This is a genomic window from Terrabacter sp. Root181 (assembly GCF_001428505.1).
Taxonomy (GTDB): Bacteria; Actinomycetota; Actinomycetes; order Actinomycetales; family Dermatophilaceae; genus Terrabacter.
This window is the reverse complement of sequence record NZ_LMHU01000001.1, coordinates 1335171-1790543: the sequence shown is the minus strand read 5'-3', so window position 1 is coordinate 1790543 and position 455373 is coordinate 1335171. Positions and strand designations below refer to the sequence as shown.

414 protein-coding genes, 4 tRNA genes and 2 pseudogenes (2 of these 420 running past the window's edge) are annotated in these 455373 nt (G+C 71.9%); 145 read left to right on the top strand and 275 right to left on the bottom strand.

Annotated features, from left to right (window positions below):
- The 6 genes from ASD90_RS08340 to rplS form a co-directional block, all read right to left on the bottom strand.
- A protein-coding gene (locus ASD90_RS08340; protein ID WP_056753873.1) for a YraN family protein crosses the window boundary here: on the bottom strand, positions 1–223 show its 5' portion. 143 nt of this gene lie to the left of the window's left edge; 223 of the gene's 366 nt are visible here — the first part of the coding sequence; its start codon is at positions 221–223; its stop codon lies beyond the left edge, outside the window.
- A 102-nt stretch (positions 224–325) separates the two neighbouring features.
- The gene (locus tag ASD90_RS08335) at positions 326–646 is read right to left on the bottom strand and encodes a DUF2469 domain-containing protein (protein WP_028785386.1); all 321 of its coding nucleotides are present in this window, start codon (positions 644–646) and stop codon (positions 326–328) included.
- Complete coding sequence (locus ASD90_RS08330) at positions 643–1413, bottom strand: ribonuclease HII (RefSeq protein WP_056753871.1); 771 nt, start codon at positions 1411–1413, stop codon at positions 643–645. The genes ASD90_RS08335 and ASD90_RS08330 overlap by 4 nt, the downstream gene beginning before the upstream one ends.
- Before the next feature lie 17 nt (positions 1414–1430).
- Complete coding sequence (gene lepB, locus ASD90_RS08325) at positions 1431–2327, bottom strand: signal peptidase I (RefSeq protein ID WP_056753868.1); 897 nt, start codon at positions 2325–2327, stop codon at positions 1431–1433.
- Entirely contained in the window at positions 2327–3067 is a 741-nt protein-coding gene (gene lepB / locus ASD90_RS08320; RefSeq protein WP_056753866.1) for a signal peptidase I, read from the bottom strand. The genes lepB (ASD90_RS08325) and lepB (ASD90_RS08320) overlap by 1 nt, the downstream gene beginning before the upstream one ends.
- Positions 3068–3109: 42 nt before the next feature.
- On the bottom strand, positions 3110–3484 hold the full coding sequence (gene rplS / locus ASD90_RS08315; RefSeq protein WP_056753862.1) for a 50S ribosomal protein L19: 375 nt from the start codon (positions 3482–3484) through the stop codon (positions 3110–3112).
- Positions 3485–3759: 275 nt separating this feature from the next.
- Here rplS and ASD90_RS08310 point away from each other — a divergent pair, with 275 nt between their 5' ends.
- Positions 3760–4518 carry an ABC transporter permease gene (locus ASD90_RS08310; RefSeq protein ID WP_056753859.1) on the top strand — a complete coding sequence of 253 codons (759 nt, stop codon included), beginning with the start codon at positions 3760–3762 and terminating at the stop codon, positions 4516–4518.
- A gap of 16 nt (positions 4519–4534) precedes the next feature.
- Here the strand turns inward: ASD90_RS08310 and trmD are convergent, their stop codons facing one another.
- From trmD to ffh, 9 genes are all read right to left on the bottom strand, one after another.
- The gene (gene trmD / locus ASD90_RS08305; RefSeq protein ID WP_056754705.1) at positions 4535–5728 is read right to left on the bottom strand and encodes a tRNA (guanosine(37)-N1)-methyltransferase TrmD; all 1194 of its coding nucleotides are present in this window, start codon (positions 5726–5728) and stop codon (positions 4535–4537) included.
- Between the two features lie 59 nt (positions 5729–5787).
- Positions 5788–6315: a ribosome maturation factor RimM gene (rimM, locus tag ASD90_RS08300; protein WP_056753856.1), complete on the bottom strand. Its 528-nt coding sequence runs from the start codon at positions 6313–6315 to the stop codon at positions 5788–5790.
- Between the two features lie 130 nt (positions 6316–6445).
- Entirely contained in the window at positions 6446–6688 is a 243-nt protein-coding gene (locus ASD90_RS08295; protein ID WP_020142764.1) for an RNA-binding protein, read from the bottom strand.
- 2 nt (positions 6689–6690) lie between these two features.
- Positions 6691–7161 carry a 30S ribosomal protein S16 gene (gene rpsP / locus ASD90_RS08290; protein ID WP_056753854.1) on the bottom strand — a complete coding sequence of 157 codons (471 nt, stop codon included), beginning with the start codon at positions 7159–7161 and terminating at the stop codon, positions 6691–6693.
- Between the two features lie 215 nt (positions 7162–7376).
- Complete coding sequence (locus ASD90_RS08285; protein WP_056753852.1) at positions 7377–8309, bottom strand: GNAT family N-acetyltransferase; 933 nt, start codon at positions 8307–8309, stop codon at positions 7377–7379.
- 16 nt (positions 8310–8325) lie between these two features.
- Positions 8326–9414, bottom strand: a complete 1089-nt coding sequence (locus ASD90_RS08280) for an amidohydrolase family protein (RefSeq protein WP_056753850.1) — start codon at positions 9412–9414, stop codon at positions 8326–8328.
- Between the two features lie 10 nt (positions 9415–9424).
- Positions 9425–10288, bottom strand: a complete 864-nt coding sequence (locus tag ASD90_RS08275; RefSeq protein ID WP_056753847.1) for an alpha/beta fold hydrolase — start codon at positions 10286–10288, stop codon at positions 9425–9427.
- A 32-nt stretch (positions 10289–10320) separates the two neighbouring features.
- Positions 10321–11295, bottom strand: a complete 975-nt coding sequence (locus ASD90_RS08270) for a S1C family serine protease (protein ID WP_235506431.1) — start codon at positions 11293–11295, stop codon at positions 10321–10323.
- A 116-nt stretch (positions 11296–11411) separates the two neighbouring features.
- Positions 11412–13049, bottom strand: coding sequence for a signal recognition particle protein (gene ffh, locus ASD90_RS08265; protein WP_056753845.1), 1638 nt, complete (start codon positions 13047–13049; stop codon positions 11412–11414).
- Positions 13050–13138: 89 nt separating this feature from the next.
- Here ffh and ASD90_RS08260 point away from each other — a divergent pair, with 89 nt between their 5' ends.
- Entirely contained in the window at positions 13139–13570 is a 432-nt protein-coding gene (locus ASD90_RS08260; protein WP_082588542.1) for an NUDIX domain-containing protein, read from the top strand.
- A gap of 73 nt (positions 13571–13643) precedes the next feature.
- Here the strand turns inward: ASD90_RS08260 and ASD90_RS08255 are convergent, their stop codons facing one another.
- The 6 genes from ASD90_RS08255 to smc form a co-directional block, all read right to left on the bottom strand.
- Positions 13644–16007, bottom strand: coding sequence for a [protein-PII] uridylyltransferase (locus ASD90_RS08255; protein WP_056753842.1), 2364 nt, complete (start codon positions 16005–16007; stop codon positions 13644–13646).
- A gap of 72 nt (positions 16008–16079) precedes the next feature.
- Entirely contained in the window at positions 16080–16418 is a 339-nt protein-coding gene (locus ASD90_RS08250) for a P-II family nitrogen regulator (protein ID WP_020142775.1), read from the bottom strand.
- Positions 16415–17887, bottom strand: a complete 1473-nt coding sequence (locus tag ASD90_RS08245) for an ammonium transporter (RefSeq protein WP_056753839.1) — start codon at positions 17885–17887, stop codon at positions 16415–16417. Before ASD90_RS08245 ends, ASD90_RS08250 begins: the two co-directional genes overlap by 4 nt.
- Positions 17888–18085: 198 nt before the next feature.
- Positions 18086–19294, bottom strand: coding sequence for a signal recognition particle-docking protein FtsY (gene ftsY / locus ASD90_RS08240; RefSeq protein WP_056753837.1), 1209 nt, complete (start codon positions 19292–19294; stop codon positions 18086–18088).
- A 119-nt stretch (positions 19295–19413) separates the two neighbouring features.
- Complete coding sequence (locus tag ASD90_RS08235) at positions 19414–19596, bottom strand: hypothetical protein (RefSeq protein WP_056753834.1); 183 nt, start codon at positions 19594–19596, stop codon at positions 19414–19416.
- Between the two features lie 146 nt (positions 19597–19742).
- Positions 19743–23321 (bottom strand): chromosome segregation protein SMC, encoded by a 3579-nt coding sequence (gene smc / locus ASD90_RS08230; protein ID WP_056753831.1) that lies wholly within the window; start codon positions 23319–23321, stop codon positions 19743–19745.
- A gap of 120 nt (positions 23322–23441) precedes the next feature.
- Here smc and ASD90_RS08225 point away from each other — a divergent pair, with 120 nt between their 5' ends.
- Complete coding sequence (locus ASD90_RS08225; RefSeq protein WP_056753829.1) at positions 23442–24101, top strand: MSMEG_1061 family FMN-dependent PPOX-type flavoprotein; 660 nt, start codon at positions 23442–23444, stop codon at positions 24099–24101.
- Positions 24102–24164: 63 nt separating this feature from the next.
- Here ASD90_RS08225 and ASD90_RS08220 read toward each other — a convergent pair whose 3' ends face one another.
- Together ASD90_RS08220 and ASD90_RS08215 are read right to left on the bottom strand one after the other, a co-directional pair.
- Positions 24165–24467, bottom strand: a complete 303-nt coding sequence (locus tag ASD90_RS08220) for a chorismate mutase (protein WP_056753827.1) — start codon at positions 24465–24467, stop codon at positions 24165–24167.
- An 18-nt stretch (positions 24468–24485) separates the two neighbouring features.
- Positions 24486–24752: an acylphosphatase gene (locus ASD90_RS08215; protein WP_056754695.1), complete on the bottom strand. Its 267-nt coding sequence runs from the start codon at positions 24750–24752 to the stop codon at positions 24486–24488.
- 146 nt (positions 24753–24898) lie between these two features.
- Here ASD90_RS08215 and ASD90_RS08210 point away from each other — a divergent pair, with 146 nt between their 5' ends.
- Both ASD90_RS08210 and ASD90_RS08205 read left to right on the top strand, forming a co-directional pair.
- Positions 24899–26884, top strand: a complete 1986-nt coding sequence (locus ASD90_RS08210; protein ID WP_056753825.1) for an acyltransferase family protein — start codon at positions 24899–24901, stop codon at positions 26882–26884.
- Complete coding sequence (locus tag ASD90_RS08205) at positions 26881–27798, top strand: NAD(P)-dependent oxidoreductase (RefSeq protein WP_200958554.1); 918 nt, start codon at positions 26881–26883, stop codon at positions 27796–27798. Before ASD90_RS08210 ends, ASD90_RS08205 begins: the two co-directional genes overlap by 4 nt.
- 130 nt (positions 27799–27928) lie before the next feature.
- Here the strand turns inward: ASD90_RS08205 and ASD90_RS08200 are convergent, their stop codons facing one another.
- From ASD90_RS08200 to ASD90_RS08190, 3 genes are read right to left on the bottom strand one after another with little or no spacing between them, the layout of a single operon-like run.
- The gene (locus ASD90_RS08200) at positions 27929–28786 is read right to left on the bottom strand and encodes an MOSC domain-containing protein (RefSeq protein WP_235506429.1); all 858 of its coding nucleotides are present in this window, start codon (positions 28784–28786) and stop codon (positions 27929–27931) included.
- On the bottom strand, positions 28783–30708 hold the full coding sequence (locus ASD90_RS08195) for a M3 family metallopeptidase (protein WP_056753819.1): 1926 nt from the start codon (positions 30706–30708) through the stop codon (positions 28783–28785). Before ASD90_RS08195 ends, ASD90_RS08200 begins: the two co-directional genes overlap by 4 nt.
- Before the next feature lie 41 nt (positions 30709–30749).
- Positions 30750–32045: a hydroxyacid-oxoacid transhydrogenase gene (locus tag ASD90_RS08190; protein ID WP_056753816.1), complete on the bottom strand. Its 1296-nt coding sequence runs from the start codon at positions 32043–32045 to the stop codon at positions 30750–30752.
- A gap of 23 nt (positions 32046–32068) precedes the next feature.
- On the opposite strand from ASD90_RS08190, the gene ASD90_RS08185 reads away from it, so the two are divergent.
- The 3 genes from ASD90_RS08185 to ASD90_RS08175 are packed head-to-tail and all read left to right on the top strand — an operon-like array spanning position 32069 to position 35516.
- Positions 32069–33352, top strand: a complete 1284-nt coding sequence (locus ASD90_RS08185; protein ID WP_056753811.1) for an NAD(P)/FAD-dependent oxidoreductase — start codon at positions 32069–32071, stop codon at positions 33350–33352.
- Positions 33353–33412: 60 nt separating this feature from the next.
- Positions 33413–35170 carry a sodium:solute symporter family protein gene (locus tag ASD90_RS08180; RefSeq protein WP_056753809.1) on the top strand — a complete coding sequence of 586 codons (1758 nt, stop codon included), beginning with the start codon at positions 33413–33415 and terminating at the stop codon, positions 35168–35170.
- 13 nt (positions 35171–35183) lie between these two features.
- Positions 35184–35516 (top strand): hypothetical protein, encoded by a 333-nt coding sequence (locus tag ASD90_RS08175; RefSeq protein ID WP_056753807.1) that lies wholly within the window; start codon positions 35184–35186, stop codon positions 35514–35516.
- A 62-nt stretch (positions 35517–35578) separates the two neighbouring features.
- Here ASD90_RS08175 and mutM read toward each other — a convergent pair whose 3' ends face one another.
- The 8 genes from mutM to ASD90_RS08135 form a co-directional block, all read right to left on the bottom strand.
- Positions 35579–36439, bottom strand: coding sequence for a bifunctional DNA-formamidopyrimidine glycosylase/DNA-(apurinic or apyrimidinic site) lyase (gene mutM / locus ASD90_RS08170; protein ID WP_056753804.1), 861 nt, complete (start codon positions 36437–36439; stop codon positions 35579–35581).
- A gap of 7 nt (positions 36440–36446) precedes the next feature.
- The gene (rnc, locus tag ASD90_RS08165; RefSeq protein WP_056753800.1) at positions 36447–37190 is read right to left on the bottom strand and encodes a ribonuclease III; all 744 of its coding nucleotides are present in this window, start codon (positions 37188–37190) and stop codon (positions 36447–36449) included.
- 52 nt (positions 37191–37242) lie between these two features.
- A complete protein-coding gene (rpmF, locus tag ASD90_RS08160) occupies positions 37243–37437 on the bottom strand; it encodes a 50S ribosomal protein L32 (RefSeq protein WP_020142793.1) in 195 nt (64 codons plus the stop codon).
- Position 37438: 1 nt separating this feature from the next.
- Positions 37439–38014, bottom strand: coding sequence for a DUF177 domain-containing protein (locus ASD90_RS08155; protein WP_056753797.1), 576 nt, complete (start codon positions 38012–38014; stop codon positions 37439–37441).
- An 89-nt stretch (positions 38015–38103) separates the two neighbouring features.
- Complete coding sequence (gene coaD, locus ASD90_RS08150) at positions 38104–38592, bottom strand: pantetheine-phosphate adenylyltransferase (protein WP_056753793.1); 489 nt, start codon at positions 38590–38592, stop codon at positions 38104–38106.
- A gap of 41 nt (positions 38593–38633) precedes the next feature.
- Positions 38634–39215, bottom strand: coding sequence for a 16S rRNA (guanine(966)-N(2))-methyltransferase RsmD (gene rsmD, locus ASD90_RS08145; protein WP_056753790.1), 582 nt, complete (start codon positions 39213–39215; stop codon positions 38634–38636).
- A gap of 1 nt (position 39216) precedes the next feature.
- Positions 39217–41478: an ATP-dependent DNA helicase RecG gene (locus ASD90_RS08140; protein ID WP_056753787.1), complete on the bottom strand. Its 2262-nt coding sequence runs from the start codon at positions 41476–41478 to the stop codon at positions 39217–39219.
- A gap of 1 nt (position 41479) precedes the next feature.
- Complete coding sequence (locus ASD90_RS08135; protein ID WP_056753784.1) at positions 41480–43261, bottom strand: DAK2 domain-containing protein; 1782 nt, start codon at positions 43259–43261, stop codon at positions 41480–41482.
- 172 nt (positions 43262–43433) lie between these two features.
- Between ASD90_RS08135 and ASD90_RS08130 the strand changes: the two genes are divergently transcribed.
- Both ASD90_RS08130 and rpmB read left to right on the top strand, forming a co-directional pair.
- Complete coding sequence (locus ASD90_RS08130) at positions 43434–44219, top strand: fructosamine kinase family protein (RefSeq protein WP_056753781.1); 786 nt, start codon at positions 43434–43436, stop codon at positions 44217–44219.
- Between the two features lie 166 nt (positions 44220–44385).
- A complete protein-coding gene (gene rpmB, locus ASD90_RS08125) occupies positions 44386–44574 on the top strand; it encodes a 50S ribosomal protein L28 (protein WP_020142801.1) in 189 nt (62 codons plus the stop codon).
- Positions 44575–44782: 208 nt separating this feature from the next.
- Here the strand turns inward: rpmB and thiL are convergent, their stop codons facing one another.
- Positions 44783–45751 (bottom strand): thiamine-phosphate kinase, encoded by a 969-nt coding sequence (gene thiL / locus ASD90_RS08120; protein ID WP_082588541.1) that lies wholly within the window; start codon positions 45749–45751, stop codon positions 44783–44785.
- Between the two features lie 218 nt (positions 45752–45969).
- Between thiL and ASD90_RS08115 the strand changes: the two genes are divergently transcribed.
- Positions 45970–46203 (top strand): Lrp/AsnC family transcriptional regulator, encoded by a 234-nt coding sequence (locus tag ASD90_RS08115; RefSeq protein WP_020142803.1) that lies wholly within the window; start codon positions 45970–45972, stop codon positions 46201–46203.
- Positions 46204–46264: 61 nt separating this feature from the next.
- Positions 46265–46660, top strand: coding sequence for a DUF3515 family protein (locus ASD90_RS08110; protein ID WP_056753778.1), 396 nt, complete (start codon positions 46265–46267; stop codon positions 46658–46660).
- 80 nt (positions 46661–46740) lie between these two features.
- On the opposite strand, the gene ASD90_RS08105 is transcribed toward ASD90_RS08110, so the two are convergent.
- On the bottom strand, positions 46741–47877 hold the full coding sequence (locus tag ASD90_RS08105) for a D-alanine--D-alanine ligase family protein (RefSeq protein WP_056753774.1): 1137 nt from the start codon (positions 47875–47877) through the stop codon (positions 46741–46743).
- A 49-nt stretch (positions 47878–47926) separates the two neighbouring features.
- Here ASD90_RS08105 and ASD90_RS08100 point away from each other — a divergent pair, with 49 nt between their 5' ends.
- A complete protein-coding gene (locus ASD90_RS08100; RefSeq protein ID WP_056753772.1) occupies positions 47927–49012 on the top strand; it encodes a PLP-dependent aspartate aminotransferase family protein in 1086 nt (361 codons plus the stop codon).
- A 178-nt stretch (positions 49013–49190) separates the two neighbouring features.
- Here ASD90_RS08100 and ASD90_RS08095 read toward each other — a convergent pair whose 3' ends face one another.
- Both ASD90_RS08095 and ASD90_RS08090 read right to left on the bottom strand, forming a co-directional pair.
- Positions 49191–50192 (bottom strand): NAD(P)H-dependent glycerol-3-phosphate dehydrogenase, encoded by a 1002-nt coding sequence (locus ASD90_RS08095; RefSeq protein WP_235506427.1) that lies wholly within the window; start codon positions 50190–50192, stop codon positions 49191–49193.
- Positions 50189–50989, bottom strand: coding sequence for a 1-acyl-sn-glycerol-3-phosphate acyltransferase (locus tag ASD90_RS08090; RefSeq protein WP_056753769.1), 801 nt, complete (start codon positions 50987–50989; stop codon positions 50189–50191). The genes ASD90_RS08095 and ASD90_RS08090 overlap by 4 nt, the downstream gene beginning before the upstream one ends.
- A 114-nt stretch (positions 50990–51103) precedes the next feature.
- On the opposite strand from ASD90_RS08090, the gene cofC reads away from it, so the two are divergent.
- Positions 51104–51973: a 2-phospho-L-lactate guanylyltransferase gene (gene cofC / locus ASD90_RS08085; protein ID WP_056753766.1), complete on the top strand. Its 870-nt coding sequence runs from the start codon at positions 51104–51106 to the stop codon at positions 51971–51973.
- 79 nt (positions 51974–52052) lie between these two features.
- On the opposite strand, the gene ASD90_RS08080 is transcribed toward cofC, so the two are convergent.
- From ASD90_RS08080 to leuC, 3 genes are all read right to left on the bottom strand, one after another.
- The gene (locus ASD90_RS08080; RefSeq protein WP_056753763.1) at positions 52053–52823 is read right to left on the bottom strand and encodes an HU family DNA-binding protein; all 771 of its coding nucleotides are present in this window, start codon (positions 52821–52823) and stop codon (positions 52053–52055) included.
- 286 nt (positions 52824–53109) lie between these two features.
- On the bottom strand, positions 53110–53703 hold the full coding sequence (gene leuD / locus ASD90_RS08075) for a 3-isopropylmalate dehydratase small subunit (RefSeq protein WP_056753761.1): 594 nt from the start codon (positions 53701–53703) through the stop codon (positions 53110–53112).
- Between the two features lie 3 nt (positions 53704–53706).
- Entirely contained in the window at positions 53707–55152 is a 1446-nt protein-coding gene (leuC, locus tag ASD90_RS08070) for a 3-isopropylmalate dehydratase large subunit (protein WP_056753758.1), read from the bottom strand.
- A gap of 154 nt (positions 55153–55306) precedes the next feature.
- On the opposite strand from leuC, the gene ASD90_RS08065 reads away from it, so the two are divergent.
- The 3 genes from ASD90_RS08065 (at position 55307) to fgd (ending at position 58327) form a co-directional block, all read left to right on the top strand.
- Positions 55307–56059, top strand: a complete 753-nt coding sequence (locus tag ASD90_RS08065) for an IclR family transcriptional regulator (RefSeq protein WP_020142814.1) — start codon at positions 55307–55309, stop codon at positions 56057–56059.
- Between the two features lie 177 nt (positions 56060–56236).
- Entirely contained in the window at positions 56237–57238 is a 1002-nt protein-coding gene (locus ASD90_RS22875; protein WP_082588540.1) for a L,D-transpeptidase family protein, read from the top strand.
- A gap of 81 nt (positions 57239–57319) precedes the next feature.
- On the top strand, positions 57320–58327 hold the full coding sequence (fgd, locus tag ASD90_RS08055; protein ID WP_056753754.1) for a glucose-6-phosphate dehydrogenase (coenzyme-F420): 1008 nt from the start codon (positions 57320–57322) through the stop codon (positions 58325–58327).
- Here the strand turns inward: fgd and ASD90_RS08050 are convergent.
- Complete coding sequence (locus ASD90_RS08050) at positions 58320–58856, bottom strand: DUF4188 domain-containing protein (RefSeq protein ID WP_056753751.1); 537 nt, start codon at positions 58854–58856, stop codon at positions 58320–58322. The genes fgd and ASD90_RS08050 overlap by 8 nt on opposite strands.
- Positions 58857–58928: 72 nt before the next feature.
- Here ASD90_RS08050 and ASD90_RS08045 point away from each other — a divergent pair, with 72 nt between their 5' ends.
- Positions 58929–59579 carry a MerR family transcriptional regulator gene (locus ASD90_RS08045; protein ID WP_056753749.1) on the top strand — a complete coding sequence of 217 codons (651 nt, stop codon included), beginning with the start codon at positions 58929–58931 and terminating at the stop codon, positions 59577–59579.
- 50 nt (positions 59580–59629) lie between these two features.
- Entirely contained in the window at positions 59630–61795 is a 2166-nt protein-coding gene (locus tag ASD90_RS08040) for a bifunctional lysylphosphatidylglycerol flippase/synthetase MprF (protein WP_056753746.1), read from the top strand.
- 96 nt (positions 61796–61891) lie between these two features.
- Here the strand turns inward: ASD90_RS08040 and ASD90_RS24535 are convergent.
- From ASD90_RS24535 to ASD90_RS08005, 8 genes and pseudogenes are all read right to left on the bottom strand, one after another.
- Positions 61892–62293, bottom strand: a pseudogene (locus ASD90_RS24535) (alpha/beta-hydrolase N-terminal domain-containing protein); the annotation flags it as partial.
- A 130-nt stretch (positions 62294–62423) separates the two neighbouring features.
- Positions 62424–62496 (bottom strand) — tRNA-Glu (locus tag ASD90_RS08035).
- Positions 62497–62587: 91 nt separating this feature from the next.
- Positions 62588–62659, bottom strand: a tRNA-Gln gene (locus ASD90_RS08030).
- A 57-nt stretch (positions 62660–62716) separates the two neighbouring features.
- Positions 62717–63472 (bottom strand): HAD family hydrolase, encoded by a 756-nt coding sequence (locus tag ASD90_RS08025; RefSeq protein ID WP_056753744.1) that lies wholly within the window; start codon positions 63470–63472, stop codon positions 62717–62719.
- On the bottom strand, positions 63469–64125 hold the full coding sequence (locus ASD90_RS08020; protein ID WP_056753740.1) for a GNAT family N-acetyltransferase: 657 nt from the start codon (positions 64123–64125) through the stop codon (positions 63469–63471). Before ASD90_RS08020 ends, ASD90_RS08025 begins: the two co-directional genes overlap by 4 nt.
- Before the next feature lie 11 nt (positions 64126–64136).
- Positions 64137–65762, bottom strand: coding sequence for a glutamate--tRNA ligase (gltX, locus tag ASD90_RS08015; RefSeq protein ID WP_255358549.1), 1626 nt, complete (start codon positions 65760–65762; stop codon positions 64137–64139).
- 33 nt (positions 65763–65795) lie between these two features.
- The gene (locus tag ASD90_RS08010; protein ID WP_056753735.1) at positions 65796–66575 is read right to left on the bottom strand and encodes a fumarylacetoacetate hydrolase family protein; all 780 of its coding nucleotides are present in this window, start codon (positions 66573–66575) and stop codon (positions 65796–65798) included.
- 41 nt (positions 66576–66616) lie between these two features.
- Positions 66617–68077, bottom strand: coding sequence for a hypothetical protein (locus tag ASD90_RS08005; RefSeq protein ID WP_056753732.1), 1461 nt, complete (start codon positions 68075–68077; stop codon positions 66617–66619).
- Between the two features lie 70 nt (positions 68078–68147).
- Between ASD90_RS08005 and ASD90_RS08000 the strand changes: the two genes are divergently transcribed.
- Both ASD90_RS08000 and ASD90_RS24685 read left to right on the top strand, forming a co-directional pair.
- Positions 68148–69017 carry a hypothetical protein gene (locus ASD90_RS08000; protein WP_056753729.1) on the top strand — a complete coding sequence of 290 codons (870 nt, stop codon included), beginning with the start codon at positions 68148–68150 and terminating at the stop codon, positions 69015–69017.
- Between the two features lie 304 nt (positions 69018–69321).
- On the top strand, positions 69322–69720 hold the full coding sequence (locus ASD90_RS24685; RefSeq protein ID WP_369793580.1) for a nitroreductase family deazaflavin-dependent oxidoreductase: 399 nt from the start codon (positions 69322–69324) through the stop codon (positions 69718–69720).
- A gap of 123 nt (positions 69721–69843) precedes the next feature.
- Here ASD90_RS24685 and ASD90_RS07995 read toward each other — a convergent pair whose 3' ends face one another.
- Positions 69844–71460, bottom strand: coding sequence for a DUF6056 family protein (locus ASD90_RS07995; RefSeq protein WP_056753726.1), 1617 nt, complete (start codon positions 71458–71460; stop codon positions 69844–69846).
- A gap of 139 nt (positions 71461–71599) precedes the next feature.
- Positions 71600–71766 (bottom strand): annotated as a pseudogene (locus tag ASD90_RS23420) (transposase); the annotation flags it as partial.
- Positions 71767–71817: 51 nt separating this feature from the next.
- On the opposite strand from ASD90_RS23420, the gene ASD90_RS07990 reads away from it, so the two are divergent.
- Positions 71818–72045 (top strand): hypothetical protein, encoded by a 228-nt coding sequence (locus ASD90_RS07990; RefSeq protein ID WP_056753723.1) that lies wholly within the window; start codon positions 71818–71820, stop codon positions 72043–72045.
- Here the strand turns inward: ASD90_RS07990 and ASD90_RS07985 are convergent.
- The 3 genes from ASD90_RS07985 to ASD90_RS07975 all read right to left on the bottom strand — a co-directional run bounded on the left by ASD90_RS07985 (position 71973) and on the right by ASD90_RS07975 (position 74709).
- Positions 71973–73493 (bottom strand): HNH endonuclease signature motif containing protein, encoded by a 1521-nt coding sequence (locus tag ASD90_RS07985; RefSeq protein ID WP_056753719.1) that lies wholly within the window; start codon positions 73491–73493, stop codon positions 71973–71975. The two genes, ASD90_RS07990 and ASD90_RS07985, sit on opposite strands and share 73 nt — an antisense overlap.
- Before the next feature lie 81 nt (positions 73494–73574).
- On the bottom strand, positions 73575–73964 hold the full coding sequence (locus ASD90_RS07980) for a VOC family protein (RefSeq protein WP_056753715.1): 390 nt from the start codon (positions 73962–73964) through the stop codon (positions 73575–73577).
- 187 nt (positions 73965–74151) lie between these two features.
- Entirely contained in the window at positions 74152–74709 is a 558-nt protein-coding gene (locus ASD90_RS07975; protein ID WP_056753714.1) for a TetR/AcrR family transcriptional regulator, read from the bottom strand.
- 124 nt (positions 74710–74833) lie between these two features.
- On the opposite strand from ASD90_RS07975, the gene bioB reads away from it, so the two are divergent.
- From bioB to bioD, 4 genes are read left to right on the top strand one after another with little or no spacing between them, the layout of a single operon-like run.
- Entirely contained in the window at positions 74834–75910 is a 1077-nt protein-coding gene (gene bioB, locus ASD90_RS07970) for a biotin synthase BioB (RefSeq protein WP_056753711.1), read from the top strand.
- Positions 75903–77243 (top strand): adenosylmethionine--8-amino-7-oxononanoate transaminase, encoded by a 1341-nt coding sequence (bioA, locus tag ASD90_RS07965; RefSeq protein WP_056753709.1) that lies wholly within the window; start codon positions 75903–75905, stop codon positions 77241–77243. Before bioB ends, bioA begins: the two co-directional genes overlap by 8 nt.
- Complete coding sequence (locus ASD90_RS07960) at positions 77240–78538, top strand: 8-amino-7-oxononanoate synthase (RefSeq protein WP_056753705.1); 1299 nt, start codon at positions 77240–77242, stop codon at positions 78536–78538. Before bioA ends, ASD90_RS07960 begins: the two co-directional genes overlap by 4 nt.
- Entirely contained in the window at positions 78531–79253 is a 723-nt protein-coding gene (gene bioD, locus ASD90_RS07955; protein ID WP_056753702.1) for a dethiobiotin synthase, read from the top strand. The genes ASD90_RS07960 and bioD overlap by 8 nt, the downstream gene beginning before the upstream one ends.
- Here the strand turns inward: bioD and cimA are convergent.
- From cimA to ASD90_RS07890, 13 genes are all read right to left on the bottom strand, one after another.
- The gene (gene cimA, locus ASD90_RS07950; RefSeq protein WP_157623049.1) at positions 79232–80812 is read right to left on the bottom strand and encodes a citramalate synthase; all 1581 of its coding nucleotides are present in this window, start codon (positions 80810–80812) and stop codon (positions 79232–79234) included. The genes bioD and cimA overlap by 22 nt on opposite strands.
- A gap of 343 nt (positions 80813–81155) precedes the next feature.
- The gene (locus tag ASD90_RS07945; RefSeq protein WP_056753695.1) at positions 81156–81887 is read right to left on the bottom strand and encodes a gamma-glutamyl-gamma-aminobutyrate hydrolase family protein; all 732 of its coding nucleotides are present in this window, start codon (positions 81885–81887) and stop codon (positions 81156–81158) included.
- 47 nt (positions 81888–81934) lie between these two features.
- A complete protein-coding gene (locus ASD90_RS07940) occupies positions 81935–82702 on the bottom strand; it encodes a 3-oxoacyl-ACP reductase (RefSeq protein WP_056753693.1) in 768 nt (255 codons plus the stop codon).
- Between the two features lie 65 nt (positions 82703–82767).
- Positions 82768–84141 carry an aldehyde dehydrogenase gene (locus ASD90_RS07935; RefSeq protein WP_056753690.1) on the bottom strand — a complete coding sequence of 458 codons (1374 nt, stop codon included), beginning with the start codon at positions 84139–84141 and terminating at the stop codon, positions 82768–82770.
- On the bottom strand, positions 84138–85505 hold the full coding sequence (locus ASD90_RS07930; protein ID WP_056753687.1) for a glutamine synthetase family protein: 1368 nt from the start codon (positions 85503–85505) through the stop codon (positions 84138–84140). The genes ASD90_RS07935 and ASD90_RS07930 overlap by 4 nt, the downstream gene beginning before the upstream one ends.
- A 19-nt stretch (positions 85506–85524) precedes the next feature.
- Positions 85525–86253 carry a FadR/GntR family transcriptional regulator gene (locus tag ASD90_RS07925; protein ID WP_255358548.1) on the bottom strand — a complete coding sequence of 243 codons (729 nt, stop codon included), beginning with the start codon at positions 86251–86253 and terminating at the stop codon, positions 85525–85527.
- A 53-nt stretch (positions 86254–86306) separates the two neighbouring features.
- A complete protein-coding gene (locus tag ASD90_RS07920) occupies positions 86307–88778 on the bottom strand; it encodes an FAD-dependent oxidoreductase (RefSeq protein ID WP_056753685.1) in 2472 nt (823 codons plus the stop codon).
- Positions 88775–89629 (bottom strand): choline kinase family protein, encoded by an 855-nt coding sequence (locus tag ASD90_RS07915; RefSeq protein ID WP_235506425.1) that lies wholly within the window; start codon positions 89627–89629, stop codon positions 88775–88777. The genes ASD90_RS07920 and ASD90_RS07915 overlap by 4 nt, the downstream gene beginning before the upstream one ends.
- A 98-nt stretch (positions 89630–89727) precedes the next feature.
- Positions 89728–91320, bottom strand: a complete 1593-nt coding sequence (locus ASD90_RS07910) for an amino acid permease (protein WP_056754674.1) — start codon at positions 91318–91320, stop codon at positions 89728–89730.
- Between the two features lie 193 nt (positions 91321–91513).
- Complete coding sequence (locus ASD90_RS07905) at positions 91514–92332, bottom strand: Cof-type HAD-IIB family hydrolase (RefSeq protein ID WP_056753679.1); 819 nt, start codon at positions 92330–92332, stop codon at positions 91514–91516.
- A gap of 18 nt (positions 92333–92350) precedes the next feature.
- Complete coding sequence (locus ASD90_RS07900; RefSeq protein ID WP_056753676.1) at positions 92351–93448, bottom strand: branched-chain amino acid aminotransferase; 1098 nt, start codon at positions 93446–93448, stop codon at positions 92351–92353.
- Positions 93449–93578: 130 nt separating this feature from the next.
- Positions 93579–94643: a 3-isopropylmalate dehydrogenase gene (locus ASD90_RS07895; protein WP_056753673.1), complete on the bottom strand. Its 1065-nt coding sequence runs from the start codon at positions 94641–94643 to the stop codon at positions 93579–93581.
- A 142-nt stretch (positions 94644–94785) separates the two neighbouring features.
- Complete coding sequence (locus ASD90_RS07890) at positions 94786–94866, bottom strand: 3-isopropylmalate dehydrogenase (protein WP_081633825.1); 81 nt, start codon at positions 94864–94866, stop codon at positions 94786–94788.
- A 304-nt stretch (positions 94867–95170) separates the two neighbouring features.
- Here ASD90_RS07890 and ASD90_RS07885 point away from each other — a divergent pair, with 304 nt between their 5' ends.
- Positions 95171–96460, top strand: coding sequence for an AI-2E family transporter (locus ASD90_RS07885; RefSeq protein WP_056753670.1), 1290 nt, complete (start codon positions 95171–95173; stop codon positions 96458–96460).
- Positions 96461–96499: 39 nt separating this feature from the next.
- Here the strand turns inward: ASD90_RS07885 and serA are convergent, their stop codons facing one another.
- The gene (gene serA, locus ASD90_RS07880) at positions 96500–98083 is read right to left on the bottom strand and encodes a phosphoglycerate dehydrogenase (RefSeq protein WP_056753667.1); all 1584 of its coding nucleotides are present in this window, start codon (positions 98081–98083) and stop codon (positions 96500–96502) included.
- Positions 98084–98386: 303 nt separating this feature from the next.
- Here serA and ASD90_RS07875 point away from each other — a divergent pair, with 303 nt between their 5' ends.
- On the top strand, positions 98387–99151 hold the full coding sequence (locus tag ASD90_RS07875) for an SDR family oxidoreductase (protein ID WP_056753665.1): 765 nt from the start codon (positions 98387–98389) through the stop codon (positions 99149–99151).
- Positions 99152–99224: 73 nt separating this feature from the next.
- Here the strand turns inward: ASD90_RS07875 and ilvC are convergent, their stop codons facing one another.
- Genes ilvC through ASD90_RS07860 form a run of 3 tightly spaced genes read right to left on the bottom strand, consistent with a single transcriptional unit; the run spans position 99225 to position 102685 of the window.
- Positions 99225–100253 (bottom strand): ketol-acid reductoisomerase, encoded by a 1029-nt coding sequence (gene ilvC, locus ASD90_RS07870; protein ID WP_056753662.1) that lies wholly within the window; start codon positions 100251–100253, stop codon positions 99225–99227.
- 57 nt (positions 100254–100310) lie between these two features.
- The gene (gene ilvN / locus ASD90_RS07865) at positions 100311–100823 is read right to left on the bottom strand and encodes an acetolactate synthase small subunit (protein ID WP_056753659.1); all 513 of its coding nucleotides are present in this window, start codon (positions 100821–100823) and stop codon (positions 100311–100313) included.
- A gap of 2 nt (positions 100824–100825) precedes the next feature.
- Positions 100826–102685 (bottom strand): acetolactate synthase large subunit, encoded by a 1860-nt coding sequence (locus ASD90_RS07860; protein ID WP_056753653.1) that lies wholly within the window; start codon positions 102683–102685, stop codon positions 100826–100828.
- A gap of 324 nt (positions 102686–103009) precedes the next feature.
- Between ASD90_RS07860 and ASD90_RS07855 the strand changes: the two genes are divergently transcribed.
- From ASD90_RS07855 to ASD90_RS07845, 3 genes are read left to right on the top strand one after another with little or no spacing between them, the layout of a single operon-like run.
- On the top strand, positions 103010–103693 hold the full coding sequence (locus tag ASD90_RS07855) for a GNAT family N-acetyltransferase (RefSeq protein WP_056753650.1): 684 nt from the start codon (positions 103010–103012) through the stop codon (positions 103691–103693).
- Complete coding sequence (locus ASD90_RS07850) at positions 103690–104682, top strand: GNAT family N-acetyltransferase (protein ID WP_056753647.1); 993 nt, start codon at positions 103690–103692, stop codon at positions 104680–104682. The genes ASD90_RS07855 and ASD90_RS07850 overlap by 4 nt, the downstream gene beginning before the upstream one ends.
- A gap of 9 nt (positions 104683–104691) precedes the next feature.
- Positions 104692–105114 (top strand): SRPBCC family protein, encoded by a 423-nt coding sequence (locus tag ASD90_RS07845; protein WP_056753644.1) that lies wholly within the window; start codon positions 104692–104694, stop codon positions 105112–105114.
- 124 nt (positions 105115–105238) lie between these two features.
- Here the strand turns inward: ASD90_RS07845 and ASD90_RS07840 are convergent, their stop codons facing one another.
- Entirely contained in the window at positions 105239–106057 is an 819-nt protein-coding gene (locus tag ASD90_RS07840) for a phytanoyl-CoA dioxygenase family protein (RefSeq protein ID WP_056753643.1), read from the bottom strand.
- A 127-nt stretch (positions 106058–106184) separates the two neighbouring features.
- Here ASD90_RS07840 and ASD90_RS07835 point away from each other — a divergent pair, with 127 nt between their 5' ends.
- Positions 106185–107015 carry an AraC family transcriptional regulator gene (locus ASD90_RS07835; RefSeq protein WP_056753639.1) on the top strand — a complete coding sequence of 277 codons (831 nt, stop codon included), beginning with the start codon at positions 106185–106187 and terminating at the stop codon, positions 107013–107015.
- Between the two features lie 110 nt (positions 107016–107125).
- Here ASD90_RS07835 and ilvD read toward each other — a convergent pair whose 3' ends face one another.
- From ilvD to ASD90_RS07815, 4 genes are all read right to left on the bottom strand, one after another.
- Positions 107126–108826 carry a dihydroxy-acid dehydratase gene (ilvD, locus tag ASD90_RS07830; protein WP_056753635.1) on the bottom strand — a complete coding sequence of 567 codons (1701 nt, stop codon included), beginning with the start codon at positions 108824–108826 and terminating at the stop codon, positions 107126–107128.
- A 78-nt stretch (positions 108827–108904) separates the two neighbouring features.
- Positions 108905–109438, bottom strand: coding sequence for a histidine phosphatase family protein (locus ASD90_RS07825; protein ID WP_235506424.1), 534 nt, complete (start codon positions 109436–109438; stop codon positions 108905–108907).
- Between the two features lie 46 nt (positions 109439–109484).
- The gene (locus tag ASD90_RS07820; protein WP_056753630.1) at positions 109485–111548 is read right to left on the bottom strand and encodes a YhgE/Pip domain-containing protein; all 2064 of its coding nucleotides are present in this window, start codon (positions 111546–111548) and stop codon (positions 109485–109487) included.
- Entirely contained in the window at positions 111545–112168 is a 624-nt protein-coding gene (locus ASD90_RS07815) for a hypothetical protein (protein WP_056753627.1), read from the bottom strand. The genes ASD90_RS07820 and ASD90_RS07815 overlap by 4 nt, the downstream gene beginning before the upstream one ends.
- Positions 112169–112261: 93 nt before the next feature.
- On the opposite strand from ASD90_RS07815, the gene ASD90_RS07810 reads away from it, so the two are divergent.
- Positions 112262–112891 (top strand): TetR/AcrR family transcriptional regulator, encoded by a 630-nt coding sequence (locus ASD90_RS07810; protein WP_082588537.1) that lies wholly within the window; start codon positions 112262–112264, stop codon positions 112889–112891.
- 29 nt (positions 112892–112920) lie between these two features.
- Here the strand turns inward: ASD90_RS07810 and ASD90_RS07805 are convergent, their stop codons facing one another.
- Genes ASD90_RS07805 through ASD90_RS07795 form a run of 3 tightly spaced genes read right to left on the bottom strand, consistent with a single transcriptional unit; the run spans position 112921 to position 115288 of the window.
- Positions 112921–113217 (bottom strand): MoaD/ThiS family protein, encoded by a 297-nt coding sequence (locus ASD90_RS07805; RefSeq protein ID WP_056753624.1) that lies wholly within the window; start codon positions 113215–113217, stop codon positions 112921–112923.
- Positions 113218–113234: 17 nt separating this feature from the next.
- Positions 113235–114317: a sialidase family protein gene (locus tag ASD90_RS07800; RefSeq protein WP_056754667.1), complete on the bottom strand. Its 1083-nt coding sequence runs from the start codon at positions 114315–114317 to the stop codon at positions 113235–113237.
- Between the two features lie 14 nt (positions 114318–114331).
- Positions 114332–115288 carry a 2-hydroxyacid dehydrogenase gene (locus ASD90_RS07795; protein ID WP_056753621.1) on the bottom strand — a complete coding sequence of 319 codons (957 nt, stop codon included), beginning with the start codon at positions 115286–115288 and terminating at the stop codon, positions 114332–114334.
- Positions 115289–115362: 74 nt separating this feature from the next.
- On the opposite strand from ASD90_RS07795, the gene ASD90_RS07790 reads away from it, so the two are divergent.
- From ASD90_RS07790 to ASD90_RS07780, 3 genes are all read left to right on the top strand, one after another.
- Complete coding sequence (locus tag ASD90_RS07790) at positions 115363–116022, top strand: MOSC domain-containing protein (RefSeq protein ID WP_056753619.1); 660 nt, start codon at positions 115363–115365, stop codon at positions 116020–116022.
- Between the two features lie 40 nt (positions 116023–116062).
- Positions 116063–117241: a sorbosone dehydrogenase family protein gene (locus ASD90_RS07785; protein WP_056753616.1), complete on the top strand. Its 1179-nt coding sequence runs from the start codon at positions 116063–116065 to the stop codon at positions 117239–117241.
- A gap of 107 nt (positions 117242–117348) precedes the next feature.
- Positions 117349–118059, top strand: coding sequence for a DUF937 domain-containing protein (locus tag ASD90_RS07780; RefSeq protein WP_056753613.1), 711 nt, complete (start codon positions 117349–117351; stop codon positions 118057–118059).
- Between the two features lie 140 nt (positions 118060–118199).
- On the opposite strand, the gene gatB is transcribed toward ASD90_RS07780, so the two are convergent.
- The 3 genes from gatB to gatC all read right to left on the bottom strand — a co-directional run bounded on the left by gatB (position 118200) and on the right by gatC (position 121693).
- Positions 118200–119747, bottom strand: a complete 1548-nt coding sequence (gatB, locus tag ASD90_RS07775) for an Asp-tRNA(Asn)/Glu-tRNA(Gln) amidotransferase subunit GatB (protein WP_056753610.1) — start codon at positions 119745–119747, stop codon at positions 118200–118202.
- A gap of 1 nt (position 119748) precedes the next feature.
- A complete protein-coding gene (gatA, locus tag ASD90_RS07770) occupies positions 119749–121278 on the bottom strand; it encodes an Asp-tRNA(Asn)/Glu-tRNA(Gln) amidotransferase subunit GatA (protein WP_056754665.1) in 1530 nt (509 codons plus the stop codon).
- A 118-nt stretch (positions 121279–121396) separates the two neighbouring features.
- On the bottom strand, positions 121397–121693 hold the full coding sequence (gene gatC / locus ASD90_RS07765; RefSeq protein ID WP_056753607.1) for an Asp-tRNA(Asn)/Glu-tRNA(Gln) amidotransferase subunit GatC: 297 nt from the start codon (positions 121691–121693) through the stop codon (positions 121397–121399).
- 193 nt (positions 121694–121886) lie between these two features.
- On the opposite strand from gatC, the gene ASD90_RS23940 reads away from it, so the two are divergent.
- The 3 genes from ASD90_RS23940 to ASD90_RS07750 all read left to right on the top strand — a co-directional run bounded on the left by ASD90_RS23940 (position 121887) and on the right by ASD90_RS07750 (position 124551).
- Complete coding sequence (locus ASD90_RS23940; RefSeq protein ID WP_200958552.1) at positions 121887–122516, top strand: hypothetical protein; 630 nt, start codon at positions 121887–121889, stop codon at positions 122514–122516.
- Positions 122517–122594: 78 nt separating this feature from the next.
- The gene (locus ASD90_RS07755) at positions 122595–123839 is read left to right on the top strand and encodes a glycosyltransferase (RefSeq protein ID WP_056753606.1); all 1245 of its coding nucleotides are present in this window, start codon (positions 122595–122597) and stop codon (positions 123837–123839) included.
- A gap of 52 nt (positions 123840–123891) precedes the next feature.
- Positions 123892–124551 (top strand): TetR/AcrR family transcriptional regulator, encoded by a 660-nt coding sequence (locus ASD90_RS07750; protein ID WP_157610761.1) that lies wholly within the window; start codon positions 123892–123894, stop codon positions 124549–124551.
- Positions 124552–124631: 80 nt separating this feature from the next.
- Here the strand turns inward: ASD90_RS07750 and ASD90_RS07745 are convergent, their stop codons facing one another.
- The 6 genes from ASD90_RS07745 to ligA all read right to left on the bottom strand — a co-directional run bounded on the left by ASD90_RS07745 (position 124632) and on the right by ligA (position 132075).
- Entirely contained in the window at positions 124632–125651 is a 1020-nt protein-coding gene (locus ASD90_RS07745; RefSeq protein WP_157610759.1) for a branched-chain amino acid ABC transporter permease, read from the bottom strand.
- Positions 125648–126517 (bottom strand): branched-chain amino acid ABC transporter permease, encoded by an 870-nt coding sequence (locus tag ASD90_RS07740; RefSeq protein ID WP_056753604.1) that lies wholly within the window; start codon positions 126515–126517, stop codon positions 125648–125650. Before ASD90_RS07740 ends, ASD90_RS07745 begins: the two co-directional genes overlap by 4 nt.
- A 141-nt stretch (positions 126518–126658) precedes the next feature.
- Positions 126659–127903 (bottom strand): ABC transporter substrate-binding protein, encoded by a 1245-nt coding sequence (locus ASD90_RS07735; protein ID WP_056753601.1) that lies wholly within the window; start codon positions 127901–127903, stop codon positions 126659–126661.
- Between the two features lie 144 nt (positions 127904–128047).
- Positions 128048–128842 (bottom strand): ABC transporter ATP-binding protein, encoded by a 795-nt coding sequence (locus ASD90_RS07730; protein ID WP_200958551.1) that lies wholly within the window; start codon positions 128840–128842, stop codon positions 128048–128050.
- On the bottom strand, positions 128835–129599 hold the full coding sequence (locus ASD90_RS07725; protein WP_235506423.1) for an ABC transporter ATP-binding protein: 765 nt from the start codon (positions 129597–129599) through the stop codon (positions 128835–128837). Before ASD90_RS07725 ends, ASD90_RS07730 begins: the two co-directional genes overlap by 8 nt.
- 328 nt (positions 129600–129927) lie before the next feature.
- A complete protein-coding gene (gene ligA, locus ASD90_RS07720; protein ID WP_056753596.1) occupies positions 129928–132075 on the bottom strand; it encodes an NAD-dependent DNA ligase LigA in 2148 nt (715 codons plus the stop codon).
- 128 nt (positions 132076–132203) lie between these two features.
- Here ligA and ASD90_RS07715 point away from each other — a divergent pair, with 128 nt between their 5' ends.
- On the top strand, positions 132204–133715 hold the full coding sequence (locus ASD90_RS07715; RefSeq protein WP_056753593.1) for a long-chain fatty acid--CoA ligase: 1512 nt from the start codon (positions 132204–132206) through the stop codon (positions 133713–133715).
- 215 nt (positions 133716–133930) lie between these two features.
- Positions 133931–135163 carry an Ig-like domain-containing protein gene (locus ASD90_RS07710; protein ID WP_235506422.1) on the top strand — a complete coding sequence of 411 codons (1233 nt, stop codon included), beginning with the start codon at positions 133931–133933 and terminating at the stop codon, positions 135161–135163.
- Between the two features lie 83 nt (positions 135164–135246).
- Here the strand turns inward: ASD90_RS07710 and ASD90_RS07705 are convergent, their stop codons facing one another.
- Positions 135247–136227, bottom strand: a complete 981-nt coding sequence (locus ASD90_RS07705) for a methionine synthase (RefSeq protein ID WP_056753587.1) — start codon at positions 136225–136227, stop codon at positions 135247–135249.
- Between the two features lie 121 nt (positions 136228–136348).
- Between ASD90_RS07705 and ASD90_RS07700 the strand changes: the two genes are divergently transcribed.
- A complete protein-coding gene (locus ASD90_RS07700) occupies positions 136349–137236 on the top strand; it encodes a GNAT family N-acetyltransferase (RefSeq protein WP_235506421.1) in 888 nt (295 codons plus the stop codon).
- Here the strand turns inward: ASD90_RS07700 and ASD90_RS07695 are convergent.
- The 3 genes from ASD90_RS07695 to ASD90_RS07685 are packed head-to-tail and all read right to left on the bottom strand — an operon-like array spanning position 137211 to position 140446.
- Positions 137211–138134: a GNAT family N-acetyltransferase gene (locus ASD90_RS07695; protein ID WP_056753585.1), complete on the bottom strand. Its 924-nt coding sequence runs from the start codon at positions 138132–138134 to the stop codon at positions 137211–137213. The two genes, ASD90_RS07700 and ASD90_RS07695, sit on opposite strands and share 26 nt — an antisense overlap.
- An 18-nt stretch (positions 138135–138152) precedes the next feature.
- Entirely contained in the window at positions 138153–139259 is a 1107-nt protein-coding gene (gene mnmA / locus ASD90_RS07690) for a tRNA 2-thiouridine(34) synthase MnmA (protein ID WP_056753582.1), read from the bottom strand.
- On the bottom strand, positions 139256–140446 hold the full coding sequence (locus ASD90_RS07685; protein ID WP_082588535.1) for a cysteine desulfurase family protein: 1191 nt from the start codon (positions 140444–140446) through the stop codon (positions 139256–139258). The genes mnmA and ASD90_RS07685 overlap by 4 nt, the downstream gene beginning before the upstream one ends.
- A 188-nt stretch (positions 140447–140634) precedes the next feature.
- Here ASD90_RS07685 and ASD90_RS07680 point away from each other — a divergent pair, with 188 nt between their 5' ends.
- Positions 140635–142146, top strand: a complete 1512-nt coding sequence (locus ASD90_RS07680; protein WP_056753577.1) for a S8 family serine peptidase — start codon at positions 140635–140637, stop codon at positions 142144–142146.
- 68 nt (positions 142147–142214) lie between these two features.
- The gene (locus ASD90_RS07675; RefSeq protein ID WP_056753573.1) at positions 142215–142688 is read left to right on the top strand and encodes a hypothetical protein; all 474 of its coding nucleotides are present in this window, start codon (positions 142215–142217) and stop codon (positions 142686–142688) included.
- Between the two features lie 95 nt (positions 142689–142783).
- Here the strand turns inward: ASD90_RS07675 and ASD90_RS07670 are convergent, their stop codons facing one another.
- Positions 142784–143758, bottom strand: coding sequence for an electron transfer flavoprotein subunit alpha/FixB family protein (locus ASD90_RS07670; protein ID WP_056753570.1), 975 nt, complete (start codon positions 143756–143758; stop codon positions 142784–142786).
- A gap of 36 nt (positions 143759–143794) precedes the next feature.
- Positions 143795–144586, bottom strand: a complete 792-nt coding sequence (locus tag ASD90_RS07665; RefSeq protein ID WP_056753567.1) for an electron transfer flavoprotein subunit beta/FixA family protein — start codon at positions 144584–144586, stop codon at positions 143795–143797.
- Positions 144587–144834: 248 nt separating this feature from the next.
- Here ASD90_RS07665 and ASD90_RS07660 point away from each other — a divergent pair, with 248 nt between their 5' ends.
- The gene (locus ASD90_RS07660; RefSeq protein ID WP_056753565.1) at positions 144835–145629 is read left to right on the top strand and encodes an SDR family oxidoreductase; all 795 of its coding nucleotides are present in this window, start codon (positions 144835–144837) and stop codon (positions 145627–145629) included.
- Between the two features lie 37 nt (positions 145630–145666).
- On the opposite strand, the gene ASD90_RS07655 is transcribed toward ASD90_RS07660, so the two are convergent.
- From ASD90_RS07655 to ASD90_RS07645, 3 genes are all read right to left on the bottom strand, one after another.
- A complete protein-coding gene (locus ASD90_RS07655; protein WP_056753559.1) occupies positions 145667–146014 on the bottom strand; it encodes a hypothetical protein in 348 nt (115 codons plus the stop codon).
- 82 nt (positions 146015–146096) lie between these two features.
- Complete coding sequence (locus ASD90_RS07650) at positions 146097–146876, bottom strand: enoyl-CoA hydratase/isomerase family protein (RefSeq protein WP_056753556.1); 780 nt, start codon at positions 146874–146876, stop codon at positions 146097–146099.
- Positions 146876–147388, bottom strand: coding sequence for a hypothetical protein (locus ASD90_RS07645; RefSeq protein ID WP_056753554.1), 513 nt, complete (start codon positions 147386–147388; stop codon positions 146876–146878). The genes ASD90_RS07650 and ASD90_RS07645 overlap by 1 nt, the downstream gene beginning before the upstream one ends.
- Before the next feature lie 78 nt (positions 147389–147466).
- Here ASD90_RS07645 and glgX point away from each other — a divergent pair, with 78 nt between their 5' ends.
- A complete protein-coding gene (gene glgX, locus ASD90_RS07640; RefSeq protein WP_056753552.1) occupies positions 147467–149632 on the top strand; it encodes a glycogen debranching protein GlgX in 2166 nt (721 codons plus the stop codon).
- 127 nt (positions 149633–149759) lie between these two features.
- On the opposite strand, the gene glgP is transcribed toward glgX, so the two are convergent.
- Entirely contained in the window at positions 149760–152348 is a 2589-nt protein-coding gene (gene glgP / locus ASD90_RS07635) for an alpha-glucan family phosphorylase (protein ID WP_056753546.1), read from the bottom strand.
- A gap of 308 nt (positions 152349–152656) precedes the next feature.
- Between glgP and ASD90_RS07630 the strand changes: the two genes are divergently transcribed.
- From ASD90_RS07630 to ASD90_RS07605, 6 genes are read left to right on the top strand one after another with little or no spacing between them, the layout of a single operon-like run.
- A complete protein-coding gene (locus ASD90_RS07630) occupies positions 152657–154675 on the top strand; it encodes an alpha-1,4-glucan--maltose-1-phosphate maltosyltransferase (protein ID WP_056754645.1) in 2019 nt (672 codons plus the stop codon).
- A gap of 3 nt (positions 154676–154678) precedes the next feature.
- The gene (gene treS, locus ASD90_RS07625; protein WP_056753542.1) at positions 154679–156385 is read left to right on the top strand and encodes a maltose alpha-D-glucosyltransferase; all 1707 of its coding nucleotides are present in this window, start codon (positions 154679–154681) and stop codon (positions 156383–156385) included.
- Entirely contained in the window at positions 156385–157812 is a 1428-nt protein-coding gene (locus ASD90_RS07620) for a hypothetical protein (RefSeq protein ID WP_056753540.1), read from the top strand. Before treS ends, ASD90_RS07620 begins: the two co-directional genes overlap by 1 nt.
- Positions 157809–160091 (top strand): 1,4-alpha-glucan branching protein GlgB, encoded by a 2283-nt coding sequence (gene glgB, locus ASD90_RS07615; RefSeq protein ID WP_056753538.1) that lies wholly within the window; start codon positions 157809–157811, stop codon positions 160089–160091. The genes ASD90_RS07620 and glgB overlap by 4 nt, the downstream gene beginning before the upstream one ends.
- A complete protein-coding gene (pgm, locus tag ASD90_RS07610) occupies positions 160088–161734 on the top strand; it encodes a phosphoglucomutase (alpha-D-glucose-1,6-bisphosphate-dependent) (protein WP_056753536.1) in 1647 nt (548 codons plus the stop codon). The genes glgB and pgm overlap by 4 nt, the downstream gene beginning before the upstream one ends.
- On the top strand, positions 161731–162222 hold the full coding sequence (locus tag ASD90_RS07605; protein ID WP_056753534.1) for a hypothetical protein: 492 nt from the start codon (positions 161731–161733) through the stop codon (positions 162220–162222). Before pgm ends, ASD90_RS07605 begins: the two co-directional genes overlap by 4 nt.
- 32 nt (positions 162223–162254) lie before the next feature.
- Here the strand turns inward: ASD90_RS07605 and ASD90_RS07600 are convergent, their stop codons facing one another.
- The 8 genes from ASD90_RS07600 to ASD90_RS07565 form a co-directional block, all read right to left on the bottom strand.
- Complete coding sequence (locus tag ASD90_RS07600) at positions 162255–162692, bottom strand: hypothetical protein (RefSeq protein WP_157610757.1); 438 nt, start codon at positions 162690–162692, stop codon at positions 162255–162257.
- A 217-nt stretch (positions 162693–162909) separates the two neighbouring features.
- Entirely contained in the window at positions 162910–163857 is a 948-nt protein-coding gene (locus ASD90_RS07595; protein WP_056753530.1) for a tetratricopeptide repeat protein, read from the bottom strand.
- A 14-nt stretch (positions 163858–163871) separates the two neighbouring features.
- On the bottom strand, positions 163872–164807 hold the full coding sequence (locus ASD90_RS07590; RefSeq protein ID WP_056753527.1) for a hypothetical protein: 936 nt from the start codon (positions 164805–164807) through the stop codon (positions 163872–163874).
- 225 nt (positions 164808–165032) lie between these two features.
- Positions 165033–165590 carry a GNAT family N-acetyltransferase gene (locus ASD90_RS07585; protein WP_056753525.1) on the bottom strand — a complete coding sequence of 186 codons (558 nt, stop codon included), beginning with the start codon at positions 165588–165590 and terminating at the stop codon, positions 165033–165035.
- A complete protein-coding gene (locus ASD90_RS07580) occupies positions 165583–165897 on the bottom strand; it encodes a thiamine-binding protein (protein ID WP_056753523.1) in 315 nt (104 codons plus the stop codon). The genes ASD90_RS07585 and ASD90_RS07580 overlap by 8 nt, the downstream gene beginning before the upstream one ends.
- Before the next feature lie 50 nt (positions 165898–165947).
- The gene (locus tag ASD90_RS07575; protein ID WP_056753522.1) at positions 165948–166964 is read right to left on the bottom strand and encodes a GNAT family N-acetyltransferase; all 1017 of its coding nucleotides are present in this window, start codon (positions 166962–166964) and stop codon (positions 165948–165950) included.
- Between the two features lie 55 nt (positions 166965–167019).
- Positions 167020–167985 (bottom strand): methylmalonyl Co-A mutase-associated GTPase MeaB, encoded by a 966-nt coding sequence (gene meaB, locus ASD90_RS07570; protein ID WP_056754640.1) that lies wholly within the window; start codon positions 167983–167985, stop codon positions 167020–167022.
- A gap of 19 nt (positions 167986–168004) precedes the next feature.
- Positions 168005–169210 (bottom strand): acetyl-CoA C-acetyltransferase, encoded by a 1206-nt coding sequence (locus ASD90_RS07565; protein WP_056753520.1) that lies wholly within the window; start codon positions 169208–169210, stop codon positions 168005–168007.
- Between the two features lie 136 nt (positions 169211–169346).
- Between ASD90_RS07565 and mce the strand changes: the two genes are divergently transcribed.
- Positions 169347–169787, top strand: coding sequence for a methylmalonyl-CoA epimerase (gene mce / locus ASD90_RS07560; RefSeq protein WP_056753518.1), 441 nt, complete (start codon positions 169347–169349; stop codon positions 169785–169787).
- Positions 169788–169796: 9 nt separating this feature from the next.
- On the opposite strand, the gene ASD90_RS07555 is transcribed toward mce, so the two are convergent.
- Both ASD90_RS07555 and ASD90_RS07550 read right to left on the bottom strand, forming a co-directional pair.
- Positions 169797–170585 (bottom strand): polysaccharide deacetylase family protein, encoded by a 789-nt coding sequence (locus tag ASD90_RS07555; protein WP_057587781.1) that lies wholly within the window; start codon positions 170583–170585, stop codon positions 169797–169799.
- A gap of 61 nt (positions 170586–170646) precedes the next feature.
- Entirely contained in the window at positions 170647–171306 is a 660-nt protein-coding gene (locus ASD90_RS07550) for a DUF998 domain-containing protein (RefSeq protein ID WP_056753513.1), read from the bottom strand.
- A 302-nt stretch (positions 171307–171608) separates the two neighbouring features.
- Here ASD90_RS07550 and ccrA point away from each other — a divergent pair, with 302 nt between their 5' ends.
- Complete coding sequence (gene ccrA / locus ASD90_RS07545) at positions 171609–172949, top strand: crotonyl-CoA carboxylase/reductase (protein ID WP_056753508.1); 1341 nt, start codon at positions 171609–171611, stop codon at positions 172947–172949.
- Positions 172950–173061: 112 nt separating this feature from the next.
- On the top strand, positions 173062–174474 hold the full coding sequence (locus ASD90_RS07540) for an AI-2E family transporter (protein WP_235506420.1): 1413 nt from the start codon (positions 173062–173064) through the stop codon (positions 174472–174474).
- Here the strand turns inward: ASD90_RS07540 and ASD90_RS07535 are convergent.
- Positions 174471–175475 (bottom strand): NAD(P)-dependent oxidoreductase, encoded by a 1005-nt coding sequence (locus tag ASD90_RS07535; protein WP_082588579.1) that lies wholly within the window; start codon positions 175473–175475, stop codon positions 174471–174473. The genes ASD90_RS07540 and ASD90_RS07535 overlap by 4 nt on opposite strands.
- A 44-nt stretch (positions 175476–175519) precedes the next feature.
- Between ASD90_RS07535 and ASD90_RS07530 the strand changes: the two genes are divergently transcribed.
- Complete coding sequence (locus ASD90_RS07530; RefSeq protein ID WP_056753504.1) at positions 175520–176098, top strand: TetR/AcrR family transcriptional regulator; 579 nt, start codon at positions 175520–175522, stop codon at positions 176096–176098.
- Positions 176099–176181: 83 nt separating this feature from the next.
- On the opposite strand, the gene ASD90_RS07525 is transcribed toward ASD90_RS07530, so the two are convergent.
- Positions 176182–176490: a hypothetical protein gene (locus ASD90_RS07525; protein ID WP_056753499.1), complete on the bottom strand. Its 309-nt coding sequence runs from the start codon at positions 176488–176490 to the stop codon at positions 176182–176184.
- Positions 176491–176506: 16 nt separating this feature from the next.
- Positions 176507–178285 carry a 3-hydroxyacyl-CoA dehydrogenase family protein gene (locus ASD90_RS07520; protein ID WP_056754637.1) on the bottom strand — a complete coding sequence of 593 codons (1779 nt, stop codon included), beginning with the start codon at positions 178283–178285 and terminating at the stop codon, positions 176507–176509.
- Between the two features lie 84 nt (positions 178286–178369).
- On the opposite strand from ASD90_RS07520, the gene nucS reads away from it, so the two are divergent.
- Positions 178370–179065 carry an endonuclease NucS gene (gene nucS, locus ASD90_RS07515; protein ID WP_056753497.1) on the top strand — a complete coding sequence of 232 codons (696 nt, stop codon included), beginning with the start codon at positions 178370–178372 and terminating at the stop codon, positions 179063–179065.
- A 55-nt stretch (positions 179066–179120) separates the two neighbouring features.
- Here the strand turns inward: nucS and ASD90_RS07510 are convergent, their stop codons facing one another.
- The 5 genes from ASD90_RS07510 to murA form a co-directional block, all read right to left on the bottom strand.
- Complete coding sequence (locus tag ASD90_RS07510) at positions 179121–179804, bottom strand: DNA alkylation repair protein (protein WP_235506419.1); 684 nt, start codon at positions 179802–179804, stop codon at positions 179121–179123.
- A gap of 5 nt (positions 179805–179809) precedes the next feature.
- A complete protein-coding gene (locus ASD90_RS07505) occupies positions 179810–180157 on the bottom strand; it encodes a hypothetical protein (protein WP_056753493.1) in 348 nt (115 codons plus the stop codon).
- A gap of 20 nt (positions 180158–180177) precedes the next feature.
- Positions 180178–182196: a protein meaA gene (locus tag ASD90_RS07500; protein ID WP_056754634.1), complete on the bottom strand. Its 2019-nt coding sequence runs from the start codon at positions 182194–182196 to the stop codon at positions 180178–180180.
- Positions 182197–182299: 103 nt separating this feature from the next.
- Positions 182300–182659: an STAS domain-containing protein gene (locus tag ASD90_RS07495; protein WP_056753491.1), complete on the bottom strand. Its 360-nt coding sequence runs from the start codon at positions 182657–182659 to the stop codon at positions 182300–182302.
- A 195-nt stretch (positions 182660–182854) separates the two neighbouring features.
- Positions 182855–184141, bottom strand: a complete 1287-nt coding sequence (gene murA, locus ASD90_RS07490) for a UDP-N-acetylglucosamine 1-carboxyvinyltransferase (protein WP_056753489.1) — start codon at positions 184139–184141, stop codon at positions 182855–182857.
- Between the two features lie 66 nt (positions 184142–184207).
- Between murA and ASD90_RS07485 the strand changes: the two genes are divergently transcribed.
- Both ASD90_RS07485 and ASD90_RS07480 read left to right on the top strand, forming a co-directional pair.
- Entirely contained in the window at positions 184208–184852 is a 645-nt protein-coding gene (locus tag ASD90_RS07485; RefSeq protein WP_056753487.1) for a cob(I)yrinic acid a,c-diamide adenosyltransferase, read from the top strand.
- 204 nt (positions 184853–185056) lie between these two features.
- Positions 185057–185749, top strand: coding sequence for a hypothetical protein (locus ASD90_RS07480; protein ID WP_056753485.1), 693 nt, complete (start codon positions 185057–185059; stop codon positions 185747–185749).
- Positions 185750–185938: 189 nt separating this feature from the next.
- On the opposite strand, the gene ASD90_RS07475 is transcribed toward ASD90_RS07480, so the two are convergent.
- Together ASD90_RS07475 and ASD90_RS07470 are read right to left on the bottom strand one after the other, a co-directional pair.
- Positions 185939–186376, bottom strand: a complete 438-nt coding sequence (locus ASD90_RS07475) for a DUF2550 domain-containing protein (protein ID WP_056753484.1) — start codon at positions 186374–186376, stop codon at positions 185939–185941.
- 8 nt (positions 186377–186384) lie between these two features.
- A complete protein-coding gene (locus tag ASD90_RS07470; RefSeq protein WP_056753482.1) occupies positions 186385–186660 on the bottom strand; it encodes a F0F1 ATP synthase subunit epsilon in 276 nt (91 codons plus the stop codon).
- 118 nt (positions 186661–186778) lie between these two features.
- Here ASD90_RS07470 and ASD90_RS07465 point away from each other — a divergent pair, with 118 nt between their 5' ends.
- On the top strand, positions 186779–187216 hold the full coding sequence (locus ASD90_RS07465; RefSeq protein ID WP_200958550.1) for a hypothetical protein: 438 nt from the start codon (positions 186779–186781) through the stop codon (positions 187214–187216).
- Positions 187217–187306: 90 nt separating this feature from the next.
- Here the strand turns inward: ASD90_RS07465 and ASD90_RS07460 are convergent, their stop codons facing one another.
- The 16 genes from ASD90_RS07460 to ASD90_RS07385 form a co-directional block, all read right to left on the bottom strand.
- Positions 187307–188686, bottom strand: a complete 1380-nt coding sequence (locus ASD90_RS07460) for an NAD(P)/FAD-dependent oxidoreductase (RefSeq protein ID WP_056753480.1) — start codon at positions 188684–188686, stop codon at positions 187307–187309.
- 161 nt (positions 188687–188847) lie between these two features.
- Positions 188848–190662: a hypothetical protein gene (locus tag ASD90_RS07455; protein WP_157623043.1), complete on the bottom strand. Its 1815-nt coding sequence runs from the start codon at positions 190660–190662 to the stop codon at positions 188848–188850.
- A gap of 5 nt (positions 190663–190667) precedes the next feature.
- Positions 190668–192128 carry a F0F1 ATP synthase subunit beta gene (atpD, locus tag ASD90_RS07450; protein ID WP_056753470.1) on the bottom strand — a complete coding sequence of 487 codons (1461 nt, stop codon included), beginning with the start codon at positions 192126–192128 and terminating at the stop codon, positions 190668–190670.
- A gap of 27 nt (positions 192129–192155) precedes the next feature.
- Positions 192156–193094: a F0F1 ATP synthase subunit gamma gene (locus ASD90_RS07445; RefSeq protein ID WP_056753468.1), complete on the bottom strand. Its 939-nt coding sequence runs from the start codon at positions 193092–193094 to the stop codon at positions 192156–192158.
- Positions 193095–193198: 104 nt separating this feature from the next.
- Positions 193199–194830, bottom strand: a complete 1632-nt coding sequence (atpA, locus tag ASD90_RS07440) for a F0F1 ATP synthase subunit alpha (protein ID WP_056753466.1) — start codon at positions 194828–194830, stop codon at positions 193199–193201.
- A 69-nt stretch (positions 194831–194899) separates the two neighbouring features.
- A complete protein-coding gene (locus ASD90_RS07435; RefSeq protein WP_056753463.1) occupies positions 194900–195712 on the bottom strand; it encodes a F0F1 ATP synthase subunit delta in 813 nt (270 codons plus the stop codon).
- Entirely contained in the window at positions 195712–196314 is a 603-nt protein-coding gene (locus ASD90_RS07430) for a F0F1 ATP synthase subunit B (protein WP_056753462.1), read from the bottom strand. Before ASD90_RS07430 ends, ASD90_RS07435 begins: the two co-directional genes overlap by 1 nt.
- Positions 196315–196370: 56 nt before the next feature.
- Positions 196371–196580, bottom strand: coding sequence for an ATP synthase F0 subunit C (gene atpE, locus ASD90_RS07425; RefSeq protein WP_020142944.1), 210 nt, complete (start codon positions 196578–196580; stop codon positions 196371–196373).
- A 126-nt stretch (positions 196581–196706) separates the two neighbouring features.
- Entirely contained in the window at positions 196707–197489 is a 783-nt protein-coding gene (gene atpB, locus ASD90_RS07420) for a F0F1 ATP synthase subunit A (RefSeq protein WP_056753459.1), read from the bottom strand.
- Between the two features lie 148 nt (positions 197490–197637).
- Positions 197638–197904, bottom strand: coding sequence for an AtpZ/AtpI family protein (locus tag ASD90_RS07415; protein ID WP_200958549.1), 267 nt, complete (start codon positions 197902–197904; stop codon positions 197638–197640).
- A 14-nt stretch (positions 197905–197918) separates the two neighbouring features.
- Entirely contained in the window at positions 197919–198428 is a 510-nt protein-coding gene (locus tag ASD90_RS07410) for a hypothetical protein (RefSeq protein WP_056753457.1), read from the bottom strand.
- Positions 198429–198572: 144 nt separating this feature from the next.
- On the bottom strand, positions 198573–199670 hold the full coding sequence (locus ASD90_RS07405; RefSeq protein ID WP_056753455.1) for a glycosyltransferase family 4 protein: 1098 nt from the start codon (positions 199668–199670) through the stop codon (positions 198573–198575).
- 45 nt (positions 199671–199715) lie between these two features.
- Positions 199716–200993 carry a serine hydroxymethyltransferase gene (glyA, locus tag ASD90_RS07400; RefSeq protein WP_056753452.1) on the bottom strand — a complete coding sequence of 426 codons (1278 nt, stop codon included), beginning with the start codon at positions 200991–200993 and terminating at the stop codon, positions 199716–199718.
- A gap of 48 nt (positions 200994–201041) precedes the next feature.
- Positions 201042–201959: an L-threonylcarbamoyladenylate synthase gene (locus tag ASD90_RS07395; RefSeq protein WP_056753450.1), complete on the bottom strand. Its 918-nt coding sequence runs from the start codon at positions 201957–201959 to the stop codon at positions 201042–201044.
- A gap of 65 nt (positions 201960–202024) precedes the next feature.
- Positions 202025–202876, bottom strand: a complete 852-nt coding sequence (locus ASD90_RS07390; RefSeq protein ID WP_082588578.1) for an SDR family oxidoreductase — start codon at positions 202874–202876, stop codon at positions 202025–202027.
- A gap of 13 nt (positions 202877–202889) precedes the next feature.
- Entirely contained in the window at positions 202890–203567 is a 678-nt protein-coding gene (locus tag ASD90_RS07385; protein ID WP_056753441.1) for an NADPH-dependent F420 reductase, read from the bottom strand.
- 132 nt (positions 203568–203699) lie between these two features.
- On the opposite strand from ASD90_RS07385, the gene ASD90_RS07380 reads away from it, so the two are divergent.
- Positions 203700–204290, top strand: a complete 591-nt coding sequence (locus ASD90_RS07380; protein ID WP_056753438.1) for a TetR/AcrR family transcriptional regulator — start codon at positions 203700–203702, stop codon at positions 204288–204290.
- A 1-nt stretch (position 204291) separates the two neighbouring features.
- Positions 204292–204474 carry a hypothetical protein gene (locus ASD90_RS07375; RefSeq protein ID WP_056753436.1) on the top strand — a complete coding sequence of 61 codons (183 nt, stop codon included), beginning with the start codon at positions 204292–204294 and terminating at the stop codon, positions 204472–204474.
- A 31-nt stretch (positions 204475–204505) separates the two neighbouring features.
- Here ASD90_RS07375 and ASD90_RS07370 read toward each other — a convergent pair whose 3' ends face one another.
- From ASD90_RS07370 to rpmE, 3 genes are all read right to left on the bottom strand, one after another.
- A complete protein-coding gene (locus ASD90_RS07370) occupies positions 204506–205375 on the bottom strand; it encodes a HemK/PrmC family methyltransferase (RefSeq protein WP_056753433.1) in 870 nt (289 codons plus the stop codon).
- Complete coding sequence (gene prfA, locus ASD90_RS07365; protein ID WP_056753430.1) at positions 205372–206460, bottom strand: peptide chain release factor 1; 1089 nt, start codon at positions 206458–206460, stop codon at positions 205372–205374. The genes ASD90_RS07370 and prfA overlap by 4 nt, the downstream gene beginning before the upstream one ends.
- Positions 206461–206548: 88 nt before the next feature.
- Complete coding sequence (gene rpmE, locus ASD90_RS07360) at positions 206549–206764, bottom strand: 50S ribosomal protein L31 (RefSeq protein WP_026863931.1); 216 nt, start codon at positions 206762–206764, stop codon at positions 206549–206551.
- A gap of 241 nt (positions 206765–207005) precedes the next feature.
- Between rpmE and ASD90_RS07355 the strand changes: the two genes are divergently transcribed.
- Entirely contained in the window at positions 207006–207989 is a 984-nt protein-coding gene (locus tag ASD90_RS07355) for a hypothetical protein (RefSeq protein ID WP_157623041.1), read from the top strand.
- Positions 207990–208049: 60 nt separating this feature from the next.
- Here the strand turns inward: ASD90_RS07355 and ASD90_RS07350 are convergent, their stop codons facing one another.
- The 11 genes from ASD90_RS07350 to ASD90_RS07300 all read right to left on the bottom strand — a co-directional run bounded on the left by ASD90_RS07350 (position 208050) and on the right by ASD90_RS07300 (position 221550).
- On the bottom strand, positions 208050–210215 hold the full coding sequence (locus tag ASD90_RS07350) for a cell wall metabolism sensor histidine kinase WalK (RefSeq protein ID WP_056753423.1): 2166 nt from the start codon (positions 210213–210215) through the stop codon (positions 208050–208052).
- On the bottom strand, positions 210212–211660 hold the full coding sequence (locus tag ASD90_RS07345; protein ID WP_056753420.1) for a glycosyltransferase family 2 protein: 1449 nt from the start codon (positions 211658–211660) through the stop codon (positions 210212–210214). Before ASD90_RS07345 ends, ASD90_RS07350 begins: the two co-directional genes overlap by 4 nt.
- Entirely contained in the window at positions 211657–212715 is a 1059-nt protein-coding gene (locus ASD90_RS07340; RefSeq protein WP_056753417.1) for a HEAT repeat domain-containing protein, read from the bottom strand. Before ASD90_RS07340 ends, ASD90_RS07345 begins: the two co-directional genes overlap by 4 nt.
- A gap of 13 nt (positions 212716–212728) precedes the next feature.
- Positions 212729–213130, bottom strand: coding sequence for a response regulator transcription factor (locus ASD90_RS07335; RefSeq protein ID WP_056753414.1), 402 nt, complete (start codon positions 213128–213130; stop codon positions 212729–212731).
- Between the two features lie 116 nt (positions 213131–213246).
- Positions 213247–215373, bottom strand: coding sequence for a transcription termination factor Rho (gene rho, locus ASD90_RS07330; RefSeq protein WP_056753411.1), 2127 nt, complete (start codon positions 215371–215373; stop codon positions 213247–213249).
- 271 nt (positions 215374–215644) lie between these two features.
- Positions 215645–216622 carry a homoserine kinase gene (locus ASD90_RS07325; protein ID WP_056753408.1) on the bottom strand — a complete coding sequence of 326 codons (978 nt, stop codon included), beginning with the start codon at positions 216620–216622 and terminating at the stop codon, positions 215645–215647.
- Positions 216623–216626: 4 nt separating this feature from the next.
- Positions 216627–217721 (bottom strand): threonine synthase, encoded by a 1095-nt coding sequence (thrC, locus tag ASD90_RS07320; RefSeq protein ID WP_056753405.1) that lies wholly within the window; start codon positions 217719–217721, stop codon positions 216627–216629.
- Positions 217721–219037, bottom strand: coding sequence for a homoserine dehydrogenase (locus ASD90_RS07315; protein ID WP_200958548.1), 1317 nt, complete (start codon positions 219035–219037; stop codon positions 217721–217723). The genes thrC and ASD90_RS07315 overlap by 1 nt, the downstream gene beginning before the upstream one ends.
- Before the next feature lie 85 nt (positions 219038–219122).
- On the bottom strand, positions 219123–220541 hold the full coding sequence (lysA, locus tag ASD90_RS07310; protein WP_056753402.1) for a diaminopimelate decarboxylase: 1419 nt from the start codon (positions 220539–220541) through the stop codon (positions 219123–219125).
- Positions 220542–220543: 2 nt separating this feature from the next.
- Positions 220544–221338, bottom strand: coding sequence for a DALR anticodon-binding domain-containing protein (locus tag ASD90_RS07305; RefSeq protein WP_056753399.1), 795 nt, complete (start codon positions 221336–221338; stop codon positions 220544–220546).
- Between the two features lie 140 nt (positions 221339–221478).
- Positions 221479–221550, bottom strand: a tRNA-Arg gene (locus ASD90_RS07300).
- A gap of 108 nt (positions 221551–221658) precedes the next feature.
- Between ASD90_RS07300 and ASD90_RS07295 the strand changes: the two genes are divergently transcribed.
- From ASD90_RS07295 to ASD90_RS07285, 3 genes are all read left to right on the top strand, one after another.
- Positions 221659–222486 carry a class I SAM-dependent methyltransferase gene (locus ASD90_RS07295; RefSeq protein WP_200958547.1) on the top strand — a complete coding sequence of 276 codons (828 nt, stop codon included), beginning with the start codon at positions 221659–221661 and terminating at the stop codon, positions 222484–222486.
- A 37-nt stretch (positions 222487–222523) separates the two neighbouring features.
- The gene (locus tag ASD90_RS07290) at positions 222524–223249 is read left to right on the top strand and encodes a hypothetical protein (RefSeq protein ID WP_157623039.1); all 726 of its coding nucleotides are present in this window, start codon (positions 222524–222526) and stop codon (positions 223247–223249) included.
- An 85-nt stretch (positions 223250–223334) separates the two neighbouring features.
- Positions 223335–223952, top strand: a complete 618-nt coding sequence (locus ASD90_RS07285; RefSeq protein WP_056753393.1) for a hypothetical protein — start codon at positions 223335–223337, stop codon at positions 223950–223952.
- Between the two features lie 29 nt (positions 223953–223981).
- Here ASD90_RS07285 and ASD90_RS07280 read toward each other — a convergent pair whose 3' ends face one another.
- Together ASD90_RS07280 and ASD90_RS07275 are read right to left on the bottom strand one after the other, a co-directional pair.
- On the bottom strand, positions 223982–225019 hold the full coding sequence (locus ASD90_RS07280) for a hemolysin family protein (RefSeq protein ID WP_056753390.1): 1038 nt from the start codon (positions 225017–225019) through the stop codon (positions 223982–223984).
- Positions 225016–226407, bottom strand: a complete 1392-nt coding sequence (locus ASD90_RS07275; protein ID WP_056753386.1) for a hemolysin family protein — start codon at positions 226405–226407, stop codon at positions 225016–225018. Before ASD90_RS07275 ends, ASD90_RS07280 begins: the two co-directional genes overlap by 4 nt.
- Positions 226408–226653: 246 nt before the next feature.
- Between ASD90_RS07275 and ASD90_RS07270 the strand changes: the two genes are divergently transcribed.
- The 5 genes from ASD90_RS07270 to ASD90_RS07255 all read left to right on the top strand — a co-directional run bounded on the left by ASD90_RS07270 (position 226654) and on the right by ASD90_RS07255 (position 233837).
- Positions 226654–227715, top strand: coding sequence for an ABC transporter ATP-binding protein (locus ASD90_RS07270; protein WP_235506418.1), 1062 nt, complete (start codon positions 226654–226656; stop codon positions 227713–227715).
- The gene (locus ASD90_RS07265; RefSeq protein ID WP_056753380.1) at positions 227712–228515 is read left to right on the top strand and encodes an ABC transporter permease subunit; all 804 of its coding nucleotides are present in this window, start codon (positions 227712–227714) and stop codon (positions 228513–228515) included. The genes ASD90_RS07270 and ASD90_RS07265 overlap by 4 nt, the downstream gene beginning before the upstream one ends.
- 213 nt (positions 228516–228728) lie before the next feature.
- The gene (locus ASD90_RS07260; protein WP_056753376.1) at positions 228729–232634 is read left to right on the top strand and encodes a multifunctional oxoglutarate decarboxylase/oxoglutarate dehydrogenase thiamine pyrophosphate-binding subunit/dihydrolipoyllysine-residue succinyltransferase subunit; all 3906 of its coding nucleotides are present in this window, start codon (positions 228729–228731) and stop codon (positions 232632–232634) included.
- A gap of 182 nt (positions 232635–232816) precedes the next feature.
- The gene (locus ASD90_RS23935) at positions 232817–232993 is read left to right on the top strand and encodes a DUF6104 family protein (RefSeq protein ID WP_020142973.1); all 177 of its coding nucleotides are present in this window, start codon (positions 232817–232819) and stop codon (positions 232991–232993) included.
- Between the two features lie 4 nt (positions 232994–232997).
- A complete protein-coding gene (locus ASD90_RS07255; RefSeq protein WP_056753373.1) occupies positions 232998–233837 on the top strand; it encodes a GDSL-type esterase/lipase family protein in 840 nt (279 codons plus the stop codon).
- On the opposite strand, the gene ASD90_RS07250 is transcribed toward ASD90_RS07255, so the two are convergent.
- Positions 233830–234258 carry a hypothetical protein gene (locus tag ASD90_RS07250; RefSeq protein ID WP_235506417.1) on the bottom strand — a complete coding sequence of 143 codons (429 nt, stop codon included), beginning with the start codon at positions 234256–234258 and terminating at the stop codon, positions 233830–233832. The genes ASD90_RS07255 and ASD90_RS07250 overlap by 8 nt on opposite strands.
- A gap of 346 nt (positions 234259–234604) precedes the next feature.
- Here ASD90_RS07250 and ASD90_RS07245 point away from each other — a divergent pair, with 346 nt between their 5' ends.
- A complete protein-coding gene (locus ASD90_RS07245) occupies positions 234605–234853 on the top strand; it encodes a WhiB family transcriptional regulator (protein WP_020142976.1) in 249 nt (82 codons plus the stop codon).
- Positions 234854–234966: 113 nt separating this feature from the next.
- On the opposite strand, the gene ASD90_RS07240 is transcribed toward ASD90_RS07245, so the two are convergent.
- Together ASD90_RS07240 and ASD90_RS07235 are read right to left on the bottom strand one after the other, a co-directional pair.
- Positions 234967–236454, bottom strand: a complete 1488-nt coding sequence (locus ASD90_RS07240) for a sensor histidine kinase (RefSeq protein ID WP_056753370.1) — start codon at positions 236452–236454, stop codon at positions 234967–234969.
- A 265-nt stretch (positions 236455–236719) separates the two neighbouring features.
- The gene (locus ASD90_RS07235) at positions 236720–241852 is read right to left on the bottom strand and encodes an NAD-glutamate dehydrogenase (protein ID WP_056753368.1); all 5133 of its coding nucleotides are present in this window, start codon (positions 241850–241852) and stop codon (positions 236720–236722) included.
- A 235-nt stretch (positions 241853–242087) separates the two neighbouring features.
- On the opposite strand from ASD90_RS07235, the gene ASD90_RS07230 reads away from it, so the two are divergent.
- The 3 genes from ASD90_RS07230 (at position 242088) to ASD90_RS07220 (ending at position 243464) form a co-directional block, all read left to right on the top strand.
- Positions 242088–242399 carry a hypothetical protein gene (locus tag ASD90_RS07230; protein WP_056753367.1) on the top strand — a complete coding sequence of 104 codons (312 nt, stop codon included), beginning with the start codon at positions 242088–242090 and terminating at the stop codon, positions 242397–242399.
- The gene (locus tag ASD90_RS07225) at positions 242396–242887 is read left to right on the top strand and encodes a hypothetical protein (protein ID WP_056753364.1); all 492 of its coding nucleotides are present in this window, start codon (positions 242396–242398) and stop codon (positions 242885–242887) included. The genes ASD90_RS07230 and ASD90_RS07225 overlap by 4 nt, the downstream gene beginning before the upstream one ends.
- Before the next feature lie 79 nt (positions 242888–242966).
- Positions 242967–243464, top strand: coding sequence for a DUF2505 domain-containing protein (locus ASD90_RS07220; protein WP_056753362.1), 498 nt, complete (start codon positions 242967–242969; stop codon positions 243462–243464).
- A 90-nt stretch (positions 243465–243554) separates the two neighbouring features.
- Here ASD90_RS07220 and pruA read toward each other — a convergent pair whose 3' ends face one another.
- From pruA to ASD90_RS07180, 8 genes are all read right to left on the bottom strand, one after another.
- Positions 243555–245183: an L-glutamate gamma-semialdehyde dehydrogenase gene (gene pruA, locus ASD90_RS07215; protein WP_056753359.1), complete on the bottom strand. Its 1629-nt coding sequence runs from the start codon at positions 245181–245183 to the stop codon at positions 243555–243557.
- 106 nt (positions 245184–245289) lie between these two features.
- On the bottom strand, positions 245290–245688 hold the full coding sequence (locus ASD90_RS07210; protein WP_056753356.1) for a DUF4870 domain-containing protein: 399 nt from the start codon (positions 245686–245688) through the stop codon (positions 245290–245292).
- A gap of 150 nt (positions 245689–245838) precedes the next feature.
- Positions 245839–246552 (bottom strand): SGNH/GDSL hydrolase family protein, encoded by a 714-nt coding sequence (locus ASD90_RS07205; protein ID WP_056753353.1) that lies wholly within the window; start codon positions 246550–246552, stop codon positions 245839–245841.
- A 60-nt stretch (positions 246553–246612) separates the two neighbouring features.
- A complete protein-coding gene (locus ASD90_RS07200) occupies positions 246613–247554 on the bottom strand; it encodes an alpha/beta hydrolase (protein ID WP_056753350.1) in 942 nt (313 codons plus the stop codon).
- A gap of 120 nt (positions 247555–247674) precedes the next feature.
- Positions 247675–248277, bottom strand: coding sequence for a TetR/AcrR family transcriptional regulator (locus ASD90_RS07195; RefSeq protein ID WP_056753347.1), 603 nt, complete (start codon positions 248275–248277; stop codon positions 247675–247677).
- Between the two features lie 62 nt (positions 248278–248339).
- Entirely contained in the window at positions 248340–249647 is a 1308-nt protein-coding gene (locus ASD90_RS23765; RefSeq protein ID WP_162260182.1) for a phosphotransferase, read from the bottom strand.
- Positions 249648–249656: 9 nt separating this feature from the next.
- The gene (locus ASD90_RS07185) at positions 249657–250097 is read right to left on the bottom strand and encodes a hypothetical protein (protein WP_056753345.1); all 441 of its coding nucleotides are present in this window, start codon (positions 250095–250097) and stop codon (positions 249657–249659) included.
- A complete protein-coding gene (locus tag ASD90_RS07180) occupies positions 250097–251518 on the bottom strand; it encodes a wax ester/triacylglycerol synthase family O-acyltransferase (protein ID WP_056753343.1) in 1422 nt (473 codons plus the stop codon). The genes ASD90_RS07185 and ASD90_RS07180 overlap by 1 nt, the downstream gene beginning before the upstream one ends.
- Positions 251519–251558: 40 nt before the next feature.
- Here ASD90_RS07180 and ASD90_RS07175 point away from each other — a divergent pair, with 40 nt between their 5' ends.
- Together ASD90_RS07175 and ASD90_RS07170 are read left to right on the top strand one after the other, a co-directional pair.
- On the top strand, positions 251559–251945 hold the full coding sequence (locus ASD90_RS07175; protein ID WP_056753341.1) for a hypothetical protein: 387 nt from the start codon (positions 251559–251561) through the stop codon (positions 251943–251945).
- 2 nt (positions 251946–251947) lie between these two features.
- Positions 251948–253306, top strand: a complete 1359-nt coding sequence (locus tag ASD90_RS07170) for a hypothetical protein (RefSeq protein ID WP_235506416.1) — start codon at positions 251948–251950, stop codon at positions 253304–253306.
- 14 nt (positions 253307–253320) lie between these two features.
- Here the strand turns inward: ASD90_RS07170 and ASD90_RS07165 are convergent, their stop codons facing one another.
- Entirely contained in the window at positions 253321–254790 is a 1470-nt protein-coding gene (locus ASD90_RS07165; protein WP_056753336.1) for a ParA family protein, read from the bottom strand.
- On the bottom strand, positions 254787–255449 hold the full coding sequence (locus tag ASD90_RS07160; RefSeq protein ID WP_056753333.1) for a hypothetical protein: 663 nt from the start codon (positions 255447–255449) through the stop codon (positions 254787–254789). Before ASD90_RS07160 ends, ASD90_RS07165 begins: the two co-directional genes overlap by 4 nt.
- A gap of 286 nt (positions 255450–255735) precedes the next feature.
- Between ASD90_RS07160 and ASD90_RS07155 the strand changes: the two genes are divergently transcribed.
- Positions 255736–255963, top strand: a complete 228-nt coding sequence (locus ASD90_RS07155) for a helix-turn-helix domain-containing protein (RefSeq protein ID WP_020142994.1) — start codon at positions 255736–255738, stop codon at positions 255961–255963.
- A 27-nt stretch (positions 255964–255990) separates the two neighbouring features.
- On the opposite strand, the gene ASD90_RS07150 is transcribed toward ASD90_RS07155, so the two are convergent.
- Positions 255991–256536 carry a hypothetical protein gene (locus ASD90_RS07150; protein WP_056754617.1) on the bottom strand — a complete coding sequence of 182 codons (546 nt, stop codon included), beginning with the start codon at positions 256534–256536 and terminating at the stop codon, positions 255991–255993.
- Positions 256537–256634: 98 nt separating this feature from the next.
- Here ASD90_RS07150 and ASD90_RS07145 point away from each other — a divergent pair, with 98 nt between their 5' ends.
- Positions 256635–257846, top strand: coding sequence for a hypothetical protein (locus tag ASD90_RS07145; RefSeq protein ID WP_056753330.1), 1212 nt, complete (start codon positions 256635–256637; stop codon positions 257844–257846).
- Entirely contained in the window at positions 257846–258385 is a 540-nt protein-coding gene (locus ASD90_RS07140; protein ID WP_056753327.1) for an Rv3235 family protein, read from the top strand. The genes ASD90_RS07145 and ASD90_RS07140 overlap by 1 nt, the downstream gene beginning before the upstream one ends.
- A 100-nt stretch (positions 258386–258485) precedes the next feature.
- Here ASD90_RS07140 and secA read toward each other — a convergent pair whose 3' ends face one another.
- The 9 genes from secA to ASD90_RS07095 form a co-directional block, all read right to left on the bottom strand.
- Entirely contained in the window at positions 258486–261329 is a 2844-nt protein-coding gene (secA, locus tag ASD90_RS07135; protein ID WP_056753324.1) for a preprotein translocase subunit SecA, read from the bottom strand.
- 203 nt (positions 261330–261532) lie between these two features.
- Positions 261533–262819 (bottom strand): winged helix-turn-helix domain-containing protein, encoded by a 1287-nt coding sequence (locus ASD90_RS07130; RefSeq protein WP_235506415.1) that lies wholly within the window; start codon positions 262817–262819, stop codon positions 261533–261535.
- Positions 262820–262884: 65 nt separating this feature from the next.
- Positions 262885–263568, bottom strand: coding sequence for a response regulator transcription factor (locus tag ASD90_RS07125; RefSeq protein WP_157610749.1), 684 nt, complete (start codon positions 263566–263568; stop codon positions 262885–262887).
- Between the two features lie 136 nt (positions 263569–263704).
- Positions 263705–264358, bottom strand: a complete 654-nt coding sequence (gene hpf / locus ASD90_RS07120) for a ribosome hibernation-promoting factor, HPF/YfiA family (protein ID WP_056753321.1) — start codon at positions 264356–264358, stop codon at positions 263705–263707.
- A 270-nt stretch (positions 264359–264628) separates the two neighbouring features.
- Entirely contained in the window at positions 264629–265510 is an 882-nt protein-coding gene (locus tag ASD90_RS07115; protein ID WP_157623037.1) for a ComF family protein, read from the bottom strand.
- Positions 265511–265614: 104 nt separating this feature from the next.
- Positions 265615–267408, bottom strand: coding sequence for a GerMN domain-containing protein (locus ASD90_RS07110; protein ID WP_056753317.1), 1794 nt, complete (start codon positions 267406–267408; stop codon positions 265615–265617).
- A complete protein-coding gene (gene mtrB, locus ASD90_RS24220) occupies positions 267405–269159 on the bottom strand; it encodes an MtrAB system histidine kinase MtrB (protein WP_304437878.1) in 1755 nt (584 codons plus the stop codon). Before mtrB ends, ASD90_RS07110 begins: the two co-directional genes overlap by 4 nt.
- Position 269160: 1 nt before the next feature.
- Positions 269161–269838 (bottom strand): MtrAB system response regulator MtrA, encoded by a 678-nt coding sequence (mtrA, locus tag ASD90_RS07100; protein WP_056753314.1) that lies wholly within the window; start codon positions 269836–269838, stop codon positions 269161–269163.
- A gap of 231 nt (positions 269839–270069) precedes the next feature.
- Complete coding sequence (locus ASD90_RS07095; protein WP_235506414.1) at positions 270070–270627, bottom strand: hypothetical protein; 558 nt, start codon at positions 270625–270627, stop codon at positions 270070–270072.
- 170 nt (positions 270628–270797) lie between these two features.
- Between ASD90_RS07095 and ASD90_RS07090 the strand changes: the two genes are divergently transcribed.
- On the top strand, positions 270798–272375 hold the full coding sequence (locus tag ASD90_RS07090) for a hypothetical protein (protein ID WP_056753311.1): 1578 nt from the start codon (positions 270798–270800) through the stop codon (positions 272373–272375).
- A gap of 110 nt (positions 272376–272485) precedes the next feature.
- On the opposite strand, the gene ahcY is transcribed toward ASD90_RS07090, so the two are convergent.
- From ahcY to ASD90_RS07050, 8 genes are all read right to left on the bottom strand, one after another.
- Positions 272486–273922, bottom strand: coding sequence for an adenosylhomocysteinase (gene ahcY / locus ASD90_RS07085; RefSeq protein ID WP_056753303.1), 1437 nt, complete (start codon positions 273920–273922; stop codon positions 272486–272488).
- A gap of 255 nt (positions 273923–274177) precedes the next feature.
- Positions 274178–275038 carry a hypothetical protein gene (locus tag ASD90_RS07080; protein ID WP_056753300.1) on the bottom strand — a complete coding sequence of 287 codons (861 nt, stop codon included), beginning with the start codon at positions 275036–275038 and terminating at the stop codon, positions 274178–274180.
- A 195-nt stretch (positions 275039–275233) separates the two neighbouring features.
- On the bottom strand, positions 275234–276175 hold the full coding sequence (locus ASD90_RS07075; RefSeq protein WP_056753297.1) for a DUF808 domain-containing protein: 942 nt from the start codon (positions 276173–276175) through the stop codon (positions 275234–275236).
- A gap of 42 nt (positions 276176–276217) precedes the next feature.
- Entirely contained in the window at positions 276218–277609 is a 1392-nt protein-coding gene (locus ASD90_RS07070; RefSeq protein WP_056753294.1) for a mycothione reductase, read from the bottom strand.
- 95 nt (positions 277610–277704) lie between these two features.
- On the bottom strand, positions 277705–278853 hold the full coding sequence (locus ASD90_RS07065) for an SIS domain-containing protein (protein WP_082588524.1): 1149 nt from the start codon (positions 278851–278853) through the stop codon (positions 277705–277707).
- Between the two features lie 5 nt (positions 278854–278858).
- On the bottom strand, positions 278859–279065 hold the full coding sequence (locus ASD90_RS07060) for a Trm112 family protein (protein WP_056753292.1): 207 nt from the start codon (positions 279063–279065) through the stop codon (positions 278859–278861).
- Positions 279062–280570, bottom strand: a complete 1509-nt coding sequence (locus tag ASD90_RS07055; protein ID WP_056753289.1) for a phosphomannomutase/phosphoglucomutase — start codon at positions 280568–280570, stop codon at positions 279062–279064. The genes ASD90_RS07060 and ASD90_RS07055 overlap by 4 nt, the downstream gene beginning before the upstream one ends.
- An 8-nt stretch (positions 280571–280578) precedes the next feature.
- Positions 280579–280971, bottom strand: a complete 393-nt coding sequence (locus tag ASD90_RS07050; RefSeq protein WP_056753286.1) for a DUF3499 domain-containing protein — start codon at positions 280969–280971, stop codon at positions 280579–280581.
- Positions 280972–281198: 227 nt separating this feature from the next.
- On the opposite strand from ASD90_RS07050, the gene ASD90_RS07045 reads away from it, so the two are divergent.
- Positions 281199–281534: a metallopeptidase family protein gene (locus ASD90_RS07045; protein ID WP_056753284.1), complete on the top strand. Its 336-nt coding sequence runs from the start codon at positions 281199–281201 to the stop codon at positions 281532–281534.
- 84 nt (positions 281535–281618) lie between these two features.
- On the opposite strand, the gene ASD90_RS07040 is transcribed toward ASD90_RS07045, so the two are convergent.
- The 3 genes from ASD90_RS07040 to ASD90_RS07030 are packed head-to-tail and all read right to left on the bottom strand — an operon-like array spanning position 281619 to position 286664.
- Entirely contained in the window at positions 281619–283085 is a 1467-nt protein-coding gene (locus ASD90_RS07040; RefSeq protein ID WP_056753282.1) for a DUF5719 family protein, read from the bottom strand.
- Positions 283082–286360, bottom strand: a complete 3279-nt coding sequence (locus ASD90_RS07035; protein ID WP_235506413.1) for a glycosyltransferase family 2 protein — start codon at positions 286358–286360, stop codon at positions 283082–283084. The genes ASD90_RS07040 and ASD90_RS07035 overlap by 4 nt, the downstream gene beginning before the upstream one ends.
- A 37-nt stretch (positions 286361–286397) precedes the next feature.
- Positions 286398–286664, bottom strand: coding sequence for a WhiB family transcriptional regulator (locus tag ASD90_RS07030; RefSeq protein WP_020143018.1), 267 nt, complete (start codon positions 286662–286664; stop codon positions 286398–286400).
- Between the two features lie 244 nt (positions 286665–286908).
- Between ASD90_RS07030 and cofD the strand changes: the two genes are divergently transcribed.
- A complete protein-coding gene (gene cofD, locus ASD90_RS07025; RefSeq protein ID WP_056753280.1) occupies positions 286909–287913 on the top strand; it encodes a 2-phospho-L-lactate transferase in 1005 nt (334 codons plus the stop codon).
- Entirely contained in the window at positions 287910–288968 is a 1059-nt protein-coding gene (locus ASD90_RS07020; RefSeq protein WP_056753279.1) for a coenzyme F420-0:L-glutamate ligase, read from the top strand. The genes cofD and ASD90_RS07020 overlap by 4 nt, the downstream gene beginning before the upstream one ends.
- A 31-nt stretch (positions 288969–288999) precedes the next feature.
- On the opposite strand, the gene ASD90_RS07015 is transcribed toward ASD90_RS07020, so the two are convergent.
- Positions 289000–289971 (bottom strand): zinc-binding dehydrogenase, encoded by a 972-nt coding sequence (locus ASD90_RS07015; RefSeq protein WP_056753278.1) that lies wholly within the window; start codon positions 289969–289971, stop codon positions 289000–289002.
- Positions 289972–290023: 52 nt separating this feature from the next.
- Here ASD90_RS07015 and ASD90_RS07010 point away from each other — a divergent pair, with 52 nt between their 5' ends.
- Genes ASD90_RS07010 through ASD90_RS07000 form a run of 3 tightly spaced genes read left to right on the top strand, consistent with a single transcriptional unit; the run spans position 290024 to position 292132 of the window.
- The gene (locus ASD90_RS07010; protein ID WP_056753276.1) at positions 290024–290782 is read left to right on the top strand and encodes a biotin transporter BioY; all 759 of its coding nucleotides are present in this window, start codon (positions 290024–290026) and stop codon (positions 290780–290782) included.
- Between the two features lie 7 nt (positions 290783–290789).
- Positions 290790–291500 (top strand): energy-coupling factor ABC transporter ATP-binding protein, encoded by a 711-nt coding sequence (locus ASD90_RS07005; RefSeq protein WP_056753272.1) that lies wholly within the window; start codon positions 290790–290792, stop codon positions 291498–291500.
- Positions 291497–292132 (top strand): energy-coupling factor transporter transmembrane protein EcfT, encoded by a 636-nt coding sequence (locus tag ASD90_RS07000; RefSeq protein ID WP_082588523.1) that lies wholly within the window; start codon positions 291497–291499, stop codon positions 292130–292132. The genes ASD90_RS07005 and ASD90_RS07000 overlap by 4 nt, the downstream gene beginning before the upstream one ends.
- Before the next feature lie 26 nt (positions 292133–292158).
- On the opposite strand, the gene ASD90_RS06995 is transcribed toward ASD90_RS07000, so the two are convergent.
- The 3 genes from ASD90_RS06995 to ASD90_RS06985 form a co-directional block, all read right to left on the bottom strand.
- The gene (locus ASD90_RS06995; RefSeq protein ID WP_056753269.1) at positions 292159–293331 is read right to left on the bottom strand and encodes an NADP-dependent malic enzyme; all 1173 of its coding nucleotides are present in this window, start codon (positions 293329–293331) and stop codon (positions 292159–292161) included.
- A 172-nt stretch (positions 293332–293503) separates the two neighbouring features.
- The gene (locus ASD90_RS06990) at positions 293504–294799 is read right to left on the bottom strand and encodes an HD-GYP domain-containing protein (protein WP_235506411.1); all 1296 of its coding nucleotides are present in this window, start codon (positions 294797–294799) and stop codon (positions 293504–293506) included.
- Entirely contained in the window at positions 294796–296088 is a 1293-nt protein-coding gene (locus ASD90_RS06985; RefSeq protein ID WP_235506410.1) for an HD-GYP domain-containing protein, read from the bottom strand. Before ASD90_RS06985 ends, ASD90_RS06990 begins: the two co-directional genes overlap by 4 nt.
- A 464-nt stretch (positions 296089–296552) precedes the next feature.
- Here ASD90_RS06985 and ASD90_RS24680 point away from each other — a divergent pair, with 464 nt between their 5' ends.
- Positions 296553–296627, top strand: a complete 75-nt coding sequence (locus tag ASD90_RS24680; RefSeq protein ID WP_369791897.1) for a 50S ribosomal protein bL37 — start codon at positions 296553–296555, stop codon at positions 296625–296627.
- Between the two features lie 92 nt (positions 296628–296719).
- On the opposite strand, the gene rsrA is transcribed toward ASD90_RS24680, so the two are convergent.
- From rsrA to ASD90_RS06965, 4 genes are all read right to left on the bottom strand, one after another.
- A complete protein-coding gene (rsrA, locus tag ASD90_RS06980) occupies positions 296720–297019 on the bottom strand; it encodes a mycothiol system anti-sigma-R factor (protein ID WP_056753262.1) in 300 nt (99 codons plus the stop codon).
- Entirely contained in the window at positions 297016–297810 is a 795-nt protein-coding gene (locus ASD90_RS06975; protein ID WP_235506409.1) for a sigma-70 family RNA polymerase sigma factor, read from the bottom strand. The genes rsrA and ASD90_RS06975 overlap by 4 nt, the downstream gene beginning before the upstream one ends.
- Before the next feature lie 113 nt (positions 297811–297923).
- Positions 297924–298565 (bottom strand): alpha/beta family hydrolase, encoded by a 642-nt coding sequence (locus ASD90_RS06970; RefSeq protein ID WP_056753257.1) that lies wholly within the window; start codon positions 298563–298565, stop codon positions 297924–297926.
- Positions 298562–299413 (bottom strand): SOS response-associated peptidase, encoded by an 852-nt coding sequence (locus tag ASD90_RS06965; protein ID WP_056753254.1) that lies wholly within the window; start codon positions 299411–299413, stop codon positions 298562–298564. The genes ASD90_RS06970 and ASD90_RS06965 overlap by 4 nt, the downstream gene beginning before the upstream one ends.
- A gap of 194 nt (positions 299414–299607) precedes the next feature.
- Between ASD90_RS06965 and ASD90_RS06960 the strand changes: the two genes are divergently transcribed.
- From ASD90_RS06960 to ASD90_RS06940, 5 genes are all read left to right on the top strand, one after another.
- Complete coding sequence (locus ASD90_RS06960; protein WP_056753251.1) at positions 299608–300138, top strand: DoxX family protein; 531 nt, start codon at positions 299608–299610, stop codon at positions 300136–300138.
- A 1-nt stretch (position 300139) separates the two neighbouring features.
- A complete protein-coding gene (aroA, locus tag ASD90_RS06955) occupies positions 300140–301534 on the top strand; it encodes a 3-phosphoshikimate 1-carboxyvinyltransferase (RefSeq protein WP_082588522.1) in 1395 nt (464 codons plus the stop codon).
- Positions 301531–302574, top strand: coding sequence for a ribosome small subunit-dependent GTPase A (gene rsgA / locus ASD90_RS06950; protein WP_056753250.1), 1044 nt, complete (start codon positions 301531–301533; stop codon positions 302572–302574). Before aroA ends, rsgA begins: the two co-directional genes overlap by 4 nt.
- A 65-nt stretch (positions 302575–302639) precedes the next feature.
- Positions 302640–303431, top strand: a complete 792-nt coding sequence (gene hisN, locus ASD90_RS06945; protein WP_056753247.1) for a histidinol-phosphatase — start codon at positions 302640–302642, stop codon at positions 303429–303431.
- Positions 303432–303474: 43 nt separating this feature from the next.
- Entirely contained in the window at positions 303475–304056 is a 582-nt protein-coding gene (locus ASD90_RS06940; RefSeq protein WP_056753245.1) for a GNAT family N-acetyltransferase, read from the top strand.
- Positions 304057–304185: 129 nt separating this feature from the next.
- Here the strand turns inward: ASD90_RS06940 and ASD90_RS06935 are convergent, their stop codons facing one another.
- Both ASD90_RS06935 and ASD90_RS06930 read right to left on the bottom strand, forming a co-directional pair.
- The gene (locus tag ASD90_RS06935) at positions 304186–305574 is read right to left on the bottom strand and encodes a pitrilysin family protein (RefSeq protein WP_056753242.1); all 1389 of its coding nucleotides are present in this window, start codon (positions 305572–305574) and stop codon (positions 304186–304188) included.
- Complete coding sequence (locus tag ASD90_RS06930; RefSeq protein ID WP_056753239.1) at positions 305571–306932, bottom strand: pitrilysin family protein; 1362 nt, start codon at positions 306930–306932, stop codon at positions 305571–305573. The genes ASD90_RS06935 and ASD90_RS06930 overlap by 4 nt, the downstream gene beginning before the upstream one ends.
- Positions 306933–307064: 132 nt before the next feature.
- On the opposite strand from ASD90_RS06930, the gene ASD90_RS23930 reads away from it, so the two are divergent.
- Positions 307065–307532: a hypothetical protein gene (locus ASD90_RS23930; protein WP_056753235.1), complete on the top strand. Its 468-nt coding sequence runs from the start codon at positions 307065–307067 to the stop codon at positions 307530–307532.
- 136 nt (positions 307533–307668) lie between these two features.
- Positions 307669–309369, top strand: coding sequence for an aminotransferase class V-fold PLP-dependent enzyme (locus tag ASD90_RS06920; RefSeq protein ID WP_056753232.1), 1701 nt, complete (start codon positions 307669–307671; stop codon positions 309367–309369).
- A 33-nt stretch (positions 309370–309402) separates the two neighbouring features.
- Here ASD90_RS06920 and ASD90_RS06915 read toward each other — a convergent pair whose 3' ends face one another.
- Positions 309403–310302, bottom strand: a complete 900-nt coding sequence (locus tag ASD90_RS06915) for an NADP-dependent oxidoreductase (protein WP_056753229.1) — start codon at positions 310300–310302, stop codon at positions 309403–309405.
- A gap of 93 nt (positions 310303–310395) precedes the next feature.
- Positions 310396–310785, bottom strand: coding sequence for a hypothetical protein (locus tag ASD90_RS23400; RefSeq protein WP_157623033.1), 390 nt, complete (start codon positions 310783–310785; stop codon positions 310396–310398).
- A gap of 9 nt (positions 310786–310794) precedes the next feature.
- On the opposite strand from ASD90_RS23400, the gene ASD90_RS06910 reads away from it, so the two are divergent.
- On the top strand, positions 310795–311355 hold the full coding sequence (locus tag ASD90_RS06910) for a DUF1990 family protein (RefSeq protein WP_056753225.1): 561 nt from the start codon (positions 310795–310797) through the stop codon (positions 311353–311355).
- 27 nt (positions 311356–311382) lie between these two features.
- On the opposite strand, the gene ASD90_RS06905 is transcribed toward ASD90_RS06910, so the two are convergent.
- The 3 genes from ASD90_RS06905 to ASD90_RS06895 form a co-directional block, all read right to left on the bottom strand.
- On the bottom strand, positions 311383–311889 hold the full coding sequence (locus ASD90_RS06905) for a hypothetical protein (RefSeq protein WP_056753224.1): 507 nt from the start codon (positions 311887–311889) through the stop codon (positions 311383–311385).
- Positions 311890–312035: 146 nt separating this feature from the next.
- Positions 312036–312109, bottom strand: a tRNA-Met gene (locus ASD90_RS06900).
- Between the two features lie 144 nt (positions 312110–312253).
- Positions 312254–315265: a UPF0182 family protein gene (locus ASD90_RS06895; RefSeq protein ID WP_056753221.1), complete on the bottom strand. Its 3012-nt coding sequence runs from the start codon at positions 315263–315265 to the stop codon at positions 312254–312256.
- Between the two features lie 259 nt (positions 315266–315524).
- On the opposite strand from ASD90_RS06895, the gene ASD90_RS06890 reads away from it, so the two are divergent.
- Positions 315525–316055, top strand: coding sequence for a PPA1309 family protein (locus tag ASD90_RS06890; protein ID WP_082588521.1), 531 nt, complete (start codon positions 315525–315527; stop codon positions 316053–316055).
- Between the two features lie 48 nt (positions 316056–316103).
- On the opposite strand, the gene ASD90_RS06885 is transcribed toward ASD90_RS06890, so the two are convergent.
- On the bottom strand, positions 316104–317222 hold the full coding sequence (locus ASD90_RS06885) for a PDZ domain-containing protein (protein WP_235506408.1): 1119 nt from the start codon (positions 317220–317222) through the stop codon (positions 316104–316106).
- 14 nt (positions 317223–317236) lie between these two features.
- Positions 317237–317686 carry a molybdenum cofactor biosynthesis protein MoaE gene (locus ASD90_RS06880; RefSeq protein ID WP_056753216.1) on the bottom strand — a complete coding sequence of 150 codons (450 nt, stop codon included), beginning with the start codon at positions 317684–317686 and terminating at the stop codon, positions 317237–317239.
- A gap of 143 nt (positions 317687–317829) precedes the next feature.
- Here ASD90_RS06880 and ASD90_RS06875 point away from each other — a divergent pair, with 143 nt between their 5' ends.
- Together ASD90_RS06875 and ASD90_RS06870 are read left to right on the top strand one after the other, a co-directional pair.
- On the top strand, positions 317830–319707 hold the full coding sequence (locus tag ASD90_RS06875; RefSeq protein ID WP_082588520.1) for a zinc-dependent metalloprotease: 1878 nt from the start codon (positions 317830–317832) through the stop codon (positions 319705–319707).
- Positions 319704–320327, top strand: a complete 624-nt coding sequence (locus ASD90_RS06870; protein WP_082588519.1) for an NUDIX hydrolase — start codon at positions 319704–319706, stop codon at positions 320325–320327. The genes ASD90_RS06875 and ASD90_RS06870 overlap by 4 nt, the downstream gene beginning before the upstream one ends.
- Positions 320328–320401: 74 nt before the next feature.
- Here ASD90_RS06870 and ASD90_RS06865 read toward each other — a convergent pair whose 3' ends face one another.
- Positions 320402–320953, bottom strand: coding sequence for a M48 family metallopeptidase (locus tag ASD90_RS06865; RefSeq protein ID WP_056754580.1), 552 nt, complete (start codon positions 320951–320953; stop codon positions 320402–320404).
- A 189-nt stretch (positions 320954–321142) separates the two neighbouring features.
- Between ASD90_RS06865 and ASD90_RS23925 the strand changes: the two genes are divergently transcribed.
- The 3 genes from ASD90_RS23925 (at position 321143) to ASD90_RS06855 (ending at position 324176) form a co-directional block, all read left to right on the top strand.
- On the top strand, positions 321143–321304 hold the full coding sequence (locus ASD90_RS23925; protein WP_020143053.1) for a DUF5679 domain-containing protein: 162 nt from the start codon (positions 321143–321145) through the stop codon (positions 321302–321304).
- Positions 321305–321543: 239 nt separating this feature from the next.
- On the top strand, positions 321544–322542 hold the full coding sequence (locus ASD90_RS06860) for a hypothetical protein (RefSeq protein WP_056753213.1): 999 nt from the start codon (positions 321544–321546) through the stop codon (positions 322540–322542).
- Positions 322543–322844: 302 nt separating this feature from the next.
- Positions 322845–324176 (top strand): AarF/ABC1/UbiB kinase family protein, encoded by a 1332-nt coding sequence (locus ASD90_RS06855; RefSeq protein WP_056753211.1) that lies wholly within the window; start codon positions 322845–322847, stop codon positions 324174–324176.
- Positions 324177–324183: 7 nt separating this feature from the next.
- On the opposite strand, the gene ASD90_RS06850 is transcribed toward ASD90_RS06855, so the two are convergent.
- From ASD90_RS06850 to ppk2, 6 genes are all read right to left on the bottom strand, one after another.
- On the bottom strand, positions 324184–324402 hold the full coding sequence (locus tag ASD90_RS06850; RefSeq protein ID WP_056753207.1) for a hypothetical protein: 219 nt from the start codon (positions 324400–324402) through the stop codon (positions 324184–324186).
- 213 nt (positions 324403–324615) lie between these two features.
- Positions 324616–324750, bottom strand: coding sequence for a hypothetical protein (locus ASD90_RS24530; protein WP_255358547.1), 135 nt, complete (start codon positions 324748–324750; stop codon positions 324616–324618).
- A gap of 74 nt (positions 324751–324824) precedes the next feature.
- Positions 324825–325112, bottom strand: coding sequence for a WhiB family transcriptional regulator (locus tag ASD90_RS06845; protein ID WP_020143058.1), 288 nt, complete (start codon positions 325110–325112; stop codon positions 324825–324827).
- Between the two features lie 287 nt (positions 325113–325399).
- Entirely contained in the window at positions 325400–325687 is a 288-nt protein-coding gene (locus ASD90_RS06840; protein WP_162260181.1) for a hypothetical protein, read from the bottom strand.
- 116 nt (positions 325688–325803) lie between these two features.
- Entirely contained in the window at positions 325804–327918 is a 2115-nt protein-coding gene (locus ASD90_RS06835) for an ATP-dependent DNA helicase UvrD2 (protein WP_304437880.1), read from the bottom strand.
- A gap of 23 nt (positions 327919–327941) precedes the next feature.
- Entirely contained in the window at positions 327942–328781 is an 840-nt protein-coding gene (gene ppk2, locus ASD90_RS06830) for a polyphosphate kinase 2 (RefSeq protein ID WP_056753200.1), read from the bottom strand.
- A gap of 84 nt (positions 328782–328865) precedes the next feature.
- Between ppk2 and ASD90_RS06825 the strand changes: the two genes are divergently transcribed.
- Positions 328866–329135 (top strand): mycoredoxin, encoded by a 270-nt coding sequence (locus ASD90_RS06825; RefSeq protein ID WP_056753197.1) that lies wholly within the window; start codon positions 328866–328868, stop codon positions 329133–329135.
- 45 nt (positions 329136–329180) lie between these two features.
- Here ASD90_RS06825 and nudC read toward each other — a convergent pair whose 3' ends face one another.
- Positions 329181–330149 (bottom strand): NAD(+) diphosphatase, encoded by a 969-nt coding sequence (gene nudC, locus ASD90_RS06820; protein ID WP_369793573.1) that lies wholly within the window; start codon positions 330147–330149, stop codon positions 329181–329183.
- A gap of 119 nt (positions 330150–330268) precedes the next feature.
- On the opposite strand from nudC, the gene ASD90_RS06815 reads away from it, so the two are divergent.
- A complete protein-coding gene (locus tag ASD90_RS06815) occupies positions 330269–331690 on the top strand; it encodes a phosphotransferase (protein ID WP_056753192.1) in 1422 nt (473 codons plus the stop codon).
- A gap of 42 nt (positions 331691–331732) precedes the next feature.
- Here the strand turns inward: ASD90_RS06815 and ASD90_RS06810 are convergent, their stop codons facing one another.
- The 7 genes from ASD90_RS06810 to moeB all read right to left on the bottom strand — a co-directional run bounded on the left by ASD90_RS06810 (position 331733) and on the right by moeB (position 344135).
- Positions 331733–335206, bottom strand: a complete 3474-nt coding sequence (locus tag ASD90_RS06810) for an ATP-dependent DNA helicase (RefSeq protein ID WP_056753189.1) — start codon at positions 335204–335206, stop codon at positions 331733–331735.
- On the bottom strand, positions 335203–338439 hold the full coding sequence (locus tag ASD90_RS06805; protein WP_056753186.1) for an ATP-dependent DNA helicase: 3237 nt from the start codon (positions 338437–338439) through the stop codon (positions 335203–335205). The genes ASD90_RS06810 and ASD90_RS06805 overlap by 4 nt, the downstream gene beginning before the upstream one ends.
- Positions 338440–338568: 129 nt before the next feature.
- Entirely contained in the window at positions 338569–340752 is a 2184-nt protein-coding gene (katG, locus tag ASD90_RS06800) for a catalase/peroxidase HPI (protein ID WP_157623104.1), read from the bottom strand.
- Positions 340753–340822: 70 nt separating this feature from the next.
- Entirely contained in the window at positions 340823–341251 is a 429-nt protein-coding gene (locus ASD90_RS06795; protein ID WP_056753179.1) for a Fur family transcriptional regulator, read from the bottom strand.
- A 58-nt stretch (positions 341252–341309) separates the two neighbouring features.
- Positions 341310–342068 carry a DUF4386 domain-containing protein gene (locus tag ASD90_RS06790; RefSeq protein ID WP_056753178.1) on the bottom strand — a complete coding sequence of 253 codons (759 nt, stop codon included), beginning with the start codon at positions 342066–342068 and terminating at the stop codon, positions 341310–341312.
- Positions 342069–342204: 136 nt separating this feature from the next.
- Complete coding sequence (locus tag ASD90_RS22860) at positions 342205–342945, bottom strand: MGMT family protein (RefSeq protein ID WP_082588517.1); 741 nt, start codon at positions 342943–342945, stop codon at positions 342205–342207.
- Positions 342946–342956: 11 nt separating this feature from the next.
- Positions 342957–344135 (bottom strand): molybdopterin-synthase adenylyltransferase MoeB, encoded by a 1179-nt coding sequence (moeB, locus tag ASD90_RS06780; RefSeq protein WP_056753175.1) that lies wholly within the window; start codon positions 344133–344135, stop codon positions 342957–342959.
- Between the two features lie 102 nt (positions 344136–344237).
- Between moeB and ASD90_RS06775 the strand changes: the two genes are divergently transcribed.
- From ASD90_RS06775 to ASD90_RS06760, 4 genes are all read left to right on the top strand, one after another.
- Complete coding sequence (locus ASD90_RS06775; RefSeq protein ID WP_056753172.1) at positions 344238–344930, top strand: TetR/AcrR family transcriptional regulator; 693 nt, start codon at positions 344238–344240, stop codon at positions 344928–344930.
- A 56-nt stretch (positions 344931–344986) separates the two neighbouring features.
- Positions 344987–345208 (top strand): DUF3107 domain-containing protein, encoded by a 222-nt coding sequence (locus tag ASD90_RS06770; RefSeq protein ID WP_056753170.1) that lies wholly within the window; start codon positions 344987–344989, stop codon positions 345206–345208.
- Between the two features lie 264 nt (positions 345209–345472).
- Positions 345473–345745 (top strand): GlsB/YeaQ/YmgE family stress response membrane protein, encoded by a 273-nt coding sequence (locus tag ASD90_RS06765; RefSeq protein ID WP_056753166.1) that lies wholly within the window; start codon positions 345473–345475, stop codon positions 345743–345745.
- A gap of 189 nt (positions 345746–345934) precedes the next feature.
- Complete coding sequence (locus ASD90_RS06760) at positions 345935–346198, top strand: hypothetical protein (protein WP_056753163.1); 264 nt, start codon at positions 345935–345937, stop codon at positions 346196–346198.
- A 155-nt stretch (positions 346199–346353) separates the two neighbouring features.
- Here the strand turns inward: ASD90_RS06760 and ASD90_RS06755 are convergent, their stop codons facing one another.
- Entirely contained in the window at positions 346354–347070 is a 717-nt protein-coding gene (locus ASD90_RS06755) for a ferritin-like fold-containing protein (protein ID WP_056753161.1), read from the bottom strand.
- Between the two features lie 239 nt (positions 347071–347309).
- Here ASD90_RS06755 and ASD90_RS06750 point away from each other — a divergent pair, with 239 nt between their 5' ends.
- The gene (locus ASD90_RS06750; RefSeq protein WP_056753157.1) at positions 347310–349175 is read left to right on the top strand and encodes a DEAD/DEAH box helicase; all 1866 of its coding nucleotides are present in this window, start codon (positions 347310–347312) and stop codon (positions 349173–349175) included.
- Between the two features lie 209 nt (positions 349176–349384).
- Positions 349385–350077, top strand: coding sequence for a pyridoxamine 5'-phosphate oxidase family protein (locus ASD90_RS06745; RefSeq protein ID WP_369793572.1), 693 nt, complete (start codon positions 349385–349387; stop codon positions 350075–350077).
- Here the strand turns inward: ASD90_RS06745 and ASD90_RS06740 are convergent.
- From ASD90_RS06740 to ASD90_RS06695, 10 genes are all read right to left on the bottom strand, one after another.
- On the bottom strand, positions 350067–351113 hold the full coding sequence (locus tag ASD90_RS06740; protein WP_056753152.1) for an NAD(P)-dependent alcohol dehydrogenase: 1047 nt from the start codon (positions 351111–351113) through the stop codon (positions 350067–350069). The two genes, ASD90_RS06745 and ASD90_RS06740, sit on opposite strands and share 11 nt — an antisense overlap.
- A 103-nt stretch (positions 351114–351216) precedes the next feature.
- Positions 351217–352011 (bottom strand): ParA family protein, encoded by a 795-nt coding sequence (locus ASD90_RS06735; protein ID WP_056753149.1) that lies wholly within the window; start codon positions 352009–352011, stop codon positions 351217–351219.
- A 13-nt stretch (positions 352012–352024) separates the two neighbouring features.
- Positions 352025–352906 (bottom strand): FkbM family methyltransferase, encoded by an 882-nt coding sequence (locus tag ASD90_RS06730; protein WP_157623031.1) that lies wholly within the window; start codon positions 352904–352906, stop codon positions 352025–352027.
- Positions 352907–352986: 80 nt separating this feature from the next.
- Positions 352987–353652: a maleylpyruvate isomerase N-terminal domain-containing protein gene (locus tag ASD90_RS06725; protein ID WP_056753143.1), complete on the bottom strand. Its 666-nt coding sequence runs from the start codon at positions 353650–353652 to the stop codon at positions 352987–352989.
- The gene (locus ASD90_RS06720) at positions 353645–354529 is read right to left on the bottom strand and encodes a PD-(D/E)XK nuclease family protein (RefSeq protein ID WP_235506406.1); all 885 of its coding nucleotides are present in this window, start codon (positions 354527–354529) and stop codon (positions 353645–353647) included. Before ASD90_RS06720 ends, ASD90_RS06725 begins: the two co-directional genes overlap by 8 nt.
- A gap of 54 nt (positions 354530–354583) precedes the next feature.
- Positions 354584–355522, bottom strand: coding sequence for a nitronate monooxygenase family protein (locus tag ASD90_RS06715; RefSeq protein ID WP_082588515.1), 939 nt, complete (start codon positions 355520–355522; stop codon positions 354584–354586).
- Positions 355519–357294, bottom strand: a complete 1776-nt coding sequence (locus ASD90_RS06710) for a class I adenylate-forming enzyme family protein (RefSeq protein WP_056753141.1) — start codon at positions 357292–357294, stop codon at positions 355519–355521. The genes ASD90_RS06715 and ASD90_RS06710 overlap by 4 nt, the downstream gene beginning before the upstream one ends.
- A 126-nt stretch (positions 357295–357420) precedes the next feature.
- Positions 357421–358425: a helix-turn-helix domain-containing protein gene (locus ASD90_RS06705; RefSeq protein WP_056753138.1), complete on the bottom strand. Its 1005-nt coding sequence runs from the start codon at positions 358423–358425 to the stop codon at positions 357421–357423.
- Positions 358409–359926, bottom strand: coding sequence for a carotenoid oxygenase family protein (locus ASD90_RS06700; RefSeq protein WP_056753133.1), 1518 nt, complete (start codon positions 359924–359926; stop codon positions 358409–358411). The genes ASD90_RS06705 and ASD90_RS06700 overlap by 17 nt, the downstream gene beginning before the upstream one ends.
- A 32-nt stretch (positions 359927–359958) precedes the next feature.
- The gene (locus ASD90_RS06695) at positions 359959–361209 is read right to left on the bottom strand and encodes an acetyl-CoA acetyltransferase (RefSeq protein ID WP_056753130.1); all 1251 of its coding nucleotides are present in this window, start codon (positions 361207–361209) and stop codon (positions 359959–359961) included.
- 159 nt (positions 361210–361368) lie between these two features.
- Between ASD90_RS06695 and ASD90_RS06690 the strand changes: the two genes are divergently transcribed.
- Positions 361369–362598: an acetyl-CoA C-acyltransferase gene (locus ASD90_RS06690; protein WP_056753127.1), complete on the top strand. Its 1230-nt coding sequence runs from the start codon at positions 361369–361371 to the stop codon at positions 362596–362598.
- Between the two features lie 15 nt (positions 362599–362613).
- On the opposite strand, the gene ASD90_RS06685 is transcribed toward ASD90_RS06690, so the two are convergent.
- The 5 genes from ASD90_RS06685 to ASD90_RS06665 form a co-directional block, all read right to left on the bottom strand.
- The gene (locus ASD90_RS06685; RefSeq protein ID WP_056753125.1) at positions 362614–363228 is read right to left on the bottom strand and encodes a MarC family protein; all 615 of its coding nucleotides are present in this window, start codon (positions 363226–363228) and stop codon (positions 362614–362616) included.
- Positions 363225–364115: a PHP domain-containing protein gene (locus ASD90_RS06680; RefSeq protein WP_056753123.1), complete on the bottom strand. Its 891-nt coding sequence runs from the start codon at positions 364113–364115 to the stop codon at positions 363225–363227. The genes ASD90_RS06685 and ASD90_RS06680 overlap by 4 nt, the downstream gene beginning before the upstream one ends.
- 134 nt (positions 364116–364249) lie before the next feature.
- The gene (locus ASD90_RS23395; protein WP_157623029.1) at positions 364250–364786 is read right to left on the bottom strand and encodes a hypothetical protein; all 537 of its coding nucleotides are present in this window, start codon (positions 364784–364786) and stop codon (positions 364250–364252) included.
- A gap of 592 nt (positions 364787–365378) precedes the next feature.
- Positions 365379–365996 carry a MaoC family dehydratase gene (locus ASD90_RS06670; RefSeq protein WP_369793579.1) on the bottom strand — a complete coding sequence of 206 codons (618 nt, stop codon included), beginning with the start codon at positions 365994–365996 and terminating at the stop codon, positions 365379–365381.
- A gap of 49 nt (positions 365997–366045) precedes the next feature.
- On the bottom strand, positions 366046–367530 hold the full coding sequence (locus ASD90_RS06665) for a threonine/serine exporter ThrE family protein (RefSeq protein ID WP_056753115.1): 1485 nt from the start codon (positions 367528–367530) through the stop codon (positions 366046–366048).
- Between the two features lie 203 nt (positions 367531–367733).
- Here ASD90_RS06665 and ASD90_RS06660 point away from each other — a divergent pair, with 203 nt between their 5' ends.
- The gene (locus ASD90_RS06660) at positions 367734–369275 is read left to right on the top strand and encodes an aminopeptidase P family protein (protein ID WP_056753112.1); all 1542 of its coding nucleotides are present in this window, start codon (positions 367734–367736) and stop codon (positions 369273–369275) included.
- 103 nt (positions 369276–369378) lie between these two features.
- Here the strand turns inward: ASD90_RS06660 and ASD90_RS06655 are convergent, their stop codons facing one another.
- The 5 genes from ASD90_RS06655 to ASD90_RS06635 form a co-directional block, all read right to left on the bottom strand.
- Positions 369379–370569, bottom strand: coding sequence for a hypothetical protein (locus tag ASD90_RS06655; protein WP_056753108.1), 1191 nt, complete (start codon positions 370567–370569; stop codon positions 369379–369381).
- 69 nt (positions 370570–370638) lie between these two features.
- Positions 370639–371250, bottom strand: coding sequence for a general stress protein (locus ASD90_RS06650; protein WP_056753106.1), 612 nt, complete (start codon positions 371248–371250; stop codon positions 370639–370641).
- Between the two features lie 40 nt (positions 371251–371290).
- Complete coding sequence (locus ASD90_RS06645) at positions 371291–372490, bottom strand: acyl-CoA dehydrogenase family protein (protein ID WP_056753103.1); 1200 nt, start codon at positions 372488–372490, stop codon at positions 371291–371293.
- 140 nt (positions 372491–372630) lie between these two features.
- Positions 372631–373506, bottom strand: a complete 876-nt coding sequence (locus tag ASD90_RS06640; RefSeq protein WP_056753101.1) for a caspase family protein — start codon at positions 373504–373506, stop codon at positions 372631–372633.
- A 61-nt stretch (positions 373507–373567) separates the two neighbouring features.
- A complete protein-coding gene (locus tag ASD90_RS06635; RefSeq protein WP_056753098.1) occupies positions 373568–377011 on the bottom strand; it encodes a CHAT domain-containing protein in 3444 nt (1147 codons plus the stop codon).
- Between the two features lie 249 nt (positions 377012–377260).
- Between ASD90_RS06635 and ASD90_RS06630 the strand changes: the two genes are divergently transcribed.
- The gene (locus ASD90_RS06630) at positions 377261–378169 is read left to right on the top strand and encodes a serine protein kinase RIO (protein WP_056753096.1); all 909 of its coding nucleotides are present in this window, start codon (positions 377261–377263) and stop codon (positions 378167–378169) included.
- 80 nt (positions 378170–378249) lie between these two features.
- On the opposite strand, the gene ASD90_RS06625 is transcribed toward ASD90_RS06630, so the two are convergent.
- The 3 genes from ASD90_RS06625 to ASD90_RS06615 all read right to left on the bottom strand — a co-directional run bounded on the left by ASD90_RS06625 (position 378250) and on the right by ASD90_RS06615 (position 381336).
- Positions 378250–378897, bottom strand: coding sequence for a nitroreductase family protein (locus tag ASD90_RS06625; protein WP_056753093.1), 648 nt, complete (start codon positions 378895–378897; stop codon positions 378250–378252).
- A 79-nt stretch (positions 378898–378976) separates the two neighbouring features.
- Complete coding sequence (gene proS, locus ASD90_RS06620) at positions 378977–380386, bottom strand: proline--tRNA ligase (RefSeq protein ID WP_056753091.1); 1410 nt, start codon at positions 380384–380386, stop codon at positions 378977–378979.
- Between the two features lie 47 nt (positions 380387–380433).
- Complete coding sequence (locus ASD90_RS06615) at positions 380434–381336, bottom strand: extensin family protein (protein WP_056753089.1); 903 nt, start codon at positions 381334–381336, stop codon at positions 380434–380436.
- Positions 381337–381488: 152 nt separating this feature from the next.
- On the opposite strand from ASD90_RS06615, the gene ASD90_RS06610 reads away from it, so the two are divergent.
- Together ASD90_RS06610 and ASD90_RS06605 are read left to right on the top strand one after the other, a co-directional pair.
- Positions 381489–383924, top strand: coding sequence for an FdhF/YdeP family oxidoreductase (locus ASD90_RS06610; RefSeq protein ID WP_157623027.1), 2436 nt, complete (start codon positions 381489–381491; stop codon positions 383922–383924).
- 92 nt (positions 383925–384016) lie between these two features.
- Complete coding sequence (locus tag ASD90_RS06605) at positions 384017–384808, top strand: esterase family protein (protein ID WP_056753086.1); 792 nt, start codon at positions 384017–384019, stop codon at positions 384806–384808.
- 27 nt (positions 384809–384835) lie between these two features.
- Here ASD90_RS06605 and ASD90_RS06600 read toward each other — a convergent pair whose 3' ends face one another.
- From ASD90_RS06600 to ASD90_RS06590, 3 genes are all read right to left on the bottom strand, one after another.
- Positions 384836–385714: a GNAT family N-acetyltransferase gene (locus ASD90_RS06600; RefSeq protein ID WP_056753083.1), complete on the bottom strand. Its 879-nt coding sequence runs from the start codon at positions 385712–385714 to the stop codon at positions 384836–384838.
- Between the two features lie 97 nt (positions 385715–385811).
- On the bottom strand, positions 385812–386693 hold the full coding sequence (locus ASD90_RS06595) for a CoA ester lyase (protein WP_255358546.1): 882 nt from the start codon (positions 386691–386693) through the stop codon (positions 385812–385814).
- Between the two features lie 4 nt (positions 386694–386697).
- On the bottom strand, positions 386698–387771 hold the full coding sequence (locus tag ASD90_RS06590) for a CoA ester lyase (protein ID WP_056753077.1): 1074 nt from the start codon (positions 387769–387771) through the stop codon (positions 386698–386700).
- 89 nt (positions 387772–387860) lie between these two features.
- Between ASD90_RS06590 and ASD90_RS06585 the strand changes: the two genes are divergently transcribed.
- The 4 genes from ASD90_RS06585 to ASD90_RS06570 all read left to right on the top strand — a co-directional run bounded on the left by ASD90_RS06585 (position 387861) and on the right by ASD90_RS06570 (position 391611).
- Positions 387861–388529 carry a hypothetical protein gene (locus ASD90_RS06585; protein ID WP_200958546.1) on the top strand — a complete coding sequence of 223 codons (669 nt, stop codon included), beginning with the start codon at positions 387861–387863 and terminating at the stop codon, positions 388527–388529.
- A gap of 17 nt (positions 388530–388546) precedes the next feature.
- Positions 388547–389854, top strand: a complete 1308-nt coding sequence (locus tag ASD90_RS06580; RefSeq protein WP_056753074.1) for a magnesium transporter MgtE N-terminal domain-containing protein — start codon at positions 388547–388549, stop codon at positions 389852–389854.
- Positions 389851–390405 carry a DUF1003 domain-containing protein gene (locus ASD90_RS06575; RefSeq protein WP_056753072.1) on the top strand — a complete coding sequence of 185 codons (555 nt, stop codon included), beginning with the start codon at positions 389851–389853 and terminating at the stop codon, positions 390403–390405. Before ASD90_RS06580 ends, ASD90_RS06575 begins: the two co-directional genes overlap by 4 nt.
- 63 nt (positions 390406–390468) lie before the next feature.
- Positions 390469–391611, top strand: a complete 1143-nt coding sequence (locus tag ASD90_RS06570; protein WP_056753069.1) for an Mrp/NBP35 family ATP-binding protein — start codon at positions 390469–390471, stop codon at positions 391609–391611.
- A gap of 166 nt (positions 391612–391777) precedes the next feature.
- Here the strand turns inward: ASD90_RS06570 and ASD90_RS06565 are convergent, their stop codons facing one another.
- From ASD90_RS06565 to ASD90_RS06540, 6 genes are all read right to left on the bottom strand, one after another.
- Entirely contained in the window at positions 391778–392068 is a 291-nt protein-coding gene (locus ASD90_RS06565; protein WP_056753067.1) for an ABC transporter transmembrane domain-containing protein, read from the bottom strand.
- A gap of 147 nt (positions 392069–392215) precedes the next feature.
- The gene (locus ASD90_RS06560; protein WP_056753064.1) at positions 392216–392572 is read right to left on the bottom strand and encodes a twin-arginine translocase TatA/TatE family subunit; all 357 of its coding nucleotides are present in this window, start codon (positions 392570–392572) and stop codon (positions 392216–392218) included.
- A gap of 55 nt (positions 392573–392627) precedes the next feature.
- The gene (locus ASD90_RS06555) at positions 392628–394292 is read right to left on the bottom strand and encodes a S1C family serine protease (RefSeq protein ID WP_056753061.1); all 1665 of its coding nucleotides are present in this window, start codon (positions 394290–394292) and stop codon (positions 392628–392630) included.
- Positions 394289–395008: an anti-sigma factor gene (locus tag ASD90_RS06550; RefSeq protein WP_056753058.1), complete on the bottom strand. Its 720-nt coding sequence runs from the start codon at positions 395006–395008 to the stop codon at positions 394289–394291. Before ASD90_RS06550 ends, ASD90_RS06555 begins: the two co-directional genes overlap by 4 nt.
- Before the next feature lie 19 nt (positions 395009–395027).
- Positions 395028–395675, bottom strand: a complete 648-nt coding sequence (sigE, locus tag ASD90_RS06545) for an RNA polymerase sigma factor SigE (protein ID WP_157610743.1) — start codon at positions 395673–395675, stop codon at positions 395028–395030.
- 167 nt (positions 395676–395842) lie between these two features.
- The gene (locus ASD90_RS06540; protein WP_056753052.1) at positions 395843–396301 is read right to left on the bottom strand and encodes a hypothetical protein; all 459 of its coding nucleotides are present in this window, start codon (positions 396299–396301) and stop codon (positions 395843–395845) included.
- A gap of 72 nt (positions 396302–396373) precedes the next feature.
- Here ASD90_RS06540 and ASD90_RS06535 point away from each other — a divergent pair, with 72 nt between their 5' ends.
- Positions 396374–396997: an O-methyltransferase gene (locus ASD90_RS06535; protein ID WP_056754564.1), complete on the top strand. Its 624-nt coding sequence runs from the start codon at positions 396374–396376 to the stop codon at positions 396995–396997.
- A 118-nt stretch (positions 396998–397115) separates the two neighbouring features.
- Here the strand turns inward: ASD90_RS06535 and ASD90_RS22855 are convergent, their stop codons facing one another.
- Positions 397116–397289 (bottom strand): DUF3117 domain-containing protein, encoded by a 174-nt coding sequence (locus tag ASD90_RS22855; RefSeq protein WP_013493416.1) that lies wholly within the window; start codon positions 397287–397289, stop codon positions 397116–397118.
- A 152-nt stretch (positions 397290–397441) separates the two neighbouring features.
- On the opposite strand from ASD90_RS22855, the gene ASD90_RS06530 reads away from it, so the two are divergent.
- On the top strand, positions 397442–398254 hold the full coding sequence (locus ASD90_RS06530; RefSeq protein ID WP_056753050.1) for an enoyl-CoA hydratase/isomerase family protein: 813 nt from the start codon (positions 397442–397444) through the stop codon (positions 398252–398254).
- Positions 398255–398383: 129 nt separating this feature from the next.
- Here ASD90_RS06530 and ASD90_RS06525 read toward each other — a convergent pair whose 3' ends face one another.
- From ASD90_RS06525 to dapE, 5 genes are all read right to left on the bottom strand, one after another.
- The gene (locus ASD90_RS06525; protein ID WP_157623025.1) at positions 398384–399358 is read right to left on the bottom strand and encodes a hypothetical protein; all 975 of its coding nucleotides are present in this window, start codon (positions 399356–399358) and stop codon (positions 398384–398386) included.
- A gap of 194 nt (positions 399359–399552) precedes the next feature.
- Positions 399553–400767, bottom strand: coding sequence for a hypothetical protein (locus tag ASD90_RS06520; RefSeq protein ID WP_056753045.1), 1215 nt, complete (start codon positions 400765–400767; stop codon positions 399553–399555).
- The gene (locus tag ASD90_RS06515; protein WP_056753042.1) at positions 400764–401195 is read right to left on the bottom strand and encodes a hypothetical protein; all 432 of its coding nucleotides are present in this window, start codon (positions 401193–401195) and stop codon (positions 400764–400766) included. Before ASD90_RS06515 ends, ASD90_RS06520 begins: the two co-directional genes overlap by 4 nt.
- Positions 401192–401965, bottom strand: coding sequence for a TIGR00730 family Rossman fold protein (locus ASD90_RS06510; protein WP_056753039.1), 774 nt, complete (start codon positions 401963–401965; stop codon positions 401192–401194). The genes ASD90_RS06515 and ASD90_RS06510 overlap by 4 nt, the downstream gene beginning before the upstream one ends.
- A 22-nt stretch (positions 401966–401987) precedes the next feature.
- Positions 401988–403103, bottom strand: a complete 1116-nt coding sequence (gene dapE / locus ASD90_RS06505; protein ID WP_056753036.1) for a succinyl-diaminopimelate desuccinylase — start codon at positions 403101–403103, stop codon at positions 401988–401990.
- A gap of 118 nt (positions 403104–403221) precedes the next feature.
- Here dapE and dapD point away from each other — a divergent pair, with 118 nt between their 5' ends.
- Together dapD and ASD90_RS06495 are read left to right on the top strand one after the other, a co-directional pair.
- Positions 403222–404154: a 2,3,4,5-tetrahydropyridine-2,6-dicarboxylate N-succinyltransferase gene (gene dapD / locus ASD90_RS06500; protein WP_056753032.1), complete on the top strand. Its 933-nt coding sequence runs from the start codon at positions 403222–403224 to the stop codon at positions 404152–404154.
- Positions 404155–404206: 52 nt separating this feature from the next.
- Positions 404207–405079, top strand: coding sequence for a hypothetical protein (locus ASD90_RS06495; protein WP_235506405.1), 873 nt, complete (start codon positions 404207–404209; stop codon positions 405077–405079).
- Here ASD90_RS06495 and ASD90_RS06490 read toward each other — a convergent pair.
- The 4 genes from ASD90_RS06490 to fdxA form a co-directional block, all read right to left on the bottom strand.
- Entirely contained in the window at positions 405066–405428 is a 363-nt protein-coding gene (locus ASD90_RS06490) for a hypothetical protein (protein ID WP_056753029.1), read from the bottom strand. The genes ASD90_RS06495 and ASD90_RS06490 overlap by 14 nt on opposite strands.
- Positions 405429–405507: 79 nt before the next feature.
- A complete protein-coding gene (locus ASD90_RS06485; RefSeq protein ID WP_082588512.1) occupies positions 405508–406788 on the bottom strand; it encodes a citrate synthase in 1281 nt (426 codons plus the stop codon).
- A 148-nt stretch (positions 406789–406936) separates the two neighbouring features.
- Positions 406937–408064: a succinyldiaminopimelate transaminase gene (gene dapC / locus ASD90_RS06480; protein WP_235506404.1), complete on the bottom strand. Its 1128-nt coding sequence runs from the start codon at positions 408062–408064 to the stop codon at positions 406937–406939.
- A 2-nt stretch (positions 408065–408066) separates the two neighbouring features.
- The gene (gene fdxA, locus ASD90_RS06475) at positions 408067–408393 is read right to left on the bottom strand and encodes a ferredoxin (RefSeq protein WP_020143133.1); all 327 of its coding nucleotides are present in this window, start codon (positions 408391–408393) and stop codon (positions 408067–408069) included.
- Between the two features lie 64 nt (positions 408394–408457).
- Here fdxA and ASD90_RS06470 point away from each other — a divergent pair, with 64 nt between their 5' ends.
- Complete coding sequence (locus tag ASD90_RS06470; RefSeq protein WP_235506403.1) at positions 408458–409588, top strand: GNAT family N-acetyltransferase; 1131 nt, start codon at positions 408458–408460, stop codon at positions 409586–409588.
- A 51-nt stretch (positions 409589–409639) separates the two neighbouring features.
- On the opposite strand, the gene ASD90_RS06465 is transcribed toward ASD90_RS06470, so the two are convergent.
- From ASD90_RS06465 to ASD90_RS06445, 5 genes are all read right to left on the bottom strand, one after another.
- Complete coding sequence (locus ASD90_RS06465) at positions 409640–411367, bottom strand: VanW family protein (RefSeq protein WP_056753017.1); 1728 nt, start codon at positions 411365–411367, stop codon at positions 409640–409642.
- A gap of 175 nt (positions 411368–411542) precedes the next feature.
- Positions 411543–412475 carry an N-acetyl-1-D-myo-inositol-2-amino-2-deoxy-alpha-D-glucopyranoside deacetylase gene (mshB, locus tag ASD90_RS06460; protein WP_056753014.1) on the bottom strand — a complete coding sequence of 311 codons (933 nt, stop codon included), beginning with the start codon at positions 412473–412475 and terminating at the stop codon, positions 411543–411545.
- Positions 412476–412493: 18 nt separating this feature from the next.
- Positions 412494–414257, bottom strand: coding sequence for an ABC transporter substrate-binding protein (locus ASD90_RS06455; RefSeq protein ID WP_235506402.1), 1764 nt, complete (start codon positions 414255–414257; stop codon positions 412494–412496).
- Between the two features lie 28 nt (positions 414258–414285).
- Positions 414286–416184, bottom strand: a complete 1899-nt coding sequence (gene typA, locus ASD90_RS06450; RefSeq protein WP_056753010.1) for a translational GTPase TypA — start codon at positions 416182–416184, stop codon at positions 414286–414288.
- Between the two features lie 88 nt (positions 416185–416272).
- Positions 416273–416728 (bottom strand): (deoxy)nucleoside triphosphate pyrophosphohydrolase, encoded by a 456-nt coding sequence (locus tag ASD90_RS06445; protein ID WP_056754559.1) that lies wholly within the window; start codon positions 416726–416728, stop codon positions 416273–416275.
- Positions 416729–416801: 73 nt separating this feature from the next.
- On the opposite strand from ASD90_RS06445, the gene ASD90_RS06440 reads away from it, so the two are divergent.
- From ASD90_RS06440 to ASD90_RS06400, 9 genes are all read left to right on the top strand, one after another.
- The gene (locus tag ASD90_RS06440) at positions 416802–417110 is read left to right on the top strand and encodes a 4a-hydroxytetrahydrobiopterin dehydratase (protein ID WP_056753007.1); all 309 of its coding nucleotides are present in this window, start codon (positions 416802–416804) and stop codon (positions 417108–417110) included.
- A 175-nt stretch (positions 417111–417285) separates the two neighbouring features.
- Complete coding sequence (locus ASD90_RS06435) at positions 417286–418887, top strand: hemolysin family protein (protein WP_056753004.1); 1602 nt, start codon at positions 417286–417288, stop codon at positions 418885–418887.
- A complete protein-coding gene (locus ASD90_RS06430; RefSeq protein WP_056753002.1) occupies positions 418884–419897 on the top strand; it encodes a hemolysin family protein in 1014 nt (337 codons plus the stop codon). Before ASD90_RS06435 ends, ASD90_RS06430 begins: the two co-directional genes overlap by 4 nt.
- Positions 419898–420287: 390 nt before the next feature.
- On the top strand, positions 420288–421280 hold the full coding sequence (locus ASD90_RS06425) for an ABC transporter permease (RefSeq protein WP_056752999.1): 993 nt from the start codon (positions 420288–420290) through the stop codon (positions 421278–421280).
- A 45-nt stretch (positions 421281–421325) separates the two neighbouring features.
- Entirely contained in the window at positions 421326–423104 is a 1779-nt protein-coding gene (locus ASD90_RS06420) for an ABC transporter substrate-binding protein (protein ID WP_056752997.1), read from the top strand.
- Positions 423105–423221: 117 nt separating this feature from the next.
- On the top strand, positions 423222–424235 hold the full coding sequence (locus tag ASD90_RS06415) for an ABC transporter permease (protein ID WP_056752994.1): 1014 nt from the start codon (positions 423222–423224) through the stop codon (positions 424233–424235).
- Positions 424232–425368 (top strand): ABC transporter ATP-binding protein, encoded by a 1137-nt coding sequence (locus ASD90_RS06410; protein ID WP_157610742.1) that lies wholly within the window; start codon positions 424232–424234, stop codon positions 425366–425368. Before ASD90_RS06415 ends, ASD90_RS06410 begins: the two co-directional genes overlap by 4 nt.
- 67 nt (positions 425369–425435) lie before the next feature.
- Positions 425436–426590: an ABC transporter ATP-binding protein gene (locus tag ASD90_RS06405; RefSeq protein WP_056752991.1), complete on the top strand. Its 1155-nt coding sequence runs from the start codon at positions 425436–425438 to the stop codon at positions 426588–426590.
- 41 nt (positions 426591–426631) lie between these two features.
- Positions 426632–427351 carry a DsbA family protein gene (locus ASD90_RS06400; protein WP_056752989.1) on the top strand — a complete coding sequence of 240 codons (720 nt, stop codon included), beginning with the start codon at positions 426632–426634 and terminating at the stop codon, positions 427349–427351.
- A 21-nt stretch (positions 427352–427372) separates the two neighbouring features.
- Here ASD90_RS06400 and ASD90_RS06395 read toward each other — a convergent pair whose 3' ends face one another.
- Complete coding sequence (locus ASD90_RS06395) at positions 427373–428056, bottom strand: winged helix-turn-helix transcriptional regulator (protein WP_056752986.1); 684 nt, start codon at positions 428054–428056, stop codon at positions 427373–427375.
- 189 nt (positions 428057–428245) lie between these two features.
- Between ASD90_RS06395 and ASD90_RS06390 the strand changes: the two genes are divergently transcribed.
- On the top strand, positions 428246–429088 hold the full coding sequence (locus ASD90_RS06390) for a class I SAM-dependent methyltransferase (RefSeq protein WP_056752984.1): 843 nt from the start codon (positions 428246–428248) through the stop codon (positions 429086–429088).
- A gap of 119 nt (positions 429089–429207) precedes the next feature.
- Here the strand turns inward: ASD90_RS06390 and ASD90_RS06385 are convergent, their stop codons facing one another.
- A complete protein-coding gene (locus ASD90_RS06385; protein ID WP_056754553.1) occupies positions 429208–430071 on the bottom strand; it encodes a hypothetical protein in 864 nt (287 codons plus the stop codon).
- Between the two features lie 178 nt (positions 430072–430249).
- Between ASD90_RS06385 and ASD90_RS06380 the strand changes: the two genes are divergently transcribed.
- Complete coding sequence (locus tag ASD90_RS06380; RefSeq protein WP_056752983.1) at positions 430250–431014, top strand: DUF5995 family protein; 765 nt, start codon at positions 430250–430252, stop codon at positions 431012–431014.
- A 54-nt stretch (positions 431015–431068) separates the two neighbouring features.
- Here ASD90_RS06380 and ASD90_RS06375 read toward each other — a convergent pair whose 3' ends face one another.
- Positions 431069–431485 carry a hypothetical protein gene (locus tag ASD90_RS06375; RefSeq protein WP_056752979.1) on the bottom strand — a complete coding sequence of 139 codons (417 nt, stop codon included), beginning with the start codon at positions 431483–431485 and terminating at the stop codon, positions 431069–431071.
- A gap of 140 nt (positions 431486–431625) precedes the next feature.
- Here ASD90_RS06375 and ASD90_RS06370 point away from each other — a divergent pair, with 140 nt between their 5' ends.
- Both ASD90_RS06370 and ASD90_RS06365 read left to right on the top strand, forming a co-directional pair.
- Complete coding sequence (locus ASD90_RS06370) at positions 431626–434025, top strand: helix-turn-helix domain-containing protein (RefSeq protein WP_056752976.1); 2400 nt, start codon at positions 431626–431628, stop codon at positions 434023–434025.
- Positions 434026–434285: 260 nt separating this feature from the next.
- Positions 434286–434753, top strand: coding sequence for a methylglyoxal synthase (locus ASD90_RS06365; RefSeq protein WP_056752973.1), 468 nt, complete (start codon positions 434286–434288; stop codon positions 434751–434753).
- Between the two features lie 59 nt (positions 434754–434812).
- Here the strand turns inward: ASD90_RS06365 and ASD90_RS06360 are convergent, their stop codons facing one another.
- From ASD90_RS06360 to ASD90_RS06345, 4 genes are all read right to left on the bottom strand, one after another.
- Positions 434813–436240, bottom strand: coding sequence for an MFS transporter (locus ASD90_RS06360; protein ID WP_056752970.1), 1428 nt, complete (start codon positions 436238–436240; stop codon positions 434813–434815).
- A 10-nt stretch (positions 436241–436250) separates the two neighbouring features.
- Positions 436251–438200, bottom strand: a complete 1950-nt coding sequence (locus ASD90_RS06355) for an amylo-alpha-1,6-glucosidase (protein ID WP_200958543.1) — start codon at positions 438198–438200, stop codon at positions 436251–436253.
- Positions 438197–440863: a glucosidase gene (locus ASD90_RS06350; protein ID WP_235506401.1), complete on the bottom strand. Its 2667-nt coding sequence runs from the start codon at positions 440861–440863 to the stop codon at positions 438197–438199. Before ASD90_RS06350 ends, ASD90_RS06355 begins: the two co-directional genes overlap by 4 nt.
- A gap of 184 nt (positions 440864–441047) precedes the next feature.
- Positions 441048–442208, bottom strand: a complete 1161-nt coding sequence (locus tag ASD90_RS06345) for an ROK family transcriptional regulator (protein WP_056752968.1) — start codon at positions 442206–442208, stop codon at positions 441048–441050.
- Positions 442209–442295: 87 nt separating this feature from the next.
- On the opposite strand from ASD90_RS06345, the gene ASD90_RS06340 reads away from it, so the two are divergent.
- Positions 442296–443588, top strand: a complete 1293-nt coding sequence (locus tag ASD90_RS06340; RefSeq protein WP_056752965.1) for a DUF1479 domain-containing protein — start codon at positions 442296–442298, stop codon at positions 443586–443588.
- Between the two features lie 32 nt (positions 443589–443620).
- Here the strand turns inward: ASD90_RS06340 and ASD90_RS06335 are convergent, their stop codons facing one another.
- Positions 443621–443977, bottom strand: a complete 357-nt coding sequence (locus ASD90_RS06335) for an arsenate reductase family protein (RefSeq protein ID WP_056752963.1) — start codon at positions 443975–443977, stop codon at positions 443621–443623.
- 137 nt (positions 443978–444114) lie between these two features.
- Here ASD90_RS06335 and ASD90_RS06330 point away from each other — a divergent pair, with 137 nt between their 5' ends.
- Positions 444115–444678, top strand: a complete 564-nt coding sequence (locus tag ASD90_RS06330; RefSeq protein ID WP_056752960.1) for a hypothetical protein — start codon at positions 444115–444117, stop codon at positions 444676–444678.
- Between the two features lie 17 nt (positions 444679–444695).
- Here the strand turns inward: ASD90_RS06330 and ASD90_RS06325 are convergent, their stop codons facing one another.
- The gene (locus ASD90_RS06325; RefSeq protein ID WP_056752959.1) at positions 444696–445031 is read right to left on the bottom strand and encodes a hypothetical protein; all 336 of its coding nucleotides are present in this window, start codon (positions 445029–445031) and stop codon (positions 444696–444698) included.
- A 360-nt stretch (positions 445032–445391) separates the two neighbouring features.
- On the opposite strand from ASD90_RS06325, the gene ASD90_RS06320 reads away from it, so the two are divergent.
- Together ASD90_RS06320 and ASD90_RS23920 are read left to right on the top strand one after the other, a co-directional pair.
- Positions 445392–445595 carry a cold-shock protein gene (locus ASD90_RS06320; protein ID WP_009777120.1) on the top strand — a complete coding sequence of 68 codons (204 nt, stop codon included), beginning with the start codon at positions 445392–445394 and terminating at the stop codon, positions 445593–445595.
- A 190-nt stretch (positions 445596–445785) separates the two neighbouring features.
- The gene (locus ASD90_RS23920) at positions 445786–446052 is read left to right on the top strand and encodes a hypothetical protein (RefSeq protein ID WP_056752955.1); all 267 of its coding nucleotides are present in this window, start codon (positions 445786–445788) and stop codon (positions 446050–446052) included.
- 582 nt (positions 446053–446634) lie between these two features.
- Here ASD90_RS23920 and ASD90_RS06310 read toward each other — a convergent pair.
- Positions 446635–449130 (bottom strand): hypothetical protein, encoded by a 2496-nt coding sequence (locus tag ASD90_RS06310; protein WP_157623021.1) that lies wholly within the window; start codon positions 449128–449130, stop codon positions 446635–446637.
- 1290 nt (positions 449131–450420) lie between these two features.
- Between ASD90_RS06310 and hsdR the strand changes: the two genes are divergently transcribed.
- The 4 genes from hsdR to ASD90_RS06285 form a co-directional block, all read left to right on the top strand.
- Positions 450421–452787 (top strand): EcoAI/FtnUII family type I restriction enzme subunit R, encoded by a 2367-nt coding sequence (gene hsdR, locus ASD90_RS06300; RefSeq protein ID WP_200958542.1) that lies wholly within the window; start codon positions 450421–450423, stop codon positions 452785–452787.
- 72 nt (positions 452788–452859) lie between these two features.
- A complete protein-coding gene (locus ASD90_RS06295; RefSeq protein WP_056752946.1) occupies positions 452860–453453 on the top strand; it encodes a type IV toxin-antitoxin system AbiEi family antitoxin domain-containing protein in 594 nt (197 codons plus the stop codon).
- Positions 453450–454304, top strand: a complete 855-nt coding sequence (locus tag ASD90_RS06290; protein ID WP_056752944.1) for a nucleotidyl transferase AbiEii/AbiGii toxin family protein — start codon at positions 453450–453452, stop codon at positions 454302–454304. The genes ASD90_RS06295 and ASD90_RS06290 overlap by 4 nt, the downstream gene beginning before the upstream one ends.
- On the top strand, positions 454301–455373 hold the 5' portion of the coding sequence (locus ASD90_RS06285) for a class I SAM-dependent DNA methyltransferase (RefSeq protein ID WP_056752942.1). 424 nt of this gene lie beyond the right edge of the window; 1073 of the gene's 1497 nt are visible here — the first part of the coding sequence; it begins with the start codon at positions 454301–454303; the stop codon falls past the right edge of the window. Before ASD90_RS06290 ends, ASD90_RS06285 begins: the two co-directional genes overlap by 4 nt.

Sequence of the window (455373 nt, the reverse complement as noted above, 5' to 3'; positions counted from 1 at the left end):
GCTGCTTGGCCCACGTCACGGCCTCGAACGGTGCGCCGTAGGCCTCGCTCGTGCGGGTCTTGACCTCGCAGACGACGAGCTCGCGGCCGTCGACGGCGACGACGTCGATCTCGCCCCGCACGCAGCGCCAGTTGCGGTCGAGGATCGTCAAGCCCTGGCCGAGCAGGTAGCGGCACGCGAGCCGTTCGCCGTAGTCGCCGAGGGCGCGGGTGGAGAGGTCCATGGCGACCACCCTCCCGGCACCGACCGGGCGGGGACACCCGTCAGCGCGAGGCTGTGGACGGCATACGCGATCGGCGAGGGGGTGTGGACGAACCCCCTGGGCTCAGCTGAAGTCGCCGTTCTCCGGCAGCTTGATGTCGGGCTTGGGCAGCTCCTCGACGTTGACGTCCTTGAACGTCACGACCCGCACGTTCTTGACGAAGCGCGCCGGCCGGTAGATGTCCCACACCCACGCGTCGGCCATCGTCACGTCGAAGAAGACCTCACCGCCGTCGGAGCGGACCTTCACGTCGACCGAGTTGGCGAGGTAGAAGCGGCGCTCGGTCTCGACGACGTGGGTGAAGAGGCCGACGACGTCGCGGTACTCCTTGTAGAGCTGGAGCTCCATCTCGGTCTCGTACTTCTCGAGATCTTCCGAACTCACCTGATCGCCGTCCCTGTCTGCTCTGCCGTGGTGGGCACCGGAGCGAACGTCTCCGTCCCCTCATTCAACACCTCGACCGGCGCATCGGAGTACACGCCGGGCAGACGCCACGAGCGCCGGTGCAGCTCGCACGGGCCGAGGCGCGCCAGCGCGTCCATGTGCTCGGGCGCGGAGTAGCCCTTGTTGAGCGACCAGCCGTATGCCGGGTGGCCGGCCGAGAGGGCCACCATCATCTCGTCGCGCTCCACCTTGGCCAGCACGCTCGCCGCGGCGACCGAGGAGCACTTCATGTCGGCCTTGATCATCGTCGTCACGGGCGGCGTCGTCGGACCGGAGTCGTCGGCGAAGGCGAAGAGCCCCACCTCGGTGGCGGCCGTCAGCCAGTCGTGGTTGCCGTCGAGGATGACGAGGTCGGGCACGACGCCGAGGCCGCCCAGCGCTCGCAGTCCGGCCAGGCGCAGCGCACCCATGATGCCGATCTCGTCGATCTCCTCGGGGCTGGAGTGCCCGACCGCGTAGGCGACGGCCCACCGCTGGATGCGCGGCACGAGCACCGTGCGGGCCCGCTCGGTCAGGAGCTTGGAGTCCTTGACGCCGATCGGCGCCGACCGCACGGTCTCGTCGATGACGACGACGCCGACGCTCACGGGGCCGGCGAGCGCGCCGCGTCCGACCTCGTCCATGCCGGCGAGCAGACGGTGACCGGAACGCTGCAGGGCGCGTTCGACCCGCAGCGAGGGCTTCTTGGAGGGTGCTGGTCGTGCCATGGTGACGCCCGCGCCGATCAGCCGGCCGCGACCTTCGTCGCCGTGGACGCGGGCTTACCGCTCTGGCTCGGGTTGACCGTCGCCTTGTTCGTCGGGGTGGTCGACGGCGTCGTGGGCGACGGCACCTGCGAGAAGGTGCGCTCGGGCACGCCGAGCCACGTGACGTGGTCGATCGGCCACACGACGAACAGGGCGCGGCCGACGATCTTGTCCATCGGCACGGAGCCCGTGGCCCCCGTGCCGTCGTCGTGCCAGCGGCTGTCGGAGGAGTCGGAGCGGTGGTCGCCCATGACCCAGACGCGGCCGGCGGGGACGGTGATGTCGAACTTCTTGCCCTCGCTCGGGTAGTCGCCCGGCTTGACGTAGGGCTCGGTGATCTCGACGCCGTTGACCTTGAGCTTGCCGGTGTCACCGTCGGCCTGGACGTGGTCGCCGGGCAGCCCGATGACGCGCTTGATGAGGTGGTTCTCGGAGTCCTCCGGCAGCAGGCCGACGAAGACGAGAGCGTCGTGGAAGGGACCGCCGACGGTGCTGTGCACCTCGGAGAGGTCGCCGAGCCAGGGGCTGGGCACACCGGGGTCCTCGAAGACGACGACATCGCCGCGCTTGAGGTCCAGGGGGCCCGGCGTCAGCTTGCTGACGATGACGCGGTCGTCCTTGACGAGGGTGTTCTCCATGGAGCCCGACGGGATGTAGAAGGCCTGGAAGAGCCACGTCTTGACCACGAAGGAGAGCGCCATGGCGAGGACCACGACGATGACGAGCTCCTTGGTGCCGGCGAGGATCGTCGCGCCGAAACCGCGGGGTTCGTCGTCGTAGTCGTCATCGAGGTCGTCGTCGTCGAGGTCACCGTCGGTGTCGTCAGCCGAGCGCCCGCGCGTCGGGTCCTCGGGGCGTCCGGTGTACTGCGACATCACTCACCATTTCGTGGGACGGAGGCAACTGGTCCTTGGTCGACCGATCCGAGCCGACCGAGCGGCCAGTATCGCACCCAAACCTTGCCGATGATGTCGTCCCCCGGGACCATGCCGCCACCCGGGTCGCCGAGGTGCGCCCGGGAGTCGGCGGACGAGCCGCGGTTGTCTCCCATGACCCAGAACCGGTCGGGTGGGACCGTCACGTCGAAGGACATGCTGCTCGGTTTCTGGCCGGGCGCGACGTAGGGCTCGGTGACGGCGACCCCGTTGACCTCGAGGCGTCCGTCGGCCGCGCAGCACCGGACGTGGTCGCCCGGCAGGCCGATGACGCGCTTGACGTAGTCGGTGGGCTGGCCCTTGCCGGCCAGGCTCTCGACCGCCTCGACGAGCGTCTGCACGATGCCGCGCTCCGGCACGCGCAGGTTGAACGCCTGGGACGCGTCGAAGACGACGATGTCGCCGCGCTGGAGGTCGGCCGGGGCCGTGGTGCGGCTGACGAGGATGCGGTCGCCGATGAGCAGCGTGTCCTGCATCGACTCGCTCGGGATGCCGAAGGGCGTGACGAGGAAGGCCCGGATGACGACGATCGCGAGCAGCAGGAGCGCGGGACCGAGCAGCCACCGGTGACGCCGCGCCGCGGCATACGCCGCTGGGGCACCCGGGCGCGACGAAGGCGCGGCGGATCCCGTCTCTGGCGGCGTCCCGGATGTCTCCGGGACGGCCCGCTCGGGGTCCACCGCGCCTCGCGTGACTAGACGGACGGCTGCGTCAGCAGGTCGTCAGCTCTTGGCGCCGGTCTTGGCCGGGATGCTGTCGCGCTTCTCGCGGATCTTGGCGGCCTTGCCGCGCAGACCACGGAGGTAGTAGAGCTTCGCGCGACGGACGTCACCGCGGGTGACGACCTCGATCTTGTCGATGACCGGGGTGTGCACCGGGAAGGTGCGCTCGACGCCGACACCGAAGGAGATCTTGCGGACCGTGAAGGTCTCGCCGATGCCGCCGCCGTGGCGACGGATGACGATGCCCTGGAACACCTGGACGCGCGAGCGCGTGCCCTCGATGACCTTGACGTGGACCTTGAGGGTGTCGCCGGCGCGGAACTCGGGAACGTCCGAGCGCAGCGATGCGGCGTTGATCTCGTCAAACGTGTGCATGATGCTTCGCTTTCCTGGGTGCCACAGGCCACTCGTCACAAAGGTGTGGGTCGCGTCCGTCGGGCCGCGTCGAGTCACCGGTGGATCTGGTCGAGCTCGGTGGTGACCCGACTCCCCCTGTGGCAGGGGCCGTCGTGTGCCGGACGCAAGGAGCAAGTCTGCCAGAGCACACGGCATACCAGAAATCGGCGCCCACCTGACCGCGCCTGCCGACCCGGTCGCCGACCCGGTCGGGGTGCCGCTGGCGGCGGCGGTCGGTGCCTTAGCGTGGGCCCGTGGACGTCTCCCCCGGCTGGCCCGTGGCCCTGTGCCTCGTCATCCTCCTTGCCGTGACGGTCGTCGCCAACCGCCTCGGCGGCATCGGCCTCGGTCGAGCGTCGGTGGTCGCCGGTGCGCGCGCCGTCGTGCAGCTCTCGCTCGTCGCGCTCATCATCACCGCGGTCGTGGGCTCGCTCTGGCTCTCGTTCGTCGCCGTCTTCGTCATGTTCGCGATGGCGGTCGTGACGACGTCCAGGCGCGTCGACGCACCCCGCACGTGGCCGTGGGCCGCCGCGGCGATGGCGTGCGGCGTGGTGCCGGTCGTGGCCATCGTGCTGGCCACCGGCTCGGTGCCGCTGACGGGCATCGCGGTGATCCCGATCGCGGGCATCGTCATCGGCAACACGATGACGGTGCACACCCTCGTCGGCCGGCGCACCTTCGCGGCGCTGCGTGAGGAGCACGGGCAGTACGAGGCGTCGCTGTCGCTCGGTCTCACCTCGAGCCAGGCCATCGACGAGATCATCGCCCGCCGGGTGCCCGAGGGCATCGTCCCGAGCCTCGACCAGGTGCGCACGTCGGGCATCGTCACCCTGCCCGGCGCCTTCATCGGCGTCATGCTCGGCGGCGGCAGTGCCGTCCAGGCCGCGACGGCGCAGGTGCTGGTCCTCTTCGCGATCATGGCGACGCAGTCGATCACCGCCGGCGTGCAGGCCTCGCTCATCCGCCGCCGCCTCCTGCTGCCCGCCGACCTCGGCGCCGCCCTCGTGTCGTGACGGAGGGCCGCCCGCGTCAGCCGCGGCGACGCTTGACGAGCGTGACCGCCCCCGGGATGGGCGCGGGCGCGTCGACGAGGCGATAGCCCGCCTTCTTGTACATCCGCAGGTTGTCGGTGCTGCGCGCGCCGGTGTTCAGCGTGAAGGTGCGTATGCCGTCCGGCGCGGTCGACTCGGCGTGCTCGAGGAGGCGTCGGCCGAGTCCGCGACCCTGCAGGTCGGGGGCCACGCAGAGGCGTCCGACGAACCAGTCGTCACCCTCGGGGCCGCCCCGGACCGTGCGCACCGCGCCGACGAGCCGCCCGCCGCTGCGGGCGACCCACGTCTGGGTCGTGTCGAGGCTCGCCCGGACGTCGTCGAGGCTCTCGTACAGGGCCGGGATGTCGAGGGTGTCGTTGGCGAGGGCCTCCTGGACCCAGCACGCCCGCATGAGCACGGCGAGCTCGGGGACGTCGCCCGGCGTCGCGGCGCTGATCACGACGTCGCCGCCGTCCGAGTCCGCGTGCGAGGCGTGGAGCAGGTCGGGCCGGCGGGCTGCGGTGCGCGCGAGCCGCTGTTCGTGGCGCCAGGCGGCGATCGCCCCGTGGTTGCCCGAGAGGAGCACCGGCGGGACGTCGCGGCCGTTCCACGCGGCGGGCTTGGTGTAGATGGGGTACTCGAGCAAGCCGTCCTCGTGGGACTCCTCGACGAGGGACTCGGCGTTGCCGATGACGCCCGGCACGAGCCGCCCGACGGCCTCGACCATCGCGAGCACGGCCACCTCGCCGCCGTTGAGGACGTAGTCACCGAGGCTCACGACGGAGACCTCGAGGCCGAGGTCCTCGCGGGCGTGGTCGTAGACGCGCTCGTCGATGCCCTCGTAGCGTCCGCAGGCGAAGGCGAGCCACGGCTCGTGCGCGAGCTCGCGTGCGAGTGCCTGGGTGAACGGCTGCCCACCGGGGCCGGGGACGATGAGCCGCGGCTTCGCGGCCGACGGGTTGTCCTGAGCGAGAACGTGGTCGAGCGCCTCCGACCACGGCTGCGGCTTCATGACCATGCCCGCTCCCCCGCCGTACGGGGTGTCGTCGACGGTGCGGTGGCGGTCGTGTGTGAAGTCGCGCAGGTCGTGGACGCGGACGTCGAGGAGGCCGTCCTCGCGCGCCTTGCCGATGAGCGACAGGTCGAGCGGGGCGAGGTAGTCGGGGAAGATCGAGACGACGTCGACGCGCATGGCCGGACGCGTGTCGGGACGCGTGTCGGGACGCGTGTCGGGACGCGGGTCGGGCACGGTCACTCGGTGCCCTCGCGGTAGAGGTCGAAGAGCCCGGGCGGCGGGTCGACGACGACGTGGTCGTCGGCGACGACGGGCACGATGCGCTTGACGAACGGGACGTAGGCCGTGACGCCGTCGGTGAGGGTGATGACGAGCCGGTCCTGGGCGGGGCCGATCTCGAGGCCGCTCACGGTGCCGACGGTCTCGCCGCTCGGGTCGCGGGCCTCGAGCCCGACGAGGTCCTCCTCGTAGAAGGCCTCGTCCTCGGCCTGGGGGTTCGACTCGGGCAGCACGAGCCGCGTGCCGCGCAGGCTCTCGGCGCCGGCGCGGTCGGGGATCTCCTCGAAGGTGATGAGCCAGATGCCGCGGTGCACCCGCGTCGACGCGATGGTCAGCGCGGTCGGCACACCGGACCCCGGCTCGGCCTCGGTCGCGATGACGGTGCCGACGGCAAAGCGGGTCTCGGGGTCGTCCGTGTGCAGCTGGACGGTCACCTCTCCCCGCAGACCGTGGGGCTTGCCGATGCGGGCGAGGACGACGTTCATGAGCCGAATCCTCTCAGGTTTGGCGACCGTCGGAGACCCGTGCGCGAAGGACGGGCGCGGGGACGCGAGAGGGGCGCCCCGGTCATCCGGGACGCCCCTCTCGGGTGACTCGCGTGGGAGTCGTCAGCGCTCAGCGCACGCGGTCGGTGTCGACGATGTCGACGCGCACGTTGTTGTTGCCCGCGAGGGCGCCGACGACGGTGCGCAGCGCGCTCGCCGTGCGGCCGGAGCGGCCGATGACGCGGCCGAGGTCGTCGGGGTGGACCCGGACCTCGAGCAGCTCACCGCGGCGGAGCTCCTTGCGGACCACGACGACGTCCTCGTCGTGGTCGACGATGCCCTTGACGAGGTGCTCGAGCGCCTCCTCGAGCATGCTCAGGCCTCGGCCTTCGCGGTGTCGTCGCCGGCGGCCTCGGCCGGAGCCTCGGTCGCCTCGTCGGCCTTGGGCTCGTCGGCCTTCGCCTCAGCCTTGGGCTCGGCCTTCTTGGCGGCCTTCTTGCGCGGCGTCGGGCCGTCGGTGCCGGCGTCGTTCTTGCCACCGGCAGCGGCGATCGCGGCCTCGTAGAGGTCCTTCTTCGGGGTCTTCGGCTCCTTGGTCTGGAGCTTGCCCCCGTCGACGATCTTGATGAGCGCCGCGACGGCCTCGGTCGGCTGCGCGCCCTGGCCCAGCCAGTAGTGCGCGCGCTCGATGTCGATGTCGATGAGCGACGGCTGCTCGGTGGGGTGGTACTTGCCGATCTCCTCGATGGCACGGCCGTCACGCTTGGTGCGCGAGTCCATGACGACGACGCGGTAGTACGGTGCACGGATCTTGCCCATGCGCTTCAGACGGATCTTGACTGCCATGGTGGCGGTCTCCTCAACCAGTAGTGAGCGCGGCGAGACCGACTGGGTTCAGCCGGGGTGCCGACGCTCGGTGTGTAGGCGTCCGGTCCAGCCGTTGGGGGCCGGACGGGTACAGCCCTCCATTCTGCCAGACCGGACGGGGTGCTCCGGACACGCACCCCGCAGACGGCGTCCCCACGCCTGCGACCACCGATGGCGTATGCCGTCCGCATCGCTCAGGCGTGGGCCGCCCGGACCGCGAGGGCGTGGCGCACGACCTCGCGCCGGGACACGTCGGTGGCGCCCTCGAGCACCGGCACCCCGGAGGGCTCGAAGCCCGCGCGGGCCAGTCCCATCCGCAGCTCGGTGCCGGTGAGCCGGCACTCGACGACCCCGCCGACGGGCGAGACGCGGAGCAGCTCGAAGAGCGTCGCCGTGCTCTCGACGATCGATGACGAGTAGAGCGGGATGCCGAGCTCGGCCGCCAGCGCCGAGGCGAGGCTCGTGCCGCCGTAGGCGCCGTAGGCCGCCGGCCCCGAGCCGCTGACGACGCAGGCGATGCGCCGGTGGCCGTGCGGGCGGTACGGCGCGGCGGGCCAGTCGGTGGACAGCATCGTGAAGCGGTCGTGGTCGCGCCAGTCGCGGCGCCCGTCGACGCCGGGCAGGTGCAGGAAGTCGCGCGAGAAGCCCTCGTGGACGAAGCCGAGCGAGCGCACGAGCCCGGCCGAGCGGTGGTTCGCCGGCTGGATGTTCGCCTCGACGCGGTGCAGGCCCATGCCGTGCGGCTGGTCGGCGAAGACGAGGTCGAGCGTGAGGCGCAGCCCTTCGACGAACAGGCCGCGGCCGGCATACGGGTCGTAGGAGTCGTATCCCACGGTCGCGCTGCGGAAGGCCCCCTCGACGACGTTGGCGACGTTGATGCGTCCGACGAGGCCGTGCGACCCCTCGGCGTCGAGGGCGTGCACCATGAAGGTGCGGTAGGTCGGCGACTGGTTGTCGAGGACGACCGGCAGGTTGTGCGGATTGGGCATCGCGAAGTCCGCGAGGCGCCGCTCCGAGAGGGTCACGGCCGCGGCATACGGCTCGATGTCGGCCGACGACGGGGGCCGCACCTCGACGCGCTCGCCCGCTGCGGTGAGCGGCGGCTCGTCGGGAGCGGGCTCGGACATGGGCTCGGACTGGTGCTCAGGCGACAACGCGACCTCGCAGCACGACGCCGCTCGGGTCGGCGACGACGGTGACGTCGGCGAGCGGGTCCGACGCGTAGACGACGAGATCGGCGTCCTCACCCTCGACGATGCCGGGTCTGCCGAGCCATTCGCGCGCTCCCCACGTCGCGGCCGCGACGACCTCGGCGTTCGTGAGTCCCGCCTTCGTCAGCTCGACCATCTCCTGCGCGACGAGACCGTGCGGGAGGCTGCCGCCGGCGTCGGTGCCGACGTAGATCGGCACGCCCGCCTCGTGCGCCGCCCCGACCGTGGCGTAGCGCCGTTCGTGCAGGTCGAGCATGTGGCGGTGGTAGTCGGGGAACTTCGCCTTGGCCGGCTCGGCGAGGTCGGGGAACTGCGCGATGTTGACGAGGGTCGGCACGATGGCGATGCCCTGGGCGGCGAAGGTGTCGATGGAGTCCTCGCGCAGGCCGGTTGCGTGCTCGATGCAGTCGATGCCGGCGGCCGCGAGATCGCGCAGCGACTCCTCGCCGAAGCAGTGGGCCGTGACACGCACGCCCTCCTCGTGGGCGGCCGCGATCGCGTCGGCGACGGCCTGGCGCGACCAGCTGGGTGCGAGGTCGCCGACGTCGCGGTCGATCCAGTCACCGACGAGCTTGACCCAGCCGTCACCGCGGTGCGCCTCGAGCCGGACGTGGCGGACGAGCTCGTCCTCCTCGACCTCGTGGGCGTAGTTGCGGATGTAGCGCCGCGTGCGGGCGATGTGCCGCCCGGCGCGGATGATCTTGGGAAGGTCGTCACGCTCGTCGACCCAGTGGGTGTCGCCGGGCTGGCCGGCGTCGCGGATGAGGAGCGTGCCGCGGTCGCGGTCGGTCATCGCCTGCTGCTCGGCCTCGTCGCGTGGCACGCCGCCGTGGGGCCCGAGACCGACGTGGCAGTGGGCGTCGACGAGCCCCGGGAGCACCCAGCCCTCGAGCGTCTGCTCGTCGGTCCGGTCGGCCGGCGGCGTGAACGAGACGCGCCCCCCGATGACCCACAGCTCGTCGACGACGTCGTCGGGACCGACGAGCACCCGACCGCGGACCTGGAGCACCGGTGCACTCATGGCACCGACCCTAACCTCCGTCGCGCGCCAGATCCGTGAGGACGTCGGCCCAGTGCGCCATGAGCGTCGCGAGGTGTCCGGCACCCTCGCGGACGACGAGCCGCGACGTCGGCAGGTGCGCGTGCAGCCACCGCCCGTGCTCCAGCCCGACCGTGCGGTCGCGGTCGCCGTACCAGAGGTGGACCGGTGCGCGGACGTCGTCGAGCGCGACGTCCCAGCCCGCGGTGAAGGCGAGCGCGTCGCGCGACACGCCGCGGTAGGACGGCACGCCCGGTCGGCCGCTCGCGGTCCAGGGCTCGAGGATCTCGGGCGAGACGAAGCCACCCACGCGCACCGCCGGCGCACGAGCGGTGCGTCCACCCGGCCCGCTCTGCTGGGCGCGGTCGGTCATCGCGCCGTCCTGGAGGTCGATGGCCGCGTCGACGTCCCCGGCGAGTGCCGCACGGACCGCGGGGTCGTCGGCAGCGGCAGGGTCGAGCTCGAGCAGCGGTCCGATGCCGGCGACGACCCCGGCCACGCGCACCCGGTGCGGCAGGACGGCTGCAGCGGCGACGGCATACGGCCCTCCCCCGGAGACGCCGAGCACGGCGAACGCGTCGAGCCCGAGCACGTCGGCGACCGTCCCGGCATCCCTGCCCACCGACGACAGGGTGGTGCGGGCGTCCGTCGACCCGCCGTAGCCGGGCCGCGAGAACGCGATCAGCCGCATCCCGGCGCGCGCCGCCGCACCGTCGCCGAGCGCGGCCTGCAGCCGGCCACCCGGCGTGCCGTGGAAGAAGACGAGCGGCCTGCCGAGCGGGTCGCCGCCCTGCCACACGTCGAGGCGCCGCCCGTCCGGCAGCCGCACCCGCGAGCGCCCGTCGGTGGTGACCACGACCCCGAGCGTAGGCCGCCTGTCCCTCTCCGTCACCCGCGCAGCAGCCGCGGTACGGCGCGGACGTCGACGAGTGCAGCTCCCCTGAGGACGGTGACCTCGATCGGGCGCCCGATCGCCTCGTCCAGCAGGATCCGCTGGAGCGACTGTGCGTCGGACAGCGGTCTGCCGTCCGCGGCGACGACGACATCGCCCCGGATCAGGCCGGCGTGCTCGGCCGGGCTGTCCGGGACGACCTCCGCGATGCGCAGCGCGGTGCGCCGGCCCAGTCGGGCCGCGACGTCGTCGGTCACCGGCACCGGGACGGTGACGAGACCGAGGTAGGCGCGGCGGACGTGCCCGTCCTCGACGAGGGCCTCGATGATCCGTCGGGTCGTCGCGTTGATGGGCACCGCGAGACCGAGCCCGATCCCGGCGACCGCCGTGTTGATGCCGACGACGCGGGCCCGTGAATCGGCCAGCGCGCCGCCGGAGTTGCCCGGGTTGAGGAGGGCGTCGGTCTGGATGACGTCCTCGACGAAGCGGGACGCGCTGCCGGACCGGGTCGGCAGCGAGCGACCGAGCGCGCTGACGACGCCCGCGGTGACACTGCCCTCGAGCCCGAGCGGGTTGCCGATGGCGACGACGACCTGCCCGACCCTGAGCCGGTCGGCGTCGCCGAACTCCGGAGGGGACGTGAGTGCCTCCTCGGCGCGCACGACGGCGAGGTCCGAGAGCGGGTCCGCGCCGACGAGGTGGACGCGAACGGACCGGCCGTCGGAGAAGTTCGCGGTTCCGTGGTCGACGCCGTGCACGACGTGGGCGTTGGTCAGGAGCAGGCCGTCGGCGGTCAGCGTCACTGCGGAGCCTCCGCCCTCGACGGCGCCGCCCCGGACCGGTCGGCTGACCCGGAGGCTCGCGACGAGCGGCGTGAGGCGGGCGGCCACGGTGCTCACCGCGCGCGAGTACGCGTCGAGGCCGTCGCCGTCGCCCGGGTCAGCGGCTGCCGTCATCTCGAAGCGCGCCATCACCCCTCCTCGCGGACCGGACACCCACGTCCCGTGGCCCCAGAGTGGTCAGCGCGCAGCGCACGACCGGCATTCCCGCGGTGAGAGGTGATGCCGGAGGCGTGGGGCCGGAACGCTCAGCGGCCTCCGCCGAGGAACTTCTCGAAGCCCTTGGGCAGGTTCGACGGGTCGAAGCCGGCCAGCGGGTCGGCGTCGTCGCCGGCACCGGCCCCGTTGGCACCAGGCGCACCGAAGGCGCTCGCAGCTGAGGCGGCCCGGCCCGAGGCGGCCTTCTCCGCGGCAGCCCGCTCCTCCGCCGCGCGCTTGGCGGGGTTGCCGCTCTTGCTCTTCTTGCGCTGCGGCTGCTGCTGCTTGCCGCGCTTGCCGGTGCCGGGGATGCCGGGCATTCCCGGCAGGCCGCCACCGCCTCCGCGAGCCATCGACTTCATCATCTTCTGGGCCTGGCCGAAGCGTTCGAGCAGCTGGTTGACCTCCGTGACCGTGACACCGGAGCCCTTGGCGATGCGGGCGCGGCGCGAGCCGTTGATCTGCTTGGGGTGGGTGCGCTCGAACGGCGTCATCGAGCGGACCATGGCCTCGACGCGGTCGAACTCGCGGTCGTCGAAGGCGTCGAGCTGGTCACGCATCCCCTGCATGCCCGGCATCATCTTGAGCATCGACTTGAGCGAGCCCATCTTCTTGATGGCGTTCATCTGCGAGAGGAAGTCCTCGAAGGTGAAGTCCTCCTCCGCGAGGAACTTGCGGGCCATCTCGTCGGCCTCGCGCTTGTCGAACGCGCGCTCGGCCTGCTCGATGAGCGTCAGGACGTCACCCATGTCGAGGATGCGGCTCGCCATGCGGTCGGGGTGGAAGACCTCGAAGTCGGTGACCTTCTCACCGGTCGAGGCGAACATGATCGGCTCACCGGTGATCTCGGCCACCGACAGGGCCGCGCCACCGCGGGCGTCGCCGTCGAGTTTGGACAGGACGACGCCGGTGAACGCGACGCCCTCGTGGAAGGCCTGGGCCGTCTCGACGGCGGCCTGGCCGATCATCGCGTCGATGACGAAGAGGACCTCGTCGGGCGAGATCGCCGCGCGGATGTCGGAGGCCTGCTGCATGAGGTTGGCGTCGACGGCGAGCCGGCCGGCGGTGTCGACGATGACGACGTCGTACTGCTTGGCCCGGGCGTGCTCGATGCCCATCCGCGACACGGTGACGGGGTCGCCGAACGACCGGGTGCCCTCGCCGGAGTCGAGGACGGCGTCGTGGCCGCCCATGTTGCCGCGCTCGGGCGCGAAGACGGGGACGCCGGCGCGCTCACCGACGACCTCGAGCTGGGTGACGGCGTTGGGGCGCTGGAGGTCGGCCGCGACGAGGAGGGGCGCGTGGCCCTGGCCCTTGAGCCACGTGCCGAGCTTGCCGGCGAAGGTCGTCTTGCCCGAGCCTTGGAGGCCGGCGAGCATGATCACCGTCGGCGGCTGCTTCGCGAAGCGGATCGTGCGCGTCTGCCCGCCGAGGATGGCGACGAGCTCCTCCTGCACGATCTTGACGACCTGCTGGGCCGGGTTGAGGGCCTGGCTGACCTCGGCACCGAGGGCGCGCTCGCGCACCGCCCCGGTGAACCGCTTGACGACGGGCAGGGCGACGTCGGCGTCGAGCAGGGCGAGGCGGATGTCTCGGATCGTCGCGTTGACGTCGGACTCCGTGAGCCGGCCCTTGCCGCGGAGGTTCTTGAACGTCGCGGTCAGGCGGTCAGACAGGGATGCAAACACCCGGCAAGGTTATCCGCTCCGCCGACCACTTCCGACTCGGTGGCCTCCCGCGGGCCCGACGGCGTATGCCGCCGCGTAGGGTCGCGCGGGTGAGTGACCCCAGTGCCGGCCCGTCCACGACCCCGCCGTTCATCGACAAGATCGCGTGGATCCATCTCGAGGAGCGCCGCCTGCTCACGGCCCGCAACGCCGGGCGGGACCGCTTCTACCTGCCGGGCGGCAAGCGCGAGCCGGGCGAGAGCGACGTCGAGACACTGGTCCGTGAGCTCGACGAGGAGCTGACCGTGGCCATCGACCCGGCCACCGCCGCCCACGTCGGTACGTTCGAGGCCCTCGCCGACGCGCGCACGGACGGTCTCGTCGTGCGCCTCACCTGCTACACGGCGACGCACACCGGCGAGCTCGTCCCGTCACGCGAGATCGACGAGATCGCGTGGCTGACGGCCGGCGACGGCGACCGGGTGTCCGCCGTCGACCGGCTCGTCCTCGTCCACCTGCGCGACGCGGGCCTGCTCGACTGATCGCTCGGCCTCGTCGGGCCCGGTTCGATGTGTTCCACGGTCACGGGTGACCGTGGAACACATCGAACCGCGGTCAGTCGCCGTCGCAGGTGTCGATGATCATCGCGACGGCCTGCGCGGCGCGGGCCGGCGCGAGCTGACCGCCCCCGAACTCGGTCACGTAGAACGTGTCGAGCGTCTGGCCGGCATACGTCGCGATGTGCGCCGAGCGCACCGACAGCGACGCCCGGGCGAGCGTGATGCCGATGTCCTGGAGCAGTCCGGGACGGTCGGTCGCGCGGACCTCGACGACGGTCGCGCTGTCGGACGCGCTGCTGATGACCATGGCCCGCGTCGAGTCGACGGAGCCCGAGCCGGGGCTGCGCACCCCGCTCGACTTGCGCCGCTGGAGCTTGCCGAGGGGCGAGCGGTCGCCCTTCGCGACGCGCACCAGGTCGCGCGAGATGACCTCGGGCAGCGGGGTCTCGCTGCCCGGTGAGTCGACCCACCACTCGTTGACGGCGAGGCCGTCGATGGTGCGGACGATGGCCGAGCGCACGACGAAGCCGTGCGCGGCGAGCAGGCCGGCCGTGTCGGCGAACAGGCCGGCGCGGTCGCGGTCGATGATGTCGACGCGGTGGGCGCCACCGAGGGATGACACGGTGACGTAGGGCTCTCCGGACGCGATGCGGTCGAGCGCGTCGTCGGAGAGCGGCAGGGTCTCGATCGGTTCCACGACGAGAGGCCCCTCTCCTGGGGTCTGGGCGGTGAGTGCGGTCCGGCAGGCCTGGTAGAGCCGCTGGACGAGACCGGCTCGCCAGTCGCTCCAGGCCTTGGGGCCGGCGGCTGACGCGTCCGCCTCGGTGAGGGCGCGCAGGAGGTCGAGGGTCATGGCCGACCCGCCGACGGCCTCCGAGAGCGCGGCGATGGTCGCCGGGTCCTCGGGGTCGCGTCGGGTGGCGAGGTCCACGAGGGTGAGGTGCTCGCGCACCAGCCGCACGATGATGGCGCGGTCGGCGTCGGTGACGCCCATGCGCTGGAGCACCGTGTCGGCGATCTCGGCCCCGGTCGCGGAGTGGTCCCGCGAGCCCGGCACCTTGCCGATGTCGTGGAGCACCGCGGCGAGCATGAGCAGGTCGGGCCGGGCGACGTCGCGGACCATGCCGCTCGCCGCCACGACGGTCTCGATGAGGTGCCGGTCGACGGTGTGCCGGTGGACGGCGTTGCGCTGCGGGCGGCTGCGCACCGCCTTCCACTCGGGGATCCACCGCTCGACGACGCCCGCGAGGTCGAGGCCCTCCCACACCGTGACGAGGCCGGGGCCCGACGCCAGCAGGTCGGCGAAGAGGTTGCGGGCGACCTCGGGCCACGGCTCGGGCAGGACCGGCGCGGTGGCGGCGAGGTTCTTCAGCGTCGTCGGCGACAGGGGGATGCCGCCCCGCGCAGCCACGACGGCGGCGCGCAGCGGGATGATCGGGTCGGACGACAGGTCGGCCGACGGCCCGAGGACCGCCTCGCCGTCGTGCCGGTAGAGGCCGTAGCCGAGCGGTGCCAGCTGCGGCCGACGGGGGCCGACGCGCAGCGTCCTGGCGCGCTGGGACTGCATGGCGCGCCGCAGGGTGCCGTCGACGGCATACGCGATGGTGCGGGCCGACGTCGACAGGTCGGTGAGCAGGTCGTCGGCGTCGGTGTAGCCGAGCAGCGCGGCGCAGGCGTCCTGGTCGTCGCGCGTCAGGCGGTCGCGGCCCCGCCCCGTCACGACGTGGATGGCGTCACGCACGTCGAGGATGCGCTCGTACGCCTCGTCGACCTCTCCGTGCGGCCGGTCCGTCAGCCACGCGGCCGTGAGGGCCCGCAGGACTGACATGTCGCGCAGGCCGCCGTGGGCCTCCTTGAGGTCCGGCTCGATGAGGTGGGCCAGGTCGCCCTGGCGGGCGTGGCGCTGGAGCACCGACTCGTGCATCTCGCCGAGCCGGGTGCGGGCGTTGGCGCGCCAGTCGTGCGCCACGGTGGACCGGGCCGCGTTGACGACGTCGGCGTCACCGGCCACGTGGGTCAGGTCGAGCAGCCCCACGGCCGCGGAGAGGTCGTCGGAGGCGACGGCCCGGCATTCGGCCACGGTGCGGACGCTGTGGTCGAGCCGGACCCCCGCGTCCCAGATGGGGTACCAGAGCTTGTCGGCGAAGGCGCCGACCTCCTTGCCCGAGAGGCCGCGTGGGTGGTGGACGAGCACCAGGTCGTAGTCGCTGAGCGGTCCGCCGTCACCCCGGGCGAGCGAACCGACGGCGGCGAGGGCGACGCCTTCATGGCGTCGCCCCGCGCACGCCTCGCGCCAGAGCTCCTGGAGCCATCCGAACCCGAACTCCGCGAGCGCCCGGCGGCGGGTCTGGCCCGCGCCGGGCGTCGCGAAGGTTCGGGTGCCGGCGAGGTCCAGACGTCGTGAGGTCACATCCGTCATGTCAGGTCTCGCCGTCCCCTTGAGTTGCGTGTGTCGTGTCGTGCTCGGTGCGGTCGTGCGTGCCGTAGGCGCTCAGAGAGCGTCGACGCCCCGCTCGCCGGTGCGGACCCGCACCACCTCTTCGACCGGGACCGACCAGATCTTGCCGTCACCGATGCGGCCGGTCTGGGCGGCCTTGAGGATGACCTCGAGGACGTCCGCGGAGTCGACGTCGTCGACGAGGACCTCCAGGCGCACCTTCGGCACGAAGTCGACGGTGTACTCGGCGCCGCGGTAGACCTCGCTGTGGCCGCGCTGACGGCCGTAGCCGCTGGCCTCGCTGATGGTCATGCCGGCCACCCCGAAGGCTTCCAGCGCCTCCTTGACCTCGTCGAGCTGGTGCGGCTTGATGATGGCGGTGATGAGCTTCACGCGGATGCCCCTTCCTTGGAGGACGGCTCGTCGGCGATGGGCTGTCGGGTTCGTTCGGCCACGACGCCCGAGGAGGGCAGGCTACGGCTGCCACCCGTGAACGAGCCGAGGTCGTACGCGGTCTCCGCGTGCTCCAGCAGGTCGATCCCGCTGACCTCTTCCTCCTCGGAGACCGTGAAGCCCATGGTCTTGTGCAGGACCCATCCGATGATGAAGGTCACCACGAAGGAGTAGATCAGCACCGCGAAGGCGCCGAGAGCCTGGGCCCCGAGCTGGCCGAGGCCTCCACCGAGGAGGAGACCGTCGTTCATGCTGAGGCCGGCCGTGCCGGTCGGGCTGTTGGTCGCGTCGGCGAGGAAGCCGATGAGCAGCGTGCCGATGAGGCCGCCGACGAGGTGCACGCCGACCACGTCGAGGCTGTCGTCGAAGCCGAACCGGAACTTGAGCCCGACGGCCAGAGCGCAGCCCACGCCGGCCGCGAGACCGACGACGAGGGCACCCCACGGGGAGACGGTGGCGCAGGCCGGGGTGATGGCGACGAGGCCGGCGACGACACCGGATGCCGCGCCGAGCGAGGTGGCGTGGCCGTCACGGATCTTCTCCGTGATGAGCCAGCCGAGCATGGCCGTGCAGGTTGCGCCGAGGGTGTTGACCCAGACGCCCGAGGCGAGGGTGCCCGCGCTGAGGGCCGAGCCGGCGTTGAAGCCGAACCAGCCGAACCACAGGATGCCGGCACCGATCATGACGAGGGTCAGGTTGTGCGGACGCATCGGCTCCTTGGGCCACCCGACCCGCTTGCGGAGCAGGATCGCCAGGGCGAGGCCCGCGATACCGGCATTGATGTGGATGGCCGTGCCACCGGCGAAGTCGTACGCGCCGGCGCCACCGAGGAAGAGTCCGTCCGCCTTGTTGGCGATCCAGCCACCCGTCTCGGCCGCGAAGCCGTTGAAGGCGAAGACCCAGTGGGCCGCGGGGAAGTAGACGAGGGTCGCCCAGATCACCGTGAAGACGGTCCAGGTGACGAACTTGGCCCGGTCGGCGATCGCGCCCGAGACGAGGGCCACGGCAATGATCGCGAAGACGACCTGGAAGGCGACGAAGGCCCCGCCGGGGATGCCGCCCGCCGCTGCGGTGCCCGCGGCCGCGTCGGCCGGTACGTAGCCGTAGATGGCATCGAGCACGCCGGTGAGCCCGAAGTGTTCGAAGGGATTTCCGATGAGACCGCCGCCGACGTCGTTGGCGAAGGTCTCGCTGTAGCCCCAGAGGATCCACACCGTGCCGACCGTGCCCATCGTGATGAACGACATCATCATCATGTTGAGGACGCTCTTGGTGCGAACCATGCCGCCGTAGAAGAGGGCGAGACCGGGGGTCATGAACAGGACCAGTGCGGCCGCTGCCAGGACCCACGCGGTGTTCCCGCTGTCGGTGAACGGCGCGTCTGCCGTCACGAAGGTAAGTGCGCTCATGGCCAGAACGATGGACGGGCCGGATTTCTGGCGACCGCGTCGTTTGTTACAGCCATGTCAACAACAGGTGGGCGGTGTTAGCGGATGGTTTCCCGCACCGTGGGCGTCCGGATCATGGACTCCCCCGCTTCCCCCACCGGACGCCACGAGCACGTGTGCCGTCCGGCACACGTGCTCGTGGGTCTGGAGCCCGTGTCGTCACATGACGATGGCGTCGACGAAGGCCTCGGGGTCGAAGGGGGCGAGGTCGTCGGGGCCCTCACCGAGGCCGACGAGCTTGACGGGGACGCCGAGCTGGCGCTGGACCGCCACGACGATGCCGCCCTTGGCGGTGCCGTCGAGCTTGGTCAGCACGATGCCGGTGACGTCGACGGCCTCGCAGAAGACCTTGGCCTGCTGCAGGCCGTTCTGGCCGGTGGTCGCGTCGAGGACGAGGAGCACCTCGTCGATGGGGCTCTGCTTCTCGATGACGCGCTTGACCTTGCCGAGCTCGTCCATGAGGCCGACCTTGTTGTGGAGGCGGCCCGCCGTGTCGATGATGACGACGTCGACCTCCTCCTCCATGCCGGCCTTGACCGCGTCGAAGGCGACGGCTGCGGGGTCGGCGCCGTCCTTGTCGGAGCGCACGGTGGCGACCCCGACGCGGGCGCCCCACGTCTCGAGCTGGTCGGCGGCCGCTGCGCGGAAGGTGTCGGCGGCGCCGAGCAGCACCTCGCGGTCCTCGGCCACGAGGACGCGCGCGAGCTTGCCGACGGTCGTCGTCTTGCCGGTGCCGTTGACGCCCACGACGAGGATGACGGCGGGGCGGTCACCGACCCGGCTGCTGGCGATGCGACGGTCCATGTCGGGCTGGACCAGCGCGAGGAGGTCGTCGCGGAGCCAGCCGCGGACCGTGGCCTCGTCGGTCGTCCCGTCGACCTTGACGCGGGTGCGCAGCGAGTCGACGAGCTCGGTGGCGGCCTCGACGCCGAGGTCGGAGGAGATGAGGGTGTCCTCGACCTCCTCCCAGGCCTCCTCGTCGAGCTTGCCGCGCGAGAGGAGCGCGAGCAGGCCCTGGCCGATGGAGGAGTTGGACCGGGCCAGGCGCGCGCGCAGCCGCTGGAGCCGGCCGCGGGCCGACTCCGGCCGCTCGAGGGTCGGCTCGGGGACGGTCGGTGGGGCGGTCGGAGCCTCGGGCTCGAGCGTCGTCGTGGAGCCCGTTGCCTCGGGGGGCGCGACGGTGTCGGTGGAGCCGGTGGGTGGGCGGCGGTCGAGGTCCTCGGCGGGCAGCCCCGGGCGGGCCGGCGGAGCCTCGCGATCGACGGTGCGGCCGCGGCCGCGCACGAGGCTGACGCCGTAGGCGACCGCGCCGACGAGGATGGCGACGCCGATGATGACGTATGTCCAGACTGTGTCCACGTCAGCCATCCAACCACGCTGGTGACGAGGCGCCGGACGCCTCGACGGCGGCTCGGGCGCGGCTCGGGCGCGGCTCGGCCACCGGTGGTGGCCGGTGGCCGAGGGTGTCGGGCAGGCGGTCGGCGCGGCTAGTGCGCGCGGGCGCGCGGGCGACCGAGGGTCCCCGCACGGCGACGTGCCGAGCGTGCGACCCCTTCCCCCTTGGCGGTGAGCAGGTCCCGGCCGCCACGGTGCGCAGGCACCGCGACGACGCCGACGACCGCCACACCGAGCACGGTGACGACAAGCATCGAGATGACCAGGTAAACCATGTGACAAGAGTGACGCATGTGACCCATGTGGCGCAAAGAGCACGGAGTGACGATTCGGCAACTCCACACGAGGCGGCCGCCATCCCCGTCCCGCGCGCTCCCACGTGCAGCGCCCGGTCGAGGCCGATCGCGTATGCCGGTGTCGGTCAGGCCGGCCGGTCGGCGACGTCGCGCAGTCGCTGGGACACCACCGTCGTGACGCCGTCGCCACGCATGCTGACGCCGTAGAGGGCGTCGGCGATCTCCATCGTCTTCTTCTGGTGCGTGATGACGATGAGCTGGGAGCTGTCGCGCAGCTCCTCGAAGAGGGTGATGAGGCGCCCGAGGTTGGCGTCGTCGAGCGCGGCCTCGACCTCGTCCATGATGTAGAAGGGCGAGGGCCGTGCCTTGAAGATCGCCACGAGCAGCGCCACGGCGACGAGCGAGCGCTCACCACCGGAGAGCAGCGACAGCCGCTTGATCTTCTTGCCCGGCGGACGCGCCTCGACCTCGAGGCCGGTCGTGAGCATGTTGGACGGGTCGGTGAGGACGAGGCGTCCCTCACCACCGGGGAAGAGCCGCTGGAAAACGCGCTCGAACTGGACCGCGGTGTCCTCGAAGGCCTCGGCGAAGACGCGCTCGACGCGCTCGTCGACCTCCTTGACGATGTCGAGCAGGTCGCGCTTGGAGTTCTTGAGGTCCTCGAGCTGCTCGGTGAGGAACTTGTGGCGTTCCTCCAGGGCGGTGAACTCCTCGAGCGCGAGGGGGTTGATGCGCCCGAGGGCGTTCAGCTTGCGCTCGGCCTGACGAAGCCGCTTCTCCTGGGCCTCGCGCACGAACGGCACCGGGTCGGGGTGCGGTGCGTCGGGATCTGCGTCGGGGTCGGGCACGGCCGGGACGAGCTGGTGCGGGCCGTACTCCTCGACGAGGGCGGACGGCGAGATGCCGAGCTCCTCGACGGCCTTCGTCTCGAGCTGCTCGATGCGCAGGCGCTGCTGGGTGCGCGCGACCTCGTCGCGGTGGACGCTGTCGGTGAGCTCGCGCAGCTCAGCCTGGAGCACGGAGATGTCCCGGCGCACGACGGCGAGCTCGGCGTCGCGCTCGGTGCGCTCGGCCTCACCGGCGGCACGGGCGCGGCCGGCCTGCTCGGCCGACTCGGCGAGCAGCTCGTGGGCCCAGGCCGCGGCCGTGCGCACGGCACCGGCGACGGCGGCCTCGCGCCGGCGGCGGGCCTGCTTCTCGGCGAGGCGCTGGCGCGCCTCCTCCTCGTGTCGGGCGCCGCGCTCGAGGGCGTCGGCGCGGTCCTTGAGGGCACGCGCGCGCTCCTCACGGGTGCGCAGGGCCAGGCGCAGCTCGGTCTCGGCCGCGCGGGCCTCGCGGGCGACGGCCTCGAGACGGTCGCGCTCCTCGGTGGAGGGCTCGTCGGCGAAGTCGCCCTCGCCGCTCGCTGCCTCGAGCCGCTCGAGGAGGGCGGCGTGCTCGGTCTGGTCGGCCTCGAGGGCCGAGGTCGCGTCGGCGATGGCCTTCTCGGTGCGCTCGACCTCGGACCGGGCCGCGCGCAGGGTCTGGCCGAGCGAGCCGAGCTTCTCGGCGATCGCCGCCATCCGGGCGTCGCTCTCGTTGAGCCGCTCGAGAGCGGCCTCTAGCGCGTCGGCGAGCTCGACCCGGGTGGCGTCGGCCCCCGCGACGCGGAAGCGGGCCTCCTCGCCCTCGCGGGTGGCTCGGGCCATGGCGTCCTGCGCGTCGTCGAGCGCGGCCTGCAGCTCGAGGAGGCTGGGAGCCGTGGTGCTGCCACCACGGACCGCGCCGGGTGCGTAGACGTCACCTCCGCGGGTCACGGCCGTGACGCCGGGGTGGCTCCGGACGAGGGCGCGGGCGACCGACCCGTCGGGCACGAGGGCGACTCGCTCGAGCACCTGCTCGACGGCGGGTCGCACCGATGCCGGGCACTCCACCACGTCACGGGCCCAGCGGGCCTCGCCCGACAGCGACGGCCACGAGGCGGGGTCGACGGGCGTCGCGGACTCCGCGACGAGGAGGCTGGCACGGCCGTTGTCGCCGTCGCGCAGTGCGTCGAGAGCGGCCGCGGCGGCGTCGAGCGAGCCGACGGCCAAGGCTTCGGCTGCCGCGCCGAGAGCAGCGGCCACGGCGTTCTCGAGTCCGGGCTCGACCGTGACGAGCGAGGCGACCGACCCGAGGATCCGGTGACCCTCGTCGGCGGCGGCGAGCAGGGCGGCCGCACCGTCCTTGCGGCTGAGGCTGAGGCCGAGTGCCTCGACGCGAGCGGCGGCGGTGGTGCGCGCGCGCTCCGCGGTCGCCTCGGCCTCCTTCCAGCGGGCGTGCTCGGCCTCGGCAGCCTCGAGGCGCGCGGCGGCCTCCTCGTAGGCGGTGTCGAGGCCCTCCTCGCCCTCCTCGTCCTGGGCGACGCTCGACTCGAGCCGCGAGAACTCGTGCTCGGCCTCGGCGGCCCGGGCCTGGGCGGCCTCGATGGTGGTGCGCAGACGTCCGACCTCGGCCTCGCGGGCCTCGATGCGCGACGCCTTCGCACCGACCTGTCCGCCGAGCTTGGCCAGGCCCTCGCGACGGTCGGCCGCGGCCCGGGCCTCGCGCTGCAGGCGGGTGGTCTCCTCGGCGTGCCCGCGCTCGGCGTCGGTGCGCGACATGACGGCGTCCTCGAGCGCGGCCTTGGCCTCGGCGATCTCCTCGAGGAGGAAGGCCTCCTGCTCGCGGACGTCGGCGGCCTGGGCGCGCAGCTGTTCGGGGTCACGGCTCTGGCCGGGAGCCTCGGGCTCGTCGTCCTCGCTGAGCAGGCGCACCCGCTCGGCCGCGAGCGACCGGGTCGAGGCCATCCGCTCGACGAGCCGGCCGAGGGCGACGTACTCGTCCTGGGCCCGGGTCAGGGCCGGACGGGCGGCCTCGGCGGCCTCCTCGAGCGTGGAGAGCCGGTGGGCGAGGTCGCCGATGGACTCCTCGACCTCGGAGCGGCGCTCGATGAGGGCCGACTCGTCGGCCACCTCCTGCTCGAGCGTCGACGTCAGCTGGACGAGGTCGTCGGCCACGAGGCGCAGCCGCGCGTCACGGGCATCGGTCTGGATGACGGCAGCCCTGCGCGCCGTCTCGGCCTGGCGACCGAGTGGGCCGAGCTGGCGGCGGATCTCGCCCGTGAGGTCCTGGACCCGGGTGAGGTTGGCCTCCATCGTGTCGAGCTTGCGGAGCGCGCGTTCCTTGCGCTTGCGGTGCTTGAGGACGCCCGCAGCCTCCTCGATGAACCCGCGGCGCTCCTCGGGCGTCGCGCGAAGGACGGTGTCGAGCTGGCCCTGGCCGACGATGACGTGCATCTCGCGGCCGATGCCGCTGTCGGACAGCAGCTCCTGCACGTCCAGCAGCCGGCAGGGCGTCCCGTTGATGGCGTACTCCGAGCCACCGTTGCGGAACATCGTGCGGGCGATCGTCACCTCGGTGTAGTCGATCGGCAGCGCACCGTCGGTGTTGTCGATGGTCAGGGCCACCTCGGCGCGGCCGAGCGGCGCACGGCCGGACGTGCCGGCGAAGATGACGTCCTCCATCTTGCCGCCACGCAGGGACTTGGCGCCCTGCTCGCCCATGACCCAGGCGAGCGCGTCGACGACGTTGCTCTTGCCGGAGCCGTTGGGGCCGACGATGCAGGTGATGCCGGGCTCGAGACGCAGGTGGGTCGCCGAGGCGAAGGACTTGAAGCCCTTCAGGGTGAGGCTCTTGACGTACACGACCCGAGAAATCCTTTGTCCAGCCAGCCAGCGATCCCGGTCAGCGTACTAGCCGTGGGGGCGTGCTCCGGGGAGGTGAGCGCCCGCGCGTGCGGGGGACGGACGGCATACCGTGGACGGGTGGATGCCGACGAGCGCCGAGATCACCCCCTGGACGACGAGCACCGGGTCAGCTCCCTCGAGCGGCTGCTCGAGGTCTACCCGACGGCCCCCGCCGCCAACAGCCTCGCCAAGGAGTCGGCGACCGTCACGCCCAGCCAGGCGCGGATCATCGCGGCGGCCCCCTTCGTCGTCATCGCCACGGTCGGGGACGGCGGACTCGACCAGTCGCCGCGCGGGGACCGGCCCGGCTTCGTCGTCGTGCGTGACGAGCGCACCCTGGTCATCCCCGACCGCCGCGGCAACAACCGCCTCGACACGCTGCGCAACGTCGTCGCCGACCCGAGGGTGGGCCTGATCTTCCTCGTGCCGGGCCTCGGCGAGGAGCTGCGCGTGCGCGGCACCGCGATCGTGTCGACCGACCCGGACGAGCTGGCGCGACACGAGGTCAAGGGTGTGCTGCCGGCCTCGGTGCTCGTCGTCGAGGTCGAGCGCGTCTACTTCCAGTGCGCTCGTGCGATCAAGCGAAGTCGCCTGTGGGACAGCGAGTCCCGGGTCGACCCGAAGACCCTGCCGACCGCCGGGACGATGACGCGCGAGGCCGGCGGGTTCGCGTCGGACGCCGAGGCGGCCGCCTACGACGCCGCCCTCGCCGAGCGGCAGGACGCGACGCTCTACTGACGACCCGCGTCGGGTCCCGTGCGGCAGGGCCCGGACGGGCCCCCACCCGTCGGGTGCGACGACCTACGCGTCGCCGTTGGCGATGCGCTCGTGGTGGTGGATGACCTCGGCGATGATGAAGTTCAGGAACGCCTCGGCGAACACCGGGTCGAGCCCGGCGCTGTCGGCGAGCGCCCGCAGGCGGGCGATCTGGCGCTCCTCGCGCGCGGGGTCGGCGGCAGGCAGGTGCTGCTCGGCCTTGAGGCGACCCACCTGCTGGGTGCACTTGAAGCGCTCGGCGAGCAGGTGGACGAGTGCGGCATCGATGTTGTCGATGCTGCTGCGCAGCCGAGCGAGCTCGGCGGGGACCTCGGGCACGTCGCTCACCGGGTCAGCCTAGGCGGGTCAGCGCTCGACGAACCCGGTGATTCCGTCCCTCGGAACACCGAGCTGCACGACGACTCCCTCGACGTGTCCCGGGCGCCGGGTCGTCGAAGGGGTCTCCCGCAGCAGCGCCTCGAGCGCGTCGACCGCATCACGGCTCCCCTGGGCGACGACCTCGACGCGACCGTCGGCGGTGTTGCGGGCGTGCCCGTCGAGACCCAGCTCGAGCGCGCGGGCGCGCGTCCACCACCGGAAGGCGACCCCCTGCACCCTTCCGCGCACGAACATCGTCGCGCGCACCGGCCCGCCGCCCACCTCGTCGTCCACCCCGACACGGTATGCCGCGTGGCGCCGCAACGGGAGCCCCACGCGTACCTATGCTCACAACAGGCACGGCGGTGACTCCACTCACCGCGGCCCACGGAAGGAGCGACGTGACGACGTCGGCGATTTCACGGGCGGCTGGCACGGGTCAGACCGCCGACACGGCCACGGGGGCCACCCCGCGATCGGGGCGTGCGCGGTCGGGACATGCGGCTCGCATCGAGGGCCTCGACGGGCTCCGGGCCCTCGCCATCGTCGGGGTCCTCGTCTACCACCTCAACGCCTCGTGGCTGCCGGGCGGCTTCCTCGGCGTCGACGTCTTCTTCGTCGTGTCGGGCTTCCTCATCACGACGCTGCTCGTCCGCGAGCACCATCGCACCGGGAGCATCGCGCTCTCGCAGTTCTGGGTGCGCCGCGCCCGTCGCCTGCTGCCCGCCCTCGTCCTCTGCGTCGTCACGAGCGTGCTCATCGCGCGCGCGGTGAGCCAGGACCTCCTCGTCGACATCGGCCGCCAGATCGTCGGAGCCCTGACGTTCTCCACGAACTGGACCGAGATCACCGCGGGCACGAGCTACTTCGACCAGACCGCGCCCCAGCTGTTCATGAACTTCTGGTCGCTGGCGGTCGAGGAGCAGTTCTACCTGCTCTGGCCGCTCGTGACGCTCGCGCTGCTCACCGTGTCGAGCCGGGTGCGCGTCGGCGTGGCCGTCGCCGTCGGGCTCGGGTCGTCGTTGCTCATGGCGCTGCTCTTCACGCCCGGCACCGACGCGACCCGCGTCTACTACGGCACCGACACCCACGTCATGGGCCTCATGGCCGGGGCCGCCCTCGCCTTCGCCTGGGCGAGCCCCCGGCTCGCGCTGTGGGTGGCGCCGTCGCGGTGGGGTCGTCTCGGGTCGTATGCCGTCCCGCTGGCCCTCGTGGTCCTGCTCGCCGAGATGGCCTTCCTCGACGAGGAGTCGACGCTGACCTTCCGCGGCGGCATCGTGCTCGCGTCGCTCGCGACCGCGGTGCTCGTCATGGGCGTCATCGAGCGACGCCCCGACGGCGTCACCGGGGTGCAGAGGGCGATGCGGCACCCGGTCGCCGGCTGGGTCGGTGCGCGGTCCTACTCCATCTACCTCTGGCACTGGCCCGTCATCCTCCTCGTCGCGCTCGACAACCCCTCGGCACCGGGCACGACGTCGCACCTGCTGACGCGGACATGGTGCGTGCTCGTGACGCTGGCCCTCGCCGACCTCAGCTTCCGCTTCGTCGAGACGCCGTTCCGCAGCCTCGGCTTCCGGGGTGTGGCGACGAGCCTGCGCGGCCGCGTCTCCGGCCTGACCCGGCGCACCAAGCAGGTCGTCGGCGCCGCAGTCGCCACGCTCGCCGTCGTCACCGCGATCATCGTCCTGACCGCCCCCGACCAGAGCGAGACCGCGCGGATGCTCGCCGCGAACGAGGCGGCCGCCGACGCCATGGCGACCCACTCCCCGGTGGCAACCGCCGCGACCCAGGGCACCCCGGCCGCGGGCTCTGGCACCACGGCGTCGGGCACGGGTGCCGCAGCGGCCACCAACGCCTCGTTCACGATGCCCGCCGGACCCGACATCGACGCGTACGGCGACTCGATCATGGTCGGCAGCCTGCAGGCCCTGCGCTACTACTTCCCGGGCATCCGCATCGACGCGAAGTCCAACCGGCGCTGGTCCGACGGCCTCGCGGAGGTCTCGGCGCGCGGTGACGGCAACCGACGCGCGGTCATCCTCGCCTTCGGCACCAACGCCGGGGTCGACGAGGACCGCGTCAAGCAGGTGCTCGACGTCCTCGGTCCCGACCGCATGGTCGTCCTCGTCAACATCATGGGGCCGTTCGCGCGCGTCGACACCGACAACGCGACCCTCGAGCTCGTCGTGCGCGGCCGGGCGAACGTCGTCGTCGCCGACTGGGCCGACGCCATCCGGGCTCACCCGGAGCAGGTCCAGTCCGACAGGATCCACCCGACGATCAAGGGAGCCCACCTCTTCTCCAAGACGGTGCGCCAGGCGATGGCCGACCTCTCGCAGCGCAACACCGGCAAGCCGGTCGTGCTCAAGGAGCTCCCGATCCCGTGACCGCCGGACGCCCGGACCGGTCGGCTCCTACCGGCGACCTCCTGCCCGGAGCACGCGCCGTGAGGACGATCGGCATCGTCTCGCCCGGCGCCATGGGCTCGGCCCTCGGTCGCGCCTGGGCGACCGCCGGTGTGCGGGTCGTCGCGACGGTCGTCGGGCGGAGCGAGCGCACGGCCGGCCTCGCCAGCGGCCTGGAGCTGCTGCCGGACCTCGACGCCGTGGTCGCGGCCGGCGACCTCGTCGTCAGCATCTGCCCGCCCGCCGCCGCCGAGGCCGTGCTCGCCTCGGTGATCGAGGCGTCCAGGGCGACCGGCACGACTCCGCTGCTCCTCGAGGCGAACGCCGTCTCACCCGAGCGCGTCGCCGCCCTCGCCGCACAGGCCGCCGCGGCGGGCCTCGACCTCGTCGACGGGTCCGTCAGCGGCGGGCCGCCCGAGCCCGGGAGCGACACCATGCTCTACCTCTCGGGTGCTCGCGCGGCGGAGGTGACGCGCGTCCCGGCCGTCGGCCTGCGGCGCACCGTCGTCGGCGACCGCGTCGGCCAGGCGTCGGCCGTGAAGATGTGCACCGCCTCGGTCTACAAGGGCACGACGGCGGTCTGGGTGCAGGCCCTGCAGACGGCCGCGGCCCTCGACGTGCTCGCTCCCGTCCTCGCCGACCTCGCCGAGGAGCTCCCTGTCCAGGTCGAGGGCGCCGCGCGGCGCGTGGCGGTGGCAGCCGCCAAGAGCGCGCGCTTCGTCGACGAGATGGAGAGCATCGCCGACACGCAGGGCTCGGCGGGCGCCTCGCCGGAGCTCTTCGCAGGGATGGCGGCGGTCTACCGCCGGCTGGCGGCCACGCCCCTGGCAGCGCTCAGCCCCGAGGAGGCGGCCGCCCTCACCGACCTGCGTGACGTCCTGTCCCGCCTCACCTGAGCCAAGCCGCGGCTCGTCGGGCGCGAGATCGCGCAGCCCGGGTCGCCGGAGCGCACCACCTGCGCGACCTCGCGCCCGATCACGGCTCTGTCGAGCCCGCACCGGACGTCGCAGCCTCCGACTCGGGCCCTCAGGTGGCGACGACGTCGTCGCCGACGCGCAGCATGGCTCCCTCAGCGAGCGGCAGCTCGGGGGTCAGGCGGATCCCGAACCACGTGGCGCCGTCCCACTTCCGGTGCCGGGCGAGGGTGCGGATCGGCTCCTTGCCCGTGCGCAGGTCGACCCGGTCGACGGTCGTCATGACGCAGCGGTCGCAGACCATCGTCGAGCGGAACGGCACGCCCCCGATGCGGACCCTCGACCAAGCGTCCTCGGCGAACGGCTCGCTCCCCGAGACCACGAGGTTGGGTCGGAACCGCTCGTGCCCCAAGGCTTCTCGCGGCTCCTCGCCCCGCTCCAGGGCCGTCTCCAGCACCCAGTCGTTGAGGCGTCGCAGCGACGACTCCGAGGTGACGTGCAGCGGCGCGGCATCCGAGAGCGAGTTGCGGTCCCCCTCGGCGCCACCCATGTCAGGGCGGATCGGACGGTGGGTCTCGTCGTCCTGCCACACGAGCCGCAACGGGCGGCCGACGCGCGCGGTCAGCCACGCGTCGGCCTCGTCGCCGGCGGGGAGGGCGTGGTCCTGCCCGGAGAACCGGACGGGAACGGGCTCGGCGCCGCGCGGCGGGGCGACCTCGAGCGGGTCCGCGCCGGACGCGACCAGGCGCACTCCCCCGTCGTCGACGGGTTCGGCGCGCAGCCCGAGGAGGGCGTGCTCCTCGCGAGCCGTGACCTTGGTGCCGTCCGGGTCGACGACCGCCCAGCGGCGGTCGCCACGCAGACCCTGCGGCTCCACGACCGCCTCGTCGAGGGAGACCCCGCCGAGCGACTTGACGGGGTAGGCCGTCAGCGAGGTGACGCGTACGCCCCCGGTCCGTGCCCCGGTCACTCCGCCAGCCATGCGGCATACGCGTCGAAGGTGTAGGGACGGCCGAGGAAGTCCTCGACGAGGTCGGCGGCGTCGCGACGGCCGCCCTGCGCCAGCACCTTGTCGCGGTAGGCGCCCGCGACCTCGGGGTCGAAGAGGTCGCCGCGGTCGAAGGCCGAGAACATGTCCTTGGCGATGACGAGCGACCACATGTAGGTGTAGTAGGCCGAGCTGTAGCCGTCGAGGTGCCCGAAGTGGCACTGCATGTGCGTGCCCTCGAGGTACGGGAACACCGAGTAGCGCTCCATGAGCTCCCGCAGGCGGGCCGTGAGGTCGTCGGTCTCGTTCACGTGGAAGTCGTAGGAGAGCGCGGCGTAGAACATCTGGGTGCGGGCGTCGTAGCCCTTGCCGAAGTCGTCCGCCCTGCGCATGGCCTCGACGAGCTCGGCGGGGATGGTCTCGCCGTCGGCGTTGCGCGCGAAGGTCGCGAGCACGTCGGCGTCCCAGGCCCACTCCTCGAGCATCTGGCTCGGGGCCTCGACGAAGTCCCACTCGGTCGCGACACCCGAGAAGCGCACCCACTCGGTGCGGCCGGCGAGCACGTGGTGCACGAGGTGGCCGAACTCGTGGAAGAGGGTGACGACCTCGTCGTGCTCCATGAGGCCCCGGTTGAAGTTGCAGACGAGCACGCCCTCGGCGAGCTGCGTGCCGTCGACACCGCGCGCGAGGTCGAACTGGGCCGCGTGCTTGTACTTGCCGTCGCGCGGGTGCAGGTCGAGGTGGATGCGGCCGATCCGCTCGCCGTGGAAGGAGACGTCGTAGGTCGCGACCTCCTCGTGCCACGTGCGGGCGTCCTCACGTGCCACCGGCGACCACTCGAGGCCGAAGAGACGCCCGGTGACGTCGAGCAGGCCCTGGCGCACGGACTCGAACGGGAAGTACGTCCGCACGCGCTGGGCGTCGACGGCGAGGTCCTCCTTGCGCACGAGCTCGGCGTAGTAGGAGACGTCGGCGCCGTCGATGTCGGTGGCGTGGGGACGGTCCTGCCGCAGTCGCTCGAGCAGCACACCCTTGTCTCGCTCGGCGCTCGAGGCCGACAGCTCGGTGATGCGGTCGATGAACTCGCCGATGGCAGCCGCACTGCCGATCATCTTGACCTCGGCGTCGTAGTCGGCCCAGGACGCGTAGCCGAGGAGCGTGGCGTGCTCGCGGCGGACGGCGAAGATCTCCTGGAGCACGCGGTCGTTGGCCGGCCAGGCGATGGTGAGGAACTCGGTGACGAGGTCGCGCCGGGCCTGTGCGTCGTGCGCGAAGGTCCGGAACGGCACGACGTCGGGGTAGTCGGTCGTCACGGTGACGAGGCCGTCGTCGTCGACCGGGTGCGCGTCGACCCAGTCCTGCGGAAGGCCCGCGAGGCGGTCCGGCGTGACCCGGATGCTGCGGACGTTCTCACGGATGTTCTTGCTGAACTCCTGGCTGAGCAGGATGGAGCGCTCGCTCAGCGCCCGGAGGCGGTCGCGCGTCGCCTCGTCGCGGTCGACACCCGAACGGCGGAAGTCGCGCAGGGTGCGCTCGAGCACGCGCGTGGCGTCGGCGTCGAGGCCGCTCGCGTCGAGACCGGCGAGGACGGCATACAGCTCGGTGTCGAGGCCGAGGTCGGTGTCGAGCTTCTGCACCTGCTGGGCCACGGCCTCCGCGCGCTCACGGACCGTGGTGTCGGGGTGGACCTCCGAGAAGAGCGACCCCACCGAGGCGGCGTTGGACAACGCGGTCTGCGCGTCGTTCCACACGCGGAGCACCTCGAGCGGCTCCTTCGGGGGGTCGGCGCGCAGTCCCTCGACGAGGGACCGCGCCAGCGCGAGCTGCTGCTCGCCTCGGGCGCCGACCCAGTCGAGCCAGTCGCTCTCGAGGGGCAGGGGCAGGTGCGTGGGCTCCGTGGTCACAGACGGCACTGTATGCCGCCGCCCTCCCCCGGCGTCGACCGCTATTCCCAGAGCTGCAGCGAGCGGGTCACGATGCCGGCGAGGTCGTCGGCGCCCACCTCGCGCGGGCTGGTCGCGAGCAGCCGCTGCTGCTTCAGCGAGCCCTCGACCAGGGCGTCCACGTCGCGCTCGTCGTAGCCGACGGCCCGGAGGCCGTTCGGCATGCCGATGTCGCGCATGAGGTCGACGAGGACGCCGGGCAGCACGTCGCGCGGCTCCGCATCCCAGCGGTCACCGTGCGCCGGGTCGAGGAGCCGTGCCGCCGCGAGGTGCCGGTCGGGGTCGGACTCGAAGGTCCACCGGAAGGCCTCGGGCGCCGTCATCGCGACGGCCATGCCGTGCGGCACCATCGGCTCGTCGCTCGGGTAGCCCTCCGGGTGGAAGTCGCGCACCCGGCCGGCGATCGGGTACGCGTTGGCGTGCGGCACGTGCACGCCCGCGTTGCCGAAACCGAGGCCGGCGAACGTCGCCGCCAGGGCCATGTCGCCGCGGGCGGCCTCGTCGGAACCGTCGCGAACCGCCGTCCGGAACGCCTTGGCCAACAACGACATCGACCGCTCGGACCACATGTCGGAGATCGGGTTGCTGCCGCAGTAGGGCACGCGCTCCCCGGGCTGCTTGCGCTCGTAGCCGGTGAACGGTCGCGCCGTCCAGCTCTCGAGGGCGTGGCACAGGATGTCCATGCCCGCGCTGGCCGTGACGCCCGCGGGCTGCGTGGCCGTGAGCCGGGGGTCCACCACGGCGAGGCTCGGTCGGAGCCGCACGTGGCTGATCCCGGTCTTGACCTTGAGCGCGAGGACGTCGAGGACGCAGATCGTCGTGCTCTCGGCGCCCGTCCCGGTCGTCGTCGGCACGGCGACGAGCGGGGCGAGCGGACGGCTGGGGGCCCGACCGGCGCCCACCGGTGCGTTGACGTAGTCCATGAGCTCGCCGCCGTCGCTGAGGAGCAGGTCGACCGCCTTCGCCGTGTCGATGGCCGAGCCCCCGCCGACCGCGACGTAGCCGTCGAAGGGGCCGTCGGCGCGGGCCCGCTCGACCGCCGCGAGAAGGCTCGCATCGGTGGGCTCGACGTGTGCCGAGTCGTGCACGACGGCCTCGACCCCGAACCCTCGGACGCCCTCGGCGACACGCTCGGGCCAGCCGGTCGCGAGGACCCCGGGGTCGGTGACGACCAGGACCCGGTGCGCACCGAGAGCCATCAGGTCGTGCCCGATCTCGTCCGCCGCCCCTGCCCCGAACTTCAGCTGCGGGGCGCCGTAGGTGAAGACGGACTCGGGGTTCGCGGGAGACCACGTCATGGGCCCACCCTAGGCTGGCGTCCATGGCCAGCGACGAGACCTCCGGCAGCGCCGGCACCCTCGTCGTCGGGGCGGGGCAGGCCGGCATCTCACTGGTGACGGCTCTGCGCGAGCTCGGCGACACGCAGCCCGTCGTGCTCGTCGGCGACGAGCCCGAGCCGCCCTACGAGCGGCCTCCCCTCTCCAAGAGCTACCTGCGCGGCGAGCACGACCGTGCGTCGCTCGTCTTCCACGACGCCGCCTGGTTCGCCGATCTCGGCGTCGAGCTCGTCACCGGTGACGCCGTCGTGACCATCGCGCGCGACGCCGCCGGTGGGAGCGCCATGACGGCGGCGGGGCGCACCATCGCGTTCCAGCGCCTCGGCCTGGCCACCGGTGCCGTCAACCGTGCGCTGCCGGCCGAGGGTGCTGACCTCGACGGGATCCACGACGTCCGCACCCTCGCCGACGCCGACCGGCTCGCACCCAGGCTCCGCTCCGCGCGCGCGGTCGTCGTCGTGGGCGGTGGCTTCATCGGGCTCGAGATCGCAGCCGGCGCACGGGCGCTCGGCGCCGACGTCACCGTCGTCGAGGCGACCGACCGTCTCCTCGGCCGAGCCGTGTCACCCGTCCTGTCGGACGCCGTCCGCGCAGCGCACGAGCGACGCGGCACGCGGATCCTGCTGGGCACCAGCGTCGTTCGCGTCCTCGGTGAGGGCGGTCGCGTCATCGGCGTGGAGCTCTCGGATGGCACCACGCTGCCCGTCGACGTCGTGGTCGTCGGCATCGGGGCCGTCCCCCGGACCGACCTCGCCGAGCGGCTGGGCCTGCTCGTGGAGCCCCGCGGGATCGTCGTGGACGAGTGTGCCCGAGCGTCCGACGGCCTCACCGTCGCGGCCGGCGACTGCGCCGTCGGCCCGAACCCCTTCGACCGTGGTCAACCGGGGTCGATGCGGCTCGAGAGCGTCCCGCACGCGACCGACCAGGCTCGGGCGGCAGCCGCCACGCTCGCGGGCCGGCCCACGGCATACGACCGGGTGCCATGGTTCTGGAGCGACCAGGGAGACCTGCGACTGCAGATGGCCGGGCTCCCCCAGGGCGCCGACTTGGTCGTCGTGCGCGGCGACGTCGCATCGGAGCGCTTCTCGCTGCTCAGCTACCGCGACGGGCTGCTCATCGCCGTCGAGTCCGTCGGCAGCCCGACCGACTACCTGGCCGTCAAACGGGCGCTCGAGAAGGGTATGACGATCGAAGCCGACTCGGCGGCGGACACCTCCGTCCCACTCAAGCGGCTCATCACGAGGGCACGAGGCACTCGCCCATCCTGACTCGCCCGACGTCAGGGGCTGCGCTAGCGTCGGTCGTCGCCCAAGGAAGGGACTGAACGCATGCACGCACTGGCGGGTCTGCCCACCGCGGACGCCCTCATCAGCGCCAAACCCGTCGACTACGTCATCATCGCCCTCTACTTCGTCTTCGTCCTCGGCATCGGGGTCATGGCGAGGCGGGCCGTGTCCGACTCCATCGACTTCTTCCTCTCCGGCCGGTCGCTGCCGGCCTGGGTCACCGGCCTCGCCTTCATCTCGGCGAACCTCGGTGCCGTCGAGATCATGGGCATGTCGGCCAACGGTGCCGAGCTGGGCATCTCGACCGTGCACTACTTCTGGGTCGGCGCGATCCCCGCCATGCTCTTCCTCGGCGTCGTGATGATGCCCTTCTACTACGGCTCGAAGGTGCGCTCCGTCCCCGAGTTCATGTTCCGCCGCTTCGGCACCGGGGCCCACCTCGTCAACGCGATCAGCTTCGCCGTCGCGCAGCTGCTCATCGCCGGGGTCAACCTCTACCTCCTCGGCTCGATCGTCCACGCGCTCCTCGGCTGGCCGCTCTGGGTGGCGCTGCTCGTGGCCGCCGCGATCGTGCTGTCCTACATCACACTCGGTGGACTGTCGGCGGCCATCTACAACGAGGTGCTCCAGTTCTTCGTCATCGTGGCCGCCCTGCTGCCGCTGACCCTGATCGGCCTGCACCGCGTCGGCGGCTACCAAGGCCTCAAGGACAAGGTCACCGAGTTCGCCACGTCGGCTCCGGCGTCCGCAGGCGTCCCGCCAGCCGAGCAGCAGCTGCACTCGTGGCCGGGTCAGGCGCTCTCGGGCTTCGACTCGCCGTTCTGGTCGGTCGTCGGCATCGTCTTCGGCCTCGGCTTCGTGCTGTCGTTCGGCTACTGGACGACGAACTTCGTCGAGGTGCAGCGGGCCATGGCCTCCAACTCGATGTCCGCTGCACGCAAGACGCCGATCATCGGGTCGTTCGCCAAGATGTTCGTGCCCTTCATCGTCATCATCCCCGGCATGGTCGCCGCCGTGCTCGTCAAGGAGATCGGCGAGCTCAAGGCGGGCGGCACCCCACCGGGCGGAGCGTCCGGCGAGGGCGTGAAGTACAACGACTCACTGCTCCTGCTGATGCGCGACATCCTGCCCAACGGGCTGCTCGGCGTCGCGATCGCCGGACTGCTCGCCGCCTTCATGGCCGGCATGGCCGCCAACATCTCGGCGTTCAACACCGTCTTCAGCTACGACCTGTGGCAGCGCTACATCCGCAAGGACCACAGCGACGACTACTACCTGCGCATCGGCCGTCTGGCCACGGTGGGAGCGACGGTCATCGCGATCTTCACGGCCACCATCGCCAGCTCCTTCAGCAACGTCATGGACTACCTCCAGTCGCTGTTCGGGTTCTTCAACGCACCACTGTTCGCGACTTTCATCCTCGGCATGTTCTGGAAGCGCATGACGGCCACCGCCGGGTGGGTCGGCCTGTCGGCCGGCACGCTCTCGGCCGTGCTCGTCTCGTTCCTCAGCGAGGACGGCTTCGGGTCGGCGAGCCTCGGGGTGATCCCGCTGAGCGGCCAGGGCGCGGCCTTCGTGGCGGCATCGGCCGCCTTCGTCGTCGACATCGTGCTCAGCGTCGGCGTGTCGCTCGTGACCGAGCCCAAGACGTCCGCCGAGCTGCGTGGTCTCGTCTACTCCGAGACGCCGAGCGAGGAGCTCGTCGACCCCGAGGAGCGCACGATGCCGTGGTACCGCCGCACGCTCCCCCTGGCCGGCATCTCGCTCGGCCTCGTCATCATCCTCAACTTCTTGTTCTGACAGGAGCCTCGACATGAGTGACCAGCACCGGCTCGACGCCCCTGACCCCGACGAGCAGCGAGGCCAGCGGCACACCGCGGGCGCCTTCGACATCCGCAACTTCATCGGCGCCCTGCTCGGCCTCTACGGCCTGATCCTGCTCGTCATGGGGATCTTCGGCGACCAGTCGCTGCAGAAGACCGGCGGCGTCAACGCCAACCTCTGGGCCGGCATCGTCCTGCTCGCCATGAGCGCCTTCTTCTTCGTCTGGGCCCGGATCAAGCCGATCATCGTGCCCGCGCACGTCGAGCCCGTCGACGACGACGCGGCGCGCCCGGCCCCGAAGCGTCGCCCGAGCGGGGACTGACGACACGCCGACACCGGACGACCCCACCACCCTGCTCGCAGCCCGTTCGCCGTCCCTGACGGTCAGGACGGGCTGCGGCGTCTCGGTCGGGGCTGACAGACGGGGCACGAGAAGGACGAGCGGTTCATGAACTGCTCGCGCCGCATGGTCGCGCCGCAGCGGTCGCACGGCGTCCCGGCGCGGCCGTACGCGTGGAGCGAGCGGTCGAAGTAGCCGCTCGCTCCGTTGACGTTGACGTAGAGCGCGTCGAAGCTCGTGCCGCCCTGGCCGAGCGCCTCGGCCATGACGTCGCGAGCATGGTCGAGCACGCGACCGAGCGTGGGCTTCGTCAGCGAGGAGCACAGCCGCTCGCCGTGCACCTTCGCGCGCCAGAGCGCCTCGTCGGCATAGATGTTGCCGATCCCCGAGACGAGCGACTGGTCGAGCAGGGCCCGCTTGACCGCGCTGTCGCGCTGCTTCATCCGGCGCACGACCGCGGCCTGGTCGTAGACCGGCTCGAAGGGGTCGGGCGCGATGTGGGCGACGGACTCGGGGATCCCGTCGTCGCGCAGCGGCGACAGTGCGAGCCCCCCGAAGGTCCGCTGGTCGACGAAACGGAGCTGCGGGCCGCCGTCGGAGAAGTCGAAACGGGCGTGGCAGTGCTTCTCGAGCGGCGCGTCGGCCGGCTCGACGAGCATCTGGCCGCTCATCCCGAGGTGGACGATGAGGGCGTCCTCGCCGTCGAGAGCGAGCCAGAGGTACTTGCCGCGACGTGACGCCGCGGTCACGGTCACGTCGTGCAGGCGCGCCGCGAGGTCCTCCGGGCCGGCGTCGTGACGGCGCGCCACGCGTACCCCGGTGATGCGGGCGCGCGTGACGTGGCGACCGACCACGTGGTCCTCGAGGCCGCGGCGCACGACCTCGACCTCGGGCAGCTCCGGCACGGGCGGCTCAGGCCTGCGTCGAGCCCGCGGTGGCCGTCGTGGCGGCGGTGCTGCGACGGTCGTCGAGCGTGTGCCACGCCTCCTTGGCGGCCTTCTGCTCGGCTTCCTTCTTCGAGCGACCGCGTCCCTCGCCGAGGACCTCCTCGCCGACGACGACGCGGGCGTGGAACTCCTTCTCGTGGTCGGGCCCCTGCTCGCTGACGCGGTACTCGGGCGACCCGAGCGCGGAGCCGGCCGCCATCTCCTGCAGGCTCGTCTTCCAGTCGAGTCCGGCCCCGAGCGTGGCGGCCTCCTCGATGAGCGGGTCGAAGTGGTGGTGCACGAAGCGTGCGGCGAAGTCGATGTCGGTCGACAGGAACACCGTGCCGATGAGCGCCTCGAGGGTGTCGGCCAGGATCGAGGCCTTGTCGCGGCCGCCGGTGGCCTCCTCGCCCTTGCCGAGCATGACGTACTGCCCGAGGTCGAAGACCCGCGCGACGTCGGCGAGCGCCCGCATGTTGACGACGGCGGCGCGCAGCTTGGCCAGCTGCCCCTCGGCGAGGTCGGGGTGCTCACGGTAGAGCGACTCGGTGACCACGAGGCCCAGCACGGAGTCGCCGAGGAACTCGAGGCGCTCGTTGTTGGGCAGGCCGCCGTTCTCGTAGGCGTACGACCGGTGCGTCAGGGCACGCAGCAGCAGCGGCTCGTCGATGTCCTGGCCGACCACCTCGCGGAGGTGGGCGATCAGAGCATCGACGGGCCGCTGCGGCACCGCCGGAACACCCCCAGCACCAAGGCTGCTCACGGGGCTGCTCACGGGGTGATCAGGCCTGGTGCTCGGTGCGCTCGGCAGCGGCGTAGTGACGGCCCTTGTACGTGCCACACGAGGGGCACGCGATGTGCGGCTGGGTCGCCGCACCGCACTGGGGGCACGTGGTGAGCGTCGTCGGCGTTGCCTTCCAGTTCGCACGACGCGAACGGGTGTTGGAGCGCGACATCTTCCGCTTCGGGACAGCCACGTCAGTTCCTCTTCTCTTGCGGGTCGTTCCCCAGCAGTCCGCTGAGGGACGACCACCTCGGGTCGATCACTTCATGATGATGGTCCGGGTCCTCCGCGAGCTGCATCCCACACTCGGAACACAACCCGGGGCAGTCAGGCCGACACACCGGTTGGAACGGCAGCGTCGGTACGACAGCGTCCCGGAGCACGGGCTCGAGGTCGATAAGGTCACCGACCAGCTCGTGCACCTCGTCCTCGTCCGAGTCGGCTCCCACCTGGTGGTGGTGCGCCGCCCGGTCGGCGTAGGCGAACAGCTCCTGGAAGGTCCCCTCGACATCGAGCTCGAGTGGATCCAGGCACCGCACGCAGGCGCCGGTCGCCGTGCCACTGACCGAACCCGTGACGAGGACACCTTCGACGACGGACTCGAGGCGCACCTCGACCTGGACCGGCTGGCCGGCCTTGATCGAGATGACGTCGGTTCCGAGGTCGTCGGGCATCGTCGCCGTGCGCGAGATCTCGTGCATCGTGCCCGGTCGCCGAACAAGCTCTCTGGTGTCGAGCACCAGAGGAGAACGGGGATCGGGACGGTCCATGACTCCTGCGCACAGTTGAGGATTCGGTCCGCGCCAAGACGGACGTGGACCGACCTCCAAGGCTACTAGAGGCGCGCCGTGCGCCCAAATCAGCCCAAGCGGTCGTGGAGCGCGGCGAGGACGGGGTCGGGGACGAGGCCGCTGACGTCGCCGCCGTAGCGCGCGACCTCCTTGATGAGCGAGCTCGAGACGTGCTGGAGCGTGGGGTCCGCCGCGATGAACAGGGTCTCGACGCCGGTGAGGTGGTGGTTCATGTGCGCCATGGGCAGCTCGTAGGCGAAGTCGGTCCCGCCGCGCAGCCCCTTGACCATCGTCGCGGCCCCGACCTCGCGGCACACGTCGACGACGAGCGTCCCGGCCCAGGCGCCGATGCGGACGTTGGGCAGGTGCCCCAGGGACTGCTCGATGAGCGCCGTGCGCTCGTCGACGCCGAACGTGCCGTGCTTGCTCGGGTTGTGCAGGATCGCCACGACGACCTCGTCGAACAGCCTGCTCGCCCGGGTCACCACGTCGACGTGACCGTTGGTGATCGGGTCGTAGGAGCCGGGGCAGACACAGCGGCGCGCTTCGCTCGTCACGCGGCCAACCTACCGGTCGGCCCGCAGCCGTCGCGTGAACCTCACGCGACGACCTCGCTCGGTGGCGGCTCGGCGAACCACATGGCGGTCTCGCCGTAGCGCTTCTCGCCCGACAGCTCGAGCCCGTCGGGCCACGTCGGCTGCGGTGACCGGCTCGAGCGCTCGACGACGACGAACGCCTCGCGCGCCAGCCACTGGTGCTGGACGAGCGCGGCGAGCACGGCCGCCAGGGCGTCCTCGGTCACGTCGTAGGGCGGGTCGACCAGCACGAGGTCGAAGCGGAGGCCGGTGGGTGGCCCGGCGGCGAGCGCCCGCTCCACGGTGTCGGCGAGGACCCGGACGCCCGGGTGCCCGATGACGACGGCGTTGGCGCGGATCACCTTCGCGGCCGCCTTGTGCGACTCGACGAGCAGGACCTGGGCGGCGCCGCGGCTCGCAGCCTCGAGGCCGAGGGCGCCGGACCCTGCGTAGAGGTCGAGGACGGACGCACCCTCGATGAGGCCACGGTGCTCGAGCCGGCTGAAGAGCGCCTCCCGGACGCGGTCGGACGTGGGACGGGTCGAGGACCCCGGTGGGGTCTGGAGGCGGCGCCCGCCCGCCGTGCCGCTGATGATCCGCGTCATGTCAGCCCCGCTCGAGCCATACGGCCTGCTCCTCGTCGAGACGCATCGCGACGGCGGCCGCGAGCGCCGGGTGCTCGCGCAGCCCGGGGTCGGCGTCGACGAGCGCGAACGCGTCCTCACGGGCGTCCGCGATGATCTGCTCGTCCTCGAGCCGGCCGAGGCGCAGGTGACGCACGGAGTTGCCGCGGCCGCTCTGCCGGGCTCCGAGCACGTCGCCCTCCCGGCGCAGCAGCAGGTCGGCGCGGGCCAGCTCGAAACCGTCGGTCGTCGCGGCGACCTGGTCGAGGCGCTCGGCCGCACGCTCCCCGGCGCCCTGGGTCATGAGCAGGCAGAGGCCGGGCACGGCGCCACGACCCACGCGGCCGCGCAGCTGGTGCAGCTGCGAGATGCCGAAACGGTCGGCGTCGACGACGACCATGACGGAGGCGTTCGGCACGTCGACACCGACCTCGATGACCGTCGTGGCGACGAGGACGTCGATCTCGCCGTCCGAGAAGGCACGCATCGTGGCGTCCTTGGCGTCGGGGTCGAGCCGGCCGTGCAGCACGCCGATGCGCAGGCCGTCGAGGGCGGGGTTGGCGCGCAGGGTGCTCAGCATCGCGTAGACGCCGGTCAGCTCGCGCGCGGGTGCGTCTTCCTCGGCGTCGCCGTCGTCACCCTCCCAGTGCGCGTCCCAGCCGGCGTCCTCGTCGGAGGTGTCGCGTGAGCTGGTAGCGCCGCCGGAGGCGAGTGCCGTCTCGTCGTCGACGTCGCCGATGCGGGGGCACACGACGTACGCCTGGTGACCCTTGGCGACCTCCTCGGCCACGCGTTGCCAGGTGCGGTCGACCCAGCCGGGCTTGTCGGCGTCGACGACGTGCGTCGTGATGGGCGAGCGCCCGCGGGGCAGCTCGCGCAGCGTGGAGGTCTCCATGTCCCCGAACACGGTCATCGCGACGGTGCGCGGGATGGGGGTCGCTGTCATGACCAGCACGTGAGGTGGACGGATCCCCTTCTCGCGCAGGGCATCACGCTGCTCGACACCGAAGCGGTGCTGCTCGTCGACCACGACCAGCGCGAGGTCGGCGAACTGGACGTGCTTCTGGATCAGGGCGTGCGTGCCCACGACGATGCCGGCCTCGCCCGACGCCGCGTCGAGCAGGGACCGCCGGCGGGTACCGGCGTTCTGGCTGCCGGTGAGCAGGGCCACGGTGGTGCCGAACTCCGAGCCGCCGAGCATCCCGCCCTGAGCGAGGTCGCCGAGCATCGCCGTGATCGACCGGTGGTGCTGGGCGGCCAGGACCTCGGTGGGGGCGAGCAGGGCGGCCTGGCCACCCGCGTCGATGGCGGCGAGCATGGCCCGGAGCGCGACGACCGTCTTGCCCGAGCCGACCTCCCCCTGCAGGAGCCGGTGCATCGGGCGGTCGGAGGCAAGCTCGGCCGCGAGCACCTCGCCGATCTCGCGCTGGCCGGTCGTGAGCTCGAAGGGCAGGCGCGCGTCGAAGGCGGCCAGGAGCCCGCCCGGCCGAGGGGGCCTCGGGGTCGCGAGCTCGGACTCGGCGGCCTTGCGGCGCTGGGCGAGGATCGTCTGGAGGACGAACGCCTCGTCGTACTTGAGCCGGTCGAGACCGCGGGCGGGCTGGTCGTCGACGGCCGGGCGGTGGACGAGCTCGAGCGCGACCGCACGGTCGACGAGACCGCGCGCCGCGCGTACGTCGTCGGGGACGGGCTCGCGGATGCGGTCGACGGTGTCGAGGGCGGTCTGGACGAGCTTGCGCAGGCGCAGGGAGTTCATCTTCCCGGTCGTGGAGTAGACCGGCACACGGTGCGTCCGGTACCACTCGACGGCGGCCTCGCCCTGGGCGTCGTCGTCGAAGAGCTCGTACTCGGGGTGGGTCAGCTGGAGGCGGTGGCCGTAGGCGCCGATCTGCCCGACGAAGAAGCCGCGTACGCCCGGCTGGAGCTTGCCCTCGTGGCCGTAGGCGCTGAAGAACGTGACGTCGAGCTCGTGGCCGAGGTCGTCGCCGATGACTACGGTGAGCATCTTGCCGCGCCGGTTGCGCATGGCCCGCGACGTGGCCTTCTTGACCTCGGCCACGACGAGGACGTCCTCACCGACGTGGAGCGAGGAGAGGTCGGTCAGCTGCCCGGGGCGGACGTAGCGCCGGGGCACGAACTCGAAGAGGTCGGCGACGCTGAGCAGACCCTTGGTGCGGGCCAGCTGCTCGGCCTCGTTCTTCTTGACGAGCTTGCTCAGCGGCGAGTCCTCGGTGAGCACCGCCACCTCACTCCACCCCCAGCAGCACCGGGTAGACGGCCTGCCCACCGTCGATGATCGACACCTCGATGCCGTGGTGGGCGCTGCGCGCCTCGGCCGTGACGGCCTCGAGCAGGCCGTCCGGCGCATCGACACCGGCCACGATGGTGACGAGCTCGCCGCCGCTCGCGAGCAGCCGCTGGACGACCTCACGGGAGACAGCCAGCTGGTCGGAGCCGACGATGACGACGTCGCCGTCGACGACGCCGAGCACGTCACCCGCCTCGCACGGCCCGCCGCTCGTGAGCGCGGCCCGGTTGGCGACCGTGACGGCGCCGTGCCGCGTGGCGCTCGCCGCCGCCTGCATCGCCAGGACGTTGGCAGACGCCGCCGCGGTCGGCTCGAAGACCGCGAGGGCGGCGATGCCCTGGACGGCGGTGCGCACGTGGACGAGGTGGGCCTCGATGCCGTCGTCGGCGACGGCTCGCACCGCGGCCGCGGCGGCCAGGAGCGTGTCGCCGTCGTTGGGCAGCACCACGACACCGGAAGCGCCTCGCGCGTGCTGCGTGCGGATGGCGTCGATGAGACCCCCGGTCGAGGCCCGGCGCCCGGGGCCCGACCGGACGACGACCGCACCGGCGTCCTCGAAGAGTCCCTCGAGGCCGACGCCGGAGGCGCACGCGACGATCGCGGCACCCCCCGCCGCCCAGGTGCCGGCGCGGTCGCCGCGTGGCACGCGCGTGTCGTGCCCGTGCTCGTCGGTGAGGCGCGTGATGCGCACCCGATGGGGTCGGCCGGCCTCGATGCCCGCCTCGACGGCCGCGCCGGCGTCGTCGACGTGGGCGTGGACGTTCCACTCGCCGTCCCCGCCGACGACGAGCACCGAGTCGCCGAGCTCGACGAGGCGGGAGCGCAGCGCGTCCACGGCGGCGTCGTCGGAGTCGCGCAGGAGGTACATCACCTCGAACTCCGGGATGCCCTCGACCTCGACGCCACCGGGCGGTCGCGCCGCGCTGAGGGCCGCGCTCTGGGGGTCGGGTCGGCGCCGGGAGCGGCGGTCCGAGGCGTCGGCCCCCGACCGGGCCCGCTGACCGGCGCAGACCCTCTCGAGACACTCGAGCAGCACGACGAGCCCGGCTCCCCCGGCGTCGACGACACCGGCGCGGGCGAGCACCTCGAGCTGTTCGGGCGTGTGCTCGAGCGCCACACGGGCGGACTCCAACGCCGCGAGCGCGACGACGTGCACGCTCACGGGCCCCTCGCCTGCCGCGGGGGCACCCGCGTCGAGGTCACGGCCGTCGTCGGACGCGGCATACGGCCCCGGTGTCAGGGACCCGGCGGCGTGCGCGGCGGCCTCGGCCATCGCCCGGGCGACCGTGAGGATCGTGCCCTCCTTGGGGTCCGTCACGGCCTGGCGAGCGCGTTGCTCGGCGTGCTGGAGGCCCTCGGCGAGGACCCGGCCGTCGATCTCGGCGACGCCTGCGCAGCCCTCGGCGAGGCCGCGGGCCAGCTGGCTGAGGATGACGCCCGAGTTGCCCCGGGCGGTCCAGAGCAGGTGTCGGGCGAAGACGGCGAGGAGGGCGTCGGCGGTCGTCACGTCGGCGGTGGCGAGGGTGCGCTCGACCGCTCCGTCGAAGGTGAGGTAGAGGTTCGTGCCCGTGTCGCCGTCGGGGACCGGGAAGACGTTGAGCGCGTCGATCTCGGCGCGGCGGGCCGCGAAGAGCGACCGGGTCAGCACGGCCCACCGGCGGACCGCGACGAGATCGAGCAGGGTGAGCGGCCCGTCGGGCGGCGGCGCTGCGCCGGGCATCGGACCTCCTGCTCGTCGTGCTTGTCCATCGGCCGGTGGGATCGGGCTCGCCGATGCTCGGCAGGCTAGCGCCTCGTCCAGACGGTCGCATGCACCACTCCCACGCCCGGGCCAGCGGCGTGGGCGCACGGCGGGCGCCCACAGGGCTCCGTCCACGACCCGGGCGACTACCGTGGGCGCCGTGTCGAGCGCCGCCACCGCCCACCACCGCAAGTCGTGGCCCGCAGCCCCCTCCGGCTTCTTCGAGGTCGAGGCGGCCGGGCTGCGCTGGCTCGGGGAGGCGCAACGCCTCGGCGGCGCCCGCGTCGTCGAGGTCCGGGACGTCGGCCCCGACCACATCGACCTCGCCCGGCTGCGACCCGCACTTCCCACGGCCGACGCGGCGGAGGGCCTGGGGCGGGGGCTCGCCGTGACGCACGGCCTGGGCGCGCCGTCCTTTGGATCTCCCCCGGCCGGCTGGACGGGCGACGCCTGGATCGGCCGGCAGCCGCAGAGCAACGAGCCGACGGCGGCGTGGGGCCTGTTCTACGCCGAGCAGCGCGTGCGGCCCTTCGTGCGCCGCGCCCTCGACCGCGGGCACCTCGACGCGGCCGCGGCACGCGTGGTCGACCGGGTCTGCGACCGCCTGGCGTCGGGGGACCTCGACGACGAGCGACCGCCGGCGCGCATCCACGGCGACCTGTGGTCGGGCAACGTCCTGTTCACGACCGACGGCGCGGTCCTCATCGACCCGGCCGCGCACGGCGGGCACGGCCTGACCGACCTCGCGATGCTGGCCCTCTTCGGCTGCCCGGGCCTCGACCGCGTCGGCGCCGCCTACGAGGAGGCTGCCGGCCTCGCACCGGGGTGGCGCGAGCTCGTCCCGCTGCACCAGCTGCATCCCCTCGCCGTGCACGCCGCGTCGCACGGGCCGGCGTATGCCGCACCGCTCGTCGACGCGGCCCGCGCCTTCGCGTGACGCGGGCTCGGCGGCCCGCTCTCGCCGTTTTGTCGTCCGAGCAACTCGTCGGCTACGCTTTACCGGTTCCCCCCGTGACTGCGGGGTGACGCGCGCCCTCGTGCGTCTGCCCCGATTCAGTGGTGGAGCTCAGCACTTCGTCAACATCGAATTTCAGGAGATACCCGTGGCTGCCAACTGCGACGTCTGCGGCAAGGGACCGAGCTTCGGTCACAACATCTCGCACTCGCACCGCCGCACCAAGCGCCGCTGGAACCCCAACATCCAGCGCGTTCGGACGCTGGTGGACGGTGTGACGCCGAAGCGACTCAACGTCTGCACCTCCTGCCTCAAGGCGGGCAAGGTCGTTCGCTGAACGTCCCTCACCAACGCTGAAGGCCGGTCCCCGAGGGGGCCGGCCTTTGTCGTACCTCGCACGACCCACCCACCCGGCCGGCCTGGGCCGCACGCGACCTGGCGTACGGCATACCTCGTCGTGCGCGTGATCGCGCACCTGCTGTCGCCCCGGCGCAGGGGCTGCGCGAGCCCGCGCCCGTGGCAGACCCGGGAGACGGCGATCCCGGTCAGGCGCCCCGGAAGTGGTCCCACCCGGTGTGGGTCACGACGTGGCCACCGACGAGGATGCCGGCCGACTCGTCGTCCCCCGGAGCCCGGACGGACCCGATGACCCGCCACCCGTCGGGCACCAGCCCCTGCGGGAAGGTCGCGAGCAGCGAGTGCTCCTCACCGCCTGCGAGCACGCAGTCGAGCGCCGCCTCGGCCCCGAGCGCCTCGGTGAGAGCGTCCACGTCGGCGGCCAGTGCCGGGGGGTCGAGGTCGATGACGACGTGGCTGGCCCGCGCGATCCGGCCCCCGTCGCGCAGCAGGCCGTCGCTGAGGTCGAGCATGGCGGTCGCCCCGGACGCCGCCGCCTCGGGCCCTGCGGCCAGCGGGGGCTGGGGACGCCGCTGACGCGCGACCGCGACCGGGTGCCGCTCGACGGCGTCGGCCCGGAGCAGGCGCAGGCCGGCGTCGGCGAGACCGAGGGAGCCGTGGACGGCGAGGACGTCGCCGGCCCTCGCCCCCGAGCGGAGCACCGGCTCGCCGTCGAGGCGGCCGAGCGCGGTGACCGAGACCATGACGACCCCGGCCGGTGCGGACGACAGGTCCCCGCCGAGCACGGCCACGCCGGCGGCGGCGCACGCCTCGGCCAGGCCGCGGACGTGGTCGAGCACCCACTCGAGCGACAGCTCGGGGTCGGCGACGAGGGTGACGAGGATCCCGGTGGGCCGCCCGCCCATGGCCGCGACGTCGGCGAGGTTCTGCGCCACGACCTTGTGACCGATGTCGGCGCCCGAGGACCACGCGTCGAGCCAGTCACGTCCCAGGACGACGGTGTCGGTAGTGGCGATCGTGCGCTCCGACGTGCGCAGCACGGCGGCGTCGTCGCCCGGGGCGACGAGCAGCTCGTCGGTGCCCGGGAAGGACGGCAGGATGCGCCCGAGCAGCTCGTCCTCGTCGAGGTCGCGCAGGGGGGTCCCGCCCGTCATCATCGGCCCGCGCTCGAGCCGTTGCGCGTTCGGCACGGATCACTCACCCTTTCGGCTCACGGCCGTCTCGGGCCCCGGTTTCCATGGGACGCGAGGCCCCATGGCAAGGTAGCGTCAGGGCACGGTCGCAGTCACACTGGGACCTGCCGTTCCGACCGGTCGAGCCCGGGCTGCGCGCCCGTGCACGGCCGTCCAACGATCGACACACAGTGAGGTGACACGTGGTCCAGGCCTACATCCTGATTCAGACCGAAGTCGGCAAGGCCGCGAGTGTGGCGGAGGCGATCGCCGGGATCTCGGGCGTGACTCTCGCCGAGGACGTCACGGGTCCCTACGACGTCATCGCCCGGGTGGAGGCCTCCAACGTCGACGACCTCGGTCGTCTCGTCATCGCCAAGCTCCAGGACGTCCCCGGCATCACCCGGACCCTGACCTGCACGGTCGTCCACGTCTGAGGCCGGCCCCCTGACCGGACACCCGCACCTCACGACGGCGGCGCTCATCGGCGCCGCCGTCGTGCTGTCTGCGTGCAACCGCGCCCCCGAGGTGGCCCTGGCGCCCCAGGCGTCGGCACCGGTGTGCGCGTCGGCGGCGTGGCCGGGTGAGGTCAGCGGCCACGCGCGGGTCCCGACAGAGCCCGACGACGGCTCGGCGGCCGCGTGGGGCGACCCGGCGATCATCGCCCGTTGCGGCCTCGACCCGCTCGGGCCGACCACCGACGACTGCGTCACCGTCGACGGCGTCGACTGGGTCGTGCGCCCGCTCACCGACGGGTCCGCCGCGACGACCTACGGCCGCGACCCGGCCATCGAGGTGCTGGCGCCCGGCGCCTACGGCGCGGTGCCGCTGCTCCTGCCGGCCTTCACCGAGGTCGCGAAGACCCTCCCCGCCAACGGGCGCCACTGTTCCTGAGGCCGTATGCCGTGTGGCCCGTCCCGCGGTCAGCGCGGTCCACCGGGTCGGCGCGGGGTCAGAGCGGGTTCAGAGCGGGTTCAGCGCAGGCCGGTGCGACGCTCGAGCGCGAGCGCGATGAGCTCGTCGATGAGGTCGGGGTAGTCGAGGCCCGAGGCCGCCCACATCCGCGGGTACATCGAGTGCGGCGTGAAGCCCGGCATCGTGTTGATCTCGTTGACGAGGACCCGGCCTTCGTCGGTGTAGAAGCAGTCGACGCGCGCGAGGCCCTCGCAGCCGAGCGCCTCGAAGGCCTCCGCGGCGAGCCGCCTGACCTCCTTGGAGATCTGCTCCGGCACGTCGGCGGGACACGAGAGGTCGACGTCGGCCTCGGCGAGGTACTTCGCCTCGAAGTCGTAGAAACCGTGGTTGTCGTGCACCGCGACCTCGCCCACCTCGGAGGTGCGCGGCCCGGCGGTGCCGTGGCCCTCGAGGACCGCGCACTCGATCTCGCGGCCGGCGATGCCGGCCTCGACGAGGACCTTGGGGTCGTGCTCACGCGCGACCTCGATGGCGGCCTCGAGGTCGGCGGGGTCGTCGACGCGGGTGATGCCCATCGACGAGCCGGCGCGGGCGGGCTTGACGAAGAGCGGGTAGCTCAGTCCGGCACAGGCGTCCATGGCGGCAGCGGGGTCGGTGCGCCACGCGCGGTCGGTGATGACGGCATACGGCCCGACGGGCAGTCCGTGGCCGGCGAAGACGACCTTCATGTAGTGCTTGTCCATGCCCGCGGCCGAGGCGAAGACGCCGGAGCCGACGTAGCGGACGTCCGAGAGCTCGAGGAAGCCCTGGAGCGTGCCGTCCTCGCCGAAGGGTCCGTGCAGCAGGGGGAAGACGACGTCGACCTGGCCGAGCTCCTGCGGCGGCCGGCCGGCCTCGAGCGAGGTGAGCGAGCTCTCGCGCGTCGAGAGCGGCAGGACGACGTGGGCGGCGCTCGGCTCGACCTCGGGCGTGCGGCCCGCCGTCAGCTCGAAGCGGCTGGGCTCGTCGGCGGCGAGGACCCACTGCCCGTCGCGGGAGATGCCGATCGGGATGATGTCGTACTTGCCGCGGTCGATGGCGCGCAGCACCCCGGCGGCGGTGGCGCAGGAGACCGCGTGCTCAGAGGAGCGTCCTCCGAAGACGATGGCGACGCGGGGGCGGCTCGGCAGGTCGGGCTGGGGCTGGTCCGTGGTCATCAGACGAGACTCTATCGAAGACCGTGGGGGCCGCTCGTACCCTGAGGGCGTGGGCACCGAAGCGGAATCGCAGCACCTGCACGTCGACACCTTCCTCGTGGCGTCGGGACGCCCCGAGCGCTCCCCCGGCTCGCCCGCGAACGTCGCCGTCGAGCTGACGTCGACGTATGCCGCGGACGGCCCCGTCAACTACGCCCGCTCGGGCAACCCGACGTGGACCGCGTTCGAGCAGGCCCTGGGCGGGCTGGAGGGTGGCCACGCCCTCGTGCACGCGTCCGGCATGGGAGCCATCTCGGCGGCGCTCTCCCTCGTGGCTCCCGGCGGCACGGTCGTCGCCCCCGACACGACGTACAACGGCACCGGCGACCTGCTCGTGGCGCACGAGAAGGCCGGCGGCTCGGTCGTGCGGGTCCACGCCACCGACACGGCCGGCTTCCTCGCCGCCCTCGAGACGGCCGACCTCCTCTGGCTCGAGTCGCCGACGAACCCGCTCATGGACGTCACCGAGCTCGACGTCGTCCTCGCCCGTGCGCGCGACCTCGGCGTGACGAGCGTCGTCGACAACACGCTCTCGACCCCCCTGCTGTGCCGGCCGCTCTCGCTCGGCGCCGACGTCGTCGTGCACTCCGTGACGAAGTACCTCTCGGGCCACAGCGACGTCGTGCTCGGCGCGACCGTCGTCGCCGACACCGAGCGGGGCGCCGGGATCGGCGAACGCCTGCGTCGCCATCGCACCCTGCACGGGGCGATCGCCGGGCCGATGGAGGTCTTCCTCGCGCTGCGTGGCCTGCGGACGCTGTCGGTGCGCTTCGAGCGGGCGTGCACCAGCGCAGCCGAGCTCGCCCGTCGCCTCGAGGGACACCCGTCCGTCGAACGCGTCCGCTACCCCGGGTCGGGGGCGATGGTCTCGATCGACGTGGTGGGCGGGGCGGACGCCGCCGAGCGCGTCTGCGCCTCGACGCGTCTCTGGCTGCACGCGACGAGTCTCGGCGGCGTCGAGTCGCAGCTCGAGCGCCGCCGCCGTCACCCCTCCGAGTCCGAGCAGGTCCCCGTCAACCTGCTCCGGCTCTCGGTGGGCATCGAGCACGTCGACGACCTGTGGGCCGACCTGTCCCAGGCGCTGGACCGCGCCTGACCCGCGGGGTCATCGTGGTCAGGCCCCGACCGACGACCCTCGGTCGCAAAGGAGCCACGACACGCCGCCCGACCCGCCGACAGATGGGGTATGCCGCCCACCAACGGTCGTCGGTCGGCCGCGGCACGGCGGACGCACTGGCCACGGACCCCGCGGACGGGCCGGACGGCATACGGCCTCAGTGCTTCTCGGCCTTGAGGTCGCGTGACATGAGGCGCGGCCCGACCTCGCTCGCCGAGTGCCCGTCGCGGATGACGGCGACGACCTGCTCGCAGATCGGCATGTCGACGTCGTGCTGCTCGGCGAGCGTGAGGATCGACTCGCACGACTTCACGCCCTCGGTGGTCGTGCGCAGCTCGGCGGTCGCCTCGGCGACGGTCATGCCGCGCCCGAGACGGACGCCGAAGCTGTGGTTGCGCGAGAGCGGCGACATGCACGTGGCGATGAGGTCGCCGACGCCGGCGAGGCCCATGAAGGTCTGTGGGTGCGCGCCGAGGGCAAGGCCGAGGCGCGTGGTCTCGGCGAGGCCGCGCGTGATGATCGTGGCCTTCGTGTTGTCGCCGAAGCCCATCCCCTCGGCCATGCCGGACGCGAGGGCGACGACGTTCTTCGTCGCCCCGCACACCTCGGCGCCGATGACGTCGGTATCGGTGTAGGGCCGGAACCACGGCGTCGCGCAGGCGCTGGCGACGCGCTCGGCTGTCGCCATGTCACGACACGCGACGACGCCCGCGGCCGGCTGGCGACGGGCGATCTCGGGCGCGAGGTTGGGGCCGGACACGACGACGATGCGGTCGGTCCCGATGTCGGCGGCCTCGGCGATGACCTGGCTCATCCGCATCGTCGTCCCGAGCTCGACGCCCTTCATGAGCGACACGACCGGGGCGTCGGCGGGGATGGAGCCGCCCCACTGGGTCAGGTTGTCGCGCAGCGTCTGCGACGGTACGGCCAGGACGACGACGTCGGCCCGGTGCAGGGCCTGCCCGGGGTCGACGGTGGCGCGGACCGCCGACGGCAGCTCGAGCTCGGGCAGGTAGGCCTCGTTGCGGCCGGCGTTGATCGCGTCGGCGACCTCGCCGCGACGGGCCCACATCGAGACGTCGCACCCGGCGTCGGCGAGGATCATGCCGAAGGCCGTCCCCCAGTTGCCACTGCCCATGACGGCGACGCGCGTCGTCACGACGGGCTCCCGTCGCCGCCACGGTGACGCTTGGCCCGCCCGATCTCGTGGTGCTTGAGCGGGTCACCGATCTCGGGGACGCCGTGGCTGCGCGGGTCGAAGCGCTCGGTCGGACGCTTCTCGTCCCGGAGCACCTCGAGCAGCTCGGTGATGCGGTCCATGAGCCGGTCGGTGGCCTCGCGCAGCACCAAGGCGTCGATGGGGCGGTCGTAGAGGTCGGACAGGTCGACGGGCGGACCGGCGTACATCATCATCGTCTTGCGTGGGAAGAGTGAGGGCTTGTGGCCGTAGGGCGACAGGATCTCCTGGGCGCCCCACTGGGCCACCGGCACGAGCGGGCAGCGCGTCTCGAGCGCCACGCGGGCGGCCCCGGTCTTGCCGCGCATCGGCCACAGGTCGGGGTCGCGCGTGATGGTGCCCTCGGGGAAGATGCCGAGCGCCTTGCCGGCACGCACGCCGTCGACGGCGGCCCGGTAGGCGCCGGCCGCCGCGGCCGAGTTGCGGTAGACGGGAATCTGGCCGCACTTCTTGAGGAGCCAGCCGACGACGGGGATGGCGAAGAGGCTGTCCTTGCCGAGGAAGTAGGCCTCGCGCCCGCTGTCGAACATGAAGTGCGCGAAGACGAGCGGGTCGGCGTAGGAGATGTGGTTCGTCGAGACGACGAAGCCCCCTTCGGCCGGGATATTCTCGAGCCCGCGCCAGTCGCGCTTGGTGATCCGCATCAGCAGCGGCCGGAGCAGGATGGCCAGGAGCCGGTAGGCCAACGGCAACCGCCTCTTGGGTGCGCCGGCTGTCACGTTGTCACGTCCTCCTCGTCGTGCGCACGCTGGTCGGCGTGGCTGGGCTTCATCTTGTCCACCTCACGGCGCGGTGTCGAGCAGCGAGGCGGCGAGTGGGACGATATCGCCAGCATGACGACCTCCTCCCACCCGCGCCCCCCGGCCGCGCCGGCCACCGACTGGCACGTCGTCGTCCCCGTCAAGGACACGAGCCACGGCAAGTCGCGCCTGGCCCGCGCCGTCGGCTCGGACCGCGCCGACCTCAGTGCCGCCATCGCGTCGGACACCCTCGCCGCAGCCCTCGAGGCGGTCGGTCCCGACCACCTCGTGCTCGTCACGAGCGACGCGGTCCTCGCGGACCGCTGGCGTACGCGTGGGGTGCACGTCGTCGCGGACCCGGGCAGCGGGCTCAACGACGCCGTGTCCGCCGGAATGCGGCAGGCCGGGCCGGGTGCTCGCGTGGCCGCCCTGCTCGGCGACGTCCCGTCGCTCGACGCGGCATCACTGCGGGCGGCCCTCGAGGTCGCGGGGCGCGCCGACGAGTCGTTCGTCCCCGATGCAGACGGGACGGGGACGGTGCTGCGCTGCGGCCGTGGCTTCACCCCGCGGTTCGGGACCGACAGCGCCGCTCGTCACGAGGCCGACGGGGCGGTGCGCCTCGAGCTGCCCCTCCCCCGCCTGCGCACCGACGTCGACGACGCCCGGAGCCTGTCGCGGGCGCGCCGGCTCGGGCTGGGGCCGGCCACTCGGAGCGTCCTCGAGCACCGGGCATCTGGTTGGATCAGGAGCATGCAGGCCACCGTCCACCGCTTCGACCCCGAGACCCGCACCGGCAGCCTGCTGCGCGACGACGGCGTCGAGCTGCCGTTCGAGGCACCGGCGTTCGACGGGAGCGGCCTGCGCCTGCTGCGTCTCGGTCAGCGCCTCACGGTCGAGGTCGTCGACGACCACGTCGTGGCCCTGCACATCGTGGGCGTCGGCCCGGGGCAGCCCATCCGCTGACACGTGACGTGGGCCCGGCCGTGACCGGCCGGACCCACGTCACGTTCGGCGGCGCCCGGACCCCGGGCGCCGCACGGCCTCACCTGGAGGCGGTCTTCCGGGCGGTCGTCTTGCGGGCCGTCGTCGTCTTCTTCGCGGCGGTGGTCCTGGTTGCGGCGGCCTTGGTCGTCGTCTTCTTCGCGGCTGCCTTGGCCGGAGCGGCCTTGGTCGCCGTGGCGCGCTTGGCCGGGGCCGCCTTCGTCGCAGCAGCCTTCGTCGTCGTCTTCTTCACCGCAGCCTTGGCCGGAGCGGCCTTGGTCGCCGTGGCGCGCTTGGCCGGGGCCGCCTTCGTCGCAGCAGCCTTCGTCGTGGTCTTCTTCACCGCAGCCTTGGCCGGAGCGGCCTTGGTCGCCGTGGCGCGCTTGGCTGGGGCCGCCTTCGTCGCAGCGGCCTTCGTCGTCGTCTTCTTCACCGCAGCCTTGGCCGGAGCGGCCTTGGTCGCCGTCTTCTTCGCCGTCGTCCTCGTGGCCGGAGCCGCGGCCACCGAGGTTCCGGCGGAGGCGCGCGAGGCGGCCGACTCGGTCTTCGACAGCTTCTTGGCGCCCGACACGACCTCCTTGAAGTTCGTGCCCGAACGGAACTTGGGGACGCGGGTCTTCTTGATCCTCACGGTCGCCCCCGTCTTCGGGTTGCGGCCGGTGCGCGCGGCGCGGTCGGCCCGCTCGAAGGTGCCGAAGCCGGTGATGCCGACCTTGCCACCCTTGGCGACCTCGCGGATGACGACGTCGAGGAACGCCTCCAGCGCGTCGGATGCGACCTTCTTGCTACCGAGCTTGATCTCGAGCGCGTCGATCAGTTCTGCCTTGTTCACGTCTTCCCCTCCAGAGGACTGTCGGCGTCAGGCGACCCGACGATGAGCGTCCGGAACCGGTCCGGCTACCTCCTGACGTTAGGCCGCTGCGCGAGGCACGTCCATCACCGGTCGGTGGGTTTTTCGTTGTGTCGCAAGGAGTTTGACGGGTTCTGAGCGGATCCTGAGGGCCTGGGGGACGCCATGGACGGCGCCCGAATCGTCCGGATATGGGATCGGATCCCCTTGTCAGACAAGGGGATCCGTGGACCATCACACGTCTCAGGGGCGCCGGCGAGGCCGCCCGTCAGGCCGGGGTGGTGACCGGCTTGTGGCTCGGGCGGTGCGACTCGAAATCCGCGACGAGATCCTCGTGTCGCAGGGTCAGGCCGATGTCGTCGAGGCCCTCGAGCAGCCGCCAGCGGGTGTAGTCGTCGATCTCGAAGGGTGCCACGATCTCGCCGGCGTGGACCGTGCGGCCCACGAGGTCGACCGTGATCTCGGCACCGGGACTGTTCTCGAGGTACTTCCAGATCAGCTCGACGTCGTCCTGCGACACGATGGCGGTGAGCAGGCCCTGCTTGCCGCTGTTGCCCCGGAAGATGTCGGCGAAGCGGGAGCTGATGACGACCCGGAAACCCCAGTTCATCAGGGCCCACACCGCGTGCTCGCGGCTCGACCCCGTACCGAAGTCGGGACCGGCCACGAGGACCGAGCCGTCGGCGTACACCGGGTTGTTGAGGACGAAGGACTCGTCCTTGCGCCAGGCGGCGAAGAGCCCGTCCTCGAAGCCCGTGCGCGTCACGCGCTTGAGGTACTCGGCGGGGATGATCTGGTCGGTGTCGACGTTGCTGCGTCGCAGCGGGACACCGACGCCGGTGTGGGTCTCGAACGCGTCCATGGCTCAGGCCTCTCCGGTGGTGGCGGATGCCAGCTCGCCCTGCGGTCGGCCGGCGGTCTCGAGGTCGGCAGGGCTCGACAGGGTGCCCCGGACCGCGGTGGCGGCCGCGACGAGCGGGCTGACGAGGTGGGTGCGGCCTCCCTTGCCCTGCCGCCCCTCGAAGTTGCGGTTGGAGGTCGAGGCGCTGCGCTCGCCCGGGGCGAGGGTGTCGGGGTTCATCCCGAGGCACATCGAGCAGCCGGGGAGGCGCCACTCGGCGCCGGCCTCGGTGAAGACCTTGTCGAGACCCTCGGACTCGGCCTGCAGGCGCACCTTGGCCGATCCGGGGACCACGAGCATGCGGACTCCGTCGGCGACGCGGTGGCCCTGGACGACGGTGGCCGCTGCGCGGAGGTCCTCGATGCGGCCGTTGGTGCACGAGCCGACGAAGACCGTGTCGACCTTGATGTCGCGCAGCGGCGTGCCCGGCTCGAGGCCCATGTAGGCCAGGGCGTTGGCTGCGGCGAGCCGGTCGCTCTCGTCGGCGAACTCCTCGGGGTCGGGCACCGAGGCGGAGAGCGGCAGGCCCTGGCCCGGGTTCGTCCCCCACGTGACGAAGGGGGTCAGGGCGGACGCGTCGAGGTCGACCTCGGCGTCGAAGACGGCGTCGTCGTCGGTGCGCAGCGCGGTCCACTCGGCGACCGCGGCGTCCCAGTCGGCGCCGGTCGGGGCGTGCGGGCGCCCCCGGAGGTAGTCGAACGTCGTCTGGTCGGGCGCGATCATCCCGGCGCGCGCGCCGGCCTCGATCGACATGTTGCAGACCGTCATCCGGGCCTCCATCGACAGCGCCTCGATGGCGTCGCCGCGGTACTCGATGACGTAGCCCTGGCCACCGCCGGTGCCGATCTTGGCGATGACGGCCAGGACGATGTCCTTGGCCGTGACACCCTCGGGCAGCGCGCCGCGCACGTTGACGGCCAGCGTCCTGAAGGGCTTGAGGGGCAGGGTCTGGGTGGCGAGCACGTGCTCCACCTCGGACGTGCCGATGCCGAAGGCGAGCGCCCCGAAGGCGCCGTGGGTCGAGGTGTGGCTGTCGCCGCAGACGACCGTCATGCCCGGCTGCGTCAGGCCGAGCTGGGGGCCGACGACGTGCACGATGCCCTGGTCGGCGTCACCCATGGGGTAGAGGCGGACACCGAACTCCTCGCAGTTGCGACGGAGCGTCTCGACCTGGATCTTCGACACGGGGTCGGTGATCGGGCCGGGCGTCGTGGGGACGTTGTGGTCCTCGGTCGCGAGCGTGAGGTCGGGTCGACGCACGGGCCGGCCGGCGAGGCGCAGCCCGTCGAACGCCTGAGGGCTGGTGACCTCATGGAGGAGGTGGAGGTCGATGTAGAGGAGGTCGGGCTCCCCCTCGGCGCGACGGACGACGTGCGCGTCCCAGACCTTCTCGGCGAGTGTCCCTGCCATGACTTCCCTCTGACTTCCCTCCGCGGCGGCGTTTCCGGTGGTCGAGCGCGTGCGCCATCAAGGACCTGGTCGCGACATCGCTCTTCCGTCAGCGTGGACCTTTTGTGGGCCCGGTGGATTGACGTCTCAGTGCCTGAGACGTCAGTATCAGTGCATGGACAACTCTTCAGGGGTCGGTGTTCTCGACAAGGCCGCCACGGTGCTCGGCGCCCTCGAGGCCGGTCCGGCCACCCTCGCCCAGCTCGTCGGAGCCACCGGGCTCGCCCGCCCCACGGCCCACCGTCTGGCGGTCGCTCTCGAGCACCACCGCCTCGTCTCGCGTGACATGCAGGGACGCTTCGTGCTGGGCCCGCGCCTCGGCGAGCTCGCCTCGGCCGCCGGTGAGGACCGGCTGCTCGCGGCCGCCGGCCCGGTGCTCGGCGCCCTGCGCGACCACACGAACGAGAGCGCGCAGCTCTTCCGCCGCCAGGGCGACCAGCGCATCTGCGTCGCGGCCGCCGAACGGCCCGTCGGCCTGCGCGACTCGATCCCGGTGGGCGCGACGCTGTCGATGCTGGCCGGCTCGGCCGCACAGGTGCTGCTCGCGTGGGAGGAGCCCGACCGGCTCCACCGCGGCCTCCAGGGCGCGGCCTTCACGGCGACCGCGCTGTCCGGCGTCCGCCGCCGCGGGTGGGCCCAGAGCGTCGCCGAGCGCGAGGCCGGGGTCGCCTCGGTTTCCGCGCCGGTACGCGGCCCGTCGGGTCGCGTCGTCGCCGCGGTGTCGATCTCCGGACCCATCGAGCGCCTCTCGCGCCAGCCCGGTCGGCTGCACGCCGCGACGGTCGTCGCCGGCGCCAACAAGCTGACCGAGGTGCTGCGTCGCCACCACGCGATGCAGCAGCAGCAACAGCAACAGCACAACGCCTGACCCCTCCTGACCCGCTCGCCTCCCGACAACGTCGTCGGGACCGGCCGGCCGTGCACAACGGATCGGTCACGATCCGGATCCACACCCCGTCTCGGACAACCTTTCCGGGGGTGTTCGCGTCACCCTCAGTGCAGTGCACCGTCGCACGGCACGTCGCATTCCGGACAAGGGGTCACGATGCAGACAGCCACCTCGCCGCTCCAGTCGCCCCCGAGGCGACGGACCTCGGGCGGCCAGCGCCGCGCCCTCCTGGTGAGCGCCGCCGTCGCCCTCGTGGCCGCGACGACGGCCTGCGGCCCGGACCAGGGCACGGGCGTGGCGGGCACCGACGTCAACGAGGCCGTCGTGGGGTCCAGCTCGTCGGGCACGCCAGCCCCGACGACGAGCGAGCAGGCCGCCGAGACCACCACCGGGACCCCCACCGTGGGGTCGAGCGCCACCCCCTCGTCGACCCCGACCACCGTCACGCCGACGGCTCCCGCGCAGACGGCCAAGCCGACCGTCGAGCCGAAGCCCACCCCGGTGCCCGTCATCGTGCTCCGCGCCGGCGACACCGGCCCCAAGGTGCGCTCCCTGCAGGCGCGGCTGCGCCAGCTGCGCTGGTTCGACGGCGACGTCAGCGACCGCTACGGCTCGAGGACGACCGCCGCGGTGCGCGGCTTCCAGGCCAAGCGCGGCTTCGACGCCACCGGCACCCTCGACGAGCGGACGTGGGACAAGCTGGTCTCGATGACGCACCGCCCGACGGCCGACGAGCTCGCCAACGTCAAGCCGAAGCCGGCCGAGCCCACCGGATCGATGAGCTGGGACGTCGACGAGCGCTGCCTGACCGGTCGCGTCATGTGCGTCAGCAAGTCGACCAGGCACCTCACCTGGGTCGTCGACGGCGTACCGCAGTACGGCTTCGACGTGCGCTTCGGCAGCGACGAGCTGCCCACCCGCGAGGGCGTCTTCTCCGTCTACCTCAAAAAGGTCGACGTCATCTCGAACCTGTACCACACGCCCATGCCGTACTCGATGTTCTTCTCGGGCGGCCAGGCGGTGCACTACTCCTCGAACTTCGCCCGCCTCGGCTACACCGGCGCCTCGCACGGCTGCGTCAACGTGCGCAACAAGCCGCTGCTCGTCCAGCTCTATGGCGAGGTCCGCATCGGCGACAAGGTCGTCGTCCACTGGTGACGCGTCCGGAGCGCCCGGAGCGCCCGGAGCGGCCGGTCGTAGGCTGACGGGGTCACTCCCCCACGGCCCGAAGGAGTCGGTGTGCTCAAGGTTGGTTGGAAGGCGTCCGCGGAGCAGTTCGGTCCGCGCGACCTCGTCACGTTGGCCACCCGGGCCGAGCAGGTCGGGCTCGACTCGGCCTTCATCTCCGACCACTCCCAGCCGTGGCGCCACCAGCAGGGGCACGCCCCCTTCGCGATGAGCTGGCTCGCGGCGGCCGGCGAGCGCACGGAGCGGATCCAGCTCGGCACGTCGGTCATGACGCCGACGTTCCGCTACAACCCCGCGGTCGTGGCGCAGGCCTTCGGCACGCTCGGCGCGCTCAACCCGGGCCGCATCGTCCTGGGCATCGGCACCGGAGAGGCCCTCAACGAGGTCGCCGTCGGCGCCGCCGGCTCCCCGTGGCCGGAGTTCAAGGAGCGTTTCGCGCGGCTGCGCGAGGCCGTGACGCTCATGCGGAGGCTGTGGACCGAGGAGCGCGTCGACTTCGAGGGTGACTACTACCGGACCCACGCGGCGACGGTCTACGACCGCCCAGAACAGCCGATCCCCGTCTACGTCGCCGCCGGCGGCCCCCTCGTCGCGAGGTATGCCGGCCGGTCGGGTGACGGGTTCATCTGCACCTCCGGCAAGGGCCGCGAGCTCTACGAGGACAAGCTGCTGCCCGCTGTCGACGAGGGACTGGCCAAGTCGGACCGCACCCGCGACGACATCGACCGCATGATCGAGATCAAGCTGTCCTACGACCGGGATGCCGAGCAGGCCCTGCACAACGTGCGCTTCTGGGCGCCGCTGTCGCTCAGCGCCGAGCAGAAGCACGGCGTCGACGACCCGGTCGAGATGGAGCGCCTGGCCGACGAGCTGTCCGACGAGGAGATCGCCAAGCGCTGGATCGTGACGAGCGACCCGGCCGAGGCCGTCGACGCCGTGCGGCAGTACGTCAGGTGGGGCTTCAACCACGTCGTCTTCCACGCACCCGGCCACGACCAGGGCCGGTTCCTCGAGCAGTTCTCGGCCGACGTGCTCCCCGGGCTGCGCGAGCTCAGCTGACGGCGCCCTCCGGAGTCGTGCCGCCGGCGGCGACGTCGCGCCGGGCGATCCGGGCGTGCCGGCGTCGGCTGCGGTCCTCGGTCAGGCCGAAGGCCTTGCCGAGCCCGGTGGGCGGCATCCCGACGTAGAGGCTCTCGTGCGCGCCGGCCGGCACGGCATACGTCTCGTGCCAGATGCCGACGGCGCCGGTGGCCCTGCGGCTGCGGCGGTAGAACGCCGTCCACGCGGGTCGGTGGCGGCGCTCGGGGTCGTTGGCATAGGCGTACACGGACTCGACGTCGCGCCAGTACTGCACGAGCGTGGGGCCTCGTGCCCCGATGAGGGTGCGGGCCTCGAGGAAGCCGAGGTCCGGACCCTCCCCCCGCGCCGCGGCGGCCTTGGCGGCATACAGCTCGGTGAGCAGGCCGGGCATGGCGGCGAACACCGGGCCCCAGAGGTCGGGGCGCCAGGGGTGGTTGACCCGCATCCCGATGAGGAAGACGGCGAGGTCGCCGTCGTGGGTGTGGCTGGTGTGGACGAAGCCGGTCATGACACGCCTCTCGGATAGTGATGCTATCCAAGTTTGGACAGTCATACTATCCAAAGTCAAGGAGGAACTCCCATGCGCATCTCAGAGCTGGCCGAACGCACCGGCGTCAGCATCCCCACGCTGAAGTACTACCTGCGCGAGGGCCTGCTCCACGCCGGCGAGGCGCAGGGCGCCACGCGTGCGACCTACGACGCGAGCCACGTCGACCGGGTCCGCCTGGTGCGCACTCTCGTCGACGTGGGCCGTCTCTCGATCGACCGGGTGCGCGAGGTGGTCCGGTCCCTCGACGAGCCGCCGGCCAGCCGGCACGAGCTCCTCGGCGCAGCCCACGAGGCGCTTCGCCCCCACGTCGCAGCCGCGGACCCGACACCGGAGGCCCTCGACCGGGTGCGCGCCCTCGGCCCACCCGGGTGCGAGCACTCCCCCGCCGGCCACCAGCTCGCCCAGGCGCTCACGGCCGCCGGCGCCGCCGGGTGGAGCATCGACGACGCGACGCTGGCCACGTGGCAGCGGGCCATGCTTTCCGTCGCCGAGACGGACGTCGCCCCCTCTCTCGCCTCGGCCCCACCGGAGGAGGCCCTGCGCTACGCGATCGTCGGCACCGTCCTGACCGACCCGGTGCTGCTCGCACTGCGCCGCGTGGCGCAGGAGTCGGTGAGTGCCCGGCGACTCGGACCCGGGCCCCCGGCGTCGCGCGGGCCTGCGACGAGCCCCGCGCACTAGCATCGCACCAGGTCCACCGCGGACCGGAGACCCGGGAAGGGGCCCCGCGCGTGACGACAGCTTCGACCGACCACGACTCGGACCCGGATCGCGCGGCCCGAGCTCTCGCCCTCGCCCGCCGCCTGCCCTTCACGCTCGCGGTGGTCGGCACCATGCTCCTCGTCGGGGTGGCGACCAGCACGCTGTGGAGCGCGCTGGAGGACCGAGACCTGCTCCACCACGTGGCCTACGGCCTCCCCGCCCTCCAGGACGGCCGCTGGTGGACCCCTGTCACGGGCGCCTTCTTCGCGCTCACCCCGGCGCAGTACCTCCCCGTGGCCGGCGGCGCCCTGCTCATGGTCGGCTGGTCGGAGTGGCGGCTCGGGACCCGTCGGGTCGCCGTCGCCGCCACCACCACCCACCTGGCCGGCGTCCTGCTCGCCTCGCTCTTCCTGCTCGTCGTCGGCGACACCGGATGGGAGTGGGCCGCCCGCCTCGCCGCGGAGCTCGACGCGGGGTTCAGCGCGGGCGCCCTCGGCGCGGTCGCTGCGGCGAGCGCCACCCTGACCCCGCCCTGGCGTGGGCGCCTGCGAGCCGTCGTGTCGCTCTACGCGGTCGTGGCCCTGCTCTACGTCGGTCGCCTCTGGGACCTCGAGCACGCCATCGGCATCTCGGTCGGGCTCGCCCTCGGGCCGGTCCTGCTCGGCCGCCGGCCCTCGCTCGCGCTGCCACGCTTCAGCCGACACGAGTGGAGGGTCGTGTCGTCGACCTTCTACGTCGTCAGCGCGCTCGTGCAGATCCTGCTCTACTTCACCCCGTCCGACGGGCCGCTCGGCGCGACGTCCGACGACACGGACGCGTTCGGCGTCCTCATCAGCGCGGCGATCTCGCTCCTGCTGGCCGACGGTCTACGGCGAGGGTCGCGTCGGGTGTGGTTCCTCGCGGGCGGCCTCGCGACCCTCTCCCTCCTGGCCCAGTCGCTGCTCATCGTCGTCGAGATCGTGGCCCCCGAGCAGCTCAACGGCGACGGTCAGGTCGCGACCTCCATCCCGGAGCTCGTCCTCAGCGTGCTCATCACTGTGCTGCAGCTCGCCGTCCTCGTGCTCGGCCGTTCCGCCTTCCAGGCCCGGTCACGCCGCAAGCGGCGCGCCCAGCTGGCCACCGGGGCCGACGACCGTGACATCGCGGTCAGCCTGCTCAAGGAGCACGGCGGGACGACCATGTCGTGGATGGGTACCTGGCCCGACAACCACTGGTACGTCCACCGGGACCCGTCCGGCGCGCCCGTGGGCTACGTCGCGTTCCAGGTCCACCGGGGCACGGCCATCGCCCTGGGGGACCCCGTCGCGGCCGACGCCCCGACGCGCGCCGTGGTGCTGCAGGGGTTCGTCGACGAGCAGGAGACGCACGGTCTCATCGTGTGCTTCTTCTCCGTGACGCAGGAGGTCGCCGACTGGGGAGAGTCCCACAGCCGCCGCGACGTGCTCGTGGCCGAGGAGGCGATCATCGACCTGCCCGGGCTCGAGTTCAAGGGCAAGTCCTGGCAGAGCGTCCGCACGGCCCTCAACCGCGCCACGAAGGACGGGATCACCTACCGCGAGGGGCGGCTCGCCGAGATGCCGAGGGGCCTGCTGACGCAGGTGCGCGCCATCTCCGAGCTCTGGGTGTCCGACAAGGGCCTGCCAGAGATGGGCTTCACGCTCGGGGGCGTCGACGAGGCCCTCGACCCCGACACCCGGGTCGGGCTGGCCGTCGACGCCGACATGACGGTGCACGGTGTCACGTCCTGGCTGCCGGTCCACTCCCCGGGCGGTGAGGTCCGCGGGTGGACGCTCGACGTCATGCGCCGGCTGCCCGATGGCTTCCGGCCCGTGACCGAGTTCCTCATCGCGAGCGCCTGCCTGTCCTTCCGTGAGCAGGGCGCGTCGTTCGTCTCCCTCTCGGGTGCCCCGCTGGCGCACTCCGGCGACGGCACGGTCGAGCGGGCCGCCCTGGAGCGACTGCTCGACCAGCTCGGTGAGGCGATGGAGCCCCTCTACGGCTTCCGGTCGCTCGACAGCTTCAAGCAGAAGTTCCGGCCCAGGCACGAGCCGGTCTACCTCGTCTTCCCCGACGAGGCCGCGCTCCCGCGCATCGGGCTCGCGCTCACGTCGGCGTACCTGCCCGGAGCCTCCCTGCGCGACCTGGCGCGGGCCGGCCTCCAGTCCCGCAGGGACGATGCTCAGGCGTCCTTGTAGGGGCGCTTCTCGAGGACGGACGACAGCGCCGCCGTCTGCTCGGGAGTCCAGTCGGGTGGGTTCGTGACGGCGACCCACGACTCGAGGTTGGCCGTGGCCGACCATGCCGTAGAGGGTGCGGATCTCGTTCTGCCAGCCGACCTGGCGCCAGCCGGTGAAGACCGCCGCCCAGAGGCCGAGCCCCACGAAGATCGCCACGAGGACGCGGCGGGCGCGCCCGCGCACGCTGGGGATCCCCAGGTGGCGCCAGATGGCCTGGGTGCCGGCGCCGATGCCGTAGCCGATCATCACGGTGACACCGGAGGCCACCCCTTGCGCCATCGCGCCACGCGGCAGGAGCGAAGGCAGCAGGGACAGCGCGAAGAACCACGCCGCCACGGTGAGGCCGACCCCCGAGAACGTCGGGTCGAAGACCCGGCGCGGAGTGCCGAGCGCCGGTCGCCACGACCGGTGTCGGGCGGTGACCGCCGGAGGGGCGACGACGGTCGGTGCGGTCATGCGGCTGCTGCTTGCTCGGCGTGCCCAAGACGAGCGTCAGCATAGGTGGGCCGACCGCGGGCCCCCTGACATGCAGGAAGACCCCGGTCCGTGTGGACCGGGGTCTTCCTCTGCTCTCTCGAGCATCACGTAGCCCCGACGGGATTCGAACCCGCGCTACCGCCTTGAGAGGGCGGCGTGCTAGGCCGCTACACAACGGGGCCGTGAGCGGTGCCAAGCGGACTCGGCACGAGAAGAAACCTTACCGTGAAGGCGGGATTTCTCCGAATCGGCCCACGTTGCCGTGAACCAGAGCTGGGGTACCAGGACTCGAACCTAGAATGACGGAACCAGAAACCGTAGTGTTGCCAATTACACCATACCCCAAGGGGTTTCACTCCGAGCCTGCCTCGCGGCCGGTACGGGGTGAACCGAATGGGAATACTACCGGTCCGTGAGCGGTGGCCCAAATCGGCGCTCGAGCACCACCGCGACCTCGTCCAAGCCACGCACGCGGGCGACCGCCTCGGGCGTCCCCCGCCCGGCCCGGTCGAGCCACACGGCACGCAGGCCGGCGGCCTGGGCACCGAGGACGTCCCACTCGATGCTGTCGCCGATGCAGACCACCCGCTCGGGCTCGGAGCCGAGCAGCCGGCACGCCTCGAGGTAGACGCGGGGGTCGGGCTTGCCGAAGCCCAGGGTGTCGGTCGTCACGACGACGTCGAACCGCTCGACGAGGTCGAGGGCCTCGAGCTTGATGCGCGTCGGCGCGTGCGCCGAGTTGGTCAGCAGGGCGACCGGCAGGCCCTGCCCGTCGGCCGCGGCCAGCAGTCCCGGCACGTCGGGGAAGAGGCGCTGCGAGCTGCGGAAGGCCGGGGCGTAGGCGTCCTCGAACGACCGGTGGGCCCCGTCGGGGACCTCGAGCCCGAACGCCACGGCCACCTCGGCCAGCCGGCCCGAGCGCATCGCGTCGAACGGGACGTCACCGGACGCGTAGCGCGGGAACCATCGCTCCGGGTCGTCGTAGTAGCGCTGGGCCATGGCGCGGTGGTCCCCGACGGGCCGGTGCGGCCAGATCGCGGCGGCCGCCTCAGTGCCGGCCGTGACCATCGCCTCCTGCGTGTCGACGATGGTGTCGTCGACGTCGAGCAGCACGGCGTGCACGCCGTCGAGGACAACGGCGAGGGACGGCGGGTTCACGGTTGGGGTCCTTCCACGGGGTCGAGCCCGAACAGGGGCAGCGCCGGCCGCACCCCGTCGATGCCGACCTCGCGGGCCCGGCCCGCCGCCTCCCAGGCCGCCCGCTCGAGCCGGACGTGCTGCAGCGTCTCACCCGAGTGCTCGAGCACGGAGCGACGGGTGTCGCGGTAGCCCAGGGCCCGCGAGACGCCCAGCGACGCGGCGTTGCCGACGACCGCCGAGCTGATCGCCGCCGTGGCTCGCAACGGACCGAAGGCCAGCGCGAGCACCGCCGCCCGCATCTGCGTTCCGAGGCCCCTCCCCCGCGCCGTGGCGACGAGCCACGATGACGAGTCGACGATGCGGTCCGCGCGCCAGTCCGGGCCCTCGAGCCACTGGGCACCGACGACGTCTCCGTCCGCGCGCACGACGAAGGGCAGCGCCCAGTCGTCGGGCGACCACATGCCGAGGGCGCGCCAGTAGCCCTGCGAGAGGACGGCCCGACGGTTCGCGGCGCCGTCGAGACCGGCATACGTCGTCGCGTGCGGGTTCAGCTCGAGGTCGTCGGGCAGGAGCGAGCACAGGGTCGGCAGGTCGGCCTCCGTCATGACGGTGAGGTCGAGGTCGGCCGTGCGCAGGCGGATGCCGTGCAGCGGCCAGGCCACCCTCTCCACCCGCACCCTCCTCAGAGCGAGTCGCGCAGCGACCGGAGACGGTTGAGCGTCGACGTCTTGCCGAGGATCTCCATCGACTCGAAGAGCGGCGGCGAGATGCCCGCACCCGAGACGGCCGTGCGCAGCGGACCGAACGCGAGGCGCGGCTTGATGCCGAGCCCGTCGACGATCGCCGCACGCAGCGCCGCCTCGATCCCCGCGGCGTTCCACGGGCTCCCCGTGCCGAGCACGCCCGTGCCGTGGTCGTCGATGTCGCCGAGCACCTTGAGGGCCGCGTCGAGGACGGCCGGGGCATCGTCCTTGAGCTGGGCGCGCGCATCCTCGTCGATGACGAGCTGGTCGTCGGCGACGAAGAAGGGGCGCACGAGCGCCGGCGCCTCGGTGAGCAGGGCCATGCGCGTCTGGATCAGCTCGGCGACGGACTTGAGACGCGCCAGCTCACCGAGCGACTGCGTCTCGCCGAGGACGCCGTCCGCGACGAGGTACGGCAGCAACCGGCTCGCGAACTCGCCCGCGCCGAGCGACCGGATGTAGACGCCGTTGAGCCAGTCGAGCTTCTTGAGGTCGAAGATCGGGCCGATCGGGTTGACCTTGCCCCAGTCGAAGGTGCGGCTGAACTCGTCGAAGGTGAAGACCTCGACGTCCGCACCCTCGGCGTCCTGCTGCGGCGGATAGGCAAGCAGCGCAAGGAAGTTCACGAGCGCCTCGGGGAGATAGCCCTGCTCGCGGAACCACGTGAGACGGGCGGCGGGGTTCTTGCGCTTGGAGATCTTGGACTTGTCGGTGTTGCGCAGCAGCGGCATGTGCGCGAACGCCGGCGGCTCGAGGCCGAGCCAGCGGTAGAGCAGCACGTGCTTCGGCGTCGAGCTGATCCACTCCTCACCGCGCACGACGTGGGTGATGCCCATGAGGTGGTCGTCGACGACGACGGCGAGGTGGTAGGTCGGGAAGCCGTCGGCCTTGAGGATCACCTGGTCGTCGGGGCGCGGCGCCGAGACCTTGCCGCGGATGACGTCGTCGAAGACGAGCGGTACGTCGTCGGGCACGAGCATGCGCACGACGGGCGTCTCGCTGAAGCCGGGCAGCGCTGCGCGCTCCTCGCGGGTCCTGCCCACGCACAGGCGGTCGTAGCCGGTCGGCTGCTTCGTCTTTTGCTGGACCTCGCGCATCTGGTCGAGGCGCTCCTTGGAGCACCAGCAGTAGTAGGCGTGGCCGTCGGCGAGGAGGCGCTCGACGTAGGGCCGGTAGGTGTCGAGGCGCTCGGACTGCCGGTACGGCGCGAACGGCCCACCGATGTCCGGGCCCTCGTCCCAGTGCAGCCCGAGCCACGCGAGGGTGTCGTAGAGCTGCGCCTCCGAGTCCTCACGGAAGCGCGCGCGGTCGGTGTCCTCGACGCGGAGGACGAACTGGCCACCCTGCTGCCGGGTGAAGGCGAGGTTGAAGAGCGACATGTAGGCCGTGCCCACGTGCGGGTCACCGGTGGGTGACGGCGCGACGCGCGTGCGCACCGGGCCGGAGCCGTCGGACGTCGAGACGCGAGGGGCCTCCTCGGTGCGGATCTCGACCTGGTCGCCGGCGTCGCCCTCGACGCTGACGGAGGAGGACGGCATACGTGTGCTGGTGCTGTTGTCGCTCATGGTGCGACCCAGCCTAGTGGGAGCCCGAAAGGGTCAGCGACGCACGAAGGTGTTGGTCAGCGACCCGATGCCCGCGATCTCGACCGTGACCTGCTGGCCCGCCTCGACGAGCCCGACGCCGGCCGGAGTACCGGTCAGGATGACGTCGCCGGGCAGCAACGTGAAGGCCGCCGAGGCGTACTCGATGATGGTCGCGATGCCGTGGATCATGTCGGCGGTCGTGCCGTCCTGCTTCACCTCGCCGTCGAGCGTCGTGACGATCGACAGGTCAGCGGCGTCGAGCTCGGTCTCGACCCACGGTCCGAGCGGGCAGCTCGTGTCGAAGCCCTTGGCACGGGCCCACTGTCCGTCGGTGCGCTGCCAGTCGCGCGCCGTCACGTCGTTGGCGATGGTGTAGCCGTAGATGCACTCGGCGGCGTCCTTCGCCCTGACGCCCTTGGTGATCGTCTTGATGACGACGGCGAGCTCGCCCTCGTAGGAGATCTCGCTGCTGCCGGCCGGTAGGACGACGGGGTCGAAGGGTCCGACGACGGCGGTGTTGGGCTTGAAGAACATCATCGGCTCGGCCGGGGCCTCGCCGCCCATCTCCTTGGCGTGGTCGGCGTAGTTCTTGCCGATCGCGACGATCTTGGAGCGCGGGATGACGGGTGCGAGCAGGCGGACGTCGTCGAGCATGACGGGCGGTTGCCCGCTCGGCTGGAGGCCGACGTAGAGCGGGTCGCCGGCCAGCGGCGTGATCACCTCGCTGCCGGGGTCGCCCTGGACGATGCCGTATGCCGGGTCGTCCCCGGTCGTGAACCTCGCGATGCGCACGCGCCCACCCTACGACGGGAGCCGCTCCCCGCGGAGGGCGGTCAGCGCGGCCAGACGATGGTGACGTCGGCAGGCGAGCCGGGCTGCCCGCTGGGGCGGGTGCGGTACTCCGGCACGCCCACGCAGGTCCACAGCAGTCCGGCGACGTCGCTGCCCAGCAAGTGTGGGAGGTCGGAGTCGCGGAAGGTCATGCCCGACGCGGCCGCGCCCAACGCGTACGCCATGAGGTGGAGGCGGCCCTCGGCGAGGCCCGCGAGCAGCTGGGCCTCGCGGTAGCCGTGGTCGTCGAGGTCGGCCAGGCGCGCGCCGCTCATGGCGACGAAGGCCGCGTCGCGGGCGAGTCCCTGCTCGAGGGCGGCCCTGAACAGCTCGTCGCGGACGGACGGCTCGTCGAGCGGGCGCACCGGCGAGGAGAGGTCGGGCCACCGGTGGATGCCGGTCGGCACGTCGCCGACGGCGCTGACGCCGAGCCAGTGCGGCACGTCGATCCCGCGCAGCGAGGCGCCCATCGCGTCGACGAGGACGTGGCGCGGCAGGGAGCGATCCGGGTGCAGGCGGCGGATGGAGCCCTTGCTGACGACGACGGCGTCGGTGCTCGGGCCACCCTCGGAGGTGAGCTCGACCGGCGCGCCGCGCCCGAGCTCGGCGCCGAGGGCGCGCTGCTCCCCCGCGCGCTGGGCGGCCGTGACGAGCGGGAACTCGAGGCCGTCGGCGTCGTGGTGGCCGGACATCGGGTCGCCGGTCAGGTGGACGGCCGGGTTGCCGGGGCCGAGGGCCACGAGGGCGACGGGGAACTCGTGCACGCGGTCGGAGCCGACGAGGGCAGCCACCTCGGCGTCGGGGAAGGCCGTGAACAGGCGCGCGGTCACGCCGACCGAGTCGGCAAGGGCGAGCGTCTGGGAGAGCATGGTGCCGGCGTCCCAGTAGACGTGGCGGAAGCCGCGCTCGCGGTAGCGCCAGCCGGTGCGCCACGGCACCCCCGTGACGACGACGGTCACGGCGTCGCCCGACGGCGGGGGGCCGAGGACGACGAGGGCGTGCGCCTCCGGGTCGTACCAGTGCAGGCCGGGTGCCAGGCCCTCGATCCGGGCGCCGCGCGGGACCGCGACGTAGAGCTCGAGCGGGAACCGCGCGCCCGCAGACCCCGCGGCGCGGAAGAGCATGAGCCCGCCGTCCGGGCGCGTGGTGCGCCGCGTGACTCCGGACGAGAGGTAGAGCAGGCGGGCCAGCGCGGGGAGGTCGAGGCCGCTCGGCTCGACGTCCGCGGTGCCGGCGAGCACGGCCGTGGCAGGGGCCGTGGACGCAGGGAGGTCGGTCGGCAGCAGGACTCGGCGGAGGTCGTCGTCGTAGCGCTTGTAGGACTGGGGGCGCCGCGTCAGGTCGTTGGGCACGAGGTCCTGCACGAGCCGGTCGTCGTCGGGGACCTCCGTCCACTCCCGCTCCGGGGTGTAACAGGTCAGGCGGTGCAGCAGGTGAGTGGGCCGCTCGGCGTCCGGTGCCATGAGGCCATCCTGCCCTCGCGGTGCTGGTGCGCGGTGGGGTTCGCCGCCGCGAGTCGCCTACCCTCGTGGGGTGCAGGTCCTGGACGAGCCGGAGTGGCGGGAGCGGACGGCGGCGCACGAGGCGCGCGTCGACTCCGCGACAGCAGCGCACCTGGCCCGCCGCCGCGACCACCGCAAGCACCCCGTCGAGGACTTCCTCTTCACCTACTACTCCTTCAAGCCCGCTCAGCTGCGTCGCTGGCATCCGGGGGCGGAGACCGCACTCGGCGGAGCGGCTCAGGCTCCGCACACCGACTGGCGCTTCTACGCCGAGGAGGCGGGCCGCGTCCACGTGGACGTCGAGGCCTTCACGGCGGCGCGGGGCGACACGCTGCGCTTCGTCCGCGAGCTGCTCGTGCGCACGGCAGGACGGCCGGCCCGCTTCGGCTGCTTCGGTCTGCACGAGTGGGCCATGGTCTACCGGCTCGACCCGTCCGACGTGCGGCACTCGGGATGGCCGCTGCGTCTCGGCGCCACGGGCACCGACGCCGTCGTCGAGAGCCACCAGGTGGCCTGCTCGCACTTCGACGCCTACCGGTTCTTCACGCCCGCCGCCCAGCCGCTCAACGCGCTGGCGCCGACGCGTGAGACCCAGACCGCCCTCGAGCAGCCCGGCTGCCTACACGCCGGCATGGACCTCTACAAGTGGGCTCACAAGCTCGTGCCGGCAGTGTCGAGCGACATCGTCATGGACTGCTTCGAGCTCGCCCGCGACATCAGGGCCCTCGACATGCGGGCGGCGCCGTACGACCTGCGCGAGCTGGGCTGGGAGCCCGTGCGGATCGAGACCGCCGAGGGCAAGGCGGAGTATGCCGCCGCGCAGCGCGGCTTCTCCGTCCGCGGTCAGGTGCTGCGGGAGCGTTTGATCACTGGTTGCGACCGTATTCTGCAAACCCCCTGAGATTCGACGCGATCGCGCAACGGGGCAGGACCGGACGAGCGACGGCGACCATGAGACCGGCGGTCCGGTTTGCGTGCATGTGGTCCTCCCTGTGTGCGTGAGCAAGTTCTACCGCGCGGGAGCGAGTAGCGCGCGGTGGCCGCTCGGAGAGCCGCACGTCAGTGCGACTCCCATCGGGCGAGGAGCGGAGACCCTAGCGACGCCCAGAACTGGAGCGCGCAGCGGCATGTCCGCGCGAGGCGGCGGGTCGGTCCAAGCGGGCGCGAGTGTTGCCCACCGGCCGACCTAGGATGGCCCGGAGGTGATGCGCATGCCGTGGCCCTCGTTCACGCAACCGTTCCACCGTTGGGTCAACCCCATCGCGCTCCGTTTCGCTGGAGGATTCGGCTCACTGGTTGTCCTCGAGCACGTGGGGCGCCGATCCGGGAAAGTCCGACACACGCCGGTTCGCGCGTTCAGGCGTGATGGCGTCGTAGCCGTCGGCGCGAACTTCGGCGCACAGTCGGACTGGGTGAAGAACGTGCTTGCCGCCGGGGGCTACCGAATGACAATGCGAGGTCATCGACTGCGCTTGTCTGAGCCCCGGCTCGTCCCGCTGGAGGAAGCCATGGCCGTGTTTCCGGCGTGGTTCAGCTTGGGCCTTCGATACCTGGTACACACCGACAAATGCCTGCTCCTGACCGTGGTCGGCACCCAACCCTGACGCAAGAGCTGTCATGATCGCACCGCTCGGTCATCCGCACGGTCCAGCGCAGCCTCGGAAACGGTCCAGCGAGCCAGTGATACGCACGCCTAAACCCACGCAAGAACCGCTGGGAGCCTGGGCTTATCTCACCCCGGGGTGCTTCTCCCGCCAGGCGGCGGAGGCCGGTGTCGACAGCCATTGCTCGGAAGGGATCAGTTGGTCGACGCCGTAGTAGACCGCGGCGCAATTGCCGGCCCAGTCAGGCGAGGTGGTGTAGCGGAACGGCTCGGTCGAGCCGGCAATCGGAGTAGGCGTGAACCGGACGATGCGCTTGCCCTCGCTGATCTGTCGCTCGACGGCTTCGTTGTTCTTGTCCCAGGCCTCGGCGCGGACGGTCATCTCGTGTACGAGCGCGGTGTTCCGCGGCACGATGGATCCCAACAACACCGTGCTGAACAGAGCCGACCCCCCGAGTAGCGCCGCCATGGCCGGAACCGCCAGGTTCCGCTGCCAGCCGCTGACGCGGCGGCCCAGCCAGTAACCGGCCGCGGCACCGTAGAGGGCGGCGGTCACGATGGCGGGGATCAGGAAGCTCGTCCAGGCGCGCTCGTACGTCCAGCCGTTGGGTCCGTAGCCATGCCGCAACCCGGCGATGACGCCGAACGATGCGATCACCACCAGGACGGCCGGCAGCATCACCACGAGCAGCTTGCGCGGAAGGGTCCACGAGCCGCCGGCGAACGGCAGCGACGTCCTGCGCAGAGCCGCGCTGCTGGCGAGCAGACCGACCATGAGCCCGGCGACGATCGCTGCGTAGTACGCGGGCTGGGACAGGATCGTCTCCCAGGTGTTGAGCCATTGATGAACCGCCCCCGAGAGGCCGCGGACCGACAACAGCGACGGCTGTTCGTGCTTGTACGTCCCTTCGGTCCGCATGCGCTGGCCGGGCGAGAAGTACAGGACGGCGAATCCGGCGAGCATACCCATGAGCCACACAGCGATCCACGTGATCGGGAAGCGCGTCCGGCGGTCGCGCCACCCCAGCAGGGCAAGCAGCAGAGCCGTCCCCGCATAGACGCCGCTGACCACGAAGAACGCCTCGCCGAGCGATCCGATCACGAAGCCCATCAGCAACGCGAGCACGACCGCCGTGACTCGCACCCACCGCCGCGGGCTGCGTGCCGCGACCATGAGGATGATGACGTTCCAGATGCCCAGGATCGCCGGGAGCGTGTGCGTGACGGTGGCAGCCGGCCAATAGAGGATCTGGTACACCACGTTGCCGGCGAAGAACGTGAGCGCCGACACGACGACCGCCAGGAGCCCAGCCGCCGCCGCGGGCCATCGCCACTGCAGGTGGCGCAGCGCCAGGTACACCATGGTGAAGATCCCGACCGTCAGCGTGACGATCAGGACGAACGGCAGGACGCGAGCGCCACGGAGCCCGTCCGCGAAGAGCAGAACCTGGCCCACGTGGTAGGCCAGCCGGCCGTTCACCTTGAAGTAGTAGTAGTCGATGAACCCCAGTGAGCCGTAGTCGCGGATCCGTGCCGCCGCACACCAGTCATCCGCCGCCAGGCGAACGGCCGGGCTGGCGAATGCGCCCAGCGCGAGCAAGTGCACCGCGACGATGGCGGGCGGAAGCATCAGCAGCGCCCACAGCCACGGCCGCCGCCGGCTTAGGCCGGATGACCGCTCGTCGTGGGCGACCGACGTTTCTGTGGCGCGCTCGGCCTCGGCAGAGGCGGAAGAACTCATCAGATCGGGACCCCATCGACAGACTTGCGGCATCGAGCAGGACGTGACGGACGTGAACCGGCGGACATGCTACCCCACAGCAAAACGGGCTCATCCGGATTGAGGGTGTAGCGAAGGCATCGTGAAAGGAAACGCGGAACTAGGTCGTGTCTCCCGGTTCTCGTAGCCAGGTGATGATCCCGCTGAGGACGACGCCGCCGCGGTAGGTCGGGGCGAGCTTGTCGTACCTTGTGGCTAGGCCGCGCCACTGCTTGAGGACATTGAAGATCACTCGATGACGTTGCGGCCCTTATCCGCCTCAGGGTCGAAATGACGAGCATTCCGTCTGCGTCACTCAGCGACACGGTCTCTCCAGGCGTGGCGATCACGACGTCACACAAGACGTGCCTGTCCCTCGACATGCGGGCGGCGCCGTACGACCTGCGTGAGCGGGGCTACGAGCCCGTGCGGATCAGAACCGCCGAGGGCAAGGCGGAGTATGCCGCCGCGCACCGCGGCTTCTCGGCGCGCGGTCAGGCGCTGCGCGCCCGACCCGTCGAGGCGATCGACCGTGCCACCCCGGGGGAGACCGCTCCCCGGTCCTGACCGGGGAGCAGGGGTGGGGCGTGAGAGGTGTAGGTGTGCCCGGTCGGTGTGGTGGTGCGTACGGCGTGGGGTGCGCCGGGTTGGCAGGTGGGGAGTGTCTCGGCCGTGAAGCCGGGGAGCTGCTTGGTGTGGTTGCACCGCACGCACACGCCTTGGCCGTTGGTGTCGGTGGTGGGTCCGCCCTGGGCGTGGTCCCGGACGTGGTCGACGTGCCGGGCGGGGGCGTCGCACCAGGGGGTGCGGCAGGTGCCGACGTCGCGGGCGAGCAGGTAGCGGCGCAGCCCACCGTCGAAGGTGCGGCGGGTGGAGTCCATCGCGACGAGGGTCCCCGTGGCGGGGTGCGAGTAGAGCCGCCGCAGCCAGACCTGCGCCTCGTCCGAGCCTTGGGCGTTGCCTGGACCTGATCCGACGAGCAGGGTGCGGGCCCAGGCGGCAGGGACGGTGCCGTAGCCGGCGAGCTGTGCGGGGGTGGCGTCCCCGGCGAGCAGGGCCCGATCGGTCATGACGAGCTGGACCTCGACCAGCACGGCGTCCGCGGCAGCCTGCCCGGTGATGCGGGTGACGAAGGTGTCGGCCATGACCTGGCCCTTGCCGCGCTCGTCCCCGGCCGCGCGGGCGGTGTCGGCGGCAGCGGTGAGCGCGGCGTGCGCGGCGACGGCCTGCGCGACGGGGAGCAGCGCGGTGACGTAGGCCATCGTGTCCGGCGCGGGGCGGATCGTGACGCGTCGCTCGGACTCGGCCCTCACGGCGCGGGCCATGACGGAGGCAGCGTCGACCCGGTACGCGACAGCCCGGACCCGCCGGGCGAGCTCGCGGTCGCCCAGGGACCCGACTCTCCCAGCCGTCCCAGCCGTGTCACTCAACGGTCCGACGACCTCCGCGTCGACGAGAGAGCGCTGCTCGCTGGTCAGGCTCGCGGTCTCGTGCACGACGAGCTGCGCCCGCCACTCGCTCAGCTCGCCGGCCTCGAGTGCGGCCAGGGTGTGAGGCAGGTCCCGGGTCAACGTCAGCGCGAGCCGCACGTGCGCCGCTCCGCGGACCGGTGACTCGTGCCGGGCGAGCGCGACCTGCGCCGCCACCCCCGTCATCCCCGACGGCCGCCGACTGCGCCGTGGCGCTGCCGGCTGCCGGCCGTTGTGACCAGTGCCGTCGTCGTCGAAGGACGCCGCAAGCGCCCGCGCCCGCGCGGCCCGCCACCCGTCGAAGTCACCGGCGTCGGAGCACTCTCGGGCCCGCTCCCGCCACGCCTGCGCGACTCGCTCCTGGGAGTCCACGAACGCCGCGGTGACGCGCACCTGAGCCGCTGCCACCGCGGACTTCACCCGCTCGAGCACGGCGAGCTGGTCGACCCGCTCCTGGTCCGACTCACCGGCGCCCCCGACCCGTGACAGCACCGGAAAGAGGGCCTCCAAGCCCTCCGCCGTCACTGCCGCCGCATCATCGAACATGCGTTCGATTCTATGCGATTCCGCCCCTCGACCCCAGGTTTTCCACAGCGCCAATTCGACTGACGCCGAGCGAAATCCACGTCAGTCGGAGTCGTCGACATAGAGGCAGAACGGGTGGCCCGCGGGGTCGAGCAGGACGCGCACGTCCTCCTGCGGCTGGAACTCGGCGAGCTCCGCCCCGACCTCGACGGCATGCGCCACGGCGGCCTCGAGGTCGTCCACCTCGAGGTCGAGGTGGAGCATCATGATCGGCTTGCCGGGCTCGCTCGGCCAGATCGGCCGCACGTAGTTCGGCTCCGTCTGGAACGAGAGGTTGTAGCCGGCGGTCTCCGAGGGCGCGAGCGTGGCCCACGCAGGGTTGTCCTTGTAGAGCGTCCAGCCGAGCAGTCGCTGGTAGAAGTGCGCCAGCTCGGAGGCATGCGGGGCGTCGAGCACGACGCCGAACCAGTGCTTCGTCGTTCGTAGCGGCATCGGACCAGCATGCCAAGGCCGGGGCGACAGGAGGCGGCGAAGAAGCCCGAGAACGGTGTATCAGCGGCGCCGCCACCGACTCTGAGGGGTGTCGACGAAGGTCCAGGCACGCGCGTCGACGATCCCCACCCTTCAGGGGTGGTGCTGGGCGGGGCCTGGACCGCCCAGCACTTGCCTGCCCCGGCGCTCAGCCGGACGCCGCGAGGCCCCGGACGATCACGGAGAGCCCGACCTCGAACGCCTTGGCCTCGGTCGTCACATCAGGGGCCGGGAGGTCCGGGTCGACGGAGGCTGCAAGAGCCCGATCTTGCTGGCCTGCAACAGATCCCAGGATGTGGTGCACCACGAGGGCCGCCACCTCGTCGCGCTCGGCAGCGGGCGCTCCGGCGTCGTGGACGAGGCGCGCCAGGTCACGGAGGGCTCGAGCGGCACCCGGCTCGACGGCATACGCGAGCCCGACGACGTCGGCGGCGTCGGGCACCTGCACGAGCGCCTCGCGCACGGCCACGGCGAGACCGACGAGCGCCTCGGCCGGCGGCCAGTCGACCGGCACGGGTGGGATCTCGGCGAGCAGAACGTCGGACACCTCGACGAGGAGCTCCTGCTTGTTCGCCACGTGCCAGTAGAGCGCGCCCGGCGCGACGCCGAGCTCGCGGGCGAGACGGCGCATCGACAGGTCGCCGAGGCCGTAGCGGCGCAGGAGGTCGACGGCGGTCGCGACGACCTGGTCCCGGCTGAGTGCCACGCGCTCCCCCGCCCTCGGCGCACGAGCCCCCTGCGGACCCGCGTTGACAGCCGAGCCTAGCGACTCGGCATACTGAACACCGTTCAAGTTGAACACCGTTCAACGCCGCGCGCAAGGAGCCCGCATGACCCGCCGATTCGACGACCTCGCCGACGCCGTGCTCGCCGGCACCCCGGTCACCACCGACGACGCCCTCGACGTCCTCCGCGCCACGGACGACGAGCTGCTGGCGGTCGTCGCGGCAGCAGCACGCCTGCGCCGCAAGCACTTCGGCAACACCGTCAAGGTCAACTACCTCGTCAACCTCAAGTCGGGCCTCTGCCCCGAGGACTGCCACTACTGCTCCCAGCGTCTCGGCTCGCAGGCCGACATCCTCAAGTACACCTGGCTCAAGCCCGACGAGGCGATCGAGCAGGCCTCCGCCGGACTACGCGGCGGCGCGACGCGGATCTGCATGGTCTCGAGCGGACGCGGCCCGACCGACCGCGACGTCGAGCGCGTGGCCGGGATGGTCGGTGCGCTCAAGCAGGAGCACCCCGATGTCGAGGTCTGCGCCTGCCTCGGCCTCCTCAAGGACGGCCAGGCGGAGCGGCTGCGCGACGCGGGCGTCGACGCCTACAACCACAACATCAACACGGCCGAGTCGCACCACGACGACATCGTCACGAGCCACACCTACGCCGACCGCGTCGACACCGTGACGAAGGCCAAGGACGCCGGTCTCTCGCCGTGCTCCGGCCTCATCGCCGGGCTTGGCGAGACCGACGAGCAGCTCGTCGAGGCGCTCTTCGCCCTCCGGGAGCTCGGATCGGACTCGATCCCCGTCAACTTCCTCATGCCCTTCGACGGCACCCCGCTCGAGGGCACGTGGGACCTCACTCCCGGACGCTGCCTGCGCATCCTCGCCATGGCGCGGATCGCCTGTCCCGACAAGGAGATCCGCATCGCCGGAGGTCGCGAGATGCACCTGCGCTCGCTCCAGGGCCTGGCTCTGCACGTCGCCAACTCGATCTTCCTCGGTGACTACCTGACGTCCGAGGGCCAGGCCGCGGAGGCCGACCTCGAGCTCATCCGCGACAACGGCTTCGTCGTCCTCGGCGCCGACGGGCCTTCGGCCGACCCGGCCCGTCCCGCGGCGACCACGCACGACCCGGCCAAGCGGCGTCGGGGGGCCGGGACGGACCTCCCCGCCAATGCCTGAACCGCTCGGCTCGCCGCTCGCGGCCCGCGACCGCGGGCTCGTGTGGCATCCCTACGCACCGCTCGACGGACCCGAGCCGTATGCCGTCGAGGGGGCCTCGGGCGTTCGCCTGAGGCTCACGTCGCGGGCCGGCGAGCGTTTCGAGGTCGTCGACGCGATGGCCTCGTGGTGGTGCGCCGTGCACGGCTATCGGAACCCGGCCCTCGACGCGGCCGCGCACGAGCAGGTCGACCGCTTCAGCCACGTCATGTTCGGGGGGCTGACGCACGAGCCGGCGGTCCGGCTCGCCGAGCGCCTCACGGCGATGGCGCCCGGGCCCATGGCACACGTCTTCTTCGCCGACTCGGGGTCGGTCTCGGTCGAGGTCGCCCTCAAGCTCGCGCTGCAGTACCAGGCGGCCCGTGGACGTCCGAACCGCCAGCGGTTCCTGACGGTCCGCGGCGGCTACCACGGTGACACGTTCGCCGCGATGAGCGTGTGCGACCCCGTGGACGGCATGCACTCGGCCTTCCCCGGCATCCTGGCCCGCCAGGTCTTCGCCCCGGGGCCGCCCGCCGCCCGCCTCGCCACGACGGCCACCGGCGAGGAGCACTGGGAGACAGACCGGTCCGCGCTCGACGCGTGGGCGTCCGAGGTGCGCCACCTCGCCCGGACGCACGGCGACGAGCTCGCGGCAGTCGTCGTCGAGCCCGTGCTCCAGGGCGCCGGAGGCATGCACGTCTACCACCCCGACTGCCTCCGACTGCTGCGCGACGTGGCCGACGAGCACGGCCTGCTCCTCGTCGTCGACGAGATCGCGACGGGCTTCGGTCGCACCGGGCGGCTCTTCGCCTCCGAGTGGGCCGACGTCGCTCCGGACGTCATCTGCGTCGGCAAGGCCCTGACCGGTGGATACCTCTCTCTCGCAGCGGTGCTCACGACCAGCGCCGTCGGGGAGGCGATCACGCGGTCCGCCTTCCGGGCCCTCCTGCACGGGCCCACCTTCATGGCCAACCCGCTCGCCTGTGCGGTGGCCAACGCATCCGTCGAGCTCGTCGAGAGCACCTGGAAGGACCACGTCCCCCGCGTCGGACGCCTGCTCGCCGAGCACCTCCTGCCCGCTGCTGCCCTCCCCCAGGTCGCCGACGTGCGCACCCTGGGCGCGGTCGGTGTCGTGCAGCTCACGTCCCCCGTCGACGTCGTCGGCGTCACCCGTGCCGCGCTGCAGCGAGGCATCTGGGTCCGCCCGTTCCGTGATCTCGTCTACACGATGCCTCCCTACGTCTGCACCGACGACGACGTCCGGCTCATCGCCCAAGGCGTCGTCGAGGCCGTCGCGGAGGTCCACGGATGAGCGACTGGGACGCGTGGCTGGCCGAGCGCTCCGACCTCCGGGCCGAGCGCGGCACCGAGCGCTTCGACCCCGTGCTCCGTCTGGGCGGGCGAGGCGCCGGTTCGCGTGACCCGCTCGACCTCGCCTCGAACGACTACCTCGGGCTGTCCCGTGACGAGCGGGTCGTGGCGGCTGCCCGTGAGGCGCTCGACCGGTACGGGACGTCGGCGACCGCCAGCCGGCTCGTCACCGGCACGCTTCCCGTCCACCGTGACCTCGAGGCCGCCCTCTGCGGGCTGACCGGCCAAGCGAGCGCGCTCGCCTTCTCCACCGGGTATGCCGCAAACCTGGGGGTGCTCACGGCGCTCAGCGGGCGGGGGGCCGAGATCCTGCTCGACGCCCACGCCCACGCCTCGCTCCACGACGCGGCCCGCATGTCGCGCTCGCCCTACTCCACGTTCGCCCACAACGACGCTTCAGCGCTCGAGCGGGAGCTCGCTGCCCGGCCGGACCGGCGGGTGGTCGTCGCGGTCGAGTCCATCTACTCCGTCCTCGGTGACGCCGCGCCCCTGCGGGCTCTCGTGGAGGTCTGCCACCGCCACGGCGCCCTGCTGGTCGTCGACGAGGCGCACGGCATCGGGGTGGCCGGGCACGGGCGCGGACTCGTCCACGAGCTCGGTCTCGTCGGGGCCCGGGACGTCGTCGTGACGCTGACCCTCTCCAAGGCTCTCGGCTCGCAGGGCGGCGCGGCGCTCGGGTCGACCACCGTGCGTCACCACCTCGTCAACACCGCGCGCAGCTTCATCTTCGACACGGGCCTCGCGCCCGCCTCCGCGGCTGCGGCCCGCGCGGCCGCGGACCTCGTCGCCGACGACCCGGCTCTGGCGGCCTCGGTCCGGGCCAACGCCGGCACCATCGCGACGATCTGCGGCATCGAGCAGGCGGCCGGCGCCGTGCAGTCCCTGCCGATGCCGTCACCGAAGAGCGCCGTCGCCGCGGCCCTCGACCTGCGGGCCCAGGGTGTCCTCGTCGGATGCTTCCGACCACCGAGCGTCCCCGACGGCGTGTCCCGGCTCCGCATCACGGCGCGCGCCGACCTCGCCGGGGACGACCTCTACCAGGCGGCGCGACTCGTGGCCCGAGCCGCCGCGATTCACGGCGGACCACCCGTCGCCGGTACCGTCGAGGGGCCACGGGCAGGGGACGCTCCCTCCCCCGTCCGTGGCCTCCCGTCGGTCGCGGCGGTCGAGGGCACGCAGGGGCCGGTGCCCCCGTCCCCGCTCGCGTCGATCCCACCGCACGGCGACGATGACTGAGCCCCTGCCGGCGGGGCAGCCCCGACTGCCGCGGGTCCTCGTCGTCACGGGCACCGACACCGACGTGGGCAAGACCGTCGTGACGGCGGCGGTCGTCGCGACGGCACGAGCAGCGGGACTGGGCGTGACGGCATACAAGCCCACGCAGACGGGCGTCGCACCCGGCGAGCCGGGCGACATGGCCGAGGTGGAGAGGCTGACGGGCGTCACGACGGTCGAGGGAGTGCGCCTTCGGGCACCCATGGCGCCGAGGCCGGCCGCCGCCCTCGAGCACGCCGTCCTGCCCACGCTGGCCGAGCACGTCGCACGCGTCGCCCACCTGGCGGCCGGGCACGACCTCGTCGTCGTCGAGGGCGCGGGTGGCCTGCTCGTCGAGCTCACGGACGACGGCGAGACGCTGGCCGACCTCGCCGCAGCTGTCCCCGGCAGCGGCGTGGTCGTCGTGGCGCGGAGCGCCCTCGGCACTCTCAACCACACCATGCTGACGCGAGAAGCGCTGTCACACAGAGGAGTCCGTCAGCTCGGGATCGTCATCGGCGCGTGGCCCGAGCACCCCGATGTCATCGAGACGACGAACCGCGACTACCTCGGCGCCCTTCCCGAAGGGCTCCTCGGCGCCGTCCCCCTCGGCGCCCCGCAGCACGACGCGCCTGCGTTCGGCGCAGCTGCCCCTGGCTGGCTCCCCGGACTGGCTCAGCGCCTCGGCACACCCTGACGAAGCAGGCCGTGCACGATCCCGTCGGTGAGGGCGCGCCACGACGCGGCGAGGATCGAGCCGGCGACACCGATGGTGTCCCACGACGTCTCGCCGTCGGACGTCTCGATGAGCACGCGCGTCACGGCGTCGGTGCCGTGCGAGGCGTCGAGGATGCGCACCTTGAAGTCGATGAGCTCGATCTTCTCGATCTCGGGGTAGGCCCTTGCCAGCGCCTCGCGGAGGGCGTGGTCGAGGGCGTTGACCGGGCCGTTGCCCTCGCCGGTCGCGATGAGGCGTGAGCCGTCGGCGCGCAGCTTGACGGTCGCCTCCGACGTGGCGTCGCCCTCGCCCGACGAGTCGGTGATGACCCGCCACGACTCGACCTCGAAGTAGTCGGTGCAGCCCGGCTCGAGGGCCTCGCGGAGCATCAGCTCGACGGTGGCGTCGGCGGCGTCGAAGGTCCACCCGCGCAGCTCGAGGTCCTTGACCTCGGCGAGCACGGCGGCGACGACGTCGGGCCGGTCCGACAGGTCGAGGCCGGCCTCGCGGGCCTTGAGCTCGATGCTCGCCCGCCCCGCCATGTCGGAGACGAGGGTGCGCATGCCGTTGCCGACGAGCGCCGGGTCCATGTGCTGGTAGAGGTCGGGATCGACCTTGAGGGCGCTGGCGTGCAGCCCCGCCTTGTGCGCGAACGCGCTGGCGCCGACGTACGGCTGGCGGCTGTAGGCGGGGACGTTGGTCACCTCGCTGATGGCGTGCGCGATGTGCATGGCCCGGCGGAACGAGTCGCGCTCCATGGCCTCCAGTCCGAGCTTGAACTGGAGGTTGGCGGCCACGGTGAGCAGGTCGGCGTTGCCGGTGCGCTCGCCGTAGCCGTTGACGGTGCCCTGCACGTGCGTCGCACCGGCGCGCACCGCGGCGACGGAGTTGGCCGCCGCGCAGCCGGTGTCGTTGTGGCAGTGGGCGCCGACGCGGGCGCCGGTCGAGGCGATGACGTCGGTGACGACCTCCTCGACCTGGTGCGGAAGCATGCCGCCGTTGGTGTCGCAGAGCACGACGACCTCGGCCCCCGCCTCGTGCGCGGTGCGCACGACCGACAGGGCGTAGTCGCGGTCGAGGTGCCAGCCGTCGAAGAAGTGCTCGCAGTCGAGGAAGACGCGGCGCCCCTGGCCGACGAGATGGCTGACCGTGTCGCGGACCATCTCGAGGTTCTCCTCGAGAGTCGTGCGCAGCGCCCGCTCGACGTGGCCGGTGTGGGACTTCGCGACGAGGCACACGACGGACGCCCCCGAGTCGACGAGGGCACGCACGAGGGGGTCCTCCGCCGCGACCCCGCCGGCGCGACGGGTGGCCCCGAAGGCGGCGAGGGTCGCGCGGCGCAGGTCGAGCTCGGTCCGTGCCCGCTCGAAGAACTCCGTGTCCTTCGGGTTGGCACCGGGCCAGCCGCCCTCGATGAAGTCGACCCCGAGATCGTCGAGCAGCCCGGCGATGGCGAGCTTGTCCGACACCGAGAGGTTGAGCCCCTCCTGCTGGGCGCCGTCGCGCAGGGTGGTGTCGTAGACGTGCAGCGCTTCCATGGCCTTCATTGTCCTCGATCTCGGGGGTTCGGCCGACCGCCTGTTCTGGGGGCGGGCGACGCGGGTGTGGTGTGCGGCCCGGTCTCTTCTCGTGGTCGCGGCAGCCGGGGTGGTGGCCTTCGCGGTGTCTCCGTCGGGGTGGTTCGGGAAACAAAAAGACCCCCCAGGGTTGGGAGGTCTGCGCGACGAGGGGTGCTCGTCGCGCTATTCGATAATGAGGGTGCCGGTGGGCACGGGTCGCTTCATCACACGCTCACGGTAGGGCTCGCGAAACATCGGCGAAACACCACGTCCGGATCGTGGACCGGTTGTCTCACCCGGAGGGCACCAGGGCACCAGGGCGTCAGGGTGACGGGCGCCGCTGCCGGGTGACGACCGCGGCCTCGACCAGGGCCCGGAAGAGCCGCAGGTCGGTGCCGACCTCCGGGTGCCACTGGACCGCGAGCCGGAAGAAGGCGCTCGGGTCCTCCATCGCCTCCAGCGTGCCGTCGTCGGCCCAGGCTGACGCCTCGTAGCCCGGGTGGGTCAGGACCGACTGGTGGTGGTAGCTCGGCACGTCGGCCTCCTCGCCCAGGATCGCGGCCAGCCGGGTCCCCGCGACGGTGCGCACGGGGTGGATGCCGTACGTCGCGGGCGCGGGCGAGTGGTCGTGGTGGCCGACGCGGTCGGGGACGTGCTGCTCGAGCAGACCGCCCGCCCCGACCGCCATGACCTGCATGCCCCGGCAGATGCCCAGGAGCGGCACGTCCACCAGGGCGGTCGCCCGCGCGATCGCGAGCTCGGTCGAGTCCCGGTCGGGTCGCGACGCCTGCACCGAGGAGTGCCGCTCGTCGGCGTACAGCTCGGGTGCCACGTCGACGCCGCCGGCGAGGATGACGCCGTCGAGGCGCTCGACGATCTCGATGGCGGTCCCGTCGTCGGCGTCGGGGCGCGGCGGGATGACGACCGCGATCCCGCCGGCGTCCTCCACCTGCCGGACGTAGCGGTGCGGCACGAGCGTCCCGGGCACGTCGACCCAGCGGCCCCACGAGGCCCGCTCGACGTAGGCGGTGATCCCGATGACCGGACGACCCATGACGACGACCTCCTACGCAGCCTCCGACAAGTCTCTCTCAGTGCCTCTCAGAGCGGCGTGACATAGGCGCCCGAGATCCCGCCGTCGACGAGGAAGGTCGAGGCGGTGACGAAGCTCGACTCGTCGGAGGCGAGGAAGAGCACGGCGTTGGCCATCTCCTCCGGCTCGCCGAAGCGGCCCATCGGCACGTGCACGAGGCGCCGTGCGGCGCGCTCCTCGTCCTTGGCGAAGAGCTCCCGGAGCAGCGGCGTGTTGACCGGGCCCGGGCACAGGGCGTTGACGCGGACCCCCTCGCGGGCGAACTGCACGCCGAGCTCGCGGGACATCGAGAGCACGCCGCCCTTGCTCGCGCTGTAGGAGATCTGCGACGTGGCGGCGCCCATGACGGCGACGAACGAGGCCGTGTTGATGATCGAGCCCTTGCCCTGTTCGAGCATGTAGGGCAGGGCGGCCTTGCAGCAGAGGTAGACCGACGTGAGGTTGACCTCCTGCACCTTGCGCCAGGCGTCGAGGTCGGTGTCGAGGATGGAGTCGTCCTCGGGCGGGCTGATGCCGGCGTTGTTGAAGGCGATGTCGACCGAGCCGTATGTCTCCTTGGCCGTGCGGAAGAGCGTGTCGACGTCCTCCTTGCTCACGACGTCGACGCGCACGAAGGTGCCGCCCACCTCCTCGGCGATGCGGGTGCCGTTCACCTCGTCGAGGTCGCCGATGACGACCCTGGCGCCTTCCTGGGCGAAACGCCGCACGGTTGCGAGACCGATGCCCGAGCATCCGCCCGTGATGACCGCAACCTTGCCGTCGAGCCTGCCTGCCATGTGGATGTCCTTCCAACCAAGTGGATCTGCGTGATGAGCGGGTCGACCGCCGGCCGGTCTGCCGTTCAGTCGGTCGAGATGAAGACGTTCTTGACCTCGGAGAACGCATCGAGCGCGTCGGGGCCCAGCTCGCGCCCGATCCCGCTCTGCTTGAACCCGCCGAACGGGGTCGAGTAGCGCACGCTGCTGTGGGAGTTCACCGAGAGGTTGCCGGCCTCGACCCCGCGCGCGACCCGGAGGCCCCGGCCGATGTCGCGGGTCCAGATGGACCCCGAGAGACCGTATGCCGTGTCGTTGGCCTTGGCGACCGCGTCGGCCTCGTCGTCGAACGGCATGACCGCGACGACCGGCCCGAAGACCTCCTCCTGCCAGACCCGGTCGGTCGTCGAGCGCGGCAGGACGACGGTGGCGGGGTACCAGTAGCCGCTGCCGTCGGGGGCGTCTCCCCGGAAGGCGACGTCGACGTCCTCGGTGGCGTCCTCGACGTAGGAGCGCACGGTGTCGCGCTGGCCGGCGCTGATGAGCGGACCCATCTCCGCGGCCTCGTCACGGGGGTCGGTGACGACGACGCCGCGCACCGCGGTCTCGAAGTGCTCCATGAAGGTGTCGAAGACGGTGCGCTCGACGAGGATGCGGCTGCGGGCGCAGCAGTCCTGGCCCGCGTTGTCGAAGACCCCGTAGGGGGCCCGCGCGGCGGCCAGCTCCAGGTCGGAGTCGGCGAAGACGATGTTGGCGCTCTTGCCGCCGAGCTCCAGGGTGACGCGCTTGACCTGGTCGGCGGCGCCCCTCATGATCCGCTGGCCGACCGCCGTCGATCCGGTGAAGCAGACCTTGCGCACGTCGGGGTGCGTGACGAACCGCTCGCCGACGACCGTGCCCTTGCCGGGGACCACGGTGAAGACACCCTCGGGGATCCCGGCCTCGAGGGCCAGCTCGCCGAGCCGGACGGCGGTGAGCGGCGTCAGCTCGGCAGGCTTCAGGACGACCGTGTTGCCGGCGGCCAGGGCCGGCGCGAAGCCCCAGCCGGCGATCGGCATGGGGAAGTTCCACGGGACGATGATGCCGACGACGCCGAGCGGCTCGCGGAACGTCACGTCGATGCCGCCCGCGACCGGGATCTGTCGGCCGAAGTGCCGCTCGGGGGCCCCGGAGTAGTACGCGAGCACGTCGCGGACGTTGCCCGCCTCCCAGCGCGCGTTGCCGATGGTGTGCCCGGCGTTCTCGACCTCGAGCAGGGCGAGCTCCTCCTGGTGCTCGCCGACGAGGTCGGAGAAGCGGCGCAGCAGGAGCGAGCGGTCGGCCGGGCTCACGGCCCGCCAGGCGGGGCTCGCGGCCGACGCCCCGGCGATGGCGGCGTCGGTCTGCTCGAGCGAGGCCAGTTCGACGGTGCGGACGACCTCCTCGGTCGCCGGGTTGATGACGTCGTGCGTGGTGGTCACAGTCGCTCGAATCCTCTCCTGCGCTCCCAGTCGGTGACGGCGGCGTTGAAGGCCGTGATCTCGACGTCGGCGGCGTTGACGTAGTGGTCGACGACCTCGTCCCCGAAGGCCGCCCGGGCCACGGTCGACCCGGCGAGCAGGTCCCGCGCCTCCTGCAGGGTCGTCGGCACGCGCGGCTTGTCCGACGTGTACGCGTTGCCCTCGAGGGCCGGCTCCAGCTCGAGCTCGTTCTCGATGCCGTGCAGCCCACCGGCGAGCATGGCCGCGACGGCGAGGTAGGGGTTGAGGTCGCCGCCACCGACACGGTTCTCGACCCGCAGGCCGGCGCCGTGACCGACGACGCGCAGCGCGCAGGTGCGGTTGTCACGCCCCCAGGCGACCGCGGTCGGGGCGAAGCTCGCCGACGCGAAACGCTTGTAGGAGTTGATGTTCGGTGCGTAGAAGTACGTCAGCTCGCGCTGCGTCGCGAGGATGCCGGCGAGGAAGTGCTCGAACATCGCGCTGTGCCCGTGCTCACGGTCGTCGTCGACGAAGACGGTCTCGCCGTCGAGGCCGCGCAGCGACAGATGGATGTGGCACGAGCTGCCCTCGCGCTGGTCGAACTTGGCCATGAAGGTCAGCGACTGCCCGTGGTGGGCCGCGATCTCCTTGGCGGCGTTGCGGTAGACGACGTGGTTGTCGCACGTGCGCACCGCCTCGTCGAACAGGAAGCCGATCTCGTGCTGGCCGTAGTTGCACTCGCCCTTGGCGCTCTCGACGACGGCGCCCGCGGCATACATCTCGTTGCGGATCTCGCGCAGCAGCGGCTCGACGCGGTCGCCACCGAGGATCGAGTAGTCGACGTTGTAGCGGTTCGCCGGCGTCAGGCCGGTGTAGTTCGCGTCCCACGCCTGCTCGTAGGACTCCTGGAAGACGATGAACTCGAGCTCGGTGCCGCAGTGCGCCGCCATCCCGAGGTCCGCGGCCCGGTCGACCTGCGCCTTGAGCACCGACCGGGGCGACTGCGCGACGGCGCCGCTGCCGTCGAGCCACGTGAGGTCGCACTGCACGGTCGCGGAGTGAGGACTGCCGGGAGTGCGGCGCAGCGTGTCGAGGTCGAGGTCGAAGAACATGTCGCCGTAGCCGCGCTCCCACGAGGAGATGGCGTAGCCGTCGACGGTGTTCATGTCGACGTCGACGGCCAGCAGGTAGTTGCAGCCCTCGGTGCCGTCCTCGAGCACGTGGTCGAGGAAGTAGCGGCCGTGGAGGCGCTTGCCCTGCAGGCGGCCCTGCATGTCGGTGAAGGCGACGACGACGGTGTCGATGTCGCCCGACTCGATCTCCTCGCGGAGCCGGTCGAGCGTGAGCGTGGGCGTTGGCGCCATGTCGTGCCTTCCTGTCGTCTCAGCCGATGAGGCCGCGGAGCAGTGCGGAGGTGGCATCGCAGTGCTCCTCCATGACCGCCCTGGCTCGTTCCGCGTTCCCGCCGAGGATGGCCCCGACGATCTGGTCGTGCTGGGCGTTGGAGTGCTCGATGTTGCGCCGGAGCACCGGGATCGCCATGAGCATGTCGTGCAGGGCCGCCTGCGACCGTGTGACGGCGTCGATCAGCATCGGCGAGCCCGAGAGCGTCGCGACCGCCAGGTGCAGTCGGGAGTCGGCGACGCGGTGCGCGGCAGCGTCGAGGGCCTGGTCCACCTCGGCGAGGCAGTCGGTGAGCCAGGCCCGCTGGTCACCGGCGAGCGGCTGCGTGGCGGCGAGCCAGGCGGCGCCGGGCTCGACGACCCGGCGGAAGGTCAACGCGTCGCGCATCGCCGCGCCGCTGCGCACGAACGCTCCGGTCGTGCTCGACGGGAGCTCGGCCGCATCGGTGACCCAGGTGCCGCCGCCACGACCGCGTCGGGTCAACACGAGCCCCGAGTCCCGCAACGCGGCGATGGCCTCGCGCAGGGTGTTGCGACTGACGCCGAGACGTTCGGCCAGCTCACGCTCGGGGGGCAGCTGCTCACCACGGGCGAAGACGCCGAGCCGGATCGCGGTGGCGAGCTGCTCGACGGTGCCCTCGAAGACGTTGCCGGACGCCGGGCGCAGCACGACGTCCGGCAGGGACGGCTGTCGTTCGGCTGCGCTCACGTGTCGATCCAATACCGTCACCTCCACCTCGTCAATGGTCTGAGAAAGAACCATTAGTGCGTGTCGGACGCCGTCCGGCCGAGTCGTAGCCCGTGCGGGTCGAGCGGCGGTCGGAGGCCGACCGTCAGGGGGTGGCGATCCCCTGCCACGTCGACCGTCCACTCCCCCGTGCGTACCCAATCGCCCGTCGCCTCGCCCGCCTCCCGGTCACCCACGAGCGCCAGCCCGACGCCGGCCCCGACGGTGGCACCCCAGGCAGCGCTCGTCACCTGGCCCACGGGCCGCCCGTCTCGCAGCACGAGCTCACCACCCCACGGGTATGCCGTCGGGTCCCCCACGACGAACGACACGACACGTCGCGGCGGGGTCACGGCCCGGGCGGCCTCGACGGCCGTGCGTCCGAGGAAGTCGACGTCCGTGGCGAGCTTGCAGACGAAGGTCAGCCCCGCCGCCACCGGGCCGGTCTCGGTCGTCAGCTCGCGCCCGAACGCGCGGTAGCCCTTCTCGAGCCGCATCGCCTCGATGGCGTAGTAGCCGGCGGCCCGGATGCCGAGGTCGGCCCCGGCCCGGAAGAGCTCGTCGTACACGCCGGCCGCGAGCTCGGTGGGCACGTAGAGCTCCCAGCCGAGCTCGCCGACGTACGTGATGCGCGTGGCCCGCACGAGAGCCGACCCGAGACGCACCTCGCGGCTCGTGCCGAACGAGAACGACCCGTCGTCGAAGGGGTCGTCCGACACCGTGGACAGCAGGTCGGCCGAGCGCGGTCCCATGACGCCCAGGACGGCATACGCGCTCGTGACGTCGACGACGCTGGCATCGACACCGACGGGCACGTGACGCCTCATCCAGTCGAGGTCACGCACGGTGGTCGCCGCGCTGCTGACGACGAGGAACTCCCGCTCTCCGGTGCGCGTCACGGTGACGTCCGACTCGTAGGTGCCGCCCTCGTTGAGCATCCCGGTGTAGACGGTCCGGCCCACCGGCACGGCGACGTCGGCGGTGCAGATCCACTGCAGCGCACTCTCGGCGTCCGCGCCGACGACGACGTACTTCGAGAAGGACGTCTGGTCGAAGACGGCGACCGCCTCGCGCGTCGCCCGCTGCTCCGCGACGCACCAGTCGACCCAGGTCGGCCGCTCCCACGAGTAGTCGATCGCTGGCGAGTCACCCTGGGGCGCAAAGACGTTGGCCCGTTCCCAGTGGTTGCGGGTGCCGAGGACGGCGCCTTGCGCGACGATCCTGTCGTGCAGCGGCGAGAGCCGCTGCGGGCGCCCCGTCTCGGGCTCGCGGTTCGGCCAGGGCACGGCGTAGTGCAGGCCGAGCATCTCGACGACCCGCTCTCGGAGCCAGGCGTCGTTGCCGGCGAGCGGCGAGAAGCGCCGGATGTCGGCACCGATGAGGTCCAGGGTCGGACGCCCCTCGACGACCCACTCGGCCAGGGCCCGGCCGGCTCCTCCCGCAGTCGCGATCCCCACCGAGTTGAAGCCCGCACCGACGAAGAAGCCCGGCAGCTCCGGCGCCTCCCCGATGACGAACTGGTTGTCGGGCGTGAAGCTCTCGGGACCGTTGTAGAACTTGCGGATCCCCGTCTCGGCGAGCACCGGGAGTCGGTGGACCGCACTCTCCATGAGCACCTCGAAGTGCTCCCAGTCCTCGTCGAGCAGCGCGAACTCGAAGGGGTAGGGGATGCTGTCGGGCGACACCCACGGCTTCGCAGCGGGCTCGAAACCGCCGACGAGGAGGCCACCGACCTCCTCCTTGACGTAGGTGTACCCGTCAGGATCCCGCAGCACCGGCAGGTCGCGGTGGACTCCCTCGACCGGCTCGGTCACGACGTAGAAGTGCTCCGCCGAGTGCAACGGGACGTTGACCCCGGCCATCGCGCCGACGGCCCGGGCCCACTGACCGGCGCAGTTGACGACGACGTCGGCCTCGACGTCGTCGTGGTCGGTGCGCACACCGGCGGCGCGGCCGTCGCGCGTCAGGACGCCGGTGACGCGGACCTGTTCGGCGATGCGCACCCCGAGCTGCCGTGCCCCCTTGGCGAGGGCCTGGGTCAGGTCGGTCGGGTTCGCCTTGCCGTCACCCGGGAGCCAGATGGCCCCGACGAGGTCGTCGACCCGGATGAGCGGGTAGCGCTCCCGGGCCTGCTCGGGCGTCAGCAGCTCGCAGTCCAGGTCGTATGCCGCCGCACTGGCCGCCGTGCGCCGCAGCGCGACCATGCGCTCCGCCGTGCGGGCCACGGTCAGGCCGCCGCAGACCCGGTAGCCGGTGCCGAGCCCGGTCTCCGCCTCGAGGCGCGAGTAGAGGTCGGTCGAGTACTGGACCAGGCGGGTGCCGGCCTCGCTCGCCCGCAGCTGCCCGACGAGTCCGGCGGCGTGCCACGTCGTGCCGCACGAGAGGCTCCCCTGCTCGAGGAGCAGCACGTCGGTGCGGCCGAGATGGGCCAGGTGGTAGGCGACGCTGGCGCCGATCACACCGCCGCCGATGACGACGATCTCTGCGCGAGAAGGGATCTGGGTCATCGCCGCGCTCCCGGGTCGTCACCCGCGCCGGCGTCGAGGAGATCGTCGAGACGACGGCTCGTCAGCAGGGCCGCGGCGGGCTCGAAGCGCTCCGTCGTGAACGCCCAGAAGTCGGCGTCGAGGTCGGACACCCCGTGCTGGATGGCGCCCCAGAGGGTCCAGGCGTACTGGCCGGCGAGCCCCCAGAGCTCGGCCCGCGCGAGCAACCGGTCACTGACACGGCCGTGGTAGGCCTCCACGAGCTCGACGAGGTGGTCGTGCCCGAGCCGCGACTCGCCCACGAGGTTGCCGAGCTCGAACGCGGCCTCGTTGGTGCCGGAGTACTCGTAGTCGATGATCCGGACGTCACCGCCGTCGTCGAGGAAGTTCGCGGCGAGCAGGTCGTTGTGGCACGGCACGAGCGGGTCCGGATGGACCCGCAAGGCCTGCTCGACGCGCCCCGCCGCGCTGTCCAGCAGCCAGTACCCCTCGGGGACCCGCAGTCGCCGCTCACGGACGATGGCGGCATACGACCGCTGGATGTCGAACATGTCGAAGCGCGAGGCGAACCGCGGGCCGGCGTGCAACCGCCGCAGGGACGCCGCGATGCGGCGCAGGTTGGCACCCACGTCCGCGGCGGCGTACGTGCGCCCCGGGAGGAACCCGACGACGAGGATCCCCTCTCCGGGGACGTAGTCGACGACCGGCGCACCCACGCCGGCCTGCGCCGCCGCGATCGAGTTGAGCCACTCGTGCTCGTGGTCGACGGCGAGGAGGGCGCTCGTCGGGGACGAGACGCGCACGACGACGTCGAGGTCGCCCGATCGCACCCGGTAGTTGTGGTTGGTGAGCCCACCGGGCAGTTCCGTCACCTCGCTCGGCTGTCCGGCGTGAGACAGCCGAGCGAGGGCGGTGGCGAGCTGGTCGGCCGGGCCGGGAGCGGGGCCAGGCCGTGCCCGCGGCTTCGTCGTCACTCGCTGAACGCGTCGACGACCTCGGGGTCGATGTTGGTCTTCGGACCCTTGAACCAGTGGCGGGCCGAGATCTGCCACCACACGCCGAGCACGAGGAGAGACCCCAGCGTGAGGATCGGCGCGTAGTTGACGAACTTCCACTCGAAGCCCTCGCTGAAGGGCACACCACCCGGCACGAACGGCAGGATGAAGTAGACCGAGATGATCGCGATCTCGATGACGGCGACGAGGTTCATCCACTTGTACTTGGATCCGTTGGTCCACGACCCGGGCACGAAGTCGTCGCCCATCTTCCAGCGCAGCCAGATCGGGATGAGGAACGCCAGGTAGAGGCCGATGACGGCCACCGAGACGACGGCGTAGAAGGCCGTGGGCACGATGAGCGGGGCCTCCTCGGTGCCCACGTTGACCTCGACGAGGGCAGGCAGCGTGATGATCGCGCTCACCACGCCGACGAGCATGACCGCGTTGGCCGGTACCTTCGCGCCGGTCAGCGTCGACCACAGGCGAGAGCCCGGCACGGCGCCATCGCGACTGAAGGCGAACGTCATGCGCGAGGCACTCGTCATGCACGACGTCGAGCAGAAGAACTGCCCGACCGCGGAGATCGTGAGGATCGCCGCCGCCCACTTCGAGTCCATCGCGTGCGTGAAGATGTAGGCCACTCCCCCGCCGCCCACGCCGGCGTTGTCGGGCTCGCCGTCCGCGCCGTCCGGAACGGCGAAGAGGAAGCAGAGCAACAAGATCCAGCCGCCGATGGCGGAATAGAAGATCGAACGCCAGATCCCTTGTGCCGCAGCCTTCGACGCGGCGGCCGTCTCCTCCGACAGGTGCGCGGAGGCGTCGAAGCCGGTGATCGTGTACTGCGTCAGCAGCAGACCGAACGGGACGACGAGGAGCCAGTACGTCGGTGAGCTCGTCGAGCCGTCGGCGTAGCCGGAGTTGTTGAACCTCTCGGTGAAGACGTAGGAGAAGCTCTGGTGGTTGTCGGGCACGACGATGAGGATGAGGATGATCGCCGCGGCGCCGACGACGTGCCACCACACCGAGACGTTGTTCATGATCGCCATGAGGTGGCCGCTGAAGATGTTGAGGACCGCGGCCGCGACGAGCACGACGAGGAAGATCCAGAAGACACGCGTCAGCGAGTAGCCGTCGGCATATCCCTTGGACCACGTGCTGAGGGCCAGGTCGATGAAGGTCGCACAGCCGTAGGCGACGGACGCCGTGACGGCGACGAGGCCGATGAGGTTGAGCCATCCGGTGAAGAAGCCGGCGCGTGCGCCGCCCATCTTGCTGGCCCACCAGTAGATGCCGCCCGAGGTGGGGTAGGCCGAGACGAGCTCGGACATCGTCAGACCGATGACGAGGATGAAGGCGGCCACGATCGGCCAGCCCCACGAGATCGCGATCGGGCCGCCGTTGTTGAAGCCCTGGCCGAACGTCGTGAAGCACCCGGCGAGGATCGAGATGATGGAGAAGGAGATCGCGAAGTTCGAGAAACCCGACCACGAACGGTCGAGCTCCTGCTTGTAGCCGAGTTCCGCCAGGCGGCGTTCGTCGTCGGAGAGACCAGTTGCCTGAGCCATGCCCTGCACTCCCATCTTCGGTATGAAGTTGGACCGATGCTAGCGCCGCGCATGGCGACCGAACAGACTTCGGAACGACCTCTTCTGTGCTGGGACAGGCGCATTTCCGACGCGTTTCACAGCGGTGACCGCCCCAAAGGAGCCACAACAGACCATTCGGACAGCAGACCCTGGCGCGGGAGACGTCGAGGCGTCAGAGACCGAGGGCCCACTCCAGGGTCCGCGCGACTCCGTCCTCGTCGTTGGACGCACACGTGCGTGTCGCCGCCGCGCGGACGTCGGGGTGGGCGTTCGCGACGGCCCACCCGACTCCGGCCCACTCGAGCATCGGGATGTCGTTGGGCATGTCTCCGAAGGCCCACACGTCCTCGGCCCGGATGTCGGCACGGCCGCACCACCGCACGAGTCCCGCCGCCTTGGTCACGCCCGGGGCCGAGATCTCGGCGAGGCCGCCGGTGCCCGAGTGCTGCACGAGGGCGCGGTCACCGAGCACCTCGGCCACCCGCGGGATCACCTCCTCCTCGGGCAGGTGATCGGTGCGGGCGAGCAGCTTGCCGACCACGGCCTCCGGCGGCAGGTCGTCGATGGGCGCGGGCACGAGGTCGGCCGGCACCCAGCGCGGGTGCAGCTCCGGGTAGTTCGGCTCGGTGTGCACACCGTCGCGGAGCTCGGCGCTGAAACCGATGCCCGGCACGGCGGCCCGCAGGTCCGCGACGATCTCGAGCAGCAGCGCTCGCTCGAGCGGGTAGGACGCGATGACGGTGCGCGTGCGCACGTCGTAGTCGAAGGCGCCGTTGGCACTGATGACGGTGCCGTCACCGCCGACGGCGTCGGCGAGCGGGTCGAGCCACCGCGGTGGACGTGCCGTGACGAAGACGACGCCGATGCCGGCGGACTCGACGTCGCGCAGCGCGGCACGCGTCCGCGGGGAGATCGCGCCGTCGGAGCGCAGGAGCGTCCCGTCGAGGTCCGTGGCGACGAGCCGCGGCCTCCGGACCGGGCTGTCATGCACGAACGCCGCTCCTGCTGCTCAGACGAGCTGGGTCAGCCAGCCGTGGGAGTCCTCGGTCCGGCCGTACTGGATGTCGAGGAGCTTGGCGCGGACGGCCTCGGCGTAGCGGTCCTCGTGGCCGTCGCGCCGGTGGTCGACGGAACCGCCTTCCCAGCGCAGCTCGCCGACCGGGGTGACGACGGCAGCCGTGCCGCACGCGAAGATCTCGACGATGTCGCCGCTCGCCGCGCCCTCCTTCCACTCCTCGATCGGGATGCGCCGCTCCTCGGGCTCGAGGTCGAGCTCCTTGGCGATCTCGAGGATCGAGCTGCGGGTGACGCCCTCGAGGATCGTCCCGGTGAGCTCGGGCGTGATGATGCGCCCGTCCTTGGTGACGAGGAAGAGGTTCATGCCCCCGAGCTCCTCGATGTACGTCTGGGTCGAGGAGTCGAGGAAGACGGCCTGGTCGCAGCCGTGCTCGATGCCCTCGAGCTGGCCGGCGAGCGAGCTGGCGTAGTTGCCGCCGCACTTGGCGGCTCCGGTGCCACCCTCACCAGCACGGGCGTAGTCGGTCGAGATCCAGAGGGTGACGGGCTTGAGGCCACCGGAGAAGTACGCGCCGGCCGGGGAGGCGATGACCGAGTACGTGACCTGCTGGGCCGGTCGCACGCCGAGGAAGGCCTCCGAGGCGAACATGAAGGGGCGCAGGTAGAGGCTCTTCTCCCCCGCGTCGCCGGCCGGCACCCAGGCCTGGTCGACGCCGACGAGCTGGCGCAGGGACTCGATGAAGTCGGCCTCGGGCAGCTCGGGCAGCGCGAGACGGCGGGCCGAGCGGGCGAAGCGGGCCGCGTTGGCCTGAGGGCGGAAGGTCCAGATCGAGCCGTCGGCGTGACGGTAGGCCTTCATGCCCTCGAAGATCTCCTGGGCGTAGTGGAGCACCGCCGCGGCCGGGTCGAGCTGGAAGGGACCGTAGGGGCGGACCTGCGCGTCGCCCCAGCCGCCGTCGGCGGTCCAGGTGGCGACGACCATGTGGTCGGTGAAGGTCTTGCCGAAGCCGGGGTTCTCGAGGATCTCGGCGATGCGCTCGGGCGACGTGGCGTCGTCGCGGCGCGTCACCTCGAAGGACAGCTGGGTCATGACAAACCTCCAGGAGCAAAATCAGCGGTGATCCGAATGTCAGGCTATCGCCCACATCGTGAGACGCAGAAGTGGCCCCTCCCCGACGGGGAGGCGCAGGTTTGCCTTCCGGCCGGCCCGGGCGCCCCCGTCAGAGGCGCGAGACGACCGCGTCACCGACGGCCGTGGTGCTGCGGGCGGCGGCGCCTCGCTCGGCCAGGTCGGCGGCGACGGCGGCGTCCACGCGGGCGGCCTCTGCGTCGAGGCCGAGGTGGGCGAGCAGCATGCCGACCGAGAGGATGGCCGCGGTCGGGTCGGCCTTGGACTGGCCCGCGATGTCCGGGGCCGAGCCGTGGACGGGTTCGAACATGCTCGGGGTCGTGCGAGCCGGGTTGATGTTGCCCGACGCGGCGAGCCCGATCCCGCCGGCGATGGCGGCGGCGATGTCGGTGAGGATGTCTCCGAAGAGGTTGTCGGTGACGATGACGTCGAAGCGCCCGGGGTCGGTCGCCATGAAGATCGTCGCTGCGTCGACGTGCTGGTAGGCGGTCTCGACGTCGGGGAACTCGGCACCGACCTCCTCGACGGTGCGGCGCCAGAGGTGCCCGGCATACGTGAGGACGTTGTGCTTGTGCACGAGAGTCAGGTGGCGACGCGGTCGGGCCTGGGCGCGGGCGAAGGCATCGCGGACGACGCGCTCGACGCCGTAGCGGGTGTTGACGCTGACCTCGGTCGCGATCTCTGCCGGTGTGCCGACGCGGAGGGCGCCGCCGTTGCCGGTGTAAGGCCCCTCGGTGCCCTCGCGGACGACGACGAAGTCGATGCCGTGTGGCGCGACCCGCGCGACGTCCAGCGGGCTCGAGACCCCGGGGAAGAGCTTGGCCGGGCGCAGGTTGACGTAGTGGTCGAGGGCGAAGCGCAGCGGCAGCAGCACGCCCCGCTCGAGGACCCCGCTCGGGACGGTCGGGTCGCCGATGGCGCCGAGGAGGATCGCGTCGTGGCCGCGCAGCTCCTCCAGGACCGAGTCGGGCAGCGTCTCCCCGGTGGCGTGCCAGCGGCGGGCACCGAGGTCGTACTCGGTCGTCGCGAACGACGGACCGCCCTGACCTGTGACCGCCTCGAGGACCTTGAGACCTTCGGCGACCACCTCGGGACCGATGCCGTCCCCGCCGATCACGGCGATGGAGTACGCGTCCTTGACCAGCGTCTGTGCCATGCCGTCAGCCTAGAACTCGTCTTGTGATGTGGAATCTACGTCTCATTTGTTGAACGCATGACGAAGGCCCCTGCCGGTTCGGCAAGGGCCATCGTCATGAGTCGCGTTGCGGCCCAAGGGAACTCACATGGACTGGTGGAGCTCAGTCCTCGGTGTGACCCTGGTCGCGCAGGTCCATCGACTCCTGCAGGGCCTGACGGGCGGCCTTGGCGTCTTCGCTCATGGTGATCACGTTCTTTCGAGTTGCGTGCGTCTGGGTGGTCTCAGGTGGCTCCAGCCCGGGTGGGCGAACCGGTCAGCAGGAGGGTGCGCGGGATCTCCGCGGCGAGGTGCTGACTACCTGGACTCGCCGCGGCTGGGAATAAGTACGACCTGCCGCGTCATGCGTTTCACGGTACGCCGGGCTACCCATCGGTAAAGGGGGTTTCCACTGGATGAGACGCGGTGTCCGCCATTCGTCCGGACCACCCCCGCGGATCGTGTCGCGCATCCCCCGCTCGTCCTGCCCGTGGCCGTAGGCTCGCCGCGTGAGCGCCGACCACCCCGACGCGACGGCCGCCCCCTCCGGCAGCACCGCTCGCCACCACGCCGAACACCCGGACCACCGGGCCGCCGCCTCGCGCGCCCGGCACACCAGCCACGCCGTGCCCGGGGTGCCCTTCGACGACGGGGCGCGGTGGATCGCGATAACGCCCGGCAACGCCCGCCGCATCATCGTCACGGTCTTCGTCGCGATCGTGCTGCTCTCCGTGGCGACGTGGGCCTTCCACGCGATGGGCAGCTTCCTCTTCCTGCTGCTGCTCGCCTGGCTGCTGTCGATCGCGATGGAGCCGGTCGTGCTGTGGCTGAGCAAGCGCGGCATGAAGCGCGGGCTCGCCACCGGGCTGACGATGCTGGGGATGCTCCTGCTCTTCGCCGGCCTCGCCGAGCTCTTCGGCCAGGTCTTCGTCTCGCAGCTCTCCCAGCTCGGGTCGCAGCTCCCCTCGGCGATCACCTCGGCCATCGACCGGATCAACTCCACGTTCGGCACGCAGTTCGACATCGAGCAGATCCAGAAAGCGGTGAGCCTGACCCCCGACAAGCTCGGCGAGCTGGCGGGCAAGTACGGCGGCGGCATCATCGGGATCTTCGGCTCGGTCATCATCTTCCTCTTCGACGCCCTGACGATCCTCGTCTTCGCCTACTACTTCTCCGCCGACAGCCCGCGGCTGCGCCAGACCATCGGGTCGTGGCTGCCCCAGCGCTACCAGCGCGTGTTCATCACCGTGTGGACGATCTCGGTGGAGAAGACCGGCGGCTACGTCGTCTCCAAGCTCGTCCTGGCCTCGCTCTCGGCCGTCTTCCACGTCGCGTTCTTCTGGTTCATCGACGTGCCGTTCTGGCTGCCCCTCGGCATCTTCGCCGGCATCGTCGGCCAGTTCATCCCGACGATCGGCACGTACATCGGCGTGGCGCTGCCGGCCCTCTTCGCCCTCCTCGACAAGCCGATCAACGCCGTGTGGATCGCCGCCTTCGCGACCGTTTACCAGCAGCTCGAGAACTACGTCTTCACCCCACGCATCAGCCGCCGCACCATGGACGTGCACCCGGCCGTCGCGCTCGGGTCGGTCATCGCCGGTGCCGCCCTCTTCGGGCCGATCGGCGCCCTCATCGGCATCCCGATCGCCGCGGTCGCGCTCGCCATCGTCGACACCTTCAGCAAGCGCCACGAGCTCGTCCCCGAGCTCGCGGGCCTCGAGGCCGCCGACGAGGACGACGAGGACGACGAGGACGACGACGAGCCCGCCGACGACACGGACGCCGCGCGCCGCAGCTGACCGCCCCCACCTCGCGCCGGCGCGGCCGGCGGCCGTGGCTCAGTCCTGCAGGCCGATGACCGAGAAGGTCTTGGCCTCGATGACCTCCGAGAGCTCGGCCGCCAGTGCGGCAGGGACGGCGCTGTCGACGTTGAGCACGCCGATGGCCCGGTCGTCCTGACGCGAGACCTGCATGCCGCCGATGTTGATACCGGCGTCGCCGAGGATGCGGCCGACGGCGCCGATGACGCCCGGACGGTCGGAGTACTCGAAGACGAGCATGTGGTCCGAGAGCGGGACCTCGAGGTCGTAGCCGTTGACGCCGACGAGCTTCTCGACCATCTTCGGGCCGGTCAGCGTGCCCGAGACCGAGACGACCGAGCCGTCGGCGAGGGTGCCGCGCAGCGTCGTGACGTTGCGGAAGTCGCCGGAGTCGGGGTCGGTGACGAGGCGCACGACACACCCGCGCTGCTCGGCGAGGACGGGGGCGTTGACATAGGTCACGGGGTCCTCGACGACGTCGGTGAACAGGCCCTTGAGGGCGACGAGCTTCCACACGCTGACGTCGTGGGCCGTGATCTCGCCGCGGACGTCGACGTCGAGCTGGGCCGGCACGCTGCCGGACACGGCCGTGAAGATGCGACCGAGCTTCTCGACGAGCGGGATGCCCGGGCGGACCTCCTCGGCGATGAAGCCGCTGCTGACGTTGACGGCATCGGGGACGAGCTCGCCACCGAGGGCGAGGCGCACCGACCTGGCCACGGCGATGCCCGCCTTCTCCTGGGCCTCGTCGGTCGACGCGCCGAGGTGCGGCGTGACGACGACGGACTCGTGCTCGAAGAGCGGCGACTCGGTGGTCGGCTCGGTGGCGAAGACGTCGATGCCGGCGCCGGCCACGCGACCCTCGGCGATGGCCCGCGCGAGGGCGGCCTCGTCGACGATGCCCCCGCGCGCGGCGTTGACGATGCGTACCGACGGCTTGACCTTCGCGAGCGCCTCCTCACCGATGAGACCCAGCGTCTCGGGCGTCTTCGGCAGATGGATGGTGATGAAGTCGGACTGGGCGAGCAGCTCGTCGAGGCCGACGAGCTGGGCGCCGAGCTGACCGGCCTTGGCGGGCGACGCATAGGGGTCGTAGGCGACGATCTTCATGCCGAACCCCTTGAGCCGCTCGGCGACGAGGGCGCCGATGCGGCCGAGGCCGACGACGCCGACGGTCTTGTCGAGCAGCTCGACGCCGGAGTACGTGCTGCGCTTCCATGCTCCGCCCTTGAGGGCCTGGTTGGCCGGGGCGATGTTGCGCGCCGTCGCGAGGAGCAGGGCCACGGCGAGCTCGGCGGCTGACGTGATGTTGGAGGTCGGTGCGTTGACGACCATGACGCCGGCCTGCGTGGCCGACTGGACGTCGACGTTGTCGAGGCCCACACCGGCCCGGGCGATGACCTTGAGGTGCTTCGCGGCGGCGATCGCCTCGGCGTCCATCTTCGTGGCCGAACGGATGAGGATCGCGTCGACGTCGGCGAGCGCCGGGAGCAGCTCGTCGCGGTTGGCCCCGTCGACCGAACGGACCTCGAAGTCGGGTCCCAGCGCCTCGATCGTGGCTGGTGACAGCTCTTCGGCGATGAGAACGACGGGCTTGCTCACAAGGGAATCCCTTCCGGACGGGGCGGGGCCACACGCACGACAGGGGGCGCGGGCCGTCGGCGGCACCGCGATGTGCCGTCGGCGAGTCTAGGCCGTCGCACTCGTAGAATCACGACATGTAACCAACATGTGAACAACAGGTCGAGCCCGGTCGCCGTATCAGTGGCTGGAACGTCGATCCCGTATGCCGGACCGTCCCGGCGCGCGTCCCGCCGGGTTGGCGGTGCCGCCCGGGGCGACCCGACGGGATCCCGGACCGCCGGAGCGTTGCGTGCTGCCCGGGCGGCACGTCAGGGTGGGGTCATGCGCATCATCGTGACGGGGGGCGCCGGCGACCTCGGGTCCCGGGTCGTCCGCGAGCTCACGGCTCGCGGGCACCAGGCGGTGCCGGTGAGCCGGCGGACCGGGGTGGACCTGACCACCGGTGACGGACTCGACGCCGCCCTCTCGGGCGCCGACGCCGTCGTGCACTGTGCCGACGACACGTCGCGCGGGGACACCGTCACGGTCTACGGGACGCGACGGCTTGCCGACGCGGCCGCCGACCGAGGGGTGCACCTCGTGCACATCTCGATCGTCGGCATCGACGACCACCCGATGGCCTACTACCGACGCAAGCTGCGCGCCGAGCAGGGCATCGAGGCGGCCGGCGGCCCCGCGACGGTCCTGCGCGCCACCCAGTTCCATTCCCTCGCAGCCTTCTTCGCCCGCACGCTGAGCACCGGACCGATCACCGTGACGATCGGTGACACGGCCTTCCAGCCGGTCGACACGGACTTCGTCGCCGGACGCCTCGCCGACCTCGCATCGGGAGCGCGCCCGACGGCATACGCCAGGGCGACGGACGTCGCCGGCCCCGACGTGCTGACCGTGGGTGAGCTCGCGACCCTGCTGCGCGCGCACCGGGGCGCCTCCGCCCCGAGAGTGGTGCGCCTCCCCGCCATCGGCGGCGTGCTCCGGGCGTTCGCCGAGCGTCGCAACGTTCCCTTCCCGGGTGACGCCCAGACCGGCGGCCCCACCTTCGCCGCCTGGCTGTCCACGCAGCCGGACCGCCTGAGCGGCCGCTGAGGGCCGTCGGCGTCGACGCGAACGGCCGGCGTCCCCACGAACGGGACGCCGGCCGTCGGGCCGTGAGGTCGGGTCAGCGCGCCGCGCTGCCCTCGACGTAGTCGGAGTCGGTCTGCTTGACCCAGGCCATGAGCTTGCGCAGCTCGCGGCCCGTGCCCTCGATGGGGTGCTGGGCACCCTTCTCGCGCAGCTGCTTGAACTCCGGTGCGCCGGCGTCCTGGTCGTCGATGAAGCGCTTGGCGAAGGTGCCGTTCTGGATGTCGCCGAGGACGGCCTTCATGTTCTCCTTGACGTGCGGGTCGATGACGCGCGGACCCGAGACGTAGTCGCCGTACTCCGCCGTGTCGGAGACCGACCAGCGCTGCTTGGCGATGCCGCCCTCGATCATGAGGTCGACGATGAGCTTGAGCTCGTGGAGGCACTCGAAGTAGGCGACCTCGGGCTGGTAGCCCGCCTCGACGAGCGTCTCGAAGCCGTACATGACGAGCTGGCTCGCACCGCCGCAGAGGACGGCCTGCTCACCGAAGAGGTCGGTCTCGGTCTCCTCGGTGAACGTCGTCCTGATGCCACCGGCACGCAGGCCACCGATCGCCTTGCCGTACGCCTTGGCGAGGTCCCACGCGGTGCCCGACGCGTCCTGCTCGACGGCGAGGAGCACGGGCACCCCACGGCCGTCGGCGAACTCGCGGCGCACGATGTGGCCGGGACCCTTGGGGGCGACCATGAGCACGTCGGCGTCGGCCTCGGGCTTGATGTAGCCGAAGCGGATGTTGAAGCCGTGGCCGAAGAGGAGGGCCGCGCCGTCCTTGAGGTTGGGCTGGATGTCGTTGGCGTAGACGGTCCGCTGCACCTGGTCGGGAGTGAGGATGACGACGAGGTCGGCCTCCTTGACGGCGTCGGCGACCGACGTGACCGTCAGGCCCTCGGCCTCGGCCTTGGCCTTGCTCTTGCTGCCCTCGGCGAGGCCGACGCGGACGTCGACGCCGGAGTCGCGCAGGTTGAGTGCGTGGGCGTGGCCCTGGCTGCCGTAGCCGATGACGGCGACCTTCTTGCCCTGGATGATCGACAGGTCGGCGTCGTCGTCGTAGAACATCTCGGCCATGGTGGCCTTCTCCTTCGGTTGCGGTGTGCGGTGGGTCTGGTGGTGGTGTCGCGGGCGTCAGGCGCTGCGCAGGCTGCGGTCGGTGATCGAGCGTGAGCCACGGCCGACGGCGACCATGCCGGACTGGACGAGCTCCTTGATCCCGAACGGCTCGAGCACGTCGAGCAGGGCACGGAGCTTGTCGGAGGTGCCCGTCGCCTCGATGACGATCGCATCGGTGGTCACGTCGACGACCTTGGCCTTGAACAGCTGGATCGTGTCGATGACCTGGCTGCGGGTGGCCGGGTCGGCGCGGACCTTGACGAGGAGGATCTCGCGCTGCACCGAGGCGTGCGGGTCGAGCTCGACGACCTTGAGCACCTCGATGAGCTTGTTGAGCTGCTTCGTCACCTGCTCGAGGGCCGCGCCCTCGACCTCGACGACGACCGTGATGCGCGAGATGTCGGGCAGCTCGGTCGGGCCGACGGCGAGGGAGTTGATGTTGAAGCCGCGACGGGAGAAGAGGGCCGCGACCCGCGTCAGGACGCCGGGCTTGTCCTCGACGAGGACCGACAGGGTGTGCTTGCTCATGATCAGTCCTCCCGCTCCCAGACCGGCGCCTCGTGGCGGGCGGCCTGGATCATGTCGTTGCTGACGCCGGCCGGCACCATCGGCCACACCATGGCGTCCCGGTGCACGATGAAGTCGATGACGACGGGACGGTCGTTGGTCTCGAGCGCCTGCTTGATGACGGCGTCGACCTCCTCGGGCGTCTCGGCGCGCAGGCCGAGACAGCCGTACGCGTCGGCGAGCTTGACGAAGTCGGGCACGCGCTGGTTCATCGGCTGGAGGTCGGTGTTGGAGTAGCGCTCGTTGTAGAAGAGCGTCTGCCACTGCCGCACCATGCCGAGCGAGCTGTTGTTGATGATCGCGACCTTGATCGGGATGTTGTTGATGACGCAGGTCGCGAGCTCCTGGTTGGTCATCTGGAAGCAGCCGTCGCCGTCGATGGCCCAGACGGTGCGCTCGGGCTCGGCGACCTTGGCGCCCATGGCTGCCGGGACCGAGAAGCCCATCGTGCCGAGACCACCGGAGTTGATCCACGCGTTCGGGCGCTCGTACTTGATGAACTGCGCGGCCCACATCTGGTGCTGGCCGACACCCGCGACGTAGGTCGCCTCGGGACCCGTGAGCGCGCCGATGCGCTCGATGACGTACTGCGGCGAGAGCGTGCCGTCCTCGCTGTCGGTCCAGCCGAGCGGGAACGTCTGTTTCCAGTCGGCGACCCGCTCGCGCCAGGCGGCGTAGTCCCATGCGTCGGGGCCGGCGTCGGCGGTGGCGCGGTCGAGCGTCACCTGCTCGATGAGGTCCTTGATGACCTCGCCCACGTCACCGACGATCGGCACGTCGGCGATGCGGTTCTTGGAGATCTCGGCCGGGTCGATGTCGGCGTGGATCACCTTGGCCTCCGGGGCGAAGGTCGACAGCTGGCCGGTGACCCGGTCGTCGAAGCGCGCCCCGAGCGTGATGAGGAGGTCGGACTTCTGCAGGCCCGTCACCGCGGCGACCGTGCCGTGCATGCCGGGCATGCCGAGGTTGAGCGGCTCGCTGTCGGGCACCGTGCCCCGCGCCATGAGGGTCGTGACGACGGGGATGCCCGTGAGCTCGACCAGGCGGCGCAGGGCCTCGCTCGCGCGGGCCCGGACGACCCCACCGCCGACGTAGAGGATGGGCCGCTTGGCCGCGGCCATGAGGCGGGAGGCCTCGCGGATCTGCTTGCCGTGCGGGCGCAGCACCGGGCGGTAGCCGGGCAGGTCGATCTGCGGCGGCCAGCTGAAGGTCGTCGTCGCCTGGAGCGCGTCCTTGCTGATGTCGACGAGAACGGGACCCGGGCGGCCGGTGCTCGCGATGTGGAACGCCTCGGCGATGGCCTGCGGGATCTTGGCCGGGTCGGTCACGAGGTAGTTGTGCTTCGTGATCGGCATCGTGATGCCTCGGATGTCGGCCTCCTGGAAGGCGTCGGTGCCGATGGCGGCACTGGCGACCTGCCCGGTGATCGCGACGACGGGCACGGAGTCCATGTGCGCGTCGGCGAGCGGGGTCACGAGGTTCGTCGCGCCGGGGCCCGAGGTCGCCATGCAGACCCCGACCTTGCCGGTCGCCGACGCATACCCCTCGGCCGCGTGGCCGGCGCCCTGCTCGTGGCGCACGAGGATGTGGCGGACCTTCTTGGAGTCGAGCATCGGGTCGTAGGCCGGGAGGATCGCACCACCGGGGATGCCGAAGACGGTGTCGCAGCCGATGGCCTCGAGGGAGAGGACGAGCGCCTGCGCCCCGGTGACCTCACGGGCCGGCGTGACGGGCCCGACGGGCTTGGCCTCCGCCGCGGGTCGGGGACGGGCCAGGGAGGCCACGTCGGCGGGCGAGGGCGCCTGCTTCGTCGTGTCGCTCACGATCTCTTCCTTGTCTCGAGCACTGCGTGGTGATGCCGGTTCGGCCTGACTCAACCCACAAAAAAACCCTTCGGTCCCGCGGTGGGACGGAAGGGAGCGCGCTGACCGTTCGAGCTGGTCGGCGCGCTAGGGAAGTACGAGGAGTCGGGCCACGTGACAACCGTCCTACCAAGCCCCAGCGGTGTCAATCGACCATCTCGGGCGTCTCAACATGTGACCTCGTGATCTCACCCACTGTCACCTCGCGGTGTCGCGCCTCCCTGCCGGCACCCGCGCGCGAAAGTCGGTTGTCGTCGGCGCGGGCGGCTCGGGACACTGACCGGCATGACGAGCACCGTTACCGACCTCCTGCCCGCTCTCGGCCTGCGGGTCGTCGCGGGACCGGTCGAGCTGCGGGGCCTCGGGGACGACGACCTCGGGGCGCTCGCCGACCTCGCCGCCGCGGGTATCCACGCCGAAGACCGGATGCCCTTCTACCACCCGTGGACCGACGCCGAGCCCGAGGCGCTGCGGCGCCAGGTCGCGCAGTACCACTGGCGCTGCCGGGCGGACTTCTCCCCCGCCTCCTGGGACCTCAACCTCGGCGTGTGGCACGAGGGCACGCTCGTGGGGACGCAGGGGTTCTCGACGCGCGACTACCTCGTCACCCGTACGGGCGAGACCGGCTCCTGGCTGGGGATGGCCCACCAGGGCCGGGGCATCGGCACCGCCATGCGCCGGGCGATCTGCGCCCTCGCCTTCGACCACCTCGACGCTGAGGAGGTCACGTCCGGCGCCTTCACCGACAACCCGGCCTCACTGGCCGTGAGCCGCAAGGTCGGCTACCACCTCGGCGGGCAGACCCGGCTGCGCCGACGCCAGGGCGAGCTGGCCGTCAACCAGCAGCTGGTGCTGCGACCCGACGACCTCGTCCGCGGCGAGCACCCCGTCACGGTCGAGGGCCTGCCGGCCTTCCGACGCGCCATCGGCCTCGACACCGACACCCCTTCCCCCGAGGAGACCTCATGAGCACAGACACCTCGAGCGACCCGACCACCCGGACGGGTCCGCACGCACCGGTGGAGCTGCACCTGCCCCGGACGGCGGCGACCCTGAGGAGCCGCCCGTTGACGCGGGAGGACGCGCCCGCGGTCACGCGGCTCATGGCGGCGTGCGAGCAGCACGACGTGGGTGAGGTCCTCATCGAGGAGGCCGACATCGCCGGCGACTGGCAGCGACCGGCGTTCGACCTCGCCACGCAGTCGATCGGCGTCGTCGACGGGGAGCGCCTCGTCGCGTACGCCGAGGTCTACAAGGGGCGCTGGGCGGACGCGGCGGTCGACCCGGCCCACCGCGGGATGGGCATCGGGACCGCGCTGTCGCGCTGGACCCGCACCGTCGGTGCCCGCGACGGCGGCACGATCGTCGGCCAGCCGGTCCCCGGCGACTCCCCCGGCGAGCACCTGCTCTCGTCGCTCGGCTACCGCACGCTGTGGACCTCGTGGGTCCTCGAGCTGCCGGCCGGGCAGGCGATCGAGCCGCAGCCCGTTCCGGACGGGTATGCCGTCCGCGAGCCGCGCGACGAGGACGACCTCCGCGCCACGTGGACCGTCAACGAGGACGCCTTCCTCGAGTGGTCCGATCGCGAGCGCGCGACCTTCGAGGAGTGGACCGCCAACGTCTCGCGTCGACCCGGCTACGAGCCGTGGCAGCTGCGGCTCATGGTCGACGCCTCCGACGACGTCGTCGGCATGGCCTTCGTCGTCGTCTCGAACGGGTGCGCCTACGTCGACAAGCTCGCGGTGCGGCGAGACGAACGCGGCAAGGGGCTGGCCCGGGCCCTGCTCGTCGATGCCTTCGAGGTCGCCCGGACCCACGGTGGTGAGCGCTCCGAGCTGTCGACCGACTCCCGCACCGGCGCACTCGGTCTCTATGAGAAGGTCGGCATGCAGGTCACGTCGGTGTGGCGCCACTGGGCGGCCGACGTGACGCCGGGACCGGTGGCCGACGAGGCTTGAGGAGACGCCGTGGAGCAGCACACGAGCATCGACATCGACGCCCCCGTCGCACGCGTCTGGGCGGTCGTGCGCGACGTCGAGCGCTGGCCCGAGTGGACCGATTCGGTGCGCTCGGTGACGCTGCTCGACGACGGGCTGCGCGTCGGGGCGCGGGCCCGCATCGACCAGCCGCGGATCCCGACGACGGTCTGGACGGTCACCGGACTGACCGAGGGGCACGACTTCACGTGGGAGGCGAGCGGGCCCGGCACGCTGACGACCGGTCGCCACGGCGTCGAGGCCACCGGACCCGGCACCTGCCGGGCGACGCTCTCGATCACCCAGTCGGGCTGGCTCGGCTCGCTCGTCGGGCGCGGCTACCGCTCGCTCACCGAGCGCTACCTCGCCATGGAGGCCGCCGGCCTCAAGGCCCGCGCCGAGTCGGGCGGCTGAACAGAGTCGGCGAGAACCCCTGGCCCCAGCTCGGCGAACCCCCACCGACGCAACACACCGAGCAAGTCCCGACGCACCGGGATCGGATGCCGGTGCGTTGTGACCTGCTCGGTGTGTTGCTGAGTCAGCGGGTCAACACGGGGTTGGCCGGCGACGCCGCGACGTCGCCCGGTGCGAGACCGGGCAGCCACGAGGCGAGGTCGTTCGCCTGGGCCGGGTTGGCCGGTTCGAGGACCGACAGGCCGTCGGCGAACCAGATGACCGTCATGACCTCGCGCATCCGGCTCGAGGAGTTGCCGAGAGCCTTGTGCACGGTCCAGCCGGAGTGGAAGGACGCGTCACCGGCGCGCATCGCCACCGGTTCGTCGACGACGAGTCCGCGCTCGGAGACGAGTCCGTCGAAGTGCTCCTCGGACGCGTCCGAGATGCCGATGTCGCTGAGCGGCCCGTCGACGTGGCTGCCGCTGGCGAAGGCCAGCCCGCCGTGGGCGGGCGTGATGTCGACGAGCGGCATCCACATCGTCAGGCACCGGGAGCCGTCGAGCGGCCAGTACATGGCGTCCTGGTGCCACGGCGTGTAGCCCCCGCCCGGCTCCTTGAAGAGCGCCTGGTCGTGGTAGAGCCGCACCCGCGGCACGCCGAGCAGGCGTGCGGCGACGTCGGCGAACCGCGTCGCCATGACGAAGCGGGCCACCGCCTCGTCGTGCCGCCAGAGGTTCATCACCTGCAGGAACGCCATGCCGTAGCTGTCACGCTCGGCGAGGGGCCGCGTCTCGGTGCTGAGGCGCTCGACCGTCGCAGCCACGGGCCCGCGGTACGCAGCCGCCTCGTCCTGCGTCGCCACCTGTGTCAGGCGCACGTGGCCGTTCGTGCGGTACGCCGCGACGGCGTCGTCGCTGACGGGGTATGCCGTGGTGAGCGCAGGCAACAGGTCGGTGGGCATGGTGTCGCTGGTCCTCCGTGGATCGTGAACGACCCGAGTGGTCGTCGTGGAGTCCAGCACACCAGCCGGTCCCTCGCACGACCCGGAACGTCGTGGGCATAGGGGAACGATCTGGTTCGATGACCTCATGGACGATCAGAGGAGGCACGCCGCCTCGCGGGTCCCTGCAGGTCGCCTCGGCGAGGTGCTCGTGGCCGGGGGCATCACGGGCGGAAGCGGCCTGCCGGTCGGCACGACACGGAGGCACCCGACGTGGGGCCTCACCTTCGTCACGGCGGGCACGGGCCGCTACCGCGACGGGCTGCACGACGAGGCCGTCGGGCCGGGCACGCTCGTCGTCGTCCACCCCGGCCATCCGCACTGGTACGGCGCCGACCGGGGTGGCTGGGACGAGGTCTTCGTCGTGTTTGACGGGGTCGCGTTCGAGCTCGCGCGCCGACGCGGGGCGCTCTCCCCGACCCGACCGCTCGTCCACGGGCTCCCGGTCACCCGGTGGGGTCACCGCTTCGGGACCTACGGGGAGCGGACCCGCCCGCGCACCGTCGAGGGTCGCGACGCCGAGGCCCTCGACCTGCTCACGGCGCTGCTCGAGGCGAGCGCCACCGCGGCCGACCCGAGTGGTCCGCGCGAGCCCGATCGACGCAGCTGGCTCGACCGGTCCGTCGAGCTCCTCGACCGCGACCTCGCCGAGCCGCTCGACCTCCGGGCCGTGTCCGCGCAGGTCGGCATGGCCTATGAGACGTGGCGGCGCCGGTTCCGGTCCGAGACCGGCACCAGTCCGTACGCCCACCGGGCCGCGCGCCGGCTCGAGGCCGCGACCGACCTGCTCGTCCACACCGGGCTCGGCACCCGGGACATCGCGGCCGCGACCGGCTTTAGCGACGAACGGCACCTCATCCGGCGGTTCCGCGAGCACACGGGACTGACGCCCCGCGCCTTCCGCGACGCCGGCCACTGACCCGGCCACACGGCATACGACCTCCGCCTGCAACACACCGAGGACGCGCGGACGCACCGGGATCGGATCCCGGTGCGCCGCGACCTGCTCGGTGTGTTGCGGGTGAGTCGTCAGCCGCAGACGGCCCCGCGGCTCGCGCTGCCGACGAGCTTGCGGTACTTCGCGAGCACGCCGCGCTGGTACTTCGGCTCGGGATGCGTCACCCCGGCGGCCCGGCGGCGGCCCATCTCCTCCTCGTCGACGAGCACGTCGAGCGTGCCGTTCGCGACGTCGAGGCGGATCGTGTCGCCGTCCTGGACGAATGCGATGGGCCCGTCGTCGACGGCCTCCGGTGCGACGTGTCCGACGCAGAGACCCGTCGTGCCGCCCGAGAAGCGGCCGTCGGTGAGGAGCAGGACGTCCTTGCCCAGGCCCGCGCCCTTGATGGCGCCGGTGACGGCGAGCATCTCGCGCATGCCCGGGCCGCCCTTGGGGCCCTCGTAGCGGATGACGACGACGTCGTTCTTCTGGAGCGAGCCCCGCTCGACGGCGTCCATCGCGGCGCGCTCCCCGTCGAAGACGCGGGCGGTGCCCTCGAAGACGGACTCGTCGAAGCCGGCCGACTTCACGACGGCTCCCTCGGGGGCGAGGGAGCCGGTGAGGATCGTGAGGCCGCCCGTCTGGTGGATCGGGGTCGCCATCTCGCGGATGACCCGCCCGTCGATGTGCGGCGGGTTGATGTCGTCGAGGTTCTCGGCCATCGTCTTGCCCGTCACCGTCAGGCAGTCCCCGTCGAGCAGACCCGCCTCGAGGAGCGTCTTCATGACGACGGGGATGCCACCGATGTGGTCGATGTCCTTCATGACGAAGCTGCCGAAGGGCTTGACGTCGGCCAGGTGCGGGACCTTCGCGCCGATGCGACGGAAGTCCTCGATCGTGAGGTCGACCTCGGCCTCGTTCGCGATGGCGAGCAGGTGGAGCACGGCGTTGGTCGAGCCACCGAACGCCATGACGACGGCGATGGCGTTCTCGAAGGCCGGCTTGGTCATGATGTCGCGGGCCGTGATGCCGCGACGGAGCAGCTCGACGACGGCCTCGCCCGACTTGCGGGCGTACATGTCGCGACGCCGGTCGGTGGCCGGCGGCGCGGCCGACCCGGGGATGGACATGCCGATCGCCTCGGCGACGGCGGCCATGGTGTTGGCCGTGTAGAAGCCGCCGCAGGCGCCCTCACCCGGGCAGATGGCGCGCTCGATGGCGTCGACGTCCTCGAGCGACATCTTCCCGGCGGCGCACGCCCCGACCGCCTCGAAGGCGTCGATGATCGTGACCTCCTTCTCGGTGCCGTCGGAGAGCTTGGCGATGCCGGGCAGGATCGTGCCGGCGTAGAGGAAGACGGACGCCAGGTCGAGGCGCGCGGCGGCCATGAGCATGCCCGGCAGCGACTTGTCGCAACCGGCGAGCAGCACCGAGCCGTCGAGGCGCTCGGCGCTCATGACCGTCTCGACGGAGTCCGCGATGATCTCGCGGGAGACGAGGCTGAAGTGCATGCCCTCGTGGCCCATCGAGATGCCGTCGGAGACGGAGATCGTGCCGAACTCCAGCGGGTAGCCGCCTCCGGCGTGGACACCGTCCTTGACCGCCTGGGCGAGCCGGTCGAGCGAGAGGTTGCAGGGCGTGATCTCGTTCCACGAGCTCGCGACGCCGATCTGGGGCTTGGCCCAGTCGTCGTCGCCGAGGCCTACGGCCCGGAGCATCCCCCGCGCGGCGGTCTTCTCGAGACCGTCGGTGACGTCGCGGCTGCGGGGCTTGATGTCAGGCGTCTGCGTCATGGCTGCAGCATAGAACCGTGTCCGCTGGGTGGACACCGCATCTCACGGCCTGAGCCCTTCGAGGCACGACGCCTGGGGTCAGTCGTCGTGCCCGCGGCTGACGTGGAAACGCGCCAGGGCACAGGACCCGAGGTCGAGATCGGCCCACTCCCCCGCGTACCGGAGGACCGCGAGCCCGCTCGTCACGAACCCCTCGCCGAGCGCCTCGTGCGCCTCCCGGGAGCCCTCGCCGTCGGTGAGCAGGCTGGTCAGCTGGGCCATCGTCGGGTTGTGCCCGACGACGAGGACCGTCGCCATGTCGCCGGCGTCCTCACGGACCGTCTCGAGCGTCTGCTCCGACCCTCCGAGGTAGACGCTGCGCCGGAACTCGACGAACTCGGTGTGCGCACCGCCGCGGCACGCCTCCTCCCACGTCTGGCGGGTGCGCTGCGCGGTCGAGCAGATGACGAGGTCGGGCACGAGCCCCTCCGCATGGAGCCACTTCCCGGCCGCCTTGGCGTCCCGGCGACCGCGAGCGGCGAGCTCGCGGTCGTGGTCGGGCTTGCCCGGCCCCTCCTCGGCCTTGCCGTGCCGCATGAGGATGAGGGTCTTCTCTCTCGAGGCGCTGCTCATGGTTCCGAGCATGCTCCGGACGCGGGCTCTTGTCAGCCCGGACGGGTCAGAGGCTCAGCTCGGGCCTGATCCGCGAGGGGGTCCACACCCGCGACCGCCGGGCCGCGATCGTCGAGACCGCCAGCGCGCCCACGAGGTAGGCCGCGAGCACTCCGAGGTCGCCGAGGACGGGTCCGAGGTCGGCGCCGTACATGAGGCGGCGCAGCCCGTCGATCGCATAGGTCATGGGCACGACGTGGTGGATCGCCTGGAGCGGTCCGGGCAGCGTCTGCCACGGGAAGGTGCCGCCCGCGCTGACGAGCTGGACGACCATGAAGACGAGCCCGAGGAACTTGCCGACGGCGCCGAGCCGGGCCGCGAGCGCGTGCAGGATCGCGACGAAGGTCATGGAGACGAAGCCGAGGAAGAGCAGGGCGAGCACCGGGTGCGCGACCCGGATGTCGAGAGCCATCGACACCACGAGGTAGAGGGCGACGGTCTGCACGATGCCGACGGCGACGGGCGCGAGCCAGCCACCGAGGGCGGTGCGCAGCGACCGCTGGCTCGTCGCGAGCGCACGGGTCGAGAAGGGCCGCACGAGCAGGAACAGCGTGTAGGCACCGATCCACAGCGCGAGGCTGAGGAAGAGCGGGGCCAGCCCGGCGCCGTAGGTGCCCGCCGCGGCCATGCTCGCCGACGACACGTCGACCGGGTCGCCGACGGTGGCGGCGACGGCCCGGCGCTGGGCGTCGGTGGGGTCGGGCACCGCGTCACGGCCCTTGGCGAGCTGCGTGTGCAGGTCCGTCGCGCCGGCCGCGAGCCGGCCGAGACCCGTCCTGAGGTCGGCGACCCCGGCCGCGAGCGAGTCACCGCCCGAGGCCGCCCGGGCGGCGCCGGTCTGGAGCTGGGCCGAGCCCGCGACGAGCGTGCCGAGGCCGCTCTCGAGGGTCGCCGTGCCGTCGCGGAGCGCGCGAGAGCCGGTGGCGGCCTTCGAGATGCCGTCGGTCAGGGCGGGCGTCGCGTCGGCGAGCTGCCTGGCGCCGGCGGCGACCTGGTCGGCACCGGCGGAGAGTCGGTCGAGGTCGCCGGAGGCCGACTGGATGCGCCCGTCGGCGGTGTCGACGAGCCCGTCGATGGTGTCGAGACGGCTCTCGACGAGGGCCAGCTGGGCCTCGTCGAGACCGGCGCCCTGCAGCTCGTCGAGCAGACGTGCGCGCTGGGTCGTGAGGTCGCCCTGGAGCGTCGTCGAGATGCCGGCGACCTGTTGCCCGACCGCCGCGACCTTCTGGTTGCCGGCCGCGACCTGCGCGGCGCCGTCGGCGAGGCGATCGGACTGGGCGGGGAGCGACCGCGTGCGGGACTCGAGGGTACCGAGACCCGAGGCCAGGCTGGTCGCGCCGGAGTGCAGCCGCTCGGCGCCCGACAGCGCCTTCGCCGCCCCCGTGTGCAGGGCCGTCGCGCCCGACGCGAGGTCGTGCAGCCCCGAGGCGAGCGACCGCGCTCCGGTCGCCGCCTGCGCCGCGCCGTCGTCGGCCTTGACGAGCCCGGCGCGAAGCTTCTCGGACCCGTCCACGGCCTTGCCGAGGTTGTCGTGGATCTGGTTGAAGCCGATGAGGAGGCGGTCGGCCGCCTTCTCGCTGACCTGCGAGGCGACCGACGAGCTCACCTGCTTGATGACGGTGTTGCCCATGATCGTCGTCATGTAGTTGTTGGCGTCGTTCGTCTCGAGCACGACGTTGGCCCGCCGGGGCGTGAAGTCCGCGGTCGCCGCGAGGTCTGCGGAGAACGTCGAGGGCAGCAGAACCGCGAACGAGTAGCGCCCGTCGTGCACCCCCTGGAGGGCCTCGGCCCGCGAGACCTTGTGCCAGTCGAACGACTTCGACCCGACGAGGTGGTCGGCGACCTCGTCACCGACATCGAGCTTCTCGCCGGTCGACAGGGTCGTGCCCGTGTCGTCGCTGGCCACCGCCGCGGGGACCTGCGGCAGGGCGGCATACGGGTCGTGGTTGGCGTAGAGGTAGAGCCCGCCGTAGAGCGTGGGGATGAGGGCGAGCGCGACGACGCCGAGCCGGGCGAGGCGCGACGACGTGAGTCGGCGCAGCTCGGCGAGGGCCAGTCGGATGGGGTTCATGCGGTCACTCCGTCGGAGGTCAGGGGTCGCAGGGTCGTGGCGATGGCGGGCGAGCACAGCGCGACGACGGTGAGGCCCGTGTCGGCGAGGGCACGCGCGGCCTCGAACCACTCGTAGGGGTCGCCGCCGTGGCGGTCGGGGCCGGCGAGCACGACGACGCGGACCCGGGGGTGCCAGGAGCCCAGCTCGAGCAGCAGTCGGGTGCGCAGCCCGGGCCGGAGGCTCTCCCAGCGGCGGCCGGCGAGGTCGGTGAGGTCGCGGTCCTCGAGGAAGGCGGCGACGTCCTTGCGGGCGGAGGGACGCTCGGCGAGCGCCAGCTCCTCGGCGACGACGGCTCGCAGCGGGAGGGCGTCCTCGGGCGCGGTGACGTCGGGGACGTCGACGAGGCGGGTGCGCAGCTGGAGGTGCGACCGCTCCGACGTGCCGCCGATGCTGATCGAGCCCGTGAGCAGGTCGACGCGGCCGCCGATGGCGAGGGCGAGGGCCACCTGGCCGACGCCCGGGTCGATCCCGACCACGGTGACCTCACCGGCCGGGGCGACGAAGTCCACGCCCTCGACGAACGGCTCGTGCGTGCCCTCGATCGACACGTTGCGCGCGGTCACCTGGCGCTCGTTCACTGCTGCACTTCCCTTCGACGGGGCGATCCCGTCTCGATACGAGTATGCATCCAATACGCACCCGTATTCAATTCGAGGGCGTATCCTTGGCGTATGCCGTCCACCACAGCCCCGATGCCGAGCGCGCCCCCCATCACGGCCCGTCGACGGGCCACCCGCGACCGGGTGCTCGCCGCAGCGAGCGAGGTCTTCGCGGAGCGCGGCTTCCACGGCGCCAGCGTCGAGGACATCTGCGAGCGCGCCGGCTTCACGCGCGGCGCGTTCTACTCGAACTTCAGCTCGAAGGACGACCTCGTCGTCGAGCTGTCACAGCGCCACTCCGAGGCGCTCGTCGAGCGCATCCGGCGCGCGAGCAAGCGCGAGCACGCGAGCGCCGACGAGGTGCTGCGCGACGTCTTCGCGGCGCTCGCCGACGACAGTCGGAGCAAGGAGCGCTGGCTCGTGCTCACGACGGAGTTCACCCTCCACGCCATCCGCGACGCCGAGGCCCGACGCGCCTGGGCCGCGCAGCAGCGCCGCGTCCGTGACGAGCTCGTGGCCGTCGTCGACGAGGCGGTGTCGCGGCAGGGTCTGACGCTGCCCATCTCCACCGAGCTCTTCGTGCGCGCGGCCATCTCGCTGGCCCAGGGGTCGATGACCCAGCGCCTCGTCGAGCCTCGGTCACTCACCGTCGGCGAGCTGGAGCGCACCGTCCTCCCGATCCTCCTCGGCGTGGACGCCTGACGCCCGGACGCGAGGTCTCTCGGGCAGCGTCAGCCCCCGGAGACGGCGTTGATGATGTGCACGCGGGCGCCGGCCGGGACGGGCGCGCCGACACCCTCGCCGCGCGTGGCGTCCTCACCGTTGACGAAGACCTTGACGTGCCGGCGGATCTGGCCGCGCTCGTCGCGCACCTTCCCGTCGAGGATGCGATGACCCGAGAAGGCCCGGTCGAGCAGCTCGGCCACCGTCTGGGTCTCGCCCGGGGACTCGACCTCGATCTCCGCCACACCACCCACGAGGTCGCGGAGCATGCCCGGGAGGATGACGCGGACGGGAGCGGACGGCATACGGAATCCCTTGGGTGTCAGGCGAGCTGGGCCGCGCGCACGACGAGCACGTCGGGCAGCTGCGTCGCGATGCGCTGGAAGGAGTCACCCTCGTCGGCCGAGGCGAAGACGTCGCCGTTGCGGGTGCCGAGGTAGACGCCGACGGGGTCGGCGGTGTCGAGCGAGGCCGCGTCGCGCAGGACGCACGTGTAGCTGTGGTCGGGCAGCCCGGTCGCCTGCTGGCGCCACGTCGCACCGGCGTCGTCGGACCGCTGCACCTGCAGCTGGGCGTCGGGCGGGATGCGCTCGCCGGCGTCGGCGACGGGCACGACCCAGACGACTCCCGCGCGGCGCGGGTGGGCGAGGACCGTGAAACCGAAGTCGGTGGGCAGCCCGTCGGCGATGGAGTCCCACGTCGCGCCGTTGTCGTGCGATCGGTAGACGCCGTTGTGGTTCTGGGCGAAGAGCTCCCCCTCGCCCTGGCCGCGGGCCACCTTGTGCACGCACTGGCCGTACTCGGGGTACTCGTTGTCGGGCATGAAGCCGGCCCGGATGCCGGGGTTGCTCGGCTCCCACGTCTCGCCGCCGTCGCCGGAGCGGTAGACGCCGCCCGCGCTCATCGCGACGAGCACCGACTCCGGGTGACCGGGCTCGGGGACGATCGTGTGCACCGCGCCGCCGCCGAAACCCGGCTCCCAGGTCGGGCGGTGCGGGTGGTCCCACAGGCCGCGGACGAGCTCGTAGTGCTCCCCGCGGTCCCGGCTCTTGAAGAGGGCGTGCGGCTCGACCCCGGCCCACACGACGTCGGCGTCGTTGGGGTCGGGCGTCAGCTGCCAGACCCGCTCGAGCGCGGTGTCGGTGTCGGCTGGGAACGCCAGGGCGCGCTCGGCGCTCTCGGTCCACGTGCGACCACCGTCGGTGGACGCCTGGACGGTCGGTCCCCAGTGCCACGACTTGACGCCCGCCAGCACCGTGGAGCGACCCTCGCGGGTGTCGACGGCGACGGAGGCGACCTCGCTCATGAGGAAGTGCGGCCCCTCGAGGGTCCAGTCCTGCCGGTCGGTGCTGCGGACGATCCAGAGCCCCTTGCGCGTGCCGATGGCGACGATGGTCTCGGTCATGTTGACAGTGTCCACTATGTCTGTGGGGCAGACAAGGGTCCGGCGACGGCGTTGTCGACGAGCTCACCGGCGAGCAGCGCCTCGACCTGTCGGCGCACGAGTGCGATGGCGCGGGGGCGCATCGCGTCCGTCGCACCGCCGACGTGCGGCGTGATGAGGACGCCGGGCGCGGTCCACAGCGGGTGGTCCTCCGGGAGCGGCTCCGGGTCGGTCACGTCGAGCGCGGCGCGCAGCCGCCCGGCCGTGCACTCGGCCACGAGGGCGTCGGTGTCCACGACGGGGCCCCGGGCCACGTTGACGAGAAGGGCACCGTCCGGCATACGGCCCAGCAGCGACGCGTCGACCAGTCCGCGCGTCGAGTCGGTGAGCGGCACGATGACGACGACGACGTCGTGGTCGGGCAGCAGGTCAGGCAGCTCGTCGATGCCGTGCACGTGCGGCACCAGCTCGTCGCCCGCACGCGCCCGCGAGGCGACCGCCGTGAGCGTGACCTCGAAGGGCGCGAACCGGCGGGCGATCGCCCGTCCGATCCGGCCGTAGCCCACGACGAGCACACGGCGGTCGGCGAGCGCCGAACGCAGGCGCAGCGGCTCCCAGTGCCTGCGTCCCTGCGACCCGACGAGCTCCGGGATGTCGCGGATCGAAGCCAGGGTCAGCGTCAGGGCGAGCTCGGCCGTCGACGCGTCGTGAACACCGGCCGCATTGCAGAGCGTGACGCCGTCCGGGAGCTCGCCGACGAACTGCTCGTAGCCGGCGCTCTGCAGCTGGACGACCTCGAGCGCGTCGAGGCCCCGGGTGACGTCGGCGAGGCCGAGCTTCGTCATGTACGGCATGACCGCGAAGCGGATCTCGGCGCCGCGCGGGTGGGGGCGCTCCATGTCCCAGACGACCGCGTCGACGCCCTCGAGGTCAGCGAGGGCCTCGACGAACGCGGAGTCGGGGACGGACACGACGAGGGGATGAGCAGCCATGGAGCCACGCTAACGAAGGCCGGGTCGCCGGCCGGGAGCCGGTCCAGCACGTCGCCGATAGGCTCGGTGGAGTGATGACCCACCCCCACGTCCTGGCGCTCGGCTCGGGCCGACGGACAGCCCCGTCCGGGGGCGGACGCCCCACCGCCATCGACAAGCGGCCGGTCGCGTCGTTCGAGGTGCGCGACCCGGGCCCCAAGCACGGGGGCCTCGGAAGCGGCGTCGTCGGGGACGAGATCGGCAACCCGAAGCACCACGGCGGCACGCTGCAGGCCGTCTACGCCTACCCGCGCGAGGACCAGGAGTTCTGGGAGCAGCAGATCGGGCGACCCATCGCCCCAGGCGGTTTCGGCGAGAACATCACGACCGTGGGCATCGGGACGACGCACGCCCTCGTCGGCGAGCGGTGGCGGATCGGCGACGTCGTGCTGCAGGTCGAGGTGCCGCGCATCCCGTGCAGCACGTTCGCCGCGCACATGGGTGAGCCTCGCTGGGTGCGCCGCTTCACCGAGGCCGGGCGCACCGGCGCCTACCTCTCGGTCGTCACCCCGGGGCTGGTGCACGCCGGCGCGCCCATCGAGGTCGAGCGGCCCACCCACGACGTCGACCTGCTCCTGCTCTTCCGCGCCCTCACCGGCGACCTCGCCGCCGCGAGAAGGGTCGTCGTGGCGGACGTGGTCCACCCCGACGTCCGCGACGGGCTGCTGGATACGCTCGGGCGACGCGGCGGCTGAGCCACCGCGGTCCCGGGCGCCCGGTGGGACACAATGGGGTATGCCGCACTCCTCCCGATCGGTAGGCCGCGCCCTCCTGGGCGGTGTCTTCGTCGCGCTGGTCACGGCCGCGTGCTCGACGGCCGAGCCCTCTGCCCCCTCGACGGGTCCCGGGACGAGCGGGTCGACGACCCTCACCACGACCACCGAGGCCGGAAGCAGCACCTCGACGTCGGCGACCCCCACGACCACACGCCCGCCGGCGGCCCAGCCCGCCGGACCGGTGACCCTGCTCGGCGGGCTCGACATCGCCTGGTCGGTCGCGGTGCTGCCCGACGGCAGCGCCCTCGTCAGCGAGCGCAACACCGGGCGGATCCACCACGTGCCCAAGCCCGGCTCCGGGGGCAAGGCCACCGTCGCCGGGAGACTGCCGATCACCCGCACCGAGGGCGAGGGCGGCCTGCTCGGCCTCGCCGTTCCGGAGGACTTCGACGCCGACCCCGTCTTCTACGCGTACTACTCCACCGAGAGCGACAACCGCATCGCCGCCGTGCCGTGGCGCGACGGGACCATCGGCGAGCCGGTCGTCATCTTCGCCGGCATCCCCCGCGGGCGGAACCACAACGGTGGTCGCATCGCCTTTGGCCCGGACGGCTACCTCTACGTCGGCACGGGCGAGGCCGGCGACACGTCCCTGTCGCAGAACCTCGACTCGCTCGGCGGGAAGATCCTGCGCATCACCCCCGACGGCGACCCTGCCCCCGGCAACCCCTTCGGCGGCTCCCCGATCTGGTCCTACGGCCACCGCAACGTGCAGGGCCTTGCCTGGGACAGTCGGAAACGCCTGTGGGCCAGCGAGTTCGGGCAGAACACGTACGACGAGCTCAACCGTATCGAGCCCGGCAAGAACTACGGCTGGCCCGAGGTCGAGGGCCGTGCCGACAACCCCGACTACGTCGACCCGGTCGCCCAGTGGGCGACGTCCGAGATGTCACCGAGCGGCATCGCCGTCGGTCCCGACGGCGCCGTCTACATGGCGGCCCTGCGCGGACAGTCGGTCTGGCGCGTGCCGGTCAACGCCGACGGGTCCGTCGGCACGCCCACCCGACACCTCCAGGGCACCTACGGCCGCATCCGCGACATCCGTTTCGTCGACAACCGGGCGTGGATCACGACGAGCAACAACGACGGCGCCGACCGGCTCATCTCACTGCCGTCGCCCGCAGTCGGCGTCGGCTGACGCTCCTGGCCCATCGGTGACCCGTGGACCTGCCGCCGGTGCCGACACGTGGCTAGCCTGACGGGCAGGGTCGGCACCGGCGCCACCCACGAACAGGAGGGGCACCCATGGGTTCGTACGACGAGATCCTCGACCAGGTACCGATCGACCAGCTGGCGGGCCAGCTCGGGGTCGGCAGCGACGAGGTGCGCCAGGCGGCGGAGAACGCCCTGCCCGCCCTCCTCGGCGGTCTGCAGGCCAACGCCGGCGACCCTGCCGGCGCCGACTCGCTGCTCTCTGCCCTCTCCGACCACCAGGGCTCGATCAACGGGCTCGACGACGTCGACGAGCAGGACGGTCAGGCCATCGTCGGCAACATCTTCGGCGGCAGCACCGACCAGGTCGTCACCCAGCTGGGCGGCCTGGGCGGGTCGTCCGGGAGCCTCGTCCAGAAGCTGCTGCCCATCCTCGCCCCGATCGTCATGTCGTGGCTCGCCAACAAGCTGGGTCAGGGTGGCCTCGGCGGGATGCTCGGTGGCGGCTCGGGCTCGACCGGCTCGACCGGCTCGACCGGCTCGACCGGCTCGACCGGCTCGACGGGTGCGGGAGCGACCGACGGTGGCCCGCTCTTCCCCGGCGGCGTGGGCGCCGACAGCGGGCCGGTGCAGGCTCCGGGCAGCGCGACGTCGACGGGCGCGGCGTCCGGTGGGTCGAACCCGCTGCAGGACATCCTCGGCCAGGTGCTCGGTGGCGGCTCCGGCTCGTCCGGCGGCAGCGGCGGGGCGGGTGACGTCCTCGGCGGCCTGCTGGGCGGACTCCTCGGCGGCGGCAAGCGCTGACCCCAACCGTCGAGAGGCCACCCGTGGCCCCCTGACGCACGTCGAGAGGCCAGCTCGAGCCCACGTACGTGGGCCTGAGCTGGCCTCTCGACTGCGCTGGGGCGGCCGAACGTGGCCTCTCGACGGTTGGGGCGGGCGGGTTACTGGAGCTTGGCGAGGATGAGCTCGCGGGCCTTGCCGGCGTCGGCCTGGCCCTTCATCTCCTTCATGACCTGACCGATGAGCGCGCCCGCGGCCGCCACCTTGCCGTCGCGGATCTTGGCCGCGACGTCGGGGTTGGCCTCGATGACCTTGTCGACGGCCGCCTCGAGGGCACCGTCGTCCTGGACGAGCTCGAGCCCGCGGGCGTCCGCCACGGCCGTGGGGGTGCCCTCGCCGGCGAGCACGCCGTCGAGCACCTGACGGGCCATCGAGTCGTTGAGCCGGCCCGAGGCGACGAGGCCGTCGAGCTCGGCGACGTGCGCGGGCGTCAGGCCCAGCCCGGCGGCATACGTCACGATGTCCTGGCCCTCGGCGTTCGCGCGCCGTGACGGCTCACCGAGCCACCACTTCCTCGCGGCAGCCGCACTCGCGCCCGCCGCCACGGTCTCCTCGATGAGCTCGACCGCGCCGGCGTTGACGACGTCGCGCATCTCGAGATCGCTGTAGCCCCAGTCGGACTGGAGCCGCTTGCGGCGCAGTCCCGGGGGCTCCGGCAGCGTGCCGCGCAGGGCATCGACCGTCTCACGGGTCGGGGCGACAGGCACCAGGTCGGGCTCGGGGAAGTAGCGGTAGTCCTCGGCGTCCGACTTGACGCGGCCCGACGTCGTGATGCCGGTGTCCTCGTGCCAGTGCCGGGTCTCCTGCAGGATCGAGCCACCGCCGTCGAGGATCGCCGCGTGGCGCGAGATCTCATAGCGCACGGCGCGCTCGACCGACCGGAGCGAGTTGACGTTCTTCGTCTCGGTGCGGGTGCCCAGCGGCACGGCGAGCTGCTCCTCGCTCAGCGGGTCACCGACGTGAGGCCGCAGCGACACGTTCGCGTCGCAGCGCATCGAGCCCTGCTCCATCTTGACGTCGCTGACGTCGAGGGCGCGCAGCAGCTCGCGCAGTGCCGAGACGTACGCCTTGGCGACCTCGGGCGCGCGCTCCCCCGCCCCGACCATGGGCTTGGTGACGATCTCGATGAGCGGGATGCCGGCGCGGTTGTAGTCGACGAGCGAGTGGTCGGCGCCGTGGATGCGGCCGGTCGCGCCGCCGATGTGCAGCGACTTGCCGGTGTCCTCCTCCATGTGCGCGCGCTCGATCTCGACGCGGTAGGTGCTGCCGTCCTCGAGCTCGACGTCGAGGTGTCCCTCGAAGGCGATCGGCTCGTCGTACTGCGAGGTCTGGAAGTTCTTGGGCATGTCCGGGTAGAAGTAGTTCTTCCGGGCGAAGCGGCACCACTCGGCGATCTCGCAGTTGAGCGCCAGGCCGATGCGGATGGCCGACTCCACGGCCTTCTCGTTGACCACGGGCAGCGCACCGGGCAGCCCGAGGCAGACCGGGCAGACCTGCGAGTTGGGCTCGGCGCCGAACTCCGTGGGGCAGCCGCAGAACATCTTGGTCGCCGTGTGGAGCTCGACGTGGACCTCGAGGCCCATCACCGGGTCGAACTTCCTCATGGCCTCGTCGTAGTCCATGACGGCGTCGGTCGCGACGGTGGTCATGTCAGGCTCCCTTCGCTGCAGCGGCGACGCCCAGCTCGGGCGCGCGGTCGAGGATCGGACCGCCCCAGCGGTCGACGAGCGCGGCCTCGAGGGCAGCGCCCACGGAGTAGAGCCGCTCGTCCTTCGTGGCCGGGGCGAGGATCTGGATGCCGGCGGGCAGCCCGTCCTCGTCGGCGAGACCCGAGGGGATCGACATGCCCGGCACGCCGGCGAGGTTGGCCGGGATGGTGGCGATGTCGTTGAGGTACATCGCCATCGGGTCCTCGAGCTTGTCGCCGAGCTTGAACGCCGTGGTCGGCGCGGTGGGGCTGACGAGGACGTCGACCTTGTCGTACGCCGACGCGAAGTCCTGTGCGATGAGCGCGCGGACCTTCTGGGCCGAGCCGTAGTACGCGTCGTAGTAGCCGGAGCTCAGGGCGTAGGTGCCGAGGATGATGCGCCGCTTGACCTCCGGGCCGAAGCCGGCGTCGCGCGTCGCCGCCATGACCTGCTCGGCGCTCGGGGCGTCGACGCCGTCGGGCTGCACGCGCATGCCGTAGCGCATCGCGTCGAACTTCGCGAGGTTGCTCGACGCCTCGCTGGGGAGGATGAGGTAGTAGGCCGCGAGGGCGTACTCGAAGTTGGGGCAGCTGACCTCGACGACCTCGGCACCGAGCTCCTGCAGGAGGGCGACCGACTCGTCGAAGCGGGCCCGCACGCCGGGCTGGTAGCCCTCGCCGCCGAGCTCCTTGACGACACCGATCCTCATGCCACGCACGTCGGCCGCGCGGGCTGCCTCGACGACGGGCGGGACGGGGGCGTCGATCGACGTCGAGTCCATCGGGTCGTGGCCGCCCATGACGGCGTGCAGCAGCGCGGTGTCGAGGACGGTGCGCCCGCAGGGGCCGGCCTGGTCGAGGGAGCTCGCCAGGGCCACGAGGCCGTAGCGCGAGACGCCGCCGTAGGTGGGCTTGGTGCCGACCGTCGCGGTGACGGCCGCGGGCTGACGGATGGAGCCACCGGTGTCGGTCCCGGTGGCGAGCGGCGCCTGGAACGACGCCAGCACCGAGCTCGAGCCACCGCCCGAGCCGCCGGGGATCCGGTCGAGGTCCCACGGGTTGTGCGACGGGCCGTAGGCGGAGTGCTCGGTCGAGGAGCCCATCGCGAACTCGTCCATGTTCGTCTTGCCGAGGATCGGCAGGCCGGCCTGGCGCAGCTTCGTGACGACCGTCGCGTCGTAGGGCGGGACCCAGCCCTCGAGGATCCTGCTGCCGCACGTCGTCGGCAGGCCCTTCGTCGTCATGACGTCCTTGACGGCGATCGGCACACCGGCGAGGGCCCCGAGGGTCTCGCCGGCCCGGCGCCGGTCGTCGACGGAGCGGGCCTGGGCGAGCGCCCCGGCTCCGTCGACGTGGAGGTAGGAGTGCACCTGGCCGTCGACGGCCACGATCCGGTCGAGGTGCGCCTGGGTCACCTCGACGGAGCTGATGGCTCCGCTCGCGAGTGCGTCGGCGAGGCCGGCGGCGGTGGCCCTCGTCAGGTCAGTTGGCAGGTCGGTCACGTCAGTGCCTTCGGTTCGTAGCTGCGACAACGGGTTTCGTGGTGCCCGTCACCGGGCGGGCGTATGCCGGGTGCTCGGCCCGGCGGCATACCTGGGCGTGGTGGGTGGCTCAGTCCTCGTCGAGGATGCGCGGCACCGAGAAGCGCTGCTGCTCGGCCTCGGGCGCCCCGGCGAGCACGGCCTCGGCACCGAGGCTCGGGCGCACCACGTCGGCTCGGGTCACGTTGGTCAGCGGCATCGGGTGCGACATCGGGGCGACGCCCTCGGTCGGGGCCTGCTGGACCTTGGCCACGGACTCGAGGATGACCCCGAGCTCACCCACCATGCGGTCGAGCTCGGCTTCCGAGAGCTCGATGCGGGCGAGGCCGGCCAAGTGGGCTACGTCGTCGCGGGACAGGGATGACATGCGGGCCAGTCTATGGGGCAGCCCTCGGGGCCCGGACCACCCGTCCGGGTGCCCCGGGGCGGCAGCGCCGGTGCCCTTCGGGTGTCCCGCCCGGCGACGTCGCCGGCGAAGTCGTCGCGTCGTGGGCGTGTCCTGCGGGACGGGTGGCTCGTTGACCACACCGGACCCACGAACCGCCCAAGGAGAACCCTCGATGACGAGCCCGGCCACCCCGACCACCACGACGCCCGAGCGCACGGAGACCGTGGCGCCGCCTCCCGCCCCGGCCGGCGAGCCTGCGGTCCGCACCCACACCGGCTCGCCCGCCGCAGCGCCCGCCGAGGCTTCGACAGACGCGCCGGCGGATGCACCGACGGATGCGCCGACGGATGCGCCGGCGGACGCGCCGGCGGATGCACCCACCGACGCACCGACCGACCGGGCGGCGGCCAAGGCCGAGATGGCGGACGTCGCCCCTCGCGCGCGCCGCTCACCGGACGTGGGGGCGGGCGCCCGCCGGGCCGCACACCTCACCGGGGCCGGCATCACACGGCTGCGCACCCTGCTCGCCGAGATCGCGTGGCTCTCGTGCCTGCTCGCGGCTACGGCGCTGCTGCTCGGCGCCGTGCTCGTGGTGCTCGATGCCAACACCCGCAACGCGCTCGTCGTGGCCGTGCTGCGCGCCGCGGACTGGGCCGACCTCGGCGTCTTCAGCCGGACCGCGGGCGTCAAGCAGTTCAGCGGCGACAACGCCGTCGTCAAGAACACCGTCACCAACTGGGGCCTCGCCGCGGTGGCATGGCTCGTGGTGGGGCGGGTCGCCCGCCGCATCCTCACACCCTGACGGTCCGCCGACGTGCGTCAGGCAGGCTGAGCTGCGCTACGCTTCTTTTGCTAACACTGTTCGCAAAGGAGTGGTCGCGTGAAGGTCCTCATGCTCGCCCCGGGCACTCGCGGAGACGTCGCCCCAGCCGCCGGCCTCGGCAGGTCGTTTGTCGACGACGGGCACGACGTGACGATCGTCGCGGGGGCGGAGTACGCGCGCCTCGTGGTCGAGGCCGGCTGCACGCACGTCGGCTTCGACGCCCCGATGACGCTGCCCGAGCCGTCGGACCCCGACTCGTCCGAGGGGCGGAAGGGGCCGGGTGTCGCCGCCTACCTCAGGGTGCTCCGTTCCTACATGGAGGACGCCGCGACGGCCGCCCTCGCGGCTGCCCCGGGTGCCGACGTCGTCCTCACCAACGCGATCTCGCCCTACGGCCACGACATCGCCGAGCACCTCGGGGTGCCGTCGGCCGCGGCCCTCCTCCAGCCGGCCGAGCCGAGCAGCGCGTACCCGCCGGTGATCGCCAGCCGGCGCGACCTGGGTCCGGCGAACCGGCTGGCCGGACGCCTCGCCGAGCGTGTGCGCACGCCGTACGACCCCGCCTGCGCCCGGGTGCGTTCCGAGCTCGGCCTGCCTGCTGAGAGCCGCGCGCACGCGCAGCGGCGACGCCGAGCGGCGAGCCTGCCGGTGCACCACGGCATCAGCCCGGTCGTCCTCCCACGACCGAGCGACTGGTCGGACCGGCTGAGCCTCGACGGCTTCTGGTGGCCGGCGCCGTCGGCAGCCGGAACGCCGGGAGCCGCACTGGCCGAGACCCTGGCCTCGGGTCCGCCACCGGTCGTCGTCAGCCTCGGCAGCCTCCCACCGGGTGGCGCCGTCGTCCGCGCGGTCGCCGATGCGGTGCGCGGCACCGGGCTGCGCACCGTCCTGCAGGGCGAGGCTCTCGACGCCACCGCGAGACACCTGGAGGACGAGCTCGGCCCCGACCGGGTCCTCCGTGTCGGGGACGTGCCGCACGTGTGGCTCCTCCCCCGTGCGGCCGCCGTCGTGCACCACGCCGGTGCCGGCGTCACCGCTGCCGCCCTCCGGGCCGGCGTCCCGTCGGTGCCCCTGCCGATGCACACCGACCAGCCGTTCTGGGGGCGCCGGCTCGTGGCCCTGTCCGCCGGCACCGCACCCGTCCCCATGACGCGGGTCACCGGCGAGGTGCTGGCAGCTCGCATGACCGAGGCCGTGACGTCGCGCGCACTGCGCGACGGTGCGGCGGCCGTCCGCGACGCGATCGCCCACGAGGACGGCACGGCGCCGTTGCGGGCCTGGTTGGAGCGGGTCGGCGCATGACTGGGCGGACCCCGGCGCGGGTCGGCGCGCCGACGGCGGCGAGACTCGACCGGTGAGCGACGAGGTCATCTGGATGCGGCGGGACAACTCCACCGTGGGCCGACCGGCACGACTCACGCGTGAGGCCCTGACGCGGGCGGCCGTCCGCGTGGCCGATGCCGAAGGCCTGGCAGCCGTGACCATGCGCAGCATCGCCTCGGAGCTGGGCACCGGAGGCGGCTCGCTGTACCGGCACGTCACCGGCCGCGACGAGCTGGTCGATCTCATGGTCGACCACGTCGCGGGTGAGTACGTGCTCGAGGCACCGACGGGTGACGCGATCGCGGACCTGACCGCGCTCGCGCTGCAGGGACTGGCCATCCATCGACGCCATCGCTGGCTCGGTGACGTCGTGGCGACACCCGTCCTCGGGCCCCATGGCCTTGCCCTGACCGAGCACGTCCTCGCAGTGCTCGAGAGACACCCGGCCGCCGACGGTCGGAAGCTCGTGGCCTTCGCGACGATGAACGCCCTCACGACCGCCTACGCCAGGTCCGGCCACAGCGACCAGGACCCGGCGCGCGCCCGGGGGCAGGCGGCCTACGTCGCGCACCTCGTCGCCGAAGGACGCCTCCCGCGCCTTGCCGCTCTGCGCCCGGAGGTCGGCGTCGAGCCCGACGAGGTCTTCCCGGTCATGCTGCGGCGGGTCCTGCGAGGGCTGCTCGACGACTGACCCGACGCCTCGCACCCCACCGGTTCGAGGTATCCGCGCCGACAGAACCAACGCGCGGATACCTCAAGCCGGTGAGTCGCTCAGTCCCGGCTCCTGCGACGCCGCTCCAGGACGTAGCGGCGCAGGACGTTGCGCCCGGTGCCCCAGATGCCGTGGCGGAAGAGCAGGACGATGACGACGAAGATCGTGCCGGTGATCAGCCCGATGCCCTCGAAGCCGGAGCTCGCGAGGTAGTCCTCGAGCGTCACGACGACGCCGGCGCCGACGAGGCCACCCCAGAGGGTGCCGATGCCGCCGAGGACCGTGATGAGCACGACCTTGCCCGACGTCGTCCACATCAGCTCCTGGAGGGATGCGAACTGGTGGCTCACCGCGAAGACGCCCCCGGCGAGACCCGCGAGGCCGGCCGAGATGATGAAGGCCGTGATCTTGTAGCGCTCGACGTCGTAGCCCAGCGCCCGGGCCCTGGCCGGGTTGTCGCGCACTGCCGTCAGCACGCGGCCGAAGGGCGAGTTGACGACCCGCCAGGCGAGCACGATCCCGACGAGGATCATGGCGGCACCGACGTAGTAGAAGTAGAACGGGTCGGTCTCGACGGCCTCGATGCCGAAGAAGTTCCTCGGGATGCCCTGCAGGCCGTTCTCGCCGCCCGTGAGGTCACGGGCCTGGTTGGCGATGAAGTAGATCATCTGCGCGAAGGCCAGCGTGACCATGGCGAAGTAGATGCCGGTGCGCCGGACGGAGAGGTAGCCGATCGGCCACGCGATGACCATCGCGAAGACGGCGCCGCCGACGACCGCGACCGGGAACGGCACACCCCAGTGGGTCGCGATGAGGCCCGTGCAGTAGGCCGAGCCGCCCCAGAACGCGGCGTGCCCGAAGCTGAGCAGCCCCGTGAAGCCGAGGAGCAGGTCGACGCTGATCGCGAAGAGTCCCCAGCAGAGGATGTCCATCGCGACGGGCGGGTAGATCCAGTACGGCAGCATCACGAGCACGGCGAGGCCGGCCAGGAGCATGACGTAGCGCAGCGGGTTGCGCCGCGACAGGATCGAGGGCTGGGCCAGGTCGACGTCGACCTTGGCGGTCATCTGCTCGCTCATGCGACCTCCTCTCGTCCGAAGAGCCCCGAGGGCCGGACGAGAACGACGATCGCCATCAGCACGAAGATGACGATCTGGGCGTACGTGGGGGCGTAGGCGATGCCGTAGGCCTCGACGAGTCCGACGAGGAAGCCCGCGACCACCGCCCCGAGGATCGATCCGAGGCCGCCGATGACGACCACGGCGAAGAGGATGATGATGAAGTTGCTGCCCATCTCGGCGGTGATCGCGCGGGTCGGCGCGGCGAGCACGCCGGCGAGGCCGGCGAGCGCGATGCCGAAGCCGAAGACGGGCGTGACCCAGAGGCCCACGTTGATGCCGAGGGCCCGGGTGCGGTCGGGCGACTCGGTCGCGGCACGCACGATCATGCCGATGCGCGTCTTCGTCAGCAGCAGACCGACGGCGACGCACACGACGACCGAGAAGAGACAGGCGAAGATCGCGTAGACCGAGAGGTTGACCGACCCGACCGTGACCTGGCCGCCGAGTCCGGCCGGCACCTGGTAGGGCAGACCGGACACGCCGTACCGCTGCTTGACGGCCTCGACGATCACCAGGGTGAGGCCGAAGGTGAGCAGGAAGTTGTAGAGCGGGTCGAGCTCGAGCAACCAGCGCACGAGCAGGCGCTCCATGAGCACGCCGAAGCCGAACATGAGGATCGGCACGATGACGAGTGCGGCCCAGAAGCCGACGTTCAGCTCGGCGAGCAGGACGGCCGACAGAACGGCGCCGAGCATGTAGCAGGCGCCGTGGGAGAAGTTGACGACCCCGAGGACACCGAAGATGACGGCGAGGCCCAGCGCGGACAGCGCGTAGAAGCCGCCGGCGGCGAGCCCCTGGAGGGTGTACTGGATGAATTCGCTCATGTCTCTCGCTCGTTCGCGTTCGATCGGGCCGGGTGGACCGGGCTGGGCCGGTGTCCGTGGCCGTATGCCGTCCGGCGCGGCCCCGTGGGACGCGACCGGACGGCACACCGGCGCAGAGCGCCGGCTCCAGCCATCGGCAGGTCAGCTCATCGAGCAGGCGGGGTTGGCCTCGCCGTAGGCCTCGGCGGCCGGGATCGTCTTCTCGATGTCCTCGTAGTCCCACTCCTCCGGGGCGGAGCTCTTGACCTTGGCGAGGTAGACGTCGTGCGTGACGGCGTGGTCGGCCTTGCGGACCTCGCCGTTGCGCAGGAAGACGTCGTTGATCTTCTTGCCCTCGAGCTTGCCGACGACGGCGTCCGCGTTGTCCGTCCCGGCCTCCTGGACGGCCTCGAGGTAGTTCATCGCGGCCGAGTAGTTCGCGGCGTGGGCGAACGACGGACGGGTGTTCGTCTTCTCCTTGAAGCGGTCGGCCCACTTCTTGTTCTGCGCGTCGAAGTTCCAGTACCACGCGTCGGTGAACTGCGTACCGGCGAACTGGTCGACGCCGAGCGAGTGGATGTCGGTGATGAACATCAGGCCGACCGCGAGCTGGACCTTGCCCTTGAGCGAGCTCTGGTTGAACTGCTTGACGAAGTTGATGAGGTCGCCACCAGCGTGCATCGAGCCGATGACATCAGGGTCGCCCTCGCCGGCCTTGGTGATGAAGGTGGCGAAGTTGTCGCTCGGGAAGGGCGAGGCGATCGACTGGCCGACGGTGCCGCCCGCGGCGGTGATCTCCTTGGTGAAGGACTTGTTCATGTCCTGGCCGAAGGCGTAGTCCGGGTAGACGATGTTCCACTTCTTGCCGCCGGCCTTGGTGATCGTGCCGGCGGTGCCGCGTGCCAGGACGCCGGTGTTGTACGCCCAGTGGAACGTGTACTTGTTGCAGCTCGCGCCGGTCAGCGCCGTCGTGCCCGCGCCGATGTTGATGTAGAGCTTCTTCTTGTTCTTGGCCTGCGTGGCGACGGCGAGGGCGGCAGCCGAGTTCGGCACGTCGAGGATGATGTCGGCCTTCTGGCGGTCGTACATCTCCTGCGCCTTGGAGTTGGCGATGTCGGCCTTGTTCTGGTGGTCGGCCGTGACGACCTCGATGTCCTTGGCGACGGCCTTGTCGCCGTACTTGGCCTTGTAGTCCTCGATCGCCATCTCGATGGCGACCTTGCTGTTGGGACCGGACAGGTCCTTGTAGACGCCCGACTGGTCGTTGAGCAGGCCGATGACGACCTTGTCGTCGGTGAGCTTGCTCGAGCCGCCGGACTGCGGGCCGCCGGCCCCTCCGCACGCGGCGAGCGCGAGCGACGCGGTCGCCGCGATGGCGACGGTGCCCTGAACTGTCCTGCTACGCATGTCCCCTCCTGGGGTTGTGTCGAGATGTGACGGGTGTGTGACGGGGTGACGCGGGGTGGGGCCGTGTGACGCGATGGACGCGAAGGCGTCCTGACGCTGGCGTGGTGCGCCCGGCGGTGCTGCGGCCGGGGCCGTGGACGGGGGCTACATCCCGAGGTAGGTGAGCAGCTCGCCCTCGCGGGCCTTGAAGTCGTCGTTGCCGAGGTGCTCGACGACCTTGCCCTGCGCGAGCAGGTAGTGGCGGTCGGCGACGGCCCTGGCGAACGTGACGTTCTGCTCGACGAGGAGGACACCGACCCCCTGGCCCTTGATCTCGCGGATGATCTCGCCGATGCGCTGCACGATCACGGGGGCCAGGCCCTCGCTCGGCTCGTCGAGCAGCAGCAGTCGGGAGCCCATCCGCAGCACCCGGGCCATGGCGAGCATCTGCTGCTCGCCGCCCGACAGCTTGGTGCCGGGGAAGTCACGCCGCTCGTGGAGCACCGGGAAGAACTCGTAGACCCGCTCGAGCGGCCAGGCGTCCGCGTGGACGACGGGCGGCAGGAGGAGGTTCTCGGCGACGGTGAGGCTCGCGTAGATGCCGCGGTCGTCGGGGACCCAGCCGATGCCGGCGCGCGCGCGGGCGTCGGCCGAGCGCTTGGCGAGGTCGGTGCCGTCGAGGGTGATCGTGCCCTCGGTCTGTCGGTGCAGGCCCATGACCGAGCGCAGCAGGGTGGTCTTGCCGGCACCGTTGCGTCCGACGAGGGTGACGACCTCGCCGGGGGCGACGTCGATGCTGACGTCGGTGAGGACGCGGGCCTCGCCGTACCAGGCGGACAGGCCTGCCACCTCGAGCATCCGGGACGGGCCGGGCTCGGCACCCGCCGTCGACCCGGCGCCCGAGAGCGAGGCCTGCTCCGTGGTCGTCGTGCCGGCCGTGTCGGTCGTGTCGTCACTCATGGGCTGCTCCGAGGTATGCCGTGATGACCCTCTCGTCGGCGCGCACCTGCTCGTAGGGTCCCTCCGCGAGCACCTGCCCCGACTGGAGCACGGTGACGCGGTCGGCGAGCGAGCCGACGACGTGCATGTTGTGGTCGACGAAGACGACGGTGCGGCCCGCCGCCAGCTGCTTGACGAGCGCGATGGTGCGGTCGACGTCCTCGATGCCCATGCCGGCGGTCGGCTCGTCGAGGAGCAGCAGCTTGGGGTCGAGGGCCATCGCGATGGCGAGCTCGAGGGCGCGCTTCTGGCCGTAGGCCAGGGACGAGGCCGGTGCGCCGGCGCGGTCGGCGAGCCCGACCTGCTCCAGCAGCTCCATGGCCCGGTCCTTGAACGTCGACATGCGGGTGACCGAGCGCCACCACTGCTTGCCCATGCCGGTCGGGCTGGCGAGCGCGAGCTCGAGGTGCTCGCGCAGCGTCATCGCCTCGAAGAGGCTCGTGATCTGGAACGAGCGCGCGATGCCGAGCGGCGCGATCTGCTCGGGATCCATACCGGTGATGTCCTGGCCGTCGAAGAGCACGGTGCCGGACGTCGGGGACAGGAAGCCGGTGAGCAGGTTGAACAGCGTGGTCTTGCCCGCACCGTTGGGTCCGACGAGGGCATGGACCGTGCCGCGGGTGACCGTGAGGTCGACCTCCGAGACGGCCCGGAAACCGCGGAACTCCTTGGTCAGGGCCCTGGTCTCGAGCAACGGGGTACCCGTCAAGACCTGCACCTCCTCGTGCGTCGCGCTCTGGTGAGCATGGTGTCGGGCCGTGCCGGTCGGATCTGACCAGCGATGTCGACCCCGGAGAGTCCGGGAAACTTCGGCAAAGCCTAGGAGGGCAGCCCGGCGAAAGGACGGTGGGGACCCACACACCTGGACGGGTTCTGTGGGGTCGGCACACATGAGTCGGTGCAGCCGTCGGTCGACCGGTCGTGCGGCGCGCGAGGCGACGGGCCTCACCGGTTGGCGGTGGCCGGCCCGGTCCCGACGAGCCGGACCTCACGCTCGTCCAGGACCCGCTCGCGGAGCTCCGGGCACGTGCCCTCGACGGGCAGGATCACTCGGGCGAGCCCGTCTCGAGGAGTCGCCGGAAGCCGTCCTCGTCGAGGATCGTGAGACCCAGCTCCTCTGCCTTGGCCGCCTTGGACCCGGCGTTGGCGCCGATGACGACGTAGTCGGTCTTCTTCGAGACCGACCCGGAGGCCTTGCCTCCGCGGCCGATGATGGCCTCCTTCGTCTCGTCGCGCGAGAAGCCCTCGAGCGATCCGGTCACGACGACGGTCTTGCCCTCGAGCGTGCGCTCGAGGGTCGTGTCGACCTCGTCGGCCATCCGGACGCCGGCGTCGGCCCACTTGCGCACGATCTCCTGGTGCCAGTCGACCTCGAACCAGGCGGTGACGGCCTCGGCGATGACGCCGCCGACGCCCTCGGCCTGCGCCAGCTCCTCGGTCGACGCGGCGCGGATCGCGTCCATCGAGCCGAAGTGGGTGGCCAGGGCCCGCGCCGCGGTGGGCCCGACGTGGCGGATGGAGAGGGCCACGACGACGCGCCAGAGCGGCTGCGACTTGGCCTTCTCGAGCTCGGTGAGCAGCTTGTCGCCACCGGCGGACAGGACCCGGCCGTCGACGACGCGCTCGGCGGGGTCGGTCTTCTTGGCGGCCCTCGTGTAGAGCGGCACCTGCGCGAGCGTGTCGCGGGTGATGCCGTACTCCCCCGCGTGCGGGCTGTCCCGGCCCGGGGCGAAGAGGTCGCCCTCGTCGGTGATGACGCCCGACTCGAGCAGCGCGATCGAGCCCTCCCAGCCGAGGGCCTCGATGTCGAGACCGCCGCGTGCGGCGAGGGCGAAGACCCGCTCGCGCAGCTGGCTCGGGCACGAACGCGTGTTGGGGCAGCGGATGTCCTTGTCGCCCTCCTTCTCGGGGGCGAGCGGCGTGCCGCAGGCGGGGCAGTCGGTCGGCATGACGAAGGCGTGCTCGCTGCCGTCGCGCAGCTCGACGACGGGGCCGACGATCTCGGGGATGACGTCGCCCGCCTTGCGCAGCACGACCGTGTCGCCGATGAGCACGCCCTTGCGCTCGACCTCGTACGCGTTGTGCAGCGTCGCCTGCTCGACCGTGGAGCCGGCGACCACGACGGGCTCCATGACGCCGTAGGGCGTCACCCGTCCCGTGCGCCCGACGTTGACCCGGATGTCGAGGAGCTTCGTGTTCACCTCCTCGGGCGGGTACTTGAAGGCGATGGCCCACCTCGGCGCCCTCGACGTGGCGCCCAGCTGGCGCTGGAGGGCCACCTCGTCGACCTTGACGACGATGCCGTCGATGTCGTGGGCCCGGTCGTGGCGGTGCTCGCCGTGGAAGGTCACGAACTCCTGCACGGCCGCGATGTCGGGCAGGACGCGCACCTCGTCGGACGTGGGCAGACCCCAGGCGCGGAGGGCGGCATACCCCTCGCTCTGGCGCTCGATGTCGAAGCCGCGGCGCGCGCCGATGCCGTGCACGAGCATGCGCAGCGGTCGGCCGGCGGTCACCTTGGGGTCCTTCTGGCGCAGCGAGCCGGCGGCGGCGTTGCGCGGGTTGGCGAAGGGCGCCTTGCCCGCCTCGACGAGGCCCGCGTTGAGGTCGGCGAAGGCCGCGGTCGGGAAGAACACCTCGCCGCGGATCTCGACGAGCTCGGGCACGTCGTCGCCGGAGAGCCGGTCGGGGATGCCCTCGATGGTGCGCACGTTGTTGGTGACGTCCTCACCGGTGCGGCCGTCACCGCGGGTCAGGGCGCGCACGAGGCGGCCCTTCTCGTAGAGGAGGTTGATGGCGAGCCCGTCGATCTTGAGCTCGGTGAGGTAGTGGGCGCCGGCCCCGACCTCGCGCTCGACGCGCTCGGCCCACGTCTGCAGCTCCTCGAACGAGAAGGCGTTGTCGAGGCTCAGCATCCGCTCGACGTGGTCGACGGTCTCGAACCCGGTCGCGAAGGACGCGCCGCCGACGTTCTGCGTCGGGCTCTCGGGCGTGCGCAGCGACGGGTGCTCGTCCTCGAGGGTGTTGAGCCGTCGGATGAGGGTGTCGTACTCGCCGTCGCTGATCGTCGGCGCGTCCTTGACGTGGTAGGCGAACTGGGCCGCGGCGGCCTGCTCGGCGAGCTCGGCCCACTCCTGGTGGACCTCGGTCGGGACGTCGTCGGTGACGGGCGTGGGGCCGGTGCTCTCGCTCACGCGCTCATCCTGCCAGCCGGCCCCGACGGTGGCCGACCGATGACACTCGTCACGTGGCGGCGGGTCTGTTCACCGGGCGACCCAGCAGTGACAATGGGCCGGAGCCCGCCCCCTGCGAAGGAGCAGAGATGACCAACCTCGCCGCCAACCTCACCGCCACCGCGGCCCGCGTCCCCGACAAGGTGGGCATCAAGCTCGACCAGATCGAGCTCTCGTGGTCGGCGCTGCACCGCGCGGCGGCGGCGGTGGCCGGGCAGCTGCGCGCTGCGGGTCTCGAGCCCGGCGACCGCGTCTCGCTCATCCTGCCCAACGTGCCGGCCTACCCCGTCGCCTTCTACGGCTCGCTCCTCGCCGGCGGTGTCGTCGTGCCGATGAACCCGCTGCTCAAGTCGGGCGAGATCCAGTACTTCTACGAGGACAGCGGCGCGCGCTTCAGCTTCGTGTGGCCCGACTTCGCCGACGAGGCCGGCAAGGCGGCGGCCGAGACCGGCACGCGCCTGGTCGTCTGTGGCCCCATGGGACCGGCGGACGGACAGTTCGACGCGTCCGAGACGGCCGGCGCGCCGGTGCTCGAGCCGGTCGAGCGCGCCGACGACGACACCGCCGTGATCCTCTACACGAGCGGCACCACCGGCAAGCCCAAGGGCGCCGAGCTGACGCACTTCAACCTCCACCGCAACGCCGAGCGCTCGGCGACCGACATCATGCAGATCACCGAGGACGACGTGATCATGGGGTGCCTGCCGCTCTTCCACGTCTTCGGGCTCACGTGCGGTCTCAACACCTCGGTCCAGCGCGGGTGCACCCTGACCCTGATCCCCCGCTTCGACCCGGCCAAGGCCATCGAGGTCCTCGGGCGCGACCACGTGACGATCTTCCAGGGCGTCCCGACGATGTATGCCGCCATCCTCAACCACCCGAACGCCGACGAGGCCGACACGAGCAGCCTGCGCACCTGCGCGTCCGGCGGCTCCGCGATGCCGGAGGCGGTCATGAAGGCGTTCGAGCAGAAGTTCCACTGCCAGATCCTCGAGGGCTACGGCCTCTCCGAGACCTCTCCCGTCGCATCCTTCAACATGCCGGACAAGCCGACCAAGCCGGGCACCATCGGGCGGGCGATCCCGGGCTGCGAGATGAAGCTCATCGACCTGGACGGCAACGACACCCCGGCCGGCGAGATCGGCGAGATCGCGATCCGCGGCGAGAACATCATGAAGGGCTACTGGAACCGGCCCGAGGCCACGAAGGAGGCCATCCCCGACGGGTGGTTCCGCTCGGGCGACCTCGCGACCGTCGACGACGAGGGCTACTACACGATCGTCGACCGCAAGAAGGACCTGATCATCCGCGGCGGCATGAACGTCTATCCGCGCGAGGTCGAGGAGGTGCTCTACACGCACCCGGACGTGCTCGAGGCAGCCGTCGTCGGCGTGCCCGACGACCTCATGGGTGAGGAGGTCGGCGCCGCCGTGGTGCTCCGTCCCGGCTCGACCGCGACCCTCGAGGACGTCCAGACCTACGTCAAGGAGCGCCTCGCGGCCTACAAGTACCCTCGCCGCATCTGGTCGCTCGACGAGCTGCCGAAGGGTCCGACCGGCAAGATCCTGCGTCGCGAGGTGCGTCCGCGCACCGCCTCCTGACGGGCCGCGCAGGCCCTCGGGCGAGCCCGCCACGACGTCCGGACGGCCTCTCCCGGCAGATCAGCGGCTCGGGCGACACGCGACGGTTTGGACGCGCCGCACGTTTTGGAGTATTGCCCCCGTATCGGTGACACTGGAGCAGGGTCACTATCGACGTGCCGCACCCCGCCCCGCCCTGGGGCGCCCGGCGTCGCGTCTGCGAAGGGTATTCACGCGTGAAGTTGAGCATCCGTTCCGCCGCAGTCTCGGGGATGGCCGTCCTGGCCATGCTCGGCGTCACGGCCTGCAATGCAACCGCCACGGCCGACAACGGCAAGCCCGCGAGCTCCTCCTCGTCGGCGCCCGGTGAGACCTCGTCGCCGGCGCCCACCCCGACCACCGACCCGGTCGTCTTCAAGACCACCCCGGCCGACGAGTCCGAGGACGTCTCGGTCGACACGCGGGTCACCGCCTCGGCCGAGAAGGGCACGCTCAAGAAGGCCTCGCTCTCCTACAAGAGCAAGAAGGGCAACCGCATCCCCGTCGACGGCACCCTCGACGGCGGCAGGTGGACGGCGGGCGACCTGCTCGAGCCCGGAGTCAAGTACACCCTGGCCCTCGAGGCCGAGGACGCCGACGGCAAGACGACTGAGTCGACGCAGACGTTCCGCACCTCGAACCTCACGCTCGACGACCAGGTCTACGTCGCGATCTCGCCGCGTGACGGCGGCACGGTCGGCATCGGTATGCCCGTCGTCGTCCGCTTCGACCTGCCGGTCGTCGACAAGGCGAGCTTCGAGAAGCACATGAAGGTCACCTCGACCCCGGCCCAGGCCGGCTCCTGGTACTGGCTCAGCTCGCGTGAGGCGCACTGGCGCCCCAAGACGTACTGGAAGGCCGGCACCAAGGTGCACGTCGAGGCCGACCTCAACGGCGTCCCCGCGGGTGGCAACCGCTACGGACAGATGTCCCGGACCTCCGACTTCACCATCGGCCGCGCCGTCGTCGCCAAGGTCAACCTCAAGACGGACCAGATGGACGTCTTCATCAACGGCAAGTGGGTCAAGCGCATCCCGGTCACCGGTGGCCGCGACGGCTTCACGACCCGCTCGGGCGTCAAGGTCATCATGGACAAGCAGACCAACATCACGATGCGCGCCGAGACCATCGGCCTCAAGAAGGGCGACACCGGCTACTACGAGGACACCCCGGTCAAGTACGCCATGCGCGTCACGAACTCCGGCGAGTTCCTCCACACGGCCCCGTGGTCCGTGGCCGACCAGGGCCACCGCAACGTGAGCCACGGCTGCACGGGCATGAGCGACGCCAACGGCAAGTGGCTCTACGGCCAGATGCAGATCGGCGACGTCGTCGAGACGACCGGCACCAACCGTCCCATGACGATGGGCAACGGCTACTCCGACTGGAACCTCAGCTGGGCCAGGTGGACGTCCGGCTCCGCGCTCTGAGCCGAGCCACCGAGACCGACGAGGCCGGTCACCCTCCGGGGTGACCGGCCTCTGGCGTGTCCGGGACCCGTCGCAGGGGACGGTCAGCCGGCGCTGCGCTCCTCGAGCTCGCGGGCCGTCTCGACCGCCGCGCGCTGGACGGAGCGGGCGACGTCCGGTGACACGGTGGCGAGACCACAGGCCGGCGTGACGACGACGTCGGCGAGGGACCTGAGGGGCAGCCCGGTCCGGGTCCAGGGCGCGACGAGGTCGGCGGCGAGGTCCTGCGGCCGCGTGCGGCTGCCGTCGGTGGGCACGACGCCGGCGTGGAGGCGTATGCCGTCCTCCACCGCGACGGCGATGCCCTCCCACTCGCGCGGGCGCAGCAGTGAGGTGTCGAGCGACAGCGCGGTCGGTGTCGTCGCGCGCAGCAGGGGCAGCGGCGGGCCCGCCGCACAGCAGTGCACGACCGTGTCGCCGTCGTGCGCCCCGAGCACCGTCAGCAGGCCGGCCGCGGCGACCTGCGGGTCGAGGCTCGGCAGGCGACCGAAGCCCGACGAGGTCGGCAGCCGGCCGGCGAGCACGGTGGGGAGGCTGGGCTCGTCGACCTGGAGGACGACCTGCGCGCCTGGGACGAGGCTGCGCACCGTCGCGACGTGGAGGCGTACGCCCTCGGCGAGCGACTCGACGAGGTCGCGGCTGGCGCCGTCGTCGACGATGACGCGCTCGCCGCGCGAGAGCCACACGTTGGCGGCGAGGGTCCACGGCCCGACGACCTGGAGCTTGAGCGGGCCGGTGTGCCCGTCGAACGCCTCGGCCAGCTCGTCGAGGTCCTCGCGCAGCAGCGCTGCCGTCCGGGAGGCGTCCCGACCGGGCCGGTCGACGAGCCTCCAGCCGATGGGCTGCAGGTCGACCGGCAGCTCGACGAGCAGGCCCGCCGTGCGGCCCACCATGTCGGCGCCCGGCCCTCGTTCGGGCAGCTCCGGGAGGTAGGGCAGGTGGCCGTCGAGGATCTCACGCACCTGTCGCAGCGCGTCGCGCACCGAAGTGCCTGGCCAGGAGCCGATGCCGGTCGCGAGAGTCACCGCGCCAGCCTAGGCGTAGCCCACCCGGGGCCGGCACGGCGCGGGGCCCGCCGGGCGTCGCCATCGCGTTCACCCGGACGGAACACCGCACCGCCGTCGAGCCGGCGCTAGCGTGGCGCCCGTGCGACGACACGACTTCTCCGGACCCGACGACGTGCGCGCGATGCAGCAGCTCGCCTCGCGGCTGTGGTCGCCGACGAGCCGTTTCCACCCCGGCCAGCTGGCGTGGAGCCGCTACCACCGGCCCGTCGACCCGAGCGCCCTCGACGAGGGCGAGGCCATCGCGGTCTGGACCGACGGCGACGAGGTCCTCGGCTTCGGCTGGGCCGAGGCGCCGGACTGGCTCGAGCTGCAGGTCGACCCGTCACGGCCCGACGTCGCGGCGGACGTCGTCGACTGGTTCGAGGAGGCGAGCGACGCCGAGACCCAGTCGGCCCTCGTCATGGAGGGCGACGTCGCCGAGCGGGCCCTCGCCGCAGCAGGATTCGCGCCGCAACCAGACGAGCCGTACTTCACGCACCACACCGTCGACCTCGCCGACCTCCGCCCGGCGCCGACCGTGCCGGGCTACCGCTTCCGCCACGTCGAGCCGCACGAGGCCCGCTCACGGGCTGCGGTCCACGCAGCCTCCTGGTCCGAGTTCGGGCCGTCGAAGGTCGACGAGCAGGCCTACGAGCAGCTCATGGCGGCATGGCCCTACCGCCCCGACCTCGACTGGGTCGCCGTCGACGCCGACGGCACCATGGTGGCCTCGGCGCTCGTGTGGCTCGATCCGGCCTCCGGAGTCGGTCTCGTCGAGCCGGTGGGGTGCGTGCCCGAGCACCGTGGTCGCGGGCTCGCGGGCGCGGTGACGTCGGCGGCGCTGCGCCGGCTCGCGGAGGTGGGTGGTTCGGTGGCACAGGTGAGCCCGCGCGGGGACGACGGCTACCCGGGTCCGCAGCGGCTCTATCGCTCGTTGGGCTTCCGTCCGCGCGCCCGCACCGTCACGTGGACGCGCTCGCTGGACTGAGCTCGACCCGCATCTCGTGCTGCGCCAGCTCCTCGACCATCCCCACTGCCCCGAGTCCGGCGACCAGGGGTGAGCCCTCGGGCTCGTTGACGACCCGGCAGGTCGCCCCGGCGTACTCCCGTGCCAGCCCTCGGGCGAGCCGGTGCGCGGCCCTGTCGTCGCGTGCGGCCGCGGCAAGCACGGCGACCCGCTCGGGCGACGGGCGCAGCAGGAGCATGCCGTCCGCCTCGTCGCCCGCCTGCGGCGCCGTCCCGCTCCCCGGCCCGGTCGACAGGACGACGAGGCCCGGGTCGAGGCCCAGGTGCGTCGGCTCCCGGCCCCACGGAGCCCGGTGGTGGCCGCTGATCGCCGCCATCCCCCGGACGGAGGCCTCGACCTCCGTGGCGCGAGAAACGAGCACCCGACCCGGCGGCTCGGGCGGGTCCCCCGCCATCGTCGTGGTGTCCAGGGGGCCCGAGAGCACGAGCAGCCGTCGACGGACCGTGAAGCCGGCCCGCTCGTAGACGCGGCGCGCCCAGTTCTGCGTCAGCACCTCGAGGTCGACGAACGCCACCCCCGACCGCCGCGCGACGTCGAGCTGCTCGTCGACGAGGCGCCCCGCGACGCCGTGCCCGCGGTGGGACGGGGCGACGCCGAAGCCACCGATCCAGCCACGCTCCCCCGCCGCGGCGTCTGAGGTCTCGACCGGGCGAGCCCCCAGCAAGGAGAGGGCGATCGGTCGACCGCCGTCACGGAGGACGACGGACCTCCCGAGGTCGATCGACCCAGTCTCGACGTGCGCCTGCAGGCCCGCGGCGTCACGGGACACGTCGACGAAGTAGCCGGCATACGCGGCGTTCCACGCCTCGACGAGCGCGTCGGTCGTCACGGTCGACGCGGCGACGCTCTCGATCGACATCGTCAGGGCTCGCTCGGATCAGCCGACGGGGGTGCGCTCGAGCCGGGACGCGGCGATCGTGGCCGACCCGACGACCCGGGTCCCCTCGTAGAGCACGACGGACTGCCCCGGTGCCACGCCCCGGACGCGCCCGTCGAGCCGCACCTCGACCCGGTCGCCCTCGGCCCACGCCGTGGCGGCGTACTCCTCGCCGTGAGCGCGCACCTGCGCGCCGACGTGCACGACGCCCTCGGGCGCCGGACCGCACCACCGGGCGTGGTCGCCCGTGATGGCGTTGACACCGAGCAGGTCGGCGGCGCCGACGACGACCTGGTTGGTGTCGGGGCGCACCTCGACGACGTAGCGCGGCTCGCCGTCTGCGGCGGGCCGCGAGAGTCCCAGCCCGCGCCGCTGGCCGACCGTGTAGGCGAAGGCTCCCGCGTGGTGCCCGACGACCTCACCGGCCGTGTCGACGATGTCGCCGGGTGCCTCGCCCAGCTCTCGAGTCAACCAGCCGCGGGTGTCGCCGTCGGCGATGAAGCAGATGTCGTGGCTGTCGGGCTTCTTCGCGATGAAGAAGCCCCGCTCGGCCGCCTCCTCGCGGATGCGCGGCTTCGTGGTGTCGCCGAGCGGGAAGAACGACCGGGCCAGCTGGTCGGCGTCGAGCACGCCGAGGACGTAGCTCTGGTCCTTGGCCGCGTCGACGGCGCGGTGCAGCTCGCGGCGCACTCCCCCGTGCCCGTCGTCGGCCTGCACCACCTGGGCGTAGTGGCCCGTGGCGACCGCGTCGAACCCGAGCGCGACCGCCTTGTCGAGCAGGGCCGCGAACTTGATCTTCTCGTTGCAGCGAAGACACGGGTTGGGCGTGCGGCCCGCGGCGTACTCGGCACGGAAGTCGTCGACGACGTCACGCTTGAACCGGGCCGCCATGTCCCACACGTAGAAGGGGATCCCGAGCACGTCGGCCACGCGCCGCGCGTCACCGGCGTCCTCGATGGTGCAGCAGCCGCGCGCCGACTCCCGCAGCGTCGCGGCGCTCTGGCTCAGGGCGAGGTGCACGCCGACGACCTCGTGCCCGGCGTCGAGCATGCGGGCCGCGGCGACCGCCGAGTCGACGCCACCGCTCATCGCCGCCACGACCCTCACGACGCGGTCGCCTCCCGGGCGCGACGGGCCCGCTCGATTGCGGCTGGCAGCGCCTCGATGAACGTGTCGACGTCGGCCTGGGTCGAGGTGTGGCCGAGCGTCAGGCGCAGGGCACCCCGCGCGTCGCTCTCGGCCACGCCCATCGCGAGCAGCACGTGGCTGGGCTGGGGCACCCCGGCCTGGCAGGCCGAGCCCGTCGAGCACGAGACGCCCGCGGCGTCGAGCAGGTAGAGCAGCGAGTCACCGTCACACCCGGGCACGAGCAGGTGCACGTTGCCGGGCAGGCGGCGCACGCCGTCACCGCGCTGCCACACCCCGGACGGCCGGATGTCCGGCGCGAGCGCCATCGCGCGCTCGATGAGGTCGTCGCGCAGGGCCACGAGCCGGGCGGACTCGGTCTCGATCGACGCGGTGGCCTCGACGAGTGCGGTGGCGAAGCCGACGATGGCCGGTGTGTCGAGCGTGCCCGAGCGCACTTGCCGCTCCTGTCCGCCGCCGTGCGTCAGCGCGACGAGCCTCGCGTCGCGGCGCACCACGAGGGCGCCGACCCCGATGGGGCCGCCGAGCTTGTGCGCGGTGACCGACATCAGGTCGGCGCCGCTGGCCTCGAAGTCGACGGCGAGGTGTCCCGCGGCCTGCACGGCGTCGGTGTGGAACGGCACCCCGAACTCGTGCGCGACCTCGGCGAGGGCACGGACGTCCTGGACGGCCCCGACCTCGTTGTTGGCCCACATCACCGAGACGAGGGCGACCGAGTCGGGGTCGGACTCGATGGCGGCGCGCACGGTCGCGGGCTCGACGACGCCGTCGGGCGTGCACTCGAGCCAGGTGACCTTGGCGCCCTCGTGGGCGACGAGGAAGTCGACGCAGTCGAGGACCGCGTGGTGCTCGGTGGCGCCGACGAGGAGACGCACGCGCGCAGGGTCGCGGTCGCGTCGGGCCCAGTAGGTGCCCTTGACGGCGAGGTTGTCGGACTCGGTGCCACCGGAGGTGAAGACGACCTCGGAGGGGCGGGCACCGAGGCAGCGGGCGATCTTCTCGCGGGACTCCTCGACGGCCCGGCGCGCGGCGCGTCCCGTGCGGTGGAGGGAGGAGGCGTTGCCCACGACCGCGAGCTGCTCCGTCATCGCCGCGAGGGCGGCAGGGAGCATCGGCGTGGTCGCCGCGTGGTCGAGATAGGCAGTCACCCACCGATTCTAGGACGCCGACGGGCCTCGGCCGGACCGCCGTCGGACGGGCCGGGTGCCCTGCTCGGGTGCCATGGCGTATGCCGTCCGGCCGGCTACTCGTCCGTAACCTCACGCGGGGACCCCTCGTTGGTCAGGCACGTCGCCGCCCCCCACCGTCGCGGGGTGGCCCAGCAGAGAGGGATCTCATGCGAACGACCACCTCCCGCCGCCTCCGTCTCGGGGCCGTGACCGTGGCAGCCGCCACGGCCCTGACGTCCGCCGCCGTGGCCGCGTCCGCCTCGGCCGCGCCGGGAGCGGGCCCCACCGGGGCCGTGAGCGGCCTGTTCGGCTCGACCGAGTCCAAGGCCCCGCTGTCGACCTGGCTCGCGAAGCACTGGTCGACCCTGTCCACCGTCAGCCCCACGACCGTGCTGGTCCATGCCGCTGACGTGTCGACCGCACGCCGGGCAGCCACCGCGTCCGGCCTCGCGGTCCGCGACACCTACGACAAGATCGGCGTGGTCGTCGCAGCCGGCCTGCCGGTCCAGATCGACGCCGTGCGGTCAGTCCCCGGCGTCACCTACGTCGAGGGCAACCAGCCCATCGACATGTTCCTCTCGACGTCCAACACGGCCACGCGTGGCTCCGAGGCACGGGCGACCCTGACGGGGGCGAACGGCACGGCCCTCGACGGCTCCGGCGTCAGCGTGGCGGTCATCGACTCGGGCGTCGACCCGACCCACCCGTTCCTGCAGAACGCCGACGGCACGTCGGCCGTCGTGAAGAACCTCAAGATGGTGTGCGACCCCCTCGAGCTGATCCCCTGCCGGCCCGTCGACGCCGGCAGCCTCGACACCGACCTGCTCGCCGCGGGCGGCCATGGGATGCACGTCTCCGGCATCGTCGCCGGGCGCGACGTCACGCTGGCCGACGGCACGAGGATGCACGGGGCGGCCCCGGGCGCCAGCATCGTCAGCCTGAGCACCGGTGCCGTGCTGCTCATCGTCGGCGCCGACTCCGCGCTCAACTGGGTCCTCGAGCACCACGCCGCGCCCTGCGGCGCCGGTGTCCCCGCCAGCACCTGCCCGCCGATCAAGGTCACGAGCAACTCCTATGGGCCCACGGGCGGCGGCGAGTTCGATGCCAGCTCGGCGACGGTCAAGCTGCAGCGGGCCCTCGTCAGCGAAGGCGTCGTGTCGGTCTGGGCCAACGGCAACGATGGCGGCGACGGCTCCGCCGACCTGTCCAACCCTCCGGGCCAGGACCCCACGGGCGGCATCATCTCCGTCGCGTCGTACAACGACCAGGACACCGGCACGCGCAGCGGCACGGTCAGCGACTTCAGCTCGCGGGGCCGGGCCGGGCAGTTCGCCACCTACCCCGACATCTCGGCCCCGGGTGAGGGCATCACGTCGTCGTGCCGCATCTACCTGCCGATCTGCACGACCGGCGGCGACCCGCGCAACAACGGCGACTACAACACCATCAGCGGCACCTCGATGGCCACGCCGCACATCTCGGGCATCGTCGCCCAGCTCTTCCAGGCCAACCCGAGCGCGACGCCGGCCCAGGTCGAGGCCGCCCTCAAGGCCACGGCCTGGAAGTACGCCGACGGGGCCGCCTACGCCAGCGACCCGGCCGGCAACGGCACGACCTCGTTCGACAAGGGGCACGGCCTCGTCGACGTCGTCGCGGCGGCCACGGCCATCCGTCCCTGAAGCAGCTCGTCACCTCGCACCACCCCGTCCACCCCACGCACGGGGCCGGTCTGCCTATGATCGGCCCCATGGGTGGCAGGCACGAGGGCACCGGTGGGAGCCGGCTGCGCGCGCCCGCTGTGCACCGGGCCGTCGCTGCCCTGGCCTGCCCCGTCATCGGCTACTTCGTGGCCCGGCTGCTCGTGCGGCTCGTCCCGTCGCTGCCCGCGACGGTCACGTATGCCGTGTGCCTGGCCCTCGCGCTCGCCCTCGGCTGGCGGGCGTGGTCGGCCCGCATCGACCTCGGGACCAAGAGCCTGCGCGTGCACAACACCCTCATGACGACGACGATCGACCGGCGCGACGTGCGGCGCGTGTCGTCGAGCGGACGCCTCGAGTGGCGTCGGGGCCAGGGGCGCCCCGTGCGCCTGCCGTCGGAGGCGCTGCGCGGGGCGTGGTGGACCCTCGGGACGGGGCGTTCGGCCTACGCCTTCAACCGGCAGCGGCTCGAGAGCTGGACCCGGCTGTCGGCGCGCCTCGACCTCGACTCCGAGGCCGCCTGAGTCCGCACCACGTGACGCTGCGGGCACGACAGCGGCCCCCGACCACGACGGGTCGGGGGCCGCTGTCACGCGGGGTCACGGCCCGGCGCGGGGGCTCAGTCCTTGGCGGCCGTGATGGCCTCGGTGGCCTGCGGGAGGACGGTGAAGAGGTCTCCCACGACACCGAAGTCGACGAGCTCGAAGATCGGGGCCTCGTTGTCCTTGTTGACGGCCACGATCGTCTTGGACGTCTGCATGCCGGCGCGGTGCTGGATGGCACCGGAGATGCCGCACGCGACGTAGAGCTGCGGGCTCACCTGCTTGCCGGTCTGGCCGACCTGTGAGGTGTGGGGGTACCAGCCGGCGTCGACCGCGGCGCGCGAGGCACCGACGGCGGCGCCGAGCGAGTCGGCGAAGTCCTCGACCTTGGAGAAGTCGCCGCCGGTGCCGCGGCCACCGGAGACCACGATCGCGGCCTCGGTCAGCTCGGGGCGGCCGGTGGCCTGCTTCGGCTTGGACTCCGTGATCTTCGCGCCCTTGGCCGCCTCGGACGGCGTGAAGTCGACGACCTCGTCGCTCATCTGACTGGCCGCACCCGCGACCTCCTCGGGGGCGGCCGAGTTGGGCTTGACGGCGACGATGGGCGTGCCCTTCGTGACCGTGGCCGACACGGTGTAGGAGCCGGCGAAGACCGACTGCGTCGTCGCGACGCCGCCGCTGCCGTCACCAGTGGCCTGGACGTCGACGGCGTCGGTGATCAGGCCCGACTCGGTCTTGACGGCGAGACGCGCGGCGATCTCCTTGCCCTCCGGCGAGGACGGCACGAGGACCGCGGCCGGGGACGTCGAGGCGACGAGCTGCGCGAGCAGCTCGGCCTGCGGGACGACGAGGTGCTCGAGCACCTCGGGCGACTCGACGCGGTAGACCTTCTCGGCGCCGAAGCGGGCGAGGGTCTCCTTGGCGGCGTCGAAGCCGGAGCCGACGAAGACGGCGGACGGCTCACCGAGGCGGCGGGCGATCGTCAGCAGCTCGGACGTGGTCTTGCGGACCTTGCCCTCGACGTGGTCGACGAGCACGAGTACTTCAGCCATGGTGCGGATCTCCTTTGCTGGCTGGGAAGGGGCAGGTCAGACGAACTTGCGCTCGGTGAGGAACGCGGCGAGCTTGCTGCCGCCGTCGCCCTCGTCGGCGACGATCTCGCCCTGGGAGCGCGGCGGGCGGGCGGCGAAGGACTCGACCTTCGTCCAGGCGGCGTCGAGGCCGACCTGCGCGGCGTCCACGCCGAGGTCGGCGAGGGTCCACTGCTCGACGGGCTTCTTCTTCGCGGCCATGATCCCCTTGAACGAGGGGTAGCGCGGCTCGTTGATCTGGTCGGTGACCGAGACGAGGGCCGGCAGCGTGGCGGTGATCGTCTGGGTCGAGGCGTCGCCGTCGCGGCGGATCGTCGCCGTGGTGCCCTCGACGGTGAGCTCGGACGCGAACGTCACGGCCGGCAGGCCGAGGCGCTCGGCGAGCATCGCGGGGACGACCCCCATGCTGCCGTCGGTCGAGGCCATGCCGGTGACGACGAGGTCGACAGCCGTGTCAGCGCCGATCTTCTTGATGGCCTCGGCGAGGACGAGCGAGGTCGCGATGGCGTCGGAGCCGTGGATGGCGTCGTCGTTGACGTGCACACCCTTGTCGGCGCCCATCTGCAGGGCCTTCTTGATGGCGTCGGCAGCGGCGTCGGGGCCGACCGTCAGGACGGTGACCTCACCCTCGCCGGCCTCGACGATCTTGAGGGCCTCCTCGACGGCGTACTCGTCGAGCTCCGACAGCAGACCGTCGACGTTCTCGCGGTCGGTCGTGTTGTCAGATGCGTTGAACGTGCGCTCGGCCTGGGCGTCCGGCACGTGCTTGACACAGACGACGATGTTCATGGGTGAACGTCCTCTTCCGTTGCTGGTGGTGGTGCTCATGGAACTGCCGGAGGTCGCTCCGGCACTGCCGTCCATCCTCTCACTGAGCGCCCGCTCAGTCCGCACGCCCGTGGCGTGACGCTCACCACCAGACCGTCGACGTATGCCGTCCGCCATCTCGCAGGGGCGACCGCAGCCACGGGTCGCCGCCGGACGCCGTCGCCAAAACGGTTTGTCGACGGGCACATCCCGTGCAGAGGATGGGGCGCATGTCGCACACCACCGCTGACCGTCCGGCCCCGCGCGTCGCCCTCGTCACCGGCGTCGGGAGGCGGCGCTCGATCGGGTCCGAGCTCGCGCTCGGGCTGGCCGCCGACGGGTGGGACCTCGCCCTCGGCCACTGGCAGCCGTACGACGAGAGACTCGGCTACGAGCGAGGCACCGACGACCCCGCCGCCGTCGCCGAGGAGTGCCGGGCGCTGGGTCGTCGGGTCGAGCTGCTGCCCGGTGACCTCGCGGACCCGGCCGTCCCGGAGGCCCTCGTCGCGGCGTCGACCGATCGGCTCGGCCCCCTGACCGGGCTCGTCATGTCGCACTGCGAGTCGGTCGACAGCGGGATCCTCACGACCTCGCTCGAGAGCTGGGAGCGGCACTACGCCGTCAACGCCCGCGCCACCTGGCTGCTCGTCCGCGCGTTCGCCGAACGGCTGCCGGAGCAGCCGCCGGGTGGGCCGCCGGCCGCGCACGTCGTGGCCCTAACGAGCGACCACACGGCGCACAACCTGCCCTACGGCTCGAGCAAGGGCGCGCTCGACCGCATCGTCATCGCGGCGGCGATCGAGCTGGCCGACCGCGGGGTGCGGGCCAACGTCGTCAACCCCGGGCCCATCGACACGGGCTGGATGGACGAGCGGATCCGGGCGCTCGGGGTGGCCGACACCCCGGCCGGGCGGCTCGGCACGCCACGGGACACGGCGGACCTCGTGCGCTTCCTGCTGTCGGAGCAGGGCGGGTGGATCAACGGCCAGCTCCTCCTCAGCAACGGCGGCTTCAGGACCTCCTGACCACGACCGCGCCGTGGCGCACTCCCGCGCCGACAGGTCAGGCGGGGTCGGTGTCGGCGGCCTCGACGACGTGGAAGGCCGGCTCCTCGTAGGGGTGGGCGGCCCGGAGCGCCGCCACGACGTCGGCGCGGCGGGCCCGCTCCAGCGTGACCTCGACGCGGTTCTCGGAGACCTTCTCGAGCTCGCCGACGGCGCCGATGGTCGGGTTCGCGCCCTCGAGGGGCCGGAACTGGCCGGTGCCGCGGGTGACGAAGGCGCAGTCGCGGTAGTCACCGACCGCCCCCGCCCCGGCGTCGAAGAGGGCCCGCAGCAGGGCGTCGGTGTCGCCCACGGGGACGTAGACGACGAGGACGTCGAGGGGGCCGCGTCCCACCGGCGCGGTCACGGTCGGCTCCCCCGGATGCGCTCGAGGCGGACCCACCGGCACCGGCCCGGCGAGCCCGCCTCGATCGGCGGACGGGTGCGGGTCATCGACCCTCGAACTGCGCCTTGCCGGGACCGTGCTCGACGAACGAGGACATCCCGATCTCGCGGTCCTTCGTCGCGAAGAGCGACGCGAAGAGCAGCCGCTCGATCTCCAGGCCCGTCTCGAGGTCGACCTCGAGACCCCGGTCGATGGCCTCCTTGGCAGCGCGGACGGCATACGACGCCGCTCCGACGAAGGTGGACGCCCACGCGCGGGACGCGGTGTAGACGTCGACGGCGGGCACGACCTTGTCGGCGAGGCCGATGGCGAGCGCCTCCTCGGCGTCGACGAAGCGGCCGCTGAAGATGATCTCCTTGGCGCGCGAGGCGCCGACGAGCCGCGAGAGGCGCTGCGTGCCGCCCGCGCCGGGGATGATGCCGAGGAGGATCTCGGGCTGGCCGAGCTTCGCGTCGTCCGCGACCACGCGGAAGTCGCACGCGAGGGCGAGCTCGCAGCCACCACCGAGCGCGTACCCGGTGATCGCGGCGATGACCGGCTTGGGGATGCGTGCCACGGCGCTGATCGAGCTCATGAGCGGACCGGAGCGCTCGACCATGTCGGTGTACGACATCGTCTGCATCTCCTTGATGTCCGCCCCGGCCGCGAAGACCCGCTCACCGCCGTAGACGATGACGGCCTTGACGTCGGTGCGCGCGGTCGCCTCGGCGGCGGCCTCGCGGATCTCCTCCTGGACCTGGACGTTGAGGGCGTTCATCTTCGGCCGGTCGAGGCGGATCGTGCCGATGCCGTCCTCGACCTCGAGCCGGACGAACTCGCCCATCAGGCGTCGCCGGGCGTGCCCGCGGGCGCGTCGTCGATCGGCAGCCAGGACTGGAAGAAGAAGCCGACGCTCTGGAGGATGTGGTTGACCGACAGCGGCACGAGGATGTCGAGGTCGGCGTTCGGGGTGACGACGTGCTCGGCGGACACGACGAGGCTCTCCTGGACGAGCGAGAGCTTGACGATGTTGAGCTGCATCGTCAGGTCGTTGCAGCGGGCGAGGCGCTCGTTGCGGTCGGACGAGACGGGCTCGGCCAGCTGCCACTGGCCGAAGAAGCGGACGAGGGCGAGGTCGCCCTCCGCGACACGGGCGAAGAGGGTGGTGCTCGTGCCCTGGTCGTCCACGATGGCGAACTCGAGGTCGCCGTCGCCGTCGATGCTCGCCTCGATGCCGAGGCCCTTCAGGACGTCGAGGATGCGGTCGCGCACGGGCGCGTCACTGACGGGGGCTCCGTTGGGGCCGGCGTCGGGGGCGCTCGGCATGAAGTTGGGCAGCGAAGTCGGATCGGTCATGCGCCAACCGTAACGAGACTGCGCGGCGAGGTCGATCCGGCCCGTGCGTGTGATCGCCCACCCCCTACGCTCAGACACATGTGCCCGCCCCCTCCCGCGACGCCCGACCTGCCTCCCGAGCTCGGGGTCAGGCTCACCGCCGACGGGGCGCAGTTCGCCGTCTACGCCGGCCACGCCCGGGGTGTCGAGGTCTGCCTCTTCGACACCGCCGCCGACGGCAGCGAGACGGAGCGTCGGGTGCCGCTGCGCCACCGGGCGCACGGGACGTGGTTCGACACGGTGCCCGGGGTCGGGGTCGGGCAGCGCTACGCCTTCCGCGTCGACGGCGACTGGGACCCCGACCGATCCCTCCTGCACAACCCGGCCAAGCTGCTCCTCGACCCCTACGCCCGGGCCATCGAGGGCGGGGTGCACCTCGACCCGGCCGTCTACGCCCACCACGTGGGCCCGGACCTGCGCGGTGACCTGTGGGTCCGCGACGACCGCGACTCGGCGCCGCACCTGCCGCGCTGCGTCATCGTCGAGGACGAGTTCGACTGGGGCACTGACGATTTCCCGCGACGCTCGCTCACCGAGTCGCTCATCTACGAGGTCCACGTCAAGAACGCCACGAAGCTGCACCCGGGCGTCCCCGAGGCCCTCCGGGGAACGTATGCCGGCCTGGCCCACCCCGCCTTCGTCGACCACCTGCTCGGGCTGGGTGTCACCGCGGTCGAGCTCCTCCCGGTCCACACCTTCACGCACGAGCCCGACCTCGTGCTGCGCGGGCTGACGAACCACTGGGGCTACAACACGCTCGGCTTCTTCTCGCCGCACGCCGCCTACGCGTCGACAGCGGACCCGCAGGGCGCGCTCGACGAGTTCAAGACGATGGTCAGGGACCTCCACGCCGCCGGGATCGAGGTGCTCCTCGACGTCGTCTACAACCACACGGCCGAGAACGCCCGCGAGGGGATGACGCTCTCCTGGCGCGGGCTGGACCAGCGGGCGTACTACCGCGTCGACGGCCGCGGCCGCGACATCGACGTCACCGGATGCGGCAACACCCTCGACCTCACCCACCCCGTCGTCTCGCGGATGGTGCTCGACTCGCTGCGCTACTGGGTGCAGGAGTTCCACGTCGACGGCTTCCGTTTCGACCTCGCCGTCGCCCTCGGTCGCGGCAGGGACGACGGCTACGACCGCGACCACCCCTTCCTCGTGGCGCTGCGCACCGACCCCGTGCTCTCCCGCGCCAAGCTCGTGGCCGAGCCGTGGGACCTCGGTCTCCACGGCTGGCGCACCGGGCAGTTCCCGCCGCCCTTCTCGGAGTGGAACGACCGCTACCGCGACGCGACCCGCACCTTCTGGCTGCGCGACCTGGCCGCCTCCGCGTCGGGCGGTGTCGGCCACGGCGTCCGCGAGCTGGCGACGCGCCTGGCCGGGTCCCAGGACCTCTTCGACCACCATGACCGCGGCACCATCGCCTCGGTCAACTTCGTCACCGCCCACGACGGCTTCACGCTCGCCGACCTCACGTCCTACGACACGAAGCACAACGGCGCCAACGGCCACAGCGGTGCGGACGGGTCCAACGACAACCGGTCGTGGAACCACGGCGTCGAGGGTCGCACCGACGACCCCGACATCACGGCGGCGCGACGCCGCACGATCCGCAACCTGCTCGGCACGCTCCTGCTGTCGACGGGGGTGCCGATGGTCAACGCCGGCGACGAGGTGGGGCGCAGCCAGCGCGGCAACAACAACCCCTACTCGCAGGACAACGAGATCAGCTGGATGTCGTGGGACCTCGAGCCCTGGCAGGAGGACCTCCTCGCGACCACCCGGCACCTCGTCCGGCTGCGTCACGAGCACCCGGTGCTCCGGCAGCGGGCGTTCTTCTCCGGCAGGCAGGTCCACGCCGACGGTTCGACGGACCTCGCCTGGTTCGCCGCCGACGGGCTCCCCATGGAAGAGCGCTGGGACGGCCCGGCCGCGCACGTGCTCCAGGCCCTCTACGAGGGCACGCGGCTCGCTCAGCAGTCGGTGCTCGTCGTCGTCAACGGGGCGGCCCACCCGGCCGAGGTCACGCTGCCCAAGGCCCCCGGCGCGACGGCATACGACCTGCTCTGGGACAGCGCCGACGACCGACCCGCTCCCCCGGGCGATCCCGTCCCCGCGGGCACCACCATCACGATGCTGGCCGCGTCGATGCGCGTCTGGAGCTCGACCGACGGACGCCCCTCGGTCGCAGACCTCGCCTGAGCCGGGCGGCATCGTCGCTCGCGCCTCCCGGTGCGCCGCGCAACGGTCGCCCGTCGGCGCCCGACCCTGACGCACGGAAGAGCCCGGACCCTGTGGGTCCGGGCTCTTCTCGTGTCCGGTCGGTGCCTCAGGCGTTGCGCGCCAGACCCAGCTCGGCCGGGCCGGCCAGGCCGGCGTGCTGGGGCACGACGCGGACGCTGTAGCCGAACGAACCGGTGCGGCGCAGCGGCTGCGAGCCGGCGAACTGGTGCCGACCGTCCTGGTAGGACTCGACGAGGTGGAGCGGGGCGACCTCCACACCCCACAGCTCGTCGACGTCGTTGACGTGGCCGTGGACGAGCTGGACCTCGACGTCGTCGGGAGTCAGCCCGTCGAGCGCGACGTAGGCACGCAGGTCGAGGACGTCGCCGATCTGCGGCGAGTCCGACAGGCCCGACGGCTCGACGTGCTCGACCTTGACCTTCGGCCAGGCGGCGCGGATCTTCGTCTTGTAGGCCGCGAGCTCCTTGGCACCGGCGAACTCCGAGCCCGCGACCGAGCGACCGGCACCGGCCGCGGGGCTGTAGAGCTGCTCGGTGTAGTCCTGCACCATGCGGCTCGCGAGCACCTTCGGGCCGAGCGTCTTCAGGGTGTGGGTCATCATGTCGATCCAGCCCTGCGGCAGGCCGGCGGCATCGCGGTCGTAGAACTTCGCGGCGACGTCGTTCTCGATGAGGTCGTAGAGCGCCGAGGCCTCGATGTCGTCACGCCGGTCGGCGTCCTCGACCCCGTCGGCCGTCGGGATGGCCCAGCCGTTGCGGCCGTCGAACCACTCGTCCCACCAGCCGTCGAGGATCGAGAGGTTGAGACCACCGTTGAGCGCGGCCTTCATGCCGGACGTACCGCACGCCTCGAACGGGCGCAGCGGGTTGTTGAGCCAGACGTCGCAGCCCGGGTAGAGGTGCTGGGCCATCGCGATGTCGTAGTTGGGCAGGAAGACGATGCGGTGGCGCACCTCGGGGTCGTCGGCGAAGCGGACCATCTCCTGGATGAGGCGCTTGCCGGTCTCGTCGGCGGGGTGCGACTTGCCGGCGATGACGAGCTGCACCGGACGCTCCGGGTGGAGCAGCAGGCGCTTGAGCCGCTCGGGGTCGCGGAGCATGAGCGTGAGGCGCTTGTAGGTCGGCACGCGGCGGGCGAAGCCGATCGTCAGCACGTCGGGGTCGAGGATGTCCTCCACCCAGCCGAGCTCGGCGTCGCTCGCGCCACGCTTCTGCCAGGAGGCCTTGACGCGACGGCGGGCGTCGGCGACGAGCTTCTCGCGCATCTCGCGCTTGGTCGACCACACGGCGTCGGCGGGCACCTCGTCGATGCGGTCCCAAGCGTTCTCGCCGGCGATGTCGGCCGTGCCGAGGTGCTTGCGGGCGACGTCGTAGACGGCGCGGTCGACCCACGTCGGGGCGTGGACACCGTTGGTGATGCTGGAGATCGGGACCTCGACGTCGTCGAAGCCCGGCCACAGGCCGTCGAACATCTCGCGGCTCACGACGCCGTGCAGCTGGGACACGCCGTTGGCGCGCTGCGCGAGACGCAGGCCCATGACGGCCATGTTGAAGATGCCCGGCTGGCCACCCTCGTAGTCCTCGGCCCCGAGGGCGAGCAGCCGCTCGACCGGCACGCCGGGGATGGCGTTGGCGCCGCCGAAGAAGAGGTTGATCTTCGCGGCGTCGAAGCGGTCGATCCCGGCGGGCACCGGCGTGTGCGTCGTGAAGACGGTCGCCGCCCGGACGGCCTCGAGCGCCTCGTCGAAGGTCAGCCCGTGGTCGCGGACGAGCTCGGTGATGCGCTCGACGCCGAGGAAGCCGGCGTGGCCCTCGTTGGTGTGGTAGACCTCCGGCGTCGGGTCGCCGGACAGTCGCGACCAGAGGCGCAGCGCGCGGACGCCGCCGATGCCGAGGAGCAGCTCCTGCTCGAGGCGGGTGTCGCCGCCGCCGCCGTAGAGCGACTCGGTGACCTTGCGGGTCTGCTCGTCGTTGCCGGGCACGTCCGAGTCGAGCAGCAGCAGGGGCACGCGGCCGACCTGCGCCTTCCAGACGTGCGCGTGCAGCTGGCGACCGGCGGGCAGGCTGACGGTGACGACGGCGGGCGTGCCGTCCTCCTCGCGCAGCAGCGACAGCGGGAGGCCGTCGGGGTCGAGCACCGGGTAGGTCTCGACCTGCCAGCCGTCGCGGTTGAGCGACTGCTTGAAGTAGCCGGTCTTGTAGAAGAGCCCGACGCCGACGATCGGCACGCCGAGGTCCGACGCGGTCTTCAGGTGGTCGCCGGCGAGGATGCCGAGACCGCCGGAGTACTGCGGCAGCACGGACGTGATGCCGAACTCGGGGCTGAAGTACGCGATCGCGGCGGGGGCGGCCTTGCCGGCGGCCTCCTGCTCGCGGCTCCACGACTGGTACCAGCGCTCGTCGGAGAGGTAGTGGTGCAGGTCCTCGTTGGCGGCCACGACGCTCCCGACGACGTCGTCGTCGGCAGCCAGGGAGGCGAGCTCGTCGGAGGACAGGCGGGACAGGAGCTTGACGGGGTCCTCACCGGCCTGCGCCCACTTGCGGGGGCTGATGCTCTCGAACAGGTCGCGGGTCGGCGGGTGCCAGGACCAGCGCAGGTTGCTCGCGAGGACGCCGAGTCCCTCGATGCGGCTCGGCAGGACGGTACGGACGCTGAAGCGACGGATGGCCTTCACAAGGGGACAGCATAGGGGTCTCCATGTCGGCTTCTTGCAACCCTTGCAGCGAGGTTTCACCCACCGGACGGACGCGCACCGCCTCATGGGCCAAACGCTGCAACTTCGATACGGTCGATCACGTGACTGGCTCAGCGAAGAAGCCCCGTTCCAGCAAGCCGAACCGCGTGCGCAGCGCCGCCCCCCAAGCACCACGACGCGACGATGCCACCCCGACCGCAGACACCGCGTTCGTCGACGACACCGAGGCAGGAGCGGTTCACCTCGCCCCCGACCACCCCGTGAGCGCCCCGCCCACCGTCGAGGGCATGCCGGGTGGCGCCCTCCCGATGGGACGCATCCCCGTCAGCGACGTCCGCCCGCTCGTCGACGGGGGCACGCGCCCGGCGAAGTCGGTCGTCGGCGAGGAGTTCACCGTCCGGGCCAAGGTCTTCCGCGAGGGCCACGACGCCGTCAACGCGACGGCCGTGCTCACCGATCCCGACGGCACCGACCACTACTTCGCGATGCACAGCGTCAACCCCGGTCTGTCCGAGTGGGCCGCCACCGTCGTCGCCGACCGCGAGGGCTGGTGGACCTACCGCGTCGAGGGCTGGTCCGACCCCTACGCGACGTGGGTCCACGACGCCGGCATCAAGATCGCCGCCGGCGTCGACGAGGACCTCATGTGCGCCGAGGGCGTCCGCGTGCTCGAGCGCTTCGCCGACGCCGTCCGCGGCCTCGGTGTCGACGCCTCCGAGATCGACAAGGGCGTCGTCGCCCTCAGCGACAACCGGGCCCCCGCCGCCCACCGCTTCGGAGCGGCGACCTCACCCGAGATCACGGGACTCGCCGCGCTCGTGCCGCTGCGCGAGTTCGTGTCGACCTCACCGGCATACACCCTGCTCGTCGAGCGCGAGCGCGCGCTCTACGGCGCCTGGTACGAGATCTTCCCCCGCTCCGAGGGGGCGCACCGCGACGAGAAGACCGGCGACTGGGTCTCCGGGACCTTCCGGTCCGCAGCGAAGCGGCTGCCCGCGATCGCCGACATGGGCTTCGACGTCGTCTACCTGACACCGATCCACCCGATCGGCACGACGGCGCGCAAGGGTCGCAACAACACCCTCACCGCCCAGCCCGGCGATCCCGGATCCCCTTATGCCATCGGCTCGCCCGACGGGGGGCACGACGCCCTCCACCCCGACCTTGGGACGTTCGACGACTTCGACTACTTCGTCGCCGAGGCGCGCCGCGTCGGCATGGAGGTGGCGCTCGACATCGCGCTCCAGGCCTCTCCTGACCACCCGTGGGTCCAGACGCACCCCGACCTCTTCACGACCCGGGCCGACGGCACCATCGCCTACGCCGAGAACCCGCCGAAGAAGTACCAGGACATCTACCCGCTCAACTTCGACAACGACCCCGCGGGGTCCTACGCCGAGGTGCGCCGGGTCATCCAGGTCTGGCTCGACCACGGCGTGCGCATCTTCCGCGTCGACAACCCTCACACCAAGCCGGTCGCCTTCTGGCAGTGGCTGATCGCCGACGTCGCCCAGGAGCACCCCGACACGATCTGGCTGTCCGAGGCGTTCACGAAGCCGGCGATGATGCACCACCTCGCCAAGGCCGGCTTCCAGCAGAGCTACACCTACTACGCCTGGCGCAACGCGAAGTGGGAGCTCGAGGAGTACGGCACCGAGCTCGCCGGCGAGGCCACCGGGTCGGCCTACATGCGACCGGCGTTCTGGCCGACGACGCACGACATCCTCACCCCTTACATGCAGTACGGCGGGCCCACCGCGTGGAAGCTCCGCGCCGCGGTCGCCGCGACGATGTCGCCGACCTACGGCATCTACGCCGGCTACGAGCTGATGGAGCACGTCGCACGCCCGGGGGCCGAGGAGCAGATCGACAACGAGAAGTACGAGTACAAGGACCGCCAGTGGTACCTCTACGAACCGGGCGGCCCCCTCGAGAGCCGCTCGCTCGCCTGGTACCTCAAGCGGCTCAACGACATCCGCGGCTGGCACCCCGCGCTGCACTGGCTGCGCAACCTGCGCTTCCACGCGGCCGACGACGAGAACGTCATGGTCTTCAGCAAGACCCGCGTGGTCGACCGGGCCACCGGCGAGCGCGACACCGTCCTCGTCATCGCCAACCTCGACCCGCACGCCACCCGTGAGACGTGGGTGCACCTCGACATGGAGGCACTGGGTATGGCCACGTGGTCGACGTTCGACGCGCACGACCACATCACGAACCAGACGTGGGAGTGGCGCCAGGACAACTTCGTGCGGCTCGGTCCCGACTCCGAGCCCGTCCACATCATCCACGTGAGGAGCCACTGACGCATGCAGGGCCTCAACCTGTCCCAGCCCGGCCTGAAGCACGACCCGCAGTGGTTCAAGAAGGCGGTCTTCTACGAGGTGCTCGTCCGCGCCTTCGCCGACTCGAAGGGTTCCGGCGCCGGTGACTTCACCGGCCTGATCAACCGGCTCGACTACCTCCAGTGGCTCGGTGTCGACTGCCTGTGGCTGCCGCCCTTCTACGCGTCCCCGCTCCGGGACGGCGGCTACGACATCGCGGACTACAAGGCGGTCCTGCCCGAGTTCGGGACGCTGCCCGAGTTCACCGAGCTCGTCTCGCAGGCGCACGCCCGCGGCATCCGCATCGTCACCGACTTCGTCATGAACCACACGAGCGACCAGCACCCGTGGTTCCAGGCGAGCCGCGCGGAGCCCGACGGTCCCTACGGCGACTTCTACGTCTGGTCCGACACCGACGACGGCTACGACGACGCGCGCATCATCTTCGTCGACACCGAGGTGTCCAACTGGACCTTCGACCCGGTGCGCCGGCAGTTCTTCTGGCACCGCTTCTTCAGCCACCAGCCCGACCTCAACTTCGAGAACGAGGCCGTGCAGGAGGCGATGTTCGACATCGTGCGCTTCTGGATGGACCTCGGCATCGACGGCTTCCGTCTCGACGCGGTCCCCTACCTCTTCGAGGAGGAGGGCACGAACTGCGAGAACCTCCCGCGCACGCACGAGTTCCTCGCCAGGCTGCGCGCCATGGTCGACGCCGAGTACCCCGGCCGGATCCTGCTCGCGGAGGCCAACCAGCCGCCCGCCGAGGTCGTCGACTACTTCGGCTCCGAGGAGGCGCCGGAGTGCCAGATGTGCTTCCACTTCCCGGTCATGCCGCGGCTCTACTACTCCCTCCGCGAGGAGACCGCCGCGCCGATCATCGACGTGCTCGCGGACACCCCGGCCATCCCGAGCGGCACGCAGTGGGGCACCTTCCTGCGCAACCACGACGAGCTGACGCTCGAGATGGTGACGCCCGAGGAGCGGGCCGCGATGTACGGCTGGTACGCCCCCGACCCGCGCATGCGCGCCAACGTCGGCATCCGACGCCGGCTCGCTCCCCTGCTCGACAACTCACGGCCCGAGATCGAGCTCATCCACGCGTTGATCCTGTCGCTGCCGGGGTCGCCGTGCCTCTACTACGGCGACGAGATCGGGATGGGCGACAACATCTGGCTCACCGACCGCGACGCGGTGCGCACCCCGATGCAGTGGACCCCCGACCGCAACGCCGGCTTCTCGAGCGTCGACCCGGGCAAGCTCTACCTTCCGGTCATCTCGAGCCTCGTCTACCACTACAACAACATCAACGTCGAGGCGCAGATGGCCTCCTCGGCCTCCCTGCTCCACTGGGTACGCGGCATGCTCCAGGTCCGCGGACGCCACCCCGTCTTCGGGCTCGGCGACTTCACGGTGGTCGAGGCCGACAACGACGCCATCCTCTCGTTCACGCGCACGATGGAGGCCGACGGCAACGAGCCCGGCGAGGCCGTGCTCTGCGTCAACAACCTCTCGAGCCGACCGCAGGCCGCGACGATCCAGCTCCCGGAGCACCTCGCGGGCCGCGAGCTGATCGACCTGTTCGGCGGCAGCGGCTTCCCCTGGGTGGCGAGCGACGGCCGGGTCACCCTGACGCTCGGCTCCCGCGACTTCTTCTGGCTCCGCCTGCGGGGCGGGGAGGACCACGGCTGATGGCCATCGTGCACAAGGGCGCGTCGATCGTGCCGACCAAGACCGAGATGGTCACCGAGTGGATGCCGCGCCAGCGGTGGTACCACGGCAAGGGCCACGTGCCGCAGCTGCGCCGCGTCGGCGGCTTCCGCTTCGAGGACCCGGAGGGCGAGGTCGGGTGCGAGACCCTCCTGCTCGCCGACGAGGCCGTCGCCCCCGCTGTCGTGTACCAGGTGCCGCTCACCTACCGCGCCGCCCCGCTCGACGGCGCCGAGCGCGCCCTGCTGGGCACGATGGAGCACAGCGTCCTCGGCACGCGCTGGGTCTACGACGGACCGCACGACCCCGTCTACGTCTCCCAGCTCATGGCGACGATCCTCGGGTCCGGCGTCTCCGACGAGGCGCAGGCGTCGGTGGGCAGCAACGCCCTCGCCATCGGCTCCTCGACGGGCCATGCCGAGGGCTCCGTGTCCTCGTCGACCGTGCTGAGCGGCGAGCAGTCCAACACCTCGATCATCTGCCGCATGGCCGCCCCCGGCGGCGGCCCGGCCGAGCCGGTCATCGTCAAGGTCTTCCGCACCCTCCAGGACGGCGACAACCCCGACGTCATCGTGCAGTCCGCCCTGACCGAGGAGGGCTCCGACCGCGTCCCGATGGCCATCGGCCACCTCGCGGGCGCCTGGGACGCGCCGACCGGTGGCCCGGAGATGCGCGGCCACCTCGCGTTCGCGCAGGAGTTCATCCCGGGCGTCGAGGACGCCTGGCGGGTGGCGCTCGTCGCGGCCGCCTCGGGCACGGACTTCACGGCCCGGGCCCGCGACCTCGGCGTCGTGACCGCGCAGATCCACACGGCTCTCGCGCACTCGCTCGGCACCCACGAGGTGACTCCCGAGGCCCGCGAGGCGGTCGTGACGTCGATGCACCAGCGGTATGCCGCCGCCGTGGCCCTCGTGCCCGACCTCGCGTCCCGCTCGGCCGCCGTCGAGTTTGTCGTCGCGTCCGTGCGCGACGTCCACTGGCCGCCCCTGCAGCGGATCCACGGCGACTACCACCTCGGCCAGGTGCTCGACGTGGCCGAGCGCGGGTGGGTGGCCCTCGACTTCGAGGGTGAGCCGCTGCGCCCGCTCGCCGAACGCGTCCGCCCTGACCTCACGGCGCGCGACGTCGCCGGCATGCTGCGCTCGTTCGACTACGCCGCCGGCTCCGTCGCGCTGGCCGAGTCGCCCGTCGACGCGACGGCCTGGGCCGCAGCCTGCCGCACCGCCTTCCTCGACGGGTACGCCTCCGTCGCAGGTGCGCCCGACGCCGACGCCCAGGCCCTGACGCGCGCGCTCGAGCTCGACAAGGCGCTCTACGAGGTGGTCTACGAGGCCCGCAACCGGCCCTCGTGGCTGCCGATCCCGCTCGGCGCCGTCGAGCGACTCACCACCGAGGAAGGCACGCCATGACCACCGAGACCGCCCACGGTCCCTCCCTCGACGATGCCGCCATCACGGCGTTCCTCCAGGGCCGCAACGGCCAGCCGCACGACCTGCTCGGCCACCACGTCGGCCCGGGCGGGCTGACGATCACGGCCTACCGTCCGTTCGCGACGCGCGTCGGCGCCCGGCTCGACTCGGGCGAGCGGGTCGACCTGCAGCACGTCCGCGACGGCATCTGGTCGATGACCTCGCCCGACTTCGGCACGACGCACGACTACCGCCTCCTCGTCGAGTACGGCGACGGCGTCGAGCACGAGCAGGACGACCCCTACCGGTTCGCCCCGACGCTCGGCGAGATCGACCGCCACCTCATCAACGAGGGACGCCACGAGCAGCTGTGGACCGTCCTCGGGGCGCACGTGCGCCAGTACCCGGGCCCTCTCGGTGACGTCTGGGGTGTCTCCTTCGCCGTGTGGGCGCCACGCGCCAAGGCCGTCCACGTCATCGGCGACTTCAACGACTGGGACCGCCGCTCGCACCCCATGCGGGCGCTCGGCGAGAGCGGCATCTGGGAGCTCTTCCTGCCCGGCGCCCAGGAGGGGATGAACTACCAGTTCGCCGTGCGCGGCCCCGACGAGCTCGTCCGGCTCAAGAGCGACCCGATGGCGCGGATGACGGAGGTCGCGCCCAAGCAGGCGGCCATCGTCACCGAGACCCACTACGACTGGCGCGACGACGACTGGATGGAGCGCCGCCGCACGAGCAACGCCCACCAGGGACCGATGAGCATCTACGAGGTCCACCTCGGATCGTGGCGCCAGGAGCTCGGCTACCGCGGGCTCGCCGAGCACCTCGTCAACTACGTGCGCGACCTGGGGTTCACCCACGTCGAGCTCCTCCCCGTCATGGAGCACCCGTACGTCCCGTCGTGGGGCTACCACGTCACGGGCTACTACGCGCCGAGCTCACGCTGGGGGCGACCCGACGACTTCCGCTTCCTCGTCGACGAGCTGCACCGGGCCGGCATCGGGGTGCTGCTCGACTGGGTGCCCGGGCACTTCGCCACCGACGAGTGGGCCCTCGCGCGTTTTGACGGCCTGCCGCTCTACGAGCACCCGGACCCCCGCAAGGGCTGGCACCCCGAGTGGGGCTCCAACATCTTCGACTACGGCCGGCCCGAGGTGCGCAACTTCCTCGTCGCCAACGCCATCTACTGGCTCGAGGAGTTCCACCTCGACGGACTGCGCGTCGACGGCGTGGCCTCGATGCTCTACCTCGACTACGCCCGCGACGCCGGGGCGTGGGTGCCCAACAAGGACGGGGGGCGCGAGAACCTCGAGGCCGTCGAGCTGCTCAAGGAGACCAACGGCACCGCGTACAAGCGGGTCGGCGGCATCGTCACGATCGCCGAGGAGTCGACGACGTGGCCGGGCGTCACGAAGCCGACCAACGAGGGCGGCCTCGGCTTCGGCTTCAAGTGGAACATGGGCTGGATGAACGACTCGCTGAAGTACCTCGGCGAGGAGCCCATCTACCGCAGCTACCACCACGGCAAGCTGACCTTCTCGCTCATGTACGCGTTCGACGAGAACTTCGTGCTGCCGATCAGCCACGACGAGGTCGTCCACGGCAAGGGCTCGCTGCTGCGCAAGTCGCGGGGTCCCCGCGAGGAGCAGGTCGCGACGCTGCGGGCCTTCCTCGCCTACCTGTGGTGCCACCCCGGCAAGCAGCTGCTCTTCATGGGCTGCGAGTTCGGGCAGGAGTCCGAGTGGTCCGAGGGCCGCAGCCTCGACTGGTGGCTGCTCGAGCAACCGCTCCACTACCGCGTCCACAACCTCGTCAAGGACCTCAACGGCCTGTACCGGGGCAACCGTGCGCTGTGGGAGCTCGACGCCGACCGCTCGGGCTTCGAGTGGCTCGAGGCCGACGACGCGGCCCACAACACGTTCTCGTGGCTGCGCTTCGGCACCGGCGACCGGGCAACCGACGCACCCGTGGTCGCGTGCGTCATGAACTTCAGCGGCGAGACGCAGCAGTCCTACCGGATCGGCCTGCCGCGCGGCGGGAGGTGGACGGTCGTCCTCGACACCGCGGGCTACCACCCGGACGCCCCGAGCAGCACCGGCATCGTCGTCGAGGCACGCGAGGAGGCCTGGCACCAGCAGCCGTATGCCGCCGACCTGACGGTCCCGCGCCTGTCGACCGTCTGGCTCGTCCCCGTCGACGAGCCCACCGCCCCGGACCTCCCCGCCGGGACCGGCTCGGGCGACGACGCCGTCCCGACGACGAACGGAGACCCCTCATGACCCACCCACGCGCCGGCCAGCCGGCCGAGGCGCAGGACCTCGTCGACGTCGACGCCCTCATCGGGGCCTACTACGACCGGCACCCCGACGTCGACGACCCCGACCAGCAGGTCGCGTTCGGGACGTCGGGCCACCGGGGCTCGAGCCTGCGCACCGCCTTCAACGAGGACCACATCCTCGCCACGACGCAAGCGATCGTCGACTACCGCGTCTCGCAGGGCTTCGACGGGCCCCTCTTCATCGGTCGCGACACGCACGGGCTGTCCGAGCCCGCCTGGCGCTCGGCCCTCGAGGTGCTCGTCGCCAACGGGGTGCAGGTGCTCGTCGACGACCGGGACGGCTTCACGCCCACCCCCGCCGTCTCCCACGCCATCCTGCGCGCCAACCGCGGGAAGGCTTCGAGGGCAAGCGGTCTCGCCGACGGCATCGTCGTGACGCCGTCACACAACCCGCCGGCCGACGGCGGTTTCAAGTACAACCCGCCGCACGGCGGCCCGGCCGACACCGATGCGACGTCCGTCATCGCCACGCGCGCCAACGACCTGATCCGCGGTGGCCTGACGGACGTCAAGCGGGTCCCCTTCGACAAGGCGAGGGACGAGGCCGGCTCCTACGACTTCATGGGCACCTACGTCGACGACCTCCCGAACGTCGTCGACCTCGCGCGCATCCGCGAGGCCGGCGTCCGCATCGGCGCCGACCCGCTGGGTGGCGCGGCCGTGGCCTACTGGGGCGAGATCGGCGAACGTCACGGCCTCGACCTCACCGTCGTCAACCCGCGCGTCGACCCCCAGTGGGCGTTCATGACGCTCGACTGGGACGGCAAGATCCGGATGGACTGCAGCTCCCCGTCCGCGATGGCCTCGCTCATCCACGCCAAGGACGCCTACGACATCTCGACGGGCAACGACGCCGATGCCGACCGGCACGGCATCGTCACGCCCGACGCGGGTCTCATGAACCCCAACCACTACCTTGCCGTCGCCATCCAGTACCTCTACGGCGGGGCCCGGCCGGACTGGCCCGCGACCACCGCCATCGGCAAGACCCTCGTGTCGTCCTCGATGATCGACCGCGTCGCGTCCGACCTCGGCCGGACGCTCCTCGAGGTCCCGGTCGGCTTCAAGTGGTTCGTGCCCGGGCTGCTCGACGGCTCGGTGGGCTTCGGCGGCGAGGAGTCCGCCGGCGCGAGCTTCCTGCGCCGGGACGGCGCGGTCTGGTCGACCGACAAGGACGGCATCCTGCTCGCGCTGCTGGCCTCGGAGATCCTCGCGGCCACCGGCAGCACCCCCAGCCAGCACTACGCCGAGCTCACCGCGCGACACGGCGACCCGGCATACGCCCGCATCGACGCGGCTGCGTCACGCGAGGAGAAGGCCAAGCTCGGCGCCCTCTCCCCCGACGACGTGACGGCCGAGACCCTTGCGGGCGAGCCGATCACGGGCAAGCTGACCGAGGCGCCGGGCAACGGGGCCAGGATCGGCGGCCTCAAGGTGACGACCGACAGCGCCTGGTTCGCCGCGCGCCCGTCGGGCACCGAGGACGTCTACAAGATCTATGCCGAGTCCTTCCAGGGCGCCGAACACCTCGCGCGCGTCCAGGCCGAGGCCAAGGACGTCGTCTCGGCGGCCCTCGGAGGATGAGCGAGGCCGGCCCCGACCCGGCCCGGGGCCGGCTCTTCCTCGTCACCGGTCCCGACGCCGTCGAGCGCGTCGCCGTGGCGGTGTCACTGGCGCGAGCGCTCGACCGGAGTGCCGTCGTCGACGGCGAGGTGATCGACGGCATGCTCGTGTCGGGGCGGGTGCCCACCGACGGCGCCCTGACCGCCGAGCGACTCGGCCAGCTGCTGCTGCGGTGGTCGGCGGCGCTCGCTGCGGCGGAGACCTTCCAGCTCGAGGGCTTCGACGCCGTCGTCACCGATGACGTGCAGGGCGCCCATCTCGAGGACTTCCTCGACCTCGCCGCCCCCGAGACGGTCCATCTCGTCGTGCTGCGGCACCCGTCGCTCGCGCCCGACACCCCGCGTTGGGGACTCTGGGTCGACGATGACGACCGGTCGGCCGAGGAGACGAGCACGCACGTCCTGGACCACCTGGACGACACCCGGGTCGTCACCGCCGAGCCGGGCTGACGGCTCAGCGGCGGCTCGGCGGTGACGTGCGCTCAGAACGGCGGGGTCACTCCGCACGCCTCGAACGACCCGACGATCGCTCCGCCGTAGGCGTCGAAGAGGTGATCGATGCCCTTGCCGTCGCTGTGGAGCCACTCGTTCTTGTTCTTGGCCCCGATGACGCCGTCGCTCCCTCGGGCGCCCTTGACCATCAGCGTGAAGGTCAGCGGCGATCCGGTTGCGGAGTAGGCCTCGTAGATGCAGGCGCCGTCCTCCTCCGAATAGAGGCCGGCGGCCACGTCACCGGCAATCAGGTCCGCGATGGCGATCGTGACCCACGCCTGCGAGTGGCTGCCCGCACTGGCGTTCCCCTGCTCCGAACGACTGGCGTTGAAGCACTCGTGCGCCCAGGCCCCCACACCGGATCCGGCGACCAGCATTCCCGAGAGTGCGAGTGCGCCCATGGCGCGGCCTGCAACTCGTCCCATCATGATTTTCACCCTCCAGGCAACGTCCGCTCCCCGAGCGGCCCCTGTGGACCGAACGACGTCCTTCGATGGTGACCCATCCGGACACTGGCGTCAGCAGATATCCCGAATCGGTGGTCCGCAGCGGCCATCCAGCCGCGGCTGGATGGCCGTCGAAGAGCGGGCGACGTGGTGACATCCGTTCAGCCACGGCTGGATTGCCGGCCCGGCGCGCGACCGCTCAGAAGAGAGCGCTCATGAGCGACTTGCGGGCCTTGACGACCCTTTCGTCGCTCGTGCCGACCACCTCGAAGAGCTCGACGAGGTGCTCGCGAGCCGTGTTGCGGTCGGCGTCAGCCGTGACCCGCACGGTGTCGATGAGGCGCATGAAGGCGTCCTCGACGTGGCCGCCGAGCAGGTCCAGGTCGGCGACGAGGATCTGCGCGTCGACGTCGGTCGGGGCGGCGGCCGCTGCGGCTCGAGCCGCCTGGAGGTCGGCGCCCTGCGTGCGCTGCATGAGCCCGACCTGGGCGAGGCCGAGCTTGGCGTCGGTGTCGGCGGGGCTCTGCGCGAGAGCCTCGCGGTAGGCAGCGGCGGCCCCGTCGAGGTCGCCCGACTCGATGGCGTCGAAGGCCTGCTGGTGCAGCGGGGGCAGCGGCTGCTCCTCCTGCGCCTCGTCCGCTGCCGCCGGGGCGTCGTCGCCCACTGTGACGGTGCCGGTGACCCCGTGCTGCGCCGCGAGCTGCAGCACCTGGTCGATGACGGCCGTGACCTGCGCCTCGGGCTGCACGCCCTCGAAGAGCGGTACCGGCTGGCTCTGCACGAACGCGAAGCTCACCGGGACGGCCTGGACCTGGAAGGCCTGCAGGATCGTGGGGTTCGCGTCGACGTCGACGGTCACGAGCTGGAAGCGACCCGCGTAGCGGCGGGCCACCGAGCCGAGCGTCGTGACGAAGTCGGCCGACTCCTGCAGTCGTGGCGACCAGAGCACCATGACGACGGGGTGCCGGTCGGACGCGGCGATGACGTCGCGGATCGAGGCGTCAGTGCCCTCGATGACGAGGCCGGCACCGTCCGCGGTGGTGGAGGCCGCGCCGGAGGCGGGGCCAGCCGGCTGGGCCGGACGCTTGAGCGATGACAGGTCGACGGCACCGCGAAGTGCTGCTGCGGTGAATGGCTGGTGACTCATAGATCAATCCTGCCTCACCGACCCGAGCCGGCGACGAGCTGGTCCGATGCGGCGACGATGCGCGCCGGCCCGGACGCAGGGATGACGATGGCGACGATCTCGTTGGAGGTCAGGTTGGCCTCCGTCGTGATCTGCTTGATGCCGGTCAGGAGCGTCAGGTCCTTGGCCGGCGTCAGCTTGACGGGCGTCCGCATGGCGATGGCGTCGTTGCGCACGAGGTGGGCGAAGACGATGGCGCCGTTGCCGTCCTTGAGGCGCAGGCCGCCGAGGACGCCCTTGGGCTCGTGCTCCTGGGTGAAGGCGCCCTGGTTGTTGAGGGCCTGCGACTGGGCGCGAGCCGACTGGCGCAGCTGCTCCGAGAGCGGGTCGTCGGCCAGCACCTTGGTCGTCGTCGGGTCGGGGTACTTCACCGAGGCCGCGAACGCCGAGACGACGTCGTCGGGCTTGGCGCTGAGGCCCTTGCCGTCCGCGATGGCGGCCGAGCCGTCGCTCGTCGGGTCGAGGGCGTCGAGCTTGGCGTCCGGGAGCATCGGCGTGACGGCCGCCGCCTTGAACCCCGTGCCCGACGTGTCGCCGACGAGCAGCACGAGGACGGCGGCGCCGGTCTTCTTCAGGGTCGTCTGGGCGAGCACCTGGGCCGGGTTGTCCCCCGCGCGCGAGAGGGCGAGGACCTTGACACCCGTCGTGGCCAGCTCGGCATCGGCCTTCTCCGCAGCGGTCCGCCCCGGCAGCGTCTTGGCGTACGCGTTGGCGGACTGGAGCGCGGCGCCGACAAAGGCCTTCTGCCGTGCTGCCCGGCCTGCCGCCGTGGCGTCGAGCGACGACGTCGCCGCAGCCCTGACCGCCGAGGCTGCGGAGCTGTCCGCGACGTCCGCGGCGACCACGGGGGTGACGGAGACGCCGGTGCCGGCGGTGCCGTCGTCGGAGTTGCCGGTGCAGGCAGAGAGCATGGCAGCGCAGGCGAGCGCGGCGGCAAGAGCACGTCGACGAGTCGCGGTGCGGGGCATGGAAGAGCCTTTCGATGACACAGGGGGACCGGCCGATCACGCTCGGCCGCGACCCACGATACGCACGGACCGTGCTGCTTCCCCAATCCGCGGTAGCGGCTCGCCGAGGACATTTCCGGACACTACCGACGCGGATCGGGCACGGGCGCCCTCCCCGTGTCAGGCCGGTCACGTCGGGGTTCTGCGCCCTCTGCCCGTCATGCGCAGAGTGTCCTGCACCCGTCTGGCGCGACGGACCATCCGGATCTCCGGGGTGCCGGTCGCCGGGTGCACGTCACGCCCGCCCTCGTCGAGGAAGCCGCGGCGTGTGTAGAAGGCCCTGGCCCGTGCGTTGCCCTCGATGACCCAGAGGGTCGCGTCGCGGTCGCCCACGAGGCGGTCGAGCAGCTGGTCCGCCAGGCCGGTGCCACGAGCGCGCGCGGCGAGGTTGACGGCATACAGCTCCCACTCGGTGGGGGCGTCCTCGTCCCGGGTCGGGCCCGCACTGCCGAACCCGGCGAGGCGTCCCTGGGGGTCGACGACGACGAGCGTGCGCTCGGGCGCGTCCTCGGGCCGGGCGGCGCTCTCACGCCAGCGGTCCGCGCAGCGCTCGTCGCTCAGCCCGTCGAGGTAGTCCGCCGGCATGACACCGGCGTACGCGTCGCGCCAGACCGCCATGTGCACCCGGGCGAGCTCGTCGCAGTCCTCGGGCGCGAGCGGTCGGAGCTCCCAGTCGCCCTCAGTCATCCTGCTGACGGCCGAGCGCATCCTCGAGCCGATCGAGCTTGCCGTCGAGCTCGCCGGTCCAGCCCGGACGGATGTCGGCCTTGAGCACGAGCCCGACACGCGGCGAGGTCTCCGCCAGCACGTCGCAGCACTGCTTCACGACAGCCATGCACTCGTCCCACTCCCCCTCGATCGTCGTGAACATCGCGTCGGTGCGGTGCGGCAGACCCGAGTCGCGCACGACGCGGATGGCTCGGGCGACGGCGTCGGACACCGATCCGGTGTCGTCGGCCGCGACGGTGGGGGCGACGGAGAAGGCGATCAGCATGACCCCACCGTATGCCGCCGCCGTCCTCGTCGCCCGGCCGCCCCGGCTGCCTATCCGGCCAGGAAGGACTTCTTCATCGTGAGTGCCTCCTCGATGATGGCGAACCCCAGGTCCTTGTTGATCTGGACCATCCACGGGTTCTGCTCGTCGTTCATGGTCTGCACCGAACGGCGTTTCGGCGCAAGGCGGGCCAGCTCCCTGAGGTTGGCGACCTTGACCGCCATGCCCAGCCGGTGGCCGCGGTGCTCAGGCAGGACGAGCGTGCCCCACTGGAAGACGACGTGGGGGTCGCCGGTGGGCACGGACAGGTCCGTGTAGGCGGCGACGACGCCCGTCTCGCGGTGGACGGCGACGGCCGTGATGACCGTGCGCCCGGTGTCGCGCTGGTGGTCGAGCATCGTCTGGTAGTCCTCGACGGTCATCGACTCGGGCTCGAACTCGACGTCGCCCGTGGGGGCGTCGAGGATGAGCCGGTTCGAGGCGTCGCACACGCCCTGGCGGAGCTCGTGCGGCACGCCGTCGACGTACACGCTCAGCTCGTAGGCGTCGCCCATCGCCTCGGCGGCGCGACGCTCGTGGCGGTCCATGACCTGCGGCTCGACCGGCAGCGGGAGCGAGCGCACGATCTCGACGCTCGACACGGAGAAACCGCGCTGCAGGGCGAACTCGCGGTCCGCGTGCGACTGACGGTCGCCGACCGGTACGAAGACCTCGGCCAGCAGCATCTCGCGCCCGGCGGCCCTGGCCCGCTCCTCCAGCCACTCGACGAGGGCCGACCCGACCCCCTGTCGGCGGTGCTGCGGGTCGACCTCGACGTGCGACCAGCACTTGTCGAGGTTGTCGCGCTCGGGGAAGAAGACGAGGGCCCAGCCGACGGGCGAACCGTCGACGACGGCGACCGCGCCCTCCTGCCGCTCCCCCGGGAACTGGAAGCGCACCATCTTGAGGAACTCCTCCTCCGTGCGCTGGATCGGTTGCACGCGGGACACGGACTCGCTGCGCGTGGCCACGCCGAAGAGCTCCTTGAGCATGACGTCGTCGTCATGGTCGAGCGGGATGATGTCCATCCCTCGACGGTGACACCGCGGCGTCCGCGGCGCCATCGATTTACCGGGCCGCGCCTCAGGTGCCGAGCTGCTCGACGAGACGGTCGGCGGCGGCATAGGGGTCGGTGCGGCCGGCGAGGACGTCACGGGCCAGGGCTGCGACCCCCTCGTGTCCCCCGACGTGGCCGAGCCGGGCGCGCAGCGCCGTGAGTGCGATGGTCTCGATCTCGTCGGCCGCGCGGCGCTCGCGGCGCCGCACGAGCTCGCCGTTCTCCTCGAGGAAGGCGCGGTGCTTGTCGAGCGCGTCCATGACCTCGTCGATCCCGACCTTCTGTGCCGCAACGGTCTTCACGACCGGCGGGCGCCACAGACCCGGCTCGCTGCGGTCGCCCAGCGAGATCATGTGGCGCAGGTCGCGGACGGTCGCGTCGGCGCCGTCGCGGTCGGCCTTGTTGACGACGAACACGTCGCCGATCTCGAGGATACCGGCCTTCGCGGCCTGGATGCCGTCACCCATGCCGGGTGCGAGCAGCACGACCGAGGTGTCGGCGAGGCCGGCGATCTCGACCTCCGACTGCCCCACGCCGACCGTCTCGACGAGGACGACGTCGCAGCCGGCCGCGTCGAGCACCCGGATGGCCTGCGGTGTGGTGAACGACAGCCCGCCGAGATGCCCACGCGAGGCCATCGACCGGATGTAGACCTCGGGGTCGAGAGCGTGGTCCTGCATGCGGACCCGGTCGCCGAGGAGCGCGCCGCCGGAAAAGGGTGAGCTCGGGTCGACGGCGAGCACGCCGATGCGCAGGCCACGCTCACGGAAGGCGCCGACGAGCGCGGTCGTCGTCGTCGACTTGCCGACACCCGGGGAGCCGGTGAGACCGATGACCCACGCGTTGCCGCTGTACGGCGCGAGCGCCGCCATCACCTCGCGGAGCGACTCGTGGCCGTCCTCGACGAGGGAGATCAGCCGGGCGACGGCACGCGGCGAACCCGCCCTGGCCGACTCGACCAGGGCGGGGACGTCGACGGATCGGCGTGCCACGCGGAGGGTGCCCGAGCGATCAGGCGGACGCGGGGACGCGGACGATGAGGGCGTCGCCCTGACCGCCGCCGCCGCAGAGTGCGGCCGCGCCGACGCCGCCACCCCGGCGCTTCAGCTCGAGCGCGAGGTGCAGGGCGATGCGGGCACCGGACATCCCGATCGGGTGGCCGAGCGCGATGGCGCCGCCGTTGACGTTGACCTTGTCGATGTCGATCCCGAGCTCCTTGGCCGAGGCGAGGCCGACGGCCGCGAAGGCCTCGTTGATCTCGACGAGGTCGAGGTCGGCCGGCGTGATGCCCTCCTTCTCGCAGGCGCGGGCGATGGCGCGGGCCGGCTGCTGCTGGAGCGTCGAGTCGGGGCCGGCGACGACGCCGTGGGCACCGATCTCGGCGAGCCAGGTGAGGCCGAGCTCCTCGGCCTGCGCCTTGCTCATGACGACGACGGCCGCTGCGCCGTCGGAGATCTGCGAGGCGGAGCCGGCGGTGATGGTGCCGTCCTTGCTGAAGGCCGGACGCAGCCCGCCGAGCGAGGCCGTCGTCGTGTCGGCGCGGATGCCCTCGTCGTTCCTGAAGACGACCGGGTCGCCCTTGCGCTGCGGGATCGAGACGCTGACGACCTCGTCGTCGAAGAGGCCGTCCTTCCACGCCTTGGCGGCGAGCTGGTGGCTGCGCGCCGAGAACTCGTCCTGCTCCTCGCGCGTGAAGGCCTGGTCGCCCGTGTTGGCCTGCTCGGTGAGCAGCCCCATGGCCTGGTCGGTGAAGGCGTCCCAGAGGCCGTCGAAGGCCATGTGGTCGCGCATCGTCACGTCGCCGTACTTGTAGCCCTCGCGCGACTTCGTCATGAGGTGCGGCGCGTTGGTCATCGACTCCTGGCCGCCGGCGACGACGACGTCGAACTCGCCGGCGCGGATCAGCTGGTCGGCCATGGCGATGGCGTTGATGCCCGAGAGGCAGACCTTGTTGATCGTCAGGGCCGGGACGGTCATCGGGATGCCGGCGGCGTGGGCGGCCTGGCGAGCCGGTATCTGGCCGGCGCCGGCCTGCAGCACCTGGCCCATGATGACGTACTCGACCTGCTCCGGGGCCACGCCCGCCTTCTCGAGAGCGCCCTTGATGGCGACGCCACCGAGGTCCGATCCGGAGAAGTCCTTGAGCGAGCCGAGCAGCCGACCCATGGGGGTCCGGGCACCGGCGACGATCACGGAGGTGGGACGGTCAGCAGTCATGGGTGAAGCCTCTTCCGACGTCATTGGGGGTGTCCCGACAACTGTAGACGGGGCCCCGCGGGGCCCGCGAGGAGCATGACCAAGCGCACACGGCATACCCGTGCCGTGTGCCGTGACGCCGCCCTACGTTGGAAGCATGAGCGCGACTCCCGCCCCCCTCTTCACCCACATCGACCACGTCGGCATCGCCGTGCCCGACCTCGACGCCGCCATCGCCTTCTACGAGGGGACCTACGGCATGAGGTTGCTCCACGAGGAGACCAACGCGGAGCAGGGTGTCCGCGAGGCGATGATGGGCGTCGGCGACTCCGGGTCGTGCATCCAGCTGCTCGCGCCGCTCTCCCCCGAGTCGACGATCGCGAAGTTCCTCGACCGCAGCGGCCCGGGCATCCAGCAGCTCGCCTACCGCGTCACCGACATCGACGCCGTGTGCGCGACGCTGCGCGAGCGCGGCCTGCGCCTGCTCTACGACACCCCGAAGCGCGGCACGAGTGACAGCAGGGTCAACTTCATCCACCCGAAGGACGCCGGCGGGGTCCTCGTCGAGCTCGTCGAGCCCTCAGGCACCGCGCACTGACTCCCGATGTCAGCGCGGACGGCCGGCCGCGACGAGCTCCTGCACCGGCACTCCCCGCAGGCCTGCACCCCGGAGCCTCTCGAGAAGAGCCGGCAGGGCCTCGACCGTGCGTGAGCGGTCGATGTCCTGCGGGTTGGGGCCCACCACCCGCCCCCCGTCGTGGGCCAGGACGACATCCCCCCGACGAAGACCTGCACCGATCTCGTCGCCGGCGGCTCCCGGCCCGTCCCGCAGCGCCGACTCGAGGCACGTACTCCAGAAGACCGACCGGAGACCCAGGCCGCGCGTCGTGGCTGCGACCGCCCGGGACGTCCACCCACGTGGAGGGCGGACCAGCTCGGCAGCGCTGCGGTCGAAGGCCTGGACCGCAGCCGCGCCCCGGCGGAGCTGGTCGCTGACCGTGGCCTGGTCCACCCGGTCGAGCCAGAGATGGTCGTGCGTGTGGTTCGCCAGACGGTGTCCTTCCGCGACGATCCGCGCCGCAAGATCAGGATGCGCCTCGACGTTGCTGCCGACCGCGAAGAACGTCGCACGACATCCGAACTCGCGCAATCTGTCGAGCACGGCAGGGGTGTAGCGGGGATCCGGCCCGTCGTCGAAGGTCAGGGCCACCCACGGTCGCGTCGTCGCGACCCGGGTGATCCCGTGCGGGTCGACGTCGTGCCGGAGGGCCGGACTGTCGGTCTCGCGGCCCGGACCGCCGGGATGGAGCGCCTCGTCGACCCGTGGCCACGCGACGAGTGCGCACAGGCTCGCCGCGCCGAGCACGACCGACCGCCTCGATACGGTCTCGAACACGTCCCCTGACTGCACGGCGACAGTGTGACGCAGGCACCCGTGGGCGCGCAGGGTGTTGCGGTCAGGTCGCGGTCGGCTCGTTGACGTGTCGACGGGTCGAACGAGCCAGCGCCCAGGCGACGACGGCGAGCCACGGGTAGGTCGGCCACAGGGCGAGGCGCTCGAGCCCCCCGACCCACGTCGGGCTGCCGAGCAGCAGACCGAACGCGACGGCCGCCGCGAGCATGAGGCCGCCGAGAACGAGGCCCGACACGGCGACGGCCCGGGGCACGGCGCCCGACCTCCGCAGCGCCTCGGCGGTGGCGAGGACCGCGAGCGGCTGCAGGACGAAGACGGGCAGCGCCACGACGACGTGCCACCCCGGCCGGCGGTCGACCGGCGCGAGCCCGACGGCGGCCGCGAAGAGTGCCGAGACGACCCAGAGCCACACCGTCGCGAGCGCCCATCTGCCAGGACCGAGCCGGGGTCGCAGCAGGACGGCTCCCGCCGCCCGCAGGAGGCCGAAGACGACGAATGCCACGTCGAGGGCCACGTGCCCGGGCGAGCACACGTCGACGACCGCCCCCGCGTGTCCGGGGGCGCAGGTCAGCATCCCGAGCGCGCTGATCGTGTCGTCGCGGAGGCTGTACGCCGCCGAGGCGCCCGCAGCCACGAGCAGCTCGACGAGCAGGTAGCCCGGCTGCACGAGCCAGCACCCGAGACCCGCCGTCGTCCGTCGCACGCGCCGACCGTATCGGCCGCCCGCCGCACCAGCCCCGGCACCGCCGGCCCCGCGCGCGGATGGACCGGACCGTCGGACCGCCACCACGTGCGCGCGGGCGCCCGTCGACGCTCGCCGGCGACACGGCATACGACGTCGTGGCGGTCCGTCGGAGCGGCCGCCCACGTCGCACCGCCCTCGTGACCCAGGTCACCTGTGGTGGCCGTCTCAGAAGCGGCTACCCGCGGGTCACGTCTCGCTACGTTCGTTGGCACACCGCCCACGTTCGATTCACCAATGACGCTGCGACGTAAGGACCTTCAATGCAGGCCATCCGCGACGCCATCCTCTCCGGCGACCGCACCCAGGAGACCTACGCGAACATCGAGATCCCCGGGACCTACCGGGGCGCGACCGTCCACAAGGACGAGGTCGGCATGTTCGAGGGTCTCGCCACGCGCGACAAGGACCCGCGCAGGTCGCTGCACATCGACGAGGTCCCCGTGCCCGAGCTCGCGCCGGGCGAGGCGCTCGTCGCCGTCATGGCCAGTGCGATCAACTACAACACCGTCTGGACCTCGATCTTCGAGCCGGTCTCGACGTTCGGCTTCCTCGAGCGCTACGGCCGCATGTCCGAGTTCTCCAAGCGCCACGACCTGCCCTACCACGTCGTCGGCTCCGACCTCGCGGGCGTCATCCTGCGCACCGGCCCCGGCGTGACGAAGTGGAAGCCCGGCACCGAGGTCGTCGCGCACTGCCTGTCCGTCGAGCTCGAGGACGCCGAGGGCCACAACGACACGATGCTCGACCCGCAGCAGCGTATCTGGGGCTTCGAGACGAACTTCGGCGGCCTCGCCGAGCTCGCGATCGTCAAGGCCAACCAGCTCATGCCCAAGCCCGGCCACCTGACGTGGGAGGAGGCCGCCTCGCCCGGCCTCGTCAACAGCACGGCCTACCGCCAGCTCGTCTCCAAGAACGGCGCGGCGATGAAGCTCGGCGACCGCGTGCTCATCTGGGGTGCGTCGGGCGGCCTCGGCTCCTACGCCACCCAGATGGCCCTCGCGGGCGGAGCGACCCCGATCTGCGTCGTCTCCTCGCCCGAGAAGGCCGAGATCTGCCGCGCCATGGGCGCCGAGCTCATCATCGACCGCAACGCCGAGGACTACCGCTTCTGGAACGACGAGGGCACCGAGCAGAACCCGCGCGAGTGGCAGCGCCTCGGCAAGAAGATCCGCGAGCTGACCGGCGGCTACGACGTCGACATCGTCTTCGAGCACCCCGGCCGCGAGACGTTCGGCGCGAGCGTCTACGTGGCGCGCAAGGGCGGCACCATCGTCACGTGCGCGTCGACGTCGGGCTACATGCACGAGTACGACAACCGCTACCTCTGGATGAACCTCAAGCGCATCGTCAGCTCGCACTTCGCCAACTACCGCGAGGCGTGGGAGGCCAACGAGCTGGTCAACCGCGGGCTCATCCACCCGACGCTGAGCAAGACGTACACGCTTGACGAGGTCGGCCAGGCAGCGCTAGACGTCCACCAGAACGCCCACCAGGGCAAGGTCGGCGTGCTGACGCTCTCCCCCGAGCCCGGCCTCGGCGTCACCGACCCCGAGAAGCGCGCGGGCTTCGAGTCGGCGATCAACCGCTTCGCCAACCAGTGACCGGCGCGCACTCCGTCCCACCGACCTGCGGGACGCCTCGCGAGGTGTCCCGCGGGCTGACACGCCACGCTCGACCCGAGCCGCACGAGCCGCCTGACGTAGGCTCGCGGGCGTGAGCATCTGGGGACGGTGGACGCGGTACCGCCGCGCCCAGCGCGCCCGGATGGACGAGTTCCGGGCCCGCGACCTGGGCTTCGACGAGCAGGCCTCGCGGGCGGCGTACGGCGGGCTCGAGCCCTCCCGGGCCGATCAGCCCGATCAGCCCGATCAGCCCGATCAGCCCGATCACGCCCCGCAGCCCGAGCAGGACCTGCTCGCGAGCACCCTCCCGCTCGCCCCGTCGGACGCGGGACGGGGCACCGGGCCGCCACCCGGCGGTGACCTCCCGCCGCCCGGTCCCGTCGCGCCGGAGAAGGCACAGGCGCCGACCGGAGGAGGCAAGCGCGGCAAGGGCGCCCGCCGCGACTTCGGTCCGAGCGGCACCCCCTTCAACCGGCAGTCGCCCTTCTACATCGGCTTCGTCGGCGCCATCGGCGTGCTGACGGCGTATGCCGTCGTGCAGGCGGTCGGCCGGCTCGGCACGGTCATCACGCTGCTCGTCATCTCCTTCTTCCTCACACTCGCCCTCAACCCCCTCGTCGAGGCGCTGGCCCGTCGCAACCTCCGTCGCGGCTGGGCGGTCACCATCGTGTTCCTCGCCGTGCTCGCGGTCTTCGCGCTCGTCGGCTGGGTCGTCATCCCGCCGGTGGCCGAGCAGGGCAGCGAGCTCGCGACGAACGCCCCGCGGCTCTTCGACAACCTCCTGGCCAACCCGTGGGTGCAGGACGTCGACCACCGCTACCAGCTCGTCCAGCGCATCCAGGAGGAGGTCAACAAGCGCGTCGCCGACGGCAACCTGTGGGCCGGCGTCTTCGGTGGCGTCCTCGATGCGGGCAAGGTCATCGCGACCGGCGTCTTCAGCGGGTTGACCGTCCTCGTCCTCACCCTCTACTTCCTCGCGTCCCTCCCGGCGGTCAAGCAGGCGGCCTACGCCCTCGTGCCGGCCACCCGGCGCCCGCGGACCGTCTCGCTCTCCGAGGAGGTGATGCGTCGGGTCGGGTCGTACGCCATCGGCCAGGTCGCCGTCGCCGCGATCAACGCCTTCTTCGCCTGGATCATGATGAGTCTCATCGGGCTCCAGTTCGCGGCGGTGCTGGCGGTGCTGGTCGGCTTCCTCGGGCTCATCCCGATGATCGGCGCGACCCTCGGGGCGACCGTCGTCGCGATCGTCGCCTTCTTCGACGAGCCCAAGAAGGCGCTCATCGTCATCATCTACTTCATCGTCTACCAGCAGATCGAGAACTACGCCGTCATGCCGCGCATCATGCAGCGGACCGTGGCGGTCCCGGGTGCCGTGACGGTCGTCGCCGCCCTCGCAGGGGGCGCCCTGCTCGGCATCCTCGGCGCGCTGCTCGCGATCCCGTTCGCCGCGGGCGCGCTGCTGCTCTACGAGGAGGTCCTCGTCCCGCGCCAGCGCCGGCACTAGGAGCCGGCGTCCCCCGAGGGCGTATGCCGTGTGCCCGGGGAGGTGTCGTGCGGTGACCTCCCGGCCGGGCTGGGGTCGCGGCCCTCGAGGGCGGTGACGACGGCGGCCATGTCGAGCGCACCGAGCCCGGCGGCCTCCGAGGCGCGGAAGAGCTCGCGGGTCGCGTCGAGCAGCGGGCTCGCTGCTCCCACGGCCCGGGCCGCCTCGGCGATGAGCCGGGTGTTCGTGTGGACGTCGCGGACCGCGGCCTGGGCCTCGAAGTCGCGCGCCACGAGCTTGGCGAGCTTGACGGCCGACACCGCGCTCGCCATCGGACCGGAGTCGAGGGCCTGCCGGAAGACGTCGAGGTCGAGGTCGAGACGGTCGGCCAGGTGGTAGGCCTCGGCCAGCCCCGCGACCATGGTGCAGAGGTAGAGGTTGACGGCGAGCTTGGTGCCCGTGCCCGCAGGGACGGACCCGCAGCGCAGGACCTCGCGACACATCGGGGCGAGAAGCGGCTCGACACGGTCGAGCACGGTCGGTCGACCGGCGGCGAGGGCGACGAGCTCCCCGCGCTCGGCCGGGATGCGTGAGCCCGACACCGGCGCCTCGACGTAGTCGCCGCCGGCGGCCTCGACGTCACGACCCAGCCCCGCCGAGAAGCCGGGCGAGGTCGTGCCGAGGTGCACGACCGTGCGGCCCCGCACCATCCGGGTGAAGCCGTCACTCCCCCGCTGCAGGACCTCGTCGACGGCGGACGCATGCGCGAGCATGAGCAGCACGACGTCGCTGGCGTCGAAGAGTGCTGCGGGCGAGGTGTGCACCACGGCACCCAGCACTGCAAGGTCCGATGTGGGCTCCGGCGACCGGTTCCACACGGAGAGAGGGACACCCGCACGACGCAGGTTGGCTGCCATCGGGTGCCCCATGATGCCGAGACCGATGAACCCGACCCGAGCCTCCACGGCGACCTCCAGCCAGTCGTGCCTACTATGACGACCGTCATAGTAGCGGTGAATCATGACGACTGTCATAGTCGAGTCATCACCCGAGCACCGGAGGCGACATGTCAGCCAGCACCCGCGGACACCGCGAGCGCATCGTCTACGAGACTGCCCAGCACCTGCGCCGCGCCGGGGTCGGTGGCACGGGCCTGCGGCAGGTCGTCGCCGACGCCGGCGCCCCGCGGGGGTCGCTCCAGCACTACTTCCCCGGCGGCAAGGACCAGCTCGTCGGCGAGGCGCTCGGCTGGGCCGGCACCTGGGCTGCGGCACGCGTCGAGGAGCACGTCGCACGGATGCGGCGTCCGACCCCGGCGCGGCTCTTCGCGGCGATCGCCGAGGACTGGGCGGCCGACCTCGAGTCGCGTGACTACGAACGAGGCTGCCCGGTCGCCGCCGCGGTCGTCGACTGTGCGGACACCAACGCCACCGTGCGGGAGGCGGCGGCCTCGGCCCTGCAGACGTGGCAGCGCCCGATCGCCGCAGCCCTGGTCGCGATGGGCCGTGGCCCTCGACGGGCGCAGGCGCTCTCGACCCTCATGCTGTGCGCACTCGAGGGGGCCATCGTGCTCGCCCGAGCCCAGCACGACACCGCTCCCCTGCGCCTCGTGTCGCGCGAGCTAGCCCCTGTCCTCGACGCCTGAGCCCCTCACGCCCCGAAGCCCTCCGCGGTTCGATGTATCCGGCGGTCACGGGTGACCGCCGGATACATCGACCGGACGAGTCGTCAGCGGTAGGCGTTGCCCGGCGGACGAGCGTCGCGCCGCTGCCAGCACCCGGTGTGCCAGTGGCGCCGGTCACCGAGCCCGCCGACGCCCTCGGCCGGCCACGCGACCACGTGCGGCAGACCCGGCGGGATGTCCTGCTGGCAGCCCGGGCACAGGTAGTCACGGGTGGCGGACGCGCCGCTCACCGAGCGCACGGTCCAGCGCGTGCCGGCATACGACTCCTCGCGCGTCGAGCCACCCTGGATCCGCGTCACGTCGAGCGGCACGTGCTCGCGCGCGTGCTTGCTGGGACGACGACGCGAGGGCATGGCTCCAGCGTAGGTGTCAGGCGTACGTGCGGAAGCCCCGTCCCGTCTTGCGGCCGAGGTAGCCGGCGGTGACGAGGTGCTCGAGCAGCGGCGCCGGGGCGTAGCCACGCTCGCGGAACTCGAGGTAGAGCTCGCGCTCGATGGCGAGGGACACGTCGAGGCCGACGACGTCGAGCAGCTCGAACGGGCCCATCGGCAGGCCGCAGCCGGTCTTCATCGCGGTGTCGATGTCGTCGGCCGTCGAGTAGTTGGCCTCGAGCATCTTCACGGCGTCGTTGAGGTAGGGGAAGAGCAGGGCGTTGACGATGAAACCGGCCCGGTCGCCGCACGTCACGGCGTGCTTGCCCACCGTCGCACAGAGGGCCTGCACCGTGGCGACGACGTCGTCGGCGGTCGAGACCGTGTGCACGACCTCGACGAGCCGCATCACCTGTGCCGGGTTGAAGAAGTGCATCCCGATGACGTCCTGCGGGCGCGTGGTGGCCGCCGCGCACTCGACGACGGGCAGGGAGCTCGTCGTCGTGGCGAGGATCGCGCCGGGGCGGCAGATCTCGTCGAGGTTCTCGAAGAGCGCCCGCTTGACCGGGAGGTCCTCGACGACCGCCTCGACGACGAGGTCGACCTGGGCGAGGTCCTCGAGGCGCGTCGTGCCGCGCACGTGGGCGAGGGCCGCATCGCGGTCCTGTTCGGTGGCCTTGCCGCGCTGGACGGCCTTCTCGAGGCTCCTGGCGAGGGCCGAGCGCACGGCCTCGACCTTGGCATCGCTGCGCGCCACGAACGTCACGTCGAGGCCGGCCTTGGCGAAGACCTCGACCATGCCGGTCGCCATCGTGCCCGAGCCCACGACGCCGACCGTGCGGATCGAACGCGTCCCGGCCGTGGAGTCCGCCGGGGCCGCGGGCGTCAGCGCGTCGTCGACGACCGCCGAGCTGCCGGGCGCGGCGTACGTGTAGAAGCCGCGGCCGCTCTTGCGGCCCTTGAGCCCGGCGCTGACCATCTGCTTGATGATCGGGCTCGGGGCGTGCAGGCGGTCGCGGCCCTGCTTGTACATCGTGTCGAGGATCTCGTAGGCGGTGTCGAGGCCGATGAGGTCCATCAGGGCGAGCGGGCCCATGGGGTAGCCGCAGCCGAGCTTCATCGCGGCGTCGATGTCCTCGCGCGTGGCGTACTTGCTCTCGTACATCGCGACGGCGTGGTTGAGGTAGCCGAAGAGGAGGGCGTTGGCGATGAAGCCCGCCTTGTCGCCGACGATGACGGGCTTCTTGCCCAACCGCTCGGCGAGCGCCTTGACGTCCTCGAAGATCTCGTCGCTCGTGATGACCGTCTTGATGACCTCGACGAACTGGAGCACGGGCGCCGGGTTGAAGAAGTGCATGCCGACGACGCGCTTGGGGTTGATCGTGGCGACCGCGATCTCGGTGACGGGCAGCGAGCTCGTGTTGGTCGCGAGGATCGCGTCGTCGGAGACGATCGCGTCGAGCCTGGCGAAGATGTCCTTCTTGAGGTCGAGGTGCTCGGGCACGGCCTCGACGACGAGCTGGCACTCCTTGAGGTCGGCCATGTCGCTCGTGAAGAGGACCCGCGCATGGAGCGCGGCCTGGTCCTCGGCAGACAGCTTGCCGCGGGAGACGGCCCGGTCGGTCGAGTGCTGCAGGACGCCCTTGCCCTTCTCGACCGCCTCGTCGGTGACCTCCACCGCGACGACGTCGATGCCGTTGCGTGCGAAGACCTCGACGATGCCGGCACCCATGGTGCCGAGTCCGATGACGCCAACCTTGGTGAACTCACGAGCCATGGGTGGAGTCTCGCAGAGGGTGTGCGCCGCCCACACCCGCCCGGGGCGTGACGCTGCCCACGCGCGCTCCTCTAGGGTGGTCCGGTGCGTCTCGTCATAGCCCGGTGCAGCGTCGACTACGACGGTCGGCTCACCGCCCACCTCCCGCTCGCGACCCGGCTCCTCGTCGTCAAGGCGGACGGGTCGGTGCTCGTCCACAGCGACGGCGGCTCCTACAAGCCGCTCAACTGGATGTCGCCACCGTGCACCATGGCCGAGGTCGAGCCCGACGAGGGGCAGACCGCCGACGGCATCATGGCCGTCTGGCGGGTGCAGCACGCCAAGAGCGAGGACCGCCTCACGGTCCTCATCCACGAAGTCCTGCACGACTGGGACCACGAGCTCGGCGTCGAGCCGGGCCTCGTCAAGGACGGTGTCGAGGCCCACCTGCAGCGCCTGCTCGCCGAGCACATCCACACCCTCGGCCACGGCTGGTCGCTCGTGCGCCGCGAGTACATGACGGCCATCGGTCCGGTCGACATCCTCGCCAGGGACTCGGTCGGCACCAGCGTCGCGGTCGAGATCAAGCGCCGCGGCGAGATCGACGGCGTCGAGCAGCTGACCCGCTACCTCGAGCTGATGAACCGCGACCCGCACCTCGCGCCCGTGACCGGCGTCTTCGCCGCCCAGCAGATCAAGCCGCAGGCGCGCACACTGGCCGAGGACCGCGGCATCCGCTGCGTCGTCCTCGACTACGACGCCCTCAAGGGCATCGACGACGCCGAGTCGCGTCTCTTCTGACACACCGAGGGCGTATGCCGGGTGGCGGGCCCTCCGACCCGGCTCGCTCTCGCGGTCACACCCAGCGTGACCGCACCTGGGGCCCCAGCTTCTCGACGGCCAGACGCACGACGGGCCTCTTCATCTGCCCCGCGTGCTCGTCGAGGAACTCCGACACGCGCGCCGCGTCGTGGACGGCGGCGTGCTTGAGGAAGATCCCGACCGGCTTGTGCACCAAGGGATCCGGGTCGGCACAGAGCAGCGCTGCGACGTCGAAGCCCGCCTCGAGGTCGTCGGTGCCGAGGAACCCGAGGGGCGCCGTCATGGCGGTGCGCCGACGCAGCGGCTCCGGCGAGACGGCGAGGTCGTGCAGCAGGTGCTTGTCGCGACCGACGAGCCAGAGCCCGACGACCCGGGGCGCTGCGCGGTCGACCATGTCCCACGTCGTGATGCGGTCGTGGTGGCCGAGGTAGGTCCGCGCCAGCGTGCCCCGCTCGTGGTGGCCGGGACGCTTGCGCCTGGCCTTGAAGTCCAGGATGCACATAGCCGCCATGCGCGGCTCGAACGCCGGATGGGCCAGCAGCCGCACGACCTCGGCCAGGGGCAGGCCCGTGTGCCGCTTCGCGACGGCGAAGAGCGTGCCCATCCGCACCCCGAAGGCCTCCTCGTCGGGCGTGAGTCGCCCCCGCACCGCGGCGAGCGCGTCCGGGGATCGCTCGGCCTCGAGCTCGGCGACGACGACGTCGGCGGTCGCCGCCACCGCCATCAGGACAGGCCCTCGATCGGCTGTCGGGTGACCCCGTCGGCGTCGACGAGGAGCAGGACCGGGTCGGTGTCGTCGCCGCCGCGCACGACGACGACGGTCTCGCCGCGGTGCCGGTCGACGAGCTCCTCGAGGCCCGACGTGCCGTCGTGCAGGTCGCCGTGGCCGAGGTGCGAGGGGACGCCGAGGTCGTCGGCCAGCGACTCGACCGGGCCGGTGTCAGGGACGTCGTCGGCGGCATACACCGCCTGGACCTTCTCGAGGTGGATCGTCGAAGCGAGCCACGGGACGTCCGTGAGCGCCGGTGGGTTGACGACGATGATGCGCGCGGCGCACTGCAGGTCGCTCATACCTGCGACGCTACGCCTGCTCAGGCGGGCGCGGACTCGAGGGGTGCAAGACCACGTGCGGCACGGATCACACCGACCATCTCGCCCATGATGTCGTTGAGCCCGAAGTCCTTCGGCGTGAAGACCATGGCCACCCCGGCAGCCCGCAGCGCCGCGGCGTCGGACTCGGGGATGATGCCGCCGACGATGACCGGCACGTCGCTGGCACCCGCCTCGCGCAGCCCCCGGAGCACCTCGGGGACGAGCTCCATGTGCGAGCCGCTGAGGATCGAGAGCCCGACGAGGTGGACGTCCTCGGCGACGGCGGCCGCGACGATCTGCTCAGGGGTGAGCCGGATGCCCTGGTAGACGACCTCGAAGCCGGCGTCGCGGGCCCGCACCGCCACCTGCTCGGCGCCGTTGCTGTGGCCGTCCAGGCCGGGCTTGCCGACGAGGATGCGCAGCTTCTCGCCGAGCTCCTCGCCGGTGCGGGCGACGAGCTCGCGGATGTGGGACAGGGCGTCGCCGGGCTCGCTCGAACCGACCCCGACCGAGCCGGACACCCCGGTGGGGGCGCGGTACTCCCCGAACCGCTCGCGCAGCGCGCCCGCCCACTCCCCCGTCGTGACGTCGGCGCGGGCGCACTCGAGCGAGGCCGCCATGAGGTTGGCGTCCGACGCCGCGTCGGTGCGCAGGCGCTCCATGGCCGCCGCGGCCCTCGCCCGGCGCTCGGGGTCGGCGTCACGGGTCTCGCGCCACTCGCGTACGGCCTCGGAGGCGTGCCGCTCCACGTCGGCGTCGACGGTCTGGATCGCCGTGTCGAGGTCGGCCGTGAGCGGGTTGGGCTCGGTGGTCTCGAAGCGGTTGAGACCCACGATCACCGCTTCGCCGGACTCGATGCGACGGCGACGCTCGGCGTGCGAGGCGACGAGCGCCGACTTCATGTAGCCGGACTCGACCGCGGCGACCGCACCGCCCAGCTCCTCGACGCGGGCCATCTCGGCCTTGGCCCCCGCGACGAGCTCGGCGACCTTGGCCTCGACGACGACCGACCCGGCGAAGAGGTCGTCGTGCTCGAGCAGGTCGGACTCGTAGGCGAGCACCTGCTGCATGCGCAGGCTCCACTGCTGGTCCCACGGCCGCGGGAGGCCGAGCGCCTCGTTCCACGCCGGCAGCTGGATCGCGCGGGCGCGCGCGTCCTTGGAGAGCGTCACGGCGAGCATCTCGAGGACGATGCGCTGCACGTTGTTCTCGGGCTGCGCCTCGGTGAGGCCCAGGCTGTTGACCTGCACGCCGTACCGGAAGCGCCGGGCCTTCGCGTCGGTGACGCCGTAGCGCTCGCGCGTCAGCTCGTCCCAGAGCTGCACGAAGGCGCGCATCTTGCACATCTCCTCGACGAAGCGCACGCCGGCGTTGACGAAGAACGAGATCCGGGCGACGACGCTCGCGAACTCCTCGGGTGGCACCTGCCCCGAGTCACGCACGGCGTCGAGCACCGCGACCGCGGTCGACATGGCGTACGCGATCTCCTGCACGGGCGTCGCCCCGGCCTCCTGCAGGTGGTAGCTGCAGATGTTGATCGGGTTCCACTTCGGGATCTCGCGCACCGTGTAGGTGATCATGTCGGTGATGAGCCGCAGGGACGGAGCGGGCGGGAAGACGTAGGTTCCCCGGGAGAGGTACTCCTTGATGATGTCGTTCTGCGTCGTGCCGGCCAGGGCGTGCACCCACGTGGCGGGGTCCTCGCCTGCGGCCTCGGCCTGGCGCTCGGCCGCGACCTGGTAGAGCGCGAGCATCCACATCGCCGTCGCGTTGATCGTCATCGAGGTGTTCATCTCGCGCAGCGGGATCGACTCGAACAACGCCGCCATGTCGCCGATGTGGCTGATCGGGACACCGACCTTGCCCACCTCGCCGCGCGAGAGCAGGTGGTCGGGGTCGTAGCCGGTCTGGGTCGGCAGGTCGAAGGCGACGGAGAGCCCGGTCTGCCCCTTGGAGAGGTTGCGACGGTAGAGCGCGTTGCTCGCAGCGGCACTCGAGTGGCCGGCATACGTGCGCATGACCCACGGTCGGTCGGGCGTCACCCGGGCGTCCGGCTGCGGCGTGCTCTCCGTCGAAGACATGGCTCGACGGTAGCGGCGGGGTGCAGCTGCGGGGAGGCGCTCAGGCGGTGAGAGGCGCCACAGTCAGGGCGGGGTGGCGCGGGGCGAGGATGCGCTCGAGCCGGCAGCCGCGCAGCAGCCGCGTCGTGCGGTCGCTCGCGTCGACGAGCAGCAGCCGCCGGTCGGCGCGGGTGGCCCGCCGGTGGAGGTGGACGATGACGCCGAGGCCCGTGGCGTCGCCGATCTCGGCATCGCCGAGGTGCAGGCGCAGCTCGCCGGGCCCCTGGATGATGACCGCGTGGATCGCGTCACGGATGTCGGGCACCGTGTGGACGTCGAGACGCCCCTCGATGATGACATCGTGGCCGTCGGGTGCCTCGAGCACTCTGACCGGACCCCTGCGGTGGGTGTTCAGCGTCATGTAGACCCCTCTCAACGCTGTGCCGTCACCCATGATGACGCCTCAGCCAGCCAGAACGTTGCCCCTAGGAGTCAAGAAGTGGTCAAGAAAATACGAACATCGAGCGAAGAACGTCGCGACGTTCCGTGCGAGCCCTGAGCGCTCCCGACAAAACGGACGTTCCGCGGCGCCGACCTCCGGGAGCGGGTGGCCGACCTACTCGAACGGGGGCTCGTCGTCGGGCTCGCGCGTGACGTCGGCACCGAGTGCACGCAGGGCCTGCTCGAAGCGCGGGTAGCCGCGGTCGATGTGGTGCACGCCGCTCACGAGGGTGTCGCCCTCGGCCACGAGGCCGGCGATCACGAGGGCCGCGCCGGAGCGGATGTCGCTGCTCTCGACCGGGGCACCGGAGAGCATCGGGACGCCGTGGGTCATGACATGGTGCCCGTCGATCTGGGCATCGGCCCCGAGACGGGCCAGCTCCTGGACCGTGCGGAAGCGGGCCTCGAAGAGGTTCTCGGTGACCATCGCCGAGCCGTCCGCGACGGCGTTGTAGGACAGCGCGAAGGGCTGCAGGTCGGTCGGGAAGCCCGGGTAGGGCAGGGTCGCGACGTCGAAGGCTCGCGGGCGTCGCTCGACGGCGGAGACCCGGAAGCCGCGGCCGGTGACCTCGACGTGGCAGCCGGCCTCCTCCAGGGCGCCGAGGGGGGCCCTCAGGTGCTGGGCGACGCCGCCGACGACCTCGATGTCGCCGCGCGTCGTGGCGGCCGCGAAGGCCCAGGTGCCGGCCGCGATGCGGTCGGACACGACCGCGTGCCGCGTCGGGGCCAGGGCGTCGACGCCGTGGACGGTGATGCGCGACGTGCCGGCACCCTCGAGGCGGGCGCCCATCGAGACGAGCATCTCGGCGATGTCGATGATCTCGGGCTCCTTGGCGACGTTGTCGATCGTCGTCGTGCCGCGGGCCAGGACCGCCGCGGTGAGGATGTTCTCGGTGGCGCCGACGCTCGGGAAGTCGAGCCGGATGTCGGCGCCGCGCAGACCGTTCGGAGCGGTGGCGACGAGGTAGCCGTGCGTCACGTGAACCTCGGCCCCCAGCGCCTCGAGACCGGCGGCGTGGAGGTCGAGCCCGCGCGAGCCGATGGCGTCGCCACCGGGCACGGCGACGTCGGCCTCCCCCACCCGGGCGACGAGCGGACCGAGCACGGAGATGGAGGCCCGCAGTGCGCGTACGAGCTCGTAGTCGGCGCGGTGACCGATGCGCTCGGGCACGTCGAGGACGACGACCCCGGCGGCCGGGTCGTAGTCGACGCCCACACCGAGACGGCGTAGCAGCTCGGCCATGATCGTCACGTCGGCGATGGCCGGGACGTTCGTCAGGGTCGTGCGGCCCACGGCCAGCAGCGCCACGGCCATCAGCTTGAGGGCACTGTTCTTGGCGCCGACGACGGCGACCTCGCCCACGAGGTGGGCACCACCGACGACCCGGAATCGCTCTCTCACCCACCGAACCCTATCGGGGCGCCGACCGACCGACGGACCCTCCGGCGCGGGTGAGAGAGTGGCCCCATGGTCAACCTGACGCGGATCTACACGCGCACCGGCGACGACGGCACGACGAGCCTCGGCGACTTCTCGCGGGTCAGCAAGAACGACGCCCGGCTCCACGCGTACGCCGACTCCAACGAGGCCAACGCCGCCATCGGCATCGCGGTCGCGTGCGGCGACCTGCCGGAGGAGGTGAGGGCCACCCTGCAGCGCGTGCAGAACGAGCTCTTCGACGTCGGCGCCGACCTGTCGACGCCGCTGCGACCGGCCTACGACTACCCGCCCCTGCGCGTCGAGCAGCCCTGGATCGACGACCTGGAGACCGACTGCGACCACTACCTCGAGCAGGTCGAGAAGCTCAGGTCGTTCATCCTCCCCGGAGGCACGGCGGGCTCGGCCCACCTGCACCTCGCGACGACCATCGTTCGTCGCGCCGAGCGCTCCGCCTGGGCGGCCGTCGACCAGCACGGCACCGAACCCGCGCCCGAGGGCACCGACGCGAAGGGTGTCGGCGGCGTCAACGTCCTCACCGCGAAGTACCTCAACCGCCTCTCGGACCTGCTCTTCATCCTCGCCCGCATCGCCAACAAGCCGGTCGGCGGCGACGTGCTGTGGCAGCCCGGCGGCGGCCGCGTCGAGAAGCCCGAGCGCCCGAAGAAGCACTGACCCGACACGGTCCGGCCCTCGGCACCCTGGCCGCGCACGAGGTCGCGCACTCGGCCGCGCACTCGGTGTCGCCGGGCCGCAGCCGACGCGCGATCACACGCCCGACCACGGCGTCGTCCACACCCCCCGAACGCCTGACGCGCACCGTCCACACCGTCCCTGCGGAGGCGCGACCGACGCCCCGCCGGAGCGCATGCTGCTCGGGTGGACCCCAGACTCCCCGGACCGCTGCACGAGCTCGCCCTGCACCAGCTCGGCGTCCTGACCCGACGACAGCTCCTCGAGGGCGGTCTGACGCAGGCTCAGCTGCGCACGAGGCTCGGGCGAGAGTGGCGGCTGGTCCTTCGGGGCGTCGTCCTGCTGTCCAACGGAGTTCCCTCCGAACAGCAGCGGTTGATGGCCGCCCTGCTCTTCGCCGGGCCGAGAAGCTGGCTCGCAGGCTCCTCGGCCCGAGCGGTTCACGGCATCGCGGGACGTGCGGTGTCCAACCCGATCCAGGCCCTGGTCCCGGCTCCCCTGCGCGCCCGAGCTCACGCGTGGGTCCTCGTCCGCAACACGACGCTGCTCGACGAGCCCATCTACCGGCGCGGTCCGCTCCGCCTCTCGTGTCCCGCCCGTGCGGCCGTCGACGCCGCAGCTGCCGCACCGTCGGACGAACAGGCACGAGCCGTCCTGGTCGCCGCGGCCCAGTCTCGCAAGGCACGGCTGAGCGACCTCGCCCGTCGGCGCGACGCCGCACTCGATCCGCTCGCGACCACGCTGGGTCCGGGCGCGGATCGAGACGGCCTATCGCGAGGCGCGGGCGTCAGGGGTGCGCGCGAATGTCGTGGCGACCCCACGCGACCCCTGGCTGGGAGTTCGACCCGTCACGCGACGGTCGTCCTAGGACGACCCTGAGCTGTGATGCTGCGCGAGATCACGCAGTTCGGGTGGCCAAGACGCCGCAGGTGCGCGATCTCGTCCGCGACCAGCGAGCGGGGCGGGCGGGTCAGGCTGGACGGGCGGGACGGGCGGGCGGGGCGGGACGGGCGCGGCGGGGGGGCGGACGAGCGGACGGGCGGACGGGGCGGCCGGGCGGACGTGGCCTCAGGCGACGTTGACGTTGTAGCCGGGAGGCGCGGCTTCCTGCCACGACCGCAGTGCGGTGTAGGCCGGGCCCTGCAGGGCCAGCTCGAAGTCGCTGTCGCCGTCGCTGCACGGCACGCGGTTCGCGTCGGGCAGGAGCGGGATCGAGTCGCTGCCGTGGAGCGGCTCAGGGGCCTCGAGCAGCAGGCGCTGGCGCAGCCAGCGGTGCTTCGGGCGCACGGAGACGCCCCCGAGGGCGTACCACTCGAGGGCGTTGTCACCGAACCGGATGAGCCCGAGGCGCCAGCGGTCGGACTCCGAGCGGCGCATGCCGCACAGCGTCAGGGGCAGGCCTTTCGCGATGTAGCGGCGGCGCAGGAAGGTCGTGGCGAGGACGGCCACCGCGACCACCAGCAGCGTGCCGATCACGATCTCGGTCGAGACGAGAACGGACGGCACGCGGGACCTCAGCTCGTCTGCAGTGAGGAGGCGTCGACGTGCTCGGCGACGATCGTCACCACGTCGGAGTCGACCGAGAGGAACCCGCCGTCGACCGTCACGGTGCGACGCTCGCCCTCGAGGGACTCGATGGAGACCTCGCCCTCGACGAGGACTCCGAGCAACGGCGCGTGGCCGGGCAGGATGCCCAGCTCGCCCGAGATGGACCGGGCGCGTACGAACTTGGCCTCGCCCTCCCAGACCTTCCGGTCGGCGGCAACCATCTCAACCTTGAGCGAACTCACGTTTCCTCCGGATCGTGGGGGTGTGATCTGCAGTTTAGTGCCTCTGCAAGGATGCTCCGTACGCGAGGTGGCGCAGGCCGCTCGCGCCGATTCCCCACCCTCCACAGGAGTCCTATCCATGAGCACAGCCGTGTCCGACGCCCTCCTCGAGCCGACCCGCCGCCCGGTGGCCGTCGAGACCCTGACCGACGTCATCGACGCCGAGGTGGCCGACAAGTCCGGACTGGGCGGCGCCGCCGTCAAGGCCGGTTACGCCGCCGCCAAGAAGCTCGGTGGCAACTTCGTCACGAGCGCCACCGACCGCCTGCTCCCGCAGTTCGCGAGCGCCCTCGACCCGTTCTGGGCCACCAAGGGCGAGTCGTCGTTCGGGTCGCACCTCGCGGCCCAGCCCGACGCCGCGGCCGACGCCCTCCTCGCGGTGACCGACGCCAAGGCCGCCAACACCTCGCACGGCTCGGCCGCCAAGGTCTACGGCTCGCTGCGCGGCAAGGCCAAGGGCCACGTCGTGGCGGCGCTCCCCCGTCTCGGCGCCGCCGTGGAGAGTCTCGTCCCCTGACGCGTCGCCCGCTGCGCGGGTCCACCGAGCACGTATGCCGCCGGGCCGGCTCCCCTCGAGGAGCCGGCCCGGTCGTGTGCCCGGGGACGGTCAGGAATCGTCGTGCGGGCGGTCCTCGGCGAGGCGCGGCAGCTCGGGGCCGTACTCGTCGCCGAGGTCGGCGATCGCCTGTCGGGCGAACACCTGCTGCTCGGTGACGACGCGCTCGGAGCGGCCGCGACCGATGAAGGTGACGACCCAGTGCAGCAGCGTCGTGATGCGGTGCTTGAAGCCGATGATGTAGACGAGGTGGACGGCGAGCCACAGGATCCAGGCGAAGAACCCGCTGAACTGCGCCTTGCCCACCGACGCGACGGCCGAGAACCGCGAGATCGTGGCCATCGATCCCTTGTCGAAGTACTCGAACGGGCCCTTCGGCTCCCGCCCCTCGAGCCGTCGCACGATCTGCTCCGCCGCGTAGCGGCCGCCCTGGATGGCGACCTGGGCGACCCCGGGCAGGCCCTTGAGCGCCATCATGTCGCCGACGACGAAGACCTCGGGGTGACCGGGGAGCGTGAGGTCGTCCTGGACCTCGACGCGGCCGGCCCGGTCGAGCCGCGCGCCGGACTGGTCGGCGAGCTGGCGTCCGAGCGGCGACGCACTCACGCCCGCGGCCCAGACCTTGCAGACCGACTCGATGCGCTCGCGGCTGCCGTCGCCGTGCTCGACCTCGATGCCGGTCGAGTCGACGTCGACGACCTTCGCGCCGAGCCGCACCTCGACGCCCATCTCGGTCAGGCGCTTGACGGCGCGGTCGCCGAGCTTCTCCCCGAACGAGCCGAGCACCGAGGGCGCCGCGTCGAGGAGGACGACTCGGGCCTTGGTCGGGTCGATCCGGCGGAAGTCGCGCTTGAGGGTGCGCCGCGCGAGCTCCGAGATCTGGCCGGCCATCTCGACACCCGTGGGTCCGGCACCGACGACGACGAACGTCATGAGACGGTCGACCTCGGCCTGCGTCGAGGCCAGCTCGGCGAGCTCGAAGGAGCCGAAGATCCGGCCGCGCAGCTCGAGGGCGTCGTCGATCGACTTCATGCCCGGGGCGTGCCGCGCGAAATCGTCGTTGCCGAACCACGACTGGCCGGCGCCTGCGGCGACGATGAGCGAGTCGTAGGGCGTGACCGTCCGACGGCCGACCGCCGAGTGGGTCACGGTGCGCGCCTCGAGGTCGATCGTCTCGACGTCACCGAGCAGCACCTGCGCGTTGTCCTGCCGGTGCAGCACCTCGCGCGTCGAGGGAGCGATCTCGCCCTCGGAGAGGATGCCGGTCGCCACCTGGTAGAGCAGCGGCTGGAAGAGGTGGTGCGTCGTGCGGGCGATGAGGGTCACGTCGACGTCGGCGCGCTTCAGCTTCTGCGTGCTGAACAGTCCGCCGAAGCCCGATCCGATGACCACGACCCGGTGGCGCGGGGCCTGCTGGGTGGGCGTGCTCACGATTCTCCTTGTCCTAGAGCTGTCCTGGAGCTGTCCTCGAGCTGTCCTGCTCTGAGGTGCTGGGCTCGTCGGCGCTGACGGCTCCACATCAGTCAACACCGTGGGTGCTACCCACATGCCCCGTCGGCGACACCGGAGGCGCCCAGGGGGTGCGGTCCTCGTCACACGGGCGGTGCCGGGGAGTCACGGGCATCCCCGTCGCGCCTCAGGACGACGAGCTGCGAGCTCTGCGACACGACGCGGTAGTGGGCGACCACCCAGTCACGCAGCGGGTCCGGGTCGTCGACGTAGCGGTGGTGGCCGTAGCCGGGCCAGAAGTCTCGTGCCGCCACCACGCACTCCGGCACGCGTCCGGAGCGCTGCATCCAGTGCAGCACCTGCTGGCTGGTCGAACCGAAGAAGTCCATCCAGACGATGGGGGTGTCGAAGCGGAGGTCCGCGTAGAGGAACGCCGCGGGGTGGACGTAGTCGAGGGCGCCGTCGCCAGGGCGCGCGCAGGCCTGCACCGCCTGCTGGTTGGCCTGCAGGTCGGCGCGGTGCTGCTCGGTGGTGCGCAGGCCCGCGAAGGCTCCGTCTGGGGCGTCCGCCACGAGCGCGGCCGGTGGTCCGTCGCGGAAGCTGTTGAGGGCGTGGACGGTCCCCAGCCCGGCCAGCAGCAGCCCGGCGACGGCCACCTTGGCCGGCCGGGTGCCCACCCACACGAGCGTGGCCACCGTCACCGCCAGCAGGCCCGGGGCGAGCACCGCCCCGGTCGCGCCCCAGACGGGCCCCGAGGAGGTGAAGGCCGCGAGGAAGGGCATCCCGACGAGGGTCGGGGTCAGCCCGAGAGCGGCCAGGCGCGCCACCGGACCGCGGTCCCGCGCCGAGACGACGAGCACGGGGAGGAGGACGACGACGAGGACGCTGCCGAGCAGCGGGGTGAGCCACGACAGGACCGTGAACGTGGTGGCCGTGACACCGCCCTGGAGCGCTTGGACCGTCACGGCCGCCACGGCCAGCAGGACGAGCGGCAGCCGCAGACGGCGGGCGGCCGGCACCGCGGCGAGCAGTGAGAGCGGGACGGCCAGCAGCACCCACGGGCCCGCGAGCGCGGCCCCCACCTGCGAGGTCCACCGGGCGAGCCGGTCCCACCGGCTCGGGCGGTTGGCCTGGTACGCGTCGGTGAACGACATGGTGTCGGACACGTTGGCCACCCCCCAGACCGCCACGGCGACGACCCCGACGACGACGGCGACGACGAGCACCCCGGTGCCGACCGCCAGCACACCGGGTCTCGCCCTCACGGTGCGGAGGACCGCGGTGGCGCTCGCGGCCGGGGACGGCACCCACCTCGACGGCGACACGTCGAGGCGCGAGAGCAGCACGGCGAGCACGGCCAGTAGCGCCGCCCCCGCCGGCGCCGTCACCGGGTGGCTCACCGCCCCCAGCGCGGTCGCCGCCCCTGCCGACACGGCATACGGACGCGCACAACGCACGCACCGGACGCTCGCCCCCACGCCGCAGGACACCGCGAGGAGGTACATCAGCGCCGGCGTCGTGTTGTACGACACGACCTGCTGGTTGTATGCCGCCGGGACGAGCGCCACGGCCAGCGCGCACGCGCTCGTCCCCCGACCGAACGGCGGCGCGATCGCGCGCCAGGACACCGCCGCGACGCCGGCGCACACGAGGACGAACCACACCCGGGAGGCGAGGACGATCCCGTCGAGCCCGACGACGTGCTGCCAGGCCCACACGAACGGGACCGCCGGCCAGGCACCGAGCACCTGGACGTTCATCTCGTCCCGGAACGGGACGTCACCCCGCGCGAGACGCAGCGTCAGCTCGACGGCGTGCGAGCTGTCGCTGAGGTCGACCCCGTAGCGGGCGCGGACGATCGCGGCGGCCGCCAGCGCCACCGCGCAGAGCGGCACCCACGGACGACGAACGGGGAGGGCCCAGTGGGCACCTCCCCGTCGTCGGGTGAGACGAACCATCCAGGTCAGAGGTTCTTCTGGATCTCCGCCCACTGACGCTCGACGTCGTCGAGGCCACCGCACATGAAGAAGGCCTGCTCGGCGACGTGGTCGTACTCGCCGTCGGCGATCTTCGTGAAGCCCTCGATCGAGTCGGCGAGCGACACGGTCGAGCCCTCGATGCCGGTGAACTGCTTGGCGACGTAGGTGTTCTGCGACAGGAAGCGCTGGATGCGACGAGCGCGGTTGACGAGGATCTTGTCCTCTTCGGAAAGCTCGTCGACGCCGAGGATCGCGATGATGTCCTGCAGCTCCTTGTTGCGCTGGAGGATCGACCGGATGCGCACGGCCGTGTTGTAGTGGTCGGCCGCGATGTAGCGCGGGTCGAGGATGCGCGAGGTCGAGGACAGCGGGTCGACGGCCGGGTAGATACCCTGCGACGCGATGTCCCGCGAGAGCTCGGTCGTCGCGTCGAGGTGCGCGAACGTCGTGGCCGGGGCCGGGTCGGTGTAGTCGTCGGCCGGCACGTAGATCGCCTGCATCGAGGTGATCGAGTGACCACGCGTCGAGGTGATGCGCTCCTGGAGGGTGCCCATCTCGTCGGCGAGGGTGGGCTGGTAGCCCACCGCGGACGGCATGCGGCCGAGGAGGGTCGAGACCTCCGAGCCGGCCTGCGTGAAGCGGAAGATGTTGTCGATGAAGAGGAGCACGTCCTGCTTCTGGACGTCGCGGAAGTACTCCGCCATCGTCAGCGCCGACAGGGCGACGCGAAGACGCGTGCCCGGCGGCTCGTCCATCTGGCCGAACACGAGGGCGGTCTGCCCGAGGACGCCCGCCTCCTCCATCTCGACCATGAGGTCGTTGCCCTCACGGGTGCGCTCACCGACACCGGCGAACACCGACACACCACCGTGGTCACGGGCGACACGGGCGATCATCTCCTGGATGAGCACCGTCTTGCCGACACCGGCACCGCCGAAGAGGCCGATCTTGCCACCCTGGACGTACGGGGTCATCAGGTCGATGACCTTGATGCCCGTCTCGAACATCGTGGTCTTGGACTCGAGCTGGTCGAAGGCCGGGGCCTTGCGGTGGATGCCCCAGCGCTCCTTGACCTCGATGGTCTCGCCCTCGGCGAGGTTCATGCACTCGCCGGTGGTGTTGAACACCTTGCCCAGGGTCACGTCACCGACGGGGACGGTGATCGGGCCACCGGTGTCCTGAACGGCCGAGCCGCGTACCAGACCGTCGGTCGGCTGGAGCGAGATCGCGCGGACCATGTTGTCGCCGATGTGCTGTGCGACCTCGAGGTTGATGCGCTTGGTCTCACCGGCGAGGGTGACCTCGGTCGTGAGCAGGTTGTACTGCTCGGGCATGCCGTCGACGGGGAACTCCACGTCGACGACCGGGCCGATGATGCGGGAGATGCGTCCGACGCCGCCCGCGGGCGGGGCCGTCCACGTGGTGTCGCTGACAGTTGCAGTCATGGTGGTCTGCTTCCTTACCTGTGGGCGTTACTTCTTGGCGTCCGCGAGGGCGTTGGCGCCGCCCACGATTTCGCTGATCTCTTGGGTGATGCCGGCTTGGCGGGCCTGGTTGGCGAGGCGCTGGTAGGTCTTGATCAGCTCCGTCGCGTTGTCGGTGGCCGACTTCATCGCCCGCTGGCGGGCGGCGAGCTCGGAGGCCGCCGAGCTGAGCAGCGCGGTGAAGATGCGATTGCGGACGTACTTCGGCAGGAGCAGGTCGAGGACCTCGGACGCGCTCGGCTCGAAGGAGTACTCCGGCGGGATCTGGCCCTCCTCGTAGCGGTTCACGCTGAGGTCCAGGCTCTCGTCGTCGCCCGCCTCGTCGGCCTCCACGACCTCGAGGGGCAGCAGGCGCAGCACGAACGGGTCCTGCCGGACCATCGAGCGGAAGCGGGTGAAGACGACGTGGATCTCGTCGTGACCGCCCTCGTCGGTGTCCTTGAGGAAGTCGGCCGTGATGCGGTCGGCGATCTCCTTGGCGTTCTCGAACGTCGGGGCGTCCGAGAAGCCGGTCCACTCGGCGGCATAGTCGCGCTTGCGGAACTTGTAGTAGCTCACGGCCTTGCGACCGACGAGGTAGGGCACGACCTCCTTGCCCTCCGCGGTCAGCTTGGAGATGAGCTCCGCGCTCTCCTTGATCGCCGCGACGGAGTAGGCACCGGCAAGTCCGCGGTCCGCAGCGATGATGACGACGCCGGCCCGCTTGGCGGTCTCCTTCGCCGTCGTCAACGGGTGGTCCTCGTTCGTGTTGGTCGCCACCGCGGACACGGCGCGCGTCAGCGCGGTCGTGTACGGCATCGCCTCGGTGGCCCGCTGGCGGGCCTTGACGACGCGTGCGGCCGCGATCAGCTCCATCGCGTTGGTGATCTTCTTGATGGAGTTGACGGACTTGATGCGCTGGCGGTAGATCCGCATCTGCGCTCCCATGTGCTCCGCCTCTCTTGGTCTCTTAAGTCTGTGGTTGCCTGCAGGGTGGGCTCACGCCCACTCCCGTATGCCGCCCGGCTGGCCGGGCGGCATACGGGATCTGGTCACTTCTGCTTGACGATCTTCGCCTGGGTGATCTGGTCGTCGGCGATCTCGTCGAACTCCTCGTTGCCGGCCTCGAGGCCGTCCCTGCCGGTGCCCCGGAAGGTGAACTTGACCTCGTCGACCACCTTGGACAGAGCCGTCTCGGTGTCCTCGTCGAGCTTGAGGGTCTCGCGGATCGTCTGGAGGATCTTGCCGTCACGCCGCAGCGTCTCGAGCAGCTCGGACTCGAAGGTCCGGACGTCCTCGACGGCGACGTCGTCGAGCTTGCCGGTCGTGCCGGTCCAGATCGAGACGACCTGCTCCTCGACGGGGTACGGCGAGCTCTGCGGCTGCTTGAGCAGCTCGACGAGCCGGGCACCACGGGCGAGCTGGGCGCGCGAGGCGGGGTCGAGGTCGGAGGCGAACATCGCGAACGCCTCCATGGCGCGGAACTGCGCGAGGTCGAGCTTGAGTCGACCGGCGACCGACTTCATGGCCTTGATCTGCGCGGCACCGCCGACTCGGGAGACCGAGACACCCACGTCGATGGCCGGACGGACGTTGGCGTTGAACAGGTCGGCCTGCAGGTAGATCTGGCCGTCTGTGATCGAGATGACGTTGGTCGGGATGTACGCCGAGACGTCGCCCGCCTTGGTCTCGATGATGGGCAGACCCGTCATCGACCCGTGGCCGAGGTCGTCGGACAGCTTGGCGCAACGCTCGAGCAGGCGCGAGTGCAGGTAGAAGACGTCACCCGGGTAGGCCTCACGGCCCGGCGGGCGGCGCAGCAGGAGCGACACGGCGCGGTAGGCCTCGGCCTGCTTGCTCAGGTCGTCGAAGACGATGAGGACGTGCTTGCCCTGGTACATCCAGTGCTGGCCGATGGCCGAACCGGTGTAGGGCGCGAGGTACTTGAAGCCCGCCGAGTCGGACGCGGGAGCCGCGACGATCGTGGTGTACTCCAGCGCGCCGGCCTCTTCGAGGGTGCCGCGGACCGACGCGATGGTCGAGCCCTTCTGGCCGATGGCGACGTAGATGCAGCGGACCTGGGCGTCGGGGTCACCGGACTCCCAGTTGCGCTTCTGGTTGATGATCGTGTCGATCGCGACCGTGGTCTTGCCGGTCTGGCGGTCGCCGATGATGAGCTGGCGCTGACCGCGGCCGATCGGCGTCATCGCGTCGATCGACTTGATGCCGGTCTGGAGCGGCTCGTGCACCGACTTGCGCTGGACGACGTTGGGCGCCTGCAGCTCGAGGGCGCGACGCCCCTCGGACGTGATGTCGCCGAGACCGTCGATCGGGTTGCCGAGCGGGTCGATGACACGGCCGAGGAAGTCGTCACCGACCGGGACCGAGAGGACCTCGCCCGTGCGCTTGACGGTCTGGCCCTCCTCGATGCCGGCGAAGTCACCGAGGATGACGACGCCGATCTCGTGGACGTCGAGGTTCAGCGCGAGGCCGAGCGTGCCGTCCTCGAACTGGAGCAGCTCGTTGGTCATGGCCGAGGGAAGACCCTCGACGTGAGCGATGCCGTCACCGGCGTCGGTGACGCGGCCGACCTCTTCGCGGGAGGCCGCGCCGGGCTCGTAGGACTGGACGAACGAGTCCAGAGCGTCCCGGATCTCCTCCGGACGGATCGAAAGCTCCGTCATGTCAGATCTTCTCCTCGGTTTCGACCCGCAGGACGGGCCGGTGGTTGATCACAGCTGGTGGTGGGTGCCTCAGGCACCCATGGCCCGGCGGGCCGCGTCGAGCTTGCGGATGACGGTGCCGTCGATGAGCTCGTCACCGATCTCGACCTTGACCCCGCCCATGACCCGGGGGTCCACGACGGTGTTGACGTGGACCGTGCCGCCGTAGATGGCTGCCAGGCCCGCGGCGAGGCGGGCACGGTCGTCGTCGGTGAGCGGGACGGCCGAGGTGACGGTGGCCGTCTGCTGCTCGCGGCGGCGCGATGCCGTCTCGAGGTACCTCTCGAGGACCCGGTCGAAGCGCAGGCCGCGCGGGGCGACCACGGCCTGACGGGCGAGCACGAGCGTCTCGGGGGCGACCTTCTCCCGCAGGAGCGACGACACGAGGTCGGCGCGCTTGTCGGCGGGAGCCTGCGCGTCGGCCAGGGCCGTGCGCAGGGCCGCGTCGGCGGCGACGATCCGCTCGAAGCGGAACAGCTCGTCCTCGACGCGGTCGGCACGATCGCCGGCCTCGGCCTGGGCGATGACGGCCTCGACGGCATACGACTCGACCGTGTCGGTCAGGTCACGCTCGGAGCTCCAGCGCTGCGCGAAGGCACCCTTGAGCACGACCAGCGCCTCGGCGCTGACCTTGCCCGCGAAGAGCCGCTCGGCGAGCTGGGCCTTGTCGGCGCCCTCGCGGGACGGGTCGGCCACGGCGCGACGCAGGGTCGCGCTGCCGTCGATGACGGCGATGACCGCGAAGAGCTCCTCGGCCAACCGCGAGCGGTCGGCACCGGCAGCAAGGACGCCGGTGAAAGCCTCGCGGCTCGCCGCCGCTGCTGCGCGTGAGGGTCCCTGCATCAGGCGTCCCCGCCCTGGCTGCCGGCGGCGCCGCCGACCTTCTCGCGCACGACGTCGCCCGACTCGAGCTCGGCGAGGAAACGCTCGACGATGCCCTTCTGACGGGTCTCCTCGTGGAGGGACTCACCGACGATCCGGCTCGCGAGGTCGGTCGAGATGCGGCCGACGTCGCTGCGGAGCGAGACGACCGCCTGCTGGCGCTCGGCCTCGATCTGCTTGTGCGACGTCTCGGAGATCCGAGCCGCCTCGGAGGCCGCGTGCTCGCGCATCTCGGCGATGATCTGCGCGCCCTGGGCCTTGGCGTCCTCACGGATGCGGGCGGCCTCGGAGCGAGCCTCCATGAGCTGCGCCTGGTACTGCTCGAGCGCGGCCTGGGCCTGCGCCTGGGCCTCCTCGGCCTTGTTCATCCCGCCCTCGATCGCAGCAGTGCGTTCGGCGTAGATCTGCTCGAGGCGCGGCACGACCTTCTGCTTCACGACGACGTAGAGGATCGCGAAGCACGCCAGGCCGAAGAAGAACTCGAGCGGGTGCGGGATGATCGGTGCCGCGGTGGCCCAGAAGCCGCCCTCGCCGCCCTCGGCGGTCACGGTCACTGCTTGCATGAGGTTCTCCTAGAGAGAAAGACGATCGGTGCTTCGGGCTGCCCCGGAAAGGGGCGTCAGCCCTTGAAGACGAACGCGAGCGCGATACCGAAGATGGCGAGCGCCTCGGTGATGGCCATGCCCAGGAAGGCGATCGGCTGCAGCATGCCGCGAGCCTCGGGCTGACGGGCGACGCCGTTGATGTAGGCGGCGAAGATCAGACCGACACCGATACCGGGGCCGATGGCGGAGAGGCCGTAACCGAGGATGGCGATGTTGCCAGTCATGTTTATTCCATTCCTTCTTGTCTTGTCCGGCTGGCGGTTACCAGACGGGCGGGGGCGAAGCTGGGGTGTGGTGCTCGTGCGGTGGTGCAGTTCGTGGGGCGCCGGAGGCGCAAGGAGACCGCGGCCTCAGTGCTCGTCGGCGACCGCGCCGCCGATGTAGAGGGCGGCCAGCAGGGTGAAGACGTAGGCCTGGAGGAACTGGACCAGGATCTCGAAGAGCGTCATGACGAAGGCGAAGATCCACGTGACGCCGCCGGCGATGACGAGGATGCCGCCGTTGGTGAGCATGTACCAGCCACCCGTGATGAACAGGACGATGAGGATGTGGCCGGCGAACATGTTGCCGAAGAGTCGCAGGGCGAGGGTGACCGGGCGCGTGAAGAGGTCGGTGATGAGCTCGAGGAAGAAGATCGCGGGGATCATCGCCTTGGGAAGACCCGCGGGCACGAGCGACTTCCAGTAGCCGATGAAGCCGTGCTTGCGCATGCCGACGACGTGGAAGACGACCCAGACGATGAGCGACAGCGCGATCGGGAAGCCGATACGGCTCATCGTCGGGTAGCTCATCGGCGGGATGACGCCGAACAGGTTGTTGACGAGGATCGTCGTGAAGAGCGCGAAGAGCAGCGGGACGAACCGCATGAACTCCTTGCTGCCGATGAGGTCCTTGGCGATGCCGTTGCGCACGAGGCCGTAGACGGCCTCCGTGCCCATCTGGCCGCGGCCGGGCACGAGAGCCTTCTTCTTCGTCGTGGCGAGCAGGAACCACGCGACAAGGCCGGTGGCCAGGACCATGAGCAGGATCGGGCGGGTGATCGCGAACGGCCCGTCGGTCCCGAAGAGGGGCTGCCAGAACTCCTCGATGCCGGGGGCGGTGTAGTCCGTCGGGGCGGCGGCCACGATGCTCACGGGTTACTCCTTTGTAGGTTCTGGGCACTTCGGCTGACGACCTGCGTCAGGGATGGAGAGTCGGTGCTCGGGAGCGGGCTCCCGGTGGGGCTCCAGGTCGGCGGGCCGGCGGGCGACGCGCTGACGTGCGGCACGGGGGCCGTCGGGCTCAATGGGTACCGTATCGGAACCAGATCAGGTAGAGCGACAGGGCCATTCCACCTACGATCCCTACCCCGACGAGCCAGGTCGTGCCCAGCCAGTGGTCGGCCAAGGCACCGAGACCGCCGTAGATGAGCGGACCCGTGAGCATGTACGCGACGGCACGCCAGGCGGAGTCCTGCTCTCGGCTGTTGAACCGCCGCAGCTCCTCGGCCTTGTCCTCGGCGGTCGGTTCGGTCGGCTCCGACGGCTCGGGCGTCGTGGGTGTGGTCATGTCGACCTCCGGTGTCACGGCTCATCACGCGGCTCCCGGTGGGGATCCGCCTCGGGCGCCGCGTCGGCCGACGTCTCGGACGTGGCGTCGAGCGAGGCCGCGCCGTCGGGGTCGTACGCGAAGATCCTCAGCCGCTTGTAGGCGCGCATCTCGAAGAAGAGCCAGACGACGGCGCACACCGTGATCGACAGGCCGATCGCGAAGCCCGAGGCCCACGTCACGTCGCGCAGGGCGAACATGACGACGCCGAGCACCAGCACCTTGAAGGTGTAGGTGGCCATGACGATCATCATCGTCGTCGTGGGCGGCAGGTCGGCCGTGCGCTTCATGACGAGGAGCGTCAGGCTGAAGAAGAAGAGGACGATCGCGGCGCCGAGCGCAGCCGACCAGGCGGCCTTGGGGCTCGAGAAGAGCCCGACCACGACGCAGACGAGACCGGCCACGGCCGTCGGCAGCAGGGAGCCCCGGAGGAGCTGCGCGAAGGCATCTGACTGTGATGCGTCGCGTGCCGGTGTGGCGCTCAAGAAAACCTGCCTGGGTGCGTCGTGAGGCGTAGTGCGGGCGGGGTTCGGGCTGATCCGGATGATGCTCGGATCGGTTGTGCGGAAAGGACTTCCGAGCTCCTGTGGTGGTCTTCCCAGACTCCCCTCAGGTGCTTGTGAATGCTATCACAAGCGTTCGGACGGCCTCCACCGCGGCAGCCAGACGGTGAGCACGACACCCATCGCGGCGGCCGCCCCCACGACCGCGAGCGGACGGGGGCCGTCCCAGATGACGAAGGACACCGAACCGAGGGCCACGATGGCGGCCCACAGGTAGAGGATCAGCACGGCCCGGCGGTGGCCGTGGCCGATGCGCAGCATGCGGTGGTGCAGGTGCATCGCGTCGGGATGCCACGGTCGCTGGCCCGCGCGGGTCCGTCGGACGACGGCCAGCAGCATGTCGAGCAGCGGCAGCAGCAGCACCGCGAGCGGGACGAGGATCGGCAGGAACGCGGCGGAGACGTCGTTGGCGCTGACCTGTCCGGGGTCGACGTTGCCCGTCAGGGTGATCGTCGCCGCCGAGAGCAGCAGGCCGAGCGTCAGCGCCCCGGAGTCGCCCATGAAGAGCCGGGCCGGGTGGAAGTTGTGCGGCAGGAAGCCCGCACAGCACCCGACGAGGGCGGCCGAGATGAAGGTCGCCGTGGAGAAGACGTTGGCCGGGACGAACGAGCGGGAGACGATGTAGCTGTAGACGAAGAACGCGAAGGACGCGATGCCGACGACACCGGCGGCGAGCCCGTCGAGCCCGTCGATGAAGTTCACGGCGTTCGTCGACGCGATGACGACGAGCACCGTGAAGAGCACGAGCACGGGTGTCGGCAGGATGGTCGTGCCGAAGATCGGCAGCGACAGCAGCTGCACCCCGGTGTAGGCCATCAGGCCCGCGGCGAGCATCTGTCCCGCCAGCTTCGTCAGCCAGTCGAGCTCGCGGATGTCGTCGAAGGCCCCGAGCAGGCACACGATGCCGGCGGCGACGACGACGCCGAAGATCTGCTTCGTCGAGAAGAGCGTGCCGAGGTAGGGCAGCGCCCGCGCCACGAGTGCTGCCGCGACGAAGCCGATGTAGATGCCCACTCCCCCGAGCCGCGGGATCGGCGTCTTGTGGACGTCACGCTCCCGGACCGCCGTGAAGGCGCCCGTCGCCACGGCGAGGCTCCGGACGAAGGGTGTGGCGAGGTACGTGACCGCAGCGGCCACGATGAGGACGAGGACGTACTCGTGCACCTACCGACCTTCGCTCGGGCGCCGACGCTGGCGAGTGGGAATGACTCAGCGAGGGTATGCGGGGAAGCGCGTCACGAGGTTGGTGACCTCCGCGCGCACGTCCTTGCTCACCGCGTGCTCGGGGTCGGCGTCGCCCTGGGTCACGGCCTTGTGGATGAGCGTGGCGATCTGCTTCATCTCCTCCAGGCCCATGCCCTGGGTCGTGACCGACGGCGTGCCGACCCGGATGCCCGAGGCGATGTTGGGCTTCTGCGGGTCGAAGGGGATGGCGTTCTTGTTGAGCACGATGCCGGCCGCGTCGGCCCGCTCCTCGGCCTCCTTGCCCGTGACGCCGACGCCCTGGAGGTCGAGCAGGGACAGGTGGGTGTCGGTGCCGCCCGTCGTCGGTCGGATGCCGACCTCGAGCAGGCTCGCCGCGAGCTGCCGGCTGTTGGCGATGACGTCCTTGGCGTACTGGGCGTACTCGGGGGTCGCGGCCTCCTTGAAGTTGACCGCCTTGGCCGCGATGGTGTGCATCTGCGGACCGCCCTGCATCATCGGGAAGATCGCCTTGTCCATCGCGGCGGCGTGCTCGGCCTTGCACACGAGGGCGCCGGAGCGGGGACCACGCAGGACCTTGTGCGTCGTGAACGTCACGACGTCGGCGTACGGAACGGGCGACGGGATCGCCTTGCCGGCCACGAGACCGATGAAGTGGGCGGCGTCGACCCAGAGGATCGCGCCGACCTCGTCGGCGACCGCTCGGAAGCGCTCGAAGTCGATGAGCCGCGGGATGGCCGAGCCACCGGCACAGATGACCTTGGGACGGTGCTCGCGGGCGAGCGCCTCGACCTGGTCGTAGTCGATGTCCTCGCTCTGCTTGTCGACCCCGTAGTGGACGGCGTTGAACCACTTGCCGGAGAAGGAGACCTTCGTGCCGTGCGTCAGGTGGCCGCCCATCGGCAGCGCCATCGCGAGGATGGTGTCGCCGGGCGCCATGAAGGCGCCGTAGACGGCCTGGTTGGCGCTCGCGCCGGAGTGGGCCTGGACGTTGGCGTGGTCGGCCTCGAAGAGTGCCTTGGCCCGCTCGATCGCGATGGTCTCGGCCTTGTCGACCTCGGAGCAGCCGCCGTAGTAGCGGCGACCCGGATAGCCCTCGGCGTACTTGTTGGACAGCGTCGACCCGAGGGCCGTCAGCACGGCGGGCGAGCTGATGTTCTCGCTCGCGATGAGCTGCAGTCCGCCGCGGATGCGGTCGAGCTCGGACAGGAGCACCCCCGCGATGTCGGGGTCGAAGGACTGCAGGGCACCGAAGTCGGAGCCGTAGAACGTGTCGTCAGCCATGGGAGTTCTCCGGGTGGGTCGGGAGTGGGGCGCGAGCGCGAGCCAACTCTATTGCGTCGTGCTGGAGCTGTCGGATGGCCGTTCGGTCGTGGACACGTCGTGCCACTCCCCGAGCGTCTCGGGCTCGTCGGACGGCTCGGGCACGTCGGACGTCTCGGGCACGTCGGACGCCTCGGCGGCGGCCGACGTCACGGACGGCTCGGGCTCGGCGGACGTCTCCGCGACGACCTCGGGAGCCGACTCGGTGACGGGGTCGGTGACGGGGTCCGCGGCGGGCGTCGCGTCGGCCTCGGCGGCCGGCTCGGCGTCGGGCTCGGGAGCCTCGAGCACCGGCTCGGGCACGAGGGCGGCGTCGAGCTCGTCCTGGGCGATGGCGCCGACGCGGAGCGTCACCGGCGTCTCGCCGGTGCAGTCGACGATCGTCGAGGGCTGCCCCTCCCCGGCGGGACCGCCGTCGAGGTAGACCCCGACGGACTCGCCGAGCATCCCCACGGCCTCCTCGACCGTGCGCGCGGCCGGGTCTCCGGTCGTGTTGGCGCTCGTGACCGCCATCGGACCGATGTCGCCGAGCAGCTCGAGCGTGATCTCGTGGTCTGGCACGCGCAGTGCCACCGTGCCGTTGGTCTCGCCGAGGTCCCAGTGCAGCGACGTCTGCGCCTTGAGGACGAGCGTCAGCGGGCCGGGCCAGAACTTCTCCATGAGCCGCTGGGCGTAGTCGGGGACCTGCGTCGCGAGGCCCTGGGCCGTGCGCGCGGTCGGGATGAGGACCGGCGGCGGCATGTCGCGACCGCGGCCCTTCGCCGCCAGGACGGAGGCGACGGCGGTGGCGTCGAAGGCGTCACAACCGATGCCGTAGACCGTGTCGGTCGGCAGGACGACGATCTCGCCTCGTCGGACGGCCGATGCTGCCGCCGGGATGCCCTCGGCGCGCCCGTCGGGGTCGGTGCAGTCGTAGCGCTCGCTCACGGGCAGAGCCTACTGGCGTCGGCAGCGCCGGCCGTCGCCGCTCCCCGCCCCACCGACGGGAGGCGTCACGCCGTGCCGGATGGCGCCAGCCCGACGAGCTCGGCCGAGACGCTCCAGAGCCGGGCCGCCATCGCCGTGTCGTGGGACGCCCGGGACGAGTCCTTCACCCGACCGTTGGCGAAGTACCGGCCTGAGACGTGCTCGAGCTCGGGTGAGGACGCGAGGAGCACGGGCGTGTCGGCACCGCGGTCGGGGCTCTTCATGAAGGGCCGGACGACGGGGAGCATGAGCCGCATCCACCGTCCCGAGTCCTCCTGCGCGAAGGCGGTCCGGACGACGCCGGGGTGCAGGACGTTGGCCGTCACCCCGGTGCCCTCGAGACGTCGGGCCAGCTCGTAGGTGAACATGACGTTGGCGAGCTTCGACTGGTTGTAGGCCCGCTGCCCGTTGTAGCCCTGCCGACCCTGCAGGTCGTCGATGTCGATGCGGCCCATGGCGTGCGCGCCCGACGAGACGGTGACGACGCGCGCCGGGGCGCTCGCGCGCAGCCGGTCGAGGAGCAGGTGCGTGAGCAGGAACGGCGCGAGGTGGTTGACCGCGAAGGTGCGCTCGAGGCCGTCCGCGGTCTCGTGCCGGGTCGCCCAGTAGCCCCCGACGTTGTTGACGAGGACGTCGAGGCGGGGGTACGCCGCGAGGACGCGTTCCGCGAGCGAGCGCACGTCGCGCTGGGCGGAGAGGTCGGCGAGGAAGACGTCGACCTCTCCGCCGGAGTCGCGCAGCCGCTCGGCCGCGGCGTCGGCGCGGGCGCCGTCGCGCCCGACCAGCCCGACGCGCGCCCCGAGACCGGCGAGGCGGGCGGCCGTGGCCAACCCGATCCCACCGGTCCCGCCGGTGACCAGCACGGTCCGCCCGGCCATGGGACCCGTCATCTCAGCGAACGATCTTGACGTTGAACGACGCGGTGCCGAGGGCGCCCATGAGGCGCACCCACACGGGAAGGAGCATCTCGGTGCCTCGCGCCGTGGTGATGTCCCCGAGGTCGATGACGTCGGTGTGCCCGAAGGACTGGAGCAGCTCGGTCACCACGGCCTTGGCCGCCCCGTCGTCGCCGGAGACGAAGACCGACGACTCCTCGCCGAGGTTCTTCGGGTTGACCATGAGGTCGGCGGTCAGCGTGTTGAGCGTCTTGACCACCCGGGCCTGCGGGAAGGCACGCTGCACCTGCTCCCCGAGCGAGTCGGTGTCCTTGACGAAGAGGGTGGGCGGGAAGCCCTGGGAGAAGTCGAGCGGGTTCGAGATGTCGATGAGCACCTTGCCGGCCAGGTTGTCGGCCCCGGCCAGCTCGAGCGCGGGAAGCGCGCCGTGCCCGCTCGTGGCGTTGATGACGAGCTCGGCCCCGGCCGCCGCGTCGGCGAAGGAGACGAGCGGGACCTGCCGGTGGTCCGCGGCCCACGCAGCGTACGGCGGGTTGCCCATGCCGTCGGGCTCGGTGCGCGCGAGGGTGGACTGCGGGTCACGCGTGCCGACGGCGACCTCGTGGCCGAGACCGTGGAGGCGGGCGGCGATGGCCTGGCCGACCATGCCGGTGCCGAGGACTGCGATCTTCATGGGTGCTCCTGGTGCTGCTCCGATGGATGGGAGTAGACGAACCTGTCTACCTGGTGACCGAAACTAACAGACAGATCTGTCTATGCGCAAGGTACACTCGGGACGTAGCCGTTGCACCAGCCGAGGAGCCCGATGTCCATCGCCACGCCGACCCGCCCCAGCGCCGCTCGCGAGCGCATCCTCGACACCGCCTTCTCGCTCTTCTACGCGCGAGGCATCCGCGCCGTCGGGGTCGACCTGATCATCGCGGACTCGGGCGTGGCCAAGGCGACCTTCTACAAGCACTTCCCCTCGAAGGACGACCTCGTCGTCTCCTACCTCGACAAGGTCGACGGCGTCTGGACGGGGCAGCTGCACGCCGCGGCCCTGGCCGCCGGCGACGAGCCGGCAGCCCAGCTGGTCGGCCTGTTCGACGCGCTCGGCACCGCGTGCCGCCGCGAGGGATACCGGGGCTGCGCCTTCATCAACGCGGCCGCGGAGTCGCAGCCGGGCACGCCGGTGCACGATCGCACGGTCGCCCACAAGGCTGCGGTCCTGGCCTGGGTGCAGGACCTCGCGGAGCAGGCCGGCGCCCACGACCCGGCAACCCTCGCCCGGTCACTGACCCTGTTGCTCGACGGCGGTCTTGCCAGCGGTTCGCTCGATGCCGACCCCGAGGCCCCCGCAGTGGCCAGGGCCTCGGCGCGCGCGCTCGTGACCGCCGCAATCGGCTTCGCGGCCTGACGTGCGATCCCTCGTCTTCGACCCGACGCCGCCCACCTCGACGCTGCGGCGGCAGCGGGCAACCGCGCAGGGCCGCATCAGGTCACCACGACGCGACGTGGTCGATCTCGACCGTGCCGGTGAGGCCCTCGCCTCGGTGCTCGACCAGCAGACCGTCGACAAGATCGTCGTGCGGATGCCCTGAGAGGTGAATGCCGCCGCGACGTCGCGACGGCTCAGCCCGCGCGGCGGGCGGTCGTGACCCGGGGTCGGCCGGACAGGTCGACGTGGTCGCCGACGTCGGCCCACTCCCCCGTCGCCGAGAGCCGGCGAGGCAGGCTCTCGCCCTGGGAGTCGGCGTGCTCCACGAGCACGAGACCGCCGGGTCGGAGCAGCGAGGCGGCGACCCGCGCGACGGCGAGCGGGATGGCGAGCCCGTCCTCGCTGCCGCCGTAGAGCGCGACGGCGGGATCGTGGTCGCGGACCTCGGGGTCGACGGGCACGGCACCGACCGGGATGTAGGGCGGGTTGACCGTGACGACGTCGACGACGCCGGTCCAGTCCTCGAAGCACGGCAGCGTCGCGTCCCCCTGCGCGAGGGCGACGTCGAGACCCAGGCGGTCGCGGTTGGCCACCGCCCAGGCGTACGCGTCGGGCGACAGCTCGAGCCCGCGCACCTCGGTGCCCGGACTATCCGCCTTGACCGACAGGGCGATCGCCCCGGAACCCGAGCAGAGGTCGACGACCCGGACCGGAGCCGCACCGGCCGCGAGCAGCCGGTCGACCTCACCGAGGGCGAGGTCCACGAGCACCTCCGTCTCGGGCCGCGGCACGAAGACCCCCGGGCCGACCGCCAGCGTCAGCCGCCGGAAGTGGGCCCGGCCCGTCAGGTGCTGCAGGGGAACCCGGCCGGCGCGCTCGTCGACGAGGACGGCATACGACTCCGGGAGCGTGCGCCCGCCGAGCACCATCAGCCGACGGACCTCCGCGGGGTCGACGTCCAGGACGTGGGCCGCGAGCTCGACGGCGTCGACGTCGGCGGAGGCCACCCCGGCGTCGCGCAGCCGCGCGGCGGCGGCCCGCACCCCGTCACGCAGGTCGGTCACGCGCGCGACCCGTCGTCGGCCAGCGCCGCGAGCTTGGCGGCCTCGTCGGCGTCGAGCGCCGACTGCACGACCGGGTCGAGGTCGCCGTCGAGCACCGAGTCGAGGTTGTACGCCTTGTAGCCGGTGCGGTGGTCGGAGATCCGGTTCTCGGGGAAGTTGTAGGTGCGGATGCGCTCGGAGCGGTCGACGGTGCGCACCTGCGACCGTCGGGCGGCGCTCGCCTCGGCGTCCGCCTCGTCCTGGGCCAGCTGGTGCAGCCGGGCGCGGAGGACGCGCATCGCGGCCTCCTTGTTCTGCAGCTGCGACTTCTCGTTCTGGCACGACACGACGAGACCGGTCGGCAGGTGCGTGATGCGCACCGCGGAGTCGGTCGTGTTGACGCTCTGCCCGCCGGGGCCGCTGCTGCGGTAGACGTCGATGCGCAGGTCGTTGGGGTCGATGGTCACCTCGACCTCCTCAGCCTCCGGCATGACGAGGACACCGGCCGCCGACGTGTGGATGCGCCCCTGGCTCTCGGTGACGGGCACCCGCTGGACCCGGTGGACGCCGCCCTCGTACTTGAGGCGTGCCCAGGGGCCCTCCCCCAGCCCCGGTGCACCCTTGGCGCGTACCGAGACCCGGACGTCCTTGTAGCCGCCGAGGTCGCTCTCGGTCGCGTCCTCGACCGCGGTGCGCCAGCCCCGCTGCTCGGCGTAGCGGAAGTACATCCGCAGCAGGTCGCCGGCGAAGAGAGCCGACTCGTCGCCGCCCTCGCCGGCCTTGACCTCGAGGATGACGTCGCGGTCGTCGTCGGGGTCCCGCGGCACGAGCATGCGGCGCAGGTGCTCCTCGGCGGCCGCGAGACGGGCCTCGAGCGAGGGCACCTCCGCGGCGAACGACTCGTCGTCGGCACCGAGCTCGCGGGCCGCCGCGAGGTCGTCACCGGCAGCCGTCCACTCACGGGCGGCCGCGACGGTGGGCGCCAGGGCGGCATACCGCTTGTTCAGGGTGCGGACGAGGTCCTGGTCACCGTGGACGGCGGGGTCGGCGAGCTGCAGCTCGAGCTCGGCGTACTCGTCGAGGATCGACTGGACGGATTCGAGCACGGTGGGCCCTTCGGCTCAGGGGACGGTCGGGGTAAGACGAACGCCGGCTCCCGACGACCGAAGTCGTGGGAGCCGGCGTGCGGGAGACCTACTTGGCGGCCTTCTTGCCGTAACGGGCCTCGAACCGGGCCACGCGGCCACCGGTGTCGAGGATCTTCTGCTTGCCCGTGTAGAACGGGTGGCACTGCGAGCAGACGTCGGCAGAGATCTTGCCGGACGTCTCGGTGCTGCGCGTGACGAACGTGCTGCCACAGGTGCAGGTCACCGTGGTCTCGACGTACTCGGGGTGAAGGTCCTTCTTCAACGTTGTCTCCTTGAGGTAGTCGGCCGGGTCGGTGTCATCGCTGCTCACGCTGGGGAGCTGCTCTCCCGTGAACCGGTCCAAAGGAAGAGTGTGCCAGAAAGGCGCACCTCCTCCCAAACGCACGGGAGGCCCTCGGCATTCCCCCACGCGACCCCTGGAGAGCCGGGCCCGACGTGCATCGATCCGGGCCCGTCCGGTGTCTTCATCGGCGACGGGACGGACCGGCGACGGGGAGGCACTCATGGAGGTCAGGGACAGAGTGGCCGGCCGCCGCGCGGCGGTGGCCGGAGCGGTCGCCGTGCTGCTCGCGGCCACGGCCTGCTCGGGCGCGGACTGCGCCTTCGACGACTGTCCCGACGTGCCTGCCGCGCAGGTCGGACGCCTCACCGGCACCGACCCGTCCGGCGCCGTCCGCTGGACGACGCCGGTGGCCGACCTGCTCTCCGAGCCCCCGGTCGTCAGCAACGGGCACGTCGTCGTCGTCGGCTGTCACGCCACCCACGTCGTCGACGTCGCCTCCGGTGCCGTCTCGACCCCGACCGACCTCGCCCACGTCATCGGCGTCGTCCAGGGGTATGCCGTCGGGACACCTGCCGAGGGCGACGCGATCGTGACCGCCGAGCGGCTCGACGGCGCCCCGGGCGGTTGGTCGTGGCAGGAGTCGCCGCTGGACGAGGACGCGGACCGGGGCTACCGCTCGTCGGCCGTCGTCACCCGCGGCGGGATCGTCGGGGTGCGGGGTCGGTCGCTCGTCGCCTGGTCACCCGGGTCCGGCTCGCGGGACTCCGTCGAGGTCCCGCTCCCCGTCGGGGCCTGGCGCCTGGAGCCCCTCGCGGCGGCCGACGAGACGCACGTCGTCGTCCCCGGCTCTGACGGCTCGGTCCTCGGCGTGGATCTCGGCTCCCGCTCGGTGACCTGGCGCTCGCTCCCGACCCGCCCCGACGCCCCCGCGGGTGTCAGCGTGCGGCTCGTGGGCCGCGACGTGGTCGTCGAGGTGTGGTACCCACGGACGACGGCTGCGGCGGTCACGGGCGAGGCCGTCTGGGTCACGGAGCGCTGGTCGCTCGACGCACGCACGGGCGCGGCCCGCTCACCCCGGACGACGAGCACCGGGACGCGATCGACGAGGCACTCGACGCCGTCCCCGACGGTGCTGCACGACCCGGCGACCGGATGGACGGTCACGCAGGGACTGCGCGAGCGCCCGAGAGGTGGCTGCTTCTGAGGGCCGGGCGACCACGCCGGGCGTCGCCGGCCCGCCACCGGCACCCGCCTCGCGCCCGGGTCACCGCCGCGCCGGGACGGCGGCCGGCTGGGCGACGGGGAGCACGACCTGCATCGTGGTCCCCTCCCCCTCGACCGAGGCGATGACGAGCTCGCCGCCGTGGCCCTCGACGATGGCGCGCACGATCGCGAGGCCGAGCCCCGTGCCGGGGATGGCCGCGGCCGTGGCGTTGCCGGCCCGGAAGAAGCGCTCGGACAGGCGCGCGAGGTCGGTGGCCGGGATGCCGATGCCGGTGTCGTGCACGGAGATGATGGTGGAGTCCCCGGCGCGCTCGGCCGACAGGAGGACCTTCCCTCCTTCGGGCGTGAACTTCACGGCGTTGGAGCCGAGGTTGATCAGGGCCCGTTCGACCTGCCCGCGGTCGACCCGGACGACGAGGTCGTCGGGCACGTCGGTGCAGAGCAGCCGCACGCCCCCCGCGGCCGCCACGGGCTCCATGGTCTCGGTGACGGTGCGCAGCAGGTGGTGCACGGCGACCTCCTCGGACACGGCCTGGAGCCCGCTGACCTCGATCTTGTTGAGGACGAGGAGGTCCTCGATGAGCCCCCGCAGCCGGGTGGCATTGCGCCCGATGATGTCGAGGGCCACGTGCTGGCCGTCGGAGACGTCGCCGAAGTCGCCGTCGACGAGGAGCTCGAGGTAGCCGCTGATCGACGTCAGCGGGGTGCGCAGCTCGTGGCTGACGGTCGCCATGAAGTCGGTCTTCTGGCGGTCGAGCTCGGTGAGCCGCCGGACCTGCTCGTCCTGCATCTGCGAGAGGCGCAGCGCGACGATCGACTGGGCGGCGATGGCCGCGCACTGCTGCGCGGCCTGGATCTCGTGCCGGTGCCAGCGCCGCGGGGCGCTCACCATCATCACCGACAGGATGCCGAGGCCCCGGCCTCCCGTGCCGACCGGGAGCATGAGCAGCGAGCGGGCGCCGGTGGCCCGGTGGAAGGCTCGTGCGCGCTCGTCGTCGTAGGCCTGGTGCGCCAGGAGGTCACCGAGGTCGAAGAAGCCGACGTCGCGGCGCAGCTCGTCGTTGACGGCCCCCACCTGCTGCGCGAGGGAGCGCGGGAGCGGCGGGAGGTCGGGCAGGTCGTCGGTGTGCCACTGGAGTCGGTCCTCGATCGTCTGGCCGTCCTCGCCGAGCGTGTAGAGCAGGACCCGGTCGGCGCCCAGACCGGCACCGAGCTTGGTCGTGACGCGTTGCAGCGCCTCGTGGACGTCGACGGCCGACCGCGCGCCCCGGCCGACGTCGAGCACGAGCTCCTGCATCTCGAGGACGGCGGCCTGCTGGTCGACGAGCCGGGCGTTGGCCCGGGTCAGGTCGTTGAAGTCGCGCGCGAGCATGCGGACCTCCAGCGCCCCCTCCTCCTGGTTCGCCATCGCGATGACGTCCTCCTCGGCCTGCCGGCGCACCACCTCGCGCAGGCGGGCGAGCGGGAGGCCGACGGCGCGGTCCATCCCGAAGCCGGCAGCGATGAGGACGAGCACGACGACCGCGGCGACGGCGATGATGACGCCCGAGGTGACGCCGGTCGCCTCGCGCGACTCCACGCGCGCGGCGTCGCGCTGGGAGCGGATGGAGGCCTCGATCGCGCTGTTGGCCCGCAGGAACGAGGCGTATGCCGTCTCGACGCGGGTGCGCTGCTGCGTCTGCTGGGTGGTCGGCGTGGCACCCGTGGCGCCGGGCGCCGGGCCACCGGGCGTGCCGGGAGGCGCATCGGTCGGGGCTGCCGTCGGGGGTGCGCTGGGAGCGTCCTCGAGCGAGGCCGCGGCGGCCGTGAACCAGGCCTCGACGGCACTGCGCTGCGTCGCGCTGAGCGCCGCGAACCGGGCCCGGTCCTCCGCCGCGAGCTCCTGGCTCTGCGTGCCCGCCTCCACCTCGTCGAGCTCCTGCTCGACCCGGGTGCGCAGCGACAGCGGGTCGAGCGGTGCCGGGGCGCCGACGACCCCCTCGCGCCAGGCTCCCTCGGCCCGGGTCATGTCGAGCAGCACGGCGCTGTTGGCCTCGCGGGCAGGCCCGAGCGCCAGTGTGAGGGCCCGTACCGCGGCACCCTGGGAGTGGATCGTGGCGACCGAGATGACGGCGCCGATCGGCACGAGCACGACGAGGATGCCGATGAGCAGCCGGATCTGGCTGCCCACCGAACGCCTCGAGACGGCCGGCAGCCCGCCCGTCACGCGGGTTCCTCGTCGAAGCCCGTGCGGGTCATGACACCCCAGACGTGCTTCTTCCCGCGCAGGCTCGACCACCACCCCTCGAGGCGCCACCACACGGTGGCCTGGCGGTAGCCGATGTTCTCGAGGACGGACGCGGCGATCGTCTGCCAGATGGCCCGCCACCGGTCGTGCTTGTGGAAGGCCCACTCGTCGACGACCATCGCCGAGAGGGTCACGAGCACGGCATACCCGTAGGCGAGCACGAGGAAGAGGATCGCGAAGGGCACGTTGACGATGCCCAGGGCCAGCGCCAGCGGCACGATGACGATGCCGAAGAGCTCGAGCAGCGGCGCGAAGAGCTCGAAGAGCCAGTAGTACGGCAGGGCGAGCCAGCCGATCCGGCCGTACTTGCGGCGGAAGAGCATCGAGCGGTAGGCCCAGAGCGTCTCCCAGAGACCGCGGTGCCACCGACGGCGCTGGTTGCGCAGCACCTTCGCGGTGACGGGGACCTCGGTCCACGACACCGGCTCGGGCACGAACTCGATGGAGTAGTCACGTCCCTCGTCGCGCAGCCGCTTGTGGATGCGCATGACGAGCTCGAAGTCCTCGCCGATGCTGGTCGGGTCGAGGCCGCCGACCTCGACGACGACGTCGCGGCGGAAGAGCCCGAAGGCACCGCTGATCAGGATGAGGCCGCCGAGGCGCGACCACCCGGTGCGGCCGAGCAGGAAGGCGCGGAGGTACTCGACGAGCTGGATGCGCGGCAGCCAGGTCTGCGGCATCTCGACGCGCACGATGCGGCCCGAGACGACCCGGCTGCCGTTGACCGGTCGGATGGCCCCGCCGGTCGCGACCATGCGCGTCGGGTCGTCGGCGAAGGGACGGGTGACGTGGAGCAGCCCGTCGGGCTCGAGGATCGAGTCACCGTCGATCATCGCGACGAGCGGCTCGCTCGCGGCGTTGATGGCGACGTTGATCGCCTCGGAGCGCCCGGAGTTCTCCTTGCGGACGACGACGAGGCGGGTGCGCCCGTCACGCGGGACGTAGATGCCGAGGACCTTGGCCCGGATCGGGATCTCGTGGGGTAGCTCGCGAGGCACGTGGACGAGGTCGAAGGCCTCCTCGAGACGGGCGAAGGTCTGGTCGCTGCTCCCGTCGTCGACGACGACGACCTCGTGCCGCGGGTAGCGCAGCGTGAGGAACGACTTGACCGCCATGACGATGCCGGCCTCCTCGTTGTAGGCGGGGACCAGCAGCGAGACGCCCGGCGCGAGGCCGGCGCCCTGCCACGCCACGGCCGTCGATCGCCGGCGCTGCTGGGCGCGGAACTCGAGGTAGGCCAGCCCGATGAGCACGAGCAGCGAGGTGTTGATGAGGACGAAGTAGATGATGATCGGGACCGCGGTGACGTCCATGATCCACAGGACGAAGGACCGCAGGCCCGAGGCGATGCCGTCCCAGCTCATGCAGACGCCTTCTGCAGGCTGGCGAGCAGGCGTGCGGTGCGCACGGCCGGGTCGTCCCCGTGTCCCTCGAGGGCGTCGCGTCCGTCGGGACCCATCGACAGCAGGGCGGTCGCGGCCAGCTCGGCCAGGCGCGGGTCCGAGTCGGCGAGCAGGTGGGCGAGCGCCGGGATCGCCTCGGCCTCGCCGAGCTCGCCCAGGGCGACGACGCAGGCCCGGCGCAGGGCCAACGGCTCGGACGGCACGCAGTGGCGCACGAGGATGCCGACGTCCTCAGCACGACCGAGGCGGCCGATGGCCGTGGCGCTCGTCTCGCGGACCGTGAGGTCGGGATCGGCGTCGAGCAGCTGCCGCAGCTCGGGCAGCCCACGCGTGAAGCTGCGCTCGCCGCTGAGGTGGGCGGCGACCATGCGGGTGCGCGCGTTGGCGTCGGCCATGCCGTCGCGCAGCACCTCCGAGATGCCGACCCCCATCGACTGCAGCGCCTCGGCGGCGGTGGCGGCCGGGAGTCCGCGCTCGGGCGCGCCGATCGCGGCGAGCACGGGGCCGGCGGCCGCCGGGTCGCCGATGAGGCCGAGCGCGTAGGCGGCGCTGTTGCGCACCTCGACCGACTCGTCCCCGAGGGCCTCGACGAGCAGCGGGACCGTGTGCCCGGCGCGGGCGAGACCCAGCAGCTGGGCGGCCCGGGCGCGCTTGACGGTGGAGCGGCTCGACATGTCGGCGACCGCCGCGTCGACGGCGCCGTGGACCTCGAGCACGTGGACGAGCTGCTCGGCGGGAACGCCCCGGATCTTGGTGAGCATCTCGACGATGTTGCGGTCGAGCACGGTGCGCGAGACCCCGGTCGCCCAGGTCAGCTCCTCGGCGGCCGCACCGTCGTCGTCCTCGCCCGAGGCCACCGTGATGAGCGGCGGCCGCAGAGGGGACAGCAGCATCTCGTCGCGCTGGTTGCGACTGTGCCGTCGCGCGCGCACGGCCACGACGGCGAAGATCAGCAGGACGCAGGCCCCGAGGACGACGACCGTCGCGCCGACGAGCAGCGCCGCACCGATGATCACGAAGCCCCGCCGCTCATCGCGCCCGGGCGAGCATGCCGTTGACGCGGTGGAGCAGCTCTCGGGGGCTGAACGGCTTGATGACGTAGTCGTCGGCGCCGACCGCGAAGCCGGTGTCGACGTCGGAGTCACGCGACTTGGCGCTGAGGAGCAGCACGGGCACCGACGAGAACTCGCTCTCGCGGATCTTGCGGAGGACGTCGATGCCGGACAGGCCCGGCATCATGACGTCGAGCACCGCCAGCTGCGGCGGGTCGGCGGCGAACGCCTCCCAGGCGCTGATGCCGTCGGGGACGGCCTCGACGGCATACCCCGCCTGGGTCAGCTTGAACTCGACGAGGTCTCGGATGTCGGCGTCGTCGTCGGCCACGAGGACACGGACGGGGCTGGCATCGGGATCGCCGGCAGGCGCAGACATGGTTCTCCATGGTGAATTCGGGGTGATGCGTCCATTTTAGGAACATTTGACCCGAATAGCCCATGAAACGCCGAAAGGGGCGGCGCCGATCGGCGCCGCCCCCTCCGAGTGGGCGGTCAGGACTCGTCGTCGAGCTTGGAGCTGCTCGTCTGCTGGACCTGGGTGAGGAACTCGTAGTTCGTCCGCGTCTTCTTGAGGCGGTCGATGAGCAGCTCGATGGCCTGCTGCGGGTCGAGCGCGGCGAGCACGCGACGCAGCTTCCACATGATCTTCAGCTCCTCGCTCGCGAGGAGGATCTCCTCGCGACGCGTGCCGGAGCTGTTGATGTCGACGGCCGGGAAGATGCGGCGGTTGGCGAGCTCGCGGTTGAGGCGCAGCTCCATGTTGCCGGTGCCCTTGAACTCCTCGAAGATCACCTCGTCCATCTTCGAGCCGGTCTCGACGAGCGCCGTCGCGAGGATGGTGAGCGAGCCGCCGTTCTCGATGTTGCGCGCCGCGCCGAAGAACTTCTTCGGCGGGTAGAGCGCAGCCGAGTCGACGCCACCGGAGAGGATGCGCCCGCTCGCCGGGGCGGCGAGGTTGTAGGCGCGACCCAGCTTGGTGATCGAGTCGAGCAGCACGACGACGTCGTGACCGAGCTCCACGAGACGCTTGGCGCGCTCGATGGCGAGCTCGGCGACCGTCGTGTGGTCCTCGGCGGGCCGGTCGAAGGTCGAGGAGATGACCTCGCCCTTGACGGCGCGCTGCATGTCGGTGACCTCCTCGGGACGCTCGTCGACGAGGACGACCATGAGGTGGCACTCGGGGTTGTTCGTCGTGATCGCGTTGGCGAGGGTCTGCATGATCATCGTCTTGCCGGCCTTGGCCGGTGCGACGATGAGGCCGCGCTGGCCCTTGCCGATCGGGGCGACGAGGTCGATGATGCGCGTCGTCAGCACGTTGGGCTCGGTCTCGAGCCGCAGCCGCTGCTGCGGGTAGAGGGGCGTCAGCTTGCCGAACTCGACGCGCTTGGCGGCCTCCTCGGGGCTCTGCCCGTTGACCGTGTCGAGGCGCACGAGAGCGTTGAACTTCTGGCGCCCGACGTTGCCCGAGGGCTGCTCGCCGTCACGCAGCGCCTTGACGGCACCGGTCACCGCGTCGCCCTTGCGCAGGCCGTTCTTCTTGACCATGCCGAGCGGTACGTAGACGTCGTTCGGACCGGCGAGGTAGCCGGACGTGCGGACGAACGCGTAGTTGTCGAGCACGTCGAGGATGCCCCCGACGGGCACGAGCACGTCGTCGTCGCCCACCTGCAGGTCGGCGTCGTTCCAGTCCTGTCCACCCTCACGGCCACGACCGCGCTTGCGGTCCCGGCTGCGCTGGCGGTTGCGGCTGCGTCGGCTGCCACCCTCGTCGTCGTAGGGCGACTGCTGGCCCCGGTTCTGGTCGTTCGCGTCGCCCTGGTGGCGGTCCTGCTGGTGCTCGCCCTGGCGGTCCTGCTGGCGGTCCTGCTGGCGGTCCTGCTGGCGCGGCTGCTGACGGTCGGACTGCTGTCCGCGGTCGGACTGCTGGCCGCGGTCGTTCTGCCGGTCGCCCTGCTGACGGTCCTGACGGTCCTGCTGGGGTGACTGCTGACGGTCGGACTGCTGGCCGCGGTCGCCCTGCTGGCGGTCCTGGCGCTCGCCTCGGCCGCCCTGCTGACGCTCGCCCTGCTGGCGCTCGCCCTGCTGGCGCTCGCCCTGCTGGCGCTCGCCCTGCTGGCGCTCGCGCTGCTGTCCCCGTCCGCGGTCGCGCTGGCGGTCGTCGACCTCGGAGGCCTGCTGGTCGTCGGCATCGGGGCGCTCGGAGGACTGGGCGTCGGGCGCGTCGGCACGGGTCGTCCGGCCCTCGCGTGCGCCGCGGGCGGCTCGCTCGGCGCGGGGGGCGCGATCCTCGGCCGGGGCGTCGCCCCGGTCCTGGACCCGGTCGTCGCCGCGGTCCTGGCCGCGGTCGTCGGTGGCCACCGCGGGGGCGGGTGCCTCGGCAGGCGCCTCCGTGGTCGTGGCCGATCCGGCGGGACGGCTGGACCGGCGCGAGGCACGTGCCGGTGCCGCCTCGGTGGCGGCTGCGGCGTCGGAGCCCGTCGGGCTCGGCGCCGCGGCGGGGGCGGACGAACCGCCGGACTGCCGGGCCTTGATCGCCTCGACGAGGTCGCTCTTGCGCATCTTGGTCGTCCCGGTGATGCCCATCGACGACGCGACGCCCTTGAGCTCGTCCAGCTTCATGGCCGACAGGCCAGAGAGCGGACGGGTGGTTGTTTCTGACACGAAGGATCCTTCCCCCTCGTTTGCGGCCCGGGACATTCCAGCGGGCCGGACTTGGACCAGGTGACCTGGCCGTCTGAGATCCACTTCGGCGCAGAACGCGCCCAGAGACAAAGGATTTCGCCTCAGTGTGGGGGTGGTGCACCGGCCTGCGGTCTCGCGGCGTGTGGTGCGGGCTCAGGATACCACCCGAGGGCCGTCGGACGGGTGAAGGACGTCCCGGATGTCGCCGTTAGCGCGCGTGCACCGTGGCCCCGTACGCCGGGACCGCGGGCGTGAGCCGCTGCCAGCCGGCCGCCAGGTGCCCGGCCTGCACCTCTGCGGCGACCTCACGCGTCGTGAGGACGAGGACGCTCGGCCCGGCCCCCGACACGACGGCCGCGTGCCCCTCGGCACGCAGCAGGTCGACGAGCTCCATCGTGGCGGGGTAGGACGGGCGCCGCGCCTCCTGGTGGAGCCAGTCACGCGTCGCGGCGTGCAGGTGCGACGGGTCGGCCGTGAGGGCGTGCACGAGCAGGGCCGCGCGTCCGGCACCGGCCGCGGCGGCGGCGAGCGGCACGGTGGCCGGGAGGACGGCGCGGGCCGTACGCGTCGCGAGCTGCGTCTCGGGGACGAAGATCACGACCTCGACGTCCGGGTGCGGGGCGAGGCAGGCGGTCACCGTGCGCTCGCCTCGGTCGAGCCCGGTGCCGTCCGGCATCCAGCTCACCGTCAGCCCGCCGACGGCGCTGGCCGACGCGTTGTCGGGGTGCCCCTCGAGCTCGCTCGCCCAGTGCGTCGCCAGCCCGAGGTCGACGGGCACGGTGGCACCGGGAGCCGGCCACACGGCATACGCGCCCTCGTCAACGCCCAGCGAAAGAGCCTGTGCGGCAACGACGCCCGCAACGATGGCCGTCGCCGACGAGCCCAGCCCGCGACTGTGCGGGACGCCGTTGGTGGCCTCGATTCGCAGGCCTGCCGGGGGCTCGACCCCGAGGGCGCGCCACGTGTGCTGCATGGTCGCGTGCACGAGGTGGCGCTCGTCGGTGGGCACCTCACCCGCACCCTCGCCGGTGACCTCGATGACGAGGCCGGCGGACTCGGACGTCGTGACGACGTAGGCGTCCCAGAGACCGAGGGCCAGGCCGATGGAGTCGAAGCCGGGACCGAGGTTGGCGCTGCTCGCGGGCACTCGCACGCTGACGGAGCGGCCCGCGGGCACCCGGTTCACGCGGTCAGTCCTCGAGGCCGAGAGCCTGGGCCGCCGTGAACGCGTCGACGGAGACACGGGTCGGCACGACGTCGCTCCCGTCGGCGGTGCGGAGCGCCCACTGGGGGTCCTTGAGGCCGTGGCCGGTGACGGTGCAGACGATGCGCGCGCCCGACGGGACGAAGCCGGCGGCGTGGCTCGCCAGCAGACCCGCGACCGAGGCGGCCGAGCCGGGCTCGACGAAGACGCCCTCCTGCGACGACAGGTAGCGGTGCGCCTCGAGGATCTGCTCGTCGGTGACGGCGTCGATGCGGCCGCCGGACTCGTCGCGGGCGGCCACCGCCTGCTCCCAGGACGCCGGGTTGCCGATGCGGATGGCGGTCGCGATGGTCTCGGGGTGGTCGACGGGGTGGCCGAGGACGATCGGCGCCGCGCCGGCCGCCTGGAACCCCCACATCATCGGCAGGTGCGTCGCCGGACCGGCCGGCGCGTCGGTGACGGGCTCGGCGAGGTACTCGCGGTAGCCGCGCCAGTAGGCCGTGATGTTGCCGGCGTTGCCGACGGGAAGGCAGTGGATGTCAGGGGCGTCGCCGAGCGCGTCGACGACCTCGAAGCTCGCGGTCTTCTGCCCCTCGATCCGCGCCGGGTTGACCGAGTTGACGAGCTCGACGGGGTAGGCCTCGGCGAGCTTGCGGGCGAGCGTCAGACAGTCGTCGAAGTTGCCGTCGACCTGGAGCAGGGTCGCCCCGTGCGCGATCGCCTGGCTCAGCTTGCCCATGGCGATCTTGCCGTCGGGTACGAGGACGCCGCACGTCATGCCGGCCTTCGTCGCGTAGGCCGCGGCCGACGCGCTCGTGTTGCCCGTGCTCGCGCAGATGACGGCCTTCGCGCCCTTGCGGGCCGCGACGCTGATCGCGGTCGTCATGCCGCGGTCCTTGAACGAGCCGGTGGGGTTGAGGCCTTCGTACTTGAGGTGGACCTCCGCGCCGACCCGCTCGGAGAGCTTCTCGGCGTGGATGAGCGGAGTGCCGCCCTCGTGGAGCGTGATGACGGGCGCGCCCTCGAGCATGGGGAGGCGGTCGGCGTACTCGCGGATCACTCCGCGCCACTGGTGGGCCATCACGAGCCTTCCACGCGCATCACGGAGTTGACACCACGGACGACGTCGAGCGTGCGCAGTCGCTCGACCGTGGACGAGAGAGCGGCGTCGCTCGCGGAGTGCGTGACGATGATGAGGTTGGCGCGGGCGCTCTCGCCGTCACCCGCGGGGACGAGCTGCTGGCGCACCGTCTCGATCGACACGTCGTGGTCGGCGAAGGCCGCCGCGACCTGGGCGAGCACACCGGAGCGGTCCTCGACGTCGAGGCTGATGTGGTACCTCGTCCAGGCGTCGCCCATGGGCAGGACGGGCAGGTCGGCGTAGCTCGACTCCCCCGGCCCCAGACCCCCGCCGACACGGTGGCGCGCGACGGCGACGAGGTCACCGAGCACGGCCGAGGCTGTCGGGTCACCCCCGGCGCCCTTGCCGTAGAACATCAGCTCCCCGGCCGCATCCGCCTCGACGAAGACGGCGTTGAAGGCCTCACGGACCCCGGCGAGCGGGTGCGACCGCGGGATCATCGCCGGGTGCACGCGCACGCTGACGCCCTTGTCGGTCCGCTCGCAGATCGCGAGCAGCTTGACGACGGAGTCCATCTCGCGGGCGGCGGCGACATCGGCGGCCGACACCTCGGTGATGCCCTCGCGATAGACGTCGGTGCCCGAGACCCGGGTGTGGAAGGCGAGCGAGGCCAGGATGGCGGCCTTGGCCGCGGCGTCGAAGCCCTCGACGTCGGCCGTCGGGTCGGCCTCGGCGTAGCCGAGGGCCTGCGCCTGCTCGACCGCGTCGGCGAACCCGGCACCCGTCGTGTCCATCTTGTCGAGGACGTAGTTCGTCGTGCCGTTGACGATGCCGAGCACCTTGCGCACCTCGTCGCCGGCGAGGGACTCGCGCAGCGGGCGCAGCAGCGGGATGGCCCCGGCGACGGCGGCTTCGTAGTAGAGGTCGACGCCGTGTGCCGCGGCCGCGGCGTAGAGGGCGGGCCCGTCCTCCGCGAGGAGCGCCTTGTTGGCCGTGACGACCGACGCGCCGTGCTCCATGGCACGCAGGATGAGCGATCGGGCCGGCTCGATGCCGCCGATGACCTCCACGACCACGTCGGCCCGGGTCACGAGGTCCTCGGCGTCGGTCGTGAAGAGGGCCGGGTCGACCCCGAGGGACGCCCGGTCGCGGCCGGCGCGACGCACCGCGATGCCGACGATCTCGAGCGGCGCCCCGACGCGGGCCGCCATGTCGTCCGCGTGCTCGGTGAGCAGGCGCGCGACGGCTCCGCCCACGACGCCGGCCCCGAGGAGGGCGACGCGCAACGGCTGGGGGTCACTCACGGCGCTGGTCACGGTGCGAATCCTGCCGTCTGTCCGGGTGCTGGACGGTCATTGTTTCGCGATCCGGACATCGGTGACGCAGGATCTGCAGAACGCATCAGAGGTCGAGGGCGAGCAGGTCGTCGATCGTCTCGCGCCGGACGATGGCCCGGGCCACCCCGTCACGGACCGCCACGACGGGTGGCCGGGGCGTGTGGTTGTACTGGCTCGACAGGGAGCGGCAGTAGGCGCCGGTGCCGGGGACGGCGATGAGGTCGCCCGCGGCGACGTCGGCGGGGAGGAACTCGTCCTTGACGACGATGTCGCCGCTCTCGCAGTGCTTGCCCACGACGCGGGCGAGCACGGGGGGCGCCGTCGAGGCGCGGCCCGCGACCGTGCACGAGTAGTTGGCGTCGTAGAGGGCGGTGCGGACGTTGTCGCTCATGCCGCCGTCGACGGAGACGTAGACGCGCTGGGCGCCCCCGTCGAGGTCGACGGGCTTGACGGTGCCGACCTCGTAGAGCGTGAAGGTGGTGGGTCCCGCGATGGCACGACCGGGCTCGACGGAGATCCGCGGCACGGCGACCTGCTCGGCGCGGCACTCGCGCTCGATGATCTCGGCCATCCCGGCCGCGAGGTTCTTCGGCGGCAGGGGGTCGTGCTCGGTCGTGTAGGCGATGCCGAAGCCGCCGCCCAGGTCGAGCTCAGGCAGCTCGACGCCGAGGTCGCGGGCGATCTGGGTGTGCAGGCCGATGATGCGCCGGGCGGACACCTCGAAGCCGGCGGTGTCGAAGATCTGCGAGCCGATGTGGCTGTGCAGGCCGAGCAGGCGCAGCGACTCCGGCTTGTCGAGGATGCGACGCGCCGCCTCGAAGGCGTGACCGCCCGACAGGGACAGACCGAACTTCTGGTCCTCGTGCGCCGTCGCGATGAACTCGTGCGTGTGGGCCTCGACCCCGACCGTGACGCGGATGAGGACCGGCGCGACGACCCCGAGCTCGGTGGCGACCGCGGCGACGCGGTCGATCTCGTCGAAGGAGTCGATGACGATGCGGCTCACGCCGTAGTCGAGGGCGTCGCGGATCTCGGCGACGCTCTTGTTGTTGCCGTGCAGGCCGATCCGGTCGCCGGGGACACCGGCCCGCTTGGCCACCGCGAGCTCGCCGCCCGTGCACACGTCGAGGTGCAGGCCCTCGTCGTGGACCCACCGCGCGACCTCGGTGCAGAGGAACGCCTTGCCGGCGTAGAACACGTCGGCGCCACCCGACAGGCCGTCGAACACCTCGGCATACGTCTGCTTGAAATCCCTTGCGCGCGAACGGAAGTCGTCCTCGTCGATGATGTATGCCGGCGTGCCGAACTCGCGTGCCAGCTCGGTCACGCTCACCCCACCGACCGTGAGGGCGCCGTCGCTCCCCCGCCCGACGGACGTCGCCCAGAGCGACGGGACGAGGGCGTTGACGTCGACGGGGGTCTGGAGCCACGCGGGGCCGCGATAGCCCTCGGCGTGCAGCGCTCCGGCTTCGTGTGCGCGCATGCCTACATCCTCTCCGGGGCCGCCGCCCCGAGGCGGGTCAGTCCATTGCGCAAGACGATGCGGACCGCCTCGGCGAGGAGCAGCCGGGCACCGTGGACCGACTGGGGGTGCACCCCCACGACGGTCGGCCGGACGGGGTGGTCCCACGCATCGGCGAGCGCTGCGAGGTCGATCACGGCGCGCCGCTGCTGGACCTCGTCGTCGGCATGCGTCGCGAGGCGCTGCGGCAGGTCGGCGAGGGCGACGAGGAGATGGCGCTCGGCCACGTGCGTCAGCTCGCCGAGCCGCGTCGAGGGACGCCGGTCGACGCCCGCGGCCTCCGCGTTGCGGATGATGCGGCACAGCCGGGCGTGGGCGAGCTGCGCGGTGCGGACGGGGTCGTCCGCGGCCCGGACACCCGGCGCCTCGACGACGTCGTGCCGGGACCCGCCCGCCGCGAGGGCGTAGTGGTCCTGCTGCTCGATCACGAGCGGGACGATCGCGGAACGCGCGGAGTCCTCGAGGGTGAGGGCGATGAGCCCCGTCGGCGCGACCTCGACCGCGGCCACCGGCTTCTGGCGGGTCAGGCCCTGGGCGAGCACGCGCGCCAGGTCGCGCGGCTCGATGTCGATCTGGGGAGCCCAGCGCTGGGCCACCGGCGTCACCCAGTCGGCGACGACTCCGGCGACCCTGGTGTCGGTGGGCCGGAAGAGGGGACCGACGGGAGGTCCGGCCTGCGCCTCGTCGGGCAGCTCCCCCGTCCGGGCCGCCTGCGCGGCGACCTCCTCGAGGAGGGCGCGCAGCTGCTCCGGCGTCATGGGGCGAGTCTACGAGTGCCCCCGACAGGACTCCGACGTCCTCCTCGTTCGTCGGGGGACGACTCCCCGACGCTGAGGGGACATGAAAGGGCCCAGCCCTGGACCGCGCTTCGCGTCGGTCCGTGACTGGGCCCGGAGTGTGCCCCCGGCAGGATTCGAACCTGCGCTCCCGCCTCCGGAGGGCGGTGCTCTATCCCCTGAGCTACGGGGGCGGCACGCACTTTCGTGCGCCCGGTGAGATTAGCAGCAGACCGGCGCCGACGCTCAATGCACCCCCGCCCCGGCACCCTCCCGGCCCGTGCGACTGCCACGATGGCGGCGTGACGCCCCATGAGGACATCGACTGGTCCACCCCCGAGGTCGCGGCCCACTACGACGAGCTGCCGCTCTGGTCGGCGCCGTTCGGGCTCATGCTCCTCGACCGGGTGCCCCTGCGCCGCGGCCAGGTCGTCGTCGACGTCGGCGCCGGCACGGGGTTCGTCACCGTCGAGCTCGCGCAGCGCTGCGGACCCGAGTCGCACGTCACCGCCGTGGACCCGTGGGCTGCGGCGATGGAGCGCCTCGCCGACAAGGTCGCCTTCCTCGGGCTCGCCAACGTCGACCTCGTCGTCACCCCGGCCGAGCGGCTCCCCCTGGCCGACGCGTCCGTCGACCTCGTCGTCTCCAACCTCGGCATCAACAACCTCGACGACCCCGCAGCCGTGCTCCGGGAGTGCGCACGGGTGTTGCGCGCCGGCGGGGTCCTCGTGACGACGACGAACCTCGTCGGCCACATGGAGCAGGTATATGCCGCCTACCGGGGAGTGCTGTCCGAGCTCGGTCTCGAGGCACACCGGCCCGCCCTCGACGCGCAGGAGCAGCACCGGGCGACCGTGGAGTCGGTGTCCGCCCAGCTGGCCGAGGCCGGTCTCGAGGTCGTCGACGTCGCGACGGACACGTTCCGGATGCGCTTCGCCGACGGTCGGGCCCTGCTCGCCCACTGGTTCGTGCGGCTCGGCTTCGTGGCGGGTTGGCGCTCCGTCGTGCCGGAGCCGGAGGGCGACCGCGTCCTCGACCTCGTGGCGGACCGACTCGACGCCGTCGCCGCCGAGCAGGGCGCCCTCGAGCTCACGGTCCCGATGGCGTGCGTCTCGGCCGTCCGTCGTTAGCGCCCCGCACGGGGCCGTCGTCGGTCAGACTGCGTCGATGCAGCCCACCATCCGACGTCTCGTCAGGGACGCCGCTCGACATCGCCCCGTCGGCCTGGCCCTCGGGGCAGTGAACCAGCCCTACTGGACCGCGCGCTGCTACGGCGGCACCGACAAGACGACGCACGGCTACCTGCCGTTCTACGCCCGCTACCTCGGGCCGATCCGGATGCGGCGCAACGTCGTCGTCGAGATCGGCGTGGGCAACTACGAGTCGCCGGTGCCGGGCGGGTCGCTCAAGCTGTGGCGCGACTACTTCCCGCGCTCGGTCGTCGCGGGGGTCGACATCGCCCCCAAGGTGGTCGAGCTCGGGTCGAGGGTGCGGTTCTTCCAGGCCGACCAGTCCTCGGCCGACGACCTCGCCGGTGTCGGCGACGCGCTCGGCGGCCGGCTCGACGTCGTCATCGACGACGGGTCCCACGTCGGCGAGCACCAGTGGACGAGCTTCCGGGCGCTCTTCCCCGCGGTGGCCCCCGGAGGCTGGTACGTCCTCGAGGACCTCTCGACGAGCTACTGGCCCGACTTCCGCGGGATGATCCCCGCCGACTCCACGACGGCCGTCGGCCTGCTGGCCGCCCTCGTGAGCGACGCGCAGGTCGACGACCCGATCTACGTCGACCACGCGGACTGGGGGCCACGGCCCGACGTCCTCGTCCAGCCCGACATCGCCGAGGTCCACGTGCACCCGGGAATCGCCTTCATCCGCAAGGCCGCTCGCGCCTGACCACGGCAGGCACGCCCCCTGAGGGCTCGTACGCGTGTGGCTGAGCGAGCAGGCCACCGTGGCAGGGCACGTGCCACGATGAGGCGTGCTCATCTCCAAGCCCGTCGCCGACGCCATCCGAGCCGGCACCGTGACGCAGGCCTTCCGCCGATGGGACGCCCCACGCGTCAAGGTCGGCGGCGTGCAGCTGACCCCGGCGGGGCTGGTGCGCTTCGACGCCGTGAGCCGGGTGCGCGACCCCGACCGCCTCACCGAGCGCGACGCGCGGACGGCGGGTGTCAAGGACCTCACCACCCTCCGGAAGTTCCTCGCCCCGAGGGAACGTAAGCCGTCCCCACGCGGTGGCCGCGGCGGCGACACGGTCTACCGCATCCGACTCAGCTGGGCCGGCGAGGACCCGCGGATCGCCCTGCGCGAGAGCCTGCCCGACGACGAGACCCTGCGCGACATCGCAACCCGGCTGTACCGGCTCGACGCCCGTCCGACGGGGGCGTGGACCCGCGAGATCCTCGAGTGGATCCGGGACAACCCGCACGTCGTCTCCAAGGAGCTCGCGGCCCTGCGCGGCGTCGAGCTGCTCCCGATGAAGGTCGACATCCGCAAGCTCAAGGCCCTCGGCCTGACCATCAGCCACGACGTCGGCTACGAGCTCTCACCGCGCGGCACGGCATACCTCGACTGGCTGGAGCGCCGACCGGACTGAGGAGGTGCGCGCCGGCGCGGCACCACCGCTCAGCGCTGGGTCGTGTCGGTGACCTCGCCGACGAGCTCCTCGAGGACGTCCTCGAGGAACACGACGCCCTTCACGGCGGCGTCGTCGTCGATGACCCGCGCGAGGTGGGCCCCGGTCAGCTGCATCGTGGCGAGTACGTCCTCGATGTCGTCGTCCTCGCGCACGGTCGCGAGCCGGCGGATCCGCTTGGGCGGGATCGGCTGCTCGTGCCGCTCGTCGTCGGCATAGAGGATGTCCTTGAGGTGGAGGTAGCCGGCGATCTCGCCCGCTGCGTCACGCACCGGGTAGCGCGAGAAGCCCTGCTTGGCGACGAGCCGCTCGATGTCGGCGGGCGTCGCGCCCAGCTCGACCGTCGTCAGCGACCGCACGTCGACCGCCACCTCGCGGGCCCGCTTGTCGGAGAACTCGAGCGTCTTGGAGACGAGGCCGTGCCGCTCCTCCTCGATGAGGCCCTCACGGCGGGACTCACCGACGATGTGGGCCACCTCCTCGACGGTGAACGCCGACGTGATCTCGTCCTTGGGCTCGACCCGGAAGAGACGCACCAGGCCCTTCGCGACCGTCTCCATCGCGTGGATGATCGGGCGCAGGGCGCTCGCGATGAAGAAGAGCGGCGGCACGAGCGCGAGCGCCGCGCGGTCGGGCCCGGCGATGGCGAGGTTCTTCGGGATCATCTCGCCGACGACGACGTGCAGGTAGGACACGATGAGGAGCGCGAGCGCCAGCGCCACGCCGCTCGCCCACGCGTCGGAGAGGCCCCAGCCGTGGAAGATCGGCTCGAGCAGGTGGTGCAGGGCGGCCTCGGCGAGCGCCCCGAGACCGACCGAGCACACGGTGATGCCCAGCTGGGCGGTCGCGAGCATCGACCCGAGCCGCTCGAGCGCCAGCAGGCACGACTGCGCCCGCTTGCTGCCGGCGTCGGCCATCGGCTCGAGGGTCGAGCGGCGCACTGCCATGGCCGCGAACTCGGCGCCGACGAAGAAGGCGTTGCCGAGGAGGAGGAACACCGAGACGAGGCAGACCCAGGCGCCGCTCACGAGCCGTCCCCCGGGGCCCCGGCGGACGGCATACGCCCGGTGGGGCCCGCCGTGTCGGCCGAGCCCACGTCGTCGACTGCCTGGGGCAGCGACTCCGGGTCGGGCACGAACCGCAGGCGGTCGACCCGGCGCCCCTCCATGCCCACGACGTTGATCCGCCAGCCGGGCAGCCGCACGACGTCACCCACGACGGGGACGCGGCCGAGGCTCGTCATGACGAAGCCGCCCATCGTCTCGTAGGTCGACCCGTCGGGGACGTCGGCGTCGAAGGCGTCACGCACCTCGTCGGGGCGCCAGAGGCCGGGCACGGTCCACGACCCGTCGATGAGCTCACGACCTCCCTGGCGGCTGCGGTCGTGCTCGTCGGACACCTCGCCGACGATCTCCTCGACGACGTCCTCGAGCGTGACGATGCCCGAGGTGCCGCCGTACTCGTCGACGACCACGGCCATCTGGAAGCCGCCCTCGCGCAGCTCGCGCAGCAGCGGGTCGAGGCGGATCGTCTCGGGCACGACGAGGCGGTCGGACATCAGGGCCGAGACCGGGACGTCCTTGCGGCGCTCGTGCGGCACCGCCATCGCCTTCTTGACGTGGACGACGCCGTCGATGTCGTCCCAGTCCTCGCCGAGGACCGGGAAACGCGAGTGACCGGTGCGGCGCGAGAGCCGCAGGACGTCGTCGGCGGACTCCTCGCGGTGGATGCCGGTGCAGCGAACGCGCGGGGTCATGACGTCGTCGGCCGTGCGCTCGCCGAAGCCGAGCGAGCGCGTCAGCATCCGCGCGGTCGTGATGTCGAGGGTGCCGGCCTCGGCCGATCGCTGCACGAGGCTCGCGAGCTCCTGCGGCGTGCGCGCCCCCGACAGCTCCTCCTGCGGCTCGATGCCGAGGGAGCGCAGGAAGGCGTTGGCCGAGCCGTTGAGCACGATGATGAGCGGCTTGGCGACGACGGCGAAGACGCGGACCGGCAGCGCGACGACCTTCGCCGTCGCGAGCGGTGCGGAGATGCCGAGGAACTGCGGCAGCAGCTCGCCGAAGACCATCGAGAAGATCGTCGCCAGCAGGAGCGCGAGAGCGCTCGAGACCGCGTCGACCATGCCCGGACCGAGGCCCAGGGCCTCGAGGGGGCCAGCGACGAGGACCCCGATCGAGGGCTGGGCGAGGTAGCCGACGACGAGGGTGGTGATGGTGATGCCGACCTGGGCCGCCGACAGCTGGGTCGAGAGCTGCTTGAGCGACTGGAGCACGACGCGGGCCCGCGAGTCGCCCTCGTCGATGGCCCGCTGGACGGTGGGCCGGTCGAGGGCCACGAGGGAGAACTCCGCCGCGACGAAGAGCGCGGTGCCGGCGGTGAGCAGGACCGCGCCGAGGACGAGGAGCCACTCGGTCACGGCCGCGCCGCCCGTCCGGTCCTGCCGACGGTGTCGGGAGGGGTGACCTGGCTGGTGGCGGGGGTGGCCGGCCCCTGGTCGCGAAGGGAGGTCATGGTGCGCCCAACTATAGGGAGGCGCCGCCCCCCGCGGCGGGCCGGACCGCCCTCGCTGACCTCCGTGTGGAGAGCGTGGGCGGTGTGGTTGAGTTGGGCCCATCACGGCGGGGCCGTGACGCCCGCGCGGGCCGACGGAGGGAGCACGGTGGTGCACGGACGACCGGAGTTCACCGGACGCATCGAGGTGCGCGGGCTGACGAAGCGGTTCGGCTCCCTCACCGCCGTCGACCACCTCGACTTCGACGTCGAGCCGGGGCGCGTGACCGGGTTCCTCGGGCCTAACGGCAGCGGCAAGACCACCACGCTGCGCATGCTGCTCGGCCTCGTGCGCGCCACGGCCGGCACGGCGACGATCGACGGCCACCGCTATGCCGAGATCGCCAACCCGCTCACCGTCGTCGGGTCGGCCCTCGAGGCGACGAACTTCCACCCCGGTCGGACGGGGCGCAACCACCTGCGGGTGCAGGCCGCCGTCGCCGGGGTCCCCGACTCGCGCGTCGACGAGCTGCTCGAGCTCGTGGGCATCCCGGCCGCCGCGCGCAAGCGTGCGGGCGGCTACTCGATGGGCATGCGCCAGCGGCTCGGCCTCGCTGGCGCCCTGCTCGGCGACCCGCGCGTCATCATCCTCGACGAGCCGGCCAACGGGCTGGACCCCGAGGGCATCCGGTGGCTGCGCGGCTTCCTGCGCCAGCTCGCCGACGAGGGCCGCACGCTGCTCATCTCGAGCCACATGCTCTCCGAGGTCGAGCAGACGGTCGACGACGTCGTCATCATCGCCAACGGCCAGCGGGTCGCCCAGGGCACCGTCGCCGAGCTGCGCGGCGAGCCCACGGCGTACGTCCGCACGTCCGACCCCGACCGCCTCTCGGAGGCGCTGCGCGGGCGCGGGCTCTCGGTCACGCCGAGCGGGCGCGGGCTGCGCGTGACGACCGAGGACCTCGCCGTCGTCGGCGACGTCGCCCACGCCAGCGACGTCGCGATCCACGAGCTGCGCAGCGAGCAGACCCACCTCGAGGAGCTCTTCTTCAACCTCACCGAGGACGAGGCGCACCGCAACCGCCTCCTCGGTCTCGACGCCCCCGCGGCGGGTGGGGTGCCCGGCGACCTGCCCCCGCCGAGCGGGCCCCCGATCGACCCCGCCCTGCTCGTCGAGCCCACTCCGCCGGCGGCCCCCGCCGACCACACCGACCACGAAGGAGACGCGCGATGACGGCGGCGGTGCGGGCCGAGCTCCGCAAGCTCTTCACGACCCGCCTCTGGTGGGGCATGGCCATCGCCGTGTTCCTCAGCGGTGCGGCGTTCGCCGTCCTCTTCGCTTTCGTGTTCACGAGCGACGCCCTGCGCGGGCCCCAGGCCGCGGCGGCTCCCACCACCGACGTCGCCATCTCCAAGGCCGTCTTCACGGGCGGCCTGCAGGTCGGCTACCTCCTGACACTGTCGATCGGCGTGCTCACGATCGGCTCGGAGTACCGCCACCAGACGATCACCGCGACCTTCCTGGCGATCCCCCGGCGCGGTCGCGTCATGGCCGCCAAGGTCATCTCACTGCTGGCGATCGGGGTGCTCTACGGGCTGCTCTCGCTCGCGGGCGCGGTCGGCGCGGGCACCCTCGTGCTGACCTCCAAGGGTGTCGCCCCCTTCGCCGACCCGGCCATCTGGCGCACCCTCGCGCTCTCCCTGCTCGTGCTCGGACTCTGGGCCCTCATCGGGCTCGGCGCCGGAATCCTCATCCCCAACCAGGTCGCCGCGCTGCTCATCTCCGTCGCCGTGGCGTGGATCGTCGAGCCGGTGCTGGGGCTCGTGCTCGCCCTGACCGACTGGGGCAAGAGCATCTCGCCCTACCTCCCGAGCCGCGCCACGAGCGCCATGCTCGAGCAGACGAGCGGCGGCTTCGACGGCCAGCCGGTCGACCAGCTCTCCTGGTGGGCGGGCGCGCTCGTGCTCATGGCGTATGCCGCCGTGATGGCCGGGCTGGGGACGTGGCGCACGCTGCGCGCCGACATCAGCTGACGGCTGACCCCCTGGTCCGCGGCCCTTCGGCGGCCTGTCGGCGAACGCCCCCGGACGGGACCCGTGGCGCCTGCCGCGCGGACGTGACGAACGCCTCGCTGCCCGACGGGCTCGACATCCGAGCCCCCGTCCGGTATCGGACCATACGGGTCTAGGCTTGACCCCTGTATAGGCAACGACGCACCCGAGCCAAACGAAAGAGGCGCATTCGCCGTGTCCGATCAGTCCACGTCCGGTGACCCGATTGCAGCATTCGGGCCGAACGAATGGCTCGTCGACGAGCTCTACCAGCAGTTCCTGACCGACAAGTCGTCGGTCGACAAGGCCTGGTGGGGGTTCTTCGAGGACTACCGGCCGGGTGAGGCCGACGCGAGCGCGGCCCCGGGCCGCACGGCGACCGCGACGAAGACGCAGACCCAGAAGACCGGTACGCCTGCGGCCAACGGGTCGGCCAACGGTGCCCCGGCGAAGAGCCCCGCGCCCGCTCCCGCTCCGGCGGCGAAGAGCGCGCCGGCGGCAGCGCCGGCCCCCGCCGCAAAGGCTCCGGCCGCGCCGGCGGCTCCGGCGGCTCCGGCGGCTCCGGTCGCTCCGGCGGCCAAGGCCGAGCCCAAGAGCGAGCCGAAGAGCGAGCCCAAGGCCGAGCCGACCGCCGAGGCCCCGAAGCCGCGTGACATCCCGGCCGTCAAGGGCACCGGCCCGGTCAACGACGACCGGGTGACCCCGCTGCGTGGCGCGTCCTCGCGCGTCGTGTCCAACATGGAGGTCTCGCTCACCGTCCCCACCGCGACGAGCGTGCGCGCCGTCCCGGCCAAGCTGCTCATCGACAACCGGGTCGTCGTCAACAACCACCTGGCCCGCTCGCGCGGCGGCAAGGTGAGCTTCACGCACCTCATCGGCTACGCCATGGTCAAGGCCCTGGCGCTGATGCCCGAGATGAACAACGGCTTCACGGAGAAGGACGGCAAGCCCGCCCTCGTCGTGCCGGCCCACGTCAACTTCGGCCTCGCCATCGACCTGCAGAAGGACGACGGCAGCCGCACGCTCGTCGTGCCGTCGATCAAGTCGGCCGAGGAGATGGACTTCGTCCACTTCTGGACCGCCTACGAGGACATCGTCCGCAAGGCCCGCGGCAACAAGCTGACGGTCGAGGACTTCCAGGGCACGACGATCTCGCTGACCAACCCCGGCGGCATCGGCACCGTGCACTCGGTCCCGCGTCTCATGAAGGGCCAGGGCGCCATCATCGGCGTCGGCGCCCTCGACTACCCCGCCGAGTGGCAGGGCGCGAGCAACGAGACGCTCAACAAGAACGCCGTGAGCAAGATCCTCACGCTCACCTCGACCTACGACCACCGGATCATCCAGGGCGCCCAGAGCGGTGACTTCCTGCGGATCATCCACCAGCTGCTCCTCGGCGACAACCGCTTCTACGACGAGATCTTCGAGTCGCTGCGCATCCCCTACGAGCCGATCCGCTGGATCCAGGACGTCGACTCCTCGCACGACGACGACATCAACAAGGTCGCCCGCGTGCAGGAGCTCATCCACGCGTACCGCGTGCGCGGCCACCTCATGGCCGACACCGACCCGCTCGAGTACAAGCAGCGCCGGCACCACGACCTCGACGTCACGACGCACGGCCTGAGCCTCTGGGACCTCGACCGCACCTTCGCGACCGGAGGGTTCGGCGGCTACCCGTTCCTCAAGCTGCGCAAGATCCTCGGCATCCTGCGCGACTCGTACTGCCGCACGGTCGGCATCGAGTACATGCACATCCAGGACCCCGACCAGCGCAAGTGGATCCAGAACAAGGTCGAGCGGCCCTATGAGAAGGCCAACCGCGACGAGCAGATGCGGATCATGCGCCGCCTCAACGCCGCCGAGGCCTTCGAGACCTTCCTCCAGACGAAGTTCGTCGGGCAGAAGCGCTTCTCGCTCGAGGGCGGCGAGTCCGTCATCGCCCTCCTCGACCGGATCCTGTGCCGCGCCGCGAGCGAGAACCTCGACGAGGTCTGCATCGGCATGCCGCACCGTGGCCGCCTCAACGTGCTCGCCAACATCGCCGGCAAGTCCTACGGCCAGATCTTCCGCGAGTTCGAGGGCACCCAGGATCCCAAATCGGTCCAGGGGTCGGGAGACGTGAAGTACCACCTCGGCACCGAGGGTGAGTTCGTCTCCGAGGACGGCAGCAAGACCAAGGTCTACCTCGCCGCCAACCCCTCGCACCTCGAGGCCGTCAACCCGGTGCTCGAGGGGATCGTCCGGGCCAAGCAGGACCGGCTCAACCTCGCGGGCGAGTCGTTCACCGTCCTGCCCGTGCTGATGCACGGTGACGCGGCCTTCGCCGGCCAGGGCGTCGTCGCCGAGACGCTCAACCTCTCGCAGCTGCGCGGCTACCGCACCGGCGGCACGATCCACGTCGTCATCAACAACCAGGTCGGCTTCACGACCTCGCCGAGCAGCTCGCGCTCGTCGGTCTACTCGACCGACGTCGCGCGGATGATCCAGGCACCGATCTTCCACGTGAACGGCGACGACCCGGAGGCCTGCGTACGCGTGGCCGAGCTGGCCTACGAGTTCCGCCAGGAGTTCAACAAGGACGTCGTCATCGACATGGTGTGCTACCGCCGACGCGGTCACAACGAGGGCGACGACCCGTCGATGACGCAGCCGCTCATGTACAACCTCATCGAGGCCAAGCGCTCGGTCCGCAAGCTCTACACCGAGTCGCTGATCGGCCGTGGCGACATCAGCGTCGAGGACGCCGAGGCCGCGCTGCGCGACTACCAGCAGCAGCTCGAGCGGGTCTTCGTCGAGACCCGTGAGGCCAAGAAGGCGCAGGCCGGTGCCCCGGCCGTCCCCCGCGACCGCGACTCCGACGCCCCCGACAACGCCGGTCTCGAGCGGCCGACCGCGCAGGTGCAGGACGACGAGGCCCCGGTGCGTTCGGCCACCGAGACGGGCGTCCCGGCCAGCGAGATCGTCCACATCGGCGAGACGTTCGCGAGCCCGCCCGACGGCTTCACGATCCACCCGAAGCTCAAGCAGCTCATGGACAAGCGCGCCCAGATGGTGCACGAGGGCGGCATCGACTGGCCGATGGCCGAGCTGCTCGCCTTCGGCACGCTCCTCAAGGAGGGCACCCCGATCCGGCTCGCCGGGCAGGACAGCCGCCGCGGCACGTTCGTGCAGCGCCACGCGGTGCTCATCGACAAGGACAACGCGGAGGAGTGGACGCCGCTCCTCTACCTTGGCGAGGGCCAGGCCCGCTTCTGGGTCTACGACTCGCTCCTGTCTGAGTACGCCGCGATGGGCTTCGAGTACGGCTACTCCGTCGAGCGCCCCGACGCGCTCGTGCTCTGGGAGGCGCAGTTCGGCGACTTCGGCAACGGCGCGCAGACGATCGTCGACGAGTTCATCTCCAGCTCCGAGCAGAAGTGGGGCCAGCGCAGCTCCGTCGTGCTGCTCCTGCCCCACGGCTACGAGGGCCAGGGGCCGGACCACAGCTCGGCGCGCATCGAGCGCTACCTGCAGCTGTGCGCCGAGAACAACATGACGGTCGCCTACCCGTCGACGGCCGCGAGCTACTTCCACCTGCTGCGCCGTCAGGCGTACGCCCGTCCGCGCACGCCGCTCGTCGTCTTCACGCCGAAGTCGATGCTGCGCAGCAAGGCGGCGGCCAGCCCGGTCGAGGCGTTCACGCAGGGCGGTTTCCAGCCGGTCCTGGCCGACCACGAGGGCGTGACCCAGAACGTGACGCGCGTGCTCTTCGCGAGCGGCAAGATCGTCCACGAGCTCGACGCCGAGCGCGAGAAGCGTGGCGACACCTCGACGGCTGTCATCCGCGTCGAGCAGCTCTACCCGATCCCCGAGAAGGAGATGACCGACGCCGCGGCGAGGTACCCCGGTGCCGAGCTCATGTGGGTCCAGGACGAGCCGCGCAACCAGGGCGCGTGGCCGCTCATGGCGCAGTGGCTCCACGAGGACCTCTGCGACCTGGGCGAGACCCGCCCCTGGCGCGTCGTGGCCCGCAAGGCCGCGGCCTCCCCGGCCACCGGCTCCTCGAAGAAGCACGCGGCCGAGCAGGCCGAGCTCATGGAGCGCGCGTTCGGTCGCTGAGCCGGCGTCCGCCCGCCCGGGCGACCGAGCACCGGAGGGACCCCGCCACGACGGCGGGGTCCCTCCGCTGCGTCCCGGGCGTGACGGCATACGCGGGCGTGTCTTCGCAGCACAGCGGGCGATGTGCCCGGTCCTCGGCCCGCCTCCGCCGACCCCACCCCGGCACGCGATAACCTCCCATCGTGTACTTCACCGACAGGGGCATCGAGGAGCTGGCGGCGCGTCGCGGCGAGGACGAGGTCACCATCGAGTGGCTCGCCGAGCAGCTGCGCACCTTCGTCGACCTCAACCCCGAGTTCGAGGTGCCGGTCGAGCGACTCGCGACGTGGCTCGCCCGACTGGACGACGACGAGGACTGAGCACGTGAGCGACCGCAGCGACAGGGCCGAGACGCACGCCGACGCACCGAGGGAGCCCTACGGCGTGGGCCCCGCCTACCCCTCGTCCCACACCCAGTTCACCAACGACGCCCCGGGGCGGTATGCCGCCGCGTCCGCTCCCGAGCCCACCGCACCCACCGCGCCTGCCGCCCCCGCGGAGTCCGCTGTCGACGCCGCACCGGCCGAGGACCCGTACTACGCGCCGAGCGCCGAGTTCACGGTCGCCGACGGGATCCGCGACGTCGGGATGGTCTTCGTCGGCGCCTCGATGACCGCCGGCTACGGCGACCCCAAGGGTCTGGGCTGGGTCGGGCGCGTCGTCGCCCGCACGCAGCACCCCGACCTCGACCTCACCGCGTACAACCTCGGTGTCCGGGGCAACACGTCGGGCGACGTCGTGGCCCGCTGGGGCGCCGAGTGCCACCCCCGCTGGAAGGGCCGCGCCGAGCGCCGGCTCGTGCTCAACGTGGGCATCAACGACGTCGTGTCGGGCATGACGATGGCCCGTTCGCGGCTCAACCTCGCCAACGTCCTCGACGAGGCGACCAACGCCGGGATCGGCGTCTTCGTCGTCGGCCTGACGCCAACCCTCGACGACGAGATGAACCGCAAGATCGAGGCGCTGGCCGAGGCCCAGGCCGACGTGTGCTCGCGCCGCGGCATCACCTACGTCGACTGCTACCGGCCCCTCGCCACGCACGACCAGTGGATAGCCGACCTCGCGGCGAGCCCCGACCGGGCGCATCCCGGCCAGGCGGGCTACGGCCTCATCGCGTGGCTCGTGCTCCACAACGGCTGGAACGACTGGCTCTCGCTCAGCTGACGACGTCCGTGTCGCGCTCGTCGTCCGTGTCGGCGTCGGCGCGGCGCCGCGGCGCCGCCACCGCGGCCACGATGCTCGCGACCGCGACGAGCCCCACGGCCAGGGCCACGGGTGTGCGGTCCGACTCGTGGAGCGACCACGCGACGGGCAGCAGGAGCGCGTTCCAGAGCACCGTGGGCGTGCGCGGCCAGTCCGCGGCGCGTGCCCAGCCCCGGGCGAGCGCGAGCAGACCCAGTCCGAAGACCAGGATGAGGGCTCCTGAGGTCGCCGCCCTCGTGACGTCGTCTGTGGCGCCCGTCACCATCTCGTAGACGTAGAAGGCGGCGAAGCCGAGGACCGCGAGGGCCTCGAGGAGCGTGAGCAGCCCTGCAGCACGGTGCGATCCGCGCACCTCGCGGCTCGGGGAGGTCGATGAGGTCACCCCGCCAGCCTAGCGATCCGTCCGCTGCGGGCCGTCCGTGCGGGTGGTGGGGGCGCCCGACGGCCCCGAGGTCTGGAACTGGGAGCCGTCTGCCGATAGACTCAATCCTTGGTGTGATCGGCGCCCAAGGCGTTGAACATGACATGGTTGCTGGTCACACTGGTTCATGGCCCTCAACGCGTACGGAACAACTTCGTGCGCGTTTCCGTTGGTCAGGGGGTCATCACCCCGTGCACGACGACACCATGACTTGGCTCCGACAACGACGCTGGCGCCCCGAGCACAAGCACCGCGACCGACACCCGGCGTCGGTGCGAACCGACATACATGAAGGAGCACGATCCACATGGATTGGCGCGACCGCGCTGCCTGCCTGGAGGCCGATCCGGAGCTGTTCTTCCCCATCGGGAACACCGGCCCGGCCATCCTGCAGATCGAGGAGGCGAAGGCTGTGTGCCGGACCTGTCCGGTCATGGACACCTGCCTCAAGTGGGCCCTCGAGACCGGCCAGGATGCCGGCGTGTGGGGCGGCCTCTCCGAGGACGAGCGCCGAGCCCTGAAGCGCCGCAACGCGCGGGCCCGCCGCGCAGGCTGAGCCCCCGCACGACCACCGTCGTCGAGCCCGGTGACCGTCAGGTCGCCGGGCTTTTGGCTGCCTGCGTATGCCGTCGCGTGGCGACCGGTCCTGGCGTCCCCGGCGGGCGGGGCTCAGGAGATCGGGCGGAGGCTCGCGGTGAACCGGGCCCGCGTGCCGTGCGGCACGACGGCCTCCCACGAGATGCGGCCCTGGAGGTCGCTGACGAGCGACTGGACGATCTGGGTCCCGAGGCCCGACCCCGGACGCCGCGCGGGGTCGATGCCCTTGCCGTCGTCCTCGACCGCGACCGCGACCATCTGCTGGCCCCGCTCGTCGGTCTGCCGGTCGATGAAGATGCGCACCTCTCCCCCGGCGTCGCCGAGGCCGTGCTCGATGGCGTTCTGGACGAGCTCGCTCATGATCATGGCCAGTGACGTCGCGTCCTCGGCGCGCAGGCGCCCGAACGACCCCTGGGTGACGGTGTGGACGGGCGCGCCGTTCGCCGACACCTCGACGACGGCGTTGAGCCCGCGCTGGGCGATGGTGTCGAACTCGACGGTCTCGTCGAAGCCCTGGCTCAGCTGGTCGTGGACCATGGCGATGGTCCCGACCCGGCGCTCGGCCTCGGCGAGCGCCACCTTGGCCTCGCCGTCGGGCAGCCGGCGCGACTGGAGGCGGAGCAGGGCGGCCACGGACTGGAGGTTGTTCTTCACGCGGTGGTGGATCTCGCGGATCGTCGCGTCCTTCGTCATGAGCTCGCGCTCCCGCCGGCGCAGCTCGCCGACGTCGCGCATCAGCACGATCGCCCCGAAGCGCTGCCCCGCCTCGGTGAGCGGGATCGCGCGCATCGAGACGGTCGTGCCGCCCGCGACGACCTCGGTGCGCCACGGCTGGCGGCCGGTGACGACGAGCGGCAGCCCCTCGTCGACGGGGTAGGACTCGCGGACGTTGTCGGTGACGATCTGGGCCAGGCTCGCCCCGACCACCTCGCCGAGGTGCCCGAGCCGGTGGAGGGCGGAGACGGCATTCGGGCTGGCGTAGGTGACGATGCCGTCGACGTCCAGCCGGATGACGCCGTCACCGACGCGGGGCGCGCCGCGGCGCAGGCCGGTCGGGGCGCCGCTGTGCGGGAACTCTCCCCCGGTGACCATGCGGCACAGGGCGTCGGCGGTGGCGAGGTAGGTCAGCTCGAGGCGGCTCGGTGTGCGGGTGGTCCAGAGGTTCGTGTGGCGCGTCAGGACGGCGACGACGTGACCGCCGCGGACGACGGGGATGTACTCCTCGCGCACCGACTGGTCGGCTCCGTGCTCGTGGGGGACGACGACCTGCCGCACCCGCAGGATGCGCTGCTCGGCAGCCGCCTCGTCGAGCAGGTCACGGGTGCGGCCGGGATCGGCGACGCGGCCGACCTGGTCCTCGACGAAGACGAGCTGGCCGGTCGTCGGGCGCACGTGGGCGACGGCCTCCCAGCGGTCGCTGATGGACCGGACCCAGAGCACGAGGTCGGCGAAGGAGAGGTCGGCGACGAGCTGCCAGTCACCGACGAGCAGGTGCAGCCACTCGACGTCGTGGTCGGGCAGGTTCGTCCGCCCGCGCAGGAGCTCGCTCAGGGTTGCCACGTCCCGAGCCTAGTGAGCCGCGCCGGCCCCGCGTCGCGCGGGCGTCGGGGTCGGGAGCGAGGCATGGCGGCGCTCGCGGCGTGGAGCGTCGGCGGGAGTATGCCGTGACGCTCGCTCCCAGCGTCCGCTCCCGCCTCCGATGCCGCTCCCACCACCACGCCTCGTGCCCTGACCCCACCTGCTCGGGCCCCGCTCGCGCGGGTCGAGGTGATGCGTCGCGACCCGGCGCGACGGCACACCTCGACCCGCGGGTCCGGGCGTCAGCTCAGCTGCGGGAGCCGGCGGTGGCGCGAGGTGCCACCTTCTTCGCCGGCGCCTTCGTCGTCGCGGTCTTCTCCGCCGGCTTGGTCGCCGCCTTCTTCGTCGTCGCCTTCGCGGCCGACTTCTTCGTCGTCGCCTTCGCGGCCGACTTCTTCGTCGTCGCCTTCGCGGCGGCCTTCTTCGTCGCCGGCTTCGTCGTCGGCGTCGGCTGCTCCGAGGACGAGGACGAGGTCGGCGCTGGAGCCGGCGCACCCGAGGAGGCCGGCTTCGTCACGGTGCGCAGGGTGCGCAGCGCGACCGAGAGCGCGGCGATGCCGGCGTGGCTCATCCGCTCGATGCCGCCGAGCGCGGCGCGGGCCCGGCCGAGCGCGTCGGCGTTGAGCTCGGACCACTCGGTGAGGCGGGCTCCGGCGTCGTGACGCGGGTTGCTCACCTCGAGCACCGACCGGGTCAGGCTCTCGAGGACGGCGTAGAGGTCGTCGCGCAGCGCACCGCGTGCCATGGCGTCCCAGCGGTCGTCACGCGGCAGCATCGTGACCCGCGTCAGCATCGCGTCGATCGAGAAGGTCTCGGACGTCAGGAAGTAGACCCCGACGACCTCGTCGAGCTTCTCGCCGGTGTCCTCGGCGATCTCGATGCAGTCGAGCAGCGAGTAGAGGTCGAGCAGCGACGCCGCGGCGAGCGCGAGCTCCTCCGGCACACCCTTGCCCTCGAGCTCGCTGGCCCGGCGCTGCAGGCGCCTGCGCTCGCTGCCCTGGAGCAGCTCGGCGATGCGACCGGAGAAGGACTCGATGCCGGGGCGGAAACGTGCCACCTCAGCGGCGATGTCGAGCGTCGCGGGACGGGACGTGAGGAACCAGCGGACCGAGCGGTCGATGAGGCGACGGAACTCGAGGTAGAGCGCCGTCTGCGCCCCGGTGCTCACGACGTTGTCGGTGGCCTCGACGCCGCGGACGAACCCGGCGAGGTCGAACACCTCACGACAGACGACGTAGGCACGCGCGACCTGCTCGGGGGTGGCGCCCGTCTCCTCTCCCGCCCGGTAGGCGAAGGTGATGCCGCCGCGGTTGACCATCGAGTTCGCCACCGCGTTGGTGATGATCTCGCGGCGCAGCGGGTGCGCGCCGATCTCCTCGGCGTACTTGCCGCGCAACGGCTTCGGGAAGTAATCGGCCAGCGTCGACTCGAACCACGGGTCGTCGGGCAGGGCCGTCGTGATCAGCTGGTTCTTGAGGTAGAGCTTCGCGTAGGCGACGAGCACCGAGAACTCCGGCGACGCCAGGCCGAGCCCGTCCTTCTGGCGGCGCGCGATCTCGGCGTCGCTCGGGAGGAACTCGAGCGAGCGGTCGAGGTCGCCGTTGGCCTCGAGGAACTGGATGAGGCGCTCGTGCACGCCGAGCATCGCGTGCTGCTGTGCGCGGGCGTTGCCGAGCAGGACGTTCTGCTCGTAGTTGTCGCGGAGCACCTGCTCGGCGACCTCGTCGGTCATCGAGGCGAGGAGCGTGTTGCGGCGCTTCGTCGTCAGCTCGCCCGAGCGGGTCAGCTCGGTGAGCAGGATCTTGATGTTGACCTCGTGGTCGGAGGTGTCGACGCCGGCGCTGTTGTCGATCGCGTCGGTGTTGACCCGGACCCCCGCGAGCGCCGCCTCGATGCGGCCGAGCTGGCTCGCCCCGAGGTTGCCGCCCTCGCCGACGACCTTGCAGCGCAGGTCGCTGCCGTTGACGCGGATCGCGTCGTTGGCGCGGTCGCCGATCTCGGAGTTGGTCTCGGCGGCGGCCTTGACGTAGGTGCCGATGCCGCCGTTCCAGAGCAGGTCGACGGGCGCGAGCAGGATGGCCTTCATGAGGTCGGCCGGCGTCATCGACTTCGTGCCGGAGCGCAGCCCCAGCGCGGCGACCATCTCGGGGCTCACCGGCACCGACTTGGCCGAGCGCGGGAAGATGCCGCCGCCCTTGCTGATGAGCTTCTCGTCGTAGTCGGCCCACGACGAACCGGGCAGGTCGAACATCCGCCGGCGCTCGGCGTACGAGCGGGCGGCGTCGGGGTCCGGGTCGACGAAGATGTGCCGGTGGTCGAAGGCCGCGAGGAGGCGGATGTGCTCCGAGAGGAGCATGCCGTTGCCGAAGACGTCACCGCTCATGTCGCCGACGCCGACGACCGTGAACTCCTGGGTCTGGGTGTCGACACCGAGCTCGCGGAAGTGGCGCTTGACCGACTCCCACGCGCCGCGGGCCGTGATGCCCATGCCCTTGTGGTCGTAGCCGGCCGAGCCGCCGGACGCGAACGCGTCGTCGAGCCAGAAGCCGTAGTCCGCCGAGAGGCCGTTGGCGATGTCGGAGAACTTCGCCGTGCCCTTGTCGGCCGCGACGACGAGGTAGGTGTCGTCCTCGTCGTGGCGCACGACCCGGTGCGGCGGCACCGCGGCACCCGAGACGAGGTTGTCGGTGAGGTCGAGCAGCCCGGAGATGAAGAGCTTGTAGGACGCGATGCCCTCGTCCATCCAGGCCGCCCGGTCGACGGCCGGGTCGGGCAGCTGCTTGGCGTAGAAGCCGCCCTTGCTGCCGGTCGGCACGATGACGGCGTTCTTGACCATCTGCGCCTTGACGAGACCGAGGACCTCGGTGCGGAAGTCCTCGCGCCGGTCGGACCAGCGCAGGCCGCCGCGGGCCACCTTGCCGAAGCGCAGGTGCACGCCCTCGACCCGGGGGCTGTAGACCCAGATCTCGAACATCGGCCGCGGCGCCGGCAGGTCGGGGACCTTCTTGGGGTTGAGCTTGAGCGAGACGTACGACTTGGCGCGGCCGTTCTCGTCGGGCTGGTAGAAGTTCGTGCGCAGGCTCGCCTGGATGACGCCCAGCAGGGCTCGCACGATGCGGTCGTGGTCGAGGCTCGCGACGTCGTCGAGGGCTTCCTTGATGGCCGTCACGACGCGCTTCTGACGGGCGGCTCGCTTGTCGTGACCCGCCTCGGTGTCGGGGAAGGCGTCCGGGTCGAAGCGCGCCTCGAAGAGCTCGACGAGACTGCGGGCGATGCCGGTGTTGGCGACGAGCGCCGACTCGACGTAGTCCTGCGAGAAGGTCGAGCCGGTCTGGCGGAGGTACTTGGCGACGGTGCGCAGGATGACGACCTGCCGCCACGTCAGCCCGGCCGCGAGCACGAGCGCGTTGAAGCCGTCGGACTCGGCCCGACCGTCCCACACGGCCCGGAACGCCTCCTCGAAGCGCTCGCGGACGTCGCCGGCGAGGGTCGCGTCCCCGGACCCCCACGTGCGGGCGTCGGCACACAGCCCGAAATCGAAGATGTGCAGCGTGCGGCGGTCGGGACCGGGCACCTCGTAGGGGCGCTCGTCGGTCACCTCGACGCCGAGGTGGGTGAAGAGCGGCAGCACCTGCGTCAGCGAGAGGTCCGCACGGCGGTAGAGCTTGAAGCGGCGCTCGCGCGGGTCGTCGGACGCCGGGTCGTCGTAGAGGTGCAGCCCGGTCGTGCGGTCGCCGTCACCGAGCGCGTCGATGCGGTCGAGGTCCTCGACCGCGGTCTCGACGTCGAAGTCCTCCTTGTACGCCTCGGGCAGGGCCTTGGCGTACGCCGCCATGGTCCGTGCCGCACCCTCGAGCCCACGTGCCTGGCCGAGCGCCTCCGAGAGGTCCTCGTCCCACGTGCGGGTCGCGTCGATGACGCGCTTCTCGAGGGCGACCTCGTCGATGTCCGGGATGTCGGTGCCGGTCGGCATCCGCACGACGAAGTGGAGGCGGGCGAGCGTGGACTCGCTGACCCGCGTCGTGTTGTCGATGTTCTCGCCGCCGAAGGCCTCGAGCAGGATCGCCTCGATGCGCAGGCGCACGGTCGTGTTGTAGCGGTCGCGGGGCAGGTAGACGAGGCAGGAGACGAAGCGGCCGAACTCGTCGCGGCGCAGGAAGAGCTTGGTCTTGCGGCGCTCCTGGAGGTGCAGCACGCTCGTCGCGATCTCGGCCAGCTGTGCCGGGCTCGTCTGGAAGAGCTCGTCGCGGGGGTAGGTCTCGAGGATCTGGAGGATGTCCTTGCCCGAGTGGCTGTCGGCGCTGAGGCCGGTCAGGCGCAGCACCTCCTGCGCGCGCACGTCGAGCAGCGGGATGTCGTGGATGGTGTCGTTGTAGGCGGCCGAGGCGTAGAGGCCCAGGAAGCGCTGCTCGCCGACGCACTCGCCGCGGGCGTCGAAGCGCTTGATCGAGATGTAGTCGAGGTAGACGTCCCGGTGGACCGTCGCGCGCGAGTTGGCCTTGGTGATGATGAGGATGGTGGAGTCACGAGCGGCCCGGCTGGCAGCCGGCGTGAGCACGAGTCCCTTTCCGGCAGAAGGCCGGTCGTAGCGCAGCAGTCCGAGCCCGGTGCCCGGGACCTGGCGCGACACGTCCTTGCCGTCCTCGTGCGCGAGGGAGTACTCGCGGTAGCCGAGGAAGGTGAAGTTGTTGTGCGCGAGCCACTCGAGGAAGCGGCTGGCCTCGCGCGCCTGGTGGGGGTCGGTGCCGGGCGGCGTCGCCGAGCGCAGCTCGCTCGCGATGGTGAGAGCGTGGGCGCGCATCTTGGGCCAGTCCTCGACGGAGTCGCGGACGTTCTCGAGGACGTGGCGCAGGCGGGCCTCGACGTCGGGCAGGGCGTCGGCTGGCAGCCGGTCGATCTCGAGGTGCATCCACGACTCGCGGACGAGCCCGACGGAGCTCGACTGCACGGTGGTCGAGCCGTCGGTGATGACCGACATGAGCTCGCCCGTGATGGTGCGGGACACGGTCATCTGCGGGTGCACGATGAGGTGCACGCCGCGGTCGAAGCCGCCGAGCGCGGCGACGACGGAGTCGACGAGGAAGGGCATGTCGTCCACGACGATCTGGACGACCGTGTGTCCCGTCGACCAGCCCTCGTCGTCGGCGGTCGGGTTGAACACGCGCACGTTGAAGGTGCCGACCTGGCGCTCCTGGGCGAAGGCTCGGTGCTCGGTGGCGATCGTCGCGAGCTCGCGCGCCGGGCGGGCCAGCAGGTCCTCGGTCGCGACGAGACGGTAGTAGGCGAGGAGGAACTCCTCGAGCTCACGGGACGCCGTCCCGCCGGATCGGCCTCGACCCCGTCGAGGGGGAGGCGCCACTGCCGCGGCAGCGGCCTTCATGACGTCGATTCGAGACTGTTCGAGTGACGCTGACATGCGGTAGTCGGATCCTCACCGTGTGGCCTGTGCGGCGACACGTCGTTGTGCCGCGCATCTCACCATGTGAGCCTATCCCCGTCCGCGCCCGCTCCCGAACCACCCCCGCCGGGCACCGCGCGGCTGGGACTCGAGTGACGGACGGGACACCCGGTGGAGAACTCCCGGCGCCCGAGCGGGCAGTCCCTAGAGTGGTCCCATGACCGAGGGGAGCCGGGTGCCGGGCGCTGCGGACCCCGCGACGCTCCGGGCCCTCGCGACCGGGAGGTCGACGACGCGGACCCTCTCCGACGACCTGCTGACGCACCTGCCCGACCTCGGCGACCTGCCCACGCAGCGCGCCCTGGACACCTGGGTCGAGCAGGCGGCCGACACGCTCCGAGCCCTCTCGGAGGCCCTCGAGGAGCGGCTGCTCGACCTCGGCGCCGCACCCGACCGACCCCGCGAGGGCGCCGACGACGGCGGATCGGACGCACCGGGACCCGCGACGCGGTCGGGTGACTCCCGATGAGCCTGTCCCCAGGCGACCCCGGCTCGACGTCGGCCCTCGGCGGCGCCCTGCGCACGCAGGCCGGTCGGCTCGCCGACCTCGTCGTCGACCTCGACGCGGCCGCCCGACGGGCCGGGCGCACCGGCTCCCCCGACCCCACGGGCCACGAGCGCGACCTCGTGACCCGCGCCGCCACCGAGCTCGACCGCGTCGGCGGCCTGCTCCAGTCGTGGACCACCACCGCCGTCGAGTCGGCGGCCCGCGTCCGCGCCCTCGAGCCGGCCCTGACGCGCTGCGACCTCGTCGTCGACGGCCGGCTCGTCGTCGAGCGCGCGGGCCCCAGCCGGGTCGAGCCCGGCGAACGCCTCGCCGAGCGCGATCGCCTCCAGGAGCTGCTCAACCGCGTGACGGCGGTGCGCTCGCGCGAGCTGGCCCGCCTGCGGCGCGAGCTCGAGACGTCAGGCACGACGCTGGCCGCGCTCTCCGACCGCGCCCGCTCCGGCCCCTGAGCCGCCGGACGTGGCGACGTGACCCGTCGGACGGCGTACGTCCTCGGGGTGCGGCGGGCCGTGCAATAGCGTGTCGGCCATGAAGATCTCCGAGACGATCACGTATGCCGCCCCGCCCGAGACCGTCTACGCCATGGTCTCCGACGTGGCCTTCCAGGAGCGCAAGTGCGTCGAGGCCGGCGCGCACCGGCACGAGGCCGCCGTCAGCCCCGCCGGGGACGGAACGCGCGTCGTGACGAAGCGCGACCTCCCGGCCGACGACCTCCCCGACTTCGCGAGGTCCATCGTGGGCTCGACCCTCTCGGTGACCGAGACCTACGAGTGGGGTGGAGCCGGCGGCGACGGCTCGCGTTCGGGCACGCTGACGGTCGAGGTGGCGGGCGCGCCGGTCGCCATGCGGTCGACGATCCGCCTCGCCCCCTCGGGGAGCGGCACGCAGATCACCATCGACGGCGACCTCAAGGCGTCGATCCCGCTGTTCGGCGGCAAGGTCGAGAAGGCCGCAGCCCCCGCGGTCATCGACGCCATCCGCAGCGAGCAGCGCACCGGCAACGCCTGGCTGTCCGGGCGCGCCTGACCCGCTGCCCGCCACGACCGTGGCGTCGACACGCGGCTGGGCCCGCCTCCTGACGGAGACGGGCCCAGCGGCATACGCGCCTCGGGAGGGTCAGCCCATGTGCGGGTAGGTGTGGTTCGTCGGCGGGACGAACGTCTCCTTGATGGAGCGGACGCTCGTCCAGCGCAGCAGGTTCTGTGCCGCGCCCGCCTTGTCGTTGGTGCCGGACGCGCGGCCGCCACCGAACGGCTGCTGGCCGACGACGGCACCGGTCGGCTTGTCGTTGACGTAGAAGTTGCCGGCGGCGAAGCGCAGACGCTTCGTGGCGTCGGCGATGACGCGACGGTCCTGGGCGATGATCGAGCCGGTGAGGCCGAAGGGCGCGAAGCGCTCCATCTGGTCGAGCACCGCGTCGTACTGGGCGTCGGGGAAGACGTGCACCGACAGGATCGGGCCGAAGTACTCGGTGCGGAAGGACTCGTCGGCGGCGTCCTTGATCTCGAGCACCGTCGGGCGCACGAAGTAGCCGACCGAGTCGTCGTAGGTGCCGCCGGCCACGACGTCGATGCCCGTGGTCGCGTGAGCCCGGTCGATGGCGTCCTTGTGCTTGGCGAACGCACGGTCGTCGATGACGGCACCCATGAAGTTGGACAGGTCGGTGACGTCGCCCTGCGTCAGGCCGTTGGTGATGTCGACGAGGTCGCCCTTGATCTGCTTCCAGACCGACGCCGGCACGTAGGCACGCGAGGCGGCCGAGCACTTCTGGCCCTGGAACTCGAAGGCGCCACGGATCATCGCCGTGCGCAGGACGGCCGGGTCGGCGCTGGGGTGGGCGAGGATGAAGTCCTTGCCGCCGGTCTCGCCGACGAGGCGCGGGTAGGTGCGGTAGCGGTCGAGGTTGGTGCCGACCTCGTGCCACAGGTGCTTGAACGTCGGCGTCGAGCCGGTGAAGTGGATGCCGGCGAGGTCCTCGTCGCGCAGCGCGGCCTTGCTGACGTTGATGCCGTCGCCGGTCACCAGGTTGATGACGCCCGGCGGCATGCCGGCCTCCTCGAGCAGCTCCATCGTCAGCTGCGCCGCGAGCTGCTGCGTCGGGCTCGGCTTCCAGACGACGGTGTTGCCCATGAGCGCCGGGGCGGTCGGCAGGTTGCCGGCGATCGCCGTGAAGTTGAACGGCGTGATCGCGTAGACGAAACCCTCGAGCGAGCGGTAGTCGGAGCGGTTCCAGATGCCCTTGGCGTTGAGCGGCGGCTGCTGCTCGAGGATCTGGCGGGCGAAGTGGACGTTGATGCGCCAGAAGTCGATGAGCTCGCACGCGGCGTCGATCTCGGCCTGGTAGGCCGTCTTGCTCTGGCCGAGCATCGTCGCGGCGTTGAGGCGGGCGCGCCACGGTCCGGAGAGCAGCTCGGCGGCCTTGAGCAGGATCGCGGCGCGGTCGTCGAAGGACAGCTCGCGCCACATCGGGGCGGCGGCCTTGGCGGCGTCGACGGCCGCCTGGCCCTCCTTGACCGTGGCGTTGCGCAGCGTGCCGAGGACCTTGCGGTGGGCGTGCGGCTGGCGCACGGCGACCTTGCGGCCGGTGCCGGTGACGCGCTCACCGTTGATCGTGTGGGGTAGCTCGGTCTGGGTCGACCCCAGCTCGGCGAGGGCGACCTCGAGCGCGGCTCGCTCGGGCGAGCCCGGTGCGTAGTCGAGCACCGGCTCGTTGGCCGGTGCGGGCACGTGGGTCACGGCGTCCATCAAGTTCTCCTGCGGTTGGCACGGGGCTTCGCCCGATGAAGGCGAGTGGGGTGGTCCGCCTCGTGGGCGGAGCCACCCCATCGTTCCATGCCTGCCGCAGTGCCCGTCAGTGCAGGACGGGGATGCCCCACGGGTAGCGGAAGGACTCACCGCGGCTGGCGGCCATCGCCGCCCGGATGTGGAACCACAACGCGGCCACGACGGCGACGATCCACACGATGACGGCCACCGGGATGAGGATCACCGTGAAGAGCATGACCCAGCCGACGATGATGGCGGCCCAGACGGCGAGGTTGAAGTTGAAGGAGTCGGCGGCGGCCTTGCGGACGAACGCGCTGCGGTCCTTGTAGATGGCCCAGATGAGCAGGGGGCCGACGAAGCTGAGCCAGCCGACGGAGATGACGGCGGCGACGATGGCGGCCAGGTGGCCGAGGACGGCCCACGTGCGCTCTTCGCTCGTCGGCGCCAGGGACTGGCCGGACGGGTGAGGGATCGGTTGTGTCATGACCCCATCGTGGCGCGACCCCGAGCCGTTCCGCTGCTGGGGAGCACCCTGATCCGACCCTGAGTCACCCTGACCCGCGGCGACGTCCGTCGGGTGGGTCAGGGAGCGCCGCGCGCCCCGCGATCGCCGCGCGTGGGTGCGTGGCGGGGTTCAGGAGTGGGCGCCCACGGTGTCCTCGGCGTCGAGGGAACAGACCTCGCTGGCGGGGTCGGCGATGCCGACGGTCGACAGGAGGGTCAGCGTCAGCTCGTGGTGACCGCGGGCACCGGGGTGGAACGTGTCGTCGAGCCACCCGGCGGGCGCCACGTCCTCACCGGCGTCGGACGCGGCGGCCTCCCACGCGGCAGCGTGGTCGACGACGAGGACGCCGAGGTCGCGTGCGACCTCGCGCACCGCCTCCGCGTAGAGCGCGATGAGACGGGGCCCGCGTCCGCCGTCCTCGAGCACTGGCGGCGGCGTCTGGAGGACGACGGTGGCACCGACGTCGCGGGAGCGCTGGACGATCTGGTCGAGGCGGTAGCGGAACGCGCGCACCCCGTCCTCTCCGGCCAGGATGTCGTTGGTGCCGAACATCACGAAGACGACGTCGGGCGCGAAACGCCCTGCACGCCAGTGGAACTCGGGCAGGAGGTCCTCGGTGGTCGCCCCGGACACCCCGGAGTTGATCACCGCGTCACCACGACGCCCGAGCTCACCGCGTACGCGCTCGGCGAAGTGCTCGACGTAGCCGCGACGGCCGTGCGTGTGCACGACGCCCTGCGTGATGCTGTCGCCGAGGAAGACCCACGTCACGGGCGGTCCCGAGAGGATCTCGCGGAGGCGGTCGGCATCGCGGCGGGCGTACTCGTCAGCGGTGAAGTCCATCCGCGCAAGGTAACAAGGGATGACGCGGCTGCGACTCCCCCGGACCAGCACGTGGGACGGTCAGGCCGCGCCGGCGCGGGTCCGGGTGCCCACGCCCGAGGCGCCGTCGGCGACCTCGTCGGCGAACGGCTGGGGCCGGTCGTCACCGTGCAGGCTGGGCTCCACCGGGAGCCGGTCGACGAAGCGTGCCACCGCTCCCCCGACGGCCGCGTCCGCGAGCACCCGGCGGTGCCCGAGCCCGGCGGTCGACAGCAGCTGCGCCCCGGGCCAGGACTGCACGAGGCGGGCGGACGGGGCGTGCGGCACCTCACGGTCGAGCAGGTCGTGGACGACGAGCAGCTCGGGCCGCTCGCGGCGCTCGAGGGCGGACGCGATCCTCACGAGGTCGAGCTCGTCGGGCGCGTAGCCGGTGCGGAGGTGGATGCGCTCGACGAGCCGGCGGGTGGTCCGCTCACCCAGGCCCAGCTCGCTCGTCAGCTGGACGAGCAGGTCGGGTATGCCGCTCGGCGGGGCGATGAGCACGAGCCGCTCCGCCGCGAGCCAGCCGTCACGGATCGCGAGCAGCGCGGACAGGGCGCCCATCGAGTGCGCGACGACGGCGCGCGCCGGCCCGAAGCGTGCGGCGACGGCGTCGAGGGAGCGACCGAGCTCGACGGCGTCGGAGGACCCTGCGCCGTGGACACCCGGGTCCGAGCGGCCGTGGCTGAGCCCGTCGAAGGCGACCACCTGCATCCCGCGGTCGAGCAGGGGCGCGACGAGCGGTGTCAGCTGCTCGAGGCTCCCGCCCCAGCCGTGCATGAGGTAGACGACCGGGCCATCGCCCCAGGTCCAGCCGCGGACGGCGCGACCCCGGAGCCCGACCTCGAAGGCTGATCCGAGCAGCTCCCGCACCGGGGTGGCCGTGGTGACGACCGCGGAGGGCGCGGGTCGCGGGGACCCGAGCCGGAACCAGAGACGCTCGGCGACGTGCGCTGCGACGCCCGGGGCCACGGGCTCGGCCACGCGAAGACCGGTTCTCACAAACGACCGAACGATCGTGCTTTTCTCTGACGACACGAAGACCATGATGACTCCTGGACTGGCAGTGGGTTGGGTGGTCGGACGGCGGACGTGCCGTCGGGTTCAGGCCGACCTGGCGACGGGCCGGCAGTCGTCGACGAGGCGGTCGAAGGCCCGCCGAGCACGCTCCTCGGCCCGGCCGTCGCGCATCAGACGACGTGCATGGTGGTGGGCGAGCACGATGCCCTCGAGCTCGTAGCCGAACTGCTCGGGATCGACGTCGTCGCGGAAGTGCCCCTCGCTCACGGCGGTGCCGACGATCATGGTCAGGGACTCGAGCTTGTCGCGCTCGGCGCGCACGAGCTCGTCACGGACCGGCCCCTCCTGGTCGTCGAACTCGCTTGCTGCGTCGACGAAGATGCAACCCCCGGCGTAGCCGGTGGACTGCCACGTGATCCACCGGTCGAAGAACTCACGCACCCGCGGCTCGCCGCGGGGTGTCGCCACGGTCGGGCGCATGACGACGTCGGTGAACCGGTCGCGGGCGTGCTGGAGCACCTGGACCTGGAGCGACTCCTTGGACGCGAAGTGGGCGTAGAGACCGCTCTTGCTCAACTTCGTCGCCGCGGCGAGCGTGCCGATGGTGAGACCTCCGAGCCCGACGAGGGACGCGAGCTCGGTCGCCTCGTCGAGGATCGCAGTCTTGGTGCTCTCACCCTTGCTCACGCACTCATAAAAGCACGATCGTTCGGTTCTTGACAAGAGCCTGGTGAGATCGCGGCAACCCGTCAGGCGTCGCGCCACCACAGCAGACGCGAGAGCACGGCCCCGACGGCACGCTCTACCGCCGTCGACGGCTCACCCGAGAGCCCGATCCCGGGCGGTGCCGCGCCGTGGTGGACGGCGAACCACGGTGCGAGCGCATACCAGTCCCGGGCCCGCGCCCGCGTGTCGTGGTCCACTTCGGACGCCACGGCCTCCACGAAGGCGGCGGACGTCGCGTTGAGGGCCCAGGCGAGGTCCACGGCGGGGTCGGTGACCCGGGCGGCGCCCCAGTCGATGACGCCGGACAGGCGCCCGTCACGGGCGAGGACGTGCGCGGGGACGAGGTCGCCGTGGCAGAGGGCCTGGGCACCGACCGTGGAGACGCGGTCGAGCAGCGCCTCACCGGTCGCTCGGAGGTCGGGCGGCAGCAGGGGCAGCACGACGTGCCGGAAGCCCTCCGCCCGCGCAGCCCGCTGGACGTGGTCGTCCGCCGCCGACGGGCAGCCGGCGTCCGCGGCCAGGGGCAACGGCGTGGCATGGAGCGCCGAGAGGAAGGCCGCGAAGACATCGCCGTCCTCGGACGTCAGGTGTCCCGGGTCGACCGCCTCTCCCTCGACGAGCACGTGCCGCACGCGCAGCGGCTCACGGTCGAGCACGACCGGTCGAGGCACCTCCACGGGCAGGCCGTCCCCGATCGCCGGGAGCAGGACCGCCTCGGCGAGCAGGGCGGTCTCCACCTCGGGGCGGCGCGCGGTGCGGTCGACCCAGCGCCGCTCCACGAGCGTCGCCACGGTGTCCCACCCCTGCGGGAGCGGGACCCGGTCGGCGTTCCACGCGCGCACGATCGGCGACCAGACCGCCACGCTGTCGGGCACGATGCTCCCCGGCTGGTCGTCGAACCGGCGCACCAGCTCCTCGACGGTCACCCACTCCCCCCACGACACCTCCTCTGGCTGCCACCGGATCGGACCGTCCCACGTCACGACGAACCGGAAGGCGCGGTAGCGGGTGTGGTCGTCCGCGTAGTCCGCGACCCCGAGCGGCTCGAGCCGGACCCCGGAGACCCCGAGCTCCTCCTCCACCTCGCGCACCGCGCCCCGCGACGGGTCCTCCCCCGCCAGGACGACCCCACCGGCCGCGAGGTCGAGCAGACCCGGGTAGACGTCCTTCGTCGTGGTGCGCCGGTGGACGTACACGCGCCCCAGCGGGTCTCGCACGACGATCGAGGACGCCGCGTGGCGCAGGTTGCGGGCACGCATGACCGAGCGCGGCGCCGACCCCGCGACCTCGCCGGCCTCGTCGTAGAGCGCGACCACCTCGTCGTCGGCCATGGGGCGAGCTCAGCCGAAGAAGGAACGGACGTCGTCGAGCTCGGTGACGTCGTACCAGAGCAGCTCGTCCGCCTCTTCGTCGACACCCCCCGTGACCTCGTCGTCGAGGTGGAAGGAGGCGACGCGCGAGAGCGGTACCGGCGACGTGAGCACCACCTTCGACACGGGCGCACCGTCGCGCGGTGCGACCCACGAGGCGTCGGCGTCCGCCGACGCGACGACCCGTCGGTCCGAGCGCGTGGACCGCAGCCCGGCCGCCGCCTCCACCGCATCGCTGAAGGCGGCGTACTCGAGGTCCTCGACGTCGAGACCCGGCGCGGCCTGCTCGAGGCGCGACGTGACGGCATACGCCGTGCGCGGGGTGCCCGGTCCGGCCGCGAGCGCCCCCGTGCCGGCGAGCTCCTCGAGGCCCGCACGGCCCAGCGGCACGTAGACACGCACGACCGGCATCAGGACTCCCTCCCGCTCGTCAGCTCGGCGAGCGACTCGACGATCGACTGGCCGAGCACGTCGACGTCCGGCATCGCGTCGCGGTCGGCGTTGAGGCCGAAGTAGACGCCGCCGTTGTAGGACGTGATGCCGATCGAGAGCGCCTGCCCCTTGGCGAGCGGCGTCACCGGATAGGTCGAGAGCATCTCGGCGTCGCCGGCGTAGAGCGGGGCCTGCGGGCCCGGCACGTTGGTGATCATGACGTTGTAGAGCCGGCGAGACATCGCCGAGCCGAGCCGCGCCCCGAGGGCGTGCAGGGTCGGCGGGGCGAACCCGGCGAGGTTGGCGAGGGACGTCGCGCCGACCGCCTGGCCGCCCTCCATCTGCTGGCGCATCGCGAAGGCGATCTGGTGCAGGCGCATCGAGGCCCCGGGCTCGCCGACGGGCAGGTTGACGACGCACGCCATGACCTGGTTGGCATACATCCCGGCGGGGTCGTCGCCGTAGATGCTGACCGGCACCATCGCCCGCACCGACGTGTGCGGGCTCACGGCCTCGCCGCGTCCGAGGAGCCACGCGCGGAAGCCGCCGGCGATGGTGGCCAGCACGACGTCGTTGATCGTCACGTCCTCGGCGTATGCGCCACGCGCCAGGCGCTTGCGCACGAGGCGGTAGTCCTCGAGGTCGGTCGCGATCATGACCCACCGGCGGGCCGACCCGATCTCGGCGTTGAGGGGCGAGTCGGGGGCCGGGCGCGCCGCGGTGCGCGCGACGGTGGAGAGCACCTGGCCGGCGGACTCGACGGCACGGAGGCCGACGTTGAGGGCGTCGTTGAGGCCGCCGCGCACGAGGTCGACGACCTGGGTCGGGCGCCGCACCGCGTCGATGACGGCCCCGGTGACGAGCTCGACCGACGAGGGCGAACGGCTCGGCTCCCACGGCACGACGACGTCGTCCTGGCCCTCGCCCTTGACGGCGTCGACGATGACGTGGGCAATGTCGAGGGCGTTGACGCCGTCGATGAGCGCGTGGTGCGTCTTGGTGACGATGGCGAACCGGCCGTCGTGCAGCCCCTCGACGAGGTAGACCTCCCACAGCGGGCGGGTGCGGTCGAGCTTGCGCGGCTGGACCCGCGCGACGAAGTCCTGCAGCTGCCGGTCGCTGCCCGGGCGTGGGAGGCCCGCACGGCGCACGTGGTAGCCCATGTCGAAGGCCTCGTCGTCGACCCACACGGGGTTGCCGATGCGTCCCGGCACGTCGCGGACCTTCTGCCGGAAGCGAGGGATCGCCCCGATCCGGCTCTCGATGATCCGGACGAGCTGGTCGTAGTCGAACCCCTCGCGAGGAGGCTGGAAGACCATGACCGACCCGACGTGCATCGACGTGGTGGACTCCTCGAGGTAGAGGAACGACGCGTCGAGCGAGGTCAGGCGGTCAGACATGCTCACACTCTGCCAGACGCCCCTGCCTAGGATCGTGGCCATGCGTGCGTTTCGTGCCCTCCCGTATGCCGTGTGCGTCCTCGCCCTCGTCGCAGCCGCTGCGTGCTCGTCCGGCAGCCCCGAACCGGGGCCGGGCGGTGCCATCGGCGTCGCCTCGACGGGCAGCGTCAGGCGCCTCGAGGTGACCGTCACCGGCACGACCGTGACTCCGGCCCCGGCGCAGGTCGACCTGCCGATCGGCTCGACGCTCGAGCTCGTCGTGACGAGCGACCACGACGACGAGCTGCACGCCCACGGCTTCGACGTCGAGGCGACGCTCAAGGCCGGCACCCCGACGACACTGCGCCTCACCGGCACCGAGGCCGGCGTCTACGAGGTGGAGACGCACGACCCCGCCCTGACCCTGCTCACGGTCGCCGTCCGCTGACCGTGGGGCTCATCCCGGCCGCGCTCGCCCCAGCCCGGCTCGGCGCGCTGGTCCCGGCCCACGGCGTCGGCAGCCGCGGCGACCTCCCGCTGCCGTTCACGGCCCTCGTCATCGCCGCGGTCGCGGCCCTCGTCATCTCGTTCGTCGCCATCAGCACCCTGTGGCGCGAGCCGCGCCTGAGTGACACGGACGGGGTGCTGCTGCCCGGACCGGTCGCCGCCGTCCTCGACTCGCACTGGCTGCGGGTCGTGGCGCGGGTCCTCGCGGGCATCGTCACGGTGTGGACGCTCGCCGCGCTCGTCCTCGGCCCCGACTCCGCCCGCAACCCGGTGCCCCACGTCGTCTACGTGTGGCTCTGGGTGGGGCTTGCCTTCTCCTCGATGCTGCTCGGTCCGGTCTGGCGGGTCGTCAACCCGCTGCGGGCGCTGCACGCCGGGCTGCTCCGCCTGGCCCGCGTCTCCCCCGACCTCGCGGCGCTGCCCTACCGCTGGGGCCTCTGGCCGGCCGCGCTGGGGCTCGGGACCTTCACGTGGGTCGAGCTCGTCGCCGAGGACAACACCTCGCTCGGCTTCCTCCGGTTCCTCGTCGCCGGCTTCTTCGCCGTGTCGCTGCTCGGTGCGGCCGTCTTCGGCCGCACGTGGTTCGACCACGCCGACCCCTTCGAGGCGTGGTCACGCCTGCTGGGCCTGCTCGCGCCGCTCGGTCGGCGCCGCGACGGGAGATGGGTGCTCCGCACGCCCCTCCACGGTGTCAACGGCCTCCGCGGCCAGCGGGGGCTCGTGCCCACCGTCGCCGTCATGCTCGGCGGGACGGCATACGACGGCTTCTCGGCCAACCTCTCGTGGGCGACGTTCGTGCAGACCTCACCGGTGCCGTCGGCGCTGCTGCGGACCGCCACCCTCCTCGCGTTCTTCGGCCTCGTGGCCGTGACGATCTGGCTGGCCTCGGTCGTCTCGATGAGGCTCGCCGGCGAGCCCTTCTCCCGCTCCTTCGCCTTCGTCAGCGACATCGCTCCGTCGCTGATCCCGATCGCCGGCGGCTACGTCATCGCGCACTACTGGTCCCTGTGGGTCTACCAGGGGCAGTACGCATGGCGCCTGCTGACCGACCCGCTCGGCACCGGCGCCGACCTGCTCGGCACCGCCGACCTCACCCCGAGCGACCTGCTCATCCAGCCGACCCTCGTCGCGACGATCCAGGCCGTGAGCATCGTCGTCGGGCACCTGCTCGGCGTCCTGGCCGCCCACGAGCGCGCGATCACGGTCCTCGACCGCCGCGCCGCGGTGATCGGGCAGGTGCCGCTCATGGTCGTCATGGTCTTCTACACGCTCGGCGGTCTGACGATCCTCTTCGCGCCCTGAGCGGCGCCGCCTGCTCAGGTGCCGACAGCACTCGACGAGCGGCTACCCGGGCCCAGCCGACGTCGACGGCCGCGGCGATCGCGTCGGTCCCGACGATCTCCGGGCGGGGCCGTCCACGGCAGCAGGCCGGTCGCGAGGTCGGCGACGGCATGACGCACCGGAGAGTCCGGCGCGTGCTCGACGAGCGAGCGTCCGGCGAGCAGCGCCCCGTCGACGCCCGGGGCGTCGTCGGGCACGAACCGCACCGACGTGAGTCCTGCGAAGCGCAGGAGCGAGTCGGCGATGCGGGACTCGGGACGGGACCCGACGGCGCCGCTGCGGACCCGGTTGACGACGGGGACCGGCTCACCGGACGGCACCGTGCCGAGCTCCTGGAGGCCCCGGACGAAACGCTGCAGCGCCACCGGGTCGGCGCCACCGACGGCGACGACGACGTCGGAGGCCGCCAAGGAGGTCAGGGTGGCCTCGTTGCGGCGGGGGGCGACCGTGTCGTAGCTGAGCTCCTCGTCGTCCTCGAGGCAGAACGCGCAGTCGACGACGACGACCCGCACGAGCTCGCGGCTCAGCTCGAGGACCCGCTCGAGAGCGGCGGCCCGCACCTCGGGCCAGCGCTCCGCCTTCGGCAGCCCGGTCAGCACGCGCAGGCCCGGGACGACCTCGGGGGCGATCCGCGAGAGGGCGGGCAGGTCGAGCAGGCCCTGGTCGGCCGCGCGGCACGCAGCCGCGATCCCCGGCGCCTCGTCGAGCAGCCCCAGGGTCTGTGCCACGCAGCCCCCGTAGGTGTCGGCGTCGACGAGCAGCACCTCGACGCCGCGGCCGGCGATCTCGGCCGCGAGCGTCGTCGCGACGGTCGTGCGCCCCGGCGCCCCGGTGGGCCCCCACACCGCCACGACGGGCGCACGTTCGGGTCCCGGTCGCGGAGCAGTGCCGCGACCCGGGACCTCGCCGTCGACGGCCAGGACCCCGGCGTCGCGCGGCTCGTCCGACGCTCGACCCGGCGCGACGGCACCCGCAGGACGCCACCCGGAGACCTCGTCGGCGGCTGCGGCGGCTGCGGCGGCTGCGGCGGCCTCGGCCGGGCTGGCCCCGTCGCGACCCGCGCCGTCGCGCAGGGCCGCCTCGAGATCGTCGACGTCGGCCGCACCGTCCTCGAGCGACTGCTGCCACCGGTCGGTGCCCGCATCGACCGCAACGGTGGCCGTGATCGTCAGCTGGCGGAGCCGGCGCTCCGCGCCCTCGTCGTCGGCGGGGTGCACCCCGATCACGCGGATCCGATTGGCGCGCAGGCGTTTCACGACCGCCAGGTCGAGTCCACGCAGGTCGGAGGAGACGACGGCGGTGTCGCCGAGGCCGGCGTCGGCCACCGAGAGCAGCTCGGACACGTCGGCACACCGACGGGTCACCGTCACGTCGCGCAGGCCCTCGAGCGTCGTCGCGACCGCCGACTCCCACTGGTGGCTGAGGGCGGTCAGGACCTCGGTCATGCTCCACCGCCCGTGACGGCTCCGACGGACGGGACGAGGGTCAGCTTGGCCTCGCCGTCCACCGCCTCGACGAGGGGCTGGACCTTGTCGGCGGGCACATAGATCTGCACCGACGTCATCGATCCCGACCCGAAGCCGCCACTGCTCGTCATCACCGCGGCCACGGCGGCGGACGCGAGGACCTTCTTCGTCGGGGTGGCCGCTGCGTCGCTCGTCGTCGAGGACTTGGGCGTGACGAAGACGTCGACGCGACTGCCGCGGGCCAGCCCCGTCGTGGACATCGCGTCGGCGCGGACGGTCACCCGCTGCACGTCGACGGCGTCGGCCCCACCGACCGCGGACACGGGCACGAGCTCGCCGGCGCGCACGTCGCGCACCATGAACGAGCCGGTCGGGGCGGGCGCGTCGGCGGCGAGGTAGCCGGTCATGCCGTCCGCGAGCCGGACGTCCGCACGCACGAAGGATGCCTCCTCGACCTCGTCACCGGCGACGAGGTTGCTCGCCGCGACCCAGACCGGGACCCGGTCGTCGGCGCTGGCGACGGCCTTGGCACCGAGCGTCGCCGCGACGACGACGAGCAGCACGCCGACCACGAGGCGGCTGTCGCGCCAGGACGGTCGCTGCAGGCGCTTGGCGCTGGGAGTGGCGAGCTCGGTCATGTGGGCCCCCTGTGGTCCGCTGGTCGATGCCTGGGCGCGCCGGGCGCAGGTCACCGCGACGACGCGGCAACATCTTGCATCAACCGGACGCAAACCGCCCGTCCAGGTGCACAGCTGGGGACGACGCACGATGACGGCGGGGTCGATCCCTAGGATGAGGACGTTCCCTGCCGTGGACCGACCGCTCGAGTGGCAGTCGGGCGGCGGTGTCCGTGCCCGGAGGCGGCGCGACGGGTACGGGTGTGGTCGAGGCCGTCGACGAGACGGTGCCAGAGGAGGAGACAACGTGGCCCAGCGGTTCCTGCAGCTCGCCGAGGTGTCGGAGATCCTCAACATCTCCTCCGCCCAGGCCTACGCCCTCGTGCGGTCCGGTGAGCTGCCGGCCATCAAGATCGGTGGCCGTGGCCAGTGGCGTGTCGAGGCCACCGAGCTCGAGGGCTACATCCAGCGGATGTACGCGGAGACGAAGTCCTTCGTGCAGGCGCACCCCTTCGGCGGCTCAGCCGAGGAGTGAGCCCGGGGCCGCCCCGCCCCGCCACCCTCAGAGGCGACGCACCGACGCGAGCGACCAGAAGGGTACGAGCAGCCGCCCGGTGACGTTGGCCGAACGCCGCGTCTCGTCGGGCGCGTGCTCGGCCAGCTCGAGGTGGTCGGACCCGACGACGTCGACGGTCCCCGTAGCCGGGTGCCCGTCCACGTCGACGACCTCCACGACGGCCCGGTCCCGGCTCACCGCCCGCAGCGCCGCCCCCAGCACGAAACGTCGGGCCACGACCGACGGCGTCCGGGCTCCCGGCCCCAAGCCCGACACGGCCCGGACCGCCGCAAGCGCCACCAGGACGGGCCGTCCCGGCGCGGTCTCGACGAGCGCCCAGTCGGGGCCGACGTCGACGAGCCGTCCCGCGACCACCCGCTCTCGCAGCCGCAGCCCGACGTGCGTCGCGTCGACATGGGCGAGCAGTCGCGCGTGGACGTCGAGCAGCGCCCGCTCACGCCGGGTCCGGTCTGCGACCTCGGCCTCGAGCCCGCGCACGTCATGCAGCGCGAGCTGGGCCTCGAGGTCGTCGAAGAGGCGGTCCCAGCGCATGCGCACACCCTCCCCTGCCCCGAGGACCGGGGCCACTCGATGTTTCTTGACCAACACCATACTTGACCAAACGTAGGTAAACTGCATTGAATGAAACCATGAACAGGGGAGCGCAGGCATCGACGGCCGCACGGTGCTCGGCGCTGACCACAGCCGGGGGCACGACAGCGGAGCCGGGCACGGCCCCCTTCGTCCGGCGCAGCCCGCGCGTCACCGACGGAGGACCACCGGCCACCGCCCGTTCGGTCCGGGCCGGCGCCCTGGGCCTCGGTGTCGCCGTCACGGCGCTCGTGCTCCTCGCGGCCGTCGCCCGGCGAGGCCTGGGCGCGACCGGTGGCACCGCCCGGCCCGACGACGTGCTCCTCGTCCTGCTCGCCTGGGTGGGCGTCCTCCTCGCCGCATGGCTGGCGCTCGGGTGCCTGCTCGGCCTCGCCGCCCTCCTGCCGGGGACGGCGGGACGGGTGGCGGGCCAGGTCGCCGAACGGGTCACCCCGGTCGCGGTGCGCAAGGTGCTGACCCTCGTCCTCGGCGCCTCCGTCGGCTCGATGGCGCTGCCACCGGCTGCGGTGTCGAGCGCCGACACCGGGCCGACCGCACGCGACGCCGGGGGTCAGGCCTCGTCTGCCGCGCCCGGGCTGTCACCCGGCTACACCCCGACCGACGTGACGCCCGGCTACACCCCGACCGACCTGACGCCCGGACACACGCCGACCGACCTGACGCCCGGCTACACCCCGACCGACCTGAGGCCCGGCCACGCACCCCCGGACGGTCGGAGTCCTGCTCCAGCAGGCCCTCCCCGGTCAACCCCGGGGGCCTCTCTCCCCGCCCTCCCGGATCCCACCGTCGGCGCGGGGCCCGGATACGCACCCACCCCGGCACCCGCCCCGCAGGGAACCGGGGCACCCGCACCGCCAAGCGCCCTTACCGGCCCGGGCTACGTCCCCACCCGACCCGCCCCCGTCCACGACGCCGACCGCTCACGCCTGCTGGCGCCGGCCCCGCGGCCCGCGGCATCGGCGCACGACCTCGTCACCGTCCGTCGCGGCGACTCCCTCTGGGCGATCGCCGCTCGTCACCTCGGTCCGGGCGCTTCCGACGCCCAGGTCGCCCACGAGTGGCCGAGGTGGTACGCCGCCAACCGCGACGTCGTGGGCGAGGACCCCGACCTGCTCGTTCCCGGGCTGCAGCTCCGTCCACCCTCGAGCGCGCCGGCACCGGCCGCCGCGTCCCGGTCGACCTCGCCCCACCCGTCCGTCACCCACCCCGGCGTCGGCAGCGGCGCCGCCGCTGAGCAGGGAGCCCGGTGATGGCCAGAGCGACGCCCGCAGCCGACCCGGCGGCCACGTCCGCGCGCGACGGCTTCACCGTCCGACGCATCCCCCAGACCGCACCACGGATCATCAGCGCCGACGAGGCCTGGCACGGCGAGCCGCCCTACGCCCAGGACGCCCTCGCCCTCGACTTCTTCGGCGCGCGCGACGACGAGGACTTCGGCCGCCAGCCGACCCGCACAAGCCTGCTCCCCGAGCCCGCCCCGCTCGTCGTCCGCCTCGCGCAGGCCATCATCGAGGTCGTCTCGGGCCAGCGACCCGCCCCGCAGCTGATCCGCCACACGGCGCCGACGATCTACTCGGTCATCGCCCGGCAGGCCATGGTCGCGGGCCGGCGTCGCGCGCCCGGGCCGAGACGTCCGGCGATCGTGCGTCGCGTGCGCGTGTGCGAGCCCGCCGACGGCATCGTCGAGGCCTGCGCCGTCGTCGTCTCCCACGGCCGCGTCCGGGCCCTCGCCCTGCGGCTCGAGGGCCTCGACGGTCGATGGCTCGTCACGGCGCTCACCATCGGCTGACCGCGACCCGTCATCGACGAGGGCACACGCGGCGTACGCCCTCGGACCGGGCGGCGAACGGCCCGGCACCCTCAGGGGCCGGGCCGTCTCGCGTGGTGGGTCAGCGGCGCTTGCGCTTGACCTTCTTGCCGCGGCGGTCGGCCTTGCGCTCGACGGTCTGCTGGCCGCTGGTCTCGACGGCGCGACCGTCCTCACCGGGAGCGGTGTAGTGCAGGGCTGCCGGGCGCTGCGCCCCGGGGTCGAGGTCGACGCCCGAGACCCGGACACCGGAGCCGAACGGGCGACGTCCTGCCGCCAGGGCCTCCGCCTCCTCGTCCGTCTCGCCGTTGCGGGCGGCGGCACCCGTCGTGTCGTCGGCCACGTGGCCGGCAGCGGCGAGCCCGCCGACGAGGTCCCCGACCGACATCGGTGCGGCCCCGACGGGGGTCGCAGCGGCCTCAGGAAGCTGCACCTCGACGGAGAAGAGGTGGCTGACCGACTCCTCCTTGATGGCCTCCATCATCGCCTCGAAGAGCTGGAAGCCCTCGCGCTGGTACTCGATGAGGGGGTCGCGCTGGGCCATGGCCCGCAGACCGATGCCCTCCTGGAGGTAGTCCATCTCGTAGAGGTGCTCGCGCCACTTGCGGTCCAGGACCGACAGGACGACGCGGCGCTCGACCTCACGCATCGTCTCGGCGCCGAGCGTCTCCTCGCGCTGGTCGTACGCGTGGTGCGCGTCGGACATGAGCTGCTCGCGCAGCAGGTCGGCGGTGATGGCCTGCCGGCCGCCGGCCATGTCCTCGACCTCGTCGACGGTGAGCGAGACGGGGTAGACCTGACGCATCGCGTCCCAGAGCTTCTCGAGGTCCCAGTCGGCCGCGAAACCCTCGGCCGTGGCGGCGTCGACGTAGGAGCCGACGACGTCGTTGACGAACAGCCGCAGCTGCTCGTGGAGGTCCTCGCCCTCGAGCACTGCGCGGCGCTCGTCGTAGATGACCTGGCGCTGGCGGTTCATGACGTCGTCGTACTTGAGGACGTTCTTGCGGATCTCGTAGTTCTGCGCCTCGACCGAGCCCTGGGCCTTCTGGATCGAGTTCGTCACCATCTTCGACTCGATCGGCACGTTGTCCTCCATGCCGGCCGTCTGCATGAAGCGGTCGACGAGGCCGGCGTTGAACAGACGCATCAGGTCGTCGTTGAGCGAGAGGTAGAAGCGCGACTCGCCCGGGTCGCCCTGGCGGCCGGACCGACCACGCAGCTGGTTGTCGATGCGTCGCGACTCGTGGCGCTCGGTGCCGAGCACGTAGAGTCCGCCGAGCTCGGTGACCTCCTCGTGCTCCGCCGCGACGTCACGCTCGGCCGCGGCGAGGGCCTCGTCCCAGGCGGCTTCGTACTCCTCCGGCGTCTCGTGCGGGTCGAGACCGCGGCGCTTGAGCTCTGCGACGGCCCGGAACTCGGAGTTGCCGCCGAGCATGATGTCGGTGCCTCGACCGGCCATGTTCGTCGCGACGGTGACGGCGCCCTTGCGACCGGCGTCGGCGACGATGGCGGCCTCGCGCTCGTGCTGCTTGGCGTTGAGCACCTCGTGCTTGATGCCGCGCTTCTTCAGCTGCTGCGAGAGGTACTCGCTCTTCTCGACCGACACGGTGCCGACCAGGACTGGCTGGCCGACGGCGTACTTCTCGGAGATGTCGTCGACGACGGCGTCGTACTTGGCGACCTCGGTGCGGTAGACGAGGTCGGCCTGGTCCTTGCGGACCATCGGGCGGTTCGTCGGGATCGGGATCACGCCGAGCTTGTAGATCGAGTTGAGCTCGGCCGCCTCGGTCTGGGCGGTGCCGGTCATGCCCGAGAGCTTGTCGTACATACGGAAGTAGTTCTGCAGGGTGATCGTGGCGAGCGTCTGGTTCTCGTTCTTGATCTCGACGCCCTCCTTCGCCTCGATCGCCTGGTGCATGCCCTCGTTGTAGCGGCGGCCGGGGAGCATGCGGCCGGTGTGCTCGTCGACGATGAGGATCTCGCCGTTCATGACGACGTAGTCCTTGTCCTTCTTGAACAGCTCCTTGGCCTTGATGGAGTTGTTGAGGTAGCCGATGAGCGGCGTGTTGACCGTGTCGTAGAGGTTGTCGATGCCCAGGAGGTCCTCGACGCGCGCGATGCCGGACTCGAGGACGCCGACGGTGCGCTTCTTCTCGTCGACCTCGTAGTCGCCGCGGCCGTCCTCACCGCGGTTCAGGCGGGCGGCGATGCGGGCGAACTCGACGTACCACTTGGTCGCGAGGTCGGCCGGGCCGGAGATGATGAGCGGCGTGCGCGCCTCGTCGATGAGGATCGAGTCGACCTCGTCGACGATGCAGAAGTTGTGGCCACGCTGGACGAGCTCGGCGGGGTCCCACGCCATGTTGTCGCGCAGGTAGTCGAACCCGAACTCGTTGTTGGTGCCGTAGGTGATGTCCTTGGCGTACTCGGCACGACGCTGCTCGGGCGTCATCGAGGCGAGGATGCAGCCGGTCTCCATGCCGAGCGCGCGGTGCACGCGGCCCATCAGCTCGGACTGGTACTCGGCGAGGAAGTCGTTGACGGTGATGACGTGGACGCCCTTGCCCGACAGGGCGTTGAGGTAGCTCGGCAGGGTCGCGACGAGCGTCTTGCCCTCACCGGTCTTCATCTCGGCGACGTTGCCCTGGTGCAGCGCGGCACCACCCATGAGCTGCACGTCGAAGTGACGCTTGCCAAGGGTGCGCTTGCTCGCCTCGCGGACGGCCGCGAAGGCCTCCGGCAGCAGCATGTCGAGCGTCTCGCCGTTGTCGAGGCGCTCGCGGAAACCCTTGGTCTCGTCGCGCAGCTCCTCGTCGGTGAGCTTTTCGAAGTCGGCCTCGAGGGCGTTGACCTGCTTGGCAAGGCCCTGGAGCTTCTTCAGGGTCCGGCCCTCGCCGGCGCGAAGCAGCTTCTCGATGACGGCCATCTGGTGATCTCACTCCCGACTGAACGTGTGGACTCGCCCGGTGGGCGGGCTCCATCGCCCGTGATGGGTCACGGGACCCGCCTAGGCTAGCCGCCTTCCGGACACAACGACCAACGCATCGGCGGTCGGGCCGGTTCCGGCACCGGCGCAGCCCGCGCCCCCTCCCGTCACCGACGGCGTATGCCGTGTGCCCGGGGGCGCGCTCAGCGGCTCGTGGCGGCGTCGGCCGGGGCGGGCTGCTCGGGCGCGGCGAGCGCGTCGCCCGACGCGGCGGGCAGGTCGCCCGACGGGTCGAGGGACAGGTCGACCCGACCGAGTCCGAGCCAGTCGGCCATCGACTCGAGGTTGGCAACCAGGGCGGGGCGGGCGTCGGCAGGGGCCCCGGGCTCCCACGTGACCCGGTGGCAGCGCAGCACGCCCGCGACGCGGTCGGCCTTGAGGTCGCAGCGCGCGACGAGGGCGTCGCCGTACAGGAAGGGCAGGACGTAGTAGCCGTGCACGCGCTTCTGCGCCGGCGTGTAGATCTCGATGCGGTAGAGGAAGTCCCAGAGGGCGTGGATGCGCTCGCGCTGCCAGACGAGCGAGTCGAAGGGACTGAGCAGGGCCTCGGCGTGCACGCGCCGGGGCAGCCGTGCCTCGGCGTGGAGCCAGGCCGGCTTCCAGCCCGGCACGGTGACCGGGATGAGCTCGCCGTCGGCGACGAGCTGGGCGATGGCCGGGCGGGCGTCCTCGCGCTTGATCCGGAAGTAGTCGGCCAGGCACAGCTCGGTGCCGACGCCGTGGGCCCGGGCGGCGATGCGGACGAGCTCGAGATGGCGGTCGGGGTCGGCCTCGGGACCCGGCCGGTCGGTCCAGGCCGCCCGCAGCGGCGGTGGGGCGGTCGCGGCGAGCGCGGCATAACGTCGCTCGAACTGGGTCGTGCGCCCCGCGGAGCTGATCTGCCCGGCCCAGAAGAGGTACTCGAGCGCCTGCTTGACGTCGGACCAGTTCCAGCCCCAGTGGTCGGTCCGGCGCGGCTGGTCGTGCGCGAGGGCGACCTCGACCTCCCGCGCCGTCATGGGGCCACGGGCCTCGACCTCGGCCCGCACCAGGTCGACGTAGTCGGGGCGCTCCTCGAGGATGCGCCGCATCCCGCCCCACGCCTTCTCGGCGGCCGCGCGCATGCGGAAGTCGAGCAGCGGCCACGTCGAGGGCGGGACGAGACTGGCCTCGTGGGCCCAGTACTCGACGAGGCGCCTCGGGGCACGGTCGCGGGCCCGGTCGAGGAGCGCGGGGTCGTAGGGCCCCAGACGTGAGAAGAACGGGAGGTACTGGCTCCGGGCGAGGACGTTGACGCTGTCGATCTGGACGACCCCGACGCGGTCGATGACGCGCTGCACATGGCGCATCGTCGCCGCGAACGGCTCGGGTCTCGGGTCGAGGAAGCCCTGGGCGGCGATGGCGACGCGGCGGGCCTGGGCGCGCGTCATCGGGCGCGTGACGACGGTCATGGACGGTGCTCCTGGACAGGTCGGCCGTGTCGGCGGGGTCGGCCGTGTCGGTCGGGTCAGTTGGGTCAGTCGGGGTCGATGAGCCGCTGGCGCACGGCATACATGGCTGCCTCCATGCGTGAGTGCATCTGCAGCTTGTCGAGGATGTTGCGGATGTGGTTGCGCACGGTGTTCTCGGAGATGAACAGCTCGGCGCCGATCTCGCGGTTGAGCTTTCCCTTGGCGACGCGCTGGAGGATCTCGAGCTCGCGCTGGGTCAGCCGCGGCAGCTCCAGGCCGGGCGTCGGCGCCGGGGGGACGTCCTTCTGGCTGATCGCCTTGAACTCCTCGAGCAGCTTGGAGGCCATGAGCGGAGAGAGCAGGGACTGACCCTGGAAGACGCCGCGGATGCCGGCCGCGACCTCCTCGGGCGGCACGTCCTTGAGGAGGTAGCCGTTGGCCCCGGCGCGGACCGCCTCGAAGAGGTTGGCCTCGTCGTCGGAGCTCGTCAGCATGAGGATGCGCGCCGAGGGGACCCGCTGCTTGATGACCCGGCACGCGTCGATGCCCCCGCGCTTGGGCATGCCGACGTCCATGACGATGACGTCGGGCAGGATCTCCTCGGCCTGGTCGACCGCCTCGACCCCGTCGGCGGCCTCGCCGACGACCTCGATGCCGTCCTCGGTCGACAGGACGGTCTGCAGTCCCCGGCGGTAGAGGGCGTGGTCGTCGACGATGAGGACACGGATGACGTCGGGGGGCGGGTTCACCCCTCCATCTTGGCCCAGACCACGGACACCGCGCCCGCCGGAGGCCCCGCCGCGCCGTCGGGGCACCGGGGACCCGTCGGGGCGTCCCCTCGGGAGGGGACGCCCCGACGCCGTCGATGCCCGGGGTGCAGGGGGTTCAGCCCGTGGCGGCGACGGCGGCGTCCGCGTCGGTCTCGAGGTGCAGCACCCCGTAGCTCCAGCCGCGTCGCCGGTAGACCACGCTCGGGCGGTCGGTGTCGGCGTCGTGGAAGAGGAAGAAGTCGTGTCCGACGAGCTCCATCTGGTTCACGGCGTCCTCGAGAGACATGGGCGCGGCCGTGTGGATCTTCTCGCGGACCTCGATGGGAGAGTTGCCGAGCGCACCGAAGCGCTCGAGGTCGTCGACGCGGCCCTCACCGGAGTCGCCGGAAGCGGCGTCGCCCCGGGCGGACCCGTTGGCAGAGGCGTCGATGCGTGCGGTCGCCTGCGCGACCGACTCGGGGATCCGTCGTCCGCGGCTGACCTTGCGCTTGTCGTGCACCCGCCTCAGGCGGTCCATGAGCTTGTCCACGGCCGCGTCGAGGGCGGCGTACTTGTCGTCGAGACAAGCCTCCGCCCGGATCACGGGGCCCTTCGCGTGGCACGTGATCTCGACCTTCTCGGACCCGCGGGCGACCCGCTCGTGGGTGACGACGACGTCGATGCGGTGCACCTTGGGCGCGAGCGCGGGCACCTTGGCCAGTCGCTCGTCGAGCTGCTCACGGAATCGGTCGGGGATCTGGACGTGGCGCCCAGTGACGACGATCTCCACGGTTCCTCCTTGATCGCGCACGTCTTCTTCGTGCGGTGCAGTGAGAGTGTTTCCGGGCCTCTGGTCACCTAGGACAGGCCCGCGGTCGACGCGGCACCACCCCTTCCTGTCGATCACGTCCCGGGGAGGCGGCCGGCAGGCCGTTCCTCGTGGGACGGGGGTCCATGACTCGACACTACTTGGGCCGCGGGCCCACTGGAAGGCGTGCCGGACATCCCCCGGCAACATCACACGCACGGCGCCCGCCGGGCCACCCCCACCCGCCCCGGGTCATCCACGGGTCCGCTGGGTGGCGGCCAGCGAGGCCCCCATGACGGAGCCGGCGCCCGCGGCTCGGAGCGCCCTGGCCGCCTCGGCGAACGTGGCACCGGTGGTGACCACGTCGTCGACGAGCAGGCAGCGCCGACCCCGGATCACGCTGCGCCACAAGGGGATCACAGACAATGCCCCAGCGAGGTTCCCGCGACGCTCGACCGTCCCGAGCCCGGACTGGTCCTCGACCCGGCGCACGTGGCGCAGGGCCGGGGCGACGCGCAGCGCGGGTCCCGGTCGGTCGGCGAGCTGCGCCACCGCCGCCTCACACAGTCCTGTCATCGGTGTGTCGCCGCGTTCGCGCACGGCGCGCCGCGAAGAGGGCGCGGGCACGACGAGGACGGCTCCCCCGTCCCAGCCGGCGCCGGCCAGTGCTGCGTCGAGCGAGGTCGCGAGCAGGGGCACGAGCACGGCCTCGAGGTCGCGGCGGCCGGCGTCCTTCCACGCCGACACCGCGGCCCGGAGCGGGTCGGCGTAGACACCCCAGGCGTGCACCGGCGGCATGCCGTCCGGGACCGGGTGCGGGACGACCCAGGGCCCTCCCCCGTGCACGCGGGCACCGGTCGACACCACGGGCGTACGCGTGGAGTGCCCGCGCGCGTCCCGTGACGCCGCGGCACCGAACGCCAGATCGGCGAGGGCACGTCGGCAGCGTGCGCACCAGAGGCTGCCCGGGCGCAGGCACCCACCGCACTCCCGTGGCAGGACGAGGTCGGTGAGGGCGCTGTCCCGCACCCGGGCCAGGGCGCCCGACAGGACGACCCGCACGGACCGTCCGACGGCTCCGGCCCGCTCGAGGCGTGACGGGCTCCCCGGCCCCGGCCCGCGATGCCCTCGCACGGCTCCAGCCCACCGCACGGGGACCCGTCGGTCGAGGCAGCCTCCCGCCCCTGGGGACGGTAGGCGTCACCGCCGAGGGGCTGTGGACGGGCGGAGGGCGCCGCTCAGCCGCCGGGGACGAGGACGTCGCTGCCGCGCTCGATGAGCGGCCAGTTGGAGCCGGCCCTGGCGAGCACCCGGTTGTCGCTCGTGACGATGATGAGGCCGCGTGGACCGCCGACGGTCGTGATCGTGACGGCACCGGGGACGGGGCTCAGACGCGCTGCCCCCGAACGGGTCCCGTCGACGCCGGCGCCGATCGTCGCGAGCCAGGCGCGCATCGCGTCGCCCTTGCGCACCTGCCCCAGCACGGCGTAACTGACCGGGTCGAGCCACGTGACGTCCTGGATGCGCGTCAGCGACTGGGCCTGGCGCAACGGCTGCGACAGTCCCTCCGGCTCGCCGTTCGTCGCCCGGACGATGCCGCTCAGACCGAGCTGCTCGTCGCCCCCCGAGCGGTCGGTCGTGACGACGAGCACGCGCGTGGCGTCGGCCGCGACGGAGATGGACTTGACCCGGCGGTCCCCGAGCCACGGCGTGCTGATCGGCTTCGGCGTCGAGTCGGGGTCGCTCGAGACGGAGTCGAGGACGAAGACCCGGTTGTCGCCGTGCCCGTCGCTGCCCGCGATCCACAGGTAGCCGTCGGCGTCGTAGACGGGCCGGATCAGCGACGCGGCGAACGGTGCCACCGACCTCGGCTGCTCGGTGGCCTTCCAGATCGACAGGTCCCGGCGGTTGGCCGACACGGCCGCGACCTGCTTGCCGTCGACGGACAGGGCGAGGGTGCGCCACGTGTCGGGGATGCGCGCGACGTCCCCGTCCTTGGGCTTGAGGTCAGGTCGCTTCGCATCCTGGGTGTCGGGCACGTAGCGCGGGTCGAAACGGCGGAGGGCGTCGCCCGTGCGCAGCAGGGCCGTGTCGAGGAAGGTCTTGGGGACGAGGCCGTAGCCGAGCTCCGACGCGGACGCCACCGAGGTCACGCTGCCGGGCAGCTCGAGCTGGGTGCTGTCCACCGCCAGCGACACCGAGCTCACCGACGAGATCTGGCTCAGGGTCTTGCTCAGCTGGGCCCACATCGCGGCCCGTCCGACCGGGTCCGCGGACAGGGCCTCGCTGCTGAGGTTGACCTGGGCCCTGCCGTTGACGACGGGGACGGCGTTGACGGCCAGACGGGTGCCCGCGGGCACGCCCGTGGTGACGGCGCCGGCGAGGTGACCGGGGACGGCGCTCAGCTGGGCGCGGGCCAGAGTGGTGGCCAGCCGGGTCCCGATCGGGAACCACCGCGAGTCGGGCACGAGGTCGCGGCCGGTGCGCGTCACGTAGTGGACGACGCGGTTGACGTAGACCCGGTTGAACTGGTCGTTGTCGAGCCACAGCCCGAAGCCCGTGCTGGGCAGCTCGACGCGCCACTCACCGCCGACCTTGGTCAGGCCGAGGATGACCTTCTCCCGCGCGCCCGGGGGCTGCTCGACGTAGCGTCCGTCCGGCGTCAGCCGGGCGAGCCCGGCCGCGCTGACCTCGACCGTGTCGTCGGTCAGCCGTCGCACCGTGAGGTCACCGTCGTAGACGACGACGTCCTCGCTCGACCAGCGCCACAGGTCGACGGACTGCGGCACGAGGAACGACCGCCCGGTCGCGTGGGTCTCGTCGGTGTCCTCGCCGGCACGGAGGAAGCCGCGGACGACGGCCTCCTGGCTCGCCCCGTCCACCGGACCGACGGCCACGACGCGGACCGGCTCGTTGAGGACCTCGCCGAGCGCGCGCCCCTCGACGACCGGGCCAGTGGCGGGCAGGCCGCCGCAGGCCGCGAGGGTGGTGGATGCGACGAGCAGCAGCGCCGCGAGGCCGCGGGCTCTCACGGGGCACGCTCCACGACGATGCGTCGCAGGCGCACCGTGTCGTCGTCGGCAGGCTGGTCGGGACCCGACGAGCCGGGGCGGCCCGCGGTGTCCATGGAGTCGTCCCGTCCGGCCGCGCGTGCCCGGGCGGCCTCGGCTGCGAGCGGGCTGAGCGGCAGCGGCGAGCTCGTGATGGTCGCGTCGGCCTGGCGCGGCAGGGTGAGGCGGAAGCACGACCCCTCGCCCCGGGCGCCCCAGGCCTCGAGGCGGCCGGCATGCAGCCGAGCATCCTCGAGGGCGATGGCGAGGCCCAGGCCGGTGCCGCCGGTCGTGCGTGCTCGGGCGGGGTCGGCCCGCCAGAAGCGGGTGAAGACGAGTGCCGCCTCGCCCGGACGGAGCCCGACACCGTGGTCCCGCACGGTCACTGCGACGGCGGAGTCGTTGGAGCCGATCGTCAGCTCGACGGGCTTGCCCTCGCCGTGCTCGACGGCGTTGGACACGAGGTTGCGCAGGATGCGCTCGATGCGTCGCGAGTCCATGTCGGCGACGACGGGGCTCGAGGGTGCGTTGACGACGAGCCGGGTGCCCTTGCGCCCGGCCAGGGTGCGGTGGGCGTCGACGGCGCGCTCGACGCAGGCGCGCAGGTCGCTCGCCTCGACTTCGAGCACCGCGGCGCCGGCGTCGAAGCGGGAGATCTCGAGCAGGTCGCTGAGCAGCGACTCGAAGCGGTCGAGCTCCCCGCGGAGCAGCTCGGCCGAGCGTGCCACGGTCGGCTCGAAGTCGCCGCGTGAGTCGTGGATGAGGTCGCCGGCCATGCGGATCGTCGTGAGCGGCGTGCGCAGCTCGTGCGACACGTCCGACACGAAGCGCTGCTGCACGCGCGAGAGGTTCTCGAGCTGGGCGATCTGCTGCTGGATCGAGGCGGCCATGCCGTTGAAGGAGGTGCCGAGGCGCGCGAGGTCGTCCTCGCCCTTGGCCTGCATGCGCTCGTTGAGGTTGCCCTCGGCGAAGCGCTCGGCCACCGCGGCGGCGCGACGCACCGGGTCGGCCACGAGGCGCGTCACGACGAAGGCGATGGCACCGATGAGCAGGATCAGGGCAGCCCCACCGAAGAGGAACGTCTGCCCGATGAAGCTGATGATCTCGCGCTCGCGGTCCATCGGGTAGATGAAGTAGAGGCCGTAGTTGCCCGCCACCGGGAGCACGACCTTCTGGCCGACGATGACGGCCGAGATGCTGTCGCTGCCCTCTTCGATGGTCGCGACCTGCAGGTGCTGTCGCTCGGGCTGGGCCGCGACCTGCTGACGCAGCTCGTCCGGGATGAACCGGACGCCCACGCTTCCGCTCTCGATCGGCCCGACGATGAACGGCGACCTGTTGTCATCGAGGCTGGTCAGCACGACATAGCGGGTCTCGTTGCCGGCGTCGCGGCGGTAGGTGTTGATCAGCGTCGTCGCGAACTGCGTCAGCTTGGCCTGCGTGTCGGTCTGGTCGGTCGAGTCGAACTGTCCCTGCGCGTCGGTGGCGTCGCGCAGGCTGTCCTCGGACGCGATGCGCTGCCGGCTGTCGACGAGCCCCTGCGCGATCGAGCCGTAGAGGTAGGTGCCGACCGCGGTGAGCACGAGGATGCCAAGCAGCATCGTCACGACGACGACGCGGAAGCCGAGCGAGGCCCGCCAGAGATGGAGCAGCCGGCGCCACGCGCCACGCAGCGCCGAGCCCACCCGCGAGGCGAGGCCCGCGGGTCCGCTCCGGGCCGCGCGTTCGGTCATGTCAGGTCGGCCCGGCCTTGTAGCCGACACCACGGACGGTCACGACGATCTCGGGCCGCTCCGGGTCGTGCTCGATCTTGGAGCGCAGTCGCTGCACGTGGACGTTGACGAGGCGGGTGTCGCCCGCGTGGCGGTAGCCCCAGACCTGCTCGAGGAGCACCTCGCGGGTGAACACCTGCCACGGCTTGCGGGCGAGCGCGACGAGGAGGTCGAACTCGAGCGGCGTCAGCGACAACGACTCGCCGTCGCGCTTGACGGAGTGGCCGGCCACGTCGATCTCGAGGTCGCCGATGGACAGCTTCTCGGGCGCCGGCTCGTCACCGCGGCGCAGCCGGGCGCGGACGCGGGCGATGAGCTCCTGCGGCTTGAACGGCTTGACGACGTAGTCGTCGGCGCCGGACTCGAGACCGACGACGACGTCGACGGTGTCGGTGCGTGCCGTGAGCATGACGATGGGCACCCCGCTCTCGGCGCGGATGCGGCGGCAGACCTCCATGCCGTCGAGCCCCGGGAGCATGACGTCGAGCAGCACGAGGTCGGGCCGCGACTCACGGAAGGCGCCGACCGCCTCGGAGCCGTCGGCCACGTGCGTGACCTCGAGCCCCTCGTTGCGCAGCACGATCCCGAGCATCTCGGCGAGTGCGAGGTCGTCGTCGACGACCAGTACCCGACCCTTCACGACACACTCCTTCCCGGGACCCGCGGACCACGCGCCCCGTACGTCCTGACCAAATCATCACACACGCCTGACGACCTGCTGACCGTCCCGAGCCCCCACCCGGGGCCGTATGCCGTCCGCGCACCCTCCGCGGCCGCCTCCCGAGAGCGCGCCACGCGGCCTCCGGCCTCGGACGCGACGAGGGCCCCGACCGTGGTCGGGGCCCCTCGTCGAACGGCTCGGCGCAGCCGCTCAGCTCTGCGTGACGTACCACTTGCCGCCGATCTTGACGGCCTTGAAGCTCGAGACGACGTCGGCGGCGAGGGCCGGCTCGGTCGTGACGCTCTCGAAGGTGGCGTTGTTGCCGTTGACGGTGGCGCCGCTGATCTTGAGGCCCTGGAAGGCGGCCCCGAGCTCCTTGATCTGGTCGAGCATCGGTGTGATCGTCTTGCCGCACGCTGCGGCTGCGCCCGGGATGCTCGAGATGGCCTTGCCACCCGTGGCCATGAGCTCGCACACGGTGTTGCCGTCGCCCGCCACCATGGCGCCGAGCCACGACGTCATCGCGGCCTCGGGCGTCGACTGGTCGACCGGCCCGGCGGTCGCGCCGGGCGTGCCGGTCCCGGTGCCCGTGCCCGTGGCGCCGGTGTCGTCGGTCGTGCCCGACGACATCGTGTCGGACGGAGAGGTCGCGCTCGAGGTCGAGCCGACCGCTGAGGTCGGGGTTGCCGCCGGGTCGACGGACTTCGAGCAGGCGGCGAGCGAGACGGAGAGGGCCAGTGCGAGTGCACCGGTCAGGAGCTTCTTCATGGAGGGTCCCTGCCAGACGGGTGGTCGGTGAGTCCCCCGATCCTCCCACGGGACGGGGCTCCCGGAGCCGTGAGGGGCGGGGCGCGACCTGCTCCCGGGGATGCACGACGCCGGGCGCCAATCCCCCCCAAAAGCCCCCGTGCGGTCCGGCGAGCGGGGATGATCGCCCGGTGACGAGCGACACGAGGGGAACGACCCCGGCCGCCGCGCTGGACCCGCAGGCCGGACCTGCCGCCGGCGCAGCGGGCGGCACGCCCGACCGCACCTCCGGCGGCACGCCCGACGGCACCTCCGGCGGCACGCCCGACGGCACCTCCGGCGGCACCCCCGAGAGCGGTCAGGAGCCGGCACCCCGCGGTCGACGTGGCCCCCTCCCCCTCGGCGTGCGCCAGGCCCTGCCGGGGCTCGTGATCCTCGTCGCCGTCATCCAGATCGCGCGTCCGGTCGGGGATCCCGACACCTTCTGGCACCTGGCGGCCGGCGACCGGCTCCGCGAGACGTGGACCTTCAACGGGCCCGACCCGTGGAGCACGATGTCGACCCAGCCGTGGCGGCTGCACGAGTGGCTGCCCGAGCTGCTCATGAGCGTCGTCCAGCAGCTGCTCGGGCTGCCGGGCGTCGCGTGGCTGCTCCCGCTCGGCGGTGCCGCCATCGGCCTCACGCTGTGGCGCGCGACCCGGCCGCGGGCCTCGCTGCTCGCCTCGGCCGCCGTGACGTCCGTGGCCCTCGTCGCGATGAGCCAGAGCCTGTCGCTGCGGCCCCACCTGCTCTCCTTCGCCTTCGCGGTGGCGTTCACCGCCGCGTGGCTGCGCTCGGCCGCCGACGGCCGCCCCAGGTGGTGGCTCGTGCCGGTCACGTGGGTGTGGGCCTGCACGCACGGCATGTGGTTCTTCGGGGTCGTCATCGGCGTCGTGGCGCTGGCCGGGATCGCCCTCGACCGTGCCGTGACCCGTCGACAGTGGCTGCGGCTCGCGCTCGTTCCCCTCGCCTCGGTCGCCGCGGCCGCCGTGACCCCGACCGGGCCGGAGCTGCTCCTGTCGCCCTTCGCCGTCAACGAGACGACCCAGTACATCGAGGAGTGGATGCCGCCGTCGCTCCACCAGCCCGGCTTCCTCGCGTTCCTCGCCCTCGCCGGCACCGTCGTGCTCGTGTGGGCGCGCTCGCGGCACCGCGTCCGCTGGACCGACATCCTGCTCGTCGGCCTGGCGATCGGGCTGGCCCTGCTCTACAGCCGCACCGTGGCCGTCGGTGCCGCCGTCATCGCGCCTGTCGCAGCAGTGACCATCCAGGGCCTGCTCCCACCCGACCGGGAGCCGGTGACCCGGCGCGAGGTGGGCCTGACCGTCGGGCTGACGGCCCTCGGCCTGCTCGTCGCGGCGCTCGTCCTCCCGACCAGGGCGGCCGTCCCGGCCTGGGGCGCCAACGACCTCGACACCCCCCTCGGCGCGCTGCCGCAGGGCACGGTCGTCTGCAACGACTACGGCGTCGGGGGCTGGCTCATCTGGCGTCACCCGAACGTGCGCCCCACCATCGACGGTCGCGTCGAGGTGTATGCCACCGGGCACGTCAAGGAGCACATCGACTTCGAGCGGGGCGCCCCTGGCTGGCAGGACTACGTGCGCCGGACCGGGTGCACCTACGCGCTGCTGACGAAGGGACAGCCGGTCGTCGAGGCCCTGACCCAGCAGGCCAAGTGGACCGTCGTCCAGCGCGGCTCCGAGTACGTCCTGCTCCGCGCGCCGCTCTGACGGCGAACACCTCCGCCCCGGACGGACGTATGCCGCCCACCTCCGTGAGGTGGGCGGCATACGTACGCCGTTGCGTGCCGTCCCGGTGAGGAGCGGCGGTGCGGGTGGGCTCAGTAGCGGTAGTGCTCCGGCTTGTACGGGCCGGCGATGTCGACGCCGAGGTACTCGGCCTGGCCCTTGGTCAGCTCGGTGAGCCGGACGCCGAGGGCGTCGAGGTGCAGGCGCGCGACCTTCTCGTCCAGGTGCTTCGGCAGGGTGTAGACCTGCTTGGCGTAGTCGCCGGTCTTGGTGAAGAGCTCGATCTGGGCGATCGTCTGGTTGCTGAAGCTGTTGCTCATGACGAAGCTCGGGTGGCCGGTCGCGTTGCCGAGGTTCATCAGGCGACCCTCGGACAGCACGATGATCGAGCTGCCGGACGTGAAGGTCCACTCGTGGACCTGCGGCTTGATCTCCGTCTTCTGGATGCCGGCGACGCGAGCGAGGCCCGCCATGTCGATCTCGTTGTCGAAGTGGCCGATGTTGGCCACGATCGCCTTGTTCTTCATCTTCGTCATGTGCTCGGCCGTGATGACGTCGTAACAGCCGGTCGTCGTGATGAAGATGTCGGCGGACTCGACGACGTCCTCGAGGCGGGCGACCTGGAAGCCCTCCATCGCGGCCTGCAGGGCGCAGATGGGGTCGATCTCGGTGACGATGACGCGCGCGCCCTGGCCACGGAGGGACTCGGCGCAGCCCTTGCCCACGTCGCCGAAGCCGGCGACCACGGCGACCTTGCCGCCGATGAGGACGTCGGTGGCGCGGTTGAGACCGTCGATGAGCGAGTGGCGGCAGCCGTACGTGTTGTCGAACTTGCTCTTGGTCACCGCGTCGTTGACGTTGATGGCCGGGAAGAGCAGCTCGCCGGCCTCGGCCAGCTGGTAGAGGCGGTGGACACCGGTCGTGGTCTCCTCGGTGACGCCCTTGATGCCGGCGGCGACCGTGGTCCACTTCTGCGGGTCGGTGGCGAGCGTCTGGCGCACGAGCTCCTTGAAGACGCCGAACTCCTCGGAGTCCTCCTCGGTGGTCGGCGGCACCTGGCCGGCCTGCTCCCACTCGCGGCCCTTGTGCACGAGCATCGTGGCGTCGCCGCCGTCGTCGAGGATCATGTTCGGGCCCTCGCCGCCGGGCCAGGTGAGGATCTGGTCGGTGCACCACCAGTACTCGGGGAGCGTCTCGCCCTTCCAGGCGAAGACGGGCACACCCTGGAGGTCGTCGGCCGAGCCGTGCGGGCCGACGACGACGGCCGCGGCGGCCTCGTCCTGCGTCGAGTAGATGTTGCAGGAGGCCCAGCGGACCTCGGCACCGAGCGAGGTGAGCGTCTCGATGAGCACGGCCGTCTGGACGGTCATGTGGAGCGAGCCGGCGATGCGGGCGCCCTTGAGGGGCTGGGCCTCGGCATACTCCTCGCGGATCGCCATGAGGCCGGGCATCTCGTGCTCGGCGAGTCGGAGCTGGTGTCGGCCGGCCTCGGCGAGGCTCAGGTCGGCAACCTTGTAGTCGAAGGACATGAGTGATCGTTTCCTTTGATCGTCGGTGTGCAGACCCGGCGCGCCCCTCTGGGCTCATCTGGCGGGTCATCACCCACGCCGGCAGTCGCCCAGTCTAGCGGCGCGCCCGACGGGCCTCGAATCACCTGTCGAGCCCTGAGCGTCGTCCGCCTCCCCGCTCTCTGACACCCGCACACCTTGGGGTCGGCCACCCACCGCGCCCGGTGTGACGATGACCTCGAGGTGTGCGGGGCGGTGGGGTGAGGATCGCGCAGGTCAGGCGGCACGACGAGCAGCCCGGCGGGCTGCGCTCTCGATCCGGCGTCGGATGCCACCGGGGTCGCCGAGCTGTGACCACACCACTCGGACGACCTCGTAGTCCTCGTCGCGGATCGCGTCCTCGCGGACCTTCTCTGCGAAGAGGGGGTTGTCGGCCGGCAGGCCGGCCCTGCCGTCCCCCTCAGCCGCGCGGGCTGCAGCTGCGGCACCTTCGGCGGGGCGGTACTTCACCGCACCGTCGAACTCGAGGACGACGGGATGGTCGTCGAGCAGTGCGTCGACCCGCTTGGGCCCCTGCCTCGTCCGGATCAACACCTGGGGCGTCGCACGGATCTCCAGCCCGCGCAGAACCGCTGCGAGCCGGGTCTCGCCCGGAGACTCGTGCCGCCCGTCCGCGTGGGCCAGCGCGGCTCGGACGGGTGCGATCCCGGTCTGCACCACCGCGACGGCGATCGGCAGGACGGGTCCCGACGTGGTCTCTCGGACCCGCGGTCCCGGTAGGGCGGGATGCACTCGGTACCCCTGACGAGACCTCGACCCGCGGTCGCGGACCCGGGTGACGTGGACGACGGAGAGGTCGGCGCGCCAGACCGGGATCCCGACCGCGAGCAACCGCGAGTGGTGGCTGGCCGCGACCCGGCCCTCGAAGTGGCGGAGCAGCGCCCGCAGGCCGAGCAGGTGCCGGTCCACGGCGTCCACCGGATCACGGGTGGCGAACCAACGGCGGACGAGGCGGTGCAGGCGCCCGTCCCGGCAGAGCCGCTCGATGTCGTGCGAGGTCAGGCCGACCTCGTGCAGTCGGGCTGCGTCGACGACGTCGTCGTCGCAATCGGGCACGAGATCCGGTGCGAGGTCCATGCCGTCAGGGTGCGCGCCACGTGCCGCCGTCCCCGATGCTGGGGCACCCGCTGTGGACACCGGCGGGTGCCGGGACCGGGGTGTGGACGGCGGCTCGAGGCCACCCACCCCTCGGGGACGCACCTTGTGGACAGCAACACACGGCATACGCGGCGTGGTCGACCCCGAGGTGTGCCGCTGGACCCCGCACGCGCGTCAGTGCGTGGCCGCGGCCTCGTCGTGCTTCTTGCGGCGCGGGAGGACGTGGAGCACCGCGACGACGACCGCGCCGACCACGAGGCCGATGAGGGCCGAGGCGAGCGTGTTGACGACCCACGCCAGGAAGCCGCCGATGCCGGCAACCCCGGACACGCCCTCCTCGAGGTGGTGGACGACGTCGTAGAGGGCGTGCCAGCCGAGCTCGTCGACGCCGACGAGGAGGATGTGGCCACCGACCCACAGCATCGCGGCGATGCCGACCGTCGACAGGACCGAGAGCAGCTTCGGCATCGCCTTGACGAGGCCGCGCCCGATGCGCTGCGAGGCGCCCGACTCGCGCTCGGCGAGGTGCAGGCCGACGTCGTCCATCTTGACGATGAGGCCGACGACGCCGTAGACGAGCGCCGTGATGAGCAGCGCAACGATGACGAGGATGATGAGCCGCGAGACGAACGGCTCGGTGTCGACCTCGTTGAGGGCGATGACCATGATCTCGGCCGACAGGATGAAGTCGGTGCGGATCGCGCCGGAGACGACGGCCTTCTCGTCGACCTCGCCGACCTCGGCCTCCTCCTCCTCGTGTCCGGCGACGATCTCCCAGACCTTCTCGGCGCCCTCGTAGGCGAGGTAGGCGCCGCCCACCATGAGGATCGGGGTCAGCAGCCATGGGAGGAACTGGCTGAGCACCATGATGACCGGGAGGATGATGAGGAGCTTGTTGCGCAGGGAGCCGAGGGCGATCCGCTTGATGATCGGCAGCTCGCGCTCGGGTGCCAGCCCCTGCACGTAGCGCGGGGTGACGGCCGTGTCGTCGACGACGACGCCGGTGGCCTTGACGCTGGCCTTGGCGGCCGCCGCACCCACGTCGTCGACGGACGCCGCCGCGAGCTTCACGAGTGCCGCGATGTCGTCGAGTAGGGCTACGAGTCCGCCTGCCATGGCGTCATCCTAGGGTGGTCTGGGAGGCGGCTGGGAACGCGCTCAGGCCGGTGCGTCGAGCTTCAGCCCGAGCAGCGCGTTCTCGACGACCTCCGCCAGGGCCGGGTGGATCCAGTACTGCCCGCGGGCCAGGTCGTGGACCGCGGTGCCGAACGCCATGCCCTGCACGAGGGGCTGGATGAGCGAGGTGGCCTGGGCGCCCATGAGATGGGCGCCCAGGAGGAGTCCGGTGTCGGGGTCGGCCACGAGCTTGCAGACGCCCGTCGTGTCCTCCATCGCCCAGCCGTACGCCGTGTCGCCGTAGGCCTGCACGTATGCCGTGTGGGCCAGCCCCTGGTCCACGCACTCCTGCTCGGTCAGGCCGACGGTGGCGATCTGGGGGTGGCTGAAGACCCCCGACGGCACGTTGTCGTGAGGCAGCCGGCGCAGCTCGTCGGGGTGCACGAGGTTGTGCGCGATGGTCCGCGCCTCGGCGTTGGCCAGGTGCTTGAGCTGGTGGGGCGCACTGATGTCGCCGAGGGCCCACACCCCGGGTGCGCTGGTGCGACCCCAGGCGTCGACCTCGACGCGCCCGTCGTCGAGCAGGCTCAGGCCACCGGCGTCGGCTCCGAGCCCCGCGCTGTTGGGACGGCGACCGGTCGCGACGAGCAGGAGGTCGGCGTCGACGACGGCCGTGCTGTCGAGGTGGAGGCGGACCCCGGCTCCCCCGTCGCCCCGCCCGAGACCGACGACGCTCGTGCCGGTGCGCACGTCCCACTGCTCGCGGGCGAGGTCGGTGAAGCGCTGCGCGATCTCGGTGTCGAGGTGACGCAGCAGCAGCGAGGAGCGCGCGACGACGGTCACGTGCACGCCGAACGAGGCGAAGACGTGCGCCATCTCGGCCGCGATGAAGCCGCCGCCGATGATGGCTAGCCGCTCGGGCAGCGCGTCGATGCGCATGATCGTGTCGGAGGTGTGGAACGGCACGCCCGACTCGGTGACGACCTCGGGGACGACCGGGTGGGCGCCGGCGGCCACGACGACCTGGTCGGCCGTCAGCGTCTCCTCGCGTCCCTCGCCGAGGTCGACGGTGAGCGTCCGGTCACCCGTGAAGCGCGCATGCCCGAGGTACGCCGTCGTGTTGGGACCCTCGACGCGGTAGCGCCGGCCACCGTCGGAGATGGGGTCGATGCGCCCGAAGACCCGGTCGCGCACGTCGGCCCAGCGCACGCCCTGCAGGGTGGCGTCGACGCCGAAGCGGCCGGCGTCGCGCACGTCTCGGGCCATGTCCGCGGCGTAGACGAACATCTTCGTCGGGATGCAGCCGACGTTGAGGCAGGTGCCACCGAACGTCCCGCCCTCGATGATCGCGACGCGTTTGTCGTCGAAGTCGGGCGTCACGAGCGAGTTGCCCGATCCGGTGCCGATGATGGCCAGGTCGTAGTGCTCCGTCACCGTGGCAGCCTACGTGGCACACCCGGCCGAGCCGGGACGGCATCCGGTCCCGTGCGGCCCGCCCACGGCATACGCGGCCGGTCGTCTCCGGGGGCTCAGGTGTCCCGGGCCCCACGCAGCAGGCGGACGTGGGGCGACGTCGCGGGGTCGAAGCCGAAGCCCAGAGCGAGGTAGGTCGCGGCGAAGTCGGTCAGGGCGACGTGGTGGGCGAGGCGCAGCAGCGGGTCGGCTGCGGGGGCGTCGACGAGCGACACCCGGACCCCGGCGTCCTCGGCGACGGACACGACGGTGTCGGCGAGGCCGTGGCCGTCCCCGGGCGAGGTGTCGCGCAGCATGATGAGCCGCAGCGGCGGCCGGCTCGGGCCGTCGAGAAACGGGTCGGCGAAGATGTCGTCGCTCCCACCGCCGCCGGACTGGCCGGGTGCCAACGGACCGTCGAAGCACGCGACGATCTGGCTGGCCGCGTCGGGCAGGGCGCCGTGCGCGACGGGCACCCGACCGGTGCGACCGAACATCGCGGCGGCCCGGCGTGCGGTGACGTCGCCGAAGGGGCCCTCACCGAGGACGATGGGCGTCGACTCGGCCAGCTCGGTCGCGAGCACCTTGGCGGGGTTGACGAACGACTCCGACGAGGGACGCGCGTCGGTGGCCGTGCGGTCGAGGAGGTCGGCGAGCTCGGCGAGCGTCTCCTGGCTGACGGACGCGATGCCCATGGCGTCGGCAGCGAGCAGGGCCGGCGTGGCCTGGGCCCACACCGACGTGCGGGAGGACGAGCCGCCGACGGCGATCGGGACGTGCACGCCGTGGGCACGCGCGCAGACCTCGGCCAGCGGCGACTCGCCCGCGCCGACCGTCACGAGGAACGCACCGCGCCGGGCCGCCTCGGCTGCGAGGGCGAGGGTGCCGGCCGCACGACCGGACTGCGACACCGCGATGACGACGTCGAGGGCCCCCACCCAGCCGGGCAGCGACCCCGACGAGCAGCTCTGGACCGGCAGCGCCGACGCGCCGCGCGAGACGGCCTCGAAGAGGTCGGCCACGGCGACCGACCCGCCGGCGGCCGCGACGACGACGCCGCGGGGCTCGACGTCACGCAACCGGTCGAGACCGGCCTCGGCCGACGCGGCGACGGTGCGGCGCACCTGGGCGCCGGCGCCGGCCAGGGCGCGCAGGGTGTCGCTGGAGTCGAGGGAGGCGAGGGCACCCTCGTCGTCGAGGCGGGCTTCGTCGAACACGGCGCCCACGGGCCTCAGCCGTCGGTGCGTCGGGCGAGGTCGACGAGGAGGACGGGGACGCCGCCCTCGACGGGGTACGCGAGGTGGCAGGCGTCGCAGCGGAGCTCGGCGACCTCGGCGTCACCGACGACGTTCACCGCGTCGGTGAGCTCACCCTTGCACTGCGGGCACCGGATGATGCCGCGCAGCCACGGCTCGATGGTCTGCTGGCTCTGGCTCACGAAGCGTCTCCTGCGTCCTGGACGGTGGTGGACCCGGTCTCCTCGGGAGCGTCGGGTGCGTCGGGGGTGTCGGCGCCCGACCGGATGAGGGCGAGCAGCTCGTCGCGCACGTCCTGCATCGTCTCACGGTCGGCGGCCTCGACGTTGAGCCTCAGGAGCGGCTCGGTGTTGGAGGCGCGCACGTTGAACCACCACATGGGGACGTCTCCCTCGGGGCTCGTGACGGTGAGCCCGTCGAGCTCGTCGGTGCCGGCCCCACGCACCTGGGCCCAGGCTCGCACCTGCTCGACGACGGCGGCCTGGTCGGTCACGGTCGAGTTGATCTCGCCGGAGGCGACGTAGCGCTCGTACTCGTCGCAGAGCTCCGACAACGGGCCGTCCTGCTCACCGAGGGCGGCGAGGACATGCATGGCGGCGAGCATCCCGGTGTCGGCGTACCAGAAGTCACGGAAGTAGTAGTGGGCCGAGTGCTCGCCACCGAAGACGGCTCCGGCGCGGGCCATCTCGGCCTTGATGAACGAGTGACCGACGCGCGTGCGCACCGGCGTCGCGTCGTGCTCGACGACGATCTCGCGCACCGCGGCGCTGGAGATGACGTTGTGCACGATCGACACCTCGGTGTCGCCGCCCTCGCGGGCCCGGAGGATCTCGCGGACCGCGACGAGGCCGGTGACGGCACTCGGCGAGACGGGCTCGCCGTCGGCGTCGACGACGAAGCAGCGGTCGGCGTCACCGTCGAAGGCGAGGCCGATGTCGGCGCCGTGCTCGCGTACGGCGGCCTGGAGGTCGACGAGGTTGGCCGGGTCGAGGGGGTTGGCCTCGTGGTTCGGGAAGGTGCCGTCGAGCTCGAAGTAGAGCGGGACGATCTCGAGCGGCAGCTCGGGCAGGTCGGCGCCCGTGCCGAGCACGGCCGGAACCGTGTGACCGCCCATGCCGTTGCCGGCGTCGACGACGACCTTGAGGGGACGCGAGCCGGACAGGTCGACGAGGCCGCGCAGGAAGGCAGCGTAGTCACCGAGCAGGTCGCAGGTCGTCACCGACCCGGGACCGCCGGCCGGGTGGGCCAGTCCGGTGCCGCCGTCGAGCAGCCACTGGGCGAGGTCGCGGATCTCGGCGAGACCGGAGTCCTGGCCGACCGGACGCGCCGCCGAGCGGCACAGCTTGATGCCGTTGTACTGGGCCGGGTTGTGGCTCGCGGTGAACATGGCGCCGGGCAGGTCGAGGGCGCCACTGGCGTAGTAGAGACCGTCGGTCGAGCAGAGCCCGATCACGGTGACGTCCACGCCACGCGATGTCACACCGGCGGCGAAGGCCGCGGAGAGCTCGGGCGAGCTCGGCCGCATGTCGTGGCCGATGACGACGCCGCTCGCGCCGTCAGGCACGGCGACGACCTCGGCGAACGCGGCACCGATGGCGTGGGCCACGTCGGGCGAGAGCTGGTCGGGCACGATTCCACGTACGTCGTAGGCCTTGACGAAGTCTGCGAGGTGGGGCACGCCGAACACCCTAGTGGTCAGGAGTCCTTGAGGATGCGCAGGTGTCCGCGGCGGCCGGACTCGACGGCGCCGGAGTCCGCCTCCGCGTCGGCCTGGCCCCGAGAGGTCGTGCGGGCCTCCCCCGGGCGGCTCGTGCGCGGCCGGCCGGCCTCGCGCACGGCGTCGGCCAGCGCCAGGAGGTCGTCGGCGGCCAGGGCCGGCTCGGGGAAGTCGCCGCCCACGCGCACGACCTCCCAGCCACGGGGAGCCGTCATGCGCTCGGCGTGCTCGCGGCACAGGTCGTAGGTGTGCGGCTCGGCGTACGTCGCGAGCGGACCCACCACGACCGCGCGGTCCGCGTAGGCGTAGGTCAGGGTCGCGACGGCGGGACGGGCGCATCCCGTCTTCGAGCACCCACGTGTCAGACCCACGATCCGGGACTCTAGTCCGCCCTCCGGAAGAGGACGAATCACCACGCCGTCGGATCACGAGATCACCGAGGGCGTATGCCGTCGGGTGGCGTCACGCGTCCCGGCGCCGGTCGATCTAGAGTGGGCTCGTGGACACCGCCTCGCCCCGCACCCCCGGGCGTCGACGTCGGCGTGACCGGCACGGCCGCGGCCGACGTGGACCACTGGCCTGGCCGCCCGTGCCCGCCATGACCTCGCGCCGGGACGAGTTCGACGACTTCGTCCTCGACGCCGCGGCCCGACTCGAGGCGACGTGCGGGCGTGCCTTTCCCGCAGTGGAGTTCGCCGTCGAGGACGTGCCTCGCGGACCCGCCCCGTGGGACCACCGCGAGGTGCCGCTCGGCCGCCTCTACCCCGCGACGAGCGCGCGTACGGCGCGGATCGTCGTCTACCGCCGCCCCGTCGAGACGCGGGTCACCGACCGTCGTGACGTCGCGGCGCTCGTCGCCGACATCGTGACGGAGCAGGTCGCCGGCCTGCTCGGGGTGTCGCCGGAGGAGCTCGACCCCGGCTTCGGGGAGTGACGGACCGCTGGTGCCCCACCGGTCCGTCACCGGGCCTCCCTCGCACATCGCCGTGACGCCCCGTCACCGTGGCCCCCGTCCGCGCTAGTTGCGCACCTGACGCACCGGCACCGACAGGGCCCGCACCGGCGCGTCGCTGAGCGAGGCGACCGAGAAGAACGGCACTCCCCTGTCGACGCCTGACACGGAGACGACGCCGCGCAGGAGGCCCTTCGTCGGCACGACCCACACGCCGTCGGCGTCCTTCGCGTCGACCGCCACGGTCGTCTCGGCCGGCACGTCCACCGTGGACACCTGCGCGCCGTCACCGGTGCCGAGGCGCACCTGTGCCGTGGCGGGAGACGAGCCCGCCGTCAGGAGAAGGCGTTTCGTCGTGCCGTCGAGCCCGGGGAGCTGGACTCCGGCGACGCCCCGAAGAGGTGGCGTCGCGGGCGTCCAGGCGAAGTCACCCATCTGGTCGCCGGTGGTCGACCGTCGCTCGGTCCACGCCGCCGCCACGAGCGGATGGTCGGACCGGACACCCAGGCCCATGGTGGCCGTGTTGGACGGGACGCCCACGTCGAGCGTCGAGCCGGCCGGGACGCGGACGGCCCTGAGGCCCTCGGGCTGGACCGCACCCTTGTCGGTGAGCAGGCGCACCTGGGCCAGGGCCTCGGTGTCGCCGGGGTTGGCGAGGCGCAGCCAGATCCCGCCGCCGGTCTCGACGCCGGGCACGACGAGGTCGGTGCTCGGTGACGCAGCCCGGGTCGAGTCGTCGATGCCGCGGCCGGTCGCCCCGAGGATCCACTGCTCGACGAGCACGGCCGACACGACCCCGCCGGTGGCAGTGACGTGGACGACCGGCCCGGCCTCGTCGGGGGCGACGGCGTCGAGCGACACGACCTCGCGCGACAGCGGCGGGATCGAGATGCTGCGTTCGCCGGCCGCGTCGACGGGGCCTCCGCGCCCGAAGGCCTCGAGCGAGACCGACACGGCGTTGGCGCCGGGGTTGTTCACGATGATGCGCTCGGTGCGAGAGGGTCCTCCACCGCCGCCGACGAGCCAGACGTCGGACGACGGAAGCTGGCACGGTGTCACGGCGAGGCCGCGGTCGTCGTCGCCGCTGTGGCGCCACACCTGCGTGGCCACGAGCCCGGGGGCGAAGGCGCCCCTGGCCTTCGCGATGACGACCTCGGGGGCCGAGACACCGGCCGAGGCCACCTCTCCCCGGTCGGACGTCTGGGCCAGTCCGGTGGACGACGGGCCGGCGAGCAGCTGCACCGTGCCGGAGCCGCCGACCGGCGCCCCAGCGACGACGCCCTGGTCGGGGGTCGCGGCGGCGACCGTGACGGTGCCCGTGACGTCACGCAGCCCGGTGGCGCCGAGCCGCTGCTGTCCCGGGCACACGAGAGAGGCCTCGTCGAGCAGGACGTTGGACGACTCGGGCAGGCCCGCCTGCTGACCCGGGGTCGCCAGCTGCAGCGAGCCGCTGACGCGGGTGGCGCCGAGCGCGAGGCCCGCGGCCACGAGCGCCACCGACCCCGCCCTGACCATGCCGGACACGTTGGTCATGTGCGCCTCCTCGAGCGTCGGTTGCCGAAGGGCACGGCCATGAAGACCACGAATCCGAGCAGCAGACCCTGCCCGAGGCGCCACCACGGCTGTGCCGCAGCGAGATCGATCTCGAGGTCCCCCGAGGTGGCGGGCACGGCATACGTCGGCTGGGCTGCGCCGGCCACGGGCGGCAGCTCTCGTCCGTCGAAGGTCACCAGCGCCTGCTGCGACCACTCGGCGGGCTCGGCGAGGACGACGAACCGGGCTGCGGAGCCGGCGGTGGCGGCAGGCAACGTCGTGCTCACCGCGGCGTGCGGCCCCGAGGTCGGCACGACCCGCAGCAGCGCACCGTCGCCGTCGACGAGGCGGGCTCGCGATGGCGCGGTCGCCGGGGCCCCGCCGTCGGCGGCCGGCAGCGGCTGGACCTTCCAGAGGATGCCGCGCTCGCTCGTGCCGAGACGGCTCAGCCCCTCGGAGGAGTCGAGCCGACGGGCGAGGGCGGAGTCGGCCGTCGCGCGCACCTGGACGAAGCCGACGCCCAGGCGGGCGAGTGCGGTCGAGTCGAGGGAGTCAGCCCCACGACCGCCGACGAGGTTGGCCACCGCGTCGACGAGCGGGGCGTCGTCGGCGTCGGGGGTGCGGTCGAGGTCGCGCAGCACCTCTCCCGGCTCCTGTCCGGCCAGCACGAAGTCGACGACGTCGTCGGACGGGCGCAGGAGCAGCAGACGGTTGCCGAGCGGGCCGCTCCCCTGCTCGAGCGCGACGGCGGGCAGGGTGGCCTGTCCGACCGAGAGCGTGCGACCGATGCCCTGGAACCCCCAGGCGGCGGCGCCGGCCAGGACGGGGACGACCGCCAGCGTCGCGGCGGCGACGGCGGCCGCGAAACCCCAACGGCGGCCGGGTCGGCGCAGCGAGGCGAGCACGGGCCTGCTGCCCGCCAGCACGCCCACGAGCAGGCCGGCCAGCCAGAGCTGGATGCCGACGCCGGCCCAGAGGTGGGCCGCCGCGGACCGTCCGACGCCGGTCTCGGCCGAGCCGAGCACGACCCGCTCCGACACGAGGGCGCAGGCGAGCCCGACCAGCGCGAGGAGCCCGCCGGCCAGCAGTCCGACCGACTCGGCACGGCTGCGTCCGCGGGTCGCGAAGCCGACGATCCCGAGGAGGACGAGCGGGGCCCACAACCACATGGCCCAGGTCGTGGCGCCCGGCTCGCCGAGGACGTGCGCGAGCACGCCCCACGGGCCGCGGGCCTCGGAGGTGGTGACGAGACCGGGGCCCGACAGGAGCAGGCGCGGGTCCTCGACGAAGCGGGCCACCCACGGCCCGAGGAGCGCGGTGGGCACGACGAGCAGGACGAGCGCCCGGGCACGACGCAGGCCGGGGCCGAGCACGAGGAGGAGCAGGGCAGCCACGACCGAGAGCGCGAGCAGTGGCGGGGCGAAGGCCCCGAGCACGGCGGTCGCGAGCGCCGTCGCGAACGTCGCCGTGAACGTGCCGTCACGACGCGCCGCGAGGCAGTAGCCGGCGAGGACGAAAGGCAGGAGCACGTGCACGACGGCGACGCCCACCCGGCCCTGCGAGATGCCGGTCGCGGCGACGCCGGCCGTCCCCCACGCGAGGGCGGCCAGAGCCCGAGCCGGCCGCGACGAGGTGACGACGCGTCCGGCGAGGTAGGCGGACCACGTCGCGAGCACGGGGGTGAGGAAGAGCAGCCACGCGAGCGTCACGCCCGCACTCGAACGGCTCTCGGCGACGCCGGGGACCCGCTCGGCGAGCCAGGTGAGGGCCGAGAGGACGGCGAGATGGGGTCCGGACTCGGCGCCGGTGCCGAGGCCCGCGCCGTGCCAGGCGTCGCGGAAGGCGTGCCAGAGGCCGGACGCGTCGGTGGTCAGGGGCCGCAGCTCGCCACCGGCCACACCGGCGTTCGTCGGCGACAGGGCGCCGGCGCGGATCGCGTCGCGCCAGGCCACCGTGGTCGCGACGAGCACGGCGAAGACGGCGAGGAAGCCGGGGTGGGTGACGATGCGACGCGGCAGCGAGGCGGGGAGGTGGTCGAGGGACTCGGAGTCTTCGGCGACGGGACCGGTCTCGGTGGTGACCGCCGCCTCGCGGCGGGCGCGGGTGCGCTCGGGCGTGATGGCGTCCTGGATGTGGTCGATGGTCGTGCGGGCGGCCACCGCAGGGGCGACGAAGAGCGTGCCGAGGTGGTCGCGACGCAGTCGTTTGGTCCGACGTCCGCGCCAGCGGGCGCCGAGGGTCGCGACGGGGTGCAGCAGCGCGCCGACGTCGGTGAGCTCGCGCCAGGCCTGCCTGGGGCGCTTGGCCACGAGCAGGGTCAGTGACGACACGACGGCCGACAGGGCCATCCAGACGGCGAGGAAGGGCGCGGCCAGCGGCGAGCACCGGGCCAGCGTGACCTGCCGGGCCGCCCGGCGGCCGCGGCGTTCGAGCTCGCGCGGCCGGGCGACACCGGGTCGCTCGCCGTCGATGCCCGCGGAGGCGTCGCGCACGACCGCTCCGGGCACGACGATCACGCGGTGGCCGGCGAGCTGCGCCCGCCAGCCGAAGTCGAGATCGGCTCCGTGCTCGACGAACGCGGTGTCGAAACCGCCGATGTCGTCGTAGGCGGAGCGTCGCACGAGCATGCCGCTCGTGCTCACCGCGAGGACGTCCGCGCGGTGGTCGTACTGGCCCTGGTCGGCCTCCCCGCGGACGGGCGAGGCGAGCCGGCGGCCCGTGCGGGTGATCTGGATGCCCATCTCGACGAGCCGTCGCGGGTCGTCCCAGTCGACGATCTTGGGGCCGGCCACCCCGACGGACTTCGACCGGAGCCCGGCCTGGAGCAGCTGGGCCAGCGCGTTGCCGCGCGGCACGGTGTCGTCGTGGAGCACCCACACCCAGCTCGTCGAGGCATCGGCACCGACGGGGAGCGCGGCGATGCCGGCGTCGATGGCGCGACCGATCGGGACGCGCCCGTCGAGTCGGACGATCTCGACGGACGGGATGGCCCGTCGCACTCCGGAGTGGGCGCGCGCGATGGCGTTCGACGTGTCGCTGCTCGCGACGTCGACGATGACGAGCCGCGCTGGCGGCAGTGTCTGGGCGGCCAAGCCGTCGAGACACTGCGCCAGCCACGCAGCTCCGTTGTGCACGACGACGATCGCGTCGACCGTTCCGTTCGGTCGCTGCCCGGTGGAGGGAGGGGCGGACAACGACACGGACGACGCACTCCCCGCGCCAGCGGGGGTGCTCAGGTCTTCGGCGAGCTCGTCGGGCACAGCGGCTACCTGCACCCGGACACCTGCGAGGTGCCGGGGTGGAACCTCACGATCAGACCGCGCGCTTCTTCAGCTTGCGGCGCTCTCGCTCGGACAGTCCGCCCCAGATGCCGAATCTCTCGTCATTGGACAGGGCGTACTCGAGGCACTCGGACCGCACCTCGCAACCCACGCAGACCTTCTTGGCCTCGCGCGTGGAGCCGCCCTTCTCGGGGAAGAACGCCTCCGGGTCGGTCTGGGCGCAGAGCGAACGCTCCTGCCAGGAGAGCTCACCCTCCTGCTCGCCCGTGTCCGACCAAACCACCATCAACTCGTGCATGACCCCTCCTCGACCCTGACTGCACTTTGTGTCAGCACTGTCGCACCGAGCGGCACCGTTCTCCGGAGGTTCTGGACAAATACGTCCATTCATCCCAGTGATCCAACCCCGACCGAATACAACAATGAAATTACATGCGTGTCATATGCCCCACGTCAAGCCCGTTGGTGATATTCGCAGGTTCGAAATGCCGGGGCCGACCCCGAACGACGTGACGGGGACAGCCTGCTGAGAGGATCGGCGCATGCGCATCACCGCCCTGGCCGGAGGAGTCGGCGGCGCCCGGTTCCTCCGGGGCCTGCTCCACCACGCCCGACTGACCTACCCGCTGGTCCCCGATTCCGATCCCACGGATCCGCTCGAGCTCACCGTCATCGGCAACACCGGCGACGACATCACGCTCTTCGGGCTGCGCGTGTGCCCGGACATCGACACGCTGCTCTACACGCTCGGCGGCGGCATCCACGAGGGCCAGGGCTGGGGACGCGCCGACGAGTCGCACCACCTCGCCGCGGAGCTCGCCGCCCTCGGCGCCGAGCCGCAGTGGTTCACGCTCGGCGACAAGGACTTCGGCACCCACGTCTACCGCTCACAGTTGCTCGGCCAGGGTATGCCGCTGAGCGCGGTCGTCGACCGCCTCTCCGCCCGCTGGGGGCTCGGTGAGCTCGGGGTCCGCCTCCTGCCGATGACCGACACCCCGGTGGAGACCCACGTCGTCGTCGAGCAGGACGGCGAGCAGCGCGCGATCCACTTCCAGGAGTGGTGGGTGCGCCACCGCGCCGAGCTGGCGGCCGACCGCTTCGTCGTGGCCGGTCTCGACCGCGCCACGCCGGCGCCGGGCGTCCTCGACGCGATCCGCGAGGCCGACGTCGTCATCCTGCCGCCGAGCAACCCCGTCGTCTCGATCGGCATCATCCTCGGGGTCCCGGGGGTCCGCGACGCCCTGCGCGGTACCCGGGCGCCCGTCGTCGGGGTCTCCCCGCTCGTCGGGGGCCGTCCCGTGCGCGGCCACGCCGACGTGTGCCTGCGCACCATCGGCGTCGAGGAGTCGAGCGCCGGCGTCGCCGGGCTCTACGCGGACTTCCTCGACGGCTGGCTCGTCGACGAGGACGACCCCATGCCGGAGCGCCGCGGCCTCGAGGTCGTGCGCCGCCCGCTGCTCATGAGCTCGGTCGAGGCGGCCGCCGACATGGCCGGCGCCGCGCTCGACCTCGGCCTGCGGCTGCGCGCCGAGCGGGCACCGGCGTGACCGCACCGATCACGATCACCCCGCTCACGGGCATACCCGAGGTGTGCGAGGGGGACGACCTCGCCGACGTGCTGCAGGTCGGACTCGACCACGCGGGCGTGCGCCTGCTCGACGGCGACGTCGTCGTCGTCTCGAGCAAGATCGCGAGCAAGGCGCTCGGCCTCGTGACGCACGACCCCGACAAGGACCGCGTCGTGCGTGGCGAGACCGAGTACGTCGTCGCCGAGCGCTCCGTCGGCGACCGCGTGACGCAGATCGTCCGCGCGAAGGCCGGCCCGATCATGGCCGCGGCCGGCGTCGACGGCTCCAACACCGGGGCCCGCGGTGGCTGGCTGCTCCTCCCCCACGACCCCGACGGCGTCTGCGAGCAGGTCCACGACGCCCTCGTCGAGCGGCACGGGGTCCGGGTCGGCGTCGTGCTAAGCGACACGGCCGGGCGCGCCTGGCGCGTCGGCCAGGTCGACTTCGCGCTCGGGGCCCACGGCCTACGTGTCCTCGACGACCTGCGTGGCGGCAGCGACGCCGACGGCAAGCCGCTCGAGGTGACGACCCGCGCCGTCGCCGACGAGATCGCGGCAGCGGCCGACCTCGCCAAGGGCAAGGTGTCCGCCGTCCCCGCCGCGGTCCTGCGCGGCCTGTCCGGGATCCTCGTCGACGAGCCCCTCGAGTCCCATCCGCGAGGGCGCGACCTCGTGCGGACCGGGCCCGGCGACTGGTTCGGCTACGGCCGGGTCGAGGCCGTACGCGCCGCGCTGGGGATCGAGCCGGGCACCCCCGCGGCCGTGGCGGTCGGCGTGGCCCCCGCGGGCGCAGACACCCGCCTCGAGGCGGTCTCGCGCGCGGTCCGCGCGGCGATGCACGGCGTCGAGTCGGGCACCGCCGACGTCGGGCGTCTCTCCGTCACTCTCGGGGCCGACAGCCCCTACGAGCTCGGGCAGCTCGTCACCCGGCTGCGCGCCGCGCTGTGGTGCGAGTGGCTGGTCGCCGACGTCGCACCCCCGTCACCCGACGGGCTCTCGGTGGTCGTCCACGTCTCGGGCACGCACCCGGCCTGAGCCGTCGGGACGGCCCCCGGCGCCTGGTGCCTCAGCCGACCGTGAAGACGACCTTGCCGAAGACGTCGCCGTCGACCATCCGGGCGAAGCCGTCGCGCGCCTCGGCGAGCGGCAGGACCGAGTCGACCACCGGCTCGATGCCGCGCTGCTCGACGAGGCGGGCCAGCTGGGCGAGCTCCTCGCGGGTGCCCATCGTCGAGCCGACGACGCGCAGCTGCTTGAAGAAGATCTTCGTCAGCTCGGCCTTGGCGGGGGCGTCGCCCGACGTCGCACCGGAGATGACGACCGTGCCTCCGGGACGGAGGGAGTTGACCGAGTGCGACCACGTGGCGGCGCCGACCGTCTCCATGACCGCGTCGACGCGGTCGGGCAGGCGCTCGCCCGAGGCGAAGACGCGGTCTGCCCCGATCTCCAGGGCCCGCCGGCCACGGGCCTCGTCGCGCGACGTGGCCCACATCCGGTAGCCCGCGGCCGAGCCGAGCTGGATGAGCGCGGTGGCGACGCCGCCGCCGGCGCCCTGCACGAGCACCGTGCCGCCCGGCTGCACGCCGGAGTTGGTGAAGAGCATGCGGTAGGCCGTGAGCCACGCCGTCGAGAGGCACGCGGCCGTCTCCCACGCCATCGACTCGGGCTTGGGCACGACGTTGCCGGCCGGCACGAGCACCTTCTCGGCGAGCGTCCCGTCGTGCAGCTCGGACAGGAGTGTGCGCCGCGGGTCGAGGGTCTCGTCCCCGCGCCACCCCTCCGACGGGATGACGGCGTGGACGATGACCTCGTTGCCGTCGGGGTCGACGCCGGCACCGTCGCAGCCGAGGACCATGGGCAGCCGGTCCGGCGCGAGACCCACCCCGCGCAGGGACCACACGTCGTGGTGGTTGAGCGCGGCGGCGCGCAGGTCGACGACGGTCCAGCCGGGCCTGACCTCCGGGTCGGGACGCTCCCCGACGACGAGGCCGGAGAGCGGGTCGGAGGCGGACTGACCGGCGGCGTAGGCAGCGAGCATTCCAGCACCATAGTGACCGGAGGTCGAGCGGCGCCCCGGTAGGGTCCTGCCCGTGACCGACAACACCCCCGTGCGCCGCGAGCCCCAGGACGCGCTGACCGCGACGGCGACGGCAACGGCAACGGCGACGGCGACGGCAACGGCAACGGCAACGGCGACGCGAGAGCGCACCACCGCCACGGCGGCCGGCGAGAGGGACGCTGTCGCCGGTGTCGGACGCCGGGGCGTCGACGCGCAGTCGGTCGCCCTCGTCGCCGTCTTCACGGCGCTCCTCGTCGCGGCCGCGGTCGTGCCCGGCATCCCCGTCGGCGGGTTCGGCGTGCCGGTCACCCTCCAGACCCTCGCCGTGATGCTCACCGGGCTCGTGCTCGGACCGCTGCGCGGCGGGCTCGCCGTGCTGCTCTACCTGCTGCTGGGCTTCGTCGGGCTGCCGGTCTTCAGCCGCGGCCAGTCCGGACTGCAGGTGCTGAGCGGACCGACCGCCGGCTACCTCGTGTCGTTCCTCGTCGCGGCCGCGGTCGTCGGCATGGCGGCTCGGATCGTGGTCCGAGCCACCAGCCGGTCCCTCTGGGTCCCCCTGCTGCTCGTCGCCTCCTTCGCCACGACCGTGGCGGTCGTCCACGTCCTCGGCGTCGTGGGGCTCATGGTCAACCTCAGGCTGCCGCTGTCGGCCGCGATCAGCGCCGACCTGCCCTTCCTCCCGGGCGACCTGGCCAAGGACGTCGTGGCCGTCGTCGCAGCGGTCGCGGTGCACCGCGCCTTCCCGGACGTCCTCGCGCGCCCGCGCCGCCTGCGCCGCCCGCTCGCGTGACCCGTCCGTGACGGAGGTCCGCCTCGACGGCGCGACGGTCACGGTCCCCACCGACAACTCACCGGGGCACCGGACGCGCACCATCCTCGGGCCCGTCGACCTCGTCCTGACGCAGCCCAGGGTGACGGTCATCGGCGCCAACGGGTCGGGCAAGTCGACTCTGCTCAGGCTGCTCAACGGTCTCGTCACCCCGACGGCGGGCACGGTCACGGTCGACGGCCTCGACACCGTGCGCCACGGGGCGCGGGTGCGCCGCCGCGTGGCCTTCGCGTTCACCGACCCGATCTCGCAGCTCGTCATGCCGACCGGCCGTGAGGACGTCGAGCTGTCCCTGCGACGGCTGCACCGGTCACGGAGCGAGCGCAGGACCGCCGCCGAGCAGGTGCTCGACCGCTTCGGGCTGGCCCACCTCGCCGACCAGAGCGTCTACGACCTGTCGGGCGGCGAGCGCCAGCTCATGGCCCTCGCGGTCGTCCTCGCGACGGAGCCGGGGCTGCTCGTCCTCGACGAGCCGACGACCCTCCTCGACCGGCGCAACACCATCCGCCTCCGCGCCCTGCTCGACACGCTGCCCCAGTCCGTCGTCGTCGCGACCCACGACCTCGACCTAGCCCTCGCCGCAGACCGGTCGCTCGTCGTCGACGCCGGACGCGTCGTCTTCGACGGCGATCCGGCGACGGCGGTGCAGCACTACATGGCACTGGCCGACGCGCCGTGAACGGTCCGGGCCTGTTCACCGCCCACGTTCCCGGCACCTCGGTCGTGCACCAAATGCCCTTGTGGCTCAAGCTGGTCGGCGTTCTCGGTGTCGGCGTGATGCCCTGGGTCACGCAGTCCGTGTGGCCGCTGGCGCTGATGACGCTCGCGCTCGCAGGGGTCGTGCTGGCGGCGCGCCTTCCGGCCCGCCGCCTCGCGCGGTCGATGCGCGGCCTCCTGCCGGTGCTCGTCGTGCTGCTGGCCTTCCAGTGGTGGTCCCACGACCTCGCGTATGCCGTCCGGGTCGTCCTCGGCATCGTCAACGCCTTCGTCGCGGCCGGCATCCTCACGGCGACGACTCCGGTGACCGACCTGCTCGACGGCGTGGTGCGGGCGGCCCGGCCGCTGCGTCGCCTCGTCGACCCCGAGGTCGTGGCGCTCACCCTCGGCGTCGTCGTGCGCTCCGTGCCCTGGGTCGCCGGGTCGTTCTCCAGCGTCCGCGAGTCGGCGCGCGCCCGAGGGCTCGACCGGGACCCACGAGCCGTCGTGGTGCCGACCGTCGTGCACGTCGTCGCCTTCGCCCGCTCGACCGGTGAGGCGCTGGCGGCCCGAGGACTCACCGACCCTGCGGACGACGACGCTCCCGGCGCCTGAGGCACCGCGAGCGTCGACCGGTCGGACTAGCGCACTCCCCCGAGGGCCCGGGCGGAAACGGCGTCGGCGACGGCGGGCGCCACGCGATCGTCGAACACGCTCGGCACGATCCGGTCGGCCGTGGGCGCGTCGACGAGTCCGGCGATGGCGTGCGCCGCTGCCAGCTTCATCTCCTCGGTGATCCGACGAGCCCCGGAGTCGAGCGCGCCGCGGAAGATCCCCGGGAAGGCGAGCACGTTGTTGATCTGGTTCGGGAAGTCGGAGCGGCCGGTCGCGACCACCTCGGCGAACCGTGCGGCCACGACAGGGTGCACCTCCGGGTCGGGGTTGGCGAGCGCGAAGATGATCGCGCGTGGCGCCATCCTCATGAGGTCGCGCTCGGCGACCGTGCCCCCGGAGACGCCGATGAGGACGTCGGCCCCCGTGAGCGCGTCACCGATGTCGCCGGTCACGCCGCGCCGGTTGGTCACGTCCCGGAGCTGCTGCTTGTGGGAGACGAGGTCGTCGCGGTCGGGCCCGAGCACGCCTCGGGAGTCGACGACGACGACGACGCCCACGCCGGCCGACACGAGGATGCGGCTCACGGCCACACCCGCGGCACCCGCTCCCGAGACGACGACGGTGAGGTCGTCGAGGTCCTTGTCGACGACCCGGACCGCGTTGAGCAGCGCGGCCAGGGCCACGATGGCCGTGCCGTGCTGATCGTCGTGGAAGACGGGGATGTCGAGACGGGCCTGGAGGCGTCGCTCGATCTCGAAGCACCGCGGCGCCGAGATGTCCTCGAGGTTGATGCCGCCGTAGGTCGGGGCGATCCGCGCGACCGCGTCCACGATCTCCTCGACGGTGCCCGTCTCCATGCACACCGGGACCGCGTCGACGTCGGCGAAGTGCTTGAAGAGCACCGCCTTGCCTTCCATGACGGGCATCGCGGCCAGGGGTCCGACGTCCCCGAGCCCGAGGACCGCCGTGCCGTCGCTGACGACGGCGACGGTGTTGCGTCGGCTCGTGTAGACCGCGGCGAGCGTGGGGTCGGCTGCGATGGCGCGCGAGACCTGCGCGACACCCGGCGTGTAGAGGAGGGAGAGGTCGGCCGCGTCGCGCAGGTCCGACGTGGCGTGTACCCCGAGCTTCCCGCCCACGTGGACCCGGAAGACCGGGTCGCTGGGGTCGAAGAGCTGGCTGGTGGGCAACGCACTCATGCTGGAACACCTCGTTCGCATGGAGACGAAGAGGGCAGGCGCCCTCACTGGTGGACAGTGCCGGGGGTCTGGCCTGCGGGTTTCGTTCTCGCGACGGGGGTTGCCCGAAGTCGTCATCATGGCACGACGGCACCGACCGGCCCAAGGCCCCCGGTCGGGTGTGACGGCTCTCTCAGGCTCCGGCGGGCGCGGCGTCGAGCGACTTGAGGAGCGCGTCGACGACGCGGGGGTCGTACTCGTAGCCGAGGCCGAGGTAGATCCGCTCGACGGCGGCCTCGCGGGCGCGGGCGCTGCGGGCTCCCGCCGTGAGGTCCTCGTAGGCGTTGACGACCTTGACGATGCGGCTCGACAGTGGGATCTCCTCGCCCAGCTCGCGCACCTGACGGTAGGGCGTCGTCTGGTGCTCGAGGATCTGTGCGACCCCCTCGAAGACTCCGGTCTCGCGCACGATGGCGACCGTGTCGGCCTCGATGCGCCGCTGGTCGGCGGGCGCCGCGAGCACCGTGGCGCCACCGGGGATCGGCTCGACGAGGGCCACCTGTCCGATGTCGTGGAGCAGCGCGGCGTACTCGAGGTCGAGCAGCTCGCGCTCCGACAGCCCCAGCTCGCGCCCCACCTGCACCGACAGCGCGGCCACGCGCTCGGAGTGGCCGGACGGGGTGTAGCCGGCCGCGTCGGTGAGGCGTGAGAGCGTCCGGATGCTCTGGAGGTAGGTGGCGCGGATGCTGACGTAGCGACGGAAGGCGAAGAGCGTGAGGACGAGCGGGATGAGGAAGAGCGGCAGGGCCGCGATGCCGAGGGGTGGGGCGGCGAGCGCGATGAGGACACCCGTCACCGCGACCGCGATGGACAGCGCGAACGACGATCGGAACTCCTCGACGAACGTCCGACGGACGTTGGCTCGGGCCGACAGGCCGCGCACGACGGACGTGAAGAGCGCGTCGGTCACGAGGGCCAGCAGGCAGATCCCGAGGAGCAGGACTGCTTGCTCCCACGGTTCGGCCACCGCCTCGCGGAGCGGCGAACCCGGGCTCTGGCCCAGCACCGCCACCCGGTAGACGAGCGCCGCCACGACGATGGCCACGAAGCGCCCGCCCGCGTCGACGAGGCTCGTGTCGCGACGGGCCGCGACGCGCACCGTCGTCCCGAGCGCCATCGCCGTCGCCGTCACCGCGAGCGCGAACGGGGCGCCGTAGGGGACGTGCACCCGGCCCGGGAGCTCCGTGGTGAGGGCCAGTCCGAAGGCGGCTGCCATCGCGATGGGCGCCGCACCGCGGAAGCCGGGCGCCGAGATGTGGAACCACTCGCCGAGCACGATCGTGACGGCGAAGACCGCGACGACCCAGATCGTCCCGGAGTCGTGGAGGGAGGGGACGTCGCCGCTCCGGATCGCGACGAAGACCGAGGCGAGCAGGCCCAGGAGCCCGAAGACGGCGGCCACCGGCTCCCGGCGCAACGCGCCGTTCACGACGCCACCTCGGCCGGCGAGGACGCCGGCCATCCGTGCTTGTCCAGGGAGACGATGGCGGCCGAGACGACGTCGGGGTCGAAGCGACCCGCGTCGGACCGCAGTCGGCGGGCGACGTCGGCGACGGACAGCAGGGGTGCCGCATCGGGGGCGCGACCGGCGTCGTCGATCGCGGACGTGACGGCGACGATGCGCGCGGCGATGGGGATGTCATGGCCCGCGCGGCCGTCGGGTCGACCGCCTCCGTCGAAACGCTCGTGCTGGTGACGGATGCCCGACCTCGCGTCCTCGAGGAAGTCGATGCCCTCGATCATCCGGGCCCCGACGACGCAGTGGCCGTCGATGACGCGCCGCTCGGTGGGGCTCAGCGACGCCGGTGACCGGCGCAGCAGCCGTGTGGCGACACCCAGGTGACCGATCTCGTGCAGGGTCGCCGCGTAGCGCACCGTGCCGATCTGGCCGGGAGGGAGGCCGAGCTCCTCGGCGATCCACTCGGCGAGGACCGCGGCTCGCCGGCTCCGGTCCACGGCGGCCGGCTCCTTGGTCCCGAGGGCGGTGACGAGGGTGTCGATGGTCCGTTCGTGCGAGCGCAGCTCCTCGCCGTACTGGATGAAGGCCCACCTGGCCGCGAGCAGAGGAGCGAGGACCAGGAGCGCGCTGAACGGGCCGAGCCCGGCCGGGAACCAGAGGATGACGAAGAGCAGCCCGATGATCCCGTAGCCCACGAAGGCCACCCCGGACCCACTCAGCACCCGTCGGAGCTGGACGCCGAAGGGGATGCCCTGGTCGAAGTGGATGACACCGGACAGCAGGGCGGCGTTCAGCAGGCACGCCACCACGTCAGCGGCGAGGAGCGGCCACCCGAGGGCTCGGGCGAGCTCTGCCGTGCTCATGCCGACCGTCCCGCTCCCCTCGACGCCGCCGAGCATCGCGTAGACCAGGGCTCCGGCCGCCCCGACGATCCCGCTCATGGCGGCGTTGAACATCGTCGCGGTCCATCGTCGCTGTCGCCTGTCGATGAGCATCGAGACGCTGCCCACCAACCAGGCACCGAACGTGCCCACGATGGCGGCGGAGGCCAGCAGGATGATCGAGAGAAACGAGAAGCTGATGCGCAGTCCGACGTCGGGCTCGCGGATCTGGAAGCTCAGGATGCCCATGAGGCACAGCAGCAGGAGCGGTCCGAGCTCGGGTCGGGGCAGCAACAGCCAGGACGCCACACCGGTGGCGATCGACGTGATGACGACCAGGGCGAGGTACGCGGGCAACCACCGGGATCGACTGCTCACGATGGGGACCTTGCTCACATCGTTCACGGTAGTGCGAACGGCGCCACGGACGCAGTGCGTCCGCGGCGCCGCCGATAGTCCGTCGCTCAGCCGCCCCAGCCCCAGATGCTGCTGAGCGACATGATCGCCTGCGTGGCGAAGTCGTTGGACGCAAGTGCCGACAGGAGGGCGGCGTACATGGGGGGCTCCTTCATGTGTGGATGTTCCGGATGCGTGCGCCATGGAGGGGCGTTGCTGCGGCAGCACAGAACAACTGAGGTTTCCCTCGATGCTCAGGATGCCGTGCGCATGCGGGCGCACGGAATAAGATCCGACGTATACATGCCGGATCTATACGAAGATTTTAAGGTTTCCAGAGGATCCCTGCGACCAGATTGGGCGGCACACGCGCGATGTGGAAGAATCGTGGCTTCGTGTCCCGCACCGGGGCCCGAGACCACTGTACGACCCATTAGGAGCCGACGATGAGCAAGCGCGCCCGCAAGCGCCGCTCCCGCAAGGGCAACGCCGCCAACCACGGCCGCAAGCCCAACGCCTGAGCCGCAGACGTCAGAGGCCCGCACCCGAGCAGCTCGGGGCGGGCCTTCGTCGTGTCCGGCGGCCGACGGTCGTGGCGTCCGGGCCGGTGGCCTCAGCCGCGGTCGACCTGGATGACGGTCATCGAGATGCGCGACATGATCGTCAGTCGCAGGGCCTCGGGCGCCTGCTCGCACTCGCACGACCGCTTGATGAGCGACTTCAGCGTGGTGTCGAGGTCGTACTCCTTCAGGCAGGGGCCGCACTCGTCGAGGTGTGCCTGGATCTTGGCGCACTCGTCGGGTCCCAGCTCCCCGTCGAGGTACTCGTAGACCCGCAGCAACGCCTCGGAGCAGTCGGTACGCGTCATGGCGCTGTCCGATGCACCTGTTCCACCCGTCGTGTGGTCGTTCATGACCGGCTTCCTTCCGTGCCAGCGGCCATCCCCGCACCGATCCCGGCGCCATCGGTCGAGCCGGCAGCGGCGAAACCGCGGTCGGCGGCATACTCCGAGAGGAGGTCGCGCAGCTGGCGGCGACCGCGGTGCAGGCGGCTCATGACGGTGCCGATGGGCGTGTCCATGATCTCGGCGATCTCCTTGTAGGCGTAGCCCTCGACGTCGGCGAAGTAGACCGCGAGGCGGAACTCCTCGGGGATCGCCTGCAGCGCGCGCTTCACGTCGCTGTCGGGGAGGTGGTCGAGCGCCTCCGCCTCGGCGGAGCGCAGGCCGACCGAGGTGTGCGACTCGGCTCGCGCCAGCTGGTAGTCCTCGATCTCGGCCGAGTCGGACTCGAGCGGCTGGCGCTGCTTCTTGCGGTAGCTGTTGATGTAGGTGTTGGTGAGGATGCGGTACATCCACGCCTTGAGGTTGGTGCCCGGCTTGTACTGGTGGAAGGCCGCGTACGCCTTGGCGAACGTCTCCTGGACGAGGTCCTCCGCGTCGCTCGGGTTGCGGGTCGTGCGCAGGGCGGCGCTGTAGAGCTGGTCGAGCAGCGGCATCGCCTCGCGCTCGAAGCGCGCTCGACGCTCGTGCTCGCTCTCGCTCGCGACGTCGACGGTCGCGTCCGCGCGGGCGACGTCGTCGGGGTCGGGCGCCAGGCTCGGCGCGGGCGCCGCCGCGCTCGCCCGGCTCGTCGCGGTCGTGTCGGTGCTCGGGTCCGGGAGCCGCAGGGCGGCGCTCGGATCGGTCTTCTTGTCCTTTGCCATCGCCTCCCAGCCTAGACCGGTGGGCTGCGGCACCCGACCGCGCTCGACCGGCACGGTCGTCACGCTCTCGGGCTCACGGGTGGGGCAGGTGACCATGCTCCGTGCAACGACACCTAGCCGGGGAGCATTCCCGCGATCGACGTGAGGGCCTCGGTCAGGGCACTCCGCGCCACCTTGGGGAAGCTGTGCGCGCCGGGCACCTCGATGAGGGTCGCCCCCTCCGGCAGGTGCGGGCGCACCTCGTCCGGCGTGCCGAACGTGTCGTTGGTGCCCTGCACGACCCACGAGGGGTCGGGCGCGAGAGCGAGCTCGTGGGCGCGGAGCTTCTCGGGCTGGCCCGGCAGGTGGAGCGGGAAGCTGAGCAGGAGCCCCGCGTCGGCCTCGAGCGGCCCCGCCGTGCGGCACGCCACCCGCGCACCGGCACTGCGTCCCCCGACGACGAGCGGCCGCGGCAGGCGGCCGCGGCCCGTCACGAGCGCCTCGACGATCGGGACCCATGCGACGTCGAGGGAGGGCGGACGCCCGGCCACGCGGCGACCCGCGACGAGCCAGGGCTGCTCGACCAGCACGACAGCCCACCCCGCGCCGACGAGGACCTCTCGGGCGATGGCGAGGTCGATCGCGCCCAGCCCTCCTCCGGCCCCGTGGCCGAGGACGACGGTGCCGCGCGGGCGGGACGGCCGCTGGACGTGGGCGCGCCCCGGGCCGCCGGGGGTCTCGATCTCGCGGACCGTCTCGCGGATCGGGGCGCTCACGCGCCGACCACCTCACCGGTCATCGGGTCGACGACGCCCTCGAGCTCGGACGCGGGGACGGGCTCGACGAGGGCGGGCCCGTTGTTGCGCGTGGCGCCCACGGCGCGGCTCACCGGGTGCGCCTCGAAACGTCCGGGCTCGGAGAAGTCGAGGACGCTCTGCACGTAGGCAGGGTCCTTCTCGTCGGGGTCGAGCCAGTGCTCCCACTGGGTCGGCTCGAGGACGAGGGGCTGCCGGTCGTGGATGCGGTCCATGCCGGGGTCGGCCGCGGTCGTGATGATCGTGAAGGTCGTCAGCCAGGCCGCCGGGTCGCCGTCCGGCAGCTCGCGGTCGCGCCAGAACTCGTACAGCCCGGCAAAGGCGACAGGGGCCCCGTCGGCGCGGTGGATGAAGAAGGGCTGCTTGCGCGGCTTGCCCTTGGCATCGACGGCCGTCGGCGAGACCTGCCACTCGTACCAGCCGTCGGCCGGCACGATGCACCGGCGCGAGAGCGCCGCCTTGGCGAAGGCGCCCTTGCCGAGCACCGACTCGGCGCGGGCGTTGGTCATGCGCAGTCCCGTCGTGACGTCCTTCGACCAGGCGGGCACGAGGCCCCACGTGAGCATCCGGAGCTGTCGTGCCGGGACGACGGGCCCGTCGGGGTCGTCGGGGTCGTCGCCACGCGGCCGTCGGGTGAGGACGACCGGGGCCTGCTTGGACGGGGCCATGTTCCAGTCGGGCTCGCCCGCCGGCGGGCTCTGGGGGTTCTTGAGCACGCTGCGCGCGGGCTCGTCGGTGTGGTCCTCGTCGACGTCGAAGGCCTCGATGAGCTCGTCCGGCCGCGCGCTCGCGGCATACCTCCCGCACATGCGCCACAGCGTATGCCGGGTGGCCGACGACAGGGATCGCGACGGCCTACGTGTCCGTGGCGCTCACGACGACGCCGAGGACGGGCGTGGGCAGCACGTCCCGCGCCGCGGGTATGTCGATACCGTAGGTGCCCACAGGTCCACGATGGCCACGACGCGTTCCGGCGGGTCGCGGCCAGAGGAGGAAAAAACGCATGATCGTCCGTCGTCTCGCCCGTCCGCTGCTCGCATCCGTCTTCGTCGCAGCAGGTGTCGAGGCCCTCCGCCACCCGGCTGCGCGCACCGACCAGGCCGCCCACCTGCTCCAGAAGGTGCCCGGCCAGGTTCCGGGGGCCGAGGTCGCCGCGAAGGACCCCGACCTCTTCGTCCGGATCAACGGTGCCGCCCTCGTCGGCGGTGGCGTGCTGCTCGCGACCGGTCGTCTGCCGCGCCTCGCCTCGACGGTGCTCGCGGCGTCGATCGTGCCGACCACGGCCATCGAGCACGCGTTCTGGGAGGAGACCGACCCCACGCGCAAGGCGCAGAGTCGCAGCCTCTTCCTCAAGAACGTCGGCCTGCTCGGGGGCCTGCTCCTCGCGGCCGTCGACACCGAGGGCAAGCCCGGCCTGGCCTGGCGCGCCCAGCACGCCACGAAGACGACGCGCCGCGAGGCCCGTCACGCCCAGCGGGCCGCCAAGCGTGAGGCGCGCCTGCTCGCCCATCGAGCCCAGGACGTCGTGAGCTGAGTTGAGTCCCGCTGATCCATCGCCCCACCCGACGTCCGAGACGGACGGTGTCCCCGACGGGGGCACCCTGACCGCGGAGCCGGACTGGGCCGCACCGCTCGCACCCGGACCGCTCGACGCCACGGTCGTCCTGCCCGGCAGCAAGTCCCTGACCAACCGCTACCTCGTGCTCGCCGCGCTGGCGAGCGACCGTTCGCGGCTGCGGGCCCCGCTCCGCTCGCGCGACACGCTGCTCATGGCCGATGCGCTGCGCGCGCTGGGCGTACGCATCGACGACGTGGCGCCCGAGGGCGAGTCCGCGGCGGGCGCGGTCCCCGACTGGGTGGTGACACCGCCCGAGAAGCTGAGTGGTGACGTGACGGTCGACTGCGGCCTCGCCGGGACGGTGATGCGCTTCCTGCCCGCCGTGGCTGCACTCGCCGACGGGCCGGTCCGGCTCGACGGCGACCCGCAGGCGCGGGTGCGCCCGATGGCGCCGGTCACCGATGCGCTGCGCGCCCTCGGGGTCGACGTCGAGGACGACGAGGGACGCCTGCCGGTCACGGTCAACGGACGCACACGCGTGCCGGGCGGGTCGGTGACGATGGACGCGTCCGCCTCGTCGCAGTTCATCTCGGCACTCCTCCTCGCCGGCGCGCGCTACGACGAGGGCGTCACGGTGCACCACGACGGCAAGCCGGTGCCGAGCGAGCCGCACCTCCTCATGACGGTCGAGACGCTGCGCGACGCGGGAGCGATCGTCGACGACAGCGAGCCCAACACCTGGCGCGTCGAGCCGTCCGAGATCAACGCCCTCGACGTGTCCGTCGAGCCCGACCTGTCCAACGCCGGACCCTTCGTCGCGGCCGCGCTCGTCGTCGGTGGCACCGTGCGGGTACCCGGCTGGCCGCAGCACACGACCCAGGCCGGCGACCTCCTCCGCGAGATCCTCGACACGATGGGCGCCGACGTGCGCCTCGACCGCTCCGGGCTCACCGTCGTCGGCAGCGGCGAGCTCGTCGGCATCGACATCGACCTGCACGACGCGGCCGAGCTGACCCCCACCGTGGCGGCGCTCGCGGCGCTCGCGTCGACACCGACGTGGATCCGCGGCGTGGCCCACATCCGGGGTCACGAGACCGACCGTCTTGCGGCCCTCACCGCCGAGCTCGGCCGGGTCGGGTCCAGGGTCACCGAGACCGACGACGGGCTGCGCATCTCGCCGGCACCCTTGCACGGTGGGCGTTTCCGCAGCTACCACGACCACCGGATGGCCACCGCGGGCGCGATCATCGGCCTGCGCGTGCCGGGCGTGCACGTCGAGGACATCGGCACGACCCGCAAGACGCTCCCCGACTTCGTCGGGCTGTGGCAGGGCATGCTCGACGGCTCCGGCCCGGTGGTGCTCTCGCGATGAGCTGGCGGGACCTCGACGAGGGAGACATCCGGGTCCGTCCCAGCCGCAAGGGGTCCCGGCCTCGCACCAAGGAACGCCCGGCCCACGCCGATGCCGTCGTCGCCATGGTCATCGGCGTCGACCGTGGCCGCTACACGTGCCTCATCCCCAAGGGAGCCCTGGGCAAGAAGGAGCCGGAGCGCATCGTCACGGCCATGAAGGCCCGCGACATCGGCCGCACCCGCGTCGTCGTCGGTGACGACGTCGCGCTCGTCGGCGACCTCGCCGGCGGGCCGGACGCCCTGGCCCGCATCGTGCGCATCGAGGAGCGGCGGTCGGTGCTGCGCCGCACGGCCGACGACACCGACCCGTTCGAACGCATCATCGTCGCCAACGCCGACCAGCTCGTCATCGTCACGGCGCTGGCCGACCCCGAGCCACGGCCACGCATGGTCGACCGCTGTCTCGTCGCGGCCTACGACGCCGACCTCGAGCCCCTGCTCGCACTGACGAAGGCCGACCTCGTCGATCCGGCCCAGTTCCTGGCGAACTACACCCCGCTCGAGGTCGAGCACGTCGTCACCTCGTGGAAGGACGGCGACTTCTCCGGCCTCGACGACCTCCGCGCCAAGCTGTCCGGCAAGGTCTCCGTGCTCGTCGGCCACTCCGGCGTCGGCAAGAGCACCCTCGTCAACGGTCTCGTCCCCGGCGCGCTGCGCGCCACCGGCGTCGTCAACGACACGACGGGACGCGGGCGTCACACCTCGACGAATGCCGTGGCACTGCGCCTGCACGGAGCCGACGGCTCCGACGACGGCTGGGTCATCGACACGCCGGGCATCCGGTCGTTCGGGCTCGCCCACATCGACGTCGACCACATCATCGACCACTTCCCCGACCTCGCCGCGGGCACCGACGGCTGCCCCCGCGGCTGCACGCACGACGAGGAGGAGTGCGCGCTCGACGCGTGGGTCGCCGAGGGCCACGCCGGACCTGCCGGCGCGTCGCGGCTCGAGTCGCTGCGTCGCCTGCTCAGCAGCCGGAGCACCGAGGAGCACTGAGCCGCAGCGGCATACGTCGTCGGGCTCACCGCCCCTGCTCGGACCGTTGCCGCTAGGTTGAGCCGGTGACCTCCTACGACGACGACCTTCGTCTGGCCCATGTCCTCGCGGATGCCGTCGAGAGGGTGACGATGGCACGCTTCCGCGCCGCCGACCTGGTCGTCGAGAGCAAGCCGGACCTCACGCCGGTCACCGACGCCGACCGCGCCGCGGAGGAGCTCGTGCGCCACCAGCTCAAGCGCACCCGACCCCGTGACGCCGTCGAGGGCGAGGAGTTCGACACGACCGGGCACGGTCCACGGCGATGGATCATCGACCCGATCGACGGCACGAAGAACTTCGTCCGCGGCGTGCCCGTGTGGGCCACGCTCATCGGCCTCGTCGTCGACAACGTGCCGGTGCTCGGTCTCGTCGCCGCGCCCGCCCTGCAGCGCCGCTGGTGGGCCGCGACCGGGTCGGGAGCCTGGAGCGGTCGCTCCCTGTCGTCCGCCCGACGCATCTCGGTCTCGCAGGTCGGCCGGCTCGGCGACGCGTCGCTGTCGTACTCCTCGCTGGCCGGGTGGCGCGTGCGCGGCCGCCGCGACGACTTCCTCGACCTCATGGACGACTGCTGGCGCACCCGCGCGTACGGCGACTTCTGGTCCTACATGCTCGTCGCCGAGGGCGCCGCCGACATCGCCGCCGAGCCCGAGCTGGCGGTCCACGACATGGCTGCCCTCGTCGCGATCGTGCAGGAGGCCGGCGGCCGGTTCACCGGCCTCGACGGCAAGGACGGCTGCTGGAGCGGCAACGCCCTGGCGACCAACGGCCTGCTCCACGACGAGGTCCTGTCGCGCATCGGGATGCCACCGGCCTGAGACCGCGCTGGGCGGGCTGCGCTGCCCGGCATAGCCTTTCGGCATGAGCACCGAACCCACCCGGCAGTCCGAGGTCTCACCCCCCGTCGCCACGGTCCGCTCCGCCGGTGCCACGGACGTGCCGGCGCTGGCCACGGTCGCGGCGGCGACCTTCGAGCTCGCGTGCCCGCCCTCGATGACGCGGGAGCGGGTCGACGCCTTCGTCGACGAGGTGCTCTCGCGCGACCGGTTCGCCGGCTACGTCGCCGACACCGGCCGGCACGTCCTCCTGGCCGAGAGCGACGGGACCGCGCTCGGCTACGCCATGCTCGTCGCCGGCGACCCGCAGGACGGCGACGTCCGGGCCGCGATCCGACTCCGGCCGACGGTCGAGCTGTCGAAGATCTACGTCCTTCCGGAGGCGCACGGCACCGGGGCCGCGGCCCTGCTCATGGCCCGGTCCCTGGACTGGGCGAGCGAGACCGGTGCCGCCGGCGTGTGGCTGGGCGTGAACCAGCAGAACGAGCGCGCGCAGCGGTTCTACGCCAAGAGCGGCTTCGAGCGGGTCGGCACCAAGCGCTTCCTCGTCGGCGGCGTCTACGAGGACGACTACGTCATGGAGCGCCCCGTTCCCCCGCTCCCCTGACCGAACGCGGCGTTCGGTCGCGAACTCACGGTCAGAGCAGTGAGTTCGCGAACGAACGCGGCGTTCGGTGGGGTGAGGTCGAGCGTCACGCGGGTGCCGGTCTCACCTCGACTCGAGCGGGGTACGGGGTCAGGCGTCCGTGACGACGGCGACCTCGCCGAGGTCGAGCGCCCGGATGTCCTCGAGGTGCGCGTCGACGTCGCCGACCACGACGATCGTCCACCCGGCCCCCGGGCGGCCCGTCCCGATGCCCGCGCCATCGGCGAACCGGGCGTATGCCGCCTCGACCCTGCCGCGGTCGACTGCGGCGAGGTCACGGAGGTTCTCGGTGGTGAAAGCCGTGGTGCGTCCGTCGAGCGCCATGCCCACCGCCTCGTCGGCGATGGTGTCGGCCGTGGCATAGCGGCCCGGAGCGGTCTTGGAGATGAAGTCGACGCCGGAGCGGATCTCCTTGTCGCTGAAGCCGTTCCGGCCACTCTCGAGGATCTCGACGAGGAGCCGCAGCGACTCCGCGGTCGAGTCGGCTCGGACCGAGCCGGACGTGAGGAAGACGCCACCGCGTCGGCGGGGCCGGAAGCTCGACCGGATGCCGTAGGTGTACCCCTTCTCCTCGCGCAGGACAGCGTCGATGCGCGCGTTCGGCGAGCCACCGAGGACGAAGCCGAGCACCGGGTAGGGAGCCCATCCACCTTCGACGGAACGGTCGGGCCCGGGGGCGCCGATGACGAACTCGGTCTGCACCGAGTTCGGGCGCGAGACGAGCACGATGCGCCCACGGTCGGGGGCGAGTGCGGCGGAGTGCTGGAGGTAGCGCTCCCGGTCGCGGGAGCCGCGCGACCATCCGCCGAGGGCCGCCTCGACGAGTGCCGGCACGTCCAGGCCCTCGAGGTCCCCGGCGACGACCACGGTCCCCCCGGCCGCGACGACGTGCTCGGCATGGAAGGCCACCACGTCCTCCCGGGTGATCGACGAGACCGTCTCGGGCGTGCCACCCGTGGGCCGGGACGAGCGGTCGTCGGGTGCGTAGAACGTGCGCACGAACTCGAGCCCGGCGCGGTGCGCGGCCACCGAGCGCTCCTGCTCGATCTCGGCGAGGCGCGTGCGCACCTGACGGGCGACCTCCGCCTGCGGGAAGGCGGGCTCGGTGAGGATCTGTCGGAGCAGGTCGAGGGCGGGCTCGAGGTTGCCCTTGACGACGTCGAGGTCGAGGGACAGACCGGCGTCGGCCATCCCCGCACCGAAGCTGACGCCCTTGCGCTCGAGGAGCCGGGCGAACTCCTCGGCGGTGTGCTGGGCGGTGCCCTCGTCGAGGGTGCGGGACATGACCGAGGCCACGCCCTCGCGCTGGCGCGGCTCGTCACGGAGCGACACGGGCAGGCCGAGGCGCACCGAGACGACGTACTGGCCGGGCACGTCGTAGGTGATCAGGCGCAGGCCGTTGGGCAGGTCGTGCGTGCTGTCCCCGGGGAAGTCCCACGGCTCGGGCGGGGCGACGGCGGGGCGGGCGACGGCGGTCATGCGGCCTCCTCCGAGTCCTTGTCGGTGCGGTCGGTGCGGTCGGTGCGGTCGGCGTCGTCGGCGTCGTCGGGCTGGTCGGCGTCCTTGCTCGTGTCGGCGAGGTAGCGCACGACCGCCCGCGAGGCGGGATCGAGCCAGGCGGCGGCCGCCGCCCGGGCCTGCTCGGCGGTCACGGCTCGGATGCGGTCGACGAAGGTGTTGACGTAGGCCGGGTCGCCCGTGAGCAGGGCATGGTGGCTGATGTGGTCGGCTCGCTCCTCGATGCTCGCGAGCGCGCTGAGCCACGAGCGTTCGGTGTCGGCGATGACCGACTCGAGCTCGGCCCCGTCCGGTCCCTCGTCGATGAAGCGTCGGATCTCCTCGCAGACCGCGGCCTCGACCTGCTCGACGTCGGCGCCGGCGGACACGTCGACGGTGATGGTGCCGAGCCCGACGCCGTCCACGAGGCCCATGGTCCAGCCGCCCACGGCGACGGCGGTCTCGTCGGTGCGCACGAGCCGGCGCACGAGGCGCGAGCTCGCCAGGCCACCCAGGACGTCGACCGCGACCTGGCAGGCGAGGTAGTCGGGCGTCGTGTCGACCGGGAGCCGGAAGGAGACGTAGATGCGGTCGTTCGGGACGTCACCGACGCGGTCGAGACGCACCGGCTCGGACAGGGGTGGCAGCTGCGGGTGCCGCTCCCTGGCCTCGAGCTCGATGGCCGGGAGCCGGCCGAAGTACGTCTCGGCGGCCGCGAAGCCCTCCTCGGGCGTCACGTCGCCAACGAGGGTCAGCACCGTGTTGTTGGGCCCGTAGTGCGCGCGGAAGAAGGCATGGACGTCCTCGAGCGTCGCTGCGTCGAGGTCCTCCATCGACCCGATCGTCGGGTGGTGGTACGGGTGGTCCTCCGGGAACGCGGTGGCGTAGATGTCGATGAGCGCCGAGCCGTAGGGCACGTTGTCGTAGCGCTGGCGCTTCTCCTCCTTGACGACGTCGCGCTGGTTGTCGAGGTTCTCCTGGGTCACGGCCTCGAGCAGGTGCCCGTGCCGGTCGGCCTCGAGCCACAGGGCGAGCTCGAGGGCGCCGGTCGGCACCGTCTCGAAGTAGTTCGTGCGGTCGAACCACGTCGTCGCGTTGAGGCGGGCACCCTCGTCCATCAGGGCCGAGAAGTGCTCGCCCGAGGCGACGTTGCGGCTGCCCTGGAACATGAGGTGCTCGAAGAGGTGGGCGAAGCCGGTGCGTCCGGGGGCCTCGTGTCGGGAGCCGACACCGACCCAGAGATTCACCGCGACGTTGGGCACCGTGTGGTCCTCGCTGACGATGACGCGCAGGCCGTTGGCGAGCGTGTGCTCCGCGAGCGGGTAGGAGATCGCTGTCACGGCTCGACCTTATGCGAAGCGACGGGCAGGATGACCAGCCACGAACCCACACGGTCGCGCCGTGGACGTGCACAATGCGGGGGCCACACTCGGCACACCGTCCGTCCACGTCCGTCAGGAGCAGCCACCCCGATGTCCGACCACCCCGTTCCCGAAGCCACGTCGCCCGAGCCGGTGGGCCAGCCGTCCCAGCCGGCCCAGTCGGCCCATCCGGCCCAGCCGGCCCAGCCGGCCCATCCGGCCCAGCCGGCCCAGCCGGCCCCGACCACGTCGGGTCGCCTGTCCGGGCTCAAGCGCTTCGGCGGATTCCTCCTCGCCATCCTCGTGTTCTTCCTGTTCCGGGCCTTCACCGCTGACGACGGCACCCACGGCATCAAGACGGGCGAGTGCATCGCGTCGGTCGGGACCGACGACTTCAAGAAGGTCGACTGCAGTGACTCGACGTCCTTGGGCTCGGTCACGTTCGTCGAGAAGAACGCCCCCACCGACGAGACGTCCGCCCTCGCCCTCTGCGCGAAGCACGGTGCCGCGAACGCCTTCACGAGCGCCACCTCGGACGGCGGCGCCGGGACGATCATCTGCGTCGCGGACCCCAAGTAGCCGACGCGCCTGCTGCACCGCTGACGACGGGGGCGTCCGGCCAGGGCCGGGCGCCCCCGTCGTCGTGACGCATCCCATCAGGTAACTCTTGGTTATGCTCTTTTGAACTAGCATCACTACGCGCTATGCTTCGGGTATGGGTGGAGCTCCGGAGAACGACCTGCTGGCCACGATCCGTGCGAGCGTGATCGGTGAGGACCAGGTGATGCACGGGCCCTACGGTCCGCGCCGTGTCACCTACGCCGACTACACCGCCTCGGGTCGTGGACTCACCTTCATCGAGGACTTCATCCGGGACGAGGTCCTCCCCCGCTACGCCAACACCCACACCGAGAGCTCAGGCACGGGCCTGCAGACGACGCGGCTGCGCGAGGACGCCCGCCGCACCATCCGCGACGCCGTGGGCGGCGACGACGAGACGGTCGTCGTCTTCGCCGGCTCGGGCTGCACCGGAGCCATCGACAAGCTCGTCGGCATCCTCGGCCTCCGCATCCCGTCGAACTTCGAGGACCGTTGGCACGCCAGCGATCTCGTGCCTGCCGACCAGCGTCCTGTCATCTTCATCGGACCCTACGAGCACCACTCCAACGAGGTGATGTGGCGCGAGTGCGTGGCCGACGTCGTCGTCATCCCACAGGACCTCGACGGGCACGTCGACATCGAGGTGCTGCGCCGGCGCCTCGTCGAGCACGCCGACCGCCCGCTGCTCATCGGGTCCTTCTCGGCCGCGAGCAACGTCACCGGCATCGTCACCGACACCGACGCGATCTCCTCCTTGCTCCACGAGCACGGCGCCCTCGCGTTCTGGGACTACGCTGCAGCGGCGCCGTACGTCGACATCGAGATGTACGGCCGGGGCGGACGCGGCGTGGCCGGCCCCACGGCATACAAGGACGCCGTCTTCCTCAGCCCGCACAAGTTCATCGGCGGCCCGAGCACGCCCGGCGTCCTCGTCGTGCGCCGCGAGCTCATGACCAACCGGGTGCCCGACGTGCCGGGCGGGGGCACCGTCGCCTACGTCAACCCCGACGCCCACGACTACCTCACCGACCCCGCGCACCGCGAGGAGGGCGGCACCCCCGCCATCATTGAGGCCATCCGGGCCGGGCTCGTCTTCAAGCTCAAGGAGGCCGTCGGCGTGGAGACCATCCGCGCCCGCGAGGACCACTTCCTCCAGCGCGCGGTCACGGCCTGGCGCGACGAGCCCGGCATCGAGATCCTCGGCAACCTCGAGGCCGAGCGCCTGTCGATCGTCTCGTTCGTCGTCCACGCGCAGGGTGAGCGCTACCTGCACCACAACTTCGTCGTGGCCGTGCTCAACGACCTCTTCGGCATCCAGGCCCGCGGCGGCTGCTCGTGCGCCGGGCCCTACGGCCACTACCTGCTCGGCATCGACCTCGAGCGGTCGCACGAGTTCGAACGTGAGATCGGTCGCGGCTGCGAGGGCATCAAGCCCGGCTGGGTGCGGGTCAACTTCAACTACTTCATCTCCGACGTCGTCGCCGACTACGTCATCGAGGCGGTCCGCCTTGTGGCCCGCGACGGCTGGCGCCTGCTCGGCGACTACGACTTCGAGCCCGCGACGGGTCTCTGGCGCCACCAGGACGGCCCGGTCGAGCCGCCGCTGCGGCTGCACCAGGTGAGCTTCGACCAGGGTCACCTCACCTATCCCGCCCAGCTCGAGCGCGCCGGCGAGGACGCGCTGGCCGGACACCTTGCCGACGCGCGCGCGATCCTCGCCGCCGCCACGCCGGAGCGCTGCGACGAGGCGCACGTCAACGTCGACTTCGACCACCTGCGGTGGTTCGAGCTGCCGGTCCGCAGCCTCTCGCGCTGAGCAGTCGGCGACCGGGTCGTCGCTGGCGGCTCGTCAGGGCACGAGCACCAGCTTGCCGCCGGCCCGCCCGCTGTCGCTCAGCTGCTGCGCCGCGGCCGCCTCCGCGAGCGGCAGGACGCGCGAGATCGTCGTCGTGACCTCACCGGACGCCCGTCGGGCCACGAGGTCGGCGAGCTCCTCTGCCGAGCGCTCCGACGTGCCGCTGAAGGTGATGTTCCGGGTGAAGGCCGCTGGGTCGGCGATCGTCACGAGCCGGTCGGCGCCGCCGAGCAGCTCGACGGACCCGTCGAGGACGCCGGCCCCGCTGGCGTCCAGCACGGCGTCCACGCCCGAGGGCGCGAGGGCGCGCACGCGCTCGAGCCAGCCCTCGCCGTACGTGGTGGGCGTGGCGCCGAGGGCCGCCACCCGGTCCTGGTTGGCGGCCGAGGCCGTGCCGATGACGGTGGCACCGCTCGCGACCGCGAGCTGCGTCGCGACCGCCCCCACGGCGCCGCTCGCCCCGTGCACGAGCAGCGTCTCACCGGGCCGCACGTCGAGCAGGCGCAGAACCCGTCGGGCCGTCTCGCCCGCGACGGGGAGGGACACGGCGACGGTGGCGTCGAGCGAGTCGGGCAGGGCGGCATACGTGCTCAGCACGGCGAGCTCGGCGTAGGCGCCGCCCTCCGCGAACCCGACGACCCGGTCGCCGACGGCGACATCGGTGACGCCATCGCCCATCGCGTCGACGACCCCGGCCGCCTCGAGCCCGGGCACGAGCGGGAACGTCGTGTCGGGTGAGGCAATGAGGCCGCTGCGGGCCTTGCCGTCGGCGGGGTTGACCCCGACGGCCTCGACGCGCACCCGGACCTGACCCGGCCCGGGCTGCGGGTCGGGCAGCTCGGCCTCGTGGAGCTCCTCGGGTCCGCCGAACCGGTCGATGACGATGGCCTTCATGCTCTCTCTCCTCGTGCCCGGGCCGCCCGGTGGGCGGCGTCACCCGGACAACGACGAGGGAGGCCGGCGTATGCCGTCGCGTCCGCTCCGTGGTCACCGCCGGGTCGGCGTCAGGTCGCCCGCAGGGTCGGCGTCGGGTCGCCCGTCGGGTCGGCGTCGGGTCACCGGCCGTTCACGGGGCCATGGCGGCATAGCCCGTCGAGTGGTGGACGGCGATGCCGGCGTAGGTCGCGTAGGCGGAGGCGCGCGCGTCGACCTGGGCGCGAGCTGGTCGTGCATCCGCGTCAGGGTCTGCCCGTGGAAGGACTGCTTGACCTCGGTGGAGTCGGGCCCGAGGTAGTTCGTCTCCTGGCCGATGCGCACCGGCCTACCAGCGGCTGCGGCCGAGGCGAGGTGCTGCGGCAGGGCGTAGTCGGGACCGGGCGACGCGCGGGCCGCCCTCGGAGACGCGGGTGCCGGGGCACGGACGCGACGTTCGGGCATGCTGGGCGCATGGACGCGCCCCTGCTCAGCGGTGAGCGCCTCGCCGAGCTCGCGCTCGCGGGGCTCACCTACCCGGAGGTCGGTGCGACCCTGCGCAAGGGAGCCCTGCCGGGCGGCTACCGTCACCTGCGTCGACGCGCCGTGGTCGGGCAAGGCGCCGACGACCTCGAGCGCGCCACGGAGGCGTTGCTCGGCTGGGCCGTCCAGCGTGGGGCGGGCGTACGCGTGCTCCCGTCGAGTCCGCTCGTCCTGCCGGCGGTCGTCGCCGACCTGCGCGTCGGCCCGGGGCCGCTGTCCCTCCGGGCGCCCGTACGCGTCGTCGACGTCGTCGAGGGACCGCGTCGGCGAGGCTTCGCCTACGGCACGCTCCCCGGTCATCCCGAGAACGGGGAGGAGTCGTTCGTCGTGTCGATCGGCGACGACGGGGCAGTCACCTTCACCGTGCGAGCGTTCTGGCGACCCGCCGGCGCCCTGGCACGGTTGAGCGGCCCGGTCGGGCGCAGGGCCCAGCGCGGCATCACCGGCCGCTACCTGCGGTCGCTCGAGTCGCTCGTCCGACGCGCCACCTGAGGGCCGCGCACCTCGTGCGCGCGGAACTCAGTGCAGGAACGTCTTGGACACGACCATGACGATGCCGAGCAGGGCTGCTGCGAGCGACTCCCTGAAGGCCGTGCGCGGGCTCGAGCCGGCGGAGCGGGCCCCGAGGTAGCCGACCGCACCGAGCTCGATGACGGTGAGCCACAGGGCGAGGTCGACCGCGAGCGCGGTCTCGGCGCCGAGCAGGGACGCGACGAGGACGACCACGATGGCCGGCACCCCGCCCATGAGCACGCGAGACTCGTGCCGGATCGCGGCGGCCATCCGTCGCGGCAACGGTGACCGACCGTGGTTGAACTGGTCGGCGAAGGCCCGCACGTAGACGTCGGCGAGCCAGTACACGATGAGCACGAAGACGGACGCGACGACGACACGGGCCGCGGAGGGCACGTGGTTCGCGGTGGCGCTCATGACGGCGCCCGTGATGATCGCACCGTAGAGCAGTCCCGCCGGGTTGCCTCGGGCGATGAGTCGCGTGGCCCGCTCCCTGGCCGTCTCGTCCGCCACGTTCCCCCCTCCACGGCGCGCCGCCTGGTCGCGGCGCCTCGGGGCCAGCCTCCCGCGACGGGCTGTGGCGCGCCAGTGCACCGCACCCGCGAACGACGAAGGGCCCCAGATCTCTCTGGGGCCCTTCGTATCGCTGACGCGATCAGTAGCGGGGGCAGGATTTGAACCTGCGACCTCCGGGTTATGAGCCCGGCGAGCTACCGAGCTGCTCCACCCCGCGTCGGCAAGAGCAACGTTACGCGAAACCTCCCGCAGGACCAAATCGAGGCGGCGTCCGGCTCGAAACCGAGCTGACCGGGCCCGGAACGACCTGTGGCAGCACGCGATTCGCGTGCTGCCACAGGTGGTGCTCGATGACGGATCGTCAGGGCGTCGCCTTCGGCACCGACTGCGGCGATGCCTCCACCGCGCGCGTCAGGGCCTCCTTGAGCTTCGCCTGTGCCTGGCCGTAGGCGGCGAAGTCGCCGCGCTTCAGGGCGGCCTCGCCCTCGACGTAGGCCGCCTGTGCGTCCTTGAGCGCCTTGGACAGCGCCGCCGCGTCGGGGCTGCCCGGCGTCGACGACGGCGTCGGGGTGGGCGTCGCGGTGCTGCCCGGCGTGGGCGTCGGGGTCGGCGTGGGAGTCGTGCCGTTGTCACCGGCCTGCGCACCCGACGAACCGCCGAAGAGGTCGTTGAGCGCTGCGTCGAGCGACCCGGCCCAGGCGATCTTGTCGCCGAAGGCGACGGCGACGGCCGAGAGGCGCGGGTAGGTGCCCGAGCCGGTCGAACGGGCCTGGACGTAGATCGGCTGGACGTAGAGCAGTCCCCCACCGACCGGGAGGGTCAGCTGGTTGCCGAAGATGACGCTGGCGCCCGTCGACGAGGTCGTCGAGATGAACTGCGCCAGTGTCAGCTGTCGGCCGAGGGAGGCGTCGTTCGAGGTGACGGACGAGGTCCGCATGTCGTTGTAGACGAGACCCGGCCCGTTGACCGAGCCTCCCGTCGTCTCGAGCAGCCGCAGCTTGCCGTAGTTGGGCGACTTCTTGCCGTCCTGGTTCCCGGCGTCGCCGTCGACCGCGAGGAAGCCCGAGAGGACGTTGCGGTCACCGGTCGGCATGAAGGTCGAGGTCAACGAGAACGCCGGGCTCGACTGGTCGGGCATCGCGAGCGAGAGGTAGTAGGGCGGCTGGGGTAGGTTCTCGGCCGGCTGCGTCGGGTCCTCGGGCACGCGCCAGAAGTTCTGGCCGCCGTAGAAGGACGCCGCATCCTGGTCGTGGTACTTCGACAGGAGCGTGCGCTGGACCTTGAAGAGGTCCTCGGGGTAGCGCAGGTGCTCCATGAGCGAGCCCTTGATGTCGCTGAGCGGCTTGACCGTGCCCGGGAAGATCGACATCCACGCCTTGAGCACGGGGTCCTGCTCGTCCCACTGGTAGAGCGTGACCGTGCCGTCGTAGGCATCCACGGTCGCCTTGACGGAGTTGCGCACGTAGTTGACCTGGCCGGCCTGCACGGCCCGCACCGACGTGCGGGTGCTCGTGACGGCATCCTCCGTCACCGTGTCGAGCGTCGTCGTCTGCGAGTACGGGTAGTTCGCCGAGGTCGTGTAGCCGTCGAGGATCCACTGCACCCGACCGTCGACGACGGCGGGGTAGGCGTTGCCGTCGAGCGTCAGCCACGGCGCGACGCGCTGGACGCGCTCACGAGGTGTGCGGTGGTCGAGGACGCGCGAGTCGTTGGTCACCGCATCGGAGAGGAGGAAGTTGATCTCGCGGTACTTCACGGCATACGCGAGCCGCTTGACGGCGTCAAGCTGCACGCCACCCACGCCGGCGTAGGTGTAGTTGATCTGCCCGGTGCCCTGGGGGTCCGGGTAGTCGAACTCCTGCTTGTTGCCGCCGACGATGGAGTACTCGGGCGAGTTCTCGCCGAAGTAGATGCGCGGCTCGTACTTTCCGAGCGCACCCTCGGTACCGATCTGCGACTCGATGAAGGTCGGACGACCGTCAGGTTCCCGCGTGTTGCCCTTGGCCGCGACGACGCCGTAGCCGTGGGTGTAGACGGTGTGGTCGTTGAGCCAGTTGCGCTGCCCGTCGGGCACGCCGTTGAGGTCGAGCTCGCGCGCGGCGATGACGGTGTCCTGGGACTTGCCCTCGAGCTGGTAGCGGTCGACGTCGAGCACGTCGGCGAACTGGTAGTAGCCCTTGCTCGCCTCGAGCTGCTTGAAGGTGGGGCTGACGACGTTGGGGTCGATGAGGCGGATGCCGGGCACCGTGGCCGCGTCGTCACGAAGGGCGTTCTGGGTGGCGACGGTCTTCGTGTCGTAGGAGTCGACCATGATCTGGTCGAAGCCGTAGGCGGCGCGTGTCGCGTCGATGTTGCGCTGGATGTAGGGCACCTCGAGGGACTTCTCCGACGGACGCACCTTGAGCGACTGCACGAGGGCCGGGTAGATGCCACCGACCGCGACGACGATGACCGCGAGCACCGCGACGCCGACGAGCGGCAGGCGCCACGAACGCGTCCAGATCGTCGTGAGGAACATGATCGCGCACATGACGGCGGCGAGCGCGAGGATGCCCTTCGTCGGGATGATCGCGTGCGACTCGGTGTACTGGATGCCGGTGATCTTCGTCGACTGGGCCGTCGCGAGGTTGTAGCGGTCGACCCAGAAGGCGATGGCGCGCACGAGGACGAGGGCGGCTGCGATGACCGAGAGGTGCACGCGGGCCGCCTGCGTCGAGCGCATCTTGGTGCCGGCCACGATGCCGCCGTAGAGGTAGTGCGTGAACGCGGCCGTGATGAAGCCGATGACGAGGATCATCGTCAGGAACGCGACGACGAAGTTGATCCACGGCAGGTCGAAGACGAAGAAGCCGATGTCGAGGCCGAACTCGGGGTCGGTGGTGCCGAACGGGCTGCCGTTGCGCCACAGCAGGAAGGTGTCCCACTGCGTCGCCGCCGACAGGCCGGCGAAGAGCCCGATCGCGAGCGGCGCCGCGATCGTGGCCGTGCGCCGCATCGGCTCGACGAGCTGGCGGTAGTGCTCCATGGCCTGCGTGTCGGGCGACGGGGCGTAGATCGGGCGGTTGCGGAAGGCGAAGTGGATGCTCGACCACACCATCGCCGCCGTCAGCAGGCCACCGACGAGGCCCAGCAGGACCTTCGTGACGATCTGGGTGCTGAAGACGCCCGCGAAGCCGACCGACTGGTACCACAGCACCTCGGTCCAGAACTGTGCCGCGATGGCGATGACCACGAGCAGCGCGGCCGCCACGACGAGTGACGTGACGAGCGGGCGTCGGGTCGGCGGCAGCGTGGCCGCGTCGGGGCGTCGGGGCTGGCCCGAGTCGTCGTCGTTGAAGTTGCCCGGCGGGGGGCCGAAGTTGCTGTCGCTCACGTGGAGTGCCTTGGGTGCTGGGGCGGGCAGGTGGTCGGGCGGACCCGTGGGCAGCCTCCTTCGGCCGCCTGCGGCAACCATAACCCGCGGCCTTGCGGCACCTGCCGCGTGATACCGCAACGTGACCCGCACGAGACCGCGCGATGTCAGGCCGGGTGGCCAGGCGGGCCGGCCGCGGGCGTTGTCAGCACGAAGGGAGCGAGCCGGTGTACGCCCGGGCCCGCGCCGGTCACCGGACGGCATACGGCAGCATGGGGGCGTGAACGCGCAGCCCGTCATCGACCCCCTCGCCATCGCCGCCCTCGACACCGAGCGCCACGTCGCGGCCTCCGGGTGGGACCAGCCCGCCCGGCTCTTCGCACTCGTGCGCACGGCCGACCTGCTCGAGCGCGAGCCCCAGCTGCGCGACCAGATGGGGCCCTCGGACCTCGCCGACGGGGCCCTGACGGCCATCGAGCAGGAGGGCCTGCCCACGACGAGCTCGCTCGAGACACTGCTCGGTCGGCTCGCCTGGCCCGACGAGGTGGACGGCTGCGCCTTCGCCATCGAGCGAATGGTCGTACCGCCGGAGGCCGAGCGCGAGCTGCCCTCGCGGGGCGACGACGCGGTCGACCACCTCGCGGCCCACCCGGACCGCAAGGACGTCCGGCTCGTCGTGGCCGTCCTGCGCGACGGCACGTCGATCTGCCTGCTGCGCCAGCGCGACCACGACTCGGACGACGCCGTCGCGACGGGCAAGGACATCGCCCCCGGGCTCGTCGAGGCCCTCAAGGCCACCTTCGAGGACTGAGCACCAGCGCCGGTCGGCGTGAGTCGGCGCCGGTCGGCGTCGCCCGCGTCAGCAGCGCGGCAGCGAGCCCGTCTGGCCCTTGGCGATGGCCTCGACCGCCGTCCGGGCCTCGTCGAACGTGCCCACCTTGAAGACGTCGAGCCCGTCGGGCACGTGCCCGACGACCTCGTCGCAGTTGTCGGCCGGGGCGAGAAAGGACGTGGCGCCGTCGGATCGGGCACCCGCGAGCTTCTGCCGGATGCCGCCGATCGGGCCGACCCGGCCCTGGTCGTCGATGGTGCCGGTGCCGGCGACCTGGTGTCCCGCGGCCAGCGGGCCGGGCGTCAGCTTGTCGTAGATGCCGAGGGAGAACATCAGCCCTGCGGAGGGGCCACCGATCGCTCCTGCGTCGATGGTCACCTTGGCGGGGAAGTCGTGGTCGAGCCCGAGCAGGACGCCGAGAGCGGTGCGGCCGCCCTGACCCTCGACGGTGGGCACGTCGACCGTCTGCTCCTTGCCAGCGCGCGTGAGCGCCAGGGACACGCTCTCGCCCGGCTTCTTCTTCTGGAGCGCGTCGCGCAGCACCTGCGTCGTCGTGACCGGCTCGCCGTCGATGCGCTCGAGCCGGTCGCCGACCTTGAGCAGACCCTTCGCCTTGGACGTGTCGGTGATGCCGGCGATGGCGACGTGGGTCGGCACGTCCTGGCCGATGGCGCGCAGCGCGACGGCCGTCGCCTCCTCCTGCGAGCCTTCCATCTGGATGGCGTTCTCCTCGGCCACCTGCTCCTGGGTGACCTGCGGGTCGAAGACGTCGTCGACCGGGAAGACGTCGCGGGCGGGGTCGACCCACGCCTGCAGGATGTCCCATGCGTCGACGGGATAGCCCGGGCCGCCCTCGACGCGCACCGTGGTGAACCGCAGCGCGCCGTCCGTCGGGTAGGTCGGCAGGCCCGAGATCGAGATGATCGGCTTGTCGTTCGCGCCCGAGGTGCCGAGGGTGTCCTGCGTCGGGCCGGGGCTCATGACGGCGTAGGGCAGGTGCACGACCGACCCCACCACCATGATGACGAGGAAGAAGAAGAAGGCGGCCAGGACCGCCTTGTTGCCGCGCGTCAGGCTGGCGCTGTCCTCACCCTCGAGCACCTCGGCACGCGTCGGCAGGTCGGTGCCGGCGGGCTGCTCCGGCACGCGCCTGATCGTCCTCACGGGAGCCCGACCCACTCGTCGGCGCCGTCGGCGAACTGCTGGTGCTTCCAGATCGGGATGGTCGCCTTGAACTCGTCGATGAGCTCGCGGCAGACGTCGAACGCCTCCCCCCGGTGCTCGGCGCTGACGCCGACGACGACGGCGATGTCACCGACCTCGAGATGGCCCACGCGGTGGACCACGGCGAGGCGCACGGAGCGCCCGTCGGCTGCGAGCCGCTCGGCGAGCGCCCGCGCAGACTCGGCCGCCTGCGGGTGTGCCGAGTAGTCGAGCGCCGCCACGGTCTGGTCGGCCCCCTCGCCGGCCGCGACACGCGCGGGCCCGTCGTGGTCGCGGACCGTGCCGACGAAGAGGCACACGCCGCCGGCCCGGGGAGAGGAGACGCTCGTGAGCACCTCGTCGACCGACAGAGGTGTCTCACGGATCTCGGCAAGGGTGACCGTCACGCCCGCAATCGTATGCCGCCGCGCGGGCACCCGCGTCACGCAACCGCGCGCCGGGGTCGGGAACCAACGTGGTCGATCCGTGGTTGTCTTGGTGTACGGCCAGACGGCCGGCACGAGATCCGTTCGAGTGGGGATGAGCAGGCATGGCCGACGACCGTGGACGCGGTGACGACAACCACAGCGACAAGGACGACGTGTCCGGTGAGGTGCCTGGCGGCGAGCCCGCCGAGGGGCAGGGCGACCCCGCTCGGCAGGGCGACCCCGCTCAGCAGGCCGACTCCGCTCAGCAGGCCGCGTCCGACGACGAGGTCGGTCCGGCGGAGCCGGGCCGTGCGCCCGGCGACTCCCCCTTCGGTCTGCCGCTGAACCGCCCCGGAGGCGGCTCGCCCGGCTCCGGCTCCGGCCCGGTCGGGTTCGGCGGCGGCTTCGGCAGCGGGTTCGGCGAGGGCTTCCCGGGCCTGCCCGACCTCGGGGGCATGGACCCCTCGGACCTCGGCGCGATGCTCGAGAAGGTGCTCGGCGAGGCCGCCGACAACCCCGAGCTCGCCGAGGCGATGAAGAGCATGGGTGTCGACCCGCGCGACCCCGCGACTCAGGCCGCGATGCGGGCCCAGCTCGGCACCTTCATGGCCGCCCAGGAGTCGCCGACGGGATCACGCGACCTGGCGACCGAGGTCGCCCGCCGGCACGTGATGGCTGCCCAGGGCAACGACGTGCACGACGAGGCGGCGGCCCGCGCGGTCGCCGACGCCGTCGCGGTCGCGACCCTCTGGCTCGACGAGCAGACCACCCTCGCCTCCCCCGCCTGGCGGGCGACCGGCCTGAGCCGCGCCGAGTGGGTCGAGGCGACGATGCCGCGCTGGTTCGAGCTCATCGAGCCGGTCTCGGACGGCGTCACGGCCGCGACGTCCGACGCCATGCGCAAGCAGGTCGGCGAGCTCGGGCCCGAGGCGTTCGGCGAGGCGCTCCCCGAAGGCCTTCCGGAGGGCTTCGACCCGCGGCAGATGATCGAGCAGTGGGCGCCGATGCTCGGCAACCTCAGCCGCCAGATGTTCTCGGCCCAGCTCGGCCAGGCCGTCGGCACGCTCGCCACCGAGGTGGTGACCGGCACGGAGGTCGGCCTCCCGCTGACAGAGCCGGGTGTCATCGCACTCCTTCCGGGCAACGTCGCCGAGCTCGCCGAGTCGCTCGAGATCGACATCGCGCAGGTGCGGCTCTACCTCGCGGTCCGTGAGGCGGCTCGCGTCCGCCTCTTCTCCGAGGTGCCGTGGCTCGGACCGCAGCTGTTGTCGGCCGTCTCCGACTACGCCCGCAACATCACCATCGACACCGACGCCATCGAGTCGGCCCTGTCGACCATCGACCCGTCGGACCCCGAGGCGCTGCGCACGGCCCTGCAGGGCAACCTCTTCCGCCCGCAGCCGACGCCGGCCCAGCGTGCCGCGCTCGACCGTCTCGAGACCCTCCTCGCCCTGGCCGAGGGCTGGGTCGACCACGTCACCGACCGCACGACCTCGCGGCACCTGCCCCTGTCGGCGGCCCTGGCCGAGACGATCCGCCGTCGCCGTGTGGGCGGGGCGGCGCAGAAGACCTTCGCCGGTCTCGTCGGGCTCGAGCTGCGCCCGCGACGTCTGCGCGACGCGGCGAACCTCTGGGCCGCACTCGAGAGCGCCGGGGGCGCGACCCTGCGCGACGGCCGCTGGGCCCACCCGGACCTCGCACCCACGTCGGCCGACCTCGACGACCCGATCGGTTTCGTCGAGCGGGCGACCGGCACGACCCCCACGAGCGCGCTGCCCGAAGGCGCCGAGGGGCTGGGTGATGGGCTGGGCGCAGACCTCGACTCCGTGCTCCAGGGCATCCTCGAGGATGCCGACCGCGAGCGCGGCACGACGCCGGGCACGACGCCGGGCACGACCGCCGGCGACGCGGGCTCCCGCGGCGAGCAGCCCGACGCCCACGACGCCGAGAACACCGAGGACGGCGAGGACACCGACGGCGACGCAGGCCCCCAGCGGTGACCGGGGCGCCCTCCGCCCCTGCCGTGCCGACCGGCCCGCGTGGGCCCCTGCAGGGACCCGATGCTGCCGCTTGGCGCCGACTGCACGCCGACGCCCTCGAGCGGCTGGAGTCGTGGGATCCCCCCGACGAGCAGCAGGAGCAGCTGCGCCGGGAGTTCCTCGACCACCTGCACACCCACCCCGACGCCATGAGCAAGGCCGGCCCACCGGCCCACCTCACAGGCAGCGTCATCGTGCTCGACGAGGACGGCGGGTCGGCCCTGCTGACCCTCCACCGTCGGGCGCGCGCGTGGTTCCAGTTCGGCGGCCACTTCGAGCCCGGCGACGCCTCGGTGTGGCACGCGGCCACTCGTGAGGCGCGTGAGGAGTCGGGCATTGCCGACATCTCGGCGTTTCCGGAGATCGCCCAGCTCGATCGCCACATTCTTTCTGGAGATTTTGGCGCGTGCCGCGAGCACCTCGACATCCGCTTCGCGGCCACGACTCCGCGGTCCGCCGAGTCGACCGTGAGCACCGAGTCCATCGACGTGAGGTGGTGGCCTGTGGACGCCCTGCCCGAGGGCACGCGCGAGGACCTGCGGCCGCTCGTCGACGCCGGTCTGAGGCTGCGGCGACGCTGACTCCGCGACCGGTGCGGAGCAGCGCGTGACGGCATACGTGCCCGTATGCCGTCAGGCCCCGCGGGCGGGCGTGCTCACTCGTCGCTGAGGTCGAGGCCGGCGGCGGCGGAGACGCCCTGGAGGTAGCCGCGCGCACGCTCGAGGCGGGGATAGCTGCGCAGCAGCGCCCAGAACTCCGGGCCGTGCCCGGGCTGCAGCAGGTGAGCCAGCTCGTGCAGCAGGACGTAGTCGACGACCCATCCCGGCATGCCACGGAGCTTGTCGGACAAGCGAATCGAGCCCTCCGCGGGCGTGCACGAGCCCCAGCGCGAGTTCTGGTTGGAGACCCAGCGCACACTCGCCGGGACCGCCCGTCCGCCGAGGTGCTCGCGCGACAGAGCGAGGGCACGCTGCTCGAGATCGCCGTCGCTGCGCTGACGACGCTGCTCCGAGGCAGCGACCCGCGCCACCATGGTGCGCACCCACTCCCCCTCCTCGGCGCGGCTCATCCGTGCCGGGACGAGGACGACCAGGCGCCCCTCCTGTCGGTAGGCCGACACGGTGCGGCGACGCTTGGCGCTGCGGCGGACCTCGACGGTCACCCCGTCGACCACCGTGTGCACCACCTCACGTCGCACCGTCGCCATGAGGGCAGGGTAGGCCAGCGTGGGGACAACGCCCCGGAGCACGGGCCCGACACGGCCGCTCCCGCGCGTCATACCTCATCCCGCACGGGCGCGCCAAGCGGGGATGAGCATGATTTCGTGCTCAGCGTGCTCTAGGGTTGAACGAGTCGAGGTACCCGTCGGATGGGTGCCATCTACAAGGAGACATCAATGGCTGACGAGACCTACAAGGGCGAGTTCTACTGCGTGAAGTGCAAGGAGAAGCGCGAGGCCGAGGGCAAGGTTGTCGTGTCCGACAACGGTCGCCGCATGGCCAAGGGACAGTGCCCCGTCTGTGGCACGAACCTGAACCGCATTCTGGGCAAGGCCTGACCAGGTCGCGGCGGCGTCTCTGACGCCGCAGATCGAGGGGGCGGGACCACACGGTCCCGCCCCTTCGCGCGTGCCCGGGGTAGCGCGCGCCCGCCGTGCCCGGCCGGCGCGCGGTACCTGAGGCTCCCGGGGGCCGGACGGCGAGGCTGTGGACGACGGCCCCACGCACCCCGGAGCGGCTGCGAGCCTGACGACCGAGGGTGGCACCCGCTGGTGGCGTCACCGGGTCTGGAGGTCCGATGTCCGCTGCTCCCGTGCCGCCCCACCCCCGCGTGCCCGTCTGGCTCCGGCCGCTGACGAGGCGACGAGGCGAGGTCCAGTTCGGCGTGCTGCCCGGCGGTCCGGTGGTCACGGGCGTCAGCGAGGCCGAGGCCGACCTGCTCGCGCAGCTCGACGGCGCCCTGCCCCTCGCCTCGACCGACCGGGTGGCGGCCGAGGCAGGCATCGACCTCGCCCGGTGGCGGGCGCTGCTCCAGCTCGCGACCGACCTCGGCGTGGTCACGGACCGTGTGCCGACCACGACGGACTCCACTGCTGCGTCGAGCTCACCGACGTCGCCGGACACCTCACCCGGACGCGTCGTCGTCGACGGCTGCGGCCACGTCGCCTCCGACATCGCCGAGGCCCTGGCGCAGGCCGGCACGACCGTCGTGCACGGCCGGGCCGCGGTCGACCGGGCGGTCGCCGCACCCCTCCGGCCCCGACCCGACCTCGTGGTGCTCGTCGGCTCGCCCGTCGTCGACCCCCGCCGCGGTGACCTGTGGCTGCGGCACGGCATCCCGCACCTGCCCGTGGCACCGGCCGGACCGCGCACCGTCGTTGGCCCCCTCGTCGACGGCTCCTCCGGTTCGCCCTGCCTGTGGTGCCTCGACCCGCACCGCGCCGACCGCGACGCGGCGTGGCCCATGCTGATGAGCCAGGCCGCGCCCACGCGGACGCTCTCGCTCGCCGGTCCGCCAGACGGCCTGCACGACGCCCTGACGCCCGGGCTCGCGCACCTCGTCGTCGGCAGCGTGACGCTGCTCGTGACCGGAGTCCTCGAAGGTCACCCGCCCCCACCCGGGGTCTCCGTCGAGGTGAGCCTGCCGTGGCCGCGCATGGACCACCGCCGCTGGCCGACCCACCCGCTCTGCCCGGCGCACCCTGCCGCCGTCACGACGCCTGACACCGGTGCCCGCGCAGGTGCCCGCGCAGGTGCTGGCGGCTCCGCGGACGCGTGGCTCCGCCGCGGGGCGTGACCGCCGGCCAGGACGGAGGGACAGCCGTACGCGGACGGGCGCCACGCGTACGCCATCGGACGTCCACGTCGCCGGGAACCCGGCGGAAGTCGGCGGGAGTCGGCAGAAGTCGGCGGGAGTCGGCGGGCGGCCCGGGCCGACCCGCCAAGGCTGGACAGATGGTCGGACGCCTCAGCCCGGGGGGTACACATAGAGTCGAGGGTGGGGCGTCGACCCGCCGCCGCGCGATCTTTCGTGGTCGCCGGCGCCGGACCGACCGCTCGCGCCCGCACGAGACTGCCGACCGCCCGAGGAGGTGCGCCGTGACCGACCTGCCACGCAAGGCCGTCGTGCGCTCCGCCAAGCTCGCCACGGTGCCCCTCGGCTTCGCCGGTCGCACCGCCCTCGGCCTCGGCAAGCGGCTCGGGGGCCGGCCCGCCGAGATCGTGGCCGCCGAGCTGCAGGCCCGCACCGCCCAGCAGCTCTTCCAGGTCCTCGGGGAGCTCAAGGGCGGCGCCATGAAGTTCGGCCAGGCACTCTCGATCTTCGAGGCGGCCCTGCCCGAGGACCTCGCCGTGCACTACCGGACCATGCTGACCAAGCTGCAGGACAGCGCCCCGCCGATGCCGACGTCCTCGGTCCACGGCGTCCTGCGCGGCGACCTCGGCACGCGGTGGCGCAGCCGGTTCGAGTCGTTCGACGACCACCCCGTGGCCTCTGCCTCGATCGGGCAGGTGCACCGGGCCGTCTGGAAGGACGGCCGGGACGTCGCGGTCAAGATCCAGTACCCCGGAGCCGGCCCAGCGCTGATGAGCGACATCCGCCAGATCAGCCGGGTGGCCAAGGTCGCGGCGAGCTGGGTGCCCGGGATCGAGCTCGGCCCGATTCTCGACGAGCTGCGCGACCGGATGGCCGAGGAGCTCGACTACCGCCTCGAGGCCGAGTCGCAGGCGACCTTCGCAGCGGCCTTCGACGGCGACCCCGACTTCGCCGTGCCCCACGTCGTCGACGGCCGCGAGCACGTCATCGTGTCGGAGTGGCTCAACGGGCTCCCCCTGTCGCGGATCATCGCCGAAGGCACGCAGGAGCAGCGCGACACCGCCTCACAGCTGTACCTGCGCTTCCTGCTGGCCGGCCCGGCCCGGGCCGGGCTGCTGCACGCCGACCCGCACCCCGGCAACTTCCGGATCACCCCCGACGGCCGCTTGGGCGTCATCGACTTCGGGGCCGTCAACCGGCTCCCCGACGGCATGCCGCCCGAGATCGGGCCGCTGCTCACCACCGGTCTCGAGGGCAGCGCCGAGGACGTGCTCGAGGGGCTGCGCGCGATCGGTTTCGTCAAGAACTCCATCGACCTGGACCCGCAGCGCCTGCTCGACTACCTCGAGCCGTTCATGGCGCCCTTCCGCACCGACACGTTCACCTTCAGCCGGGACTGGCTCCGGGGCGTGTTCGCCCACATCAACGACCCGCGTCAGCCCAACTACGCCGTCGCCTACAAGCTCAACCTGCCACCCGAGTACCTCCTCATCCACCGCGTGTGGGGTGGGGGTATCGGGGTGCTCAGCCAGCTCGGTGGCACGGTGCACGGGCGAGCCGTCGTCGACGAGCTGCTTCCCGGCGCGGACCTGCCGCCCGTGGGCGACGACGCCTGACCGCTCGTCACCACCAGACGGGGTCGAGCTTGCTCTCGATCGAGCGGAGGTTCTCGCGGCTGCAGCGCTCGCAGGTCCACGTGGTGCGTCCGGCATCCGTGCCTCGGCTCCAGGTGCGCCGGGCCGCGGTCTGGTCCTCGGGCGGCGGGGTCGTGCCGCACCCGGAGCAGACGAGGGTCTCGTCACGGGCAGCGGCGTCGGTGGCCGCATCGGTAGAAGTGTTCACGGGGTTCTCCCTTCTCCTCCTTCGAGTATCCGCCGATCGGGGCGCCGTTCGTGGCGCCACGCGGGATCGCGGGTCGGACGGGAGGGGCGGGACGGCCGGCTCAGGAACGGAGTGCGAGTCCCCGGACGTGCGGAACCGCGGGTGACGTGCGCGTCACCCGCGGCTCGCTCACTCGATTCAGTTGTCCTGCAACGCGCCTCGAGGCGCGGTCGTTCACTTCTCGCTGTGGCGTCGACTGGCGCGGATCTCCTGGGCGATCAGCCGGGCGCTGCGACGGATGCCGCTGCGTTCCTGGCGCTGACTGCGCTGGTTGATCCGGTCGCGAGCCAGCATCTCGAGCTGGTTCATGACGATCTCCTGGTCTGTGGAAAGGGTTGCTGTCGGGGGCCATTGGCGTCTGGGTCATGCGTGGTCACGCAGGCTCAGGCAGCCACGGGGTGCTTGCGCGGACGGCCGCGGGGCCGCTTCCGAGCCACGATGGCGCCCTGGACGAGCAGCTGCCCGCCCCACACGCCCCATGGCTCCTGGCGCTCGAGGGCGCCGGCGAGGCACTGGACGCGCGCGGGGCAGAGCCCGCAGAGCGTCTTGGCGAACTCGACGTCCTCGGGTCGCTCGGCGAACCAGAGCTCCGCGTCGTAGTCGCGGCACGGAATGGTCTCGCCGACCTGCTCCGCCTCGGTCCTCATGTCGATCAGTTCGCTCAGCTGCATCGTTCTCACCTCCGTCTCCTGGGCGCCCGTGGTGGGGTGCCCCTGCTCACTCGTGTCTGGCTTGGCCCGAAGACCTGCACCGGTGGTGCGCGTCTCGGTCCTGCTGCTCGGCATCCGGGGAGTCATCTGTGTCCCTGATCTGTCAGGCACCCGGTCGGGTGCTCATCTGTCGGTGTCGGTGGTGCGGTGTGGAGCGGCATTCGGCCGGGAAACTCCCCCGGGAAACACGAAGGCCGCGGACCCGGTGATGTCGGGTTCGCGGCCTGGAGGTGAGGCTTCGGGTCTTGTCAGACCGGTGGCCTCCCAGAACGGGAGCGAACGACATCGAGGGTCTTGTAGGCGGGGAACGTGAGGCCGGCGACCGAGACGTCTCCCTGGATCGGAGCGCGGAAGTCGGCGACGCGGCCGCCCATGACGGCGGCGATGGACACAGTGGTCCCCTGCTCCGGAGCGTGGATGGCCGCAAGGCGGACCTGGCCGGTGGTCGGCCGCAGACGCACGGAAAGGACGCAGGAGACTGCGTTCATCGTCATCGTGGTGTTGTCCATCAGGCCGACCTCCTCACTTCTGCTCACGGGCCCCAGCTGGCCACCGAGACCACTGGGCTTGACTTCGTCAAGGGTACGCGTGCGCCTCGCGGGCGAACAACTGATTTAACGAAGTTTTCCGAACTTATTTTGCGCGGGTGCTGCTAACCGGCGGATTCCTTTGCCGCAGAACGGTTTTCGATGAGTTCTTGCGGGTCGGCGCCGGCGAGGATGGCGAGGACGTCGCTGCCGTACTGCTCGAGCTTGCGCGCGCCGACACCGCTGATCACGGACAGTCCACCCTCGTCGGAGGGCGTCCCCTCTGCGATCGCGGTGAGCGTCGCGTCGGTGAAGACGACGAATGCCGGCACGCTCGCCTCGCGGGCCACGGCGAGGCGCCACGTGCGCAACCGCTCGAACGTCGCCTCGTCGTAGGTGGGTGGGCACTCGTCGCAGCGACCCGTCTTGCGCTGCGCGGCGGAGACGAGCTCGGCACCGCACCCACGGCAGTGGGCGCGGCGCGCCACCTTCGGCGCGGACCGTTTGGACCCGCTGGACTTCGCCTCGCTGCGGGCACCCTGGCCGAGGATGTCGGCGGCGGGCGCGAGGAACCTCGAGACGCGCCGCGTGGCCCGGGCCCCTGGGGTGCGGGCGCCGGACCACGACAGGAAGAGCTGCTTGCGCGCCCGGGTGAGTCCGACGTAGAGCAGGCGCCGCTCCTCCTCGACGGCGTCGGGTCCCTCGGCCATCGAGATCGGCATGAGCCCGTCAGAGGCACCGACGAGGAAGACGGTGTCCCACTCGAGGCCCTTCGCCGCGTGCAGGCTCGCGAGCGTCACGCCTTGCACGGCCGGGGCGTGCTGCTCGGCCGCGCGCCGCTCGAGCTCGGCGACGAGCTCGGGCAGCCGGGCCTCGGGGGCCGCGGCAGCGATGTCGTCGGCGAGCGTCGCGAGCGCGGTGAGGGACTCCCATCGCTCGCGGGTGGCCCCGCTGCCCGCTGGTGGCTCGTGCGACCAGCCCGCGCCGGTGATGACGTCGCGCGTGATCTCACCGAGGGCCTTCTCGCCGTCGTCGCTCCGGGCTGCGCCGCGGAGCAGCAGGACGGCGTCGCGCACCTCCTTGCGCGCGAAGAACCGGTCGCCACCGCGCACGAGGTAGGCGACCCCGGCATCCGTGAGGGCCGACTCGAACGCTTCGGACTGGGCGTTGGTGCGGAAGAGGATCGCGATCTCGGCGGCCTGGTGGCCACCGTCCACGAGCGTGCGGATGCGGTCGGCGACGGCTGCCGCCTCCGCCGGGTCGTCGGCGTAGCTCGTCAGCTCGGGCGCGGGACCCGGCTCGGACTGCGCCAGCAGGCGCACCGCCCCGTCGCGCGCCGCCTGCGTGCCCGAGGCGACGATCGTGTTGGCGAGCCCGACGATCTGGGGCGTGGAGCGGTAGTTGCGCACGAGGCGCACGACCTGGGCGCCCGGGAAGCGCTTGGGGAAGCCGACGAGGTGCCTCGGGCTGGCACCCGTGAAGGAGTAGATGGTCTGGGCGGGGTCGCCGACGACGCAGAGGTCGTTGCGCTCGCCCAGCCACTGGTCGAGGAGGCGCTGCTGGAGGTCGTTGACGTCCTGGTACTCGTCGACGACGAACTGGCGGTACTGGCCCCGGACCGTGCGGGCGATGTCCTCCCGCTCGTCGAGGATGCCGACGGTGAGCAGCAGGACGTCCTCGAAGTCGATGACCCCGCGGCGCTGCTTGACGTCCTCGTACGCCTCGAAGAGGCGTGCCATGGCCGTGAGGTCGAGACCCGGGGGCTCACGGCGCTGCTCACGGGCGCGGGCGGCATACGACTGCGGCGTCAGGAGGTTGACCTTGGCCCACTCGATCTCGGCTGCCAGGTCGCGGACGGTGGTGCGATCGAACTGCATGCGCAGCCGGCTCGCCGCCTCGGCGACGGCCGCGGCCTTGTGGCTCATCACCTCGGGGGCCGCGCCGCCGATGGCCTGCGGCCAGAAGAAGTGCAGCTGCCGCAGCGCGGCGGCGTGGAAGGTGCGGGCCTGGACTCCCTGCACCCCGAGCCCGCGCAGGCGCGTGCGCATCTCGCCGGCGGCGCGGGCCGTGAAGGTCAGCGCGAGCACCCGTTGCGGCTGCTGCGCACCCGAGTGGACGGCATACGCGATGCGGTGGGTGATGGCACGCGTCTTGCCCGTGCCCGCACCCGCGAGGATGCACAGCGGGCCCGGCGGGGCCATCGCGACCTCGCGCTGCTCCGGGTCGAGCCCGGCGAGGATCTGGTCGGCGGACGGTACTGCGCTCAGGAGCGATCACCCTTCGAGGTGGCCAGCACGCTCGCGGCGTGGTCCGGCACGTAGTTCTGCTCGTGCTGCGGCGGGCGTTCGTAGCCGCGCGGAGCGGGGCGCTTGGGCACGGGCGGCACGTCCGGCGTCACGGCGGCGTGCGGGATCGAGCTGAGCAGGTGGTGTATGACGTTGAGGCGCGAGCGGCGCTTGTCCTCGGACTCGACGACGTGCCAGGGCGCCCACTCGGTGCTCGTCGCGGCCATCATGATGTCCTTCGCCTCGGAGTAGTCCTCCCACCGGGTGATCGACTCGAGGTCCATCGGCGAGAGCTTCCACTGGCGCATGGGGTCCTTGGCCCGGCTGCGGAAGCGGCGCTCCTGCTCGACGTCGGAGACGCTGAACCAGTACTTGCGCAGGATGACGCCGTCGTCCACGAGCATCTGCTCGAAGAGAGGCGCCTGCTCGAGGAAGCGGGCGTACTGCGCGTCGGTGCAGAAGCCCATGACCCGCTCGACCCCGGCGCGGTTGTACCAGGACCGGTCGAACAGGACGATCTCGCCCGCCGCGGGCAGGTGGGCGATGTAGCGCTGGAAGTACCACTGCGTCTTCTCGCGGTCGGTCGGCGCCGGCAGGGCAGCGATGCGCGCGACGCGGGGGCTGAGGTACTCGGTGATGCGCTTGATGGCCGACCCCTTGCCGGCGGCGTCGCGTCCTTCGAACACGACGACGACCCGCTGACCCGTCGCCCGCACCCACTCCTGGAAGGCGACGAGCTCGGCCTGAAGACGACGGACCTCGGTCTCGTAGACGTCGAGGTCCATCTTGGGGGGTCGTTTTGCGCCGCGCTTGGCCATGGGGTCATCCTTGCACCGAGGGACGACGCCCGTGGGGGCCGTCCCCACCACCGTGCACGACGCACACACGACGAGTAGGAACCGATGCCCGAGCTCACCCAGGTCACGCCCGACGAGGGCTCGATCACGATGTTCACGACCACGTGGTGCGGCTACTGCACTCGCCTCAAGGGCCAGCTGGCGCGCGAGGGCGTCCCCTTCACCGAGATCGACCTCGAGGCCTACCCCGAGCACGTCGACTTCGTCGAGCACGTCAACGGTGGCAACCGCACCGTCCCGACCGTCGTCTTCCCCGACGGCTCGGCGGCGACCAACCCGTCGCTGGCCGAGGTGCGTTCGCGCCTCGCGGGCTGACCCGCCGGGCGGACCCGCCGCGCGGACCCGCCGGGCGGACCCCGCTCAGAAGGCGGTGTCCGCGCCCGGCGCGACGACGGACTCGACCGTCTGGCCGAGCCAGTGCTCGATGATCCGCTTGGCGATGGAGATGCCGCTCGGGGTGCGGATCGTCCCGCCGCGCAGCAGGTCGCGGTACTCCTCGCGGCTCACCCAGCGCGCCTCGGCCATCTCGACGGGGTCGATCGTCAGCTCGGTCTCGCGCGTCGTCGCCTCGAACCCGATCATGACCGACGACGGGAACGGCCACGGCTGGTTGCCGAGGTAGCGCACCGCCTCCACCGTGACACCGACCTCCTCGGCGACCTCGCGCGCGACCGCGGACTCGAACGCCTCCCCCGGCTCGACGAAGCCCGCGAGCACCGAGAACCGCCCCTCGGGCCAGTGCGCCCCGCGCCCGAGCAGCAGCCGGTCGTCGGGGTCGACGACCGACATGATGACGGCGGGGTCGGTGCGGGGGTAGTGCTCGCTGCCCTCGCGCGCGCACCGCCGCACCCAGCCGGCCTGCCGGGGCTCGGTCGGCGCCCCGCAGCGGGGGCAGAAGCGGTGGGTCGAGTGCCAGTTGGCCAGTGCCAGCGCGGTCGTGAAGACGCCGGCGTCGCGGGGCGCGAGCGCCTCACCCGCCTGCCGCAGGGTGAGCCAGCCTGCGGACTCCGCTCCCGGACCGTCGCCAGACGGCTCGCTCTCGACCTCCGTCGAGACGACGCCCACGTATGCGGTCCCGTCGCCGTCGCGGCCGAGGTGCAGTCCGAGGCGGGCGTGGTCCTCGGGCTCGGGGGCGCGGGTCAGGAGGGTCAGCGCGTCGTCGCCCGCGTCGTCGACCCGCATCCGGTCGCCCCGGATCTCGGCCACGCGGGTCCGCGGGTCGTCGAGCAGCTCGGTGAGGACATCGGGCCGGCGGCGCTCGAGAGCCACCCGGTCCAGGGAGCTGCGCGAGAGCGCGAGGTCGGCCAGGGTCTCGTCGGTCACTGCCACGCGACCCACCCTAGGGCGGCGAGCCGGCACCGTCGCACCGGTGTCGAGGCTGCACCGAACCGACCGGCGCCGGGCGTCGCCTCCCACGCTCGGCGCGTCCCTCGACCTACGGTGGAGACGTGACGCGCAGCCCGCTCTTCCTCGCCGCCCTGGCGAGCTCGGCCGTGCCGGGCCTCGACCCGGTGACGGTCGAGGGCGTCCCGGGCGAGCCCGGAGACCTCTTCGAGATCGCGTACGTGCAGGACAGCCAGGACCGCCGCTGGGTCGTCAAGGCGCCCTGCACCGCTGCGGCCGGCGCCATGCTCGACGACATCTCGGCGCTGTCGGGCCTGCTCGGGCGGCGGCTCGACGTGGCCATGCCGATGGTCCGCGGACTCGCCCAGGTGCCGGAGGGCCGAGCCGCGGTCTACCTGCGCGTTCCGGGCCGGCCGCTCGACTTCTCCGGGCTCCGGCCCGGGCCCCTGACCGCCGAGGTCGGCCGCACGCTCGCCCACATCCACAACGTCGAGCACCTCCTGTTCGAGGAGGCCGGACGACCCACCTACGACGCCGAGGCCCACCGTCGCCGCCAGCTCTCCGAGCTCGACCGCGCCGCCGCGACCGGGCACGTGCCGACGGGCCTGCTCACGCGGTGGGAACACGCCCTCGAGGACGTCTCGCTGTGGCGCTTCGCTCCCTGCGCGGTGCACGGCACCTTCATCGGCCAGAACGTCCTCGCGTCGTTCGACGACGACGGCGACTCGTCGAGCGGTCACGTCCGTGGCGTGCTCGCCTGGGAGGCCAGCCGCGTCGGCGACGCGGCCGACGACTTCGCCGAGCTCGCCAGCCTCGCGCCCGCCGAGACCCTCGATGCCGTCCTCGAGGCCTACGCCGAGTCGCGCATCGAGCGACCCGACGTGCACCTGGTGCGCCGCGCCCGGCTCGCAGCCGAGATGGCGCCGCTCCGATCCCTGCTCCACGCCCTGGCCTCGGGGCAGCTCGACGTCGTCGAGCGCACCGCCGAGGAGCTGCGCGCCCTGGACGCGCGGGTCGAGGAGGACGACCGCCGTCACGCGCAGGAGGACGCCGAGCGCAGCGAGCGCACGAGGCAGGCGCGTGAGCGCGCGGCGGTCCTTCTCGACCCGGACGACCCCGAGCGGCCCGAGCCGGAGTGGGACGCGACCCAGCCGCACGCGCCCTTCCCGATGCTCGGTGAGACCCAGGCCATCTCCATGACGACCCTGCTCGACGAGCCGCAGGAGTACGTCGCGGGGACAGCCGCCGACCGTTCCGCGCCCTCCCCCGAGCCAGTCACCGGCGACGTCGAGGAGGGGCCGACGTGGGCTCACGCCGACGACCCCGAACCGGAGCCCTCCCCGTGGCCGGAGGGCGCGGAGGAGGACTCGCAACCCGTGCCGGTCATGGCGGCCGATGCCGATGCGTCCACCTTCGAGATCGACGAGGTCGAGGCCCTGCCCGAGGACGCCGACGGAGTGCTCGACCTCCACGAGGGCGCCTCCGACTTCATCGCCGTCGAGCACCGTCCCGAGCACCCGGCCTGACTCCCACTCGACTGGGACGGGGCGCTCACTCGAGTGGCGCTGCTAGTCGGGCAGGGTGCGCAGGAGGTCGACGAGGGCGGGCTCGCCCGGCAGCTCGGGGCGCACCGTGACGCCCTCGCCCGCGTAGTAGAACGCCGCGTCGACGAGCGACGCGTCCACGCCGCGCAGCCGGGCGAACGCCACGGCATACGCGCCGAGCTGGAGGGCACGGACGGTGGCGTCGCGCCCGGTGGGGCGGGCGCCCGTCTTCCAGTCGACGACCGTCCACCCGCCGTCGTCGCGCGGGAAGACGGCGTCGACCCGACCACGGACGGCGATGCCGTCGATGACCGTCTCGATGGACATCTCGATCTCCTCGGGGATGCGGTCGGCCCACTCGCTGGCCAGGAAGCGCTCCTTCATCTCGTCGAGGTCTCCGTCGTCGGCCGCGCCCTCGTCGGCGCTACCGGGGAGGTCGAGCAGGTCGACGAAGGCCGCGCGGGAGTAGTGCTCCTCGATCCACGCGTGGAAGGCCGTCCCCTGTCGGGCGGCGACGGCCGGCGGGCTCGGCATCGGGCGCCGCAGCGACATCGCGAACGCCTCGGCGTCTCGGGCCAGCGAGACGACCGCGGAGGCCGAGAGGTGCCGTGGGACGTCGACGACGGACTCGCCGCGGGATCGACGAGCCGCTTGCTCGGCGAGCAGGATCCGGAGGTCGTCCACGCGCGGGTCACCTGTTGGCACGGTCGGCCCCGCGTCGACCAGAGAGACGATCCGACGGTGCGCGTCGAGCAGTCCGGCACGTCGCACCCCCATCGGGTCGTGGGGCCACAGCTGCGAGATCGGGACGGCGAGGTGAGGGTTGGTCGGCGCCGACGCCTTGCCCTTGTCGTCGACGACCGGCTCCGGAGCAGCAACCCACGCCGTGCGCACGACGGAGCCGGGCGCCGAGTCCTCGACCTCGGCCAGGAAGCGCGAGGGCACCGACAGCGTCTTCTTGGCCGCGCCCCAGAGATGGGTCGTGAGGAGCATCGACGACCGCGCGCGCGTCAGCGCGACGTAGGCGAGACGGCGCTCCTCGGCGACGGCGTGACGCCCGCCGTCGAGGACGAACTCGTCGATCACGGCGCTGAGCGCCTTGCGGTCGGGCACCCCTCGCCAGTCGAGGTGGGGCAGGCCGGCCCGGTCACCGCGCAGGTCGTACGGCAACGAGTCGAGCCCGATGAGCCAGCCCTTGTCCTTGACGTCGCCCGAGCAGGCGTATGCCGTGGGCTCGCTGTCCGCCACAGGTGCGACCGCGGTCGCGCCGTGTGCCGGGAAGACGCCCTCGACGAGAGTCGGCACGGCGACGACGTCCCACTCGAGGCCCTTGGCCGCGTGCACGGTGAGCACCTGCACGGCGTCGGCGTCGGACTCGGTGTGCCCGGCGTCGAGGCCTCGCTCCTGGTCTCGCGCTGCGTCGAGCCAGCTGAGGAAGCCCGAGAGCGTGGGCCGGTCGGCGGTCGTGGCATAGCGAGCCGCGACGTCGGCGAAGGCGTCGAGGTGCACGCGCGCGGTCGACGCCGTGTGCTCGGGACGTGAGAGCACCTCGATGTCCAGACCGATCGCCACCTCGGCCTCCGCGACGAGGTCGACGAGAGGCAGCGCCGTGAGCCGACGCAGCCGGCGCACGACGTCGCCGAGATCGTGCAGCCGGGCCAGGGCCTCGTCGCCGATGCGGGCACCGTCCCGTCCGGTCCAGCCGGCCCGCGGCAGGTCGTCGAGGGCCTCGACGAGGGTGGCGGTGTCGGCGCTGTCGGCCGCGAGGTCGGAGCCGCGCCGGTCGGAGGTGGGCGCGTCGCCCGGCTCGGTCCCGTCGGGTTCCACTGTCGGGTCGGCAGCGCCGTCAGCGCCGGCAGCGCCGGGTTCGACCGTCGCGGCGACCGTCGCGCCACCCGTCGCGGCCCCTGTCGCGGCCGTGGTCGCGGCGGTGCCCCCGACACGCGGCGTCCTGGAGTGCAGCTCGCGCGCCCAGGCCCACAGCCCGGCCAGGTCGGCGGCGCCGAGGCGGACGACGGGCCCGGTGAGCAGGCGCATCAGCTGGTCGCCGCGGCTGGGGTCCTGCACGACCCAGAGGGCGGCGACGAGGTCGCTGACCTCGGGTGTGACGAGCAGTCCACCGAGGCCGACGACCTCGACGGGCAGCTGCCGGCGGCGCAGGGCCTCGAGCACGACCGGGAAGGTCGAGCGTCGCCGGCACAGCACGGCCGCGCTGCGACCGGTGCGGCGTCCGCTCGGGCTGAACCAGTGCGAGGCGATCCAGCCGGCGAGGTGGTCGGCCTCCTCCTCGGCCGTCTCGAGCCGGGCCACCTCGATGGTCCCGACCCCGGCGCCCGGGCGGGGTCGGAGCGGCTGCACGTGCTCGGTCGCGAGCGGCGCGGCGACGGCGTTGGCCGCGTCGAGGATGAGCGAGTCGTTGCGCCAGCTCGTCGAGAGCGGCAGCACGTCGGCCGGGCCCGCCTCGCCGGCGAACTCGGTCGGGAAGCGCAGCAGGGTGGTCGCGCTCGCACCGCGCCAGCCGTAGATCGACTGGTTGGGGTCGCCGACGGCGGTCAGCGCGACGCCAGGGTGGTGGAAGAGCGACCGGAGCAGCTCGAGCTGCGCCTCGGAGGTGTCCTGGAACTCGTCGAGCAGCACAGCCCGGAACCGCTCGCGCTCGATCTCACCGACAGCGGGCACCGAGCGGGTGAGCCGGGCGGCGATGGCCATCTGGTCGGCGAAGTCGAGCGACTCGCGCTTGCGCTTGAGGGCGAGGAAGGCCGAGACGATCGGCAGGACCGTGCGCCGCTCGCGCAGGACGGCGATCGCGTCGCGGGCGGCGGTGAGCGACCCGCGGCCCTCCCCGTCGGGCAGAGCGTCGAGACGCGCGAGCACGGCGTCGAGGTGCTCCATGACCTCGTCGGGCGTGCGCACGTGCTCGGCCATCTCGCCGGCGAGCGCCATGACGGCCTGGATGACGGTGGCCTCGCTCTTGACGACGTCGTCCATGGGCCCGTCCCATCGGGACACCGCCTCGGCCGCGAGCTGCCAGGCGCCGGCTTCGGTGAGGATCCGGAACTCCGGCTCGATGCCCACCCGGAGGGCGTGCTCGCGGACGAGCCGGCCGGCGTACGCGTGGTACGTCGAGACGGTGGGGGTGCCACCGAGCACCTCGGCACCCGTGCCGTCGTCGGCGGGCGGGGTCCAGATGCCGGCGCGCTCGAGGCCCCGCAGTCGTCTGGCGATACGTTGAGAGAGCTCGGCGGCCGCCTTGCGGGTGAAGGTGAGACCGAGCACCTGGTCGGGGTCGACGAGGCCGTTGGCGACGAGCCACACGACGCGCGCGGCCATCGTCTCGGTCTTGCCCGAGCCGGCCCCGGCGACGACGAGCAGCGGCCCGGCACCGGCCTCGATCACCGCAGCCTGCTCGTCGGTGGGCGGCGGCATCTCGAGCGCGGTCGCGATGTCGAAGGCGCTGTGCTGCACGGTCGTCGCCGGCGGAGCCTGTGTCGTCGTCACAGCGCGTCCCCCTCGGGCTGGACGGGGCACGACGACCGCACGGGGCACGTCTCGCACGCCTTGCCCTGAGCCGCCCGGAACTCGCCGGCGCCCATCCCCTCGGCCGTCTGCTCGACGAGCGCCCGCGCCCACGTCGGGTCGTCGCTGCTCGCGAGCGGCGGCTGGGGAAGCACGCTGGGCTTGAGCCCCGACAGGCCGCCCTTGCCGATGAAGACGAGCGCAGCCCCGGCGCTGCGGTCGCCGAGGGCCGGGAAGCCCCCCTCCTCGACGGCCACCTGGTAGGCGCCGAGCTGGCCGTGCTGGGCCAGCTCGGCCCGCGTCGGCTTGGACTTGCCCGTCTTGAGGTCGACGATGCGCACGCGGCCGTCGGCGTCGCGCTCGATGCGGTCGACGCGCCCGGCAACCACGGCGCGTCCGACCTCGACCCGGAAGTCTGTCTCGATGCCGACGCGCTCCCAGTCCCGCTCGGCGCCGTCGCGGTAGGCCGCGAACCGGGCCACCATGTCGTGCGCCTCCTGGTGGGTGCGGTCGGTGACCCAGCCCGGCGTGAGCCCGAGGCGGCCCCAGCGCGCGTCGACCTCGTGCTTCAGCTCGTCGAGCGGAGCGTCGGGCAGCCCCGCGACGATGTCGTGGACGAACGTGCCGACGGAGGCCGCGCCGAGCGAGACGCCCTCGCCGCCGACCGACGTGAGGAACCAGCGCAGCCCGCACTCGGCGAAGTAGGTCACCTTCGACGGCGACACCGGCACGGGCTCGTCGGGCCGACGCACGGGCCGCTCGCTCGTGACGGACCGCAGCGCCCACCACGAGGCCGGGTCGGCCCCGCGCACGCCCTCACGCGCAGCAGCCGCGAGCAGGTTGAGGGCCGGCTCGGCGACGCCCGGCTCGGGGCTCACCGCCTCGCGGCGCAGCTCACCCACGAGCCCGGGCAGGGTCATGGTGCGCGCGACGTCGGAGTGCGGACGCACCTCGTCGGCGAGCCGGGTCGTCGCGGGCGGGTCGACGAGGTCGAGGTAGACCGAGGGTTGCTCGTCCTCGTTGCCGACCGCGGTGACGAGCAGGCGCTCGGTGGCCCGGGTGACGGCGACGAGGAAGAGGCGAGTCTCGTCGTAGCGCACCGCCGCCTGGGCGGCCCGGAAGCCGAGCGGCCGCTGGGCGACGACGTCGACGAGGTCCTCGGACCCCAGGACCGAGCCCCGCAGCCGCAGGTCGGGCCACACGCCCTCCTGGACCCCGGCGACGACGACGATGCGCCACTGGCGGCCGGCGGCGGTCTGAGGTGTCAGCAGCGCGACGCGGCCACCGGACTGGCCGCCGACGAGAAGGGTGTCGCCCGGGACGTCCTGGCCCTGGATGTGCTCGAGGAACTTGTCGGGGCCGGCTGTGGGCAGCCGGTCGACGAAGGCACCCGCGGCGTCGAAGAGCGCGAGCACGGCGTCGAGGTCGCGGTCGGCCCGCTCACCCGACGAGCCACCCGAGAGCGCCTGGCGTCGCCATCCGTCGGCGACCCCCGCACCCTGCCAGACGGCCCAGAGCACCGACTCGGCCGTGACCCCCCGCGCCCATCGGCCGTCGTCGCCGACGCGAGCCGCCGCAGCCCCCGCCGCCAGCGCCGTCGCGATGCGCTCGGCGGGCCGTGCGGTCGACCCCAGCATCCGAGCGCGCGGCACCGACTGCAGCAGCTCGGCGAGCAGCTCGTCGCTGGATCGCCCACCGCCGGAGGCGAGCTCGTCCTGCCGGAGCAGTCGCCGGAGTCGGCGCAGCCCCACGGTGTCGCTCCCCCCGACGGGCGAGAGCACGAGATCGGCTGCGCGCACCGGGTCGATGACGTGGGTCTCGCCGCGATGCTCGGCCCGGGCGATCGCGATGCTCTCCTCGAGCAGGTGCAGCAGCGGGCGGACCGCGCTCTCGTCGCGCACCGGCGTCTCGGCACTGCCCGCCTGGACCGGCACCCCGGCCTGCCCGAGGAGGCGACGCATCGCGTCGGCACGCCCCGAGCCACGCACGATGACGGCCATGTCGGTCCAGGGCACGCCCTCGACGAGGTGGGCCCGGCGCAGCAGGGCCGCCACGTGCGCCGTCTCCTGGGCCGCCGACCGCAGCAGCGCGACCTCGACGGCGCCTCGCGACGGGTCTGCGGTGGCGGGCGTCATCCGGCGCTGCTCACCGCCACCGAGCGCCCCGATGCGCCGCGAGACCCGGTCGGCCACGCCGACCATCGCCTCGCCGAGCCGGTGGGTCCGGTCGAGCACGACGGTCTCGCTCGCACCGTCGCCGGCGTCGTCGATGAGGTCGAAGAGACCGCCGACGAAGCGCGGGTCACGGCCTGCACCCGCGAGGTCGGTCCAGCCGTCGGCGAGGAAGCGCGGGTCGGCGCCGCGGAAGGTCTGGACCGCGACGTCGGGGTCGCCGAGAAGGACCACCCGTGGACCACCGGGTCGGGCGACGACGCGCAGCAGCCGCGCCGCGGCGGACGTCAGCTCCTGGGCCTCGTCGACGACGACGAGGCGGATGCGCTCGTGGAGCCGGTCGAGGGCCGACGGGTCGTCGTCGAGCAGCTCGGCGACGGCCGTGAGCACCCATGCGGGGTCGTAGGAGCCGTGTCTGCTGAACGAGGTGACCTGGTCGTACTCGCGCAGCACGTGCGCGGCCGCCGCCCACTCGGGCCGGTCGTGCTCGACCGCGAGCCGGGCGAGGTCGTCGGGAGCCTGCCCCAGCTCGACCGAGCGCATGAGCAGGTCGCGCAGCTCGTTGCGGAAGCCCCGCGTCGCCAGGGCCTCACGCAGCTCCTCGGGCCATGACGGCCCGCGCACCTCACCGGAGGCGTGCCCGGCGAGCAGGTCGCGCAGGATGACGTCCTGCTCCGGTCCGTTGAGCAGGCGCGGTGGCGGGTCGCCCCGAAGCGCCGCCTCGGCCCGCAGGACGCCGAAGCCGAACGCCTGCCACGTGCGCGCGAGCGACTCGGTCGACGTGCCGCCGAGCCGCGCGGTGACCTGCTGGCGCAGCTCGCCCGCTGCGCTGCGGCTCGAGGTCAGCACGAGGCACGAGTCGGCCCGCAGACCCTGCCGGCGCACGGCGTCGACGACCAGCTCGACGGCCACCGTGGACGTGCCCGTGCCGGGGCCGCCGAGGACCCGCAGCACGCGCGCGGACGAGTCGAGGGCGGCCTGCTGGCGCTCGTCGAGCCGCACCTGCACCGGGGCGAGGGCAGGAGCTCGACGGAGGATGACCACCGGAGGATTCCATCACGCCCGACCGACAGCGTGCTCGGCACAGGGCGTATGCCGCGTGCATCCTCACGTGGGCACGCGAGGGCCCGGGACGGCATACGCCATCCCGGGCCCGGGCGAGGGGTCAGGCCGTCACCTGACGTCGAAGCGGTCGGCCTCCATGACCTGCGACCACGCGGCGACGAAGTCGTGGACGAACTTCTCGGCGGCGTCGTCGCTCGCGTAGACCTCGGCGAGGGCACGCAGCTCGGAGTTGGAGCCGAAGAGCAGGTCGACGCGGCTGCCGGTCCACGTCTGCTCGCCGGCGGCGTTCGTCGCGGTGAACTCGTCGGCACCCTCGCCGACGGCGGTCCACGTCGTGCCGAGCTCGAGCAGGTTGACGAAGAAGTCGTTCGTCAGCGTGCCGACGCGGTCGGTGAGGACGCCGGTCGTCGAGCCGCCGGTGTTGGCGCCGAGGACGCGCAGACCGCCGACGAGCACCGTCATCTGCGGGGCCGAGAGACCGAGCAGGTTGGCGCGGTCGACGAGGAGGTACTCGGCGGGCACGCGACCGGGCTTGCCGACGTAGTTGCGGAAGCCGTCGTGCTTCGGCTCGAGGTAGCCGAACGACTCGACGTCGGTCTGCTCCTGCGAGGCGTCGACCCGACCGGCACGGAAGGGCACCTCGACCGTGACTCCGCCTGCGGCAGCGGCCTGCTCGACCGCGACGTTGCCGCCGAGGACGATGAGGTCGGCGAGCGAGACGGTGGCGCCGCCACGACCGTTGAAGTCGGCCGCGATGTCCTCGAGGGTCCGCAGGACGGTCGCGAGCTCGGCGGGGTCGTTGACGTCCCAGCCGCTCTGCGGCTCGAGGCGGACGCGGGCACCGTTGGCCCCACCGCGCTTGTCGCTGCTGCGGAAGGTCGACGCTGATGCCCACGCGGCCTTGACGAGCTGGGTCACGGTGAGGTCGGACTCGGCGACGGCCTGCTTGAGCGTCGCGACGTCGTCGGCACCGATCGGCTCACCGGTGGCGGCCGGCAGCGGGTCCTGCCAGAGCAGCTCCTCCTGCGGCACCTCGGGTCCGAGGTAGCGCGCGACCGGGCCCATGTCGCGGTGGGTCAGCTTGAACCAGGCGCGGGCGAAGGCATCGGCGAACTCGGCGGGGTTCTCGTGGAAGCGGCGCGAGATCGTCTCGTATGCCGGGTCGACCCGCAGCGACAGGTCGGTCGTCAGCATCGTGGGCAGTCGCTTGGCGCCGCCCTCGTCGGGCGCCGGGATGATCGCCTCGGCGTCCTTGGCGACCCACTGGGCCGCGCCGGCGGGGCTCTGGGACAGCTCCCACTCGTGGCCGAAGAGCATGTCGAAGAAGCCGTTGTCCCACTGGGTCGGCGTGGGCGTCCACGTGACCTCGATGCCGGAGGTGATGGCGTCCTTGCCCTTGCCGGTGCCGTAGGTGTTGATCCAGCCCAGGCCCTGCTCCTCGAGGCCGGCGGCCTCGGGCTCCTTGCCGACGTACGTCAGCGGGTCGGCGGCGCCGTGCGTCTTGCCGAACGTGTGGCCGCCGGCGATGAGGGCGACCGTCTCCTCGTCGTTCATCGCCATGCGGGCGAAGGTCTCGCGGATGTCGCGAGCCGCGGCGAGCGGGTCGGGGTTGCCGTTGGGGCCTTCGGGGTTGACGTAGATGAGACCCATCTGGACGGCCGCGAGCGGGTTCTCGAGGTCGCGCTCGCCGCTGTAGCGCTCGTCGCCGAGCCACTCGGCCTCCGAGCCCCAGTAGACGTCGGCGTCCGGCTCCCAGACGTCCTCGCGTCCGCCGCCGAACCCGAAGGTCGCAAAGCCCATCGTCTCGAGGGCGACGTTGCCGGTGAGGACCATGAGGTCGGCCCACGAGAGCTTCTGGCCGTACTTCTTCTTGACCGGCCACAGCAGGCGGCGGGCCTTGTCGAGGTTGCCGTTGTCGGGCCAGGAGTTGAGCGGGGCGAAGCGCTGCTGCCCGGCGCCAGCGCCGCCGCGGCCGTCCTGGACCCGGTAGGTGCCGGCGCTGTGCCAGGCCATCCGGATCATGAACGGGCCGTAGTGGCCGAAGTCGGCGGGCCACCACTCCTGCGAGTCGGTGAGCACGGCGGCGATGTCGGCCTTGACGGCGGCGAGGTCGAGGCTCTCGAAGGCCGCGGCGTAGTCGAAGTCGTCACCGAGCGGGTTGGCGACCGCGGGGTTCTTGGCGAGGATCTTGAGGTCGAGGCGGTTCGGCCACCAGTCCTCGTTGCTCGTGCCCGCGGGGCGGGTCGACCGGTCGTGGGCCACGGGGCACTTGCTGGCCTCCGGCTCGTTCATCTCGCCGACTTCGGCGTTGGGCTGGTGGAGCTCAGACACGAGGACGTCCTTCTCTTTCGGGGTGGCAACTTCAGGAGGCGGCCGCGGCGGCGCACGTGGGGCACACACCCCAGTACGTCACCTCGGCCTCGTCGATCACGAAACCGTGGTGGTCGGATGGCGTGAGGCAGGGGGCGTGGCCGACCGCGCAGTCGACGTCGGCGATGGCGCCGCACGAGCGGCACACGACGTGGTGGTGGTTGTCACCGACACGCACCTCGTAGCGGGCGACGGAGCCCGTCGGCTGGATGCGGCGCAGGAGACCGGCGTCGGTGAGAGCGCGCAGGACGTCGTACACGGCCTGGTGCGACACGTCGCCGGCGACCTCACGGACGCGGCGGATGACGGTGTCGGTGTCCGTGTGCGGGTGGTCGTGCAGGACCGTGAGGACGGCGACGCGCTGGCGCGTGACGCGCAGGCCCGACTCGCGCAGCTTCACCTCGACGTCGGCTCCGGTCATGCCCCGAGTCTTCCCGCTTGTCTGGAACAAATCAAGTCTTGCTCGCCTGCATCTCGTCCTAGGTCGCATCGGCCGGGTCTCGGTCCCGGCGGCCGAGCCGGTAGAGGTGCCACCCCACGGCCGCCATCCACACCGGGAGCAGGACCCCGTAGACGACGTAGAAGCCCTCGACGACCATGCGCAGCGCCTCGGCCGCGATCCCGAGCACCCCCGCGGCCACGCCCAGACGGGCGACCCAACGGGGGAAGACCCCACGGAGCATGACGACCGAGACGAGGAGGAGCCCGACGGTCGTCAGGGGCCCGACCACCGACGTCGTGCGGTTCTGGGCGATGAGCGTCTCGGCCGCCGTGGCCAGGGCGAGCCGACGTGCCGGGTCGGCCACGACGAACTGGTCGCTGAGGTGGACCAGCGCGGGCGCCCCCGTGGTCGTCGTGGGGATCGTCAGCGTCAGGGCCCAGGCCCCACCCCCGATCGCCGTCCCGAGCGCGGCCAGGCTCCGGTCGAGATGCCTCAGGGCGGGATAGAGCGAGAGGTAGACCACCGCGGCGAACACCCCGGGAACGAGCCAGAGCTGCTGCTGCAGGACGTAGAGCGACCGGTGCGCCGCGATGTGGGCGAGCGTGGCCGCGCCGCCCTCGGTGGGCGCCACGGGGGCCGCGACGGCCAGGACGATGCCGACCACCACCATGACGACGAAGACGCCGGCACAGGCCCCACCGATCCGGTAGAGACGGGCCCAGGACGGGTCCGGCAGGGTCGCCGGACCCTCAGGTGTCGCACTCCTCGGTGCTGAGGCATGCGTGGACGTGACCATCGGATCGGCTCCTCGAGACCTGGCGCGTGGCGACCGCAGCCACGGGCCGCACCCCCACCCTCGCTCCTCACGGCCCGTGCCGGCAGGGTCGAAGGTCCCGGGCCGGGGTCCTGACCCGAGGTCTCGCCAACGCGTGTCAGGCGCCGGCCGCGACGATCTCGACCTCGAAGCCCTCGCCGCTCTCGAGGTAGGCCGCGTAGTGCTGCGGGCCACCGGCATACGGGTGCCTGTCGGGGAACATCAACGTCCACCCGCCCTCGCCGCACGCGTCGACCAGCGAGTCGACCTCGGCGCGCGAGCCACCATGGAAGGCAAGGTGGTTGAGGCCTGCGCGCGTGCGCTCGTGACGCCCGGCCACGACGTCCGGACCGGCCTCGACGACGACGTAGAGCGAGCCGAGCTCCCACGCCTGGCCGTGGCCCCAGTCGTCACCGAGGTGGTAGCCGAGCCGCTTGAGCAGCCAGCCCCACTCGCGCTTGGCCGCGACGATGTCGTCGACCCAGATCTCGACGTGGTGCAGGCCGCCGCGCGGGCCCGCTCTCCCGGCCGGGCCGGACGCCGCCGGAGCACCGCCGAAGTCCCATCGGGCCTTGGCCATGTCGGCGCGTCCCCCCTCGACGAATCCGCGCACCATGGGCGTCCCCTCGGCGCGCCAGTGCTCGAGCGCCTCGTCCTCGAGACCCTGCGGCGGGCGGCCGTCGGAGCGGATGACCCGCCACCACGGCAGGTCGGAACCGTAGCGGCTCATGACGGTGCCGACCGTGCGCGGACCCATGCCACCGAGGCGCCCGGCGATGTCGCCGTACGCGAGAACGCGCCCCTCGGGGATGGTCGCGACGAGGTCGAGCACGCGCTCGGCGTGGTCCTCCAGCGGCAACGGGCGTCCTCTCAGTACTCGGGTTGGCTCGGGTCGATCTCCCGGAGGTAGGCGAGTATGCCGCCCTCGACGTTGGCGACGTCGGTGAGCCCCGCGCGCAGGGCGAGCCGGGTGGCCTCGGCAGAGCGCGCACCCACCTTGCAGTAGATGAGCACCCTTCTGTCAGAGGGCAGCTCGTCGAAGGCCTCACCGGAACGGAAGAGATCGAGGTGGATCGCGACGGCACCGGGGATCGAGGCGATCGCCCGCTCCTCTTCACCGCGGACGTCGACGAGCAGCGGCGGCTCGTCACCGGCGAGCTCGCCCACCATCTCGTGGACGGTGACCGCCGGGAGATCACCCTCGTCGTGGGCGGCCGCACCGGGCACGCCACAGAACTCGACGTAGTCGATGAGCTCGGTGACGGTCGGGTCGTCGCCGCAGACCGGGCACTCCGGGTCCGCTCTGACCGTCAGGGTGTCCCACGTCTGGCGCAGCGCGTCGTGCACCATGAGCCGCCCCACGAGCGGCTCGCCGATGCCGAGCAGGAGCTTGATCGCCTCGGTCGACTGGACCGAGCCGATGGCGGCGCACAGCACGCCCAGCACCCCGCCCTCGGCGCAGCTCGGCACCGAGCCGGGCGGCGGCGGGTCGGGGAAGACGCAGCGGTAGCAGGGGCCCTGACCGGCCCACCACACCGAGACCTGGCCGTCGAAGCGCAGGATCGATCCCCACACGTGCGGCTTGCCGAGCATGACGCAGGCGTCGTTGACGAGGTAGCGCGTCGGGAAGTTGTCGGTGCCGTCGACGACGAGGTCGTAGTCACCGATGATCCCGAGGGCGTTGGCCGAGTCGAGGGCCACGTCGTGGCGGACCACCTCGACGTGCGGGTTGACGCGGTGGACGGCTGCCTCGGCGGACTCGGTCTTGGGCCGGCCGATGTCGGCGTCCGAGTGGATGACCTGGCGGTGCAGGTTGGTGAGGTCGACGACGTCGGCGTCGACGACACCGATGGTGCCGACACCGGCTGCGGCGAGGTAGAGCAGCGCGGGCGACCCGAGGCCTCCGGCACCGACGACGAGCACCCGGGCGGCGGCGAGGCGTTCCTGCCCGTCGCGGCCGACATCGGGCAGCAGCACGTGACGGGCGTACCTCGTCGTCTCGGCCTTGCTGAGGGCCCGAGCCGTCTTGACCAGCGGATCCGTCGACATGCCCTCACCGTACTGCTCGGTATGGTGAGACGGACACGGTCGTCTGCGGGGGCGGACGCCGAGACCGACGAGAAGACGCGTCCACACCCGAAGAGGATCCGCATGGCAGACGAGACCACCCCGCCCGGCCGCGGCCAGCGGCTGCCCCGATCCGAGAGGCGCGCCCAGCTGCTCGACTCCGCCCTGGGCGTCTTCGTCGAGAACGGCTACCACGCCGCTGCGATGGACGACATCGCAGCCCGGGCCGGGGTCTCCAAGCCGGTGCTCTACCAGCACTTCCCCGGCAAGCTCGAGCTCTACCTCGCGCTCATCGACCAGCACACGGGCGAGCTCGAGCAGCTCGTCCGCGACGCCCTCGCGCTCTCGGACAACAAGGCGCGCATCAACACGATGACCCGTGCCTACTTCGACTTCGTCGGGCAGGAGGGCGCGGCCTTCCGGCTCATCTTCGAGTCCGACCTCGCCAACGAGCCCGAGGTGCGCAAGCGTCTCGACCAGATCGACCTCACGTGCGCCGAGGCGATGGCCGAGATCATCCGCAGCGAGACCTCGATGGACCAGGAGGAGGCCGTCCTCGTCGGCGTGGCCTTCGTCGGCCTGGCGCAGACCTCGGCACGCCACTGGCTCACCCACGAGGCGACGCTCTCGAAGGAGACGGCCGTGCGCCTCACCGCCGCGCTCATCCGTCGTGGCTTCGGCGCTTTCCCGGCCGTCGGCCGGGGCGAGGGCCGCGGCGACGAGGGCGACAGGCCCGGTGGCGCGGCCAGGGAATCGGTCGGCACTCCCGCTCGTTAAGGTGACGACAGGACGTGGTCGACCGCGTCCACCAGAACTGAGAAAGCAGGTTTGACGTGGAGGTCCGCATCGGCGTGCAGAACGTGGCACGCGAGATCACCTTCGAGACGACCCAGAGCAGCGAAGAGATCTTCGCCGCCGTCAAGGCGTCGCTCGGCTCCGAGGCCCTCGAGCTCGTCGACGACAAGGGCGGTCGCATCATGGTGCCCTCCGCCTCGATCGGCTACGTGACGACCGGTGCGGAGCGCAAGTCGGGCGTCGGCTTCGGCGCTCATTGAACGCGTCCGAGGAGCACTCCCCTGCAAGCAGTCCCGGCGTCGGCCACGGCATCACCGCCGACTGACCACGAGTGACACGGGCTGACGGAGGCCGCCGACCGACACGGTCGGCGGCCTTCGTCATGCCTCCGCTCCCACCCGCACGCGAGGCCGGCCGACGCGGGTGTGGCCCGAGGCCGTCATGCGGGTACAAGGTGGAGGAACGAGCCGGGAACGCCCGGTCGTCGCCGCCCGCGCAGCGGGCTCGAAGGAGGAAGCGTAGACATGATCGGAACCATCCTTGCCGCCCTCGTCGCGGGTGCGATCGTGGGACCGCTCGCCCGGTTTGTGCTCCCCGGCAAGCAGCACATGAGCGTCCTGCTCACCGTGGTCCTCGGCGCCGTCGGCTCACTCATCGGCGCGTTCATCTACTACAAGGCCACGGGCGTCAGTGACACCAAGGGGATCGACTGGATCTCCGGCCTCATCGGTGTCGTCGTCGCCGCCGCGCTCATCGTCGGCTACGGCATGGTCACCGGCAACCGCCAGACGCGCTGACGCTCCCGACGAGCCTCCGACGGAGGTCTCGTCACCTTCGTCCCCTCGCGGGCGAAACCCGGTGGAAATGGCACGCGCCACATCCACCACACCAGCCCCACGCGGTGGGACATTGATCTCGTCGCATGTGTTGTCCGCACCCCTCGCGGACCAAGAGGCCGTCCGAACGGCGGCCAGAAGGAGCGTCACATGATCGGAACAATCATCGGGGCCATCATCGTGGGTGCCATCATCGGTGCCCTCGGCCGCCTCATCCTGCCGGGCAAGCAGAACATCTCGCTCGTCATGACGATCCTCATCGGCATCGTCGCCAACGTCGTCGTGACGTTCGTCGTGCGCCAGCTCGGCTACTCGAACAGCTCGGGTATCGCCTGGATCCCGCTGATCCTCGGCGCCATCGTCGCCGCGCTCATCATCGTGCTCTACGGCCGGATGACCAGCAAGTCGGTCTGACCGACCCTGCGACCGAAGGGCCCGACCGCATGCGGTCGGGCCCTTCGGCGTGTCCGGTGCACCCGTCGCTGCCCACGCTGGTTTCGTATGCCGTCTCCCCCGCCCCCTTGGACGGGTGCACTCACGCATCGGCCGGGAGGGCGGCATACGCCCGCTCAGGCCGAGAGGCCGAGGCGCTCCATGCGGCGGGAGTGCTCGTCGGTGAGGCGGGCGAACATGCGGCCGAGCTCTGCGAGGTCGGCGCCGGCCCGGCCCGGTGCGCCGACGAGGATGCTCGCGAGCGCGTCGCGCTCGACACCGACCCGCTGGGCCTGGGTGATCGCCTCGCCGACGAGGCGGCGCCCCCAGAGCGCCAGCCGGCCGGCGAGCCGCGGGTCCGCGGCGATCGCCTCGCGCACGACGGTGACCGCGAACTCGGCCTGCCCCGTGTCCTCGAGGACGCTGACGACGAGCGCCCGCGTGTCCTCGTCGACGTAGCGCGAGATCTCCCGGTAGAAGTCCTGGGCGATGCCCTCACCGACGTAGGCCTTGACGAGGCCTTCGAGGAAGTCGGACGCGGCCGTGCGCTCGTGGAAGGCATCGACGGCAGCCACGAACGGCTCCATGGCCGTCTCCGGCTCGACGCCGAGGGACTGGAGGCGCTCGGTGAGCACCGAGTAGTTCTTCAGCTCGTGGGCGGCGAGGACCGCGAGTGCCGACTTGTGGTGCAGCGTCGGTGCGAGCTCGGCGTCCTTGGCGAGCTGGCTGAACGCACGCAGCTCGCCGTACGCCAGCGCCCCGAGCAGGTCGGTGACGGCGGCGAGGTAGCCGGGCTCGTCGGCGCTCTCACCCGCCAGGTCGACGGAGGGTCCGGGCGTCGCGTCGTCGCTCATGCGCCCAATCTAGTGAACGAGTTCGGGCGTTCTGCCCGCATGCCGGTAGACTGGGCTTGACAACTCGGTGCCCGGTCGGCCCGATGGTTTGCCCAGATGGTGCTCGCGGACTCCCCGCGCACCGGTGGAGCCCGCACAGCGCGAGAGCCACCCACCGTCCCTGACAGTCTCCGATCGGCCCGTCACGCGCCACTGAGCTCCCGCACCGTCGGGGTGCTCGTGCCGATCGAGAGATGCCCATGACCCAGCCCCACGAGACCCCCGCCGACGCGGGGGTCGCCACGGACGCGCCCGAGCCCACCGTCGCCGAGACGGTCGAGCCGACGGCTCCCGAGGCCCCGGCGGAGCAGACCGAGGTGGCCGAGCCGGCCGCCGAGCCGGTCGCCCCCGAGCTGACCTTCGCCGACTTCGACGTCCACCCCGACATCGTCGCCTCGCTCGCCGAGCACGGCATCGTCCACCCCTTCCCCATCCAGGCCATGACGCTGCCCGTCGCCCTGGGCGGCCACGACATCATCGGCCAGGCCAAGACCGGCACCGGCAAGACGCTCGGGTTCGGCGTGCCGATCCTCAACCGGGTGCTCGCCCCCGGCGACGCCGGCTTCGACGAGCAGGCCCGTCCCGGCAAGCCGCAGGCCCTCGCCGTAGCCCCGACGCGCGAGCTCGCCGTGCAGGTCGCGAGCGACCTCCAGCGGGCCGGTCGCAAGCGCGGCGTCCGCGTGCTCACCGTCTACGGCGGGCGCGCCTACGAGCCGCAGATCGAGGCCCTCAAGAACGGCGTCGAGGTCGTCGTCGGCACGCCCGGCCGCCTCATCGACCTGGCCAAGCAGGGCCACCTCGACCTGTCGCAGGCGCGCACGGTCGTGCTCGACGAGGCTGACGAGATGCTCGACCTGGGCTTCCTGCCCGACGTCGAGACCCTCATGTCCCTGACGCCGGCGTCGCGCCAGACGATGCTCTTCTCGGCGACGATGCCGGGCGCCATCGTGGCCCTCGCCCGCCGCTACATGACGCAGCCGACGCACATCCGCGCGATGGGCGACGACACCGAGAACGCGCACACCGTCAAGGCGGTCGAGCAGTTCGTCTACCGCGCGCACGCCATGGACAAGGTCGAGATGCTCTCGCGCATGCTGCAGGCCACCGGCCGTGGCCTGACGATCATCTTCAGCCGCACCAAGCGCACCGCCGCCAAGGTCTCCGACGAGCTCGTCGAGCGGGGCTTCGCGGCCGCCGCGATCCACGGCGACCTCGGCCAGGGCGCCCGTGAGCAGGCGCTGCGGGCCTTCCGCAACGGCAAGGTCGACATCCTCGTCGCGACCGACGTCGCGGCCCGCGGCATCGACGTCGAGAACGTCACGCACGTCATCAACTACCAGTGCCCCGAGGACGAGAAGACCTACCTGCACCGCATCGGCCGCACGGCCCGAGCCGGCAACACCGGTGTCGCGGTGACCTTCGTCGACTGGGACGACCTCCACCGCTGGGCGCTCATCAACAAGACGCTCGACCTCGGCATCCCCGAGCCGCAGGAGACCTACTCGAGCTCGGACCACCTCTACACCGACCTCGACATCCCGACCGACGCCAAGGGTCGCCTGCGTCGCTCGCAGCAGAAGCTCGCGGGCCTCGGCGCCGAGGAGATCGAGGACCTCGGCGAGACCGGCAAGCGCCACGGCAAGTCCGGCGCCGGTTCCGGCCCGGGTCGTGGCGACCGTGACCGTGGCGGCGACCGCGACCGTGGCGGCGAGCGTGGGCGTTCGCGTTCCGACCGGCCCCGTGGCGACGCCGACGGGTCGTCCGACTCCGGCGACTCCGGCGACTCCGGCGACTCCACCGCCGAGGCCGGCGAGAGCCGTCCCCGTCGCAGCCGCAACCGCCGTCGTACGCGTGGTGCCGGGGCCGCGGCCGCCGGTGCCGCCGGTGAGGGCGCCGGCACCGAGTCGTCGGCTCCCGCCGGCAGCGGGTCCGACGCCGGGTCCGACGGACAGTCCGACGCCGCCGAGGGCGGGTCGCGTCCGCCGCGCCGTCGCCGTCGGGGCGGGGCCGGTCGGGGCGGCGCCGCACGTGGCGAGGCCGCGCCCGCGACCACTGCGGCCGAGTGACGCCGCGACGTCGAGCCGCCTCGGCTGACGTCGCACGCAACACGTGAGGGGCCCGGGCGGTCGACACCACACGGTGTCCCGCCCGGGCCTTCGCACGTCCCCCACGAGTCGGCCACGCCGACCCGGTCCACGGTGCGGTCGGCCCGTGGCTGTGCGGCGGCACGCTCCTACGCTGGTGGGAGAAGGCAGCACCGAGGGAGGCCACCACCATGAAGCTCCACGACGGCATCGACGAGCGCCTGCGCGCCTTCATCGAGTCGCAGCACCTCTTCTTCGTGGCGACGGCGCCGCTCGCCGCCGACGGTCACGTCAACCTCTCCCCCAAGGGCCTCGACGGCACCTTCGTCGTGCTCGGCGAGCACGAGGTCGCCTACCTCGACCTCACGGGCAGCGGCTCCGAGACGGTCGCGCACCTGCGGGAGAACGGTCGCATCACCGTGATGTTCTGCGCCTTCGAGGGCCCGCCGAACATCGTACGGCTGCACGGGACCGGGCGCTACGTCGCGCTCGGTGAGGCCGGGTTCGACGCGTACCGCGCGCTCTTCGCCGACCACGCCGGCGCCAGAGGTGTCGTGGTCGTCGACGTCGAGCGCGTCTCCGACTCGTGCGGGTACGCCGTCCCCTTCATGAGCCACGAGGGTGACCGCGACCTGCTGACCCGGTGGGCGGGCAACCGCGGCGACGAGGGTCTGGCGACCTACCGCGCCGAGAAGAACGCCACGTCCATCGACGGCCTCCCGGCTCTCGACCCGTCCACGCCCGCCCCCGCCCCCGCCCCGAGCGGACGCAACACACCGTGTAGGTCACAACACCCCGGGATCGGATCCCGGGGTGTTGTGACCTACACGGTGTGTTGCGGCGGGGGCGGTGGTCTGTCAGGCCTTGGGGAGATCAGGCGTTGATCGTCGCGGTGTCGATGACGAAGCGGTAGCGCACGTCGCCGGCGACGACGCGCTCGTAGGCCGCGTCGACCTCGTCGGCCGAGATCTTCTCGATCGTCGCGCCGATGCGGTGCTCGGCGCAGAAGGCCAGCATCTCGGCCGTGGCGGGGATGCCGCCGATGCTCGAGCCGGCCACGACACGGCTGCCGCCGACGACGGCGCCGGGGGCGAAGTCGTAGTTGCCCGTGGGGAGTCCGACGTTCGCGATGACGCCGAGGGGCCGCAGCAGCCCGATGTAGGTTTGCATGGGCAGGTCCGCGCTGACCGTGTTGATGATGATGTCGAAGCTGCCCTTGAGGCTCTTCAGGACACCCTCGTCACCGGTGGCGTGGTAGCTCGTGGCGCCGAGGGCCTCGCCGTCGCCCTTCTTGGCGTCGGTGCGGCTCAGCACGCTGACCTCGGCACCCATCGCGGCGGCCAGCTTGACGGCCATGTGGCCCAGACCGCCGAGACCGATGACGGCGACCTTCTTGCCCGGGCCGGCGCCCCAGCGCTTGAGCGGCGACCACACGGTGATGCCGGCGCACAGCAGCGGCGCCGCGACGTCGAGCTCGATGCCGTCGGGGATACCGACGGCGAAGCGCTCGGAGACGACGACCTGCTGGGCGTAGCCACCCTTGGTCGGCTCGCCGTCGTAGCCCTTGCCGTTGTAGGTCATGACGGCGCCCTGGGAGCAGAACTGCTCCTCGCCGTTCTTGCAGAACTCGCACTCGCCGCAGGAGTCGACCATGCAGCCCACGCCGACGCGGTCGCCGACCTGGTACTTCATCACGCCGTCGCCGACGGCCGACACGACACCGGCGATCTCGTGGCCGGGGACCATGGGGAAGATCGCGCTGCCCCACTCCTCGCGGACCTGGTGGATGTCGCTGTGGCAGATGCCCGCGAACCTGATGTCGATGAGGACGTCGTCGTCACGCAGGTCGCGGTGCTCGACGGTCCGGGCCTCGAAGGCGGATCCGGCGCTCGGTGCGACCAGGGCGGGGGTGGAAATCAACGGGTTTCTCCTTCGTGGTGGGTGGCGACGCTCTCGGGTGCAGCGCAGCCTCACCACGGTTCATTCCCCGTCGGCGAGTCGGGGCGAACCTCTGGGACCCGCGTCAGAGCCTCTCGAGCAGCGACGTCGCGACGTCGCGGTAGGCCTGGGCGCCCTTGGACGTGCGGGCCGTCGAGAGGATCGAGCGACCGACGGCCGGGGCCTCGGCGAAGCGCACCGTCTTGGGGATCGGCGGCTCGAGGACCGGCAGGTCGTAGCGCTCCCCGACGTCGGCGAGCACCTCGCGGGCGTGGTTGCTGCGTCCGTCGAAGAGGGTCGGCAGGATCCCCCACACCTCGAGGTCCCGGTTGAGGATCTTCTGCACGTCGGCGACGGTGTCGAGCAGCTGCCCGACGCCGCGGTGGCTGAGCATCTCGCACGGCATCGGGATGATGAGGGCGTCGGCCGCGGTGAGCGCGTTGAGCGTCAGCACCCCGAGGCTCGGCGAGCAGTCGAGGAGCACGACGTCGTATGCCGTGTCGACGCCTTCGAGGGCCGAGCGCAGGACGTACTCGCGGCCGGGACGCGGCAGGAGCATGGCCTCGGCGCCGGCGAGGTCGATGGCCGACGGCACGAGGTCGAGCCCCTCCTCGCAGGTGACGACGACGTCGCCGATCTCGGCGGAGCCGGTGAGGACGTCGTGGATCGACCGCTCGACGGTGTCGGGGTCGACGCCGAGGGAGAAGGTGAGGCAGGCCTGCGGGTCGAGGTCGACGAGCAGGACCCGCCGGCCGAGCTCGGCGAGCGCGGCACCGATGCTCGCGACCGACGTCGTCTTGGCGACGCCGCCCTTCTGGTTGGCCAGTGCCACGACGGTCGGAGCTCTCTTCACGTCGCTGCTGCGGCTGCGGGTCGCCATGCCCGACAGTGTGTCAGGCGCGGGGGCCCGGGATGAACAGGACGTCCGTCGTGCTCCGAAGGTCGCGGACGTCCACCCGGTCGCCGTTCACGAGGGTGGTCTCGTAGCCGAGCGCCCTCAGCGCGTCGAAGGCTGCCAGCTCCTGCGGCCACTCCGGGTGCCCGGCACCCCAACCGATCTCGCAGAGGATGACCGGCAGTGGTGACCACATAGCGATGGACGGCAGCATCCCCTCGAGCACGAGGTACTCCGCACCTTCGACGTCGATCTTGACCAGGTCGGGCACCTCCGTGATCGCGAGACCGTCGAACCGGGCGACCTCGATGTCGACCGGGATCATCGCCTTGCCGCGGGCCTTCTGCTCGACCATGGTGTTCCAGCCAAGGTTGCCGTCGCTCGAGATGAAGATCTCGAGGTGCGAGTCGGCGTCGCTCAGGCCGACACCGTGGACGGTCGCTTCGCACGACAGCTCGTCCGCTGTCAGGGCACAGAGCTCGGCCAGGTTGGGAACAGGCTCAAACAGGTGAGCCCGACCCGAGAAGCCGGTTCGCTCGACCAACACCTTCGTGAAGAAGCCGACATTGGCTCCGACATCGAAGAGCACGCCGTCGGTCGGTAGGTAAGGCGCCACGACGTCCGCCAAGGTCTCATAGCCGGCGCGTCTCTTCTCGAAGAACGCGTTGGCCCGGTCCAGGTCGACGGTCTGTGCCGTGAGAGCGGCCGCCGCACCAGGCTTCAACCCGACAGAAGGGGCAGAAGGGGCAGAAGGGGCCGGCGCCACGGGCGAGGCTCTGCCTGAGCGCACGAGGCGCAACGCCCACCCCCACGTGGCCGTCAGGACGCCCGTCAGCCCGTCACGTCCGTAGGCCCTGCGGATCGACGACAGGTCTGGCATGCCACGACGGTAGCGACGAACGGGGTCGGTGGGCGCAAAGATCTTCGACGCTCCCGATCGGATCACCACCTGCGACGAGGTCAGAAGGCCGAGATCGTCCGCGGGGCGCGCTCGGTGCGGGTGAGTGCCGACACGACCGCGCCCTGACCGTGGCGGCGCACGGCGAGCCGGGTCAGCAGCGCGACGACCGGCGCGAGCACGTCGTCGGGCAGAGGCGGTGAGGTGAAGCCGACGCTCGCAGCCACGTCCTCGCCGTGGACGACGATCTCCATCATGCGGCCGGTGAGGAAGTCGTCCCGCTGCAGCGCCCAGCCGGTCCACGGGATCAGCACGGCTCGGTCGGCGTGCTGGTCGGCAAGCACGCCGGGCAGCTCGGCCCGCGCCGCGACGACCCGCGCGAGGACGGCGTCTCGTCCGGCCTCCGCCTGCGCGTCGCTGCCGGACCGGATGGACACGTTGACGTCGTCGTCGAGGCCGCCCGACACCCACGCCGACCTCGCATAGTGCTCGTCGAGCGCGATGGCGTCGGTCGCGGGCTCGCCGCGCAGCAGGTCGAGGGCCGTGACGGGTTGGCTCGCGAGGTGCGCGACGAGCCCACCGACGCTCCACGCGGGCAGGGCGCTGGGCTGGAGCCAGGCGGCGGCGACGTCGTCGCGCGAGACGATGGCGACGACGTGGTCGGCTGCCGCGAGGAACGCCGGCCGCAGGTCGCGCTCGGGTGTGGTCCGGGTGGTGGGCTCAGGCATCGTCGCGCTCCGGTGGGGTGGTCTCGTAGCCGGCGGGCTCGAGGCCGGCCCAGTCGGACTTCTCGGGGCCCATCTGCTGGCCCTCGGGGCAGTGCGCCCGGAAGTCGCACCACGAGCAGATCGCCGAGGTGCGGGGCGCGAAGCGGGTCGACTCGACGCCGACCTCCTTGAACTCGGCGTCGGCGCGGCGCAGGTCGGAGGCGATCGACTCGGCCTCGGCGACCTTGCGCGCCAGCGACTCGTCGGTGTGCTCGTGGGAGGCGATCGTGCCGGAGGGCACGTGGTGCAGCTCGACCCGGTGGCAGGGCCGACGGAACATCCGGGAGGCCGCGACGGCATACAGCGCGAGCGGGAGCGACGTGCGCGCGTCGTCGTCGGTGGGCACCTGGCGGCCCGTCTTGTAGTCGACGACGACGAGCTCGCCCTGGCGGTCGTCGAGACGGTCGATGCGGCCGGTGATGGCGACCTCGTCGGTCTTGAGCGAGACGCTGCGCTCGATGCCGACGGGCTGGTGGTCGCGGTCGCTGACCCGGAGGTACTCGGTGACGGCGTCACGCACCCGGAGGCGCCACGCGGCGGACTGCTCGGGGTCGCGGAAGCCGACGTCGATCCACGACGAACGGACGAGCTCGGCGACGCCGGCGGGCGTGCGCCGGCCCGCCGGGAGGTCCCAGAAGTCGCGGAGGGCGTTGTGGGTCGCGATGCCGACCGAGGTGTGCGCGCGCTGCGGGCGGGCCTGCGGTCGTGGACGGTCGAGGTACTGCATGCGGTAGCGGCGCGGGCAGTCGAGCCACGCGAGCAGCCGGGAGGGCGAGCCGGAGTAGAGCGGCGTGGGCATGCCCGCGAAGGTCGTCTGCTCAGCCGGTCCCGTCGTCACGCCGACACCCTACGACCCGCCCGCGACATCCACCCGACGACATCCCCACCCCGCTCAGTGGGAGCGGGAGGCGACGCGGTCGAGGCGTGCCGCAGCGGAAAAGAACTCACGCTCGAGCTCGTCGACGACGTCGGCGACCGGCTGCACCGACCGGATGCTCGCGAGCCCCTGTCCGGCCGCCCACAGCTGCGCCCATCGCTTGGCCGGGGACTCGGCCACGTCATAGCTGCGGACCCCGTCGTGCACGAGGTCGTCGGGGTCGAGGCCGTGCGCCTGGAGGCTGGGTCGCAGCCAGGACGCGTCGGCCCCGGTGATGCCGTCGCTGACGACGAGGTCGTCGGGCCCGTGCGCGACGACCATCTGCTTGTAGTCCTCGGCGGCCCGGCTCTCGGTCGTCGCGAGGAAGCGGGTGCCCATGTAGACGAGGTCGGCGCCGGCGGCCACGGCCCCCGCGACGCCGGCGCCGTCCGCGATGCCTCCGCCCACGGTGACGAGACCGTCGAAGAGGTCTCGGACCGCCGAGACGAACGCGAACGGGGACAGGTGCCCCGTGTGGCCGCCGGCGCCCGCGCTGATGCATGCGAGCCCGTCGACGCCGGCGGCGATCGCCTTGCGGGCGAGGACGAGGTCGATGACGTCGGCCACGACGAGCCCACCGTAGCCCTGGACGACCTCCATGACCGGTCTGGGCGAACCGAGGGCCGTGATGACGACGGGCGGTCGGTGCGCCGCGACGAGGGCGAGGTCGGTGGCCAGCCGCGTGTTGCTCCGGTGCGTGACGAGGTTGACCGCCCACGGCGCCTCCCCGACGCCCGACCCGATGGCCCCGAGCCAGTCGTCGAGCTGCTCGGGCGTGCGACAGTTCTGCGTCGGGAACGCGCCGAGGATCCCGGCGCGCGCCGCGGCGACGACGAGCTCGGGCCCGGACACGAGGAACATCGGCGCCGCCACGACCGGAAGGCGGAGCGCCGCGAGCAGCTCGTGCGGCGTCACCCGGTCGCCTCAGGCGTACCGGCTCCCGAACCCTCGGGCACCTCGCGGACCGTGGGCGCGTCCGGCCGGCGCAGCAGGCGCTTGAGCACCTTGCCGACCGGGTTGCGCGGCAGCTCGTCCCGCACCTCGAGCCGCTCGGGCAGCTTGAACGAGGCGATACGACGCTCCCGGAGCCAGGCGACGAGCTCGTCGAGGGTCAGCGACTCGCCGGGCCGCAGCACGACGACGGCCGCGACCCGCTCGCCCAGGCGCTCGTCCGGGTCGCCGATGACGGCGACGTCGGCGACGGCCGGGTGGTCCGCGATGAGCCCCTCGAGCTCGGCCGGGGCGATGTTCATGCCGCCGCGGATCACCTGGTCGCGCGCCCGGTCGAGGTAGCGGAGGTACTGCCCGCGGTCGCCGGCGATCTCGAAGAGGTCGCCGGTGCGCAGGTAGCCGCGGTCGTCGAAGGGGCTCGGCAGCTCCTCGCCGTGGAGGTAGCCGGCGAAGACGCTCGGCCCGCTGATGTGCAGCTCCCCGGGGTGACCGGGCTCGCTCACGTCCTCGCCCGTCACGATGTCGACGAGCCGGGTGTCGGTCCACTCACCGGCGCGGGTCGACCACGTGACACCGGGGGCCCCGAACCGCGGGAAGAACTGCGCACGGTCGTCGGGGTCGGGGAAGTCGACCGGACTCGACAGCAGCCCGATCCCCTCGTTGGAGCCGAAGAAGTTGATGACGCTGATGCCGTGCCGCTCCTGCCAGCCGCGCACCATCGCCGGCTGGAGGGGCGCCGACCCCGAGCCGATGCGCGTCAGGCTGCTGACGTCGACGGTGGCCATGAGCTCCTCGTTGCCGAGCAGCATCCAGAGCAGGGCCGGCGGCGCGCACGTGTAGGTCGCACGCTCGAGGGCGACCTGCCCGAGGAACGTCGGGAGGTCGAAGGGGTGGTGCTGCACGAGCACGCAGCCGGTGAGCAGCCACGGCAGGAACATCCCGCTGATGCCCGCCATGTTGATCATCGGGAAGGGGTTGAGCAGCACGTCGTCGACCCCGACCTGGGGCGCCTCGGTCGTCGCGACACCGACGGCGAGCCAGTCCATGTGACAGCGCGGCACGCCCTTGGGCGCGCTCTCGGTGCCCGACGTCCAGCAGATCGTCACGGCGTCGTTGGCCTCGTTGGGGTCGGCAGCGGCATACGCCTCCACGGCCTCGCGCTCGGCGTCCGTCGCGGTGCTCGGGTGCCAGACGCGGACGCCGATGGGCACGTCCGCCGTCTCCTCCTCCGGGCCGTACGCGATGACGGCACGCACGGACGGCACGTCGCCGAGCGTCGTGGCTGCGTCTGCCGCCAGGGTGCGGTCGCCGAACCGGGCGCTGCTGAGGTATGCCGTGACGCCGGCTCTCGCACACATGGCGGCCACCTCGCGCTCGCGCAGCTGCACGGGCAGCGGCGACACGACGACACCGAGGCGCCAGGCCGCGAGGTAGACCTCGACGAGCTCGACCGAGTTGGCGAGCTGGACGCCGATCACGTCGCCGCGCCCGACACCGAGCGACAGCAGGCGTGCGGCAAGGGCGGTGACCTCGCCGTCGAGCTCGCGCCACGTCAGCCGTCGCGCTGCCGAGCCGAGAAGGGCCTGCCGGTTGGCGGGGTCGACGACGGCGAGCGCGTCGCCGCGGGCGCGCACCCGGTCGGCGAAGATCCCGTCGAGCGTCTCCTCCCCCCACCAGCCCCTGGCGCGGTAGTCGGCGACCTTCTCCGGCGCGTGCAGTCCGCGTGCGTTCGCCATGGCTCGGCACTCCTTCGTGTTCGGCATGAGGTGCGTGGTCTCTGCGGTGTGGGGCTGCGGGGTGGGGCTGCGGTGTGAGTTCCTGTGGTGCTGTGGGTCTTTCGGGTTCGGTGGGTGACGGACCGCCTAGCGGGCCGCCCTGCGGGCCGCGCGTGGCACGACCTCGATGTCGCTGCCGTGGAGGTCGGCCGAGCACTGGTCACAGGCGAGCGCGACGGCGAGGGCAGCCCCGCACGGCACGTGCTGCTGGACGAGCGCAGGTCCCTCCGGCGCGGCATACCAGTGGTGCGCCCAGTCGATCGCCACGGCGACGACCGGGTAGAAGGCGTGGCCCTTCTCGGTCAGGTGGTACTCGGCGCGGCCGTCGCCGCCGCCCGCGCGACGCCCCCTGGCCTCGAGCACGCCGATGTCGCAGAACGCGCGGAGCCGCTCGGCGACGAGGCTGGGCGGTGCCCCCAGCGCCTCCTCGAAGTCGCCGAAGCGGGTCAGTCCCCGCAGGGAGGCACCGATGAGGGCCGAGGACCAGCGGTTGCCGAAGATCGCCATCGTCTCGGGGAAGAGACCCGCCGAGGACCGGTCGGCGCCCGGGTCGGACCGCCGCCGCGTCGTCGACTCCGGGACGGACCGCTCCCACGTGCCGCTCGGCCCCCACTCGGCGTGGACGTCGCCGGACCGCACCACGTCACGGCATCCCGTGCAGGTCAGGACCGGCGCGAAGTTCTGGCCGCACAGCGCGTGCCGCATCGCGGGGAGCGTCGCCGCGTGGCGCGGCACCCACCGACGCTCCCAGTCCCAGATCGCGATCGTGACCGGCCACAGGCCACGGCCGCGCGACGTGAGGACGTACTCGGCCCGGACGGGCCGCTCCTGGTAGACGACCCGGTGGAGCAGGCCCTCGCGCTCCATGGTCGCGAGGCGGGAGGTGAGGACCGCGTTGGAGATGGCCACCTCGTCGAGGAACTGGCCGTAGCGGGTCGTGCCGCGCAGGGCGCGCTGGAGGATGAGCAGGGTCCACTCGTCGCCGAGGAGCCCGAGCATGCGTCCGATGGCGTTGGTCGACCCGGGGGCGAGCCGGGTGGGCACGGTGCCGGGGTCGACGTCGTCGACCACCGGCTCAGAGGCCGATCGCATCCGCTGCCGTGTCCGCGGTGCTCCACCGTCGCAGCTCGGCTCCGGGGGCCCACGTCGAGTGGGTGCCGCTCGAGATCCGCTCGGGCAGCCGGAGCTTGCACACGGGCCCGTCGGAGACCCGGGCCGCGTCGAGGACGACGCAGTACGACGCGTCGTCGTTCATGTCGGTCGTCAATGTCACGAGGTACCCGTCGTCCTCACCGGCGCTGCCGACCCGTGGCGCCATGGCGGTCTCGCTGCCGAAGACGTTGTCGCCGAAGGCGAACCGCTCCTCCGTGCCCGTGTGGAGGTCGTGCTTGACGAGGCCGTCGAAGAGGAACCACGCGGGCTTGCCGGTCGCGGCGTACGCGTAGCGGTAGGCCCCGCCGGCATACGAGCCGTTCATCATGCCGAACTCGGTGATGCTGTCGGAGAGCGGTGACTCGGTGACCAGGCCGGTGCGCAGGTTGAGCCGCCAGCGGTGCAGCCTCGCCTGCATCCGGTCGAGGGCGAGGAAGCGGAAGGCCCGCTCCCACCGGTTGCCCATGCCGTTGTCCTCCGGCTCGGGGTCGCCCTGGAAGAAGCCGTCGAGGACGATCTCGTCGCCCTCCTCGTACGCGTTGACGAAGTGGAGCACGTAGGTCGGGTCGGCCTCGAACCACCGGATGTCGCTCGTCTGCCCGCGCCGCGGGATGACGGCGAAGCGGCTCGGCATGTCGCGGTGGAAGCGCGCGACGTGGGCGCCCTTGGCGAGTGCCTCCGGCTCCCAGAAGAGCGGGAAGTCGCCCAGCACGACGTAGTTCTCGGTGAAGGCCATGTCGTGCGGCAGGCGCGGTCCGGGCAGCGGCACGTCGACGTAGTGGACGAGGTCGTCGGCCTCGTCGACGACGCCGTAGTGCATGTAGGGCGACTCCTTGCTGTAGTTGAAGAAGAGGAGCTCACCCGTGCGGTCGTCGACCTTGGGGTGTGCCGAGACGCCCCAGTCGAAGGGGAAACGGCCGTTCCACGTCGCCTTGCCGAGGGTCTCGGCCGACATCGGGTCGACGCGGTAGAGGTCGCCGCACTGGTAGAAGCTCGTCAGCGCGGTGCCGCGGTGGACGATGACGTCGGTCGACGACGCGTCCTTCATCTGGCGGCGGGCACCCCAGCCGTCCTCACGGAGCGAGAGGTGGGGCGGCTCGGCGAGGCCGGCCCAGAGGGACTGCCCGGCCTCCTGCTCGGCCAGGAACCCGTCGGTGCGCACGAAACGGTTGCGGTAGAAGGCCTTTCCGTCACGGAAGCCGACGACGTGGACCATCCCGTCGCCGTCGAACGGGTGGTAGTGCTTGAGCGACGGGTGCACGGGGTTCTCGGTGTTGCGGAGGTAGACGCCGTCGAGGTCGGTGGGCACCTCACCCTCGACGACGTCGAGGTCGTCCGCCCGCCACTCGGTCGTCTGGGGCTGCCAGGGGCCGGTGCGGTAGGGGTGGTCGTCGTCCGCGGGCAGGGTCGAGAGCATCCGACCGACGATGTCGACATCCATCCGGGTCTCCTTGGCTCGCAGGGGTTTCCGCGTCAGTCGGCGACAGCGCCGACGACGAGGCTGACGGTGGTGGCGGTGCTGCCACCGAAGTTGAGCGTGCCGAACGTGCGGGCACCCTCGACCTGGTAGTCGCCGGCGGTGCCGCTGACCTGCTTGGCCGCGTCGAGCAGCATGCGGACGCCGGTGGCCCCCACCGGGTGCCCGCCGCCGATGAGTCCGCCGCTCGGGTTGATCGGCAGGCGCCCACCCGGGGCGATCGAGCCGTCCTCGACGGCCTTCCACGACTCCCCCGGACCGGTGAGCCCGATGTGGTCGATGGCGAGGTACTCGGTCGGGGTGAAGCAGTCGTGCACCTCGAAGCCGTCGAGGTCCTCGAGGGTGACGTGGGCCCGGTCGAACGCGTCGCCCACGGCGCTACGCACGTGCGGCAGGACGTAGAGCTCGTCGCGGTCTCGGTCGAGCTTCTGGCGCAGTCCGAGGCCGACGGTGCGGTGCCCCCACCCCCCGATGCGGGCGATCGGACGGCGGCCCGGGTGGTCGCGCAGCCACGCGTCGGAGACGAGGACCACGCCGGCGGCACCGTCGGTGACCTGGCTGCAGTCGTAGCGGCGGATCCGGCCCTCGACGACGGGGTTGAGCACGTCGTCGGTGGCGTCGGGCCCGCTCAGGTCGGGCACGTCCCAGCGGCGGGTCTGGGCGTTGGGGTTGCGTCGGGCGTTGGCGAGGTTGAGCGCGGCGATGGCACGCAGGTGCGCGTCGTCGAGACCGTGGCGTCGGTCGTACTCGTCGGCGATGGCGCTGAAGACGTGGGGCCACATGAAACGGGCGCCCTCACCGTCGTGGCCCACCCAGGCGGCCGCGCCGAGATGCGTGGCCGCCTCGTCCCCGGGCACGGTCTTCTCGAGCTCGACGCCCAGCACCAGCGCGCAGTCGTAGTGGCCCGCCCGCAGGTCGGCCATGGCCGCGAGCAGGGCCACACCGCCGGACGCACAGGCGGCCTCGTGCCGCGCAGCGGGCAGGCCCCACAGGTCGGGACGCACCGTCGCCGGCATGGCGCCGAGGTGGCCCTGTCCGGTGAAGAGCTGGCCGAAGGCGTTGCCGACGTGGATGACCTCGACGTCGGCCGCAGTGGCGCGGGCCGCCTCGAGGGTGCCGTCGACGATCTCGCCGACGAGGTCGGAGACGTCATGACCCTCGCGGGTCAGGTGGCGCGCGAAGTCCGTTTGGGAGCCACCGAGCACCCAGACTCCCGTCGGGGAGGTGCTCGCGCTGCCGGCCGCCATGTCCGCCTCCGCTCCCGACGCCGCCGTCGGTGCCCGCCTTGCCCTTCTCCGGGCACCGTACTACAACTAGCAGAGTCACTCGCCGGGGCGATGAGACCGATCCGGCGCCGGAGTCCGAGAGGCCGCGCCGACCCCGGCAGGACCGATCCGGGAGGGCGCATGGGTGAGGGTGGCGACGCGTACGTCCTCGACGTCGTCCGCACGCCGCGGGGCCGTGCGTCGAGCCGCGGGTCACTCCACGGTCGCACCGCCATCGACCTCGTCGTGCACCTCCAGCGGGCCCTCGTCGACCGCACCAGGATCGACCCCGAGCGCGTCGACGACGTGACCCTCGGCTGCGCGACCCAGGTGGACGAGCAGGGCGCCGACCTCGCGCGGACGGCATCGCTCCTCGCGGGGTGGGGCCCGTCCGTGCCCGGCGTCACGCTCAACCGCTTCTGCGCCTCGGGGATCGATGCCGTCGGCCAGACCGCCGCCCGCGTGCGCGCCCGAGACCTCGACCTGGCCGTGGCGGGCGGTGTCGAGAGCGTCTCCCGGGTGCCGATGTTCGCCGACCGCGGGGCGCTGTACGCCGACCCCGCCGTCGTGCGCCGCCTCGGCTCGGTCCACATGGGGATCGCCGCCGACCTCAACGCGACGCTCGAGGGCTTCACCCGCGAGGAGCTCGACGCCTACGGCCTGGAGACCCAGACCAAGGCGGCCCGCGCGCGCGAGGAGGGAGCCTTCGCCCGGTCGCTCGTCCCGGTGCCGGCCGACGACGACGGCCCGGGACTCGACCACGACGAGCTGGTCCGGCCCGACACGACCGCCGCGTCGCTCGCAGCCCTGCCACCCGCCTTCGCGCAGCTGGGGGCCGACGGCCAGGACGCCCTCGCGCTCGCGGCGGCGGACGGCATACGCCCCCTAGACCGGATCGACCACCTGCACACCGTGGGCACCTCCCCCGCCGTCGCGGACGCAGCCTCTCTGCTGCTCGTCGGGTCGGCGCGCGCCGCCCGGGAGACGGGTCTCGCGCCACGGGCGCGCGTCGTCGCTGCCGCGTCGACGGCCGTGGACCCCGTCGTCATGCTCACGGCAGGACAGTCCGCCGTCGAGCAGGTTCTCGCTCGGGCCGACCTGTCGCCCGCGGACATCGACGTCTTCGAGTTCGCCGAGGCCTTCGCCGCGCTGTGCCTGCGATTCCGCCGCGACCTCGACGTCGGACCCGACCGGATGAACCCCAACGGCGGCACGATCGCCATGGGACACGCCTTCGGCGCCACCGGCGCGATCCTCGTCGGCCAGTGCGTCGAGGAGCTCGAGCGCCGCGGCGGGCGCTGGGGCGTCGCTGCCGTCAGCGGCGCCGCCGGCCTCGGCACGGCGGTGCTCGTCGAACGCGTCGACTCCTGAGCGACCGGCGCCCGCTCAGCCCTCGCCGGCCACGAAGGCGCGCACCGAGTCGGCGACCATCTGGACGGCGATGGCCGACAGCAGCAGGCCGGCGATGCGGGTGAGCAGCATCGTGCCGCTCTCGCGCAACAGTCCGCGCACCTGTCCGGCGAAACGCAGCACGAGGTAGACGACGAGCATCGCGCCGACGAGGGCGGAGCCGACCGCGACGTACGCGCCCGTCGTGCGCGAGCCCTGCACCGCGAGCATCGTCGCGACGATCGCCCCGGGACCGGCGAGCAACGGTGTGCCGAGCGGCACGAGGGCGACGTTGACGCCGGCGTCGGCGAGCGAGTCGGACTCCTTGCCCGTCAGCAGCTCGAGCGCGACCAGGAGCAGGAGCAGGCCGCCGGCCCCTTGGAGCGCGGCGATCGAGATGTGGAGGTAGTCGAGGATGCTCTTGCCGAAGAGCGCGAACATCCCGATGACGAAGACGGCGACGAGCGAGGCACGCCGGGCCGCGACGTGGCGCTGCACCTTCGTCAGCGACCCGGTGAGGGCTAGGAAGATCGGCACCGCTCCGGGCGGGTCGAGGATGACAACGAGGGTGATGAAGGTGCTGAGGAAGATGGTCGTGTCGAACAGACTCACGGCCTGAGGACCTCCGTGGCCCCGCTCGAGGCCGCCTCGATCGCGTCGAGCACCTCGGGGGTCGTCGTGTTCTCGGCGAGGCGGTTGCGCTTGCCCTCGCCGTGGTAGTCGCTCGACCCGGTGACGAGCAGGCCCAAGCGGTCGGCGAGCGCCGTCGCACGGGCCACCTCTGCGGGGCCGTGGTCGCGGTGGCGCGCCTCGAGCCCGGCGAGCCCCGCGTCCCGCATCCGCTCCACGAGAGCGTCGTCGAGGTCGCCCGAGCGGGTGCGGGTGAAGGGGTGGGCGATGACGGGCACCCCGCCGGCCGCGCGCACCAGCTCGACGGCGCGGACGGGGTCGGGCGCGTAGTGGCCGACGTAGTAGGGCGAGTCGTCGCCGAGCCACGAGCGGAACGCCTCGTCGCGGTGGCGGATCGTGCCGTTGGCGATGAGGGCGTCCGCGATGTGGGGTCGACCGGGCGTCGCGTCCGGGCCCACCTGCGCGAGCACCTCGTCGTAGCCCAGGGGTATGCCGTCCGCCGCCATGAGCGCGACCATCCGCTCGAGGCGCGTTGACCGGGAGTCGCGGGCCCGGGCGAGCTCCTCCATGAGCGGCCGGTCGTCGGCGTCGGGGAGGTAGCCGAGCAGGTGGATCGAGGAGTGGCGCCAGGCGCACGAGATCTCGATGCCCCGCACGAGCGTCACGCCCTGGTCCCGGGCGGCCTCGGCGGCCTCGTCCCAGCCGGCGACCGTGTCGTGGTCGGTGACGGCGAGGACGTCGACCCCGGCCGCCGCCGCTGCGGCGACGAGCTCGGACGGCGTCTCGGTGCCGTCGCTCACCGCCGAGTGGGCGTGCAGGTCGATGACCGGACGCGTGCGCGCCGCGCCTGCGGTCCCGGTCGGTGTCACGCCCCCAAGCGTAGGGGCGCCGGGGATGCGCCCTCGACAGACCCTCCCCGGCAACACACCGAGCAGGTCACAACGCACCGTGATCGGATTCCGGCGCGTTGTGACCTGCTCGGTGAGTTGCTGAATCCGGCGGGTCAGGCTGGGCGGGGAACGCGAGCGGTGACGAGCACCTTGGCAGAGCGGACTCGTGCGCCGATGAGCCCAGGTCGCTCCAGCTCGTTCCAGATGACACGCTCGACGGGGTGGCCGAGCCGGCGGATCGCGTCTTCACGCCGCTTCTCAAGCCAGACGACCTCCTCCGGATCGGGCGCACCGTCCTCGGCGTCTCGTTGCCGCGCGTACTTCACCAACCCGTCGAACTCGAGCACGACACCGTCCACGACCAGGTCGACCCGCGCCACGAAGCGCCCGTCGGAGTCACGGAGAACCACTTGGCTGTCTGGTTGGAAGCCCAGGCGTCGCAGTGCGAGCCGCGTCCGGGACTCGCCCACCGACTCGCTCCTACTGTCCATGAGCAACACGGCTTCCATGGCTCGGCCGCGTCCCTGGTGCGGTGAGATGGCGGCCACCTCGGTCATCAGATCAGCCAGGGTGACCAAACCTCGGTGCAGAGCGGCGTCGCCGGCCACCACGGCACAGTCCTGCACCATCGTCAGCGCGGTCCGCACCACAGCCCGAGCGGGCGAGACGCAGGCGGCGTCCGCGACAGAGGCCACGGCGACGCCGTCGTCCGGGTGGAGCCACACGGACCCGCGCCGCACGCTCTGGACCGTGTCGGTCACGAGGTCGATGCGTCCGACGTCGTAACCCCACAACGAGAGTCCCAGCACTGCGAGAGCCGCATGGTGGCTCAACGCGTCACCCGGTCTCGATCTGGCGACCGCGAGGCAGCCGAGCCGATAACGCTCGTCAGGGGACGCCGCCTGCCACACGGTCGCGTGGACGTAGGCGCCCCGCCGCACCCGCACCAGCTTCCGCGCCCGAAGCGCCTGATGCAGGTAAGCCCTGGTGAGCCCGGCGGTCAGGGCCTCATGTGCGGCAAAGACCCCGCCCTGAGAACCGGACAGCGCCTCGAGTCGTGTGTCCATGGGAGCAGACTCGGCGCCATACGGGCACGTCTTCGACCTCGCGGGGAGACCTGTGGACACAACGGCCACCCGCGCACCGGCTGTGGACGAACGCAACACACCGAGTAGGTCACAACACCCCGGGATCCGATCGCGGTGAGTTGTGACCTACTCGGTGTGTTGCGGGAGGCTCGCGTCAGGGCTGGTCGGTCTCGGTGGCCTCGGCGCCCTCGGTGATGCGGCCGGGCCAGTTCTTGTCGGGGACGGGGACCGGGCGGCCGGGCTGCTCGCCGCCGCGCGCCTCGAGGTAGCTCTCCTTGGGCACCATGACCTTGCGCCGGAAGATGCACACGACGGTGCCGTCCTGCTTGTAGCCGACCGTCTCGACGTGCACGACGCCGCGGTCGTCCTTCGAGGTCGACTCCCACTTGTCGAGCACGGTCGTCTCGCCGTAGATCGTGTCGCCGTGGAAGGTCGGTGCGACGTGGCGCAGCGACTCGATCTCGAGGTTGGCGATGGCCTTGCCCGACACGTCCGGCACCGACATGCCGAGCAGCAGCGAGTAGACGTAGTTGCCGACGACGACGTTCTGCCCGAACTGCGTCGACCCCGCGGCGTAGTGGGTGTCGAGGTGCAGCGGGTGGTGGTTCATCGTCAGCAGGCAGAAGAGGTGGTCGTCGTACTCCGTGACCGTCTTGCCGGGCCAGTGCTGGTAGACCGCGCCGACCTCGAACTCCTCGTAGCTGCGTCCGAACTGCATTGCCGCTCCTCGTCGAAGGGTTGACCCGGCCCCGCTGGGACGAGCGGCTCCCAGCCTGCCGGAGCGGGCGGCATACGCCCATGGTCGTATGCCGTGTGCTTGCTCACGGTTGCTCCCTGTCGACCGCGCCGGGCGGGGTCGCGTCCGCGGTCGCGGTCAGCTCGCTCAGCTCGGACAGCACCGGCGCGGTGCTGTCGGTGGCCATGGGGTCGGGGTCGGAGGGCAGCGTCGCGCCGGCGGCCGGGCGGGGGCGCACACCCTGGCTCTTGGCGACGAGCAGGCTCGCGAAGTAGGTGCCGAGCGAGACCCCGGCCGCGAGACCGAGGCCGAGTCCGAAGGCCCGGAGCAGGGTCGGCACGCCCAGCGCGAAACCGTTGCCGTCGGGGTTGGTGACGAGCTGCGAGATGCCTTCGTAGGCCATCCGGCCCGGGAGCAGCGGGACGATCGCGGCCGTCGTGACGGCGAGCGCCGAGATGGTGAGGCGCCGGGCGACGAGGCGGGCCGCGAAGCCGATGACGAGCGCGGCGGTCGCCGATGCGGTCACGGCACCGAGCTGGAGCACCCGCTCGGCGAGCGCGAGCACGACCCACCCGACCCCGCCTGCGACGCCGGCGACGAACACGGCCGTGCCGCTCGAGTAGGAGAGCACCGCGAAAGCGACCGAGATGATGACGGCGCACACGACCTGGACCACGACGTCGTCGCTGAGCAGGGTCTGCGAGCTGATCGCGATCGGGTAGTCGAGGCGCTCGCCGAGAGAGAGCACGACCGAGATGCCGACGGCGATGCCGAGCGAGAGGACGATGACCTCGAAGCCCCGCGCGCCGGCGGTCACGTAGTAGCCCTCGAGGGCGTCCTCGGCGGCTCCGACGACGGAGAGTCCCGACAGGAGCAGGACGATGCCGGACGCGACGACGAGCGAGGGCGACACGTCACCGACGAAGGTCAGGCCGACGGACTGGGCCGCCACGACGAGGGTCGCGACCGCCGTCGGGATGGCCGCGCCGACGCACTGCGCGAAGAAGGCCGCGACGCCCGCCCCGGTCAGCCAGCTGAGGACCCGGCCGACGACCGTCGCGGTGAGGAAGCTGAGCAGGATGATGAACGGCCCCCCGCCCACGAGGCCGGCGGCACCCGCCGCGAGCGCCCCGCCGGCGAGGGTGACGAGCCAGCGGCGGTAGGGGTGCGGGGCCGTGATGACCGCGTCGAAGCGCACCCGGGCCTCGTCGACGGGGACCGGGTCCTGCGACAGGTCGACGATGAGGCCGCGGAGCCGCTCGAGACGCGTGTAGTCCTGGACGCGGAAGCGCACGATGCGCATCACGGTGATCGGGTCGGCGTTCGGGCCGCGGTGGTAGGAGACCGTGACCGACGTGTAGGTGACGTCGACGTGGACCGAGCTGAGGCCGTACGCCTTGGTCAGGGTCAGCACCGTCGCCGTGACGTCGGCGGCTGCGGCGCCCGTGGCGATCATCGCGACCCCGGCTCGCATGGCGAGGTCGATGACGGCCTGGGCGGTGACCGAGTCCACCCCGTCGGGCGTCGTCCAGATCGGGATCTCGTCGGTCGGCGGCCCGCTCGGTCTCATGGCCCGCCGGGTGCTCGCCCTCAGTGAGGGCAGGCTCCGGTGGGCGGTGGTCGGCCGGGCGGGTCGGTCGGTGCGGGCCACCCCCAGACCGTATGCCACCGGTTCGGACCCGGGGGTACCCCACCGGGGTGCCGAGCGGGGTAACGAGCGGGCCGGAATCCGGGTTCGGCGGGGTCCGCGCTTCGTGGCACCATGACGGGGTGATGAGTGAAGAGCAGAAGACGTCTCCGAGCCGCAAGCGCCCGACGACCGACGAGTTCCGGGCCTTCGTCGCGACCGGGTGGGCGCCGCGCGACACCGGGGTGACCCCCCGGGCCGAGGTCGCCGACCACGCAGCCCGTCGCCGTGACGCCGTCAGTGCCGCCTTCCGCGGTGAGCGCCTCGTCGTCCCGGCTGGCGGCCTCAAGGTGCGCAGCAACGACTGCGACTACGTCTTCCGCCCGCACAGCGCCTTCGCCCACCTCACGGGCCTCGGCAGCGACCGCGAGCCCGACGCCGTGCTCGTGCTCGAGCCGCGCCCGTCCGCCGACGGCGAGGGCACCGACGGTCACGAGGCCGTCCTCTACTTCCGCCCGCTCGCCGACCGCGACACCGAGGAGTTCTTCGGCGACTCGCGCTACGGCGAGTTCTGGGTCGGGGCGCGCCCCACCCTCGCCGACATCGAGTCCGAGCTCGGCGTCACCGCCCGCCACATCGACGAGTTCGGCGATGCCGTCGGCAAGGACGCCGGCGCGGTCACGATCCGCGTCGTGCGCGACGCCGACACCGAGGTCGCGACCCGCGTCGACAAGGCCCGCGACGCCGCGGCCGGGACGCAGGAGGCCACCGAGGCCGAGACCCGCACCGACCGCCAGCGCGAGGCCGACGAGCAGCTCGCCGCGTTCCTCTCGACGCTCCGCTTCGTCAAGGACGAGTGGGAGGTCGAGCAGATGCGCGACGCCGTCGACGGCACCCACCTGGGCTTCGACGCCGTCATCGCCGACCTGCCGGAGGCGGTCCGCCGCGGCCGCGGCGAGCGCTGGGTCGAGGGCGTCTTCGGCCTGCACGCCCGCCACCACGGCAACGGGGTCGGCTACGACTCGATCTGCGCCAGCGGCGACCACGCCAACACGCTGCACTGGATCAAGAACACCGGCGACATCAAGGAGGGCGACCTGCTGCTCCTCGACGCCGGCGTCGAGGTCGACTCGCTCTTCACCGCCGACATCACCCGCACCCTGCCGGTCAGCGGCACCTTCACCGACGCGCAGCGCAGGATCTACGACGCCGTGTACGCCGCCCAGGAGGCCGGCATCGCCGCCTGCAAGCCGGGCAACAGGTTCAGCGACGTCCACGCCGCGGCCATCCGCGTCATCGCCGAGCACCTTCACGAGTGGGGCCTGCTGCCCGAGGGCGTCGACGTCGAGGGCACGCTCGACGCCGACCACGGTCAGCACCACCGCCGCTGGATGGTGCACGGCACGAGCCACCACCTCGGCATCGACGTGCACGACTGCGCCCTCGCGACCCGCGAGGAGTACTCCGACGCCGAGCTGAAGCCGGGGATGGTCCTCACCGTCGAGCCGGGCCTCTACTTCAAGGCCGACGACGAGCTCGTCCCCGACGAGTTCCGCGGCAACGGCGTGCGCATCGAGGACGACATCCTCATCACCGAGGACGGCTGCGAGAACCTCTCGGCCGCGATGCCGCGCAGCAGCACCGAGGTCGAGGAGTGGGTCGCCCGCATCTGGGCGGCCCGCGCCTGACCGCCACCTTCCCCACCTGACCGAACGCGGCGTTCGGTCTCGAGCACAGCGGTAGGACACCGCTCTCGAGACCGAACGCCGCGTTCGGCGTGTCAGGGGGAGGTCACTTCGTCATCGGGATCTCGGTCGGGGTCGCGGGCTCGATGCCAGTGGTGCCGCCCGCACCTCCACCCGTCGAGCCGGGCACCTCAGTCGGGACGGTCGCGTCAGGCGCCGTTGCGGGTGGTGCGACCGACCCGTCGGACGACACCGAGCCGTTCGGGTCGGGGGCCGGGATCGGCGGGCTCCACTGCTCGACGAGGTCGACGAGGGAGCCCGCGTCCTGGGACTCGAGGCCGGAGCCGAGCACCGAAGGCGTACAGGCCGGGTCGACGTTGATGCGCACGGCCGGCCCGACGGCATACGCGAGCACGAGCGCGAACCGCGCGTCGCTCGTCTTGTCCGAGCCCTGGCAGGTCTGGTCGGTGGGCTTCGTCGGCAGGGCACGGAGCGCCGCCGTGACCTGCGCCGAGGGCGCTGCGTCCAGCTGGGTCGCCCTGACCGTGCCGTCCACTAAGTCACGGCACACCGTCACCGTCGGGTCGCCCGTGGGGGCCAGGGTCTGGTCGTCCCCGAGCCGACCCCAGGACGACCGGGAGCAGGCGGCGACCGCCTCGGGGGGCGGGGTGCGCGTGCCGAACATCTGGTCGAGCACGACCGCCGGCCCCGGGCCCGACGGGAAGTCGCCGTTCGTCGACGTCGAGCAGGCGTTCGCGTCGGCGAGCGCCGACACCCAGACGATCGCGTCGCCGTAGGCAGCCCCGACGAGGTATGCCGTCTCGTTGCCGGCCATGAGGGTGCACACCCCAGGCCCACCCGTGACCCGCGGCGCCCAGGTCATCGCCTCCACGAGCGCGGCCCGTTGCGACTCGCTCGCGACGCTGCGCTTCGCCAGGCGGAAGGGCGGCGAGAGCGGCGTGGTGGCCATGATGTCGACGACCGGGTAGCCGCACACGACGACCGAGGCCGGGTCGCGGTCGGGCAGCAGCCGTGCCGCGCCGTCGATGCCCTGCGGCTTCTGCGGGACGGCCGCGGGCTTCGAGAGGTCGACGGAGCCGACCGACTCGGGGCACCGGAGCGCACCGTCGGCCTCGACGGGCTGGTCGGTCACGGCCCGGACCGGGCCGGTCGCGAGCGACGTCTCCCCCGGCTGGGGCGCAGCGGCGGTCCCGCACGCGGCGAGCGCGAGGGCCGCGGCCACGCCGGTCACGAGAGCACGGCCGGCGGCATACGGTCTGGACCTGCGGGGCTGCATCAGGCGCTCCTTCGTCGGGGATCCGTCACCGGGAAGGACACGTGGGCGACCGCTTTCGTTGCAGCCGCGTCAGCCGGCGGGCGGCGGCGGGCCCGGCTGGTCCGGGCTCGACGGCTGCGTCGGCGGCGTCGAAGGCGTCGGCGGCGTGACGGGGGCGATGCCGATGCCCGCCCGGCCGCCGACGTCGATGCCCGCGTCGGCGAGGATCTGGCGACCCTGCTGGGCGAACTTGTGCTCGCAGAAGACCTCGTAGCGGGTCGCCACGACCTGGCTCACCGACGAGAAGTCGCGCGCGCCGCGGGTGAAGCCATAGCCGACGAGCGACCAGACCAGGCCGAAGACCGCGCCGTAGAGGGCGGTGTAGAGCAGCAGGGTCAGCGGGTTCGAGGGTCGGGAGAAGAGCGAGAGGATCAGGCCCACGAAGAGGCCGAGCCACACGCCGGAGAGGAGCCCGCCGAGGGCGACCCGGCCCCACGTGAGGCGCGCCGTCACCCGCTCCATCTGCTTGAGGTCGGTGCCGACGATGAGGCAGTTCTCGACCGGGAACTGGTTGTCCGACAGCGTGTCGACGGCCCTCTGCGCGTCGACGTACTGCTCGAACACGCCCAGCGACATGGGGTACTCGAGGGACAACGTCGCGAATCCCTGGCGTCCCCCCGGACCCTTCGGTTGCAGGCTCATGCGTCCATCCTCGCATCCCAGCCCCGGACGGGAGGGACCCTCATGCCTTGAGCTTGTAGTCCTCGACGAGGCGGCGGCCGATGATCATCCGCTGGATGTCGGCCGTGCCCTCACCGATGAGCAGCATCGGCGCCTCGCGGTAGAGACGCTCGATCTCGTACTCCTTGGAGTAGCCGTAGCCACCGTGGATGCGGAAGCTGTCCTCGACGACCTGTGAGCAGTACTCGGACGCAAGGTACTTCGCCATGCCCGCCTCGAGGTCGTTGCGCTGGCCCGAGTCCTTCTTGCGGGCGGCCTTGACCATCATCTCGTGCGCGGCCTCGACCTTGACGGCCATGTCGGCGAGCCGGAAGAGCACCGCCTGGTGGTCGACGATCTTCTTGCCGAAGGTCTCGCGCTGCTGGGCGTAGGAGATGCCGAGCTCGAATGCCCTTCTCGCGACGCCACATCCGCGAGCCGCCACGTTGACGCGGCCGACCTCGACGCCGTCCATCATCTGGTAGAAGCCCTTGCCCGGCTCGCCACCGAGGATCTGTGCGTCGGTGGTGCGGTGCCCGTCGAAGATGAGCTCGGTCGTGTCGACGCCCTTGTAGCCCATCTTGTCGATCTTGCCGGGCACGGTGACGCCCTGGGCGGTCTCGCCGAAGCCGGACTCCTTGTCGACGAGGAAGGTCGTCATGTTCTTGTACACCGACTCGGCGCCGGTGTCGGTCTTGACGAGGACGGCGACGAGGTTGGCGGAGCCGCCGTTGGTGAGCCACATCTTCTGGCCGGTGATCGACCACTCGCCGTCGTCGCCCTTGACGGCCTTCGTCTTGATGGCCGCCACGTCCGAGCCACAGCCCGGCTCGCTCATCGAGAACGCACCGCGGATCTCGCCCGTCGCCATCTTGGGCAGGTAGTGCTGCTTCTGCTCCTCGGTGCCGTGCTGGAGCACCATGTAGGCGACGATGAAGTGGGTGTTGATGATGCCGCTGACGCTCATCCAGCCGCGCGCGATCTCCTCGACGCAGAGGGCGTAGGTCAGCAGGGACTCCCCGAGGCCGCCGTACTCCTCCGGGATCATCAGCCCGAAGATCCCCATCTCCTTCATGCCGTCGACGATCGCCTGGGGGTACTCGTCCTTGTGCTCGAGCTCCATGGCGACGGGGATGATCTGCTCGTCGACGAACTCACGGACGAGCTTGATCAGCTCGCTCTGCTCCTCGGTGAGGCCGTCGGTCTGCTGCAGTCGGGACATGCTCGGATCGCCACCTTGCGTCTGGGCTCTCGGACAACTGCGATCGAGTATGCCGTCGCGCCGGGCACGCGGTCAGCGCGCTCGCGTGTGAGTGTCGACACCTGTGTCCTCGGTCACCGGAGCGCCCTCGGCGGTCCCGCCTACCAGAGCTGGCCGAAGCCGACCTTCTTGGACTTGACCGGCCCCTCGAGGGTCGAGCGCTGGCTGAAGTCGCCCTCCTTGAGCCCCGCCGTCACGGTGCGCAGCAGCTCGGTGCGGGTCGCCGTCGGGCTGGCCTTCATGGCCTTGAGGAAGAGATAGGTGAAGGCCCCGTTGGAGCGCCCGTCGAACGTCGCGTCGGACGCCGTCTGGTTGGGCTTGCAGGCCGCGAAGAGGACGGGCTTGGAGGCCGTGCCGCGGCTCTTCGTCAGCTCGACGAGGGCCTTGCGGTCGACGGTGCGCACGGGTGTCACGGCCCGGATGGACCGGGTCTGCTCGAGACCTCGGGGGGTCGGCGGTGGGAGGTAGCGCGGCTTCCGGCCGAGGAGCTGGGCCTGCAGGATCTCGTCGAGGTCCTTCAGGCCGGTGCCGCTGTGGCACGTGTCGAGCAGCACCTCGAGCAGGACACCGGAGGGCACGCGGGTGAAGAGGTCACGCAGCTCGTCGTCGACGATGACGGTGTCACGGTCCCACTGGTCGCCCTTCTGACGGATGTCGTAGCAGGCGAAGGCCTCGTCGAGGCCGTCGGGCTCGATGTCACCACCCGGCTCGTTCGGCACCTGCGTCCCGTGGCTGGAGAAGGTGAAGATCACGTGGTCGCCGGCCTTCGCGGTGTCGACGAGCTTCGTCAGGGCCGTCATGACGGCCTTCTTCGTCGCGCCGGCATCGGTGAGCACCGTCGTTGCCCGCGCCGTGAAGCCGAGCGGCCGCAGCGCCTTGGCGATGTCGGTGGCGTCGTTGACGCAGCCGTTCAGCCAGCTCGTCTGCGGCAGCGACTCGAACTCGTTGATCCCCACGCACAGAGCCCTGCGTGCCATGGCCGTTCCTTCCTTCTCGGGAACCCGTCAGGTGAGCGGGTTCGACTGGGGCGTAGCCGTTTCACACCGTCTCGAGGACAGCGTCAGGTCTCGCGTACACGACGTAGGCGAGCCACGTCGGGTCGTCGGCGTCGCGCGCCGCCTCGCGCGCGAGGGCGCTCGCGCGCGACATCTGGGTGCCCTTGAGCAGCTCCTCGTAGAGCGTCTCGACGAAGACCCTCGCCGGCTCCTCCTGGACCGACCACAGGCAGGAGACGAAGGCCGAGGCCCCGGCGTCGAGGAAGGCCTTGGCGAAGCCACCCACCGTCGTGAAGAGCTCACCGGACCGACCGGTCTGGCAGGCGTTGAGGACGACGATGGGGCCGACGCTGTCGGGGCCCGTCCAGTCGAGGTTCTGGGAGACGTCGGTCGAGGTGAGGTACTGCTCGCGCACCGTCGTGCCGCGTCGCTGGCCCTTGAGCAGGACCTTCGCCTCGGCGATGTCGTCGGAGCGCGCCGCCCCGTGGCCCGAGAAGTGCAGCAGGTCGAAGCCTCCGCCGCGCAGGAGTCGCTCGACGCCCGTGGGGGTGGCCGTCACGGCCTTGGCCCCGAACCGGTCCTTGAGGTAGCCGGCCTCGGCGACGCCGACGTCGTTCTTGAACATCGGGTTGGCGTAGACCGGGCAGATGGACCGTGCGTGGCCGCGGCGGACGCGTACGGACTGGGGTGGGAAGCTGCCGAGCTGCCAGCGCACGAGCCCGCCGGAGGCAAGGAATCGCGGCGTGGTGCCGCGCTTGCCCCGGGCCGGCTTGAGGTGCACGAGCTCCCACGGCACGAACGGCTCGTCGGTGTAGACGATGAGGTCGTGCACGAGGTCGCGGTGCTCCCAGAGGTAGGCCTGCATGTCCTCCGGGAAGAACTGGTCGAAGAGCAGCGTGCCGGTGTTCTGCAGCCGCGACATCCGTTGGCGCGGCGTCAGGTCGGGGTCCTTGATGACACCCTCGACCTCGGCGATGCGGTCGCGCACGAACTCGTCGCGGCCCACGATCGGCGCCGACTCGAAGGTCCGCTCGGCCTCGCCCGGCACGAGTCGGAGCGCATAGCTGTAGACGCGCTCGCCCGTGACGCGACGACTCTCGACGATGTCGAGGCACGGCAGGCCGTCGAGCTCGGGCGCGTCGATGCCGGTGTGGACCGTGGCGGTGACGGGCGCCGCCGCGACCATGCCCGCGGCGGCCGCCGTCGACTCGAGGGTGAGGGTGGCGACGGGCACCCAGCCCTGTCGCAGCACGATGGACACGCGGACCGGACCGGCCTCGAGCGCACGCACCCGGAAGGTCAGCTCGCTGGCCCAGTCGCCGCTCGGCAGCCCGAAGACCTTGGCCTCCGTCTCGAGGACCTGGGCGTTGTCCTTGGCGTAGACCTGCACGCTGACGGGGCGCTCCGCGTCGACGTGGACCGTCCTGGAGACGTGGACCGTGCCCTCCGTGGCCGCCAGCACCTGCCGCGAGAGCCGGACCCGCACCGTGGCGTCAGCGCCGGGTGTGACCGTCGACGGCATCTCCGCGGCGAGCTCCGCCGCCGTGGTCCCCTCGAGGGGACTGCTCGGTCCGGGACGCGGTGGCTTCTGCTGGTCGCGGCGGACGGCCTTCGCCGTCGCCTTCTTCGCCGTCGCCTTCTTCGCCGTCGCCTTCTTCGCCGTCGCCTTCGCGGCAGCCGTGGCCGCGGCCTTCCTCCCGGGCGCCGGCCGCGCCGGAGGCCGGGCGATCGTGGACGGTGGCCGCGCGGCCGTCGGCGGGCGGGCTGCCGTCGGTGGTCGGGCCGCGGTGGTCGGCTCCTCGATCTCGGCCATCTCGAGACCCCGGTCGTCGCCACCACCGTCGCCCCCGAGGACGGGCCCCACCGTCATCCACTCGGGCAGGTGCGCTCCCTCGTCGGACGCCCCGAGCCCGAGGGGCAGCCACTGCGAGATCGCGCCGATGACCGACAGCTGCGAGAAGTAGTTGACGTGGTGCACGACGTCGTTGGTGCCGAGCGCGAACGTGTCCCGGACGAAGCCGCCCGTCGGCAGCCCGATCGCCGACATCGAGTCGGTGTCGACGACGAGGTCGTTGCGGCCCTTGAAGATCCCGTCGACGAAGCCCTCGGCCAGACGGACCGCGAGCTCGCGCGGGAACTCCGGCGGGTTGTGGTGGTCGTCGAAGAGCGTCACGTGGAAGTCGGACGTCACGACGTGCCAGTTCGTCCCAGGACGCGGCTGGCCCGGCTGGTCCCGGTTGAGGGTCGTGACGAAGGGCCCGTCGGGCGTCATGGCCGCGAGACCGGGCACGCCGTCGCCGCCGGCGGCATACGACACGAGGTACTTCACGAGCGCGCCCACGCCGCGGACGACACCGCTGACCACCGCCGCGAACGGGGCGCCCCCGGGCACGAGCGAGAGCCCGGCAGCGCTGACCATCACGAGGTTCGTGTAGAGGTCGACGAGGTCGTGCCACCGCTCCGGGTCGGCGAGGTGGGTGCCGCCATTGGTGGAGGCGACGAAGACGATCGAGTCGACGCCGATGCGCAGTCCGGCGCCCGGGAGCACGGACTCGACGAACGAGCGGGTGACCAGGCCGCCGCGGCTGTGGGTGATGACGTCGAGCACGAGCTCGCCGTCATGGGGCGCGAGGAGGGCGAGCAGGTCCCGGGCGTTGCGCTCGGGGTCGACGCTGAGAGTGCGGTGGTCGAAGCCGATGACCGCGTCGTACGCGGACACGAGCGTGTCGACGAAGCCCTCCGCCCCGGGGGTGACGGCGACTGCCCCGAAGGCACCGCTCGTCGACGAGAAGGTGCCGTGGACGAGGAGCAGGACCCGTGCCGGACGGTCGGTGGGCAGGCCCACCTCCGCGAGGGAGCCGACGGGCTTCCACGCCTCCAGCGTCCCACCGGTCACGTGGACCAGGCCGGTGCGCACGCCCGCCTCGAGCCGCTCGACGACCTTGTCGACGATGACGGGCGCGGCGAAGCGCAGGACGATCGCCTGGAGGACGCCGTGGGCGAGGTCGCCGAGCAGCCCGCGGTCCGCTGCGGGGCCGGGCGCGTCCAGGCCGCGCGATCGCCGTCGCGGTCGGCGCGGACGCTCGGGCTGCACCGAGAGCGCGAACGACACGGTGCGTGGACCGGGGTCGATCGAGCGGGTGCGCTCCGACGCGTCGACCGGGAGGTGCCACGAGTAGACCCCGTCGCGCTCGAGCAGGACGACGGCGTCGTTGCCGGCGGGCACGTCGACGTCGAGCTTCACGGTGCCGGCCCGGTTGGCCGGAGCAGGACCGTCGAGGTCGCGAGCACGCCGTGGGGTCAGGTCGATCCGGTCGACCACGACGAAGTCGTCGGTGCGGAGGGCCTCGACGAGGGCGGCGCGCTCGGCCGCCCGGCGACCTCCCGTCGGCAGGTCGCGATCCGTCCGGTCCGTCGCAGCGGTCGTGTCGTAGCCGCGGGGCACGCGCACGCGCACCGCTCCCCCGCCGAAGGACGCGGACGGCATACCTGGGCTCCCTCCGAGACGTCTCCCCTGCTCCTGCCACCGTAGAGGCGAACGGCGTGCTCGGTGATACAGATCGCGGCAAACGGTCTCGCCCCGCGCGGATTAATTCCGTTGCGCGGGCATCGCCGGGTGCGCCAGTCTCTTCTCGAGCGCAGCGACACACGGCCGCGCGCCGGGACCCAAGGAGGGTGACATGTCGATCACGGCCCCGGGCATGCCTGCCCACATCACTTCTTCCTTGGAGTTCTCTTGTCATTCAACGCTTTTCACGACGACGACCTCGCGGTCGTCGAGACCCGACTGACCGCTCGGCGGGTCCTCGGTATCGAGGACGAGCAGTACGCGGTCGACACCGACCCCGACGGCCCTCCCGAGGGCGACCGGTGGTCGAGCTGGGACGGCGCCACCCACGGCCCGAAGCCCCGACCCGACTGGGTCATCACCGACCTCGGCGCCGTCGAGGCCGACCTGGGGGTGCTCAAGACCGGCAAGGAGGCCGACGTCCACCTGGTGCGCCGGTGGGTGCCCGGCTCCCCCGACCGGGACGTGCTCATGGCCGGCAAGCGGTACCGGTCGAGCAAGCACCGCATGTTCCACCGCGACTCGGGCTATCTCGAGGGGCGGCGCGTGCGGAAGTCGCGCGAGACGCGGGCCATGCGGACCCGCACCGCGTTCGGCAAGGAGCTGATCAGCGGCCTCTGGGCCTTCGCCGAGTTCGAGACGCTGGTCCGCCTCTGGCACGAGGGACTGCCGGTGCCCTACCCGGTGCAGATGGGCGAGGACGAGATGCTGATGGAGTTCATCGGCACCCCGGACGGACAGGCCGCACCACGTCTCGCACAGGTGCGTCCTGACGCCGACCTGCTGCCGGTGCTCTTCGAGCAGCTGCGCGAGGCGATGCTCCGGCTCGCCGAGCTCGGCTGGGCACACGGCGACCTCTCGCCCTACAACGTGCTCCTCGAGGGCGAGGGAGACGACGCGCGGCTCGTCCTCATCGACTGGCCGCAAATCGTCGACGTCATCGGCAACCCGCACGGCCCGGAGTTCCTCGAACGCGACACCCACAACATGTGTGACTGGTTCACCCGTCGTGGGTACGCGGTCGACGAGGGTCTGCTCTTCGGTGACCTCATCGCGGCGGCGACGTCGCGCTGGTGAGGTCGTTCGGTTCGCCGAGGAGCCCACAGGTCAGATGGAGGCCACCCGTTCGTGGGGTGGCCTCCATCGTCCTTCATCCGTCAGTCGGTCAGGAAGTCCGCCGGGTGGCCGAACTTCCCCGAGTGGACGAACGCCTCGAGCGGGAGGCGCGACCGTGGCAGCCGGGCCCGGGTGCGCACCCACTCCGGCATCTCGGCGTCGTCGTCGGGGCCGGCCGGAAGGCCGAGGGCGATCCCCGTCGTGACGGCCCAGTGCGGCGGGACGGCGAACCGCTCGGTCGCCGCCAGGTGGTCGAAACCACCGAACTGGCGCACCTGCAGCCCCATCGAGCGCGCCTGCACCGTGATGTGCGCGACGGCCTGGCCGAGGTCGAACATCGCGTAGTCGCTGTAGGCGAGCTCGTGGTCCTCGTCGGTCGCGACCTGGTGGAGCGTCAGGATGATCGCCGATGCCGACGGCGCCCAGACCTGGTTGGCCGACGACAGGACGTCGACCATGGCCGCGTGCGTGTCGTCTCCGCGCAGCCCGACGATGAAGCCCCACGGCTGCGAGTTGCCGGCCGACGGCGACCACCGCGCCGCCTCGAGGATCGCGCGCAGGGCGTCCGGACCGAGCACGTGCGAGCGGTCGTAGACCATGACGCTCTCGCGGTCGCGCAGCAAGGGCGTCAGGCTCTCCGGCTGTGCCGGTGGCGTGTGCCGTCCACTGCCTGCGGTCACGTCAGTCATGTCTCCTCACCGTCCTCACGCACGTCTCAACCATGCCGGTGACCGGACTCTTCCCGCCGGGTCTGTGGCCAGGACCACGTCAGTAGGCGCGCCCGACGACGGCGAGCACGCCGTCGTCGGACTCCGACCTCGGCACCGACCCGTCGGGCATCGTCAGGCACCGCACGGTGACCGCCGACTCGGCGAGCAGCGCCTCGCCCTCGGGACCGAGCGTGGACCACGGGAGGGTGGCCCAGCCGGTGCGCGCCGCCTCGGCGGCCTCCTCGACGGTGGCGACGGCCGACGTGTTCGCGTCCCGGTGGGCCAGCGCGGCGGCATACAACGCGTCGTGGTCCTCCTCGAGCGCACCGGTGACGGTGTCGGCGACGCCACCGAGCGGCACCGACGACTTGCCGCCGGCGATGCGCCGGGCGACCGTGACGGAGCCCTCGGCGAGGTCGCGGGGCCCCACCTCGACGCGGACGGGGATGCCCTTGAGCTCGGCGTCGACGGCGCGGCGGCCGAACGGCGTGTCCACGCGCGCGTCGAGCTCGGCCCGGACCCCGCGCGCGACGAGGTCGGCGACGACCTGACGGGCTGCCTCGACGACCCCCTCGCCCTCCTTGACGACCATGACGAGCACCTGGACCGGCGCGAGCCGCGGCGGGACCCGCAGGCCGTGGTCGTCGCCGTGGGCCATGATGAGGCCGCCGAGCATGCGGGTCGAGCTGCCCCACGATGTTGTCCAGCACATCTCCTGGCGCCCCTGCTCGGACAGGTAGGTGATGTCGAAGGCCTTGGCGAAGTTCTGGCCGAGCTCGTGGCTCGTGCCCATCTGCAGCGCCTTGCCGTCACGCATCATCCCTTCCAGCGCAAGGGTGTTCGTCGCTCCTGCGAAACGTTCGCGTGCCGTCTTGCGGCCGAGGACGACGGGCATGGCGAGCATCTCGCGCATGAACGTCGCGTAGACCTCCTCGTGGATCCGCTTGGCGTAGAGCCGTGCGTCCTCCTCGGTGGCGTGGGCGGTGTGGCCCTCCTGCCAGAGGAACTCGCTGGTGCGCAGGAAGATCCGCGGCCGCAGCTCCCACCGGACGACGTTGGCCCACTGGTTGAGCAGCAGCGGCAGGTCGCGGTAGCTCTGCGTCCACTTCGCCATGAACTCGCCGATGACGGTCTCGGAGGTGGGTCGGACGACGACCTTCTCCTCGAGCTCCTTGCCGCCCGCGTGCGTCACGACCGCGAGCTCGGGGCTGAAACCCTCGACGTGCTCGGCCTCCCGGCTCAGGTAGGACTCCGGGATGAAGAGCGGGAAGTAGGCGTTGCGCGCGCCGGCCTCCTTGATGCGGCGGTCCATGTCGGCCTGCATCCGCTCCCAGATCGAGTAGCCGTACGGTCGGATGACCATCGTCCCGCGCACCGGCCCGTTGTCGGCGAGCTCGGCCTTGGCGACGACGTCCTGGTACCAGCGGGGGAAGTCCTCGGACTGGGGCGTGAGCACGGTCTTGGCCATGGGCTCGATCCTACGATCGGGCCCGAGCCGCTCGTCACGGCATTTCCCTACGCCCGCTCCATCGTGGCGACCATGAACGCCTGCCACGCCTCCCGGCTGTCGGCGAGCTCGCCGGGGCCACCGGACTGCTCGAGTATGCGTGTGGTGACGTCCCGGGTCACGGCGTCGAACTCGCCGGTGAGCTCCACCTCGGCACGACCCCAGACGTGGCGGCACATCGCCTGGACCGCCTGCACCTGGGCGTTGGACCGGCGGATGAGGCGCGGCCGCTCGGGTCCGAAGCGACCGAGGTCGACGTGGATGTGGTTGTCGTGCGAGGCGTCGAAGAGGTAGGTCAGGACGTCGGCGAACTCGTGGTGCAGGCCGGCGGCGGTCCTCCAGTAGAGCGCGAGGCGACGGCGCAGCTCGGTGGCCGGGGCGTCGCGCCACTGGTCGTGGCGCAGCGAGGTGAGGTCGCGTCCGCCGGCGCGCAGCCGGGCGATGTCGATGGCCTCGCCCGAGCTGTGCCACGACGTCGACGAGCCGCGCACCCAGGCGCCGTAGGACCGGATCTCGTCGGGCACCTGGCCGACGTGCCGCTGGTGCAGGGCGAGCCACCGGTCCAGGCGGGCACCGAACGGCTCCGTGACGTAGTAGGCGGCCGGGCGCGCGCTCACCTCGTAGACGTGGGCCGCGGCACCGATACGCCGCCTCGCCTGCAGGGCCGAGAAGTCCACCGGCCGAGGGTCGAGGCGCAGCTCCGGGGGTGCCGGCTCACCCAGGCCGGACAGCTGAGGGAGGGAGGGCAGGCCGGGACCGCGCGACACGGCATACGCCCCTCCGGCGACGACGGCGCCCACCGCGCCGAGGGTGAGCACGCGGCGGCGGATCAGGCCGGGAGGCGATGCGCTCGGCCCGTCGGGGTCGGGCACCGGCGGCGTCGGCTCGCCCGTCCGCGTGTCCTGGCTCATGACTGCTCCAACGCGCGGGGCGGCCGGAGGTATCCCGCGGGCCACGAACGCGATGGGGCAGACTCACAGGAAACTGCCAGTTCCGCATGGTGACGTGCGAGGACGAACGGGGAACGAGTCTTGTGACCACCGATCCGACGAGGGGTTTGACCATGTCCGAGCACCGGCGCCGCACCATGATCCCGATCGTGCCCGTGCGGCCGACAGCGGCTCCCACCCACGACGTCGACCCCACCGAGGTCGACCGGGGCAAGATCAAGTCGAAGGCCGCCGGCCTCACGGCCATCGCGGTGACGGCGCAGCGCGGCATGGAGCAGATGGGGGCGCGCCGGTCGTTCGCGACGCTGCGTCGGATCAACCAGGCCGACGGCTTCGACTGCATGGGCTGCGCGTGGCCCGACCCGCACCCGGAGGAGCGCAGCTTCGCCGAGTTCTGCGAGAACGGCGCCAAGGCCGTCGCCGAGGAGGCCACGCTGCGCCGGGTCGACCCGTCGTTCTTCGCCGAGCACCCGGTCGCCGAGCTCTCAGGCTGGACGGACTACCTCCTGGGCCAGCAGGGGCGCATCACCCACCCGATGGTGCTGCGCGACGGAGGCACCCACTACGAGCCGATCTCGTGGGACGACGCGTACGCCCTCGTCGCCGAGCGGCTGCGCGGGCTCGCGTCGCCCGACGAGGCGGTCTTCTACACGAGCGGGCGCGCCTCGAACGAGGCGGCCTTCGCCTACCAGCTCTTCGCCCGAGCCTTCGGCACGAACAACCTGCCGGACTGCTCCAACATGTGCCACGAGTCGACGTCCGTCGCGCTCGCCGAGGTCATCGGCATCGGCAAGGGCTCGGTCAGCCTCGACGACATCCACGAGGCCGAGCTCATCGTCATCGCCGGGCAGAACCCCGGCACCAACCATCCGCGCATGCTCACCGCGCTCGAGATCGCCAAGCGCGGAGGGGCGAAGATCGTCGCCGTCAACCCGCTGCCCGAGACGGGGCTGCGCGGCTTCGACAACCCCCAGAAGGTCAAGGGCCTCGTCGGGATCGGCACCGAGCTCGCCGACGAGTTCCTGCCCATCCGCCTCGGCGGCGACCTCGCGCTGTTCCAGGCGATCGGCTCGCTCCTCGTCGCCCGTCACGACGCGGGCGAGGACGTCTTCGACACCGACTTCGTCGAGCGCCACACCGACGGCTTCGAGGAGTGGGCCGCCCACATGCGCGAGCTCGACTGGGACCTCGTCACCGAGGCCACGTCGCTCGACCGGTCGCAGATCGAGCGCGTCGCCGAGCTCTTCGCGCGGTCGCGCAAGACGGTGCTCTGCTGGGCCATGGGCGTCACGCAGCACCGGCACGCGGTCGCGACGATCAAGGAGATGGCCAACGTCGCCCTCGTCCAGGGCAACATCGGCAAGCCCGGCGCCGGCCTGTGCCCCGTGCGGGGCCACTCGAACGTCCAGGGCGACCGGACCATGGGCATCTGGGAGAAGCTCCCGCCGCACTTCGCCGACGCGCTCGAGGCCGAGTTCGGCATCGAGGCACCGCGCGAGCGAGGTCTCGACGTCGTCAACTCGATCCGCGCGATGCGCGACGGCGAGGCGAAGGTCCTCGTCGGGCTCGGCGGCAACTTCGCCGCTGCGACGCCCGACACCGAGGTGACGCACGACGCGCTGCGGACCGTCGACCTCGTCGTCAACATCTCGACCAAGCTCAACCGCTCGCACGTCGTCGTCGGCCACACCTCGCTCATCCTCCCGACGCTCGGCCGCACCGAGCGCGACGAGCAGCGCGGCGGCCTGCAGGGGGTCACCGTCGAGGACAGCATGTCGAGCGTGCACCTCTCGCACGGCCGGCTCGAGCCGGCGAGCCCAGAGCTGCGCTCCGAGATCTCCATCGTCTGCGGCATCGCGGCGGCGACCCTCGCCGGGCGCGGCTCCGCGGGCGAGGTCGACTGGGCAGCCATGGCCGACGACTACTCCGTCATCCGCCGCCACATCGAGCGCGTCGTGCCCGGGTGCGAGGCCTACGACGAGAAGGTCCACCGGCCGGGCGGCTTCGTGCTGCCGCACCCGCCGCGCGACTCGCGCACCTTCGAGACGCCGTCGAAGAAGGCCGTCCTCACGGTCAGCCCGCTGCAGATGGTGGCCGCGCCCGAGGGCCACCTCGTGCTCCAGTCGCTGCGCAGCCACGACCAGTTCAACACGACGATCTACGGCCACGACGACCGCTACCGGGGCATCTCCGGTGGACGCGAGATCGTCATGGTCCACCCCGACGACCTCGCCACCCTGGGCTTCTCCGACGGTGACCACGTCGACGTCATCGCACCCTGGCCCGACGGCACGCAGCGGGTCGTGCGCGACTTCCGGGTCGTGTCCTACCCGACGGTGCGTGGGTGCGTCGCCGCCTACTACCCCGAGGTCAACCCGCTCGTGGCCCTCGAGTCCACCGCGGTCGGCAGCAACTGCCCGGTGTCCAAGGCGGTCATCGTCCGGCTCGTCCCGGCCGGCCAGGCCCCACCGCACTCGGCCAGCGACGACCTCCAGGCCGGCGAGGACTCGGAGAAGCGCAGCGAGGTCAAGCCGCACCACCTGAGCTGACCCGACCGACGACGCGTCGGCGGGCGCGTCGGCGGGCGCGTCGGCGGGCGCGCCGGCGGGCAGGGCGGGAACCCAGGTCGTACGCTCCCGCCATGCCCACCGGCCCCGGTCCCTCCCGGCGCACCCTGCTGCTCGGCGCGGCCGGTCTGGCGACGGCGGTCTCGGCGACCGGTCTCGGCGGGTGCTCGTCCGCCGGCGGGCCGACCCTCAGCGACGGCGTGCTCTCGAACCGCTTCGGCGTCGAGGCGCCGCGCTGGCGGATGGCCGTGCCGCACTCGGGCAGACCCCGTGGCCTCCTCGTGGCGCTGCACGGCTTCGGCGGGGGCGCCGACGACGCCTTCGACCTCGGTTTCGCCGACGCGGTCGAGCCGTCCCGGATGGCGCTCGTCTCGGTCGACGGCGGCAACAGCTACTGGCACCCGCGCCGCGACGGCAGCGACACCAGCGCGATGGTCCGAGACGAGCTCGTGCCGATGGCCCTCGAGGCCTCCGGGCTGCCGGCATCCTCCCCGGTCGCCCTGCTCGGGTGGTCGATGGGGGGCTTCGGTGCCCTCCTCATCGCCGGCGAGCTCGGCCGCTCGCGCGTCAGCGGGGTCGTCGCCGCCAGCGCTGCCCTGTGGCAGCAGGACAGCCAGACGCCCGCCCGGGCCTACGACGGGCGCGCCGACTTCGACCGGCACTCGATCTTCAACCGGCTCGACCTCCTGCGAGGCATCCCGGTCCGTCTCGACTGCTGCAGGTCCGACCCGTTCATCGCGGCCAACCGCGAGCTGGCCCGGCGCCTTCCCGGCGCCGAGACGCACTTCACCGAGGGCGGCCACGACGACGCGTTCTGGAGTGGGAACGTGCCCGCAGAGATGGCGTGGGCGGCCGCCCACTCGTGAGCCCACCCCGGTGCGCGCCGCGCTCCCCTACGCGTCCCGGTGCAGGTCATGGGCGACCGGATCGCGACGGAAACCCGCCGACACATAGGTGGCGACCCCGACGACGTTCGCGCTGGGCGTGCAGACGAGGGCGCTCGACGAGCCGAGGTCGCGCAGCGCGGCAGCGCACGCGAGGGTGATCGCCCGACCGTGGCCGCGGCCCCGGTGGTCGCGGTGCGCCCCGAGCGGCTCGATGAGCCCCGGCCGGCCCGGGCCGGCCGCCCACACGGTCGCCGTCGCCACTGCGGCTCCGCCGTCGTCGTAACCGACGAGGCACCGCGCGTCGGTGTAGGCCGGCCCGGACGCCATCGCCCGCCAGCGTTGCTCGGTGAACGTCGAGGTGTCGAACGACGCGCGCTGCACCGCCACCCGGTCCCGGAGCCGTTCCGGCGCGGGGTCCGCGCCGACGACCTCGACCCGCAGCCCGCGCTCCTCCACAGGATCGGCCAGGTCACGCACGAGCGGCGTCCAGGCCTCCCCGTCGCCCCACCCGTCGGCCGCGAGGCGCGCTCGGAAGGCGTCCCCGAACCGCGCCTCGACGGAGGCCTCCCCGGCCGGGAGCACACCGCGCCCGGGCTGCGCCACGTCGCCGAGCAGCCGTTGCGCGAGCTCGTCGTCGTCACCCGCCTCCGGCGCGATCGCCATCCGCAGCACGCGCGGCTCGTCGAGGAGACCGACCGCGACGAGGCGCCCGTCGCGGTGCCATGTGCGGACGGCCGCGGCGGTGGCCTCCGCGCCGTGGCTCCAGTTCCAGCCCAGGTCGCCGGGATGCAGCTGGACCGGCATCCCGTCCCGTGGCCACGGACGCATCCCGTGCACGGCCTCGACGAGACCCTCGACTCCCGGCGTGCCCAGCTCGATCGACATCCTGCGATCCAACACCGTCACCGAGCGAGACCGCACGCTTCGCTCCCCGGTTCGATGTATTCGACGGTCACCGGTGACCGTCGAATACATCGAACCGTCAGGAGAGGGTGGCGATGGCCCCGGCGGTCGCGAGCACCTTCTGGGCCGTGTCGACGTGCAGGCTCTCGACGAGCCGGCCGTCGAGGGTCGCGACGCCCTTGCCCTCTGCCTGCGCGGTCTCGAAGGCGGCGATGACGGCCCGCGCCTGCTCGACCTGCTGGGCGCTCGGCGCGAAGACCTCGTTGCACGGCTCGACCTGGCCCGGGTGGATCAGCGTCTTGCCGTCGAAGCCCATCTCCCGGCCCTGGTGTGCCTCGGCGAGGAAGCCGTCGGCGTCCTTGACGTCGTTGAAGACCCCGTCGAGGACGGCCACCCCGGCGGCGCGGGCCGCGAGGACCGCGAGCTGGAGCGAGGTCTGGATCGCGGCCCGCCCGGGCACGAAGGTCGCCCCGAGCTCCTTGTAGAGGTCGTTGGTGCCGAGCACGAGGCAGGCGAGCCGGTCGGACGCCCGCGCGATCTCCTCGGCGTGGAGCACCGCGCCCGGCGTCTCGACCATCGCCCAGAGCCTCGTGCGCTCGGGTGCGCCGGCAGCCTCCATGGCCGCGACGAGACCGCGCACCTCGTCGGCCGAGCCGACCTTGGGCACGACGATCGCGTCGGGTCCGGCGGCGGCCGCGGCGGCGAGGTCGGCTTCGTGCCACTGCGACCCGAGGCCGTTGACCCGGATCGTCAGCTCGCGCCGGCCGTACGCACCGGACTGCGCTGCGGCACAGGCCTTCTCACGCGCCGCCTCCTTGGCGTCAGGAGCGACGGCGTCCTCGAGGTCGAGGATGAGCGCGTCGACGGGAAGCGTCTTGGCCTTCTCGAGCGCGCGCTCGTTGGAGCTCGGCATGTAGAGCACCGAGCGACGGGGACGGTATGCCGTGGACGGGTCGGTCACGGGCTCAGCCCTCCTGCGGGGCGGGCTCGGCGGCATACAGCTCGGCGAGCGTGGGGTCGGTCTTCGAGAGGCGCTCGGCGAGCTCGACGATGACGAGGCACTGCTTGAGGCTGGCGTCGTCCTCCATCTTGCCGTCGAGCATGACCGCGCCCGTGCCGTCGCCCATGACGGCGACGACACGGCGGGCGTGCGCCACGTCCTCGGCCGAGGGGCTGAAGACGCGCTTGGCGATCTCGATCTGCACGGGGTGCAGCGACCAGGTGCCGACGCAGCCGAGCAGGAACGCGTTGCGGAACTGGTCCTCGCACGCGACGACGTCCTGGATGTCGCCGAAGGGGCCGTAGTACGGGTAGATCCCGTGCATCGCGCACGCGTCGACCATGCGGGCGATCGTGTAGTGCCAGAGGTCCTGCTGCGCCGTCGCGCGCGCCCCGGTGATGTCGCCGTCGACGGGATCGGTGCGCACGAGGTAGCCGGGGTGCCCGCCACCCACCCGGGTCGTCTTCATCCGGCGGTCGGCGGCGAGGTCGGCGGGCCCGAGCGACAGACCCTGCATGCGCGGCGAGGCGCCGCAGATCTCCTCGACGTTGACCATGCCCCGCGCCGTCTCGAGGATCGCGTGGACGAGGATCGGGCGCGTCAGCCCGGCCTTGGCCTCGAGCTGGGCGAGCAGCCGGTCGACGTAGTGGATGTCCTCGGCGCCCTGGACCTTGGGCACCATGACGACGTCGAGCTTGTCGCCGATCTCGGTGACGAGGGTCGTGAGGTCGTCGAGCGCCCAGGGGCTGTCGAGGGCGTTGATGCGGGTCCAGAGCTGGGTGTTCTCGCCGAAGTCGGTGGCCCTGGCGATCTCGACGAGTCCCGCGCGGGCCGCCTCCTTGCGGTCGGCCTTGACGGCGTCCTCGAGGTTGCCGAGGAGGACGTCGACGGTGCCGACGAGGCCCGGCACCTTGGCGGCCATCTTCGGGTTGCTCGGGTCGAAGAAGTGGATGACCCGTGACGGGCGGGCCGGCACCTGCGTCAGGGGCGTCGGCGCCCCCACCGCGAGCGGCCGGAAGAAGTCCTTGGCGCTGCGCATGGGCGCCAAGGTAGCAACGGCCGGGCGGCCCGCGTTATGACGACAGTCACGCGTGCCACCGATGAGGGCGGGATCACTAGGGTGGCCGTGTGACCGAGCGCGCGACCGAGCAGGTGTCCGAGCAGCCCGTGCCCGCGGCAGAGCAGGGCGGCCCGCAGGCGGCGGGTGCCGCAGCCCTGCTCGGCGAGGCGATGGCCAAGTCCGGGCTGCTCTGGATCGAGGTCGCCGACGACCGCACGTGGCCGGCGTGGCACGTCTGGGACGACGGCGCCGCCCTCGTCGTGAGCGGCCCCGGGGAGCAGCCACTCCCCTGGCTCCCCAAGGAGGTCCGGGTCATCCTGCGCAGCAAGGACACCGGGGGCCGGCTGCTCACGGTGCGCGCACACGTCCACGTGCTCGAGCCCGGCACACCCGAGTGGCAGCGAGCGGCCGAGCTGCTCCGCGCGTCGAGGCTCAACGCGGTCGACGACTCGCTGACCCGCTGGGCGGCTGAGTGCACCGTCACCGCCCTCGTGCCCTTCGACAGCCCGCTCGAGTCACCCGGCGCGTATGCCGCCCACGACCACCGCGAGCCGCCCGCCCGCACCGCTGCGACGACGACGTCCTGGCGCCCGTGGCACTGGGGTGGGCGTGGTGAGGAGAAGGCCGAGCGCAAACGCGCCCGGGACGAGGCCAAGGCCGGCCGACGCGCCGCGAAGGAGCGGGCGAAACTGCGCAAGAAGCGCCAGCGACGTGGCACCCGTCGCCGTGGACGTTGACCCCATAGCCTTGGCCCATGAGTGCGAGCACCCGCGTCTTCGTCGCGCGCCTGACCGGACTGAGCGTCTTCGACCCGCTCGGTGACCAGGTCGGGCGCGTCCGCGACGTCGTGGTGATGTTCTCCGTCAACCGGCCCGAGCCCCGCGTCATCGGCCTCGTCGTCGAGGTGCCGGGGCGGCGCCGCGTCTTCGTGCCGATGACGCGCGTGACCTCGATCGATGCCGGCGCCGTCATCACGACGGGCCTGGTCAACATGCGCCGCTTCGAGCAGCGCACCAACGAGGTCCTCGTCGCCGCCGAGCTCTTCGACCGCGCCGTGCGCGTCACGACGGCCGAGGCCGTCGAGGCCGGCTTCGCCGACTCCCTCGTCGAGGACCTCGCCATCGAGCAGGGCCCCCGCCGCGACTGGATCGGCACGCGCGTCTTCGTCCGCCAGGCACCAGCCGGGGTCTCGTCGGCGTCCAGGGCGATGTCGCGGCTGACCCGTCGCCGGTCGGGCAAGACGATGCTCGTCGACATCCGCGACGTCGTCGGCCTGCACGAGCAGGCGGGCGCCCAGAGTGCCGAGCGCCTCCTCGAGACCTACGACGACCTCAAGGTCGCCGACCTCGCCGAGGTCATCCACGACCTCAACCCCAAGCGCCGCGCCGAGGTCGCCGCCGCTCTCGACGACGAGCGCCTCGCAGACCTCCTCGAGGAGCTGCCCGAGGACGACCAGGTCGAGATCCTGGCCGGCCTGGCCAACGAGCGCGCGGCCGACGTCCTCGAGGCGATGGAGCCCGACGACGCGGCCGACCTGCTCGCCGACCTGCCGCCCGAGCAGGCCGAGGAGCTGCTCCAGCTCATGGAGCCCGACGAGGCCGCTCCCCTGCGACGCCTGCTCGCCTACGACGAGAAGACCGCAGGCGGCATGATGACGACCGAGCCCGTCATCCTCGGTCCCGAGGCGACGATCGCCGAGGCCCTCGCGACGGTGCGCCGCGAGGAGCTCGCCCCGGCACTGGCCTCGATGGTCTACGTCTGCCGCCCGCCGCTCGAGGCCCCGACCGGGCGCTACCTCGGCCTCGTCCACATCCAGCGCCTGCTGCGCGAGCCGCCGCACGCCGCCGTCGGGTCGATCATCGACAAGGAGATCGAGCCGGTCGTGGCCACCGCGTCGCTCGAGACCGTGACGCGCACGCTCGCGACCTACAACCTCGTCTCGCTGCCCGTCGTCGACGACGACGGCCGGCTCATCGGCGCGGTCACGGTCGACGACGTGCTCGACCACATCCTCCCGGAGGACTGGCGCGAGGAACGCCATGAGCTGGGGGTGACGCCGTGAGCGAGCGTGCCGAGCGTCGCACCGGCCCCCGGGCGGTCCGCGGCGACAAGCTCGACCAGCCCCAGGAGAAGCGCGCTCGGGTGCTGCCGCGCATCTCGTTCTCCCAAGAGGACTTCGGCGTCCTGTCCGAGAAGTTCGCGCGCCTGATGGGCACGGCCGGCTTCCTCATCGGCATGACGGTCTTCGTCGCGGCGTGGATCCTCTGGAACGTCCTCGCCCCGCCGTCGCTCGTGTTCGACGAGTTCCCGTTCATCTTCCTGACCCTCATGCTGAGCCTCCAGGCGTCGTATGCCGCCCCGCTCATCCTGCTCGCGCAGAACCGTCAGGCCGACCGTGACCGCGTCGCCCTCGAGCAGGACCGGGCCCGCGACGAGCGCAACCTCGCCGACACCGAGTTCCTCACCCGTGAGGTGGCCTCCCTGCGCCTGGCCCTGCGCGAGCAGGCAACGCGTGACTTCGTGCGGTCCGAGCTGCGCCAGCTCCTCGAGGAGCTCGAGGAGCGCGCGATCGTCCGCAGGGCCGACGACGACCCGAGGGACGGCCGGCACTGAGGGTGAGCGAGCGCACCCCGGCCGTGGTCGGGGGCCCCCGCACGGCGGCATACGATGGAACACATGTCTGTCGCCGCACTGCCCAGCCGTGACGCCATGCTCACGGCGCTGTCGAAGGTCAACGACCCCGAGATCCGCAAGCCGATCACCGAGCTCGGCATGGTCAAGTCGGTCGAGATCGACGACGCCGGCAAGGTCGACCTCGCGATCTTCCTCACGGTGTCCGGCTGCCCGATGAAGGAGACGCTGACCAAGGACTCGAGCAACGCCTTGCTCGCCCTCGACGGCGTCACCTCGGTCGAGGTCGAGCTCGACGTCATGAGCGACGAGCAGCGCGCCGAACTGCGCTCCCAGCTGCGCGGCGGCGCCCCGGAGAAGGAGATCCCCTTCGCCAGGCCCAACAGCCTGACGCGGGTGTATGCCGTCGCGTCCGGCAAGGGCGGCGTCGGCAAGTCGTCGGTGACCGTCAACCTCGCTGCCGCGATGGCCGAGCAGGGCCTGCGGGTGGGCGTCGTCGACGCCGACGTCTACGGCTTCTCGGTGCCGCGCATGCTCGGCGTCGAGCAGCGCCCGACGCAGGTCGACGACATGATCCTGCCGCCCATCAGCCACGACGTGAAGGTCATCTCGATCGGCATGTTCGTGCCCGGCAACCAGCCCGTCGTGTGGCGCGGCCCGATGCTGCACCGCGCGCTCCAGCAGTTCCTCGGCGACGTCTTCTGGGGCGACCTCGACGTGCTCCTGCTCGACCTGCCGCCCGGCACCGGCGACATCGCGATCTCCGTCGCTCAGCTCATCCCCACGGCCGAGATCCTCGTCGTCACGACCCCGCAGCAGGCCGCCGCGGAGGTGGCCGAGCGGGCCGGGTCGATCGCCCTGCAGACGCACCAGCGCGTCGTCGGCGTCATCGAGAACATGAGCTGGCTGGAGCTGCCCGACGGCACGCGCCAGGAGATCTTCGGCTCCGGCGGCGGACAGGCGGTCGCCGACTCGCTGACGAAGAGCATCGGCGCCCCGGTCGAGCTGCTCGGCCAGATCCCCCTCGACACCCGCCTGCGTGAGGGCGGCGACACCGGCACGCCGGTCGTGCTCGGCGAGCCCGACACCGCGGCTGCCGTGGCGCTGCGCGGTATCGCCCGCACCCTCGGGTCGCGGGCCCGGGGCCTCGCCGGCCGCTCGCTCGGCCTCACCCCAGCCGGCCGCTGACCCTCCGACCGGCCCACTGACCCGGGCCACTGACCGGTCCCCGTCGCATCGCCTCACCACCGAACGCCGCGTTCGGTGGTGAAAGCGTCGGCAGAACACTGAGTTCGCGACCGAACGCCGCGTTCGGCGAGGGGACGGCGGGGGGCCCGGGCTCGAGGGCGGCGGGTCAGGCGAGCGAGTCGACCCAGGCGCGGTTGTGGAAGCTCATCGGGAGGGCCTGGAGCCGCTCGTAGGGGTCGCGGCGCAGCTCCGTCTCGAGACCGAGCACGGCGTTGGACTGCACCCACCGTCGCACGAAGATGAGGACGGCCTCGAGCACGCCGAGCGCGAGGGCGAGCAGACCCAGCGGCAGCACCGGCGCGAGCTCGTGCTGCGTGATCGGCCCGTCGATGATCGCGCGCGTCACGAGGGGGATGGCGATGGAGACGCCGACGCCGGCGAGCGACGCGGCGAACATGACGGCGAGGGCCCACCGGTGCGGGCGGAGGTAGCCGCGCAGGCGCCAGAGCGACCGGACCGAGGCGGGCGGTTGGGAGCAGGATCAACAGGCATCACGCAGGACGATAACCCCGACGTCCGACAGAGATACCTCTGGGTCAGAGATTCAGGTGGCTTCGCTGTCCCACGGGGTCGGGACCGACGGGTCGTGGCCGCGCGGCGTGCTCACCGGCTTGTCGACGGCCGGTGACGGCTGCTCGTCCTCGTCAGGGGGCGAAGCGAGCGCGTCGCGCACGATCTTGCGGGGGTCGTACTGGCGCGGGTCGTAGGCCCGCCAGTCGACGTCGGAGAACTCCGGCCCCATCTCGTCCTTGAGCTGCTGCTTGGCGCGGTCGGCCATGCCGCGCGCCTGGCGGACGAACTTGCCGAACTTCGCGGCGTACTCGGGCAGGCGCTCCGGACCCAGGATGAGGATCGCGAGCAGACCGAGCAGGAGCAGCTCCCACCCGTTGATGTCGAACACAGTCCCTCGCTTCCATGCGTACCGGCTGCGCCATCCTACGGTGGCGCGTCGAGCTCTAGCTGGCCGGATCCGCTTCCAGCGTCATCTGCAGCTCGAGCTCCTTGCCGCCACGCTCGACCTTGAGGGTCACGGTGTCGCCGACGGCCCGCGCGCGGATCGAGACGATGAGCTGGTCAGGGGTGCGGATGCGCTTGCCCTCGAAGCCGACGATGACGTCTCCGGCCTTGACGCCGGCCTTGGCCGCCGGGCCCCCCGAGGTCACGGAGTCGGCTGCGTCGTCGACCCTCGCGCCGTCCCCCGCGAAGGTGCGGTTGAGCTTGACGCCGATGACCGGGTGGGTGGCCTTGCCGGTCGCGATGAGCTGGTCGGCGGTGCGCCGGGCCTGGTCGCTCGGGATCGCGAAGCCGAGGCCGATGCTGCCGCCGGTGGAGCCGCTCGTGCCCGGCACCCGGGCGATGGCGCTGTTGACGCCGATGACCTTGCCCGTCATGTCGAGCAGCGGGCCGCCCGAGTTGCCGGGGTTGATCGCCGCGTCGGTCTGGATGGCGTTGATGAAGGAGGACTCGGCGCCCTCCCCCGGCGCCACCGGCCGGTTGAGCGCGCTGACGATGCCCGTGGTGACGGTCTGGTCGAGGCCGAGCGGCGCGCCGACGGCGATCACCTGGTCACCGACGACGACCTTGTCGGACGGGCCGAGGGTGAGCGGCTTGAGGTCGGTGCGGTTGATCTTGAGCACGGCGAGGTCGTAGCTCTCGTCGCGCCCGACGATCGTCGCCTTCTCGGTGTCGCCGTTGCTCAGCACGATCTCGATGTCGCCGTCGACGCCGGGCTCGACGACGTGGTTGTTCGTCAGGACGTGGCCCTTGGAGTCGATGACGAAGCCGGAACCCGTCGCCGAGCCCTCGCTGCCCGCGTCGACCTTGATCGTGACGACGCTCGGGAGCGCGAGGGCGGCGATGTTGGCGACCGACCCGGCCGGTCGCTGCGTGGCCCCGGGACCGGGGTCGGGCAGCGTCGATCCGGCGACGTTGACGCGGTCCTCGGCGAGCTGGCCGGCGACGCCGCCGATGACGCCCGAGAGCAGGCAGAGACCGACGACGGCCAGGACCACCTTGCCGCGCCCGCGGCGGCGACCCGGCGGAGCCGGGGCGTCGGTGAGCAGGACCCCGGGCGGGGTCGAGCCGCCGACCGTGGCGAGGTCGCCCATGGCGGGCCCGTGGGGCACGGGGCCTACGTATGCCGACTCGCCGGCCGCCGCGGCAGCGCTCGGCTGCGCGTCGCTCGGGCCACCGGCCAGACCAGCGGCCGCAGTGGTGCCCGCCTCCGGCGCCGAGGGCGCCGAGGATGCCGGTGCGGCCGCGGGCGGCGCGTACGCCGACCGGTGCGCCTCCTCGGCGAGGGAGTCGGCGCGGTCGCTGCCCCACGAGGCGTCGGCGCGCACAGGCACGCCGGCGCCCTCGGTCGGGTGCTCACCGCCGAAGACGTCGAACCACGCGTCGTCGTCCGAGTCACCGGGACCAGCGCTCGCGGGCGCCGGCACGACGCGGGACGAGACCGGCGTCGCCGGCGGTGCCGACGGGATGGCGCGCGTGTCGTGCAGGTCGATGATGCCGGTCTGCTCCACCTCCGGCGACCGATGGGTGCCGTGGGCCCGGGTGCTCTCGGTGGGCTCTGGAGCTGCCGTCGGATCAGGGTCCGGCGTCGTCGACTCGTCGCTCATGGCCCTGATTGTGCCGAACGGACGTTGGTGACCCGAACCGGGGCCGGACCCGACGTCGTGCCGAGGGCGAGCGACGCGGTGCGGGTCGAGGTGCGGGTCGTGACGACCCAGTAGGGCACGTTGCCGGCACCGAGGTCACCGAAGCGCGGCGTCTGACCCGTGGCGGGAGAGACGCGGTTGCCGGGCAGCACGGCGCCCCCGAAGTTCACGGCACTGACGGGGCTCGAGCCGAAGCTCGCCACCGGGCCTCGCACCGAGGGGGTGCGCGAGCCGGGCACCGGCGAGATCGCCAGGCCCCATGCGGCGGCGACCGACGCGCCGGCCGCGATCGAGGCCACGACCGCGGCGCGCATCGGCGAGCGGTGCAGGGCGGGAGCGGTCGGGCGCACGGTGGGCACGGGGTCGTAGGACGGCGTCGACGGCATACGGAAGCCGACGGGCGGCAGCGGGATGCGCGGACCGTTCGAGCGGCTCGGGGCGCTGGGCGCGGGCTGGGGCTCACCCGTCGGCGCGACACCCAGACCCATGAGGGAGGAGCGCAGGCTCAGCGGGACGCCGGTGTCGGAGCGCAGCGACGCGACGATGCGGCGCTCCTGGTCGGCCGCGGCGCGGCAGACGGTGCAGCACACGAGGTGCTTGTCGTAGAGGTGCAGCATCGCCGGGGGCAGGGCCCGGTCGACGTACGCGCGGACGTATCCCTTGAGGTGCGGCGTCACGACATCACCTCCGGACCCATCAGCGCGAGCTCGCCGCGACTCGGCGGCCGGGAAGGCGCAGGCCGGCGCGTGCGGCGCGGGACTCCGGCTTGGCGGGACGGGCGGCGGCGGCGACCTCGGGAGCGCGGTGCGCGAGGGCCTCGCGCAGCTGGGCGCGGCCACGGTGGATGCGCGAGCGGACCGTGCCGAGCTTCACGCCGAGCGTCGCGCTGATCTCCTCGTAGCTGAGGCCCTCGATGTCGCACAGGACGACGGCCGCGCGGAACTCCGGCGCGAGGGCGTCGAGGGCACGCTGCACGTCGTCGTCGAACCGGGCGTCGTGGTAGGTCTGCTCCGGGCCCTTCTCGAGGCTCGGCAGGCGACCTGCGGCGTCATCGGGCAGGGCGTCGAAGCGGATGCGCTGCTTGCGACGCATCTTGTCGAGGAAGACGTTCGTCGTGATGCGGTGCAGCCAGCCCTCGAAGGTCCCGGGCTGGTAGGAGTGCAGCGACCGGAAGACGCGGACGAAGACGTCGTGCGTCAGGTCCTCGGCGTCGTGCGGGTTGCCCGTGAGGCGGTAGGCCAGGCGGTAGACGCGCGCAGAGTGCTGCTCGACGATCTCCTCCCACGTGGGAGGAGTCCACGTCGAGTCGGCCTGCTCCACCGAGGTGGGAGAGGTGGACGTCACGCTCGTGCTCACAGGGGGCCTGGGCCTTTCACGGAGAGGGGTCAACGACAAGAACGCCGTCAGATCTCGTTTCGTTCCCGTCGATCGTCTCGGATTGCCCTGTCCGACCGCCAGCGGGAACCTGTGGTTCTGCTGTGGGCGGCGTCGCGACCCGGACGCGGCGGCACTCATCGGGACTGGGAGCTGCCGTCGTCGGGCACCGCCTCGTGATGGGGCCGACCGTGCGTACGCCTCTCCTCCTTCATCTCCGCCTCGAAGAGGTGGCGCCGGCCACCGACGAGGTCGTCGCGCGCCGCCGCCTCGAGGCGCTTGAAGGTGGCGTAGTAGCCGTCGTCGTACTCCTCGACGATCTGGAACGTCCACCGGCCCTGCACGACGTTGCGCCCGACGAGCTCGGTCCGGAGCCGGTCGGCGACCTCGGCGTGCCCGGCCTCACGCAGGAGGTCGACCGCCTCCCCGAGCGCCAGGTCGGCCGTCCCGGTGAGGCGGTGGAAGCCGTACAGGTGACCCCGGGCGTCCTCGACGACCTCGAGCGCCTCCGAGAGCTTGCCGAGCGCCTCGACCGTGGCGTCGTCGACACCCTCCGGACGCCGGTGCTCCGCGGTCGGCTTGTCCTGTTCGTCCATGACCTGATCCTTACCCTGTTCGAGGCGGCGGCGTGCCGAATCAGCCCCTCACGTCACAGTAGGGTGACGAACATGAGCACCCAGAAGGTCGCCGCGTGGTCGCACGCCGAGGAGTTCGTCACCCCGAGCGAGCAGGTCGAGGAAGCCGCCCACCGCGGTGAGGAGCTCGGCGCACCGGCCGTCGGCAACGGGGTCGGCGCCGTGCTCCAGATGCTCGCGGCCGCGACCGGGGCCAAGGCCGTCATGGAGATCGGCACCGGGGCGGGAGCCTCGGGCCTCTGGCTGCTCGGCGGCATGCCCGCCGACGGCATCCTCACGACGATCGACCTCGAGACCGAGCACCAGCGGGCAGCGCGCGACGCCTTCGCGGCGGCCGGCTTCGCCCACCAGCGCACCCGGGTCATCGCCGGACGCGCCCTCGAGGTGCTCCCCCGGATGACCGACGCCGCCTACGACCTCGTCGTCGTCGACGCCGACAAGGAGGAGTACCCCGAGTACCTCGCACAGGCCACGCGCCTGCTGCGCCACGGCGGCACCCTCGTCATGACCTGGACCGACAAGGAGTCCGACCCGGCCAACCGTGACGCCGAGACCCGCACCCTGCGCGAGGTCGGCCGCACCATCCGGGACCACGACCAGTTCATCGTGTCGCTGCTGCCCGTGGGCGAGGGCCTGCTCGTGGCCGTCAAGCGCTGAGGTCACGTATGCCGTCCGGCCGGCCGGACGGCATACGTGCGCTCACGCCCCGGTGGGCATGCGAAACGGCCCCCGACCGTGAGGTCAGGGGCCGTCGAACCTGGATCAGGCGGAAGGGTCAGTTGACGCCGTCACAACCCTGGATCGCGTCACGCAGAGCCGCAGCCTCGTCGGGGGTCATCTCGACGACGAGACGCCCGCCGCCCTCAAGGGGCATCCGCAGCACGATGCCGCGGCCCTCCTTGACGACCTCGAGCGGGCCATCGCCGGTCCTCGGCTTCATTGCTGCCATGGTTCCCCTTCCCTAGGAATCCTCGGTCTTTGGCCCCATTATTCCGTGTCTCGTTTGCGAGACCTAATTGGGGATGTGACAGAGGGCACGTCGGCCCGGTGCGGGGCCTGCCGCGCTTCCGCCGCGGGACGGATTGGGACAGAGTGGCGCCCATGACGCAGACGCCCGACACCCCCTCCCCCGCACCCCTGATCGTCGAGGTCACCGACGGGATCGCATGGCTCCGGCTCAACCGTCCCGACGCCATGAACAGCCTCGACAACGCGCTCAAGGACGCGCTCGTGGCGGCCCTGCGCGAGGTCGGCGACGACCCCGCCGTGCGGTGCGTCGTGCTCACCGGGACCGGCCGGGCCTTCTGCGTCGGGCAGGATCTCAAGGAGCACGTACGCAGCCTCGGCGACCCCACCTCGACGCTCGCCACCACCGTCACCGACCACTACAACCCGATCGTCATCGCGCTCTCGACGATGAACAAGCCGGTCGTGGCGGCGCTCAACGGCGTGGCCGCCGGCGCGGGGATGAGCTTCGCGCTGGCGTGCGACTTCCGGGTCGCGTCGGACCAGGCCGGTCTCAACACCTCGTTCGCGGGCATCGCGCTCTCGTGTGACTCGGGCGCCTCGTGGACCTTGCCCCGGCTCGTCGGGCCGGCCCGGGCCAAGGAGCTGCTGCTCATGCCCCGCACCGTGTCGGCGACGGAGGCCCTGTCGCTGGGTCTCGTGACGAAGGTCGTTCCGGCCGAGGAGCTCGAGGCAGCCGTGACGGAGCTGGCTCGGACCCTCGCCGACGGCCCGACGCTGGCCTACGGCTCGATCCGGCGCGCCGTGGCCTACTCCGCGGGCGCCGACCTGCCCGCTGCGCTGGCCCACGAGGCCGAACTGATGGCGCTCACGGGTGGCAGCAGTGACCACCGCGCCGCCGTCGACGCCTTCCTCGCCAAGGAGAAGCCCACCTACACCGGCGCCTGACCTCGGCCGCCACCCCGAGGGCTGGCCCCTCGTGCCCGGGTCGATGATGTGCTGGATGGTGCTGCAGCCGGTGTGGTGATCACCCCACCGGCTGCCGGATGATCGGGCGAACCATCTCGCGTGTCTGGTTCAGCCCGCGACCCCGAGGGGCACGGTGCTGCGGACCCGAGCGGTGACGGGCGCTCGCACACCGCTGCGCGCAGCCGCCTCGTGAGCCCGCTCGATGCGGCGCAACTGCGACTCGGGGTCGCGCGCGAGTGCAGTCGGCGTGACGCCGACGACCACGATGCGCATCGTCGACAGGTCGGAGCCCTGCTCCACGGTGGCCTCCCAGTCGAGGCCGTCGGCGTGGAACCGGCGTGACTGCACCATGACGGCCAGGCCGACGTCGTCGAACCAGAGGTCGGGCGAGGTCAGGGTCTCGCCGCCCGGGCCGGTGAGGAGTGGGTTGGCCATCGGCGCGGGCAGGCGCAGCGAGGTCCGGACCAGCGCGAGCAGGTCGCTCTCGGGCACCGACCACGCGCCGTCGGCTGCCTCGGCGAGAATCCGCCGCAGCCGCACGGAGCCCCGACGACCCCTGGCGTCGACCCAGTGCTCCAGGTCGTCGAGCCGGACGAGTCGGCGTTGGACCGCCTCGATGACGAGGCCACGTGCCGCGCGCCCATCCGGGGTCTCGTGCGCTGCGTCGACGACAGCGCGCGCGAGGCAGCCGAGGCGGAGCGGGCCGCGCTCGACAACGCGTTCGCCGAGCAGGGTCGTGCTCCGGACGTCGACCCATGCGATCCGCCGGGACCGGCGTGGCGCGGGCACGAGAACCCGGATCGGCATCGCCATCGGGGCGGCCACGATCCCGTGCAGAGAGGCAGCGGTGGATCCTGCGAGCCACGCTCCCTCGCCGCCGACGAGCTGCGCAGCGACGAGCCGTTGCCGCTCCGAGGGCAGGCCGGTCTGAAGCGCGTAGACGCCGGGCAGCAGGAGCCTCCAGTCCCGGCCGAACCGCCAGCGCAGGGTCTCGCGCGAGACACCGGCTTCGAGGAGCTGACGCCGGGTCACGACTCCGAACTGCACCGCGGCGAGGGCTGCTGCGGCGTCGGTGAGGGTCATTCCGTCACCCTGCCCGCCGAGGCAGGTGATGGGCAGGCTGCGGACGAGCCTGTGGACGACGGGACACGCCTGGTCGCGGGTGTGGACCACTGCGTGATCCACACCTTCGTCTGCGCGGTGATGGGGTGATCACCCCACTGATCGGCGAATCATCTGCCGGTCGATGCATCCAGGTGGGTCTGACCGCTGTCTGGTCACGGGGGGTAGTCGCTCGGGGGGATGAACCGCCACAGGATGTCGGTCCAGTAGTACTGGCCGACGACGAACAGCACGACGAGCGGGACGAACCGCCACAGCAGCCGCCTCCACGTGTTGCCGCGCCGGTCGGCCCACCCGGCCCCGAGCACGACGACGAGGAGCGGGAAGAGCGGGATGAGGTAGCGGAAGATGCTCGTGTAGGGGTCGAGCACCGCCGCCAGGTAGACCGGGTAGGCCAACGTCCAGGTGCGCAGGTCGGGGCCGAGGTTGCGCGCCCACGGTCCGGCCACCATCGCGACGACGAGTAGAGGCATGACGACGAGCATCACCGGGCCCCACGTGTCGCCGAACGCGTACTCCGACATGCCGACCCACGGCGTGAACGGCTCGACGGTGCCCGAGCCGCGCCACGAGGCCATCGTGTCGGTGTAGGCGGTGGGCACGCCGGTGCGCCACCACGCGATCGCGGGCCACAGCAGCCCGGCGACACCGCAGCCGACGAGCGAGGCGAGCATGGCGGCATACGTCCCCGGGGTGATCGGGCGCTCGCGCCGCGCCCGCCAGCGCAGCACGACCACGACGAGCGTCACCAGCCCCAGCGGCACGGCGATCGGTCTCGAGAGGCCGACGAGCACGGCGACGGCCGTCGCGACGAGCCAGCGCTCCCTGGCCAGCGCGTAGAGGTAGCCGACGAGCAGCAGCATGGCGAGGGACTCGGTGTAGGCCAGCTGCAGCGTGACCGACGCGGGAAAGCTCGCCCACAGGGCGACGACGAGGTATGCCGCCGGGGCGCCGATGCGGTCGCGCAGCAGCAGGCCCATGAGCACCGCTGCTCCGGCACCGCACAGCAGCGCGATGGTGGAGCCCACCACCGGGAAGTCGAGTCCGGTCAGGGCCATGCCGGCGCGGGCCATGAGCGGGAAGAGCGGGTAGAACGCCCAGGGGTTCTGCTGGACGGCGCCGCCGACGCCGACGGGCAGCTCGGAGGGATAGCCGTGCTGCGCGACCGTCTGGTACCACTGGCCGTCCCAGAGAGCGGTGAACGGGAAGTACGAGACGGGCACGTCGTCGCCCCCGGTCATGCCGGACGGCACCTGGTGCTGCATGACGATCAGCAGGATCGTCGTCGTGACGACCCGGGCCATCGCGTAGACCGCGAGCACCCAGGCGACGAAGACGCCGCGCGGACGCAGCGGGAGCACCTCGGTCATGTGGTGCGTTCGCGGCCGACCGTCGGATCGGACTGCTCGCCGGACTCGACCGGCTCGGCGGACTCGGCGGACTCGGCCGGCTCGGCGGGCACGGGCTCGGCGGGCACGGGCTCGGCAGGCACGGGCTCGGCAGGCACGACTGCAGCGGCGGGGGCGTCCCCGCGCAGCACCGCGATCTCCTCGTCCTTCTCACGCAGCTCGCGCCGCAGCCGGTCGACGACCCCGTCGACCTGGCTCATCCGGTAGCCCCGGGCGCCCACGTCGAAGACGAGGTCGTCGAAGTCGCTGTCGCGGATCGGCTCGTCGGGCAACGGCTCGTGGCTGAGGCTCGTGGTGTTGCGCCCGAGGCCGCCGCCAGCGAGCCCGAGGATGAGCGCGACGACGAAGCACAGCACGACGATCCCGACGAAGAGGATGAACCACTTCACGCGCGCGGCCCCTCGTACGTCCGGATCGCCTTGACCGCCTCGTGCGGGTCGTCGGTGACGATGAGCCGGTCGAGGTCGGAGGGGCTGATCATGCCGTTGTCGAGGACGGTGTCGCGCAGCCAGTCGATGAGGCCCTGCCAGTAGGCGGCTCCCATGAGCACGATCGGGAACTCGGTGACCTTCTGCGTCTGCGCGAGGGTGACTGCCTCGAAGAGCTCGTCGAGGGTGCCGAACCCGCCCGGGAGCACGATGAAGCCGCGGGAGTACTTGAGGAACATGACCTTGCGGGCGAAGAAGTAGCGGAAGTTGATGCCGAGGTCGACGTACTCGTTGAGTCCCGTCTCGAAGGGCAGCTCGATGCCGAGCCCGACCGACGTCCCCTTGGCCTCGAAGGCGCCCTTGTTGGCCGCCTCCATGGCGCCCGGACCGCCGCCGGTGATGACGGCGTAGCCGGCCTCCGCCAGCAGGCGGCCGACCTCGACCCCGACGGCGTATGCCGGGTCGTCGGGTCGCGTGCGCGCCGAACCGAACACGGCCGCCGCCGGGCCGAGCTCGGACAGGGTGCCGAAGCCCTCGACGAACTCGGACTGGATGCGCATGACGCGCCACGGGTCGGCGTGCAGCCACTCGTTGGGCTGGGGTGCCTCGAGCAGGCGCTGGTCGGTCGTCGTCACGGGCACCTTGTGACGCCGCAGCGTCACCGGACCGGTCTGGCGCCGGTCCTCGTGCGGGCTCCCCGGGGTGACGGGTGCGGGCTGGTGGTCGGTCACAGCGCCACCCTATGCGGAGAGGTCAGCCGAGCCAGCGCAGCAGGGCGGCCTCGGCGTCGACGTATTGCTCGACCGGGCAGCGCTCGTCGTCCATGTGCGCGAGGTTGGGGTCGCCGGGCCCGAAGTTGACGGCCGGGATGCCGAGGGCCGAGAAGCGCGCGACGTCGGTCCAGCCCTCCTTCGGGTTGACGGCGACGCCCAGTGCGTCGATGAAGGCCTTGGCCGCGGGCAGCAGCAGGCCCGGGCGGGCGCCGTCGGCCGCGTCGCCCAACGTCACGTCGAAGCCGTCGAAGACCTGGCGCACGTGGGCGAAGGCCTCCTCGGTGTTCTTGTCGGGGGCGTAGCGGTAGTTGACGGTGACGGTACACCGGTCGGGAATGACGTTGCCGGCGATGCCGCCGCTGATGCCGACGGCCTGGAGCGCCTCGTGGTAGTCGAGCCCGTCGACGGTGATGGTCTCGGCCTCGTAGGCCGTCAGGCGCGCGAGCACGGCGGCGGCGTCGTGGATGGCGTTGTGGCCCTTCCACGGCCGGGCCGAGTGCGCGGCGACGCCCTTCGTGACGACCTCGGCGCGGAGGGTGCCCTTGCAGCCGCCCTCGATGGCGCCGTCGGTCGGCTCGAGGAGGACGGCGAAGTCACCGGCGAGCAGCTCGGGAGAGGTGTCCGCGAGGCGGGCGAGGCCGTTGTACTTCCCGTCGATCTCCTCGCACTCGTAGAAGAGGAAGGTGAGGTCGCGGCTCGGCTCGGTCACGTGGGCCGCGATGCGCAGCATGACGCCGACGCCGCCCTTCATGTCGACCGTGCCGCGGCCCCAGAGCTCGCCGTCGACGCGGCGCGTCGGCAGGTTGGGCACCGCGGTGAGCGGCACGGTGTCGATGTGCCCGGCCAGCACGACGCGTTCGGGGCGCCCGAGCGAGGTGCGGGCGACGACGGTGTTGCCGTCGCGGACGACCTCGAGGTGCCCGAGGGGGCGCAGCGCCGCCTCGATCGCGTCCGCGAGCGCCGCCTCGTCCTGGCTGACCGACTCGATGTCGCAGATCGCGGCCGTGAGCGACGTGACGTCGGCGGAGAGGTCCAGGGCCGGGGCGCCGGAGGCGGCGGCGGTGGTCGGGTCGGCGGACGGCGAGGGCGACGGCATACGGAAAGGCTATCCGGAGGTCACCACGTCGTGACGGTGACGGGACCGCCCGACCCTGGACGTCCGCGGTGCGGGTCCGTGTTTCACGGCCACGCCCCCGCCCCATATCCTTGCGGCCATGTCGGAGCGCACTGCATGGGGACACGGACTGACGACGACCACGGACGACGGGCAGGTGCTCGACACGTGGTTCCCGCAGCCGCTGCTCGGTGAGCGCCCGGCCGACGCCGTCGTCCCCGAGGGTCTCGACGCCCTCGCCGGCGCGGACGAGGCGCGACGCGTGCGCACCGAGGTCCGGCTCGTCGAGATCGACTTCGACGCCCCGCCGGCCGACGCGCCCGACGCGTACCTGCGGCTGCACCTGCTGTCGCACTGCCTCGTCGAGCCCAACACGATCAACCTGGACGGCGTCTTCGGGGCCCTGCCCAACATCGTCTGGACGAGCGCCGGCGCCTGCGCCGTCGACGACTTCGAGCAGACCCGGATGCGCCTGCGGGCCCGGGGCCAGCACGTCGCCGTCTACGGCGTCGACAAGTTCCCGCGGATGACCGACTTCGTCGTGCCGCAGGGGGTGCGCATCGCCGACGCCGACCGGGTGCGCCTCGGGGCCCACCTCTCGGCGGGCACCACGGTCATGCACGAGGGCTTCTGCAACTTCAACGCCGGCACGCTGGGCACCTCGATGGTCGAGGGCCGCATCGTGCAGGGCGTCGTCGTCGGCGACGGGTCCGACATCGGGGCCGGTGCCTCGATCATGGGCACCCTGTCCGGTGGCGGGACGGAACGCGTCAGCATCGGCGAGCGTTGTCTCGTCGGAGCCAACGGCGGCATCGGCATCGCGCTCGGGGACGACTGCGTCGTCGAGGCCGGGCTCTACGTGACGGCGGGCACCAAGGTGACGCTGCCCGACGGCACCGTGGTCAAGGCCAAGGAGCTGTCGGGGTCGAGCAACATCCTGTTCATCCGCAACAGCGTGAGCGGTGCCGTGGAGGCCCGCGACCGCGCCGGCACGGGGATCACCCTCAACGCCGCACTGCACGCCAACGACTGACCCAGACCGGACGCCACCGGTTCAGACCAGAGCCGGACCACCCGAGGACCCCATGCCGAAGAACCGACCGGGCCCGACCCTTGCCGACTCCCGGGACCGCCCCCGTGCGCGTCGCCGACGCCGCTGGGTGCCGATCCTGCTCGTGCTCGCCGTCGTCGGGACCGCAGGCTGGTTCGGCGCCCGCTTCCTCATCCAGAGCGTCGTCAACCCGCAGTGCACCATCAAGGCCTCGGGCATCACGGAGACCTTCGACCCCGACCAGACGGCCAATGCCGCCCTCATCTCGGCGCTGTCGATCAAGCGGGAGATGCCGCCGCGCGCGGCCACGATCGCGCTGACGACGGCGTTCCAGGAGTCGAAGATCCGCAACCTGCGCTACGGCGACCGTGACTCCCTCGGGCTCTTCCAGCAGCGCCCGAGCCAGGGCTGGGGCACGGAGGAGCAGATCCTCGACCCCGTGCATGCGACGAACGCCTTCTACGACGCGCTCGAGAAGTACAAGGGCTACGAGACGGCCGACATCACCAAGATCGCGCAGCGCGTCCAGAAGAGCGGCTTCCCGGAGGCCTACCGCGACCACGAGGGGCAAGGTCGCGTCCTCGCCTCGACGCTGACGGGCCACTCCCCCGCCGGGCTCACGTGCCGCCTCGACGCGGTGAAGACGAGCCTCACGCCGCAGCGCGTCGCGAGCGACCTGTCCGAGCAGATGGGGGTGACGTCGGTCCAGCCCGGCGACGGCGCCCTGACCGTCACGGCGCGCGACCGGACGACGGCGTGGGCCGTCGCCCAGTGGGCCGTCGCGCGGGCCGAGATCTACGGGGCGAGCAAGGTCAGCATCGGCGAGCGCACCTGGGACCGGGCAGCCGGCGACGAGGGCTGGTCCGCCGGCACGGACGGCACGACGGTCACGATCACCCTGGGCTGAGCCCGGACACGCGGTCGAGGTGCTGCAGCAGGTCGTGAGCCGCCAGCTCGACGTCCTTGTGCCGCCACTCGGACGCGCGGTAGACGCAGGCGATGAGCGCCGTGCGGTGGACGCGCCGCAGGTCGCCGTGGACGAACGCGTAGCGGGCCTTCGTCCCGTCGTTCGCGCCCTCGGTGAGCCCCAGGTGCCAGGCGGCATAGTCGTCCCACGAGTGGTTCTCGAGGTAGCGGTTCTGCGCCTCCGCGTCCGGCTGCACCTGCCCCCAGTCGCTGTCGAGGACGTACTGCCGCTTGTCGATGAGCTCGCGGCACCGGGCGACGGCCGCGTCGTTGACGAGGTACCTGGCCATCAGCCCATCATGCCGATGCCCCCGTCCCTTGGGGGGCGGGGGCATCGGGTGGATCACGTGGAGCCCGGGACGCGGGGGCTCAGGCGGGGTAGCTGCGCTCCGCCTCGCCGGTGTAGATCTGGCGCGGGCGGCCGATCTTCGTCTCGGGGTCGGTCATCATCTCGCGCCACTGGGCGATCCAGCCCGGCAGGCGGCCGATGGCGAAGAGCACCGTGAACATCTTCGACTCGAAGCCCATGGCCTTGTAGATGAGGCCGGTGTAGAAGTCGACGTTCGGGTAGAGCTTGCGCTCGACGAAGTAGTCGTCGGCCAGCGCGATCTCCTCGAGGCCCTTGGCGATCTCGAGCAGCGGGTCGTTCTGTCCGAGCTTCTCGAGGATGTCGTCGGCGGCCTTCTTGATGATCGCCGCGCGCGGGTCGTAGTTCTTGTAGACGCGGTGCCCGAAGCCCATGAGGCGGACACCGTCCTCCTTGTTCTTGACCTTCTCCATGAACTTCTTCGGGTCGTCGCCCGACTGGTGGAGCTTGCCGAGCATCTCGAGGACGGCCTGGTTGGCGCCGCCGTGGAGCGGGCCGGACAGGGCGTGGATGCCGGCCGAGACCGAGTTGAAGAGGTTCGCGTGGGCCGATCCGACGAGGCGCACCGTCGAGGTCGAGCAGTTCTGCTCGTGGTCGGCGTGCAGGATGAAGAGCAGGTCGAGGGCCTTGGCGACCGTCGGGTCGACCTCGTAGGGCTCGACGGGGTAGCCGAACGTCATCCGCAGGAAGTTCTCGACGAACGACAGCGAGTTGTCGGGGTACATGTACGGCTGGCCGACGCTCTTCTTGTGCGCCATGGCCGCGATGGTCGGCAGCTTGGCGAGGAGACGGACGGTCGAGATCTCGACCTGCTCCTGGTCGAAGGGGTCGAGGCTGTCCTGGTAGAACGTGCCGAGCGCCGAGACGGCCGAGCTGAGCACCGGCATCGGGTGCGCGTCACGCGGGAAGCCGTTGAAGAACGCGCGGAGGTCCTCGTGCAGCATCGTGTGCCGGCGGATGGAGTCCTCGAAGCGCGTCAGCTCCTCGGGGGTGGGCAGCTCGCCGTAGATGAGCAGGTAGGCGACCTCGACGAACGTGGACTTCTCGGCCAGCTCGGAGATGGGGTAGCCGCGGTAGCGCAGGATGCCCGCGTCGCCGTCGATGTAGGTGATGGCGCTCTTGCACGACGCCGTGTTGACGAAGCCGACGTCGTAGGTGACGAGGCCGGTCTCCTTCAGGAGCGAGCCCACGCCGAGCCCGTCGTTGCCTTCCACGGCCTTGACGCCCGGGAACGTGAGTTCCTTGTCTGCGACCCTGAGTGTCGCGTCCACTGCCTTCGTCACTGTTCCTCGCCTCCTGTAACTCCGGCCCAACGGCGCCGGACGTATCCGCGAGCGACGTTACCCCAGCGTCGGGTCGGCTGAGAAAACAGGTCCACCCCATACCACCGCACGAAACCGCCTTCCGACCGGGGCCGTGACGGCCCCGGCGTCAGAGCCGGGAGCAGGCCGCAGCGACGCGTTCGTCGGTGGCCGTGAGCGCGATGCGCACGTGCTGGGCGCCTGCAGCGCCGTAGAACGAACCCGGCGCGACGAGGATGCCGCGGTCGGCGAGCTCGGACACCGTTGTCCAGCAGTCCTCCTCGCGCGTGGCCCAGAGGTAGAGGCCCGCCTCGGAGTGGTCGACACGCAGGCCCGCCCGGGTGACCGCGGCAAGCAGCTGCTCGCGCCGTCGGGCGTATGCCGCACGCGTCGTCCGCACGTGGGTGTCGTCGCGCAGGGCGACCGCCATGGCGTGCTGGACGGGTGTGGGCATGATCATGCCGGCGTGCTTGCGCACCTCGAGGATCGCGCCGACGAGGGCGGGGTCGCCGGCGACGAACGCGGCGCGGTAGCCGGCGAGGTTGGACTGCTTGGACAGCGAGTAGACGGCCAGCAGTCCCTCGTGGGACCCCCCACAGACGTCGGGGTGCAGGATGCTCGGCGTCGCGGTGCCGACCTGACCCTCGCGCCAGTCGAGCTCGGCGTAGCACTCGTCGCTGGCCACCGCGACGCCGTGCTGACGCGCCCACGCGACCACCTTGCGCAGGTGCGGGACGCCCAGCACCTGTCCGTTGGGGTTGCCGGGGCTGTTGAGCCACAAGAGCTTCGGTGTCGTGGACGCGGTGAGCGGCCCCAGGCTCGTCAGCGACTGCGCGACCACGCTCGTCGCACCGGCGATGCGGGCGCCGATGTCGTAGGTCGGGTAGGCGACGGCCGGGATGCCGACGACGTCACCTGCGCCCAGACCGAGCAGGGTGGGCAGCCAGGCGACGAGCTCCTTGCTGCCGATGGTGGGCAGGACCGCGTCGGCGGTCAGGCCCGGGACGCCGCGCCGCCGCTCGAACCACTCGCAGATCGCGGCCCGCAGGTCGGCGGTGCCCACGGTCAGCGGATAGCCCGGGGCGTCGGCCGCCTCGGCCAGCGCCCGGCGTACGACCTCGGGGGTGGGGTCGACCGGGGTGCCGACCGACAGGTCGACGATGCCCTCCGGATGCGCGACCGCTCGCGCCTTGTACGGCGCGAGCGAGTCCCACGGGAAGTCCGGAAGGTCGAGCCCCCTGAGGGACGCGCCGGGCACGGTCACTCGTCGTGTTCCTGCGGCGGCAGCGCCTCGATGAGCGGGTGGTCCTTGTCGATGACGCCGAGCTTGGCGGCGCCGCCGGGGCTGCCGAGGTCGTTGAAGAACTCGACGTTGGCGTTGTAGTAGTCGGCCCACTGCTCGGGGACGTCGTCCTCGTAGTAGATCGCCTCGACGGGGCAGACCGGCTCGCAGGCACCGCAGTCGACGCACTCGTCGGGGTGGATGTAGAGCGACCGCTTGCCCTCGTAGATGCAGTCGACCGGACACTCCTCGATGCAGGCACGGTCCTTGAGATCGACGCAAGGCTGGGCGATGACATAGGTCATGGGGAGCGGACCTCCTGCTGTGGAGCGTTCGGGAGCGGATGCTGCACCGCCTAGTATGCCGGACATGAATGGCGAGCCCACGCACGGCCCCACGGATGAGACCGACCCGGAGACGACGTCCTCGGAGGACACCGCGAGGGGCCCGGAGGTGGCTCCGCTCTCCCCCACCGCCGCGGCCGACACGACCGGCCACCGGCTCACCGCGGGCCTGACCATCGGCAGCAGGGTCGTCGTGCGCTACCGGCTCGCCGAGGGCGCCGAGGCCGCCGCCACCGACGTCGTCGGCGAGCTCGTCGCCCGCAACGACGACTTCCTCGTCGTGGACACGAAGACCGAGCGGGTGAAGCTGATCCGCGCCGACGTCGTCGCCGCCAAGGACGTGCCGCCGCCCGCGAGCCGTCCCGGTCGGGCGCACGAGCGCGTCTCGGCCGACGACCTCGAGAAGGTCATGGCCAAGGGCTGGCAGGCCCTCGACCGCGGGGGTGTCGGCGAGTGGGTGCTGCGCGCCTCGGAGGGCTTCACCGGGCGGGCCAACTCGGCGCTCGTCGTGGGCGACCCCAGCCTGCCGATCGACAAGGCGATCGACTACGTCGAGAAGTGGTACGCCGAGCGCGACCGCCCCCCGATCTTCCAGGTCCACGGAGAGCGCGGGTTCGTGGTGGACGAGATCCCTGCTGCCGCGGCGCTGCTCGAGCGCGGCTACGCCGTCGGTGGAGGTCGCGACGACTGGCAGCGGGTGCTTGTCATGACGGGCCTGTCCGCCTCCGTGCCGCCCCTCACCGAGGAGTCGGCGCCGGTCACGGCCGACGCGGAGCTCAAGCTCGACTGGCTCATGAGCTACGGCGAGCAGCGCACGATCGTGCCGGGCGCCACCGAGGCGGTCCTCACGGGCAGCGACGGACAGCTCTTCCTCTCGGTGACCGACCCCGAGAGCGGGCGCATCATCGCCTTGGCGCGCATGGCGATCCACCCGGGGTGGGCCGGCGTCTTCGGCCTCTGGGTGCATCCGGACCACCGCCGCCAGGGCCTGGCGACGACGGTCGTCTCGGCGATCGCCATGGTCGCCCGCGAGAACAACATGCCCGCGATGTACCTGCAGGTCTCGTCCGACAACGCCGACGGGGTCGCGTTCTGGGAGGGGCTGGGCTTCGGCGTGCACCACGAGTACACCTACCTCGCCCGCCCGACGGCCTGAGCCGCTCGCGGCGCCCACCAGCGTCGGCGACCCACTGCCGCCTCACCCCTGTCACGGCGGAGTGGCGGCCGGGTTCGTGCAGATGATGTGGTCCTCGGGCACGTAGTGGGTGCTGACCGGCTCGCTCCTGACGAGGGTGCTCGATCCGGGTCGGTACCACTGCCGGGTCACCGTGACGTCGAAGCCGGGATTCGGCTGCTGCGGGTAGCACTTCAGGCTGCCGGTGCGAATCGTCTTGGGGGGCACGACGTCTCGTCTCGGCCCCTTGACCGACCTGACGTCCCACGTCTTCGTGCTCCACACGCGACCGTGGACGAAGCCGCCCTCGACCCACGTCTGCAGGAGGATGCCGTAGGGGGTGTCGTTCTTCCACTTGTTGTCGATCGTCGGCCAGTAGACGGTGGCCTCGCGGCCCTCGGGGTAGCGCGGGATGAAGAAGGCGTGGGGACTGAACTCGAGGAAGTCGACACCGGCGAAGTAGGCCATGTTGTAGACGACCGTGGAGACCTGGCTGATGCCGCCTCCGGTGCCGCGGGTCAGCCGGCCGTCGATGATGACGGTGCCGTCGGCGTACCCCTTGTCCTCGGTGCGTTCGCCGAGGATCGCGTTGAGGCTGAAGGTGCCCCCGGGCGGGACGTAGGTGCCGTTGATGCGCTTCGTGGCGACGACGAGGTTGTTGGTGCGCGTCGTGTCGTTCGTCGGGAAGGGCGAGCGGAAGTCGACGACGAGGCTCGTGACGCCGGCCGTCTGGGCGTCCTGGGTCGTGAAGGGCGGCCGGGCGACCGTCGCTCGTACGTCGACCGTCCGGTCGGCTCCCGAGATGGCCGCGACGACCCGCTTGGCGACGGCGTCCTCGTCGACGGTCAGCCCGTCGACCGAGGGCACGAGGCGCGGCTTGCCGTTGTCGGGCTCGAAGACCCAGCGTGCGTTGCTCGCCGTCCGGGTCGTCACCGTCACCTTGCCGGCGACGAGGCGGGCGAGGCCGGGCTCGTCGAAGCGTGGGGTCAGGCCGCCCGCCCCGTCGGGTACCACCGAGACCATCGGGGCGTACTCGGCCGGGGAGAGGAGCACGCGGGTCGCGCCGGACACGAGTGTGAGCGGGCGCGACATGGCGGTGCTGCCGAACTGCGAGCCGACCTGCTGGACCACGTCGGCGCTCACCGCGGGGGGCGTCTGACGCACCGACGCCGTGGCCCGCGTCGAGTCGGGGAAGGCCTGGCGCAGGGCGTACTTCGTCGCGACCACGTCGAGGCTGCGACCGGGCACCGGCATGTCGACCGAGACGGATCCGCCGGGGAACGTCACCTGCCCCTCCACGGGGGCGACGGCCACTCCGGGCGCGAGCCGGTCGAGGTAGGCGGTGAGTGCCTCGTCGTCCGCGCTCGTGAGGAGCGGAGCCCGGACCGACCCCGTGAGCTTGTCCCACACGACCCGCGGGTCGAGCGTGAAGCCGGTGAGTCCCACGAGGGAGCGGTCCGCGTCGATCGTGAGGCCCGCGTCGCGCGGCACGACCTGCAGCGGATCGGCTCGGCCCGGCACGCTGAGCGCGATGGGGGTCGTGAGCAGGGAGCGAGAGGCCTTGTCGATGGCCGCTCGCGCGGACTCGGGTGTCATCCCGCCGATGCGGATCCCGCCCACCGACGCCGAGGCAGGGACGTGCTGCGAGGACCACGCGCAGAGGCCCGCATAGCCGCCACCGAGGACGACCGCCGCGACGAGCAGGCGCAGCACGGTCGAGCGCCGCTCGCGGCGCGTGTCGTCGGACCAGTCGTCGGCCATGGTTCTCCGGGCAGGGGACATCGAGTGGCACGAAGGTAACCCCAGCCGTGTCCGAATTCAGCGAAGTACCGCGAGGTGTCGGCCCCGTGACGAGATCGTTGCCGGCGCGACGCCTGCGGCCCCCCGCGCGCCGTCGCCCGGGACCCCGCCAGGAGGGCGTATGCGCTCGCGTCGGTCAGACGAGCAGGCCCGCCTCGCCGGGGTCGACGGGCCCGCCGACCGTCTCCCACGTGAGGGGGTCGACGCGCCGGAATCCCTCGCGCGCGGTCGTCCGCACGGCCACGAGGTTGGAGAGGGCGTGCACGTCCTCGCTCGCGACGATGACCTGGGTCGCGTGCTCGCGCAGGGCGTCGCTCTGGACGGCGCGCGCGGCCTCGTCGACCACGGCGTGGGTGACGCGGTCGTCGTCGACGACCGACGGCGGGAAGGGGTCGTCGGGACCCGGGACGACGAGCCGCGGCGGCACCGGCGCACCCGGCCCGAGGTCCTGTCGGGCCCACCACGTGGCCGTGTCGAGCAGGGCCGGGTCGGCGGCGGCCAGCCACGCGCGGTCCTCGCCGGCCCAGCCGGCCGGCGTGAGGATCTCGTAGACGCGCCCTGGCCGGTCGACCAGGTCGAGCAGCGCGAGCGCGCTGCGGGTGACGCGGTGCGTCTGGACGTGGTCGGGGTGGCCGTAGCCGCCGTGCTCGTCGTAGGTCACGACGACGTCGGGCCGCAGCTCGCGCACGACGTCGGCGACGAGGCCACCGGCCTGCTCGAGGTCGGCCGCCGCGAACGCCTCGGGGCGGGCCGCGGCCGGCGAGCCGGCCATGCCGGAGTCGCGGTAGAGCGACAGCCGGCCGGAGGACTCGTCGGCGCCGAGCACGTGCAGCACGGCCCCGATGCGGTCGAGTGCCCGCGTCAGCTCGCCGTGACGGTAGGGTCCGAGCCGGTCGTCCGGGTCGCCCTCGAGGTGAGCCAGACCCGGTGGGATGACCTCACCCTCCTCCCCCAGCGTGCAGGTCAGCACGTGCACCTCGTCGCCGCGGGCGACGTGGTGGGCCATCGCGATGCCGCACGTCAGGGTCTCGTCGTCGGGGTGGGCGTGGACGAAGAGCAGTCGGCTCACGGGAGTCCTCTCGGTGCGTCAGCGCACGGACACGGTGGCGAGGTCGACGATGCCGCCGACGCTGTGGTCCTCGTAGGTCTTGACGCCGGCACCGTGCAGGTAGAGGGCCTTCGTCGCCGACAGCGCGATGTAGCCGCCCTCGTCGCGGATGACCCGGTCGGCCTTCTCCCACACCGTCGCGCGTGCCCTGGGGTCGGGGGTCGCGACGGCCTTGTCGATGAGCGCGTTCACGGCGTCGCTGCTGAAGTAGCCGACGTCCTGCCCGGGACCCGACGAGTCGATGTTGATGCGCGGGTCGAAGAGCGCCGGCAGCACCCCGCCGGCCGACGGCCAGTCGGGCGTCCACACCCCGCGGAAGACGTCGTAGGAGTCGACCGAGGTCGGCTTCTCGATGGTCTCGTAGTACTCCTCCGGCGGCACACCCGTGAGCTCGACCTTGAAGCCCGCACGCTCCCACCCGGCCGCCAGGGCGGCGTACGCCTTGTCGCCGAGCACCGACCGCGCGTAGACGACCCGCAGGGGGACGGGCAGCTTCACGCCGGCCTGCTCGAGCAGCTTCCGGGCTCCCTCGGGGTCACCCTCGACGCCGAGACCCGGTGGCGGGGTCACGGACTCGGGGTCGACCGTCGGCGACAGGACCGACCACGTCGGGGTGCCCGCGCCCTCGCCGCCGGTCGCGGTCACGTAGGTCGCGCGGTTCGTCGACAGCGACAGGGCCTTGCGCACGGCCGGGTTGGACATCACCTTGCTGCGCATGTTGACGGCGAGGTAGTCGACGTTGCCGGTGTAGGGGAAGGTGAGGCGGGCCTGCAGGTCGGTGCCCGCCTGGTTGCGCAGGGTCGGGCTCGCCTGGACCCACGACACGGCATACGCGTCGTCGTCCTGCTGGTTGAGCAGCCGCTGGATGACCGTCGACTCCCCCAGCCCCGACGTCACGTGGATCTCGTCGGGGTAGGCCTGCCGGATCCGGTCGGAGCGCGGGTCCCAGTGCTCGTTGCGCACGAAGGTGCCGCCCTTGCCGACGACCCACGGCTCCTTGAGGCGGTAGGGCCCGCTGGACATGACGGCGAACGACGCCTTGTCGCTCTTGGTGTCGGCCGAGTCCTTGCGGGGTGCGAACTCGGGCAGCGCCACGATGTGCGCGAAGTCGGGCTCGGCGTCGCGCAGCCGGAAGGTGATGGTGCGGCCCTTGCACGAGACGGCCCGGTCGAAGTCGGTCTGGTGACCCTTGTCGGTGGGCCCGGCGTAGACGGGCTTCTCGAGCCCCTCCGGCGTCACCTTGGTCGGCATGTCGAGCAGGTAGCTGGCGTAGTTCGTGCCGCCGACGTGGGTGCGGCGGTCGAAGGTGCGGGCCACGCCGTGGCGCACGTCGTCGCACGTGATCGGCGAGCCGTCCTGCCAGGTCAGTCCCTCGCGCAGCGTGAACGCCCACGTGCGGGCACCGTCGCTCGGCCGGCCCGTGTCGGTCGCGAGGTCGGCCTCGACGTCGCGCTGGTGCTCACCGGTGCCGTATGCCGTCAGGCCGCGGGCGAACGTGCGCTGGGCGAAGAACGCCTCGGGCCCGACGTACATCAGCTGCGGGTCCCACGTCGAGACGGTGCCCGACACGAGGACCTGCAGCGTGCCGCCGGGCTGGGGCTGCCCCGTCGCAGCCGACGGGGCACTGCCCAACGCCCCCTGCGTGCTCGTCGGGTCGCTCGACCCGCTGCACGCCGCGGCTCCCGCCGCGAGGACGGCAGCACCGGCTGCGGCGGCCAGCGACCGCCTCAGCCCACGCACCACGACGCGCCCACCCACAGGCACGGGTCGGTCAGCCCTCGGCCTTCGCCGCCGAACGCGCACGGGACGCGGTTCGGGCGCGCTCGCCGGCGTCGAGGACGACCTTGCGGATGCGGACGGACTCGGGCGTCACCTCGACGCACTCGTCCTCGCGGCAGAACTCGAGGCACTGCTCGAGGCTGAGCTTGCGGGGCGGGACGATCTTCTCGAAGTTGTCCGAGGAGGAGGCGCGCACGTTGGTGAGCTTCTTCTCCTTGGTGATGTTGACGTCCATGTCGTCGGCGCGGGAGTTCTCGCCGACGATCATGCCCTCGTAGACCTCGGTCGTGGGGTCGACGAAGAGCGTGCCGCGCTCCTGGAGGTTGACCATCGCGTAGGACGTCACGACGCCCTTGCGGTCGGAGACCAGCGAGCCGCTCGTGCGGGTCGTGATGGCGCCGAACCACGGCTCGTAGTCCTCGAAGACGTGGTGGGCGATGCCCGTGCCGCGCGTCTCGGTGAGGAACTCGGTGCGGAAGCCGATGAGGCCACGGCTGGGCACGAGGAACTCCATGCGGATCCAGCCCGTGCCGTGGTTGGTCATCTGCTCCATGCGCCCCTTGCGGGCGGCCATGATCTGCGTGATCGCGCCGAGGAACTCCTCGGGGGTGTCGATCGTGAGGCGCTCGACGGGCTCGTGGATCTTGCCGTCGACCTCGCGCGTGACGACCTGCGGCTTGCCCACGGTCAGCTCGTAGCCCTCGCGACGCATCTGCTCGACGAGGATGGCGAGCGCGAGCTCACCACGGCCCTGGACCTCCCAGGCGTCGGGACGCTCGGTGTTGAGGATGCGCAGCGACACGTTGCCGATGAGCTCCTTGTCGAGGCGGTCCTTGACCATGCGGGCCGTGACCTTCGAGCCGCGGACCTGGCCGACCATCGGGCTCGTGTTGGTGCCGATCGTCATCGAGATGGCGGGCTCGTCGACGGTGATGAGCGGCAGCGGGACCGGGTTCTCGGGGTCGGCGAGCGTCTCGCCGATCGTGATCTCGGGGATGCCCGCGACGGCGATGATGTCGCCGGGGCCGGCCTCCTCCGCGGGCTTGCGCTCGAGGGCCTCGGTCATGAGCAGCTCGGTGATCTTGACGCGCTGCTGCGAGCCGTCGTGACGGCACCACATGACCTGCTGCCCCTTCCTGATCGTGCCGTTGAAGACACGGAGCAGGGCGAGACGGCCGAGGAAGTTGGAGGCGTCGAGGTTGGTGACGTGCGCCTGGAGCGGGGCCTCGTCGTCGTAGGTCGGCGCGGGGATCGTCTCGAGGATCGTCTCGAAGAGGGCCTCGAGGTCGTCGCCCTCCGGGAGGCCGCCGTCGTCGGGACGCTCGAGCGAGGCGCGGCCGGCCTTGGCCGACGCGTAGACGATCGGGAAGTCGATCTGCTCCTCGGTGGCGTCGAGGTCGAGGAAGAGCTCGTAGGCCTCGTCGACGACCTCGGCGATGCGCGAGTCGGGACGGTCGACCTTGTTGATGCAGAGGATGACCGGCATCTTCGCGGCCAGCGCCTTGCGCAGCACGAAGCGGGTCTGGGGCAGCGGGCCCTCGGACGCGTCGACGAGGAGGACGACGCCGTCGACCATCGACAGACCGCGCTCGACCTCACCGCCGAAGTCGGCGTGGCCCGGGGTGTCGATGATGTTGATGGTGACGCCGTCGGAGAGGCCACGGTCGGAGGCCGCCTTGCCCGTGTAGTGCACCGCGGTGTTCTTCGCGAGGATCGTGATGCCCTTCTCGCGCTCGAGGTCACCGGAGTCCATCGCGCGCTCGTCGACGTGCTGGTGCTCGCCGAACGCGCCGGACTGCCAGAGCATCTTGTCGACGAGGGTGGTCTTGCCGTGGTCGACGTGGGCGACGATGGCGACGTTGCGGATGTCCGCGCGGGTCTTCATGGGCATGAGGAACAGTCTCTCAGGGTTTCGAGGGTGGTTCGGACCACGGCGTCGTGGGTGGTTCTCGTGTGGTTCAGGAGGCGGTTCGCCCGGCTCAGGTGGCGGCCGCCCGGTGGAGCACCGCCTCGAGACGCTCGACGATGGGCAGGTCTGCAGGGAGCCACCCCACTGCCCGCAGGTCGCCCAGCTCGAGCCAGCGCAGCTCGTCGTGGTCCTCGAGCGGCTCGGGCGTGCCCTCGACGACCTCGGCGAGCCACACCAGCATCTCGTACCGGTCGCCCAGCGGCCACGTGGTGCCCGGCCTCGGCCCCGGCACATGGGCGCCGAGGCGCACCCGGACCCCGAGCTCCTCGAGGAGCTCGCGGTGCAGGGCCGACAACGGGGACTCACCCTCGTCGACCTTGCCGCCGGGCAGCTCCCAGCCGCCGGCGAGCGCGGACGGCTCCGTGCGGCGGGCCGACAGCAGGCGGGTCGGGCGCTCCAGGTCGTCGACGACGGCGGCCCCGACGACGAGGCGGACCGGGTGCTGGACGGGGTCAGGGCTGCTCATGGCGCCACCGATGGTGCCACAGCCGGGTGTCCACGACGACCGGACGAGCACGACGAGGCGTTTACTGGACTGCATGACACGACGGCTCACCGACGAGGAGATCGAGCGCCAGCTGGGCGACCTGCCCGACTGGACGCGCGACGACGACACGATCCGGGCGTCCTTCGAGGCACCGGACTTTCTGACCGGCATCGCGCTCGTGCGGGAGGTCGCGGCCGCGGCGGAGACGATGGACCACCATCCCGACATCGACATCCGCTGGCGCACGGTCGCCTTCGCACTGTCGACGCACTCCGAGGGAGGCCTCACCCAGCTCGACGTCGAGCTCGCGCACCAGATCAGCCAGGAGGCGACGCGCCGCGGCGCCGTCGCGACCGGCTGACCCGCTGAGCAGCTGACGTGCGGCGGGGGACCCGGCGCGTCCCTAACTTAGGATTGCCTCATGCGATCCCACTCACGCTCCGACTCGCGCGCCGAGTCCCGGGAGGGACATAGTCCCTGGCCGGACCCGATCCGGCCGCCCAGACCCACCACCCGCTCAGCCGGGTGGTGATCGCATGAGCACCGCCCTGGGCATCGGCCTGGGCATCCTGCTGATCCTCGCCCTGACCGCGGCGACCGGCTACTTCGTGGCCCAGGAGTTCGCCTACGTCGCCGTCGACCGCAACGCCCTCAGGCAGCTCGCGGCCGAGGGCGACGCCCCCGCCGAACGCGCCCTGCAGGTCACCTCGCGGCTGTCGTTCACCCTCTCCGCCGCGCAGTTCGGGATCACCGTGACCGCACTGCTCGTCGGCTACGTCTCCGAACCCCTCGTGGGCGCCGGCATCGCCGAGCTGCTCGACCCGTCGATGTCGTATGCCGCCCGCCTCAGCCTCTCGGTCACCGCCGTCCTCGTCTTCTCGACCGTCGTGCAGATGGTCTTCGGCGAGCTCGCGCCCAAGAACCTCGCCATCGCACGGACGGTGCCGCTGGCCCGCGCCCTCAGCCGGTCGACGCTGATCTACCTCAGCGTGGCCGGCCCGGTCGTGCAGCTCTTCGACCGTGCGTCCACGACCCTGCTGCACAAGGTCGGCATCGAGCCCGTCGAGGAGCTCGAGCAGGGCGCCACGGCCGCGGACCTCACCCGGATCATCGACGAGTCGCACGCGGGCGGCCTGCTCGACGACGACCTGTCCGACGTGCTCGAGGGTGGCCTGCGCTTCCGAGAGCTCGACGCAGGCGACGTCATGACACCGCGCGTGCGCGTCACGACGATCCACGCCGACGCCCCGGTCTCGGCCCTCGTCGACCTGCTCGACAGCGGCTGGTCGCGCTTCCCGGTCACCGGCCACGACGGCGACGACATCGTCGGGGTCGCGGGGATCGCCGAGGTGCTGTCGGTCGAGCCCGACCGTCGTGCGACGACGACCGTCGGCTCCGTCGTGTCCGACCCGACCGTCGTGCCCACGAGCGCTCCCCTGCCCCGCGTGCTCGAGCAGATCCGTGCCGACCACCGGCAGCTGGCCGTGGTCGTCGACGAGCACGGGGGCTTCGCCGGCATCGTCACCTTCGAGGACATCGCCGAGGAGGTCGTCGGCGAGATCCTCGACGAGGACGACAGCCCGGAACCCGGCGTCGTCGAGGCGGGCACCGACACGTGGGTGGTCCCGGGCCACCTGCGCCTCGACGAGCTCGACACCGCCACCGAGCTGCGGCTGGCGAGCAGCGACGGGTACTCCACCATCAGCGGACTCATCCTCGAGGACCTCGGCCGCACGGCCGTCGTCGGTGACGAGGTGCAGGTCGAGGCCCGCCGCGAGGTCGTGCCGGAACGCCACGCCGCCGACCCCGACGAGTCGGACGATGCCGGCGACCCTCGCGACCCCCCCGACCCCACCGACCCCGGAGCGGCGACGGTCGGCTCTCCGGCCGGCGGCGGCGACCACGACCACGAGCCCGAGCGCCGGCACCTGACGGTCTCGGTCCGCCTGACCGTCGAGGCGGTCGAGCGACACGTCCCGTCGTCGGTGCGCGTCGAGGTGCTCGACCTCATGTCGGACCTCGAGGCACTCGACTCCGGCCGTACCTTCGCCGACGAGGGCGACGAGGGCGTCGCGGGCGACGCGGGCGACGATGCGACGGACCGCTCGGCCGACGCGCGGACGGAGGCCGGCCGATGACGACCGCCCTGCTCGTCTCCCTCCTGCTCCTCGTCCTCAACGCGTTCTTCGTCGCGGCGGAGTTCGCCCTCGTGGCCAGCAAGCGCCACCGGCTCGAGGACCTCGCCGAGCGCGGCAGCGTCGCGGCGCGGGCCGCGGTGCGCGGCAGCCGCGAGCTGTCTCTCATGCTCGCCGGCGCGCAGCTCGGCATCACGCTGTGCACCCTGGGCCTCGGCTCGCTCGCCAAGCCGGCCGTGGCGGAGCTGCTCACCCCGGTCTTCACCTTCGTGCGCGTGCCGGAGGCGGCGGCCTACGTCGTCTCGGTCGTGCTGGCCGTCGGCATCGTCGTCTTCCTGCACATGGTCGTCGGCGAGATGGCTCCCAAGTCGTGGGCGATCGCCCACCCCGAGCGGTCCGCCGTGCTGCTGGCGCTGCCGTTCCGCGGCTTCGCCTTCGTCATGCGCCCGGCGCTCAGCCTGCTCAACGCGATGGCCAACGGGTGCCTGCGGCTCGTCGGCGTCACGCCGCAGGACGAGCTCGGCCAGGTCCACGGCCCCAAGGAGCTGCAGCTGCTCATCGCGAGCTCGAAGGACCACGGCATGCTCGCGGAGCCCGAGCACCGCGTCCTCGCCGGCGCCATCGACCTCGACACCACGCCGGTGAGCGACGTCCTCGTCCCCATCGACGAGGCGGTCGGCGTCGCGACCACGGCGACCTGCGCCGAGGCCGAGGCGGTCTCGCGCGACACCGGCCGGTCGAGACTCGTCGTCAGGGAGGGCGACACGCCCGTGGGCATCGCCCATGTGCGGGACATCGTCCGCGCCGCCCCGGGGGCGCCCGTCACCACCGTCACGGCGCCGGCGGTCCACGTCGACGCCGGACTCTCGCTGCTCGACACCGTGTCGGCCATGCGGGCCCGCCACGTCCAGCTCGTCCTCGTCGACGGGCCCACCGCCCCGGTCGGCCTCGTGACGATGGAGGACCTGCTCGAGCGCGTCCTCGGGCAGTTCGACGACGAGACGGACGCGTAGCGCGCGGCCGGCGAGCGCCCGCCCCACGCGTACGACCCCGTCCCGGACGGCCCACGCTGGGTGCTCGCTGGGAGCCCCCTCCGAGCCCGCTCGGAGGGGCCTCCACCACGCGCGAGGGGATATGCGGCCTTTCGGGCCCGCCGGGGCCGGCCGTTCGTCGCCCCGGCTGGCGCGAACCCCGGGGTGCGGGCGATCTTCCGGTTGTGCCGCACAGGTCGCCGGAAGATCTCCACCGCGTCACGATTTCGCCAAGTCGGTTGCTGACCGTGTAAACCCGCTGAATGATGAAGCCGCGCGGTCGTGGGGGCGGTAGGTTGCGGCTGCTACCCAGCATGTTGGAGGGCCGACCCGGTCTCCGGCACCGATCACGACCCGGAGGTGACGGCATCCATGAGCACTCCCCTTGACCTCGAGCCCGGCGCGACCTCGGCGGAGCCCGAGTCCGTCCTGCAGGGCGAGGGACACATCGAGGGGCGGTCGCTCGGTCAGATCGCCTGGTCGCGGCTCAAGCGCGACAAGGTCGCCCTCGCCGGTGGCTTCTTCGTCATCTACCTCATCGTCGTCGCGATCGCGGCCCCGCTGGTCGTCGGCCTGCTCGGCCACCCGCCGAACGAGTTCCACCAGGAGCTCATCGACCCCAACACCCAGATCCCGATCGGCCCCTACGGCGGCATGTCCTGGGACTTCCTCTACGGCCTCGAGCCGGTCAACGGCCGCGACATCTTCAGCCGCGTCATCTACGGCTCCCAGGTCTCCCTGCTCATCGCGTTCCTCGCGACGCTGCTCTCGGTGGTCATCGGCACGATCCTCGGCGTCGTCGCCGGCTTCTTCGGCGGCACCATCGACACGCTGATCAGCCGCACGATGGACGTCTTCCTCGCGTTCCCGCTGCTCGTCTTCGCCCTGGCCCTCGCCGGCGTCGTGCCCGACCAGGCGTTCGGCCTCAAGGGCGACGCCCTGCGCATCTCCGTCATCGTCTTCATCATCGGCTTCTTCAACTGGCCCTACATCGGGCGCATCGTGCGCGGCCAGACGCTGTCCCTGCGCGAGCGCGAGTTCGTCGACGCGGCACGCAGCCTCGGGGCGCGCACGCCCTACATCCTCTTCAAGGAGCTGCTGCCCAACCTCCTGGCGCCGATCCTCGTCTACGCGACCCTGCTCATCCCGAGCAACATCCTCTTCGAGGCAGGCCTGTCGTTCCTCGGTGTCGGCGTGCAGCCCCCCACCGCCACGTGGGGCGGCATGCTCTCCGACGCCGCCCAGTGGTACCAGATCGACCCCTGGTTCATGCTCTGGCCCGGCCTCGCCATCTTCGTGACGGTGCTGGCCTTCAACCTCTTCGGGGACGGCCTGCGTGACGCCCTCGATCCGCGGTCTCGGTAACCCACCGCAGCCCGCATCCCGCAACACGAAGGAGCGCATCCACTCATGAAGAACACACGCGTGATGGTGGTCGCAACCGCGGCCGCCCTCGCCTTGGGTCTGTCCGCGTGCGCGGGCAGCACGACGCCGGGCTCGACGCCCAGCGGTACGGCCGGAGGTGGCTCGGGAGCGGCACCGACAGCGAACGCTGCCCTGACCGCGGTCTTCAACCCGTCCGACAAGAAGGGCGGAACGCTTCGCTTCGGCATCTCGAGCGACTGGGACTCCGTCGACCCCGGTGACACGTACTACGGCCTGTCGTGGGACTTCCTGCGCAACTACGCCCGTCAGCTCGTGTCGTTCAAGTCGGCGCCGGGCAAGGAAGGGGCGCAGCTCGTGCCCGACCTCGCCACCACGCTCGGCAAGGCGAGCGACGGCAACAAGACGTGGACGTACACCCTCAAGGACGGCCTGAAGTACGAGGACGGCTCGCCCATCACGACCAAGGACATCAAGTACGCCGTCGCGCGACAGCTCGACAAGGGCACGTTCCCCAACGGCCCGACGTACTTCAACGACTTCCTCGCCGACGTCCCCGAGGGCTACTCGGTCTACAAGGACAAGAACCTCGACAACCTCAAGTCGATCGAGACGCCCGACGACAAGACGATCGTCTTCCACCTCAGCAAGCCGTTCGCCGGCTTCGACTACTTCGCCCAGCTGTCCTCCACGTCCCCCGTGCCGCAGGCCAAGGACACCGGCACGAAGTACAAGGAACACGTCATCTCGAGCGGCCCCTACAAGTTCTCGGTCTACCAGACGGGCAAGCGCCTCGAGCTCGTCCGCAACGACCAGTACGACCCCGCAACCGACAAGGACACGGGCCGCAAGGCACTCCCGGACAAGCTCACCGTCGAGATCGGCGTCAACGCCGCCGACCTCGACAACCGCCTCATGGCCGGTGACCTCGACATCGACCTCGCCGGGACCGGCGTGCAGGCCGCCGCGCAGGGCAAGATCCTCGCCGACCCGGCCCTGAAGGCCCACACCGACAACCCGACGACCGCGCGTGCGAACTACGCCCAGATCAACAGCGACGTCGCGCCGTTCGACAACATCGACTGCCGCAAGGCCGTCATCTTCGCCGCTGACAAGACGGGCTACCAGCGCGCCTACGGCGGCGACATCGGCGGCACCATCGCCACGGGGCTGCTGCCCCCGATCATCCCGGGCTTCCAGGAGATGGACCTCTACAACTCCAAGGCCAAGCCGACCGGAGATGTCGACTCCGCCAAGGCCGCGCTCACCAAGTGCGGTCAGCCGAACGGTTTCGAGACCAACATCTCCTACCGCCCGGAGCGCCCGAAGGAGAAGGCCGCTGCCGAGTCGATGCAGCAGTCGCTCGCCAAGATCGGCGTCAAGCTGACGCTCAAGCCCTACCCGGCCGGTGACTACTTCAAGCTCTACGCCGGCAAGCCGGACTTCGCCAAGGCCAACAAGCTCGGCCTCATGGTGATGAGCTGGGGTGCTGACTGGCCCGACGGCTTCGGCTTCCTGCAGCAGATCGTCGACAGCCGCGTCATCCGCCCCGCGGGCAACACCAACCTCGGCATCAAGATCCCCGAGGTCGACGCGCTCATGGACCAGGCGCTCAACGAGTCCGACACGACCAAGCGTGAGGCGATCTGGGGCCAGATCGACAAGATCGTCATGGAGCAGGCCCAGGTGATCCCCGGCGTCTGGCCCAAGTCGCTGCTCTTCCGCCCCGACACGATCGCCAACGTGTTCGTCAACGACGGCTACTCCTACTACGACTACGCCTCGACGGGCGTCGCCAACCCGTGACCCAACGGGCCCGTCCGCGGGCCTTACGGTTCGAACCTTTTCATCGAAAGTAGGTGAAGGCGTGACGCGGCGACGGGTAGCCATGAGCTGCTCGTCGTCGCGTCCGGCCACCACATCGTGCTGACGTACCTGATCCGCCGGCTCTTCGCCGCCGTCCTGCTGCTCTTCATCGTGAGCGCGGTCGTCTTCGTGATCTTCTTCCTCGTCCCCCGCATCGGCGGTGCGACAGCGGACGACCTCGCGTCGCGCTACGTCGGCAAGAGCGCCGGCGAGGCGCAGATCCACGCGCAGGCCATCAAGCTCGGCTTCACCGACCCGATCTGGGTGCAGTACGGCCGCTTCGTCAAGGGCGTCCTCACGGGATCCGACTACGACACCGGCGCCGGCATCGACCACTGCCCGGCCCCGTGCCTCGGCTACTCCTACATCACGCAGAACCCGGTGCTGCCCGACATCCTCGACCGCCTCCCCGTCACCGGGATCCTCGCGGCGGGCGCCGCGTTCCTGTGGCTCGTCGGCGGCGTCGGCACCGGCGTCATCTCCGCGCTCAAGCGCGGCAGCGTGCTCGACCGCGGCTTCATGGGCATCGCCCTCGCCGGCGTGTCCCTCCCGATCTTCTTCACCGGTCTGCTCTCCCTGACGATCTTCAGCTACGGCCTCAAATGGACGTATGCCGGCGGCGCGAGTCCGATGGACGCCACCGGTCCGCTCGACCTCGTCCATCGCATGCTGCTGCCCTGGATCACGCTCGCGTTCCTCTACGCGGCCTCCTACGCCCGCCTGACCCGCGCCGGCATGCTGGAGACGATGAACGAGGACTACATCCGCACGGCCCGCGCCAAGGGGCTGAGGGAGCACGACGTCGTCGTGAGGCACGGGCTGCGCTCGGCACTGACGCCGATCCTCACGATCTTCGGTCTCGACCTCGGCCTGCTGCTCGGTGGCGCGGTGCTGACCGAGACGACGTTCTCGCTCCAGGGCATCGGCTACTACGCCGTCCAGGCGATCACCAACAACGACCTTCCGAAGGTGCTCGGCGTGACACTCTTCGGCGCCGTGTTCGTCATCTTCGCGAGCCTCATCGTCGACCTCCTCTACGCCGTCCTCGACCCCAGGGTGCGCACCTCATGAGCCAGTCCACCAACGAGACCACCAGTCGCGCGGACGACCGCACGCGCCGCCGCGACAAGGGCGCTACAGCCGTCAACACCCTCGACGGCATCGGGGGCATGGGCGCACCGGCCGCCGACGCGTTCCTGTCGGTGCGCGACCTCCGCGTCCACTTCCCCACCGACGACGGCGTCGTGAAGTCCGTCGACGGCCTCTCGTTCGACGTGGCCCGCGGCAAGACGCTCGGCATCGTCGGTGAGTCCGGCTCGGGCAAGAGCGTCACGAGCATGTCGATCATGGGCCTGCACAAGCCCGGCACGGTCCGCATGACCGGCTCGATCAAGCTGGACGAGACCGAGCTCATCGGCGCCAAGCCCGAGCGCGTGCGCGAGCTGCGCGGCAAGCGCATGGCGATGATCTTCCAGGACCCGCTCTCGGCGATGCACCCGTTCTACACGGTCGGCCACCAGATCATCGAGGCCTACCGGATCCACAACAAGGTCAGCACGTCGGTCGCGAAGAAGCACGCGATCGACATGCTCGGACGCGTGGGCATCCCCCAGCCGTCGAGCCGGGTCGACGACTACCCGCACCAGTTCTCCGGAGGGATGCGCCAGCGCGCCATGATCGCGATGGCCCTGTCGTGCGACCCCGACCTGCTCATCGCCGACGAGCCCACGACCGCGCTCGACGTGACGGTGCAGGCCCAGATCCTCGACCTCATCCGTGACCTCCAGTCGGAGTTCAACTCGGCCGTCATCCTCATCACCCACGACCTCGGGGTCGTGGCCGAGCTCTCCGACGACATCATGGTGATGTATGCCGGTCGCTCGGTCGAGTACGCCACGGCCGACGAGGTCTTCACCCGGCCCCAGCACCCCTACACGTGGGGGCTGCTCAGCTCGATGCCGCGCCTCGACCGCGTGCGCACGGAGCGTCTGCGCCCGATCAAGGGCGCCCCGCCCAGCCTCATCAACGTGCCGTCGGGCTGTCCGTTCCACCCGCGGTGCGCGTACGCCGACCGCACGGGCGGGCTGAGCCAGTCCGAGCGGCCGCCGTTCGCCGAGACGTACCCGGGCCACTACTCCGCGTGCCACCTCACCCGCGAGGAGCGGACCACCATCTGGGAGAACGACATCAGGCCGACGCTGTGATGCCTGCACCGTCCGTCCACGCCCGGTCCGGTCGCGCACGACGCGACCTCAGCACAGGAGCCCCATCGTGACCACCACCCACGTCAAGCCGACCGCGTCGAAGCAGGCGGGCGAGTCGCTCCTGCAGGTCACCGACCTGACGAAGCACTTCCCGATCACGCGCGGCCTCCTGCAGCGCCAGGTCGGCGCGGTCCAGGCCGTCGACGGCCTGACGTTCAACGTCGTGCGCGGCGAGACGCTCTCGCTCGTGGGCGAGTCCGGCTGCGGCAAGACGACGACCGGTCGCATGCTGACGCGTCTGCTCGAGCCGACGAACGGCACGATCCTGCTCGAGGGCGAGGACATCACCCACTGGTCGGCCCGCAAGATGCGGCCGCTGCGTCGCGACGTGCAGATGATCTTCCAGGACCCCTACGGGTCGCTGAACCCGCGGCACACCGTCGGCACCATCGTCGGGGCGCCCTACCGCCTGCAGGGCATCAAGACCGAGCACGGCATCAAGCGCGAGGTCCAGGACCTCCTCGAGCTCGTCGGCCTCAACCCCGAGCACTACAACCGCTACCCCCACGAGTTCTCGGGCGGCCAGCGCCAGCGCATCGGCATCGCGCGCTCGCTCGCGCTCAAGCCCAAGCTCATCGTCGCCGACGAGCCCGTGTCGGCCCTCGACGTCTCGATCCAGGCCCAGGTCATCAACCTCCTCGAGGACCTCCAGGACGAGCTGGGCCTGACGTACGTCGTCATCGCGCACGACCTGTCGGTCGTGCGGCACATGTCCGACCGGGTCGCGGTCATGTACCTCGGCAAGCTCGTCGAGATCGCCGAGCGCGACGAGCTCTACACGCGGCCGATGCACCCGTACACGACCGCGCTGCTCTCGGCCGTGCCGATCCCCGACACGCAACGGCGCACGAAGCGCGAGCGCATCCGCCTCGAGGGCGACGTCCCGAGCCCGGTCAACCCGCCGCCGGCCTGCCGCTTCCACACGCGCTGCTGGAAGGCGCAGGACATCTGCAAGACCCAGGAGCCGCCGCTCGTCGAGCTCGCGCCCCTGCACCACGTCGCCTGCCACTTCCCCGAGAACACCGACGTTCCGGCGCCGGCCCAGGCGGGCGCCCCGCTCGGAGACGTCGTCCCGGACGATGCACCCGTCGCCGATGCCACCGGCGCTCCGGTCACGCCCGACCGTGACGCCTCGGGTGACGGCGAGGGTCCGCGCGCCTGACCCTCGGGAAGCAATGCGCCGGCACGGTGGTTGAGCGGTGCATGAAGGTCGAGATCTGGTCTGACGTCGCCTGCCCCTGGTGCTACATCGGCAAGCGCCGCTTCGAGAGGGCGCTGGGCTCGTTCGCGCACCGGGACGACGTCGAGGTGCACTGGCGCAGCTACCAGCTCGACCCGACCCTGCCTGACCACCACGACGGCACGGAGCTCGACTACCTCGTCGACCGCAAGGGGATGTCGCGCAGCCAGGTGAGCCAGATGTTCGAGCAGGTGACCGCCATCGCCGCCGACGAGGGCCTGGACTACGACTTCGGGTCCGTGGTCGTCGCCAACAGCTTCGCCGCGCACGAGCTCCTCCACCTCGCGAAGGCCCACGGCGTCGGCGACGGCGTCAAGGAGGCGTTGCTGTCGGCACACTTCGAGCACGGCGAGGACATCGGCGACCGGGAGGTCCTCGTGCGCATCGGCACCGAGGCCGGGCTCGCCCCCGACGAGGTGCGCCGAGATCTCGAGACCCACACCTGGCGGGATGCTGTCGTCGCCGACATCACCGCCGCGAACTCCCTCGGCATCAGGGGCGTTCCGTTCTTCGTGCTCGACGACAAGTACGGGGTGTCAGGCGCGCAGCCCACCGAGCTCTTCGCCCGGGCCCTGGATCAGGCGTGGCAGGAGTCGCACCCGCTCGTCATGCTCCAGCCCGTCACGAGCGGGGTCGCGGTCGGTGCGACCGACGCGGTCGCCTGCGGGCCGGACGGCTGCTGAGCGCAGACCGGAGCCTCCACGTCACGCCGGTGTGGCCCGCATGGCGGCGACGAAGGGTGCCACCGGGCTGAGCCGGAGCACCTCGTCGAGCCGGCGCGTCACGGTCGTGGCCCCTTCGAGCTGCACGCGCCCGGAGCGGAGCGCCGCGGTCAGGGGCAGACGGCCGAGCCACACGGCATACAACGACGCGACGTCGCTGCTGATCGTCACGTCCACCGGGAAGCCGGGGTCGGTCATGCACACGGACGGCGTGCCGTGCTCGACGAGGATCCAGAAGCGGCGCGCGTCGTCGGCGAAGCGCAGGTGCAGCACGTGCCGGTCGCCGGCGAGCACCGAGGTGTCGACGCGGCTGTGCATCCACCAGACGAGCAGCTGGGCGTCGAGCTCCTCCGGCATGGGGTCACGGAACACCCAGTCGGCGCCCCACTGCGCCAGCCCGAAGACCACGGGCTCGAGGGCTCGCCCCGAGGCTGTCAGCACGTAGCGGGTGCCCGCCCGCTCGACGACGCCGCAGCGCTCGAGGTGGCGCAGCCGTTTCGACAGGAGTGTGCGCGACAGCCCGGGCAGGCCGCGCGCCAGGTCGTTGAACCGCGTCGTGCCGGTCAGCATGTCGCGCAGGATGAGCAGCGACCAGCGCTCCCCCACGACGTCGAGCGTGCGCGAGATCGGGCAGTACTGGCCCGCCCCCGGATCATGTCGTCCCATGCCCCACCTCCGGTCGGAGGACGCGGCCCGTCCTGCCACGACCCCGTCCAGTATCGGTCCTCGACGTGCACCGCGTCAGTCCACTTCGTGTACTGGAGACGGCCCCGGTGGCGGCGGACTCTGGATGGCAGACGGCCCGGGGGGGTCGCCGGGCCGCGACGCGGCCCGCCACCGATGGAGGGAACGAGCATGACCACACACACCAGGACGCTGGAGGCCACCGCTGCCGACTCCGCGCTCAAGGCCCGGCACGCCGCCATGTGGGCCCTCGGCGACTACCCGGCCGTGGCCCGGGAGGTGATCCCGGGGCTCGGCCGCGTCCTCGTCGACGCCTGCCGCGTCACGAGCGGCCAGGACGTCCTCGACGTCGCAGCGGGCACCGGAAACGCCGCGATCCCAGCGGCCCGGACCGGGGCGCGCGTCGTCGCGAACGACCTCGCCCGCGAGCTGCTCGACGTCGGCCGCCGGCTCGCCGCCGACGCCGGGGTCGAGATCGCCTGGGAGCAGGGCGATGCCGAGGCCCTCGCCTACGCCGACGGCTCCTTCGACGTCGTCCTGTCCTGCGTCGGGGTCATGTTCGCACCGCACCACCAGATGGCTGCGGACGAGCTCGTACGGGTGGTGCGACCGGGCGGGACCGTGGGGCTCGTCAGCTGGACGCCCGCAGGCTTCATCGGCCGGATGTTCGCGGCGATGAAGCCGTATGCCGCCCCGCCGCCTCCCGGCGGGCAGCCGCCTCCGCTCTGGGGCGACGAGGCGCACGTGCGAGAGCTGCTCGGAGACCGCGTCGAGGGGCTGGTGGCCGAGAAGCGTTCCCTTCCGGTGCCTTTCACGCGGCCCGAGGACTTCCGGGCCTTCTTCAAGCGGACCTATGGTCCGACGATCGTCACCTACCGGGGCATCGCCGACGACCCCGACAAGGTCGCGGCGCTCGACGAGGCCCTGCTCGACCTGGCCCGCGACCACCTGGACGCGGACGGGCACATGGGGTGGGAGTACCTCCTCGTCACCGCCCGCCGCACCACGTCCTGACGCAGCACGCGTCCAGGACGGCCGCACCGTGGTCGACGGCAGCACGATGGAGCCGACCTCGACGTCGACGACGCCGTTCGGCCTCACGCCGCGCTGACGGCTCCGTCGGCGGGCGGGTGTCAGCGGGCCGCCGTCCCGGGCATCCGTTCACGCCGTGCCATGGCCCTCCAGAGGACCAGCGAGGCCACGAGCGTGGCAGCGAAGCCGGCCAGCAGCAGCCAGGTCAGGGGGCGGTCGGCGTACAGGTCGGAGCGCGCCCGCACGGCGCCGACGAGGATGAGCGTCAGCATCACGACCTCGACCTCGACCATGAGCCGCAGGCGCACCCACCTGCTGTCACGGAGCACGACGAGACCGGCGCTGCCGAGGCAGAAGACCGCACCGACGACACGACACGTGAGCGGTGTCAGCAGCCACGGCCAGACCGGGATGACCAGGCTCGGGAACGCGAACATCAGGAGGCCCTGGGCGAGCGCCAGCCCACCGCCGGCCGCGACGACGACACGCGCTCCCGGCCTGAGGCGCAGCTCGTCGGGGCGAGGCGTCGCGGCGACCTGCGTGTTGGCCACCCACGCCGCGAGCACGAGGAACGGGGCGACGAGGTAGAGCGTGGCCCACAGCCAGAAGGCGACGTGGCCGTGGTTGAAGCGGTCCCAGTGGATGACCGTGGCGACGCCGAGCAGGGTCGCGAAGAGGGTGACGGACAGCAGTCCGGCGCCGGCGCGGGCCCACCGCCGCTCGCGTGTGACCCGGACGAAGAACCACGCGCCACCGAGGTAGGCCGACGCGAGCACCATCGGCGTCAGCGTCGGCCGGATGGTCCAGGCGAAGAGCCGCCCGGTGTCGGCGGGGAACCCGTAGAGGATGACGAACGCCGTGACGAGGATGGGCACGAGCACGAAGGCCAGCACCCGCGTGGCCGGCAGCACGCGGTCGTCACGCCGTGACGTCGAGGGCAGGGATGCGGGGTCGGCGCGCGCCACGGCCACTCACGTCCTCGACCTGCCGACCACGTCGAACGGCCTGGGCCCGTGCGTCCGTGCTCTCATCCGGCCTCCTCGACCAGGAGCGCCCCCGCGCGCCGGCGTCCGGATTCGACTGACACCGTGCGACTCTCGCTTCAGAATAGGAGCGAGGGACGGCGTGCGTGAGGAGAACGCGATGACCGGGACCGTGGGCGGGCGCACCATCGCCGACGTCCTCGGACGGATGACCGCGACCCTCGAGGAGATGCCCCCGGAGCTCGCCGCCCGACGCGCGTTCCTCGCCACCTACCAGCGCACGACGCGCGCGGTCGGCGAGGCCATCGAGGCGGCCGCCTTCGAGGACCCGGCGTGGGTCGAGCGGTGGGACGTCGTCTTCGCCGACCTCTACCTCGACGCCCTGGACGCCGACCTGTCCGGTGACCCGGCACGCCGCGCGCCGCGGCCGTGGCGGCTGGCGTTCGACGCGCCGCCGGACCTTCCGCCGCTGCGGCAGGTGCTGCTCGGCATCAACGCCCACATCAACTACGACCTGCCGCAGGCCCTGCTCGGCGTCATCAGGGATGCCGACTTCGCCGACCCCGTCCTGCTCGAGCGGCGCCGACGTGACCACGAGCGCATCGACGGGGTCCTGTCCGGTCGCGTCGCCGCGGAGGACGACGAGCTCAACGCCCTGAGCGCCAAGAGCGCGCTCGACCGGGTGCTGACGCCGCTCAACCGCGCCGCCTCGACCCGCTTCCTGCGCGAGGCCCGCACCAAGGTGTGGCACAACACGACCGAGCTCCACCGGGCCCGCGTCGACGGCCCGGAGGCGTATGCCGTCCGCCTCGCCGAGCTGGAGGTGCTCAGTGCCGCTCGCATCGCCGACCTGCTCGCACCGGGTCAGGTGCTGCTCCGTCTGGCGGTCGCCGGGTTCGGCGTCGTGCTGCCACCGGAGGGGTGACGAGTTCAGACGGGTGCGCCGGCACCCGCCCCGTCGGGTGCCGGCGCCTCGGAGTCAGGACGCCTGAGCCGCCAGGAAGATGCCGACGATCGCGTCGCCGTAGGCGACGAAGAAGTGGTCGACGCCCTTGCCGTCGGACGACTTCGACGTGATCTCCTCGAGGTCCCCGATGGACCTGGGGATGGTGAACCTCTCGAAGACGGTGAAGCTGAGCGGCACGCCCTGCTCCCTCGTCATGCTGAGTGCGGTCTGCACCTGCTCCTCGGTCAGCGGGTCGCCGCCGAGGAAGAAGTGACCAGTGCGGTAGAGCTCCTCGAGCTGGAGGGTGTACCAGTTCGAGGAGTTGCTGGCCCCGGCGTTGCCCTGGGCCGAGCGGTTGGCGATGAAACACTCGTGAGCCGACGCGGCGCCGACACCAACGGACACGAGGGCCGTGGTGAGAGCGAGCGTGGCAGCGGTCCTGCGCAGCATGGCGGTTCCTTCGGTTCTTGGGCGCATCGGGGTGATCGCCCTGACCGGAGAAGCGTCCTGCGGCTCGGGTCCACACACCACGGACGGCGATCGCACGGTTCCGACTGTACGAGCGGTGTACGAGACCTAGACTCCCCGGCGTGGCGGCCCTCGACCCAACCGACCCGGCCGGTTCCTCGCGACCGCAGGAGCCGTTCGGCGACGTCCTGCGCCGGCTACGGGAGGCGGCGGGCTGGACGCAGGAGGAGCTCGCCGCGCGTGCCGGGCTCACCTCGCACGGCATCAGCGCGCTCGAGCGGGGTCTCCGGTCACGCCCCTACCCGCACACCGTCCGCTCGCTCACCTCCGCCCTGTCGCTGGGCGCCGAGGACCGCGCGGCCCTCCTCGCGGCCGTGCCACCACGCGCCCGGGCGGCTATCGAACCGCTCCGGGCGGCCGACGGCGAGGTGTCCCAGGAGGGTCGAGGCGCGTCCCTGCCCTTGCAGCTCACCCCCCTGATGGGTCGGGACCGCGACCTCGACGCGGTGCTCGGACTGCTGCGCAGGCCCGGCGTACGGCTCGTCACGCTGACCGGCACCGGGGGCGTCGGGAAGACCCACCTCGCGACGACGGTGGCTCGCCGGGCGCGCGGCGACTACCCGGACGGCATCACGATGGTGCTCCTCGCCGCCGTGGAGGACGACGCCCTTGTGCTGCCGACGATCGGCCGGGCCCTCGGCCTCCACGCCGTCGAGGGCCCCGACGAGGCCGTCGTGAACGCCCTGGGCGGCCGACGTGTCCTGCTCGTGCTCGACAACCTCGAGCAGCTGCCCGGCGTCGGCATCACCGTGACCCGCCTGCTCGAGGAGTGCGACCAGCTCGTCGTCCTCGCGACGAGCAGAGCTGCCCTTCGCGTGCGCGGGGAGGTCGAGTATGCCGTGCAGCCGCTCGCGCTGCCCAGCGGGATCGGCGGCATGGCCGAGGTCGAGGCGGCGCCCGCCGGGATGCTCTTCCTGACGCGGGCGCGCGCGGTCTCGCCGGGTTTCGCCACGACCCCGGACGACGCGGTCGTGGTCACGGCCCTCTGCACGCGACTCGCCGGCATACCTCTTGCTCTCGAGCTCGCGGCCGCACGTGCCCGGCTCCTCTCCCCGCGGCTGCTGCTCGATCGGCTCGACGACGCGATGGCCCGTGAGGGATCCGCCGACCTGCCGGAGCGCCAGCGCACGATGCGCGCGACGCTCGACTGGAGCTACCGGCTGCTCACCGAGGCCGAGCAGGCCCTCTATCGTCGGCTCTCCGTCTTCACGGACGGGGCGTCGCTCGACGCCGTGGAGGCCGTGGCCGGCGAGCGCAACGGCGTCCTCGGGCACCTCGAGCGGCTCGTCGAGCACTCGCTCGTACGAGTGACCACCCTGCCGGACGGGTCGGTGCGGCACTCGATGCTCGAGCCCGTTCACCAGCACGCGGCGGCGCTGCTCGGCGGCGAGGAGCACGAGGATGCGCGGTCCCGGCACGCCGACTTCTACCGCACCCAGGCGATCGAGGCCGCCTGTCACTACGAGGGAGCCGACCAGGTCGTCTGGCTCGACCGGTCGGAGCGGGACGCGGGCAACCTCGTCTCCGCCGTCGACCACTGGATCGCCGTGGGGGACGGCCAGCGGGCCGGGGAGATGGCCTGGGCGTTGTGGCTCTTCTGGTGGCTGCGCGGTCACCTCAGGCAGGGTCGTCGTCTGGCCGAGGGCGCCCTGGCTCTCGAGATGTCACCGCCCGTCCGTGTGCGCACGACGTTGACGGCGGCCTCGATGGCGTTCGCGCAGGGCGACATCGAGACGAGCGCCCAGAGGTGGCAGGTCGCCCGCCGCATCGCCGTGGACACCGACGACGCGCTCGGCCGCGCGTTCGGAGAGGCCGGTGAGGGCCTCGCTGCCCTCGCTGCAGGCAGCCTCACGAGCGCCGGCCAGCACTTCGCGCGCGTCCTCGAGGCCGTGGGCCCCGACGACCCCGAGGCCGACTGGATCCTGGGCCTGACCCACGTGTGGCTCGGCACCGTGCACCTGCTCCAAGGTGCCCCCGATGCAGCGATCTCGCGCTACGAGCAGGGGCTGGCGCGTGCTCGCCGTCGCGGTGACCGCCTCACGACCTACGTCGCGCTCTACGGGCTGGTCCAGGCCGCCCTGGCGCTCGGGCGACCGGAGGACGCCCGTGGGCTCCTCCTCGAGGGCATCGAGCTCTCCGACGAGACCGGTGACCTCGCCAATCTCGCCTTCTTCCTCGAGAGCCTTGCCGTCGTGGAGGGCTCGACCGGCGACCACTCGCGCGCCACGCTGCTGCTCGGCGCCTCCTCGGCGATGCGTGACCGGGTGGGCTCGGCGGTGTACGGCTACTACCTGCCCGACCCCGATCTCCGGGCCGCGGCCGAAGGCGGCGCCCGGGCACGACTGGGCGACGACGCCTTCGTCGCCGAGCTGACGCACGGCCGCTCGCTGACGCCGAACGAGGCGGTCGCCGTGGCCGTCGGCGACCGGCGCGGCCCTCGGATCGAACGTCCGCGTCGCTGAGCACGGTCGTCGGACCCACCGCTCGGTGCGCCCTGTGGGGGCGCACATGAGGAGAGGCGCCACTCGCTCGGGGGTCCGAGTGGCGCCTCTTCTGACCACTCCATCGGCAGGGCGGGCCGGGGCGTTACAGCGATCCGGGAACTTTCTTCCTGCGCGTGGCTCCGCGAGCCGCAACACGGCGCTCACACGGTGGCAACGGCGACGTCACGTCCGTCGGTCAGCGTGGAGGCACCAGCCCCGACCACGGAGGCCAGACACGCATGACGACGACCGAACGAGGGATCGCCCTCGTGGCCCACGACAACAAGAAGCCCGACCTGCTCCGGTGGGCCGCCTTCAACAGCGAGACCCTCGAGGAGCACCGCCTCTACGCCACGGGCACGACGGGCACCCTGCTCCAGTACGAGCTCGGCCTTCCGGTCACCCGGCTGCTCAGCGGCCCGGTGGGCGGCGACCAGCAGATCGGCGCCCGGATCGCCGAGGGCCTCATCGACCTGCTCGTCTTCTTCTGGGACCCGCTCGAGCCACAGCCGCACGATCCCGACGTCAAGGCCCTGCTGCGCGTGGCCGCGGTCTGGAACACCGCGGTGGCCTGCAACGTCGCGAGCGCCGACCTGATGATCTCCTCACCCCTGCTGTCGGGCGACTACACGCCGACGCGTCCCGACTTCGGAGACCAGTCGCTCACCTACGACGTACCGGCGGGTGGGCCGCCCCTCGTGGCCTGACCCGCGCACACGGGGGCCGCGCCCGCCACGCTGGACGTGGCGGGCACGGCCGCTTCCGGTCAGGTCTGCTGGACCGGGTCCGTGTGCGAGATCGAGCGGGCGGCCGCCGCCCGCGGGAGCCGTGCGGCGGCGGCCAGGCCCGCCACCCCGACCACGCCCAGAGCGGCCATGGCGAGTCCGTAGCCCCGTTCCGGGGTCGTCGTCAGACCGGCGACGAGGATCGTGCCGGCGACGGCCGTCCCGAGGCAGGAGCCGAGGTTGGAGACGCTTCGCGACAGCCCCGAGATCTCACCCTGCCGGTCCTGGCTGAAGCTGGACTGGACCACGTTCACCGAGGGGGTCAGCATCGTGCCGAGGCCGACCCCGATCATGAGCAGCCCCGGCGTGAAGGCCCAGGCGTTCGACGACCCTGTCACCAGCACGAGCAGCAGGGCGATGCCGCTGGTCGAGATGGCGAAGCCCGCCAGGATGAGCGTCCGCTGGGCGAGGCGTTGGGCAAGACGGCCCGCTGCCAACGAGGAGACCAGCAGGCCGACCGTGGCCGCCGTGAAGATCACGCCGGTCGAGATCGCGTCGTAGCCACGCACCACCTGCAGGTACGCCGAGACGACGAACGACACGCCCATGAGGATCAGCCACTGCGCGCTCTGCGTGATGAGCCCGAGGTTCGAGGTGCGGTTGTGGAAGAGCGACGTGGACAGCAGCGGTTCCTCGCCGGCGCGTTCCATGGCGATCACCGATCGGAAGAACCAGAACAGCACCGCTGCACCGAGTGCAAGGAGGGCGACCATCAGCCAGCCGCTCTCGTCGGCGGCCAGGATGCCCATGACCACGAGCACGAGACCGACCGCGGACAGCACCGCCCCGCGGGTGTCGAACTGACGCGTGGGATCGGCAGGCACGGGGTCCTCGATCCGCCGGCTGAGCAGGACGATCACCCCCACGACGACGGCCTGGAACAGGAACGCTGCCCGCCAGCTGACTGCCGAGGTGATCAGGCCGCCGATCAGCGGCCCCGCGGCGGCTCCGACCCCGCCGAGGGCACTGATCACGCCGAAGGCGCGGGCCCGTGAGGTGGTCTCGGTGAACAGCATCGTCGTCAGGATGTAGACGGGCGGGATCAGCAGGGCAGTGCCGACCCCCTCGAGGATCGAGTTGCCCAGGATGAGGACCCCCAGACCCGGGGCCGCCGCACTCATCAGGGCGCCGACGCCGTAGAGGACGAGACCGACGGTGAAGCAGCGCCGCCGGCCGTAGCGGTCGGTCAGCTTGCCGGCCGGGATCATCAGCGCGGCCATGACGAGCAGGAAGATCGTGATGGCCGTCTGCACGCCCTGCACCGTCGTGTCCAGGTCTTCGCTGATGTCGTTGATCATGACGTTCATGTTCGAGCCGGCAAAGCTGCAGATGAACTGGGCCAGGGCCAGCGGGACCAGGACCCTGCGCAGGTCGGTCGAGGTTCGGGCCACGGCTGGAGTCTCGTTCATGGCGTCTCTCTTACGTCGGTGGGATGGGGTGGCCGTCCGCGAGCGAGGCCCTCGCCCGGATGAGCTCGGCGACGGACCATGCCTGGAAGGGGCAGCCGGTCGCGCCATGGGGTGCGTCCCCGTCGGCCGTCTCGGACACCGAGCCGAGCCCGAACTCGGACAGGTGCAGCTCGAGTCCGTCGAGCAGGCCGGTCGTGTCCTCCTGGGCGCGGCGCACCGCGTCCACGTAGGGACCCATGAGCCAGGGCCAGACCGTGCCCTGGTGGTAGGCCCGGTCACGGGCGGCTGGTCCGCCCCGGTGTCGGCCGAGGTAGGCGGGGCCCTCGGGCGACAAGGACCGAAGGCCGACCGAGGTCGCCAGGTCGGCGCGGCAGGCAGCGACGACAGCGGCAGCGGTCCGAGGGTCCTGCACAGGGCCGTGGGGCAGCGACGCGGCCAGCAGCTGGTTCGGCCGGCATTCGGTGTGCGCCCGTCCGGCGTCATCGACCAGATCGGGGAGGCCGTGCGGGCCGACGGGGAAGAGAGTCCCGAACGAGTCGATCGCCTTGTCTCGCAGCGCGCCCCAGTCGTCGGTGGTGCGCCCGACCCGTTCCAGGAGATCGATGGCGCTCCCGAGCCCGTTGATCCAGAGCGCCTCGACCTCCACGGGATAGCCGGAACGCGGGGTGACCGGCCGGCCGTCGATCCGCGCATCCATCCAGGTCAGGGCCCATCCGTCGGCCCCGCCTCGCACGAGGCCGGTGGCCGGGTCGACGCGGATGCCGAAGCGGGTGCCGGCCCGGTGTGCGGACAGGATGTCGACGACGGTGTCGGCGAGCTGCGCGGCCAGGTCCACGTCAGCGGTGGCTGCAACGTGCCGACCCAGCGCGTGCAGGAACCAGAGCGTGGCGTCGATGGTGTTGTACTCGAGCGTGCCGACGTCAGCGGTGTTGGCCAGCATGCCCTCGGACACGCTGTCGGCCGCTCGGACGAGCACGGAGCGCCCTTCGTCGGCCCGGCCTGTCGCGAGGAAGAGTCCCTCGTAGGAGGTGAACAGGTCACGCGACCACTCACCGAACCACGGGTAGCCGGCCACGGCGGTGGGGCCGCTCGGGGTCCGCACCACGAACCGGTCCGCGGCGACGGCCAGGGTCCGATCGACGGGGCCACGAGCACCGGCCTGCGCAGCGAGCGCGTCGGCCCGGGCCCGGGCCTCGGCCACGAGGGTCACCGCGTCCGGAGACGGGCCGCCCAGATCGGTCGAGGCCGTCACCCCGAGCACGTCACCAGCCCTGAGCTGGGCGGTGAATGTGCCTGCGGCCCAGACGTCCTCGGTCGCACCCAGCCCTCTCGCCACCTCCTCTCGATGGTGGACGCCGCGGTACCACTCGCCCCCGGGACGGTAGTTCGGGCCCTCCACCCGATAGGCGGACTCGAAGACGAGTCCGGACCCGGTCGGCTCCACGTCGGGGTCGGACCCAGCGAACCGGTCACCGTGCTGGTCGCGCCACGTGCACAGCGGAGTCACCTCCAGGCGCGCCTCCCCGCCCAGCAGGCGGTGCACCACCGCCACCGCGCTGAGACCGTGAGCCATGGCCAGCTCGACCTCCAGCTGCACCGCACCGAGGTCGAAGCGCCAGCGCGGCACCCCGTCCACCAGGTCGAACGAGGCGAGCTGCTCGTGCCCGCGCGGATCCACGACGCCGCCTGCCCACTCGTGGGTCGACAGCCGGATACGGCGGTCCCCGACCACGACCACGGTGTCGAGGGCGGCCAGTCCGAGCATCCGGGACGCGCCCGCCGGTGCGGTCGGGGCCACGAGCAGGCCGTGGTACCGACGGGTGTGCAGTCCCGAGATCGTGCCGCAGGCGTACCCGCCGAGCCCGTCGGTCACCAGCCACTCCCTCGACGAGGCCTCGTCGAGGGAGCCGCAGACGCCCCGACCGAACGCGATCCCGGTGGCGCGCCGCGCAGGGCTCACGGGCCCCACGCCTGCTGGTTGCCGGCGAACGGGTCGGGCCGGCAGATCAGGTCTGCCACGAGTCCGGTCCACCCGGTCTGGTGGCTGGCTCCCAGTCCGGCGCCGTTGTCGCCGTGGAAGTACTCGTAGAAGGTCACGTTGTCCCGCCATCGCGGGTCGTCCTGCAGCTTGTCGACCCATCCGTGGCAGGGCCGACGGCCGTCAGGGCCCCTGAGGAACAACGAGATCAGGCGCCGACGCAGGTCGTCGGCGCAGTCGGCCAGCCCCTGCGTGTGCCCGCTGCCCGTGGGGTACTCGACCTCGCCCGCGGCGCCGAGGGACCGGGCGTAACGCTGGAGGTTGCGCAGCACGAGGTAGTTGACCGGCATCCAGACCGGTCCGCGCCAGTTCGAGTTGCCGCCGAACATGCCCGTCGTGGACTCGGCGGGCTCGTAGTCGACCGTGACCGTCGATCCCGCGAGCTCGACCCAGAGCGGGTGCTCGCGGTGATACCGCGACAGACCTCGCAGCCCGTGCGGGGACAGGAACTCGTCCTCGTCGAAGACCCTGGCCAGGACCCGGCGCACCTCCTTCGACGGGACCACACCCATCGCGACCGCATCGGTGCCGGGGACCGGGACCACTCGTCCAGCGCCGCGGTCCGGGTGGCTGGAGACCTGTCGGCCGAGGAAGCCCGAGAAGCGCTTCTGGAGGGTCTCGAGCGTTGCCAGCAGGTCGGGCCCCACGACGACCATCCCCATCAGCGGCAACACCCCGACCATCGACCGCACCTTGATCGGGACGGTGCTGCCGTCGGTGGAGTGGAAGACGTCGTAGAAGAAGCCGTCCTCCTCGTCCCAGAGCCCTTGGGAGTGCATGGCGTCGACGATGAGCACGAAGTGCTCGATGAACTTCACCTCGATGTCGGTCCAGGCGTCGTCCTTCTCGGCGAGGATCCTCGCGATCTCCAGGAGGGTGAGCGCGTAGAACGCCATCCAGCTCGTGCCGTCCGCCTGCTCCAGGCGGCCGCCCGGTGGCAGGTGCGACCGGTCGATCGCGCTGATGTTGTCCAGGCCCAGGAAGCCACCGGCGAAGAGGTGGTCGCCCTCCGGGTCCATCCGGTTGACCCACCACGTGAAGTTCATCAGCAGCTTGGGCATCAGGCGGGCCAGGAAGTCGGTGTCGCGCCTGCCGTCGATGTCCCACACGTGCAGGGCCGCCCAGGCGTGCACGGGCGGGTTGGCGTCGCTGAAGGCCCACTCGTATGCCGGGAGGGCGCCGTTCGGGTTCTGGAACCACTCCCGGCAGAGCCCGAGCAGCTGGTACTTGGCGAACGCCGGGTCGAGATGCGCCAGGGCGACCGTGTGGAACGCCATGTCCCAGGCCGCGAACCACGGGTACTCCCACGGATCCGGCATGGACAGGATGTCGCGAGCGTCCACGTTGAGCCACCCGGCATTGCGCCCGGTCCTGCGCTCCGCCGGAGGTGGAGGCTGCGTGGGATCACCCTCGAGCCAGCGCTTCACGTCGTAGCGGTAGAACTGCTTGCCCCAGAGCATCCCCGCGAAGGCCTGCCGCGCCACCAGGCGGGCGTCCTCGTCGACGTCGGCGGGGATCACCTCGGCATAGAACTCGTCGGCCTCGGCGCGACGCTGCTCGAGCACCGTGTCGAACGCTGCGCCGAAGGCGGGCGCCGAGGACGGCGCCCGCAGCCGGACGCGTACGACCTGCGTCTCGCCCGGGGCCACGGTCAGGCGGTACCAGGCCGCGCTCTTCGACCCGACCCGGTCCGGGTTGACCGTCGGCGCACCGGTCACGACGTGGTCGTTGACCCCGTCCTTCGGGTAGTCCGCTGACGAGTCCGAGCCGTACAGCCTCCGGCTGTTGGTCTCGTTCTCGCAGAACAGCAGCTCGGGCGACTCGCCGGCGGGTCCGGGCGCGAGCTCCCACCCGAGCTCGCCGAACCGCGGGTGTTCCACCGCGACCCGGTCGGGGGCCGTCGCCCTCAGCGACGGCCGGGTGGCGCCCACGTCCCAGGACCACGTGTTGCGGAACCACAGCTGGGGCAGGACGTGCAGCGTCGCCACGTCCGGGCCCGCATTGGTGACGCGGACCTCCATGAGCAGGTCGTGCGGGTCGGCCTTGGCGTGCACGACGTCGACCACCCAGTAGCGGTCGTCGTCGAAGACCCCGGTGTCCATGAGCTCGTACTCCGGCTGCGTCTGGTCGCGGCGGCCGTTCTCGGCCACCAGTGCGGCATACGGGTACTCGGCCTGCGGGTAGTGGTAGCGCCAGTGCAGCCACGCGTGGCTCGGCAGGGCGTCGAGGAACCACCAGTACTCCTTGACGTCCTCGCCGTGGTTGCCCTCGGGGCCGGTCAGGCCGAACATCCGCTCCTTGAGGATCGGGTCGCGGCCGTTCCACAGCGCCAGGGCCATGCACAGGTTCTGGCCGACGTCGCTGACGCCTGCCATGCCGTCCTCGCCCCAGCGGTAGGCACGGGAGCGGGCGTGGTCGTGGGGGAAGTAGTCCCACGCAGCCCCGTCGGCGCTGTAGTCCTCGCGCACGGTTCCCCAGGCCCGCTCGGAGAGGTAGGGCCCCCAGTCGTACCACGGGGTGGCCTCGTGGAGGCCGTCCTCGGGGTGGCCGAACGACTCCACCCTGCTGCGTTCCGCACCGGACATGTGGGGCTCCCCTTCGTCGGACGACCAGTACATCGGGTCAACGTGTCAACTGGATGAACTCTGTGGGATCTGCGTGTTACCGGCGAGACCCCGGGCCGAGGAGCCGGCCGGCCGGCCAGCGGTCGGGAGTCCGTTCGCGCGGGCCATGCGAGAGCCGCCCCGACCGGATCAACGCCGGATGTGGTCACTCGCGGTCCTGCTCCCTGGCCGGTGCACGTACCGCGGCGACGACCGACTCGCGGAGCTGGTGCAGGGCCGCCGCGCGGGCACCGGCGAGCTGCGGCCGGTCGCCGTCGAGGGCCGCGACGACCGGAGCTCGGCGCGGCAGGTCGGCTGACCGGCGGCGAAGCTCCTCGACGACGGCGCCGTCGCGCCCCCAGGCGCCCCCGACGACGACCACCTCGGGGTCCGCGAGCGCTGTCACCGCGTCGAGGACGCCCGAGATCGCGGCCCCCAGGGCGACGAGCGTCGTGTCGCCGCTGGGGGCCTCGGCGACCTTCGTCCGCAGCAGATCGACATCGATGGCGGTCGAACCGGGTCGGCGCAGCCCGAGCTGGGCGAAGACCTCGGTCAGACGCACGGCCCGCCCGTCGGGCCCCTCCGTCAGGAGGTGGGCGACCTCCCCGGCCAGGCCGGCGTGACCACGCCGCACCTCACCGTCGGACACGACGGCGCAGCCGAGCCCTTCGTCGAGGTAGAGGTAGACGAAGTCGCTCGAGCCCTCGACGGCTCCGGTCGCACGTTCGGCCCGGGCCGCCCAGTTCACGTCGTTGTCGACGAGGACGGGCCCGTCGACGGCGTCTGCGAGCAACGCCGGCGCGTCGAGGTCACCGACGAGGAAGGGGGCGTCAGGCAGGTGCACCAGGCGGCCGGTCCGGCGGTCCACCGGGTCCGCCGCGCTGACGACCGCCAGGCCGAAGCGCCTGCGCCCCGTCCCGCTCGCCCCCACCTCCGCGACAGCCTCTGTCAGGGCCAGGCCGACGGCGCCGACGCCGGCATCGCGGGCCAGCGCGATCTCGGTCGCGGTGACCACGTCGCCGTAGGCGTCGACGGACTCGGCCATGACGGCGTGCGGGGTGATGCTGACGACGAGGGCGGCCACGCAGTCGGGCGCGAGCGCGTAGTAGGCGCCGGCCCGGCCCCGTCCCGAGCTGCGCTCCCCCGTGTCGACGACGAGCCCGGCCTCGACGAGGCGCCGCACGCCCTCGGAGATCGTGGGTTTCGAGATGGCGGTGAGCGCCGCGATCTCGGCCCGGGTGAGACGGCGGCGGTCCATCAGCGCCCGCAGCACGTGCTCCTCGGTGAGCGAGCGCAGCAGGTCGAGGCTCGGCTTCGCAGAGGGCATGCCGCCATTCTAGTTAGGACTCTTGCCCAAAAGTGCGCGACGCGCTACCGTCTTCATTCGTAAGGAGTCCTGACCAAAGGAGCGCTCATGACCACGACCCACGTCACCCCCTCCGACACGGACCTCCCGCACTGGGAGACCCCGCCCGACGACCTTCCCGCAGCGGTCCGCGAGGTCAAGCGCGCGATGCGTGAGCGCATCGCGGCATCCGGGCGCACGGTCTCCGAGGTCTTCGCCGTCGTCGAGGCCCTAGTCGCCGAGCGCGTCGCCGAGATCCGTGCCGACCACGAGCGCGGAGAGGAGGTCTGGCCCGTCATCGACTACGCCGACATCGAGAACGGCACGGTCAGCCCCGAGCAGCTCGACAAGCTGCGCCGTCGCGGGTGCCTCGTCGTCCGCGGCCACTTCCCGCGCGAGCAGGCGCTCGCCTGGGACGCCGGCATCGTCGACTACGTCGAGCGAAACGCCTTCTTCGAGACCTACCGCGGACCCGGTGACGACTTCTTCGGCAGCGTCGGCTCCAAGCCCGAGATCTACCCGGTCTACTGGTCCCCCGCGCAGATGGAGGCCCGGCAGAGCGAGCGCATGGCCACGGTGCAGTCCCTGCTCAACGCCCAGTGGAAGCACGAGTCCGGCGGTGTCACCTGGTTCGACCCCGACCGCGACTCGCTCTACCCCGACCGGATCCGCCGCCGGCCGCCGGGTGCCGACTCCAACGGCCTCGGCGCCCACTGCGACCCGGGCACGCTCGACCTCTGGATGACGCAGGGCTACCAGCAGGCCTTCCGTCACCTCTTCGACGGCAGCGTCGAGCAGTACGACCCGTGGGACGCCGCCCACCGGACCTCCGGGCCGCAGTACCCGGGCACGACGATGTGCTCCGCCTTCCGCACCTTCCAGGGCTGGACCGCGCTGTCCGACATGGACCACGACCAGGGCGTCCTGCACACGGTCCCGATCCCCGAGGCGATGGCATACCTCATGCTTCGTCCGCTGCTCGACGACGTCGCCGACGACGACATGTGCGGGGTCACGACCAACCAGGTCTTCCCCGCCAGCGAGCGGTGGCACCCGCTGCTCATCGAGGCCCTGAGCGGGATCCCCGACGTGCAGGCCGGCGACTCCGTCTGGTGGCACTGCGACATGATCCACAGCGTCGCGCCTGTCACCGACCAGCAGGGCTGGGGCAACGTCATGTACATCCCGGCGGCGCCGTGGTGCGAGCGCAACGAGCGGTATGCCGCCAGCGTGCGCAGGGCGTTCCTCAGCGGTTCCAGCCCGAGCGACTTTCCGGAGGAGCACTACGAGCGCACCTGGCCCGACCGGTTCGCCCCCGAGCAGCTCAACGACACCGGGCGCCGCGGGCTCGGGCTGGACTGAGCCGGGGCCACCGGACCACCGGCCCGCTGCCGTCACTCCGCGAGGAACGCCGCGACCCGCTCCTTCGGCCGACCGATGATGGCGCGCCCTCCCTTGACCAGGACGGGCCGCTGGAGGAGGCGCGGGTGCTCGGTGAGCACCGCGACGACCTGCTCGCGGGTCTCGACGTCGGCCTCGGTCAGCCCGAGCTCGGCGAAGTACGCGTCGCGCCGGACGAGGTCGGTCGGTGCGTCCTCGAGCTTGTCGAGCAGGTCCCCCAGGGCGACCGCGTCGAGCGGGTGCCGCAGGTAGTCCACGACCTCGGCCTCGATGTGGGCCTCGTCGAGGCGCCCCATCGCCGCCCGCGACGTCGAGCAGCGGCTGTTGTGCAGGATCGTCACGTCACTCATGGCGCCGAACCTTAGCGGCGTGAGCCGACGCGTTGGTGCGAGGCTCGCGCAGCCCTTGTCCCCGGGCACGACACCGGAGGACGATCGACGGGTCAGGGTGGTCCGCGTCCACGACGAGTGGTGCTCGAGGAGCGTTCATGGGGATTCGCGACAGGCTCGGCAAGATCAGGCCACGCAAGCAGGGCGGTGCATCCGACGTGCAGGCGATGGACGTCGCCCGATACACCTTCCTGCTGCGCGTGGCGCCGTCGGACGCGCTCCGACAGGCGCACCGCGAAGCCTTCGCCACGCTCTCGTCGGACCAGTCGGAGGCCCTGTTCCTCCGTCTCGACCACGACCTGCCGGACGGACTCCGGCCGCCGACGGCAGAACCGGCCGACCTGGCCCAGGCCGCCTTCTCGGCGCAGCTGCTCGACCCTGGACATCTGGTCAGGATCCTGCGCCGCCCGGGCCAGGGCGTCACCGAAGGGCATGCGGCCGGGTCCGGCGCCACGCCGGGCGGCGAGCTGCTCTACGCGCACTCGCTCCTGGCGTCCGTCGCCGGCGCGGTGGCCGTGTCACCTGCGGTCACGGAGTGGCTCGCGGGCTTCTCCAACTCGCCCGAGGCCGCGCAGGTCGACCCTTCGCACTTCGTCCGCAGTCCCGGCGGAGGCACCTACGGCTCGACGCTCGCCCGGCACACCGGCGTCGCCGGCGACTGAGGGGCGGAGGCGGCGCCTCACCCCTGTCGTGTGGCGAGCGCCTCGAAGTTCTCGTACAGCTCGGGCACGCCGTGCTCTTCACGCAGCTTCTTGGCGGCGGGCCCGACCCGTGACCAGAGTCCAGACATCCAGAGCCAGTCGAGGACGAGGTCGGTGTCGAGAAGCCCGTTCTTCGTGAGGGTCCCGATCGTCTCGCCCCAGTTGAGGACACGGGAGACGAGCACGTCGTCGGTGGACGCTGTCTCGGGGTCGAAGTCATCGGCCCAGATCGCCTGCTGGGCCTCCTCGATGCCCATGGTGGAGCCCCACTGGGCCACCTGCACGAGCAGTGCTCCGTCGGCCTGGTTCGGCATGTCGCCCTCCCTTGTCATGGCCCTGATCCGGCTCCAAGAACGCTACTCGCCGCCGTTTCGCCGCACAGGTGTTCGTCGGAATGCGGGGCAGCCCGCGGCACCGAAGCGCACCTGGACGACGCTTCGTGCGGTCACCGGCCCATCTCGAGGCCCGGACAACACGAGGCCAACGGGCACCGGGACCGGGCCGTGGGGACCTGCGACTGCTACCTTCGTTCCCAGTTGCCGTCCCAGTCCGTCATGTGCGGGCTCGGCACGACGTAGCGGCCGCGCGAAGGTTCGCGTGACGCGCCCGTCGTGACCAGCGGCAGCCTGAGGTCTCCGCACGGGAGGCCTCGCAGACAAGAAGAGGCAACACCAGTGGCAACAGGCACCGTGAAGTGGTTCAACAGCGAAAAGGGCTTCGGCTTCATTGAGCAGGACGGCGGCGGCGCCGATGTCTTCGTTCACTACTCGGCCATCGAGAGCGGCGGCTACCGCGAGCTCCAGGAAGGCCAGAAGGTCGAGTTCGACGTCACGCAGGGCCCGAAGGGCCCCCAGGCGGAGAAGGTCAAGGGCATCTGACCCCCCACAGCCTTCGGTGACTTCGGTCCCGCGCAGATCCCCGACCTCCTGGTCGGGGATCTGCTTTTTCACGGGCGAGCGCCACGTCGAGCACGGCTCTCGCTCGTCAGCTGTCGCCACGAGCAAGGAACCCTCGCCATGTGTAGCGACGCGCACAGACACGGGGACTGCTCGCGGCCGATCCTGAGGCATGGACACGACCAGGAGCTTCACGTGCATGATCGGCCGGCACCGCTGGGAGCCCGCTGCCGACCCCACACACGGCCACACCTGCACGGAGTGCGGTAGGCACCGCCCCGGTGTGCGCGGCGGCCGCCACGGCGCGGGTCGAGGCCACTCCGCCGGCTTCGGGGCCGAGAGCGGTTGGGGCTACGTCAATGGCGACGGGTTCGGTGGCGGGTTCGGTGGCGGGTTCGACGGCGGCGGCTGCGGTGGCGACGGCGGCGGCAGCTGCTGAGCGCGGACGAGAGGACCGATCATGCGACTGAGGAACGTCCCGTGCTGGGTCATGGGGCACGTGTACCGACGCCAGCCTGGTGACAAGGACGTGATCGTCTGCCAACGGTGCCACCGCCGGGAGCTCCTGGCGGTCAAACGCATGCGTGACAGCGCGGACCGACCCTGGGTGTGATCCCTCCACGCCTGCTCGGTCACCCTCGCGGAGGTGGCGAGACGACGAGCTCGCGCGCACCTTCCGAACGGACATCCCGGCCGGTCGCGTCAGACGTTGAAGCGGAACGATCACGCGGGATAACGGTGGTCGTTGGGCATGGTTAGTCGATGTCGGCGAATGCGGTCTGACCTGCGGAAACGCGGTCGTGGAAGCGTTGGACGTCGTCAGCGATCGTCGGTCTCGGCCGGACTTCTTGCGGACTGTTTGCGGACCGCTGGGTCACCGCGAGGGCCCTTGGGCCAAAGAGGCACCGAGCAGTGTCCGGGCCTACTTGTCGGCCTTCGGTCACCGCAGCACCACCCTGGTGCACGCCCCTAGCGGTCTTGGTTGGCATCGCCTCGAAGTGGCTCGAATCTCGCGGGTCGTTCACCAGTCGACGTACTCGGACCCCACCGCGGGTCCACCAACGCCGGTGAGGAGACGTAGTCGTGGGCGATGGCCCGGAGTTGTCCATGTGTATGAGGCCATGCAGTCGGTCATCGCCGTGACGGACGATTGGACCCACTGGTCCCGGGTTGTGGCGAGAACGATCTCGTCGGCCCTGAGGACGTCGGCCCAGAGTGCCCGCTTGCCGGCGGCCTTCACACGCTCCTTGCCATTGCTGTGGAGCTGGTCGGTGGTCTTGACCTCACCCGTGACAACCGAGCCATCGGCGTGGATCAGCACGTCTGTCTCTGCGACCGGCTTGCTGCCGCTAACCAGTTCGGTCTCTGCGGCGTCGGTGAAGGACTTCGACGATGCTTTGATGTGGTGAGCGGCTGCAAGCGGGGCGACGCCGTTCATCAGCACGAGCTCGCGGGCGACGGGATGGAGGTCGTAGAACCACAGGGGCTCGTCGTCGGGCTTCTTCCATGCGGCCAAATCAAGGTCGTTGTTGGCGGAGCAGCTGGCACAGCGGTTGGTCTGAGAGAGCTCGTCGACCGCGACGAACGCCGCCTTGCGACACTCGGCGCAGAGGAGGGCCAGCCCTCGGCGGAGGACCCGCCCGCTGACAAGGCGATCCACCTGCATACGGACCTCCCCGGGCTCCACATCATCGGCCCAGCACCCCGCGATGCCCTTGAAGGTAAGGACGCCGCCGTGACCGGTGATCACCACGCCATGTCCCTCCTCGTAGGTCGCACTGCTTCCCTTGCTACCTGCCGCGCCGGCGGGACCGAACAGCCGCAGAACCTTGCTCCACTGGCCTGCGAGGTCGTCGATCATCTGCCCGCGGCCGCCCCAAAGCGTGGCGAGCACCTGCGCGCTGATCCCGGATGCCGAGTGCTGGGTCGTGTAGCCACGCTGCCTGCTCATGGCCTCCACCCAGTCGCTGAGCGAGAGCTCGCGGACCTTGGGTCGCGCGACTTGCTGGTCCGGTGCCATCCCGGGCGTCGTGAAGTCGTACCGTTCCGAATGCCAGGTGATACCCGCCCGGCTACTCCGGATGTAGGTGTGGGCCGGGTCTTGTCCTTCGACGCAAATTTCGCGGCCAAGCAGCCCGCGCCCGCGAGGCATCACCGACCCGTCGAAACTCAGCTCCACCTGCCAGCTGAAGCCGTGGCTGCCCTCGCGGGCAACGGAGCTGGCGAGCGTGGGGCCGGGTGGCTTCATCACCATCTCGACTCCCCCTTCCCCGTCTCGGTGGACCGGGACAGGGAACTCGGCGCTGAAGTTGTCGCGAACTGCGAGGGTCAGCGACCCGTTGTAGCTCCAAGGGATGTCGCCGGCGGCGACTGTTCGCTTTCGGGAGCGGTTCCGGCCCGGCCGCGGGTTGTCGATCGCGCCCTGTAGGAGGTCACGGACCGCGAGGACGTCTGCCTGGTCTGCACGAGCTGAACAGACGTGGATACCGCGTCTTGTTCGCTGCCAGTCGTGGGCGATCGAGTCGAGAACATCGTGTGACTCATCGCTGTCTGCTGAGAACCAGTCAGGGTGAAGCCATGCGGCGTGTCCGTAGAGCCGGTCGAGCACCATCCAGAGAGCGAAGTCGTCGGGCGAGTCACCAACAACCACCCATGCCGGGTTATGGCGTGTGCTACCCACACTGACCGTAGTCAGCCCGGCCCGGGAGTTGTGCCAGGCCTGCGGCAACTGTTCAACCTGGAATCCGAACGTCGCGCCCCCCGACGGATTAGCGATCAGCTCACTCGCCTCCGGAGGAACGAGGGTGAACACCCCTTGCAGCCAAGCGGCCATCCAGACTGCGGCGTCGCCAGTCACCGTCGGGGGGCTCGGCGTGAGATCGGGACGCTGCACCGCACCCAGCTTTGCTGCAGTAAGGAGGCCGAGTGCACCACCCCAGGCCGGAGGTGCACTTAAGCACGCCTTGGCGGCGAACGCACGGAGCCTGTCGACGTGGGTCAGCCCTGATCCCGTGGGGTCCGCCTTGCTGAGCTGATGAAGCGGGTCGTCCCACACCGGTTCTCCCTCTTCGTCCTCTCCCCGCATGCGATGAGGGCTGCAGGCGGCGACAACGGTGTCTCGAGCAGCGGCAGCGAGCTCGTCGAAGACCTCCTGCTCGCCGACCCGCGCGATAAGTTCAACGCGTTCCTCGCCCGTGATGGGAGCGCCATTTTCCTCGGCAAGCACAAGAGCACCCGGAGCAGCCGCCTCGCGCTCGGCGATCGTGCGCGCAGAAGTCGCCACATAGTCCGGGTCAAAGGCGACTACGGCCTTGAGAACGGTTCGGCCGACTTTGCCATCATGATGGGGAACTAGCACGAATCCTGCGCCGCCCCAGACCTCCGAGCTCTGGGCCAGCGCGATACGCGCGGCGGCCACCCATGCCTTGTCGGACCCATCGACAATCACGGCAACGCGCGGAGCGCGCAACATCAGGTCGATTGCGGCGTAGTCGAGAGCCGGGGTCGAGACGGACATGGGATAGTTCTATCGCCAGTCAGGTCACTCTTGGGGACTTGGCCGCGTGGACCGCGCCATTTGACCACGCCCCGTCGGGGCGCCGACTGGCACCAGTCGCGAATATGATTGCCCATGGCATTCGCGGCGGCACGGACCTACCAATGCATATCTCCCTCATCCCCAACGGTTCCAGCTGGAGTGTGGTCGCACGTCGCGGACAAGACGTGGCAGGTTCGACCAACGTGGTGGCCTTTCGTCTCGGCCTTCGTCGTCCGTCGGCCATATGCACCGCCGACGCTACTCACAGTTGCCGCGGAAACTGCCCTCCTCCTGGAAAACACCAACTGGCGGCCAGGCGTTGCCCTCAGCTGGAGCGGTGTAGCCATGTCCTCCCCGTCTCACATGTCGCGCTTCCTGACCGAATCCTTGGGCCTTTGCATCGCGATCGAGTCGGCGTCCGTCTACGGCTGGGATCCTCTCCGAGCCATCCTGGACGCCGACCGGCTCAGCAAGACCTCCCCATTGTACGTCGCGTCTGGTAGCCGCCCTGACTTCATCGTTCAGACAAGTTCTGGATGGCACGGGATTGAGGCGAGGGGTCGCGGCTCTGGGGGTCCCGTTGGGTCTAGGCGTCCGGTTGCCGTGCAAAAGTCGAAGCTCGAGGGGATGCACAACTGGTCGGTCAAGGTTGCCACGGACTCAAGAGTCGGGGCTCCGCCCTCCTGGTCAATGTCCTGGGCATGGATTACTGACGTCGGCACCTCGATCGATCACTTTGATCCCGGCGAACCCGTCGAACTCACCGCGCATGACGAGCAAGCGATCTGGCGCGAGATGAGCGTAACTGCGTCGACGCTAGGGGAGGTGGACGACCCCCGCGTCCGGCGGGTGCGCGCACTCGACCGTGCAGTGTCGGTCTTCAGTCGACCCATCCAACAGAGCTCCGGCAACGGCAGGCCGACGTGGCTCACCGTGGCTACTTGGTCAGAACGGATGAGGGCCCGCGAACTACGAGAACGAAGTCGCTCAGCCCATGCGCCAGATGGGTCGGCCCCACAGGAGCTATTGGACGACCTCGGTCAAGCAACCATCGGGGCATTCATGGCGACGGCAATCACCGATCAGCCGCCCCTAAAGAATGAATTGGCGGCCCTCCTAGAGCTGCTCGTCGCCCGAAACACGGATCCTGACAACGGCCTTGGTCCTACCGATCAACTGCGGTAGCCGTCGCTGCCGGACAGTTTGACGCGGTTTCCCAGCTCGACAGAAAGACGGGCCTTGCGGCACTGCGTCCCATAGCCTGAAGCCATGACGGGGCGAAACGAGCGGGACACCTGCCGCGAGTTCGTCGTTCCGAGATTGGTGGAGTCCGGCTGGGAGGACAGCTTCCGCACCGAGTACGCCGTCCGCTCGGACCTTGCCACCAACACAACCCTCGGCGGCGATGGCCGGGTCGACTACCTGCTTGAGATCGTGCCTGGTCTCCCCGTTGGCGTGGTGGAGGCGAAGCGCGAGTACTCGAGCCCGGGACAGGGCTTGCAGCAGGCCATCGAGTACGCCGTCGCGCTTGACCTTCCGACCGCGATCGCGTCGGACGGTCACGACATCATCGAGCGGGACCTCTCGACGGGGACCGAGCGACACCTAGACGCTTTCCCGACCCCGCCCGAGCTCTGGGACCGCTATGCGCGCCACCACCACTTGGCCGATGAGGCGAGGTCGGCCCTCTCCCAGCCGCTCTCACAGACCCTGACGAACGCCGACGGCTCCATCCGGCAGCTGCGCCATTACCAAATGGTCGCCATCAACCGCGTCCTCCGCGCGGTTCTTGCCGGGCAGACTCGGGTGCTTCTGCTGATGGCCACGGGCTCGGGCAAAACTCTCACTGCACTGCAGCTCTGCTGGAAGCTCCTCTCGTACTGGCAGGTCGTCGATGCCGAACAACCCCGGCGAATCCTCTACGTTGCGGACCGCGACGCGCTCATCAAGCAGCCGCTAGAGGGCTACTTCCGGCCCGTGTTCGGTGAGGGTGCCACGCGCATCCAAGGGCACGCCGTCATGGGACGAGAGATCTACTTCGCCACCTACCAGTCGCTGCAGAACAGCAACGACGCTGAGTCGACGTTCGAGGGCTACCCGCCGGACTTCTTCGACGTCGTCATCGTCGACGAGTGCCACCGAGGCTCCGTGCCCGGATCGTCCTGGCGAGCAGTGCTCGACCGCTTCACCTCCGCCGTCCACCTCGGCCTCACTGCAACCCCGAAGCGGGACGAGAACGTCGACACGTACGACTACTTCGGCGAGCCGGTGTTCGAGTACTCCCTGCGTCAGGGCATCGAGGACGGCTACCTTGCCCCGTACACCGTGCGGCGCATCGTCTTGACCCCGGACGCCGAGGGCTGGCGGCCGGAACCCGGTGAGGTCGACACCTTCGGCCGCGACATCCCGGATGGTCTCTACACAACCCGTGACTTCGAGCGCGTCGTATCACTCTTGCGCCGAACGGACGCGGCGGCTAGGCACCTCAGTCAGATGTTCCACGATCGCCCCGGTCGCGCTGTCGTCTTCTGCGTCGACTCCGAACATGCAGAGCAGATGCGGCAGGCCCTGGTGGCGCACAACCCGACCGAGGTGGCAGCCGATCCGTTCTGGGTCGTCCGGATCGTCAGCGCCGAAGGCGAGACCGGCCGTCGCCAACTAGACCGTTTCAGCGACCCGGAGTCGCCCTCACCCGTCGTCGCCACGACATCGCGGATGCTGTCCACTGGCATCGATGTCCAGGACCTGAAGTACGTCGTCCTCTTTCGTCCGATCGGCTCGACGGTCGAGTTCAAGCAGATCGTCGGCCGAGGCTCCCGACTCTATCCAGAGAACGGCAAGTACTCCTTCGAGATCGTGGACTACGTCGGCGCATCGGTCCTCTTCTCCGACCCGGGCTTCGACGGTGAGCCGGTGCGCATCCGGACCGAGCGCATCGACGAGTCCGGCGTGGTCGTCGAAGGTGATGCTGAGGATGTTGCCCTCGAGATGCCCTCGCTTGGCGAACCCGAGCCCTCCTTCGACCGGACCCAGTCCGAGGGCGAGCTCGAACAGCCGCCTGCGAGGAAGTACTACGTCGACGGCACGCAAGTCACCGTCACCGCCGAGGCTTACTACGTCGCCGACACCAGCACCGGCACTCTCCGTCTGGTGGAGTACGCCGACTACCTCGCCGGCCAGGTGCGCGTGCTGTGTCCGACCATCGACGACCTTCGCGCGCGCTGGGCCGATCCCCAGCTACGCGCAATCCTGGAAGAGAGCCTCGCCTCCCGCGGCGTATCCATCGAAGAGATGTCGAGACGCCTCGAACTTACGCCCGAGACTGACCCGTTCGACGTCCTCGCACACGCGGCTTGGAATGTCCCTCAACGGACGAGGGCGGAACGCGCCCGGTTAGTGCGAGAGGACCACGCGAGCGACCTCGAGGCACTGGTGCCGACCGCGCGAGAGATCATCTCCGCCCTCCTCGACCGCTACGAGGAGTACGGCGTCGAGGAGATGACCCACATCTACGCCTTCCAGGTGCCCCCACTGAGCAACTTCGGCTCACCGGTCGAAGCAGCGCGACACTTTGGCGGTGCTGAAGGCTGGCGGCAAGCCATTAGTGAACTCCAGGGGCGGCTGTACTCAGCGTGAGTCTTATTTTGATGACGCTCGCCAGCGTGGAACTAAAGTTCACGTTGAGTTCGAATGAGGTATGCTCCGACCATGGCCGGTACCCGACAAGACCTGCGGCTGGCGCTGCAACGCCTTGCCTTTAGCCAGGCTGGCTACTTCACCGCCGCCCAGGCTCTCGACCTCGGATACAGCTACCAGGCTCAGAAGTACCACGCCGATAGTGGCAACTGGCTGCGCATCGACCGTGGCCTGTTCCGTCTACCCGACTGGCCCGCAGCACCCGAGGACCAGTGGGTGCGCTGGACCCTGTGGAGCGAGGGCCGTGGCGTGGTGTCCCACGACTCGGCGGCGCTCGTCCACGACCTCGGCGAGCTCGATCCGCGCCACGTACACCTGTCTGTCCCCCCAGGATTCCGAGCGGTGGATCCTGCAGTGGTCACGCATGCGAGCGACCTCTCTGACGCGGAAGTCCTCGACCACGGCGCTTGGCGCGTGACCACTCCGCTGCGCACGCTGCTCGATCTCGCGGCAGGCGACACCACGCAGGAGCAACTCGACGCTGCTGTCGCTGGCGCGCTCGACCAGGGCCTGACGACCGCGCGCCGGCTCCGCACCCGCTCCGACGGGGCTGGCGACCGTGCGGCACTCCGTATCGAGCGCGCGCTTGGAGCAACGACCCCGTGACCGTCGACCGAGCACTCCGTGACAGCATCAACCACCGCTTGGCCAACGTCGCAGCCGAGCGAGAGATCGCACCGGACCGAGTCCGTCGCCACTTCGTCTTTCAACGGATCCTCGTCCGGCTGTCCGCTGCAGACGGCTGGGTGCTCAAGGGCGGCTTCGCTCTCGAGGTGAGACTCGGCCTTCAGGCGCGGGCGACCAAGGATCTTGACCTCGTGATGCTGGACGACCTCGACGGTACCGAAGTGCAGGACCGACTATTGGATGCTCTCGACGGCGACGCGGACGACGGGCTGACCTTCCAGGTGTCCGCACCGAGAGCGCTCGCCGCCGACGAGACCGGCAAGCCTGGCTGGAAGTTCACCGTCACGTCGTTCCTCGGCGGCAAGGTCTTCGCCCCGCTACGCGTCGATATCGTCGCGCGGAGCGCGGAAATCGACGGTGCCGTGGGCACAGTCGAGGTGCATCCGCCGATCCTTGCCGAGCGTCTGAGCAGCACCGCCATGCCGGCGGTGGACGTCGCCCAGCACGCGGCCGAGAAGTTCCACGCGATGACTCGGACGTACGCCGGCGATCGACCGAGCAGCCGCGTCAAGGACCTGGTCGACGTCGTACTACTCGCAGAAGCTGGACTGCTTCCACACCCTGATCTCGAGGGACGGCTCCAGACCGTATGGCAGGTGCGTGACGGGTTGCCGCCGCCAGCAGAACTCCCCGAGTTCCCAGCATCCTGGCAGCTCGACTACGCGGCCATGGCCGCCGAGCTTGACCTGCCCGTCGACTACACAACTGCCCGCTCTACCGCCGTACGCCTCTTCGCCGAAGCGGTCACCCCCGAGGAGAACCACCCGTGAGCCCATCCGCTAAGAGTGCTGCCCAGACGCCGCAGGCGCGCCTGGCATCGGTCATCAAGACCAGTCGCGACATCATGCGCAAGGACGCCGGCCTCAACGGTGACCTGGATCGGCTCCCCCAGCTGTCCTGGCTCCTCTTCTTGAAGGCGTTCGACGACCTCGAGCAGAACCGAATGATCGTGGACCCCGGCTATCGACCGGCGCTGCCGGAGGAGCTCCGATGGAGCGCGTGGGCAGCGGATCCAACGACGCGCAAGCAGGGTGAGGCCCTGATCAACTGGGTCAACGGCACCCTGCTCCCGGGCCTCGCGAGGCTCGAGGGATCCGGGCAGGCGGGCGACCCTCGGACCACGCTCGCGTCGGTGTTCAAGGAGACCATCAACCGGATGCTGTCCGGGTACCTCCTTGGTGACGTCATTGACCAGATCGACAAGGTGCACTTCACATCAGCCGACGACATCCACACGATGGCGCATCTCTATGAGTCGATGTTGCGGGAGATGCGTGACGCTGCCGGGGACTCCGGCGAGTTCTACACTCCGCGACCTGTGATCCGGCTGATGGTCGAGCAGGTCGATCCGCGCTTGGGCCAGACAGTGCTCGATCCAGCCGTAGGAACGGGCGGCTTCCTGGTCGAGGCGTACGAACATCTGCGTGCCCAGGCTCGATCCGCGGCGGAGATCGCCCAGGCCAAGGACTCGATCATGGGCTTTGAGAAGAAGCCGCTTCCCTTCCTGCTGTGCCAGATGAATCTGCTCCTACACGAGGTAGAGCAGCCCAACGTCACCCGCACGAACTCTCTGACCTTCCCACTGGCTGACCAGCGGAAGGCTGGGGTGGACGTCGTTCTGACCAACCCACCATTCGGGGGTGAGGAGGAGAGCAGCAGCCTGGAGAACTTCCCAGCGGACTCGCGGACGGCCGAGACCGCTTGGCTGTTTCTCCAAGTGGTGATGGCCCGTCTTGAGAAGAAGAAGGGTCGTTGCGGGATCGTCGTCCCCAACGGGGTCCTCTTCGCCAACGAGGGCGCGCCCGCCCGGATCAAGAAGAAGCTGCTCACCGACTTCAA

Excerpts from the sequence above, each read along its gene's own strand:
- ASD90_RS06380 (WP_056752983.1), top strand. The coding sequence starts at position 430,250 with ATGACCGGGACCGTGGGCGGGCGCACCATCGCCGACGTCCTCGGACGG.
- rho (WP_056753411.1), bottom strand. The coding sequence starts at position 215,373 with ATGAAGCTGGACGAGCTCAAGGGCGTCGCGTCGTCGATGGGCATCACC.
- ASD90_RS07695 (WP_056753585.1), bottom strand. The coding sequence starts at position 138,134 with ATGTCGATCGAGAGCGTCGCCGCGTCGACCGTGACGACCGACGCGCTC.
- ASD90_RS07740 (WP_056753604.1), bottom strand. The coding sequence starts at position 126,517 with ATGAGCGAATTCATCCAGTACACCCTCCAGGGGCTCGCCGCCGGCGGC.
- ASD90_RS07525 (WP_056753499.1), bottom strand. The coding sequence starts at position 176,490 with ATGCCCTCGCGTCGTCGTCCCAGCAAGCACGCGCGCGAGCACGTGCCG.
- ilvN (WP_056753659.1), bottom strand. The coding sequence starts at position 100,823 with ATGAGCAAGCACACCCTGTCGGTCCTCGTCGAGGACAAGCCCGGCGTC.
- ASD90_RS06745 (WP_369793572.1), top strand. The coding sequence starts at position 349,385 with ATGAAGCTCCACGACGGCATCGACGAGCGCCTGCGCGCCTTCATCGAG.
- ASD90_RS06730 (WP_157623031.1), bottom strand. The coding sequence starts at position 352,906 with ATGCCAGACCTGTCGTCGATCCGCAGGGCCTACGGACGTGACGGGCTG.
- thrC (WP_056753405.1), bottom strand. The coding sequence starts at position 217,721 with ATGGCCCACCAGTGGCGCGGAGTGATCCGCGAGTACGCCGACCGCCTC.
- katG (WP_157623104.1), bottom strand. The coding sequence starts at position 340,752 with ATGAACGAGCCGGAGGCCAGCAAGTGCCCCGTGGCCCACGACCGGTCG.
- ASD90_RS06360 (WP_056752970.1), bottom strand. The coding sequence starts at position 436,240 with ATGAACGAGACTCCAGCCGTGGCCCGAACCTCGACCGACCTGCGCAGG.
- gatC (WP_056753607.1), bottom strand. The coding sequence starts at position 121,693 with ATGTCATCCCTGTCCCGCGACGACGTAGCCCACTTGGCCGGCCTCGCC.
- pruA (WP_056753359.1), bottom strand. The coding sequence starts at position 245,183 with ATGGACGCCGTGACCCACGTGCCCGCACCGGCCAACGAGCCGGTGCTC.
- ASD90_RS06695 (WP_056753130.1), bottom strand. The coding sequence starts at position 361,209 with ATGGCGGCCGGCAGCGCGAGCACCTCCCCGACGGGAGTCTGGGTGCTC.
- ASD90_RS06330 (WP_056752960.1), top strand. The coding sequence starts at position 444,115 with ATGGGGATTCGCGACAGGCTCGGCAAGATCAGGCCACGCAAGCAGGGC.
- ftsY (WP_056753837.1), bottom strand. The coding sequence starts at position 19,294 with ATGGCTGACGTGGACACAGTCTGGACATACGTCATCATCGGCGTCGCC.
- ASD90_RS07590 (WP_056753527.1), bottom strand. The coding sequence starts at position 164,807 with ATGCTCTCTGCCTGCACCGGCAACTCCGACGACGGCACCGCCGGCACC.
- ASD90_RS06910 (WP_056753225.1), top strand. The coding sequence starts at position 310,795 with ATGGACGCGCCCCTGCTCAGCGGTGAGCGCCTCGCCGAGCTCGCGCTC.
- cofD (WP_056753280.1), top strand. The coding sequence starts at position 286,909 with ATGCGCATCACCGCCCTGGCCGGAGGAGTCGGCGGCGCCCGGTTCCTC.
- ASD90_RS08105 (WP_056753774.1), bottom strand. The coding sequence starts at position 47,877 with ATGACCACGGACCAGCCCCAGCCCGACCTGCCGAGCCGCCCCCGCGTC.
- ASD90_RS06865 (WP_056754580.1), bottom strand. The coding sequence starts at position 320,953 with ATGGCGACGGTGCGACGTGAGGTGGTGCACACGGTGGTCGACGGGGTG.
- ASD90_RS07435 (WP_056753463.1), bottom strand. The coding sequence starts at position 195,712 with ATGCAGGGACCCTCACGCGCAGCAGCGGCGGCGAGCCGCGAGGCTTTC.
- ASD90_RS07505 (WP_056753493.1), bottom strand. The coding sequence starts at position 180,157 with ATGAGCGACCTGCAGTGCGCCGCGCGCATCATCGTCGTCAACCCACCG.
- ASD90_RS06345 (WP_056752968.1), bottom strand. The coding sequence starts at position 442,208 with ATGCCCTCTGCGAAGCCGAGCCTCGACCTGCTGCGCTCGCTCACCGAG.
- ASD90_RS07335 (WP_056753414.1), bottom strand. The coding sequence starts at position 213,130 with ATGTCTGCGCCTGCCGGCGATCCCGATGCCAGCCCCGTCCGTGTCCTC.
- ASD90_RS06570 (WP_056753069.1), top strand. The coding sequence starts at position 390,469 with ATGTCTGTCGCCGCACTGCCCAGCCGTGACGCCATGCTCACGGCGCTG.
- cimA (WP_157623049.1), bottom strand. The coding sequence starts at position 80,812 with ATGGAAGCGCTGCACGTCTACGACACCACCCTGCGCGACGGCGCCCAG.
- rpsP (WP_056753854.1), bottom strand. The coding sequence starts at position 7,161 with ATGGCAGTCAAGATCCGTCTGAAGCGCATGGGCAAGATCCGTGCACCG.
- hsdR (WP_200958542.1), top strand. The coding sequence starts at position 450,421 with ATGACGGGGCGAAACGAGCGGGACACCTGCCGCGAGTTCGTCGTTCCG.
- ASD90_RS06605 (WP_056753086.1), top strand. The coding sequence starts at position 384,017 with ATGCCCACCGGCCCCGGTCCCTCCCGGCGCACCCTGCTGCTCGGCGCG.
- ASD90_RS06825 (WP_056753197.1), top strand. The coding sequence starts at position 328,866 with ATGCCCGAGCTCACCCAGGTCACGCCCGACGAGGGCTCGATCACGATG.
- ppk2 (WP_056753200.1), bottom strand. The coding sequence starts at position 328,781 with ATGGCCAAGCGCGGCGCAAAACGACCCCCCAAGATGGACCTCGACGTC.
- dapD (WP_056753032.1), top strand. The coding sequence starts at position 403,222 with ATGTCGGAGCGCACTGCATGGGGACACGGACTGACGACGACCACGGAC.
- ASD90_RS06395 (WP_056752986.1), bottom strand. The coding sequence starts at position 428,056 with ATGGGACGACATGATCCGGGGGCGGGCCAGTACTGCCCGATCTCGCGC.
- ASD90_RS06775 (WP_056753172.1), top strand. The coding sequence starts at position 344,238 with ATGGCAGACGAGACCACCCCGCCCGGCCGCGGCCAGCGGCTGCCCCGA.
- ASD90_RS07630 (WP_056754645.1), top strand. The coding sequence starts at position 152,657 with ATGCCGGGTGGCGCCCTCCCGATGGGACGCATCCCCGTCAGCGACGTC.
- ASD90_RS07850 (WP_056753647.1), top strand. The coding sequence starts at position 103,690 with ATGAGCACAGACACCTCGAGCGACCCGACCACCCGGACGGGTCCGCAC.
- rimM (WP_056753856.1), bottom strand. The coding sequence starts at position 6,315 with ATGAACGTCGTCCTCGCCCGCATCGGCAAGCCCCACGGTCTGCGGGGA.
- ASD90_RS23930 (WP_056753235.1), top strand. The coding sequence starts at position 307,065 with ATGTCCGACCACCCCGTTCCCGAAGCCACGTCGCCCGAGCCGGTGGGC.
- ASD90_RS06430 (WP_056753002.1), top strand. The coding sequence starts at position 418,884 with ATGACGACCGCCCTGCTCGTCTCCCTCCTGCTCCTCGTCCTCAACGCG.
- ASD90_RS06375 (WP_056752979.1), bottom strand. The coding sequence starts at position 431,485 with ATGCTGCGCAGGACCGCTGCCACGCTCGCTCTCACCACGGCCCTCGTG.
- ASD90_RS07535 (WP_082588579.1), bottom strand. The coding sequence starts at position 175,475 with ATGATTCACCGCTACTATGACGGTCGTCATAGTAGGCACGACTGGCTG.
- ASD90_RS07820 (WP_056753630.1), bottom strand. The coding sequence starts at position 111,548 with ATGAACCCCATCCGACTGGCCCTCGCCGAGCTGCGCCGACTCACGTCG.
- ASD90_RS23920 (WP_056752955.1), top strand. The coding sequence starts at position 445,786 with ATGGACACGACCAGGAGCTTCACGTGCATGATCGGCCGGCACCGCTGG.
- fdxA (WP_020143133.1), bottom strand. The coding sequence starts at position 408,393 with ATGACCTATGTCATCGCCCAGCCTTGCGTCGATCTCAAGGACCGTGCC.
- bioD (WP_056753702.1), top strand. The coding sequence starts at position 78,531 with ATGACTGAGCCCCTGCCGGCGGGGCAGCCCCGACTGCCGCGGGTCCTC.
- ASD90_RS07985 (WP_056753719.1), bottom strand. The coding sequence starts at position 73,493 with ATGTTCGATGATGCGGCGGCAGTGACGGCGGAGGGCTTGGAGGCCCTC.
- ASD90_RS07980 (WP_056753715.1), bottom strand. The coding sequence starts at position 73,964 with ATGCCGCTACGAACGACGAAGCACTGGTTCGGCGTCGTGCTCGACGCC.
- rsmD (WP_056753790.1), bottom strand. The coding sequence starts at position 39,215 with ATGACGCGGATCATCAGCGGCACGGCGGGCGGGCGCCGCCTCCAGACC.
- ASD90_RS07810 (WP_082588537.1), top strand. The coding sequence starts at position 112,262 with ATGCCGTCCACCACAGCCCCGATGCCGAGCGCGCCCCCCATCACGGCC.
- ASD90_RS08330 (WP_056753871.1), bottom strand. The coding sequence starts at position 1,413 with ATGGCACGACCAGCACCCTCCAAGAAGCCCTCGCTGCGGGTCGAACGC.
- ASD90_RS07160 (WP_056753333.1), bottom strand. The coding sequence starts at position 255,449 with ATGACCGAGCTCGCCACTCCCAGCGCCAAGCGCCTGCAGCGACCGTCC.
- ASD90_RS07790 (WP_056753619.1), top strand. The coding sequence starts at position 115,363 with ATGACCCACCCCCACGTCCTGGCGCTCGGCTCGGGCCGACGGACAGCC.
- ASD90_RS06365 (WP_056752973.1), top strand. The coding sequence starts at position 434,286 with ATGACGACGACCGAACGAGGGATCGCCCTCGTGGCCCACGACAACAAG.
- ASD90_RS07290 (WP_157623039.1), top strand. The coding sequence starts at position 222,524 with ATGCAGCCCACCATCCGACGTCTCGTCAGGGACGCCGCTCGACATCGC.
- ASD90_RS07835 (WP_056753639.1), top strand. The coding sequence starts at position 106,185 with ATGGACGATCAGAGGAGGCACGCCGCCTCGCGGGTCCCTGCAGGTCGC.
- ASD90_RS06410 (WP_157610742.1), top strand. The coding sequence starts at position 424,232 with ATGAGCCAGTCCACCAACGAGACCACCAGTCGCGCGGACGACCGCACG.
- ASD90_RS06635 (WP_056753098.1), bottom strand. The coding sequence starts at position 377,011 with ATGCCGTCCGCGTCCTTCGGCGGGGGAGCGGTGCGCGTGCGCGTGCCC.
- ASD90_RS06470 (WP_235506403.1), top strand. The coding sequence starts at position 408,458 with ATGAATGGCGAGCCCACGCACGGCCCCACGGATGAGACCGACCCGGAG.
- ASD90_RS07415 (WP_200958549.1), bottom strand. The coding sequence starts at position 197,904 with ATGACCACACCCACGACGCCCGAGCCGTCGGAGCCGACCGAACCGACC.
- ASD90_RS07150 (WP_056754617.1), bottom strand. The coding sequence starts at position 256,536 with ATGCGCTGGGACCGCCTCTTCGACGACCTCGAGGCCCAGCTCGCGCTG.
- ASD90_RS07940 (WP_056753693.1), bottom strand. The coding sequence starts at position 82,702 with ATGGCAGGCAGGCTCGACGGCAAGGTTGCGGTCATCACGGGCGGATGC.
- ASD90_RS22855 (WP_013493416.1), bottom strand. The coding sequence starts at position 397,289 with ATGGCAGCAATGAAGCCGAGGACCGGCGATGGCCCGCTCGAGGTCGTC.
- ASD90_RS06710 (WP_056753141.1), bottom strand. The coding sequence starts at position 357,294 with ATGGCGAACGCACGCGGACTGCACGCGCCGGAGAAGGTCGCCGACTAC.
- ASD90_RS06645 (WP_056753103.1), bottom strand. The coding sequence starts at position 372,490 with ATGTCCCGACTGCAGCAGACCGACGGCCTCACCGAGGAGCAGAGCGAG.
- ASD90_RS06615 (WP_056753089.1), bottom strand. The coding sequence starts at position 381,336 with ATGAGCCAGGACACGCGGACGGGCGAGCCGACGCCGCCGGTGCCCGAC.
- ASD90_RS07175 (WP_056753341.1), top strand. The coding sequence starts at position 251,559 with ATGCGTGCGTTTCGTGCCCTCCCGTATGCCGTGTGCGTCCTCGCCCTC.
- ASD90_RS07580 (WP_056753523.1), bottom strand. The coding sequence starts at position 165,897 with ATGCTGATCGCCTTCTCCGTCGCCCCCACCGTCGCGGCCGACGACACC.
- ASD90_RS07785 (WP_056753616.1), top strand. The coding sequence starts at position 116,063 with ATGCCGCACTCCTCCCGATCGGTAGGCCGCGCCCTCCTGGGCGGTGTC.
- ASD90_RS06750 (WP_056753157.1), top strand. The coding sequence starts at position 347,310 with ATGACCCAGCCCCACGAGACCCCCGCCGACGCGGGGGTCGCCACGGAC.
- atpD (WP_056753470.1), bottom strand. The coding sequence starts at position 192,128 with ATGACTGCAACTGTCAGCGACACCACGTGGACGGCCCCGCCCGCGGGC.
- treS (WP_056753542.1), top strand. The coding sequence starts at position 154,679 with ATGCAGGGCCTCAACCTGTCCCAGCCCGGCCTGAAGCACGACCCGCAG.
- ASD90_RS06465 (WP_056753017.1), bottom strand. The coding sequence starts at position 411,367 with ATGGCCGACGACTGGTCCGACGACACGCGCCGCGAGCGGCGCTCGACC.
- ASD90_RS07355 (WP_157623041.1), top strand. The coding sequence starts at position 207,006 with ATGGAGGTCAGGGACAGAGTGGCCGGCCGCCGCGCGGCGGTGGCCGGA.
- ASD90_RS06690 (WP_056753127.1), top strand. The coding sequence starts at position 361,369 with ATGGGTGAGGGTGGCGACGCGTACGTCCTCGACGTCGTCCGCACGCCG.
- ASD90_RS08155 (WP_056753797.1), bottom strand. The coding sequence starts at position 38,014 with ATGGACCGTCCCGATCCCCGTTCTCCTCTGGTGCTCGACACCAGAGAG.
- ASD90_RS06625 (WP_056753093.1), bottom strand. The coding sequence starts at position 378,897 with ATGACTGACGTGACCGCAGGCAGTGGACGGCACACGCCACCGGCACAG.
- ASD90_RS06755 (WP_056753161.1), bottom strand. The coding sequence starts at position 347,070 with ATGAGCGACGACGCGACGCCCGGACCCTCCGTCGACCTGGCGGGTGAG.
- ASD90_RS24530 (WP_255358547.1), bottom strand. The coding sequence starts at position 324,750 with ATGAACCAGCTCGAGATGCTGGCTCGCGACCGGATCAACCAGCGCAGT.
- ASD90_RS07670 (WP_056753570.1), bottom strand. The coding sequence starts at position 143,758 with ATGGCTGAAGTACTCGTGCTCGTCGACCACGTCGAGGGCAAGGTCCGC.
- ASD90_RS06495 (WP_235506405.1), top strand. The coding sequence starts at position 404,207 with ATGCCGAAGAACCGACCGGGCCCGACCCTTGCCGACTCCCGGGACCGC.
- ASD90_RS06420 (WP_056752997.1), top strand. The coding sequence starts at position 421,326 with ATGAAGAACACACGCGTGATGGTGGTCGCAACCGCGGCCGCCCTCGCC.
- ASD90_RS07165 (WP_056753336.1), bottom strand. The coding sequence starts at position 254,790 with ATGACCGAGGTCCTGACCGCCCTCAGCCACCAGTGGGAGTCGGCGGTC.
- ahcY (WP_056753303.1), bottom strand. The coding sequence starts at position 273,922 with ATGTCCTTCGACTACAAGGTTGCCGACCTGAGCCTCGCCGAGGCCGGC.
- ASD90_RS08235 (WP_056753834.1), bottom strand. The coding sequence starts at position 19,596 with ATGGTTTACCTGGTCATCTCGATGCTTGTCGTCACCGTGCTCGGTGTG.
- ASD90_RS07245 (WP_020142976.1), top strand. The coding sequence starts at position 234,605 with ATGGATTGGCGCGACCGCGCTGCCTGCCTGGAGGCCGATCCGGAGCTG.
- ASD90_RS07305 (WP_056753399.1), bottom strand. The coding sequence starts at position 221,338 with ATGACGCCGGAGCAGCTGCGCGCCCTCCTCGAGGAGGTCGCCGCGCAG.
- ASD90_RS07080 (WP_056753300.1), bottom strand. The coding sequence starts at position 275,038 with ATGGACCTCGCACCGGATCTCGTGCCCGATTGCGACGACGACGTCGTC.
- atpA (WP_056753466.1), bottom strand. The coding sequence starts at position 194,830 with ATGACGGAGCTTTCGATCCGTCCGGAGGAGATCCGGGACGCTCTGGAC.
- ASD90_RS06915 (WP_056753229.1), bottom strand. The coding sequence starts at position 310,302 with ATGAAGGCCATCGTCATCGACCGGTTCGGCGGACCCGAGGAGCTCCAC.
- rplS (WP_056753862.1), bottom strand. The coding sequence starts at position 3,484 with ATGCACACGTTTGACGAGATCAACGCCGCATCGCTGCGCTCGGACGTT.
- ASD90_RS06790 (WP_056753178.1), bottom strand. The coding sequence starts at position 342,068 with ATGGTCACGTCCACGCATGCCTCAGCACCGAGGAGTGCGACACCTGAG.
- ASD90_RS08285 (WP_056753852.1), bottom strand. The coding sequence starts at position 8,309 with ATGTCCGAGCCCGCTCCCGACGAGCCGCCGCTCACCGCAGCGGGCGAG.
- ASD90_RS23940 (WP_200958552.1), top strand. The coding sequence starts at position 121,887 with ATGACGAGCCCGGCCACCCCGACCACCACGACGCCCGAGCGCACGGAG.
- ASD90_RS07840 (WP_056753643.1), bottom strand. The coding sequence starts at position 106,057 with ATGCCCACCGACCTGTTGCCTGCGCTCACCACGGCATACCCCGTCAGC.
- ASD90_RS07385 (WP_056753441.1), bottom strand. The coding sequence starts at position 203,567 with ATGAAGATCGCAGTCCTCGGCACCGGCATGGTCGGCCAGGCCATCGCC.
- ASD90_RS08135 (WP_056753784.1), bottom strand. The coding sequence starts at position 43,261 with ATGCCCGGCGCAGCGCCGCCGCCCGACGGGCCGCTCACCCTGCTCGAT.
- ASD90_RS07345 (WP_056753420.1), bottom strand. The coding sequence starts at position 211,660 with ATGAGCTGGGACGGCATCGCCTCGGGCCTGCGGTCCTTCGTCCTGTGG.
- ASD90_RS07930 (WP_056753687.1), bottom strand. The coding sequence starts at position 85,505 with ATGGCGCCAACGCCCACGCTCACGCTCGACCGGCTCCGCGAGGAGATC.
- ASD90_RS07040 (WP_056753282.1), bottom strand. The coding sequence starts at position 283,085 with ATGACCAACGTGTCCGGCATGGTCAGGGCGGGGTCGGTGGCGCTCGTG.
- mce (WP_056753518.1), top strand. The coding sequence starts at position 169,347 with ATGAGCGCGACTCCCGCCCCCCTCTTCACCCACATCGACCACGTCGGC.
- ASD90_RS08065 (WP_020142814.1), top strand. The coding sequence starts at position 55,307 with ATGGACAACTCTTCAGGGGTCGGTGTTCTCGACAAGGCCGCCACGGTG.
- ASD90_RS07015 (WP_056753278.1), bottom strand. The coding sequence starts at position 289,971 with ATGCTCGCTGCCTACGCCGCCGGTCAGTCCGCCTCCGACCCGCTCTCC.
- ASD90_RS07735 (WP_056753601.1), bottom strand. The coding sequence starts at position 127,903 with ATGCGTAGCAGGACAGTTCAGGGCACCGTCGCCATCGCGGCGACCGCG.
- ASD90_RS07585 (WP_056753525.1), bottom strand. The coding sequence starts at position 165,590 with ATGACTGAGGGCGACTGGGAGCTCCGACCGCTCGCGCCCGAGGACTGC.
- ASD90_RS06525 (WP_157623025.1), bottom strand. The coding sequence starts at position 399,358 with ATGACCCTCACCGACGCCGCAGCAGCCCTCGCCGCGGTGCAGTTCGGA.
- ASD90_RS06490 (WP_056753029.1), bottom strand. The coding sequence starts at position 405,428 with ATGGCCAGGTACCTCGTCAACGACGCGGCCGTCGCCCGGTGCCGCGAG.
- ASD90_RS06860 (WP_056753213.1), top strand. The coding sequence starts at position 321,544 with ATGTCCGCTGCTCCCGTGCCGCCCCACCCCCGCGTGCCCGTCTGGCTC.
- ASD90_RS06400 (WP_056752989.1), top strand. The coding sequence starts at position 426,632 with ATGAAGGTCGAGATCTGGTCTGACGTCGCCTGCCCCTGGTGCTACATC.
- ASD90_RS07745 (WP_157610759.1), bottom strand. The coding sequence starts at position 125,651 with ATGAGCGAGCAGATGACCGCCAAGGTCGACGTCGACCTGGCCCAGCCC.
- ASD90_RS08045 (WP_056753749.1), top strand. The coding sequence starts at position 58,929 with ATGCGCATCTCAGAGCTGGCCGAACGCACCGGCGTCAGCATCCCCACG.
- ASD90_RS06610 (WP_157623027.1), top strand. The coding sequence starts at position 381,489 with ATGTCCGAGCACCGGCGCCGCACCATGATCCCGATCGTGCCCGTGCGG.
- ASD90_RS06580 (WP_056753074.1), top strand. The coding sequence starts at position 388,547 with ATGAGTGCGAGCACCCGCGTCTTCGTCGCGCGCCTGACCGGACTGAGC.
- ASD90_RS06440 (WP_056753007.1), top strand. The coding sequence starts at position 416,802 with ATGACACGACGGCTCACCGACGAGGAGATCGAGCGCCAGCTGGGCGAC.
- ASD90_RS06310 (WP_157623021.1), bottom strand. The coding sequence starts at position 449,130 with ATGTCCGTCTCGACCCCGGCTCTCGACTACGCCGCAATCGACCTGATG.
- ASD90_RS07430 (WP_056753462.1), bottom strand. The coding sequence starts at position 196,314 with ATGCAAGCAGTGACCGTGACCGCCGAGGGCGGCGAGGGCGGCTTCTGG.
- ASD90_RS07455 (WP_157623043.1), bottom strand. The coding sequence starts at position 190,662 with ATGGTTCGTCTCACCCGACGACGGGGAGGTGCCCACTGGGCCCTCCCC.
- proS (WP_056753091.1), bottom strand. The coding sequence starts at position 380,386 with ATGGCCAAGACCGTGCTCACGCCCCAGTCCGAGGACTTCCCCCGCTGG.
- ASD90_RS07180 (WP_056753343.1), bottom strand. The coding sequence starts at position 251,518 with ATGTCTGACCGCCTGACCTCGCTCGACGCGTCGTTCCTCTACCTCGAG.
- ASD90_RS07875 (WP_056753665.1), top strand. The coding sequence starts at position 98,387 with ATGCGCATCATCGTGACGGGGGGCGCCGGCGACCTCGGGTCCCGGGTC.
- ASD90_RS07660 (WP_056753565.1), top strand. The coding sequence starts at position 144,835 with ATGTCGCACACCACCGCTGACCGTCCGGCCCCGCGCGTCGCCCTCGTC.
- ASD90_RS07960 (WP_056753705.1), top strand. The coding sequence starts at position 77,240 with ATGAGCGACTGGGACGCGTGGCTGGCCGAGCGCTCCGACCTCCGGGCC.
- ASD90_RS07800 (WP_056754667.1), bottom strand. The coding sequence starts at position 114,317 with ATGACCGAGACCATCGTCGCCATCGGCACGCGCAAGGGGCTCTGGATC.
- ASD90_RS06845 (WP_020143058.1), bottom strand. The coding sequence starts at position 325,112 with ATGCAGCTGAGCGAACTGATCGACATGAGGACCGAGGCGGAGCAGGTC.
- ASD90_RS06535 (WP_056754564.1), top strand. The coding sequence starts at position 396,374 with ATGAGCACCCAGAAGGTCGCCGCGTGGTCGCACGCCGAGGAGTTCGTC.
- ASD90_RS23765 (WP_162260182.1), bottom strand. The coding sequence starts at position 249,647 with ATGGCCGACGACGAGGTGGTCGCGCTCTACGACGAGGCCGGCGAGGTC.
- ASD90_RS07715 (WP_056753593.1), top strand. The coding sequence starts at position 132,204 with ATGACCAACCTCGCCGCCAACCTCACCGCCACCGCGGCCCGCGTCCCC.
- moeB (WP_056753175.1), bottom strand. The coding sequence starts at position 344,135 with ATGTCGACGGATCCGCTGGTCAAGACGGCTCGGGCCCTCAGCAAGGCC.
- ASD90_RS07485 (WP_056753487.1), top strand. The coding sequence starts at position 184,208 with ATGGTCAACCTGACGCGGATCTACACGCGCACCGGCGACGACGGCACG.
- ASD90_RS07520 (WP_056754637.1), bottom strand. The coding sequence starts at position 178,285 with ATGGCTCGTGAGTTCACCAAGGTTGGCGTCATCGGACTCGGCACCATG.
- ASD90_RS07795 (WP_056753621.1), bottom strand. The coding sequence starts at position 115,288 with ATGGCTGCTCATCCCCTCGTCGTGTCCGTCCCCGACTCCGCGTTCGTC.
- glgB (WP_056753538.1), top strand. The coding sequence starts at position 157,809 with ATGACCACCGAGACCGCCCACGGTCCCTCCCTCGACGATGCCGCCATC.
- ASD90_RS07230 (WP_056753367.1), top strand. The coding sequence starts at position 242,088 with ATGACCGAGGGGAGCCGGGTGCCGGGCGCTGCGGACCCCGCGACGCTC.
- ASD90_RS08190 (WP_056753816.1), bottom strand. The coding sequence starts at position 32,045 with ATGACGTGGTCTCCCGCGAACCCCGAGTCCGTCTTCACCTACGGCGCC.
- ASD90_RS06640 (WP_056753101.1), bottom strand. The coding sequence starts at position 373,506 with ATGGCACGCAGGGCTCTGTGCGTGGGGATCAACGAGTTCGAGTCGCTG.
- gatB (WP_056753610.1), bottom strand. The coding sequence starts at position 119,747 with ATGACCACCGTCGCGACCGACGCCGTCATGGACTACGACGAGGCCATG.
- ASD90_RS08175 (WP_056753807.1), top strand. The coding sequence starts at position 35,184 with ATGAGTGACCAGCACCGGCTCGACGCCCCTGACCCCGACGAGCAGCGA.
- ASD90_RS06540 (WP_056753052.1), bottom strand. The coding sequence starts at position 396,301 with ATGGACGAACAGGACAAGCCGACCGCGGAGCACCGGCGTCCGGAGGGT.
- ASD90_RS06530 (WP_056753050.1), top strand. The coding sequence starts at position 397,442 with ATGACGCAGACGCCCGACACCCCCTCCCCCGCACCCCTGATCGTCGAG.
- ASD90_RS06520 (WP_056753045.1), bottom strand. The coding sequence starts at position 400,767 with ATGACCGAGGTGCTCCCGCTGCGTCCGCGCGGCGTCTTCGTCGCCTGG.
- thiL (WP_082588541.1), bottom strand. The coding sequence starts at position 45,751 with ATGATGACGGGCGGGACCCCCCTGCGCGACCTCGACGAGGACGAGCTG.
- glyA (WP_056753452.1), bottom strand. The coding sequence starts at position 200,993 with ATGGCTGACGACACGTTCTACGGCTCCGACTTCGGTGCCCTGCAGTCC.
- ASD90_RS07825 (WP_235506424.1), bottom strand. The coding sequence starts at position 109,438 with ATGAGCAGCGCCTCGAGAGAGAAGACCCTCATCCTCATGCGGCACGGC.
- ASD90_RS06935 (WP_056753242.1), bottom strand. The coding sequence starts at position 305,574 with ATGACCGCCGTCGCCCGCCCCGCCGTCGCCCCGCCCGAGCCGTGGGAC.
- dapE (WP_056753036.1), bottom strand. The coding sequence starts at position 403,103 with ATGCCGTCGCCCTCGCCGTCCGCCGACCCGACCACCGCCGCCGCCTCC.
- rsgA (WP_056753250.1), top strand. The coding sequence starts at position 301,531 with ATGAGCTGGCGGGACCTCGACGAGGGAGACATCCGGGTCCGTCCCAGC.
- glgX (WP_056753552.1), top strand. The coding sequence starts at position 147,467 with ATGTGCCCGCCCCCTCCCGCGACGCCCGACCTGCCTCCCGAGCTCGGG.
- ASD90_RS06295 (WP_056752946.1), top strand. The coding sequence starts at position 452,860 with ATGGCCGGTACCCGACAAGACCTGCGGCTGGCGCTGCAACGCCTTGCC.
- ASD90_RS06875 (WP_082588520.1), top strand. The coding sequence starts at position 317,830 with ATGGCCGACGACCGTGGACGCGGTGACGACAACCACAGCGACAAGGAC.
- ASD90_RS24685 (WP_369793580.1), top strand. The coding sequence starts at position 69,322 with ATGCGCATGCCGTGGCCCTCGTTCACGCAACCGTTCCACCGTTGGGTC.
- ASD90_RS06390 (WP_056752984.1), top strand. The coding sequence starts at position 428,246 with ATGACCACACACACCAGGACGCTGGAGGCCACCGCTGCCGACTCCGCG.
- ASD90_RS07900 (WP_056753676.1), bottom strand. The coding sequence starts at position 93,448 with ATGACCCAGCTGTCCTTCGAGGTGACGCGCCGCGACGACGCCACGTCG.
- ASD90_RS06660 (WP_056753112.1), top strand. The coding sequence starts at position 367,734 with ATGAGTGAAGAGCAGAAGACGTCTCCGAGCCGCAAGCGCCCGACGACC.
- ASD90_RS07210 (WP_056753356.1), bottom strand. The coding sequence starts at position 245,688 with ATGACACAACCGATCCCTCACCCGTCCGGCCAGTCCCTGGCGCCGACG.
- ASD90_RS07805 (WP_056753624.1), bottom strand. The coding sequence starts at position 113,217 with ATGCCGTCCGCTCCCGTCCGCGTCATCCTCCCGGGCATGCTCCGCGAC.
- ASD90_RS06665 (WP_056753115.1), bottom strand. The coding sequence starts at position 367,530 with ATGAGACCGAGCGGGCCGCCGACCGACGAGATCCCGATCTGGACGACG.
- ASD90_RS06995 (WP_056753269.1), bottom strand. The coding sequence starts at position 293,331 with ATGAGTGCGTTGCCCACCAGCCAGCTCTTCGACCCCAGCGACCCGGTC.
- ASD90_RS07645 (WP_056753554.1), bottom strand. The coding sequence starts at position 147,388 with ATGACCGATCCGACTTCGCTGCCCAACTTCATGCCGAGCGCCCCCGAC.
- ASD90_RS08270 (WP_235506431.1), bottom strand. The coding sequence starts at position 11,295 with ATGGCGCGCTTCGAGATGACGGCAGCCGCTGACCCGGGCGACGGCGAC.
- ASD90_RS06350 (WP_235506401.1), bottom strand. The coding sequence starts at position 440,863 with ATGTCCGGTGCGGAACGCAGCAGGGTGGAGTCGTTCGGCCACCCCGAG.
- typA (WP_056753010.1), bottom strand. The coding sequence starts at position 416,184 with ATGCCCATGAAGACCCGCGCGGACATCCGCAACGTCGCCATCGTCGCC.
- ASD90_RS06760 (WP_056753163.1), top strand. The coding sequence starts at position 345,935 with ATGATCGGAACAATCATCGGGGCCATCATCGTGGGTGCCATCATCGGT.
- ASD90_RS06765 (WP_056753166.1), top strand. The coding sequence starts at position 345,473 with ATGATCGGAACCATCCTTGCCGCCCTCGTCGCGGGTGCGATCGTGGGA.
- ASD90_RS07595 (WP_056753530.1), bottom strand. The coding sequence starts at position 163,857 with ATGAGTCACCAGCCATTCACCGCAGCAGCACTTCGCGGTGCCGTCGAC.
- ASD90_RS07675 (WP_056753573.1), top strand. The coding sequence starts at position 142,215 with ATGGGTGGCAGGCACGAGGGCACCGGTGGGAGCCGGCTGCGCGCGCCC.
- ASD90_RS07600 (WP_157610757.1), bottom strand. The coding sequence starts at position 162,692 with ATGATGGGACGAGTTGCAGGCCGCGCCATGGGCGCACTCGCACTCTCG.
- ASD90_RS06445 (WP_056754559.1), bottom strand. The coding sequence starts at position 416,728 with ATGAGCAGCCCTGACCCCGTCCAGCACCCGGTCCGCCTCGTCGTCGGG.
- ASD90_RS07565 (WP_056753520.1), bottom strand. The coding sequence starts at position 169,210 with ATGACTGCTGACCGTCCCACCTCCGTGATCGTCGCCGGTGCCCGGACC.
- ASD90_RS06340 (WP_056752965.1), top strand. The coding sequence starts at position 442,296 with ATGACCACGACCCACGTCACCCCCTCCGACACGGACCTCCCGCACTGG.
- ilvC (WP_056753662.1), bottom strand. The coding sequence starts at position 100,253 with ATGGCCGAGATGTTCTACGACGACGACGCCGACCTGTCGATCATCCAG.
- rsrA (WP_056753262.1), bottom strand. The coding sequence starts at position 297,019 with ATGAACGACCACACGACGGGTGGAACAGGTGCATCGGACAGCGCCATG.
- ASD90_RS07030 (WP_020143018.1), bottom strand. The coding sequence starts at position 286,664 with ATGCACGAGTTGATGGTGGTTTGGTCGGACACGGGCGAGCAGGAGGGT.
- ASD90_RS07075 (WP_056753297.1), bottom strand. The coding sequence starts at position 276,175 with ATGGCAGGCGGACTCGTAGCCCTACTCGACGACATCGCGGCACTCGTG.
- bioB (WP_056753711.1), top strand. The coding sequence starts at position 74,834 with ATGACCCGCCGATTCGACGACCTCGCCGACGCCGTGCTCGCCGGCACC.
- ASD90_RS06735 (WP_056753149.1), bottom strand. The coding sequence starts at position 352,011 with ATGGCGACCCGCAGCCGCAGCAGCGACGTGAAGAGAGCTCCGACCGTC.
- leuD (WP_056753761.1), bottom strand. The coding sequence starts at position 53,703 with ATGGACGCGTTCGAGACCCACACCGGCGTCGGTGTCCCGCTGCGACGC.
- ASD90_RS07140 (WP_056753327.1), top strand. The coding sequence starts at position 257,846 with ATGGCCAGAGCGACGCCCGCAGCCGACCCGGCGGCCACGTCCGCGCGC.
- ASD90_RS08245 (WP_056753839.1), bottom strand. The coding sequence starts at position 17,887 with ATGAGCGCACTTACCTTCGTGACGGCAGACGCGCCGTTCACCGACAGC.
- ASD90_RS07390 (WP_082588578.1), bottom strand. The coding sequence starts at position 202,876 with ATGGCCGGGCGGACCGTGCTGGTCACCGGCGGGACCGGTGGGATCGGG.
- ASD90_RS07380 (WP_056753438.1), top strand. The coding sequence starts at position 203,700 with ATGTCCATCGCCACGCCGACCCGCCCCAGCGCCGCTCGCGAGCGCATC.
- ASD90_RS06600 (WP_056753083.1), bottom strand. The coding sequence starts at position 385,714 with ATGTCGATCGAGCTGGGCACGCCGGGAGTCGAGGGTCTCGTCGAGGCC.
- ASD90_RS07185 (WP_056753345.1), bottom strand. The coding sequence starts at position 250,097 with ATGCCGGTCGTGCGTGTCTACGTGCCGCTGGGCCGTGCGGGCCTCGAG.
- lysA (WP_056753402.1), bottom strand. The coding sequence starts at position 220,541 with ATGCGCGCACACGAAGCCGGAGCGCTGCACGCCGAGGGCTATCGCGGC.
- ASD90_RS07680 (WP_056753577.1), top strand. The coding sequence starts at position 140,635 with ATGCGAACGACCACCTCCCGCCGCCTCCGTCTCGGGGCCGTGACCGTG.
- ASD90_RS06705 (WP_056753138.1), bottom strand. The coding sequence starts at position 358,425 with ATGCGATCGGCCTCTGAGCCGGTGGTCGACGACGTCGACCCCGGCACC.
- ASD90_RS08255 (WP_056753842.1), bottom strand. The coding sequence starts at position 16,007 with ATGACGGATGTGACCTCACGACGTCTGGACCTCGCCGGCACCCGAACC.
- ASD90_RS06940 (WP_056753245.1), top strand. The coding sequence starts at position 303,475 with ATGAGCACCGAACCCACCCGGCAGTCCGAGGTCTCACCCCCCGTCGCC.
- ASD90_RS07500 (WP_056754634.1), bottom strand. The coding sequence starts at position 182,196 with ATGCGCACGTATGCCGGCCACTCGAGTGCCGCTGCGAGCAACGCGCTC.
- gltX (WP_255358549.1), bottom strand. The coding sequence starts at position 65,762 with ATGAGCGACAACAGCACCAGCACACGTATGCCGTCCTCCTCCGTCAGC.
- ASD90_RS08005 (WP_056753732.1), bottom strand. The coding sequence starts at position 68,077 with ATGGCACCGGACGCCGAGCGGCCCACTCACCTGCTGCACCGCCTGACC.
- ASD90_RS06655 (WP_056753108.1), bottom strand. The coding sequence starts at position 370,569 with ATGCAGCCCCGCAGGTCCAGACCGTATGCCGCCGGCCGTGCTCTCGTG.
- ASD90_RS08050 (WP_056753751.1), bottom strand. The coding sequence starts at position 58,856 with ATGACCGGCTTCGTCCACACCAGCCACACCCACGACGGCGACCTCGCC.
- ASD90_RS07225 (WP_056753364.1), top strand. The coding sequence starts at position 242,396 with ATGAGCCTGTCCCCAGGCGACCCCGGCTCGACGTCGGCCCTCGGCGGC.
- ASD90_RS23400 (WP_157623033.1), bottom strand. The coding sequence starts at position 310,785 with ATGCCCGAACGTCGCGTCCGTGCCCCGGCACCCGCGTCTCCGAGGGCG.
- mtrB (WP_304437878.1), bottom strand. The coding sequence starts at position 269,159 with ATGACCGAACGCGCGGCCCGGAGCGGACCCGCGGGCCTCGCCTCGCGG.
- ASD90_RS06565 (WP_056753067.1), bottom strand. The coding sequence starts at position 392,068 with ATGTTCGCCGCGTCGCTCGCCGGCGTCGGCGTCTCCATCGCCATCCCC.
- ASD90_RS07465 (WP_200958550.1), top strand. The coding sequence starts at position 186,779 with ATGAGCACAGCCGTGTCCGACGCCCTCCTCGAGCCGACCCGCCGCCCG.
- ASD90_RS06960 (WP_056753251.1), top strand. The coding sequence starts at position 299,608 with ATGATCGTCCGTCGTCTCGCCCGTCCGCTGCTCGCATCCGTCTTCGTC.
- ASD90_RS08215 (WP_056754695.1), bottom strand. The coding sequence starts at position 24,752 with ATGTTCGTGCGCGGAAGGGTGCAGGGGGTCGCCTTCCGGTGGTGGACG.
- pgm (WP_056753536.1), top strand. The coding sequence starts at position 160,088 with ATGACCCACCCACGCGCCGGCCAGCCGGCCGAGGCGCAGGACCTCGTC.
- ASD90_RS22875 (WP_082588540.1), top strand. The coding sequence starts at position 56,237 with ATGCAGACAGCCACCTCGCCGCTCCAGTCGCCCCCGAGGCGACGGACC.
- ASD90_RS06795 (WP_056753179.1), bottom strand. The coding sequence starts at position 341,251 with ATGACCGGAGCCGACGTCGAGGTGAAGCTGCGCGAGTCGGGCCTGCGC.
- ASD90_RS07495 (WP_056753491.1), bottom strand. The coding sequence starts at position 182,659 with ATGACGCTGAACACCCACCGCAGGGGTCCGGTCAGAGTGCTCGAGGCA.
- ASD90_RS07620 (WP_056753540.1), top strand. The coding sequence starts at position 156,385 with ATGGCCATCGTGCACAAGGGCGCGTCGATCGTGCCGACCAAGACCGAG.
- ASD90_RS07235 (WP_056753368.1), bottom strand. The coding sequence starts at position 241,852 with ATGAAGGCCGCTGCCGCGGCAGTGGCGCCTCCCCCTCGACGGGGTCGA.
- trmD (WP_056754705.1), bottom strand. The coding sequence starts at position 5,728 with ATGCGCGTCGACGTCGTCTCGATCTTCCCCGACTACCTCGCCCCGCTC.
- secA (WP_056753324.1), bottom strand. The coding sequence starts at position 261,329 with ATGGCCGTCATCGAGAAGCTGCTTCGCGCCGGCGAGGGCCGGACCCTG.
- ASD90_RS06590 (WP_056753077.1), bottom strand. The coding sequence starts at position 387,771 with ATGCGCAGCGCCAAGGACTTCTTCCGGCCGCTCGCGGTGGGGGCGCCG.
- ASD90_RS07890 (WP_081633825.1), bottom strand. The coding sequence starts at position 94,866 with ATGAGCGAAGACGCCAAGGCCGCCCGTCAGGCCCTGCAGGAGTCGATG.
- ASD90_RS06325 (WP_056752959.1), bottom strand. The coding sequence starts at position 445,031 with ATGCCGAACCAGGCCGACGGAGCACTGCTCGTGCAGGTGGCCCAGTGG.
- ASD90_RS07780 (WP_056753613.1), top strand. The coding sequence starts at position 117,349 with ATGGGTTCGTACGACGAGATCCTCGACCAGGTACCGATCGACCAGCTG.
- ASD90_RS07665 (WP_056753567.1), bottom strand. The coding sequence starts at position 144,586 with ATGAACATCGTCGTCTGTGTCAAGCACGTGCCGGACGCCCAGGCCGAG.
- ASD90_RS07130 (WP_235506415.1), bottom strand. The coding sequence starts at position 262,819 with ATGACCGTCGTCACGCGCCCGATGACGCGCGCCCAGGCCCGCCGCGTC.
- leuC (WP_056753758.1), bottom strand. The coding sequence starts at position 55,152 with ATGGCAGGGACACTCGCCGAGAAGGTCTGGGACGCGCACGTCGTCCGT.
- ASD90_RS07530 (WP_056753504.1), top strand. The coding sequence starts at position 175,520 with ATGTCAGCCAGCACCCGCGGACACCGCGAGCGCATCGTCTACGAGACT.
- ASD90_RS06335 (WP_056752963.1), bottom strand. The coding sequence starts at position 443,977 with ATGAGTGACGTGACGATCCTGCACAACAGCCGCTGCTCGACGTCGCGG.
- ASD90_RS06700 (WP_056753133.1), bottom strand. The coding sequence starts at position 359,926 with ATGGATGTCGACATCGTCGGTCGGATGCTCTCGACCCTGCCCGCGGAC.
- ASD90_RS07045 (WP_056753284.1), top strand. The coding sequence starts at position 281,199 with ATGACCTCGCGCCGGGACGAGTTCGACGACTTCGTCCTCGACGCCGCG.
- ASD90_RS06965 (WP_056753254.1), bottom strand. The coding sequence starts at position 299,413 with ATGTGCGGGAGGTATGCCGCGAGCGCGCGGCCGGACGAGCTCATCGAG.
- ASD90_RS08295 (WP_020142764.1), bottom strand. The coding sequence starts at position 6,688 with ATGCTCGAGGAGGCGCTCGAGCACCTCGTCAAGGGCATCGTCGACCAC.
- ASD90_RS06555 (WP_056753061.1), bottom strand. The coding sequence starts at position 394,292 with ATGAGCGACGAGTCGACGACGCCGGACCCTGATCCGACGGCAGCTCCA.
- ASD90_RS07855 (WP_056753650.1), top strand. The coding sequence starts at position 103,010 with ATGACGAGCACCGTTACCGACCTCCTGCCCGCTCTCGGCCTGCGGGTC.
- ASD90_RS07910 (WP_056754674.1), bottom strand. The coding sequence starts at position 91,320 with ATGGCTCAGGCAACTGGTCTCTCCGACGACGAACGCCGCCTGGCGGAA.
- ccrA (WP_056753508.1), top strand. The coding sequence starts at position 171,609 with ATGCAGGCCATCCGCGACGCCATCCTCTCCGGCGACCGCACCCAGGAG.
- ilvD (WP_056753635.1), bottom strand. The coding sequence starts at position 108,826 with ATGACGCAGACGCCTGACATCAAGCCCCGCAGCCGCGACGTCACCGAC.
- ASD90_RS06435 (WP_056753004.1), top strand. The coding sequence starts at position 417,286 with ATGAGCACCGCCCTGGGCATCGGCCTGGGCATCCTGCTGATCCTCGCC.
- ASD90_RS07205 (WP_056753353.1), bottom strand. The coding sequence starts at position 246,552 with ATGGACTTCACCGCTGACGAGTACGCCCGCCGCGATGCCGACCGCCTC.
- ASD90_RS06650 (WP_056753106.1), bottom strand. The coding sequence starts at position 371,250 with ATGAGCCTGCAACCGAAGGGTCCGGGGGGACGCCAGGGATTCGCGACG.
- ASD90_RS08180 (WP_056753809.1), top strand. The coding sequence starts at position 33,413 with ATGCACGCACTGGCGGGTCTGCCCACCGCGGACGCCCTCATCAGCGCC.
- ASD90_RS07095 (WP_235506414.1), bottom strand. The coding sequence starts at position 270,627 with ATGAAGAAGCTCCTGACCGGTGCACTCGCACTGGCCCTCTCCGTCTCG.
- ASD90_RS07445 (WP_056753468.1), bottom strand. The coding sequence starts at position 193,094 with ATGGGAGCGCAGATGCGGATCTACCGCCAGCGCATCAAGTCCGTCAAC.
- ASD90_RS07145 (WP_056753330.1), top strand. The coding sequence starts at position 256,635 with ATGAACAGGGGAGCGCAGGCATCGACGGCCGCACGGTGCTCGGCGCTG.
- ASD90_RS07945 (WP_056753695.1), bottom strand. The coding sequence starts at position 81,887 with ATGGGTCGTCCGGTCATCGGGATCACCGCCTACGTCGAGCGGGCCTCG.
- bioA (WP_056753709.1), top strand. The coding sequence starts at position 75,903 with ATGCCTGAACCGCTCGGCTCGCCGCTCGCGGCCCGCGACCGCGGGCTC.
- ASD90_RS07605 (WP_056753534.1), top strand. The coding sequence starts at position 161,731 with ATGAGCGAGGCCGGCCCCGACCCGGCCCGGGGCCGGCTCTTCCTCGTC.
- ASD90_RS07220 (WP_056753362.1), top strand. The coding sequence starts at position 242,967 with ATGAAGATCTCCGAGACGATCACGTATGCCGCCCCGCCCGAGACCGTC.
- ASD90_RS06725 (WP_056753143.1), bottom strand. The coding sequence starts at position 353,652 with ATGCCTGAGCCCACCACCCGGACCACACCCGAGCGCGACCTGCGGCCG.
- ASD90_RS08280 (WP_056753850.1), bottom strand. The coding sequence starts at position 9,414 with ATGAGTGCACCGGTGCTCCAGGTCCGCGGTCGGGTGCTCGTCGGTCCC.
- ASD90_RS08185 (WP_056753811.1), top strand. The coding sequence starts at position 32,069 with ATGGCCAGCGACGAGACCTCCGGCAGCGCCGGCACCCTCGTCGTCGGG.
- lepB (WP_056753868.1), bottom strand. The coding sequence starts at position 2,327 with ATGTCGCAGTACACCGGACGCCCCGAGGACCCGACGCGCGGGCGCTCG.
- ASD90_RS07730 (WP_200958551.1), bottom strand. The coding sequence starts at position 128,842 with ATGAGTGACGACACGACCGACACGGCCGGCACGACGACCACGGAGCAG.
- ASD90_RS07650 (WP_056753556.1), bottom strand. The coding sequence starts at position 146,876 with ATGGGCGAGTTCGTCCGGCTCGAGGTCGAGGACGGCATCGGCACGATC.
- ASD90_RS07920 (WP_056753685.1), bottom strand. The coding sequence starts at position 88,778 with ATGACCCAGATCCCTTCTCGCGCAGAGATCGTCGTCATCGGCGGCGGT.
- ASD90_RS06975 (WP_235506409.1), bottom strand. The coding sequence starts at position 297,810 with ATGGCAAAGGACAAGAAGACCGATCCGAGCGCCGCCCTGCGGCTCCCG.
- ASD90_RS07265 (WP_056753380.1), top strand. The coding sequence starts at position 227,712 with ATGACGGCGGCGGTGCGGGCCGAGCTCCGCAAGCTCTTCACGACCCGC.
- ASD90_RS07575 (WP_056753522.1), bottom strand. The coding sequence starts at position 166,964 with ATGGACATCATCCCGCTCGACCATGACGACGACGTCATGCTCAAGGAG.
- ASD90_RS07895 (WP_056753673.1), bottom strand. The coding sequence starts at position 94,643 with ATGGCACAGACGCTGGTCAAGGACGCGTACTCCATCGCCGTGATCGGC.
- ASD90_RS23925 (WP_020143053.1), top strand. The coding sequence starts at position 321,143 with ATGGCTGACGAGACCTACAAGGGCGAGTTCTACTGCGTGAAGTGCAAG.
- ASD90_RS07995 (WP_056753726.1), bottom strand. The coding sequence starts at position 71,460 with ATGAGTTCTTCCGCCTCTGCCGAGGCCGAGCGCGCCACAGAAACGTCG.
- ASD90_RS06920 (WP_056753232.1), top strand. The coding sequence starts at position 307,669 with ATGGGTGGAGCTCCGGAGAACGACCTGCTGGCCACGATCCGTGCGAGC.
- atpE (WP_020142944.1), bottom strand. The coding sequence starts at position 196,580 with ATGACTGGCAACATCGCCATCCTCGGTTACGGCCTCTCCGCCATCGGC.
- ASD90_RS06425 (WP_056752999.1), top strand. The coding sequence starts at position 420,288 with ATGAGCACTCCCCTTGACCTCGAGCCCGGCGCGACCTCGGCGGAGCCC.
- cofC (WP_056753766.1), top strand. The coding sequence starts at position 51,104 with ATGACGACCTCCTCCCACCCGCGCCCCCCGGCCGCGCCGGCCACCGAC.